General features: G+C 59.4%; 404 protein-coding genes, 26 pseudogenes and 2 riboswitches (1 of these 432 only partly in view). Of the genes and pseudogenes, 226 read left to right on the top strand and 204 right to left on the bottom strand.

The features are described from left to right. A protein-coding gene (locus RGR602_RS25465) for an ABC transporter ATP-binding protein (RefSeq protein ID WP_040114816.1) crosses the window boundary here: on the top strand, positions 1–1,027 show its 3' portion. 53 nt of this gene lie to the left of the window's left edge; the window shows 1,027 of its 1,080 coding nt (coding positions 54–1,080); its start codon lies beyond the left edge, outside the window; the stop codon is at positions 1,025–1,027. Positions 1,028–1,109: 82 nt separating this feature from the next. On the opposite strand, the gene RGR602_RS25460 is transcribed toward RGR602_RS25465, so the two are convergent. The 4 genes from RGR602_RS25460 to RGR602_RS25445 are packed head-to-tail and all read right to left on the bottom strand — an operon-like array spanning position 1,110 to position 4,917. Beyond that, positions 1,110–2,084 carry a 2-hydroxyacid dehydrogenase gene (locus tag RGR602_RS25460; protein ID WP_040114815.1) on the bottom strand — a complete coding sequence of 325 codons (975 nt, stop codon included), beginning with the start codon at positions 2,082–2,084 and terminating at the stop codon, positions 1,110–1,112. A 20-nt stretch (positions 2,085–2,104) separates the two neighbouring features. Then, complete coding sequence (locus RGR602_RS25455; RefSeq protein ID WP_133941906.1) at positions 2,105–2,797, bottom strand: FadR/GntR family transcriptional regulator; 693 nt, start codon at positions 2,795–2,797, stop codon at positions 2,105–2,107. Positions 2,798–2,802: 5 nt separating this feature from the next. Beyond that, a complete protein-coding gene (locus RGR602_RS25450) occupies positions 2,803–3,969 on the bottom strand; it encodes a mandelate racemase/muconate lactonizing enzyme family protein (RefSeq protein WP_040114813.1) in 1,167 nt (388 codons plus the stop codon). A gap of 60 nt (positions 3,970–4,029) precedes the next feature. Then, complete coding sequence (locus RGR602_RS25445) at positions 4,030–4,917, bottom strand: sugar phosphate isomerase/epimerase family protein (protein WP_040114812.1); 888 nt, start codon at positions 4,915–4,917, stop codon at positions 4,030–4,032. Between the two features lie 329 nt (positions 4,918–5,246). Between RGR602_RS25445 and RGR602_RS25440 the strand changes: the two genes are divergently transcribed. Continuing rightward, complete coding sequence (locus tag RGR602_RS25440; protein ID WP_040114811.1) at positions 5,247–6,098, top strand: sugar phosphate isomerase/epimerase family protein; 852 nt, start codon at positions 5,247–5,249, stop codon at positions 6,096–6,098. A 168-nt stretch (positions 6,099–6,266) separates the two neighbouring features. On the opposite strand, the gene RGR602_RS25435 is transcribed toward RGR602_RS25440, so the two are convergent. The 3 genes from RGR602_RS25435 to RGR602_RS25425 all read right to left on the bottom strand — a co-directional run bounded on the left by RGR602_RS25435 (position 6,267) and on the right by RGR602_RS25425 (position 8,939). Further along, positions 6,267–7,181 carry a sugar ABC transporter substrate-binding protein gene (locus RGR602_RS25435; RefSeq protein WP_040114810.1) on the bottom strand — a complete coding sequence of 305 codons (915 nt, stop codon included), beginning with the start codon at positions 7,179–7,181 and terminating at the stop codon, positions 6,267–6,269. Positions 7,182–7,254: 73 nt separating this feature from the next. Further along, positions 7,255–8,007 carry an ATP-binding cassette domain-containing protein gene (locus RGR602_RS25430; RefSeq protein ID WP_040114809.1) on the bottom strand — a complete coding sequence of 251 codons (753 nt, stop codon included), beginning with the start codon at positions 8,005–8,007 and terminating at the stop codon, positions 7,255–7,257. Continuing rightward, complete coding sequence (locus RGR602_RS25425; RefSeq protein ID WP_040116476.1) at positions 8,004–8,939, bottom strand: ABC transporter permease subunit; 936 nt, start codon at positions 8,937–8,939, stop codon at positions 8,004–8,006. Before RGR602_RS25425 ends, RGR602_RS25430 begins: the two co-directional genes overlap by 4 nt. 350 nt (positions 8,940–9,289) lie before the next feature. On the opposite strand from RGR602_RS25425, the gene RGR602_RS25420 reads away from it, so the two are divergent. The 5 genes from RGR602_RS25420 to RGR602_RS25400 all read left to right on the top strand — a co-directional run bounded on the left by RGR602_RS25420 (position 9,290) and on the right by RGR602_RS25400 (position 15,845). Continuing rightward, positions 9,290–10,321 carry a LacI family DNA-binding transcriptional regulator gene (locus tag RGR602_RS25420; protein ID WP_052451758.1) on the top strand — a complete coding sequence of 344 codons (1,032 nt, stop codon included), beginning with the start codon at positions 9,290–9,292 and terminating at the stop codon, positions 10,319–10,321. 744 nt (positions 10,322–11,065) lie between these two features. Continuing rightward, positions 11,066–12,040 carry an NAD-dependent epimerase/dehydratase family protein gene (locus RGR602_RS25415; protein WP_040114807.1) on the top strand — a complete coding sequence of 325 codons (975 nt, stop codon included), beginning with the start codon at positions 11,066–11,068 and terminating at the stop codon, positions 12,038–12,040. 174 nt (positions 12,041–12,214) lie between these two features. Then, on the top strand, positions 12,215–13,162 hold the full coding sequence (locus RGR602_RS25410; protein ID WP_040114806.1) for a sugar-binding protein: 948 nt from the start codon (positions 12,215–12,217) through the stop codon (positions 13,160–13,162). Positions 13,163–13,290: 128 nt separating this feature from the next. Beyond that, complete coding sequence (locus tag RGR602_RS25405) at positions 13,291–14,805, top strand: sugar ABC transporter ATP-binding protein (RefSeq protein WP_052451757.1); 1,515 nt, start codon at positions 13,291–13,293, stop codon at positions 14,803–14,805. Positions 14,806–14,816: 11 nt separating this feature from the next. Further along, entirely contained in the window at positions 14,817–15,845 is a 1,029-nt protein-coding gene (locus RGR602_RS25400) for an ABC transporter permease (protein ID WP_040114805.1), read from the top strand. Between the two features lie 593 nt (positions 15,846–16,438). Here the strand turns inward: RGR602_RS25400 and RGR602_RS25390 are convergent. Beyond that, entirely contained in the window at positions 16,439–17,602 is a 1,164-nt protein-coding gene (locus tag RGR602_RS25390; protein WP_040114803.1) for an adenosylhomocysteinase, read from the bottom strand. 116 nt (positions 17,603–17,718) lie between these two features. Then, complete coding sequence (locus RGR602_RS25385; RefSeq protein WP_267285121.1) at positions 17,719–18,510, bottom strand: LysR family transcriptional regulator; 792 nt, start codon at positions 18,508–18,510, stop codon at positions 17,719–17,721. A 226-nt stretch (positions 18,511–18,736) separates the two neighbouring features. On the opposite strand from RGR602_RS25385, the pseudogene RGR602_RS25380 reads away from it, so the two are divergent. Then, a pseudogene (locus RGR602_RS25380) lies at positions 18,737–19,093 on the top strand (DsrE family protein). Between the two features lie 69 nt (positions 19,094–19,162). Here the strand turns inward: RGR602_RS25380 and RGR602_RS25375 are convergent. Further along, positions 19,163–20,041 (bottom strand): LysR family transcriptional regulator, encoded by an 879-nt coding sequence (locus tag RGR602_RS25375; protein WP_040114802.1) that lies wholly within the window; start codon positions 20,039–20,041, stop codon positions 19,163–19,165. Between the two features lie 110 nt (positions 20,042–20,151). Between RGR602_RS25375 and RGR602_RS25370 the strand changes: the two genes are divergently transcribed. Further along, complete coding sequence (locus RGR602_RS25370) at positions 20,152–20,784, top strand: DsbA family protein (protein ID WP_040114801.1); 633 nt, start codon at positions 20,152–20,154, stop codon at positions 20,782–20,784. Between the two features lie 88 nt (positions 20,785–20,872). Next, positions 20,873–21,775, top strand: coding sequence for an MBL fold metallo-hydrolase (locus RGR602_RS25365; RefSeq protein ID WP_040114800.1), 903 nt, complete (start codon positions 20,873–20,875; stop codon positions 21,773–21,775). 157 nt (positions 21,776–21,932) lie between these two features. On the opposite strand, the gene RGR602_RS25360 is transcribed toward RGR602_RS25365, so the two are convergent. After that, positions 21,933–22,487, bottom strand: coding sequence for a DUF3299 domain-containing protein (locus RGR602_RS25360; RefSeq protein WP_170250625.1), 555 nt, complete (start codon positions 22,485–22,487; stop codon positions 21,933–21,935). Between the two features lie 423 nt (positions 22,488–22,910). Here RGR602_RS25360 and RGR602_RS25355 point away from each other — a divergent pair, with 423 nt between their 5' ends. Beyond that, positions 22,911–23,216, top strand: coding sequence for a hypothetical protein (locus RGR602_RS25355; protein ID WP_040114799.1), 306 nt, complete (start codon positions 22,911–22,913; stop codon positions 23,214–23,216). 226 nt (positions 23,217–23,442) lie between these two features. Here RGR602_RS25355 and RGR602_RS25350 read toward each other — a convergent pair whose 3' ends face one another. Further along, positions 23,443–24,234, bottom strand: a complete 792-nt coding sequence (locus tag RGR602_RS25350; RefSeq protein ID WP_040114798.1) for an IclR family transcriptional regulator — start codon at positions 24,232–24,234, stop codon at positions 23,443–23,445. A gap of 216 nt (positions 24,235–24,450) precedes the next feature. On the opposite strand from RGR602_RS25350, the gene RGR602_RS25345 reads away from it, so the two are divergent. The 8 genes from RGR602_RS25345 to RGR602_RS25310 are packed head-to-tail and all read left to right on the top strand — an operon-like array spanning position 24,451 to position 32,624. Further along, positions 24,451–25,518: an ABC transporter substrate-binding protein gene (locus RGR602_RS25345; protein ID WP_040116473.1), complete on the top strand. Its 1,068-nt coding sequence runs from the start codon at positions 24,451–24,453 to the stop codon at positions 25,516–25,518. Positions 25,519–25,539: 21 nt separating this feature from the next. After that, the gene (locus RGR602_RS25340; RefSeq protein ID WP_040114797.1) at positions 25,540–27,054 is read left to right on the top strand and encodes a sugar ABC transporter ATP-binding protein; all 1,515 of its coding nucleotides are present in this window, start codon (positions 25,540–25,542) and stop codon (positions 27,052–27,054) included. Next, entirely contained in the window at positions 27,051–28,013 is a 963-nt protein-coding gene (locus RGR602_RS25335; protein ID WP_040114796.1) for an ABC transporter permease, read from the top strand. Before RGR602_RS25340 ends, RGR602_RS25335 begins: the two co-directional genes overlap by 4 nt. Next, on the top strand, positions 28,010–28,951 hold the full coding sequence (locus RGR602_RS25330; protein WP_040116472.1) for an ABC transporter permease: 942 nt from the start codon (positions 28,010–28,012) through the stop codon (positions 28,949–28,951). The genes RGR602_RS25335 and RGR602_RS25330 overlap by 4 nt, the downstream gene beginning before the upstream one ends. Continuing rightward, positions 28,948–29,904, top strand: coding sequence for an amidohydrolase family protein (locus RGR602_RS25325; RefSeq protein ID WP_040114795.1), 957 nt, complete (start codon positions 28,948–28,950; stop codon positions 29,902–29,904). The genes RGR602_RS25330 and RGR602_RS25325 overlap by 4 nt, the downstream gene beginning before the upstream one ends. After that, on the top strand, positions 29,897–31,207 hold the full coding sequence (locus tag RGR602_RS25320) for an alanine racemase (RefSeq protein WP_040114794.1): 1,311 nt from the start codon (positions 29,897–29,899) through the stop codon (positions 31,205–31,207). Before RGR602_RS25325 ends, RGR602_RS25320 begins: the two co-directional genes overlap by 8 nt. A gap of 33 nt (positions 31,208–31,240) precedes the next feature. Further along, a complete protein-coding gene (locus RGR602_RS25315) occupies positions 31,241–31,579 on the top strand; it encodes a Rid family hydrolase (RefSeq protein WP_082046687.1) in 339 nt (112 codons plus the stop codon). Between the two features lie 31 nt (positions 31,580–31,610). Then, on the top strand, positions 31,611–32,624 hold the full coding sequence (locus RGR602_RS25310) for a succinylglutamate desuccinylase/aspartoacylase family protein (protein WP_040114793.1): 1,014 nt from the start codon (positions 31,611–31,613) through the stop codon (positions 32,622–32,624). 23 nt (positions 32,625–32,647) lie between these two features. Here RGR602_RS25310 and RGR602_RS25305 read toward each other — a convergent pair whose 3' ends face one another. Next, positions 32,648–33,832 carry a hypothetical protein gene (locus tag RGR602_RS25305; protein ID WP_040114792.1) on the bottom strand — a complete coding sequence of 395 codons (1,185 nt, stop codon included), beginning with the start codon at positions 33,830–33,832 and terminating at the stop codon, positions 32,648–32,650. An 871-nt stretch (positions 33,833–34,703) separates the two neighbouring features. Further along, positions 34,704–35,471, bottom strand: a complete 768-nt coding sequence (locus RGR602_RS25295; RefSeq protein WP_040114790.1) for an IclR family transcriptional regulator — start codon at positions 35,469–35,471, stop codon at positions 34,704–34,706. Positions 35,472–35,660: 189 nt separating this feature from the next. On the opposite strand from RGR602_RS25295, the gene RGR602_RS25290 reads away from it, so the two are divergent. From RGR602_RS25290 to RGR602_RS25260, 7 genes are read left to right on the top strand one after another with little or no spacing between them, the layout of a single operon-like run. Then, entirely contained in the window at positions 35,661–37,235 is a 1,575-nt protein-coding gene (locus RGR602_RS25290; RefSeq protein WP_040114789.1) for an ABC transporter substrate-binding protein, read from the top strand. Positions 37,236–37,293: 58 nt separating this feature from the next. Then, positions 37,294–38,148, top strand: a complete 855-nt coding sequence (locus RGR602_RS25285; protein WP_040114788.1) for a hydrolase — start codon at positions 37,294–37,296, stop codon at positions 38,146–38,148. Then, positions 38,145–39,755, top strand: coding sequence for a gamma-glutamyltransferase (gene ggt, locus RGR602_RS25280; protein ID WP_040114787.1), 1,611 nt, complete (start codon positions 38,145–38,147; stop codon positions 39,753–39,755). Before RGR602_RS25285 ends, ggt begins: the two co-directional genes overlap by 4 nt. Before the next feature lie 11 nt (positions 39,756–39,766). After that, positions 39,767–40,741 carry an ABC transporter permease gene (locus RGR602_RS25275; protein WP_040114786.1) on the top strand — a complete coding sequence of 325 codons (975 nt, stop codon included), beginning with the start codon at positions 39,767–39,769 and terminating at the stop codon, positions 40,739–40,741. A 4-nt stretch (positions 40,742–40,745) separates the two neighbouring features. Next, positions 40,746–41,660, top strand: coding sequence for an ABC transporter permease (locus RGR602_RS25270; protein ID WP_040114785.1), 915 nt, complete (start codon positions 40,746–40,748; stop codon positions 41,658–41,660). Continuing rightward, entirely contained in the window at positions 41,657–42,646 is a 990-nt protein-coding gene (locus tag RGR602_RS25265; protein ID WP_040114784.1) for an ABC transporter ATP-binding protein, read from the top strand. Before RGR602_RS25270 ends, RGR602_RS25265 begins: the two co-directional genes overlap by 4 nt. Continuing rightward, positions 42,633–43,637 carry an ABC transporter ATP-binding protein gene (locus RGR602_RS25260; RefSeq protein ID WP_040116471.1) on the top strand — a complete coding sequence of 335 codons (1,005 nt, stop codon included), beginning with the start codon at positions 42,633–42,635 and terminating at the stop codon, positions 43,635–43,637. The genes RGR602_RS25265 and RGR602_RS25260 overlap by 14 nt, the downstream gene beginning before the upstream one ends. Positions 43,638–44,068: 431 nt before the next feature. Here RGR602_RS25260 and RGR602_RS25255 read toward each other — a convergent pair whose 3' ends face one another. From RGR602_RS25255 to RGR602_RS25220, 8 genes are all read right to left on the bottom strand, one after another. Beyond that, positions 44,069–45,517 (bottom strand): M20 family metallopeptidase, encoded by a 1,449-nt coding sequence (locus RGR602_RS25255; RefSeq protein WP_040114783.1) that lies wholly within the window; start codon positions 45,515–45,517, stop codon positions 44,069–44,071. A gap of 131 nt (positions 45,518–45,648) precedes the next feature. Continuing rightward, on the bottom strand, positions 45,649–47,193 hold the full coding sequence (locus RGR602_RS25250; protein WP_040114782.1) for an ABC transporter substrate-binding protein: 1,545 nt from the start codon (positions 47,191–47,193) through the stop codon (positions 45,649–45,651). A gap of 25 nt (positions 47,194–47,218) precedes the next feature. Further along, positions 47,219–48,082 carry a serine hydrolase gene (locus RGR602_RS25245; protein ID WP_040114781.1) on the bottom strand — a complete coding sequence of 288 codons (864 nt, stop codon included), beginning with the start codon at positions 48,080–48,082 and terminating at the stop codon, positions 47,219–47,221. 1 nt (position 48,083) lies between these two features. Continuing rightward, positions 48,084–49,712 carry an ABC transporter ATP-binding protein gene (locus RGR602_RS25240; RefSeq protein WP_040114780.1) on the bottom strand — a complete coding sequence of 543 codons (1,629 nt, stop codon included), beginning with the start codon at positions 49,710–49,712 and terminating at the stop codon, positions 48,084–48,086. Then, complete coding sequence (locus RGR602_RS25235; protein WP_040114779.1) at positions 49,709–50,527, bottom strand: ABC transporter permease; 819 nt, start codon at positions 50,525–50,527, stop codon at positions 49,709–49,711. Before RGR602_RS25235 ends, RGR602_RS25240 begins: the two co-directional genes overlap by 4 nt. Further along, on the bottom strand, positions 50,524–51,468 hold the full coding sequence (locus RGR602_RS25230) for an ABC transporter permease (RefSeq protein WP_040114778.1): 945 nt from the start codon (positions 51,466–51,468) through the stop codon (positions 50,524–50,526). The genes RGR602_RS25235 and RGR602_RS25230 overlap by 4 nt, the downstream gene beginning before the upstream one ends. Positions 51,469–51,646: 178 nt before the next feature. Beyond that, positions 51,647–52,552, bottom strand: coding sequence for a LysR family transcriptional regulator (locus tag RGR602_RS25225; protein WP_040114777.1), 906 nt, complete (start codon positions 52,550–52,552; stop codon positions 51,647–51,649). 37 nt (positions 52,553–52,589) lie between these two features. Then, positions 52,590–53,564, bottom strand: a complete 975-nt coding sequence (locus RGR602_RS25220) for a LysR family transcriptional regulator (RefSeq protein ID WP_170250974.1) — start codon at positions 53,562–53,564, stop codon at positions 52,590–52,592. A 39-nt stretch (positions 53,565–53,603) separates the two neighbouring features. On the opposite strand from RGR602_RS25220, the gene RGR602_RS25215 reads away from it, so the two are divergent. The 3 genes from RGR602_RS25215 to dinB all read left to right on the top strand — a co-directional run bounded on the left by RGR602_RS25215 (position 53,604) and on the right by dinB (position 56,590). Further along, on the top strand, positions 53,604–54,977 hold the full coding sequence (locus RGR602_RS25215) for an MmgE/PrpD family protein (protein ID WP_040114775.1): 1,374 nt from the start codon (positions 53,604–53,606) through the stop codon (positions 54,975–54,977). Positions 54,978–55,174: 197 nt separating this feature from the next. Then, positions 55,175–55,453 (top strand): hypothetical protein, encoded by a 279-nt coding sequence (locus RGR602_RS25210; protein ID WP_052451756.1) that lies wholly within the window; start codon positions 55,175–55,177, stop codon positions 55,451–55,453. Positions 55,454–55,456: 3 nt separating this feature from the next. Beyond that, positions 55,457–56,590 (top strand): DNA polymerase IV, encoded by a 1,134-nt coding sequence (dinB, locus tag RGR602_RS25205; protein WP_052451755.1) that lies wholly within the window; start codon positions 55,457–55,459, stop codon positions 56,588–56,590. Here dinB and RGR602_RS38830 read toward each other — a convergent pair. Continuing rightward, positions 56,544–56,681, bottom strand: a pseudogene (locus RGR602_RS38830) (SOS response-associated peptidase family protein); the annotation flags it as partial. The gene dinB and the pseudogene RGR602_RS38830 overlap by 47 nt on opposite strands. A 61-nt stretch (positions 56,682–56,742) precedes the next feature. On the opposite strand from RGR602_RS38830, the pseudogene RGR602_RS25200 reads away from it, so the two are divergent. Next, positions 56,743–57,333 (top strand): annotated as a pseudogene (locus tag RGR602_RS25200) (hydrolase). 363 nt (positions 57,334–57,696) lie between these two features. Here RGR602_RS25200 and RGR602_RS25195 read toward each other — a convergent pair. Beyond that, positions 57,697–58,503: an oxidoreductase gene (locus tag RGR602_RS25195; RefSeq protein ID WP_040114774.1), complete on the bottom strand. Its 807-nt coding sequence runs from the start codon at positions 58,501–58,503 to the stop codon at positions 57,697–57,699. 108 nt (positions 58,504–58,611) lie between these two features. Between RGR602_RS25195 and RGR602_RS25190 the strand changes: the two genes are divergently transcribed. The 3 genes and pseudogenes from RGR602_RS25190 to RGR602_RS39915 form a co-directional block, all read left to right on the top strand. Next, positions 58,612–59,199 (top strand): TetR/AcrR family transcriptional regulator, encoded by a 588-nt coding sequence (locus RGR602_RS25190; RefSeq protein ID WP_040114773.1) that lies wholly within the window; start codon positions 58,612–58,614, stop codon positions 59,197–59,199. A 464-nt stretch (positions 59,200–59,663) separates the two neighbouring features. Next, a complete protein-coding gene (locus tag RGR602_RS25185; protein ID WP_082046686.1) occupies positions 59,664–61,046 on the top strand; it encodes an adenylate/guanylate cyclase domain-containing protein in 1,383 nt (460 codons plus the stop codon). Positions 61,047–61,118: 72 nt separating this feature from the next. Then, positions 61,119–61,247, top strand: a pseudogene (locus RGR602_RS39915) (DUF4158 domain-containing protein); the annotation flags it as partial. A gap of 72 nt (positions 61,248–61,319) precedes the next feature. On the opposite strand, the gene RGR602_RS25180 reads toward RGR602_RS39915, so the two are convergent. From RGR602_RS25180 to RGR602_RS25155, 6 genes are all read right to left on the bottom strand, one after another. Next, positions 61,320–62,966, bottom strand: coding sequence for an ABC transporter permease (locus RGR602_RS25180; protein ID WP_407692067.1), 1,647 nt, complete (start codon positions 62,964–62,966; stop codon positions 61,320–61,322). A 72-nt stretch (positions 62,967–63,038) separates the two neighbouring features. Continuing rightward, positions 63,039–63,992 carry a Fe(3+) ABC transporter substrate-binding protein gene (locus tag RGR602_RS25175; protein WP_407692066.1) on the bottom strand — a complete coding sequence of 318 codons (954 nt, stop codon included), beginning with the start codon at positions 63,990–63,992 and terminating at the stop codon, positions 63,039–63,041. 188 nt (positions 63,993–64,180) lie between these two features. Continuing rightward, positions 64,181–65,245: an ABC transporter ATP-binding protein gene (locus RGR602_RS25170; protein WP_040116465.1), complete on the bottom strand. Its 1,065-nt coding sequence runs from the start codon at positions 65,243–65,245 to the stop codon at positions 64,181–64,183. 916 nt (positions 65,246–66,161) lie between these two features. Then, on the bottom strand, positions 66,162–66,587 hold the full coding sequence (locus RGR602_RS25165) for a type II toxin-antitoxin system VapC family toxin (protein ID WP_040114772.1): 426 nt from the start codon (positions 66,585–66,587) through the stop codon (positions 66,162–66,164). Next, on the bottom strand, positions 66,584–66,838 hold the full coding sequence (locus tag RGR602_RS25160) for a FitA-like ribbon-helix-helix domain-containing protein (protein ID WP_040116464.1): 255 nt from the start codon (positions 66,836–66,838) through the stop codon (positions 66,584–66,586). Before RGR602_RS25160 ends, RGR602_RS25165 begins: the two co-directional genes overlap by 4 nt. Before the next feature lie 371 nt (positions 66,839–67,209). Then, on the bottom strand, positions 67,210–67,902 hold the full coding sequence (locus RGR602_RS25155; protein ID WP_040114771.1) for an ArsR/SmtB family transcription factor: 693 nt from the start codon (positions 67,900–67,902) through the stop codon (positions 67,210–67,212). 90 nt (positions 67,903–67,992) lie between these two features. On the opposite strand from RGR602_RS25155, the gene RGR602_RS25150 reads away from it, so the two are divergent. Further along, positions 67,993–68,901, top strand: a complete 909-nt coding sequence (locus RGR602_RS25150) for a DMT family transporter (RefSeq protein WP_040114770.1) — start codon at positions 67,993–67,995, stop codon at positions 68,899–68,901. 31 nt (positions 68,902–68,932) lie between these two features. Here the strand turns inward: RGR602_RS25150 and RGR602_RS35055 are convergent, their stop codons facing one another. Then, on the bottom strand, positions 68,933–69,583 hold the full coding sequence (locus RGR602_RS35055; RefSeq protein WP_052451753.1) for a 4'-phosphopantetheinyl transferase family protein: 651 nt from the start codon (positions 69,581–69,583) through the stop codon (positions 68,933–68,935). A 110-nt stretch (positions 69,584–69,693) separates the two neighbouring features. Here RGR602_RS35055 and RGR602_RS25140 point away from each other — a divergent pair, with 110 nt between their 5' ends. The 13 genes and pseudogenes from RGR602_RS25140 to RGR602_RS25075 form a co-directional block, all read left to right on the top strand. Next, positions 69,694–75,015: a type I polyketide synthase gene (locus RGR602_RS25140; protein ID WP_040114769.1), complete on the top strand. Its 5,322-nt coding sequence runs from the start codon at positions 69,694–69,696 to the stop codon at positions 75,013–75,015. 23 nt (positions 75,016–75,038) lie between these two features. Further along, the gene (locus tag RGR602_RS25135; RefSeq protein ID WP_040114768.1) at positions 75,039–76,097 is read left to right on the top strand and encodes a glycine betaine ABC transporter substrate-binding protein; all 1,059 of its coding nucleotides are present in this window, start codon (positions 75,039–75,041) and stop codon (positions 76,095–76,097) included. 32 nt (positions 76,098–76,129) lie between these two features. Next, positions 76,130–79,165, top strand: a complete 3,036-nt coding sequence (locus RGR602_RS25130) for an AMP-binding protein (protein ID WP_040114767.1) — start codon at positions 76,130–76,132, stop codon at positions 79,163–79,165. 189 nt (positions 79,166–79,354) lie between these two features. After that, positions 79,355–79,821, top strand: a pseudogene (locus RGR602_RS37645) (transposase); the annotation flags it as partial. A 332-nt stretch (positions 79,822–80,153) separates the two neighbouring features. Continuing rightward, the gene (locus RGR602_RS25115) at positions 80,154–81,587 is read left to right on the top strand and encodes a glycoside hydrolase family 15 protein (RefSeq protein ID WP_040114766.1); all 1,434 of its coding nucleotides are present in this window, start codon (positions 80,154–80,156) and stop codon (positions 81,585–81,587) included. 97 nt (positions 81,588–81,684) lie between these two features. Beyond that, complete coding sequence (locus RGR602_RS25110; protein WP_040114765.1) at positions 81,685–83,553, top strand: FAD-dependent oxidoreductase; 1,869 nt, start codon at positions 81,685–81,687, stop codon at positions 83,551–83,553. Between the two features lie 104 nt (positions 83,554–83,657). Then, positions 83,658–84,782 carry a ferritin-like domain-containing protein gene (locus RGR602_RS25105; RefSeq protein ID WP_040114764.1) on the top strand — a complete coding sequence of 375 codons (1,125 nt, stop codon included), beginning with the start codon at positions 83,658–83,660 and terminating at the stop codon, positions 84,780–84,782. Beyond that, positions 84,779–85,261, top strand: a complete 483-nt coding sequence (locus RGR602_RS25100) for a hypothetical protein (protein WP_040114763.1) — start codon at positions 84,779–84,781, stop codon at positions 85,259–85,261. The genes RGR602_RS25105 and RGR602_RS25100 overlap by 4 nt, the downstream gene beginning before the upstream one ends. 40 nt (positions 85,262–85,301) lie before the next feature. Next, on the top strand, positions 85,302–86,240 hold the full coding sequence (gene iolE, locus RGR602_RS25095) for a myo-inosose-2 dehydratase (protein WP_040114762.1): 939 nt from the start codon (positions 85,302–85,304) through the stop codon (positions 86,238–86,240). A 263-nt stretch (positions 86,241–86,503) separates the two neighbouring features. Next, a complete protein-coding gene (locus tag RGR602_RS25090) occupies positions 86,504–87,532 on the top strand; it encodes a sugar phosphate isomerase/epimerase family protein (protein ID WP_203226232.1) in 1,029 nt (342 codons plus the stop codon). 187 nt (positions 87,533–87,719) lie between these two features. After that, on the top strand, positions 87,720–88,544 hold the full coding sequence (locus tag RGR602_RS25085; protein ID WP_040114761.1) for an MBL fold metallo-hydrolase: 825 nt from the start codon (positions 87,720–87,722) through the stop codon (positions 88,542–88,544). 38 nt (positions 88,545–88,582) lie between these two features. Further along, positions 88,583–90,238 carry an alpha-keto acid decarboxylase family protein gene (locus tag RGR602_RS25080; RefSeq protein WP_040114760.1) on the top strand — a complete coding sequence of 552 codons (1,656 nt, stop codon included), beginning with the start codon at positions 88,583–88,585 and terminating at the stop codon, positions 90,236–90,238. Positions 90,239–90,579: 341 nt separating this feature from the next. Then, a pseudogene (locus tag RGR602_RS25075) lies at positions 90,580–91,383 on the top strand (aldehyde dehydrogenase family protein); the annotation flags it as partial. A gap of 44 nt (positions 91,384–91,427) precedes the next feature. Here the strand turns inward: RGR602_RS25075 and RGR602_RS25070 are convergent. The 7 genes from RGR602_RS25070 to RGR602_RS25040 all read right to left on the bottom strand — a co-directional run bounded on the left by RGR602_RS25070 (position 91,428) and on the right by RGR602_RS25040 (position 97,983). Next, positions 91,428–92,402 (bottom strand): alpha/beta fold hydrolase, encoded by a 975-nt coding sequence (locus RGR602_RS25070; protein WP_040114759.1) that lies wholly within the window; start codon positions 92,400–92,402, stop codon positions 91,428–91,430. 256 nt (positions 92,403–92,658) lie between these two features. After that, the gene (locus tag RGR602_RS25065; RefSeq protein ID WP_040114758.1) at positions 92,659–93,549 is read right to left on the bottom strand and encodes a LysR family transcriptional regulator; all 891 of its coding nucleotides are present in this window, start codon (positions 93,547–93,549) and stop codon (positions 92,659–92,661) included. 144 nt (positions 93,550–93,693) lie between these two features. Beyond that, positions 93,694–94,011 carry a hypothetical protein gene (locus RGR602_RS25060; RefSeq protein ID WP_223844122.1) on the bottom strand — a complete coding sequence of 106 codons (318 nt, stop codon included), beginning with the start codon at positions 94,009–94,011 and terminating at the stop codon, positions 93,694–93,696. A 29-nt stretch (positions 94,012–94,040) separates the two neighbouring features. Further along, complete coding sequence (locus tag RGR602_RS25055; protein ID WP_040114757.1) at positions 94,041–94,505, bottom strand: nuclear transport factor 2 family protein; 465 nt, start codon at positions 94,503–94,505, stop codon at positions 94,041–94,043. A 64-nt stretch (positions 94,506–94,569) separates the two neighbouring features. After that, entirely contained in the window at positions 94,570–95,118 is a 549-nt protein-coding gene (locus RGR602_RS25050) for a carboxymuconolactone decarboxylase family protein (RefSeq protein WP_040114756.1), read from the bottom strand. Positions 95,119–95,244: 126 nt separating this feature from the next. Further along, a complete protein-coding gene (locus tag RGR602_RS25045) occupies positions 95,245–97,311 on the bottom strand; it encodes a 2Fe-2S iron-sulfur cluster-binding protein (RefSeq protein WP_040114755.1) in 2,067 nt (688 codons plus the stop codon). A 60-nt stretch (positions 97,312–97,371) separates the two neighbouring features. Further along, positions 97,372–97,983, bottom strand: coding sequence for a glutathione S-transferase family protein (locus tag RGR602_RS25040; protein WP_040114754.1), 612 nt, complete (start codon positions 97,981–97,983; stop codon positions 97,372–97,374). A gap of 131 nt (positions 97,984–98,114) precedes the next feature. Here RGR602_RS25040 and RGR602_RS39910 point away from each other — a divergent pair. Beyond that, positions 98,115–98,240, top strand: a pseudogene (locus RGR602_RS39910) (thiamine pyrophosphate-dependent enzyme); the annotation flags it as partial. Positions 98,241–98,399: 159 nt separating this feature from the next. Here the strand turns inward: RGR602_RS39910 and RGR602_RS25035 are convergent. Together RGR602_RS25035 and RGR602_RS36415 are read right to left on the bottom strand one after the other, a co-directional pair. Further along, complete coding sequence (locus tag RGR602_RS25035) at positions 98,400–98,633, bottom strand: hypothetical protein (RefSeq protein WP_040114753.1); 234 nt, start codon at positions 98,631–98,633, stop codon at positions 98,400–98,402. Between the two features lie 148 nt (positions 98,634–98,781). After that, positions 98,782–98,967 (bottom strand): annotated as a pseudogene (locus RGR602_RS36415) (ISL3 family transposase); the annotation flags it as partial. Between the two features lie 236 nt (positions 98,968–99,203). Between RGR602_RS36415 and RGR602_RS25030 the strand changes: the two are divergent. The 9 genes and pseudogenes from RGR602_RS25030 to RGR602_RS25000 all read left to right on the top strand — a co-directional run bounded on the left by RGR602_RS25030 (position 99,204) and on the right by RGR602_RS25000 (position 104,626). Further along, positions 99,204–100,112, top strand: a complete 909-nt coding sequence (locus RGR602_RS25030) for a LysR family transcriptional regulator (protein WP_040114752.1) — start codon at positions 99,204–99,206, stop codon at positions 100,110–100,112. A 334-nt stretch (positions 100,113–100,446) separates the two neighbouring features. Next, positions 100,447–100,821: an NADPH-dependent F420 reductase gene (locus tag RGR602_RS38825; RefSeq protein WP_052451752.1), complete on the top strand. Its 375-nt coding sequence runs from the start codon at positions 100,447–100,449 to the stop codon at positions 100,819–100,821. Positions 100,822–100,877: 56 nt separating this feature from the next. After that, positions 100,878–101,015 carry a hypothetical protein gene (locus RGR602_RS38820; RefSeq protein WP_223844120.1) on the top strand — a complete coding sequence of 46 codons (138 nt, stop codon included), beginning with the start codon at positions 100,878–100,880 and terminating at the stop codon, positions 101,013–101,015. Positions 101,016–101,108: 93 nt separating this feature from the next. Further along, complete coding sequence (locus tag RGR602_RS25020; protein ID WP_040116460.1) at positions 101,109–101,465, top strand: nuclear transport factor 2 family protein; 357 nt, start codon at positions 101,109–101,111, stop codon at positions 101,463–101,465. Positions 101,466–101,582: 117 nt separating this feature from the next. After that, the gene (locus tag RGR602_RS25015) at positions 101,583–101,954 is read left to right on the top strand and encodes a DUF427 domain-containing protein (protein ID WP_040114751.1); all 372 of its coding nucleotides are present in this window, start codon (positions 101,583–101,585) and stop codon (positions 101,952–101,954) included. Between the two features lie 144 nt (positions 101,955–102,098). Beyond that, a complete protein-coding gene (locus RGR602_RS39525) occupies positions 102,099–102,347 on the top strand; it encodes a LysR family transcriptional regulator (protein WP_246703778.1) in 249 nt (82 codons plus the stop codon). 33 nt (positions 102,348–102,380) lie between these two features. Continuing rightward, a pseudogene (locus tag RGR602_RS25010) lies at positions 102,381–103,010 on the top strand (substrate binding domain-containing protein); the annotation flags it as partial. Between the two features lie 334 nt (positions 103,011–103,344). After that, positions 103,345–104,043 carry an NADPH-dependent F420 reductase gene (locus RGR602_RS25005; protein ID WP_040114750.1) on the top strand — a complete coding sequence of 233 codons (699 nt, stop codon included), beginning with the start codon at positions 103,345–103,347 and terminating at the stop codon, positions 104,041–104,043. Positions 104,044–104,104: 61 nt separating this feature from the next. Further along, positions 104,105–104,626 carry an SDR family oxidoreductase gene (locus RGR602_RS25000; protein WP_040114749.1) on the top strand — a complete coding sequence of 174 codons (522 nt, stop codon included), beginning with the start codon at positions 104,105–104,107 and terminating at the stop codon, positions 104,624–104,626. A 323-nt stretch (positions 104,627–104,949) separates the two neighbouring features. Here the strand turns inward: RGR602_RS25000 and RGR602_RS24995 are convergent, their stop codons facing one another. Beyond that, positions 104,950–105,861, bottom strand: coding sequence for a LysR family transcriptional regulator (locus tag RGR602_RS24995; protein WP_052451751.1), 912 nt, complete (start codon positions 105,859–105,861; stop codon positions 104,950–104,952). Between the two features lie 507 nt (positions 105,862–106,368). Between RGR602_RS24995 and RGR602_RS24985 the strand changes: the two genes are divergently transcribed. From RGR602_RS24985 to RGR602_RS39520, 3 genes are read left to right on the top strand one after another with little or no spacing between them, the layout of a single operon-like run. Then, positions 106,369–107,841 carry an aldehyde dehydrogenase family protein gene (locus tag RGR602_RS24985; RefSeq protein WP_407692065.1) on the top strand — a complete coding sequence of 491 codons (1,473 nt, stop codon included), beginning with the start codon at positions 106,369–106,371 and terminating at the stop codon, positions 107,839–107,841. Positions 107,842–107,881: 40 nt separating this feature from the next. Then, the gene (locus RGR602_RS24980; RefSeq protein WP_040114746.1) at positions 107,882–108,391 is read left to right on the top strand and encodes a nuclear transport factor 2 family protein; all 510 of its coding nucleotides are present in this window, start codon (positions 107,882–107,884) and stop codon (positions 108,389–108,391) included. A gap of 41 nt (positions 108,392–108,432) precedes the next feature. Next, entirely contained in the window at positions 108,433–108,771 is a 339-nt protein-coding gene (locus tag RGR602_RS39520; protein WP_219738461.1) for an MFS transporter, read from the top strand. Between the two features lie 126 nt (positions 108,772–108,897). Here RGR602_RS39520 and RGR602_RS24975 read toward each other — a convergent pair whose 3' ends face one another. Both RGR602_RS24975 and RGR602_RS24970 read right to left on the bottom strand, forming a co-directional pair. Further along, on the bottom strand, positions 108,898–109,683 hold the full coding sequence (locus RGR602_RS24975) for a carbon-nitrogen hydrolase family protein (protein ID WP_223844119.1): 786 nt from the start codon (positions 109,681–109,683) through the stop codon (positions 108,898–108,900). 161 nt (positions 109,684–109,844) lie between these two features. Then, the gene (locus RGR602_RS24970) at positions 109,845–110,411 is read right to left on the bottom strand and encodes a TetR/AcrR family transcriptional regulator (protein ID WP_040114744.1); all 567 of its coding nucleotides are present in this window, start codon (positions 110,409–110,411) and stop codon (positions 109,845–109,847) included. Positions 110,412–110,543: 132 nt separating this feature from the next. Here RGR602_RS24970 and RGR602_RS24965 point away from each other — a divergent pair, with 132 nt between their 5' ends. The 8 genes and pseudogenes from RGR602_RS24965 (at position 110,544) to RGR602_RS24945 (ending at position 116,057) form a co-directional block, all read left to right on the top strand. After that, entirely contained in the window at positions 110,544–111,401 is an 858-nt protein-coding gene (locus RGR602_RS24965) for an alpha/beta fold hydrolase (protein ID WP_040114743.1), read from the top strand. Between the two features lie 264 nt (positions 111,402–111,665). After that, on the top strand, positions 111,666–112,406 hold the full coding sequence (locus RGR602_RS24960; protein WP_040114742.1) for an SDR family NAD(P)-dependent oxidoreductase: 741 nt from the start codon (positions 111,666–111,668) through the stop codon (positions 112,404–112,406). A gap of 126 nt (positions 112,407–112,532) precedes the next feature. After that, on the top strand, positions 112,533–112,934 hold the full coding sequence (locus RGR602_RS24955; protein WP_040114741.1) for a RidA family protein: 402 nt from the start codon (positions 112,533–112,535) through the stop codon (positions 112,932–112,934). Between the two features lie 125 nt (positions 112,935–113,059). Further along, complete coding sequence (locus RGR602_RS24950) at positions 113,060–113,404, top strand: hypothetical protein (RefSeq protein ID WP_040114740.1); 345 nt, start codon at positions 113,060–113,062, stop codon at positions 113,402–113,404. A 53-nt stretch (positions 113,405–113,457) separates the two neighbouring features. Beyond that, entirely contained in the window at positions 113,458–113,607 is a 150-nt protein-coding gene (locus RGR602_RS37635) for a hypothetical protein (protein ID WP_017957033.1), read from the top strand. A gap of 208 nt (positions 113,608–113,815) precedes the next feature. Beyond that, positions 113,816–113,950 (top strand): annotated as a pseudogene (locus tag RGR602_RS37630) (quinone oxidoreductase family protein); the annotation flags it as partial. Between the two features lie 32 nt (positions 113,951–113,982). After that, positions 113,983–114,179: pseudogene (locus RGR602_RS36405) on the top strand (GMC oxidoreductase); the annotation flags it as partial. A gap of 504 nt (positions 114,180–114,683) precedes the next feature. Continuing rightward, complete coding sequence (locus tag RGR602_RS24945) at positions 114,684–116,057, top strand: S41 family peptidase (RefSeq protein WP_040114739.1); 1,374 nt, start codon at positions 114,684–114,686, stop codon at positions 116,055–116,057. A 165-nt stretch (positions 116,058–116,222) separates the two neighbouring features. On the opposite strand, the gene RGR602_RS39515 is transcribed toward RGR602_RS24945, so the two are convergent. After that, positions 116,223–116,384: a hypothetical protein gene (locus RGR602_RS39515; protein ID WP_170251294.1), complete on the bottom strand. Its 162-nt coding sequence runs from the start codon at positions 116,382–116,384 to the stop codon at positions 116,223–116,225. A 274-nt stretch (positions 116,385–116,658) separates the two neighbouring features. On the opposite strand from RGR602_RS39515, the gene RGR602_RS37620 reads away from it, so the two are divergent. Both RGR602_RS37620 and RGR602_RS24940 read left to right on the top strand, forming a co-directional pair. Next, complete coding sequence (locus tag RGR602_RS37620) at positions 116,659–116,937, top strand: hypothetical protein (protein ID WP_133941202.1); 279 nt, start codon at positions 116,659–116,661, stop codon at positions 116,935–116,937. Next, positions 116,927–117,706 carry a ZIP family metal transporter gene (locus tag RGR602_RS24940; RefSeq protein ID WP_040114738.1) on the top strand — a complete coding sequence of 260 codons (780 nt, stop codon included), beginning with the start codon at positions 116,927–116,929 and terminating at the stop codon, positions 117,704–117,706. Before RGR602_RS37620 ends, RGR602_RS24940 begins: the two co-directional genes overlap by 11 nt. A 76-nt stretch (positions 117,707–117,782) precedes the next feature. On the opposite strand, the gene RGR602_RS24935 is transcribed toward RGR602_RS24940, so the two are convergent. From RGR602_RS24935 to RGR602_RS24920, 4 genes are all read right to left on the bottom strand, one after another. Further along, positions 117,783–120,326: an NAD-dependent epimerase/dehydratase family protein gene (locus RGR602_RS24935; protein WP_040114737.1), complete on the bottom strand. Its 2,544-nt coding sequence runs from the start codon at positions 120,324–120,326 to the stop codon at positions 117,783–117,785. Positions 120,327–120,654: 328 nt separating this feature from the next. After that, positions 120,655–121,287 (bottom strand): TetR/AcrR family transcriptional regulator, encoded by a 633-nt coding sequence (locus RGR602_RS24930; protein WP_223844118.1) that lies wholly within the window; start codon positions 121,285–121,287, stop codon positions 120,655–120,657. 8 nt (positions 121,288–121,295) lie between these two features. Continuing rightward, positions 121,296–124,406, bottom strand: coding sequence for an efflux RND transporter permease subunit (locus tag RGR602_RS24925; RefSeq protein ID WP_040114735.1), 3,111 nt, complete (start codon positions 124,404–124,406; stop codon positions 121,296–121,298). Further along, positions 124,406–125,521, bottom strand: a complete 1,116-nt coding sequence (locus RGR602_RS24920) for an efflux RND transporter periplasmic adaptor subunit (protein ID WP_040114734.1) — start codon at positions 125,519–125,521, stop codon at positions 124,406–124,408. The genes RGR602_RS24925 and RGR602_RS24920 overlap by 1 nt, the downstream gene beginning before the upstream one ends. 99 nt (positions 125,522–125,620) lie before the next feature. Between RGR602_RS24920 and RGR602_RS24915 the strand changes: the two genes are divergently transcribed. After that, positions 125,621–126,208: a TetR/AcrR family transcriptional regulator gene (locus tag RGR602_RS24915; RefSeq protein ID WP_040114733.1), complete on the top strand. Its 588-nt coding sequence runs from the start codon at positions 125,621–125,623 to the stop codon at positions 126,206–126,208. Between the two features lie 120 nt (positions 126,209–126,328). On the opposite strand, the gene RGR602_RS24910 is transcribed toward RGR602_RS24915, so the two are convergent. Continuing rightward, a complete protein-coding gene (locus RGR602_RS24910) occupies positions 126,329–127,321 on the bottom strand; it encodes a LacI family DNA-binding transcriptional regulator (protein ID WP_040114732.1) in 993 nt (330 codons plus the stop codon). A 213-nt stretch (positions 127,322–127,534) separates the two neighbouring features. Between RGR602_RS24910 and RGR602_RS24905 the strand changes: the two genes are divergently transcribed. The 8 genes and pseudogenes from RGR602_RS24905 to RGR602_RS39905 form a co-directional block, all read left to right on the top strand. Then, positions 127,535–128,482, top strand: coding sequence for a sugar ABC transporter substrate-binding protein (locus RGR602_RS24905; RefSeq protein WP_040114731.1), 948 nt, complete (start codon positions 127,535–127,537; stop codon positions 128,480–128,482). A gap of 111 nt (positions 128,483–128,593) precedes the next feature. Then, positions 128,594–129,715: an ABC transporter permease gene (locus tag RGR602_RS24900; RefSeq protein ID WP_040114730.1), complete on the top strand. Its 1,122-nt coding sequence runs from the start codon at positions 128,594–128,596 to the stop codon at positions 129,713–129,715. Between the two features lie 2 nt (positions 129,716–129,717). Beyond that, the gene (locus RGR602_RS24895) at positions 129,718–130,518 is read left to right on the top strand and encodes an ATP-binding cassette domain-containing protein (RefSeq protein WP_040114729.1); all 801 of its coding nucleotides are present in this window, start codon (positions 129,718–129,720) and stop codon (positions 130,516–130,518) included. Between the two features lie 22 nt (positions 130,519–130,540). Next, complete coding sequence (locus tag RGR602_RS24890; RefSeq protein WP_040116458.1) at positions 130,541–131,341, top strand: TIM barrel protein; 801 nt, start codon at positions 130,541–130,543, stop codon at positions 131,339–131,341. Positions 131,342–131,403: 62 nt separating this feature from the next. Next, the gene (gene iolG, locus RGR602_RS24885; protein WP_040114728.1) at positions 131,404–132,402 is read left to right on the top strand and encodes an inositol 2-dehydrogenase; all 999 of its coding nucleotides are present in this window, start codon (positions 131,404–131,406) and stop codon (positions 132,400–132,402) included. Positions 132,403–132,418: 16 nt separating this feature from the next. After that, on the top strand, positions 132,419–132,715 hold the full coding sequence (locus RGR602_RS36400; protein ID WP_203226230.1) for a MurR/RpiR family transcriptional regulator: 297 nt from the start codon (positions 132,419–132,421) through the stop codon (positions 132,713–132,715). A gap of 743 nt (positions 132,716–133,458) precedes the next feature. Next, positions 133,459–134,274 (top strand): oxidoreductase, encoded by an 816-nt coding sequence (locus RGR602_RS24880; protein WP_040114727.1) that lies wholly within the window; start codon positions 133,459–133,461, stop codon positions 134,272–134,274. A gap of 192 nt (positions 134,275–134,466) precedes the next feature. After that, positions 134,467–134,903, top strand: a pseudogene (locus RGR602_RS39905) (transposase); the annotation flags it as partial. A gap of 28 nt (positions 134,904–134,931) precedes the next feature. Here RGR602_RS39905 and RGR602_RS24870 read toward each other — a convergent pair. Together RGR602_RS24870 and RGR602_RS24865 are read right to left on the bottom strand one after the other, a co-directional pair. Further along, complete coding sequence (locus RGR602_RS24870; protein WP_040114725.1) at positions 134,932–135,810, bottom strand: NmrA family NAD(P)-binding protein; 879 nt, start codon at positions 135,808–135,810, stop codon at positions 134,932–134,934. Positions 135,811–135,904: 94 nt separating this feature from the next. Then, a complete protein-coding gene (locus RGR602_RS24865; RefSeq protein WP_052451749.1) occupies positions 135,905–136,762 on the bottom strand; it encodes a BKACE family enzyme in 858 nt (285 codons plus the stop codon). Positions 136,763–136,860: 98 nt separating this feature from the next. On the opposite strand from RGR602_RS24865, the gene RGR602_RS24860 reads away from it, so the two are divergent. Further along, a complete protein-coding gene (locus RGR602_RS24860) occupies positions 136,861–138,183 on the top strand; it encodes an aspartate aminotransferase family protein (protein ID WP_040114724.1) in 1,323 nt (440 codons plus the stop codon). 8 nt (positions 138,184–138,191) lie between these two features. Here the strand turns inward: RGR602_RS24860 and RGR602_RS24855 are convergent, their stop codons facing one another. Continuing rightward, on the bottom strand, positions 138,192–139,055 hold the full coding sequence (locus tag RGR602_RS24855) for a MurR/RpiR family transcriptional regulator (protein ID WP_040114723.1): 864 nt from the start codon (positions 139,053–139,055) through the stop codon (positions 138,192–138,194). Positions 139,056–139,181: 126 nt separating this feature from the next. On the opposite strand from RGR602_RS24855, the gene RGR602_RS24850 reads away from it, so the two are divergent. Beyond that, the gene (locus RGR602_RS24850) at positions 139,182–140,168 is read left to right on the top strand and encodes a TAXI family TRAP transporter solute-binding subunit (protein WP_040114722.1); all 987 of its coding nucleotides are present in this window, start codon (positions 139,182–139,184) and stop codon (positions 140,166–140,168) included. 69 nt (positions 140,169–140,237) lie between these two features. Next, entirely contained in the window at positions 140,238–142,841 is a 2,604-nt protein-coding gene (locus tag RGR602_RS24845) for a TRAP transporter permease (RefSeq protein ID WP_082046680.1), read from the top strand. 89 nt (positions 142,842–142,930) lie between these two features. On the opposite strand, the gene RGR602_RS24840 is transcribed toward RGR602_RS24845, so the two are convergent. The 4 genes from RGR602_RS24840 to RGR602_RS24825 form a co-directional block, all read right to left on the bottom strand. Beyond that, positions 142,931–144,130: a mandelate racemase/muconate lactonizing enzyme family protein gene (locus tag RGR602_RS24840; protein ID WP_040114721.1), complete on the bottom strand. Its 1,200-nt coding sequence runs from the start codon at positions 144,128–144,130 to the stop codon at positions 142,931–142,933. Positions 144,131–144,147: 17 nt separating this feature from the next. Continuing rightward, a complete protein-coding gene (locus RGR602_RS24835) occupies positions 144,148–145,509 on the bottom strand; it encodes a mandelate racemase/muconate lactonizing enzyme family protein (RefSeq protein ID WP_040114720.1) in 1,362 nt (453 codons plus the stop codon). A 64-nt stretch (positions 145,510–145,573) separates the two neighbouring features. Further along, positions 145,574–146,740 (bottom strand): mandelate racemase/muconate lactonizing enzyme family protein, encoded by a 1,167-nt coding sequence (locus RGR602_RS24830; RefSeq protein ID WP_040114719.1) that lies wholly within the window; start codon positions 146,738–146,740, stop codon positions 145,574–145,576. Between the two features lie 54 nt (positions 146,741–146,794). Beyond that, the gene (locus tag RGR602_RS24825) at positions 146,795–147,505 is read right to left on the bottom strand and encodes a GntR family transcriptional regulator (protein WP_040116455.1); all 711 of its coding nucleotides are present in this window, start codon (positions 147,503–147,505) and stop codon (positions 146,795–146,797) included. Positions 147,506–147,711: 206 nt separating this feature from the next. Between RGR602_RS24825 and RGR602_RS24820 the strand changes: the two genes are divergently transcribed. From RGR602_RS24820 to RGR602_RS37615, 16 genes and pseudogenes are all read left to right on the top strand, one after another. Continuing rightward, on the top strand, positions 147,712–149,190 hold the full coding sequence (locus RGR602_RS24820) for an ABC transporter substrate-binding protein (protein ID WP_040114718.1): 1,479 nt from the start codon (positions 147,712–147,714) through the stop codon (positions 149,188–149,190). A gap of 73 nt (positions 149,191–149,263) precedes the next feature. Then, positions 149,264–150,223: a carbohydrate ABC transporter permease gene (locus tag RGR602_RS24815; RefSeq protein ID WP_040114717.1), complete on the top strand. Its 960-nt coding sequence runs from the start codon at positions 149,264–149,266 to the stop codon at positions 150,221–150,223. Next, positions 150,220–151,110 carry a carbohydrate ABC transporter permease gene (locus tag RGR602_RS24810; RefSeq protein WP_040114716.1) on the top strand — a complete coding sequence of 297 codons (891 nt, stop codon included), beginning with the start codon at positions 150,220–150,222 and terminating at the stop codon, positions 151,108–151,110. The genes RGR602_RS24815 and RGR602_RS24810 overlap by 4 nt, the downstream gene beginning before the upstream one ends. Positions 151,111–151,120: 10 nt before the next feature. Further along, positions 151,121–152,218 carry an ABC transporter ATP-binding protein gene (locus RGR602_RS24805; RefSeq protein ID WP_040114715.1) on the top strand — a complete coding sequence of 366 codons (1,098 nt, stop codon included), beginning with the start codon at positions 151,121–151,123 and terminating at the stop codon, positions 152,216–152,218. 33 nt (positions 152,219–152,251) lie between these two features. Beyond that, complete coding sequence (locus RGR602_RS24800) at positions 152,252–153,415, top strand: mandelate racemase/muconate lactonizing enzyme family protein (protein ID WP_040114714.1); 1,164 nt, start codon at positions 152,252–152,254, stop codon at positions 153,413–153,415. A gap of 21 nt (positions 153,416–153,436) precedes the next feature. Next, positions 153,437–154,183 carry a ribonuclease activity regulator RraA gene (locus RGR602_RS24795; protein WP_040114713.1) on the top strand — a complete coding sequence of 249 codons (747 nt, stop codon included), beginning with the start codon at positions 153,437–153,439 and terminating at the stop codon, positions 154,181–154,183. A 101-nt stretch (positions 154,184–154,284) separates the two neighbouring features. Further along, positions 154,285–154,449: pseudogene (locus RGR602_RS39900) on the top strand (hypothetical protein); the annotation flags it as partial. A gap of 358 nt (positions 154,450–154,807) precedes the next feature. Then, positions 154,808–156,577, top strand: a complete 1,770-nt coding sequence (locus RGR602_RS24790; RefSeq protein ID WP_040114712.1) for an adenylate/guanylate cyclase domain-containing protein — start codon at positions 154,808–154,810, stop codon at positions 156,575–156,577. Between the two features lie 568 nt (positions 156,578–157,145). Next, positions 157,146–157,256, top strand: a riboswitch (guanidine-I (ykkC/yxkD leader). A 77-nt stretch (positions 157,257–157,333) separates the two neighbouring features. Continuing rightward, a complete protein-coding gene (locus RGR602_RS24780; RefSeq protein ID WP_040114710.1) occupies positions 157,334–158,407 on the top strand; it encodes a putative urea ABC transporter substrate-binding protein in 1,074 nt (357 codons plus the stop codon). Between the two features lie 69 nt (positions 158,408–158,476). Next, positions 158,477–159,295, top strand: a complete 819-nt coding sequence (locus RGR602_RS24775) for an ABC transporter permease (protein WP_040114709.1) — start codon at positions 158,477–158,479, stop codon at positions 159,293–159,295. Further along, a complete protein-coding gene (locus RGR602_RS24770; protein ID WP_040114708.1) occupies positions 159,292–160,113 on the top strand; it encodes an ABC transporter ATP-binding protein in 822 nt (273 codons plus the stop codon). Before RGR602_RS24775 ends, RGR602_RS24770 begins: the two co-directional genes overlap by 4 nt. Continuing rightward, positions 160,113–160,934: an urea amidolyase associated protein UAAP1 gene (locus tag RGR602_RS24765; RefSeq protein WP_040114707.1), complete on the top strand. Its 822-nt coding sequence runs from the start codon at positions 160,113–160,115 to the stop codon at positions 160,932–160,934. Before RGR602_RS24770 ends, RGR602_RS24765 begins: the two co-directional genes overlap by 1 nt. A gap of 11 nt (positions 160,935–160,945) precedes the next feature. After that, positions 160,946–161,608, top strand: a complete 663-nt coding sequence (locus RGR602_RS24760; RefSeq protein ID WP_040114706.1) for an urea amidolyase associated protein UAAP2 — start codon at positions 160,946–160,948, stop codon at positions 161,606–161,608. A 2-nt stretch (positions 161,609–161,610) separates the two neighbouring features. Then, on the top strand, positions 161,611–165,147 hold the full coding sequence (uca, locus tag RGR602_RS24755; protein ID WP_040114705.1) for an urea carboxylase: 3,537 nt from the start codon (positions 161,611–161,613) through the stop codon (positions 165,145–165,147). A gap of 1 nt (position 165,148) precedes the next feature. Continuing rightward, positions 165,149–166,963, top strand: coding sequence for an allophanate hydrolase (atzF, locus tag RGR602_RS24750; protein WP_040114704.1), 1,815 nt, complete (start codon positions 165,149–165,151; stop codon positions 166,961–166,963). Positions 166,964–166,980: 17 nt separating this feature from the next. Beyond that, entirely contained in the window at positions 166,981–167,121 is a 141-nt protein-coding gene (locus tag RGR602_RS37615) for a hypothetical protein (RefSeq protein WP_203226229.1), read from the top strand. Positions 167,122–167,254: 133 nt separating this feature from the next. Here the strand turns inward: RGR602_RS37615 and RGR602_RS38805 are convergent, their stop codons facing one another. After that, entirely contained in the window at positions 167,255–167,509 is a 255-nt protein-coding gene (locus RGR602_RS38805) for an excisionase family DNA-binding protein (RefSeq protein ID WP_223844141.1), read from the bottom strand. On the opposite strand from RGR602_RS38805, the gene RGR602_RS38800 reads away from it, so the two are divergent. Next, positions 167,500–167,763 (top strand): hypothetical protein, encoded by a 264-nt coding sequence (locus RGR602_RS38800; protein WP_223844171.1) that lies wholly within the window; start codon positions 167,500–167,502, stop codon positions 167,761–167,763. The genes RGR602_RS38805 and RGR602_RS38800 overlap by 10 nt on opposite strands. On the opposite strand, the gene RGR602_RS24740 is transcribed toward RGR602_RS38800, so the two are convergent. Beyond that, positions 167,729–168,181 (bottom strand): VOC family protein, encoded by a 453-nt coding sequence (locus tag RGR602_RS24740; protein WP_040114703.1) that lies wholly within the window; start codon positions 168,179–168,181, stop codon positions 167,729–167,731. The genes RGR602_RS38800 and RGR602_RS24740 overlap by 35 nt on opposite strands. A 401-nt stretch (positions 168,182–168,582) precedes the next feature. On the opposite strand from RGR602_RS24740, the gene gcvA reads away from it, so the two are divergent. After that, positions 168,583–169,470 (top strand): transcriptional regulator GcvA, encoded by an 888-nt coding sequence (gene gcvA / locus RGR602_RS24735; RefSeq protein WP_040114702.1) that lies wholly within the window; start codon positions 168,583–168,585, stop codon positions 169,468–169,470. A 358-nt stretch (positions 169,471–169,828) separates the two neighbouring features. On the opposite strand, the gene RGR602_RS24730 is transcribed toward gcvA, so the two are convergent. Together RGR602_RS24730 and RGR602_RS24725 are read right to left on the bottom strand one after the other, a co-directional pair. Beyond that, on the bottom strand, positions 169,829–170,242 hold the full coding sequence (locus RGR602_RS24730) for a PIN domain-containing protein (RefSeq protein WP_040114701.1): 414 nt from the start codon (positions 170,240–170,242) through the stop codon (positions 169,829–169,831). Beyond that, the gene (locus RGR602_RS24725) at positions 170,239–170,487 is read right to left on the bottom strand and encodes a type II toxin-antitoxin system VapB family antitoxin (protein WP_040114700.1); all 249 of its coding nucleotides are present in this window, start codon (positions 170,485–170,487) and stop codon (positions 170,239–170,241) included. Before RGR602_RS24725 ends, RGR602_RS24730 begins: the two co-directional genes overlap by 4 nt. Before the next feature lie 347 nt (positions 170,488–170,834). Between RGR602_RS24725 and RGR602_RS24720 the strand changes: the two genes are divergently transcribed. Both RGR602_RS24720 and RGR602_RS24715 read left to right on the top strand, forming a co-directional pair. Continuing rightward, positions 170,835–171,824, top strand: coding sequence for an AraC family transcriptional regulator (locus tag RGR602_RS24720; protein ID WP_082046679.1), 990 nt, complete (start codon positions 170,835–170,837; stop codon positions 171,822–171,824). Between the two features lie 57 nt (positions 171,825–171,881). Beyond that, on the top strand, positions 171,882–173,090 hold the full coding sequence (locus tag RGR602_RS24715) for an MFS transporter (RefSeq protein ID WP_040114698.1): 1,209 nt from the start codon (positions 171,882–171,884) through the stop codon (positions 173,088–173,090). Positions 173,091–173,296: 206 nt separating this feature from the next. Here the strand turns inward: RGR602_RS24715 and RGR602_RS24710 are convergent, their stop codons facing one another. Then, entirely contained in the window at positions 173,297–174,265 is a 969-nt protein-coding gene (locus tag RGR602_RS24710) for a DMT family transporter (RefSeq protein WP_040116454.1), read from the bottom strand. Between the two features lie 270 nt (positions 174,266–174,535). Here RGR602_RS24710 and RGR602_RS24705 point away from each other — a divergent pair. Further along, positions 174,536–174,727 (top strand): annotated as a pseudogene (locus tag RGR602_RS24705) (helix-turn-helix domain-containing protein); the annotation flags it as partial. A 1,111-nt stretch (positions 174,728–175,838) separates the two neighbouring features. Here the strand turns inward: RGR602_RS24705 and RGR602_RS24690 are convergent. Further along, on the bottom strand, positions 175,839–176,531 hold the full coding sequence (locus RGR602_RS24690) for a GntR family transcriptional regulator (RefSeq protein ID WP_040114694.1): 693 nt from the start codon (positions 176,529–176,531) through the stop codon (positions 175,839–175,841). A 341-nt stretch (positions 176,532–176,872) separates the two neighbouring features. Here RGR602_RS24690 and RGR602_RS24685 point away from each other — a divergent pair, with 341 nt between their 5' ends. The 10 genes from RGR602_RS24685 (at position 176,873) to RGR602_RS24640 (ending at position 185,637) form a co-directional block, all read left to right on the top strand. After that, entirely contained in the window at positions 176,873–178,000 is a 1,128-nt protein-coding gene (locus tag RGR602_RS24685; RefSeq protein ID WP_040114693.1) for a BMP family ABC transporter substrate-binding protein, read from the top strand. Between the two features lie 20 nt (positions 178,001–178,020). Further along, positions 178,021–179,151 (top strand): ABC transporter permease, encoded by a 1,131-nt coding sequence (locus RGR602_RS24680; RefSeq protein WP_040114692.1) that lies wholly within the window; start codon positions 178,021–178,023, stop codon positions 179,149–179,151. Continuing rightward, positions 179,151–180,077: an ABC transporter permease gene (locus RGR602_RS24675; protein WP_040114691.1), complete on the top strand. Its 927-nt coding sequence runs from the start codon at positions 179,151–179,153 to the stop codon at positions 180,075–180,077. The genes RGR602_RS24680 and RGR602_RS24675 overlap by 1 nt, the downstream gene beginning before the upstream one ends. Before the next feature lie 12 nt (positions 180,078–180,089). Next, positions 180,090–181,106, top strand: coding sequence for a formamidase (locus tag RGR602_RS24670; protein ID WP_040114690.1), 1,017 nt, complete (start codon positions 180,090–180,092; stop codon positions 181,104–181,106). An 11-nt stretch (positions 181,107–181,117) separates the two neighbouring features. After that, a complete protein-coding gene (gene biuH / locus RGR602_RS24665) occupies positions 181,118–181,819 on the top strand; it encodes a biuret amidohydrolase (protein ID WP_040114689.1) in 702 nt (233 codons plus the stop codon). After that, positions 181,816–183,366 (top strand): ABC transporter ATP-binding protein, encoded by a 1,551-nt coding sequence (locus RGR602_RS24660; RefSeq protein ID WP_040114688.1) that lies wholly within the window; start codon positions 181,816–181,818, stop codon positions 183,364–183,366. The genes biuH and RGR602_RS24660 overlap by 4 nt, the downstream gene beginning before the upstream one ends. Further along, positions 183,366–184,034 carry a cysteine hydrolase family protein gene (locus RGR602_RS24655; protein ID WP_040114687.1) on the top strand — a complete coding sequence of 223 codons (669 nt, stop codon included), beginning with the start codon at positions 183,366–183,368 and terminating at the stop codon, positions 184,032–184,034. The genes RGR602_RS24660 and RGR602_RS24655 overlap by 1 nt, the downstream gene beginning before the upstream one ends. Next, positions 184,027–184,380 carry a cupin domain-containing protein gene (locus tag RGR602_RS24650; RefSeq protein ID WP_040114686.1) on the top strand — a complete coding sequence of 118 codons (354 nt, stop codon included), beginning with the start codon at positions 184,027–184,029 and terminating at the stop codon, positions 184,378–184,380. The genes RGR602_RS24655 and RGR602_RS24650 overlap by 8 nt, the downstream gene beginning before the upstream one ends. Further along, positions 184,377–184,958 carry an amidase family protein gene (locus RGR602_RS24645; RefSeq protein WP_040114685.1) on the top strand — a complete coding sequence of 194 codons (582 nt, stop codon included), beginning with the start codon at positions 184,377–184,379 and terminating at the stop codon, positions 184,956–184,958. Before RGR602_RS24650 ends, RGR602_RS24645 begins: the two co-directional genes overlap by 4 nt. 109 nt (positions 184,959–185,067) lie before the next feature. Next, on the top strand, positions 185,068–185,637 hold the full coding sequence (locus tag RGR602_RS24640) for a nucleoside 2-deoxyribosyltransferase (protein ID WP_040114684.1): 570 nt from the start codon (positions 185,068–185,070) through the stop codon (positions 185,635–185,637). On the opposite strand, the pseudogene RGR602_RS38790 reads toward RGR602_RS24640, so the two are convergent. From RGR602_RS38790 to RGR602_RS24605, 8 genes and pseudogenes are all read right to left on the bottom strand, one after another. Beyond that, a pseudogene (locus RGR602_RS38790) lies at positions 185,638–185,790 on the bottom strand (IS481 family transposase); the annotation flags it as partial. It lies immediately after the preceding gene. Positions 185,791–185,922: 132 nt separating this feature from the next. Further along, entirely contained in the window at positions 185,923–186,702 is a 780-nt protein-coding gene (locus RGR602_RS24635) for an SDR family oxidoreductase (protein WP_040114683.1), read from the bottom strand. A gap of 11 nt (positions 186,703–186,713) precedes the next feature. Further along, positions 186,714–187,862, bottom strand: coding sequence for a galactonate dehydratase (dgoD, locus tag RGR602_RS24630; RefSeq protein WP_040114682.1), 1,149 nt, complete (start codon positions 187,860–187,862; stop codon positions 186,714–186,716). Continuing rightward, positions 187,859–189,499, bottom strand: a complete 1,641-nt coding sequence (locus RGR602_RS24625) for a GMC family oxidoreductase (protein ID WP_040114681.1) — start codon at positions 189,497–189,499, stop codon at positions 187,859–187,861. The genes dgoD and RGR602_RS24625 overlap by 4 nt, the downstream gene beginning before the upstream one ends. Positions 189,500–189,518: 19 nt before the next feature. After that, entirely contained in the window at positions 189,519–190,409 is an 891-nt protein-coding gene (locus RGR602_RS24620) for an aldose 1-epimerase (RefSeq protein ID WP_040114680.1), read from the bottom strand. A 4-nt stretch (positions 190,410–190,413) separates the two neighbouring features. Further along, the gene (locus RGR602_RS24615; RefSeq protein ID WP_040114679.1) at positions 190,414–191,418 is read right to left on the bottom strand and encodes an ABC transporter permease; all 1,005 of its coding nucleotides are present in this window, start codon (positions 191,416–191,418) and stop codon (positions 190,414–190,416) included. A gap of 12 nt (positions 191,419–191,430) precedes the next feature. Beyond that, positions 191,431–192,957, bottom strand: a complete 1,527-nt coding sequence (locus tag RGR602_RS24610) for a sugar ABC transporter ATP-binding protein (RefSeq protein ID WP_040114678.1) — start codon at positions 192,955–192,957, stop codon at positions 191,431–191,433. Positions 192,958–193,029: 72 nt separating this feature from the next. Beyond that, positions 193,030–194,010 carry a substrate-binding domain-containing protein gene (locus RGR602_RS24605; protein WP_040114677.1) on the bottom strand — a complete coding sequence of 327 codons (981 nt, stop codon included), beginning with the start codon at positions 194,008–194,010 and terminating at the stop codon, positions 193,030–193,032. Between the two features lie 240 nt (positions 194,011–194,250). On the opposite strand from RGR602_RS24605, the gene RGR602_RS24600 reads away from it, so the two are divergent. The 10 genes from RGR602_RS24600 to RGR602_RS24555 all read left to right on the top strand — a co-directional run bounded on the left by RGR602_RS24600 (position 194,251) and on the right by RGR602_RS24555 (position 205,851). Next, positions 194,251–195,021 carry a FadR/GntR family transcriptional regulator gene (locus tag RGR602_RS24600; RefSeq protein WP_040114676.1) on the top strand — a complete coding sequence of 257 codons (771 nt, stop codon included), beginning with the start codon at positions 194,251–194,253 and terminating at the stop codon, positions 195,019–195,021. Between the two features lie 996 nt (positions 195,022–196,017). Further along, entirely contained in the window at positions 196,018–196,854 is an 837-nt protein-coding gene (locus tag RGR602_RS24595) for a transporter substrate-binding domain-containing protein (RefSeq protein WP_040114675.1), read from the top strand. Positions 196,855–196,875: 21 nt separating this feature from the next. After that, complete coding sequence (locus RGR602_RS24590; RefSeq protein WP_040114674.1) at positions 196,876–197,622, top strand: amino acid ABC transporter permease; 747 nt, start codon at positions 196,876–196,878, stop codon at positions 197,620–197,622. Positions 197,623–197,672: 50 nt separating this feature from the next. Further along, positions 197,673–198,401 (top strand): amino acid ABC transporter permease, encoded by a 729-nt coding sequence (locus RGR602_RS24585; RefSeq protein ID WP_407692064.1) that lies wholly within the window; start codon positions 197,673–197,675, stop codon positions 198,399–198,401. Between the two features lie 12 nt (positions 198,402–198,413). Beyond that, positions 198,414–199,199 (top strand): amino acid ABC transporter ATP-binding protein, encoded by a 786-nt coding sequence (locus RGR602_RS24580; RefSeq protein ID WP_040114672.1) that lies wholly within the window; start codon positions 198,414–198,416, stop codon positions 199,197–199,199. A gap of 9 nt (positions 199,200–199,208) precedes the next feature. Continuing rightward, on the top strand, positions 199,209–200,555 hold the full coding sequence (locus RGR602_RS24575) for an MmgE/PrpD family protein (protein ID WP_040114671.1): 1,347 nt from the start codon (positions 199,209–199,211) through the stop codon (positions 200,553–200,555). Positions 200,556–200,580: 25 nt separating this feature from the next. Next, positions 200,581–201,885, top strand: coding sequence for an LLM class flavin-dependent oxidoreductase (locus RGR602_RS24570; RefSeq protein WP_040114670.1), 1,305 nt, complete (start codon positions 200,581–200,583; stop codon positions 201,883–201,885). Positions 201,886–202,374: 489 nt separating this feature from the next. After that, positions 202,375–203,445, top strand: coding sequence for an IS110 family RNA-guided transposase (locus RGR602_RS24565; RefSeq protein ID WP_040116453.1), 1,071 nt, complete (start codon positions 202,375–202,377; stop codon positions 203,443–203,445). Positions 203,446–203,707: 262 nt separating this feature from the next. Then, positions 203,708–204,736 carry an NADP-dependent oxidoreductase gene (locus tag RGR602_RS24560; protein ID WP_040116452.1) on the top strand — a complete coding sequence of 343 codons (1,029 nt, stop codon included), beginning with the start codon at positions 203,708–203,710 and terminating at the stop codon, positions 204,734–204,736. 161 nt (positions 204,737–204,897) lie between these two features. After that, entirely contained in the window at positions 204,898–205,851 is a 954-nt protein-coding gene (locus RGR602_RS24555; RefSeq protein ID WP_082046677.1) for a sulfonate ABC transporter substrate-binding protein, read from the top strand. A gap of 40 nt (positions 205,852–205,891) precedes the next feature. On the opposite strand, the gene RGR602_RS24550 is transcribed toward RGR602_RS24555, so the two are convergent. From RGR602_RS24550 to RGR602_RS24505, 10 genes are all read right to left on the bottom strand, one after another. Next, positions 205,892–206,785 (bottom strand): amidohydrolase family protein, encoded by an 894-nt coding sequence (locus tag RGR602_RS24550; protein WP_040114668.1) that lies wholly within the window; start codon positions 206,783–206,785, stop codon positions 205,892–205,894. A gap of 67 nt (positions 206,786–206,852) precedes the next feature. Next, entirely contained in the window at positions 206,853–207,833 is a 981-nt protein-coding gene (locus RGR602_RS24545) for a substrate-binding domain-containing protein (protein ID WP_040114667.1), read from the bottom strand. Between the two features lie 44 nt (positions 207,834–207,877). After that, positions 207,878–208,888: an ABC transporter permease gene (locus RGR602_RS24540; RefSeq protein ID WP_040114666.1), complete on the bottom strand. Its 1,011-nt coding sequence runs from the start codon at positions 208,886–208,888 to the stop codon at positions 207,878–207,880. Then, a complete protein-coding gene (locus RGR602_RS24535; protein WP_040114665.1) occupies positions 208,885–210,390 on the bottom strand; it encodes a sugar ABC transporter ATP-binding protein in 1,506 nt (501 codons plus the stop codon). The genes RGR602_RS24540 and RGR602_RS24535 overlap by 4 nt, the downstream gene beginning before the upstream one ends. 13 nt (positions 210,391–210,403) lie before the next feature. Then, positions 210,404–211,663: a TRAP transporter large permease subunit gene (locus RGR602_RS24530; RefSeq protein ID WP_040114664.1), complete on the bottom strand. Its 1,260-nt coding sequence runs from the start codon at positions 211,661–211,663 to the stop codon at positions 210,404–210,406. Beyond that, a complete protein-coding gene (locus RGR602_RS24525; RefSeq protein WP_040114663.1) occupies positions 211,660–212,190 on the bottom strand; it encodes a TRAP transporter small permease in 531 nt (176 codons plus the stop codon). The genes RGR602_RS24530 and RGR602_RS24525 overlap by 4 nt, the downstream gene beginning before the upstream one ends. Before the next feature lie 25 nt (positions 212,191–212,215). Beyond that, positions 212,216–213,220, bottom strand: a complete 1,005-nt coding sequence (locus RGR602_RS24520) for a TRAP transporter substrate-binding protein (RefSeq protein ID WP_040114662.1) — start codon at positions 213,218–213,220, stop codon at positions 212,216–212,218. 65 nt (positions 213,221–213,285) lie between these two features. Further along, positions 213,286–214,323 (bottom strand): transketolase family protein, encoded by a 1,038-nt coding sequence (locus RGR602_RS24515; protein WP_040114661.1) that lies wholly within the window; start codon positions 214,321–214,323, stop codon positions 213,286–213,288. Further along, positions 214,320–215,159: a transketolase gene (locus RGR602_RS24510; RefSeq protein ID WP_040114660.1), complete on the bottom strand. Its 840-nt coding sequence runs from the start codon at positions 215,157–215,159 to the stop codon at positions 214,320–214,322. Before RGR602_RS24510 ends, RGR602_RS24515 begins: the two co-directional genes overlap by 4 nt. Positions 215,160–215,199: 40 nt before the next feature. Then, positions 215,200–215,961, bottom strand: coding sequence for an SDR family NAD(P)-dependent oxidoreductase (locus RGR602_RS24505; protein WP_040114659.1), 762 nt, complete (start codon positions 215,959–215,961; stop codon positions 215,200–215,202). 141 nt (positions 215,962–216,102) lie between these two features. On the opposite strand from RGR602_RS24505, the gene RGR602_RS24500 reads away from it, so the two are divergent. Beyond that, positions 216,103–216,969, top strand: coding sequence for a LysR substrate-binding domain-containing protein (locus tag RGR602_RS24500; protein WP_040114658.1), 867 nt, complete (start codon positions 216,103–216,105; stop codon positions 216,967–216,969). 409 nt (positions 216,970–217,378) lie between these two features. Further along, complete coding sequence (locus RGR602_RS37610; RefSeq protein WP_166677450.1) at positions 217,379–217,951, top strand: hypothetical protein; 573 nt, start codon at positions 217,379–217,381, stop codon at positions 217,949–217,951. A gap of 30 nt (positions 217,952–217,981) precedes the next feature. Here the strand turns inward: RGR602_RS37610 and RGR602_RS40050 are convergent, their stop codons facing one another. The 3 genes from RGR602_RS40050 to RGR602_RS24480 form a co-directional block, all read right to left on the bottom strand. Further along, the gene (locus RGR602_RS40050) at positions 217,982–218,404 is read right to left on the bottom strand and encodes a hypothetical protein (RefSeq protein ID WP_040114657.1); all 423 of its coding nucleotides are present in this window, start codon (positions 218,402–218,404) and stop codon (positions 217,982–217,984) included. 423 nt (positions 218,405–218,827) lie between these two features. Then, entirely contained in the window at positions 218,828–219,556 is a 729-nt protein-coding gene (locus RGR602_RS24485) for a phosphatase PAP2 family protein (RefSeq protein ID WP_040114656.1), read from the bottom strand. A gap of 231 nt (positions 219,557–219,787) precedes the next feature. Next, complete coding sequence (locus tag RGR602_RS24480) at positions 219,788–220,105, bottom strand: COG4705 family protein (protein WP_323808294.1); 318 nt, start codon at positions 220,103–220,105, stop codon at positions 219,788–219,790. Between the two features lie 476 nt (positions 220,106–220,581). Between RGR602_RS24480 and RGR602_RS39510 the strand changes: the two genes are divergently transcribed. Both RGR602_RS39510 and RGR602_RS39505 read left to right on the top strand, forming a co-directional pair. Beyond that, on the top strand, positions 220,582–220,833 hold the full coding sequence (locus tag RGR602_RS39510) for an SOS response-associated peptidase family protein (protein WP_318299939.1): 252 nt from the start codon (positions 220,582–220,584) through the stop codon (positions 220,831–220,833). Between the two features lie 11 nt (positions 220,834–220,844). Beyond that, entirely contained in the window at positions 220,845–221,093 is a 249-nt protein-coding gene (locus RGR602_RS39505) for an SOS response-associated peptidase family protein (protein ID WP_318299938.1), read from the top strand. 37 nt (positions 221,094–221,130) lie between these two features. Here RGR602_RS39505 and RGR602_RS24465 read toward each other — a convergent pair whose 3' ends face one another. Then, the gene (locus RGR602_RS24465; protein ID WP_040114654.1) at positions 221,131–221,418 is read right to left on the bottom strand and encodes a hypothetical protein; all 288 of its coding nucleotides are present in this window, start codon (positions 221,416–221,418) and stop codon (positions 221,131–221,133) included. A 294-nt stretch (positions 221,419–221,712) separates the two neighbouring features. On the opposite strand from RGR602_RS24465, the pseudogene RGR602_RS24455 reads away from it, so the two are divergent. Further along, positions 221,713–222,864 (top strand): annotated as a pseudogene (locus RGR602_RS24455) (adenylate/guanylate cyclase domain-containing protein); the annotation flags it as partial. Between the two features lie 310 nt (positions 222,865–223,174). On the opposite strand, the gene RGR602_RS24450 reads toward RGR602_RS24455, so the two are convergent. Next, positions 223,175–224,194, bottom strand: coding sequence for an S-adenosylmethionine:tRNA ribosyltransferase-isomerase (locus tag RGR602_RS24450; protein ID WP_040114652.1), 1,020 nt, complete (start codon positions 224,192–224,194; stop codon positions 223,175–223,177). After that, positions 224,191–224,913: an SDR family NAD(P)-dependent oxidoreductase gene (locus RGR602_RS24445; RefSeq protein WP_040114651.1), complete on the bottom strand. Its 723-nt coding sequence runs from the start codon at positions 224,911–224,913 to the stop codon at positions 224,191–224,193. Before RGR602_RS24445 ends, RGR602_RS24450 begins: the two co-directional genes overlap by 4 nt. Before the next feature lie 86 nt (positions 224,914–224,999). Here RGR602_RS24445 and soxR point away from each other — a divergent pair, with 86 nt between their 5' ends. After that, on the top strand, positions 225,000–225,434 hold the full coding sequence (gene soxR / locus RGR602_RS24440) for a redox-sensitive transcriptional activator SoxR (RefSeq protein ID WP_040114650.1): 435 nt from the start codon (positions 225,000–225,002) through the stop codon (positions 225,432–225,434). 278 nt (positions 225,435–225,712) lie between these two features. On the opposite strand, the gene RGR602_RS39895 is transcribed toward soxR, so the two are convergent. Further along, on the bottom strand, positions 225,713–226,330 hold the full coding sequence (locus RGR602_RS39895) for a GGDEF domain-containing protein (protein WP_082046675.1): 618 nt from the start codon (positions 226,328–226,330) through the stop codon (positions 225,713–225,715). Then, positions 226,246–226,914, bottom strand: a complete 669-nt coding sequence (locus RGR602_RS37600; protein WP_133939976.1) for a hypothetical protein — start codon at positions 226,912–226,914, stop codon at positions 226,246–226,248. The genes RGR602_RS39895 and RGR602_RS37600 overlap by 85 nt, the downstream gene beginning before the upstream one ends. Before the next feature lie 527 nt (positions 226,915–227,441). Between RGR602_RS37600 and RGR602_RS24425 the strand changes: the two genes are divergently transcribed. The 18 genes and pseudogenes from RGR602_RS24425 (at position 227,442) to msuE (RGR602_RS24340) (ending at position 248,545) form a co-directional block, all read left to right on the top strand. Continuing rightward, entirely contained in the window at positions 227,442–228,476 is a 1,035-nt protein-coding gene (locus RGR602_RS24425; RefSeq protein ID WP_052451745.1) for an ABC transporter substrate-binding protein, read from the top strand. Between the two features lie 79 nt (positions 228,477–228,555). After that, on the top strand, positions 228,556–229,386 hold the full coding sequence (locus RGR602_RS24420; protein WP_133939975.1) for an ABC transporter ATP-binding protein: 831 nt from the start codon (positions 228,556–228,558) through the stop codon (positions 229,384–229,386). Further along, positions 229,379–230,281 carry an ABC transporter permease gene (locus RGR602_RS24415; RefSeq protein ID WP_208867276.1) on the top strand — a complete coding sequence of 301 codons (903 nt, stop codon included), beginning with the start codon at positions 229,379–229,381 and terminating at the stop codon, positions 230,279–230,281. Before RGR602_RS24420 ends, RGR602_RS24415 begins: the two co-directional genes overlap by 8 nt. 21 nt (positions 230,282–230,302) lie before the next feature. After that, positions 230,303–231,313: a C-terminal binding protein gene (locus tag RGR602_RS24410; protein ID WP_040114648.1), complete on the top strand. Its 1,011-nt coding sequence runs from the start codon at positions 230,303–230,305 to the stop codon at positions 231,311–231,313. Further along, the gene (locus RGR602_RS24405; RefSeq protein WP_040114647.1) at positions 231,310–232,377 is read left to right on the top strand and encodes an LLM class flavin-dependent oxidoreductase; all 1,068 of its coding nucleotides are present in this window, start codon (positions 231,310–231,312) and stop codon (positions 232,375–232,377) included. Before RGR602_RS24410 ends, RGR602_RS24405 begins: the two co-directional genes overlap by 4 nt. Positions 232,378–233,018: 641 nt before the next feature. Then, entirely contained in the window at positions 233,019–233,585 is a 567-nt protein-coding gene (locus tag RGR602_RS24400) for a TetR/AcrR family transcriptional regulator (RefSeq protein WP_040114646.1), read from the top strand. An 11-nt stretch (positions 233,586–233,596) separates the two neighbouring features. Next, positions 233,597–234,199: a 2-hydroxychromene-2-carboxylate isomerase gene (locus tag RGR602_RS24395; protein ID WP_040114645.1), complete on the top strand. Its 603-nt coding sequence runs from the start codon at positions 233,597–233,599 to the stop codon at positions 234,197–234,199. A gap of 108 nt (positions 234,200–234,307) precedes the next feature. Then, complete coding sequence (locus RGR602_RS24390; protein ID WP_040114644.1) at positions 234,308–235,684, top strand: FAD-binding oxidoreductase; 1,377 nt, start codon at positions 234,308–234,310, stop codon at positions 235,682–235,684. A gap of 42 nt (positions 235,685–235,726) precedes the next feature. Next, entirely contained in the window at positions 235,727–238,036 is a 2,310-nt protein-coding gene (locus tag RGR602_RS24385) for a molybdopterin guanine dinucleotide-containing S/N-oxide reductase (RefSeq protein WP_040114643.1), read from the top strand. 176 nt (positions 238,037–238,212) lie between these two features. Then, the gene (locus RGR602_RS24380) at positions 238,213–239,865 is read left to right on the top strand and encodes an ABC transporter substrate-binding protein (protein ID WP_040114642.1); all 1,653 of its coding nucleotides are present in this window, start codon (positions 238,213–238,215) and stop codon (positions 239,863–239,865) included. Positions 239,866–239,898: 33 nt separating this feature from the next. Continuing rightward, on the top strand, positions 239,899–240,909 hold the full coding sequence (locus RGR602_RS24375; protein ID WP_040116446.1) for an ABC transporter permease: 1,011 nt from the start codon (positions 239,899–239,901) through the stop codon (positions 240,907–240,909). Continuing rightward, on the top strand, positions 240,906–241,754 hold the full coding sequence (locus tag RGR602_RS24370) for an ABC transporter permease (RefSeq protein WP_040114641.1): 849 nt from the start codon (positions 240,906–240,908) through the stop codon (positions 241,752–241,754). Before RGR602_RS24375 ends, RGR602_RS24370 begins: the two co-directional genes overlap by 4 nt. Beyond that, a pseudogene (locus RGR602_RS24365) lies at positions 241,733–243,438 on the top strand (ABC transporter ATP-binding protein). Before RGR602_RS24370 ends, RGR602_RS24365 begins: the two are co-directional and overlap by 22 nt. Further along, positions 243,435–244,526, top strand: coding sequence for an LLM class flavin-dependent oxidoreductase (locus tag RGR602_RS24360; protein WP_040114640.1), 1,092 nt, complete (start codon positions 243,435–243,437; stop codon positions 244,524–244,526). Before RGR602_RS24365 ends, RGR602_RS24360 begins: the two are co-directional and overlap by 4 nt. A gap of 141 nt (positions 244,527–244,667) precedes the next feature. Beyond that, positions 244,668–245,771, top strand: a complete 1,104-nt coding sequence (locus RGR602_RS24355; RefSeq protein ID WP_040114639.1) for an LLM class flavin-dependent oxidoreductase — start codon at positions 244,668–244,670, stop codon at positions 245,769–245,771. Continuing rightward, positions 245,771–246,967 carry an acyl-CoA dehydrogenase family protein gene (locus RGR602_RS24350; RefSeq protein WP_040114638.1) on the top strand — a complete coding sequence of 399 codons (1,197 nt, stop codon included), beginning with the start codon at positions 245,771–245,773 and terminating at the stop codon, positions 246,965–246,967. The genes RGR602_RS24355 and RGR602_RS24350 overlap by 1 nt, the downstream gene beginning before the upstream one ends. A gap of 2 nt (positions 246,968–246,969) precedes the next feature. Further along, positions 246,970–247,953, top strand: coding sequence for a ketopantoate reductase family protein (locus RGR602_RS24345; protein ID WP_040114637.1), 984 nt, complete (start codon positions 246,970–246,972; stop codon positions 247,951–247,953). Positions 247,954–247,984: 31 nt separating this feature from the next. Next, positions 247,985–248,545 carry an FMN reductase gene (msuE, locus tag RGR602_RS24340; RefSeq protein ID WP_040114636.1) on the top strand — a complete coding sequence of 187 codons (561 nt, stop codon included), beginning with the start codon at positions 247,985–247,987 and terminating at the stop codon, positions 248,543–248,545. 393 nt (positions 248,546–248,938) lie between these two features. Here the strand turns inward: msuE (RGR602_RS24340) and RGR602_RS24335 are convergent, their stop codons facing one another. From RGR602_RS24335 to RGR602_RS24280, 11 genes are all read right to left on the bottom strand, one after another. Continuing rightward, complete coding sequence (locus RGR602_RS24335; protein ID WP_040114635.1) at positions 248,939–250,162, bottom strand: ATP-binding protein; 1,224 nt, start codon at positions 250,160–250,162, stop codon at positions 248,939–248,941. A 363-nt stretch (positions 250,163–250,525) separates the two neighbouring features. Continuing rightward, entirely contained in the window at positions 250,526–251,815 is a 1,290-nt protein-coding gene (locus RGR602_RS24330; protein ID WP_407692060.1) for a cystathionine beta-lyase, read from the bottom strand. Between the two features lie 6 nt (positions 251,816–251,821). Then, complete coding sequence (locus RGR602_RS24325; protein ID WP_040116443.1) at positions 251,822–252,418, bottom strand: 2-hydroxychromene-2-carboxylate isomerase; 597 nt, start codon at positions 252,416–252,418, stop codon at positions 251,822–251,824. A 38-nt stretch (positions 252,419–252,456) separates the two neighbouring features. Next, positions 252,457–253,497 (bottom strand): LLM class flavin-dependent oxidoreductase, encoded by a 1,041-nt coding sequence (locus RGR602_RS24320; RefSeq protein WP_040114634.1) that lies wholly within the window; start codon positions 253,495–253,497, stop codon positions 252,457–252,459. A 10-nt stretch (positions 253,498–253,507) separates the two neighbouring features. Beyond that, positions 253,508–254,449, bottom strand: coding sequence for an ABC transporter substrate-binding protein (locus RGR602_RS24315; RefSeq protein WP_040116442.1), 942 nt, complete (start codon positions 254,447–254,449; stop codon positions 253,508–253,510). A 76-nt stretch (positions 254,450–254,525) separates the two neighbouring features. Further along, on the bottom strand, positions 254,526–255,470 hold the full coding sequence (locus tag RGR602_RS24310; RefSeq protein ID WP_040114633.1) for an ABC transporter substrate-binding protein: 945 nt from the start codon (positions 255,468–255,470) through the stop codon (positions 254,526–254,528). 95 nt (positions 255,471–255,565) lie between these two features. Further along, positions 255,566–257,344, bottom strand: a complete 1,779-nt coding sequence (locus RGR602_RS39500) for an amino acid ABC transporter permease/ATP-binding protein (RefSeq protein ID WP_082046674.1) — start codon at positions 257,342–257,344, stop codon at positions 255,566–255,568. 37 nt (positions 257,345–257,381) lie between these two features. Then, complete coding sequence (locus tag RGR602_RS24295; protein ID WP_040114632.1) at positions 257,382–257,945, bottom strand: GNAT family N-acetyltransferase; 564 nt, start codon at positions 257,943–257,945, stop codon at positions 257,382–257,384. Continuing rightward, positions 257,942–259,141, bottom strand: coding sequence for a M20 aminoacylase family protein (locus RGR602_RS24290; RefSeq protein WP_040114631.1), 1,200 nt, complete (start codon positions 259,139–259,141; stop codon positions 257,942–257,944). Before RGR602_RS24290 ends, RGR602_RS24295 begins: the two co-directional genes overlap by 4 nt. A 17-nt stretch (positions 259,142–259,158) precedes the next feature. Continuing rightward, positions 259,159–260,508: an LLM class flavin-dependent oxidoreductase gene (locus tag RGR602_RS24285; protein ID WP_040114630.1), complete on the bottom strand. Its 1,350-nt coding sequence runs from the start codon at positions 260,506–260,508 to the stop codon at positions 259,159–259,161. A 23-nt stretch (positions 260,509–260,531) separates the two neighbouring features. Further along, positions 260,532–261,524 (bottom strand): MsnO8 family LLM class oxidoreductase, encoded by a 993-nt coding sequence (locus tag RGR602_RS24280; RefSeq protein WP_040114629.1) that lies wholly within the window; start codon positions 261,522–261,524, stop codon positions 260,532–260,534. A gap of 213 nt (positions 261,525–261,737) precedes the next feature. On the opposite strand from RGR602_RS24280, the gene RGR602_RS24275 reads away from it, so the two are divergent. From RGR602_RS24275 to RGR602_RS24265, 3 genes and pseudogenes are all read left to right on the top strand, one after another. After that, on the top strand, positions 261,738–262,124 hold the full coding sequence (locus RGR602_RS24275) for a tautomerase family protein (RefSeq protein ID WP_040114628.1): 387 nt from the start codon (positions 261,738–261,740) through the stop codon (positions 262,122–262,124). Positions 262,125–262,511: 387 nt separating this feature from the next. After that, positions 262,512–262,793 (top strand): type II toxin-antitoxin system Phd/YefM family antitoxin, encoded by a 282-nt coding sequence (locus RGR602_RS24270; RefSeq protein WP_040114627.1) that lies wholly within the window; start codon positions 262,512–262,514, stop codon positions 262,791–262,793. Beyond that, positions 262,793–263,113, top strand: a pseudogene (locus RGR602_RS24265) (type II toxin-antitoxin system RelE/ParE family toxin); the annotation flags it as partial. The gene RGR602_RS24270 and the pseudogene RGR602_RS24265, both read left to right, overlap by 1 nt. Positions 263,114–263,253: 140 nt before the next feature. Here RGR602_RS24265 and RGR602_RS24260 read toward each other — a convergent pair. The 20 genes and pseudogenes from RGR602_RS24260 to RGR602_RS24180 form a co-directional block, all read right to left on the bottom strand. After that, positions 263,254–265,032: a dipeptide ABC transporter ATP-binding protein gene (locus RGR602_RS24260; RefSeq protein WP_082046673.1), complete on the bottom strand. Its 1,779-nt coding sequence runs from the start codon at positions 265,030–265,032 to the stop codon at positions 263,254–263,256. Between the two features lies 1 nt (position 265,033). Beyond that, positions 265,034–265,891: an ABC transporter permease gene (locus RGR602_RS24255; protein WP_040114626.1), complete on the bottom strand. Its 858-nt coding sequence runs from the start codon at positions 265,889–265,891 to the stop codon at positions 265,034–265,036. After that, on the bottom strand, positions 265,884–266,840 hold the full coding sequence (locus RGR602_RS24250) for an ABC transporter permease (protein WP_040114625.1): 957 nt from the start codon (positions 266,838–266,840) through the stop codon (positions 265,884–265,886). Before RGR602_RS24250 ends, RGR602_RS24255 begins: the two co-directional genes overlap by 8 nt. Then, a complete protein-coding gene (locus tag RGR602_RS24245; RefSeq protein ID WP_040114624.1) occupies positions 266,818–268,407 on the bottom strand; it encodes an ABC transporter substrate-binding protein in 1,590 nt (529 codons plus the stop codon). Before RGR602_RS24245 ends, RGR602_RS24250 begins: the two co-directional genes overlap by 23 nt. Before the next feature lie 301 nt (positions 268,408–268,708). Further along, a complete protein-coding gene (locus RGR602_RS36370; RefSeq protein WP_082046761.1) occupies positions 268,709–269,410 on the bottom strand; it encodes a gamma-glutamylcyclotransferase in 702 nt (233 codons plus the stop codon). Positions 269,411–269,454: 44 nt separating this feature from the next. After that, positions 269,455–269,763: a hypothetical protein gene (locus RGR602_RS24235; RefSeq protein ID WP_040114622.1), complete on the bottom strand. Its 309-nt coding sequence runs from the start codon at positions 269,761–269,763 to the stop codon at positions 269,455–269,457. Between the two features lie 56 nt (positions 269,764–269,819). Then, positions 269,820–269,963, bottom strand: a complete 144-nt coding sequence (locus RGR602_RS37595) for a hypothetical protein (protein ID WP_166677449.1) — start codon at positions 269,961–269,963, stop codon at positions 269,820–269,822. Positions 269,964–269,973: 10 nt separating this feature from the next. Continuing rightward, positions 269,974–270,162: a hypothetical protein gene (locus tag RGR602_RS24230; RefSeq protein WP_040114621.1), complete on the bottom strand. Its 189-nt coding sequence runs from the start codon at positions 270,160–270,162 to the stop codon at positions 269,974–269,976. A gap of 42 nt (positions 270,163–270,204) precedes the next feature. After that, positions 270,205–270,378, bottom strand: coding sequence for a hypothetical protein (locus tag RGR602_RS37590; protein ID WP_166677448.1), 174 nt, complete (start codon positions 270,376–270,378; stop codon positions 270,205–270,207). A 53-nt stretch (positions 270,379–270,431) separates the two neighbouring features. After that, complete coding sequence (gene msuE / locus RGR602_RS24225) at positions 270,432–270,992, bottom strand: FMN reductase (protein WP_040114620.1); 561 nt, start codon at positions 270,990–270,992, stop codon at positions 270,432–270,434. A gap of 193 nt (positions 270,993–271,185) precedes the next feature. Then, a pseudogene (locus RGR602_RS38775) lies at positions 271,186–271,379 on the bottom strand (FAD/NAD(P)-binding protein); the annotation flags it as partial. 71 nt (positions 271,380–271,450) lie between these two features. After that, the gene (locus RGR602_RS24220) at positions 271,451–272,104 is read right to left on the bottom strand and encodes a methionine ABC transporter permease (RefSeq protein ID WP_040114619.1); all 654 of its coding nucleotides are present in this window, start codon (positions 272,102–272,104) and stop codon (positions 271,451–271,453) included. Beyond that, entirely contained in the window at positions 272,085–273,167 is a 1,083-nt protein-coding gene (locus tag RGR602_RS24215) for a methionine ABC transporter ATP-binding protein (protein ID WP_040116437.1), read from the bottom strand. Before RGR602_RS24215 ends, RGR602_RS24220 begins: the two co-directional genes overlap by 20 nt. Before the next feature lie 86 nt (positions 273,168–273,253). Further along, positions 273,254–274,090: a MetQ/NlpA family lipoprotein gene (locus RGR602_RS24210; protein ID WP_040114618.1), complete on the bottom strand. Its 837-nt coding sequence runs from the start codon at positions 274,088–274,090 to the stop codon at positions 273,254–273,256. Positions 274,091–274,472: 382 nt separating this feature from the next. Next, positions 274,473–275,849, bottom strand: coding sequence for an LLM class flavin-dependent oxidoreductase (locus RGR602_RS24205; RefSeq protein ID WP_040114617.1), 1,377 nt, complete (start codon positions 275,847–275,849; stop codon positions 274,473–274,475). A gap of 11 nt (positions 275,850–275,860) precedes the next feature. Next, positions 275,861–277,093, bottom strand: coding sequence for an SfnB family sulfur acquisition oxidoreductase (locus RGR602_RS24200; protein WP_040116436.1), 1,233 nt, complete (start codon positions 277,091–277,093; stop codon positions 275,861–275,863). Positions 277,094–277,097: 4 nt separating this feature from the next. Beyond that, positions 277,098–278,339: an SfnB family sulfur acquisition oxidoreductase gene (locus tag RGR602_RS24195; RefSeq protein WP_040116435.1), complete on the bottom strand. Its 1,242-nt coding sequence runs from the start codon at positions 278,337–278,339 to the stop codon at positions 277,098–277,100. Between the two features lie 14 nt (positions 278,340–278,353). Then, positions 278,354–279,007, bottom strand: coding sequence for a methionine ABC transporter permease (locus RGR602_RS24190; RefSeq protein ID WP_040114616.1), 654 nt, complete (start codon positions 279,005–279,007; stop codon positions 278,354–278,356). Continuing rightward, positions 278,988–280,145 carry a methionine ABC transporter ATP-binding protein gene (locus tag RGR602_RS24185; protein ID WP_082046672.1) on the bottom strand — a complete coding sequence of 386 codons (1,158 nt, stop codon included), beginning with the start codon at positions 280,143–280,145 and terminating at the stop codon, positions 278,988–278,990. The genes RGR602_RS24190 and RGR602_RS24185 overlap by 20 nt, the downstream gene beginning before the upstream one ends. Beyond that, positions 280,133–280,939: a MetQ/NlpA family ABC transporter substrate-binding protein gene (locus tag RGR602_RS24180; protein ID WP_040114615.1), complete on the bottom strand. Its 807-nt coding sequence runs from the start codon at positions 280,937–280,939 to the stop codon at positions 280,133–280,135. Before RGR602_RS24180 ends, RGR602_RS24185 begins: the two co-directional genes overlap by 13 nt. 266 nt (positions 280,940–281,205) lie before the next feature. Here RGR602_RS24180 and RGR602_RS24175 point away from each other — a divergent pair, with 266 nt between their 5' ends. Beyond that, complete coding sequence (locus tag RGR602_RS24175; RefSeq protein WP_040114614.1) at positions 281,206–281,667, top strand: RrF2 family transcriptional regulator; 462 nt, start codon at positions 281,206–281,208, stop codon at positions 281,665–281,667. A 356-nt stretch (positions 281,668–282,023) separates the two neighbouring features. Here RGR602_RS24175 and ssuD read toward each other — a convergent pair. From ssuD to RGR602_RS24155, 4 genes and pseudogenes are all read right to left on the bottom strand, one after another. Next, a pseudogene (ssuD, locus tag RGR602_RS24170) lies at positions 282,024–283,169 on the bottom strand (FMNH2-dependent alkanesulfonate monooxygenase); the annotation flags it as partial. Further along, positions 283,166–283,975 carry an ABC transporter ATP-binding protein gene (locus RGR602_RS24165; RefSeq protein WP_040114613.1) on the bottom strand — a complete coding sequence of 270 codons (810 nt, stop codon included), beginning with the start codon at positions 283,973–283,975 and terminating at the stop codon, positions 283,166–283,168. The gene RGR602_RS24165 and the pseudogene ssuD, both read right to left, overlap by 4 nt. Then, positions 283,975–284,820 carry an ABC transporter permease gene (locus tag RGR602_RS24160; protein ID WP_040114612.1) on the bottom strand — a complete coding sequence of 282 codons (846 nt, stop codon included), beginning with the start codon at positions 284,818–284,820 and terminating at the stop codon, positions 283,975–283,977. Before RGR602_RS24160 ends, RGR602_RS24165 begins: the two co-directional genes overlap by 1 nt. Before the next feature lie 11 nt (positions 284,821–284,831). Further along, positions 284,832–285,806 (bottom strand): aliphatic sulfonate ABC transporter substrate-binding protein, encoded by a 975-nt coding sequence (locus tag RGR602_RS24155; protein ID WP_133939180.1) that lies wholly within the window; start codon positions 285,804–285,806, stop codon positions 284,832–284,834. A gap of 586 nt (positions 285,807–286,392) precedes the next feature. Here RGR602_RS24155 and RGR602_RS24150 point away from each other — a divergent pair. Continuing rightward, the gene (locus RGR602_RS24150; RefSeq protein ID WP_052451913.1) at positions 286,393–287,619 is read left to right on the top strand and encodes an acyl-CoA dehydrogenase family protein; all 1,227 of its coding nucleotides are present in this window, start codon (positions 286,393–286,395) and stop codon (positions 287,617–287,619) included. Positions 287,620–287,692: 73 nt separating this feature from the next. Here RGR602_RS24150 and RGR602_RS24145 read toward each other — a convergent pair whose 3' ends face one another. The 7 genes from RGR602_RS24145 to RGR602_RS24115 form a co-directional block, all read right to left on the bottom strand. Next, a complete protein-coding gene (locus RGR602_RS24145) occupies positions 287,693–289,093 on the bottom strand; it encodes an LLM class flavin-dependent oxidoreductase (protein ID WP_040114610.1) in 1,401 nt (466 codons plus the stop codon). A gap of 16 nt (positions 289,094–289,109) precedes the next feature. Further along, positions 289,110–290,324, bottom strand: a complete 1,215-nt coding sequence (locus RGR602_RS24140; RefSeq protein WP_040114609.1) for an SfnB family sulfur acquisition oxidoreductase — start codon at positions 290,322–290,324, stop codon at positions 289,110–289,112. A gap of 28 nt (positions 290,325–290,352) precedes the next feature. After that, entirely contained in the window at positions 290,353–291,354 is a 1,002-nt protein-coding gene (locus RGR602_RS24135; RefSeq protein ID WP_040114608.1) for an ABC transporter permease, read from the bottom strand. Beyond that, positions 291,351–292,391, bottom strand: a complete 1,041-nt coding sequence (locus tag RGR602_RS24130; protein ID WP_040114607.1) for an ABC transporter permease — start codon at positions 292,389–292,391, stop codon at positions 291,351–291,353. Before RGR602_RS24130 ends, RGR602_RS24135 begins: the two co-directional genes overlap by 4 nt. Next, entirely contained in the window at positions 292,381–293,907 is a 1,527-nt protein-coding gene (locus tag RGR602_RS24125) for a sugar ABC transporter ATP-binding protein (protein WP_040114606.1), read from the bottom strand. The genes RGR602_RS24130 and RGR602_RS24125 overlap by 11 nt, the downstream gene beginning before the upstream one ends. Positions 293,908–293,981: 74 nt before the next feature. After that, positions 293,982–294,992 carry a sugar ABC transporter substrate-binding protein gene (locus RGR602_RS24120; RefSeq protein ID WP_040114605.1) on the bottom strand — a complete coding sequence of 337 codons (1,011 nt, stop codon included), beginning with the start codon at positions 294,990–294,992 and terminating at the stop codon, positions 293,982–293,984. Between the two features lie 246 nt (positions 294,993–295,238). Continuing rightward, positions 295,239–296,285 carry a substrate-binding domain-containing protein gene (locus tag RGR602_RS24115; RefSeq protein ID WP_040116431.1) on the bottom strand — a complete coding sequence of 349 codons (1,047 nt, stop codon included), beginning with the start codon at positions 296,283–296,285 and terminating at the stop codon, positions 295,239–295,241. Between the two features lie 265 nt (positions 296,286–296,550). Between RGR602_RS24115 and RGR602_RS24110 the strand changes: the two genes are divergently transcribed. Both RGR602_RS24110 and RGR602_RS24105 read left to right on the top strand, forming a co-directional pair. Next, positions 296,551–298,032 carry a sugar ABC transporter ATP-binding protein gene (locus RGR602_RS24110; protein WP_040114604.1) on the top strand — a complete coding sequence of 494 codons (1,482 nt, stop codon included), beginning with the start codon at positions 296,551–296,553 and terminating at the stop codon, positions 298,030–298,032. Further along, positions 298,029–299,060: an ABC transporter permease gene (locus RGR602_RS24105; RefSeq protein ID WP_040114603.1), complete on the top strand. Its 1,032-nt coding sequence runs from the start codon at positions 298,029–298,031 to the stop codon at positions 299,058–299,060. The genes RGR602_RS24110 and RGR602_RS24105 overlap by 4 nt, the downstream gene beginning before the upstream one ends. 358 nt (positions 299,061–299,418) lie before the next feature. Here the strand turns inward: RGR602_RS24105 and RGR602_RS36360 are convergent. Then, positions 299,419–299,613: pseudogene (locus RGR602_RS36360) on the bottom strand (winged helix-turn-helix domain-containing protein); the annotation flags it as partial. Between RGR602_RS36360 and RGR602_RS24095 the strand changes: the two are divergent. From RGR602_RS24095 to RGR602_RS24085, 3 genes and pseudogenes are all read left to right on the top strand, one after another. After that, positions 299,566–299,919 carry a VOC family protein gene (locus RGR602_RS24095; RefSeq protein ID WP_052451743.1) on the top strand — a complete coding sequence of 118 codons (354 nt, stop codon included), beginning with the start codon at positions 299,566–299,568 and terminating at the stop codon, positions 299,917–299,919. The pseudogene RGR602_RS36360 and the gene RGR602_RS24095 sit on opposite strands and share 48 nt — an antisense overlap. 382 nt (positions 299,920–300,301) lie before the next feature. Then, on the top strand, positions 300,302–301,285 hold the full coding sequence (locus RGR602_RS24090) for an aldo/keto reductase (protein WP_040114601.1): 984 nt from the start codon (positions 300,302–300,304) through the stop codon (positions 301,283–301,285). A 331-nt stretch (positions 301,286–301,616) separates the two neighbouring features. Beyond that, positions 301,617–302,403: pseudogene (locus RGR602_RS24085) on the top strand (carboxymuconolactone decarboxylase family protein). 68 nt (positions 302,404–302,471) lie between these two features. On the opposite strand, the gene RGR602_RS24080 reads toward RGR602_RS24085, so the two are convergent. After that, positions 302,472–303,365, bottom strand: a complete 894-nt coding sequence (locus RGR602_RS24080) for a LysR family transcriptional regulator (RefSeq protein ID WP_040114600.1) — start codon at positions 303,363–303,365, stop codon at positions 302,472–302,474. A gap of 288 nt (positions 303,366–303,653) precedes the next feature. Here RGR602_RS24080 and RGR602_RS24075 point away from each other — a divergent pair, with 288 nt between their 5' ends. From RGR602_RS24075 to RGR602_RS24055, 5 genes are all read left to right on the top strand, one after another. Further along, complete coding sequence (locus RGR602_RS24075; protein WP_040114599.1) at positions 303,654–304,118, top strand: (R)-mandelonitrile lyase; 465 nt, start codon at positions 303,654–303,656, stop codon at positions 304,116–304,118. 26 nt (positions 304,119–304,144) lie between these two features. Then, the gene (locus RGR602_RS24070; protein WP_040114598.1) at positions 304,145–305,218 is read left to right on the top strand and encodes a PQQ-dependent sugar dehydrogenase; all 1,074 of its coding nucleotides are present in this window, start codon (positions 304,145–304,147) and stop codon (positions 305,216–305,218) included. Between the two features lie 37 nt (positions 305,219–305,255). Further along, complete coding sequence (locus RGR602_RS24065) at positions 305,256–306,017, top strand: glucose 1-dehydrogenase (protein ID WP_040114597.1); 762 nt, start codon at positions 305,256–305,258, stop codon at positions 306,015–306,017. Between the two features lie 32 nt (positions 306,018–306,049). Next, positions 306,050–307,279 carry a multidrug effflux MFS transporter gene (locus RGR602_RS24060; protein WP_040114596.1) on the top strand — a complete coding sequence of 410 codons (1,230 nt, stop codon included), beginning with the start codon at positions 306,050–306,052 and terminating at the stop codon, positions 307,277–307,279. 345 nt (positions 307,280–307,624) lie between these two features. Next, positions 307,625–308,239: a hypothetical protein gene (locus RGR602_RS24055; RefSeq protein WP_040114595.1), complete on the top strand. Its 615-nt coding sequence runs from the start codon at positions 307,625–307,627 to the stop codon at positions 308,237–308,239. Here RGR602_RS24055 and RGR602_RS24050 read toward each other — a convergent pair. From RGR602_RS24050 to RGR602_RS24040, 3 genes are all read right to left on the bottom strand, one after another. Next, positions 308,232–309,095: a reverse transcriptase domain-containing protein gene (locus tag RGR602_RS24050; RefSeq protein ID WP_223844116.1), complete on the bottom strand. Its 864-nt coding sequence runs from the start codon at positions 309,093–309,095 to the stop codon at positions 308,232–308,234. The genes RGR602_RS24055 and RGR602_RS24050 overlap by 8 nt on opposite strands. 402 nt (positions 309,096–309,497) lie before the next feature. Then, a complete protein-coding gene (locus RGR602_RS24045) occupies positions 309,498–311,153 on the bottom strand; it encodes a hypothetical protein (RefSeq protein ID WP_040114593.1) in 1,656 nt (551 codons plus the stop codon). Further along, on the bottom strand, positions 311,154–313,499 hold the full coding sequence (locus RGR602_RS24040; protein WP_170250720.1) for a phospholipase D-like domain-containing protein: 2,346 nt from the start codon (positions 313,497–313,499) through the stop codon (positions 311,154–311,156). Between the two features lie 437 nt (positions 313,500–313,936). On the opposite strand from RGR602_RS24040, the gene RGR602_RS24035 reads away from it, so the two are divergent. The 5 genes from RGR602_RS24035 (at position 313,937) to RGR602_RS35045 (ending at position 329,068) form a co-directional block, all read left to right on the top strand. Then, the gene (locus RGR602_RS24035; RefSeq protein ID WP_052451742.1) at positions 313,937–319,141 is read left to right on the top strand and encodes a DEAD/DEAH box helicase; all 5,205 of its coding nucleotides are present in this window, start codon (positions 313,937–313,939) and stop codon (positions 319,139–319,141) included. Beyond that, a complete protein-coding gene (locus RGR602_RS24030) occupies positions 319,138–321,909 on the top strand; it encodes a DEAD/DEAH box helicase (protein WP_040114591.1) in 2,772 nt (923 codons plus the stop codon). Before RGR602_RS24035 ends, RGR602_RS24030 begins: the two co-directional genes overlap by 4 nt. A gap of 1 nt (position 321,910) precedes the next feature. Beyond that, entirely contained in the window at positions 321,911–326,395 is a 4,485-nt protein-coding gene (locus tag RGR602_RS24025) for an Eco57I restriction-modification methylase domain-containing protein (protein ID WP_040114590.1), read from the top strand. 313 nt (positions 326,396–326,708) lie between these two features. Continuing rightward, positions 326,709–328,325: a hypothetical protein gene (locus tag RGR602_RS24020; protein WP_203226228.1), complete on the top strand. Its 1,617-nt coding sequence runs from the start codon at positions 326,709–326,711 to the stop codon at positions 328,323–328,325. Then, a complete protein-coding gene (locus RGR602_RS35045) occupies positions 328,325–329,068 on the top strand; it encodes an HNH endonuclease (protein WP_052451741.1) in 744 nt (247 codons plus the stop codon). The genes RGR602_RS24020 and RGR602_RS35045 overlap by 1 nt, the downstream gene beginning before the upstream one ends. A 19-nt stretch (positions 329,069–329,087) precedes the next feature. Here the strand turns inward: RGR602_RS35045 and RGR602_RS24010 are convergent, their stop codons facing one another. The 6 genes from RGR602_RS24010 to RGR602_RS23985 form a co-directional block, all read right to left on the bottom strand. Next, positions 329,088–330,227, bottom strand: a complete 1,140-nt coding sequence (locus RGR602_RS24010; protein WP_052451740.1) for an RHE_PE00001 family protein — start codon at positions 330,225–330,227, stop codon at positions 329,088–329,090. Between the two features lie 522 nt (positions 330,228–330,749). Next, positions 330,750–331,652, bottom strand: a complete 903-nt coding sequence (locus RGR602_RS24005; RefSeq protein WP_040114588.1) for a nucleotidyltransferase and HEPN domain-containing protein — start codon at positions 331,650–331,652, stop codon at positions 330,750–330,752. Positions 331,653–331,955: 303 nt separating this feature from the next. After that, a complete protein-coding gene (locus RGR602_RS24000; RefSeq protein WP_040114587.1) occupies positions 331,956–332,417 on the bottom strand; it encodes a helix-turn-helix domain-containing protein in 462 nt (153 codons plus the stop codon). 241 nt (positions 332,418–332,658) lie between these two features. Continuing rightward, a complete protein-coding gene (locus RGR602_RS23995) occupies positions 332,659–333,207 on the bottom strand; it encodes a hypothetical protein (RefSeq protein WP_040114586.1) in 549 nt (182 codons plus the stop codon). A 14-nt stretch (positions 333,208–333,221) separates the two neighbouring features. Further along, complete coding sequence (locus RGR602_RS39495; protein WP_323808293.1) at positions 333,222–334,421, bottom strand: thermonuclease family protein; 1,200 nt, start codon at positions 334,419–334,421, stop codon at positions 333,222–333,224. After that, positions 334,418–335,071 (bottom strand): hypothetical protein, encoded by a 654-nt coding sequence (locus RGR602_RS23985; RefSeq protein WP_223844115.1) that lies wholly within the window; start codon positions 335,069–335,071, stop codon positions 334,418–334,420. Before RGR602_RS23985 ends, RGR602_RS39495 begins: the two co-directional genes overlap by 4 nt. 120 nt (positions 335,072–335,191) lie before the next feature. Here RGR602_RS23985 and RGR602_RS36350 point away from each other — a divergent pair, with 120 nt between their 5' ends. From RGR602_RS36350 to RGR602_RS23920, 13 genes are read left to right on the top strand one after another with little or no spacing between them, the layout of a single operon-like run. Next, complete coding sequence (locus tag RGR602_RS36350; protein WP_082046669.1) at positions 335,192–336,058, top strand: lytic transglycosylase domain-containing protein; 867 nt, start codon at positions 335,192–335,194, stop codon at positions 336,056–336,058. A 20-nt stretch (positions 336,059–336,078) separates the two neighbouring features. Then, complete coding sequence (locus RGR602_RS23975) at positions 336,079–336,414, top strand: TrbC/VirB2 family protein (RefSeq protein WP_052451738.1); 336 nt, start codon at positions 336,079–336,081, stop codon at positions 336,412–336,414. A gap of 2 nt (positions 336,415–336,416) precedes the next feature. Beyond that, positions 336,417–336,716, top strand: a complete 300-nt coding sequence (locus tag RGR602_RS23970) for a type IV secretion system protein VirB3 (RefSeq protein WP_040116422.1) — start codon at positions 336,417–336,419, stop codon at positions 336,714–336,716. Between the two features lie 2 nt (positions 336,717–336,718). Continuing rightward, the gene (locus RGR602_RS23965) at positions 336,719–339,133 is read left to right on the top strand and encodes a VirB4 family type IV secretion/conjugal transfer ATPase (RefSeq protein WP_040114585.1); all 2,415 of its coding nucleotides are present in this window, start codon (positions 336,719–336,721) and stop codon (positions 339,131–339,133) included. Beyond that, positions 339,130–340,209: a lytic transglycosylase domain-containing protein gene (locus tag RGR602_RS23960; RefSeq protein WP_040114584.1), complete on the top strand. Its 1,080-nt coding sequence runs from the start codon at positions 339,130–339,132 to the stop codon at positions 340,207–340,209. Before RGR602_RS23965 ends, RGR602_RS23960 begins: the two co-directional genes overlap by 4 nt. A 15-nt stretch (positions 340,210–340,224) precedes the next feature. Next, complete coding sequence (locus tag RGR602_RS23955; RefSeq protein ID WP_040114583.1) at positions 340,225–340,926, top strand: type IV secretion system protein; 702 nt, start codon at positions 340,225–340,227, stop codon at positions 340,924–340,926. Positions 340,927–340,928: 2 nt separating this feature from the next. Further along, a complete protein-coding gene (locus RGR602_RS23950; RefSeq protein ID WP_040114582.1) occupies positions 340,929–341,141 on the top strand; it encodes a hypothetical protein in 213 nt (70 codons plus the stop codon). A gap of 1 nt (position 341,142) precedes the next feature. Beyond that, entirely contained in the window at positions 341,143–342,168 is a 1,026-nt protein-coding gene (locus RGR602_RS23945; RefSeq protein ID WP_040114581.1) for a type IV secretion system protein, read from the top strand. A gap of 28 nt (positions 342,169–342,196) precedes the next feature. Continuing rightward, entirely contained in the window at positions 342,197–342,889 is a 693-nt protein-coding gene (locus RGR602_RS23940) for a virB8 family protein (protein WP_040114580.1), read from the top strand. Between the two features lie 23 nt (positions 342,890–342,912). Continuing rightward, positions 342,913–343,698 carry a TrbG/VirB9 family P-type conjugative transfer protein gene (locus RGR602_RS23935; protein ID WP_040114579.1) on the top strand — a complete coding sequence of 262 codons (786 nt, stop codon included), beginning with the start codon at positions 342,913–342,915 and terminating at the stop codon, positions 343,696–343,698. Next, positions 343,695–344,945 (top strand): type IV secretion system protein VirB10, encoded by a 1,251-nt coding sequence (gene virB10, locus RGR602_RS23930; RefSeq protein WP_040114578.1) that lies wholly within the window; start codon positions 343,695–343,697, stop codon positions 344,943–344,945. The genes RGR602_RS23935 and virB10 overlap by 4 nt, the downstream gene beginning before the upstream one ends. Next, positions 344,905–345,933: a P-type DNA transfer ATPase VirB11 gene (gene virB11, locus RGR602_RS23925; protein WP_040114577.1), complete on the top strand. Its 1,029-nt coding sequence runs from the start codon at positions 344,905–344,907 to the stop codon at positions 345,931–345,933. Before virB10 ends, virB11 begins: the two co-directional genes overlap by 41 nt. Further along, on the top strand, positions 345,930–347,963 hold the full coding sequence (locus RGR602_RS23920) for a type IV secretory system conjugative DNA transfer family protein (protein ID WP_040114576.1): 2,034 nt from the start codon (positions 345,930–345,932) through the stop codon (positions 347,961–347,963). Before virB11 ends, RGR602_RS23920 begins: the two co-directional genes overlap by 4 nt. Positions 347,964–348,052: 89 nt before the next feature. Here RGR602_RS23920 and RGR602_RS23915 read toward each other — a convergent pair whose 3' ends face one another. Further along, a complete protein-coding gene (locus tag RGR602_RS23915; RefSeq protein ID WP_052451737.1) occupies positions 348,053–348,628 on the bottom strand; it encodes a hypothetical protein in 576 nt (191 codons plus the stop codon). Positions 348,629–348,657: 29 nt separating this feature from the next. Between RGR602_RS23915 and RGR602_RS23910 the strand changes: the two genes are divergently transcribed. The 3 genes from RGR602_RS23910 (at position 348,658) to RGR602_RS23900 (ending at position 350,866) form a co-directional block, all read left to right on the top strand. Next, entirely contained in the window at positions 348,658–349,137 is a 480-nt protein-coding gene (locus tag RGR602_RS23910) for an Lrp/AsnC family transcriptional regulator (RefSeq protein ID WP_040116420.1), read from the top strand. A 323-nt stretch (positions 349,138–349,460) separates the two neighbouring features. Beyond that, positions 349,461–350,240 (top strand): hypothetical protein, encoded by a 780-nt coding sequence (locus tag RGR602_RS35040; protein WP_052451736.1) that lies wholly within the window; start codon positions 349,461–349,463, stop codon positions 350,238–350,240. A gap of 50 nt (positions 350,241–350,290) precedes the next feature. Beyond that, positions 350,291–350,866, top strand: a complete 576-nt coding sequence (locus RGR602_RS23900; RefSeq protein WP_203226227.1) for an RES family NAD+ phosphorylase — start codon at positions 350,291–350,293, stop codon at positions 350,864–350,866. 408 nt (positions 350,867–351,274) lie between these two features. On the opposite strand, the gene RGR602_RS23895 is transcribed toward RGR602_RS23900, so the two are convergent. The 3 genes from RGR602_RS23895 to RGR602_RS23885 are packed head-to-tail and all read right to left on the bottom strand — an operon-like array spanning position 351,275 to position 354,278. Continuing rightward, a complete protein-coding gene (locus RGR602_RS23895; RefSeq protein ID WP_040114575.1) occupies positions 351,275–351,463 on the bottom strand; it encodes a hypothetical protein in 189 nt (62 codons plus the stop codon). Between the two features lie 11 nt (positions 351,464–351,474). After that, positions 351,475–353,868 carry a hypothetical protein gene (locus RGR602_RS23890; RefSeq protein ID WP_040114574.1) on the bottom strand — a complete coding sequence of 798 codons (2,394 nt, stop codon included), beginning with the start codon at positions 353,866–353,868 and terminating at the stop codon, positions 351,475–351,477. Then, on the bottom strand, positions 353,868–354,278 hold the full coding sequence (locus tag RGR602_RS23885; RefSeq protein ID WP_040116417.1) for a plasmid mobilization protein: 411 nt from the start codon (positions 354,276–354,278) through the stop codon (positions 353,868–353,870). Before RGR602_RS23885 ends, RGR602_RS23890 begins: the two co-directional genes overlap by 1 nt. A 455-nt stretch (positions 354,279–354,733) precedes the next feature. Here RGR602_RS23885 and RGR602_RS23880 point away from each other — a divergent pair, with 455 nt between their 5' ends. The 3 genes from RGR602_RS23880 to RGR602_RS23870 are packed head-to-tail and all read left to right on the top strand — an operon-like array spanning position 354,734 to position 357,083. Continuing rightward, positions 354,734–355,441 carry a ParA family protein gene (locus RGR602_RS23880; protein WP_040114573.1) on the top strand — a complete coding sequence of 236 codons (708 nt, stop codon included), beginning with the start codon at positions 354,734–354,736 and terminating at the stop codon, positions 355,439–355,441. Further along, positions 355,438–355,830: a hypothetical protein gene (locus RGR602_RS38770; protein WP_223844114.1), complete on the top strand. Its 393-nt coding sequence runs from the start codon at positions 355,438–355,440 to the stop codon at positions 355,828–355,830. Before RGR602_RS23880 ends, RGR602_RS38770 begins: the two co-directional genes overlap by 4 nt. A 47-nt stretch (positions 355,831–355,877) precedes the next feature. Then, positions 355,878–357,083 (top strand): DUF1173 domain-containing protein, encoded by a 1,206-nt coding sequence (locus RGR602_RS23870; protein WP_040116415.1) that lies wholly within the window; start codon positions 355,878–355,880, stop codon positions 357,081–357,083. A 236-nt stretch (positions 357,084–357,319) separates the two neighbouring features. On the opposite strand, the gene RGR602_RS37585 is transcribed toward RGR602_RS23870, so the two are convergent. From RGR602_RS37585 to RGR602_RS23850, 4 genes are all read right to left on the bottom strand, one after another. Beyond that, positions 357,320–357,487 (bottom strand): hypothetical protein, encoded by a 168-nt coding sequence (locus RGR602_RS37585; RefSeq protein WP_170250566.1) that lies wholly within the window; start codon positions 357,485–357,487, stop codon positions 357,320–357,322. 319 nt (positions 357,488–357,806) lie between these two features. Further along, positions 357,807–358,121, bottom strand: a complete 315-nt coding sequence (locus RGR602_RS23865) for a DUF736 domain-containing protein (protein WP_040116414.1) — start codon at positions 358,119–358,121, stop codon at positions 357,807–357,809. Between the two features lie 838 nt (positions 358,122–358,959). Further along, complete coding sequence (locus tag RGR602_RS23860) at positions 358,960–359,883, bottom strand: ArdC family protein (RefSeq protein ID WP_040114572.1); 924 nt, start codon at positions 359,881–359,883, stop codon at positions 358,960–358,962. A gap of 871 nt (positions 359,884–360,754) precedes the next feature. Next, positions 360,755–361,021 carry a DUF2277 domain-containing protein gene (locus tag RGR602_RS23850; protein ID WP_040116413.1) on the bottom strand — a complete coding sequence of 89 codons (267 nt, stop codon included), beginning with the start codon at positions 361,019–361,021 and terminating at the stop codon, positions 360,755–360,757. Between the two features lie 194 nt (positions 361,022–361,215). Here RGR602_RS23850 and RGR602_RS23845 point away from each other — a divergent pair, with 194 nt between their 5' ends. After that, positions 361,216–361,686, top strand: a complete 471-nt coding sequence (locus RGR602_RS23845; RefSeq protein ID WP_040114570.1) for a ProQ/FINO family protein — start codon at positions 361,216–361,218, stop codon at positions 361,684–361,686. A 266-nt stretch (positions 361,687–361,952) separates the two neighbouring features. Here RGR602_RS23845 and RGR602_RS23840 read toward each other — a convergent pair whose 3' ends face one another. Next, complete coding sequence (locus RGR602_RS23840) at positions 361,953–362,159, bottom strand: cold-shock protein (RefSeq protein ID WP_022713126.1); 207 nt, start codon at positions 362,157–362,159, stop codon at positions 361,953–361,955. A 573-nt stretch (positions 362,160–362,732) separates the two neighbouring features. On the opposite strand from RGR602_RS23840, the gene RGR602_RS23835 reads away from it, so the two are divergent. Then, on the top strand, positions 362,733–363,374 hold the full coding sequence (locus RGR602_RS23835; protein WP_040114569.1) for a DUF47 domain-containing protein: 642 nt from the start codon (positions 362,733–362,735) through the stop codon (positions 363,372–363,374). Then, positions 363,374–364,378 carry an inorganic phosphate transporter gene (locus RGR602_RS23830; protein ID WP_040114568.1) on the top strand — a complete coding sequence of 335 codons (1,005 nt, stop codon included), beginning with the start codon at positions 363,374–363,376 and terminating at the stop codon, positions 364,376–364,378. Before RGR602_RS23835 ends, RGR602_RS23830 begins: the two co-directional genes overlap by 1 nt. Before the next feature lie 136 nt (positions 364,379–364,514). Here the strand turns inward: RGR602_RS23830 and RGR602_RS23825 are convergent, their stop codons facing one another. Together RGR602_RS23825 and RGR602_RS23820 are read right to left on the bottom strand one after the other, a co-directional pair. Continuing rightward, positions 364,515–365,192, bottom strand: a complete 678-nt coding sequence (locus RGR602_RS23825; RefSeq protein ID WP_040114567.1) for a response regulator transcription factor — start codon at positions 365,190–365,192, stop codon at positions 364,515–364,517. Next, entirely contained in the window at positions 365,167–366,777 is a 1,611-nt protein-coding gene (locus RGR602_RS23820; protein ID WP_040114566.1) for a sensor histidine kinase, read from the bottom strand. Before RGR602_RS23820 ends, RGR602_RS23825 begins: the two co-directional genes overlap by 26 nt. 322 nt (positions 366,778–367,099) lie before the next feature. Here RGR602_RS23820 and RGR602_RS23815 point away from each other — a divergent pair, with 322 nt between their 5' ends. Further along, the gene (locus tag RGR602_RS23815; protein ID WP_040116412.1) at positions 367,100–368,440 is read left to right on the top strand and encodes an SLC13 family permease; all 1,341 of its coding nucleotides are present in this window, start codon (positions 367,100–367,102) and stop codon (positions 368,438–368,440) included. A gap of 18 nt (positions 368,441–368,458) precedes the next feature. After that, positions 368,459–369,634 carry a glycerate kinase family protein gene (locus tag RGR602_RS23810; RefSeq protein ID WP_040114565.1) on the top strand — a complete coding sequence of 392 codons (1,176 nt, stop codon included), beginning with the start codon at positions 368,459–368,461 and terminating at the stop codon, positions 369,632–369,634. A 236-nt stretch (positions 369,635–369,870) separates the two neighbouring features. On the opposite strand, the gene RGR602_RS23805 is transcribed toward RGR602_RS23810, so the two are convergent. From RGR602_RS23805 to RGR602_RS23780, 7 genes are all read right to left on the bottom strand, one after another. Beyond that, positions 369,871–370,152: a hypothetical protein gene (locus RGR602_RS23805; protein WP_040114564.1), complete on the bottom strand. Its 282-nt coding sequence runs from the start codon at positions 370,150–370,152 to the stop codon at positions 369,871–369,873. A gap of 143 nt (positions 370,153–370,295) precedes the next feature. Continuing rightward, on the bottom strand, positions 370,296–370,586 hold the full coding sequence (locus RGR602_RS36345) for a hypothetical protein (protein WP_223844113.1): 291 nt from the start codon (positions 370,584–370,586) through the stop codon (positions 370,296–370,298). Positions 370,587–370,801: 215 nt separating this feature from the next. Then, positions 370,802–371,521, bottom strand: coding sequence for a winged helix-turn-helix transcriptional regulator (locus RGR602_RS23800; protein ID WP_052451734.1), 720 nt, complete (start codon positions 371,519–371,521; stop codon positions 370,802–370,804). A gap of 13 nt (positions 371,522–371,534) precedes the next feature. Beyond that, positions 371,535–372,311, bottom strand: a complete 777-nt coding sequence (locus RGR602_RS23795; protein WP_040114563.1) for an SDR family NAD(P)-dependent oxidoreductase — start codon at positions 372,309–372,311, stop codon at positions 371,535–371,537. After that, entirely contained in the window at positions 372,308–374,023 is a 1,716-nt protein-coding gene (locus RGR602_RS23790) for an acetolactate synthase catalytic subunit (protein WP_040114562.1), read from the bottom strand. Before RGR602_RS23790 ends, RGR602_RS23795 begins: the two co-directional genes overlap by 4 nt. Continuing rightward, the gene (locus RGR602_RS23785) at positions 374,020–375,381 is read right to left on the bottom strand and encodes an aspartate aminotransferase family protein (protein ID WP_052451733.1); all 1,362 of its coding nucleotides are present in this window, start codon (positions 375,379–375,381) and stop codon (positions 374,020–374,022) included. Before RGR602_RS23785 ends, RGR602_RS23790 begins: the two co-directional genes overlap by 4 nt. A gap of 89 nt (positions 375,382–375,470) precedes the next feature. After that, a complete protein-coding gene (locus tag RGR602_RS23780; RefSeq protein ID WP_040114561.1) occupies positions 375,471–376,181 on the bottom strand; it encodes a GntR family transcriptional regulator in 711 nt (236 codons plus the stop codon). Between the two features lie 208 nt (positions 376,182–376,389). Here RGR602_RS23780 and RGR602_RS23775 point away from each other — a divergent pair, with 208 nt between their 5' ends. The 4 genes from RGR602_RS23775 to RGR602_RS23760 all read left to right on the top strand — a co-directional run bounded on the left by RGR602_RS23775 (position 376,390) and on the right by RGR602_RS23760 (position 380,308). After that, complete coding sequence (locus RGR602_RS23775; protein WP_040114560.1) at positions 376,390–377,487, top strand: ABC transporter ATP-binding protein; 1,098 nt, start codon at positions 376,390–376,392, stop codon at positions 377,485–377,487. A gap of 2 nt (positions 377,488–377,489) precedes the next feature. Then, complete coding sequence (locus tag RGR602_RS23770; RefSeq protein WP_246703826.1) at positions 377,490–378,401, top strand: ABC transporter permease; 912 nt, start codon at positions 377,490–377,492, stop codon at positions 378,399–378,401. 100 nt (positions 378,402–378,501) lie between these two features. Continuing rightward, positions 378,502–379,221, top strand: a complete 720-nt coding sequence (locus RGR602_RS23765; protein WP_052451911.1) for an ABC transporter permease — start codon at positions 378,502–378,504, stop codon at positions 379,219–379,221. Positions 379,222–379,264: 43 nt separating this feature from the next. Continuing rightward, positions 379,265–380,308, top strand: a complete 1,044-nt coding sequence (locus tag RGR602_RS23760) for an extracellular solute-binding protein (protein WP_223844111.1) — start codon at positions 379,265–379,267, stop codon at positions 380,306–380,308. 34 nt (positions 380,309–380,342) lie between these two features. Here the strand turns inward: RGR602_RS23760 and RGR602_RS23755 are convergent, their stop codons facing one another. After that, entirely contained in the window at positions 380,343–381,584 is a 1,242-nt protein-coding gene (locus RGR602_RS23755; protein WP_040114558.1) for an 8-amino-7-oxononanoate synthase family protein, read from the bottom strand. 121 nt (positions 381,585–381,705) lie between these two features. Next, entirely contained in the window at positions 381,706–382,395 is a 690-nt protein-coding gene (locus RGR602_RS23750; protein ID WP_040114557.1) for a winged helix-turn-helix transcriptional regulator, read from the bottom strand. A gap of 302 nt (positions 382,396–382,697) precedes the next feature. Here RGR602_RS23750 and RGR602_RS23745 point away from each other — a divergent pair, with 302 nt between their 5' ends. After that, positions 382,698–382,913, top strand: a complete 216-nt coding sequence (locus tag RGR602_RS23745) for a hypothetical protein (protein ID WP_040114556.1) — start codon at positions 382,698–382,700, stop codon at positions 382,911–382,913. A 272-nt stretch (positions 382,914–383,185) separates the two neighbouring features. Here RGR602_RS23745 and RGR602_RS23740 read toward each other — a convergent pair whose 3' ends face one another. From RGR602_RS23740 to RGR602_RS23715, 6 genes are all read right to left on the bottom strand, one after another. Then, on the bottom strand, positions 383,186–384,115 hold the full coding sequence (locus RGR602_RS23740; RefSeq protein ID WP_040114555.1) for a ribokinase: 930 nt from the start codon (positions 384,113–384,115) through the stop codon (positions 383,186–383,188). Beyond that, positions 384,112–384,573 (bottom strand): RbsD/FucU family protein, encoded by a 462-nt coding sequence (locus tag RGR602_RS23735; protein WP_040114554.1) that lies wholly within the window; start codon positions 384,571–384,573, stop codon positions 384,112–384,114. The genes RGR602_RS23740 and RGR602_RS23735 overlap by 4 nt, the downstream gene beginning before the upstream one ends. Positions 384,574–384,617: 44 nt before the next feature. Further along, positions 384,618–385,646: a LacI family DNA-binding transcriptional regulator gene (locus RGR602_RS23730; protein ID WP_040114553.1), complete on the bottom strand. Its 1,029-nt coding sequence runs from the start codon at positions 385,644–385,646 to the stop codon at positions 384,618–384,620. 17 nt (positions 385,647–385,663) lie between these two features. Then, positions 385,664–386,575 carry a carbohydrate ABC transporter permease gene (locus RGR602_RS23725; RefSeq protein ID WP_040114552.1) on the bottom strand — a complete coding sequence of 304 codons (912 nt, stop codon included), beginning with the start codon at positions 386,573–386,575 and terminating at the stop codon, positions 385,664–385,666. Then, a complete protein-coding gene (locus RGR602_RS23720) occupies positions 386,575–387,693 on the bottom strand; it encodes a carbohydrate ABC transporter permease (protein WP_040114551.1) in 1,119 nt (372 codons plus the stop codon). The genes RGR602_RS23725 and RGR602_RS23720 overlap by 1 nt, the downstream gene beginning before the upstream one ends. Positions 387,694–387,765: 72 nt before the next feature. Beyond that, a complete protein-coding gene (locus RGR602_RS23715) occupies positions 387,766–389,406 on the bottom strand; it encodes an extracellular solute-binding protein (protein ID WP_040114550.1) in 1,641 nt (546 codons plus the stop codon). A 352-nt stretch (positions 389,407–389,758) separates the two neighbouring features. Here RGR602_RS23715 and RGR602_RS23710 point away from each other — a divergent pair, with 352 nt between their 5' ends. Continuing rightward, positions 389,759–390,826, top strand: coding sequence for an ABC transporter ATP-binding protein (locus tag RGR602_RS23710; RefSeq protein WP_040114549.1), 1,068 nt, complete (start codon positions 389,759–389,761; stop codon positions 390,824–390,826). Positions 390,827–390,883: 57 nt separating this feature from the next. Here the strand turns inward: RGR602_RS23710 and RGR602_RS23705 are convergent, their stop codons facing one another. The 4 genes from RGR602_RS23705 to RGR602_RS23690 all read right to left on the bottom strand — a co-directional run bounded on the left by RGR602_RS23705 (position 390,884) and on the right by RGR602_RS23690 (position 394,418). Continuing rightward, the gene (locus RGR602_RS23705; protein WP_040114548.1) at positions 390,884–391,117 is read right to left on the bottom strand and encodes a hypothetical protein; all 234 of its coding nucleotides are present in this window, start codon (positions 391,115–391,117) and stop codon (positions 390,884–390,886) included. Positions 391,118–391,220: 103 nt separating this feature from the next. Continuing rightward, entirely contained in the window at positions 391,221–392,540 is a 1,320-nt protein-coding gene (locus RGR602_RS23700; protein WP_040114547.1) for a sensor histidine kinase, read from the bottom strand. Beyond that, positions 392,537–393,277: a response regulator gene (locus RGR602_RS23695; RefSeq protein WP_040114546.1), complete on the bottom strand. Its 741-nt coding sequence runs from the start codon at positions 393,275–393,277 to the stop codon at positions 392,537–392,539. Before RGR602_RS23695 ends, RGR602_RS23700 begins: the two co-directional genes overlap by 4 nt. 97 nt (positions 393,278–393,374) lie before the next feature. Next, positions 393,375–394,418 carry an alpha/beta fold hydrolase gene (locus tag RGR602_RS23690; protein ID WP_040114545.1) on the bottom strand — a complete coding sequence of 348 codons (1,044 nt, stop codon included), beginning with the start codon at positions 394,416–394,418 and terminating at the stop codon, positions 393,375–393,377. Positions 394,419–394,738: 320 nt separating this feature from the next. On the opposite strand from RGR602_RS23690, the gene RGR602_RS23685 reads away from it, so the two are divergent. From RGR602_RS23685 to RGR602_RS23670, 4 genes are all read left to right on the top strand, one after another. After that, a complete protein-coding gene (locus RGR602_RS23685; RefSeq protein WP_040114544.1) occupies positions 394,739–396,514 on the top strand; it encodes a cytochrome c biogenesis protein DipZ in 1,776 nt (591 codons plus the stop codon). A gap of 50 nt (positions 396,515–396,564) precedes the next feature. After that, positions 396,565–397,332, top strand: a complete 768-nt coding sequence (locus tag RGR602_RS23680) for an alpha/beta hydrolase (protein WP_040114543.1) — start codon at positions 396,565–396,567, stop codon at positions 397,330–397,332. A 53-nt stretch (positions 397,333–397,385) separates the two neighbouring features. Next, a complete protein-coding gene (locus tag RGR602_RS23675; RefSeq protein WP_040114542.1) occupies positions 397,386–397,784 on the top strand; it encodes a cupin domain-containing protein in 399 nt (132 codons plus the stop codon). A 432-nt stretch (positions 397,785–398,216) separates the two neighbouring features. Then, positions 398,217–399,554 (top strand): epoxide hydrolase family protein, encoded by a 1,338-nt coding sequence (locus RGR602_RS23670; protein ID WP_052451732.1) that lies wholly within the window; start codon positions 398,217–398,219, stop codon positions 399,552–399,554. A gap of 308 nt (positions 399,555–399,862) precedes the next feature. Here the strand turns inward: RGR602_RS23670 and tnpB are convergent. Together tnpB and RGR602_RS23665 are read right to left on the bottom strand one after the other, a co-directional pair. Further along, positions 399,863–400,035 (bottom strand): annotated as a pseudogene (gene tnpB, locus RGR602_RS36340) (IS66 family insertion sequence element accessory protein TnpB); the annotation flags it as partial. Positions 400,036–400,607: 572 nt separating this feature from the next. Next, positions 400,608–401,507: a LysR family transcriptional regulator gene (locus RGR602_RS23665; protein ID WP_040114541.1), complete on the bottom strand. Its 900-nt coding sequence runs from the start codon at positions 401,505–401,507 to the stop codon at positions 400,608–400,610. A 119-nt stretch (positions 401,508–401,626) separates the two neighbouring features. Here RGR602_RS23665 and RGR602_RS23660 point away from each other — a divergent pair, with 119 nt between their 5' ends. The 7 genes from RGR602_RS23660 to RGR602_RS23630 all read left to right on the top strand — a co-directional run bounded on the left by RGR602_RS23660 (position 401,627) and on the right by RGR602_RS23630 (position 408,876). Continuing rightward, positions 401,627–402,559: a VOC family protein gene (locus tag RGR602_RS23660; protein WP_040114540.1), complete on the top strand. Its 933-nt coding sequence runs from the start codon at positions 401,627–401,629 to the stop codon at positions 402,557–402,559. 106 nt (positions 402,560–402,665) lie between these two features. Further along, on the top strand, positions 402,666–403,355 hold the full coding sequence (locus tag RGR602_RS23655) for a hydrolase (protein ID WP_040114539.1): 690 nt from the start codon (positions 402,666–402,668) through the stop codon (positions 403,353–403,355). Positions 403,356–403,426: 71 nt separating this feature from the next. Then, positions 403,427–403,717, top strand: a complete 291-nt coding sequence (locus RGR602_RS23650; protein ID WP_040114538.1) for a XapX domain-containing protein — start codon at positions 403,427–403,429, stop codon at positions 403,715–403,717. Then, positions 403,717–405,699 (top strand): amidohydrolase, encoded by a 1,983-nt coding sequence (locus RGR602_RS23645; RefSeq protein ID WP_040114537.1) that lies wholly within the window; start codon positions 403,717–403,719, stop codon positions 405,697–405,699. The genes RGR602_RS23650 and RGR602_RS23645 overlap by 1 nt, the downstream gene beginning before the upstream one ends. A 10-nt stretch (positions 405,700–405,709) precedes the next feature. Further along, entirely contained in the window at positions 405,710–406,141 is a 432-nt protein-coding gene (locus RGR602_RS23640; RefSeq protein ID WP_040114536.1) for a DoxX family protein, read from the top strand. Then, positions 406,138–407,733 carry an MFS transporter gene (locus tag RGR602_RS23635; RefSeq protein ID WP_040114535.1) on the top strand — a complete coding sequence of 532 codons (1,596 nt, stop codon included), beginning with the start codon at positions 406,138–406,140 and terminating at the stop codon, positions 407,731–407,733. Before RGR602_RS23640 ends, RGR602_RS23635 begins: the two co-directional genes overlap by 4 nt. Before the next feature lie 306 nt (positions 407,734–408,039). Further along, complete coding sequence (locus tag RGR602_RS23630; protein WP_407692063.1) at positions 408,040–408,876, top strand: alpha/beta fold hydrolase; 837 nt, start codon at positions 408,040–408,042, stop codon at positions 408,874–408,876. A gap of 168 nt (positions 408,877–409,044) precedes the next feature. On the opposite strand, the gene RGR602_RS23625 is transcribed toward RGR602_RS23630, so the two are convergent. Beyond that, positions 409,045–409,773, bottom strand: a complete 729-nt coding sequence (locus RGR602_RS23625; RefSeq protein WP_223844110.1) for a helix-turn-helix transcriptional regulator — start codon at positions 409,771–409,773, stop codon at positions 409,045–409,047. Between the two features lie 468 nt (positions 409,774–410,241). On the opposite strand from RGR602_RS23625, the gene RGR602_RS23620 reads away from it, so the two are divergent. Then, positions 410,242–411,075, top strand: a complete 834-nt coding sequence (locus RGR602_RS23620; protein ID WP_040114533.1) for a helix-turn-helix domain-containing protein — start codon at positions 410,242–410,244, stop codon at positions 411,073–411,075. Positions 411,076–411,265: 190 nt separating this feature from the next. Here the strand turns inward: RGR602_RS23620 and RGR602_RS23615 are convergent, their stop codons facing one another. Both RGR602_RS23615 and RGR602_RS23610 read right to left on the bottom strand, forming a co-directional pair. Then, positions 411,266–411,718, bottom strand: a complete 453-nt coding sequence (locus tag RGR602_RS23615) for a type II toxin-antitoxin system VapC family toxin (protein ID WP_040114532.1) — start codon at positions 411,716–411,718, stop codon at positions 411,266–411,268. After that, positions 411,715–412,017, bottom strand: a complete 303-nt coding sequence (locus RGR602_RS23610; protein ID WP_040114531.1) for a hypothetical protein — start codon at positions 412,015–412,017, stop codon at positions 411,715–411,717. Before RGR602_RS23610 ends, RGR602_RS23615 begins: the two co-directional genes overlap by 4 nt. Before the next feature lie 118 nt (positions 412,018–412,135). Between RGR602_RS23610 and RGR602_RS38765 the strand changes: the two are divergent. Then, a pseudogene (locus RGR602_RS38765) lies at positions 412,136–412,306 on the top strand (GFA family protein); the annotation flags it as partial. Between the two features lie 530 nt (positions 412,307–412,836). Here the strand turns inward: RGR602_RS38765 and RGR602_RS23605 are convergent. After that, positions 412,837–413,601: a hypothetical protein gene (locus tag RGR602_RS23605; RefSeq protein ID WP_040114530.1), complete on the bottom strand. Its 765-nt coding sequence runs from the start codon at positions 413,599–413,601 to the stop codon at positions 412,837–412,839. A gap of 295 nt (positions 413,602–413,896) precedes the next feature. Here RGR602_RS23605 and RGR602_RS23600 point away from each other — a divergent pair. Continuing rightward, positions 413,897–414,261 (top strand): annotated as a pseudogene (locus tag RGR602_RS23600) (short-chain dehydrogenase/reductase); the annotation flags it as partial. Between the two features lie 421 nt (positions 414,262–414,682). On the opposite strand, the gene RGR602_RS23595 reads toward RGR602_RS23600, so the two are convergent. The 4 genes from RGR602_RS23595 to RGR602_RS23580 are packed head-to-tail and all read right to left on the bottom strand — an operon-like array spanning position 414,683 to position 419,992. Continuing rightward, complete coding sequence (locus RGR602_RS23595; RefSeq protein WP_040114529.1) at positions 414,683–416,206, bottom strand: adenylate/guanylate cyclase domain-containing protein; 1,524 nt, start codon at positions 416,204–416,206, stop codon at positions 414,683–414,685. 35 nt (positions 416,207–416,241) lie between these two features. Beyond that, positions 416,242–416,607, bottom strand: coding sequence for a response regulator (locus RGR602_RS23590; protein WP_040114528.1), 366 nt, complete (start codon positions 416,605–416,607; stop codon positions 416,242–416,244). 14 nt (positions 416,608–416,621) lie between these two features. Continuing rightward, positions 416,622–419,294 (bottom strand): hybrid sensor histidine kinase/response regulator, encoded by a 2,673-nt coding sequence (locus tag RGR602_RS23585; protein ID WP_170250743.1) that lies wholly within the window; start codon positions 419,292–419,294, stop codon positions 416,622–416,624. 38 nt (positions 419,295–419,332) lie between these two features. Next, a complete protein-coding gene (locus RGR602_RS23580; protein ID WP_223844109.1) occupies positions 419,333–419,992 on the bottom strand; it encodes a Tll0287-like domain-containing protein in 660 nt (219 codons plus the stop codon). Positions 419,993–420,532: 540 nt separating this feature from the next. Between RGR602_RS23580 and RGR602_RS23575 the strand changes: the two genes are divergently transcribed. Then, entirely contained in the window at positions 420,533–420,736 is a 204-nt protein-coding gene (locus RGR602_RS23575) for a cold-shock protein (protein WP_040114525.1), read from the top strand. A 173-nt stretch (positions 420,737–420,909) separates the two neighbouring features. Here RGR602_RS23575 and RGR602_RS23570 read toward each other — a convergent pair whose 3' ends face one another. The 12 genes from RGR602_RS23570 to RGR602_RS23520 all read right to left on the bottom strand — a co-directional run bounded on the left by RGR602_RS23570 (position 420,910) and on the right by RGR602_RS23520 (position 435,425). Then, entirely contained in the window at positions 420,910–421,953 is a 1,044-nt protein-coding gene (locus tag RGR602_RS23570) for an ABC transporter ATP-binding protein (protein ID WP_040114524.1), read from the bottom strand. A 21-nt stretch (positions 421,954–421,974) separates the two neighbouring features. Beyond that, positions 421,975–423,696 carry a GH32 C-terminal domain-containing protein gene (locus RGR602_RS23565; RefSeq protein WP_040114523.1) on the bottom strand — a complete coding sequence of 574 codons (1,722 nt, stop codon included), beginning with the start codon at positions 423,694–423,696 and terminating at the stop codon, positions 421,975–421,977. A gap of 3 nt (positions 423,697–423,699) precedes the next feature. Continuing rightward, a complete protein-coding gene (locus RGR602_RS23560) occupies positions 423,700–424,593 on the bottom strand; it encodes a carbohydrate ABC transporter permease (RefSeq protein WP_040114522.1) in 894 nt (297 codons plus the stop codon). Further along, on the bottom strand, positions 424,586–425,512 hold the full coding sequence (locus tag RGR602_RS23555; protein ID WP_040114521.1) for a carbohydrate ABC transporter permease: 927 nt from the start codon (positions 425,510–425,512) through the stop codon (positions 424,586–424,588). Before RGR602_RS23555 ends, RGR602_RS23560 begins: the two co-directional genes overlap by 8 nt. Positions 425,513–425,930: 418 nt before the next feature. Next, on the bottom strand, positions 425,931–426,953 hold the full coding sequence (locus RGR602_RS23550; RefSeq protein ID WP_040114520.1) for an IS110 family RNA-guided transposase: 1,023 nt from the start codon (positions 426,951–426,953) through the stop codon (positions 425,931–425,933). 189 nt (positions 426,954–427,142) lie between these two features. Continuing rightward, the gene (locus tag RGR602_RS23545) at positions 427,143–428,210 is read right to left on the bottom strand and encodes an IS110 family RNA-guided transposase (RefSeq protein ID WP_040116405.1); all 1,068 of its coding nucleotides are present in this window, start codon (positions 428,208–428,210) and stop codon (positions 427,143–427,145) included. Positions 428,211–428,435: 225 nt separating this feature from the next. Beyond that, complete coding sequence (locus tag RGR602_RS23540) at positions 428,436–429,728, bottom strand: ABC transporter substrate-binding protein (RefSeq protein WP_082046668.1); 1,293 nt, start codon at positions 429,726–429,728, stop codon at positions 428,436–428,438. A 40-nt stretch (positions 429,729–429,768) separates the two neighbouring features. Then, positions 429,769–430,773, bottom strand: coding sequence for a LacI family DNA-binding transcriptional regulator (locus tag RGR602_RS23535; RefSeq protein ID WP_040114519.1), 1,005 nt, complete (start codon positions 430,771–430,773; stop codon positions 429,769–429,771). Between the two features lie 293 nt (positions 430,774–431,066). Continuing rightward, a complete protein-coding gene (locus tag RGR602_RS23530) occupies positions 431,067–432,128 on the bottom strand; it encodes an AI-2E family transporter (protein ID WP_040116403.1) in 1,062 nt (353 codons plus the stop codon). 731 nt (positions 432,129–432,859) lie between these two features. Then, positions 432,860–433,759 carry an alpha/beta fold hydrolase gene (locus RGR602_RS23525; protein WP_040114518.1) on the bottom strand — a complete coding sequence of 300 codons (900 nt, stop codon included), beginning with the start codon at positions 433,757–433,759 and terminating at the stop codon, positions 432,860–432,862. A gap of 69 nt (positions 433,760–433,828) precedes the next feature. Continuing rightward, on the bottom strand, positions 433,829–434,170 hold the full coding sequence (locus RGR602_RS37580) for a hypothetical protein (RefSeq protein ID WP_170250423.1): 342 nt from the start codon (positions 434,168–434,170) through the stop codon (positions 433,829–433,831). A 73-nt stretch (positions 434,171–434,243) separates the two neighbouring features. Then, positions 434,244–435,425: an ATP-binding protein gene (locus RGR602_RS23520; RefSeq protein ID WP_040114517.1), complete on the bottom strand. Its 1,182-nt coding sequence runs from the start codon at positions 435,423–435,425 to the stop codon at positions 434,244–434,246. A 124-nt stretch (positions 435,426–435,549) separates the two neighbouring features. On the opposite strand from RGR602_RS23520, the gene RGR602_RS39490 reads away from it, so the two are divergent. After that, positions 435,550–435,834, top strand: a complete 285-nt coding sequence (locus tag RGR602_RS39490) for a TOBE domain-containing protein (RefSeq protein WP_040114516.1) — start codon at positions 435,550–435,552, stop codon at positions 435,832–435,834. A 242-nt stretch (positions 435,835–436,076) separates the two neighbouring features. Here the strand turns inward: RGR602_RS39490 and RGR602_RS23510 are convergent, their stop codons facing one another. The 3 genes from RGR602_RS23510 to RGR602_RS23500 form a co-directional block, all read right to left on the bottom strand. Then, positions 436,077–437,951 carry a HAMP domain-containing methyl-accepting chemotaxis protein gene (locus RGR602_RS23510; RefSeq protein ID WP_040114515.1) on the bottom strand — a complete coding sequence of 625 codons (1,875 nt, stop codon included), beginning with the start codon at positions 437,949–437,951 and terminating at the stop codon, positions 436,077–436,079. Positions 437,952–438,187: 236 nt separating this feature from the next. Beyond that, entirely contained in the window at positions 438,188–438,910 is a 723-nt protein-coding gene (locus RGR602_RS23505) for a ribonuclease activity regulator RraA (RefSeq protein WP_040114514.1), read from the bottom strand. A gap of 59 nt (positions 438,911–438,969) precedes the next feature. Next, positions 438,970–439,767 (bottom strand): IclR family transcriptional regulator, encoded by a 798-nt coding sequence (locus tag RGR602_RS23500; protein WP_040114513.1) that lies wholly within the window; start codon positions 439,765–439,767, stop codon positions 438,970–438,972. Between the two features lie 217 nt (positions 439,768–439,984). Here RGR602_RS23500 and RGR602_RS23495 point away from each other — a divergent pair, with 217 nt between their 5' ends. Genes RGR602_RS23495 through RGR602_RS23475 form a run of 5 tightly spaced genes read left to right on the top strand, consistent with a single transcriptional unit; the run spans position 439,985 to position 445,362 of the window. Continuing rightward, the gene (locus tag RGR602_RS23495; protein ID WP_040114512.1) at positions 439,985–441,508 is read left to right on the top strand and encodes an ABC transporter substrate-binding protein; all 1,524 of its coding nucleotides are present in this window, start codon (positions 439,985–439,987) and stop codon (positions 441,506–441,508) included. A 41-nt stretch (positions 441,509–441,549) separates the two neighbouring features. Further along, positions 441,550–442,470, top strand: a complete 921-nt coding sequence (locus RGR602_RS23490; RefSeq protein ID WP_040114511.1) for an ABC transporter permease — start codon at positions 441,550–441,552, stop codon at positions 442,468–442,470. Beyond that, positions 442,467–443,387, top strand: a complete 921-nt coding sequence (locus RGR602_RS23485; RefSeq protein WP_040114510.1) for an ABC transporter permease — start codon at positions 442,467–442,469, stop codon at positions 443,385–443,387. Before RGR602_RS23490 ends, RGR602_RS23485 begins: the two co-directional genes overlap by 4 nt. Then, positions 443,387–444,358, top strand: coding sequence for an ABC transporter ATP-binding protein (locus tag RGR602_RS23480; RefSeq protein WP_052451730.1), 972 nt, complete (start codon positions 443,387–443,389; stop codon positions 444,356–444,358). Before RGR602_RS23485 ends, RGR602_RS23480 begins: the two co-directional genes overlap by 1 nt. Next, positions 444,355–445,362 carry an ABC transporter ATP-binding protein gene (locus tag RGR602_RS23475; protein WP_040114508.1) on the top strand — a complete coding sequence of 336 codons (1,008 nt, stop codon included), beginning with the start codon at positions 444,355–444,357 and terminating at the stop codon, positions 445,360–445,362. The genes RGR602_RS23480 and RGR602_RS23475 overlap by 4 nt, the downstream gene beginning before the upstream one ends. A gap of 136 nt (positions 445,363–445,498) precedes the next feature. On the opposite strand, the gene RGR602_RS23470 is transcribed toward RGR602_RS23475, so the two are convergent. Beyond that, positions 445,499–445,930: an Lrp/AsnC family transcriptional regulator gene (locus tag RGR602_RS23470; protein ID WP_040114507.1), complete on the bottom strand. Its 432-nt coding sequence runs from the start codon at positions 445,928–445,930 to the stop codon at positions 445,499–445,501. Positions 445,931–446,066: 136 nt separating this feature from the next. Here RGR602_RS23470 and RGR602_RS23465 point away from each other — a divergent pair, with 136 nt between their 5' ends. Further along, positions 446,067–447,170 carry a saccharopine dehydrogenase family protein gene (locus RGR602_RS23465; protein ID WP_040114506.1) on the top strand — a complete coding sequence of 368 codons (1,104 nt, stop codon included), beginning with the start codon at positions 446,067–446,069 and terminating at the stop codon, positions 447,168–447,170. A 107-nt stretch (positions 447,171–447,277) separates the two neighbouring features. Here the strand turns inward: RGR602_RS23465 and RGR602_RS23460 are convergent, their stop codons facing one another. Together RGR602_RS23460 and katG are read right to left on the bottom strand one after the other, a co-directional pair. Then, positions 447,278–447,739: an NUDIX domain-containing protein gene (locus tag RGR602_RS23460; RefSeq protein WP_040114505.1), complete on the bottom strand. Its 462-nt coding sequence runs from the start codon at positions 447,737–447,739 to the stop codon at positions 447,278–447,280. A 365-nt stretch (positions 447,740–448,104) separates the two neighbouring features. Next, positions 448,105–450,306, bottom strand: coding sequence for a catalase/peroxidase HPI (katG, locus tag RGR602_RS23455; protein ID WP_040114504.1), 2,202 nt, complete (start codon positions 450,304–450,306; stop codon positions 448,105–448,107). 230 nt (positions 450,307–450,536) lie between these two features. On the opposite strand from katG, the gene RGR602_RS23450 reads away from it, so the two are divergent. Further along, positions 450,537–451,475 (top strand): hydrogen peroxide-inducible genes activator, encoded by a 939-nt coding sequence (locus RGR602_RS23450; protein ID WP_040114503.1) that lies wholly within the window; start codon positions 450,537–450,539, stop codon positions 451,473–451,475. Positions 451,476–451,492: 17 nt separating this feature from the next. On the opposite strand, the gene RGR602_RS23445 is transcribed toward RGR602_RS23450, so the two are convergent. The 3 genes from RGR602_RS23445 to RGR602_RS23435 form a co-directional block, all read right to left on the bottom strand. Beyond that, positions 451,493–451,723 (bottom strand): hypothetical protein, encoded by a 231-nt coding sequence (locus RGR602_RS23445; protein WP_040114502.1) that lies wholly within the window; start codon positions 451,721–451,723, stop codon positions 451,493–451,495. A gap of 138 nt (positions 451,724–451,861) precedes the next feature. Further along, the gene (locus RGR602_RS23440) at positions 451,862–452,443 is read right to left on the bottom strand and encodes a cysteine hydrolase family protein (protein WP_170250691.1); all 582 of its coding nucleotides are present in this window, start codon (positions 452,441–452,443) and stop codon (positions 451,862–451,864) included. 17 nt (positions 452,444–452,460) lie between these two features. Next, complete coding sequence (locus tag RGR602_RS23435) at positions 452,461–452,691, bottom strand: DUF6894 family protein (RefSeq protein WP_040114501.1); 231 nt, start codon at positions 452,689–452,691, stop codon at positions 452,461–452,463. Between the two features lie 229 nt (positions 452,692–452,920). Here RGR602_RS23435 and RGR602_RS23430 point away from each other — a divergent pair, with 229 nt between their 5' ends. After that, entirely contained in the window at positions 452,921–453,418 is a 498-nt protein-coding gene (locus RGR602_RS23430; protein WP_040114500.1) for a YciE/YciF ferroxidase family protein, read from the top strand. 232 nt (positions 453,419–453,650) lie between these two features. Here RGR602_RS23430 and RGR602_RS23425 read toward each other — a convergent pair whose 3' ends face one another. Then, on the bottom strand, positions 453,651–454,139 hold the full coding sequence (locus tag RGR602_RS23425) for a metallophosphoesterase family protein (protein WP_028739344.1): 489 nt from the start codon (positions 454,137–454,139) through the stop codon (positions 453,651–453,653). A 47-nt stretch (positions 454,140–454,186) separates the two neighbouring features. Continuing rightward, positions 454,187–454,298 (bottom strand): annotated as a pseudogene (locus RGR602_RS37575) (IS630 family transposase); the annotation flags it as partial. Positions 454,299–454,512: 214 nt separating this feature from the next. On the opposite strand from RGR602_RS37575, the gene RGR602_RS23420 reads away from it, so the two are divergent. The 5 genes from RGR602_RS23420 (at position 454,513) to RGR602_RS23400 (ending at position 460,607) form a co-directional block, all read left to right on the top strand. After that, positions 454,513–455,682: an ATP-binding protein gene (locus RGR602_RS23420; RefSeq protein ID WP_040116401.1), complete on the top strand. Its 1,170-nt coding sequence runs from the start codon at positions 454,513–454,515 to the stop codon at positions 455,680–455,682. Positions 455,683–456,027: 345 nt separating this feature from the next. Further along, the gene (locus tag RGR602_RS23415; protein WP_170250690.1) at positions 456,028–457,242 is read left to right on the top strand and encodes a metallochaperone AztD; all 1,215 of its coding nucleotides are present in this window, start codon (positions 456,028–456,030) and stop codon (positions 457,240–457,242) included. Between the two features lie 39 nt (positions 457,243–457,281). Further along, positions 457,282–457,515: riboswitch (cobalamin riboswitch) on the top strand. Between the two features lie 253 nt (positions 457,516–457,768). Further along, entirely contained in the window at positions 457,769–458,809 is a 1,041-nt protein-coding gene (locus RGR602_RS38760; RefSeq protein ID WP_052451728.1) for an ABC transporter substrate-binding protein, read from the top strand. 59 nt (positions 458,810–458,868) lie between these two features. Continuing rightward, positions 458,869–459,846: a FecCD family ABC transporter permease gene (locus RGR602_RS23405; RefSeq protein ID WP_082046760.1), complete on the top strand. Its 978-nt coding sequence runs from the start codon at positions 458,869–458,871 to the stop codon at positions 459,844–459,846. Continuing rightward, positions 459,843–460,607 (top strand): ABC transporter ATP-binding protein, encoded by a 765-nt coding sequence (locus RGR602_RS23400; RefSeq protein ID WP_040114497.1) that lies wholly within the window; start codon positions 459,843–459,845, stop codon positions 460,605–460,607. The genes RGR602_RS23405 and RGR602_RS23400 overlap by 4 nt, the downstream gene beginning before the upstream one ends. Positions 460,608–461,373 lie beyond the last annotated feature (766 nt).

Below are 461,373 nucleotides of genomic sequence, written 5' to 3'. Positions count from 1 at the left end.
GCTGAAAAACCTGAATATCGAGATCGCCGACGGCGAGTTCTTCGTGCTGCTCGGCCAGACCGGCGCCGGCAAGACGACGACGCTGCGCCTGATCGCCGCTCTGGAAAAGCCGACGGCAGGGCAGATCCTCATCGACGGGCAGGACGTCGCCGACTGGGGTGCGGCCGAGCGCGACGTGGCCCTGGTGCTCCAGCAGTATTCGCTCTATCCGCGCTATACGGTGCGGGAGAACCTGGAATTTCCACTGAAATCTCGCATCCGCCGGGTCGAACCTGCGGAGATCAAGGAACGCGTCGCCCGGGTTGCAAAAACCCTGCGCATCGAGCACCTACTCGACCGCAAGACGGACCGGCTGTCGGGCGGCGAGATGCAGCGCGTCTCGATCGGCCGAGCCATCGTGCGCAAGCCGCGCGTCTTCCTGATGGACGAACCGCTTTCGGCGCTCGACGCCAAACTGCGCGAGGCGCTGCGCACCGAGCTGAAAAACCTGCAGATGAACCTGGGCGCGACCTTCCTGTTCGTCACACACGACCAGATCGAGGCCATGTCGATGGGCGACAAGATCGGCGTGTTGAACAACGGCCATCTCGTGCAGACGGGCACGCCACAGGAAATCTACAACAACCCGGTCAACACCTTCGTCGCCCGCGCGGTCGGCTCGCCGCCGATGAACCTGATCGGCGGCATGCTTGAAGGCGGCGAGGCCGTGGCCACCGAGGGCTACCGGCTGCCGCTCGGCAACGGGTACGGGATTGCGACGGACGGTCGCCCGCTCACCTTCGGCATCCGCCCCGAGGACCTCTTCATCGACAGCGGTGCGCCGGGGCAAGCACGGGTGCACGACGTGGAGAACCATGGCGTCGAAAAGATCGTGACGCTGCGAACCGGCAACGGGGAGCTGTTGCAGGCAACCGTGCCGGCCCGCACCGAGCTGGAGATCGACGAGTCCGTGCGCTTCTCTTGGAATCCTGAAAAGGTCGTGCTTTTCGACGGCAACAGCGGTATGAGCCTGCGGTACACGAGCTGACCTGGTCGATCCGAAAGACGCCTGCGTCCCGCGTGGCACCGCGGGGGTCGCTAGCGTTTCGGATTGTCGAGGGGGCTTAGAGCTATGCCGGAAAGCGCCGGCGATAGTGTTCGACCACCTCGGGATTGCGCAGATTGACTGGCAGTTCGCCGTTCATGATGCGCATGGCTTCGCTGGCAGCGCCCATTCCCATACGCATCATACTCTCTTCCGTTAGACCAGCGAGATGCGGGGTGACGACGACATTGTCGAAGCCGAAATAGGGATGGTCGAGCGGGAGTGGCTGCGTTGCGAAGACGTCGAGCGCGGCTCCGCCGATGCGGCCATCGTGCAGCGCCTGGATCAGCGCCGCGTCATCGATCACCGGGCCGCGCGAGACGTTGACCAGAATGGCATCGGGCTTCATGCGGCCGATGCGCTCGGCATTGAGCAGGCCGGTCGTCTCGGGCGTCAGGGGGCAGCAGAGCACGACGACGTCGGCCGTCGCGACGAGGTCGTCGACCGGCAGGTAGCGCGCACCATGTGGCACGCTTTCAGGCGACCGGCTCGTGGCGACCACCTCCAGGCCAAAACCGAACTTCGCGATCCGGAAGATCGCCTTGCCGACATTGCCCATGCCGACGATGCCTATGGTGCGGCCGCCGAGGTCCACAGCCCCGTCCGACTGGCTGCGCCCCGCCGCCCAGCCCTTCTGCCGCAGATCCCGGTCCATCAGGCGGAAGCGCCGAAGCAGGGCCATCGTCACGAGGAAGACGTGCTCGGCGACCGTCGGCGCATTGACGGCCGGCACATTGGCGACGAGCACGCCCGCAAGGGTCGCCGCATCCATCGGCACCATATCGAGCCCGGCGCCGTGGCGGATCGCAGCGCGAAGCGCCGGCGCATCCCGAAAGAAGGCTGGCGGGATCGGCGCGCGCACGACGATGATCCCCGCGCCCTGCCCTTCTCGAAGCAACGTTTCGGGATCGGCGGCGGACGCGACGCGCAGATCGCTCGCAGCCTTGAGCATGGCCTCGGCCGCTGGATGCAGGGGATGCGTGGAAAAGATGAAGCTCATCGGCCTCCCAGCCAGTTACTCTATCCGGCGAGCGTCTCTGGTCCGCCGATGAGACCCTTCCAGTAGCTTTCCGCACCCTGAAGATGCGCGTTCATCAGCGCCTGGGCAAGATTGCCGTCGCGAGCAACAAGCGCCTCGTAGATGCGGATATGTTCCTCATGCGAGCGCCGGCTGCGGGCGATGTCGCCGAAATAGATCGGCAGGCGCTGCTCGCCCATCACATAGTAGACACTGCACACGCGATAGAAGACGCTATTCTTGGTCGCGCGGACGATCTCCAGATGGAAATCCCGGTCCTCGCGCGCCAGCCCCTCGCCAGCGGCAAGCTTAGCCTCGGACGCGGCGAGGATATCGCGCAGGCGCTGGTAATTCTCTTCCGTCGCCCGCAGGCAGGCGAGTTCCGCTGCCTTGATCTCATGGATCTTGCGAAGCTCCACGGTCTCGTAGATCAGGATCGGATCGAGCGGCACGCCGGCGCGGGCAAAGAGTGCCATGGCCTCGACGCTCGCCTCCGTGGTCGTCAGGTAGATGCCGGACTTGGCACGGCGCTCGACGATGCGCATAGCCTCCAGGATCGCCAGCGCCTCGCGAATCTGGCCGCGGCTGACGCCGAAATGCTCCGCAAGCTCCCGCTCTGAGGGCGTGCGGCCGATTTCGCTCGAATTTGCGAAAAGATATCCTGCGAGATCGGACAGTAGGGAGTTTTCTTTCATCGTCACTATCTTTGCGCGTGAGCTTCCAGGACCCGCTGATTGATCGTGAAGCCCAGGCCGGGTTTATCAGGAATCTCTATCATGCCGTCCTTCACCGACACAGTGTCCTCGACGAGATCATGGATCATCGGATTCGCGCCGAGCGAATACTCGATGACGAAGCTTGCCGGGGAAGCCGCGCACAGGTGCAGGCCCGAGAAAAAACAAGGCGCACCGGCCCACAGATGCGGTGCGAAACGCAGGTTGAAGGCGCTGGCGAGTGAACTGATGCGCATCGCCTCCGTGATGCCGCCGCAGAAGGCCGGATCGGGCTGAAATATATCGGCGGCCCGCAGCACCGCAAGATCGCGGAAGGCAAAACGGGTCGCCTCGCTCTCGCCCGCGGCGATCGGCACATTGCCCGCCGCGCGCACCTCCGCCATCCCCGGCTTGTCGTCGGCTATCACCGGTTCCTCGAACCAGGCGAGATCGCAATCCGCCACCATCTGGGTGAATCGCTTCGCCTCGGCGACCGTATAGGTGCCGTGCGCATCGACCATCAGGTCAATGTCGCGGCCGATCGCCTTGCGAGCCGCCCTCACCCGCGACGCCGAGACATGCGGCGCACGGTCCATAGCGCCGATGCGCATTTTGACCGACTTGAAGCCGCCGGCCGCGATATAGGAGAGGAGCTGTTCGCCGATCCGGTCTGCGCTCTCCCAACCACCCGAAGCATAGGCAGGCAACCTGTCCGCCTTGCGGCCACCCAGCAGCTTCCAGACGGGGACTCCGAGAGACTTGCCGAGAACGTCCCACAGCGCGATGTCGATCGCGCTGATCGCCGCGACGGATAGACCGCGCCGCGCGATCTCCGGCATGGCGTGGCCCGAAATCGCCGCCATCTCGTGGCGTACGCCGTTGTAGAGCATCTCCCATATGGCGGAGATGTCGGCAGGGTCACGGCCGATGAGCTTCGGCCCCACCTCGTGGTTCAGCATATGCACAAGCGTGCCATAGGTGCCTGCGCTGCCGGCGGCATTCTTGCCCTCTCCCCAGCCGACAATGCCGTCATTCGTCTCTATACGCACGATTGCGGCGTCAAAGGACGTCAGACGGCCGAAGTCGCTAAGGTGTTGGCGGCTTGCCTCGATGGGAATCTTCACCCACCAGGCCTCTACGGATTTGATACGCATGTGTCGGATCCCCCGCCCTCACGACCTCGCTGGCCGCGAGATCATATGCCTTCCCGTTCCTCACTTGATCAGCGGCAGGATCGTCTCGGCCGTGATCCGCATCTGATCGTCGTAGAACTTCTCGGTAAGAAGGCTCGAGCCGTGGTCCTGGATGAACTTCAATTGCTCCGGCGGGATATCGACGGGGCTGCGCTCCACCATGTCCGGGTACTTGGCTGCCGGCGTGCGATCGACGGGAGCGACGAACTCGTTCGTCACCGCGCCCTCATAACCGATTTCCTTCAGCGTGCCGATGATCTTCGGCCAGTCGAGCTGGCCGAGGCCGGCCGCGAAGCGATTGTTGTCGGCGACGTGGAAATCGAAGAGGCGCTTCCCGGCCAGCCGGATCGCGTCGTACATGTCCTCCTCCTCGATGTTGAGATGGAAGGCATCGAGGCAGACGCCGCATTCCGGGCTCACCGCATCGGCCAGCGCCAGCGCCTGAGCGGCGCGGTTGAAGAGATAGGTCTCGAAGCGGTTGAGCGGCTCGATCGCCAGCCGCACTCCCTTCTTCTGCGCGTGGGTGAAGCACTCGCGGGTGGCGTCGACCACCCACGTCCACTCCTCCTCTTCGGTCGCGTCCGGTACTACCTTGCCGACAGTCGCCGGCACAAGCGTGACGATCTCGCCCTCGAGTTCGCCGACCATGGTGATGACGCTCTTGACGTAATCCACCGACTTGGCGCGCTGGCCCTCGTCCTTGGCGGCAAGGTTGCGCTCGCCCAGCGTCAGCGTGACGGCGCCCCAGCAGCGGATGCCGTGTTCCTTGAGCAGCGCGCGCGTTTCCTTCACATCGTACTGTGTCGGCTCACCCGATATTTCGATGCTCTCATAGCCGTATTTCTTGATGCGCTTCAGCGTGACAGCGAGCGGTTCCGCCCGCATCCAGTTGTGTGTTGAAAGATGCATGAGGTCCTCCCGGGCTGTTGCGGCGCGCTTAACCGCCGAGGGCGGCAATGCTCACCTTCTCGTCCGCCAGCTCCGCATTCGGTAATCTGGTTCGGCCAATTATCGCTGATTGCAAGATCTAGCGCAATTTCCCACCCTCTGCAAGACGGAACGAGAAACGAGGATCTATCTTATTATACCGACATTTAATGTTGAAGTCTGGATTTTTCGCTGATCGCGCGGACGCGCGATGCCCAGAATTGGCTTGACCGGATATCCAATTTTGGTATGACCAGATTGCGAGAGTGACAGCAACAAGCGCAGGGCCGAAAGGCCCGGAGGGAGGAGACATGAAGATCGGCATGTGCATGTTCCTGTGGACGACGAGTGTCGGCCGGAAGCACGAGGGACTGTTGCGCGACATCAAGGACACCGGGTTTGATGGCGTCGAGATTCCGATCTTTTCGGGGACGCCCGACGACTACCGTCGGCTGGGGGCCCTACTCGACCGGATCGGCCTCGAACGGACCGCCGTTTCCGCCATGGGAGACCCCTCAATGAACCTGATCGCGTCCGACGCCGCCACCCGCCGACGCGGCATCGACCATATGAAATGGGCAATCGACTGCGGCGATGCGCTTGGCGCCAAAGTGCTGAGCGGGCCGCTGCATTCGACGCTCGGCCATTTTTCCGGCAGCGGGCCGAGCGCGGCGGAACTCAAGCGCTCGGTCTCCTCGCAACGCGCGATCGGCGATCATGCGGCAAAGCGCGGGGTCACGATCGGGCTCGAGGCGCTGAACCGCTTTGAGTGTTACCTATTCAACACGATGGACGCCCTTGCGGCCCATGTCGACGCGGTCGGGCATCCAAATATCCGCGCTATGTACGACACGTTCCACAGCAATATCGAGGAGGCCGATGCCATCGGTGCCTTCACGCGAAACAGGGACCGCATCGTCCATGTCCACATTTCGGAAAACGACCGCGGCGTACCGGGGCGCGGCCACATTCCCTGGGCGGAGACGTTCAAGGCGCTACGCGCGAGCGGCTACGACGGCTGGCTGACAATCGAAGCCTTCGGCCGGGCGCTCAAGGACCTTGCCGCCGCGACGAAGGTCTGGCGCGATTTTTCCGAGACACCGGAAGCGGTCTATCGCGAAGGCCACCGCCATATCCGCGATGGATGGCACGCGGCGGCATGAACGCGGTGCCACCAGTCGATCAGTCCGAGTTTCCATCTGGGCGCGGCTCCACGGCAGCGTCATTCCACGTTTACGGGTTGACCTTCGGAGCCGAACCCGCCTTCAAGCTATGACGGAATCCACCAGGAGGGCCAACGCCGTTGCGGCGACCCTCCCGATTGGCGCTCTTTACTTGAAGTCCGACATGTTTTCGAGAGTAACGAGAGCCGCGCCCGAGTCGATGAGCGAAGGGACATCTTCCCCGGATATGGCGCGGACCAGCGCGTCTACACCCAGTTCGGCCATCTTCGCGGGGAACTGGGCAACGGTGGCGTCTTCGACCCCGGCAGTCAACGCTTCTTCTTCGCCGCAACAAAAATCAAAGCCGACTAGGACGACTTTGTCAGGGGCGATGCCGGCATTCTTGATGGCACGCGCAGCGCCGGCGGCCGGAGGGCCGCAGGCTGCATAGATCGCTTTGAGGTCAGGATTGGCCGTCAGCAAATCTTCAGCCACCGAAATGCCGAGTTCCTCGGTGCAGTTGGTGCCGCTGCGGCCAACGACTTCTACGGTGAGACCGCCCAGGCCCTCCAGCATACCCTTGACACGGTCATCGAGCGCCGGAACGCCCGGAACTCCCTCCAGGATGCCGAGCGTGTCGCCGGCGGAAAGCACCGACTTCAGATACTGCCCGGCGATCTTGCCGGCATTGTAGTTATCGGTGGTCGCCAGCGCCGCGGCTTTGTCCCAGCCAGGGATGGAGTTGTCCATCAGGACCACTTTCACGCCGCTGGCGATGGCCTTGTCGAGGGCAGACGCTACAGTCGGGTCCACGGGGGTGATGGCAATGCCTTGGACACCCTGGGTGGACATGGATTCGATGAGGGCGATCTGCCCTTCGACGTCGGTGGCCGAAGCGCCCTGGCCATAGATGATTTCAACACCTGGATTGGCCGCAGCATAGGCCTTGGCGGCATTTTCCATCGTGGCAAAGAACGGCACTGGAAACTTGGTGATGAAGCCCAGTTTCACGTCTGCCGCGATTGCCGGGAAGGCGTTGAAGCCCCAAAGCGCCAGCCAGCCCAATAGTTGCATAAATTTCATGATAGTCCTCCCGTTTGATGAATGCCTGTTAGAGGCCGCTCCCGCTGCCGGAGGCCCGGCAGATGAACCCTCCTCATTCGGCCCCGACGATCATCGCCACCAGATCCTGCTGGTTTGACCGATTGGGCTTTTCGATTTCGCCGACCTTGTGCCCCTGCCGCAGCACCACTGCGCGGTCGGCCAATTCAACGACATGTTCCATATTGTGGGTGATCAGGATCACCGCATTCCCCTCGTCCCTGAGCTGGGCGATGAGGTTGAGAACTTTTCGGCTTTCGCGCAGTCCAAGTGCAGCCGTCGGCTCATCAAGGATGACAACCTTTCGCGCAAACACAGCCGCGCGGGCGACGGCGATGGCCTGCCGCTGCCCGCCCGACATCAGCGCCACCTGAGCGTCGAATCCGGGCAGCTTGACTTTAAGCCGGTCGATGACGGCTGCAGCTTCACTGTCCATCTGCCGGGTAGCAAGGAATCGCGCGCAACGTGGAAGCCATCGCGGAAACGACAGCTCCCGTCCACAGTAAAAATTTTCAGCCGGCGTCAGATTGTCGAAAAGCGCCAGATCCTGATAGACCGTTTCTATCCCGGCACTGCGCGCGGCGGCAGGATTATGGATCAAGACTTTGTCGCCATCAATCAGGATGTCGCCTTCGTCGAGCTCATGCACCCCACTGACGCATTTGATCAGGGTGGACTTGCCTGCGCCGTTGTCTCCCAGCAAGGCAAGCACTTCCCCACGATAGGCCATGAGGCCGATACCCTTTAGAGCATGGACCGCACCGAAACGCTTATGCGCGCTACGCACTTCCAGAACGGGTTTCGTCATCCCTGCGTTCCCGCCTGTTTGACCCGCATGCGGGCTTCGAGATGATTGCGCAGCACGTCCGACTCGACGGCCATTACGATGATCACTCCGATGGCAATGAGCTGGAAATAAAGGTTGACGTTGAGCAGGTTCAGGGCGTTGCGGATGACGCCGATCATCACCGCTCCCACCAGCGCATGTCCAAGATGCCCGCGGCCGCCGAGAAAACTGGCGCCGCCGATGATCACGGCCGCGATGGTGTCAAGTTCGAGCAGGTTGCCGTAGAGTGGCGAACCCGCCTCGGTGCGTCCGGAGAGAAGGATGGCACCAACACCGCAACACAGACCCGATATCAGGTAGGTGGAGACTATGACCTGATTGACCGGAATGCCCATGCGCCGAGCGGCGTCCGGCTGGCCGCCGACCGCGTAGATCCACCGGCCCCAAACCATATAGCGGGCGATTACAAACATAAGCGCTGCCACAGCTAGGACCACGAAGAACGAGTTCGGAACCGCAAAGCTGGTCCCTCCGCCGATGACGGTGATCGTCGCAGGCATTCCGCGCATGGTTGTGTGACCTATCGACAGCTCAAGCGCTAAACCGCGGGCGATGGAGAGCGTAGCCAGCGTGATGATGAACGGATGGGGCAGGCGGCCGTAGACATAGACCAGCCCGTTCACCGCGCCCACTGCGGCCCCCGCCAGCAGCATAGTAGCCATGACCACGAACGCAGTGTCGGTGACCCGGTACATCAGCGCTCCAAGAACCGTCGCCAGCGCCAGGTTGGCGCCCACCGACAAATCTATACCGCGGGTCAAAATGACGAGGTGCTGGCCAAGCGCAACAACGGCGATCACCGCGATTTGCGCCAGAATGTTGGAGATATTGCGGGGCGTGAAGAAGTTGGGGACGCTGAAGGTGAGGATAACAACAAGCGCGATAAGGATGATAACCGGCCCGGCGCTTAAGAACGTGAGTGCGACAGACAGTCCGGCCGCATGCCCTTTTTCAGCACCTTTTCGCATATCCGGGCTTCCCCCACGGAATCTGGCGTCCACCTGGCCCTCCTTCACATGACTTCTGCGGCCACGTTTGCTAATATCAGCAACGTATATTATCAAAGTCAATTGATTTATTACGTATAATATAACCAAGGGGACGGACGCAGGGGCCGGGCCGCCGTCCTTTCAGAACTAAGCCGTTGAATTTTTCACGACTGCATGGCAGATGTTTATTTCTACGAGGAAATTATCGACTTATGTCCAAATCTAAGAGGCAAGTGAGCTTGGGGCGGCCCACCATGATGGATGTAGCTGCAGCGGCGGGCGTCTCCCAGGCCACCGTCTCACTGGTTCTCAGCGGAACGAAAGGTGCGCGACTTGCCGAAAGCACGCGCGGTCGCGTGCTGGAAGCTGCCCAGGCGCTTGGATATCGTTTTGTGCGCCGCGGCACCAAGACAGCCCCAGGTGGGCAGTCCACCATAGTTTTCGTCGCCGATGAAACATCAACGGATCCCTGGATGTCGCTGGCCTTCGAGGGCGCTCGGGATAAGGCCCTTGAATACGGCATCAATGTGCTGATGGCAGTCAGCCATGGCGATGCCGATGTTGAGGCCAACATTATCGCAGGCCTGGGCAAATTGCCGATTCTTGGCCTGATCTACGGTACGATCCTGACCAGGCTCGTGCAGATTCCTGCAGCCCTCGCCGACCGCCGTATCGTCCTGGTAAACTGCTATGACGAACATCGCGAGCATCACTCCGTTTTGCCTGGTGATCTTCTGGGGGGCCGCACGGCGACCGAACACCTCCTGCTGTCAGGTCGTCGGCGCATCGGCTTCATCAATGGTCAACAGGGAGTAGACGCCGCGCGTGACCGCCTCAAGGGCTATAAACAGGCGTTGGCCAGCAACGACATCGTCTTCGATCCGGCTTTGGTGCGTCCGGGCAATTGGGAGCCATCTGCAGGTTACGAAATGACGCTGGAACTGATGGCGCTGGAAAATCCACCTGATGCCATCTTCTGCGCGAACGACATGATGGCAGTCGGATGTTTCGACGCGCTCAAGCAATTGGGCGCCAAAATACCGGACGATGTCGCCGTTATTGGCTTTGACGATCGCGATATAGCGCAGTACACGCACCCTCCCCTATCGACCCTCGTTCTGCCGCTCTATGAAATGGGGCGAACGGCTACAGAACTGCTTATCGATGCGGCTGGCGGCCTGCACACCACTCCCAGCCGCATAAAGGTTGAGTGTGAGCTAATTGCACGCGAATCCACCGCCAGCCGGCGCGTCGACAATGTCGAAGCCACCGTGGCGGCGCAGTGATCGTTTGAATACAGAACTCGATTGCAGCCCGCTGAGCATCCAGCGGCTTGTGAAACTCAGTCCTTGGCACCTGGAATGAAGATCTCACGCGAGGTCGGTGCGAATTTCCGCGATGACTTTGCGAGGGTGGCCTTCGGCACCTTTGTCCCCACAGATCGACGACTTTTCCCGGCGCGATCGAAACAATGCGTCGGTCAGGGCGTGGATTGCCTCAAGCGCTTGCTCACTTCCTCAAAGTCTCAGCGCGCTCATAGTCGACCGTTTCGGCTCGTCATCGGATTTGAATCGACGTGGAGCGCGCTTCCCGCCGTGCGGCGACCGGCGCCTCGTTGCATTTGCCTCTGGCCCTAAGAGGGACGCATCTTGGTTAAATTCCTGCTTGACGGTTTCATCAAATAAGTGCTGTTATTAGCATTAATATGATCAGGGCCGAAAACTATACTGATCAATAATATTGGTTCGAGTTGCCTTCGGTTCGTACATTACTGTGTATGCCGCGACGGGAGGATCAGGGCGGTAGACAGTTCTGGCGAGTGCCTCGACAGAATGTCCTGGTCGAGCCGGATGATCGAAATGGAACTGCCTTAAGGTACGCAAATCGGATAGCTGCCGCGGCCATTGGCGAGGGGCTAGACACTCCGTCCCTGGAATGGCGTTTCGGTGCCATAACGGCCTCGACCGCCTAGGAGGGCTGAGGGAGCTGTGCCTCTATTCGAGAGTGGGCATTGGACGGAGGGAAGCGAGTTGAAACTCCTGGTGACCGGAATAATGGGAAAGGTGGGAGCGAATCTCCTGCCCGAATTTCTGGCCAACGAAAAATTTTCCGGATGGTCCCTGCGCGCGCTCTGCAACAACCGCGTCATTGACCATCCAGCGGTCGAGATCGTGCGGGGGTCACTGTCGGACCAGCACGCAGTCCGTGCCGCCCTGGATGGCGTGACCCATGTGTTGCATATGGCCGCGGTCAAGGAATCGCCCGATCTGGCGATCGACGTGGGCGTCAAGGGCATCTTCAACCTGCTCGAGGCTTTCCGTACTTCGAAGACGGCAAAGCAGTTCCTCCTGATCGGCGGCGATTGCTCGGTGGGCCACATTTTCCATCCGTACGATGCCCCTATTACCGAAAATTCCCCGCGCCGCGCCTATCCCGGCTGTTACGCACTCACCAAGGTTATCGAGGAAATCATGCTCGAGCAGTACCGCATTCAATACGGCATCAATGCCTGTAGCCTTCGAGCGCCCTGGATCATGGAGAAGGATGATTTCCGGCATGCGTTGAGCTTCCGAGATCAGTTCGGCGGACCGGCGTGGGGTGAATTCCTGACGATAGAGGAAATCGCCCGGCATGCCGGTACTGGCGCCGTCCCATTGCTTCGCGATGCGAAGGGGGCTGCGCTCAAACGCAATTTCATCCATGTCAGCGATCTTGTCAGCGCCATTCTCCTGGCCTTGGACAATCCGGTCGCCAATGGCGGACTGTTCAATGTCGCTATGGATGTCCCCGTGGATTATGCCACCGTCGCGGCCCAACTGAGCGCCTCGCACGGTCTGCCGGTTGTAGAGATTTCGACGCCCTATCATAGCAACTGGCTCGACAATACCAAGGCACGCATGGTGCTCGGTTGGCGTTCGGCCGTCGACCTCAAGCTCCTTATCCAGCGCGCCTGGGCCTATGCCCGAGCGCCCGATGACCCGCGTCTTGTCTGGTATCCGGGATAGGACACACGCGGCAAGCAATATCCGACGCTGGCTCCGGGGATGATCCGAATGCGACCGTCCGGGCCCACGAAAGCAAAGGATATGTGCCGCCCTCAGGCAATGGATTGCCTCGGGGCATTCAGTAACGCCGAGGAGTATGGCCGTGACCATGCTCTTAGAATGGGAGGATAAACAATGAAGCTGAACCTTGCCGCCTCGATCGCCGTGGTTGTTTCCTGTCTGGCCGGCCCCGCTGTCGCTCAGGAGAAGCCCCAGTTGGCTTTCGTCGTGAATGCCGCTTCGGATTTCTGGAAGCTCTCCGAAGCCGGAGTCAAGAAAGCCCAGGAGGAATTGCCGGGCTACGAACTGCAGTTCCGCTATCCGGCGCAGGGAACGGCTGCCCTGCAGAACGCCCTGATGGATGACCTTGTCGCTGCCGGCACGGATGCGATCATGATCTCTTCGGCCGACCCGAAGAACTCCATCGATGCATTCAACCGCGTTGCAGCCCAGGTACCGTTGTTCACCACCGACAGTGACGCGCCCGCTAGCAAGCGCATTGCGTATCTGGGATCCTCCAACACCTTGGCAGGCGTGCAGGCTGGCGAAATCGCCGTCGCGGCGATGCCCAAGGGCGGAAAATGCATGGGGTTCGTCGGCTTCCTTGGAGCCGACAACGCTATCGAACGGATCGCAGGGTTCCGCAAGGCTGTGGAAGGATCGGGGATCGAGCTCGTCGACGTGCGCGGAGATGACGTGGATTTCGCCCGTGCCCGGTCCAATGTGGATGACGTGCTTGCCGCCAATCCGGAAATCACCTGTATGGTCGGGTTCTATTCCTACAACCCGCCCAAGATCTACGAGGCCCTCCAGGCTGCGGGCAAGCTCGGCGCGATCAAGGTCATCGCATTCGATGAGGACCCGATCACCCTGGGTGCGGTGCGCGAAGGCAGCTTCGCCGGAACGGTCGTGCAGGACCCCTACCAGTGGGGTTACCAGGGCATGCTCCTAATGGCAAAATACCTCGAAGGCGACAAGTCGGGTGTTCCGGCGGATGGCCTCATCATTGTTCCGACCAAGGTCATCACCAAATCCAATGTCGATGCCTTCGAGAAGGAACTCAAAGAGCGCATTGGCGGGTAAACTCCTCCCGGTCAACGCGGTCGCATCGGGCTCGGGCCATTTGCCGGGCCCGGTGTGCGCTTGTTACTTTGTATATCCGCACAACGCCGAACCATCGCTGTTGCTGCACAATCAGATGGCCACGACATATGACGACTAAAGAGGATCAGAAACGCCCCCTGCTGGTGCTTGAGAACATTTCAAAGGCCTATACCGGCGTGGTGGCTCTCTCCAATGTGTCCATGTCGGTCATCGCCGGCGAAGTGCTCGCCCTGATCGGAGAAAATGGCGCCGGCAAGTCCACCCTGATGAAGGTCCTAGGCGGTGTCATCCAGCCCAGTTCGGGCCACATCCTTGTCGATGGCGTACGATACGAGCGGTATTCGGTCACCGAGTCCCAGGCCGCCGGGATCGCGTTCGTGCATCAGGAACTCAACGTCTTCGACAATCTCGATGTGGCGGCCAACATGTTTTTGGGCCGCGAAAGACGGGCGGGCTTGCTCGGGTTGCTGGATGTGAAGAGCATGCGTGCCGCGGCCGAACCGCTTCTGCGACGGGTCGGGGCCACGTTCAAGCCTGACACACCAGTCGCTGACTTGTCGTTGGCCGAACGGCAATTGCTCGAAATCGCCAAGGCGCTCTCCATCAAGGCGCGCATAATCATCATGGATGAACCGACGTCGTCGCTGACCCTGTCGGAAACAAAAACACTGATGAGCGTCATTGCCGACCTTAAGGCCGAGGGCATCGCCGTCATCTACATATCGCATCGTCTGAGCGAGATTGAGGAATGCGCCGACCGTGTCTTCGCTTTGCGCGACGGCAAGGCAGCCGGAGAACTCGGCAGGTCTGAAATAAACCATGACGCCATGATCCGGATGATGATCGGACGTGACCTCAATTCCTTGTATGCGCCGCCGGCTCGCCCTGCCGGCGAGCCTATCCTGTCCCTGAGGGCCGTCAGAATCCGCGCAAAGCCAGGGGCCTTGGTCGAATTCGATGTCTACGACGGGGAAATTCTGGGCGTGGCCGGACTGGTGGGTGCGGGACGAACGGAATTGGCCGAGGCCATTTTCGGTATCGACGCCATTCTCGAGGGCGAGGTGATGCTGGCGGGCAAGCCTTTCAGGGCAGCCAGGCCGCGCGACGCCATAGAAGCCGGCGTCTATCTCGTGCCGGAGGACCGCAAACGAACCGGCCTCGTCTTGGAAAGCGCGATCTGCGAGAATATTTGCCTCGCCGATCTGGGCTCAGTGTCGTCCAACGGCTTCGTTTCGCAGAGCCTGGTTAAGGCGCGCGCCGAAGACCAGCGTGTAAAACTCGGCATGAGGACCACCGACGTCATGCGCAACACAGCCGAACTTTCCGGCGGGAATCAGCAAAAGGTTGTGCTGGGCAAATGGCTTTCGATGCGGCCGGCAATGATCATTTTTGACGAGCCTACCCGCGGCATCGATGTCGCTTCCAAGGTTGAGATCTACAAGCTGATGCGCGCTTTGGCGGATGCAGGCGTCGGGATCATGATGATCTCCAGCGACATGGAAGAAGTGATCGGCGTGTCGGACCGTATCGTCGTGTTGCGGGAAGGAGAAATCGCCGGATCGCTGTCGCGATCGGAGTTCTCCGAACACAATGTGCTCAAGCTCGCTGTCGGCGCAAATTAGGAAAGAGACCGATGCACAAAAAAGACTTCGGGTTGGCAGTCCTGATCATAGTTGTGGGAGCAGTCGTCTATTTACGAAATCCGCTGTTCCTCTCGCCGATCAATCTGGGCAATACTGCCAACCTCATCGGCCTGTTCGGCCTCTTCGCGATCGGGCAGGGCTTTGTCATCATGACGGGTGGCATCGATCTATCGGTCGGGTCGATGATTGCACTGCTCGGAGTCATATTTGTCGACATGGTGGGCAAGTTCGGCGTGCCATGGCCGGTGGCAATCCTTGTCGTCATAGTCATCGGGACGCTTTTGGGACTGGCTCATGGACTGTTGATCACCAAACTCAGGATGCAACCTTTCGTGGTGACGCTGTGTGGCTTGCTGATCTATCGCGGCGCCGCGCGCGGCTATACGGGCGAAGCCACCGCCGGCTTCCCATTCGGCGCGAATTATCCGGCGCTCGAATGGTTGACGATTGGCCGGTCTTTTGGAGTTCCGCACTCCTTCTTTGCCATGATCATCATCGGGATCGTCTGCTGGTTCCTGCTTCATCGCTCTGTCTTTGGCAGGCATTTGCAGGCGGTGGGCAAGAATGAAGATGCAGCACGCTACTCGGGCATCCGCACCGGTTTCGTCATCACCGCTGCTTATGTTATCTGCGCTGTGCTGACCGCCGTTGCCGCGGTTTACTTCGCTATGTTCACCAGATCGGTTCAGCCCTCGTCGCATGGCAATTTCTACGAACTCTACGCGATCGCTGCGGCCGTCCTTGGCGGCTTCTCGTTGCGTGGTGGAGAAGGCTCGATCATCGGCGTCGTGTTGGGCGCGGTACTGCTTCAGGAGTTGCAGAACCTGGTCAATCTTCTCGGCATACCTTCCTCACTCAACTTCGCGGTGATGGGAGCGGTGATTTTGGTCGGGGTCCTGGCAGATCAGCAATTCAACCGCTACCGGGCAAAGAGAAGGGCTGCGATCGCGCTCGGCGTGCTGAACAGAAAAAGCTCGGCGCCTCGTCAGGCATCGGTCACGATCGACGAGATCAGATAGCGGTTTCTCACAGGATATTCCCATGCGCCCGACGGTGGCTTCATCATTGACGGTGGGCGCTGAGGATAAACGATGACAACGCTTCCCGTTACCTCGTTCTTCGTCGCAATGTTTGCTTTGGCACTTGTTACGCTGTCCGTCGCCGTCACGGTTCGCCGGGTCAAGCTGGGAGATCGGGTTGGCGGCAGTCACGACCCTGTCTTGCACCGCCGGATCCGGCGCAAGGCAATTTCACGGAATATATCCGTCGTTCCTGATCGGCCGAGCACTTGTGGAGGCTGATGCCGCTGCATCCTGGATCGTCTTGAGGATAGGCGGAACCTTCGCGTTCGGACGCATACTTCATGCAGTTGGCATGTTCGGCGCGTCAACGCCCTTACGTGGCCTCGGTATTCTCATGACGCATCCGGGACTGCTGGCAATATCCGAGCTGGTAGCCGTCCATTTTCCGTTAGACTGGAAGGCGCAGGATAGTCAGATATCCTGCGCCTCATAATGTGTGGATGTAACCAACGAGGAGCCTCGCGGCGATAGCAAGTTGGACACCTTGCCCGCAACTGGGGTCCGAATATTGTAACATTTCGCATTTTCTCTTAGCGATTGAGATCGAGGTAGCCGGAGGCGACTTGCGCATCGATGTCAGCTGGTACCGGAACCACACAAGAGGTGTGATCCAGCTTACCGCCCGCCACCCGTTCGAGACAGCGCGCCTGCAGGGCAAAGCCCAGATCCATCGATTCGATCGAATTCCCGAGCGGCCGGGGCCCCGCGAGATTGGCCATATGCCCGCCGCCGAGAATATGGATCTTCCTGCCGTCGCCCAGAAGCAATGTTTCGATACCATCGTTGGCATAGGTATCGACCGCTTTCAGCGGTGCCACCGATTTGATGCCCTCGACATCGATTTCGGATGGGAAATGTCCGCCATTGAACAGAATGACGCCATCCTTGAACAGCGGCAAGTCCGCAGCGGTGACGATATCGGCAAAGCCGGTGACGGTGATGATCACATCGGCTGACGCGATGGCATCGCTTCTCAGCGGCGTCGAAAAGCCATCGAGATGCGCTTCAAGAGCAGTGACGGGATCGACATCCACCACGCTGACATTGCTATGGGCATTGCGGAAACAGGTGGCAGTACCCTTGCCGCAGGCACCATAGCCGAAAACGGTCACGCGCTTGCCATTGGTCGAGCGGTTGGTGAAGCGCATATAGCTCTCAAACAGCGACTGGCCGACCGCGTGTCGGTTTTCGGCAAACTGCTTGATCGGACTGTCGTTGATGACGAGGATCGGCAGCGCGATCACCTCAGGCATGGGCGCGAGACGCCGGCGCCCTGATGTCGTCTCCTCTGTGCCGCCCAGCAAGTTCTTGTAGGGACGCTCGGCGACGCGGACGAAAAGAGCGCCGCCATTGTCGAGCAGCAAATCCGGCTGGCGGTCGAGCAGAGTGTCGATGAAGTCTCGGTGCGCCCTCGCGTCTGTGGTCTGCTCGCCGATGACAACGATTCCCTGCCGTTTGAGGTACTCCACCGTCGCAGGCTGGGTGCTGTTGAGATTGCCTGTTGCCACGAGGTTGGCGCCGCCGGCTCGCAATGTCATGAGAAGAGCGACAGTCTTGGGTTCCAGATGAATGGCAGTGCCGATTGTCAGACCTTGGAAAGGCTTTGTGCGGGAGAATTCTTCTGAGATAGCCTGTAGCAGCCAGCAACTGTCCGCCACCCATTCGATCCGCGAAACCTGGTGTTGTTGTATCATGGCTTTTCTCTCCGCTGGTCGCAGGCGCGCTGCCGGCGTTTCTGCGGATGTTCCCTATCGTGCGAAGCGGATAGTCAACAGGGACATAATACTGCGGTACTGGGCAGATTTCCTGTTCAGGCCGGATCGGCCGCCTTGCCTTCCCGGCGCAGCCAATCCGCCAGGAGACTGAGCGCCCGGCTCTTGCGATCTGCGGCGCGACAGCACAGCCTGAATCCGATCGGTCGGATCGCAAAACCAAAATGTGCTGTCAGCACACCGGCGGCGAGTTCCATCTCGATGGAAGCCCGCGGTGCTATCGTCACACCCAGACCAGCCTTCGCCGCACCAATTGCCAGCGTCAGGTCCTCGATTTCAACCCGTTTCAGGAAACGCGACGGGCGTGTTCCGCTTTCTCGAAACCAATCGTCCCAGAGATAGGGAACATCACGAGCCACCAGCGCCGTGGCATTTGCGAGCCACTCATCAAGATCGGTGCCGGATGGAGCAGGTCCGGTGGGGCTGGAAACCGGGCCGAACGCATCGACCATGAAGGCGGTCGCGGCGATGTCAGGCAAAGGGCGATATTCGCCGCCGGCAATTATGGCGTCGAGGTCGGGCGCGTCGGCGAGCGTGCGGGTAATGGCAACTGGCACTACATCGATTTCCAGGTCGCGGAGATCAGAATGGATGCGCGGCAGTCGTGGCATCAGCCAGGAAAGGGCCATCGGCATGGGTACGCCAAGACGAAGGCGCATCTTGCGGTCCCGTCGTTGGATCTCCTCTGCCGCGCGGGAAACGATCGCGAACGCAATTCCAACGGCATCGGCAAAACGTAATCCGGCGGCATTGAGGGTCACCCTGCCACCCTTGCGGATAAAGAGAGCCGCGCCGAAATACTCCTCAAGGCTTTGAAGCTGCTGCCTCACCGCTCCCGGCACCACCCCAAGATCCTGGGCCGCGGCACGCAGGCTGCCGCAGGGAGCGCATCGTAGGCACGAAGTGCATTGAGCGGCGGCAACGGATGTTTCAGGTTCAAGCGAGGGCTCTCCGCATTGCGGCGGCGTGGTTTGCCGTATTCATTGCCCAGAAAAGCTGCAAAGGAAAAGTAAAAATTGAATTGCAACGCCTCTGACGTGCGCCTTGCGTCAACCAATCGGAGGCTGCTGCCAATCACGAGGAAGTTGCGCCGGCCGCGGCAAACTATCGTCCATCGCCTTCCCGATCGCCAATTGGCGGCATCACTGCGGGGCTCAAGGTCTCGGTATCTCTCACTAGCCCCGCGATCAATCTGGTGCGGAAGGGGCGGTCAACGTATGACCCATCTGCCCCCGCTTGATCCACTCGCACAATCGATCGAGGATTTCCAGAATCGCGGCGGCACGATCTGGGCCTGCCTGCGTGAAGGCGCGCGGCTACGAAAAGGAAGACTTCCTCGACGGTGTCGTCATTGCCGGCGCAAGCGCCATGCATGCCGAGATCACGGAGGGTGCCGCCACCCTCTCGTTTTAACTGGGATAAACATGGAGGCGGCCGGCGTTTGTGCTGCGGGACACGAAGTCTCGTTCATGTTGCACGCCGCTATTCAGCCAGCATTGCAACGAAGGCCGAGACTTTGGGCGGGCGAAACCGAGCTGCCGGATAAACGACATGGATGCCGCCCGCTGGCAGAGACCAGTCTGGCAACAGTCTCACCAACCTGCCACTCTCTATATGATCGGCAGCAAGGAAGTCGGGCAGCACGGCGACGCCGCCCCCCGCGACAGTGGCTACGAGAACCGCAGGCGTCGAGTTGCTCATGATAGTCTGCCGCATCCGCACGGTCCGCCGATCGAAATCGTGCCGGCTGAAACGCCACACCAGAGGCTCCTTTAGCGCCAGGTTGCCTATGAAGGGTAGGTTCGCTACATCTTCAGGCTCGTCAAGTTTAAGCGAGCCTGCGAGGCTTGATGCCGCGACGAGAAACTGCCTGAACGTACCGATCCGTTTTGCCTGATGGCTGGAATCGTCGAGCCATCCGACGCGAATGGACAGATCAATGTGGTTGGCGACCAGATCTACCCTCGCATCTGCCAACAGCAGCTCGACTTTGCAGGTGCGATATCGTTGCGTGAAGGCCGCAGCGATCGGCGCGATTTTGCTGGCACCATAGTCATTGGGCGCGGCAATCCGGAGCACGCCCTCCGGCGCGGCATTGGAGCGCGTCACCTCGTCGATGGCATCCTCCGTTTCGCGCAAAATCGCGTTGCATCTGGCGTAGAAGAGCTGGCCGGCTTCTGTTGGCTCGACGCGCCGCGTCGTCCGAAGGAACAAACTCGTCTTCAACTCCGCCTCCAGCCGCGCAACCTGCTGGCTGACGACGGTCTTGGTAATGCCAAGCCGCTCGGCGGCTTTCGTGAACGAACCGGTATCGACGACAGCAGTGAAGTAGGCCAGTCGATTGAGATTAACGTGCTCCATGGCTGCCACCCTATTGTAAGCTTATGACATACATTCTGTAGGGCTTAACCTGACTTCACTTCCAATGAAAGCCCGCTACTTTGCGGCTGTCAACGTGAGGATGGCCTGAGATGCACATTACCTACCTCTTCGATCCGCTATGCGGCTGGTGCTATGGCGCAGGTCCCGCACTCGAAAAACTGGTGAAGCTCGAAGGGATCACGATTGAGCTTGCGCCCACCGGTCTCTTTGCCGGCGAAGGTGCGCGACCGATAAATGAACGGTTTTCGGCCTATGCCTGGCAGAACGATCAGCGCATCGGCCAACTCACCGGGCAGGTCTTCAGTCAAGTCTACCGCGACCGGGTTCTTGGAAGCGTGGGCAGCATGTTCGACTCGGCGCCTGCGACGCTTGGCGTTGTCGCAGTGGAGCTCACGCAGCCCGGCAAGGAGCGCGAGGCGTTGAAGGCGCTCCAGAATGTGCGCTACGTCGACGGCTGCAACAATTCCGAAATGGCCGTCGTCGCCGATGCTCTCGACGCGGCCGGGTTCACCGACGCCGCCGTTTGCGTCCTGACTCTGGACGACACTCTGCTCGGCATCTATCGCAAGAGGATTGAGAAGGCCCGCGGCCTTATGACGGAGTTCCGGCTTGATGGCGTTCCGGCGCTTCTTGTCGGGGACGGAGACCAGCGCCGCAAGCTAAGCAGTGGCGCTCTATTCGGCGGTTTCGATCTGCTCGCCGCCGAGCTTCGGGCTGCCTGAGCGTACGCTTTCGCCAGATCATTTCACCGCATGCGCGTCGTGCAAGCGCTTGGATTGCAGCAGCAGTCGACAACCACTGGAGAAAACAATGTATTCAAGGAGAAACGTAATGAAAACCACGGTTGCAGCCGGCCTTGTCGCCGCTTTTTCCCCTGCCGGTCTCGGCAATGCCGCTGGACCGAAACTGACCTGGAAGCACTTTCCTGCCGGCCAGAATGGATTTTTCCGCGCGCCGGTCCTGCTTTCCGGCCCTAGTGAAGCACTGCTGATCGACGGCGGCTTTACCTATCCCGATGGCCGCGCGCTGGCCGATGCCATCAAGGCGACCGGCAAGAAGCTGACCACCATTTATGTCAGCCAGTCCGACCCCGACTACTATTTCAGCCTGAAGCCGGTGCTCGAAGCTTTCCCCGGAACCAAGGTGCTGGCCGCCTCTGACACGATCGCCGCCATCAAGGGCAATGTCGAGAAGAAGCTCGCCGTTTGGGGCGCGCAGCTCAAGGAGAACGGGCCGCAGACGCTTTCTGACATTGTCATGCCGGAAGCCTTCGACGGCGCGAGGCTGACGGTCGATGGCGAGACGGTCGAGATCGTCGCGGCCGAAGCAGGGTTGGCCAACCGCCGCTACCTCTTCGTGCCGTCGCTGAACGCCGTCCTTGGTGGCGTAATGATCTTCTCCGGCGTCCATGTATGGACCGCCGACACGCAGACGAAGGAGCAGCGTGCCGCCTGGGTGGCAACCCTGGACAAGATCAGCGCCCGTAAGCCCTCCGTGGTCGTTCCTGGTCACATGACGCAAGAGGCAGCGATCGGTCTGCCGGCCGTCGAACACACCAAGAGCTATCTGCTCGCATTTGAAGAAGAACTCGCCAAGGCCGCGGATGCTGCCGCACTGAAGTCCGCCATGGAAGCTCGCTTCCCAGGTCTTGGCATGGGCGTGGCGCTGGACATTGGCTCCAAGGTCGCCAAGGGCGAGATGAAATGGGGCTGAGATGAGAACCTTCGGAGGACCTGTGAAGGTCCTCCGGAGAAAACGGGCGCAACCAGCTTGCCGCGCTGTCATCGCATGGGTAGCGAAGCGTCGTTTCATCTATTCTCAATCGCCGGGGCGAGAACGGAAATCGCTTGCGCCGAAAGCAATTCGTTCGCTATCGCGAGAGCACAGCGAAAGGAGAAATCGACCTGAGATCGGGATCCGCGATGCCGGTCGCTTTTTCCACATGAGCGTGGCTCATGCTGTAGCCGTAGTCGAGGACGCGTACGCCGTCCATGATGAAGAGCTGGGTCTTGTCGAGGCCAGGGCGCAGATTTCCCGTCACAGTGACGACCTCGTACACCCTTGAGAGATGGAACGGCTCGTCTGCTACGACGTGGACCAGTTGATTCGGTGGCGGAGCAGCGCTGTGGCTGCAAGCACCCGCCCACGGAACAAGCATGAACTCGTAGACGAGATTGCGGTCCTGGTCGACCGGCAGAATGAATCCGGTCAGCTCAACCGCGTGTGCTTCATCACGCCACGCGAGCGTTTCGCCTTGCGATTGCGTGGATGCCATGCCTGGCAAGGGCATGTCAGATCTCGATTGATCTGCCGGCCGCAGCGCACTCCAAAGAACAGGCTGAGCACCTGCAAAGGCGCCGGAGGCCTGACAAGCCGTGCCGATCATGATCGTCGTCAATTTCAGGAGGAAAAGCGCGCGCCTCATCCGCATCTCCATGAACAGGGCGTTTTTAAACCCGGCCTGCGCCCGATGGATCTTAGCCTCATCTTTCGCCTAAGGTCAAAGTCCAGGTTAAAGATGCAGCTTGACGTCTTTTCGATCAGCCCCATCACCTCATGGTGACCCTTCACAGGTGGGAACTGGACGCGGCGGCGGTGCGGGGTGATCCTGGCCGTATTATCTGCCGCAGTGAAAGAAGCTAGTCAGCCCCTGGCTGCGGCGAAGCTGACGAATAGGTTGCCGTAAAATGGCAGGTGTTCGCCCATGAACTGGCCGAGGCCCTGACCGGTCGGCTTGCGCCAGTCGGCCTGCATTTTGGCCCACGGCGACCCTTGTGCAAAGTTTGAGTTGACCGCTTTCGACAGCGAGGCGACATTCGCAACCTGTAGCAAGGCAGGAGGAAAAACGATGGACGAGCCAGACCGCTGGCGCCATATGGCAAGCGCACCGAAAGACGGTAGTCGAATCCTCGTCACGATCCGCCCGTCCGAACAGGGGCCGGCAGAAGTTGACCTCGCGTATTGGTCGAGAGGCGATCAGTTTGGCGGAGAAGGCTGGCGCGCGTCTGATTCCTCGCCTGGGCAGATCATCGAATATGCCGAGCCGGAATTGAAGTGTTGGATGCCGATGCCCTCGGCCAACCTCAGTCGCACCACGATGCCCTTGCCCTGGGAAGGCGACGATGACCAGAACTTCGACGGGTCAGGGATTTAAAAGCTCGCGCCGAAATCAGGGTTCGTCGGCGCTTCCAAGCTGCGGCATCGAAACAGAGACATGCTATCGCTTTGCGGCAATGGCCCACGGCGACCGAGCAAGCTGCGCTATGCTTTCCTAGTCGAGAACAGTGTGCTCTCGATGGCGCCGACGGGTCGGTTGGTCTGTCATACCAGCAAATGAAGTTTCCTTCGTGAAAAACCAACTGCCTTCGCGCCATCGAGTTCTACGGCCAGCTTCGTTTTGGTCGCATTGGGGCTTGATCTAGGCTCGCGGCGGCCTTCTTCAGGCAGTCGAGATAATGGTCCCGGTTCGCAAGGCCGTCGTCGCGCGGCGTGACGAGGCACAGCGTTGCGGCTGCATGACCTTCTTCGCCCCGCACCGGTACGGCAAAACAGTGGGTGAAGCTGTCGACGATGCTGTTGAACGTGAAGAGACCTTCACGCTCGGCCTGGCGCACCTCGGCGATGAAGATTTGCGGGTCGAGCCACTCGCCCGTCGGCAGGCGGAAATCCTGCGGCGGGATGAAGCTCAGGATTTCCTGATCCGACAGGTGCGCGACCAGCAGGCGCCCCGACGCCGTCCACGGGATCGGCACCGACTGCCCGACATCCGTGGAAATGCGGAATGGGCGCGCGCCTTCACGCATGCGAACGACCGTGTATCTATTTCCATCCAGCATGCAGAACTGCGCCGTCTCCCGCGTCTCGTCGGCAAGCTGTTCCAACGCCGCCTCGCATTCGCGGGTGAAATCGAAATGGTTCTCATAGGCTGCGCCGAGGAAATACAGCTTGCGGCCGAGATAGACACGCCCTTCGCCGCCCGTGAATTCCAGAATGCCATTCTGCAGCAGCAGGTTGACGAGCTCATAAACCGATGAGCGCGGCGCGCCGATCTGCGCGGCGATTTCGTTCGGCTTCAGGGCCTGCCGTTTCCGGCGCAGGAACTCGAGGATCTCGAAGGCGCGGTCGAGCCCTCGGGCGCGCTTGCCGGCTGCTTCGTCCTGAACTGCATCCATTGCTGTCGATCCTTTTTTGCCCGGCCGAGCTTTTCAAGCCGTCTGCCGCATCTGTCAATCGATCCCGTCCTTCATCGCGAATGAAATTTTCCTGTCCCTCTTGCGAGGTAAAAAAATCGGCATAAGATCACCTCGTCCGGTATATAGATCATATGTACGGTATATTGGACACAGATGGCACGCCGTCAACGCTGCCGCACAAAAAAGGGGATCGACATGAAGAATCTTGAAAATGGCTTTTCCGCATCGCGACACCGCCGCCTTTGTGCGGGTGCCGCCGCCGCTGCCCTCCTCGTCTTTTCGGCCGGCACGGCCTCAGCCGCCGCCAATTGCATCAAGGGTGACAGGAAGGCGCCCTATACGATCGGCTGGGCGAACATCTATTCGGTGCCGACCTGGATGAAGCAGACCGAAGGCACCATCACGGCTGAAGTGGAGGAGCTGAAGAAGGCCGGCCTCGTGAAGGACCTGATGATTACGGACGCGCAGGGCAACGCCCAGACGCAGATCCAGCATATCCAGTCGATGATCGATGCCAATGTCGACGCCATCGTCGTGATCGCGGGTTCTTCCAACGCGCTCGACCGCGTCATTTCCGATGCCTGCGACAAGGGCATCGCGGTCGTGAATTTCGACAGCCTCGTCAACACCGACAAGGTGACTGCGAAAATCAACACCGATTCCAACGAATGGGGCGCGACCGCTGCCAGTTGGATGGTCAGCCAGCTCGGCGGCAAGGGCAAGATCATCGTCATGAACGGCCCGGCCGGTATTTCGGTGAGCGACGACCGCCGCAAGGGTGCCCAGCCGGTCCTCGATGCCAATCCCGGTCTGAAGGTGATCACCGAGACGAACACGGAATATAACGTCGCGCCGGCACAGGAAGCGATGACCAGCCTGCTCTTCGCCAATCCCGAAATCGACGGCGTGCTGTCGCTCGGCGGCGCGCTATCGGCCGGCTCCGTCCTCGCCTTCGAGCGCCAGGGCCGCGACCAGGTGCCGACTACAGGCGAAAACGCCCGGCAGTTCCTGGAGCTATGGAAGGAGAAGGGACTGAAGAGCTGGGCGACCATGCAGCCCAACTGGCTCGGCGCGCTTTCCGTTTACACCGCTGTACAGGCGCTTGAAGGCAAGGACGTTCCGGCCTTCGTCAAGGTGCCGCTGCCTGTCATCGACGACAGCACGATCGGCAGCTACCTCGCACGGGCCGACAAGTTCCCCGCTGACGGCTATATCTACTCGGACTACGACAAGGCGCTCTTCGACAAGCTGCTTGCCAAGTAATCCGCGTTGAGGGAAGCCGTCATGACCGAAGAAAGACCCCTGCTGGAAGCCCGGCAAGCGTTCAGGGGATTTTTCGGCAATCCCGTTTTGAAGGGTGTCGACATCGCCCTTCTGCCGGGCAGGGTTCATGCCCTGCTCGGTGAAAACGGCGCCGGCAAGTCCACGCTGATCAATCTCCTGTCCGGTGCGCTCCAGCCGGACGGTGGCTCCATCCTCGTCGACGGCAAGTCCGTCGGGCGCTTCAGTCCAGCGGCTGCGCGCGCGGCGGGTATCGCCGTGGTTCAGCAGGAGCTCAGCCTCACAGCCAGTCTCTCGATTGCCGAAAACGTCGGGCTCGGCGCGTTTCCGCGCCGGTTCGGTCTCATCGATTACAGAGCGCTCCATCGCCGCGTCCGGGATGTCTGCGAAATGGTGGGTCTCACCGAACCGCTCGACATGCCGGTCGCCGATCTCGCGCTTGGCCGCCGTCAGATGGTGGAAATCGCCAAGGCGCTGTTCCGGAAGCCACGCGTGCTTATTCTGGACGAGCCGACTTCGTCGCTCTCCGCTCACGAAGCCGGCATCCTTGCCCGTCTGATCGGGACGCTGAGGGACCGCGGCACGGCACTACTCTATATTTCCCACCGCCTCAATGAGGTGCAGGCGCTCTGCTCGCATGTCACGGTGCTGAAGGACGGCTTGGTCACCGCGGACCAGTCGCTGTCGGGCATCGACGGCGAAGGCCTGGTGCGCCTCATGGTCGGTCGCGAAACCGGCGACCTGTTCCCGCCGCGCCTGGCCGCAACACCCGGCGCGATGCGCATCAGCGTTGAAGGCTTTTCGGCCGGCATGGTGCGTGACATCGGCTTCTCCGCCCGCGCCGGCGAGATCGTCGGCATCGGCGGGCTCGTGGGACAAGGGCAGGAAGACCTGCTGCTTGGCCTCTACGGCGCGATTCCGGCCGCGGCTTCCAGAGCGGAGATATCAGGCAAGTTTCGCCTGCCCGCCCATGTGGGCGAGGCAAATGCCGCGGGCATCGTCTATGTCCCGGCCGACCGCAAGCACGAGGGGCTGGTCCTGCCCCATTCCATCGCATCCAATCTCATCCTGCCCTCGCTTGGACGGCTCGCCGGCAAGGGGCTGCGCGACCGGCAGGCGGAAAGCGGCCTTGTCGCCGATCTCGCGCGCCGGCTGACGATCAAGGGCGACATGGCCCGCGCGGTGCAGGCGCTTTCGGGCGGCAATCAGCAGAAGGTGGCGCTCGCCAAATGGCTGCCGCTCGATCCTTCGGTTCTGCTCCTCAACGATCCAACGCGCGGCGTCGACATCGAGACCAAGCGTGAAATCTATCTCATGCTCCGTGCCTTCGCCGCCGAGGGGCGGCTCGTCATTCTGGCCAGTTCCGATACGCCGGAGCTCGTGCATCTCTGCGACCGCGTCGTGGTTCTGCGCGAGGGGCGCGTCGCGGTGGTGCTGTCGCAAGCTGATATCAGCGAAGGAGCGATCGTCGGCGCGGCCATGGGCATCACCACCACGACGCAGGGAGAGGCAGCATGAGCACGAGGTCATCATCCCGGCTCTACGGCTCGATCCAACTTCGCCGCAACCGCGGCCTTGTCGGCCTCTATCTGGTTGTCGCCGCCTTTGTCATTCTCTATGCGCTGCTCTTTCCCGGCATCCTTTCCATCGGCGGCTTCTCGAAGTTCACGCAGAACTGGTTTCCGCTCGCGCTCGTCACCATGGCGCAGGCGCTTCTCATGCTCAATGGTGGCATCACCCTGGCGATCGGCCCCCTCGTCAGCCTTGGAGCCGTGATTGCCGCGACGACGATGGAAGGAGCGCTCGGTGTGCCGGGCGGCATTTTTGCGGTCGCACTCGCCGGTCTTTCGATCGGCGCCGTCACCGGCGCCATCGTAACGCATCTGAGGCTGCCTGCCATCATCGTCACGCTCGCCGGCTCCTTCATCATTGGCGGGGTGGCACTCATCCTGCTGCCGCGGCCGGGCGGGTTCATTCCCGATTGGCTGTCGACGACTCTGGCCGGCCACACACCTGTCGCCTTCCTGCTGCTCGTCGTCATCGTGGCGCTCTGGAAGGCCTTTCTCGCAACCCCGCTCGGCCTCGGCATCTACGCGGCTGGCGACAATCCGGTCGGCGCATTCCGCTCCGGCGTCCCGGTCGAACGGGTGAAAGTCGTCGCCTTCGCACTGTCCGGCCTCCTCGCAGCACTGACGGGGCTCTTCGTCGCTGCCCAGACCGGCTCGGGTGATCCTCTTATCGGTACGCCTTTCACGCTGAACTCGATCGCCGCCGCCGTGCTCGGCGGCGTAGGCTTCCTTGGCGGCAAGGGCACGATGCGCGGCGCGATCTGCGGCAGCCTGCTGCTCTCGGTCATGATCAACGTCATGTTCTTCCTTGGCTTCCCGCCGGTTGCGCAATATGTCGCGCAGGGCCTGATCATCGTCGGGGCAGTCGCTGTGCCGGAACTTCTCGCGCAATGGAGGGCAAGACGATGAACACGATCAGGTCCGCGTTGCGCAATCCGCCGCTCCTGACCTTCCTACTAGTCGCACTCGTCTGGATCGTCGCAAGCTTCACGCTGCGTGGTTTCGGCGCCCACGGCCACCTGCGCTACCTGCTCGAACTCGCCGCTGTGATCGGCATTGCGGCTGCCGGGCAGACGCTCGTCATCCTTATGGGCGGCATCGATCTTTCCGTCGGCGCGGTCATCACCGTCACGGCGATCCTGCTGCCGCTTATTTCGCCGGCCTGGGACCCGACCGGCCTTGTCGGCATCGCGGCGGCCCTCGCCATCGCCACCGGCATCGGCCTCATGAACGGCGCGGGTGCTGCCTATCTTCGCGTGCCGCCGATCATCATGACGCTTGCCATGGCAACCTTCCTGCAAGGCTTGCTCGTCATCGTCGCCGGCGGCAGCGCGGTCACCGTCGGCAACCCGGCGGTCATTCTGCTCGGGCAGGCGCGGCCGCTCGGGATTCCGGCCGGCATCATTCTGTGGCTCGTCGTCTCGATCGTCGTCCTCCTACTCGTCCACCGCATGCCGATCGGCGCGCGTTTCCTGGCGCTTGGGGCAAATCCGCTGGCTGCCCGGCTTTCCGGCGTCAGCGTCACCCGCAACACGCTGATCGTCCATACTCTGTCGGGCTTTTTCGCAGGGCTTGCGGGCATTCTCGTGCTGGGCATGAACCGGCAAGGCTATGTCGGCATCGGCGACCCCTATCTGCTGACGTCGATCGCCGCCGTCGTGCTCGGCGGCACCTCCATCCTTGGCGGCCGCGGCACCTATGCGGGGACCATTCCGGGGGCAATCCTGCTCGTCACGACGACGGCGCTGATCACTGTGGTCAATGCCTCCCCAGGCTGGCGGTCGATTATGTTCGGCACGCTGATCCTTGCCCTCCTGCTCGTTTCCGGCCGCGAGGCGCGCAGATGACGAGGCGCTACGACGGGCCGGTGATCGACCCGCACCATCATCTCTGGGACCTTGGGCTGCAACGTCATCCCTGGCTCTGGAAGGCGCGGGCTTCCGGCAAAGAGATGGTTTTCGGAAGCTTCGCGCCGATCCTGCGCGACTACGGCATCGATGATTATCGCGCCGACGCCACGCGCCAGAACGTCGTTGCGACAGTCCATGTTGAGGCCGGCTGGTCCGATGCGTATCCGCTGGAAGAGAGCCGCTGGCTGGATGGCCTCGACCGCAGCTCCGGCGTCGCGCATCGCTATATCGCGCGCGTTCCTCTCGAGCGGCCGGATGCCATACGCTTGCTCGAGGCGGAAGCGGCAAACCCGAATGTCGTCGGCATCCGTGATATCGTCAGCTGGCATCCGGAAGCGGCGAAGAGTTTTGCTCCGCGACCGAACCTTATGGGCGATCCCGCCTGGCAGGCGGGGCTTGCCGAGGTCACGCGGCTCGGGCTGGTCTTCGATCTGATGCTTTATCCCTGGCAGATGAGCGAGGCGCTCAAGCTTGTACGGGCTTTTCCGGAAACGCTTTTCGTGCTCAACCACGGCGGAAGCCCCACTGATCGGACGGAGGACGGCATGGCGCTCTGGCGCCGGGGTCTGCGGGCGCTCGGTGGCGAGCCGAACGTGCGCCTGAAGATTTCCGACCTCGTCGCCTACGACAACGAGTGGACGCTCGAAAGCCTGCGGCCGGTGATCGAGCATTGCCTCGATTGTTTCGGTCCGACACGCTCCATGTTCGCGAGCGACTTTCCGGTCGCGGGCCTGCACGCCTCTTTCGACGAGGTCTATCAGGTTTTCCGCACGGTTGCCTCGCAGCTCTCTCACGAGGAGCAGCGCGCCCTTTTCTTTGCCACTGCCAATGACATTTATCGCCTCGGCATCCCTGATCCGGCTGAGGCTCCGAGGGGCTGCCATGTCTGACCTTCATATCGCGACGGAAAACGCGCTAATCGACGAGCGGGTGCGCGGCTTTCCGCCAGGCACTCCGCCGCTTCCGCTAGCTGCGATCGGCAAGCAGGGATGGAAACCCTATGACGGCAGGATGGCCCTGCCGCTGATCTCGCTCGACCGGCAGGCCTTCTCCTGTAATGTCGAACTGATGATGGCCTATGTGAAGAGCCACGGCGCCGAAATCGCTCCGCACGCCAAGACACCGATGTCGACGGCGCTGGCTAACGCGCTTTTAGCGGCAGGCGCCTGGGGCACAACGGTCGCCGACATCCGCCAGGCCGCCGTCCTGCTCAAGGCGGGACAGCGCCGCCTGATCCTTGCCAATGAGATCGGCGGCGCCGCCGGAGCCCGCCGGCTTGCGGCGCTGCTTGCCGATTATGCCGATGCGGAACTGCATGTCTTCGTGGATTCGACAGCGCTCGTCGATGCTCTTCGCTCAGCCTGGCAGCAGCGTGCCGATCTGCCGCCCCTGGGCCTGATGGTGGAGTTCGGCGCCGGCCGCGCCGGTATTCGCAGCGCCGCCGTCGCCGAGGCAATCCTAAACGCGATCCTTGCGGTGGAGACGCCGACCTTCCGGTTGACCGGCATCGCCGCCTATGAGGGTGCGGCCGCGACCGCCGATGCGGAAGAGACGGTGCTTCGTATCGACGCGCTGATGGCGGTGACGGCGGATTTCCTGCCGAAGGTGCGCGCCCGCATAGGCGACAAGCGGCCGCTTCTCGTCACGGCTGGCGGCTCGGTCTTTTTCGACGTGGTGGTTGCGCGGCTTACAGCAGCCGTTGCGGCCGATCCCGCCTGCCGGCTCCTGCTGCGTTGCGGCGCGATCTTCTTCCACGATCACGGCATCTACGAGCGTGGCCTTGCCGGCCTCGATGCGCGCGGCGGTTTCCGCATCGGCGGCGAGACGGTTTCGGCGGCCGCAGGTTTCCGTCCGGCGCTGCGGGTCTGGGCCGAGGTCTTGTCGCGGCCGGAAGCGCAGCTTGCGATCTGCGGCATGGGCATGCGCGACGTGGCGATGGACCAAGGCCTGCCGCGGCCGCTGGCGCTCTATCGAAATGGAGCGTATTTCGCCGATCTCAGGGGCGCCGAAGCTTTCCGCCTCAACGATCAGCATGCCTTCGTCGCCCTTGCCGACGATAGCGACGTCGCGGTGGGCGACGTCATCGAGTACGGCATCTCGCATCCCTGCACCTGTCTTGACCGGCATGCCATCCTCTACGGCCTCGACCCGGACCATTCGGTGACGGCGGCCTATCTGACCAGCTTCGGCTGACCTCTCCCTAAAAGAGCAAAGGAAAGCCTGCCCATGATCCAGGGTTATCAGAAAGGTTCGCGTATGAGCCAAGCCGTCTGCTACGGCGGTTTCGTCTATATTGTCGACGCGGAAGATCGCAAGGCGGGCATCGAGGACTTGACCAGCGATGTGCTTGGCAAGATCGATGCACTCTTAAAGGAAGCCGGTATCGACCACTCGCGCCTCATCGCCGTCAACCGTCTTCCTGCCGGCGATCGTCGATTTCGACGCAATGAACAGCGTCATGATGGCTGGATCGACGTCGAAAACCCGCCGGCCCGCGCCTGCCTCGAGGCACGCCTCGCCGATCGTGATCTGCGCGTCGAAATGACCGCGGTCGCCGCCCTCTGACAGCATCGCAACCGTCTGCACTGGAGACATCATGCACAGTGGCCTCGTCAATCCGATCGACTTTTTGCGCGAAGGCCGGCAGGCCGGCCACCTCGCCATTCCCTATTCGATCGACCGTTCGCCCTATTATCAGATCCGCATTCCTGTCCTTCGCCTGAAGAATGGCGAGGGGCCGTCTTTGCTGCTGATGGCCGGCAATCACGGCGACGAGTATGAGGGCGAACTGCAGCTCGGCCGTTTGATGCGCCTGTTGGTGGTTGCGGAAATCCGTGGCGCCGTCACCGTGCTACCGATGGCGAACCTGCCGGCGGTGATGGCGGGCAAGCGCTGCTCGCCCTTTGACGGCGGCAACCTCAATCGGGCGTTTCCCGGCGATCCCACCGGGTCACCGACGGCGCGCCTCGCTCATTTCCTCGAACACGAGCTCTTTCCCCGCCATGACGTCATGCTCGACCTGCATTCGGGCGGCACATCCATGGCGCACCTGCCCTGTACGCTGATCGAGCGGCAGGCGGATGCCGCCCGCTTCGAGCGGTCCGTCTCGCTGATGCGGGCGATCGGCGCATCGCATGCCTTCATCGCCGACAACGGGCCGACCGCACCGACATCGATGGGGGCTGCCGGGCGGGCGGGGACTATCGGCCTTTCGGGAGAGTTCGGCGGCGGCGGCACCGTGACGCCTGAAACAATGGCCTTCACGGCGTCGGCGGTCGACCGGCTGCTCGTGACGCTCGGCATCATCGAGCGTCCGGTCCTGTCGCGCGTGCCGCTCCCCGAGCGTGGGCCGTTGCAGTTGCTTTCACTGTCCCGGCACAGCCAGGGCATCTATGCGAACCGCAGAGGCTGGTTCGAGCCGGCCGTCGCACTTGGCGCCACCGTTTCAGCCGGCGAACTTGCCGGATGGTATCATGACCTGGAACGCCTGGAGCAGCCGGAGGAAGAGCTGCGCTTCATCGAGAGCGGCATTGTCATTTCGCACAGGCTGCATTGCGACGGCCAGGCCGGCGACTGCCTGATTCAGGTCGCTGAACCCATCGAATCCTGAGGAGAGCGTGAGCGCTAATCCGCTTAAGTGATGACGTCGACCGCAGCCTTGACCCAGTCGAGACGCCTTGCCGGTATAAGGCCGTAGTTGTAGAAGTTCACGCCGTCAGCGCCGGCATCGACGGCGGCCTTGGCGCGTGCGGCCAGGACCGCAGGCTCGCCGACCTCGGGATAGAAGACGCGCAGGCCAACCCCGAGGAACTTTCCCGCTCCGATCGCCGCCCGCCCGGTCCGAATGACATTGCCGACGACACCCGGCGCCATGTCGTAGCAGCAGAGGATCACCCCGTCGCAAAGCTTGCCGACTGCTGCGAGATCGACTCCGCCGAGCCAGCCGTCCTTCAGGTCGATGAGCACGATGCGTGTCGCCGGATCGGCGGCCGCCTTGATCTCGCCGATCAGGCTGGTCACCGGTGCGGTGCGCCAGGCAAGATAGCCGTGCAGATCAGGATGGTCGCGAAAGGCATCGATTCCGGCTGCCGGGAAGTCGGGAAACTGCCTTTCCGGAACAGCCCGTTCGCAGAGTTCCGCGATGAAGCGCACGACCGATCTGCGCGCGCCTTCGACCGGCACGCCGGCCTTTTCGGCGCGCGCCGTGCAATGGTCGCAGAAGCAGAGAGACAGAAGGAAGTCGTCTTCGCCGTTCAAGCCGACACCGTCTTTCTCGTGATGATATTCGTGCGCGAATCCCATGAAGTTCGGGCTTTCGAGTTCCACCATATCGGGCTGGTAGTTCGTCGTGATGTCGCGCACGAGGGTGACAACATAGGCGCGTGCCGCCGGGCTTGAGGGGCAAAGGTTGTAATAGTTGGGATTGCCAAAGGCGTTCCGCGTCACATGATCGGGATGCAGCATGCCGAGACGGGTATTGTGGAGGCAGACTGTCCAGCAGGAGACCTTGAGACCGGTCGTGTCGCGTACCCTGACGAGCGCTTCCAGCATGTCGCCGCGCTCGTCCACGTTCCTGGCCATCAGCGGCCGGATCACCTTGTCCTGCCATAGGTTTTCATCCGGCCGGAAGTAGACTGTCCCGTCCTCGGGGAAATATGCCTTTTGCTGCGGGCTTCGCGGCTGAAGGAACCGGCCAGCATGATAGGAAGTCGCCAGGCTGACCGTTGTGAGGCCCGCTCGGCCGCGAAGATCGGCGGCAAGTGCCGCGAGCCCCTGGTCCTGGATGTCCCAGGGATAAGTCCACATGGAAAGATGCATGGCGTGCTCCCTTCAATCCGTCCATCTTATAGAACACGTGTCCATAATAGCGTCTAGGCCCCCTCGTTCCGGAAAGCTCCTTCTATTCGATGCGGGATCGGGCAAGAGGTTGCGGCCGATTGAGCCTCGGACTTTCCGCCAACTTAAGCTTTTATGCGTCAGGTTTGCCGCTCACCGCGTTCACCGCGGCGGCCATACCCTTCTCCGCCTTCGCTTGAGTGAGACTGCCGAGATTGACGTATTGAATGAAGCTCCGTCCGGTTGGACGTCGAAAGGGACGTGTGCCGATGATGTCGCGCCCTCGGTCGCTTCCGTTTGGCCGAACCAAGCGAGATCAGTCCAGCCATCGCAAAGGTGACAGGCAAACACCAGGCGTTCGAACTCTGTGCCGCTGAAATCCTCGACGTGAATCGGCCGGACCGTTCGAGCTATCGTCATCTGCCTACCTCCAGGCTCCCAGAGGTAGGTCGAAGTTTGATGATCTGTACGTCACCGCATTGGCGAACCGCTGTAGCTCTTGTTCAGTTCCTTCGACGCGCAACGTCTTGCCTTTCCGGAATGGACCCAGAGCCTCAAGGATTGCAGCCGATAGTTTCGCCTGGGCAGCGCTTGTATCTCTGTTGGGGATTGCCGGCGAAGCTAGGTCATCTATCAGTATGGCATGCTCGAAGAGCGGTTGCATCAGATGCCTCGTGATTCAGTGATGAATTCACTATTATGTCACGCCATGTCGATATCAAATGGCGTACGCAGATTGCGAAAAATCGCTAACATTATCATGCTACGCTATCTGTACTCCTACGTCTTGAGGGGAGTTGAACCGGCGACGACCTCTTTTACAAGGTCCCACATGGCGCGACAGCAAAAAACGCTACCACCCCAGCCGGGCTGATATCTTGCTTGCAGCATCTCTTAGCAAAACAATGTAGCGATCAACATCGCTCTTCTGCGTCCGGAATGCGGGAGCACCTACATTCACCGCCGCGATCACCGACCCGTCGAACGCCAGAACCGGCACGGAGACGGAAACCAGTTGCTCGCTTACTTCGCCGTAGCTTACACAAAATCCCTGGCGGCGGATCTTTTCCAATTCGGCAATCAGCTTGTTGCGATCCGTGATCGTGCGCCTGGTCAGACGCGGCAAGGCTTCCGGAATCATTTGCAACTGCACCTGGGGATGGAGAAACGCCAGAAGGACCTTGTAGGAGCCGGCAGTCAGTGGCCGTCGGCGACCGATCATCGCCTGAACGCGCAGATCTCGCATCGGCTCGAACTTGGCGATGCAAAGGGATTCCCCATTGTCGATGATACGCAGTTGGGTCGTTTCGTTCGCCTTCTGGCCGACTTCTTCCAAAATTGGATTGGCGATGCGAACCAGATCGACCTGCGTCGATGCAGCAGTCCCGAGCACGATTGCTGTCGTGCCCAAACGATAGGTGCCCGTTTCGCTCTTCCTGACTAGACCCCGCCGTTCCATTGTGCGTAACATCCGCAATATTCTTGGCTTCGTCTCCCCTGTATTTTGCGCGATCTCGGTCAGCCTGACATCTGGATTTTTGGCGACGTTCAACAGAACGTCAATGCAGACATCAACGGCTTGTACTATATTACTTTTTGCCGAAGATCCATCGTCCCTCACGCCTACATTCCTTCCAAATTTCAGGCAACATTGAGGCTCTAAATCCTCATTACACCTATCGTAACACGCTCGTTTTCCATTTGACAGTTCCCTTTCACGCCCTTTACCAATTTGAGTCAACAGTGGACGGGAACCCACTCATTCCGACCCATACGGGGTCGGCATCAAACAGCAACTGGGATTGGAACGATGACCGCAAAGACATTGAAGCGTGCAGCGATTACGCTGCTCGCCATGATTGCTACTCCTGCCATGGTCGCTGCGCAGGAGACGCCGTTGACGATCGGCATGTCGACCACGCCGACGACGCTCGATCCCCATGAGGATAGCTCCGCACCCAACAATGCAACGTCCCGGCACATCTGGGATAGCCTGATCAACCTCACCGGCACGTCGGAAAACAAGCCGGAACTCGCAACCGAGTGGAAGACTGTCGATCCGACGCATTGGGAGTTCAAGCTGCGCGAAGGTGTCAAATTCCATGACGGCAGCGAGTTCAACGCTGACGACGTCATCGCGTCGCTTCTGCGTGCCCGCGACAAGTCGAGCCAGGGCTTTGCCTCCTATACCCGCAACATTGCGAACGTGACGGCCAAGGATCCCTATACCGTCGTCGTCGAAACAAAGGTTCCAGATCCGATCCTCCTCAATTCCGTCAGTCGAATTCGCATCATCAGCGCCGACTGCAAGGATGCGCCGGTTCAGGACTTCGACAATGGAAAATGTGCGATTGGAACGGGCGCTTATTCGTTCGTTTCCTATTCCCCGGGCAGCAATCTCATGCTGAAGCGCAACGACAACTACTTCGCCGACCCTTCGCATTGGTCAAATGTCACACTGCGCTTCCTGCCCGATGACGGCGCGCGTCTGGCATCGCTTCTCTCCAACGAGATTGACATTATCGAAACCCTTCCTGCGGATGGGATGGCTCGCGTGGAAGCGACCAAAGACCTGCAGATCATCAACGGCCAGTCCTCCCGCTTCGTTTACCTTGGCCTGGATGTCGGCCGTGATGTTTCGCCTTTCGTGAAAGCTGCGGATGGTTCCGATCTCGACAAAAACCCGCTCAAGGATGAACGAGTGCGCCGCGCGATGCTGATGTCGATCAACCGACCTGCGATCGTCGACCGCGTCATGCAGAAGAACGGAACGGTCGCCGCCCAGTTCGTGGCTGAGGGTTATGCGGGCAATTCCAAGAAGGTCGAGAAAGTGAGCTACGATGCTGCCGCAGCCAAGGCGCTTCTGGCCGAAGCCGGCTACCCTGACGGCTTCAGCCTGACCCTTCATGGCCCGTCCGGCCGTTATGTCAAGGACGCCGAAGTACTGCAGGCCGTCGGTCAGATGTTCACGCGCATCGGCATCAATTCGAAAGTCGAGGTCCTGCCGTGGGCGATGTATTCGGAAGCTTATTCGAAAGGCACCTACAGCACCTATCTCGGCTCCTGGGGTGTGAACACCGGTGAAACCACCAATCCCACTGTCGCGCTTGTTGCGACGCGCGATGAGAAGAAGGGAACCGGCCGGTATAATGGCGGCGGCGTGTCTGATCCCAGGATCGACGAGGTGCTGGCCAAGGCGAGCTCTACGCTCGACGAAGCCGAACGCGCTCCCCTGCTCGAGGAACTGTCGGCTCTGACTTTTAACAAATTCTGGCTCCTCCCGATGCATTTCGAAAACGTCGTGCTGGGAGCGAAGAAGACCGTCTCCTACACGCCGCGCGGCGACAAATATACGCTCGCTTATGAAGTGAAGGCGGCGAACTAAGTCCAGCAGCATGGGGCTGCAACACAGCAGCCCCTCTTTTATCTCCCAGGAGCCATTTATGCAGGAACTTGGAACGGGCGAGGCCGTCGCCCGTGCGAAGGCCATCTATGACTATGGCCAGACAGCCATCTTCGCATCTCAAGTCGATCCCCGCCTTCATATGGTGCTGTATGTTCCGCCGACAGCCGCGGACGGCCGCAAGCTCGACCTGCTTGTCGCCGTTCATGGTACCGGCCGCACCTCCGCGATCGATTTTCGGGACGGTTTTGCCGAATTCGGGCTCTACAACGATTGCGCCATCCTATGCCCGATCTTCCCGGTAGGCGTGCTGGGTGACGGTGCGCGCTCCGGCTACAAGTTCCTCGAAGAAGGCGATATCCGTTATGACCGCGTCGTCATCGCCATGGTCGAGGAGATGGCCGAAAAGTACCGACAGGACTGGTCCAAGTTCGCTATGTTCGGCTTTTCCGGCGGCGGTCACTTCACCCATCGTTTTGCCATCCTGCATCCGGACAAACTCTGGGCGGCGTCGATTGGCGCTCCAGGTTCGGTAACCCTTCTCGATCCGACACGTGACTGGTGGGTAGGCATCCGAGACCTGGAGGTCCGCTTCGGCAAGTCGTTCCAGCCAGAGGAACTGGCCAAGGTTGCCGTGCAGATGATCGTGGGGGACGCCGATCTGGAGACCTGGGAAATCACCCACAAGCCAGGCGGCAAATATTACATGGCCGGCGCAAACGATGCCGGCACAACTCGCCCCGAGCGCCTTGCCACCCTTGCCCAATCGTTCCGCGATGCGGGCGTCGACGTGACCTTCGATCGCATTCCGGGTGTCTCCCATGACCGGATCAAGGTTCTTGGCTACGTCAAAACCTTCCTGGCAAAGGTACTGAAGGACCGGCGCGCGAAATGAAGAATGCAACCATTGTAGCCCCACAGCCGGAAGCGGTCGAAGCCGGAGCGGAAGTTCTTGAGCGTGGCGGCAATGCCATCGACGCGGCGCTCGCCTGCGCCTTCGTCCAGGGCGTGGTCGATCCGCAGATGGCCGGAATCGGGGGCTTCGGCTCCATGCACGTCTACATGCCAAGAAAGGGCGTGCACGAGGTCCTCGAATTCTATGCCCGCGCGCCCCTGAAGGCGACGCCGGACATGTGGTTGGACAAGATCAAGCATCAGAGCCGCGACGGCTTCGGCTACGTACTCGACGGCAATATTTCGGATATCGGCTATCTCGCGGTCTGCACGCCGGGCTCGCTCAAGGGTTACGAGACAGCTCTTAAGGACTACGGCACATTCGACTGGGGCGACCTGATCAAGCCAGCCGTCCGCCTTGCCCGCGAAGGTTTCATGATCCGAAATCACATGCATTGGTACTGGGCCAAGGACCAGTCGGCTGACGGTTTTGCCAACACGATCGACAAGCTGCGTTTTTCCGATACCGGCCGAAGGGTCTATTTCCACGAGGACGGATCGTTGAAGAACGTCGGTGAACTTCTCTTCAACAAGGACATGGCGGACACGCTTGAGCGGATCGCAAGAAGCGGTGGATCCGACATTTTCTATCACGGCGAACTGGCCGAGGAGATCGCGGCTGATTTCAAGTCCAACGGCGGACTGATCGACCAGGAAGATCTGGCGAGGTATGAGTTGTCGCGGATGGTGCCTGTCTGGGGCGAGTATCGCGGCAACCGAATTGCGACCTCCCCTCCTCCCGGCTCGGGCTTCCCGATGCTGGAACTGCTACACATCATGGAAGAGTTCGACGTCGGCTCCATGCAGCACAGCAGCGCCGAGCATGTCCGCATCCTCTTTGAGGCCATGAAGAGAATGACGATCGACAAGGACGCGCACATGGGGGACCCGACCTATGTCGATGTTCCCTATGAAAAGCTGCTGTCGAGGGAGCATGCACAGGCGCATGCTCTTGCGATCAAGGCTGGCGAGATCGCGAGCGTTGACCGCCTCGAGCGCTCGCAGCGCGACACTACGCACATCTCTGTCATCGACAAGGACGGCAACGCCGCCGCGATGACCCACACGCTCGGCAGTCCCTCCGGCGCCATCACCGCCGGCCTGGGCTTCATGTACAATGGCACGATGAGTCGCTTCAATCCGGTCCCCGGCAAGCCGGGCTCCATCGCCCCCGGCAAGCGCCGCCCCAGTTCTGCAGCACCGACAATCGTCTTCAAGGACGGCAAACCGAGCATCGTTATCGGTGCGCCCGGCGGCAGCTACATCGCACCTGCGGTTGCGCAGTGCCTGATGAACATGATTGATTTCGACATGTCCGTACTCGAAGCCGTTTCGGCACCAAGGATTGTTGGCGTGTCGAACACGATCGACATCTGCAACCGCATTCGACACTCTGTCGAAAGCGACCTGCAAGCGCAGGGCTACAAGGTGGCACGGTCACCGCAGACATATGCATTCGCCGCGGTCCATGCGATCAAGATCGAAGGAGGTGTCTCCAAGGGCGCCGCCGATCCGCAGCGAGACGGGATGGCGATCTCCGTCGCCTAAGGAGAGATTTAATGGTCACTTCCATTACCAGGCGGTTGATACAGGCACTGTTCGTCATCGTGGCAATGACGATCATCGTCTTTGCCGGCGTCAACGTGATTGGCAATCCGGTCGACATCCTGATCAATCCGGATGCCAATCAGGTGGAGCGCGCCCGCGTCATCTCCCATTACGGTCTCGATCAACCGCTCTGGAAGCAGTATCTGTTGTTCCTCCGGGGATTGCTGCACGGGGATTTCGGCAACAGTTTCGTCTACGGCCGTCCAGCCCTCGGGCTCATCGTGGAACGTCTGCCGGCAACGCTCGAGCTGGCCATCACGGCACTTGGAATTGCGATCGTCGTCGGCCTGCCACTCGGGCTTTATGCCGGGCTTTACCCACAGCGGATCTCGTCCAAGCTGATCATGTCAGGCTCGATCCTGGGCTTCTCGCTGCCGACATTCTGGGTCGGGCTCATGTTGATCATGGTGTTCTCGGTCGAGCTCGGCTGGCTGCCGACGAACGGCCGCGGCCCGACCGCGGAACTGTTCGGTGCACAATGGTCTTTCCTGACCGAGGAAGGCCTCAGACATCTTCTCCTGCCCGCCTTCAATCTGGCTCTGTTCAAGACGTCCCTCATTCTTCGACTGACCCGCGCCGGCGTGCAGGAAGTCCTGCCCCAGGACTACGTCAAGTTCGCGCGTGCCAAGGGGTTGCGAGAGCGGCGGGTTATCACCGTGCATGTCCTGAAGAACCTGATGATCCCGGTGGTGACCATCATCGGCCTGGAGTTCGGATCGCTGATTGCCTTTTCGGTCGTGACCGAAAGCATCTTCGCATGGCCGGGCATGGGCAAGCTCATCATCGACTCGATCAATCTTCTCGATCGTCCGGTCATCGTCGCCTACCTGATGATGATGGTGCTGCTTTTCGTCGTCCTGAACTTCATCATCGACGTCTGTTACACCATACTGGATCCGCGGGTCCGGTTGGACACAAAGGCTTAGACCCATGGCTGAACCAAACGTGCAAGATAAAAGCGTTCCGGACGCCGGACCTGGCCGGCTGACCAAGGGAATCTCGGAGTTCCTTCGATCTTCCGCGGCCGCGATCGGCTTCGTCACGCTGGTGATCATCTGTTGCCTGGCGCTATTGGCGCCCTGGATTTCCCCCCAGAATCCGTATGATTTGATGCAGCTCGACATCATGGATGGACGACTGCCGCCGGGGTCGGAATCGATGACGGGGCTTGTCTACCACCTCGGAACGGACAGCCAGGGCCGCGATATCCTGTCCGGCATCCTTTATGGCCTGCGGACATCGCTTCTCGTAGGAGTCTTATCGGCCTTCGCTGCTGCGATTATCGGCACGACGACGGGCCTATTTGCTGCCTATATGGGCCGGCGCACCGAAACCGTGATCATGCGGCTGGTCGATCTGCAGCTTTCCTTCCCCACCATTTTGATGGCCCTCATGATGCTGGCCGTTCTTGGCAAGGGTGTCACCAACGTCGTCATCGCGCTCATCATCGCTGAATGGGCGACCTATGCCCGCACCGTGCGCGGCACGGCTCTGGTCGAGCGCGAGAAGGAATATATCGAGGCAGCCCGCATGCTCCGTCTGCCCGGATGGCGCATCCTCTTCAAGCACCTGCTTCCAAACTGTCTTGCGCCGGTGATCGTCATCGCCACCATGCAGGTGGCGAGAGCGATTGGGCTGGAGGCGACGCTTTCCTTCCTTGGTCTCGGCGCTTCGGTCACCGAACCGTCTCTCGGCATGCTGATCGCGACGGGCTACCAGTATCTTCTGACCGGCCTCTACTGGATCAGCTTCTTCCCTGGCATCGCCCTCCTCGCAACGATCGTGGCAATCAACCTCGTCGGCGACCGGCTTCGCGATGTCCTCAATCCGAGGAATGTATCATGACCGCCTTGCTGAAGGTAAGCAATCTCGTGACCGAATTCGGCACCGGCAAAGGTCAGCCAGGCTTGAGGGTCGTCAATGACGTGTCGTTAACCGTCGCGCGCGGCAAGGTCCTCGGCCTTGTCGGGGAATCCGGATCAGGCAAGTCGGTGACCGGCTTTTCGATAATGCGGCTCCTCGAAAAACCCGGTAGGATCGCAGGGGGACAGATCGTCTTCGACGGCACCGACATTGTAAACTGTTCCGACGAGGAGATGCGGCAGCTGCGCGGTAAGCGCATCGCGATGGTCTTTCAGGATCCGACGATGACCCTCAATCCGGTCCTTACCATCGGAACGCAGATGGTCGAGGCCGTGCAGGCACATGAAAAGATGTCCAGGCATGCCGCCCGGCAGCGGTCGCGGGATGCCTTGGGTCTCGTCGGCATCCCAAGCCCCGAGGAGAGATTGTCCGCCTACCCGCATCAGTTTTCCGGGGGGATGCGCCAGAGGGTGGCGATCGCGATCGCACTTCTCCACAAGCCGGATCTCATCATCGCCGACGAACCGACAACGGCATTGGACGTGACAATCCAGAGCCAGATCATTTCGGAATTCCAGAAGCTGACCGAAGAGGCCAACACGGCCGTCATCTGGATTACCCACGACTTAGCGATCGTTTCGAGGCTCGCAGATGATGTCGCGGTCATGTATGCTGGCCGCCTGGTCGAGACAGGCCCGGTGGCCAAGGTGCTGACCGATCCGTACCATCCTTATACCGCAGGTCTGATCGCATCCGTTCCTTCACAGAACAAGCGCGGCGAAGCGCTGCGTCAGATCAGGGGCATGACGCCGGCGATCAACCGCCTGCCGCAAGGTTGCAGCTTCCGTACGCGCTGCGACCGGGCGACGAACGCCTGTCGTGTGATGCCTGGCCTTATGCCGGCTGACGACCGCTCCTTCCGCTGCATCCATCCCGTAATGAGAGGACTGCATGATGCTTGCGACTGACGCGCCCCTGATCGAAGCAAGAAACATTTCACAGCGCTTCGGCCCGAAGCCCGATCTGGCTGCCAAGATTACGCTGAAACTCAAACTGGCAAAGCCTGCGTCAATCGTGCACGCCCTTGATGACGTCAGTCTGAGCATCCGCAGCGGCGAGGTCGTTGGCCTCGTCGGTGAAAGCGGTTGCGGAAAGTCAACGCTTGGCCGCGTGATTGCGGGGATAGCCTCTCCGACCAACGGCAATGTTTTGTGGAAGGGTGTGGATCGAGATGCCATGTCGGCGCGCCAGCGGCACGAACTCGGCCTGGCCACCCAGATGATTTTTCAAAATCCGATGGCTGCGCTCAACCCGCGCATGACCGTCGAAGAACTCATCTGGGAAGCGCCGCGGACCCACGGGCTCGCCCGTTCGACGGAACGCGACAGCTATGTCGATAAGTATCTGACGCTGGCCGGCTTCGACCCGGCGATGAAGAAACGATACCCGCACCAGTTTTCAGGCGGCCAGCGGCAACGCGTCAACATCGCGCGGGCGCTTGCCGTCCAGCCCAAATTCATCGTCTGCGACGAAAGCGTGGCCGCTCTCGACGTCTCCATTCAGGCACAGGTCATCAACCTGTTTATGGAATTGCGAGACAAGCTCGACCTCACCTATCTCTTCGTCAGCCACGATCTCGGTGTCGTCGAGCATATTTCCGACCGTGTCGCGATCATGTATCTTGGCCGGATTGTGGAAGAAGCACCGGTCGAGGAAATCTTCAGGCGGGCCAACCACCCCTACACGCAAGCGCTTCTGGCCGAAGTGCCGCGCATCGAGCCCGGCAAGCGCCGCTTCAAGCCCATGGAAGGCGAACTCCCCAGCCCACTCGATCCTCCGAGAGGCTGTCACTTCCATCCCCGATGCCCGTTCGCAATCGACCGTTGTCGCGTGGAAGTGCCGATCAAGAAGGAAGTTGCGCCGGGGCACCTATCAGCGTGCCACCTAAATGATGAGTAGCCTCGAACAAAAGCACTCTCGACGGTAGCTACCCGCTCAATGACGTTCGCCTCCAGCGGAATCGAACCCCCTATCGTTCAAATCGAAAGCGACGTCTCCGTGGGACGCACAAGCATTCGGGATGCTCATGCTGCGCGCCACAAGAGTCGCTTACGATATCGGCATCGCACTTGGGTTTGCACTGGACATTCGTCCGGCGCGCCGCTCACGATTTCGCTGACCCGAATTTGATGAACCTAATTTCGGCGAGCATCATTTTCCTAGATTGGTGCCACGGACGTGCACAGAATCTGCAATTCTGAGGGGCATGAGGCACCATACAGCTTGCCGACGTTCAAGGCGAAGGTGCCGCATTCGACGTTGCCCTCCCGAGGCGCATTGCGCCGTGCAAGTTTGAGGGCTGATTAAGCTGAGAAGTCGCTCAAAACGGGTTATCGGCTATGGACCGATGCAGGCATCACATCGTCGGGGATCGGACATATATAGCCTTTGCCGCTGGTCTTTTCCCGCCACTCGGCCGTCGCGGCTGCCAGCAGGTCGGATGACGACATCAACGCGAGACCCGTTGTCGCAAGCGTCTTGGCCGCATGCGCCATGGCTTTGTGCGCGGCCGGGCTTTTCCCCTGCGCAACGACCTGCCAGGTATGGGGATTGGTGCCGATCGCCCAGGCTGGTGCCCAGCATTGCGCGGTCGGCGTCACCCAGCTGACGTCGCCGACATCGGTCGATCCGGCCCGGAAATGCGATTGTCCGTCGAAGTCGCGCAGACCGGTGTGCAAGGGCGTCGAGCCATCCACCTTGGCATTGGAGAACACATCGCCCTTGATCTGATAGAGGCGGATGCTGCTCCTGATCGCTTCTTGTGTGAACGTATCCTGGATTTTCCTGGCGAAGGCGATGTCGGCCTCGTCGAAGGCTATCGGCCCGAGCGCGACCATGTTCTCGTGCATTGCCGTTTCAAGCGTGATGTTGGGAAGAAGGTTCGTCGAGGCGGTGTCGAACAGGATCTCGACCGCGGTTTCGGTCATCATCGCGGCACCTCGTGCAACTTTCTCGACCCGCCCGGCAAGCTCAAGCGCCTGCGTCATGTCAGGCGCCCTGATCAGATAGAGAACCTCGGCTTTGGCCTGCACGACATTGGCGGCCCTGCCGCCGGTGTCAGTGATCGCATAGTGAACGCGACAATCCGGCGGCATGTGTTCACGCAGGAAATTAACGCCGACATTCATGAGCTCGACGGCATCGAGCGCCGATCGCCCGAGATGGGCGCTGTTGGCAGCATGTGCCGCGACACCCCTGAAGCGATAGTAATATTCGAGAACGGCAAGATTGTTCGTCGAGCGAACACCGTTGAAGGGAGCCGGATGCCAGGTCAGGGCGGCGTCGACATCATCGAATGCGCCGGCGCGAACCATGAAGGTCTTACCGGAGCCGCCCTCCTCTCCAGGGCAGCCATAATAGCGCACCGTTCCGGGCAGGTTGTTCTCCTTGAGGTAGCGGGCAAGTGCAATCGTCGCCATCAGCGACCCGACGCCAAGCAGATTGTGCCCGCAGCCGTGACCGGTTGCTCCCGCCGCCATCGGACGAGGCTCGGCCACGTTTGCGGTCTGGCTCATGCCGGCTAAGGCATCGAATTCGCCGAGGAAAGCAATCACCGGCTTGCCGCTGCCGAATTCGCCGATGAAGGCCGTTTCCATGGCTGCGATGCCGCGTCGCACAACAAAGCCGTTTTCCTCGAGTGTCCTTGCCAGCAGTTGCGACGAACACCGCTCCTCGAACTTCAGCTCCGCGAAATCCCAGATACTGTCGCTGAGAGCGATATAATCCGGCTTCATCTTTTCGACCGTCGCGGCAATGGAGCTGATCGCGTCAAGATTCATGGCATTTCCTCGCTGTCTGTCCTGCCGCCACAGGCGACATGTTGCACCCGACCCGGCAGGACTGCCTGTCGGATCTTCTGTTGACCGTCGAAGCGGTGTGGCGGCGCCCCACCGGGCGCGGCAATTCAGGCTCAATTGTCGAGCGAAACTTCCCAAAGGCGGGCATTCGATTGCCAGACGGGCTGGCCCTTCAGCTTCTTGGTCGCGCCCCAGACATCGACCATGTCATAGAGGAAGATGCCCGGCATTTCCTTGAGCATCAGCGTGTGAAACTCGTCGAAGATCGCCTGACGCTTCGTCTGGTCGGACTCCGCATAGGCGGCCTTCATCAGTTCGATGGCCTTCGGGTGATCCCACATCAAAGAAGCGTTCTTATCCTTGTTACCGACATAGAAGCCGTACATCAGCGCCGGATCGAGCCGCGGCGCGACCGATTGCGAGATGACCTGATAGTTGCCGGACCGGCGACGATCGACCTGTGTCGCGTAGTCCAGCACCTCGATCTGCACATTAAGACCTGCCTGCTGCATCATGGCCTGCGCCATGACCGCGGCCGGGAAGCTTGGCACGTTGCTGCGCTTGTTGGCGATGATGGTAATCGGCTCGCCCTTGTAGCCGGCCGCCGCGAGCTCCTTCTTCGCGGCCTCAAGGTCGTAGGGAAGACGCTTCTTCTGGACATCGTCGAAATAGAGCGAGTCTTCCGAAACCATGGCACCGTTGGCTGCGCCAGTGCCATTGGAGGCTGCCTCGACGAGCTGGTCTAGATCGAGTGCCATCGCCATGGCGCGGCGCACGCCGGGATTGCTCAGAACCTTGTCGCGCGTCTGGATGTAGAAGAGGTTTTTGCCGTTGTTGCGGGTCACGATCAGCTGCATCGTGTCGCTTGTCTTGAATTCGGGAATGAGATCCGGCGAAATCTCCGCGGTATCGAGCACGCCGGACTGAAGGCCGGCCTTTACGGTCGAGGCATCGGGAATGACCATGAACTTGATGCCATCGACGAGAGGACGCTTGGAGCCGACCATGCCGTCGGGCTTTCCGTCGTTTTGGGGCGAGACATAATCGTTGAACTTGGCGAGATGGATATATTCGCCCTTCTTCCATTCGTCCCATTTGAAGGGACCGGTACCGATCGGCTTGATGAAGCTTCCGTCCGGGCTGACCGATTCCGGGGAGATCATCCCGGTGTAACCGCATTCGGGGCGCGACATCAGGCCAAGGAAAACCGCGGATGGCTTTTCCAGCGTGATGGTGACGGTCGAAGCATCGACTGCCTTGACCCCCGTAACGTGCACGTTGCCGCTACCGTCGAAATCAGGAAGGCAGGTCCATTTCGTTTCGGGCTTGAGATAACGGTTCCAGTTCCAAACGACGTCATCGGCGGTCAATTTCTTGCCGTCGTGGAATTTGACGTCGTCACGCAGTTTGAAGCTATAGGTCAGCCCATCCGCCGAGACTTCGAAGCTCTTTGCCACCAGCGGCTTGACCTCGCCGTTGTTGGCATAGCCGACGAGCCCTTCGACGATATGCAGGATGACGCCATCGGTATTGCCGTCGCGATTGACGCCCGGATTATTGCTGCGCAGGTCGGAGCTTTGAGCCACGACGATGTCGCGGGCTTCGACCAGGCCGGTCATCGCCATTAACATGGTCCCTGCAAGAAGAAGCTTATGCATTGTTCTACCCTCTTTTTATGGATCGTTAGGATTGGAATTCATCCCAGCAGGCGCGTGAAAGCCTGCCGATGGTTTCAAGCGCGACCGTATAGCCAGGGGTGCCGTCCGGCATTTCCTGCGGCACGTCGTCGGTATAGGCGGCAATGATGTAGAAGGGGGAACCGTCGCGATAGACGATACCGGCATTCATGCGGCCCCGCTTTCCCGTACCGCCCTTATGTGCGACGACAACCCCGAACGGCAGCCTGGAGGGGATGGCATAGCGCAGGATCTGGTTCTTCAGGGTTTGAAGCGCATAGGCGCACAACGCCTGCGAAGAGCCGAGTCGGTCCGCGGCCTCCCGCGAATTTTGCGCATCCAGGATGGTCTGCAGCAGATAGACCTGGTCCCGCGCCGTCGTCGTGGTGACGGCCTTCAATGAATGATCGGGCGACAGCGCCAAGGGAGGGATGAGGAAGCGATGGTTGGTCTCCGTCATGCCGATCGACTTGCAATAGCCGTCGACCTCTTCGAGCGTCAGCCTTTCGAAGACCATCTTGGTGCAGACATTGTCGCTCAGCACCATCATGCCGGTGATGGCATCGCGCAGCGATATGACGATACCGGGTGTCAGGTAGCGGAACATCCCGCTCGCCACTTCCTCTGCAAAACGCTTTTCGTAAATGATCCGTTCGTCCAGATCCAGGCGGCCTTCATGGGCGGCCTTCAAGGCTGCCATCATGATCGAGGTCTTTCGGGTGCTGGCGGAGGGAGTTTCCTCGTCCGCGCGCCTGACGATCGTTTCACCGCTTGCAAGCGCATGCACCATGAAGCGCGTTACGAAAGGCTGGGCATCGCAGATCGCGTTCAATCGTTCCACGAGCTTTCCAGATGCAATCACGGTCGTCATGTCAGTTCTCCAGGCGCCATTTGAGGGTCACACCGCCCTGCGCATTGTGGTCCAGGGCGGGGATGGCCGAGAGAAGCCTTTGCGTATAGGCCTCCTTCGGGCTGTCGAAAACCGTATCGCGGTCGCCCTCCTCGATGATCCGGCCGTCCTGCATGACGACGACGCGATCGGCCACCTGCTCGACCACGCCGAGATCATGGCTGATGAAGAGGCAGGAAAAGCCGTAGCGTTTTTGCAGATCGGACAGGAGTTCGAGCACCTGCGCCCTGACCGTCACGTCGAGGGCCGATACCGGTTCGTCTGCGATCAGGAATTTCGGCCGGCGCGCAATGGCGCGGGCGATCGCCACGCGCTGACGCTGGCCGCCCGAAAGCTCGTGCGGGTAGCGCTCGCCATAGTCGGCCCCAAGGCCGACTTCCTCCAGCGTCTCCAGGGCGCGCTTGCGCTTTGCCGTCGCGTTAAGATCGGGAACGAGCCGCAGCGCTTCTTCCACAAGCGCGACGATGGTCATGCGCGGGTTCAGCGAGGAATAAGGATCCTGAAACACCATCTGGCAATTCAGACGATAGTCCATCCAGTCGTCGTCGCGGCTGCGTCCCTTGAAGCGGATATCGCCTTCGCTCTCCCGGACCAGTCCGGCAATGGTGCGGCCGAGCGTGGTCTTGCCGGAACCTGAACCGCCGACCAGTGCAACGACTTCGCCCTCGTGGATATCGATGCTGACGCCATTGAGCGCCCGTTTTGGCGTTGCCTTCTTCATCAGCGACCGCCGGCCCCCATAGTCGACGACGATATCACGCGCCGAGACCATTGGCGCCTTGGTCTTGTCGATCATCCGCGTCTGTCCGCGAAACGGCAGGGAGGAAAGCAGTTTCTTCGTATAGGCACGCTGCGGTGCGTCGAGCAGATCGGCGGTGCGTCCTTCTTCGACGATTACGCCCTTTTCCATGACGACGATGCGGTTCGTGTAGCGGGCGACCATCGGCAGGTCGTGACTGATCAGCAGCACGGCCGTGCCTTCGGCCTGTGTCAGTTCCACCATCAATTCCATGACATCGCGCTGGATCACGGCATCGAGCGCAGTCGTCGGCTCGTCGGCGATCAACAGCGCCGGTTTCAGCAGCATGACCGATGCCAGCATGATGCGCTGGCGCATACCGCCCGAGAATTCATGCGGATAGGAAGTGAGCGCCCCGGCGGGGTCGCGGATCCCGACCCGATCCAGCATGCCGAGGATACGGCTGCGCCGTTCTGCCTGCGAAAGTTTCGTATGAAGCTGCAACCCTTCTTCGAGTTGGCGGCCGACGGTCATCGAGGGATTGAGCGAGGTCATCGGCTCCTGGAAGACGACACCGATTTCTGCACCACGCAATTGGCGCAATTGCGCGCCGTTCATGGAAAGCACGTCGCGTCCCTTGTAGGCAACGGAGCCGCCGATCACTTTGATGGGCGCCGGCAGCAGCGAGATCAGGGCGCGTGTTGCCAGCGTCTTGCCCGATCCGCTTTCCCCGACGATGCCGAAGATCTCGCCTGGGGCGACGTCGAAGCTGACGTCCTTGACAACCTGCACACCGGTTCCGGCGACCTGAAGCGACAGGTTGCGGACACTCAAAAGCGTTTCATTGGTCATTTCAGCCCCCTCATCCGCGGATCAAGCTTGTCCCGAAGAGCATCCCCCAGAAGATTGATGCCGAGGAGCGTCAGGGCGATCGCCAGCCCCGGGAAGAGACCCAGCCAGACCGCCTGTTCGATGAAAGGCCGACCGGCCGCCAGCATGTTGCCCCAGGTCGGCGCCGGTGGCGGAACACCGAGACCGAGAAAGCTGAGCGCGCTTTCAGAAAGGATCGCCCAGCCGAACATCGACGTCGCAAGCACGGTGATCGGGGCGATGCAATTGGGAAGGATATGGCGGAACATGGTGTACATCTCGCCATTGCCCATCACCTTGGAGGCCTCGATGAATTCCCGCTCTCGCAGCGACAGGACGGCACCGCGGACAACGCGGGCCATGGAGGGAGAATAGGCAATGCCCAGCGCAAAGATGATGCCATATTGGTTGGCGCCGAAGACGGCGAGCAATCCAAGCGCCAGAAGAATGCCGGGAAAGGCGAGAAGCGCATTGTTGACCGCCATGATGACTGCATCGATCCAACCGCGGGCATAACCGCTGACGAGACCGATCAGCGCGCCGCAGACCGTCGCGAATGTGACCGTCAAGGTGCCGATCCAGACGCTCGCCCGGGCGCCGACGATCAGGCGGCTGAGCACGTCGCGGCCGAATTCGTCGGTTCCGAGCCAGTGGGCGCCGCTTGGCGCTGCCAGCCGTGCCGTGAAGCCGAGCTTCATCGGATCATACGGTGTCCAGAACAGGCCGATGCCGGCCGAGAGGAGCAAAGCGGAAATCAGAACGCTGCCGATCAAGCCGTTGAATGTGATCTTTTTCATTCGGCGACAACCCGGGGATCGAACAAGGGATAGAGCAGGTCGACGACCAAATTGACCAGCACATAGGAAAGCGAGACGAACAGCAGGCAACCCTGGATAACGGGGTAATCGCGAGCAAAAATGCTGTCGACCATCAGTCGCCCGAGCCCCGGAATGGTGAAGACTGTCTCGATGACGGCAATGCCGCCGAGCAGATTGCCGAGGATCAGACCGATGACCGTCCAGGTCGGGCCGAAGGCATTCTTGAAGGCATGCCGCCAAAGGACGGCGCTTTCGGAAAGGCCCTTGGCCCGGGCATGGGTGATATAGTCGAGACGCATCACTTCCAGCGTCGAGGCGCGTGCCATGCGGATCAACACACCCATCTCATGAATGACCAGGGTCATGATCGGCAGCACCAGGTAGAGCAGGCCACCGGTAACATTGTTGCCGATCGAGACATAGCCCAGGACCGGTAACCAGCCGAGTTTCAAACCGAAGAAGAGCAGAAGCAGCAGTCCGAGCCAGAATGTCGGGATCGACAACAGGATCGTGGCCGTGCCGACCAGCGCCAGGTCTGTCAGACTGTTCTGCCGCCAGGCGGCGATGACACCGGCCGGCACGGCGATAAAGCTCGCCAGGAGGACGGCGACGACGACGATTTCGGCGCTGACCAGAAAGCGCGATGCGACGAGCGGCAGAACCGCCTCGTCATTGACGATCGAGCGGCCGAAATCACCCTGCACGACATTGGCGGTCCAGATCAGGAACTGTTCCGGCAGCGATTTGTCGAGGCCAAGTTCCGAGCGCATCGCCGCGATCTGATCCGGCTCAGCCATATCACCCAGCATCAATGCTGCCGGATCGCCGGGTATGAAGCGGATCAGCGTGAAGACGGTCACCGAAACGAGGACAATCGTTGGTAATGCCATCAACAGGCGGTTCAGAACGAATTTCAGCATTTTTGTTCCCCGCGATGGGCGACGGACAATGCCCGGCGCCATCGGTTTCGTTGCCGCAGACTATGATCGAATGAAAAAATATCCGCAATATTATGCGATTCCGTCATAAGTCTATGCGGAATAGCGCAGCAACCAGAGAGGGCGCGATGAAACTAAAAAGCGGGCCAGTAAGCTGGTTTTAAATGCTTTTCTGGGAAACATGGATCTGCCGTTTCAAGGCATCGCTGAGTGCATGGGCGGCAATCGAGAGGGGCGTACCGATCGCCCTCGCCAATCCAAATTCCTGTGTCGTGCGCGGCACGAAAGGGCGATGAACCACTGGCAGGTGACGATAGAGATTCGCATAAAAGCTGCTGATGATCGTCACGCCGAGGCCATGTGCGACATAAGAACAGGCGGAACTGTTGGTATGCGTCTCGATCTTGACGATCTGCTTGACGCCTGCCCGCCGGAAGGTCTGGTCGAGCGCCATGCGGTTCGGCCGTTGGCGGCCTATCAGAATGAGCGGCACGTCGCGCAGGTTCTTCACCGTGATTTCCTCCAGTCTTGCAAGAGGATGATCTTTCGGAACGACGCAGACGCTTTCGCCGGTGGCGACGCGCTCGACCTCGATGCCCGGTCCGCTGTCGCCCTCCATGCGCAGAAAGCCGAAATCGATCACCCTCTGCTCGACGAGCTTGTTGATCGCGGTCGTCGTCTCAAAGAAGGTTTCGATCCGCACGCCTGGGAAATCGCGGATGTAATGGGCCAGCATTGCCGGCGCGAAATGCTCCCACATGCTGCTTGGCAGACCGATGCGGACGACCTCCGGGCCGGCGGCGCCGCTTCTTAAGTCCTCCGCGTGACCCGACATCCGATCGACCGCCAGCAAGATGTTCTCGGCATCGCGGGCAAGAAGCAGGGCCTCGGGGGTTGGGATGAGACGGCCTTTGTCGCGCACGAAAAGCGACACCGAAAGATCCGCCTCGAGCTGCTGGAGGAGGCGGCTGACGCCGGACTGGCTCAGTCCCATCGTCTTTGCCGTGGCAATCGTAGACCCCGTCGCCAAAAGTGTGCGCAGGACTTCCAGTTGCTTGATATTCATACGTTTGCGATCCCCCGTAACGGCTCAAGCACCGTCATCATGCCCAGTCCGAAATGCATTGAAGGAAAAGGCTGGCGGCCTTTGGCATCGGAAATTTCTCTCCGCTGATCAGCGCGTAAGCAACCGGCAGTTCCGGTTCGAGTGGAATGAACCGGAGCGGCAGCGTCGCAAATTCGCGCGCGATGATCTCGCCGACCAGCGCAATGCCGAGCCCCTGCGCGGCAAGCGCGCAGGCACTCGCCACCGAATGCGCTTCGAGCAAGGGGCGTTGGCGGATGCCGGCCTTGTAGAACAACGCCTCAAGCTCATGGCGAACCGGTCGCTCCCTGTTCAGCATGATCAGATCCTGCCCCTTCAGGTCGCCGACCGACAATTGGCGGATGCCGGCCTTGGGATGATCGTTGTGCAGGGCGCAAATGATCCGCGACGACAGGATCTTTTCCTGTTTCAATCCGGGGCTCATCAGCGGCAGACGCGCGAAACCGAGATCGGCCTCACCGTCGGCCACCATCCGTTCTATTGCGAGATAGCTACCGGATGCGACTTCGACGCGCATCGGACCATTCGCTGCGAGAAAGTTCTTCACGAGCTTCGGAATGCGCGTCGAGGAAAGGCTGGCGGGAAAGGCGAGCCGCAGCATGATCTCGCGCGATCGACCGCTCTCGAGCTCCATCGCCGCCGTTTTCAAGGCGCGCAGCCGGTCGGAAATGGCACGGATTTCCGGGCCGAGCTGCAGCCCCTCGCGGGTCGGTTGAAGGCGGTTCTTTTCCCGTTCGAAAAGCCGGACGCCGAGATAGTCTTCCAGTTGCTGCAACAACCGACTGGCGTTCGATTGCGAGATCCCAAGCTCGACTGAAGCGGCGATCGTCGAGCCCGTCGCGGCGATGGCGTCATAGGCCTCGATATGCTTCAGGCTGATCGCCGCACTCGTGTCCCGCGCCATTCTATCTCCATTACCGATAGCCCTACCCGCAAACCGCATAAGATTGCGGACCTGCGGAAAGTTGAACATTTTCCGCTGAGAACCAAACTCACGGAAAGACTTTCGTCAATGGCCACCATTCTCCGGAAGATCGCGGAACAGGTCCTGTCGCGAACGACGTTCTCAAACCTCGCCATGGATCGGGCAAGAGATGCTGCGGTGGACACCATCGGCTGCATGATTGCAGGCAGAGGCGATGAAAGCATCGCCGCGCTCACCCGCGCCTTCCATGGGGAAATCGCCGGAAGCGGCGAAGCGCGGCTCGTCACCGGCGGCTCCGCCTCGCCCTCGCTTGCCGCTCTCATCAACGCAACGGCGGCTCACGCGCTCGATTTCGATGACAATTTCCATCCGGCGAGAGCGCATGCCTCCGCGGTGCTGGTGCCGGCGCTGCTGGCGGTTTTGGCGAGCGGCAAGGTCACGAGCGGAAGACGGTTTCTCGAGGCCTACCTGGCCGGGCTGGAAGCGCAAGCGGCAGTCGGCTTCGGCGTCAATCCCTCTCACTACAACAGGGGTTGGCACGCAACGGCGACGGTCGGCGGCATCGGGGCCGCAGCTGGCGTGGCACGGCTTCTAGGCGCCGATGAAAATGGCTTGGCCGCGGCGATGAGCCTCGCGACGAGCTTCGCCTGCGGCCCGAAGGGGCAATTCGGCACGACCGCCAAACCGCTTCACGCCGGCATTGCCGCGCGTAATGCCGTGGATGCGGCGCGCATGGCGCTTGCCGGCATGAGCGGGCGGCCGGATATCCTCGAGCGGCCGCAAGGCTTCCTCGATCTTTTCGGGGGCGATGATGCCAAGGGCTGGGAGGGACTGACATTCGAAGAGGAACATATCATTGAAAGCCGGGGCGTGGTGACCAAGCGCCATCCCTGCTGCGCCTCGACCCATCGCGCGATTGACGCGCTTCTGGATCTGAAGCAGGAACGTGGGCTTTTGGCGGGCGACATTGCCCGGATCGTGGCGAAAGTCGGCATATCCGCTGCCCGCAACCTCGCATATCCCGACCCCACCGACGAGATGCAGGCCCGCTTCTCGATGCAATATTGCCTGGCGACAGCTTTCCTCAGAGGCTCCCTTAGCCTTTCAGACTTTACACGGCAGGAGATCGGGCGGCCGGAAATCCGGCAATTCATGCCCCGCATCGAAATGCAGTCCTATTCGGCCGAAGAGGAAAAAGGCGTGGAGCGCCTCCCGCACATCGTCACTGTCACAACGCGCGACGGCCGCATTTACAGGAAGTCCCGCTTGCACGCCAAGGGATCGCTTGAAGCGCCGATGAGTGATTACGAACGCAAAGTAAAGTTCATGGATTGCTTACACTGGGCAAATCGGCGCAATTCCGAAGCCTCTTTCCAACGGCTTTGTGCCCTGGCCGATTTTGAAACCCTGTCTTGCGACAACGCATTCTGGAGCTTGATCTCAGATGGCTTGAAAGGGTAAGCGCCATTATGCAGCGCGCCATAGGCCAAGCCACCTCCTCGCTCACGATCTCCTTTACCCGTTTTCGGCTTGAGAAGTCGAAATATGTTCTGTATCTGTTCTAACGGCGAGATGAGTCAATGCCCAGCTAGCGCGCGGAAGTTGAGCAAGAGTGCCGATTGGAGAATTCCGTGAACGGATTCAAGTCCATGCCAGGAATGGTTTTTGAACATGCACCGACGGCAGCTGAGAACGATCTGGGTCCGACACTGAAAGATCATCGGGAGCCGATCATTGAATTCATCTGTCGCCCATGTCATCGCGATTGCGCGCTTGAGCGCAATCTGTTGGTGAAAGCGTTTGGCGCCAGCATGACCTTCGCTGTGATCCGCCGCCGCATGGCGATGGGCTGCGAGCGGATGCAAACGCCGGAGGGTGACAAATGTGGCGCGCACTTCCCATCTCTTGGCGACACCGATGGTCCTGATGGAAACTAGGCCATGACAAACGACAAAGGCAGTGAGCGCCCGCGCAAAATCGTGCATGTGGACATGGATGCCTTCTACGCATCGGTCGAACAGCGCGACAATCGCGAGCTGCGGGGCCTGCCGGTTGCCGTCGGCCATCCTGCCGCCCGCGGCGTGGTGGCGGCCGCCAGCTACGAGGCGCGAAAGTTCGGCGTTCATTCGGCGATGCCTTCCGTGACCGCAAAGCGCAAATGCCCCGATCTCATCTTCGTCAGGCCGCGCTTTGACGTCTATAAGGCGGTTTCGCTGCAGATCCGCGCGATCTTTGCCGAATACACGCCGATGATCGAGCCGCTGTCACTCGATGAGGCCTATCTCGACGTCACCGAAAACCTGAAGAGCATGGAAATCGCCACCGAGATCGCCGCGGAAATACGGGCGAAGATCAAAGCGACGTCAGGGCTCACCGCGTCAGCGGGCATTTCCTACAACAAGTTCCTGGCCAAGATGGCATCCGGCCAGAACAAGCCGGACGGCCAGTTCGTCATCACCCCCAAGAACGGGCCGGCCTTCGTCGAGCAACTCCCCATCAAGAAGTTCCATGGCGTCGGACCGGCGACGGCCGAGAAGATGCACCGGCTTGGAATCGAGACGGGCGCCGACCTCAAGGAGAGGACGCTCGAATTCCTCGTCGAACATTTCGGGAAGTCTGGGCCATATTTCTATGGAATTGCCCGCGGCATCGACAATCGCCAGGTCAAGCCGGACCGGGTGCGGAAATCCGTCGGCGCGGAAGACACGTTCTCCGAGGATATTCACTCCTTTGAGCCGGCACGCGAAGGCCTTCAGCCGCTGATCGAGAAAGTCTGGAGCTATTGCGAGGCCAATGAAATCGGCGCCAAGACCGTGACGCTCAAGGTCAAGTATGCCGACTTCAGCCAGATCACCCGCAGCAAGACGGTTACGGCACCTTTGCAAACGATCGGCGACCTCGAGGAAATGGTCGACCTGCTTCTCGCGCCGATCTTTCCGCCGCGCAGGGGAATCCGCCTGCTCGGCGTCACGCTGTCATCATTGGAACTGCAGACCTCTGGAGTGGCGCCGCAGCTGCGACTGGCGCTTAGACCGCCAGCATCGGCTGGGCTGGAGCGCCCGAGTGACGTTTGACCCGGAAGGTCCCTGCCGGCGGCGGCCGCAGGATTTGCTCTTCGGGCACAAGTCCGTCGAACCAGACCATGCGTTGATCTCGTGTCAGCACCGCCTCCGCAGAGCGCTGCGCCGCAACAAAGCTTCTTCGTCCCGAAGATTCGGTACTCGTTTTGATCGACCACCAGCCCTACCAGCTTGCGAACCTGAACAGCCACGAACCGCAGATGGTGGTCAACAATTCGACCGCCCTGGCGAAGGCTGCCAAGCTCTTCGGCGTCCCCACCATCCTGACCAAGTGGTCGCGGCGCGGGGCGGTCTCCTCTTCCCGCAGATTACCGAGGTCTTTCCCGGCCAGGAGGTGATCGACCGGACGTTCATCAACACCTGGGAGGACCAGAAGGTGGTGGATGCGGTGAAGGCGACGGGCCAAGCAGCTGATCATTGCCGGCCTGTGGACCGAGATCTGCGTCGCGATGCCGATAATCCAGGCCTCGGCGAAGCCTGGGATGTCACGGTCATCACCGACGCGTCGGGCGGCACGTCAGTCGAGGCCCACGAGGTGCCGATCCAGCGCATGATCGCGGCCGGCGCGAACATGATGCCTGGTTGGCGCTGGCATCCGAGTGGCAGCGCGACTGGCCCGTATCGAAAAAGCGGGCAAGATGACGGAAGTGCTCGGGCAGCACGCGGCTGGCGGAGGCATCGCGTGTCTGTGGGAGCAGCAGCTGCTTAACATTCCGGTGCCAAAGACCACGGGCTGATCTGGACGGGGATGACGGGACCCTTGAGGTAAAACTCACCGTTTTATCGATCCTCGTCATCTCTCTCGATACGAAGGCCGCCCATGCACGGATGCCAGTGGCCGGCATGATCAACGACCACCTGCCGCGCTGCTTTCGTCAATATGCGGTCGGATGCCAAGCGCCCTTAGGCCGACCTTGCACATTGCTTAGCGTCGGATTTCAGCGGGCACGTCCTCAATCTGGCTTCGGGCGAGCTTCTGTCGTCGGATGGCCTACCTCGTCGAGGATGATTGGGGTCTTGAACCGAATCGAACGGTCAACCGGAGCGCTGATCTTGCAGGAGCACTTTTAAGCTCCTTAAGTTCATGTATTTTTGCTTGGCTACGCGATGCGAAACTGCTTGCGCAGGGTCTTGTCAAACATGCCGGCGGTTGCGAACCGACGCAGCAAGCTCACCATGCGCGCCGCATTGCCCGCGGTGTAGCGTCGGCGCGGAACCTGATCGTTGACGGCTTTGATGATTACCTTGACGATGACATCCGGCAAGTCGGCCTTGGGCATGACATCCCGTAGCAATGCGGCGACTGTCGCGCGCGCCTGATCGTATTCGGCTTTCTGCTGGTCGGGCTCCATGCCGTTTTGATCGAAGACTGTCCGCACGTATGCCGGCTCGATGACGGAAACGCGGATATTGAAGGCTCGGACCTCGTGATCGAGCGACTCCGAATAGCCCTCGATCGCGTGTTTGGCGGCGGAGTAATGGGCCGAGTACGGCGCCGGGATGACGCCGAGGATGGAGCCTATGTTGAGAATGCGGCCGCCGCCTTGGCGTTTCATCACCGGTAGAACGGCGTTCGTCATTCGCATAACTCCGAAAACATTGACGTTGAAAAGGGCCTGCGACTGCGCGATTGAGGACTCCTCTGCGCCGCCGAACATTCCGATGCCGGCATTGTTGACGAGAAGGTCGATCTTCCCCGCCCGTGATATCACGTCCGCGACCAGCGCCGAGACGGACGCCTCGTCGGTCACGTCGCACGCCAGCATCGTAACTCCCTTGGGACCATCGCTTACGATTTTCCGGCTCGTCCCGAAAACACGGAACCCCGCGCGGGCGAGACCTTCAGAGGTGGCGTAGCCGATGCCGGAGGATGCCCCGGTCACGATTGCAGTTCTTACGGCGTCCATTTTTCTTCCCTTAGGTGAACGTCCCGGATTTTGGCTCCAGAGACAGTTGCATTACGCTCATTTAATAGTATTATGATCATAATGCAATAGAGATTTGAGAGACGCGTTATGCGATATGAAAAGGGCCGAAAAGACACATCACGCCGCAGGATCATGGACGTTGCTGTCGAGCGGTTCCGCACAGACGGAATTGCTGGCTCGGGCCTCGCGACGATTATGAAGGATGCCGGCCTGACGAATGGCGCCTTCTATCCCCACTTTCCCTCGAAGGCCGATCTCGTTCGGGAAACTATTTCGGACGCCCTGAGCAGGCAGGCTGTGTGGCTGCGCGACGTGCTGGACCAAGGGGGGCTCGATCGCCTGATCGACATCTACCTCTCGCACGAACACAGGGACAATGCGGGACAGGGTTGCGCATCCGCAGCGCTGCTGCCGGAGCTTGCGCGGCAGTCTGAGGAGACGCGCGCCATGTACGCCGAACAGTCCCGCACTCTTGTGCTTCTGCTCGCCAACGCGCTTCCGGCAGATGTGGAAGCAAAGGAAGATGTGGCATGCGCGATTTTTGCGACCCTGATCGGGACGCTCCAGCTGGCACGGGCGGTCGATAAAGAAATGTCGGATCGCATTTTGCTCGCTGGAAAGGACGCGATTGGCGTCCTCGCTGGTCGTCCGCGTGCAGGGGCTTCCTCGGCCTGATTGAACACTGGGGAGCTTGGTGCGCTTTTGGATGACGCTGAACGCGGGATCATTACCCTCGACAACACCAGAACCTGCGCAGACTGCACGGCGAAAGCAAAACCTTGCCCGGCAAGGAACAGATCAGGTTCATGCCACGGCCGTCAACCTCCTCGACTCAAAGGTCAGGGTGATGAGTTGCGGCTCCTTGCGGTCTGCCCAGCCGGCGCCACCGGTGAGGTTGCGGCAGCAGCGAAGCTAGGTCGAAACGATGAAAGTGTGGAATTGCGGACATGCTGGTCGCTGCCCGCAGCCTTTAGGAAGCAGCAACAGCAAACCCTGAACAAAGCATTGCGGGGTTGTGAATGCTAGCTCGTTGCTGACGGAACGGTCGGGAACAATTCCATCTCGTGAACCGAGTTCAGAGTCGATTGCCTGCGCCGTATCGTGCTAAACTGACGTGGCGCGAGCCGTGTTCATGGACCATGATCAAAGTAACCGCTCTACCTGACCAGATGAACTTCGAGGTTGCCACCGGCGAGACCTTGCTCGAGGCTGCTTTGAGGTCGGGTGTGCCGTTTGCCCATGCCTGCGGCGGCCGGGCGAAATGCTCGACCTGCCGCGTCTGGGTTCTGGACGGTGTTAAGGGTTGCCCGAACCGGAACCGAGACGAGAGCTTGATGGCGGAACGGCTGAGGCTGGCGGATGAGGTCCGGCTGGCCTGTCAGCTCAAGCCGGAGGGCGAGCTTCGCGTCCGACGCCTGGTGCTGGATGAGACCGACTTAATAATAACCAGCCAGCTTCTCAGTTCTGCCGAGACGCGTTCCGGCGAGTCGAAACAGGTTGCGGTTTTCTTCAGCGATGTCGCCGATTTCACGAAACTGTCCGAGCAGCTTTCGCCCTATGATGTGATGTATCTACTCAATCGCTACTTCGCCCAGGTTGGCGACATCATAGAGCGGAATGGCGGGTTCATCGACAATCTCATCGGCGATGGGCTGATGGCAATCTTCGGAATGGACGATCAGCGGGACGCTCCGCTTCGAGCCGTCAACGCGGCGATTCAGACCGTTGCCACAGTCGATCGCCTGAAGCCGTTCTTTGCCTCCATGTACGGCATCGAATTCGATATTCGTATCGGTCTCCATTATGGCGAGGCCGTCATTGGCACATTGGGCTTCGGCGGGAACCAACGCCTCACGGCAGTCGGGAACGTCGTGAACCTAGCCAGCCGGATCGAAGCCGCAAACAAGGATGCGGGGACACGACTGCTGATTTCCGAGGCGCTTTACGGCCAGGTCGCCGACAAGGTGGAGGTCGGCGATTTTGTCAGGGTACGCCTGAGGGGTTCCTGCGAACGTACGAGCCTGTTCGAAGTCATCAGGCTCAAGCCCGAATGCGACGCTGAACTGAACGCCAGGCAACCCCGCGAAACCATCCGTCATGCCGGCAGGAGGTGGGTCCGCGCATTCCCCGTGGACGAGCTTCAGCCCCACGAACGAAGGATTCTCGATTTCGAGGACTACGATATCGTCGTCGTTCGCGGAACCGACAGCTACTGCGCCTTCAACAACGCCTGCCCGCATCTTCATCTGCCGTTCTACGAACGTCGAAAACCTGCCGAGGTGAAGACGCTCAATCTCCCACATACGGAGAGCACGATCACCAGTGATCACGGCCTCGTCTGCCGTTGGCATCAAAGCTGTTTCGATCTTTTTTCGGGCGAAATCAGGAACTGGGCGCAGTTGCAGCAGGATGGTACTGCGCCGGGCTATGAACACACAGGCGACATCTCGAAAAATCCCACCAGGCTGACGGTATACCCCTGTCGAATACAAGACGGATGCCTGTGGATCGGGCTCGACTGACAAGGAACGGTTTCGGTTTCTTCGGCGGATTCGCTCGATACGCCGGCCGACACGGCGCAGGTCCTTAACCGCTCCGCAGCTCTTCCGGAAGAGCTGGTATCCTTCATGGCTGAGCAGCTCGATATCCCGGTCGAAGCGGTCGCCGATTATGCGAGCCGGGAACAGACAATGACGGACCATTCCCGTGAACTCGCGGCTGCACTCGGGTTCCGCGGTGGTTGCCGTCAAACGGGAGTCGCAAAACCGTTCCCGCTCGGCTTCACGGCTTCCCTTTCAGGATTTCCACCGCCCGATCCGGGCGAGTACGATGACCGGCAAGGTGCCAACGAGAACGATGGCAAGTGCTGCGATCGACGCTTCCTCATAGGTTCCGCGGGCCGCCTCGCCGTAAAGATGCGTCGCCAAGGTCTCGAAATTGAGCGGCCTCAAGAGGAGCGTGGCCGGCAGTTCCTTCATACAGTCGACGAACACGAGCAAGCCCGCGGCGACGAGCGAAGGTTTCGAAAGCGGCAGATGAATATGCCGGAATGTCCCGGTCACATTCTGGCCGAGGCTACGCGCGGCGTGATCGAATGAGCGTGGAATGCGGCTGAAGCCCGCTTCGACCGAACCGACCGAAATCGCCAGGAAGCGCGTGACATAGGCATAGCCGAGCGCGGCGCCGGACCCGATCAAGAGCAGGCCGGTTGGCATGCCCAGCCATGCGAGCGCAGTCTGGTCAATCATCCGGTCGAGCGCGGCAACCGGCACCAATATCCCGATGGCCAATACCGTTCCGGGCATCGCATAGCCGACTGTGGAAATCCGCTGCAACGCCGCCGTGAGGCGGCCGGGAAGCGAGCGCGCCGCATAGGCGATGACTAGGCCGAAGAGGAGGATGGCGAGCGTTGCCATCGCCGACAGGGTCACGGTGTTGAACGTTTCCGACAAAAGCCGAGGTGATAGCCCGGCGAATCGGAAGCGTTTCCACGCCTCGACGGCAAGGTAGCTTGCAGGTGCGATGAACCCGATCAACACGGGTATGAGGCCGAGCGCAAATGCAGCCAGACCTGAAACGCTCCCAAGACGATGCGGCGTGAAGCTCCGCGCCCTTTGTGCACTCGACCAATAGCGCTGGCGGCGGCGTGCCCAACGCTCGATCGTGACGAGCGCGACCACCAATAACAGCATCGCGACTGCGATCTGCGCCGCGCCCGGCAGGTCGGACCGCGTTACCCATGTCGTATAGACCGAGACGGTTAGCGTCTTCACGCCGAGGAATTCCGAGGCGCCGATATCGTTCAGTGCCTCCATCAGCGCCAGGCTGACGCCGACGGCGATCGCCGGCCGCGCCAGCGGCAATGCGACCCGCCAGAAGACACGGCCACGCCCGGTTCCGAGCGTGCGCGAGACCTCGACCAGATTGGCGGCCTGGGTAAAGAACATCGCCCGCGTGGTGAGATAGACATACGGATAAAGCACGAAGCTGAGCAACACGATGCAGCCGGCCATCGAGCGGATCTCGGGAAGGCGGAAGTCGCGGGGGCTCGCATAGCCGAGGGCCGCTCTGATCGCGCCCTGGACCCAGCCGATCGGGTGGAGAAGATCAAGATAGGCGTAGGCGATGATGTAGGTCGGCATCGCGAGCGGGAGGAGCAGCGCCCATTCGAGCAGCCTGCGGCCGGGGAAATCATAGGCGGTGACGAGCCAGGCCGTCGAGGTGCCAAGCAGCGTGACAAGGACGCCGACGCCGACAAGCAGCATTCCAGTCTGTAGGAAGGCTTGCGGCAGTACATAGGCGAGAAGGTGCGGCCAGAGCCCGTTCGATCCCTGAAGGGCCTGCCACAGGAGGGCGAGGACGGGAGTGGCCACTGGCGCCGCGATCAATACGGACGCAAGCAACCACACCCGCCCGGAGCGGCGCCGGACAGCCTTCAGCATTGGGGAAGGGCGCAGATCGACATGCGACATCGGCGGTCATCGGGCGCGGCGGCGCCGCGCCCGATTCGTCCATCAGTTGTCGAAGCCGACCTTCTCGGCCAGCTCGCTTGCCTGCTTGCGAAGCTTGACGATTTCCGTCAACCGCACGGGATCGACCTTGAGTCCGCCAAACGAAGCAATGATCGGATCGATGGCCGCGCCGGCCTTGATCGGATACTCGTAGTTCGCCTCCGCATAGAGCTTCTGGGCCTCGTCGGAAACCAGGTATTCCAGGAGCTTCACGGCCTCATCCTTGTTCGGGGCGTGTTTTGCGACGGCCGCGCCGCTGATGTTGACCTGCGTGCCGCCGTCCTCGAACGTCGGCAGGATGACCTTGATCGTATTGCCCCAGGCAACCTGCTCCTCGCCGCCCTTGCCGGAGCGCATCAGGCCGACGTAATAGGAGTTGGCAATGCCGATGTCGCAAATGCCGCCAAGGATGTCCTTGGCCACATCGCGGTCACCACCGCCCGCCTTGCGGGCGAGGTTTTCCTTGACACCGGCGAGCCATGTTTCCGCCGCCTCGGCGCCGTGATGCGCGATGTAATCGGCGAAAAGAGCCGTATTGTAAGGATGCTGGCCGGACCGGATGCAGACCTTTCCCTTCCATTTCGGATCAGCCAGGTCCTCGTAGTTGAAGCTCGCGAGATCGAGGTCCTTCGCGGCGTAGAGGACGCGGGCGCGCATCGACAGGGCAAACCAGTTGTTGGCCGGGTCGCGCAGGTTTTCCGGCACGGCGGCCTTCAGCGCATCCGATTCGACCGGCTGCGTCAGGCCCTTGTCTGCCAAGTCGGCAAGATTGCCGACATCGACCGTCATGAGGACATCCGCAGGAGAACTTTCCCCTTCCGAGGCAACGCGCTCGGCAAGACCGTCTTTCAGGAAGACGGTGTTGACCTTGATGCCGCTCGAGGTGGTGAAGGCGTCAAGAAGCGGCTGGATCAGTCCGGGCTCGCGCGTCGTGTAGATGTTCAGTTCGGCTGCCATGGCACCGGCGCCACTGGCGAGAGCGAAGACGCCGCCCAGCAGGGCATGCCGCAATAGGGAAAGGTTCTTCATGATGCGGTCCTCCATCAAATTGTTTTGGTCTGCCGACGATTGCGACAGCCGACAAAATTGCTGGAACATATATGACGGAAACGGTCAAGTTATTTTTCGGTGGCAGTCTTTCGGGCTCATTCCGCGGCAAAGACCAGGACGCCTTCTGGATCGACGCTCAATGAAATCCCCTCGCCCGACCGTACATCGACGCGGCCTGTTGTGCGCAAGCGTAGGAGGTCAGGCACGCCTTCGACCCTGATCGACAGCTGCTCGATTTCGCCAAGGAACGAGCAACCCACGACAAGGCCGGCGACCCCTTCGCCTCGACGCGAGAGGATGAGGGCCTGCGGACGAATGCAGGCAAATGCCCTGGCGCCCTCCGGCAGATCGAGCCGGGCCGAAAAGGCGCCCAACGCCGTTTCGATCCGGCCATGGCGGTATGTCCCTGTTACCCTGTTGCAGGGGCAGAGGAATTCGGCGGCGTAGAGCGACTTGGGATGATCGTAGATATCGTAGCCCGTCCCGATCTGCTCGATGCGGCCTTCCTTCATCAACACGACCCGATCTCCCACCGAAAGCGCCTCCTCCGGGTCGTGCGTGACGAGGATCGCCGCCGTCCCCAAGGCCCTCAATGTCGCAATGGTTTCCTCGCGCACCCGCTCCCGGAGGCCACGGTCAAGGTTTGAGAAAGGTTCGTCCATGAGGAGGATTGCCGGTTTCGGGGCAAGGGCGCGTGCCAGGGCCACACGCTGCTGCTCGCCGCCCGACAACGTGTGTGGATAGCGGTTGGAAAGTGCCGATATGCCGATTCGACTTATCACCTCGATCGCGCGATCACGGGCCTCGTGCCGTTGCAGCTTGTTCAGGCCGAACGTCACATTCTCCTCGACCGTCAAATGCGGGAACAGGGCGTAGTCCTGGAACATGAAGCCGATATTGCGATGCTCGGGTTCTACGAAGCCGTTCGCTCCCGCGATCTCCGCGCCGTTCAACAGAATTTCGCCGCTGTCTGCCTTGTCTACCCCGGCGATGATGCGCAGCAGCGAGGACTTGCCGCAACCGGACTGGCCGACGAGGCAGACGATTTCACCAGGCGTGAGCGTAAACGAAACGTCATCCAGTGCCTGCGTTTCCCCAAAACGCCGGCCGACATGCGCCAGCACAAGCGTTCCATTGATCCCCTCGAGTGATCCGTGCATTGCCGATCCTTCAGTCATAGCGAGTATCGAGGACATACTGTTCCAGGTGGCTCCACCGTGAAACAGAAAACTTTACCAGCCGGGTTTTTGCACAGATGTTCGCACAGCGCCTTATCGGCACCGTGCGTTTTTGCGGGGCCCGACGCCCCGCGATCTTTAAGTGAAGAACACCATCAAATCCAACGTAGATCCCTTCTTGGGAGAGTGAGATTTATCGAACGCTCAGCGAAACATCTGGTGATCAGACACCTAGCTTTTAGATCAGTCCCGGAACCAGTCCAACGCCGATCAGCAACATCGCCACTGCCACGATGATCTGCACCACGCGCAGCGTGACCTTTGCAGGACGCGCTTGCCAAGAAACGAACCGACGAACGCACAAAAAGTGCCTACGGCAACTGGCGCAAGCAAGTGGCTGGAATAACGGCAGGGCAAGTATCCCAGGCTTACCGATTGGGTCAGGAAAACTGCGAGTGGCCCCCATCATGTCGACCATGGAACCTACAAATTCCGCGAGATCTCGCGGCTCTAGGTGCGTCTGACCGGAAACGGCCAACCGAGCGGCCTCTACGCCAAATAGGCTTGGCTTGAGGACTTAAGCCGTCGGCACGGGAATCGCCTGCTCTGGCATTTTAAAGATCGGAAACATGAATGGGTGAAGATAACAGCGCCTAAAATCAAACGTCGCAGCCAATGATGCGTGCGCCATCGATACGGCGGAGACGGGCTTACTGCGCAGCGAAGGTAGAAGCGGCTGATCACGCTCTCGCGATGCGACAGCCTTAGACGCTTGCGAGCCGTTGAATGACGAAGGCGTATTTTCAAGGAGCCCAAGCCGCGCGCGATACACCAATGTGGAAACTACGCTGATCGTAGCTCTTGATAGGAATCGAACTCACGACAACTTACATCAAGGTCATTGTTGTAGTGACCAAGGATTGATCACTTTCACCCCAGCGGCTTCGAAAGGGCTCGTGTCTCGAGTTGCGACGGCGAGGCCGTTCGCTGCTGCTGTCGCTGCAATATAACCATCCGCCCTGCCTATCGCTTTCCCCGATACTCGAGCGCGCGCCATCAGCTCCGAATAGAACTGCGAGGTGGCAAGGCCGAAAGGCAGGATGCGCTCGGCAAAGTGCGGAAGCACTTCGCCCTCCAGGCGATCGCGAAGGATAGATTGCCGTTTGCCTGAGGGCATGACAGCGATCCCGAAACGAAGTTCAGCAATTGTTATCGCGGAAAGGAACAGCGTCTCGATGACTTGGGCGTCCATCCACGCGATCACTGTCCCTTCAGGAACCGGCTTCCACGGCTCCGATATCACATTGGTATCCAGCAAGATCATTCGAAAGTCATCGGCTCGGCAGGCGCTTTATCGCGATTTTGCTGCAGGGCTTCAATGTCGTGGTTGGAAAGCTCAGCGTCACGACCTATGGCCGCGAGTAAGGAACCGAGTTTCACGCGTTCAGATGGACGAACGGCGGCCTCGATAATGTCACGGATTTCGGCCTCGGTGCTTCGGCCATGGTGAGCTGCTCGCACCCGTAGGGCGCGATGCGTTTCATCAGAAAGATTGCGAATTGTGACTGCCGGCATTGATATCACCCTTCTAGAAAGGATACCTTTGATATCGAAATACATCTAATGATATCGCTTTTCAAGCGGGCTAGTTGTGCAACTCTATCAAATTCGATCACGTTGACGCTGAAATTCCACTGATGGAGCAGTGCATCCCGTTCAGTTCGCCGCCTTCAACAAACAGGACAATCACATCTAAACTTAGATATTTCAATTACTTAGTCTGCCGTTGAGACGTATGCATATTATGAAACTGCGCCAAAAGAGAGCTGCCTTCGCAAGAGGCGCGCCAGTGTATGGCATCACCGGTTTGCATATGCCGCCCGCTTTTTTTGGACAGTTTGGCCTCTCGGTTTCATCGTTCTGCCAGTGACACCAACCGCTTTTGCCTACTCTCGGCCGGTCAGCCACGCCAGAGCTTGCTTCCCCGCCGCGGTTACGGTGACGCTGCGGTCGGCGTCCCGCTGGATCCATGTCTTCGCCAGGAGGTGCCGGCAGAGCGCCGCTCCAAGGTGACCGCCTAAATGAAACTGATGATGTTCGCTCCAGTCGGGGCAGGCGAAAGCTAATCGCCTATGCGAATGGGTTTCTTCTTGTGTACTGTAGTCCAGGTCCAATCGATCGAAAGCATCCCGCGCGTTAGGCCCGATGCGGACATCATCCCAAGGGAAGGCAGGTGCCGTCAACGCACCGTAGCCAATCAAACCTTGCATAATCTGGACGCCGATGCGGCCGGCCAGGTGATCGTAGCATGTCCTCGCCTGCCGAAGAGCATCCGGCGTATGCATTGTCGTCATCGTTCGGCTGCCGGTGGCGGCCCAGGAGAGCGAGGCAATCACCTCGGCGATTGTCGGCGAGGCGACGCGATAAATGACCATCCGGCCATTCTTCTCCGCCTCCACTAGGCCATGCGCACGCAGTCGCCGAAGGTGGTTGGAGACATTTGATTGGGACGTTCCGGTGGCCTCGATAAGCTGTGCGACCGAACACGGTCCCCAGGTGAGACACTGAAGCATCTGCAGTCTCAGCGGGTCGGCGAGCATCTTGGCGATGGCTGTCGCTACTTCTAATTCATTCGTCATTGACTTCTTCTACGTTTTGGCGTCATCTATCACCGATAAGTGATATGTCAAGTTTCTGGTCGTGATTACGTGCACTTGGCGAGGGGCCGAATGTTCAAAAATCCGAAGGCGGCAGCCGCCAATCTCGCTGTTGCCAATGCGATATTTGGCACGATCGGCCTCTTCGCGGTTGAAGCGGGCCTGCCGCCGTTTGCCACCGTGTTTTGGCGCTGCGTTTTCGCGACCGTGTTCCTTCTGGTGTGGTGTATCGGATTTGGCCATCTGGCACCGGCTAATCTCTCACCAAGGTTGCTGATATATGCTGCTATCGGAGGCATCGGCAATATCGGAAGTTCCGTGGCCCTGTTCGGTGCATACAAATTCTACAGTATTGCGACTGCAACTATTATCTATCACGTGCAGCCTTTCTTTGTCGTCTTGATTGGCGCCTTGGCCTTGAGAGAAACCATAAAGGCGTCAGAGATCCTTTGGATCCTTCTTGCATTCGTCGGCTTGATATTGTCGACCGGCCTGATCGGCACGACGGGCGGCGATGACTCATGGATTCCCGGCGTTGGTCTTTCACTCGTGGCCGCGTTTTTATATGCCGTTGGCACGATCATTGGCAAAGAACTGGGCGCGCAGAGGCCCGAGGTTACAACACTGGTGCAGACGATCGTCGGTGCTCTTTTACTGTCGCCTTTCGCGGATCTGGCCGCCCCGGTGCCCGTGCAGTCGTGGAAGTGGCTCATCTCTTTGGGGATCCTGCACACCGGCATCGCCTATGTGCTGCTTTTCTCAGCCTATCCGCGCCTTAGAACACCTGTTATCGGCGTTTTCGCGTTCATTTTTCCGTTGGTTGCAATCCTCGTCGATCTGCTGGTTTACGACAAGCCCATCCATTTGCTTCAGGCGGCCGGATTGCTTCTGATCATGCTTGGTACGTTGGGTGTTCAGCTGGGCTGGGCGGGAAATTTTCGCCGCGTGCGCGCGGTCCAAGGTTCGTCCAATCCCAATTGAATGGTCGCAGCGTATCGCTCGTTTTTGTTGATCAAACCTGCCACGAGACGGCCGCAGAGTAACCTTGAGGAGCTACTATGGATTCCAGTCGCCACCGCCCGGCAATGATGTTCCTATCCATGACCGATATCCAATTCAAGGGCGTGCTAAACCCGGTTCCGATGGCCTTCAACAACGCCTCTTTTCGAGTCCACAAGCTAAAGAACGAAGGCATTCGGTTCTCGACACCGCTTTCGATAAGCCACTGATGTTCGTCGCTACAGAAGTAGTCATAGACCATGCCTTCCGCATCTTCGATTACACGGTGTTTTTCGATGTCAATGCCGACGTCAGTGGGACTGATCGCGATGGCGATGAAATTGCCGGAGTGGGAAACGTTGAACCTTAGGTTCGAAACGGGATCGGAGAGAAGCGGCTTGCCGTATCGGCCCTTGGCAAAGCCTAGCGACGCAGGCGCTATGCCGAGCTCCCGAGATAGCTCGGATCTCAGAATAAACTTTGACAAGATCGAGCGCGTGCGTTCGGCCCTGTCGAAAATCGCGCCCGCCTCTTCCAGTTCGTCGGCGGGCAGATGTTCCAGGATGGCCTGCGGCAACGGCTCCCTGCCAAGGATATGCGGCGATGCGTCGTACAGTTTGTAGCGGCAGCTCTCATCCAAAACTTTTGCATCAAACAGGAGCATTCGAAACCCGAGCGATCATTCTACGACATGACTTTCGTACTGATCGGTGAGGTACACGCCCCCGCAGTTGAGTGTACGAAACGTCTATTTCATTGAGAGAAAGCAACGTCATGCAATATACCTACCACGGGAACGAAATCGCGATCATCGGAATGGCATGCCGGTTTCCCGACGCCGACACCGTAGACACATATTGGAAGAATTTGAAGCAGGGTCGCGAGAGCATTGTTCCAATCTCCCGCGAGCAGCTTCGCCGCCTCGGTGTGGCGGACAAGGTCATCGATGGCGGCGACTATGTTGGAGTTTCAGCCAATCTACCGAACTTTGACACCTTTGATGCCGGGTTCTTCAAGTTGACGCAGAAAGAGGCAGAGACGATCGATCCTCAACATCGTCTGTTTCTGGAGTGCGCTTGGGAAGCGCTCGAGGCTGCGGGATGCGCACAAAGGCGAAGCGAGCTTCTGATCGGCGTTTACGGCGGTGTGGGACCAAGCACCTATTCGACGGATTTTCTGCAGAATCCATATCAGGTCCCCGGCACGAACCGTTTTCTCGACAGCGCCTCAGGCTTCCTTGTCCTGCTTGGAAACGACAAGGATTATGTCAGCACAAGAACGTCCTACAAACTCGACCTGCGCGGACCAAGCCTGAACGTGCAGAGCGCGTGCTCGACCGGTCTGCTCTCGGTGCATCTGGCATGCCAGGGGCTGCAACTGGGAGAATGCGACGTTGCCCTTGCTGGCGCATCATCGATCCTCATTCCTCACGGCGTAGGCTACATCCATCAGGCAGGCGGTATCGTTTCTCGTGACGGCCATTGCCGGGCTTTTGACGCCGCTGCTGATGGAACGGTTTTTAGCAGCGGAACAGGAGTTGTTGCTCTCAAACGTCTGGACGACGCGTTGTCCGACGGAGATTTCATTCACGCTGTCATCAAAGGTTCTGCCACAAACAACGACGGGGCCGCTAAAGCGAGCTTTGGTGCGCCGAGCGTGCGGGGACAGGCTGACGTCATCAGACAAGCGCTTGCCAACGCCGGCGTTGAAGCAAACTCAATTGAGTTCATCGAAACCCACGGAACCGGAACGCCGCTGGGAGATCCGATCGAAGTGCGTGCCTTGTCTGAGGTATTTGCACTGTCGTCGAACGAGCAGGCCCGCTGTGCTCTCGGCTCGGTTAAGACGAACATCGGCCATTTGTCGGCGGCCGCGGGTATTGCGGGTCTCATCAAGGCGGTCCTGGCGTTGCAGCATCGGACCATTCCGCCAACATTGCACTTCCAAAGTTTAAATCCGGCAATTTCCTTTGACGGAACACCTTTCTACATAAACACCGCGCCGGAAGATTGGGCCGGGCAGGCGCCTCACAGGGCAGGCGTGACATCGCTCGGTGTTGGCGGCACGAATGTGCATGTCGTCCTGGAGGAAGCTCCTCGGCAGCGATCGGCCGACGAAGAGCGGAAGGGACAAAGGCCAGGCGTCCTCGCGTTGTCGGCGGATTCCGAAAAGGCATTGAGCAACCTGCTGCTGAAATACCGCGACTATCTCCTTTGCCCGGTGGCACCGGAGCCATCAGACGTCTGCTACAGTGCAAACACAGGGCTTGCACATTTCCCCTACCGCTTCGCGGCAGTGTCGACGAGCGCGGCCGACCTTGCCGAGCAGCTTGACGTCGCGTCGAAGCGCACGTCTTCAGTCGCTACTAGCCAAGACGGCAAGCTGGCATTTCTGTTTACCGGCCAAGGATCCCAATACCCGGGAATGGGCAAGATTCTCTACCAAACTGAACCGGTCTTTCGCCACTGGATCGATATCGCAAATCCACTAGTCACGGACGAATGCGGCGTCCAACTCCTCGACCTATTGTTCTCTCCCCTGGTGAGCAAAGAGCTGCTTGATCAAACGCGCTACACACAGCCCGCCTTGCTGGCGTTTGAATATGCGCTCGCAAAGCTCTGGCTGGCGCGTGGGGTCAAACCCGATGTCCTCATTGGACATAGCCTGGGCGAATTCACTGCCGCCTGCGTGTCCGGAATTCTCCCATTCGATCAAGCTCTGCGACTTGTCGGGGCGCGTGGTCGGCTCATGCAGGACGCTCGTCCGGCCGGTGCGATGCTGGCTGTTGCCATGGGCCTCGACGAGGCGCGTCGATTGATCAGAGAATTCGGGTCAAGCCTTTCGATCGCCGCGAAGAACGCGCCGCTCAGCGTGGTTGTATCGGGCGAAAAACAGGAAATACTGGCCCTTCGTGAAGAGCTGGAAAGATGCGGCGTCAGTCATTCGATCGTCAACGCTTCGGTAGCTTCCCATTCTTCGCTGATGGAATCCATAGTCGGGGATTTCGCCCATCATGCGAAGTCTGTCGATTTTTCATCACCGACGCTTCCAATCATCGCAAATGTAACGGGAAGCATTTCTTCGCAGGAGATGACCAGTCCCGACTATTGGTGCAAACAGCTGCTAAAACCTGTCCTTTTCGAACAAAGCGTCGAAACCGCGTTGCGACTGGGTGTAACGACATTCCTGGAAATTGGCCCCAAATCCGTCCTTTCAAATCTCGGTAAAATGTGCGCCAGCGATCGACCGGCAATCCAAAACACTGCCTGGATTACAGCATTGAGTGAGAACGTGGATGATTGCGAGCAGGATGCGCTTGCTTTGGCTCAACTCTTTGAAAGTGGCGCGGGGATTGATTGGGCGGCCATTTACGAGGACAGGAAGGGACGGCGTATTCCTCTTCCAAGCTATCCATTCCAAAGACAGCGATATTGGCCGGGCGTTGACGATAAGGTCGATGAGAGATGGTTTCATCGAACGCTTTGGCGTCCTGAAGAACAGGCGGATCGTTCAGCAGACAGCCCGCTGCCCCAGATCCTCCTCGTATGTGGTGGCGCGGACACTGCAGCAACCGAACTGGTCAACCTGCTTGAGCGAAAAATTACCGCCGAAGCGGCAAAGACAGTGCGTTGGGGCCGCCACAGGCCAATCGTGATGTATCTCAACGAAATCAATATCGCTGACATTCAGGCGCTGCTCCGCCACACGACGACCGGAAAAGACGCCCCGGAATGCCGACTGATTTACGTGGCCTTCGCGTCGTCACAGGAAGACGGTGAAACAGCGCCGCAGGCGGGACCAGATGCCACTCAAGGGATCTTTGATGCGCTACGCTTTGTGCGCGACGCGTCCGCCTTCGATGGCTCTATAGACCTCAAGGTCCAGATCTTGACGCGCAACGCGGTCAGCATCGATCACCAGGATCTTCCTGTCGTGCCCGCCCAGGCCGCCATTTGGTCTGTCGCGACGGTGTTCGGGCAGGAGCACCGCGACATATGGCACAGTGTGATCGACTTCGACCAATCCTCGACGGATCTTGTAGTCGCACGGCTTTTACGCGGTGATTTGGCCGACCAGACGGCACTTCGACGCCGAAGCAGCTTTGTTGCCCGACTTGAGGATGTGGAACTAGCAGAGTCGCGGTCGCTCGCTTTCAGGGATGATGCCACCTATCTCGTCACGGGCGGACTTGGCGGCGTCGGAAGATCGCTGGTGCGATGGCTTGCAGATTGCGGCGCTAAAAACATTCTGCTCATCGGCAGGTCGCTCGAAGACGAAACCAAGCGGAGCGAACTGAAAGCCCTTCGAGAACGCATTCCAAACCTTCGCTTCGAAAGGGCCGACGTAGCGTCCCGCGCGGATATGGCGCGGATTTTTTCCGATATTGAGGTATCGGGCTTCCCGTTAAGGGGCGTCTTTCACGCGGCTGGCGTCAATGAAAATGGCATGATTGCGGATGTTGCCCATGACGCCCTCGACAGAGCCTTGAGGCCAAAACTTCATGGGACGCTCGTGCTCGATGAACTCACGCGCTCGTGCGAGATGGATTTCTTCATCTGCTTTTCCTCTCTGTCATCCATGCTGGGGTTCAAGGGGCAGGCTGCTTATGTGGCCGCAAATGCCGCCATGGAAGCAATCGTGACGAAGCGCGTTTGCGAGGGGTTCCCGGCGCTTGCGATCTGTTGGGGGCCCTGGGCAGGTGACGGAATGTCGGCCTCTCTCGGTGCCCGACAGAAAGCGCGTCTTGCCGCCATGGGCATTCGGGAATTTTCCCCCGATGAAGGGGTAGAGAAGCTTTCGCGCCTTTTCGGCCTCTCGGGAGTCTACGGCGCCTTTCCAATCGTCTGGCAAAGCTATCTCGACCAGTTCAATCAACGAATTCCGCCGCTATTTTCGTCAGTAACAAGCCACAAACAGACAAGCGCTGTCGGCACTGGACGAACAGCCAAACGCCCGTTTAAAGACGAAGCGGCCGCGCTTCCCATCGAGGAGCGGACGGATTTTGTCGTTTCGAGTATTTCCGCGATCGTCGCAAAGACCCTTGGTACATCCCCGAAATCGGTTACGATAGACAAACCGATCAATCGGCTGGGTTTCGATTCTCTCACCACCTTGGAATTGCGTGACGCCCTGAAGGCACTCGGCGTGGTCCTACCCCTTGGCCCGCTCTTTTCCGGTGCCTCGATCGCCGACATCTCCAAGATAATCCTCGATCAACTGGAAACCCAAACGGGTGTGCGCCTTGCTCCGCCGTCTTCAGTTCTTCCTGCTCGACGTGAACCGTTGATCATTCCAAGGCGGAGTGAAAATTCGAGCATGCAGCTTGTTTGCTTCGCGTATGCCGGCGGAGGACCGGCCGTCTTCAATGGCTGGGCCGACCAACTTCCAGATGACATCGAAGTGGCTATCGTTCAATTGCCCGGAAGAGGCTCACGGCTGGCTGAGCGGCCGCATACGAGGATGCATGATCTCGTTGATGAGCTGACGCCTGTCTTGGTTGACTACCTCGATAGGCCATTTGCCTTCTTCGGTCATTGCGTAGGCGGTATCCAGGCTTTCGAACTCGCCCATCGCTTGGAGCGCGAGTATCGATTGCATCCGCTTCATCTGTTCGTCGCCGGGTCGAGAGCTCCGCAGATCTATAATGAACGACAGGCGGCTATTGACGCTGTCCAATTCGGTGCGACGGCAGCTCGTTCCGGAGCTGCAGCCGAAGAGGATTTCATTGACATGCTTAAGGATGTCAACTTCGCAAACAACAAGGCTCTCTTCAAGGATGCCGAATTGTTGTCTCTCATGCTCCCCGTCATCAAAGCCGACTACGAGCTTAACAACAGCTACATCTATCAGCCAAAACACCCCCTTGCCACGCCCATCACGGCAATTGGCGGTCGGGCCGATCCTTACACGACCGGCGAACATATCCTGGCGTGGAGCGAGCAATCCATGTTGCCGTTAGACACCCATTTCTGCCCGGGCGACCACTATTTCATGGAAACCCATAGCTCCTTTCTGATCGAGACAGCTGCCCAAATTCTTCTGGGATATGCCTCTCAGGCAAGGCCACGTCACATCAGGATTGTTTCGTCCAACTGACTGTTTTTCAAATGGAGATTCCGATGTCGTTGAAACTGATGAATGCCACGATCAACGTTGCCGCACTTTCATTTGTGATGATGTTCTCGTTAAGCCCAGAACGCGTTTTGGGGCAGACACAATCAGCGCCGATCACGTTCTACGACGGGGGATGGGAGAACATCCAAATCAGCAACGCGATTGCCATTTACATGATCAAGCACGGCTTCGGGCGCCAAGCCGTGGACGTCGATTCCAATGTTCCGAAAATGCAAAACGCGATGAGAAGCGGAACGATGGACGTCAATCTGGAAATGTACAACAACCTCATGGCGGAATGGGTGAGCGCACAGGTTACAGACGGCAAGATTGTCGAGCTCGGCGAAACTTACGAGAGTGCCTCGCAGGGCTTTTATGTTCCCACCTATGTCATCAAAGGAGATGCCGCCCGAGGCATCAAGCCCCTCGCCCCCGATCTTAGCAGCGTTCAGGATCTTCGCAAATATCTTCAAGCATTTCGCGAACGCGATCCGGACAGGCAATCCAAATTCATCAATTGCATACCCGGCTGGGCTTGCAGGGAGATTAACCTGATCAAGCTTGCGACATACGGGCTGGATAATGATCTCAAATCCATCGAACCAAAAACAGAAAATGAGCTGAACGAAACCATTCTGAAGGAATACGAGGCGGGGCGTCCGTTCATAACCTATTATTGGGCTCCCAGTGCGCTGCCGACCATGATCGACCTGACGCTTCTGAAGGAACCTGCTTACGACCCCGCTTGCTGGGCTGCAATCGAAAAGCTGCTCACGCCGTTTCAGCCTGGCGTTCCGGCTGAACGAGCTTGCGCCTATGAGACTATTCCAATCCTGAAATATGCGACGAAGAAAATGGTCGGTGAAAACCCGGACGTCGTAGCCTTCCTGCGGGCCATGTTCATCGGTTCCAAGACGATGGGCGAGCTTGCGGCTTACATGCATAAGCAAAGGGCCACGCCTGACGAGACCGCACTTTATTTTCTGAGAAATCATCAGACGACCTGGACGAAATGGGTCTCCGATCCCGTCCGATCGCGGGTTGCCGCATCGCTCTCCCACTAATTCATCGCAACGCTCTCGCTGGAGAATGTAAGATGGCCGACTTAAACTTGCTGCGCAAAATTCAAGAATTCAGCTGGCGAACTCCTGATCACCCAGCGATAGAGTTTCACGGCGAAGTTACCACCTATGAAGACCTCGCCGCTCGCGTGGCTGCAATATCCAAGCATTTTCTCGCAGCCGGCATTTATGTCGGTTCGCGCGTCGGCATCCATCTTCGACGCTCTCCCGACATGGTTGCTGCGATTCTCGCAGCTCTAAATGTCGGGGCCGCGTTTGTCCCATTGCCCTTGGATTCGCCAAAAGCAAGAAACAGACTGGTTGCCGAATTGGCTGATCTCAATCTGTTGATCGTCGATGACGAACTTCATGGCAGCGATTTTCCCGCCCGCAACCGCATGCGGCTGAACGAAATTGGCTTTGCTGGCAATCCCATTCTGCCAGTCGCTGCTTTCGATGAGCAGGAGTTGGCTTACATCATATTCACGTCCGGATCGACCGGCCAGCCCAAGGGCGTGATGGTTAGACGGTGCAATCTCGACTACTTCCTGGATGCGATCGACCAGGTCGTGGATTTTCGCAGATGGAACAGGATCCTGGCGGCGACGACGTTTGGGTTCGATATTTCTGTGCTTGAGCTGCTTCTTCCGCTGGCCAATGGCGGTACCTTGATTCTTGCCGATGATCATCAATCGAGAAGCAGCGATGCCCTGATCAAGCTCGTGGAAGGGCGAGAGCGATGCCTGATCCAGGCAACACCAGCTATGTGGCGCATGATCGTTTCCTCGGGTTGGATTCCAAACTGCAATGTCGGCGCCATCTGCGGAGGAGAAGTTCTCCCGACCCAATTGGCCCGAGAATTATTCGATCGTTCAAAGGCCGCATGGAACCTCTATGGCCCGACCGAGACGACCATTTGGTCGTTCTACCATTGCATCTCGGAAGCAGATTTTGCAGATCCCGGAAAAGCGGTGCCAATTGGCTATCCTTTGCCAGGGACGAGCTACGCGATTGAGAAGGCCGATGGCGAACTCGGGGATGGTGAGCTGCGCATCGATGGCCCCGGTGTAAGTGGAGGTTATTTCCGACGCCCGGACCTGAATGAAGGGAAATTCACAAGTGCGTTGGAGAACGGGCCGTTTGACCGCTTCATGACGGGCGATCTGGTCGTCGAGCGCAATGATGGCTGTTTGATGTATGTCGGACGCAAAGATCGCCAGGTGAAGCTAAACGGGTTTCGTATCGAGCCTGGAGAAATCGAAAGAGCGCTCGATCGTCTGCCGTTCGTAGAACAATCGGCAGTCAAGCTCACTGAAACGAGGTCGAGTGAAAAGTGCCTGACCGCGTTCATTGTTGCTCCGCAGCTTGACGAGAGGGTCGAGAGCTGGGGCGCGGTCTGGGATGCGGCCTATGACCTCCATGGGCAAACAAGTATTGCCGAGGGAACGGGATATACATCGACCTTCACCGGAAAACCGATCGGCGAAACCCAAATCAAGGCGTGGGCGCAGGCAACCGCAGATCGCGTCTTAGGGTTTTCTCCCGGCAGTGTCCTCGATATCGGCTGCGGCGTGGGCTTACTTGGCGAGCGCCTCTTAAGGGAAGGCCTGGTCGAATATCAGGGCTGTGATCTGTCGAGTGCGGCTGTCGCAGCAGCCCAAAAGCGGCTGGCGCAGCAATTTGGACAATCCCCCCGCTGGCAATTGTCCTGCGTGCCGGCCAACGAAATTCGCAGCGCTGTGTCAGGGCCTTTTGACCTCGTCCTGCTGAATTCCGTAGTCCAGTACTTTCCAGACGAAGACTATCTGGCCGCCGTTTTGCAGCAGGCGATTGCGCTTTGCCGACATGGTGGAAAGATCGTCGTTGGCGACATTCCTGCCGCATCCATGAAGCCGGTTATGGCACGCATTGCCGCGGAGGCTGCCACAAATGACGGCAGTGGTGATGCAGATGTCGAACAGTGGATCAAGACCATCGGCCGTGGCGAGCTCTGGCTCGATCCGGCCGACTTCGCACGGATCACACAGAGCCAACGAAGAGTGGCTGCCACCGACTTGGATCTGCGACTTGGTGAAAGCGATGATGAAATGACGCGCTTTCGTTACGATGCAGTATTGCATCTAGATTCGGACGAACGGACCCCCTGCCACGTCGCGGCGGTTTACGACTTCGAGAAAGATGTGCCGAAGGCGGGCGATCTGTCGGAATGGCTGAAAACGGTTCCGGACGCATTCATCTTGCGACAGATCCCCAACCCACGAGTTCTTGGCAAAACGGTACAGAGACAGCATGACCCTATTGCCTCTGTCGAGCGCGATGAAGCTCAAGTTTTGCCCTTAACTCCGACGTCAGACCTTACCCTTGAGGATTTTCGCAGATGGGGAACAGCAAAACGGCGGGCAGTTCGCATCATGTGGAGTGAACCGATCACAAAGGGCAGTGTCGATCTCTGCGTAACACCGCTTGATAGTTTCTCGTCTCTCTTCGAGCGGAGACATCTATCTCGGATCCTCGGTCATCAGATGCCTCAATCGGTGAGTTGGTCGATCAATCGGCAACGTGATTACAAAGTAAGAAAGCTATTGGCCGAAATTCTGCCGCACTACATGATCCCCTCACAGTTCGTCTATCTTTCAAAAATGCCTCTCACCTACAACGGAAAGCTAGACTACAAGGCGCTTCAAACAGTTGATCTCCCCCAGTTCTCACAGGAAAGGGAAAACGAGCTGCCAGATGGAAGCAACCGTGATCGCATCGCCGCCATGTGGTCAGCTCTTTTGAGCATAGATCAGCCGCCGCTGGACCTCTCCTTCTTCCTCGCTGGCGGTTCATCCATGTTGACTGTCGAACTCGCAAGACGATTGTCTAACGCGTATGGCGTGGATGTGAGCGTCGTTGACCTTTTTGTTCATACGACGATCATCGGTCAGGCGGAGCACGTGGAGAGGTTATTGAACAATCGCTCAGCGGAAAGAACGGAGAGAGCGAACAACAAGATCATCGATGCTGCGAGCCGTCGGCACAACGCCGCGCTGGCGAGAAGGTCAGCGAGAGTTTCGCTGCGGGAGTGAAGCGTGCCGAAGCACGAAGACCGTTCCGGTGAACGCGCTCTTGCGCAACCCGCTCTTCACCAGTGACCGTGCCCGGTTGAAATATTCCATTTTGAAGTAAGCTCTGGCCTATTGAGAGGGCCAGGAAATGAAGCGCACCGTTTCACAGACGAACAGATCATCGGCCTATTGAAGGAGCACGAGGCAGGCATGCCGGTCTTTGAGCTTTGCCGCAAGCACGGCGCCAGCGACGCCAACGTCTAAAGGTGGAAAGCCGAGTTCGGCGGCATGGACGTGTCCGAAGCCATACGGCTGAAGACGCTGGAGGACGAGAATACCAGGCTGAAACGGCTACTGGCGGATGCCATGCTCGACAATGCGACAATGCAACGCTTTCGCGCACCTGATGAGCCAACATAGGATGAACGAACGGCGGGCGTGTAAAGCCATCGGCTTTTGCCGGATGACGATCCGTTATGAAATGAGACGCGACGACGATCATGGCCTTCGCGAGCGAATGAAGGTTTTGGCGCAACGTCGCCGCTTTGGAGATCGACGCATTCATGTGCTGCTCAGGCGCGAGGGACACCTTGTGAACCACGAGCGGCTCTTCCGGCTCCATCGGGAGGAGAAGCTGACGGTGCGCGCGACGCGGGCGTAAGCGAGCGACCGGCACCGAGCGGTGCTATTCTCGGATCTGACAGCTTAACTGGCGGTTGATGATAATTTTTAATTTTAAGATATATCTACAATTTTTCATTGCATAATAACACAGATCAAGCTAAGAATGTAACACATCATCGCTAAATGATCTATGAAACCCGCTTTGGTCGAGGGTTTCTTGAGGAAGTCGTCGTGCAGAGGGGCTGGCTGTAAACTACCTCGGCTAACCATCTGACGTGAAACCATAAATACGCTGTACGGAAATTATTGGAAGCGCATCGCCGCCCGTTCGTCCGCGATTTTTCTTCTATCTGGTCCCGGCAAGTCTCGATTTTGGAGTGAGTCAATGACAGTTGCATTATGGAGTCAGCCAGTTGCGGACCCGGCCTATGGCCCGACTATCGGCGCTTATGCGCCTGCAGTCAAACCGGCGCCCGCCTTCGCGCAGACCGATCTGGTTGCATTGTCGCGCTATTTTTCTCTTCTGATGATGCGCAACATCACAAGCGATGGCTATGTCATCGAGGATCCGGCATCGTCCAGCGTCTTTTCGGTCCCGGGCTGCGTCATCGCCGCACCCTCCTATCCAGCGAACACGCCGGGTGTCGACCAGGACTATGTTTTCAACTGGGTCCGCGATGGAGCTATTACGGCCATCGAGATCGCGCTCGCCGGCTTGCGGCTCGTTCCGGGTGGGGGTGTGCCGAGCCTGATCGACTACGTGAACTTCGCCGCGCTCTGTCAGGCGAATGCGAAGAATTCCGCGACTGTCACACTTGGCCATGCCTGCTTCACCATCACTGGTGAGGTTCGTCCGTGGTCGGAGCAGAATGACGGGCCGGCCATTCAGTCGATTGCGATCCTGACCTTGTTCGATCAGCTGGATGGTGCCACGCAGACAATCGCCAAACAATTGGTCGAGACTAACCTCGCCTATCTTCTCGAAGTTTATCAGAACAAGACCACAAATCTCTGGGAGGAATATGAGGGCTATTCCTTTTTCGCAAGAGCCGTACAGTTGCGCTTTTTCCGGGAAATTGCCAGAAACACGATTGGCATTGCGGTGCCTGCCGGGGTGGCCGATGCCATCTCTTGGCTGGAAATCCAGCTGGCTACCCACTGGAATGGGCAGCTCTATGTGAGCGTTCTGGATGCCGCAGCGCAAGCCGGTTACGACGCCAACATCGATATCGTCTCTTCGGTCTGCTATGGCGGGATCGAGCCGACCGATACCAAGCTTCTGGCAACGGCGGCCATCCTGCGGCGCCAGTGGGCCGATCCTTCGTCTTCGAACTATTACCCGATCAATGGCGCCGACGCGGCCAAAGGACTCGGTCCACTCTTCGGGCGCTATCCAGGCGACCATTACGATGGCGATGTGGCGGCTCCGGTGGTCGGCGGGCATCCCTGGGCTCTGTGCACGGCTAACTTCGCCGAGTTTCAATATCGGCTTGCCAATGCCATCGAGGCCAGCAGCGCCATCCCTCTCGATCAGTTTTCTGAACCCTTCTTCGCGGAACTGGGTCTTGGCGCATCCAGCAGCGCCGCCGACGCGTCGGTTGCCTTGCGGGCTTCGTCTGACCTCATGCTGCGCGCCATCGTCTATCACAGCGATCACTATGAACTGAGCGAACAGTTCGATGGAACCACTGGCTATGAGAAAAGCGTCCGGAACCTGACCTGGAGCTACGCCTCTTTTCTCTCTGCAGTCAGAGCCCGCTCCGCCGGCGCCCTGGCCGCCAAGGCCAAACCCCGAAAGTCGCGCGTCCCAAGATCATGACGATTTCAGGCCCGCCCGGCCTGAAATCTCGATTGAGCCTAAAGCGGCATGATCGGCAAAGCCTGATGCAGCTTTCCGGGAATGATGGAGGACCAAAGTGCTTTTTCCCCTCGAATCGGCGCTGACAGCCGACCCCAAGACCGTCGCAGCGTCTGGCGACTACGATATCGTAATCATCGGCGCCGGCATTTCCGGAGCAATCATTGCCAAGCAGGCTGCGGAAGCGGGCAAGCGTGTCCTGATCCTTGAAGCCGGAACCGGTGCCAATCGCACTCTGGCAGGCTATGACGATCTGCTGACGAACTTCTATTCGGCAGCCTCCAAGGATAACCAGTCGCCCTTTCCGCTGAATGCGAACGCGGCCATGCCCCGCAGCCCGCTTCGCAAGCTGCAGGCGGGGCAAACCGATAGCTCGACCTATATCGTTCAATCCGGCCCTTATGTCAGCGATACGACATATACCCGTATTTTCGGCGGAACGACCATGCACTGGGAGGCGAAAACGCCCCGCCTGCTTCGCTCGGATTTCAAGACGCGCACCATTTTCGGTCAAGGGCTGGACTGGCCACTGAGCTTTGAAGAAATCGAGGATGATTACCGCCTGGCCGAGCGGGAAATCGGCGTATCGGCGAATGTCGACGACCAGCAATATCTGGGGCAGACCTTCCCGGGCGACTATGTCTTTCCCATGCGCGGCTTGCCGCTGTCCTATCTGGACCAGCAGGTCAACAAGGGCATCGAAGGCACCAGTGTCGAACTACACGGCAAAACCTATCCCCTGAAGGTCAGGCCTTATCCGCAGGGGCGCAACAGCATACCGAACCCAGCCTATGATGGTGGAAAGGGTTACCGTCCAATCGGCGCAGTCGATACGCATCAGGTCGAAGAGGGCGGTCGCTGCCAGGGCAATACCAACTGCGTACCGCTCTGTCCTGTGCAAGCGCGCTACCACGCCGGCAAAACGCTTGCCAAGGCGTTCGCGGTAAACGGGAAAAGTAGCGAGCGGCTTGTCGAACTGCTGTCGCAGGCGGTCGCATCGAAGGTCAACATCGATCCGGATAGCGGTAAAGTCCGCACTATCGAGGTGAAGGTTTACAAGGACCCGGCCTCAGCGGCCCACGAGACCATCACCGTGAAGGGCAAGGTTTTCGTGCTTGGGGCAGGCGCCATCGAAACGGCTCGTCTCATGCTGGCCTCCGGCCTGCCCAGCACCAGCGGCCTTGTCGGACGCAATCTGATGGACCATGCCTATCTCTTGAACTGGGCGCTGATGCCGCAAATCTGCGGCACGATGCGCGGAACCAGCTCGACAGGCGGTATCGTAGATCTGCGCGACGGCCCTTTCCGGGAAAGGCAGGCCGCCTTCGCCATCGATATCCATAACGACGGCTGGGGCTGGGCCACGGGGGCGCCGACCTCCGACCTTCTCGAACTGGTGGATGATCGCAACCTTCACGGGGCGGATCTTCGACGCGGCGTGATCGACAGGGTTTCGCGGCAGTTGCTGCTGGCTTTCATGATCGAGGTCATGCCGGTCGAAAGCAACCGCATCACGGTGGATCCGCGATATACTGATCCCCTGGGCAATATGCGGCCTATCCTGTCCTTCACGGTTCCAGAATATACCATGAAGGGTGCCGCCTATGGCCGTCATTTTGCGCGCACCGTCTTTGCGCGTCTGGGCGCGCAGGATCATACTTATTACGACCCCAGCGATTTCGGCTATGTGGACTTTGAGAAGCAAGGCTACGCGATCCGCGGCGGCAATCATCTGGCCGGTACCCATATCATGGGAACGACGAAGACCAATTCCGTCGTGGATAAGAACCAGCGCAGCTGGGACCATGAAAACCTCTACCTCGTGGGCGGCGGCAGCATGCCGACGATCGGCACGGCCAATGTTACCTTGACGCTGGCCGCGATGTGCTTCCGAAGCAGCCGCGACATTCTGAAGTATCTGCATTGAACAAAGGCCGACATCCGTTGCGCGCGGAACGAACCGATGGGCATGGCGCAAGCCACAGGCAGCCGGCCGTGCACCCAACTTACCTTCTTCCATGGAGCTTGAGCATGTATTCTTACAGCATTAGGACGCTCGATGAGCTGAAAGAATTTCTCTATCAGGCGATGCGCCTCGAACATGCGACGATTCCGCCGTATCTGACGGCGCTTTACTCGATCAAACCCGGCGTCAACCAGGATGCAACCCAGGTTCTGCGCGTGATCGTCGTGGAAGAAATGCTGCATCTGACCATCGCGGCCAATATTCTCAATGCCATCGGCGGCACGCCGGATCTTACCAGGCCGGACTTCGCAGTCGACTATCCCGCCTCCCTACCGGACGGTGAGACCGACTTCAAGGTCGGCATCCAGGCTTTCGGTCGTGAGGCGCTGGCGACTTTCCTGAAAATCGAGCGGCCGGCCCAGCGTCCCATACATCTCGTTGGTAAAGGCCTGATACACCGCAAGACCTCCCCGCATACCACCGCGCTTGGCAACGATCCAAGGCACGAGGACCTCCATTTTTACAGTATCGGCGAGTTCTACTCGACCATCGCAGAAGGCATCAAATACCTGGAAGCCGAAGCGCATCGGGTGGGCACAACCATTTTCACCGGCGACAGGTCGCGGCAGATCACCTCGGAATATTATTATTCCGGCGGCGGCGAGCTGTTTGCCGTGACCGATCTGAAAAGCGCCCTGGAAGCCACCGAGCTCATCATCGAACAGGGCGAAGGCGACGGTGGCGGTATCTACGACGATAACGAGCACGAACTGGCCCATTACTATCGTTTCGACGAGCTGGTCAAAGGCCGCTACTACCAGAAGGGCGACCAGCCCGGCCACCCTACTGGTCCGCAGTTGCAGGTCGATTGGGAAGGCGCCTATCCCATCAAAGCGAACCTGAAAGTGGTGGACATAGACATAAAGAAAGACCCGGAACTGCGTGAGGCGGCGACCGCCTTTAACACGCGCTATGGCGAATTTCTGCAGCTTTTGACGCGTGCCTATAACGGCCAGCCGACCCTGCTGCTGGAAGCGGTTCCGATCATGTTCGAATTCCGCAACATGATCCTCGAACTCATCCGCAATCCTCTGACGAACCATCCCGGTAAGAACGGCTGCCCCACCTATGAGATCCCCGGCAGCACCAAACAGGCGGCCGTCACCCGGCAGGCGGAGGTGAGAGCATGAGCAGCCGTTTCGAGGCGTTTCTCAACGTTTCCGTCGAATTGACGGCCTTCTCCCGCTTCGATCTTCTGGGAACGGGCCTGGCGGAACGCTATCTCGCCACGCTCGACAAGATGGTCGGCGGCGAGACCACCGATGCGCTGCTGGCCGCCTTCGCCGCCCTGCCGCCGCCGGAAGACGTGGCCCGTATCCAGGCGGTGCGCACGACCATTCTTGGCAATGAATTGCTGGGAGACGTGACCCGCGCGCTGATCAAGCTCTGGTATTCCGGGACTTGGTTCGAGCTGCCCTCCGCCTGGACGGAGCGCTTTGGCCGCAGGACCGCGGGCGCCACCTTCGTCGTTTCTCCCGACGCCTATATCGAGGGTTTGCTCTGGAAGGCGATCGGAGCCCACCCCGCAGGCGCCAAGGGGCCTGGTTTCGGCTCCTGGGCCTTTCCGCCGAAAATTCCGGACCTTCCGGATCTCGATTCCAAAACCTGATGCCACTTCGATTTGACCTCAAAAGGACTGGATCATTGCCATGGTGACATATCTGCATCGACTGACGCCCGCCAAGGTCTGGCTGGGTGTCATCCCCACGCTCTGGTGGAATGACGATTTCATCAACATCGATATCGGTATCCCCTACGAGCAGGCTCTGAGTGAAATGGCGCTCGCCGGCTATGTCGGATGTGGCGTCGGCCACAAATATCCGACGGACCCGAAAGTATTGCGACCTGCCCTCGAACTCAGGGGATTGCGGATTTCCGAGCCTTGGGTAAGCACCTACTTCACCATCAAGGCGATGAAGCGTCATACCCTGGACAATGTCGATGCTCAGCTCGATTTCCTCGAAGCCATGGAAGGTGACAGCAACGATCCGCGCAGGGCCGATCTGGTCGTCTCAGAGTTTGGCCGGGCCGTCAATCCGCTTCCGGTAGCCCTGTTTCCGAATTGTCCTGATTTCTCCGAGGACGAGTGGAAATACCTTATCGAAGGGTTGCATGAGGCGGGAGAGAAAGCCAGGGCACGCAACCGCCAGCTCTGCTATCACCCGCATCTGGGAACCGGGGTGATGAAGACGGAAGCGATCCACCGGCTCATGGACGAGACGGATCCCAGGCTGGTCAACATGCTTCTCGACACCGCACACCAGGCGGCTGCCGGTGTCGATCCGCTGGCGCTGGCCAGAAAATACGCCCACCGCATCAAGCATGTTCACCTGAAAGATATTCGCGCCGAGGTGGTTGGGGCGATTAAGGCCCGTGAATTGTCCTTCCAGCAAGGTATCGAGATGGGAATCTTTACCGTTCCGGGTGATGGCTCCATCGTGACCTTTCCGGAAATCCTCGATGCGTTGGCCGCGGCGGATTTCGCCGGTTGGATCTGCGTCGAAGCAGAGCAGGACCCGGCCAAGGCCAATCCGCTGCAATATGCGAGAATGGGCCGCGAATATCTACGCAAGCTGCTCGGATGGTAGCCCCGGCGAGAGGTTTGACCTCTTTTGGTTTGGATTCTGGATCTGATTCAGATCCGTCTGAGTACGACATAAAGTCTGATCACGTGCTTCGTGTGGGTTCCACACAAATCACAGTTGACGTAATTCCCTGCTCGCCGTCTCGTTCCGTAAGATCGTTCGGAACGTTTTCGAAGAACAGATCGCAATCCTGGAAGGTGCGAATTCCTCAATAAACTAGAGATTGATCGATAACCACGCGTTATTGGATAACGATAGCCGGAGCGATGAAGATGTCAGAGGCATTCAAGCGAGATATATATTTCAGCTTCTTTATGTTTACAGCGGATTTGAGGCCGAACGACGCGGACTACACCCAGGTTCTCGTCAGACATCTGAAGGCTCTTACCGACATCGGCTACACTGGCTTCGATGTGCATATCGCCCCAGGACCTGCCCACGCCGGTCATCACGCTGAGGTCGAAAGCTATGTCCGCCTCAAGAAGGCGTTCGATAAGGCAGGCTTCCAGGATGTGAAGTTCACAACCAATGTGGGGACCACGCGAACCTACGATCCGACCTCGCCCTACGAGGAACAGCGCAAGCAGGCTCTGTCCTATCTCAAATCCCGTGTCGACATCACGTCGGTGCTGGGTGGGGAGAATACGATCATGTCAGGGCCGTTCCTCTACCCCTATGGTATCTTTCCGCTGACGGATGACGGTGAGGAGATCTGGAGCGACGCGCTTCAGGATTGGATAAAGCCACGATTCGCGGCGGCGGGCTCCATCTTCCAAGAGTTGGCGGAATATAGTGCCGATAAGAGAGTGAAGCTCGCCATTGAGCCCGTCAAGAATTGGGAAACGCCTGGGCCGACCATGGTCTCGGAAGCGCTGGATTTTCTCGAAAGCGCCGACATTCCGGTCTGTGGCGTCACGGTCGATACAGCGCAGGTCGTGATGGAAAGCCAGGGGCCGGCAATCTTCAGGAAAAATGTCGCCCGTGCCGCACAGCAGAGCCGGCTGAATTACGTTCATATCTCAGCACCGGACCGGGGCGCTGTCAAAGACAGCTGGATTCCCTGGGAGATTATGTTGGGCGAAATCGAGCCGGTTTATTCGGGCCCCTATCTCGTCGAAGTCTTTAACGCGATTCCACCCTTCGAGAGCTCGATGAGAATGACGCGCAGACGCTTCTGGCGGCCCGATGAGGACGCGCCGGAGGCGGGCGTCGACAGCGCCTACGACGTTGCGCGCGCCGCCCTGAAGACATTGGAGGAAAAGATCGATTCCCACGGTCGTCGATCTTATCCGTGATGGCGCTCAGCCGCGCATGTTGGAAACTACTCCAGGATGCTGGGGAGCCTTCATCTCCGAGAAGGCGCCTCAAAGGGCACCTCCATCCAGCACCTCCGGGGACGGCATGGTGGCCAATCCTGTCTGACCGCCCTGCCCGAGTAAACGTCAAACCTCAACAAACGACCTTTCAATCAGGGAGATACCTATGGTGGCGCAATTGCCGGATCCCATTAAAATCGTCAGGCGAGCAGGCGATGTCCGTATTCATACTTTCATTTCAGCTTTCACGGATGACAACATCGCCAATGCAACGCACATAATCGAAAGCAGGAACAAGCTTGTTCTTGTCGATGGGCAATTTCTCGTTCCCTATGCGCGGCAATTCAGGGAGTATGCCAACAGTATCGGCAAGGAGATCGACCGGATTTACCTGTCGCACAGGCATCCCGACCATTGGTTCGGCCTGGGAGCCGCATTCAGCGACATTCCGATTTATGCATTGCCGAAAACGATAGAGTTCCTGCAGCAGCATGGGAAGGATTCCCTGAATGACCATTGGAAAATGGGCAACCTCGCTCCGAAGAGCCTGGTAATTCCCGAAAAAACTGTCCACGCCGGCGAGGAAATCATCGACGGAGTCAAATACGTATTTGATGAAGTCGTTGATACGGAGATCGATTTTCTTCTCACCATAGGTCTTCCGGGCGTGGGTGTTTTCATTGCGCAAGACCTGATCTACAGCGGAACGCACCTTTACCTTACGAAATACATGGAGCATTGGATTGGGATTTTGCAGGGTATGCTGCTGTCCGACTATGAGCTGTTCCTTCCCGGTCACGGCTTTCCAGCTGACAAAAACGAGCTTGCCAAAAATATAGAATATTTGTCCGTTGCCATGGAGGCCGCCGGCGACGGACTCACCAATGATACTTTCAAACGCTTCATGCTGGAAAGATTTCCCGAACGAAAATGCCCCGCAATATTCGACATATACATACCTCGCTTATTCGATGACGCGAGCGAGTTTTAATATACGTCAATTGTCGTCAACAGGGGAGCCGTTGGAACATGGACGAGACATACACGGTTGGGCAATATCTGGTCGACAGACTTCGCGAACTGGGCCTGGGACACCTGTTTTCCATAGCGGGCGATTATTCGATCGAATGGGTGAACAGTTATGTCGAGAAAAGCGATATTCAGGTCATTGAAGAGGTGAATGAACTGAATGCCGGTTATGCGGCTGACGGCTATGCGAGACTGAAAGGAATTGGTGCGCTGTGCGTAACCTATTCCGCAGGCGCGCTTTGCGCAACAAATGCGATCGCCGGATCTTACGTCGAGAAAGTGCCGGTTGTTCTGATCAACGGTGCGCCAAGCATCAAGAAAACGCTCACATTCGAACAGACCGGCTACAGTTCGCATCATTTTATCAGCGGGCGGGAAACGGATCTTCAGGTGTTCGAATACATAACGGCCGCTGCCGTCCGCATCGATAGCCCTCATCTTGCGCCAATGCTCATAGATTATGCGCTGACGCAGTGCATCACGGAAAGACGTCCGGTCTATATCGAGTTGCTGGAGGATATGGTGGACCTGGAATGCGCGCGCCCGTCGAATGCATTAAAAGCGGCGCCGGTCATATCCGACGAGGACAGTCTCAATCAGTCGATCGCGCAAATCAGCGAAAGATTGCAAAACGCTACCAAACCCCTGATCTGGATCGGTGTCGAGGTCGACCGGTTTGGCCTTCACCATCAGGCGGAGCGGCTCATTCGAGACCTCAAAATTCCCTACGTGACCGAGCTCTTGAGCAAGGCCATCCTGTCGGAAGACGATGCACAATTTGCCGGGGTGTTTGATGGCAAATCGTCATCACCCTACGTCCAGTCTTTGGTCAAAGACTCCGACTTCGTATTGGCGCTGGGCGTCTGGTTGACTGATATCAATGATTTGGGCTGGCCTATCGATCTCGATAAAACCGCATTCGCCTCCTGGGATACAGTGAAATATGGCACGAGCTTCAACGCACAGGTTTCGCTGGCGGATCTCGTCAACGGCTTGATTGATAAAAGGTTGACGTGCAAAGCCCAACGTCTTCCAACGAAAACAGCCCGGCTAGCGCCGGTCGTGAATCCGGCAGGCGAAATTACATATCAGGGCTTCTACGATTTCATTCAGCACCAGATCGACGGAAATACTATCGTTGGTGCCGACGCGAGTTTGAATTATTTCGGGAGCCTGCTTCTTGAAGTGGGTGCTCGCCGCGGTTTCATCGTACAGTCATCCTATTCGGCGATCGGTTATATCGGCCCGGCCGCGACCGGGGTTTCGCTGGCCAAGCAAGACAAACAGAGGCTGATCGTCTTTGCGGGAGATGGCGGGTTTCAGATGACCGCTCAATGCCTCTCGACACAAGCCCATTTCAATCTCAACCCGATCATCTTCGTGATGGACAACGGCATCTATGGCGTGGAGCAATGGCTTGCCGATGCATCGGTTTTCCATGGTGACAAGCCGTTCTACAATTCATGCATCCTGCACCGATGGAATTACAGCAAGTTGGCAGAGGTCTTTGGCTGCCAAGGCTGGAAAGTGGACACCTATGGCGAACTGGAGGAAGCCATAAATGGCGCCAAAGAGAACCTGAACAGTCCGTCCATCATCCAGGTTGTCGTGCCTCAGCGGTCGATCCCCGATAACGCGAACTGGAAAGCAAACTAGAGTGGCCGATGTCGCAATTATTCTGGGTCTTCAATCCTTGCTGGACCACCAGGCAAACCCGTGAAGGGACAATCAATGGTGATTGAGCACGATTCAGCCGACGCGATGGTCTTGAGGGGGATCGAACCGTCAACCCATTCCGCGTCGACAGGGGCACCACTGGCCGTCAGATGCCGCCAATTGCCCGCTCGCGGATCAGGTCTATCAACCCCCGCAGCTTAGCCGGCATGTGCCGGCGTTGAGAGAAGTAGAGGCTGAGCCTCGATAGTGGGGGCTCCACTCTTTCACAACGGGGATGAGCCTGCCCTAAGCAATATGTCGTGCGACGCCGTGTTCTCCCATTGACCGCTTACGGCAACGTCGTTGGATTAGCACTGACCACGCACCGCGATGTGTCGAAGATCACCTTCACCGGGTCCACTGTCACCGGCCGTGCCATCGTCCAGACGGCAGCGGAAACGATGAAGCGCGTGACGATGGAGCTTGGCGGCAAGAGCCCCAGCATCATCCTCGACGATGCCGATCTTGACGTCGCCATCCCGCAGGTGCTGTCAGCAGGCTTCCGCAACAGCGGCAAGCCTGCATAGCCGGAACCCGCATTCTTGCTCCCGACAGCAGACTTGGCGACATCGAGGAACGTCTCCAGCAAGCGGTCAAGGACTGCAAGGCGACAGATACTTCCGACAGACAGATCCAGGTCGGGCCGATGGTGAGCCAGAAGCAATGGGATCGCGTGCAGGACTATATTCGACTGGAAAGAAGGAAGGAGCCACCTTGCTCGCCGGTGGCGAAGGACGGCCGGAGGGTTTGTCAGGCGGGAGGTTCGTGCAGCCGACCATCTTTACCGGCGTTCGCAACGACATGCGCATCGCCCGGCCTGTCCTCTCGCTCATCTCGTATCACGATGAGGAGGATGCCATCGCGATTGCAAATGACACCGATTATGGCCTGCAGGCCCAGGTGTTCTCCTTGGACATAAACCGGGCGAAACGAGTTGCAGACCGGATTGAAGCGGGCCGCGTCATTATCAATGGCGCGCCTCATGAACCTCTGGCTCCCTTCGGTGGCTTCAAGCAGGCTTCGGAAGCGAATTCGGCGCGTTCGGGCTCGAAGCCTTTCTCGAACCCCGCGCTGTGCTGGGCTAGAGAAAGAAAGCCGCGCAGCTACAGGAAGCTGCGCCGCCTTTTATTCAGTTACCCTCGGCAATTTTCCGGTCCAGGAAGTCGTGAATGAGCGGGGCCATGACATCCAGCTTGTCTTCCAGCGCGAAATGTCCGGTATCCAGCAGGTGCAATTCAGCGTCGGGAAGGTCACGAAGATAAGGACGCGCTCCCTCTGAGGGAAAGATCTTGTCGTTCTTACCCCACACGATCAACGTCGGCGGCTTGCGTTCGCGAAAGAATGCCTGGAATTGCGGGTAGAGGGGAACGTTGGTCCGGTAATCATAGAAGAGATCAAGCTGGATGTCCTTGTTGCCGGGACGATCGAGCAGCGCCTGATCGTGAACCCAGTTGTCCGGGCTGATGCGGCTTAGATCGCTCATGCCATCGGTATACTGGAATTTCGTGGTCTCCAGGGTGACAAGACCGGAAAGTGCGTCACGACTTTCCTTTGAGCCATCGGCCCAGTATTTCTTGATCGGATCCCAGAATTCGCGAAGGCCTTCTTCATAGGCGTTCCCGTTCTGGACGATGAGGGCAGCCACGCGATCCGGATGCTTCAAGGCAAGGCGATAGCCAACGGGTGCGCCGTAATCCATCACGTACATGGAATATTTCTTGGCACCGAGCCGATCGAGCAACCCATCGACGAGATCGGCATAATGGCCGAAGGAAAAGACGAATTTGGTGTGATCGGGGGCGTCACTCTGGCCGAAGCCCGGGTAGTCTGGAGCGATGACCCTATAGCGATCGGCGAGAAGCGGGATGAGATTACGGAACATATGGGACGATGTCGGAAAACCATGGAGTAGAACGACCACCGGACCGTCTTTCGGACCCGCTTCACGATAGAAGATGTTCACACCGGCGATAGCGGCCGTCCGGTAATGAACGGTGACGGGAGCCTGCTGCGTGGCTGCTTGGTCGGGCGTGGACGACGCGGCAAAGGACAGTGGGGCGAAGCTGACAGTTGCGAGCATCAGGGTCAGGATCAGGCGTTTCATGGTGGTCTCCTTGGGGTTTGAGGCCAGCTACGACTGGCTTGAAGACCAACATATCCATGAGCAAAAAAATGATAATCCGCTCAATTCGGAAGTGATAATTACATCGTATGAAACAATGAACGCACTCACCTGAAAATTAAGGCCGGATCCTTTCCCTTTTGATCGGTGCGAATTTGGCAAGATGTTGATCGAGTTATGCCCGATAGGAGCCAAGCATCATCGGAAAGCGATGAATTTGGCCCGAGCCGGCCTCAATCTAGTTTAAGAGCCGGTTTTCCCGCAGGTGGGCCGCTGCCATGTCCACGAAGGCGCGAACCTTGGCTGGCGCGTGCCGCCCCTGCGGATGTAGGATATGGATCGGCATCGGTGGTTCTTCATAGTCGCTGAGGACGATCTGCAATTCCCCCGCAATGAGTGCCGGGCCGATCTGGTAATGCAGAACCCGGGTCAAACCCCACCCTGCTCGGGCCGCCGTTATCACGGCTTCATTCGTATTGCACTGAAGTATCGGGTCGATCATTACACGCTGGTCATTCGCAAAACGCCATTCCGGCGATGCCCAGGCGCTTGTTGACGCCGCAATGCGATGGTTTTTGAGGTCGGCCGGGGTGGTTGGAACGCCGTGGCTTTCGAAATAACTCGGGGATCCGCAAATGACGTGCCGCACAGTACCCACTTTGATAGCAGAGAAACCGGAATCACGCAGGTGGCCGATGCGAACGGCCACGTCGACCCCTTCTTCGACAATGTTGACGGGGCGATCAATAAACAGGGTCCTTGCATGCATGGTCGGGAAGGTATTCAGGAATTCAGTTACAATGGGCAGCACATACATCTGTCCGAACAAGGCCGAGGCCGTGATCGCCAGCGTACCGGTCGGGGTCGCGTAGGAACCACCCGCGGCAGCCTCCGCTTCGGCGATATCGGCCAATATGCGGCGGCAATCCTCGAAATACCGTGTGCCTGCCTCGGTCATCTTGACGGATCGCGTCGTGCGAACGAACAGGCGGGCACCAATGAGATCTTCAAGTGCTGCAACAGCCCGCGTCACCGCGGGTGCACTCATATGCATGTGGCGCGCCGTATCCGCAAAACTTTCCATCTCCGCAACCTTTGCGAAAATCCGCATTGCCTGCCATCGATCCATACGCCCCCCAAAGATTGCTCGTGCTGCTTCGACGTGACCGTTGCTCAAAATTGTATGAATCCCGAAACGGATTGAGCAAGACCGTTTCGAGATTGATACCAATGACATAACTGGAGATGTCATAAAAGAAGCGTTGGTGGTGGCTTATGCGGATCTCAACTGAGATCGGTTGATATAAGACGCCGCGATCCTTTCAATGTCCGCACAGGCTTGTGCGTCCAGACCGGCTTTCATCCCGCGCTCGCGGTTTTCGGCGTTCGATGAAAGTGCCAAAGCCATCGCTCTGGACAGCTGGAAATCGAAGCTCGAGCCGTTGCGGGCTAAATCGATTTCCGCGCCGGTCATGCCGAGCGCCTTCGCGTCCTTTTCCTGCTGCCGGACAAAAATGGGATCACGGCGTCCGGCGGTAAGCGCGAGTTCGATCGACAGCCTCGCCTTAGCATCGATTTTGAAACCTGTCATGGCCGTGACCTCCTTGATCCGGGCCTCGGTCAGAAGCCGAAGTCGCTCAACCCTGGATGATCGTCAGGCCGGCGTCCGAGTGGCCAGCGGAACCTGCGCTCAGCCTCCGTGATGGGATGCTCGTTGATGCTGGCATGGCGCGCGCGCATCAGCCCGTCCTCGGCGAATTCCCAGTTCTCGTTGCCATAGGCTCGAAACCACTGGCCGCTGTCGTCGTGGTATTCATAAGCATAGCGAACGGCAATGCGGTTACCCTGGAAGGCCCAAAGCTCCTTGATCAGGCGATAATCGAGCTCGCGGTTCCATTTGCGCGTCAGGAAGGCCTCAGCCTCGGCACGGTTGGTTGCGAATTCGGCGCGGTTGCGCCAGCGCGTATCGACCGTATAAGCAAGCGCCACCTTGGCGGCATCGCGGCTGTTCCAGCCATCTTCGGCAAGACGTACCTTTTCGATAGCACTCTGTTCATTGAAAGGGGGAAGTGGCGGACGAGACATAGTTTTACTCCTTGTAGATTGGGAAAGGGTTGGGCGGGCAGGCAGGCGACCACCCGTTAATTGATCATGCTGCAAGGCGATCGATACGCGGGAAATCGATCTCGGTGCCCAGGGCCTCGTTGATGTAGTTGGTGAATGTGTTCAGCGCGACATGAGCGATGATTTCGACGATTTCAGCATCGCTGTAACCCGCGGCGCGGACCTTTTCGATTTCGACTGACGCCACCGAGCCGCGATCGTCGACAAGGGCGCGGGCGAACTCGACAGCGGCGGCGGCCTTCGGATCATTCGAGGTGCCGCGGCGGTTCGCTTCGATTTCGGTCTCGTCCAGCTTGGCAAACTTTGTGCCAGTATAGGTATGTGCGGAAAGGCAGTAGTCACAACCATTGGCTTCGGCCATGGTCAGCGCGATCCGATCGCGGGTGGCCGGAGGCAGCTTACCCTTACCGAGAGCACCCTGCAGGGCCGTCAGGCCGCTCAAAGCCGCTGGGCTGTTCGACACCAGGCGGAAGATGTTCGGCACAGAACCAATCTGCTTCTGGATGGCTTCGAGCACAGGCCGCGAGGCTTCGGGCGCATCGTTGATTGTGGCAGGCGTCGGAATTCGTGACATGTCTATCTCCTTGATTTGGTTGCAAAGGCTTCCGTTTCGTCCCGAATAAGATGCTCCGATTTTGTCGGATGATGAACCTCGAAAAGGCGGAAGATACCCTTGCGTCAGACGCATCAATGACGCGTGTCAGAGTTCGAGCTGGATCCGGTTTTCCTCATCGCTCTCCTGTTCAGCAGGAACGGCGCAGCACAGCAGCACTTCGCCTTCGGCAATCGTCGCCGTTGGCTCCTTGACGTAGGTCACCGCACCCTTGGTGAGCTTGGTGCGACATGTTCCGCAATTTCCTTCCCGGCAACTGAATTCGGGGCTCAGGCCACGCGCTTCCGCCAGTTCCAGCAATGTGCCGGAATCGGGCGTCCAGCGCGCCTCTTTCAGCGATCCCACGAAGGCGACCGGCACAGGTTTAGAGGATGGCGGCAGGCGAGGGGTCACGATCGACCAGGCGTCGAACACTCGCTTCAGCGACGAAGGGCCAAACGCCTCTGAATGGATGCGCCCGTCGGCGACATTATAACCACGCAGCCCGTCGTATAGTGACTGGGTAAACTGCGGCGGCCCGCAAACGTAGAAATCATAATCGTTGAACGGCAAGTGGCGGGAGAGCAGCGCCAGGTTGATATGCCCGATCACATCGTAGTCAACGCCTTCTTCAGCGCCACTGGCATCGCTCAAGACTCGGATGAGCCTGACAGCGCCTTGCGCGGCGTTCACAAGCTCGGCGATTTCCCGGTCGAACGGACGCTCCTGTCTGGAACGTGCCGCATGAAAAACAATGATCGGCCGAATGCGCTGCTTGCGCAGTCCCTCGTAGACGACGTGGCGCAACATGGCGAGCATTGGGGTAATCCCCACCCCACCGGCAAGCAGCACCGCCGGGCGGATCGCGCGGGCATCGATGGTGAAGGCGCCGGCCGGCGCCCGCGCTTCGATCGTGTCGCCGACGCGGATATGATCGTGGAGGTGTTGGGACACTGCACCGTCTCGCTTGACACTGATGCGGTAGAGACCGTCCGAAGGCGCAACGGACAGGGTATAGGTCCGGATGACAGGCTTATCGGCGCCAGGGACGCTGATGCGAATCGGCAAATGCTGCCCGGCAATATGCGGCAGCAAACCTGCCCCATCGGCCGGCTGAAGGTGAAACGAACGGATCGAGGCACTTTCCTCGACGATCTTCGTCACTGTCAGAGCGCGCCACTGACTGGCAAGCTCCGCGGCACGCAGCCGGTCGGCTGCCTGCGCCCAATCTCCGGTCATCAAGGAATTGGCAGACCATCCGTCTTGCCGGAAGGCAAAGCGCAGCGCGAGCGCGTTGCGACGGCGAACAATGCGGCGCGCCTTAAAGGTCCACAGCCGTTCGGCTCCCTGAAAAGCCGCGATCTCGGGTGAGTTCAGGATAACCTCGGCGTCACCGGTCATCTGCAGCATGTCGCCACTGGCGTAATCGACGAACACAAGCCCCGCCTTGCCGTTCAACAGGATGTTTCCGAGGGTTGAAAAAAACATGTTTCCATCGAAGTCCGGGACCGTCAGTGTCCCGTCGCCCGCAACGCGAACAAAACCAGCCTTGCCGCCGCGATGAGACACATCGACCTGGCGTCGATCCTCGCGATCAGCGAAAGAGGCGACGAAAAACGCATCTGCCGCCGCGATCATGGCACGCGCTGCGTTGTCGAGGACGGACAGGTCTTCGACAGAGCCGGCAAACGCTTCGCCCGGCTCGCGCGCAAATTCAAAATCGCGCAACTGGATATATCGCGGACAGTTTCCGAAGCTCTGGTCGACGTCCACGCGCAAACCGTCGGCTGAATTCGAGATGATCCCGTTCATGCGGTTGCGCCGCCTTGTGTGCATCTCCATGCCGAGAAGGCCGATGGGCTGGCCCTCGGCCAAACCTGCGCTCGCGGGGTCGCTGGCATCGCTTCTGGCCGCGATATTCAGGATGGTTGACGATGGGGAGGACATGAAGCCTGAGTGGCCCTCAAGGAAAGTCGCCCAGGCGTCGCCTCGCCTGTCGACACTGCCCAGCACGATGAATGGTAGCTGAGCGTAAAAGTCGCGATGTTGATCGGGCATGAAGTCGCGAATGACACGCTGACCGACGGCCGCCATGCGTTCGGCGACGCCGACCTTCTCTTGAATATAGGTCTCACCTGCGTGCCAGACCGGCAGCGCCTTCAAGGTCTCGTTCATGTCCTGTCTCCCCGAAAAAATAAAGATCGGGCGCACGCAGCCGCACGCCCGTATCCCGGCTCAAGCAGCAAGGCCGACTGGCGTTTGAACAAACGGAACGAAGCCTGGTAGCGCTTCGACACGGCGGAGAAAGGCATCGACAGCCGGATAGGTGGTGAGATCGACGTTCCCCTCTGGCGCCCGGGCCACGTAGCTGTAGATCGCAACGTCCGCGATCGTCGGCCCATTGCCGACAAGCCAGGTGCGGTCGGTGAGGTGGCTTTCGAGCTTGCCGAGCAGCGCATGAGCGCGCCCAATCACCTCTTCAGGGTTGTACTTGGCACCGAAGACGGTGATCAGCCGTGCCGCTGCAGGACCATAGGCCACCTCCCCGGCGGCAACCGATAGCCAGCGCTGAACGGCGGCGGCGCCCTGGGCGTCTTCGGGAAGCCAATCGGTGCGCGCAGCCTTCTTGGCGACGTAAACGAGGATGGCATTGCTGTCGGAGATGGCCACGCCATCGTCTTCCAGTACCGGCACCTGGCCGAACGGATTCAGCTTCAGAAATTCCGGCTTCTTGTGCGCGCCAGATTTCAGATCGACCTCGACCAGTTCGTGGGGCAGACCAAGTAGCGAGACGAACAAACGGGCCCGATGCGAGTGCCCTGACAGAGGATGGTGATAAAGTTTCATGAGCTGCTCCTGAGACATTCTCGGATGGGTTCATTCCCGATCCGCGTCTCGAAGGTGCAATAATCGTTCGCCCGTGAGAACGGCCGAGTTTCGCAGTTCATAATTACGGCTGACGCAATAATCCCGAGAACGTGCATACCTATGGCGAACTGGAGGAAGCCATGGATGGCGCCAAAGAAAACCTGAACAGCCTGTCCATCATCCAGGTTGTCGTGCCTCAGCGGTCGATCCCCGATAATGCGCGGAAAGCAAACTAGAGTGGCCGATGTCGCAATTATCCTGGGCCTTTAGCCCTTGCTGGACCACTATCCCCGGCAGCTGTCTGGAGGACAACGGGAGCGAGTAGACATGGGTCGGGCCGCAGACGCATGCCTGCAATCCTCCATCGATCCGCATAGCGCACCTTTTCCGCCCGGTTATGCTGCGGCAGCGCGCTCGACGAACCGAAATACCCTTACCACGCTTGCACGGCTCAATCCAAGCTCTTCGGCGATGCAGTCTACCGACTTACCAGCGGCCTCCAGCCGCAATACCTCTTCCGCCTTGCGTGTCCACCTGTCCACCGATGTCAGCTTTTCCGGGACGACGTCGCTGAACGGGGCACGATCTGTGATGGAGGTTCTGGCGCATTCGACACGGGCGGAAGTCATCACATGCTCCATTGTATCAGTGAGGGATCACAATTAATGAGATGAAGCGTGTCGAAAGTAAATTCCAATTTATGAGGTACCGGAGGCACGCCGTTATTAGTAGACCTCTTGGTTTTCAGTGTGGTTTGGCAGTAAAACGGGGTGTTCCTCAAATTTTGTGGTCGTGCTGCTGAGGGGGCAGCATTCCCGCTCTAACGACCTCTGGACCTGCTCTGCCATACATTGCACGCTTGATCGTCTTCAGGCGGATTGATGTGGCCTTCCACCTAGCCGTCGCTCCACGGAAGTTCGATTGCGTTGTGACGGCGTCAATGTCACGACGCAAAACTCGGGCGACCGCGCGATCGACCGCAGCTGATGACGTTCAATGGCCGCCTTGAGCCGGCTCGAACCGTTGGCCTCTACCCCATATTTCATAAATGACTGGAAAATTGGGAGCTTGCTGGCCTGCCATTTGTACCCCTCGCATTGTTAACGCCATGCGAGCTCTGACCTCTGCTCGCGTCCACAAGCCGGAATGTCGGTTGTTTGAGGATTGATAATTCCGCGTTACAGTTTCAGACTGTTGTCATGGCAGCAACAATAGATTTCTTGGAAATGCGGACCTTCCTCGCGGTGGTGAGGGAGGGATCCTTCACCGCTGCGGCGGAACGCCTCGAAACCGACAAGGCGCGGGTGAGCCGAATTGTGAGCCGAATGGAAGCAAAGCTCGGCGCGCGGCTCTTGAACAGGTCGACCCGGCACCTCAGCGTGACAGAAGTCGGTCGTGACTATTTCGAACGGGTCTCATCCATCTTGGCTGCTGCCGAAGCGGCGGAATTCGCCGTTGCACAACGGACACAGGAGCCGAAGGGCCGGCTGAAAGTGACAGCTGGCGCTGAGTTCGGGACGATGCAGGTTGATGGCTGGATTGCCGAATTCTTGCGCAAGTGGCCCAAGGTGACTGTCGAAGTGTCATACACGAACCGTCTCGTCGACATTATTCATGAAGGTGTCGATGTAGCAGTTCGCATCGGACCATTGCAGGATTCAGAGCTATCGGCACGTAAGCTGGGCGAGTTGACCTACGGCTTGTATGCCTCGCCGGAATACCTCGGAAGCGTCACCGGTGTCCGGACGGTCGAGGATCTGAAGCGGCACCACCTCATTATGCACGCACCGCGCGGTCGTCCAACGTGGACCTTGGTAAATGGTGAGAAGACGGAGAAAGTGTGGCAGGCACCCCGCTGCTCCGTCAACAACACCATAGCCGCGAGGAACCTTGCGCTGTCAGGCCTAGGGATCGCCCAGCTGCCGGGGTTCATGGCTGAACCTTATGTCGTCGATGGCGCGCTTGTCAGAGTCTTGCCGGCGTGGGCGTGCATCCCAGTGCCAGTCCACGCGGTCTTTGCTTCCACGCGCTATATGGACCCAAAGGTGCGTGGCTTTGTCGACCTCTGCCGTGATGCTTTCAAAGCCAACATTGAATGCTTCAGTTGAGGTAACTTACTTGCGCTCCCACGGGATGCGGAAATTCCAGCCTATCGATCTCGCGCTGGTCAGCCCCCGCTGTCTCGGTGACCGCCGTCTAATTTCCTGAGGCGTAGTCGTTTGCGTATCGGCGCGAGCACCCATACCAGCGCCATCTCGAAAATTATTGTCGTCATCAGGGACAACAGTGCGTTGCCCATGCCGCCACTGGTAACTCAATGGGCAGATTCATATTTCTCCCTCGTGCCATTTGCTGTGGCTCTCGCAGTCCAGGGACGCGAGCGACAGCGCGGGGCGCATGAACCCTCCCGGCGGCTACCGCCCAATTAGAAAGACATCGTCAATGACACAAACTATCGGAATTATCGGCTCCGGCCTCGTCGGCAAGGCAGTCGCGCGCCTCGCGACCGCAGCTGGCTACAAGGTGGTGATCAGCAACTCCCGCGGCGCGGACACCATCAAGGACCTGATCGAGAAGCTTGGTCCGCTGGCGAGCGCCGGCACCACCGAGGAGGCCATCGCGGCGGGTTACATCGTCACGCTCTCGATCCCGATCGCCGCCTCCGAGCAGCTGCCCGCCGACAAGTTCGCGGGCAAGGTGTACTCGACCAGACGAACAAGATCGGCTTCGATGCCATCGACGCGGGCTCGCTCGCAGACAGCTGGCGCATTGAACCGAGCACGCCGATCTACTTCTGGGCCTACGCTCCGACGGTAGACCTGCAGGCGACGGGTTCGGAAGCCGAGCGCGCCTACACGCAGCCCGGTACGCCCGTGTCGCGCGAAGATGCTCAGCGCCTGATCGACGAGGCAAAGCGCCCGTCGCCGATCGGCGGCACGTTCGAGGGCATGCCGCAGGTCCACGTCGACCTCTTCATGGCCCAGGCCAGCGCCGCGACCGTCGCAAATTGACCCCCTGCCGGACGCCCCTCCAAGGGCGTCCGGCATTCGGTTGTGGGAGCCCTGCGGGGCTCGCCGGGCCTCACATATTCAGGAGCCGCAGCGATGCCGAGCGAAGGCCACCTCACCCCTTTCCTCGAGGCGATGCATGAGGGCGAGATTGCGCGCGCGAGCGAGCATCTGTCCGAGACCGTCGAACTCAATAGCCCAATCCTGCCCACGCCGTTCAAGGGGCGCGCCAGTGTGTCGGCTGTCCTCGGCGCACTGCTCTCCACAATCGACGCGTTCGAGCCCAAGATGATGACGCGCGAGGACGCCGACGTCATCGCTGTCCTCACGATCCGGTTCGAGAACCATGTGATCGACGCGTTCGACCACGTCCGCTTGGGCGAGGACGGCCGCATCGAGACAATGACTATCGCATGGCGCCCGCTGCCCGCCGTCGTCGCGGTCCAACAGTAGGCACACGCAAAAATCCGCGGGCCCCGGCCGGGCGAACGCCGGTGCGCGTATCTCTGGACAAGCAGGCCGCGCGCGGCGCGAGACTTGCGCACACTAGCGAACAAAAAGGAACATGACATGCAAGGTGGAAGAAAGCCGGGTCCCGACCATCCGATTACAATCGCTCCGGCCGGGGAGAGGGTCGTCGTCAAGCTGGATGATGCAATCCTCGCCGACAGTCGCGACGCCCTCATCCTTAAGGAGGCGAGCCTCCATCCGGTCTATTACATCCCGCGCGCCGACGTCGCGATGGGCGAACTCAGCATGAGCTACACCAGCACCCACTGCCCGTACAAGGGCGACGCCAGCTATTTTAGCGCGCGAAATGGCGCCGCTAAGGATGTCGCCTGGTCGTACGAGAACCCTTTCGACCACATGCCGATCATCCAGGGATACCTCGCGTTTTACCCGGACCGCGTCGACGCCATCGAGACAACGGCTCGCGACTGATTGCTGGACCATTGATTCGGCAAATCGACCGAATTCTGCTGTTGTTCCAATGACAACAGTCCAGTCGTATGGAGCCGACTAGTGTCGAATATATAAGGGTCGCGCAGATTGATCGCTCAAGCGGCGCGTGACAGAATGTTGCCCATGACATCCACAGTCGGCTTTTCAGAAATGCAGGTTTTCGTCGCGGTGGTGATGGAGGAGTCCTTCACCGCTGCGGCCGATCGCCTCGAGACTGACAAGGCTCGGGTGAGCCGCATCGTGCAGCGGATCGAGGAAAAACTCGGCGCAAGGCTGCTGAACAGGTCGACCCGCCGGCTCAGCGTCACGGAAGTCGGTAGGGACTATTTCGAGCGTGCCTCGTCGATCCTTGCCGCCGCAGAGGCGGCCTAAGCAGCCGTTGCCCAGCAGAGCCAGGAGCCGCAGGGCCGTCTAAAGGTTACAGCGACACCAGAATTCGGCACCACGCGGGTCGACAACTGGATCGCAGCCTATTTGTCTAAGTGGCCGAAGGTCACCGTGGAAGCGGTATACTCCATTCGGTTCGTTGACATCATTCATGAGGGAATCGATGTCGCGATCCGCATCGGAACTTTGCAAGATTCAGATCTGTCGGCCCGCAAGCTTGGAGAGATAACGTACGGTCTCGATGCTGCGCCTGGATATTTGAAGGAAGGTGCAGAGCTCCGCACCGTCGACGATTTGAAGCGCCACGACCTCATTACGAAGACGTCCAGCGGCCGTGCGAGCTGGACCCTTGTCAACGGCCAAGCAACAGAAAAAGTCTCGCAGACGCCACGGTGCGCACTCGATAACATCGTTGCCGCCAAAAACCTGACCGTATCCGGGTTGGGAGTGGCGCAACTTCCGCGGTTCATGGCTGAGCCGCATGTGGCGGAGGGTACCCTGGTAAGGGTTTTGCCGGGCTGGGCAAGCATACCGATGCCAGTCCATGCCGTTTTTGCCTCCACGCGCTACATGGATCCGAAGGTGCGTGGCTTCGTTGATCTTTGTCGCGCCGCTTTCGGGGATGGTAGCGACGCCAGTCTAGCCTGAAGCGAGCCGACCATAACACTCGTCGCCGCCGGCGAACCTCAAGTAGGACCGCCGGTGGGTCTCGCCGAAGCGTGTAGCTCGTGCAAGGCGGGAGCCGCGACCTGCTTCCCGCCGGTACGGCCGGACCGGATAGTTGGCTTTGCACCTCGCTTAGAGATCTGAGTTGCGCGCCAGCGCCGCGACCGAACCGCGGCCATCTCCGTTCATCATTGTTGCTCACACGAACAACAGACTGAGGTTCTTCCGGCATCTAATCTATTCCCGAGCGATATCCTAACTTTCAACAGAACCGCTCCTCGGTGGGCATAAATGTTGAAGTAGACAGGATATCTAAATGAAAATCGGAATTTTAAACGCCGGCAATCTCGGCAGTCGTCTGGCAAGAGCCTGGGTGGCCGCAGGCCATGAACTCGTGATCGCGAAGGACGGTGAGGACCGGAAAATCGCACCATTACTTGCAGAGCTGGGCGACAAGGCTCGCCTCGGCACGATCCGAGAGGCAGCCGAGTTCGGCGACGCCGTTCTATTCTCCGTTTATTGGCCGCGGGTCGAAGCAATCGTTGCCGAGGTCGGCGGCGCGCTCGACGGCAAGGTCGTTATCGAGACCATGAACCCGCTCGGTGTCACTGCCGACTTCGTGCACTTCCACGATCTGGAATTCATGCGCGACAGCTCAACCGCGGAAGACCTGCAACGGCGGTTGCCGAAGGCGCGAATCGTCAAGGCGTTCAACCTGATGGCGGCTCCCGCGCTCGAAGCGGCGGCTTGGTCAGCATCGCCATTGCAGCCGAACATCTTCTACGTAACCGACGACGACGCCGCCGGAGAGGTGACGCGGGGTCTGATCGGTGACGCTGGATTTAAGCCTGTCAATGCCGGCCCGCTTAACGGTGCCCGGCAACTCGAACAAGTTGGCGTGCTCCTGCATCACATCGCGGGCCACGAGTATGGTGGCGACGCTGACCTCATCCGCCTGGCTCTCACGGTCGTCGAGGCAAGTCCCGGCCCGATCGTGCGCGAGCGGGTCGCCTGAGCGACCACGCGGGCTCCCCACAAATCACTGAATTGCATTTCGCCTAACGAAGGAGAATCTCATGTCGCGGGCCCTCAAAGGGAAAACCGCTCTCGTGACCGGAGGATCACGCGGTATCGGTCGGGCGATCGCTGAACGGCTCGCGGCCGAAGGCGCGACCGTCGCGATCACCTACAATGCAAGCAGCGCTGCCGCGGAGGAAGCGGTGGCAGCCATCGAGAAGGCGGGCGGCACCGCCTTTACGCTGCACGCGGATCTCGCCGACGCGGGGTCTATCCCAAGCTTGTACGATGAGCTCGATCGCGAGCTTACGGAACGGAATGCCAGCAAGACGCTCGACATTCTCGTCAACAATGCCGGCAATTCAGGTTGGGGCGGCCTCGCCGATGCGACGCCCGAGGCCTGGAACACCATGTTCGCTGTTCACGCACGAGCGCCCTTCTTCCTCGTTCAGTCGGCTTTGAGCCGGCTGCCTGATGGTGAAACATCCGACATCGCAGCAGTGGTCGCGTTTCTTGCCTCCGATGAAGGCCGTTGGGTGACCGCGCAGGTGATCGAGGCGAGCGGCGGCTACAAGCTCTGATTCTATCGGGTGAGATGTGTTCCTGCAGAAATAAGGGGATGTCTAATGACAAAGCCAGGTGCTGATCTCACCCTCAAAATCTGTGAAGGGTTCGCCAAGAAGGAGCTTGATCGATGGCTGGAAACATCCGCCATGACGTGAATTCAGATAGAATGGCCGGCCACCAATGCGCGCATGTTTTCAGATGCAGGTCTTGAACGGATACGACCTTCGGCTCCTGCGCTTCTGCTGTTAAGTGGCTTGAATTAAAGAGCATTTCCCATGAGACCGATCCTAAACAGCAAACTGTCCCATAGCAGTGGACAGAAATCTTGGGTGCCGACTCAATAAAGCTTTTGGGAAACGCGCTCGGCCATGAAATCAATGAAGGCGCGAACTTTGGGCGCTCGTGCCGACATAGGGGGCCAGACGAGCGAAACGCTGCCACGTTCGTCCGTGTAATCTGCGAGGACAGCTTGAAGCCGTCCCGCCGCAATGTCTTCGCTTACGAGATAGCTCGGCGCCTGAATAATCCCCAAGCCACCCAGTGCGGCGGATGCAAGTGCCTCGCCGTCATTTAAAACGACAGAGGGCTTGATTGGCGTTGGTTGGAGTGAATTTTTGAAGGCCCAAACTTCCGGCCGACCGGTGGTCGGAAAACGATAAAAAACGCAGCAGTGATTATGAAGATCTGACGGAGTTTGCGGGGTGCCGCGGTGTGCAAGATATTTCGGCGAGGCGCACGTTATGAATGTGTGTGGTCCGATCCTCCGTGCGCGTAACGTCGAATCGTCCAGCTCACCTAGCCGCAGCACCACGTCATACCCACCATTGATAATATCAACCTTGACGTCATCGAGGCTGATCTCGGTCATCACATCTGGAAAGCGGATGCGAAAATCGAGGAGCGCCGGCATGATGATCTTGCGACCTAAGACTGTGGGCACACTCACCTTAATGCGGCCTCGGGGTGCCTTTTGAACCAAGTGAAGCTCTTGCTCAGCGTCTTGCAGTTCTTTCAATATGCGGGCGACGTATCGATATAGAATGTCGCCTTCCCCGGTCACGGCTAGCGATCTGGTCGTACGGTTCAGCAATCGCAGGCCTAGACGCGCCTCAAGTCGCTCCACCGCCTTTCCCACGGCCGATGCAGATAGACCAAGCTTCCTTCCCGCAGCCGCAAAACTTCCGGTTTCGACGGCGACTGAAAACGCGACGAGGCCGCTAAGGGATTCTATTGAGACGATTGAAGACATTATGTCCGGTATGATGCGACGAATACCCCCATTCCGTCAACAGCCGCGATTCTCCAATATCAACACAGCAACTGTTCGCGCAGACCGCTACTAGAACGTCGAGCTAAGCATTGGGAGGAAGTAATCATGTCTCACACTCATGCACGTGCCCCATCGTTGATCATTCAACGCGCCGGGTAAAGGATCAAGCAAGCAATGACAGGATTGCGGCAGGTAATATTCGAACGCCAAAAAAACGACTGCGATGGTGTGGCTCGCCGTCTACCCAAGCGTCCTTCTGATTATTTGGATTGTAGGCGACTGCATGCAGGATTGGCCAATGCCGCTGCGCGTACTGGGCGCAACGCTCATGGTTGTGCCAATTGTCACCAACGTTAGCCAACCCGCAGTCAGGACAATTGTCGGCAAAATCGAACAGGTAATGGTGCAGTGGCAATCACGTAACCGGCTCTAGCCTCGTCCTTTCCGGACGAATACTCGAAAGTGGAAGGATCCACAGATATGACGATGCCCCTCGACAACATACCGAGCCGCAAAGCCTTCAATTGGATCAGCGGATCTCAATGCCAAGAAGGTCAGTTGAAACAGTCAATAGACCCAGCGACTTATAACGTAATCGGCCACTACCCCGACTACGGCCTTGAGGCAGCGAAATTTGCGGTGGCAGCAGCCTCTAAAGCCTTTCGCGAAACAATGTGGGCGCATGATCATGAATTACGGGCTGGTGTGCTCGACCAACTAGCGTGCGCCTTCGAACGCAATCGCGACAGACTACTCGAAATTCTGTCGTTGGAGAACGGCAAGGTAAAGGCTGAAGCTGCATTCGAGCTGGACATGGTTGCGAGCAAACTCCGCTACTCGGCAGCCACTGCCCTGGTCGAAGGTGGACGGGCATTGACACCAAAGCCCGGGAGCATCTCCGTGATCCTTCGGCAACCGATGGGAGTCGCGGCGGTCATTGCACCTTGGAACTCTCCGGTTATTCTGACGATCCGATCACTCGCCCCAGCGCTCGCTGCTGGTTGCACCACCGTCATCAAACTCCCGGCACAAGTCGCACAGACGGCAAGCGTCATGGCCGAGATTATGGCGGAAGCAGAGGATCTTCCGAACGGCGTGATCAATCTGTTTTTCGAAAGCGGTCCTGAGGGCTCCGCTTATCTCGTGGACTCGCCGGAGGTTCCAGTCGTCAGTTTCACCGGATCTACCCGTACCGGCCGAGCCATTAGCAGCGCCGGCGCGAGGTACCTCAAACGTTTCGGAATGGAGCTCGGCGGCAAGACGCCGATGATCGTCTTTGACGATGCAGACCTTGATGCCGCCTTGCCGGTACTGGAAAAGGCGCTGACTGTCTTCAGCGGTCAGTTCTGCATGACGGGGTCCCGCTTGCTCGTGCAGGATGGAAAATATGAGGCCGTGCGCAACGGCTTGGCGGAGAGATTGCGCAACGTCAAGGTTGGCCCCGCCGCCGACCCCTCCAGCGATATGGGCCCGCTGATCGACCGCGCTAACGTTGCGCGGGTCGATGGTGTGGTCGAGGCCGCTATCGCAGCCGGCGCGAAGGTCGTCGAGCGGGGCGGACCCATCAATGTGGGTCCCCTTGCAAACGGCGCTTTCTTCCGCCCGGCCCTTCTGGAAGTCTCCGACAACAGTCTTGCTATCGTACAGGAGGAGACTTTTGGTCCAGTGCTGACGATTCAGCGGTTCTCTGACGAGGCGGAAGCGATCCGTCTTGCCAACGACAATGAGTACGGACTGTCGGCCAGCATCTGGACACGCGATGTAGATCGATCCTTGCGCGTCGCGCAGGCGCTCGAAGCGGGCTCGGTGTGGATCAATGACTGGGCGAAGGTCTACGACGGTACCGAGGAGGGCGGATTCAAGCAGTCTGGCGTTGGCCGCTTGAACGGTCTGGCCGCGCTGGACGATTTCATCGAACACAAGCACATCGCGCTCAAGCCGGGCTTGGCGCAACGCTGACACCTCAATTCCCAAAGTCACTTAGAAGGAGGAATATACGATGTCTATCAATGCGCACGCTAAGAAGTTGTCTAAAGCCGAGCCTGCATCCCCCACGTCACCGTTGGGGGTATTGCAGTCGATCCTGTCGAACCCGACTGACCTGGATTTCGTAAAACAATTCACGACGGACGATTTCATTTATGTTTCGCTGAACTATGAGCACGCGGAGCTGAAGCGGATCATGCCTTGGGCCGGTACCAACGAAGGTACCGAAGGGCTGGTTCAGACTTTTATCGATGTCGGCCGTTACTGGACGACAGACAACTTCGAAATTCAGGACAGCTTCGAAAATAAGAACGGAGCAGCGATCTTCGGCACGTTCACCTACACATCAAACGTTTTGGGCAAAACGGTGACGTCGCCCTTTTCGGTTCTGGCGCGCGGTGAGAACGGCAAGCTGTCTTATGTGCAGTTTATGGAAGATACTTTCGCAACGGTCCGCAGTTTCAGAAACGGTGGCGAGTATTCCATCAAAGCGAACCCAGACAGGTCCGAAATCACTGTCTGAATGTAGGTCTGCCTCGCAGCAACGATCACTAACTTGATGTAATAGGTTTCGGGCAGCAAGTAATCGCTAGGCGAACTGAACGAAACTTCGGTCAGTTTCGGCAAAACAACGCCGAAAAAACAATCCTGATCCTGCATGCACTTGCTCACCTCTCGCAGGAGCGATGGCGCCTATGGCTGGGGCGTGACCGAGGATTCTGCCGATCCGCAAAAGAGGTCGAATGGTTCATGGTCGAGTCCTGGGCGAAGCACCTGCGCCAGCACAAACGGGTTTCGCAGGCCGATGCCGACCTCCAGGCCAAGGTACTTGCCTACCACTCGGGTCCCGACAGGCCTGTTGTTCGCCGTTTCCTGGCGATCAACCGGCCGGGCGAAGCCTGATACGAAGCCGTCTTTGGCAGGAACAGGCAGGATCAAGGTCCTCCCAAGAGCGGGAGGACCGGCAATACGGCAGTGCAACGTAGTAGCAGTCCTGCAGAGAACTACAGTGACTGGGTTTTTTGACAATTAAATATCGATATCAGGGACCCCGATGCCGCCAGGGTCATGCAGTTCGTCCACGTAACAGGGATATTCCTGCCGCTGTCGGGCAGAAACCTGCGCATCAATGTCGACTAGCATGATGGAAAAACTGGTTTCTGTCCGCCCAGCCAGATCGCCCCCGGGGGTGATGGCGAAGCCGCCTCCGCCGAAGCGTGGACCATCCGTAGAATGCCCGACCCTGTTCGAACTGACGACGTAACTCCCAGAGACGATTGAGGCCATCTTGCCGGCAGTTATCCAGCTTTCGTGGGCAGAACCGGTCGCCCGAGGAACGGCAATCAAATCGGCTCCGCATCGGCCGTATTGTCTGGCATGTTCGTTGAACATGAGTTCGGTACACAAAAGGACGCCTACACCTAGCCCGCAAATATTCTGGATGTTGAAGCGCCCATCGCCTCGACTGAACCAGGACACCTCGGACCAACCAGGCTCCTGCGGAAGGTAGGTCTTCGTATGCAGGGGGCGAACCTCGCCGTTCTCGATGACAATCGCCTCATTGGCAAGGCGGTCGGCGAGCAGCATTGGACGGCTTGTTATAACGGCCGGAATGTTCAGCGCAGCGAGAGCAGCGGTTCCAGCTTCGTGGATCTCAACACTTTGCTGTGCGTCCTCGACTACGAAATCAATCTTTCGAGCCAGCCACTGACCGAAAGGCATCTCATTCATCAACAGTATATCGGGCCTGCACTTGCCAATAGCTTGGGCAAATTGCTCCCACGCCGGTCCATGCGGCTGCAAGCCATCGGTCATTTCGACGTAAGCACAAACAGGCATTATTATCCTCCATCTCAAGGGATTGAGCTTAGTATTTGGCGTAGGGTCAAAGTTCCAGGGCTGCCAATGAGCTTCCCGATGGACGGACGGGTATTCTCAATGCGGTAGCGGATACGGTAACCGGCACGGCTTAGGCGTTATCGGCTAGACAGTGACTTCGCAGCGGCTGCATTTTTAGCTTCTTCGATGGAAAGGCGAACCGCTCGTTTCATGGCATCCTTCTCGCCGAATATCGCAACAAAAGCCGTGGCACCTTCCAAACGGGCTAACGTGTCAGTCGCAATGTCGCGAGCTACATCGACAGGCATGGCGCGGGACAGGATGCTCGACAGATGATCGCGATGCGCTTGAAAAAATGCTCGAACGGCATGCTTCGCAATCGGGGTCTCGTCACTTGTGCCGTAGGCTAGATGCAGACCTACGCATCTGCCGCGATCAGTGAGAGTGGTCGCGACAAATTCGATGACCTCGACGAATTCATCATCCCATTGCCCGGAGGCTGAGTCTCTTTGACCGAATGTCTCTTGCAAAGTGAGATCAAGTACCGCCGGAACGAGAGCTTCCTTATTGGGGAAGCGGACGTACAGCGATGATTTCTTCAGGCCCACGGCATCCGCGAGGTCATTCATCGACGCGCCTGCATACCCTCTTGATCGAAACAACTCCCTCGCAGTCGATACGATCGTTTCTCTCATGACTTTCATACGTTTTCTCCGAGCCAGGGTTCTCCGCACTTGATACAGGAAATCTAAAGGGTTGACAACCGACCGTTCGGTCGTATTTTACCTTCATTCGCGACTGTTGGTTTGTCGAATCCTTTGAGAAGGAGTTCTAAAATGGCCGTAAGCTACAAAACGCAAAAGGTACAAGACGTCGAGGTTTTCTACAGAGAGGCCGGTTCAAAGGAAGCACCAGTCCTTCTTCTGCTCCACGGTTTTCCGTCATCAAGCCACATGTTCCGTGATCTGATCCCGCTGTTGGCAGATCGATACCGCGTCATCGCACCAGACCTTCCCGGGTTCGGTCGAACGAGTTCACCTGCACGTGGAGAATTCCCTTACACATTCGATAAACTCGCCGCTGTCATGACGGGCTTCACAGAGGCACTCGGCCTCAGCCGCTATGCACTTTACGTTTTCGACTATGGTGCACCGATCGGGTTCAGGATGGCGACGGCCAATCCGGACCGAATCTCCGCCATCATCAGCCAGAATGGCAACGCCTACATCGAAGGGTTCAGTGATGCATGGACGGCGTGGGAGGCATATTGGCGTGACCCCTCCGCTCAAAACAGAGAGGCATGTCGGGCATCTCTGTCTCCTGATGTGATCGAGAACTGGCAATACCGCACCGGGACATCAAAGGAGCGTCTTTCACCCGATGGTTATCAACTTGATATCGCGTTCATGTCGCGGCCGGGTGCTGAAGACATTCAACTGGATCTAATCCTCGACTACAGAACAAACATTGACCGGTATCCGGAGTTTCAGGCGTATTTTCGCGATCACCAACCACCGTTCCTGGCGGTCTGGGGCAGACATGATCCAGCATTCGTACCTGCGGGTGCCGAGGCCTATAAGCGCGACCTGCCCCCCGCGGAGGTCCATCTGCTCGATACCGGCCATTTTGCCTTGGAAACACATGCAGATGAGATCGCTCAGTTCATTCGGAGCTTCCTGATCAGACATGTCTAAGCTCGATACGACTGTCGTCGTCGGGCTTGGCTCAAGTGGCCACTGAAAAGCGGACAATCGCGAAGATTCACGGGGAAGACAGGTACGGGTTTTACGACCTATTCCAAGTGTTCCTGTTCAAGCAACGGAGTTTTGCACGTCTGGCACCTACAGGATGCCAGCAATCCCCGCGAAATAGTATTCGCTTGTTCGGTTGGATCCGACGGTGTCCTTCGAAAATAGCTTGAAACACATCAACTTATCCTGGTGGAAAGGAACAGATAAATGATCAATCTTAAAGGCAAACGCGCACTGGTAACTGGCGGGTCGCGAGGCATTGGTGCTGCGATCGCATTGGCGCTGGCAGAAAACGGCGCGGATGTCGCGTTCACCTACCAACGCTCCGCCGAAAAGGCCTCGAAGGTAACCGAAGCGATCGAAAAGATGGGGCGTCGCGTGGCTGCAATCCAAGCGGACAGCGCCGACCCCGAGGCAATTGCTAGCTCAGTAAGCGAGGCCGTCTCCGCTTTGGGCGGGCTGGACATCCTCGTGAACAGCGCCGCGATTGGCCACAACGGCATGATCGTCGACCTGGACGTCTCAGCGTATCAGACCTTGATGGATGTCAATGTACGAGCTCCGGTCCTGTTCGCGAAAGCCGTCATCCCGCATCTCGGCAAAGGCGGCCGCATCGTCACAATCGGCTCGGCTCTGGGCGAGCGGGTACCGTTTCCCGGCATAACACCCTATGCAATGTCCAAAGCAGCTCTCACATCCTTCACACGCGGTCTTTCGCGTGAACTTGGTCCAAGTGGTATCACCGTCAACCTCGTGCAACCCGGAGCAACCGATACTGAAAGCAACCCGGCGGACGGCCCGGCTGCAGACTTGCAGAAAAGCTTGACCTCCTTGGGACGCTACGGCGAACCGCGGGAGATTGCCAACGCTGTGGTATTTCTTGCAAGCCCGGCCGCGAGTGTCATCACGGGCGCTATTCTCACCGCAGACGGCGGTGCAATCGCCTGACTTGCTCGTGCAAGATTCTGATGGAGCGATGGTGCCACCTTTTCGATCGCCCGGACTAACCGGCAACACACCATTTCGGTGGGCGCCATCTCCATGCTTATACCTTCCTCACAATAGGAGACCTCAATGGCAAAGCCTGAACTTTTCGTCACGCCCGGGTACGGGCAGAAATTCCATGAGCTTTTGCACTTTTCACAAGCGCTCAAGATTGGTGATCGCATCGAGATCTCCGGCCAGGGCGGATGGAACGATGAACTCGAAATTCCGGAGTCAATCGTGACCGAGATCGAGAGAGCATTTGAGAATGTCCGGCGAACCTTGGCCACGGCTGGCGCGGACTGGAAGGATGTCGTCCATGTCAACTCTTATCACGTCGGAGGCTTTCCACCGATCGTGAACGATACGATTGCCGGTCTTTTCCGTGAGTACATGCCCGATCGAGCTCCGATCTGGACGCAGACCGGTGTGGAAGCCCTTGGGCTCCCCGCCATGCGAATTGAGATCCGTGTCACTGCCATCCTGGAATGACTCTGGCGCCTACCACGGCTGCATTACGATGCAAAGGCTAGTCGCGTTTAGCAACGACCGACCCATGGCCAAAGCCTGTGACCGCCTTAATGCGATCAGAATCTCAGCCTCCCAAGGAGAATGTAATGAACACCGACAGTTGCCCCATTCCCACACCGCAGGAGCGCTCCTTCCTAGCCATCCAGCAAGCGGCCGAACAGACCATGCTTGAGAAGGTGTCGCGCGCCATCTCCGATGCGACAGCCGAAGTCACGAGGAACGTGCAAGACGCTGGTTTGGAATTTGAACCGACCAGTGAAGGCTACTTCATGTTTGCGGTTCAGCAAGCAACATTCGTGCGCCTTTGCGGAGGCAATCCGGATACGCTGCGGGGAGGAAACCCGGAGGTTGGCGAACATGTCATTCGGAACTGTCGCAACATCATTGACACCTATTGGAAGAGCCACACAGCACAGACCACGGCGCCCTGAAAAAGCACTTCCCTGTCCCAGGCAATCGGTCACAGCAATAAACGAGGTCCATCATGAAATGGGAATACCTGACAGTCGACAAGACACTCGATAACCAGCAGATGAACGAACTTGGTGACGCCGGGTGGGAATTAGTTGCGGTCGTTTCACCAGCGCATTTCGTCTTTCATTATTTCTTCAAGCGGGAAGCTCAGCCGCTATAGCAACTATCGAAGGACTGAAGCGTTTACAGGCGTCTTGCCTTTTAGCAATGCAAATGGCGCCCGGCAGGGGCGGGACGACCGCGATCTGGCCCCGCAATCGCTGGGCAATCCCTTATCAGTGGAATTCAGCAGATTGGGCTGAGCGCTGCAAATTGGGTTCATCGGAGAATGACAGTTAGCCCGTGCAGTTACGGAAAAGGAAGAACAGATGAAGGCTGCAGTCTATGGCAACCCTGGTGTTCCGGCCGTTCTTGAATATGTCGATATGCCGGATCCTGCCTGCGGGCCGGGCGATGTGCTCATTGCCGTCGAGGCTATTTCCATTGAGGGAGGCGACCTCATTGGTGAATTGCACTGAGAGCTGACCCAGGCTCCACCCGCTTCATGTTTCGGACATGGTTCCGCAAAACCATGTGCATGGGCGCTGCCAAGTTTGGGACGCGCCTAACCTCATCGTCACCGACGCCAGCGCCTTCCCCGGCAGTGGAGTTGCCGGCACCACCCTCACCGTCATGGCCCTGACCCTTTGCGCCTGCCGTCATCTCGTTGATGGAGAAGAGTATTCCTCTTAAAAAGGCTCTAACGCAGATGAGCAACTGCCCGATTACACCAGGTCTTGAGTGGAATCGAACCGCCGACGGCCTTATTTGGGCCAGAAATCCAGCTGGATTTCTTAGTGAAAATTCTAGGTAGGCGCCATGGGACCTTCCTTTCCACGCATATTGTCTGTGGAGGATCTGTCGGCGGGTTCAGAAGGGAACGCACGGCGGCCACTGTGGAAAACATCGTGAAGCCCGCTCACATCGCGAATGTCGATTTCGATGTTCTGTGCACCCCTCTCGCTTCAACGCGGAAGCATAACGGGCATCACGAGTGACCACAGTTATGGCCATTTCGCAATGCCGCCTACGGGCTTGCCCAGCAAGATACGCCTCGCATCAGGCGCACGCCGATGCGGATCGCACTGAATGGCTTTCCGATTTTTTCGCGCACAATTGTCGCAAGCCCGCGAACCCGATCGTCATGATTAATGTGGCGGCGAAGACCGCCTGAATTCGAACTAGAGGAAAGCACGTATGTCCCCAGGATGGCTCGCACTCCCTCGAACTGCCGCGGTGGCCCTCACGCTAGCTGTTACCGGTTTTGCGCAGGCGGCTGATGTAAAATTGACGCCGCCCCAGATGCGAGAGGATCTTACCTTTTTAAAAGAGAAATGGGCTCCGCTGGATAAAAGCTTCAGCGACAGCCAGAGGGTGGCGTTCGGCCGGCATCTTGATGAGACCGCCTCTGCGGTGGAAGATCTGGAGCCGGAAGAGTTCGCGCTCGAAGTGATGAAGGCCGTGGCCATCGCGCGCAACGGACACACCAACGCCAATGTCGGGACTTTGCTTGGCGCCGACCTTCCCGTACGCGTGTGGTCGTTTTCCGATGGGCTTTATATCGTCAAGACTCACCCGGATTTCGAATGGTTGCTTGGCGCACGAATCGACGGAATCGGCTCCCTAACAACGCAGGAAGCGCTCGACCGGGTGCGCGCCTACCTTCCCGGCACGGACCAGCGGATTCGTTTTCTCTCCCCCGGCTATCTGGTTGCGCCCGCCGTCCTTGAGCAGATCGGCGCCGTCGACGGCACGGACCACGTTCCATTGACCTTGCAGTTTGACGATGGACGGACGGAGATCGTCGAGCTTGCGCCTACGAAAGGCGAAGATCCCGGCGATGAGCGCAAGGCAAGCCTGAACAGGGGCTATTCCGTGCTTATTCCCGACGATCCGGACTTGCCGGGACGCTGGCGCCATCTGCTCGACGGCCGCAAGGAGCTGCCGCCGATCTATGGCAAGCGCAATGATGTGGCGCGCTTCCTCGATGATTCCAAGAAGGTGCTCTACATCCGTAACGACATGGCAAGAAGCATCGACGAAACGCCCCTGCCGGACAAGTTCGCCGGCGTTGTCCTCGACAAAATCCTGCCGATGCAGCCCAAGCACATCATCGTCGACCTCCGCCTGAACAATGGCGGCGACTTCTTCAACACGATCCTGTTTTCCCGGGCGATACCTCGACTTGTGCCGCGCGACGGACGTGTGTTCGTGCTTGTCGGGAGGGCAACCTTCTCTGCCGGCATTACGACCGCGGCCATGCTTAAGGGAGAGGGAGGCGACAAGGTCACTCTAGTCGGCGAACCGATGGGGGATGGCGGCCAGTTCTGGTCCGAGGGCAAGTATGTCAAGTTGCCGAACTCCCAGATCGCCGTTCGCTACAGCCACCAATTTCATGACTACGAGACCGGCTGCTTTGACGTCGGCGACTGCTATTGGGCGACTGTCGCCTTCGGCCCGCGGGGTATCTCGATTGCGCCGGAAACCACAGTTGAGCTGAGTTTCAGGGCTTATGCGCAGGGGCGAGACCCTGTCCAGGAGAAAGTGCTGGACTTGGCCGGCAGGCACTAAAGCGATCCCTATCGATGCGATCAGAACGCTTGGGCGCCCAAGGAGGGGCAGCCCTTTACGCTCCTCATCCTCACTTTCGAGGATGAGGGTGGAAGGACGCGCTACCCCGCACCGGTACGCCACTGGATAGCGGCAGCGCGTGACCGGCATGAAGCGGGTGGGCTTTCACGAAGGCAGGGGCAAACCGCCGATCAGTTCGAAAAGGTTGCGGCCGTTCGTGAAGTCTGGCCCGAGGACCGTCCGCTGACCGCTCGCTGCGGCGTCATCGAGTTTGACGGCCGTGACGAAGACCCTGCAGGACGCGATCGATCTTGTAGGAAAATTCAAGGCGGCTGGCCTCCATTTCCTCGATACAAGCCTCGCTGGAGTTGCGAAACGTCCAACTTGGGGGGCTCGAGCGTGTGCCGCAGTTCGCATCCGCACGATGCCAACCGACTTCATCGCCTTGAAAGGATTAGAATCCGCGACACATATCCGATGACACAGGATCTGCGCCTAAGGTTTGGGTTAAATCTTAGCTTTTGGGGCCGGCCTATGCAGGAACGCAATACAGCGGCCCGTCAGCTCACGGCATGTCAACGTGGGATTTGGAAGAAAGCTCGTGAGTGCGACCGCCGCTCAATTGGGCGCTGAATTCTCGCAAGATTGGAACTCTACCGGCCTGACCGTTTTGGCTTTTGGCGCTTCGCGATCGCCTTACGACATTGGATGGGCGACCATATTGATAAACTATTTCTGGCAGCCGGCAATTGCGGGCGGTACTGTCACTCTTGGCGCCGTCGCCGCCATCAGGCAAACACCGCTCCCGCCTGTTGCCGAGGAAGTTCACCGGAAAAGAATGCTGGCTGAGCCATGTCTGGGCGGCGGTGATGGACAATGATCTGCTAATCATGTTGGGAGTAGCCTCCGCCGCGGCTCTTGCGTCGCCGCTTGGCGGCCTGGTGACGATCTGCATCCGACCGTCGAGCCTGCTGCTTTCGATTGCTGTCGGCTTTGCAGCCGGCGTCCTACTTGGCACTTTCGCATTCGAGATGATGCCAAAATCCCTTGAATGGGCATCTGTCCCACTCGTGGCCGGCGGTTTTCTCATCGGCCTCACTCTCGTCTACATTCTCGACCTTTACGTCAATCGCTGGCGAACGGCAGGACCGGAGGCGGATCAGAAGCGCGAGGTCGATCGTTTGCACCGGCGCAAGAGACCCCGCGGCAGCAACGTTGCCGTGCTCGCCAGCGGCACGAGCGCCGAGGAACTTATCGAAGGGATGATCATCGGCATCGGCGTCGCCTTCGAACCTGGCGTCGCGCTGATTGTGGGGTTGGCGATATGCATCGACAATCTGAGCGAGGGCATGAGCATTGGTGAGTTGGTCCTCGACGAGGAGGAGAACGATGCAAATTGGCAAATTCTCGGCTGGACCTCGTTGATCGGCCTTTCCGTGTTCGTCTCAACCTTCACGGGGTGGTTTCTACTGAGGGGACTCCCAGAGGCAGTTCTAGGTTTTCTTTTTGCGATGGGGGCGGGCGGCATGTTCTACCTTACGATCACCGACCTCGTGCCCGAGGCGGAATCGCATCAGTTCCAGCAGTCATCGGCGGTTGCCAGCGCCTTCGGTTTCCTGCTCATCATGGCGCTTGCGGAGATGACCTGAAACAGGATGACGCGCGGCGCGGCAGGCTCGCCATGCGGCAATGCCTCACCCGAGAAAACAGCCGAACTTGCGCAGTTCAGACAATTGCCCGGTCCCAGCCGCCATAGTGCTCTTCGCTGCGCGTCCCGCGTGGCAGGCTGAGCACCACCAGGGCCAGCCCTATCGCCACGTCCGCCAAAGTGCCCACCATTCCGCCGCCGCCAAGTAGAAACGGCGATGCCGCGACCCATGCGCCGAGCGCCCCATTAAGGAAACGCACCGGCCGAACGACCTCCGCCATCGCAATGATGGCAACCAGTATGACGGTGCAGCCAGCGACATGGTCGCTGTAATAGAGAGGCGGATTGCTACCGAAGACGAGCGGTGTCGTCATCAATAGCGCGCCGAGCAGGACGCTCGTGACCAGCGTCCAGGGAAAGTTCACACCGCCGGTGATGAATTCCTTCAATAGCTGCGCAGCCGGACGGTCTAGATCGGGTCCGGGCGTCTGGTTTTCCGAAAGCGCGGGACCGCCCATCCAGAATGTCCGCCAGAGGGGCTCGCCCGCCCTCTTGGCTCTCCACAAATACTGGACCGTCGCCAGCACCTCGTCGATCGAATAGGGGATGAGCACGACCGTGACGGCCGCCTGGATGATGCAAAGCGTGCACAGCGCGCCGATCAGGGGCGGCTGAATGATGATAAAGGAGACGCTCACCGCGCCAAGCGGCACAATCAGCAGGCCGAACAGCAGCACCATCCAGGGCATCGTGCGCCAGCGGCGGCGGTCGCCGATCGCGCCGGCGAGAATATCGAGCGCGTAGGCGAAGGCCCCGAGCCCGGCATCGGCGATCGGAAAGCCTTTCGACACCCAGGAGGTAACGACGGCCTCGCTGCCATTGCGAACGGACGCCTCGCCCGGGCCGAAGAACGGATCCCAGAGGCCGTCGATATGGCCCAACTGGTAAGCGGCGAGATAGCGCGAGACGAACAGGCCGACGAAAGCGAGCGCCACGATCGGGAGGCGTTGAGTGAACGCGGACGGCGAATAGCTCCAACCGAGAGGGCGGTCGTCGTCCGCCGCGAGCGCCCGCGCGCGAATTCCTGGCGTCGGCGGGATCATCACGGCAAAGGCGACGATCAAAATGCCTGCGAGTGTGTCGGTTGCGTAGGCGGCCGCACTTGTCGTCCAGAAGACGAGCGGGGCGAACATCACCCAGACGCCGAGAAGCGCTGTGATCCATTGTACCGAGGACCAGCGGCGGTACATCCCCAGTAGAGCGAATGTCACCACAAGCAGACCGGACAGGACCTCGCTTGCGCCCAGACGCGCATCGCGGATGGCCGGCTCCGCGATCTCGTGCCCCAGCGCTGGCGGGAACGGGGCGACGACCGGATCAAAGAGACCGAGCGTCATTGGCGAGGCGACGAGCCATAGTCCGAGCGCCACGTTCGCCAGTGGCGCCCAGAGCGTCCAAAGCCGGTGTCGCTCCACGGCGGCTTCGACTTCCTCATCACTGCGCTCGAGCGGCGCTCGCAGGCGCTTCTTTGCCTCTTCGATCTCCGGCTTGGAGGCCGCCACAACGGAGGATTCGAGCTTGTTCTTCGCATACCAGTCGGTTGGATCTTCTTTCAGCCGCCGGATCATTTCCGGCAGCGTGGCAGCCAGGCTGTGCCGGGGTTCCCAGCCGATGAGCGCGCGGGCCCGGGATATGTCTATCTCGTAGTGGTCGTCGGAGGTCTCGATCATCCATGGCCGGATGTCGGTGTCCTGGTCGAGCACCTCCGTCTGCATCCATACGCCAGCCTTGGCGAGGCTTTTCGGCAGCACGAGCGTGTTCCAGTCCTGGCGATGAAGCAGCCGGCCGATACGCTTCTGCAGCTCCTCGTAGGACAGGGTTTCTTCCTCGCCGATCAGCACCACGCTTTCATCGGAAAGCGTGGTGCGGCGCTCGACGGTGCGCACAATTGCGTCGACAAGGTCATCCTTGTGCAGGTAGGGCTGCCCTGCTCCCGGATCGCCACTGAACAGATAGGCGGTCGGAAGCCGCTCGAAGATACGGGCGATCTGTTGGGCGATGAAAGCGGCGCGGCAATCCTCGTCATAGACGCCGGCAAGCCGCAGGATCACCGTCTTGATCTTGCCGCGTTCCTTCGCAACCAGCGCTTCGGTCTCTGCCTTCGACTTTGGATAGGCCCAGGACGGCTCGAGCGGAGAGTCCTCGTTGATCCGCACGCCTTTGCGCGGGCTCGGAGCGTGCACCAGCAGCGTGCTTGAATAGACGAACTGCTCGGTCTCAAGATTTTGCAGCGCGGCGAGCAGCCGGCGCGTTCCCTGAACATTGACGGTATGATATTTGGGGTTGCTCTTGCCGGTTGTGTCGTAGTAGGCGGCGAGATGGATTACCGAGGCCAAGCGACCGCCACTACGCTCGCGGGCCGCCTCCACTGCCGCGGTGACACTGTCGTCGGACGTGAGGTCAACCTCGATTGTCTCGAAGCTGTCCGACGGCCCTTTCGGGGCGGCGACGTCGAATCCAATGACGCGATATCGATTACTCAGACCGTGCGCGATCGCCTGTCCCAGGAAGCCGGCCGAGCCCGTGATGAGAATGGCCGGGCGATTTGTCTCTTTCGGCATGTCGAAACCTTTTGCAGGGGCCCTTTCGCAAACGCGGCTTGCTACGGTAAGGTTCCGAAGTTGCGCTCCCCCGCAAGCCTTCATGCTTTGTACGCGGCAGCCGAGAAGGAAAGCGAGAAGCAGAGGGCAGGTGAATGGGAGCGCCTTGGGCGACAAACCGATCAAATGGTTGAATTCCGCGAAGCGTGACGGCCATTTGCAGGTGCGCCATGGAAGACTCCATAGATTTCCTGAAAATCCAGCTCCTGCGTAAATTGTTGCGCACAGCGTTAGGCGTCGCATCTTTCCCGGCGCTCATCGGTGAGGGCAGAGTTATATGACCGACGACCTACGAGGCGCGATACCCATCCAGAGCGGAAAGAATGAAGCTGATCTGCTGATCAGGGCCTTGTTTGGCCGCCTCGGCGTCTCGAAGCCGCGCCTCGACAAGGACTGGGTGATAGAACGATAAGAAGGCGTTCATCGCACTTCGAGCAGCTTCAACTGCATCATTGACTGAAAGGTCGCCTGCTTCAGTTCCTTCTTCGATGATCTTCTGGACCATGGTCACGAGACGACTGCCATGGATGCTCATAATCGCCCAGTTTTCTATCGTCGCTGCGACAACCAGGTCATGGACGTACTTCTCCTCGATAAGCTGCCTTCTTCTCTCCTCAAACAGCAGATTGAAAAGTCTCCTGAGCTTGTCATGGGCCGGCGCATCTCGCCGAGCGACTGCGGCGGCTAGCTGGATAGTCTGCCCAACGAAGCGGTCACAGATACACTGGTTGATAGCCGCCCTTGAGGGGAAAAAGCGGTATATATTGGCACTGCTCATCCCCAGGCACGAAGCTATGTCGGCCACGGATGTCTTCTCGTAACCGATGCGGCGAAAGTGCTCTTCCGCCACATTGAGTATGCGCTCGCGCCACGTGTCGACTTCGGTGCCAGAGCGGCCCTGTGGGATCATGATACGTGGCACGGACGCCCCTATTCTGCCGCCAGTGCTATCGGCTGTACCCGATGTTCGACCGTTTTCTCTTTCCCCTCTGCTTTGGGTGGTTTGATCCGAAACCACACAGCGTAGAGCGCCGGGAGGAAGAGCAAGATCATGACTGTGCCAGCCGCCGTGCCACCAATTAGGGTATAGGCCATCGACCCCCAGAATACCGAAGACGTCAACGGTATAAATGCCAGAATTGCAGCAAGTGCAGTCAAGATGACAGGGCGCGTGCGCTGCACCGTCGCCTCGATGACGGCGTGATAGTCGTCGAGTCCGACCGCCTGGTTCTCCTTGATCTGCTCTGTCAGGATCAGCGTATTTCGCATGAGGATACCTGCCAGTCCGATCAACCCGAGAATGGCGTTGAATCCGAACGGTTGATTGAACAGCAGCAAGGTTGGGACCACCCCGGCCAGGCCAAGGGGTGCGGTCAGCATCACCATTGTCATTGTCGATAGGCTACGAACCTGCAGGATGATGACGATCAACATAGCTGCAATCATCAGCGGGAAGACCTGGACCAGCGCGACGTTGGCTTTGAGGGATTCCTCGATGTTGCCGCCCATCTCGATGCGGTATCCGACGGGAAGCGATGCGATCAGCGGCTGAAGGGCCTTCATGACCTGTTGCGAAACCTCTGGGGGCTGCGTCGCCTCATTGATGTCCGACCTGATAGTGATGACCGGCGTCCGATCGCGACGCTTCAGGATCGGTTCCTCGAACTGAATCTCGGAATGCCCGATCTGATCCAGCGGAACTTGACGGCCATTCCGGCTCATCAGCGAAAAGTCGGCAAGCCGTGATGGATCGAGACGATTCTCGCCTGCGCTGCGTGCTACGACGGGCACATTGCGGATATTGTCGCGCACCTGCGTGACAGGGATGCCGCTCAAGAGCAACTGCATCTGTTGAGCTGCCTCCGAAGGTGAAAGGCCAATCAGGTTCAGCCTTTCCTGGTCCGGGACAAATCGCAGGACAGGGGTGCGGTTGCCCCAGTCGCGGTTGGCCTGCCGGACATCGGGCACAGTTTTCATGATTGCCAGAGCCTGCTCGGAGATCTTGTAGAGTTCATCCTGGTCAGGCCCCATGATCCGAAACTCGACTGGGAACGGCGTGTACGGTCCAAATACTAGCTGGGTCACGCGAACCGAGGCCCCGGGAACAAGACCCTCCGATATGGCGGCACGAAGGCGGTGCTTCAGTTCTTCGCGTGCGTGGGCATCGGGCGTGAGAACGACGACCTTTGCAAAGGCAGGGTCAGGCAATTCCGGAGCCATGGCAAAGAAGAACCGGGGTGCGCCCTGCCCTACATAGCTGGTGACGATTTTTGTCTCTGGCTGAGCCTGTAGCCAGTCTTCGACTTTCTTCACCGCTGATGTTGTGGCCTCGATGCTCGTGCCTTCGGGCATGCGCACTTCAACCAGCACCTCGGGACGGTCCGATGTCGGGAAGAACTGCTGCTTAACACCGCCCATCCCGACAACCGAGACGGCCATGGTGATGCCAACCACGGCGCAGACCATAAATTTATGGCGGACGGCGAACTCGATGACGGAACGCAGGCGACGGTAGTTCGGCGTATCGTAGATGGCGTGATGACCGCCCTCGACTGGTCTGAAGTTCGGCAGCATCTTTACGCCGAGGTAGGGCGTAAAGGTGACAGCGATAATCCAGGATACGATCAGCGCAAAACCGACGACCCAGAAGATGTTGCCAGCGTACTCACCAGCCGTTGATTTCGCGAATCCCACGGGCATCAGCCCGATGATCGTGACGAGTGTGCCCGACAGCATCGGCGCCGCCGTATGGCTCCAGGCATAGGCTGCCGCCTTGATGCGGTCCATGCCCTCTTCCATCTTCACGACCATTATCTCGATCGCGATGATCGCGTCGTCCACGAGAAGGCCCAGTGCGAGAATCAACGCGCCAAGCGTGATACGATCGAAAAACCGTCCGGTCTCCAGCATGATGAGGAAGACGACGGCGAGCGTCAGCGGCACAGCAAGCGCCACGACAATGCCGACGCGCCAACCGAGTGCGATCAAACTGACGAACAGCACGACACCGAGCGCCATCGCGAACTTGAGCATAAACTCGCCGACCGCCTCTTGGATGTTGACGGCCTGATCGCTGACCTTGGTGAGCGTCATCCCCAGCGGCAATGCCTGCGAAATCGCAGCAGAGCGAGCTTCAAGCGCCTTGCCGAGATCAAGTCCGTTCCAGCCCGCCTGCATCACCGCTGCGAGCATGATTGTCGGCTCGCCCTCATGGCGGATGACGTAGGTTGCGGGATCCTCGTAGCCCCGCCGTACGTCTGCGATGTCGGAGAGCCTCAGCGTCCGGCCAGCTGCCACGATCGGCGTATCGGCGATCGATTGGACGCTGTTGTAAGCCCCGTCGAACCGGATGAAGACCTGGGGACCTCTTGTGTCAATCGATCCCGCGGGCGTGACTGTGTTCTGTCTCTGCAAAGCTGTGGCGATGTCCTGAGCCGATATGCCAAGCGTTGCCAGCTTCGCGTATGAAAACTCGACGAAGATCTGTTCGGGGCGTTCTCCGACGATGTTGATTTTCTTGATGCCCGGAACATGCAAGAGATCCTGGCGGATGGTCTCTGCCTGCCGCACGAGGTCGCGCATCGGCATGCCCTTTGCCTTCAAGACATAGAGGCCGAAGCTCACATCGGAATATTCGTCGTTGACGAACGGACCAATAACGCCAGGGGGTAAATTTCGGGCTTCGTCACCGAGCTTCTTGCGCGCCTGGTAGAACTCCTCTTCGACGGCAGAGGCTGGCGTGTTATCCTTGAGCGTGACCGTCAGAAAGGCGTAGCCCGGTCGCGTTGTCGTCTCGACGCGGTCGTACCAGGTCAGCTCTTGAATGCGTTTTTCGAGTGGCTCAGCCACAAGATCCTGCATTTCGCGCGCTGTGGCACCTGGCCAGACTGACGTGACCGTCAGTGTCTTGATGGTGAAGGAAGGATCCTCAGCACGCCCCAGCTTGACGAAGGCGTAGGCTCCGGCGGCCGCCAGCAGAACAATGAAGAACAAGGTGACGGCACGTTCGCGAACGGCGATGGCAGAAAGATTGAAGTTCATTACTTTGTCACCTCCGGCTGCGAGGCAACCCTGACGGCCGCGCCATTTTCAAGCAGATGCGCACCAAGAGCGACAACCTGTTGGCCAACCCCCACTCCGGTGACAAACGCCGTCTCTTCACCGATCCGCTTCACTTCGATCGGAGTAAACTTCACGGATGAAGATGTGCTGTCGACCACCCACACACCTGTCCGGCTGCCGTCATCCAGGATAGCGCCGACCGGTACGGCAACCTCCGACTGGCGGTCCGCATCCATAATCCTGATTGTCACGGTGGAGCCGAGCGGGGCGGAAGCTGCATCGCCTTCGAGAACATAACGCGCTTCGTAAGTCCGCGTCTGCGGATCGGCAGCGTCGGAAATCTGGCGCAGCCTGGCCTTCCCGCTGAACCCCTCGAATCCATAGACACTGGCCCGCGCTTCGGAGCCTATCTTCGGCCGCAGGGTCTCCGGAAGCCAGACAACGGCCTCGCGCGGCCCCGCCTGCGCCAGTTGAACGACCGTCTGGCCCGCTGACACGACCTGTCCCGGATCTCCAAGCGTCTGGACTATGGTTCCATCAGCGTCTGCGAGCAAGACCGTGTATGCGGCTTCATTTTCTGCAACCTCGGCATCTGCTTCAGCCGCGGCAAGCTGTGCCGTTGCCGTATCGAGAGTCGCCTTCGCCTGTTCATAACGCTGTGGAGTGGCGGCCAAACCATTTTTCACCAGCACCGCATAGCGTTTCTCGTCTGCTTGCGCCTGGACCAGAATGGCGCGTGCTGCAGTGACGGTATTGCGCTTCGATGTCAACGCAAGCAGGAGATCGGTCCCGTCAATTCGCATCAGAGCCTGACCTTGCCTGACCTGCTGTCCCACATCCACCATCCGTTCAACGATCTTGCCCGGAACTCGAAAACCGAGATTACTCTGAACCCGGGAAGCGACCGCGCCGGTAAACGAGCGTTCCGCTGTTCCAGTCCTCGCCGCCTCAGCCACTCTTACCAGCGGTGAAGCCGTCCTTGGGTCAGCAGCCTCGGCCTCCAGCTTCTTGGGTTCCAGAACCAGTAGAAAGGCACCGGCTGCCCCAGCCGCTGCCACGAGACCTACCAAAGCCAGGGCATGTTTGCGTTCCATCTTGAGTTTCTCTTCTTGACCAGCGACACGAATAATTTAGATTGCGATCTAACTCTATTTAGCTTATAGATGTCAAATGAAATCTAATCAGAGGTCGACATGAGAGTGAGCCGGGCACAGGCCGAGGAGAACCGCGAAACGGTAATCAACGTCGCAAGCCGTCTTTTCCGAGAGCATGGCTTCGATGGGATCGGGCTTAAGGATCTGATGAAAGGTGCGGGCCTGACCCAGGGAGGCTTCTACAAACAATTCGCGTCGAAGGACGACCTTGCTGCGCTGGCCTCGAGGCGCGCAATGGAAAGTGCTACCCGAAGATGGTCAGCGGCGGCGGCGAACAATCCGGATCCGCTTGAGGCTGTCATGGCGTTCTATCTCTCCCCGGACCACAGAGGCGAAAAAGCAGAAGGTTGCCCTCTGGTGGCGTTGGGATCCGACGCTGCTCGCCAGAGCGAAGAGGTACGGCGTCCGTTTGAAGACGGGATCCGGGCTCACTTCGAGGTTCTGGATGAACTGATGGGCGGCGGCAAAGGTTCTAATCCCAGCAGTAGGGCGATGGCGATGCTGTCTCTCATGGTAGGGGCCGTTACGCTGTCGCGGATCATGGAAGACGAGAATTTGTCGCAAGGCATCCTCGACGCGGCGGCTGGCGAAGTCAGGCGCATTGCGCACGCTGACGATGTCGCCTGAAGGCTGACCTGGCGTCCAGCCGACTGATGACCGACATGCCCATTCAGAAGGATGCCCCTGCCTTAAAAAAAATCTTGCAGATAGCCCCACTCGGCGCGACCGCGCCTATTGCTTGATCAATCAAGCTGAATCTCGCGCAACGAGCTTGCCCTGGAGGTTAATTGTCTCTCTCGGTGCTCGTTCTAAAATCATGTCTATCGCCGCTTTGACCATTTGATCGGTCGGCTGCTCATAGGTTGTCAGGCTGTATGCTGGTGACGCCGCTGGAGCGGCGTTATCGAAGCCCACAATGGCGAGATCGTTGGGGACACGTAACCCGAACTCGCTGCGGGCAACATCCATCGCTCCGAACGCGAGGGCGTCGTTTTCGCACATGAGAACATCGACCCGGTCTTCCCGCGTAACTTTTGACAGATAGTCGCGGGCGGCCTGCGCGCCGGCTTCTGCGCTGTAGCGCTCGGCCGACAGCTCTACGAGATCGACGCCGAGAGTGGTTCGCCAGAACTCCTTAAAGTTCCTCCGCCTGCCAAGTGCTGTAGACAATGTACGCGCCCCGGCCATAAATCCCGGCCTCCGATACCCCCTTTCCAATAGGTACCTGCCGATCTCCGCAATCGCCACGACCGCGTCGCAGGAGATGGCGGGAACACCTTCGATCTGGCTATCTCGAGCGAGAACAAACATCGGAGGCCCACCGCGCCCCAGCATATGATCCGTCAACATCTCGTCGCGAAACGCTGTGCCAAAGAGCACGATCGCATCAACCTGCCGTTGGTCGGCATTCAATATGGCATGCACGTGACTGTAGTGCTGATTGATATTGATCAACATAGTCACGAGTCCCTCCGCCTGCAGGCTGGCGGTCAGCTTTTCAAGAAACGGAAGCTTGTGCGGGTTTTCAAAGTCGTCAATGAGAACCGCGACCTGATGTGTAGAATTGGTGGCAAGGCTCCTCGCCAACAGGTTCGGCCGATAATTGAGTCGCGCTGCCGCCTCCAGCACCTTGGCTTTGCTAGCTTCCGTGATCGATGCACCGGGGGTAAAGGCGCGGATGACCGTCCACTTCGAAACGCCGGCCTCCAATGCCACGTTCTGCGCCGTCGCTCGCTTCATGGTCGACCTTCTCCTTTTCGAAACATATATTCCATTTCTGCTGAATGGCGAAATGAATGGTTGATTTCTTTTAGCAAGAATCTTATAGCTATGCACGTTTGCTACCGGTAGCAAAATATAAGCACCCGGTAGCAATTTGGGCGACGCCCGCCTGAGGCGTTTTCAGTGGTTCTCGCGCTTCGAGGTGCGGGACACCCTTTGGGAGGAGTTTTTATGAAATCGATTATCAAGAAGCTAGTGCTCGGCGTTTCGATCGTCGCAGCCGTTGCGGGTGCTGGAAGCCTGGCGTCCGCAAAAGACATCAAGATCATCGCTGTCACACACGGGCAAGCAAACGACCCCTTCTGGTCGGTGGTCAAGAATGGCGTCACAACCAGTGCGAAGGATGCAGGCGTTCAGGTTGATTATCGCGCGCCCGAAACGTTCGATATGGTGGCGATGAGCCAGTTGATCGACGCTGCGGTCAACCAGAGGCCCGATGGTCTGATCGTGTCGATCCCGGATGCTTCGGCTCTCGGGCCGTCGATCGAAAAAGCCGTCGCTGCTGGTATTCCGGTGATTTCCATCAACTCCGGGTCCGACGTATCCAAGAAGCTTGGCGCTTTGCTGCATGTGGGCCAGGACGAGTACAGTGCAGGTAAGGCCGCCGGCGAGAAGCTCAACCAGATGGGCGGCAAGACCGGCATCTGCATAAACCAGGAAGTTGGAAACGTTTCGCTCGACCTGCGCTGCAAGGGCTTCTCGGATGGCTTCGGTGGCACTGTCACCGTGCTGCCAGTTTCCAACGATCCAGCGGAAGTCCAGGCCAAAGTCAAAGCCGCTCTGAGCGCGAACAATGCGGTCGATACCATCATGGCGTTGGGTGCAAGCACTGCCGGCGAGCCTGCTCTCGCAGCCGTTAAGGACATTGGCAAGACCGGCAAGATCAATGTGGCGACCTTCGATCTTTCTGCCGATTTCCTGAAAGCAGTCGATGCAGGCGAAGCCGCGTTTGCCATCGATCAGCAGCAGTTCCTACAGGGTTACTTGCCGACGGTCTTTCTGGCCAACAACGCGAAATACGGCCTTATCCCGGGCGGCAACGTACCCTCGGGTCCGAACCTGATCACCAAGGACAAGGCCGCTCAGGTCGTCGAGCTATCCGCACAGGGTATCCGTTGATCCATCTCCAGTCGCGTAGCGCGGTCGGCAGCCCCGCCAACAAGAGGGCTGCCGACCACCCCTTCGCATTGTCCTGCATGGCTGTGGCGTATGACACCCACGGGAGGAACCATGACCGAAATTAGCAGAATTCCAGCCACATCGATTAAAACCGACGAACGCCTGAAGAAGGTCAGTGTTCTGACAAGTCTGATGCGACGCCCCGAACTTGGGGCCGTTGCGGGCCTCTTGATGGTGGTGACCTTTTTCTTTTTCGCCGCCGACGCATCGATGTTCTCCTTGTCGGGCCTGATGACCATCCTGGCGCCGGCATCCCAGCTGGGCATCCTCGCCATTGCAGCGTCCATGCTGATGATCGGTGGCGAGTTTGATCTCTCCATTGGCTCGATGGTCGCCTTTGCAGGTCTCATCTTCGGCGGTCTTCTGGTCAATTTTGGCCAGCCACTCTGGATCGCGATCCTGTTCACCCTGCTCTTTGCCGCCGTTCTTGGCGCGGTAAACGGTCAAATCGTCATCCGCACACGGCTTCCCTCGTTCATCGTAACCCTGGCTTTCCTGTTCATCCTTCGCGGACTGACGCTTGTCGGCCTCAAATGGGCAACCGGCGGATCGACGCAGCTCCGCGGTATCAGCGATGCCGTTGGCGATACCTCAATTGCGAGCCTGTTCTCAGGCCTGGCCTTCCAAGGCTTCTTTGCCTGGCTTGCCGAAAACGACCTGATCGAGAAATTCGACAATGGCGTGCCGAAGGTCGCAGGCGTGCCGGTCTCCGTGGTCTGGTTCGTCGGTCTTTCCGGGGTAGCGACGTGGGTCTTGCTGCGCACCCGGGTCGGAAACTGGATTTTCGCTGTCGGCGGCGATGCCAATGCTGCGAGAAACTCCGGCGTACCGGTCGATCGCGTCAAGACTGGGCTGTTTGCCTTGACCGCATGCGCCGCTGCCCTCGTCGCCATCATCACGGTGCTCGATGCCGGATCGACGGACGCACGACGCGGTTTCCAGAAGGAGTTCGAAGCCATCATCGCAGCCGTCATCGGCGGAAGCCTGTTAACGGGCGGCTATGGGTCCGCGATCGGGGCTTTCTTCGGAGCCATCATCTTTGGTCTCGTCTCCATCGGCCTTACCTACACGACGTTCGACTCCGACTGGTTTCAGGTCTTTCTCGGCACCATGCTGCTGCTCGCCGTCCTCTTCAACAACTTCATCCGTCGCAAGGTGACAGGGGAGCGCTGAGCATGGCTGACATGAAATCCTATTCCACGCCCCCGATCATCGAAGCCAAGGACATCGTGAAGCACTATGGCTCCGTCATTGCGCTTTCGGGCATCTCGATGAAGGTGCTTCAAGGCGAAGTCTTGTGCCTGTTGGGCGACAATGGCGCCGGCAAGTCGACGCTGATCAAAACACTGTCCGGCGTGGTCAAGCCTTCCGGTGGTGACCTGCTCGTCGATGGCAAGCCTGTCACGTTCTCCAGCCCGCGCGACGCGCTCGATGCCGGCATCGCCACGGTTTATCAGGATCTGGCCATGATCCCTCTGATGTCCGTGACGCGTAACTTCTTCATGGGTCGCGAGCCGCGTAAGGGGATCGCGCCCTTCCGCTACATCGACTTCAAGCATTGCGATGCCGTGACGCGGGAGGAGATGCACAAGATCGGGATCGATGTCCGCGACCCGAACCAGGCAGTCGGAACCCTGTCGGGCGGCGAACGGCAATGCGTGGCGATCGCCCGTGCAGTCTATTTCGGGGCAAAGGTTCTCATCCTCGACGAGCCGACATCTGCGCTGGGCGTGGCGCAGACGTCCATGGTTCTCAAATACATCAACCATGTGCAGCAGAAGGGTCTGGGGGTTATTTTCATCACGCACAATGTGCGCCACGCTTTTGCCGTCGGCAATCGCTTCACCATCCTCAATCGCGGCAAGACGCTGGGCACCTACGCCAAGAGCGAGATTTCCATCGACGAACTTCAAAACATGATGGCCGGCGGCAAGGAGTTGCAGGCGCTCTCCAACGAGCTCGGTGGCACCATCTAATTCATGAAACAGGATTGCAATGATGACTGAAGAACACGCATCTTCGGGGGCCTTCACGCTGGCAGTCTGCGCGGAAATGGTTTTCCGCTCCCTGCCGGTCACGGAGCGGTTGAAGCGCATTACCGAGCTTGGGTTTGAAGCCGAGATCTGGGACTGGACCAAGCATGACATTCGAGCTCTTGCCCGGTCCGGCGCGACGTTCTCGTCGATGACGGGGTACATCACCGGCACGCTCGCAGACGATGAGGGTGCCGATGAGCTCATCAGGACGGCGCGCCTGTCTATCCCTGTTGCAAAGGAACTCGGTTGCCCCCGGCTCAATCTGCACGGGACGGGTCTCGACGAACAGGGGCTGCCGGTGGTCAAGTCGGATGGCGTCACCGGCGCGATGTGGCTGAAGGCACGCGACACCCTCAATCGTATCGCCGATCTCGGTGAGGAGGAAGGCGTCACCTTCGTGCTCGAGAACCTCAACGAAGCGGTCGACCATCCGAAGACCCCCTTCGCCAAGGCGGCCGACACGATCACTCTGGTCTCGGCCATCGACCGGCCGTCGTTGAAGCTCAATCTCGACCTTTATCACGCACAGATTGGTGAAGGGAACCTCATTGAGCTTTGCCGTCACGCACATCCGTTCATCGGTGAAATCCAGGTTGCGGACGTGCCCGGCCGCACGGAACCTGGTACCGGGGAGATCAACTACCCGGCGATTGCCCGCGCGCTGAACGCCATGGGCTACACCGGCGTCATCGGGCTTGAGGCCTGGCCGGCTGCGGACGACGAACTGGCCCTGAGCCGCTTCCGCCAGGCCTTTACCCTTTAACAATCTCATCTCTGCGCGGCCGTTCGTCAGGCACGTGCGACCACATGTTAAAAGGAATGCGAATGCTGAAAATTGGTCTTCTCGGTGCAGGGCGGATTGGAAACGTCCACGCCAAAGCGATCACGTCTCATCCCCGAAGCGCGCTGGTCGCGGTCTCGGATATCAACACGGACGCCGCCGCAAAGCTCGCGACCCAATATCGAGCCGAGGCCCGTTCCAGCCTGGACATCGTCAACGATCCTGCCATCGACGCCGTGCTCATAGCAACATCGACGGACACGCATTCGGACCTGATAGAGGCGGCGACGAAGGCCGGCAAGGCGGTGCTGTGCGAGAAGCCGGTCGATCTCAGCCTCGAACGGGCACGCGCATGCCAAATCGCGGCGGGGGCCACGGGCAAACCGGTCATGATCGGCTTCAACCGCCGCTTCGATCCGAACTTCGCGGCGCTCAAGGCTGCTGCCGACCGGGGCGATATTGGCAAGATGGAACTGCTGTCGATCACCTCCTTCGACCGCGCACCACCACCGGTGTCCTACATAAGGGTCTCTGGCGGTCTGTTCCGGGACATGATGATCCACGATTTCGACATGGCGTGCTGGATCTTCGGTGGCGCGCCCAGGACTGTTACGACGATTGGAAGTTCGCTCGTCGATCCGGACATCGGCGCAGCGGGCGATGTCGATACCGCTGCGGTCACGCTCAAGTTCGCCGATGGCCGCATCGCCGTCATCAAGAACAGCCGGCGAGCCTGCTACGGCTACGATCAGCGTATTGAGTTGTTGGGCTCGGAGGGTCTGCTCTCGGCCGGAAACATCCTGGAGAATACCGTGACCAAGGCCACAAAGGGTGGAGTGACAGGCGCCAAGCCTGAATTCTTCTTCCTCGAACGCTACATGCGCGCATACTCCATCGAATGGAACGCATTCGTCGAAGCCATTACGTCGGGATCGGCGCTGCCAGTTTCGCTTGATGACGGCGTCAAAGCGCTCGCTGTTGCGGAGGCAGCGACACGCTCTCTGGCAACCGGACAAATCGTCCGACTTGCTGACATACTCTGAGGACTGGTGGCGAGCCATGCCAGCGCTCGAAACGGCCATGGCTCCGGATCCCACTTTCCGGAGAATTAAAGACCGGATCGCCAAACGAGACCTGCTCTTCCCTGCTCGGGTCGAGGAAGTTGCAAGATTGTGCCTGGATCGTCCGGAAGTGCTTGCCTTTAGCTCTACCAATCACATTGCAAAACGTGCCGGCGTCTCAAGCTCGACGGTGTTGAGGTTTGTCAATATGATCGGCTTCTCGAACATCAAAGAAGCACGTGAGACTTTTCAGAATGAAGTTCGGTTTCGATCACGTTTTTCGAAACGGAATTGACCGGCGAGAAGGAAGACGCGGTCGAATAAACGACAAAGAGATTGCCAACGATTTCGGGTCTATTGCGCTCGAATAATGCTGAAAAACCGGGCTTGCTCGAATCCATAACACGCACATGCAGCTTGCAATCTGTCCGGGCGACCGCCTCCTCGTAGCCACCTGTCGCTTGGACGACAAGACCGCTGCCCGCCGCTTGTGAACCGTGAAAAGTCCTCATGGGCAAGTATTCTACCCAACCCAGGATGAACGACCACGACGGTGAAATGGAAAGTGGGGGGACATGACCGAGACGCTCAAACCGGCGGCGCACGGCAGCCGGGACCGTCACCTCCTAGCCGGAGCTTGAAAACGCGTAACGCGAGTCCTGATAGCCTGGCATGAGCCGCCCTCAGCGAGACCCGTGACGATCCACAGCGAGTTCCCATTCCTTGGCGCGCAGATGGCGGTGACCTCCAGCAGATCGCGTCGATCGGGACGCGGCAGACCATCATTCGAAGTGCCCTCTCGCAGACTGCCGCGTTCGATCGAGCGCTCCGCTTCCTCCGGAAAAGCCGCGGTTGCAAGCAACAGCGCTGCCGCAGGCACGCGCTCGCGGATCAATCTCGTTTTTAGATTGCGTTCGAGCTCTATACCGTGCATAGATTTATAACGAAATCTAAAAGGGAGGGGACAGTGCACGTAAGCCGCAGACACCCGCCCGAGATTCTCAAAACGCGGTTCGGCACACAGAAAGAAGTGATTTCATGAACAAGACCAATCTTGGCGTCGCCCTGGTGACTGGGGCATCCACCGGCATCGGGTATGTAACGGCCGCGGCCCTCCACAACGCGGGCTTTCGCGTGTACGGGACCAGCCGCCGTCTCGCAGCCCACAGGAGCGACGGCGTTTCCATGCTGACTTGCGACGTGACTGACGACGCCTCCGTGGTCAAACTGGTTGATGATGTACTGGAAGAGGCCGGGCGCATCGATCTTCTTGTCAATAATGCTGGCATGGGCCTGCTTGGTGGCGCGGAGGAGTCCTCAATGAACCAGGCTAAGTCGCTATTCGACGTGAACGTCTTCGGCGTTTTCCGCGTGACCAACGCGGTGTTGCCGGCAATGCGGCGCCAAGGGAAAGGCAGAATCGTTAATTTGAGCTCAGTACAGGGGTTCATCCCCGCTCCCTATTTCGCGCTCTACTCCTCGACCAAACATGCCATCGAGGGTTATTCCGAATCGCTAGATCATGAATTGCGCGCCTTCGGCATTCGCGTTTCGTTGGTGGAGCCGGCCTATACCCGGACGTCATTCGAAGACAATCTCGCCAGGCCGGATCAGTTGCTCGATATCTATGACTCTGCGCGCGCTGGCATGAATGTAGTCGTGCAGAAAGCAATGGAAAAAGGCGACGCGCCCGAGGTGGTGGCCAAGGCCATTTTGGCCGCTGCGACCGATCCCGCTCCGAAGAGGCGCTATGCGGCCGGAAAAATGGCACGCCAAGTCAGTTTTTTGCGCCGTTTCGTTCCCGCATTCGCATTCGACAAGAGCCTGCGAAAGCAGCTCGGGCTGCCGGTCTGACGCCGACGACATGCTGTTACACTCGACGAGGCAGGCGTTTTGAGCGAATTTTCGGGTAGGGTTGGCGAAAAGGCATCTCGTGAAAATGGAAACATCGACGCAGGATTTAGAGATGAAATTCTGAGCGGCTCTCGTCAGACGGCCAAATCCCTTGACTCAAATGAATTTCGCAAACTTTCAGTGCTTGAAGCAGTTCTCGCGATGCCACCCGAGGAACTGGGGATGCGGCCGCTTGGACATTCCGTTCGGCACGATCGCTTGCTCGCACTGCACGACGCGGGGGCTTGCCTCCTTCGGATCAATGGCGCACCTCGCCGAGCGATGGGCCTTCCTTCACCATCTCTCCCCGGTCCGCAATAAACGCTGGGTGGCCTACGCCAAACCGCCCTTCGCCGGACCGAAGCTGTGCTCGCCTATCTGCCGCGCTACAGGCACCCGGTCGCGATCTCGAACCGTCGCCTCATTCGCTTCGACGCGAGCGGCGTCACCTTCCGCTACCGCCGCTGCCAGCTCCGTGTCCTGCCGCGCGGCTTCCACCGCATCCGGCATTACGGCCTGCTGGCCAGCGCTTCCCCAAGGTCAGCCTCGCGCTGACGCGCGAACCGCTGAATGTCGTTGCGCCGTCCGATTGGCGCGGCTGGCAGCCTCGGTACGACGTCACACCGGCAGAACAAGCGGCCGCAGTGCATCGATCAATGAGGTAGTGCCATAGCGAACCTCGCTGGCGTTCGGCTCAATCTCGACCAGACCACCCTCGTTCTTGGCGTCGTTGGCCTTGATCAGCAGGTTGGCAAGACTTGCCGGTATGGTGCGTTCGAGGGTCTCCTGCCATTGCGACCGCGGCACCGCCCGAGCGCGCGCCACCCGGCCCGACAGTTGACTCACGGCCGCCGCAACGTCGTTCGCGCTATACCTGTGCGGTCCCTCGGCATGGATGACCTCCAGGTCCTTGCCGCTCTCGGGTCGCAGCAGCAGGTCGGCGGCAATCAGGCCGAGGTCGTGGGCGGAGATCGTCGGCTGCGCCATGTCGACCGGGTCCTGCAAGGTCGGCAAAATGCCGGAGGCGACGGCCATCGGGATGACGCGCCCCCAATTGTGCATATGTTCGGCCGACCGCAGCACAAGCAGCTGGGTTTGGAGTTGGGCGAGCCGCGCCTCAAGGCTGCGGAACATGCTGGGCATGCCAATGTCATCGGCGACATGGGCTCCGTAATCGGAGATTGCCAGCACCTGCTTCGGGCGTGCCTGGGCCAGCGCCTCGAACAGGCTTTCGATCGAGCGTCGGAGCTCGTCAGCCGGGTCCTTTGCCCGTGGCAATACCGGGATGATGATTTGCACGGCGTCAGCATCGCCGATCGCCTTGGCGAGGGAGGCGGCATCTTGCAAATCGGCCGTAGCAATCTCGCAGCCGATGTCGCTCAGTCGCGCTGCTTTTGTCCTGTCGCGCAGGATTGCCCGGACTGGAACACCCGCCCAGCGCAGGGCCGATGACGTTGAATAGCCGACATTGCCGGCGGCTCCGACGATCGCAAACATACTCCATTCCCCCTGTTGTGATGTCCGGGAACTACAGAAACAAACAGCCGGCATCCGCACCCCGTGGTAAAGGTTGCGGCGCGCGGGGTGAGGGTTAACGCTCGATCGACCAATCGGCGCGCAACTGGCCGGCGCTCGCGGTTTCAAGGCCGCAAGCCTCGAGTGCGGCCGCAGCCGCTACGACCAGAGCAGCATTGTCGGTAGCTGTCACGCCGCTAGGCAGAACAAGATTGTTCTCGAAGCCGACGCGAGCATGACCGCCCAGCAGCGCACCTGCGGCAACGCATGCGGTCTCTTCCCGACCGAAGGCGCAGACCATCCAGTGCGCAAAGCGCGGACGGCCGTGAGCAAGGAAGGCAAGCAGGTCGGCCGGCCGCGAAATCTCGCCCGGCGTGTAGCGTCCGAGCACATAGAGTACCGGGACATCGTCGAAGGGCACGAGCCCACGCTGCTGCATGACAGCCAGAGCGGACGCCTCCTCGGGCGTGTAGAGGATGATCTGAGGGGCGATCCGCTCGCGTTTCAGCCACGACAGGAAGTCCGCGAATGCGGTCTCAAGGGAGGCATCTGGGACCAGTTCGCGCAGCGCCAGCGACACCGCCTCGGGACGGGTGGCGCGCACCACCCCCATCTGCTCAGCCGGTCGGTATCTGCTGACGGCCTCGCTGGTGATCTGGACGACGAGCCGCTCGCCTACCGCGTCGCGTATCGCTTTCGTCACCTCAAGGTAGGCGTCGGCGTCGAGCAAATGACCGCCGTCTCGATCACGGACATGGGCGTGGATCATTGCGGCGCCCGCCTCGAGGCAGGCGGCTGCGGTGCTGGCCAGTTCCTTCGGGCCGATCGGCAGGGCGGGGTGGTCACTCTTGCCGCGCCGCCCGCCGTTCGGCGCAACGGCGATTGCCGTCGGCGCGATGAATCCCGGGCCGGCCGGGCTCGAATCAGTGGTCATGGATACATACAGTCCAATTGTTTCAGTATTGCGCAATATGTAACATATGTTGCATGATAAGTTCGTTCCAAATCGCGCCATCGTCAATCGAGGAAAGCATGACACGCATCCTGCACCGCCAGATCCACGCGACTCTGCCCGTTGCGAGTGGTGGCAAGGGCATCGAACTCTTCGACAGCGATGGCCGCGCTTATATCGACGCGTCGGGAGGCGCGGCGGTTTCCTGCCTCGGCCACGGCCATCGCGACCTGATAGCCGCGCTCCACGCACAGGCCGACAAGCTCGCCTATGCCCACACCAGCTTTTTCACCAACGAGCCGGCTGAGACACTGGCCGAAATGCTCATCGCCGGCGCGCCACAAGGCATGAGCCACGCCTATTTCGTGTCCGGCGGCTCTGAAGCGGTGGAAGCGGCGCTCAAGATGGCGCGCCAGTTTTTCGTCGAGACGGGCCGGCCCGAGCGGCGCAACGTCATCGCCCGCCGCCAGAGTTATCACGGCAACACGCTCGGCGCGCTGGCTGCCGGTGGCAACGAATGGCGCCGGGCGCAATTCCGCCCATTGCTGATCGAGACGCATCACATCGACCCATGCTATGCCTACCGCTATCGGGAAGCCGGCGAGAGTGAGGAGGCCTACGGCCTGCGTGCCGCCAAGGCGCTCGAGGACAAGATTCTCGAACTGGGTTCGGATACCGTCATGGCCTTCGTCGCGGAACCCGTCGTCGGCGCCACGGCGGGTGCGGTGCCAGCCGTTCCCGGCTATTTCAGGCGCATCCGTGAGGTCTGCGACAGATACGGCGTGCTCCTGATCCTCGACGAGGTGATGTGCGGCATGGGTCGCACGGGAACGCTGCACGCCTGCGAGCAGGACGGCGTCGTGCCCGACCTGATGACAATCGCCAAGGGCCTCGGCGGAGGCTACCAGCCCATCGGGGCAGTGCTACTGTCAGGCCGCATCTTCGACGCTTTCGCGGAAGGCTCGGGTTTCTTCCAGCACGGCCATACCTACATGTGTCACCCCATGGCCTGCGCCGCAGCACTTGCCGTCCAAGAGGTCATCGATCGTGATCGCCTGCTCGACAACGTCAAGGCGATGGGTGCCCATCTCGCCCGGCGCCTCAGTGAGCGCTTTTCCCACCACGCCCATGTCGGCGACATCCGCGGCCGTGGCCTTTTCATGGGGCTTGAGCTGGTCGAGGACCGTTCGTCGAAAGAGCCGTTCGACCCGAGCCGCAAATTGCATGCGCGCATCAAGCGTGAGGCGATGGCGCGCGGCCTGCTGGTCTATCCGGCGGGAGGTACGATCGACGGCGCGCGAGGCGATCATGTGCTGCTTGCGCCGCCCTTCATTATCGACCGGGCGGCAATCGACACGATCGTCGAACGGCTTGGCGACGCCGTCGATGCGGCCGTCGCCTGAGCACAGGATCAATCCGGCATATATGCGCCCAACGCGGTCAACTCCGCTTCGGTCTGCCTGACCTTGGCCGCGCCCTTCGCCCCGCTGCGCGTCAGCATGGTTGCGGCAAGCGCCTCGACGGTCGCGACCGCCGCCGCCACCGACGGAAAGAACGATGGGCTGTCGACCGAAAAACGCAGGATCACATCGGCGTCCCGCGTCAGGGGCGCCGCCATGCTGTCGACGATTGCCAGTACAGGCACGCCGCGGCGTCGCGCCACGTCGGTCACAAGACCGAGTTCCCGCGAATAGGGCTGAAAGCCTATCGCCACCACCGCCTCGCCCCTGTCGAGCGAGGCCAGTTCGGCTTCGAGAGCTCCGCCATCGCTGCCGAGCAGTGTGACATCGTTCCTGAACATGCGGCAGAGATAGACCAGGCAATGTGCCGGCGCGCGGCAGCTCCGGAACCCGACGACGCGAACACCCTTGGCTTTTTCAAGCAGGACGCATGCAGCCGATATGTCGTGCGGTGAATTCGTCGCGGTGACTGCCGTGATATTGGCCGCCGCCGCGTTGACGGATTCGGCGAAGATCGTCTCCCGAGCCGATCTCAGCACCAGCGCGTCGGCTTTCGCCGCATAGGGCGAACTACCCGATCGCAGCCTGTTCTCAAATGGCTCGCGCAGTTGCGCCCAATCGCCGAAGCCGAGACGGCGGGCGAGTCTTACGAAAGTGGTCGGCGTCACCTCAGCGCGGCTTGCCAGCACGCGCATGGAAACGAGCGCAACTTCGTCGGGATGATCGAGCAGGAAACGGGCTGCCTTGCGGAGCTCCATGCTGAGCCACGGAAGCTCTTCCAGAATTTTGTCCTGTGCGGTCGCGAAGCTCGTCATCTCTCTATGTAACAAATATGCCCTTGCCTGATAAAGTGAACCAGTTGTAACGTAAGCCGAATGCGGTCGGACATGCAAACCTTATAGGCAGTATCGGCGCGCCGGGAACAACAAAGGGAGCACGAGATGAAAAATACCACCATGATCGGCCGTGCCACACAGGCGGCAATACTTGCGGGCGCGCTTCTGCTCGCCGGCGGTGCGTCAGCGCAGGAGCAACAATTCGTGACCATCGGCACCGGCGGCGTCACCGGTGTCTACTATGCCGCCGGTGGCGCCATCTGCCGCCTGCTCAACAAGGATCGCAAGACACACGGCATCCGTTGCTCGGTCGAATCGACCGGCGGATCGGCATTCAACGTGAACACGATCAAGGAAGGCGAGCTCGACTTCGGCATGGCGCAATCCGACGTCCAGTACAACGCCTTCAAGGGCGAGGAATCATTCAAGGAAGGCGGCGCCCATGCCGACCTGCGCGCGGTGTTCTCGATCCATCCGGAGCCGTTCACCGTACTGGCGCATCCGAACGCCGGCGTGACGAAATTCGAGGATTTCAAAGGCAAGCGTTTCAACGTCGGCAATCCCGGTTCTGGTACGCGTTCCTCGATGGAGCGCTTGCTCGGGGCCATGGGCTGGACGTTGGCCGACTTCTCGCTGGCATCGGAGCTGAAGGCTGACGAGCACGGCCCGGCGCTCTGCGACGGCAAGATCGACGGCTTCTTCTACGGTGTCGGCCATCCCTCCGCGAATATCCAGGACCCGACCACCACCTGCGCCGCCAAGCTGGTGCCGCTGACCGGCGAAGCGGTCGACAAGCTGGTCGCGGAAAATCCCTACTACGCCAAGGCGGTCATCCCGGGCGGTCTCTACGCGAACAATGCCGAGGACACTGAGACCTTCGGCGTGCTTGCCACGCTGGTCGCTTCAGTCAAGGTTCCCGAAGAGAGCGTCTATCAGTTGACCAGGGCGGTGTTCGAGAATTTCGACGAGTTCAAGTCGCTGCATCCGGCCTTCGCCAATCTCGATCCCCAAAAGATGGTCGGGGAGGGAAATTCCGCGCCGCTGCATCCGGGCGCCGAAAAATACTTCAAGGAGAAGGGCTGGCTGAAGTAGGCTTCGCGACCTGACGACAGAGCGGCGAGTTGGGGAACTCGCCGGCGGCATACGCAACAGGAGGGCGTCATGAGCGAAGCGACGAAGCAGCCGGCTGACGTTAATCTTGAAGTTCTAGAACAGCTCGTTGCGGAGGCCGATACGGGTGGCCGGCATCCAGGCGGGACCGTCCGTCGAATCCTGCTCTGGGTTGCGGTTTCCTGGTCGCTATTCCAGCTCTGGTACGCTTCGCCTTTGCCATTCGTGTTCGGCTTCGGCATCCTCAATGACACCGAAGCGCGCGCCATCCATCTCGGCTTCGCGCTGTTTCTGACCTTCCTCGCCTATCCGGCTCTGAAATCCTCGCCCCGCGATCGCGTGCCGCTGCTCGACTGGGTTCTGGCGGTCGCCGGCGCCTTTGCCGGTTCCTATCTGTTTCTCTTTTATGTCGAGCTTTCCGGCCGGCCCGGCCAGCCGACCACGCTCGATCTCGTCACCGGAACCGTCGGCATCCTGTTGCTCCTCGAGGCGACACGCCGCGCTCTCGGCCTGCCGATGGTGGTCGTGGCCTGCGTCTTCATCTTCTACACCTTTGCCGGCCAGTCTATGCCGGATGTGATCCAGCATCGTGGCGCATCGCTCACCAAGTTTCTCAATCATCAATGGCTAACCACCGAAGGCGTCTTTGGCATCGCGCTTGGCGTGTCGACGAGCTTCGTCTTTCTCTTCGTCCTGTTCGGCACGCTTCTGGAAAAGGCCGGCGCCGGCAACTGGATGATGCAGATATCCATCGCGCTGCTCGGCCATTTGCGCGGTGGCCCGGCGAAGGTCGCCGTGGTTTCATCGGCTCTCAACGGTGTCGTGTCCGGCTCGTCCGTCTCCAATGTGGTTTCAGGTGGCATCTTCACGATCCCGTTGATGAAACGCACCGGACTTTCCGGGGTCAAGGCGGGCGCCATCGAGGCTTCGGCCTCGATCAACGGCCAGATCATGCCGCCCGTCATGGGCGCGGCCGCCTTCCTGATGGTCGAATATGTCGGGATTCCTTATTCGGAGATCGTCAAGCACGCGCTGTTGCCTGCGCTCTTCTCCTATCTCGCGCTGCTCTACATGGTCCATCTGGAAGCGATAAAGATGGACCTGAAGACCATTCCGCAGCGTCCGACACCGGCTAGGGAACGGATGCTGCGGATGGGACTGGGACTGTCCGGCAGCATTCTCGCCGTGTGTATCGTCTATTATGGCATCGTTGCCATCAAGGCCATCTTCGGTGTGACCGCGCCGCTGGTGCTCGCAATCGCTGGCGTAGCTCTCTACATCGCCTCCGTCTGGTATTCCTCCCGCTATTCGGATCTCGCGCTCGACGATCCGAACGCGCCAATCCTGGAATTGCCGCGCGCCTGGGACGTGACGCGCACCGGGCTGGATTTTCTTATCCCGATCGCTGTGCTTCTGTGGTGCCTGATGGTCGAGCAGATGTCGCCCGGCCTCTCGGCATTCTGGGCGACCGTGTCGATCCTCGCCATCGTCGCCACGCGCAAGCCGCTGATGGCAATATTCCGCAACGAAGACCTCGCCGCCTCGGTGCGTGCTGCCTGGGACGACCTGATCGATGGGCTGGTGCTCGGCGCTCGCAACATGATCGGCATCGGTATCGCCACGGCCACCGCCGGCATCGTCGTCGGCACGATCACGCTGACCGGTCTCGGTCTGATGATGACGGAACTGGTTGAGTTCATCTCCGGCGGCAACGTCATCCTGATGCTGATCCTCATCGCCGCGATCAGCCTTGTGCTCGGCATGGGCATCCCGACCACCGCAAACTACATCTTGGTCGCGACGCTGATGGCGCCAGTCGTGGTGGATCTCGGCGCGCAGGCCGGATTGCCCATCCCGCTGATCGCGGTCCACCTCTTCGTCTTCTACTTCGGCATCATGGCCGACATCACCCCGCCCGTAGGGCTGGCCGCCTTCGCGGCGGCGGCGATTTCCAAGGAGGATCCGATCGCCACCGGCTTCCAGGGCGCGCTCTATTCGTTGCGCACGGCGATCCTGCCGTTCGTCTTCATCTTCAATCCAGCAATCCTGCTGATCGGGGTCGAAACCTGGCCCCAGACGATCTTGGTGGCGACCGTCTCGTTGATTGCCATCCTGCTGTTCGCTGCCGCGACGATGAACTGGTTCGTGACGAAAAGCCGCCTTTGGGAAAGCGCGGCCCTGCTACTAATCTGCTTTACGCTGTTTCGGCCGGACTGGTGGCTCAATCAGGTCTCGCCGCCTTACGAGGAATTGCCGGCGAGCGAGTTCCTGACGGCGGTCGCGCAGACGCCGGCCGATGGGCGCATTAATTTCGTCGTTGAGGGTGTAGACCTGATGGGCGACGACGTCCGCAAGACCGTAAACGTCCCGCTCGGCGAGCCAGGCGAACCGTTGGAGCGGCTGCGCGGCATCGGTCTCACCATCACGCAAGCGGGCGACACGCTGATGATCAGCAATGTCGATTTCGGTTCCTATGCCAAACGCATCGGCCTGGATGTCGGATATGACGTCATCGCCGTGCTCAGAAAGGCCGACCAGCCCTCGAGCCTTATTCCGATCGGCCTGGCGCTTGCTGCGACCGCTGGCATTGCCGGCCTGCAGTTTGCGCGGGTGCGCAGACAGGCTGACAGGAAGCAAGCCATGCCGGGGCGCTGAACGCGGCTCAGTCGGTAAGCCCTCGGGAGTCAAGGGCGAGCCCTATTACCTGGCGCCCGACAAGATGGACACCGCAGGTGGAGGGAGGTTCAGGCGAAAAAGCCCGCATCTTCTTCGCTGAGATATCTCCTGGCCCCTTCAGCGTCGATATCGAGGCCCAGCCCCGGCGCTTCCAGTAGGTCCACCATGCTGTCCTTCACGATCTGCGGCGGCAAGCCGATTACCAGGTCCTCCCACCAGGGGTCGGAGGCGGTCGGATATTCGAAGGCGATGTAATTTGCCGGCAACGTGGCGCACACATTGATCAACGCACCGAGGCCCAGCAGGCCGTTAGCGGTGCCGTGCGGTGCCATCAGGATCGAGTGCATGTAGGCGTGCTCGGCGACCCATTTGAGTTCGGCAATGCCGCCAACATCGGCTGGATCTGGCCCGATGACGCGTACCGCCTGCGTCTCGATCAGTTCCTTGAAATTGTGCCGCAGGTAGATCTGCTCACCAGTGTGGATTGGCGTCGAGGTGGAGGTAGTCAGTTCCCGATAGGCCTGCGGATTGACCCACGGCACGTAGTCGCCAGTCAGCATGTCCTCGAGCCACATCAAATTGTACTTCTCGACAGCGCGAGCGAACTTAATCGCGTCGGGCAGCATCCAGCCCGGGCCGCAGTCGAGTGCCAGGCTGACTCTGTCGCCCAGCACTTCCTTCATCGCGATCACGCAGTCGAGCATGTGATTGAAACCGCGCTCGCTGATCACGCCCTGATCCATGGCACCGTGATACCCGGCCTTCTTCTGCGTCACGCCGTAGTGGAAGCCCTCGATAGTGTCCTTCATGTTGGAGTGGAACGAGATTCCTTGCTTGACCATGAAGAAGTTCTGCGGCTGCTCCATCATCCATTTGACGTCAGCGGCGTAATCTTCCGGCCGGTCGCCCGTGCGTTTCTGGCGAATCGAACCATTGTAGACCCGCACCTTGTCCCGCACCTTGCCGCCGAGCAGTTTATAGGCGGGCACGCCTGCGGCCTTGCCAGCAATATCCCACAGTGCATGCTCAATAGCGCTCACCGCCGCGCCGTACGGCTTGAAAGAGCCGCGTTGGCGGATCTTCAACATTACTCTCTCGACGTCGGTCGGGTCCTCGCCGACCAACGCCTCGCGGAAATGCAGCACCCAGGGCTTGAGGTAGGACTTGGTGAATTCGACTTCGCCCAAGCCATAAAGGCCCGCGTCCGTAACGATGCGGACGATCGGGTGTTTGCCGATAACGGCGCAGCGGAGATCGGTGATCTTCATCTTCGTTCCTTTTCGCCTCAGCTCCAGGTACGATCCCAGGAATACTCATCGTCCCAGTGATCCGTAGGCGACCAAATACCGGTGACACCCGGCTGCAGATGCTGTGAGATCACCTCGTCGACGACGTCGTCAATTCCCAGGCCCGGCTTGTCCGGAACAGTGATGAAGCCGTTCTTCACCAACGGCTTGGGAAGGCCCGTGACGATATCGTCCCACCAGTCGACATCGGCTGAATGGTATTCGAGCGCCATGAAATTTTCGGTCGCGGTCGCGACATGTGCAGCGGCCATTGCGGCGATTGGACTTTCTGCCATGTGGATGGCCATGGCGACACCACGGTCCTGCGCCATGTCGCCGATCTTCTTGGTCTCGAGGATGCCCCCACTGGTGAGCAGGTCCGGGTGGATAACGGAGACGCCACCGCTCTTAAGCAGAGGCTCGAAGCCTTCCTTGAGGTATATGTCCTCGCCAGTGCAGATTGGCACCGTGGTGGCGTCCTGCAGTTGTCGGTATTGTTCGGTATACTGCCATGGGATCACATCCTCGAGCCAGGCTGGCACGTATTTTTCAATTCGCCTGGCAAGGCGAATGCCGTTCTGCATCGAGATATGGCCGATATGGTCGATCGCCAGCGGCACATCCATGCCGATGACCTCACGAACCTCGGCGATGTATTGCTCAAGCAGGTCGAGACCCTTGTCGGAAAAGTGGAGGCCGGTAAACGGGTGCTGGACGTTATGCAAATCGTACGCAGCATTGCGGACACGCCGATCTTCAATGGTCTTCAGCGGCCCGCGACTGGGAGGATCGCGGTACCCTTCCAGTGATCCGGCAGGAAACACGACCGCACCGGGCACATCCGCGATCTGCATCAGTCCCAAATCCATCTTGAGGAAGGTGAAGCCGAGCTCCATGCGCTGCTTGAGGCGCTTGCCGGTCTCGGTGCCGCTCGGCACGGTGGCGTCGGTATCGCAGTAGACGCGCACTTTGTCCCGAAAACGGCCGCCGAGCATCTGGTAAATGGGGACGCCATAGGCCTTGCCGGCAAGATCCCACAACGCGATTTCAACCGCCGATACGCCGCCGCCTTGCCGGCCGTGCCCGCCGAACTGCTTGATCCGGCGAAACAGTCGATCGATGTTGCAAGGGTTCTCGCCAAGCAACCGGCTCTTCAGCATCAGCGCGTAGGTGGCGCTGGCACCGTCGCGCACTTCGCCAAGCCCGGCGATGCCCTGGTTGGTGTAAATCTTAAGCAGCACTGAGGTGAACGGCGCGCCGACGATTTCGGCTACCCGCATGTCGGTGATGCGAAGGTCGGTCGGCTTGGAATGCGTGTTCACCCGATTGAGCGCCTCGTCGGCTCCATATGCCTCTGGCATGATTTATCCTTGTTTTGGTCGGCGTGGCTCGCCGCCGCGCACGCTGGGGCGGCTGAGGGCGTTGCTAATCCAGCTCTATCTCGTGGCTTTGAAGGTAGTCGCGGTTCATTTCAACGCCGAGACCGGGCTTCGGCGTAAGCTTGAGGCTGCCGTTCGAAACATCGAGTGGGCTGTCGATGAGGTGATCGTATTTGCCCAGGTTCCACTCCGACGTTTCGAGTTTGTAGAAATTAGGAACGGTCATCATCACCTGCGCTCCCGCTACCACGTTGATCGGCCCTGCCGCGTCATGCGGCGAGACGGGGATGTAGTAGGCTTCGCATAGGGCAGAAATCTTCTTGAGTTCAGTAATGCCGCCGGTCCAGGTGACGTCCGGCATGATGTAGTCAGCGAGCCTGTTTTCGAGCACCGGCACGAAATCCCACTTCGTGTGGCCGCGCTCGCCCCACGAGATAGCGGCGCTGACCTTCTCACGGACCTGTTTGAGAGCGTTGAGGCTCTCCGGTGGACAGGGCTCCTCGAACCAGTCGATCTGACCGGCTTCCTCGAGGCTCCGACAAAGGCGAATGGCGGTTGGAACGTCGAACCGGCCATGCGCATCGATGAGGATGTCGACATCGGAGCCCGCCGTTTCGCGGATCAGAGCCGTGAGTTCGGCGGCTTCGCGCTCATCCTTGCGGGTCATGCTGCCATCGAGGTAGCCATCGCGCTGTTCGCGAGGCTGTCCATCGGCGGTGCGGCCTTGTTGGGGAAAAGGATCGAACTTGAGCGCAGTGTGGCCGGACTCGACGATGTCTCGAATTTCGCGGACCACAGCCTCATTGCTGGTAAATTTAGCCTGGTTGGGATGGGTGTAGAGCGCAATTTCATCGCGTACCGGTCCACCCAACAGCTCGTAAATCGGCTTACCCAAGACCTTGCCTCGGATGTCCCAGAGGGCTATGTCAATGGCACTCACGCATTCGACTGCGGCACCGCGACTGCCCATGTACGTGAAACTGCGGAATATCTTGTGCCATAGATACTCAATACGCGCCGGGTCCTCGCCTGTCACAGCGGCACCGATCTGTCTCAGGATCGTGCAGAGGGCGCGATTGGCGAGCCTTGTCGTGGTGGTGATCTCTCCCCAGCCGCTCACCCCCTCGTCGGTCGTCACTTCGACGAACAGATACTCTCCCCAATAAGAAGCATCGGACTTGATGAGCCACGGCCGAACGCAGGTGATTTTCATCTCGACTGCCTTTATCTGAAGTGGTCGGGATAACGATATTCCAGGCCATGTATTCTATCCTGCCCGAGCGGCGTTACGCGCACGCATATGTTCGAGGATGTGCCGGCCGGAGCCCTCGACATGGCGTGCAATGAGCTCGCCTGCCTCGTTCGCATTTCCCGCTTTTACATGCGCGATGAGCTCGCGATGCTCGCTAAGGATTGCGGCACGCCGGGCGAGCGTGAAGTTGAAACGCCGGCTCACGGCACGAAGCACTTCGCGATGCTTCCACCAAAGCTCGGCGGCATGGCGATTGTAGTGCCTTTGGTACATTACGGTGTGAAAGGCGGTGTCCAGCTCGCTGTGCCTGAACGTGTCGGCGAAGTTGTTCTCTTCGATCAAGCCTTGGATGCGTTCGAGTTCAGCAATGTCCTCGACGGTGGCCATATTCACGAACCATCGCGTCAGTGCCGGCTCGATCAAGACTCCTATCTCGTAGATGTCCCGAACAAAATCCTGATCTATGGGCCGGACGCGCGCTCCGCGGTTGGGAACGAAGGTGACAAAGCCCTCCCCGCGCAACAGCTGCAGAGCCTCGCGCACAGGGTTGGTCGAGGTGCCGTGGCGCCGGGCGAGATCGGTGACAACAAGGCGTTCGTTGGCAGCGAGCCGCCCTTCGATGATGTCTTCCCTAATCAGTTGATAAAGCGAGGCGCCCTCGCTGGAGGCCCCGATAGCGTCGATCCCTTCGGGTGGCTGTGCTTTAAAATCGCTTGTTTCGGCCAAGGCTGTCCCCAATCAATACATATATTACTCGGATATCACACGAGATTTCCGTAAACAATGTACGATTTTGCTAGTTGACAGGCAATCTACGATCTGAAAACGTATGATAAGGTCAAAGGGATACATTGGGTGGAAAATCCCGCGACCGGGGAGCAAAGACCGCTCGCTTCGACGCAGAGCGGCATGGGAGAACCTGGAGGATACCTATGACGAGGATTTCACTCGGCGGTGCCATCCTGCGCGGCACTGTCTCGACTGCTTTGATGGTATCGTTGACGTCTGCGTCTGCGCTGGGCGCGCCGGTCGACTTGAGCAAGTGGTCGCCGCAATATGTGCGCTCCATTGCCGGCACACAGGATTTTGACACGGCGGCCGATTGCGCCAAGGTCACCCCGCTCGACTACAAGGGGCGACTGACTTTCTGGTATCAGGGCGTGTTCGAGGGTGACCCCGACCTCCTGCGCCAGTATTACAAGGATTTCTTCGCGACCTTCCGCAAAACCTATCCAAACATCCAGCTTGAGGAACAAGCCCTCACCTATAACGACCTTCTGGACAAGTTCCGGACCGCGCTCCTTGGCAATGCAGCGCCCATGGCGGTCCGCCTGCAAATCCTGGGCGGCACCGAGTTCGCCTCAAAGGGCTATTTGCAGCCGCTCAAACCCGAGGATGTAGGATATGCGACCGAGGATTTCTGGCCCGGCGCAATGAAGGCTGTAACCTGGGAGGACGTGACCTACGGCATTCCAACCAACAACGAGACGATGGCGTTCATCTGGAATGCCGACATCTTCAAGCGTGCAGGCCTTGATCCGGACAAGGCCCCAGCAACTTGGGATGACGTCGTCAAGTATTCCAAGCAGATCCACGACAAGCTCGGCATTGCCGGTTACGGCCTCGTGGCTCGCAAAAATGCCGGCAATACGCCTTACCGCTTCATGCCGCAGCTGTGGGCCTATGGCGGCGGCGTCTTCGACGAGGCCACCGCCGACCCGACCTATAAGGAGGTCAAGCTCGATAGCCCGCAGAGCAAGGCGGCTTTGCAAGCCTCCTACGATATGTATGTTCGTGACAAGTCGGTACCGGTTTCGGCGCTTACGAACCAGCAGGCAGACAACCAGCCCCTTTTTCTGGCTGGCCAGCTCGGCATGATGATCTCGCATCCATCTGATTACGACGTTATGCTCGACCTGCAGAAAAAGGCGACGGACACGGACAAGGAAAAGGCGCAGACCGTTATCGACAACATGCGGTACGGCTTGATCCCGACTGGTCCCGACGGCAAGCGTGCCGTGGTATTTGGCGGCTCAAACATTCACATCCTCAAGCCCGAATATGTGGAGGGCGGCAAGGTAGATGAGCCGGCGGCGAAAGCTATCATCTGCATGTGGACGAGCCCCGAATGGTCACTGAAGATGGCTTATGCCGGCTCGAACCCGGGAAACCTCAACGGATTCAAGACAAAATGGATGAAGGAACGCCTGGACAACATCAAGTTCCTTGATGTCACGACCTCGATGCTGCCTTACGGCATTCCGTTCCCGGCACTGCCACAGTCCCCCGAGATCATGAACATCATCATCCCGGACATGCTCCAGAATGCTCTGACTGGGGCCATGACCGTCGAGCAGGCAGCGGACGACGCGGCCAAGAAGGTCAAAGAGCTGATGGACGGTGGGCTCTAGTCCAAGTCCGACGATCTGACCGGCTGCGCATCGATCGCAGCCGGTTTTGTTCCCAAGGATGAGGCTCTGCACAGTGACGATCTTGACTGGGAAGGCCGAGGTTACCCGACGACTGCAACCCGACGGGTCCGGCGTGCTGCGAAAGATCTGGGAGCATCGCGCTGACTACGCATACGTGCTTCCTGCGATCGCCGTGATGCTCATCGTCATAGCCTACCCTATTTATTACACGATCGAGCTGTCGCTCTTCAACACACCGCCTGGCCTGCAGCTTCGGGACAAGATTTTCGTCGGCCTCGACAACTACACCGCCATCCTCAAAAGTCCGGTGTTCTGGACGGTTACGTCGAACACTCTTATCTGGACAGCGGGATCGACTTTCATCTCGTTTGTCCTGGGGTTCGCTTGCGCCCTCGCACTTCATCGTGACTTTGCCGGCCGCGCCATCCTGCGCGCCGTCCTGATCATTCCCTGGGTTATCAGCGCGGTTGCCGCGTCCTATATCTGGAAATGGATCTACCATTCGGACTTTGGGATCATTGGCGCGGTGCTGGTTGGCCTGGGATTGAGCGATCGGCCGCCGAATTTCATCGACAGCGTCAGCACAGTGCTGCCCTCGCTGATCGTCGTGAATATCTGGCGAGAGTTTCCGTTCGCCATGATCATGATGATGGCTGGCCTGCAGACGGTTCCCGACCAGTTGCTGCGCGCCGCAAAAGTCGACGGAGCCAACGCATGGCAGCGGTTCTGGCACGTCACCTTTCCACACCTGAGAAACGTCTCGACGGTGACGATCCTTCTGCTGGCAGTGGCCAACTTCAATTCTTTCATCATCCCCTGGATCATGACCGGCGGCGGGCCGTCGAATGCATCGCATATCTGGATCACCCACATTTACGAACTCGCCTTCGGCCGCCAGCGCTGGGGGGTGGCATCGGCCTATTCGGTGCTGCTGTTCCTGATCCTGATGTCGCTCGGTTACTTCTACGTCCGCGCGCTGAGCGGCAACGAACAGAAGGATGGGAGCGAATGAGCACGATTGCCGAGACTACTCCTCCAGGCCAGGCGCGTCGCCGCATCCGCATCGATGGGTGGCGGTGGGGCGGACGCATCTTTCTTGTGTTCATGTTGCTTTACACCGCATTACCAATGATCTGGATGCTGATCACCTCGATCAAGTCCGGCTTCGCGGCCTTGCAATTCCCGCCGCAATGGTGGCCGGACCAACCCACCCTTGCCAGCTACCAGAAACTGCTCGATCCGCAAAACAGCGTCGGCCAGGACTTCCTTCGTTTCTTCTGGAACAGCCTTTTCGTCTCCACTGCCACGACTATCCTTTCGGTCATCGTGGCGGTTCCTGCGGCCTACGCGTTTTCCCGCTTCACCTTCCCGGGCCGGAACTTTCTGTTCTTCGCCGTCTTGCTTCGCAATATGTTCCCGGCGGTGATCTTTCTCGTGCCGCTCTTCATCCTGATGCGCGCGATCGGGCTGGTGAACACGCATGGGTCGCTCATCCTCACTTACCTCACATTCGGCCTGCCGCTGGCAATCTGGCTCCTCAAGGGCTTCTACGACAACATCCCGGTGCAACTCGAGCAGGCCGCGCGCATCGACGGGGCAACGCGGTTCCAGGCCTTTGTCCTGATCGTGATGCCGCTCTCGGCGCCGGGAATCATCGCCACGGCGATCTATTCCTTCATCGGCGCGTGGAACGAGTACATCTACGCCTACACCTTCCTCTCCAAGAACGAGCAGCTGACACTGCCGGTCGGCATCCAGCGCTTCTTCTCGGAAAATACGACGGACTTTCCGGGCCTGATGGCGGCCAGCTTTATGATGAGCGTGCCCGTCGTGGTTCTGTTCCTCGTCCTGCAACGATACTTCGTACGCGCCCTAACAGAAGGCGCAGTCAAGAACTAGGGAGTTGCCGGTGGCCCACGTGGTCCTCAAAAATCTTGTCAAGACCTATGGCAGTTTCAAAGCTGTCAACGATGTTTCGCTGACGGTCAATGACGGCGAATTTGTTGCGCTCGTCGGCCCTTCAGGCTGCGGTAAGACAACCACGCTCAATCTTGTAGCGGGGCTGATCCCCATCACATCTGGCGACATCGTCATCGGGGATCGGGTGGTCAACGACCTCGACCCCAAGGACCGGGACATCGCAATGGTGTTCCAGAACTACGCGCTCTATCCGCAAAAATCGGTCTATAAAAATCTGGCTTTCCCGCTGCAGATGCGCAAACTGCCAAGGGACGAGATCGACAAGAAGGTCAGGGAAGCAGCGCGAGTGCTCGACATGACGCAGCTGCTCGAGCGCAAGCCGCGCGAACTTTCGGGCGGGCAACAGCAGCGCGTGGCCCTGGGCCGTGCCCTCGTTCGCGATCCGGCGGTATTCCTGATGGATGAACCACTCTCCAACCTCGACGCAAAGCTGCGCGTGCAGATGCGGTCGGAGATCAAGCGTTTCCATCAGGACCTCAAGGCGACGATCATCTACGTGACGCACGACCAGCTCGAAGCGGTAACCATGGCCGACAGAATGGCGGTGATGAACGGCGGCTACCTGCAGCAATACGACTCGCCGGCGCAGGTCTTTGCCCATCCGGTGAACATGTTCGTCGCCAGCTTCGTCGGCAGCCCGGCGATGAGCCTTGTTCCGCTGGAGACATCAACGGAAAGCGGCAACACTGTGTTGACCAGCGCGGAGGGCTGGCGCCTCGATCTTTCGCCAAACAACGCGCAGAAGGTCGCGAGGGCAACCACCAAGAAAGTCGTGCTCGGCGCACGTCACTCGACGATCAAGCTGCACAAGAGTGCGGTGCCAGGGAGCATTCCTGCCAAGGCCTACACTGTGGAGCCGACCGGAGACGTCACCTTCGTTCAGGCGTTTCTGTCTGGCGCCATCATCAACGTCAGCGTGCCGCCGACCATTGCCGTCGCGCCCGACGAACAGATTTGGCTCGAGTTCGACCAGGAGCGGATGCATCTGTTCGACGGCGAAACAGAAATGGCCCTTAAGGCCAACTGAGACAGAGCCGATGCGTCTGAAACGAGGGTGTGGATGACTAAGAAGCTTAAGATCAGCGCTATCAAGCCCTATCCGGTATGGGTAGGAACGCGCAACCAGATGCTGGTCAAGGTCGAGACCGACAACGGCATCTTCGGATGGGGCGAGAGCGGCTTGAGCGGTCGCGAGAAGGCTGTGGTCGGCGCGATCGAGCACTATCGCGAGTTTCTCATCGGCCGCGACCCGATGCAGATTGGTCGGATCTGGCAAGAAGTTTATCGCAGCCAATACTTCGAAGGCGGGCGCGTTCTGCAGGCGGCGATTTCCGCCATCGATATTGCCCTTCATGACATCAAGGGCAAGGCGCTGGGGGTGCCGGCCTACGAACTGCTCGGCGGCAAGCAGCGCGACCGCATTCCGACCTTCGCCTCGACCGGTGACGAGGCCGAGGGCGATGTTGCCATCGAACGAGCCCGCGAATTACGCGCACAAGGCTGGCAGGCGATCCGCTTCTTCCCCATCGGGCAAAACAGCAAGGACATCTTTGAGCCGCGCCAGTCGATCGGCGCTACCGCAACTATGCTAAACAAGGCGCGCGAGGCGCTGGGCGACGACGTCGTCCTCGGCATCGACTATCACCATCGACTGTCGGTGGCAGAGGCGGCGAGCTTCTGTAGCAAGCTCGGCCGTGGCGTGCTTGATTTCCTCGAGGAGCCGATACGAGACGAGACGCCGGAGGCCTACGAATCCCTGCGCACGATGACCGACATCCCGTTCGCCATCGGCGAGGAATTTGCCAGCAAGTGGCAGTTCCTTCCCTACATCGAGCGTGGCATCCATCAGTTCAACCGGCTCGATGTTTGCAATGTTGGCGGGCTCACCGAAGCGATGAAGGTCGCTGGTTGGAGCGAGGCGCACTACGTGGACCTGATGCCCCATAATCCCCTCGGCCCAGTCTGCACGGCCGCGACCATCCATCTCGCCGCCGCGGTACCGAATTTCGCTTGGCTCGAGACCAGGGCGCCCGAAGCAAACCTGGGCTTCGATAATTCCGAATTCTTCCCCGTGCAACCACGGCTTGACGGCCCCGACTATCCGGTCAGCGATCTGCCAGGGCTCGGCGTCGAGGTCAACGAAGAGGCGGTCGAGGCGGAGAGCTTTCGTTTCTGGGAAGCGCCTCACCTGAAGCGCCGCGACGGTTCTGTCACAAACTGGTAGTTTCATCCACCGGAGCCTAGAATGATGCATACGCCCGACATTACGCGACCGCCCAAAGAGCTGATCGACGCACTGAAGGAAATCGGCGCCGCGACGGTTTCCGGCACGCTTGGCCACATGGGCTTCCGCAATCCGCACATGGTCGGTCCCGTGCCGCAGAATCGCGGGAAGTCGATCGTCGGGTCGGCCCTGACGCTCCAATTCATGCCGCAGCGGCCGGACCTCTTCACCGAGGGAGAATATGCAGATCCGGAGACGCAGTTGCACCGCCATGTTCTTTATCACGTGCAGGAGGGCGATGTGGTCGTGGTCGACGCGCGCGGCGACATGAGCTCGGGCGTCTTCGGCGACATGATGTCGACGTATTTCAAAGGCAGAGGCGGTGCCGGCATCGTGATCGATGGGTGCATGCGCGATCGGCCCAATGTCGAGAAGCTGGATCTCCCTCTATGGCTGCGTGGCTGGACGCCCAACTATCATGTGCAGACCAGCATCTATCCCAACGCCGTCAACGTTCCGATTGCCTGCGGCGGTGTCACGGTAGTCCCCGGAGACATCATCGTCGCCGACGATGACGGGGTGGTGGTGCTTCCAGTCGCAATGGCCTCGCAGGTAATCGAAGAATCGCAAAAGCATCACGATTGGGAGGAGTTCTCTCGGCTGAAGCTCATGGAAGGCGGGTCGTTGCAGCGCTACTATCCGCTGCATGACGATGCCCGCGGAGAGTACGAAGAGTGGCGCAAAACAAACCGTCCGGGAACAACTTAGCCAATGGATTACCCTAGGCGGGCGGCGAACTTTCTGGGATATCGCCGGCGTCTACACAAAAAGCGCTAAGCCGAATTTCGCCGTCGGCGCCGCGGGGCGGCGCCCGCGACATGCTCGGAGGCAACGGCATCTACGGCGAATTCGGCATCGCCCGTCATCTCGTCAACCTGGAAGTGTCGGCTACATGCCAGTTACCTTCGGATCTGGAACGATCTGGGCCACCTTTGCTATTGCAAAGTAGTGCAGCAACCCTGCGCGGCTTATAGTGGATGATACTTGGCGAGCTTGTTAGAAAGCGCCTCCAGCTCCCGGTGCTTCTGGCTAATCTGCTTGCCGACAGTCATCTCCGTGCTCGACTACTCTAAGGGTTTCGGCCACACAGATCTCGTCACCTGCTCAGTGTTCCCCAAACATGAGTGTGGGGCCGGCGTCCCCTGTCACCCTCGAAGGCTGTAGATCCGGCCCGTCAAGCGCGCCTCGCGATCGGTGTTCAGCATCGTGAGCTTTCAGGCATGAGGCTGAACAGATGGCGAGCCTGGATCTCACCCACCGGCACGCTGGAACACCGAACTTTCCTCCTTCCCTGTGTCTTCGTGTTATTATGGCGACTAGGGAGATGGCTCGATGAGCGAGAACCGGAAGCTAGCCGCGATCCTGGCTGCCGACGTGGTCGGGTACAGCCGGCTGACTGGCGCAGACGAAGAACGTACCTTGGCGAGGTTGCGGGCACTGCGCAGCGACCTGATCGATCCGACCATCGCCGTGCACAACGGACGCGTGATCAAACGCACAGGGGACGGGGCGCTGGTCGAGTTCCGCAGTGTGGTAGACGCCGTGCGCTGCGCCATGGAAGTGCAGAATGGCATGCTCGAGCGCAACGCCGGCGTGCCGCAGGAGCGCCGCATCGAGTTCCGGATCGGAATTCACCTCGGCGACGTAGTCGAGGAAAGCGACGGTGATCTAATGGGTGACGGCGTCAACATCGCGTCGCGTTTGGAGGGCGTCGCGGCGCCTGGCGCCATCTGCCTATCCGAGGATGCCTATCGTCAGGTCAAGGCGCGGCTTGACCTCTCAGTCAGCGATCTCGGCAACACGAAGCTCAAGAACATCGCCGAGCCGATCCGGGTGTATTCGCTGCGTGTCGGCACCGCCGAGGCAAAGGCAACCGCGAATTCCGAATCCGCGACAAGTCGGCTGGCGACGGTACCGCCGCCGAAGCTGTCGATCGCCGTGCTACCCTTCGCCAACATGAGCGGTGATGTCGAGCAGGAGTATTTCGCCGATGGAATCTCGGAAGACATCATCACGGCTCTCTCAAAGCTCCCACAGCTCTTCGTCATCGCCCGCAATTCGTCGTTTACCTTCAAGGGCAAGAACGTCCACGTGCAGGAGGTCGGCAGAAACCTCGGTGTACGCTACGTGCTGGAAGGCAGCGTCCGTAGATCCGGCAATAGGGTACGGATCACCGCCCAGCTTATCGACGCAGCCTCGGGTGGCCATCTGTGGGCGGAGCGCTTCGATCGCGACCTGACCGACATATTCGCAGTTCAGGACGATGTCACTCAGCAGATCGTGGATGCGCTGGCCATCAATCTGACGGAAGGCGACCGGCAGCGGATGGCGCCAGAACACACTGGCAACGTGGAGGCTTATGACTATTTCCTACGTGGCCGAGAGCTGTGGCACCGGTTGACGAAGGAGACGAACATCGCCGCCCGGGATCTTTTGCAACGTGCAATCGAGCTGGACCCGAATTTCGCCTCAGCCCACGCGTTTCTGGCCCTTACCCACGTACTCGACTACTTGAACGGATGGAGCCCGTCACCGCCGAGTTCGCGCGAGCAAGCGGAAGAGCTTGCGAGGCGGGCGGTAGCGCTGGATGATCGCGATCCTAGGGCGCACTGGGCGCTGAGTATCGTCGAATTGTATTCGCGACGGCACGACATGGCCATCAGCGAGGCCCAGCATGCGATAATCCTCAATCCGAACTTCGCTGAAGGGCACGTCAGCCTCGGCGAGGCGCTGTACTACTCGGGCAGGCCCGACGAGGCGCTCAAGCATTTCGATGAGGCGAAGGTCTTGAACCCTTACTTTCCCGATGTGCTCCTGCACTTCCAGGCATTGGCGTCGTTTCAACTAGGAAGGTACGAACAGGCAGTTGGCTTGCTGAAAGAGCGGCTGACCCGCAATCCCGTTACCGATGTTTCTCGCGCGCTTCTGGCTTCCAGTTATGGCCATCTGTGCCGTTTCGACGAGGCCCGCGCAGCTTGGCAGGAGGTGCTCCGGGTCAATCCCGACTATTCCCTGGAATACCGTCGCAAAGTGCTGCCCTACAAGAACCCAGCGGATTTCGAGTTGGTGGTCGACGGGCTTCGCAAGGCCGGCTTGGCGTAACTGCGCACCAGGGGAATACCCGGTTTCAACCTTCTGCAGCCACTGCGCAGCCGCGTGGCGCAAGAGGAATGGCTCAAACGTGCAATGCGCGCCACGCTGACTCCGAAGGAGCAGGCTGAGCGTCTCGCCGCAGCCTGAACTCATCGGCCGACTCACCGTTTATGACGATGACGTTGGCCAATCTTACAAGCGGAGCATCATGTAAACGCGACAGGTTACTTTCGCCACAGATCAGCCGATTCGAGAACGCTGAATCCTATAAGTTGACGGCGACGGGCACGTTCATCGCGAGAAACGATTTCAGGCCCCAGTGTTGCAATCTGACTCCGCAAGCGACGGAGGCCCTCTGCATGGAACTCAAGATCTCGTGGAACGATTACCGGAGCGCCGCCTAATCAGATGTCGGTATTGTTTAAGAGTGACGCCCTTCTCTGATGACTTTTGAGGCAGGGCGCGCCCAAGGAATGGGCAAGCGCATGCAGCTTACGCGGCCAAGGCTTTTGTTTTCGGAAACATTTAAGCAAAATCATATCTTAACAATTGGCACGCAGCTTGCGTGTGGAGTCATAGAGTTGGTGGCTAGGGTTCCGGCGCTTTCAAAAAGCGCGCTGGTCCGAGAGCTACCACCGGTTGGGGAGACATCCCGCCGGGTGCACGGCGGGAGAAAAGCCCGGGAGACCTCGTTAGCCAAGGGATTGGCGGTGCGATGGTCTATGCCAATCCCTTTTTTGAAGAAAAGCAAAAAGGGGAATTTCTATGCAGACTTTTTCGAAAATGCTCTCCATCACCGCGCTGGCGGCTTCGCTGGCTTTCAGCACAGCGTCAACCGCATTCGCGACGCCGAAAACCGACTTCAAGGTCGCCTGGTCGATCTATGTCGGCTGGATGCCGTGGGGTTACGCAGCTGACAAGGGCATCGTGAAGAAATGGGCTGATAAGTATGGCATCACGATCGAAGTCACCCAGTTCAACGATTACGTCGAGTCGATGAACCAATACACCGCCGGCGCTTTCGACGCTGTAACACTCACCAACATGGACGGTCTCTCTATTCCGGCAGCCGGCGGTGTTGATACGACGGCCGTCATCGTCGGCGACTTCTCCAACGGCAACGACGCTGTCATCCTCAAGGACAAAGCAAGTCTTTCTGATCTAAAGGGCCAGAACGTCAATCTTGTCGAGTTTTCGGTCTCGCACTATCTGCTCGCCAGGGCGCTTGAAAGCCTCAAGCTCACAGAACAGGATGTGAAGGTTGTCAACACCTCCGATGCCGACATGGTCGGCGCCTACAAGACGGCGGATGTCTCGGCAGTCGTAACCTGGAACCCACTCGTTGCGACCATTCTCGAAGATCCCTCGGCCAAGAAGGTTTTCGACAGCTCGCAAATCCCCGGCGAGATCGTCGACCTGATGGTCGCCAATACTGACGTGCTGAAGGACAATCCGGATTTCGGCAAGGCGCTCGCCGGCATCTGGTACGAGACAGCGGCGCTTATGACCGCGGAAACCGACGATGGCAGGGCGGCGCGCGAAGCGATGGGCTCCGCGTCAGGAACCGATCGGAAGGGCTTTGAAGCCCAGGTTGCCGCCACCAAGTTGTTCGACAGGCCAGCCGACGCGGTGGCGTTTACGGTGTCGCCGAGTCTGCCGAAGACGATGGATCGCGTACGCAACTTCCTTTTCGAAAAAGGGTTGCTCGGCAGCGGCGCCGCGTCGGCAGATGTCATTGGCATTGAAATGCCGGACGGCAAGGTTCTCGGCGACAACGGCAACGTCAAGCTGCGCTTCATGGAAACCTATATGAAGGCCGCGGCCGACGGTTCGCTCTGAGCATCGCACCGGTCGGCGGTGCGGGGTCTCCGCACCGCCTTCTTCCCCTTTATCAGCGGAGCCATATCCATGCGCTGGATTAACACCAGGCCGAGCCGGGGTGCGCAGCTTGCCCTCATGCTTCTTCCCTTCGTGCTGCTGATCGTCGCCTACGCGGCGGGATCGGCGGCGCGCCTCGCCGAAAACGCCAATGACAAGCTGTTACCCAATCTTGTGGGGTTTGCCGAGGCCATCAACCGGCTGGCATTTCTGCCGGATGTGCGCACAGGCGACTATCTGCTGTGGTCCGACACGGCCGCGAGCCTGATCCGGCTTTTCGCAGGTCTCGGCATTTCGACCGTGACGGCGCTGCTGATCGGCATGGCGATTGGCATGCTGCCCTATTTGCGTGCGCTGCTCGCCCCGCTCGTTGCGGTGATATCGATGGTGCCACCACTGGCGCTGTTGCCCATTCTCTTCATCGTCATGGGTCTTGGCGAAGCCTCAAAAATCGCACTGATCGTCATCGGTGTCGCACCGATCATGGTCCGCGATCTGGCCTTGAAGGCGCTGGAGCTTCCACGCGAGCAGATCGTCAAGGCCGAGACGCTGGGCGGGTCGTCATGGCAGATCGCGCTTCGCGTCGTGCTGCCACAGATACTTCCGCGACTAATCACCTGCGTGCGGCTGCAGCTCGGTCCTGCCTGGCTCTTCCTCATTGCCGCGGAAGCGATTTCCTCGGATTCCGGGCTCGGCTACCGCATCTTCCTCGTCCGGCGTTACCTTTCCATGGACGTGATCTTTCCTTATGTCGTCTGGATCACTCTGCTTGCCGTCATGACTAACTTCGTCCTCGACCGTATCCGCATCGCCGCCTTCCCTTGGTCCGAATTGGAGAAGCAGGGATGAGCGAGCTGATCATCAAGAATGTCTGGAAGGAATACGGCGATCAGATCGTGCTGGAAAAGGTATCGCTGACCGTCGCGTCCCGCGCATTCGTCGCACTCGTCGGGCCCTCGGGCTGCGGCAAGTCGACCTTCCTGCGCATGCTGCTTGGCCAGGAACAGCCGACCAGGGGCACGATCCTGCTCGATGGCGAACTGCTGTCTGCCGAACCGGGTCCGGATCGCGGCGTCGTCTTCCAACGCTATTCGGTCTTTCCGCATCTTACGGTGCTCGCCAATGTCCTGCTCGGCAAGGAATTGATGGCCTCGAAATTCAAGGCAAAGCTTTTCGGCGCGGCGCGGCGGGCGGCTATCGGGGAAGCACGGCAGCTTATCGCGGAAGTCGGCCTTTCCGGGGCGGAAACCAAATATCCGGCGCAGCTTTCCGGCGGCATGCAGCAACGGCTCGCCCTGGCACAGGCGCTGATCATGAAGCCCAAGGTCCTGCTTCTCGACGAGCCCTTCGGCGCGCTCGATCCCGGCATGCGCGCCGAGATCCACACACTCATGAAACGGCTTTGGGACGAAACGCAGATGACTGTCGTCATGGTTACCCATGACATGCGAGAGGCCTTCACGCTCGCTACCCGTGTCGTCGCCTTCGAGCGCCCGCGCGACCGACCGGAGGAGAAGCAGCGCTACGGCGCCACTATCACACGGGACATTTCCATATGGCCGCCGCGGCTTGCCGGCCAGAATTCGATCTACGGCCCCGACCGGGACGACCCGGTCGTTTCCCTGGGGCAATACCGGGACGGCCCGGCACCATCAGGAGAAAAGTGATGATGCATATCCGACGTTCGCCCGAAGAAATCGCCGCCAATCGCGCGCGCTACGAGGACCATCAGAAGAAGGGCCTGGAATTCGCGCCCAAGGCATTGCCGGCCCCCAGTCCGCTGCCGGCGCTGCCGATCTCGGCCGATGCGATCATCCATCAGGAGACCATTCCGGGCAGTTGGTACTGGTCCACGAAATTGCTGCGCGGGGAAGCGATCCGCATCGATCAGGCCGAGAGCAATTCGACCGTGGCACTGGTCGCCTGGAACGCCCATGACACCAGTGAGCGGATCAACCTGGTCGACACGGTCAAGATGCAGTGGACGACGGCGCTCGGCAAGGGCCGGGTGATATTCTCCGATATGGGGCGGGTGATGTTCTCGCTGATCGAGGACAGTTCCGGCGCCAATGACTGCCTGATGGGCGGTTCGACGGCCGCCTCGAATGCGGCCAAATATCCCGGTGTGAAAACCCGCAATACCCGCGACAACCTCATTCTTGTTGCCTGCAAGCTCGGGCTCGACCGGCGAGACATTGCCGGCGTGCTCAATCTTTTTGCCCCCGTCAGCGTCGATTATGCTGGCGGCTTCGCATGGCGCGGCAAGCGCTCCAACAGCGGCGACTATGCCGAATTACGCGCCGAGATGGACATGCTGGTCGGTTTTTCCAATTGCCCGCATCCGCTCGATCCGGACCCGATCTACCAGCCGAAGCCGGTGATCGTCACCCGCTTCCGTGCTGCGGCGCCAGCGGCCGATGATCTCTGCCGCACGGCAACTGCCGAAGCCATCCGCGGCTTTCAAAACAATACGATGATGCTGGCGTAAGGGAGAGAACCATGACCGATTTCGCCCCAACCTGCCCTCCCCGCAGCCTCGAAAATGCTGTCGAGGATCACTTCATCCCTGCCGAAGCCTCGTGGTCGGGCGTCGTCCGCAAAGGCCAGACGATCCGCATTGAGGACAGTTATGGCCAGCAAGCGATCGATACGCTGTTCTACCGCGCCGATGATTTTGCCGAGCGCTACTCCAACCAGGATACGATGCGCGCTCAGACCGGCGCCTATGTCGGCATCGGCACGAAACTCATCTCCAACGAAGGCAATGTCATGCTGACCATGACGGCCGACAGCTGCGGCCGGCATGACACATCGGCCGGCGCCTGCTCCTGCGAGAGCAATACGGTGCGCTTCGGCCACGGCGCGAAATACCTCCATGCCTGCCGCGACAATTTCGTGCTCGAAATTTCGAAACACGGGATGAGCAAGCGCGACATCGTGCCGAACATAAACTTCTTCATGAACGTGCCTATCAGCCCCGACGGAAAGATGACCATCGTCGACGGCATCTCTGCACCAGGCGACTATGTCGAACTGGTGGCCGAGATGGATGTGCTCTGCGTCATCTCCAACTGCCCCCAGATCAACAATCCCTGCAACGGCTTCGATCCGACGCCAATCCGCGTGCTCATCTGGGATGCTGTTACGCACATCGGGGCCTGAGCATGTTCAAAAAGGTCCTTATCGCCAATCGCGGCGAGATCGCCGTCCGAATCATCCGGACATTGAAGACAATGGGCATCGCCTCCGTGGCCGTCTATTCCGACGCCGACCGGTTCGCCATGGCAACGCGTCTGGCTGATGAAGCCATGCACCTTGGCCCCTCGCCAGCCGCCGAAAGCTATCTGAACATCGATGCCGTCATCGCCGTCTGCAAGGCGACGGGTGCAGAGGCGGTGCATCCGGGGTATGGTTTTCTATCGGAAAACATCGGGTTTGCCGAACGGCTCGCCTCTGAAGGCATTGCCTTCATCGGTCCGCGCCCGGAGCATCTCTCTGCCTTCGGGCTTAAACACACCGCACGCGAGCTGGCGAAATCGAGTGGTGTTCCGCTTCTGCCGGGCAGCGGCCTTCTAGAAAGCGCCGAAAGCGCTCTTACCGCAGCCGAAACGCTCGGCTATCCCCTTATGCTGAAATCGACGGCCGGCGGAGGCGGCATCGGCATGCAGTTATGCGCGGATGCCGCAGCGCTCAAGTCGGCCTTCGAGAGCGTACAGCGCACTGCGCGCGCCAGCTTCGGCGACGCCCGCGTCTATATCGAACGCTTCGTCGCCGATGCCCGCCACGTCGAGGTGCAGATTTTCGGCGACGGAAAAGGCAAGGTCGTGGCGCTCGGCGAGCGGGATTGTTCTTTGCAGCGTCGCAGCCAAAAGGTCGTTGAGGAAACGCCAGCACCGGGCCTTTCGCCTGCGACACGGGCGCGGCTGCACAAGGCGGCGATCGATCTGGGTAGATCGGTGTCTTATGCCTCGGCCGGCACGGTCGAATTCATCTACGATCCGGCGCGAGAGGAGTTCTACTTCCTTGAGGTCAACACGCGGCTGCAGGTGGAGCATCCGGTCACCGAAGCCGTCTTCGGCATCGATCTCGTCGAGTGGATGATCCGGCAGGCCGCAGGCGAGGATGTGCTTTCGGGCGCCGAGCTCCTGATGCCCAGGGGCGCTGCGATCGAAGTCCGTGTCTATGCCGAGATGCCGCACGCCGACTTCCGGCCGAGTGCCGGCCTGCTGACGGAGGTCTTGTTTCCCGAAGGCGCCCGCACCGACCACTGGATCGAAACAGGCACGGAAGTGACGCCATTCTACGACCCGATGCTGGCAAAGCTGATCGTAAAAGCGGAAGACCGCGCGGCGGCGATCACAAAACTTCAGGCAGCCCTTGCCGCGACGTCGATCACAGGGATCGAGACCAATCTCGACTATCTTCGGGAAATCGCCACTTCCGAGCTTCTCGCGAGCGGCAAGGTGGCAACTACGGCACTACGCGATTTTGCCTTCGTGCCGGATGTCATCGAAGTCCTGTCGCCGGGGGCGCAGTCCAGTCTCCAGGAACTGCCCGGTCGCCTCGGCCTCTGGCATGTCGGCGTGCCGCCGAGCGGGCCGATGGACGACCGCTCCTTCCGCCATGCCAATCGTCTTGTCGGTAACGATGACACGACCGCTTCGCTGGAGCTGACCGTGTCCGGTCCAACGCTGCGGTTCTACACCGATACGGTGATTGCGCTCGCGGGATCGCACATGCCGATGACCTGCGAAGGTAAACAGCTGCCGCATGACACGGCTGTGACAATTCATGCGGGGCAGGTGCTCTCCATCGGGACCATCGAGGGCCACGGCCAGCGCGCCTATCTCGCGGTCGCAGGGGGCCTTGCAGCCCCCCTTGTGCTCGGCTCACGTGCTACCTTCGGTCTTGGCCAGTTCGGCGGCAACGCCACCGGCGCGCTCAAAACCGGACATGTACTGCACCTTGCGCGACAAGTGCCTGCCACGCCGGCGGAGCCTGCAAGCGAACCTGCCGAACTCACGCGCGAATGGAGCGTCGGCGTCCTGTACGGGCCCCATGGTGCACCGGATTTCTTTCAACCGGGCGACATCGACACCTTGTTCTCTACCGCCTACGAGGTGCATTTCAACAGTGCCCGCACCGGCGTACGCCTGATTGGCCCAGCGCCAAAATGGGCGCGCAGCGACGGTGGCGAGGCGGGTCTTCACCCATCCAACCTGCATGACAATGCCTATGCGATCGGTGCGATCGACTTTACCGGCGATATGCCGATCATCCTCGGCCCTGATGGTCCGAGCCTCGGCGGTTTCGTGTGCCCGGCGGTGATTGCCCGTGACGAGCAGTGGAAAATGGGGCAATTCAAACCGGGTGACACGATCCGCTTCCGGCCCGTCAAACCTGCGGAAGACCCGATTGCCGGACCGGCGATCCACAATCCCGTCGATGCGGGCTCGGCGATCATCGGGCGTCACGACGATGGACCCGTCTCCGTCGTCTACCGCCGGCAGGGCGAGGACAATCTGCTGGTCGAATACGGTCCTATGACACTCGACATCGCGCTTCGGTTGCGCGTACATGTCCTGATGCAGGCAGTTTTGTCAGCCAGCTTGCCTGGTATGATCGACCTCACGCCCGGCATACGCTCGCTGCAAATTCACTATGATGGCACGACATTGACACGGCGCCGCCTACTTGGCCTGTTGGCCGAGATCGAGGCCACGCTGCCGTCGCCTCATGATGTCAAAGTGCCGAGCCGCATCGTACATCTGCCGCTGTCGTGGAATGATCCCGACGCGGAGCTCGCGATGCGCAAATATCAGGAACTGGTGCGGCCCAACGCGCCCTGGTGCCCATCGAATATCGAATTCATCCGCCGCATCAATGGGCTGGCCGACGAGCGGGCGGTGCGCGACATCATCTTCAATGCCAGCTATCTCGTGCTCGGACTTGGCGACGTCTATCTCGGCGCGCCGGTGGCGACCCCGATCGATCCCCGCCATCGGCTGGTGACGACGAAATACAATCCGGCCCGCACCTGGACACCCGAAAATGCCGTCGGTATCGGTGGCGCCTATATGTGCATCTACGGCATGGAGGGTCCGGGCGGCTATCAGCTCTTCGGCCGCACCATTCAGGTCTGGAACACCTGGCGGCACACGCCCGAATTCGCCAAGGGCAAGCCGTGGCTGCTCGATTTCTTCGACCAGATCCGCTTCTTCCCTGTCAGCCACGGGGAACTGACGGAGGCCCGCGCCGCCTTCCCGCATGGCGGCTATCCGGTGAAGATCGAGGAAACGGAATTCTCCTATCCTGCCTATGAGAAAGAACTGCAGGCGAATGCCGTGTCGATCAACCGCTTTAAGGCGACGCAACAGGCGGCTTTCGACGCCGAGCGGCAAAGTTGGAAGGACACCGGTCTCGACAGCTTCGTCAGCGACGAAAGTCTCGGAGAAAGCCTTGATGGCGATATTCCAGCGGGCTGCTTCGGCGTCGCTAGCAGCGTTCCGGGCAATATCTGGAAACTCATGGTGGAGCCGGGAGCGACCGTTGCTGCCGGCGAGACGGTTGCCATCATCGAATCCATGAAAATGGAAATCAAGGTCACTGCCCACGCCGCCGGACGTGTCCACGATCTGCGTGCCGGGCCTGGTCGAAATATCAAAGCCGGCGATATCATCGTCGTTCTGGAGAACTGCTGAAATGCTGCCGATTATTCTCGATCTTTCAAGCCTTCGCGCCGCCTATCAATCCGGCCTCACACCGCTCGATCTCGTTGAGGACATAATCGCGCGGCGCGCCGCCTGCAAAGACCCGGCGATTTTTATCACCGCCACGCCGGATGAGGACCTGCGCTCTGCCGCTCGTGACCTGCTGGTACGTGCACCCGAGCCAAACAGTCTGCCGCTCTGGGGCGTGCCCTTCGCGGTGAAGGATAACATCGACGCTGCGGGCCTGCCGACGACGGCTGCCTGCCCTGCCTATGCCTATCATCCAGACGAGGATGCAACGGTCGTTGCTCGCCTGAAGGCAGCAGGCGCCATTGTCATCGGCAAGACCAACCTCGACCAGTTTGCCACCGGGCTCAACGGGACGCGGTCCCCTTTTGGCGCGCCGCGCTCGGTCTTCGATCCGGCCTATGTATCGGGCGGCTCAAGTTCCGGTTCGGCCGTTGCCGTCGCTTCAGGTCTCGCCGGTTTCGCGCTCGGCACCGATACGGCAGGCTCCGGCCGCGTGCCGGCCGCTTTCAACAATCTCGTCGGCATCAAGCCGACGCCTGGTCTGGTGCCGAATGTCGGCGTCGTGCCGGCCTGCCGCAGCGTCGATGTCGTCACCGTCTTCGCCGCCACCGTGGGCGATGGCGTGGCGATCCGCAAAGTGATGGAAGGCTATGACGCTGCCGATCCCTTTTCGCGCGAAGCCGCCCCCGCAAACCTGCCCGCGTCCGGCCTCAGGATCGGCGTGCTCGACGGTGCCGAACGGGAATTCTTCGGCAACCAGGATGTCGAGGCGCTTTATGACGCGGCCATTGAACGCGCCAAGTCGTTGGGTGCCATCATTGTCCCCTTCGACTATGCACCGTTCCGGCAGGCGGCCGAGCTGCTCTACAATGGGCCTTGGATCGCCGAGCGATTGGCGGCTGTCAAGGACTTCATGACGAGCAACGCGGATGATTTCGACCCGACTGTACGCACGATCATCGAAGGCGCCAAGGCCTATGACGCTGTCGCCGCTTTCGAGGGCAAATACAAGCTCGAAGCGCTGCGGCAGAAGACGAAGGTTGAGTGGACGAAGGTGGACATCCTGCTGCTACCGACCTCCCCCACCACCTATACGGTCGAGGAGATGCTGGCTGATCCGATCGTGAAGAACGGTCATTTCGGACGCTACACGAACTTCGTCAATCTCTACGACTATGCAGCAATTGCTATTCCGGCAGGTTTTGGTCGCAATGGTCTGCCCGGCGGCGTGACGCTGATCGGCCCGACGTTTACCGATGATGCGCTCGCCTCGTTTGCTGACGCCATGCACCGGGCGCTTGGCTCTGGCATGGGCAAGGACAAGACAGCATCGCTGCCTGAAGAAAGCCGAGTTGCACCGCCCGACGACGGCTTTGTTCCGATCGTTGTCGTCGGTGCACATCTGACAGGCATGCCGCTCAATCACGAACTGACCGGACCGGGCGGATATCGCCTGAAAACCTGCCGGACCGCCGGTGATTACCGCCTCTTCGTGCTGCCGAACAGCCTACCCCCGAAACCCGGCCTCGTGCGCGAACCAGGCTTCGCCGGCAATGGCCTCGAGGTCGAAGTCTGGGCGCTATCGCCCGCCGCGTTCGGCAATTTCGTCCAGAAGATTCCAGGGCCGCTCGGCATCGGAAAAATAACCCTCGAAGACGGCAGCAGCATCTCCGGTTTCCTCTGTGAGGCTCATGCCGTCATCGGCGCCGAAGAAGTAACCAAACTTGGTGGCTGGCGGGCCTACATCCGCACAAAAAGCTCAATCTCAACCGCGTAGCAAGGGAAGCAACAAACATGACAAGATTGCTCGGAGATATGCTTCGCCTATTCCGCGAGGGACTGCTTGCCCGCACGGTCGCCATCGGCATGCAGCATCGCAATTCGGCACTCATCGACAGAGGTACGCGGACCTGCCTAAAAGATCAGGAACAATGATTTTACCGCAAAGCAAAACTTTTGCATGGCCAGGTTCGGACCCGCGACCCTACGTTGGCTATGGGGTAAGGTCTCCTGGCATCTCAAAAGAAAGCCCTCTGGCGGGACTCTTTACAGGACCGATAGAACATATTCAGGTTCCCGGGGGAAGGACGCTTGGTCCCGAGCTCATAGCCACCTGTATCCTCGCCGAGCGATGCCAGCCGATCCAATGCTGACCTGACCTCCACTTAGCACCTCGGGGTGCCTTGAATGCCGCAATTTCCGCTACCCTCAAGCGGCGGTGGCTTCCAACCTTCTCAGCGGGGAGTTCGCCAGCGTCGACCGAGCGGACGAGATATTGCCTGGAACCGTTGAGAATATCCGCCGCAGCCTGCGTTGACAGCACCTCCTCGTCGGGTAGCACCGTCACCGAATGGCCTCAGCGAGAAGCTACGCAGCCTGATACATGACCTCGCCCAACACTTGGGGCAGTTCCAGGCGCTCGCCATCCGCATCAATGACCTGAACGATCCTTGCCGCTTCTTCGAGTTGGCCAGCAATAGCGATGCGACGCGCGCAGCAGCCGACCTCTCGGGTGCCGGAATGGCAATGGACGTGCTGGCGGTCACCCTCGGTAGGCGCGTTCCAGATCCGCAATGATAATCTTCTTCATCCTGTACATCGCCTGAATCACCCGACCGGCCCTTTCCTTATCAGTGTCGGCAATCATCCGGAGCAGAATGGCCGGAGTGACTTGCCAAAAGACGCCGAATTTGTCGGTTAGCCACCCGCATGGCTGTTCCTTTCCGCCATCTGCGGTCAATGCCTTCCAGTAGTAATCGGTCTCTTCCTGGTCGCCCGTTTCCACCAGAAACGAGAACGCCTCGTTGTAGGAGACATGTGAGTTGGCGTTGAGCGCCGCGATGGGAAGACCGGCCAGTTCGGCCCGCACGACCGACAGTTCCGGGTCGGGAAGGTCGATACGCTCGACAATCTTGGAATTCTTGAACACAGCGGCGTAAAATTCCATGGCCTCCTCAGCACGGCCATTGAACCACATATGGGGATAGATCTTCATGGTTTTCTCCTTCGATTGATAAACGGTGCCGCTACGATTGCTTGGTGATCACGGAGCCATCCCAGTCGCGCTCGAAGCCAATGTCGTGCAGCCGATGGTCCGAAAAGTGCTCGATCCGCCGCATGGCCAGGCGACGGCGATACCCCGAGGGCTATGCCTTGGCCGCGCGGCTTGCTGCCCTAAAGCGGGCCAAGATGAAATCGATTACGGGCAAATCATGCATGCGAATATGCCCGCACATATCGATGTTTGCATGAGTTATGTTCACGGCAGAGTCTCCTGTTAGTTCGCTTCCGGCAATGCGGTAAGCAACGTTTCGATGCACAAACATTGAGTGACTTTCGGCTAGACGACAAACGACTTTCAGGGCAGGATTTGTGAGTATTACTCACAGGTACCCCATGACCCGCAAGCTCCCGCCTCTGACCACCCTGCCCGCATTTGACGCCGCAGCTCGGCACCTGAGCTTTACGAAGGCCGCGGGTGAGCTGAATGTGACACACGGTGCAATCAGTCGGGCTGTGCGTAACCTCGAAGAGGTACTGGGCCTTCGCCTGTTCGAGCGCGGGACGCGTTCCGTTCGATTAACGCCCGAGGGTGCCGCCTATTCCGCCGAGATTGCTGCCGCGCTGGATCGAGTCGGTATAGCGACCATGGCGGCCACAGCCAGCAGATCCACAGGTGTTCTCAACGTCAGCACGTCCGACGGTTTCGCTGGGCGATGGCTGGTGCCCCGGCTCCATAAATTTCATCGTGCCAACACGGGCATCGATGTGCGCCTCTCAACGTCCGGTACATTATCCGATTTCATCCGGGACGGAATCGACTTGGCGATCCGTTACGGCGACGGCAATTACGAGAAGGTGGTCTCCGAACTTCTCATGGACGAAGATGTCTCCCCGGTTTGCAGCCCGGAACTCTTAAACGGAAGTCATCCCCTTCGCGGGCCTGAAGACTTGAAATACCACCGACTGATCCACGATAACTTCCGCATCGGCTGGCAGACGTGGCTCCAAGCTGCCGGTCTCTACGGGATCGATCACACAGCAGGTGTGAAATTCGAGTCTGCGGCCTACGCGGTAGAGGCAGCCGTTCAGGGCGAAGGCGTGCTTCTGGGAAGAAGCGCTCTGGTCGCCGCCGACATCGCGGCTGACCGGCTTATCCGCCCATTCGATGTCGCGCTCAAATCGCGATGGAGCTATTACGTCGTCTACCCGGAAGGCGCATTACGGCATCGGAAAGTGAGGGCGTTTCGGGACTGGCTGTTCAGCGAAGTGAGAGCTGGTTGAACCGAGTGCCGGTTTGAAGGTTAGTTCCCTCACGTCTGTTAGCAGCGGATCGATCTCGTACAGCCCGGGTGACCTTCTCCCCAAGTTTTATCCAATTTTGAGTTCGCTCCAGCGGTTTTGACGATGTCCTCTGGTGGGCCGAGCTCTCCGGCGACCGCCTCGTTGATCTCGATGCGCTCCAGAAGTGTGCTTCTGGGGGCGGTTGCGGTCAATCACCTGCAGGCGCTTGCGATTGGTAGGGTTTGAGTGGACGGTGATGCCAGTGCGCATCCTGAAGATCCGCACGCGGGCAAATTCGTTGGGATCCCACAGAGGACTCTTTTGGCGTCATCAAACCCACTCAACGCGTTGCAAGGTTTCAGAAGTCCCACGGTGATATAAGAGAGAGCCCGGTTATCTCGTAGCCAGTGAGATTGCGGGTTGCCAAGCGGCCACCGTTTACCTGGGCAATCGCTGCAATCATACCATCGGGTGCCGACATTCCTCTTCCGTGACGAACAGCATTGCCCATAATTTCACCGTAAGCCAGCGCCGCACCCTCTGTCAGACCGAATATGCGATCAGCAAACCGACGTCGCCAGTCTTGCAGCCCCTGCTCCAGCCGGCCGGCGCGCTGATCCGGCCTGATCTCTTGGATTGCGAAGGCGATTTCGGCGATCGTCACTGTGGGCAGCGCGAGTTCGGCATCGTATCGAACTAGCCAAGCAATCACACCCTCGTTTGGCGCCTTCTTCAAGGTCTCAGAAACAACATTGGTGTCAAGGAAGATCAAAGCTCGGGGCCTCGATGCGGATAGCGATTTTCGCGAACTATTGCTTCCAGATCTACATCTGTTCCGAATTGCGCCACGAGACGGGAATAGAATGTCGAAGCTGGCTCGCGTCCTGCCTCCCGAATCTCATAAGATTCGAGTGCTCGCTCGACCACGTCGGCAATCGAACGATTTTCGCGACGGGCAAGCCGATGGGCCAGATCTCGCGCCTTCGAGCTCCTGACTGAGAGTTGTGGTTCAGCCATATCATTCTCCTTTGCGACTAATATAACGCTATCTTATTCTGCCACCAAGATGGCAGCTGATGGCAGACTATCTTCTTTTGAAACGACGACTTATGCCCAACCCCAAGGCGAGCCGGTATTACCGTCTGCGGATCAGTAGCGCTCGTACTGGTTGCCTTGCTGGGAATCGAACCGACGCGCCCCATGCCTTTCGGACTCGACTTCAATCCATCGGCTGACAGCATGAGAGAGGCCGGTGCTGGCAACGATCACGCTCGAATTCACAGAAAAATACCGCTGCCGGAAGACAATCGCCTCGCGACACGATCGTGCTTGCATGCCAGACGCTCGAGACCTAAATTGGCTAAATGCTTGACCATTCGTCTCGACCGTTGTCGCCGTCAAATATCCCAATGGATGCGCTAAGCGAAGTGCTACAAGACTTTCGCTTGAGTGGCGTCAACTATGGGCGCTGCGAACTCAGACATCCATGGAGCATCGCCTTTCCGCAACAACAGCTACTTCGTTTTCACTTCGTGAGCCAGGGTCCGTGCTGGATCCATACCGAAGCTCAAGGGTGGCAGGAGTTGAACGATGGAGATCTGGTGCTGCTGCCGCAAGGTATCGCGCATCGATTAGCCAGCGCCCCAGATGTTGAGGGCGACTCCCTCAAAAGCTGTCAGATCACAAGATTGGGCAGCAACGTCTGCGAAGTGGTGCGGGAAGGAACGGGCGCGACCAGCACCCTCTTCTGCGGCTCCATGGCTTTGAGCGCGTATGCGCTTAATCCTTTGATCGCCTTGATGCCGCCAATCATCAAAGGCTGCGATGTAGCCGGCAATGACCCGATCGTTGGTCCCCTGCTGACGGCGATGACGGCGGAGGCTTCACAGCCCCAGATGGGCAGCGCAACCGTCCTTTCGCGTATGGCAGACTTGCTCGCAGCTCGGCTTATCCGCTGTTGGGTAAATTGCAGCGGCGCCTCGACCACCGGCTGGCTCGCCGCCATCCGCGACCCCCACATCGGTCGTGTGTTGGCAGCCATGCACCGGGACCCCGGCCACAACTGGACCCTCGAAAGCCTCGCGGCCGTGGCAGGCCAGTCGCGCTCGATCTTTGCCGAGCGCTTCAGCGCTATCTTAGGAGAAGGCGCGGCACGTTATCTTGGCCGTCTGCGGATGCAGCTTGCCCGCGAGTTGCTTGGCCAAAGCGGCATGTCAGTTGCCGAAGTTGCTTCCCGTTTAGGTTATGAGTCGGAGGCATCCTTCGCTCGCGCCTTCAAGCGCATCACCAGCGTGTCACCGGGCATTGTGCGTCGCACAAGTTCCAGACGAATGGACATGAATTTCGGATTTTAAGACACATATCATCCTAAGAAGTTCGTCTATGAAATCTCCGAACGTGGGAGATATTCAATGACGGACACGACATCAGAACTCGACGACGCGGCGATAGACTTTGATACCGCCGAGCCAGCCGCCTGGAGCGCCATGACTTGGTTTGCCGTTCTTTCGATGGCGGCAACCAGCTTTGCGCTGGTATCGGCTGAGTTCTTGCCGGCGGGCCTATTGACGCCAATGGCGCGCGATCTCGGGATTACCGAGGGAACAGCCGGACAGGTCGTCACCGCTACGGCTTCCGTCGGCGCCGTGACGGCCCTATTGAGCAATGTTCTCATCGGCAGACTGAACCGCAAGGCGGTGCTGGTCGGTCTTAGTGCGTTGGCGATCGGCTCCAATATTCTTGCAGCGCTGGCGACCGATTTTTGGCTATTGTTGTTGGGACGGGCTGGACTGGGCATCGCGCTCAGTGGCTTCTGGGCGCTTTCAGTCGCGGTCGTGGCGAGGTTGGTTGGCGCCAATGCGACAGGTCGGGGCATGGCTATCGTCACCCTCGGCGTCTCGCTCGCCACCATAGCTGCGCCATCGATGGGCGCTTTGATCAGCGATTGGCTGGGATGGCGCATCGCCATGGCGATGACCGCCGGACTTGCCGCACTTGCCATGCTGTTGCAGGCGCTCAGCTTGCCAACGCTGCCCGCAAGCACAAGCAACAGCCTCGCCGACGTGTTCCGGCTGACAGGCCGGCGTGGCGTTCAACTGGGAATGCTTGCCATCCTTTTGCTGATGACGGGGCATTTTGCTGGCTCGGTTTATGTGCGACCCTTCCTCGAACAAGTGACGCTCCTTGAAACCGAATCGATTGCCTTAGCGCTGCTTGGGTTTGGCATCGCCTCTGTGATCGGCAACGTCGCCGGTGGCCGAATGGCCGACGCAAGTATCCGCCTGGCGCTTGGTGTCACCGCCGCGCTGATGGCGGTTGCGGCGCTCGCCTTGGTGCTTTGGGGTGCTCATATCGGCGTTGCGTTCGCCTTCGTTTCACTTTGGGGCTTCGCGTTCGGCATGGCGCCGGTGGTGCTGCCGACCAATCTGTCCCGCGGAGCACCCGACGCTCTGGAGGCAGCGGGGAGCCTGATGGTCGTCTCTTTTCAGGTCGCCATCAGTATCGGTGCGGTTTTCGGCGGCTATGTCGTCGATCACTACGGCGCTGTCGGCCCCTTGACCCTTACCACCGTCCTTGCCGCATCGACGGGCGCCTTGGCGCTGCTGCAGCCTCGCAGCTGATCTTCGCCTCCGGGTTGAGCAAGCGACCTCTCGTTGACTGCCAAGCGTCCCCGAGAGCTGGACACTCGTATAATACGTCGCCTTGAATGATTTCGAACTGTCGACCCTGCATTTGTCGCTCCTGACGGCAGCTTTGCGGCAAATGCGGGCGCTGCGTTGGTGATTTCATCTCCGATGCCAGTGCAATTGATCCTGCGCGGAGCAGGTCACTCGTGCGCAAGCAATGTTTTTCCGATGTTGAATTGGCGGTCGTAGAAATCCCGCACTGACAGAACAACGCCGGCGATCAGGACAACCACCCCAGCCGCTTCGATCGGGGTTGGCCAGCGGGCATGTACGACAAGTCCTCCGATAACACCGAAGGCCGTTTCCGAGACGATCAATTGCGCGGCGAAGGCAACCGGCAGGCTCCGTGATGCAATGTTCCAGGCCCAGACGCCGCCTACGGTTGCCAGCAGCGCGAGGGACACACCCCAAACATATAGGCTGCCGGCGGCACTCCAGCCGAATCCCAATGTTGGAAGCTGGAAGAGGTCCATCGCGGCACCGACAGGATAAAACGCCAGCATCAAGACGCCGCCGCCGACCAGTATCAGCGCCGACCACACACCGGAGGGCATGTCCGGCTGGGCGGTGAGTGCAGCTTGATTGGCAAGGGCGAACCAGACCCAAAGTCCCACGGCAGCGAGCGATAGCGGCACGCCAATCCACAACGATTGGACAGAGTTCAATCCTTCGGCCGTGAATGCCGGGCCATTGACGAGAACGAGTCCGACCACCACCAGCGCCAAAGGCATTATAAGGAATCGCCATGGCATTGATCCCTGACGCTGATTACCGATGACCATCAATACGATCGGAACCAGACCCAGAAAGGCGGGAGCGATGACTGGGCCGGCAAAGATGGCCGCTCCCGTCACCGTCAGGAAGTAGCCGACATATCCGACAAAGGCGAGCCAGATGGCTTGCAGGCAGTTTCGAAGCGTGAGGTGGCGCATGATGCCCTTCTCGGAAAACAGGATGTAAAGCCCGACGAGCGCTGACACAAGGTGACGGACTAGGGCAAAATCAAAGGTGGAATAGTCACCAATGATGAAGGGCACAACGAAGTTGAGCGAAAAGGCAAAGGCCGCAAAGAGAGCGGCTGACACGCCAACATAAAAGACCCTGTTCATATTGGTCATCCCTTGAGGTTGCGTCACTGGAAATTTGGCTGCGGTGACGCTGACAACTTTGGTTAGCAATCGAGCGAAACCCTTGATCGAATGAGGAAAGTTTACTGGCCGCGAGCCTTTGCCGGTACCCAGCGAAAATGAGAACCACCCTCTCGATACGCACCCATCAGACCATGATCGGGATACGATTCACGCAGACGGCTGTGCGGCATATTCAGCAGAACCGATTTCTCATATCCTCAACATCGAGGCTTCTAGTCGTGGGACGTTATGGATCGGCTTGATGCAATGCGGGTTGTGCTTGCGGTGGTTGACGCCGAGAGCTTGTCGGCGGGCAGCCGGAAGCTGAATGCGCCGCTGCCGAGCGTCAGCCGCAAGGTCGCCGATCTGGAGCGATATCTCGGCGCAAACCTCATCATCCGAACAAGCCGCAACCTACAACTTACCGACGTCGGCCGCGACGAGACCCCGAAACCGGACAAATCGAAAGCGTGGAGAGCCGGGGTACTGCCTTCCATGCAAACATAGTTCCGGGAAGTCATGCAGGAAGAGGACGGTCCCCTTCGGGTCGAGACTATGCACGACCGACCTTCGGGAAACCATCACTGTGCCTCAGGTCCGCGGAGGTGCCGTAGACTGCCTCAGCTCGACCGACCATTTTTCGCTCAGTGAGGAAGCATCTTTCCCATCGAGAATGCTCGCTGACATCTCCGCGATCTTCAACCCTGCAAGTCGAACCGATGGTCGCGTCGTGGTCAGGATCGGCACCATGTCGGTTGCACTCATGTAGGGGAAGACGTCGTCGTCGGCAATCACGGAGATATCTCATCCCACTTCCCAACCATTCGATCGTATTGCCTGATAGACACAAACGGTAGTCATCATCGAACCCACTATGAAAGCGGTCGGACGTGGCGTCATGGACAATAGGCGGGTGGCTGCGCGAAAGCCTGTCTCGGTCGTCCCGTTCGTGCTGCACGGCAGTACCGACGTTGATCTCCCCTGTGCCTGGCTGGATATCGACAATGAGGGCGCTTACCGGCACGCGACGTCTTACCTTCTTGATCTGGGTCAGAAGGAGATTGCGACGAACAGCTTTATGCGCGGATCTGAACACTCAGGATCCATCAAGATAACCGCATCAACGCTTTCACTCGATATCCACCGACGATAGATCGCCATTTCGTCCTCGTCGAGCAGCGGGCTCATCAGGAGGTCGATTTTCGCTGATGCCAGCGCCTCGGCCAGTCCGGACACGTACTCCACGGTTTGTGCGCTATATCGATCGCTGAGGTGGCCGGTTAAAACAATTCCGACGGCCCCGACCCGTCCGATTGCCAGTCGGCGCCGCTGGTGCTGAGTGCGTATCCAAATTTGCGCACTGCCAGGCTGTGGAGAACTAAATTCACCTTGTGAGGGGGCCCGGGATAACAAGAAGCCCGACTACGAACTCAGCAAAAGCCACAAGGCCAGCTAAATGATCCACCGATTTCTTGCCGTTGTTATGGCGACCTCGGGCGTTTTTGGCCGTCTTGGCTTTTCGTCGTTGTGGCGGGTATGACGGCGCCTGGTTTTACGCGTCGCGCTCTCTCCGCTCCCCGGCTGCTGCAAATACCGCGCTGGCATCGCTAACAATTTCCACATGGGAATACGCCGCCTGCCCCGCGGCCGCGGCATCCGCTCGCATGATCGCCGTTACAATCCGCCCGTGCTCCTCATAGGATTTAGCCAGACGCCCGGGCAGACGGAACTGCGCCCGCCGAAAGGGCGCGAGCCGCGCTCGCGTCTGGGTCACCATCTCGAAGACATGATCGTTATGCGCGCCGCGATAAAGCCGGGTGTGGAATTCGGTGTTGTGAGCCGAATATTCCTCTGCCGCGCCGGTATGCACCAGCCTCATCGATCCTCGATGCATCAACTCAAGCGCGCGCCGCTCATCGACCGTCATACGGTCGGCCGAAAGCCTGGCGCAGATCGCTTCGAGTTCCGCCATCGCCTCGAACATCGAATGTAGATAAGCCTCGGTGACATTGGTAACGATGGCACTGCGATTTGGCTCGCGCACGATCAATCCCATGGCACCCAGCTCACGCAAAGCCTCTCGGACCGGCGTGCGCGAAACGTCGAAACGAACTGCGAGCGAGACCTCGTCCAACTTCGCGCCCGGAAGGATTGCGCCTGTGACGATCATGTCGGAAATCGCTCGCACCATCTGTTCGACGGTGGTTCCGGTGCGGATGACTTCTCTGGGTCTGGCCTGCTTCATGGTGCGAATCTACCTACTTTTACCCTCTGCATACAGATGCCGTTCGGGACTCGATAAGTCAAATTGTACTGCGCAAGCTATTGTTAACGTCTATTTTTTCGATGGCCTGAGGCGCCACATCCAACTCGACGCGATATCAACGGGCGCACTCTAAATGAACAAGAAAACTTACTGACTATTTTTTATGCGTATATGCGATCAATCTGTATGCACTTTACGCAGCGAGAGTTTTAAGACAGCTAATAATCTATAAAAACCAGTAAATTACCTTCTGGCACGCGTGTTGCATGCACTTTGCTGTACTCGTTCGCAACTGGCCCAGCGCCGCAAGGAGCATCTCGATGACCAAACTCCTTTCCATGAACCGCCGCAATTTCCTCCAGGCCTCCGCTGCCGGTGTGCTCGCCGGTTCCATGCCGGGCGTGATGAGCTCCCCCGCCGCAGCCCAAATTGCACTTACCGTCGGCTTCATCTATGTCGGCCCCAAGGACGACTACGGCTACAACCAGGCCCATGCGGAGGGTGCGGCCGTCATCAAGGCTATGCCGGGCGTGACGCTGGTCGAAGAAGAGAATGTTCCGGAGACTGTCGACGTCCAGAAGACGATGGAGTCCATGATAAATCTGGACGGCGCGACCCTGCTCTTTCCGACCTCCTTCGGCTACTTCGATCCCCACATGCTGGCCATGGCGGCTAAATATCCCGACATCCAATTCCGCCACTGCGGAGGGCTTTGGCAGGAAGGCAAGAACCCCGCCAATACCGGCTCCTATTTCGGCTATATCTTCCAGGGCCAGTATCTAAACGGCATCGCCGCCGGCCATGCGACAAAAAGCAAGAAGATCGGCTTCATCGCCGCAAAGCCGATCCCGCAGGTTCTGCAGAATATCAACGCGTTCCTGCTAGGGGCGCGCACAGTCGATCCGACCATCACCTGCCAGGTGATCTTCACCGGCGAATGGTCGCTCGCCGTCAAGGAAGCCGAAGCCACCAACGCGCTGGCCGACCAAGGCGCCGACGTCATCACCTGCCACGTCGACAGCCCGAAGGTCGTCGTAGAGACCGGCGCCGGCCGAGGCGCCTTCATCTGCGGTTATCACGCCAATCAGAGCTCGCTCGCTCCCGAAAAATACCTCACCGGCGCCGAGTGGGCTTGGGGCAACGTCTACAGCGACTTCATCAAGAGGGCGCAGGCCGGCGAAAAGCTCGGCAACTTCGTGCGCGGCGGCCTGAAGGACGGCTTCGTGAAGATGAGCGCGCTCGGCGCCGGCGTGTCCGAGGCAGGCCGCAAAGCCTTCGAGGCCACGCAGGCGGACATGATGAAGGGTGGCTTCTCGGTCTTCAAGGGACCGTTGAAGGACAATAAGGGCGACACCGTGGTCGCTGCCGACAAGAGCTACGCCGAAGACGCGATTGAGCTCGAAAGCATGAATTATCTGGTCGAGGGCGTCGTCGGGTCCACAGCGTAAACCGCAAAGGGAGAAGCGCCATGACCATCGAAGCCAATGATCCCGCAATGGCCATCGCTACCGAAAAATCGGCTTCGCTGCGCCCCGTCCTCGAATGGATCGCGCGCCGTGTCGAGCCGATCGTCATTGGCCTCGCGGCCATTCTGTTCGGCCTTTCGCTCTTCTCCCTCTTCATCCTGGCGGTCGGCAAGTCGCCGGCCACCCTCTTCCAACTGATGTACACCGGCGGCTTCGGCAGCTGGTTTTCGGTGCAAAACAGCCTCAGCCGCGCCGCACCCCTTCTCCTGACGGCGCTCTGCGTCGCCCTGCCCGCCCGCCTCGGCCTCGTCATCATCGGCGGGGAAGGAGCGGTCGTGCTGGGCGGCGTTGCTGCCGCGGCCATGGCTCTGCCGCTCGCCGGCACCGCGCCGGTTTTCCTCAGCCTTGTTCTGATGGCGATCGCTGCCATGGCGATCGGCGGTATCTGGATCGGCCTTGCCGGTTTCCTGCGCCACTCCCGTGGCGTCAACGAGACCATCTCGTCGCTCTTGCTCTCCTATATCGCTATCGCCTTGATGAACCAATTTGTCGAAGGGCCGCTGCGCGATCCCGCAAGCCTCAACAAGCCGTCGACCAAGCCGCTGCCGGCGGAATACATGCTCGGCAATATTCCTGGCATGGATGTGCACTGGGGTCTGGTCGTCGGCATTCTCGCCTGCATCATTTCCTGGGTGCTGATCGAAGCGACGAGTTACGGATTTGCGGCCCGCATCGCCGGCGGCAACGTGCGCGCCGCGCAGATCCAGGGTTTGGCCGTCGGCAAGCTGATCGTCGGATTTACCGCGCTTGCCGGCAGTTTCGCCGGTCTGGCGGGCATGATCGAAGTGGCGGCGGTACAGGGGAGTGCCAACGCCTCGCTGGCGGCCGGCTACGGCTATACCGGCATCCTCGTCGCCTTCCTCGCCCGCCACAACCCGCTGGCGATCATCCCCGTCGCCATCCTGCTCGGCGGCATTGATGCTTCGGGTGGCCTCATCCAGCGGCGCATGGGTCTGCCGGATGCGACGGTGCTGGTGCTGCAGGGGACGCTCTTCATCGTCATTCTCGTCTGCGAGACCTTCTACGGACGGTTCAAGGTCTTCAATCCCGATCTTTGGAAGAGGAGCCTGTGATGGAGGAAACAGCGATCGGCATCTGGGGCGTTCCACTGGCGGTCTTCGCCGGCGCCATCCGTGTCTCGACCCCGTTCATCTTCGTGAGCCTCGGCGAGACGATTACCGAACGCTCCGGACGTATCAACCTGGGGCTCGAAGGGACCCTCGTCTTCGGCGCCATGACAGCCTATGCTGTGGCGGTAATCACCGGTTCGCCGACGCTCGGTGTGCTCGCCGCCATGATGGCAGGCGCGATCTTCGGGCTGATCCACGGCTGGATCTGCAAGTTCCCCAAGGTCAACGACATCGCCGTCGGCATCGCCATGATGCAGTTCGGGCTCGGGCTCGCCTTCTTCCTCGGCAAGTCCTTCATACAGCCGGTGGCGCCGAAACTGCCCTCGATTCCGCTCGGCGGCTGGGCAACCTCTCCGCAGATCCAGGCTGTACTCAACATCAATGTGCTGTTCTTCCTCGGCGCAGCGCTGGCGCTCTTCCTCTTCTGGGGGTTCAAGAACACCCGCATCGGCCTGATCCTGCGCGTCGTCGGCGACAGCACGGACGCGGCCCGGGCCATGGGCATCCACCCCGACCAGGTTCGCTTGCTGGCGACGGCAGCGGGCGGCGCGCTGGCTGCGATCGGCGGCGCCTACCTCTCGCTCTACTATCCCGGCTCGTGGAACGAAGGCATCTCGTCGGGCCAGGGCCTGATGGCGGTCGCACTGGTCATTTTTGCGCGCTGGAACCCGATCGGCTGCTTCCTGGCCGCGCTACTTTTCGGCGGCGCCGGGGCACTTGGACCGGCGCTGCAATCGGTCGGCGTCACAAAAGGCTACTACCTCTTCTACGCCGCGCCTTACGTGCTCACCCTCATCATCCTGATTGCCACGTCCTCGCCCACCCGCTCGCTCGCCGGTGCGCCGGGTGCGCTGTCGCTCACGAAATAACGGAGCTTTCCGATGAACGGACTTGGCGGTCTCAACAAATCCGAACACGGCGTCGGCATCGGCCTCGTGCAACTTCAGTTGCCGGTGACGGTCACCAAGGCCGATCTTGCGCGCCAGACGCAAGTGATCGTCGATCTGGTCGCCAAGGCGCGGCGCAACCAGCCTGGCATGGATCTGGTCGTCTTTCCCGAATACGCCCTGCACGGCCTGTCTATGGACATCAATCCGGAGATCATGTGCACGCTCGACGGGCCGGAGGTCGCGGCTTTCAAGCAGGCCTGCAGGGACAACGCAATCTGGGGGTGCTTCTCCATCATGGAGCTCAATCCGGGCGGCATGCCATACAATTCCGGCATCGTCATCGACGACCAGGGCGAGCTGAAGCTCTATTACCGCAAGATGCATCCCTGGGTACCGGTTGAGCCTTGGGAGCCCGGTAATTTGGGTATTCCCGTCATCGATGGCCCGAACGGTGCCAAGCTCGCGCTCGTCATCTGCCATGACGGCATGTTCCCGGAGATGGCGCGCGAATGCGCCTACAAGGGCGCCGAAATCATGATCCGCACGGCCGGCTATACGGCGCCGATCCGCGAAGCCTGGCGTTTCACCAACCAGGCCAACGCCTTCTGCAACCTGATGGTCACCGCGAATGTGTGCATGTGCGGCTCGGACGGCACGTTCGATTCCATGGGCGAAGGCATGATCTGCAATTTCGACGGCACGATCATCGCCCACGGAACCTCCAGCCGGCCCAACGAGATCATTACCGCCGAGGTGCGTCCTGACCTGGTGCGCGAGGCCCGGCTCGGCTGGGGCGTGGAGAACAATATCTATCAGGTCGGCCATCGCGGCTATGTCGCTGTCGCCGGCGGCGCGCAGGATGCGCCCTACACCTACATGCACGACCTCGTCGCAGGCAAATACCACCTGCCATGGGAAGACGACATTAAGGTCAAGGACGGCACGTCCTGCAGATTTGACAAGCCGATGCGCCGGTACGACGAACCCCTCAAACCTGCCGCGGAATAGGAGAGAGATCGATGGACGCGATGGCCGAATCCAAAGGGCATTTTATCGACGCCGATCCGTATCCGTGGCCCTATAACGGTGCTCTGCGGCCGGACAATACCGCCCTCATCATCATCGACATGCAGACGGACTTCTGCGGCAAGGGTGGCTATGTCGACCACATGGGCTACGACCTGTCGCTGGTGCAGGCGCCGATCGAACCCATCAAACAAGTGCTTGCCGCCATGCGGGCCAAGGGCTACCACATCATCCACACCCGCGAGGGCCATCGTCCCGACCTCGCCGATCTGCCGGCCAACAAACGTTGGCGCTCACAGCGGATCGGTGCCGGCATCGGGGATCCCGGCCCCTGCGGCCGCATTCTGACGCGTGGCGAACCCGGCTGGGACATCATCCCCGAACTCTACCCGATCGAAGGCGAGACGATCATCGACAAGCCCGGCAAGGGCTCGTTCTGCGCCACCGACCTCGAACTCATCCTCAACCAGAAGCGTATCGAGAACATTATCCTCACGGGAATCACCACCGATGTCTGCGTCTCGACGACGATGCGCGAGGCGAACGATCGCGGCTACGAATGCCTGCTTCTGGACGACTGCTGCGGTGCGACCGACTGCGGAAACCACCTCGCCGCGATCAAGATGGTGAAGATGCAGGGCGGCGTGTTCGGCTCCGTCTCCAGTTCTGAAACGTTTGTGAGCCAGCTGCCATGAGCACCGTTCGCGACACGCCCCTTCCCAAGGCCGGCAAGGCCGTCGGCATCGATACGCTCGGCATGACCATGCGCTTCGGCTCGTTCACCGCGCTCAACAACGTCTCGATCGCCGTTCCGGCCGGCTCTTTTCACGCGCTTCTCGGCGAAAACGGCGCCGGCAAATCGACGCTCGTCAAATGCATCATGGGCTTTTATCACGCGACATCCGGCTCGCTGTCGGTCGACGGCCACGAGGTGGCAATCGCCTCACCCAAGGATGCCGCGACCTATGGGCTCGGCATGGTCTACCAGCATTTCACACTCGTTCCGTCTCTGACCGGCGCAGAAAACCTGGTCATCAGCCGCACCGAAGTACCCGCGGTGATCAATTGGGCCAGGGAACGCAAGGATCTGGCGGCCTTCATGGAGCGCATTCCGTTCAAGATCCCGCTCGACAGGCCGGTCAGCGAGCTTGCCGCCGGCGAAAAACAGAAGCTCGAAATCGTCAAGCAGCTCTATCTCGGCCGCTCCTTCCTCGTGCTCGACGAGCCGACCTCCGTGCTAACACCCGCCGAAGCCGATGAGATGCTCGGCATTGTGCGCGGCATGACCGAACGCGGCGAGCTCACCGTGCTGATGATTTCGCACAAATTCCACGAGGTGACGAAATTCGCCGACGCCTGTTCGATCTTGCGGCGCGGCAAGCTGGTCGGCACAGGCAAGGTGAATGAACTGTCGACCGCCGAGATGGCGGCGATGATGATTGGCGACGTCAAGCTCGCCGAGCTCGACAGCCGTCTGCCGGTGGCGGAAGCGGCAAGGCCGGTGCTGAGAGTAAGCCAGGTGAAAGCCCCGGATCGCTCCGGCCTGAAGACGATCGAGATCGATGAGCTTACGGTCCGCTCCGGCGAGATCGTCGGCATTGCTGGCATTTCCGGCAATGGCCAGAAGGAGCTGACGGAAATTCTCGCTGGCCAGCGCCCGACCGATGCCGGCCGGATCATGGTCAACGGCGAGGCTTACGGTGCCACCCGCGAGGAGACCCGCAAGAAGAAGGTGCGTTTCATCCCCGAAGAGCCGTTGCAGAACGCCTGCGCGCCCAAAATGACCGTCAGCGAGAACCTAGCCTTCCGCACCTTCGACTTGAAGCCGGACGGCAAGGACGCGATCTGGCTGAACAGGGGCAGCATGAAGGAGCGTGCGTCGGCGCTGATCTCCGACTTCAAGGTCAAGACCGCCTCTTCCGCCTCACCGATCGCAGCGCTTTCGGGCGGCAACGTGCAGCGTGCCGTGCTTGCCCGCGAACTGACCGGCGATGTCGATTTGCTGATCGTCTCCAATCCCTGTTTCGGCCTTGATTTCTCTGCCGTCGCCGAAATCCGTGCGCGCATCATGAAGGCTCGCAATGCCGGAGCCGCGGTCCTTCTTCTTTCGGAGGATCTCGACGAGCTCCTCGAGATGTCCGACCGCATCGTGGTGATCTCGGAGGGAAAGCTCGTCTACGAGACGCCGGCGCGTTCCGCCGATATCGGCGTCATCGGGGCGCATATGGCAGGTCATCATTGATGATCGCAATCAAGGCAGAACCCTTTCCCTTTACCGTGAAACCTGGCGCGCTGGCGCTGATCGTCATCGACATGCAGCGCGATTTCGCCGAGCCTGGCGGTTTCGGCGCGTGCCTCGGCAATGATGTCAGCCGCGTCGCCAAGATCGTGCCGGACGTGAAACGTCTGATCGAAGGTTTTCGCGCTGCCGGCTTGCCGGTCATCCATACGATGGAATGCCACCGGCCGGACCTCTCCGACCTGCCGCCGGCCAAACGCGACCGCGGCAATCCTTCGCTCAGGATCGGCGACGAAGGCCCGATGGGCCGCATCCTGATTTCGGGCGAACCCGGCACGGCAATTCTTCCGGAAGTGGCACCCATCGACGGGGAAGTGGTGATCGAAAAGCCCGGCAAGGGCGCCTTCTACGCTACCGAGCTCGCCGACGTGCTAAAGAAGGGCGCCATCCAGCAGCTCGTGTTTGCAGGCGTCACGACGGAAGTCTGCGTGCAAACGACCATGCGCGAGGCAAACGACCGTGGCTATGAATGTCTGCTCGCCGAGGAGGCTACGGAAAGCTATTTTCCCGAATTCAAGGCCGCGGCAATGGCGATGATCCGCGCCCAGGGCGCGGTCGTCGGCTGGACTGCCCATGTCGACGACATTCTGGAAAGCATCGCACATGCCTGAAACGACCCGCGAACTGCTCACATCTGGTGGGTGGAAGGATTTGGAATTCGTCCGCTTCCGCGATGAAGTCACCATTCACTGGATTAGACCTTTCCAAGGCGACCAGCCGGGCGTGGCTCTCCTGAAATACGAGGCAGGCGCCTCCGTACCGCGCCACCGGCATGAGGGGCTCGAAACCATCCTGGTGCTCGACGGGGTACAATCCGACGAGACCGGCGATTACGGCCTCGGCAGCTATATCGTCAACGCGCCGGGCACCGAACACTCCGTCTGGAGCGAGAGCGGCTGCGTCGTGCTGATCCAATGGGATCGGCCCGTAAGAATACTGGAAGAGGAAAGGGTATGAACCCAACGACACCGGCCTTCGATATCACCTCGCTGCACGCGTTCGACGGGATGGCGGCAGTGTCGCCGACGTTGTCGAAGCTGGTCTTTGCCCGCATCATCGAAGTTAGCGATCCCGGCATCTTCATTCACCTGGTCGAAAAGGACACGGTTTTGGCCGAGGCGGCGAAACTCGGAGCGTTCGATCCGGCAAAACCGCTTTTCGGCATTCCTTTCGCCGTGAAGGATAACATCGACGTTGCCGGCATACCGACCACCGCCGCCTGCCCGGACTATGCCTACGCGCCGGAAAAGGACGCGACCGTCGTCCGCCTGCTGAAAGAGGCCGCTCTGGTGATCGACAAGACCAATCTCGACCAGTTCGCCACCGGCCTGATCGGCGTCCGCTCGCCCTACCCGATCCCGCGGAACGCTATTGATCCGAAGCTGGTGCCTGGCGGTTCATCTTCAGGTTCAGCAGTGGCGACCGCCCAAGGCATCGTCAGCTTTGCGCTCGGCACGGATACGGCCGGCTCGGGCCGTATCCGTGCCGGGCTCAACAATATCGTCGGCCTAAAACCAAGCGTTGGCGCGCACTAATACGCGCCGCGCGGGTGGGTGGTTTTCGCCCACTGGATTGTGTTCCTTCTTCCCTGTACAGCGAGGAAGGTATTTCTGTTGCCGAGCCCTCCCTTTCAGGTGCAATTTTATGACAAGAAAAGTTTATCTGGCCGGTCCGGAGGTTTTTCTCCCAAACGCCCGTGAAATCCTCGACCGGAAGGCAGCACTTGCCCGTGAGGCGGGACTTCTCCCGCTCTCGCCCGGCGATCTGGAAATCCCGCACACGAACTCGAGGCGCGAGCGGGCCGCGGCGATAAACGCGGTGGATGAGAAGATGATGATCCAAGCGGACGCGATCATCGCCAATCTGACGCCCTTTCGTGGCATTGCCGCCGATACCGGGACGGCCTTCGAACTCGGCTTTATGTGCGCAAGCGGTAAGCCTGTATTCGCTTATACGAATGTAGCCCGCGATCACAGCGGACGAGTGAGCGATCTTTATGGCGGGGCCGTCGCGTATGATGCTGAAGGTCGATTGCGTGACCCGAACGGGATTGCGATCGAGGATTTCGGCCTGGCCGACAATCTCATGCTGCACGCCGGAATTGAGCGGCGCGGTGGCGTCCTCATCATCGGAGACGCGGCACGGGATGCGCTCTATACGGACCTTGCTGCGTTCAAGACATGTCTTGCCGTCGCCGTTGAGAAGTTGCGCTAAGATGCTCAGTCCCGGCACTTGATGGATTGGGTTTAGGGTGAACCTTTCGGAGCTATTGTCCGTGATGCCGATGAATTCGTAGGGCGTCAGGCCCTTGAGGGTCTTGAGCCTGCGCGCGAGGTTGCAGGGGGCAACGAAGTCGGCAAGGTGGCGGCCGACGGTGACGACAGCTGCGAAGCTTCCAAAGTTCGTGCTGAAAATCACAACAAGAACCTGGGTTGATTGTTGATGCGGGTAGGTCACGTACCATCACTTCTGAAGCGACTACATAGGCGATGACAGGGATCACGCCGGGTGCTGCAGCACACTCAACCCGCCATCGATTGTCAAGCAGGTCGCATTCATAAACGGGCACTGGTCAGAGATCATGAACACCGCAGCCATCGCGATTTCCTCCGTCGTTGCGATCCGCCCACTCGGATGCATCTTCATTGTCTCGGCTTCAGCAGCTGCCGGATTCGGAAAGCTGTTCCAGAAATCGACGACCTTCTGTGTCGCCACATAGCCCGGCGCCAACGCATTCACCCGCACGTTCTTGGCCGCAAATTCCAATCCCAGTGACTTGGTCAAACCGAGAAGCGCGTGCTTGGCAAGAGGATACGGAAATGTATGCGGTATGATCGTAAAGGAGTGCGTCGAGGCGATGTTCAGGACGACGCCTCCGCCCTGTGCGATCAGGCCGGGCAACACCGCCTTGCAGCAGTTCCACGCACCCTTCAGATTGATATCGAAGCAGCGGTTCCATTCCTCGTCCGTCGTCTCCAATGGCTCGGAGAACACGTTGACGCCAGCATTGTTGATGAGGGCATTGATCTGACCGATCTCGGTCCTGGCTTCTTCGACGATCCTCGCAATGGCTTTGGCGTCGGTGATATCGGCCGCCCTGTAGCTAAGACGATATCCTTGGCCCTTTAGTTTTTCAGCCTCAACTCGCAAAAGCCCCTGGTCACGGTCGATCAGGTAGGCGCTCGCATCCTCGGCTAGGACTGCTTTTGCAATCGCCAGACCGATGCCCTGGGCCGCGCCCGTGATTAATATGCGTTTGCCTGTAAGTCGCTTAGCCATTCCCATTACCCCTACCACTCAGCGACGCTGCCATCTTCATGACGCCAAACGGGATTGCGCCAACGATGGCCCTCCTTCGCCCGTTCTATGACGTAGGCTTCGTTCACTTCGATACCAAGTCCCGAACCTTGCGGAATGCCCACGAAACCGTCGGCATAGTGGAAGACCTCCTTATTGGCGATGTAGTCCAGGATATCATTGCCCTTGTTATAATGGATCCCCAGGCTCTGTTCCTGGATGAAGGCGTTGTAGCTTACGGCGTCGATCTGAAGGCATGCGGCAAGCGCGATCGGCCCGAGCGGGCAATGCGGGGCCAGCGCCACGTCATAGGCTTCAGCCATGGTGGCGATCTTGCGACACTCCGTAATGCCTCCTGCATGGCTCAAATCCGGCTGCAGGATATCGACGTAACCCTCCGACAGGATGCGCTTGAAATCCCAGCGCGAATACAGCCGCTCTCCGAGCGCAATCGGCGTCGAGGAGTGGTTGGCGATTTCCTTCAGCGCCTCGTAGTTCTCCGAGAGCACCGGCTCCTCGATGAACAACAGCTTATACGGATCGAGTTCCCTTGCCAGAACCTTCGCCATCGGTCGATGAACGCGCCCGTGGAAGTCCGCTCCGATGCCGATATGCGGCCCGACCGCCTCTCGAACTGCTGCGATGTTCGCGATAATCGCATCGATCTTTTCGTGGGTATCGACGATCTGCAGTTCCTCGGCACCGTTCATCTTGATGGCTTTGAAGCCACGGGCAACGACCTCCTTGGCGTTCGCAGCGACGTCGGACGGCCGATCTCCGCCGATCCATGAATAAACCTTGATCTTGTCGCGCACCTGGCCGCCGAGCAGCGAGTGGATGGGCTGGCCCAGCGCCTTGCCCTTGATGTCCCATAGCGCCTGATCGATGCCCGATATCGCGCTCATGTGAATTGCGCCGCCGCGGTAGAAGCCACCACGGTACATGACCTGCCAATGATCCTCGATCAGAAAGGGGTCCTTGCCGATCAGATAGTCGGACAGCTCGTGGACGGCAGCTTCCACGGTCAACGCCCGGCCTTCAACAACTGGTTCACCCCAGCCGACGATCCCCTCGTCGGTCTCGATCTTCAGAAACAGCCAGCGAGGTGGGACGACATAGGTGGTAAGTTTGGTGATCTTCATGAAATATGCCCAATATATCCGAGAATAAGGTCGGCAGCTTTGCTTGCCGCGGCCATGACCGCGGCATTCGTGTTCCCGCTCACGATCGTCGGCATCAAGGATGCGTCCACAACACGCAATCCTCGCGTTCCACGGACCCGGAGGCTTGTATCCAGAACCGCCTCGCGATCGCTGTCGTGACCCATCTTGCAGGTCCCGACTGGATGGTAACCAGTTTTGACCGTCCGCTTGCAATGCGCCGCGATGGCCTCGTCACTGGTGACGTCCGCTCCAGGAAAGATCTCTTTGTTGATCAGATCCCGCATCGGTGACGCGTCCAGTACGGTGCGGGCAAATCGGAAACCCGCCATCGTCAACCGCAGGTCGTCGGGGTGACCGAAGATCTGGGTGTCGACGATTGGGTTTTCGAATGGATCTTTCGAGCCCAACCTCACGGACCCCCTCGCCTTCGGACGCAGCAGAAGGGAGTTGATGGTAACGCCATCGCCAGGTTCTGCTCCCATGACATCCCGGTCAAGATAGACGGTCGGCACGCAGAACATCTGAATGGTCGGATAATCGTTGTTGCCGTCAGGGTCGAAGAAGGCGCACGTTTCGACACCCGTCGTCGATACCGGGCCTGATTTGAACAACAGGTACTGAAGGCCGGCTTTAATCATCGGCCAGCCCTTGTCCGCTCCATAATATCCGAACGAGCCCTTGGTCGTGGCGACGACGGGACATTCGTAATGGTCTTGCAGGTTCTTACCGACACCTGGCAGCACCACCTTCTTCTGGATGTCATGTTTCGTCAGCTCGTCGTCCGGACCGATACCTGAGAGCATCAACAGCTTCGGTGTCTGGTAGGCTCCGGCTGCAAGAATGATTTCGCCCGCGCTTGCCGACATCCGGCTACCGTTCCGGACATAATCGACACCTGCTGCTCGCTCGCCATCCATCCTGATCGCTGTAACGGTCGCCTCCGTCTCGATGGACAGCAACGGATCGTTCATGACTGGCGCAAGGAAGGCATCGACGGCACTCGACCGCCGTTTCGTCTTCCAATCTATTGTGTGCTGCATAAACCCGACGCCAAACTGGCGTGCGCCGTTGAAGTCGGGGTTGTAGGGTATTCCCATTCCCTGAAGCGTCTTGACGTAGGTTCTCGTCATCGGGCTTGTATGGCCAAGGTGCGAGATTTTTAGGGGGCCGCCGACACCGTGGAATTCACCGGCGAGATGATCGTTATCCTCTTGCGCTTTGAAGTATGGAAGCAGATCGGCGTAGGACCAGGCGCCATCATTAGACCCTTTCGGTGAGATCAGTTTATTCCACAGATCAAAATCCGCCGCCTGACCGCGCATGTAGACCATGGCGTTGACGGTGCTGCCCCCGCCCAGGACCTTGCCTTGAGGAACAATCGGACCACGGCCGTTCAGCTGCGGCTGCGGCTTGGTCTGATGCATTGTCAGATAGGTGTCCTTTGCCAGAAACTTCATGTATCCGGCCGGAAAGCTCATGATCGGGTTGGCTTTCGCAGGCCCGCGCTCCAAAAGCAGCACCCGCGCCTTGCCATCGCGCACTAACTTTTCTGCGACCACACAGGCGGAGCTTCCACCACCGACGATGATGTAGTCGTAACGGTCATTCGCAGACATCAGGAACTCCGGACTCGTTTCAAATGCTGGATGGGCGCAAGTAGATGCTGCCCGACATGCTTTGCCCCGGGGCCAGAGTCTTCAGATCACCAAGGTCAGGCATATTCTGCCCGTTCGCCAGGTGGCTCATGGGCTCGAAGCAAAAGTAATCGCGCTTGAAACTTATGTCGAACATGGCGTCGGACACGAATACGAACGCATGTTTAAAGACGGCGTCGGCCGTTAGATGGAGCGTTGTGGCCCGCTCGGGCCAGGTGATTAACGCTTCCCCGCTCCAGTCTTCAAAACCGTTATTGACCCAACGATGCGGCAAGGGAGCAGGAGAACTAAAATCCAAGTCTTGCGGGATTGCCGTCCTCTCCCCCGGTAGCCAGCTTTCTACTTCCGTCCAGAATGCGCGAGCGGGTGCCAGCAAGGTTGTACCCGGTGTCAGTGGAAAGTAGGGATGCCATCCAAGTCCGAACGGCATCGCGCGTTCCCCACGGTTCTCGACCATAAGGGTCAATGTCAACCCGGTCTCATCGAGAGCGAACCGCTGGCTTGCTTGATATACATATGGGGTATGGCCACCACTGTGCGTGAACCCCATCTCGATCGACGCCCGCGTCTGCTTTGCGATCGACCAATCGGCTTGCCAGCCCTCGCCGTGCAGATAGTGCTTATCCCATTCGGTATTCGCGCTGAACTGATAGGCGCGTCCGTCGAACGAAAACTGGTTATCCTTGACCCTGTTGCCAAATGGAACCAGCGGGTAGCACGCCGAGCCGAGAGCATCGACGTTGTAGGACGAGCTGGGACGCAGCAGCGTCACTTTCCCATTACCGACGTCCCGCCAGAAGCCTAGCACGAGCCCGCCTTTGGTCGAGACGCGAGCTGACAACCGACCGGCCTCGAGATCCACGACCGTCATGGCATCAACCCTTGTTGCGGGACACGCTGCGTTTGATTGCCTGGATATTGGCAAGCACCGCAATCACGATAATCAAGCCGCGCACAACCTGTTGGAAGAACGGGTTGATGCCGAGTAGGACTAGCCCATTGCCGATGAGCGTAATGACCAACACGCCGAGAAGAGTGCCGAGCATCGATCCCCGACCGCCGGACAGCGAGGTGCCGCCAACGACGACCGCGGCAATGACATCGAACTCCAGACCGGTGGCGGCCGTCGCGTTACCAGACCCCAAGCGCGACACCAGAAGGATACCTGACACCGCAGCCATGGCACCAGCAATGGCGAACAGAGCGACACGGATCTTTGAGACGCTGATGCCGCTCAGGAATGCCGCCTGGGCGTTTCCACCGATTGCAAAAACCGAACGTCCGAAAGCGGTTTTCCGGCTGATGAACGTGAACACCGCAAAGAGTATCAACATGATGATGGCAGCGGGAGGAATGCCAAGGAATGAGCGATCCAGAGCATCAAGGGTATCATTACGCCCAATCGAGACAGGCAATGCGTCCGTGACGAACAGAGCCGTGCCGCGAAGTGCGCTCCACAGGCCAAGTGTGCCGACGAAGGACGGGACATCGAAGTAGGCTCGTAGGGCTCCGGCGATCGAGCCCAGCAAAGCGCCGACGACAATCGCAAGCGCGAACGCGATTGGGGTCGGGACGCCCCACTGCAGCAGAAATGCCAGGATCACCGAAATGAAGGCAACCATCGGGCCAACGCTGACATCGATCTCACCCGCGATGATGATCAGTGTCGCCGCCCACGCCGCAATGCCGATTGTGGCGGCGTCGCGAAGAATGTTGATCTGGTTGTTGAACGACAAAAACCCGTTCGCCGCCGACGTGAAGACGACATAGAGGACAACAATTGCCACGAACAAACTTAGTTCATTCATGTGTTGCGAGAAGGTGAACCGGGATTTCGGTCGTGGCGTCGATGCTGTCTTGGCAGCTTGGTCGAGTGACATCTGGTGTCTCCCTCAATGTCCAGCGATGCAGGCGGCCATCAAGGCGTCCTGATCGATGTTTGGTGATTTGAATTCTTCTTGAAGGGTGCCATCCCTCAGGACGAGCACGCGGTCGCAAACGAGCGGAAGCTCCTCAATCTCGCTGGAGACGAAGATCACACTGCGTCCCTCTACGGCAAGCTGGCGAATGATCGCGTAGATCTGGGCCTTGGCTTCGACGTCAACACCTCGTGTCGGCTCATCGAGAAGCAGAACGCGGCTGTTGGCGTAAACCCAACGGCCAATGACGACTTTCTGCTGGTTGCCACCCGACAGCGTACCAATCGGGGTACTGGTTTGCGCAGTCTTGATGTGCAGGCGCTGGATGACCTTTCGTGTCGCTTCGGCCATCAGCTTGGCGGACAGAATCCCACGCTTGCTGACGCCTGCGAAATTGGTCGACAGGGTGTTTTCATCGACACCAAGAAGAGGAACGATTCCCTCCTCCTTGCGGCTTTCCGGCGTATAGCCGAAACCTTTAGAGATCATCTGCTTGTATCGACCCGGCTTGATGGCAACGCCGTCCACAAGCACGTCGCCGCTATCTTGGGACCGAACGCCCATGATCGCTTGCAGCAGCTCGGTGCGTCCTGAGCCAAGCAGACCCGCAATCCCGAGCACTTCACCGGCCCTGAGCAGGAAGGAAACTGAGCCGAGTTTGGGCGCGAGTGCTATGTTACGAACTTCCAGGACAGTTTTCTCTTGGCTGCGAGTGTCCAAGGCCGCTGCCTTCGATGCCTCGGCGCCAAGCATCAGGCGGACGATTTCGCGCGTGTCGGCGCCCTTGACATCGACAGTATCTATGATGCGTCCATCGCGCATGATCGTTGCCGAATGCGCGATCTGGCGGATCTCGTTCATGCGATGGCTGACATAGATCACCGCAATCCCTTCAGAGGCAATCCGGGTGACGGCGGCCATGACTTTTTTGGCTTCGGCGGCCGCAAGCGAGCTTGTCGGCTCGTCCAGGATAACGAGTTTCGGTTTTCCGAGCAGAACGCGCGCGATTTCCAGGAGCTGGCGCTCTGCCGGGCTCAGACTGATGACGAGCGTGTTTGGAGGCCGGTCGAGCCCCAGGCGCCCCATTGCTTCCGATGCTTGCGCTTCCATCTCGGCGGACTGAATGACGCCGCTCTTGCGTGGCCACCGCCCGAGAAAGAGGTTCTCGGCAAGCGTCATACCTGGAACAAGACTGAGTTCCTGATAGACGGCACGTACGCCCCTGGCGAAGGCATCCTGTGCACGGCGGGAACCCGAGTGTCGCAGTTCTTCGCCGTCGATCTTGACGGTCCCGCTATCGGGTATTTCAGCGCCGGTCAGAAGTCTGATGAGTGTGGATTTGCCCGCGCCGTTCTTACCCAGCAGTGCCCTGACTTCCCCGGCCGCAAGTGCAAACGTCGCATTGTCGAGCGCAAGGACCCCTGGATATTGACGCGTGCACCCTTCGATCGAAGCGATCGATTGCGAGGCAAGGTCGGCCGTCCGCAATATATGTGTCATTCGATTTCCACCTTCGAAAAAGATGCCGCCGGTCTCCCGGCGGCCTCGGCTTTCGTCACTTGGGAGGTAATGTCAGGGAATGCCGTCAGCGTGGGCCTTCAACCAGGCCTTGCCATCTTCGGAAGACTTGTAGAGGTCGATATCGTAGGCAACCTTGATACCCGCCGGCGGCTGCCCGTCGATAGACTTGATGGCTTGGGCGAGCGCCAACTTCCCCAGGCCCTGACCGGAGATATCGACCACCGCCTTGATAACCGAGAAATCGGCCAGCTCCTGGGCGATTTCGGTCGTCATGTCGCCGCCGAAGACGACGACCTTTCCGGTCTTGCCCTGGCTCTTTACCGCGCGGGCAGCGCCAAGCGTTGCGCCACCGGCTTCGCCGAAGAACGCGTTGATGTCAGGGTTTGAGGTCAGCATCGTCGCGGCGACCGAGACTGCCTTATCGAGGGTCGCGCCCTCCTGGTTTGCTACGATCTGAGCGCCAGGCACCTTTGCCTTGAGAGCTTCTTCGAAGCCCTTGCGGCGTGTGACACACACTTCCACGAACTCGCAATTCAAGACGCCAATTTTCGGGGCATCGATCTTTTCCGCCACGAAATAATCTGCCGCTGCATCACCCAGCTTGTGACCGAAATCATAAGGGTCGCCGACTGCATAGGCCGAGATATATTCCTTCATGTCGGCATCGTTGAGACAAGTGTTGTAGCAGACGACAGGGATGCCAGCGTCATGGGCGCGGCGAATTGCTCGCGAGGATCCGTCAGCCGAAACCGGCGAGACGATGATTGCCTGAACACCGGACGAAATCAGGGTATCGATGAAAGACGATTCTTTGCTTGCGTCGCCCTGAGCGTTCGTTTCAACAATATCCAGCTTGCGCCCAGCATCGCTTGCGCCGGTCTGGATGCCCTTGCGGACGCCCGCGTAGAAACCCTGAGCATCCATGTAAATGGCGCCGACCTTTAGGTCCTTATCCTGAGCAAAAACTGTTGTGGCGTGTGACCCAGCAATTGTGGTGAGCGCCAGGATCGCGGCGCGTACGATGAGCTTCATTGCTCCCTCCCGTTATCTCCAACGACCGCGTCCCAGACGGAGCCAGCCGACGGGCCAAACTTAAATACGGTCTGATTATTGTCAAGATAAATACGATTTATTTTTTAAAAGATGTGGCGACAGGGTGATTTCATGTGCTACAAACCGATTGCGGCCACCAGAACAAAGGCTTAAAAAAGACCTTTCCCGGCGCCGCAATTTTCAGGTAAGCCGCAATCGAGCGGTACGGGAGGCAACTGGGTGGCAATCGCACGCAATGAGTGGAAGCTCACCGATGGGGGCGTAGAAATCGCATCGGGGGGCAAGCGTTCTGTCCGTGAAGCTCTCCTGTCCAAGTTGGTCGAGAGAATTGTTTCCGGCGACCTGCCAGAGGGCTCAACGCTTCCAAATGAGGCGGACCTCACGGATCAGTTCGGCGTTAGCAGGACCACGCTGCGTGAAGCGATGCAATATTTGTCGGCGATCGGGATGATCCGATCTCGAACGCGAGCCGGAACCACCGTCCTCCCACGCGAAAATTGGAATTATTTGGATCCACTCGTTCTGGACGTGATGCTCTCGTTAGGCGGTGATCAGTCCTTCTACACTTCACTAATTGACGCACGTCACTTGCTCGAACCGGCGGCAGCCGAGCATGCAGCAGTGAACGCAACTGCTAAGCAGTTGGCCCGCATTGCTCAGGCTTTTGAGGACATGGTGGACGCCAATGCCCGCGACAACGAAGAGTGGAGCCGGGCAGATCTCGAATTTCACACAGCGATTATTAACGCCAGCGGCAATTGGGTTTATAGGCAGTTTGCGAGCGCGATCCGAGCCGCGCTGCTTGCGAGCTTTCGCCTTACAAACCGCGCCAGCCAGTCTCATGAACAAGCCATTCAGAAGCACCAGGACGTTCTGGAAGCCATCCGTATTCGCGATCCAGCAGCGGCAAGGAAAGCAATGGAAACCCTGATCGGTGTCGCGAGGGCGGAAATTTCGGATGCGCTGAAAAGGAATAGCAGCATCCGCTGAACCGCTTGCCCTTTTGCAGTCCTGAGACATCTCGAATGCGGGGCGCTACAGCTATTTGTCAGCAATCCCGGTTCCGGAAAGCGCGCCAGGCCGAGATCATAGCGAGCAACAAGAACAGCCCTGCGAAACCAGCCCACAGTAAACCGCCTTGCGTTAGATTGCCACCGTCTGGAGTTAGGCAACTGGATAATGATTCGGATATGCAATCTCGAAACTTCCAGTACCTTTCATAGAATAACCATCCAAACAAAATCGACATAGACGTTAAAACTGAGACCGAAGCGTACTTCATACTGTTCCTGCTATCGCCTTGCTTCGCGGTGCGTTCATTTACCCTAGCGAAGATACTGATCGTCTTGGTCGTACTATAACGAAAGAAGACGCGAAACCGACCATTTCCGGCGCGACGTCGCCTTCGACAGGAGCATGCAGGTCGACTTTGATATCGTCAACGCGGCGATATCGTTGCGACGCCCTATGAACTTGCCCAGGCGCTCGGCGTCAGTCATATCGAGCTTGTCCGGTTCGACGACCCTCGACAGTAGCCGCCATCATCCCCACTCCGAACTGCCGCTCGCGGTGGTTACACGGACCGCCTTGGCCGCGAGAAGAACGCGGTGCTCTGCCATGGGGATCAGGCGACGAACCACTTGGAGGTGAAGCGGGTCAACAGCCGCCGACAGGACCACAAACCTCGTTTTCGGCGTGAGCGATAATCTGTTCGCATGGATCGCACACCATTGACTGCATAAAGACAATCCCATCGATCCCGCCCGTAGACGGATAAGCGCGGTGCGGAACTTGCAATCATCTGAGATAGGATCTCGCAGGCATCCCGATCTGTTGTAAGATCAACACCAACCTGCTGCAGCATATTTTCTATGGATTTAGCATATTACAGGATAACAGTTTCGTTCTCACCTGGCAGAGAGGATGCGTTTGCTCGTGGCAACCGAGAGGCTCCACTAGGTTCTTGGTCGAACAAAGGAGCCGGGAATGTCGTCCACCAAATTCATCAAATTATTCTTCGGACTTGCTCTTTCAATCTCCGCACTAACGTCGACCCAGGCGTCCGCAGATGCGACGCTCGACCGGATCAAAGGACGCGGCACGCTGACTGTCGGCGTGATCCTGTCCGGCGCGCCGTTCGGCTATATTGACCCGAAGACGCAGGCGCAGAAAGGTTTCAACCTCGACATCGCCCAGGCGCTTGCCCATGACCTCGGCGTCAAACTCGAGACGGTGACGGTGACGCCGCCGAACCGCGTGCAGTTCCTGCAGCAAGGCAAGGTCGACATCCTGATCGCCAACATGCAGTACACCGAGGACCGCGCCAAGATTCTCGACTACGTGCCGACGCCTTATGACCGCAGTGGTGGCGCGGCTGTGGTGCGCAAGGACAGCGGCCTGCAGGACTGGGCCGACCTGAAGGGCAAGCCGGTCTGCGTGTCGCAGGGCTCCAACTATACGCAGCCTCTGATGGAAGAATATGGCGCAGTTGTTAAGGCGCTTCCGAGCCAGCCGGAATCGCTGCTCGCTCTTCAGGGCGGCAATTGCGTTGCGGCCGTGCATGTCGGCGCGACAGTCGGCCTCCTGCTACAGGATCGATCGGAAGAATGGAAGGACTATGCCATTCCCTTCCCCACCGAGTTGATCCCATCGGATTCGGTGATCTGGTTGCGCAAGGGCGAGAAGGATACGCAGGCTGCCCTGGATGCTGGCGTCAAGAAGCTGCACACGTCTGGAAAGCTGCTGGAATTCGCCAAGGCAAACCGGCTTTTAAACACCGAGTACCTGCAGCAGGAAAACAAGACGCTTTCCGCCAGCAAGTAAGCGGCGGCATCGGCAGAGCACATGCAGGAAATCAATCTCACCGACCTGTTCATTAGTCTGACGGGCAGGCTCGGCCTGAATTACGAATTCCTCGCGACGGGATACGAGGTGCAGATCTGGCGCGATGGCTTCACCACCACGCTCTATCTGGTCGTCCTGCTTATCCCGGTCAGCCTGTTTTTCGGCCTGCTGTTTGCTGCTTGCCTGACATCCGGGAAACTCTGGCTTTCGGCGCCGGCGAGGGCCTTCGTGGAGGCTACCCGCAACACGCCGACGCTGGTGCAGCTGATGTTCAGCTTCCTGGTGCTCAATACGGTCGTCTCCAATCTGTTGGGCGGGGCGCAGAATAATCCGCTGACTCCTTTTTTCTGGGTCGTCGCGGTGGTCGGCCTGCATATCGCTGCCCTGCACGCGGAGGCAATCCGAGCCGGCATCGAGGCGGTGCCGGCCTCAACCGTAGAAGCGGCGCGTGGCATGGGCTTCAGCCAACTGCAGATCCTACGATATGTCGAAGTGCCGCTGGCGTTGCGGGCTTCTTTGCCGGCGATCGTCAACAACCTGATCAATCTCGTGAAACTGACGACCGTGGGGAATGCGATTGCCGTGAGCGAGATCACCTATGCCTCGATCATGGTGTGGACGCAGCGCGACAACGTCGTCGAACTGATGATCGTCATCCTCGCCTTCTTCAGCCTGATCAATCTGGTCGTAGCACGGCTCGGCCTGTGGGTGGAGCGCAAACTCGCTGTTCCGGGGTATGGCTTGTGACGACCGCAATACTTCTTGAATTGTCCAGGGGCAGCCATCCTCTGCGCAACATCGGCTTCATAGCGCTGCCGCTCGTGATCCTCGTCTGGTCGCTCATCGACCTGACGCTCGGCCGCGAGCTGGTGGAGTGGCTTCCCTATCTCGCCTCGGGCTTCGCGATGAACATCCTCATCGCAGTATGCGCGATGGCGCTTGGTACGCTGGTCGGCACTGTATTAGGCATTCTCGAACTGGTGCCTTTTCGGCTGGTGCGCTATCCGGTCGTCGCCTACGTCCAGGTGTTCCGCAACGCGCCGCATCTCGTGCTGATCTTCGCGGCGACCTACATTTTCCCGTTCGAGATCGTCATCTTCGGCAACTACTTACCCTTCCCCGACTGGGTGAAGGCGGTAATCGGCCTTGCCGTTCCGGCCAGCGCCTATGTCGCCGAGATCACCCGCGGCGCTATCCTCTCCATCCCGACCACCCAGTGGGAAGCGGCCAAGGGCCTTGGCTTCTCGCGCAAGCAAGCGCTGCGCTGGATCATTCTGCCGCAATGCCTGCGCCGTTCGCTGCCGCCCTGGATGAACGTGGCCGCCTCGATCACCATGGGCACGGCGCTCGCCTCGCTGGTTGGCGTGCACGAACTCCTGCATGCGGCGACCGATGCCAGCACCGCAGTGCGCCGGCTCGATTTCACAGTCATCGCCTATATCGTCGTGATGGCCGCCTTCTTCACGCTTTGCTACCCGATCGCTCGCCTAACTCGACGCCTGGAACGTCGCTTCAACGCGGACTGAGGAATTGAGACGATGAACACATCCGCCGACACCGCGATCGTCCGACTGGAGGACGTGCATTTGTCCTTCGGCCAGACAGAGGTGCTGAAGGGCATCGACCTGACCGTCCGCAAGGGCGATGCGGTCTCCATCATCGGTCCGTCCGGCTCTGGCAAATCGACCATCCTGCGCTGCATCAACGCACTCGTGCAGCCGCAGAGCGGCCGCATCACTGTCAACCGCACCCGCGTCGACCAGCTGACCAGTGAGAGCGAGCGCATCGCGCTGCGCAAGCGCGTCGGCATCGTCTTCCAGCAATACAATCTGTTTCCGCACTTGACCGTCCTCGACAATATCGTGCTGGCGCCGACCCGCATTCTTGGCACCGACAGGCGCGAGGCGGAAAAGCTCGCCCGCGAACTGCTGGACAAGGTGCGGCTTGACGAAAAGGCCGGTGCCTATCCAGGCCAGCTCTCCGGCGGCCAGCAGCAGCGCGTGGCGATTGCTCGGGCTCTGGCAATGAAACCGGAACTCGTCCTGTTCGACGAGGTGACATCGGCGCTCGACCCGGAGACTGTCGGCGAAGTATTGTGGGTGATCCGCGATCTCATTCGCGACGGCATGACCAGCATTCTCGTGACGCATGAAATGCGCTTTGCCGAGGAGATCAGCGACACCGTCGTCTTTACCGAGAACGGTCGCATCATCGACCAGGGCCCGCCCGAGCAAATCTTCCACAGCGCAGACAATCCCCGTGTGCGCCAGTTCGTCAGTGGGCTTTCCGGGCGCGGCGCGGTGCGCGGCGGCGAAGGCATCTAGGATTTCTCCATGACCACGACATCCGCACCGCTGACCCATGCATTCGCCGAGGCGATCGTCGCCTCGGACCCGACGACCGATGCCGCCGCAATGGAAGCGGCACGCACGGCGATCGTCGATTTCCTCGCTTGCACGATCGCTGGCGCTGCCGATCGCACCACTGCTGTCCTGGCCGACGCCGTCGGCGCCAATCTGCCGGGCGAAGCAATCCTGGTCGGAGCCAAGCGCCGCACCGATCCGCTGGTTGCCGCCATCGTCAACGGGTATGCCGGCCATGTTCTAGACTATGACGACGTGCATGCCAGCGTGCGCGGCCATCCGACCACGGTGATCATCCCCGCGCTGCTGGCGCTCGCTGCCGAGCGGATATTGACCGCCGATGAACTGGTCGCCTCATATGTAGTCGGGCTCGAGGCCATGGCTCGGCTCGGCCTGTCTGTCGGCTCCAAACACTATGAAAACGGCTTTCATGCCACGGCGACGCTCGGCACGGTTGGCGCCGCAGCGGCGATCGCGCATTTGACGCGGGCCTCGGCGCAGGAAGCCGCCATCGCGCTCGGCCTCGCTGCGACGCAGTCCTCCGGGCTGCGGCTGCAGTTCGGTTTTGATGCGAAACCCTATCATGCCGGCATGGCGGCGCGGTCGGGCCTGCTGTCGGCACGCTTGGCGGCGGCGGCTTTCGGCGGCGCGCCGAATTTCCTCGACAATCCGGTCGGTTTCCACTCGGCCTATGCCTTCGGTGCCGAGCGCCCCGCCGCCGTGACCGAGAACTGGGGGACCCCTTGGCAGATCGTGGCGCCGGGATTGACCCTGAAAGCCTATCCCTGCTGCACCGCGAGCCATCCCGTCGCCTCGCTCGGCATCGATCTGCATCGCGAAGGGCTTGCGGCGAACGCGATCGAAAGCATCACCTTCACCTATCCACCTGGCGCCGATGCTGCGCTGGTGGTAAGCAAGCCGACAAACGGCATCGAGGCTCGCTTCAGCCCGGAATACGTGTTCTCCGCGGCGCTGATCGACGGTGCCCTGCGGCTCGACCATTTCAGCGATCGGCCGGTGCAGCCGCACCTGATGGCGCTGGCCGGTCGCGCCCGCCGTTGCCATGACGAGACCGCGCCGCGCATGTCCAGCGATCCGACGACGCGGTTCGTGATCCTCGATATTGCGCTCCGCGACGGTAGCACGCTCACCCGCCGTTTCGACGGCCTGCCGGGCGTGGCCGATCCGACGACAAAGTTCCGCGACGCGACCGCCGGCAGCCCGGCCTTCGCCGAGATTCCCTCGCTGGTCCGCACGATGAGCAGCACCGCCGATCTGAACCGGCTGCTGGCACTGCTCAACCAGGACCCCGTCTGAAAACCAACCGACGAAAGACTTTGCCATGAGCGTCGAGAGAAGAATCCACTTGGGCCTGTTCCTGCAGGGCGCCGGTCATCACGTATCCGGCTGGCGGCATCCGCATGCCGAGGCAGGCAGCGAGAATTTCGACCTCCTGCGGCGCGTCTCGCAGATCGCCGAAAAGGCGAAGTTCGACATGGTCTTTCTTGCCGACGGCCTGACCAGCGGCGTCGACGCACATCCCTCGACAATCGCTCGCTTCGAGCCGCTGACGCTGCTATCGGCGCTGGCGCTGGTGACCGACAAGATCGGACTGGCGGCGACATCATCGACGACCTATGGCGAGCCCTATCATACCGCCCGCGCTTTCTCTTCGATCGACCACCTGAGCCAGGGCCGCGCCGGCTGGAACATCGTCACGACATCCTATGCCCGCACCGCCAACAATTTTTCGAAGGCGCATCCAGAGCATGACGAGCGCTATGCGGTGGCGGAAGAGTTCGTCGACGTGGTGCGCGGGCTGTGGGACAGTTGGGACGACGATGCCTTCGTCAAGGACAAGGAGAGCGGCGTCTATGCCGATCCGAGCAAAGTCCACGTGCTTGAACACAAGGGCAAGTATTTCTCGGTCAAGGGACCGCTCAACATCCCGCGTTCGCCGCAGGGCCATCCAATCCTGATCCAGGCGGGTTCCTCCGGGCCTGGCCAGGACCTCGCCGCGCGAACAGCTGACGTCGTCTTCACCGCGCAGCAGAACCTCGAAGAAGCACAGGCCTTCTACAAGAGCCTCAAGAAACGCGTCGCGCGTTTCGGGCGGCAGGCGGACGACGTCGCTGTCATGCCGGGCTTCCTACCAGTGATCGGCCGTACGGCGAAGGAAGCTAAGGACAAGTTGGCCGAACTCGACCAATGGACGGATCTCAAGAACGCCATGCCGCTGCTCGAAGAACGTATTGGCCACAGTCTCGCCGATTGCGATGCCGATGGCCCGTTGCCGGACCTGCCGATCTCCGACCAGCTGCGCAGCCGCGCCGAACTCTTGACGACGCTTGCCCGGCGCGAGAACCTGACCATCCGCCAGCTGGCCTTGCGCGTTGCCGCCGGTCGTGGCCACCACATCGTGCTCGGCACGCCGGTGGAGATTGCCGACCGCATGCAGCAGTGGTTTGAAGGCCGCGCCGCCGACGGCTTCAACGTCATGCCGCCCTTCTTCCCGGAGGGGCTGGAGGACTTTACACAGCTGGTGGTGCCGATCCTGCAGGAACGTGGTCTGTTCCGCACCGAATACAGTGGCTCGACGCTACGTGACCACCTCGGACTTGTCAGGCCTGCTTTGCTTTCAGTCTAGCTGCGAACCACCGCTCTTGAAAGGAATTGAACCGCATACTCCACGGTTGGGCAGTTAAAGCATTCCCTAAGCCAATGAGAAATCAATGATTTCAGATCACTGAAGAGGCTCCGCCGAGCATTTTCCCAGGCAACAAAGGATCCTACCGGGGAAATCGTCCCGGATAGCCGGCTTCGACTGAAAGCACGATCTGTATGAAATGGTTTAGAAGGCCGCTATCCCAGCACCAACATGATCCATTTCGGCCATTCAAAATGCGCCCATGGTGTGGCGACAAGGGGCGGTAGGGCCTAGACGGCGTGCAGTTTGCTTGGAGCAAATTCCTGATACACCACGGAAAAATCCGAAGAGGAGGTGGCATGAAAGAGTCCGCGCCCGCTGAGAGAACGGATCACTGAGATGCAGTCGATGATCGGGGGACAGTCACACTTCCAGCCTTTCGGCTTATCCTATTGGGGTTTCGAAGATCTCAATAAGGGAGTTGGAAGCATGACTGCCTCTTATGATTACCATATCGGCGTCGACTACCACAAATCCTACAGCCACCTGGTGGTCCAAGACAGCAGCGGCAAGACGCTACGCTCCGGCCGGGTGAAGAACGATCGCCCGTCGCTCGGCGGATTTCTCGAACGCTACCGCGAGAACTCGCATGCGGTCGTCGAGGCGACCCGCAACTGGATGGTGATCTATGATTGGCTCGACGACATTTGTGATGATGTCGTCCTCGCCCATCCGTTGAAGGTCAAGGCGATCGCCGACGCCAAGATCAAGACCGACAAGATCGATGCGACGGTGCTGGCGCATCTGCTGCGGGCCGACCTGGTGCCGGAGGCCTGGGCGCCGAACGACAAGGCCCGCGAACTGCGTGTCGCCCTGCGCGAGCGGATGTTTTACGTGCGGCTGCGGACGATGACCAAGAACCGCATCGTCACGGCGTTCGATCGCTATCCGGAGCAGACGGCACAGTTGAAGAAGCTCGGCGACCTGTTCGGCAAGGCCGGCCGCGTCCAGCTGGCGCAGGTCAGGGTCTCAGAGATCGACCGCATCCAGATCGACCGTGGCCTCGACTTCATCGACGACATCACCGTGCGGATCAAGCAGTCGGAAGCGACGATCCGGGCGATGACCAAGGCCAATGCCAATGTGAAGCTGTTGAAGACGATCCCCGGCATCGGCGAGTTCTTCGCCCGGCTGATCGACGCCGAGATCGACGACATAACGCGGTTTCGCAACCCGAAGAAGCTTGCCGCCTATGCCGGGCTGGTGCCCTCGACCTGTTCGAGTGGCGGCAAGACCTTCCACGGCAAGATCATCAAGCAGGGCAACAAGTGGCTGCGCTGGGCTTTCGTCGAGGCGGTGACACCCGCCATTGCCAGCGAGGCGCAGCTTCGCGCCCAATACGAGCATCTGAAGTTCAGAGGAGTAAACAAGGCGCGCGTTGCCATCGCGCGCAAGCTTTTGACGATCGCCTTCCAGATCCTGCGTGACCAGCGCGCTTACGAGCAGCGGCGCGAAAGCCCTATGGAAGGCGCGTCGACGACATCCCGGTTGTCCCGATGATTGTTTAGCGAGCCCGGCAGGTCTGGGCTGCGCTCCTTGAGGAGAATGGGAAACCGGGAGCCGAACGCCACTTTGTGACCGAAGCCACAGGCAAGGTCACGCATTGGAGAATGGTTCAGGAACCGAACGGCAGATGCCTGTCGCACGGAAGGAAGAGATTTACTCGATCGGCGAAAACGCCGGTCAAAACACAACGGAACCCAAGGAAAAGCCGCCAAATGGTGGTGTTTTGCCCCTTGCGTTCTTTCATTGGAGAACACCCATGGCCAGTCAACTCGTTACCACCCGCATCGTCCTTGCTTCGCGCCCATCCGGAAAGCCGGTGGCTGCGAATTTCCGACTCGAGCGGGAGACGGTTCGGGACCTCGCCAAGGGCGAGGTTCTTCTCCAGACGCTTTATCTTTCCCTTGATCCCTACATGCGGGGTCGCATGGACGATGCCAAGTCCTATGCCAAGCCGGTCGAAATCGGCGGTGTGATGGAAGGGGGCACGGTTGCGCGCGTCGCACAAAGCCGCAACACGGCGTTTAAGGCGGGGGAAATCGTCCTCTCGCATTCCGGCTGGCAGAGCTATGCGATTTCAGATGGTTCAGGCTTGCGGACGCTCGATCCGGGAACCGCACCGATCACGACAGCGCTCGGCATTCTTGGAATGCCCGGCTTCACCGCCTATGCCGGCCTTCGTAATATTGGCAAACCCAAAGCCGGGGAAACACTTGTGGTCGCAGCAGCGAGCGGCGCGGTTGGCTCGGCAGTTGGGCAGATGGCAAAGATTTTCGGTGCGCGTGTTGTCGGGATCGCAGGCGGGTCCAGGAAATGTGAGTACTTACGCCAAGAGCTCGGCTTCGACGCCGCGATAGACCATCATTCGAGCGATTTTCCGGCACAACTCGCAGCCGCTTGTCCGAACGGAATCGATATTTATTTCGAGAATGTCGGTGGCCACGTCTGGAGCGCGGTTTTTCCATTGCTCAACGACTTCGCGCGCATACCCGTCTGCGGGCTCATCGCGCATTACAACGAAGAATCCTCTGTCTTGAGCGGAAGTGATCAGCTTCCTGTGGTGATGCGCGCCATCCTGCGGAAAAGTCTCTCCATCCGAGGCTTTATACAGCGCGAATTTGCCGAGCAGCGTCCCGACTTCTATCAGCAAGCCGGAGCATGGATCTCCGAAGGACGGCTCAAGTACAAGGAAGATATCGTTGATGGACTCGAAAACGCTCCGGAGGCTTACCTTGGCCTCCTGGAAGGGAAGAATTTCGGAAAGCTGATCGTACGCGTCGCGCCCTGAACATAGCCTTGGCGTTATCTATCTCCCGGAGCAGTTCTTTTTGCTCACAGTCGGAACAGAACAAAAAAGCGAATCCCGGAGAAGCGGATGCCGGAGCACGTATATTCTATGAAAAATATAGAGACACTTTAATTTGGTCTCGTCTTATTCCGGAGGGTATGATGAAGATCACAAGGCGAGCTTTCACTGCGGTGGTGGCAGGTGCCATCGCGACACCTTTCACGCATGTTCGACTGGCTGGCGCCGCTGACAAGGTCGTGCGTATCGGCTACCAGAAGTATGGAACGCTGGTACTTCTCAAGGGCAAGGGGACGCTGGAGAAGAAACTTGAATCCATCGGCTACACCGTTGAATGGACCGAGTTTCAGGGCGGTCCCCAGCTCCTCGAGGCCCTGAACACTGGTTCGGTCGATTTCGGATCGACCGGCGAAACGCCGCCGATCTTCGCCCAGGCCGCAAACGCTCCGCTTGTTTATATCGCACACGAGCCGCCCGCCCCGCGCGGCGAAGCCATACTGGTCCCGAAGGACAGTCCCATTAAGTCCGTCGCGGAGCTGAAGGGCAAGAAGATCGCATTCAACAAGGGCTCGAACGTGCATTACCTGCTCGTCAAGGCGCTCGAAGAAGCCGGTTTGACCTACGAGGACGTGGAGCCATCCTTCCTCGCCCCGGCCGACGGCCGCGCAGCCTTCGAAAAGGGCGCGGTAGATGCATGGGTCATCTGGGATCCCTTCCAGGCAGCTGCGGAAGTGGCGGTCGAAGCGCGAGAGCTTAGAAACGGCGAGGGCATCGTTCCCAATCACCAGTTCTACCTCGGCACGACTGCGCTGGTTGACGGCCACACCAAGGCGATCGATGTCTTGATCGACGCCATTTCCGAGATCGACCAATGGACCAAGTCAGACACCGCGGCTGCGGCCGCGGAGCTATCGCCGTCGGTCGGCATCCCCCAGCCTGTCCTCGTCAAGGCGCTCGAGCGTCAATCCTACGGAGTCAAGCGCCTGGATAACTCCGTCGTCGCGCAGCAGCAGAACATCGCCGACACCTTTTTTAAACTGAAGCTCATTCCCAAAGAGGTGACGATTGCGGACGTTGTCCGCAAGGTCAAGGCGTGATGCTCACCCTTGAGGCGTGAGTATGGGATCACGGATTTCGTCAGAGCCGGTAAAACCGCGCGGCATTGTCATGGAACAAGGCCCTGCGCTCGCTTTCGGCGAAGGTCTTCGAAATCTCCTTGAATGAATCGAATATCGCGTCGTAGCTCGAAAATAGCTTGTCGACCGGAAAGTTCGAAGCGAACATGCAGCGTTCCACTCCGAAAGCAGCGATCGCCTCTTCGACATAGGGTCGGATGTCGTCGGTGGTCCAGGTCCAATTGCCCATGCCAAGGCCGGAGATCTTGCAGGCGACGTTTGCAGCTTGGGACAAGGTCTTCATGCCTTTCCGCCACCCTTCGAAGTGTTCGGGACCATCCACCTGCATGCCCGTGTGATTGAGGATGATCTGCACATCCGGAAAGTCGCGCGCCAGATCGAGAAACTCCTCCATCTGCCAGTAATAGAGCTGCAGATCGAAACTCAGGCCCCGACGCGCCAGTTCCACGAAGCCGCGGCGCCATTCCGGCGTACGGCTGACCTCCGCCTCGGTCAGGTAGGTCTTGGCCGGGTCGGTGTGGAAGTTCATCGACTGCCTTATGCCGCGGAAGTTGGCATACTGCATATGCTCGTCGAGCAGGTCGCCGACGTCCTTTTTGCGAAGATCCGAATAACCGACGATGCCATGCGGGAAACCATGTTTGTCGGCCACCGCCTGCAGCCAGCGCGTTTCGCCGGCCGGATCCTTGGGATCGTAGCCGACATCGAGATGCACCGCCTTAACCAGGTTCTGGTTGCCCGCATCGGCAAGAAAGTCCTCGATCAGATAGGTCTTGTTGATCGCGGCGTAGTCGCCGAACGCGGAGGGCTTCACGCCGTCGGAGAGCCACGGGTAATAGTTGTTGTCCAGATCCCACAGATGGAAATGGGGATCTATGATGGGAAACTGATCCATGCTTCTGGCTCCGCCCCTATGGGTAAAAGGATCGGGGGCGGCGTCGAGGAGCCGCACCCGCTTCATATCACTTGGCCGGCGGGAAGACGCGAGCGATGACGGCTTTGGCTTCCGGTGAATCGACCTTGTCGGCCGTGACCAGCGGCATGACCAGGGCCAGATCCTTCTTGACCGGGGCGTTGCTCAGCGCGTTGAAGACCTGTTGCGTCCCGTCGATGCCCTGCCCGACGGCCTCCTGGAAGAAGATGCCCTGGATCGCGTTCGATTTCAAAAGCGCGATCGTCGTCGGGCTGCCGTCTGCAACCGCAACTCCGACCTTTCCAGTGAGGCCGCGGGTCTGGAGGACCTTGGCGGCACCGGTTCCCGCTTCGTCATACATGCCGTAGATCCCCTTGATGTCGGGATGAGCGGTCAGCATGTCGTTTGCCTGCGTGACGGCTTCGTTGACGGTTAGGCCACGAGTCTCAAGCATCTGCGCCAGCGTGCATCCATCCGCCTTGAATGCCTCCTCGGCGCCTTTGAGGTACTTCTGGGCGTTTTCGCGGTCCTGCGGCAGCGACAGCATGCCAACCTTGTTGCCGCCGCGGTCCTTGGCGAGTTTGCAGACGAAGCTTCCCTGCGCCTTGCCGGTCTCGTAGTTGTTTGCGGTCACCGACGACGTATAGTCGGTCTGGCCCGGCTGCGGACCAATCCCGGCAAAAGCGATCGGAATATTCTGCGACTTCAGATAGGCAAGCAGCGGGGGTGTGCTGGTCGAGCTGACCGGACCGATGACGATCGCGTCGACGCCCTTGGTGATGGCGGTGCGCGCATTGTCCATCTGTTTGGCCGGCGAGTTTTCCGACGTATACTCGACATAGTCCATGCCGAGCTCCTGGGCCTTCTGCTTCACCCCGTAGCCGACCCATTGCCAGTAGGAGATGTCGAGCGACGGCGCCAGATAGGCCACGGTCTTCTTTTCCTGTGCCTTGGTCGGAGCGTTCGCGAAAATCACCGCGAGCGCCAGGCCTGCCGCAACCGCAAGGCTTTTCCTCTTCTTCGTTTTCATTTCAGTTCCTCCTCCGATACGCCGGATGATTCCGACCTTTCAATTCAGCGCTGGCTGCGCCGTGAGTTGCCGAAGCGGTCGATGAGCACCGCCACTAGTATGGCGAGCCCGGTGACGGAGCCTTGCCAGAAACTGTTGATGCCGATGAGGTTGACCCCGTTCTGGATGACGGTGATCATCAGTGCGCCCAGCACCGCTCCGACGGCCGTGCCCGTCCCGCCCAGCAGGCTGGCTCCGCCGATGACGACCGCGGCGATCGCCTGAAGCATCAGGCTGGAGCCGGCCGTCGACTCGGCATTGAGGATATAGGAGATCGTCAACAGGCCGGAAAAAGAGGCCAGAAGCGACGAGGCGACATAGGCCATGAACTTCGTTCGCTGGACAGGAATGCCGAGCAGATGGGCGGCGGTCGAGCTGCTGCCGACTGCATAGAACCACCGCCCCGCGACCATCCTCTTCAAGAAGAATTCGATGGCGATCAAAAGCACGAGGCAGAAGAGAATGTAGTTGGGAATGCCCGGAACGAGACTTCCGCTGTTGAGCAGCCAGAAATCCGGATCGCCGATCGGCATCGAACGGCCGTTGGTCACGATGAAGGCCAGTGACCCTGCCACGGCAAAGGTGATCAGCGTGACCACGAAGGGAGCAAGCCCGACGACCGTCACCAGAAAGCCGTTGATCGATCCGAATACCAGCCCGACCGACAGACCGGCGAATGCGGCACCGGCGCCGCCCAGCCCCTGTGCCATCGCCTGTGCGGTCACCATGCCGGTCAGCGAGAAGACCGAGCCCACCGACAGATCGATACCGCCCGTGATGACGACGAGCAGCACACCCAGAGACATGATGATGAGCGGTGCGCCCGCCTGGGTGATGTTGGCGAAATTGCCCCAGCTCAGCGCCTGCGGCACCTGTGAGCCGACGGCGAGTGCCACGAGCGCGATTGCGAGTGCGATGGCGATCTCCGTTCGGTAGACCGACAGCAGGCTTTCCCGCTGTCGTGTCGTCGGCTCCCGCCCCGCCTTGGCCGAACTTGTTTCTGGTGCATATCTCATGCCGCCATTCCCGTCATGTTCGCGAGAGCGTCCTCGCTCAAATCTTGCTTTTCGATCACGCCGGCGCAGCGGCCTTCCGTATCGAACGCCACCACCCGGTCGCAGACCTCCAGGAGCTCGGCGTTTTCCGTCGACCACCAGACGATGATCGTCCCGCTTGCCGCCATCTGACGGATCAGCTGGTAAATCTCCTTCTTGGTTCCGATGTCGACGCCGCGTGTCGGCTCCTCCAGCACGAGAAGGCGGGAGGAAAGCCCGAGCCAGCGGGCGAGCAGGAGCTTCTGCTGCGTCCCTCCGCTCAGCGTGTCGGGCAGGTCCCAGATAGAGGCTGCCTTGATCTTCAGCGCCTCGACCAGATCCAGGCACTTCGCCCTCTCACGCCCGCTTGTGAAGACGCTGTGGCGCAGGATGCGGCGCGAGGCCATCACGTTGTCGATGATTGGAAGATTGCCCAGAATGCCCTTGTGCGCGCGGTCGCCGGTGACGAAACCCAATCCGGAACGGGCGGCCTGCCGGGGGGACGTAAAGGCCTGCGGCCAGCCGGCCCGCGCAACCGTCCAGCGCCTTGCTTTCGCCGCTCCGACCAAAGCCGAAATCAACGATTGCGGGCCGACCGGAGCACCCGCGACGCCGAGGATCATTCCCGCAGCCAACGTTATTTCGACATCTGCGTCCCGGATGACGAGCGTGTCGTCGGCGAAAGCCGCCGCGCTTCGGGGCACCGGATGCGCCGCCCCGACGCCCTCGGCGTGTCTTGCGGTGATCTGACCCATCTTCTCGATGATCGCCGTATCGGACAGGCTTCTCGTGGGGGCCCGGTCGACGACGGTCCTTCCGTCCCGGATGATCGTGCAGACATCGGCGATCTGCCTGATCTCCTTCATCCGGTGCGACACGAATACGATGGCAAGGCCGTTTTCCCGGGTCAGCCGTCTCAGCACCGAGAACAGTCGCTCCGTCTCGAGCGCCGTAAGGTTGGCGGTCGGTTCGTCGAGAAGGATAAGTTCGGCCCCGGAGGAAAGCGCCCTTGCGATCTCGACCATCTGCCCTTGATGGAGGCTGAGATCGCCGACCAGTTCGTGGAGCGAGGTGCCCGCGAACTCCCGATCGATGATAGCCAGGGCATCATGGGCCTGCCGCCACGACCGCTTGCGGTCAAACAGGCGCAGGCCGTTCGGAAAGCGCGGCAAGACGATGTTCTCGGCGACCGTTAGATGCGGCAGAAGCGCCAATTCCTGGTGGACGACGGCCACTTTCGACCTGCCCTCGGTGTCACTCAGCGGATTGTCCGCCGCATCCCTGAACTCGATGTCGCCGCCATCCTTTCCGGCGAGCCCGGTGATGATGCGGATCATCGTCGATTTTCCGGCACCGTTGCCGCCGAGCAGTGCATGAATCTCGCCGCGCGCCAGCGAGAAATCCACGCCTTTGAGAACGGATGTGGCGCCGTAGGACTTGGTCAACCCCTTGACCGTTGCGACGAACTTTCGGCCATCTTCCATCGCGTCCCCCTTCCTAGTAGATCGTCAGCGCCGGGATGAAGCTCACGGCGAGCAGCAGCAGCATCGCCATGCCGAAGAACGGCCAGAGTTCACGTGTGGTCGCTCCGAGCGGCGCTCCGGCGATCGACGACGAGATGAACAGCGTCGTGCCGATCGGCGGCGTGTAAAGCCCGATGCCGAGATTGATGACCATCATCAGGCCGAGCTGCACCCGGTCGAGACCAATGGCATCGGCCAGCGGCACGAAGATCGGTCCGAGCAGCAGGATGGCGGGCGGCATGTCGAGCGGCATACCGACGATGAGCATCAGGACGTTCATCATCAAGATGATGACGATCGGGCTGGAGATATTGGCGGCAACCCATTCCGCCATCTGCTGTGGCGCCTGGTCGAAGGTGAGACCCCAGCCGACGGCGGCGCTGCCCATGATGACGAGCATGACGACGCCAGTGGCTACTCCCGCTTCCACCAGGTTATCGCAGAAGCGTTTCCAGGTGAGATCGCGGTAGAACAGCAGGCTGAGCAGCAGCGAATAGACGACCGACAGCACGGCGACTTCGGTCGGCGTCGCGAACCCGAAGCGAAGGAGGAGAATGATCAGGATCGGCAGGAGGATTGCGGGAAGGCTCTGGATCGCAAGCCTTGCCAGATCGCGCTTGCGAATCTTGACCGCCTCGGCGGCATATCTCCTGCGGACCGAGATGAACCAGCAGACGAAGATGAAACTCACCGCCATGATGATGCCCGGCAGGATACCCGAGATGAACAGGTCTGCGACGCTGACACCGCTGATCAGGGAGTAGAGGATCATCGGGATTGAGGGAGGGACCAACACGTCGATGACCGCGGAAGTCGCGTTGTTTGCCGCACAGAGCGCTGGCGGAAATCCCTGCCGCTTCTGCCACGGGATCAGCACCGAGCCTAGCGCACTGGCATTGGCGACCGCGGATCCGGAAACGCCGCCGAAGACGACGGAAGAGACCACGGTCGTCGAGAGCGGCCCTCCGCGCCAGCGCTGCATCGCGCGGGAGGCGAGTTCCAAGAGCTGCTTGCCGAGTTCGCCTCCGAGCATCAGCGTCCCCGCCAGCATGAAGAACGGCAGGGCGAGCATCGGAAACGACTGGGTCTGATCGTAGACCTGCTGGGCGACCACGGACAACGGCACGTATCCGTTGAAGAGAATGCCGAGGCCGGCGGCGATGATCAGCCCGTAACCGACCGGCACCGCCAGGACCATCAGCACGCAGAAGGAGATGATCATGATCAGCGTCACAGGGGCATCTCCTCGGCCTTAATCTCGATCCGGGATTCCCAGCCGAACCGGAGCACGCGGACGGTCGCAGCGGCCGTGACGATCGACACCAGGAAGGCGCCGACGGCGAGCGCATAGTAGCCAACGCTGTTCGGCAGCCGCAGGACGGGGCTCTGTTCCATGCCGGCGATCTCGGCCACCACGATCGACTGATAGGCGAGGGTGACGAAGGCGATGATACTGATGACGTTCGCCAGGACGAGGGCCGAAAGCCTCATGCCGCCGCCAAGCTTGTCATAGAGCCATTCGACCGCCATGTGCCCGCCGGCATGGGCTGCAAGGACGATGCCTGCCAGGATGAACCAGGGAAACATCAGCATCGGCAGCTCCTGGGCGAAGGAGAAACCACCGCTCTGCGATGTGTAGCGGGCAACGACATTGGCCGTCGTCACCACCGTCAGCGCGATGCCGCTGGCGATGACGACGAAACGGGACAGCATTACGATTGCGCGCGACAGCATGTCGACGCACTGCAGCAAGCTTTGCATGGAAGACTCCGTTCAGTGGGCGGCATCACGCCTTTGCTTCCGATTCGATCTTGCTGACGAAATCGCCGAACGGCTTCTTCTTCCAGTTTTCGGCAACGGAAGCGGTCGCCTTCACGAAGGCCGCCCGGTCGACTTCCACCACTTCGACGGCCGTGTTCTTCTTGAAGTTCGCGAGAACCTGACCGTCCTTTTCCGCGGAGAGTTTGCGCTGCAGGTCGCCCGCCTCCTTCGCGGCGGCCTTGACCGCCTCAAGATCGGCTCCGAGCCGGGCCCGGGCGATCTTCGACATGAGGAATGGGGTCGACTCCCACTTATGGGCTGTGAGGCTGATGTACTTGTTGACCTCGAAGAGTTTCGAGCTTTCGATATTGGCGAGCGGATTTTCCTGGCCGTCCACGACGCCTTGCTGCAGGGCGATATAGAGTTCGCCGAAGGCGATCTGTTCCGTGCCTGCACCAAGCGCCTGGAAGATGTCGATCGTCATCGGATCGGCGGGGGTGCGGATCTTGAGTCCCTTCAGGTCACCGGGCGCCGCAATGTTACGCTTGGAATTGGTGAGATGGCGAATGCCGTTGTCCCACCAGTCGAGCGGAACGACGCCGACGGCGTCGAACCGCTTGTTCAGCTCGGCGCCGACCGGCCCGCCCAACACCTTCATCGCTTTTGCCGTATCGGGAAACAGGAAGGGAAGCCCGAGGGCCGCCAGTTCCGGAACCAGGGCCGATGTTGCGCCCTGGCTGTTGGCGGTAAAATCGAGCGCCCCCGTGCGAAGGCTGGTCAGCATCGCGGAGTCGCTGCCGAGCGTCTCGGCGCCGGCGACATTGATCTTCACCCGGCCGGAGGTCTTTACCGCCACGAGTTCCGCGAATTTGGCAGCGGCAATCGTCCGCGGATTGCCGGGGGCCGCGCCATGACCGAGAGTAAGGGTTGTCGCGGCCCTGGCCGGCCGCACGCCGGCCACCAATGCGGGCGCAGCCAAGGCACCCGCCGCAACAGAAAGAAATCCACGCCGATTGATATGCAAGCTCATATTCTCCTCCGTATTGTGCTCACGCCAGTTGTTTTGCCCGTCTCTCCCTGACGGGAACGTAGGGCTTATTCATTCAGCCAAGATTTGACGGCCGCCTCCACCCTCGACGTCGAGAGCCCATATCGCTCGTGCAAGGTCGGCAGGGCTCCGGCCTCGAGGAATTCGTCGGGAAGCGCAATTTGACGGAAAGCAGTCGGCCGGACGTCGGAGCGCATGAGGGTCGCTGCAACCGCCTCGCCCAGCCCACCGATCAGCGTGTGATTTTCCGCAACCACGACCAGCCGGTTCTGCTTGCTGCATTCGGCTAGGATGGTCTCCTCGTCGAGCGGCTTGATGGTCGCCACATGCAGCACGCCGGCGTCCACGCCGTCCTTCTCAAGGTGTTTGGCAGCTTCCAGGGCGCGCATCGTCATGAGGCCGGATGATATGATCAGGGTATCCCTGCCATCACGGATGAGCTTGGCCTTGCCGAGTTCGAATCTGTAGCCGTACTCGTCCAGGACGAGCGGAACGTTGCCCCGCAGGAGACGCATATAGACCGGCCCCCTGTGTGCCGACAAAACCGGCACCGCTTGTTCAATCTCGCTTGCGTCACAAGGATCGACGATCGTCAGGTTCGGCATCCCGCGGAACATGGCTATGTCCTCGGTCGCCTGATGGCTCGGGCCGTATCCCGTCGTCAGCCCGGGAAGCGCGCAGACGATCTTCACGTCCAGCCTCTCTTCCGCAATCGCCAGGCAGACGAAGTCATAGGCCCGCCGCGAAGCGAACACGGCATAAGTCGTTACCCACGGCTGGAAACCCTCCCGCGCCATGCCGGCGGCCGACATCATCAGAAGCTGCTCGGCCATGCCCATCTGGTAGAAACGGTCCGGATGCGCCGCCCTGAAAACATGCAGATCGGTGTATTTCGCGAGATCTGCGGAAAGACCGACGATCCTATCGTCCCGCGAAGCGAGGTCCGCGAGCGCATGGCCGAACGGTGCGGGCTTCGTCGGCTGGTCCGCTCCCGCGATCGACGCAATCATAGCCGATGTCGTGAGGCGCGGGCGGTCGCCACCATGGGTCAGATGTTCCGGCCGGACATATTTCGAGCGCCTCATGTCACCACTCCCGCATCGACGATCCTGATCGCTTCGGCCCATTCATGCGGCTCGACCCGCAGGAAATGGTTGCGCTCACGCGCCTCCAGGAAAGGCACGCCCTTGGCCATCTTGGTGTCGCATATGATGATGCGCGGCTGTTCGCCCTTGTGGTGGCGCGCCGCATCGAAGGCGGCGACCAGCGCGTCGATGTCGTTTCCGTCGACGCGTTGGACAAACCAGCCGAAAGCTTCGAATTTCGCGCCCAGCGGCTCGAAGTTCAAGACGGCCATGGAGGGGCCGTCCGCCTGCATCTGGTTGACGTCGACGATACCGATCAGATTGTCCAGCTTGGAGGAGCCGGCCGACATTGCGGCCTCCCAGGTCGATCCCTCGTCCAGTTCTCCGTCGGAGAAAAGGTTGTAGACGAACGAGGTGGATTTCTTGCGCTTCAGCGCGAGCGACATTCCAACCGCGATGCCGAGCCCGTGACCGAGCGATCCGCCGGTTATCTCCATGCCCGGCGTGTATGCTGCCATGCCGGACATCGGCAGCCGGCTGTCGTCGGCCCCATAGGTCTCAAGTTCATCCTCGGGAATGATCTTGGCCTCGATCAAGGCGGCGTAGAGCGCGATTGCATAATGCCCGATCGACAGAAGGAAGCGGTCGCGCCCTTCCCATTCCGGGTCCTCCGATCGGTAATGGGTCGCATGGAAATAAGAAACCGCAAGGACGTCGGCAATTCCGAGCGCCTGGGCGATATAGCCCTGGCCCTGCACCTCGCCCATCCGCAGCGCGTGGCGGCGTATGCGCCGGGCGCGCTCGGAAAGACTGACATTGTGACCGATCTGAGCCATTGACGAGAGATCTCCCCTAGTTTTGCCGGGCTGAAACCGGTCAGTGGATCAGCATGCCGCCATTGACGTCGATGACGGCGCCGGTGACATAGGCGGAGAGATCGGATGCAAGGAACAGATAGATATTCGCCACATCACGCGCCTCGCCGAGACGGCTGAGGGGAATCCCCCTGATGATCTCTGCGCGCGCATCGTCGCCGAGCTTGCCCGCGGTGATGTCGGTCTGGATCAGGCCCGGCGTCACGGAATTGACCCGGATGCCGGCCGGACCGAACTCGCGCGCCATGGCCTTGGCGAGCCCGAGCACACCCGCCTTCGCCGCCGAGTAATGCGGTCCGCCGAAAATCCCGCCGCCGCGCTGCGCCGACACGGACGACATGCAGGCGATCGACCCGCCGCCGTTTTCGCGCATGTTCGGAATGAAGGCCTGGCTGAGAAAGAGAACGCCGGTCATGTTGACATCGACGATGCGATGCCAGTCGGACTCGGTGATTTCGAGCGTCCTCACGGGCTGGGTGATGCCAGCATTGTTAATCAGAACACCTACGGAGCCGAACGCGGCGACGACGGCGTCTGCGGCAGCCTGGCAGGAAGCCCGGTCGGACACGTCGCAGCCAAGCCCGATGTGGCGAACCTGGCCGGAGGTCGGCAACTCGGCGGCAGCCTCGTCGGCAGCCTGCGCATCGATATCCAGGATCGCCACCCTGGCACCGTGCTGAGCGAATAGTTCGGCCGTGGAGCGGCCAATTCCGCGCTTGCTCGCCGCGCCCGATATGACCGCGGTTTTTCCCTGCAGTAGCATTAAATCTCCTCCCGATGCTCTCCCGGCATCTGGCAATTTCGGTAAAGGGACGAGACATCCCTGGGCGAATTTGTGACCGAAGACCGCCAAGGCGACAAACGCGAAGTTTACACCGGTAGATGAATCTGTTTCACTAATCCGATGCTGCACCTCACCTCGCTCTCTGCGATGCGGATATTCGAATCGGCTGCCCGTCTCGGCTCTTTCCGGGCCGCAGCGGAAGAGCTCAACCTCTCCCCAAGTGCGATAAGTCACGCGATCTCCAAGCTGGAGCGTGATCTGGGGACAGCCCTGTTCGAGCGAAACACGCGGAACGTTACCTTGACGCTCGCGGGTCAAACGCTTCTCAACCACGCATCCAACGCGTTCGAGGAACTGCGACGGGGTGTTGAGATGATTTCATCGAACAAAGCCCACTTGCTGCGCGTTCACTGCGCCCCCAGCTACGCGGCAAAGGTTCTCTCGCCGCGTCTGCCTGCGTTCCTGAAGGAAAATCCTGAGGTGGAGGTGCGGGTCGCGTCCAGCACCACTTATGCACGCTTCACGGACGGTCTTTTCGACGTGGATATAATCTATGGCGAGCCGCAGAACCGTGAGGATCTGATCGTCATCCCGTTGGCGGAAGAAATCGTTTCGCCGCTCTGCTCTCCGGCCATCGCCTCTTCCATGACGTCTCCCCGGGATATTCTGAAGTATCCGCTTATCCGCAGCGACTTGAAGCGAATTCAATGGATCGACTGGTTTGAAATAAACGATCTCGGGAGTCCTCCCGTGCCGACAATGAGTTTCGATCGAAGCTTCATGGCACTGGACGCGGCTGCGAACGGGCTGGGCATTGCGCTTGAATCGAATGTTCTGGCGCAGCCCGATCTGGAGTCCGGGAGGCTCGTACGGGCTTTGACCGGCGTGAGCCGGGACAATCGCTACATCGGTCATTACCTCGCCTATCCGAAGACGGGAAGCCAGCGGAGACTGGCCAAACTGTTCGCCGATTGGCTGGCAAGATAATACGTTCTCAAGGCAGTCGAGGAACGGAGCTGTCATGCGGTTTCTTAAGTAGACGTTCATCTTAGGCGAGAGCAATAGTAGCACCCTCGGCCCGGCTTGTTTTAGCCGGAGACCCTTGCATCGTATTCCGAAAGCTGAACATCGGCGAATGCCGGTGAAGCAGAATCCCATTCAAAACGCCTGGTCACTCGACCAAGGTCAGGAGCACTGGTGACGAAACGCTCGTCGTATCGCAGATAAAGGGTTTTGAAAAAACCGGCTAGCAATAGCGGGCTCTCTTTATCCGGAAAAGCTTCGAACAGCCCGTTTTTGAAGGACCATCCATCTCTACGAGCCCGAACCCTATTGCCTCGTAGCGACTGACATCATCCCGAATGCCTCGGCGCCCGACCAATTCTCGCAACGCGTTGTGAAAGCGGACGATGCCTGCGACCGGCTCTCCGCCTATCGCAATCGCGATATCGTTGGCAGCCAGTACCTTGCCGGCTGGTTGAGGATCGTTCGACGCAGCAACAATTTCCGCAGCTTCTTCCAAAGCCTCTTCGCTTTGCCGGTTGCCACGGAGCAGAACCAGATAACCAAGGACAAGGGCTGGATAGGTGATGTGAAGGTTCGTGCATTCGCCGATGGTTTCTTCCATCCGGTTGGTCAGATTACGGAACGCCCCGGTGACTCCTTTGCAGGAGATTGCCATCACAGGACCGATGCCGTCACGCGTCACGACCACGTCTACGTTCTTTGTTTTCAGGCCGCCGAGAACGGTGCGTTCTCCGCCGCCGGCGAGAGAGGGATCATAATGCAAGATTGGGGCACGACCGGACCGTCGCACGACCCGAAACGGCGGGCGAGGCGTAATGTCATCAGGATCGAAGCCGCCTTCGATGACAAGGCGGCAAGACACATACCAGTGAAGAGGCTTGATGTGACTTGCACTTTGGGTTTTGCCGAGAAATTCCCCAAAGCTTTCAACGCCTCGGCTTGAGTCGTCCATTGGCATAGGTTGCCGTCCGTCTCAGCCGGCATAATGCCTCCATTTTTGCATTGTCACGATCGCCTCCTCCAGCAACTCATTGGAGCCCTTTTCGAGAAGGGATTGTGCTGGGAAGACGATATTGCCCGCCTCTCGAGGCTCAAGCTTCAGCATTCCGCCGCCAAGCGCATGCCCCTCGATTTCGCAGCTCAAGCGGACAAACGGTGTGGACCACAGGGGCAAAAGCTTGGACGCGAGACGCTTATCGCGCAGCCGCGCCGCGTGCACGCTGTTCGTACAAGTCACTCCAGCGGCATTCTGAACGAGGTTTGCCGAACGGCCGGACATATACTGCAGGACGTAATCCGGCTCCAGCACGTCAGGGGCAACGCCGAGCCCAACCCGGAAATCGATGCCTCTGACCGGCTTCAGCTCGAAGCCCGGTTCGGCAGGCCTCCGGTCCACTCCGGCGCAAAGCCGATGCCAAGGCCTGCCGAAGCCAGCGACACCAGCGAACCGATGATGGCCGGACGGAAACCGAAGACCTAAACGCAATCGCTAACGCCAGCCCCTGACCATCAGCGGGGCTGCCACGAAAAGAATTCCGTCGCCTTGAAAGGAGTCGAACGAGCGGCACCAGTCACCCGAATGGTCAAATGACTAAATACAATAGACTTCTCTAAACGGCCCCGTCGACTGTTGCTTATGGAGCGAACCGAGCTAGGCGGCGCCGAACTTCCCCTGCGGGCAACCGACAACCGGGCTGATTTGAGAGACGAGTTAAGCCCGCATGCAAATGCTCTAATTCCACGTCGTCACCAGGCCTTTCGCGAGGCTCTGCAGCGCCCGCCACTTCGTCGACACGGAAACGCCGATGAGTTTCGCCGGTCATCTGGCGGAAGTCAGAAAGCGCTGTTCGAGTGCGATCAGGCCGGAGAAGACGACGATCGGCATCAAAAAGCCGAGGACGGCATCGGAGATATAGTGGGCGCCGACCACCACGCGCAGGACTGCGGTCGCGACTGAAGCAATGGCAACGGGCGGACCGAACCAGAGCCGTGCCTTCGGCGGCAGAAGGATGATCAGGCAAAGCAACCAGCCGGCTCCCGACGCTTCACCAGACACGAAGGAGCAGTTGCTCGTACACTGACCGAAAAACGATCCGGCCGCCATAAAGTCCATGTGACCGCCGAAAAAGTTGGTCTGAATCGGGCGGGGACGCCCCGAATGGCTCTTCAGCAGCAGGTTGACGATCAATCCCGTGCTGAGGCCCAAAGTGGCGAGCGAGAGCCACAGGCGCCGCACCGGCATTTTCGCTGCAATCGATTTGGACAGGCTTCCCGCGATGACGCCGATCACGATCGCGACGGCCGCGATGTACGGTAAACCATACAGAGCCCAGCGCAGCAATTTGATGGATTCATAGCGGCCGAAGGCAAAGCTGCCGCATCCCACACCTCCCCCGCAGAGCGCTCCGCTGAAGAAGAACGACGAGATGGCAATATCCATCGCCGGGAACGCATGAAAAATCGAAAGCAGCAACAGCCAGGTCGAGGCCATGAGGAAGGAGGTCCCGCTGGCGCTGGCGCGGCCGAACGGTACGGCTTGATAGGTCATGTTTATAGTTCCTGTTTTTCAACCGGCTTCGACGACATGGAACAACGCCATGCATCTTTGTCTGCCTCTTGCCTGACAATTGCCTGAACGGGATTTAATATCGGAACTGATGAGAAGATTTCCGAAGAGCCGGCTGTGAATACCGGCAATCGCCCGCCGGTATTCACAGATGCATTTATTGGCGCGGTCTATGAGCTCCTTCGCCCCTCTCGGCCGGAGCCTATGACATCCTCAATATATGACGATCAGGATGATGGCGGCGAGAACGATCACGCTGGTGTAGATCGTGCCGAAACTCAGACTGCCATATTCGGAAGGCTGCGAGATCAGGTCGCCGAACGACGCCCCGAGCGGCCGGGTGAAGATATAGGCGAGCCAGAACGCCAGGATGGGGCCGATCCTCAGGAAGTAGTAGGCTGCGGCTATGAGCGCGATACCGCCCAGGGAGAGGATTGCCGTCGTCAGGTAGTCGAAGCTGACCGTTTCGGCGATCAGATCTCCCGCTGCCATTCCAAGAGCGAAGGTGAAGGGAGGAAATCGTGCGGTCAACCATCAACGCGTTCTGAAGGGGACCCGACCGACGGTCTCGCAGTTGGTCCGGGACGCGTCAGTCGAGGAATGACCCATTTGCCCTCGAGCGTCGACTCGCGATACTCGATCTCTGCAATCAGCAGGGCCACTCAAAAGACGTACTAAAGGGACCAAGAGTTAACCAAAAGGGATAGCTTTTTTGTCCGTGCCCACTGACCTAACGTTACAAAGAGCGGCGATTCCCCAAAGCGACGGGCAAAGCGGCAGACATGGCACACATTCAACCTACTAGCGTTGGTGGCTTCACTCTTCGGCCGACCTGGCTATCGATCATGTCGATATTATTCGTTGTGGCGTTCATCATTCTTTCATTTTTCTGGCATCTCGGGAACGAACCGGGTGAGGATAACGCGATCCTGTCGATCGCTCCTCAGATGTCGATCACCGCACCATGACGGGCGAAACGTGGCTAATTGGGGCCGAGGGAAGGAAATGTGTGCAATCTCTACCGGATGCTGAGCAACCAGGCGGCAATCCGCGCGATCACACGCGCGATCATCGACAGCACCGGCAATCTGCAGCCGATCGAAGAGATACGGCCCGAAAGAATGGCGCCGATCGTCCGCAACACACCTGCCGGCCGTGAGCTGGCAAACGTGCGATGGGGCCTTCCGAGCTCGTCACAGGCGCTGTTTAGACAGCTACCGAGCGAGCGGACGCTCTACGAAAGAAAGGCAAGGACGTAGCTGGATTTTGGGTGCAGCAATGGCAGAGCGTCCGCAAGATCAAGGAAGGCTTGGTCAGGGCTGATCTCTATGGCTTCCTGACGACCGAGCCGAATGGCATCGTGGCGCCGGAACACGAGAAGGCCATGCCGGTCAGTCTCTTGAACGTTGACGATATCGAAACCTGGCTGACGGCTCCATGGGAAGAGGCACGTGCGCTGCAGCGGCCGCTGTCGAGTGACAAACTCGTACGCTTGCCTATCGAACTGGCAGTCGCGTGATGTACGGCAATGTCCGGCCGGAGGTTCAGCCCACCTCTCAAGTGAGCCCGCGTGGCGCGAAGAAGCAGCGGATCGTCATATGCGGGGCGGACGTGCAGATGTGATACTGGCTGTCTTCGCTCTCCAAAACCCGGTTCTTGGGGATGAAGTATCTTGTCTTGGGCCCGGTGCGGATGTTGAAGTTGCCGCCCGGCAGCGGCTCGACATAGCGCGGGCTGATGGTCCGGCAGTCCTTGTTGTCGCAGCATTCGTAGCCGGTGACCGGATCATGGTGGCCGGAATACCAGTTATGAACGACAGCGAGAGCGATGAGGACGTGCTTCATGTCTGCTTGGCCCTCTCTGCCGAGGGCCCATCGCTCTGCTTCGAAAAGACCCCACGGTATGACAATAGGGGACGTTTACGAATGCTCAAGCGTTGCCAATTTCTGTTATTGCTGAAACTCTGCCACTCAAACGCCTGGATGAAACCACCGCTATGGAAATTGTCGATGAACTGAGGAGGCGGGAATCGGCTTCCAAAGAACATGCCGAAGGAAGCCACCCTTATTTCTCGCGCGTGAAACATGCGGCAAACTCATGTATAGTGTTTGCCGCACAATTCATGTTGGAGCCAAGTCATGGAGCGCAGGTTATCTGCAATCCTGGCCGCCGACGTAGTCGGATACTCCGCACTTATGGAGCGGGACGAAGCGGGCACCTTTGACCGTCTTCGAGCGCGACGCACTGAGCTTTTTGAACCCGAGATTAAGAGCCATCATGGGCGGGTCTTCAAGCTCATGGGTGACGGCCTCCTTGCGGAGTTCGGCAGCGTGGTCGACGCTGTCGAATGCGCCGTGTCTCTCCAGCGCGGAATGGCAGAGCGCAACGCTTCTGTAGCTGAGGAGGAAAGGTTCAACGTCCGTATCGGCATCAACATTGGCGAAGTGATCGTGGATGGCGACGACCCGCTATGGCGATGGCGTGAACGTTGCGGCAAGGCTGGAGCAACTCGCGCTTCCGGGCGGAATCTGTATTTCAGGCAAGGTGGCAAAGGAGGTCGAGAAAAAGCTCGCTTTTCGTTTTGACTCCGCTGGGCGGCAGGAGGTCAAGAATATCGAAGAGCCTATCGACGTCTACCACGTGCGCATCGACGCTCCGTTCCGCCGACGCATTCTGCGAAAGCGTGGGATGAGCCGACTGTGGTGGGCACTTGGCGTCCCGGCAGGCATCGCGGCCGTACTGGCCATCTGGATGTCGCTGTACTATCCGCGGGCAGTGTCCTCTCCTCCAGTCTCCAGCACGATCCCGTCTGTCGCCGTTCTTCCCTTCAAGGATCTGAGTGCCGACAAGAGCCTAGGTTATTTGGGAGAAGGAGTGGCGAACGACGTCATCGCCATCCTCTCGCGTTTTTCTGACATTGCAGTGGTCTCGCGAACCTCGTCGTTTGCATATGAGGGCAAGGAAGGCGACATCCGCCAGATCGGCAAGGAGTTGGGAGTTGGCTATGTCGTCGAGGGTCGTGTGCGCAAGGAAGGCGATAGGGTGCGCATTGTTGCGCAACTCATCAACGCCAGGACCGGGGACCATGTCTGGGCAGACCGGTTCGACGAGCCGGTACCGACCCGTGGGCGCTCCAGGATGAGTTGACCGGCAAGATCGTGGGGGCGATGACCGGTGAATTCGGAGCCATTCGCAAGGCGGATTACAGTCAGGCTTGGGGGAAAGACAGCACCAACCTCGCGGAATACGACTACTACCTGCGCGCCGAAAGCCAGTTGAACCTTTACACGATTCAGGCAACCTTTACCGATGAGGCGATCAAAAGCAGCATTCGTCTCTACCAGATCAAGGGCGATGTGTTTTCAACGACAGGATCGACGGCTCAACGGCGCTGCATCTCGGATTGCGAGCCTTCGAGGGCCAGTCGCATTTTCGGGCCGGTTCACCCGATGTCAGCCAGCTGACGCCAGGGTGCGCTGACGAGCCCCGCTAAATTACGCCATTCGAAACTGCGTTCACGTAGCAGCGGTCGAGGTCATCCCGTTGAAGTTCGGTGACGGTTTGGACGAACTCCGCCGATCGGATCTATGAAAGCAGCGGCTAGCAATTCAGCAGTACAGAATCGCCGAATTCATGGGCGCGGTAGCCGCACGCGGTAAGGGCTGCGGAGACCTTGGCGAGCAAGCCATCGTCTGCAAACGCGCGCAGGAGCTCGAAGTGGCTTTCGCCGGGCTGGTGGACACCCGTGATAATCGCATCGACGACGCGAAGCGGCGTTCCCCTCGCGATGCGTCCTGTCGCAATGCCGTTTCCGACGCGCACGCTGCCATCGGGATCGGCGGCTGCCTCTAGCGCGCGCACGACGCTTGTGCCGATCGCAATGATGCGGCTGCCACGGAGCTTCACCTGCGCGACATGCGCCGCGGTGCGCTCAGGGATGCGGTACGGCTCGTCTAAGGGAAGCCGCGAGTCGAGAGCAGGATCGCCGGTGGAAGAAACGCCAGCGGCATGCGTGAGTGTTGCGAATCCGACATCGCGCTGACGCCAGGTTTGCAGCGTGCGCCAGTCGAGCGCGAAGCCTGCCGACGGCGCCTCGAACGCGAACGGAAGGGCGGCAATCTTCGTCCAAACATCCCACAGCGCCAACGGCTCGGGAACATGCGCGTATTGGATCGGCCGACCGTGCTGCGCTAGACCTGCAAGCACTGCTGCCCGGCTACCTTGGAAGCACAGCTCGAAGAGTAGAGGATGGTAGAGAACGCGCTCGACGACGGCTTCAAGCGGGCCGAGCCGGAGGTGGTCGCCTGTTGACAGCGAAGGCGGAGGCAGCCGGTCTTCCGTGCGCGTGCGGTGATCACCCGAGCCGAAGGCAAGCGCCACGAAGCGGCGAGGATCGTGAAGTAATCGCCAGCCGGCGAGGCGGATCTCAATCAACTTCCCGCTTGGGACATGTGTACCATGCAAGCTGGCAGGCAAGGTCGCGGCGTCATTGGCGACAACTAGATCCCCGGCATCGAATAGCGTGGCGAGCCTGGTACGCGGCAGGTCGCGCATTATTCCGTCCGCCTCGACGACGAACAGCCTGGCAGAGCGCTGATCGGAACGGTCGTCGGCAGTCATGCCTGTTCTCCGGCGAGCAGGTTAGCCCGAACCGGCAAAGCGCCGATCATCTTTTCGATGATCTCGGCAGCAGCCAGCTCGGGAGCCTTCAAGGTCGACGGATCGGCGTCCGGAAGCGCCAGCGCGTGCAGCGGGGTGTCCATATCGCCAGGGTCGAGTGCAAGGAACCTTATCCCATCGACTTTCGCCTCCTCGTCCCAAATCGCCGTCAGATGGGCAAGAGCGGCCTTGCTCGCACCATACGCGCCCCAACCGGGATACGCGTTGACAGCAGCGTCACTGGAGATGTTGGTTACCAGCGCGCCGCGGCCCTCGCGTGCGGACGCGGCAAGCGCACCGAACAGGGCCTTCGTCAGCCGGAACGCGCCGAGGAGGTTGACCGCAAGCGCCGCTTCCAGCTGCTCGCACTCGGTATCAGCAAGTAGCGCCAGAGGGACAGGACCAAGGCTCGACGCATTGTTGATCAGGATGTCGACCCCGCTAAGGCTGGCCGTCACCTGCATCGCGATCGGGTAGATGTGCTCCTTCTTGCCTAGATCGGCGACAATGCCATGCGCGCCCGTCTCAGCTGCAATGCGTTCGACATTCGAAGCGGTGCGGGCGACAAAGGCGACGCAGGCGCCCTTTTCGATGAGCTTCCGCACAAGCGCCAGTCCGAGGCCCGACGTGCCGCCCGTGACGACCACACGAAGTCCCTGAAGATCGATATTCATCTGCATCGTCGGTGCTCCTTCAATCCGTAGGAGTACTTGCTACAAGTTCAAGTTAACTTGAAGTCAAGTGAGAATCGTGCTCTCCTTCACGCATGGATCCGATGCTGACCATCACCGACGTCTCGCGGCGAAGTGGCGTCGCCTCGTCGGCCCTACGTTTCTACGAGGAGCGCGGGCTGATCGCGTCCGAGCGGGCCGGGTCGGGGCATAGGCGCTATCACCGGTCCGTGTTGCGTCGGATCGCCTTCATCGCCTTTGCGCAGCGCATTGGGCTTACGCTTGAGGAGATCGGCGCCGAGCTCGCGAAGCTGCCAGCTGATCACGTCCCGTCGCGTCGGGATTGGTCACGGTTGTCGGGCGAATGGGCAAAGCGTGTCGATGCGCGGATAGCTGAGTTGCAGCGCCTGCGGTCCGGGCTTACCGAGTGCATCGGTTGCGGCTGCCTGTCGATCGACCGCTGTAGCCTGGCGAACCCTGCTGATGTGGCAGGACGCAAGGGGCCGGGGCCGAGGTATTGGATGGGGTGAACCCGGCTGCGGCGGGAGGGTGACGATCTCAGCGTCCTCTACCGCTCTTATTGCGCGTCGCCCGGACTTAGCATGGTGGCAGGCTTGCTCGGCTCCCTCCGGCTGACTCAACAACCCGCGGTCGAACCGAGTACTATACGAGCCTCATCGTGGTGAAAGGCCTGCCAAGCACCATGTCCCCTGGATCGGATTCGGCTGCTGGGCTGCTGACCTGCATGTGCGATTGAGGCGGGTCGCCGTGGATCGCGCAGTGCTGTCGGCAAGGGACCGTATCGATTTTACGCGACGGACCGCGATATAGCGTCCCCTCCCGGAACTGCGTTCTCCTCCGATAAGGCCTCCAAAAACCGGGTGTCAAACGTCACAACTTGATTTCGGCCCGCGGCCTTCGCGCTGTAGAGGGCTCGGTCCGCTCTGTCTGTAGCATCATCTAGGGTCCTCTCCCTCTCGCCTACCGCAGAAAGGCCACAACTAACCGTGATCTTTCGGCCGTTCACCTCCTGCCGTTCTCTCTCGGCGAAAGCTACTCGAATAAGTTGCGCGACAGAGGCTGCATCCTGAAGTGAAACGTTTGTTAGAAACGCAATGAACTCTTCGCCACCAAAGCGCGCCGCGTAGCCGCTCGGCCCAATTGCGCGCTGAATATCGGCCGCAAGATCTTGGATGACATTGTCCCCGATAGCGTGGCCGAATGTGTCATTGACCTGCTTAAAATGATCAATGTCGCAAAGGATCACCGCGCCTCGCGGACCGCTTGATTTGAAGTCTCTCTCAAGGGCAAGCTTGAAGCCGCGACGATTGAAAAGGCCAGTCAGTTCGTCCCGTTCAGCGGCGTCACGATGCTGCTCGACTGCAGCGGATGCAATCGCGCCCAAAGCAGTGAACGGGAAGAGCATGCAAACGTAATCGTCGAGACGTGAACTGCGAGATTATAGGCCGAGTTTGCGAAATCACCGAAGTCGTCACTCGACGTCGTGAAGAAAGTGAAGAAGGTCGTCCGAACAACGGAGTCAAGGACGACGATGACGGTCGTCACGACCAGCGCAACATCAATGGGGCGGCTGGCCTTTCGCCAAACGAAGCATACGGCCATTCCAAGAAGGAAGGCAAATCCAGCATCGGTGAGGAACAGTTGAGAAACCAGGCTTCCTTTGACGAATACAAGATAGCAAAGCACGATTGTATAGAGCGAAACGAACAACGTACGCTGGACGTGTAGTGCAGGCGCTTTGAAGTGCGCCAGCAGTGCGCTGCCGTAGCAGTACGCGGCCCCGATGAACACTAGACCGGAGGCGAACGCGTCAAAAGAGGGTTCGATCGAGAAGGTCGAAAGGACAAATCCTACTGCCGTTTGAGCGAAACCTGCGCTCCACTGCAACGTGGGACCAATATTTAGGTACCACAGCAGGAGAAAGGCAAGCGCGACGATACTGAACAGTGATGGAGGTATGTAGACGATGATATTACTAGCACCCAGCACGTCAAAATCCCGGTCGTAAAAATTTGTGATCTTGTAGCTGCTAATTGTACATACATGCGTTTAACGTTTATTGAATCGCCTCACGAGCAAAGGTATCAATGGCGAAATGATCGCCATCCGGATTGATCTTGCCCCCAGTTAAAACTGTGCACCGAATTGAGTTCAACGTCATGGCAGATCCCAACCCCGCGCGTTGGTGTTCCCAACTTTCACGGCATCATTGACTTTGTCGTCAATGGTTATTTCCGATGGTGGAAACAATGGAAGACAGGTCCTCGAATTCGAGAAAGCACGTCCTGATAGCGTGCGCCAAGTAGATTTTTCGATATTTCGACAGAGCGGAGCATTCTGCTCTCATTTCACGGGCCAAAATGGAACGCCACCATGTTGATAGATTTAATAGTGAAACTTAGCCTGTCTCATCATGCTGGTCCCGTCACTAGCGAAGAACAGCTTTCCAAGAAAGCCTCGCGAAGAAGCACGCGCTTCATCGCGTTCACTTATCATTTGGCCGAATAGGGGTATTTATGAAGGCACTTGGCCTTAGGACATTGAGTGTCAAATTTGGTCGCCGCAACGCACTTGGCGCGGCATTCGGCATTGTCGCCACGCTGCTCGCAGGACAGGCCGCAGCCGAGGGCAAAATCAGGATCGCACAGCAGTTCGGCATTTCCTACCTGATCCTGGACGTCGTACGGGACCAAAAACTCGTCGAAAAACATGGCAAGGAAGCTGGCGTAGATATCGAGGTCGAGTGGGCGAGTATTTCCGGCGCGACCGCGATGAACGAAGCGCTTCTGGCCAACAATCTTGACATCGTCTCGGCAGGCGTGCCGCCGGCGCTGACGATGTGGGATCGAACCAAGGGTGACGTCAAGCTTGTGGCAGCTCTCGGCTCGTTGCCGAACTACCTGCTGACGACAAATCCTAGTGTTCACACGCTAAAGGATTTCAGCGACAAGGACCGGATCGCTGTGCCTGCCGCCGGTGTCGGCTTCCAGTCGCGGACGCTGCAGATCGAGGCTGCCAAGCTCTTCGGGGCTGACAATTTCCAGAAGCTCGACCAGATTTCCATTAGCCTTCCCCACCCCGACGCGACCGCGTCGCTGATTTCTGGTGGCACCGAGGTGAATTCGCACTTTTCCTCCGCGCCTTTCTATTATCAGGCGCTGCAGGGCAACAAGGCCGTGCACAAGGTCATCAGTTCCTATGACATTCTGGGCGGGCCCGCGACGTTCAACGTGGTTTACACCAGCACGGCGTTCCACGATGAAAATCCGAAAACCTATGCCGCCTTCTACGCCGCGCTGCGCGAAGCTGCAGATTGGATCAGCGCAAACAAGCAGAAGGCTGCAGAAACCTTTATCCGTCAGCAGGGTTCCAAGCTCTCGCCTCAACTGGTTCTCGACATCATCAACGATCCCGAGAATGACTTCACGATCGTACCGCAGAACACTTTCGTTTACGCAGCGGAACTTCACAAGCTGGGTGTGCTGAAGAACGAGGCCGGCTCCTGGAAGGACTATTTCTTCCCCGAGGCATATGACGAAAACGGCAGCTGATATCGCATCACAACCTTCACGGCTCAGGACTGACCGCGATGCAAGCCGGTTCTGGGCCGTCAACCTGATGGAATTGAGAATGGACGGCATGTCTGCACCCGTTCGGGAGAACGGTGTTCCGCCTTCCCCGCCCCTTCTTTCGGTCGAGGGCGTCAGCCTCGAATACCAGGCGCCCGGTCGGGTGGTACGCGCAACGCAAAATGTCAGCTTCGATGTTTGGGAAGCCGATCGCTTCGTCCTGCTCGGCGCTTCGGGATGCGGCAAGTCCACCCTGCTGAAAGCCGTCGGCGGCTTCATTGCACCTCGCCAGGGACGGATCCTGCTAGACGGACGGCCGGTGCACGGTCCCGGTCCAGATCGCGTCGTTGTTTTCCAGGAATTCGACCAGTTGCCGCCATGGAAGACGGTGCGGGACAACGTGGCGTTCCCGGTGCGGGCTTCAGGCCGCCTCAACCGCAAGGAAGCCGCCGAACGCGCCGAGCACTATATCGAGAAAGTCGGCCTGAGTCCTTTCGCCAATGCCTACCCGAACACGCTGTCCGGCGGCATGAAGCAACGCGTGGCCATCGCACGGGCGCTCGCGATGGAGCCCCGCGTCCTGCTGATGGACGAACCATTCGCTGCATTGGACGCGCTAACCCGGCGCAAGATGCAGGAAGAGCTCCTGGCGCTCTGGGAAGAAGTTCGCTTCACCCTGCTGTTTGTCACGCACTCTATCGAGGAAGCTCTGGTGGTCGGCAATCGTATCGCGCTCCTGTCGCCGCATCCCGGGCGGATGCGGGCCGAGATCAACAGCCATGAATGGGGTATGAAAAGTGGCGGAAGCCCGCAATTCCAAGCGGCTGCCAACCGCATCCACCGGCTCCTCTTTGAGGAGGCCGGAGCAGCCGATGGAGCCAGCCATGAGTGACATCTTGAGCCCCGGCCTAGAAACGATGACGCGCCCCATACCACCGGTCCGGCCAGAATATGAGCGACCGCTCGAGCCGCTTGCCGAGACGAAAAGCGAAGAGGTGTTGCCGATATACCAGCGCCTCTGGCAGTACGCTTGGCTGAGGAAGAGCCTTATCCTGATCTGCCTTGCTCTCCTGTGGGAAATTGCGGCCAGGCTCCAGGGAAATGAGCTCCTCCTGCCGTCGTTCACCGCCTCGATGAAAGCCTTGGTGGAGGATATTTCCAACGGCATCATTCCAAGCCGAGCCGTGACCTCGCTGGAAGTCCTGATCAAAGGCTACGCGGCAGGGGTCGTTCTGGCCTTCGTGCTGACGTCGCTTGCCGTTTCAACTCAGGTCGGACGCGACATCCTGTCGACGCTCACCTCCATGCTCAATCCCTTGCCGCCGATCGCATTGCTGCCGCTGGCGCTCCTCTGGTTCGGTCTGGGACAGGCAAGTCTCGTCTTCGTGCTGATCCATTCGGTGCTCTGGCCGCTGGCGCTCAACATGTATACCGGCTTCACCGGTGTGCCGGAAACGCTGCGGATGGCGGGCCGCAACTACGGACTGCGCGGCTTGCGGTATGTGTTGCTGATCCTTGTGCCGGCTGCGCTGCCATCGATCATTGCTGGGCTCAAGATCGGCTGGGCCTTCGCCTGGCGCACCCTGATTGCCGCCGAGCTCGTCTTCGGCGCCTCCTCGGGCAAGGGTGGGCTTGGCTGGTACATCTTTCAGAACCGGAACGAACTCTACACCGACCGGGTGTTCGCGGGGTTGATCATGGTCATCCTCTTCGGCCTGATGGTCGAAAACGTCTTGTTCCGCCAGCTCGAGCAGCGAACCGTGACGAAATGGGGGATGACGCGCTAGCGCGAAAGCATCGGGACTAGAATGACAGATCGTAAGAAATACGTGGTCGGGATAACCGACCACATGATCGGCGCGCCCGATCTTGAAGCGGAGGTGCTCGGCAATGATGTCGAGATAGACTTCTTCGCCAGCACGGACGAAGCATCATTCGCCCCCGATCGCCTGGCCAGGCTCGACGCCTTGATGGTCTGGGGGGCACCGCTTGGGCAAAAAAGCATTTCGCACCTGACCCGCTGCAGGGGCGTGGTTCGTTATGGTGTCGGCTACGAGAAAATCGATCTCGCCGCGCTCCGCAGCGCCGGCATCCCCTTTGCCAACAACCCCGATTATGGCACTGAAGAAGTCGCCGATCACGCGCTCGCGATGATCCTGTCCTTGCATCGACGGCTTTGGGAACACGACGCTCGTGCCCGTGGCTACACGTCGGGATGGCAGATCCACAGCCTCAAACCACTTTGCCGATCCAACCGGGCGACCGTAGGCATTGTCGGCGTCGGGCGGATCGGAACCGCGGTGATCAACCGGCTCAGACCTTTCGGCTTCCGCATCCTTGGCTATGATCCCGGTCAGCCGCCAGGACATGAAAAAGCGATCGGCTATGAACGCACGGAGCGACTGGAGGAGCTTCTCGTTCAGTCTGACATCGTTACGCTCCATTGCCCGGCGAACGCCGAGACGCGCGGCCTCCTGAACTCTGATGGTCTTGCCCGACTGAAGCCCGGCGCGATCGTCGTCAACACCGCACGCGGCGAGTTGATCGAAGATCTCGACGGGCTTGAGGCCGCGCTGCGGAGCGGACACCTGGCCGCCGCAGCAATCGATACGCTGGTCAAGGAGCCGCCCGGTGACCATCCGTTGCTGACGGCGTGGCGTAACCGTGAGGACTGGCTTGCCGGACGGCTGGTGATCACGCCGCACAATGCCTTTTATTCCGATCATGCTGCCGTCGAGATGCGCCTGAACGCGGCGAAGACAGTCAGGATATTGCTCGACGAAGGAAGACTTCGAAATCAGGTAACGGACAGATCATGAGCAGCCGCTCCGAATTTCTCTGGTACATTCCCAACGACGTCAAAGCCGGCCACCGAGGCGATGTGGCTGATCCGGATCACAACAGCCTGGACACCCTGACGAGCCAGGCAGAAGCTCTGGAACAGCATGCCTGGAAAGGCGCTCTCATCGGCACGGGCTGGGGACGGCCCGATACTTTCACCATCGCCACTGCGCTCGTCGCCCGGACAACGACTTTCGAGCCACTGATTGCGGTTCGGCCGGGCTATTGGAGGCCAGCAAATTTTGCCTCCTCAGCGGCAACCCTCGATCACCTGAGCGGCGGCCGCGTTCGGGTCAATGTCGTATCCGGGCCGGACGCGCTTGCAGCCTATGGAGACCAGGAAGGCGATCAGGCGCATCGTTATGCGCGGACCAAGGAATTCATGCGGCTGGTCCGCAGGCTGTGGACAGAAGAAAACGTCACCTTCACTGGTAAGCACTTTCAGGTGGCCGGGTCCACTGTAGCTCCGAAGCTCGCACCGATTGGTGATCGCCGCCATCCCAAACTCTATTTCGGAGGTGCCTCCGAGGCTGCCGAACGGGTTGCGGCGACCGAGGCCGACGTGCAGCTCTTCTGGGGCGAACCGCTTGATGGCGTGCGACAGCGGATCGATCGGCTGAAGACGCTCAGCAAGGCACTTGATCGCGATCTGCCGCCACTGGAATTCGGCCTGAGGATCACCACTCTTGTTCGCGACACGACGGAGCAAGCCTGGGCGGATGCGGAAGCGAAGGTTGCCAAAATGGCCAAGGGAGCGGCGGGAAGCTGGCAGGATCATCGCCACGGCATTGCCGTTGGTCAGCAACGCCTCCTGGATCTTGCACGGCAAGGCGACGTGCTAGACGACAATCTCTATACGGCGCCAGGCAAATTTGGTGGAGGTGGAGCGGGAACGACTTGGCTGGTTGGCTCAGCAGAAGACGTTGCGCGATCGTTGCGCAGATATGAAGAGCTTGGGATCACCCAGTTTGTGCTCTCAGATACGCCATACCTTTCGGAAATTAAACGGCAGGGTCACCAGTTGCTTCCGCTTCTGACCTAGCTGGCCTTTGATAGGACTTGAAAAGCGATGTCCCGTCTTGCCCATTTTAACAGGTGCGTCGCTTCGAGCCTGCATCCGTGCTCTTGAACGGGTCAGAATCAGCGACCCTGCTGTTGCAAATTCCCTTCGCAAGAAATTCGTTGGGCGGCCCAAGAACTTGGGCTGGGCTATAATGACTAATTCGGGGCCGGGAGCGGAAAATCCGCTACATGACGCATGTGTCGGATCTGCCGTTCAGCAACCGGTCCATTGGTTAGTTCAGGCTTCTTTCACCGCCGCGCGAAGCTCGTCATTCGCTCGCCGCATCTGGCGGAAGAGTGGTTTTCCCCATTAGTCGCCGAAGCCGGCGAATACTGACTATAAGTCACGGCTCCATCCCCTAGATCATCGTCTAGGCCTCCGGCCGATCGATTTTGGAGATAGCGAGGCCTACTGCGGCAGCTCGACCTGGGATCCCCGCATGCGCGTGAAGGGTCGCAGGTTAAAAGACGCTTCCACAGGCGTCAGAGCAAAAACATCTCCAACGACGCATCCAAACGGAATGACCTGTCTTTCTCTTGTCGGTTGGCGCGCATAGAAACCTCTCGTGCTGCACTCGCATGTCAGGGCGCACGTTTTGAGAAGGCTCCGCAAGCAGTTCGATGAAAGCTTCCATTTCAGATCACATCCTCGCGTCTGCCGGCGCACTCTTCTACCGCGAAGGCATCCGCGCTGTCGGCATCGACCGCATCATCGAAGAAACCAAGGTTGCCAAGGCAACGCTCTATAGGCATTTCCCATCCAAGGATCATCTCGTGGCGGCCTATCTTCAGGACCGTCACGAGCGGGTCATCCGCTCTTTGCAAGAGGTTCTGAACGAAGTCGCGAGCCCGCGGGATCAGCTCAATCTCATCTTCGAGCGGCTGCATGAGAAGGCGGACAGCCCCGAGTTTCGCGGATGCGCGTTTGCTCTCGCAGTGGCCGAGCACGGCGATTCCGAACGCGTTGTTACCGTCGCGCGTGCCCACAAGGCCGCGGTCAGCCAGATGTTTCGCGCGCTGATGGAAAGAGCGGGTGTAGAGGCAGCCCAGCCGGCCGCTCATCTTTCCCTTCTCTACGAGGGCGCCCTGGCTACAGTTGCCGTCGGGCGCGATCCCCAGGCTGTGCTGACCGCCAGGGACTGCGCGCTTTTCGTATTCGACGCGGCACATCCTTCAACGAAGTCCTGAACAGGCGGAACATGGCAAAGGTTATTGATTACTTCTTCGGCGTCGGCTCCCCGTGGGCATTCATCGGCCTTGATGCTTTTTCGGAACTCGCGTCCAGGCATGGCGCCGTGATCCGGCCACACGTCATTTGTCTGATCGAGGACAATGGTGGCATCTATTCGCGCAACCGGCCTGAAGCCCGGCGCGCCTACTGGACCAAGGACCTGAAGCGCTGGGCATTCCTGCGCGGCAAGACGCTGAACTTCGAAAATCGCGCTGCACTGTCCGATCCCACGCCCGCGGGTTTCATGGTCATCGCCGCCATCGAGGACGGCTTGGACTGGCTCGGGCTCACCCGTGCGCTGCAGACGGCATTCTGGACGGACGCGGCGGATATCGGGCAGAGCGAGGTGCGTCAGGCGATCGCCAGTTCTGTAGGGATCGACGGGGCAAAGCTCGAAGAACGCGCCAAGGCCGAGGCCACCCAATCGATCTGGAGATCCAATATCGAAAGCGCCAAGAAATCAGGCGTCTTCGGCCTTCCGACGTTTCGTTACGAAGACGAACTTTACTGGGGGCAGGATAGCCTGCCCTTCCTTGAGCGCCACCTGAACGGCGAGAAGATCGCCGTCTGACAGCTCGCCTGTTGAGACTTGGTACTGGTCAATCTGCATCCATGCCTGATCGTGACGGCATGGGCACGATTTCGGCTGGCACGGTCAGCACCGAAAAAGGAAGTGAAGATGGGCATCCTATCCGCTGAGTTATCGCGCCAATTGCTGGCGAGGTTCGGTGATCGCTTCTCGATCTCGCAGTCGCTGCGCGAGCAGCATGGCCGCGGCGAATCCCATCACACGCCGGCAATCCCGGATGCCGTGGTATTTGCGCAAAGCACCGACGACGTAGCCGAAACCGTCCGGCTCTGCGCTGCGGCAGGCGTGCCTGTCATCGCTTTCGGCGCCGGAACCTCGCTCGAGGGGCACCTGACCGCGGTGCGCGGTGGCGTTTCGATCGATCTTTCACAGATGTCACAGATCATCCGCGTCAGCGCCGAAGATCTCGACTGCACCGTCCAGGCCGGCGTCACGCGCGAGCAGCTCAACGCGCATCTGCGCGACCAGGGCCTGTTCTTCCCGATCGACCCTGGCGCCAACGCGTCGATTGGCGGCATGGCGGCGACACGGGCATCGGGGACCAGCGCCGTGCGCTACGGCACCATGCGCGAAAATGTGCTGTCGCTGACCGTCGTGTTGCCAACGGGTCAAGTCATTCGCACCGGTGGCCGGGCGCGCAAATCGTCTGCCGGCTATGATCTCACGCGCCTTTTCGTCGGCTCGGAAGGCACGCTCGGTATCATCACCGAAGTCACCTTGCGGCTCCAGGGCGTTCCGGAAACTATTTCGGCAGCCCTCTGCTCCTTCGAGAGCGTGGAGCAGGCGGTGAAGGCCGCGATCGCGATCGTGCAGCTTGCCATCCCGGTCGCGCGGATGGAGCTGATGGACCGCGGCCTGATTGCCGCCGCCAACGCCTATTCCGGCCTCTCGCTGAAGATCGAAGATACCCTCGCCTTCGAATTCCACGGGTCTCCTGCCTCGGTTCAGGAGCAGATCGAACTGGTTGCGGAAATCGTCAAGGATCACGGCGGCAAGGGTTTCGAATGGGCCAATGCGCCGGAGGAGCGAAATCGCCTCTGGAAGGCCCGACATAACGCCTTCTACGCAGTCGTCTCGCAGCGACCGAATGCCAAGGGCTGGTCATCCGACGTCTGCGTTCCGGTATCGGAACTCAGCGGCTGCATTTTCAGGACCCGCGCCCTGTTGCAGGGCTGCAGTTTTCCCGCTGCCATTCTCGGCCATGTCGGCGACGGCAACTATCATGTGGTCTTCGCCGTGGATCCCGAGAACAAGGCGGAACTCGCCGAGGTCGCGGCCATCAACAAGGCGATGGTCGAACACGCAATCTCCGTAGGCGGAACCTCGACGGGGGAACATGGCGTCGGCACAGGCAAGATCGGCTATCTACGCCAGGAACACGGAGACGCCGTCGAGCTGATGGCCCTTCTGAAGCAAGCCATCGATCCCCAGGGCATCATGAACCCCGGCAAGATCCTGCCGGTGTGAGTGTTGCCGATCTTTCCAACGTTGTTCACGGGAGACGGTGCGATGGACGGCTTCAAACCCCACAGCTCTCATTGGGGCGCATTCTATGGACGGCATCAGGGCGAAGCTCTCGAAATCCGTCCGCATCCCGCCGACCCCCACCCATCTCCCCTGCTCGGCAATCTACCCGCAATCGCCAATAGTCCCGCCCGCATCCGGCGCCCGGCCGTCAGGCACGGCTGGCTTGAAGGCAAGCCCGACAATGCCGGAAAACGCGGGAGTGACGGTTATGTCGAGGTCAGCTGGCCGGAAGCGCTCGATCTTGTCGCCAACGAGCTTCGCCGTGTTCACGCCGAAGCCGGACCGCGGGCCATTTTCGGCGGCTCGTACGGCTGGTCCAGCGCAGGGCGGTTTCACCATGCCCAAAGCCAGATCCACCGTTTTCTCAACGTACTCGGCGGATATGTCAGATCGGTCAATACCTACAGTTCAGGCGCGGCAATGGTCATCATTCCGCATGTGCTCGGCCCTTACGATAGCTTCGACCGAAAGAGCGTCACCTGGGACGCGATCGAGCGCAGCAGCGAGCTGGTCGTTGCCTTCGGCGGCATGGCGGTCAAGAATACCGATGTCCATGGCGGCGGCATCAGCCGGCACGTCGTGCGCCCGGCGCTAAGCGGTGCCCGTGCACGCGGCGCGCGCTTCGTACTCATAAGCCCGCTCAAGGACGACATTGCGAGTGATCTCGATGCCGAATGGCTGCCGGTCATTCCCGGAACCGACGTCGCGCTCATGCTCGCGATCGCCTTCGTCCTCGTCAGTGAGCGGCGCCATAACCGGGAATTTCTCGACCGCTATACGACAGGCTATTCACGCTTCGAGGCTTATCTGCTGGGACGCGAGGATAGTGTCGAGAAGAGCCCGCAATGGGCAGCCGGCATCTGCGGTATCGCTGCCGATACGATCGTGGATCTGGCGCGGCGCATGGCCGACGCCCGAACGCTGATCACCGTCAGCCATTCCCTGCAGCGCGCCGACTACGGCGAACAGCCAGTTTGGATGGGGATCGTGCTGGCGGCCATGCTCGGCCAGATCGGGCTCGATGGCGGCGGCTTCTCTTATTCGCTCGGCGCGCTCGGCAATATCGGCAAAAGCCAACTGGCCGTTCCCCTCCCGACGCTCAAGCAATTCCACAATCCGGTGCCGGACTTCATTCCCGTCGCACGGATCGCCGACATGCTGCTGAACCCGGGCGAACCGTTCCACTACAATGGCCAGGGTCTGCGATATCCTGACATCCGCCTCGTCTACTGGGCGGGCGGCAACCCGTTCCATCACCATCAGGATCTCAACAGGCTTCGCCAGGCGTTCAAGAAGCCGGAGACGATCATCGTGCACGAGACGGCCTGGACGTCCTCGGCACGCCACGCCGATATCGTCCTGCCCGCGACCACGACGCTTGAGCGTGACGATATCGGTGCGGCCGACCGCGATCCGATGATGATCGCAATGAAGAGGCTGATCGAACCAGTCGGCGAGGCACGCGATGACTATGAGATATTCGCAGATATCGCAGAACGCCTCGGCAAGCGCGGAGAATTCACCGAGAACCGGTCGAGCCGCGAGTGGCTCGCTTTCCTCTTCGAGACAACACGCGCCGCACTCACCGCCGCTGGTCGCCCGGCGCCGGATTTCGACACGTTCTGGGAGATGGGCGAACTGCAGCTCCCGGTAAAGCCTGACGATGGCGGCCCTGCGCGCGCATTCCGGACCGATCCGGACGCCAATCCGCTGCCCACGCCATCTGGCAAGATCGAAATCTTCTCTGAAACGATCGAGAGCTTTGGTTACGACGATTGCCGCGGCCATCCGCGCTGGTTTGAACCGGACCCGACGGCCAAGGCGGCGGAGGGTCGCTATCCCCTCTATCTCGTCTGCAATCAGCCCCACTCGCGCCTGCACAGTCAGCTGGACTACGGCGACTTCAGCCGCTCGACCAAGATCAACGGCCGCGAACCGGTGCGCATCAACCCGGCAGATGCAGCCGAGCGCAGCATTTCGGATCGCGATATCGTCAGGCTGTTCAACGCCCGCGGCAGTTGTTTGGCGGCTGCGGTGATCAGCGGGAATGTGAAACCTGGAGTGATGCAGCTTGCCACCGGCGCTTGGTTCGAGCCTGACGATGTTAATGCCGAAATGGCCATGTGCATTCATGGCAACCCGAATATCCTCACCCGTGATGTTGGCACGTCTCAGCTTGCCCAGGCCTCAACCGGACAGCTGACAAAGGTCGATGTCCAGCGCTATGCCGGAGAATTGCCGCCGGTGCGCATTCTCGACGGGATGGCGTTCATCGAGGAACAGAACGCCTGAGCGATCGCGCTCATCGCGCTAGCAATTGCCGGAAATCCTGATCCTCGTGCTTCAGATTGCCATGATAAAATAATCTACAAATTTAGTCGAAAAAGAACAACCAGTCTTTCTCGAAATCGATCCACTGCCCTAGGCTCCTGTTTGCAATCAGCCCGGCAACCAAACAGGACCGCTTCATGAACGACCGCTCTTTCCGCCCTCTTCTTTCCCGGCGTCGTCTGCTGACCGCCACCTCTGCACTGGCATTTGCCGCTCTGGTCGCGACAGCTGGTGTAACCCCGGCCCTGGCTGAGGACGGAGCGCATGATGGCGGAGACGTCGTCTTCCTGATCGACTCCCTGGGCGACACCTGGATTCCCAACAACAGCGCGATCTCCAGCTTTCAGGGCCATATCTGGGGTCATGTGACCGACAAGCTTCTCTATGTCGACGCCGATGGCAAGGTCAGCCCGTGGATCGCCGAACGCTGGGAGCAGAACGACAATGCCACCGAATTCACCCTGCATCTAAGGACCGGCGTGACCTTCTCCGATGGCACCCCGCTCGATGCGGCAGCCGTCGTTGCCAATCTCGACATCTGGTATGCCGGTCGCAAGAGCGAGGGTATCAATCCGATCGGCCTCTTCCCCAAGACGTACGATCACGCCGAAGCCGTCGATGCGACGACCGTGAAGGTCTTCTTCAAGAAGCCGACCCTCGGCTTCATCCCGACGCTCGGCTATCACGGCTCGATCCTCATCTCCCCGAAGACCATCGCCTCGCCGGCGAGCGCCCAGGCGGACCTGAGCAAGACCTCCGGCAGCGGCCCTTATGTCGTCGAGTCCTGGAAGGAGGGCGACTACGTCACGCTCGCCAAGCGCAAGGACTACAACTGGGGGCCGGTAGCGGTCGGCCAGACCGGTCCTGCCCATCTCGATACGATCACCTACAAGCTCGTCTCCGAACCGTCGCTGCGCGTTGCCGCAGTCCAGTCTGGTCAGGCCGACGTCGCCTACAACGCGTCGCCTCAGGAGCTTGAATCCCTCAAGTCGGAAGGCCTGACGGTGGCGACGCCTCGCTATCTCGGCTTCGTCAATGGCTGGGCGATCAACACCAAGCTTGCCCCTTATGACGACGTGAAGGTTCGCCAGGCACTTCAGACCGGCATCAATCGCCAGGAAATCATCGACACCGTCTATACGCCCGATTGGAAGCTTGCGACGTCGTTCATCCAGAGCAATGTTCCGGGCGCGACCGACCAGAGGGCGCTGCTGGCCTACAATCCTGAAAAGGCGGAGAAGCTTCTCGACGAGGCAGGCTGGAAGAAGGGCTCGGATGGCATCCGCGTCAAGGATGGCAAGCCGCTGTTGCTGACGCTGAACTCAAACCCCTACCTCGCAACGTCGAAGTCGATTGACGAACTGATTTCGCAGCAGCTCGGCAAGATCGGCTGGAAGGTCCAAATCCGCGCCTATGACGTCGTCACGTTCGGCCAGAAGGTCAAGTATGGCGGCGCCGGAGTGCCTGCCTATGAGGTGACGCGCTCCTTCATCGATGCCGGCACCGTCGCCGGCATCCTGACCAACGCCAACAATGGCGAGAACTGGTTTGCGCTCGACGAGAGCGACAAGACCCTCAACGATCTGCGCGACAAGATCGCCGGCGCCGGCTCCATCGAAGCTCGCAAGCCGCTTCTCGACGAGCTGCAGAAATATGTCCTCGACCAGGGCTATTTCATTCCGCGAACGCAGATCGTCCAGCGCATCTACGTGCAGTCGCCGAAGCTCAAGGGCGAAGTCTACAACGGCGTCGCCTATGCCAGCTACTACACGGCAACGAAGAGCGAATAGCTCGGCAATTCAACAGACACAGAGGTGATGGGCATGAGCAAAGCCTATTTCAACTATGCCGGAAAGCGGCTGCTGCAGGCGATCGTCGTGATCCTGCTGTCTTATGTCTTCACCTTTGTCGTCGTCAGCATCCTGCCCGGCGATCCGATTACCAATGTCCTGAACAACCCACAAAACGGCTTCACGCCGGATGAGATCAAGGAGATCATCGCTGCGCAGGGACTGGACAAGCCTATACCCGTGCAGCTGTGGAACGCCTTTTCCGGCTTCGTGACCGGCGATCTCGGCCTGTCGATGCGGACCAACAGGCCGGTGGCGACGCTGATCGGCGAGGTTCTGCCGTCGACGCTCGTGCTTGCCTCGGCGGGCCTTGCGGTAGCACTTTTCCTGGCAACGATCATCGCTTACGGCACACAATTTTTGCCGCCGCGGTTCGGCCAAGGTCTGTTGCGCGGCTTCCCCTCGCTGTTCCTGTCGGTTCCGAACTTCGTGATCGGCCTGGTGCTGATCCACCTCTTCGGCTTCCAGCTGGGCGTCTTTCGCGTCATCGAGCCCGACAGCCTCTGGGCAACGCTTTTCGCAGCGATCGCCCTCGGCATTCCGATCTCGGCGCAGATTGCCGAAGTCCTGATTGCCAATCTCGACCATGAGTCCGGCCAGGACTACGCCGCCGTCGCACGCGGCCGGGGACTTGGCCAGATGCGGCTCTTCGTCATGCACCTGCTGAAGCCGTCATCGCTGCCCGTCATCACCGTCGTCGCTCTGACGATCGGCGAGCTGCTCGGGGGCTCGCTGATCACCGAGACGGTGTTTGGCCGCAACGGGCTTGGCAGCCTGGTGCAGCGGTCGGTCAGCACTCAGGACCTGCCGGTTCTACAGGCGGTCGTTTCGCTCGCCGCGGTGGTCTTCGTCGTCGTCAATCTGATCGCCGATCTCACCTACCCGCTGCTCGATCCTCGCGTAAAACTCCTCGGCTCGCAGCAGCGTCGGCCGACGACCGCTGATGACAGTTCTCTCCCCATCTCCAAGGCGGTGACCCCATGACGCTCGCCTCCCTCTCTTCCACTCCGCGTGTGACGCCGATCGGCCGCCTGACGGGCCTGCGTGTGCCGCTGGTCGTGATCCTGTCGTTCCTGGTCGTCGCCCTGGCGATCGCCTGGTCCTTGGCGCCTGGCCTCTTCACGAGCTACGATTCGTTGAACGGCACCCCCGCCCAGAAATTGCTCGGCCCAAGTGCGGCGCACTGGTTCGGCACCGATCATCTCGGCCGCGACCTCTACGCACGCGTCGTCTATGGCACGGCCTCATCTGTGGCGAGCGCGCTGATCGCGGTCGTGATCGGCGTTGTCGCCGGCGGAATTATCGGGCTGCTGGCCGGCTTCTTCGGCGGCTGGGTGGACACGGTTTTTGCCCGCCTCGTCGATGTCTTGCTGGCAATTCCCAAATTCCTGCTTGCCGTCATCGTCGTCACCGCAATCGGTTTCGACACGACGAATGCGGCAATCGCGACGGGCGTCTCGGCCGTCGCTCTTTTCGCCCGGGTGATGCGCTCCGAAGTCATCAAGACGAGGCAGGCAACATTCGTCGAATCGTCCTTCCTTCTCGGCGGGTCGCGCTGGCACATTTTATGGCGCCACATGCTTCCGAACGCATCGCGATCGGTGCTGCCGCTTGCCGTCCTGCAGTTCGGCGATTCCATCCTGGTGATCGCCAGCCTTGCCTTCCTTGGCTACGGCGACCCGCCGCCTGCTTCCGATTGGGGCCTGCTGATCTCGATCGGCAAGGATTACCTCAAATGGCCTTGGCTGGTTTACACGCCGGCCCTCGTCACGATCGCAACCGTTCTCTCTGTAAACAGGATCAGCCGATGGCTCCGCAAGACAGACTGACCACGTTTTTGAATCTCCCATTGTCCCCGTTGCTGCGGGCCGAAGGATTGTCGGTAGCCTACGGCACCCACGAGGTTGTGACCAATGTCGGCTTCGAGCTTGGACGCGGCAAAAGTCTCGCGCTGATCGGCGAATCCGGATCAGGCAAATCCACCATTGCCCGCGCCGTCCTGCGGCTGCTACCCGCAACGGGACACGCCACCGGCCGCGTCGAATTCGATGGCCAAGAACTTCTGGGGCTTCCGGAGCGCCGCTTCCGCCCGGTCAGGGGACGCAGGATCGGCTTCGTACCGCAGGATCCCGGCAATTCCCTGAATCCGGTCCGCACCATCGGCGCCCAGGCAATGGAAGCCGCCGCACTGCTGGACGAACCGGACAAGGCGCTTCGCAAGGCGCTCATTTTGGAGACATTCGCGCAGGTCGGGCTCGACAATCCGCAGCGTGTCTATGGCTCCTACCCCCACCAGCTTTCCGGCGGCATGCTCCAGCGCGTTCTGATCGGTCTCGCCGTTCTGCCGCGGCCGTCGCTGCTGGTCGCAGACGAGCCGACCTCCGCACTCGATGTGACGATCCAGAAGCGAATTCTCGACCTGCTGTCGAAGCTGCAGGAGGAGCTGCAGATCAGCCTTCTCCTGATCACCCATGACCTGGCGATCGCAGCCGAGCGCGCGGATTCCATTGTCGTCCTCAAGGACGGCGCGATCCAGGAAGCCGGAAACACCACTACCGTATTCTCTGCCCCTTCCTCGTCCTACGCCAGAAAACTGCATGGCGACGTGCCGGCGCTCAATCCTGACCGTTACAGGCCATTGCGAGAGCCCGGTTTTCGGCAGCTTGTCGCGAGGCGCGACAAGGCACCGAAGATCGAGGTCAGCGGCGTAACGAAGAGCTTCACCGTCGACGGCAAGGTTCTGACCGCCGTCAACGACGTCTCGTTCGAGGTTCAGGCGGGCACGACGCATGCGCTGGTCGGGGAATCCGGATCCGGAAAGACGACGGCAATCCGGCTTCTGCTCGGACTGGAGCAACCCGATACCGGAAAGATCGTCGTTGGCGGCGAACAGGTGAACGGTCGATCCCCCGAGCAGCTTCGCTCTGTCTGGCGCCACCTGCAGCTTGTCTATCAGAACCCGTTTACATCCCTCGATCCGACCTGGACCGTCGAGAAAATCGTGCGCGAGCCGCTGGACCGCTTCAAGATGGGAACACATCAGGAGCGGGCACTCGCGGTGCGCAAGGCGTTCGCAGAGGTCGGCCTGGGCGAGCATCTCTTGTCCCGCAAGCCCGCCGCCCTGTCGGGCGGCCAGCGCCAGCGCGTTGCCATCGCCCGGTCGCTTGTCCTGAGACCCGATGTGATCGTGCTTGACGAGCCTACCTCGGCGCTCGACGTCAGCGTTCAGGCCGACATCGTCGAAGTGCTGCTGTCGCTGCAGGTCAAGCTCGGCCTCACTTATGTTTTCGTTTCGCATGATCTGGCGCTGGTGCGCCAGCTTGCCCACACGGTCTCGGTCATGCAGCGCGGCCGCATCGTCGAGCACGGCACTGTCGGAGAGATCTTCGACAGGCCCCGCCAGCCCTACACCCGCTCGCTGCTGGAATCGATCCCGTCAGGGACCGCGCGTTTTTTGCGCGAACCCAGCCTCTGCAGCAGCGGCAGATCTTCAATGAGGAAAAGATCGCATGACCGTCATCGCCCCCGCCCCGGCACCGTCGGCGTCATTCCGTCCGAAGAAGCGCCTCGGGTTCAACACGCGCGTCTCGTTCAACGATGAAACCGGCCCCGCCCATGGCTTGCGGGAGGGCATCGAGCTTTTCAAGGCGGCCGAACGCCTGGGCTACCAGTCAGGCTGGGCCTATCAGCGGCATTTCGACCACTATCTATCCTCGCCGCTGCCCTTCTTTGCCGCGGCAGGTCAGCATACCAGCCATATCGTGCTGGGCTCAGCCGTCATTCCGATGCGCTATCAGGATCCTATTCTGCTGGCGGAAGCCGCAGGCACGACCGACCTCTTGATCGGCGGCCGATTGGAATTGGCGATCTCGACCGGCACCAACGCAGCCTTCGATGCCGTGTTCGTCACGGTCGAAACCGATGCCCGGACGGAAGCCAAGCGCCGTCAGGCGCGTTTTCTCTCCGCGATCTCCGGCGAAATTCTTCACACCGTGGCAGAGCCCGGCCAGGGTGCCGCAGAAGGCAGCCAGTTGAGGGTGACACCGCACAGCCCGACCCTTCGCTCGCGCATCCGTCAAGGCTCCGCCAGCCTCGGCTCGGCGATCCAGGCCGCCGAACTCGGCATCGGCCTGATCGCCGGGACGGTACAGCACGATCAAGCCGAGGGTGAGAGCTTCGGAAGCTATCAGGCCCGTTGCATCGAGGCCTTCCGGGCTAACTGGCGAAAGCAGCGGACGAGCGAGCCGCCACCGGTCGCCGTCGCGGCTTCGGTCCTGGTCGGCACGACGCCGGAGCTTCGCGAGAAATACGCAGCCTATGATCTCGAGCGCCGTACCCAAGGGATCGCCGCATCGCGGCCGAAGGGCGCTCTCGAACCGAGCTCGCGGACCAACCAGCCGCCAGGGAGTCAGATATCGCCCGTCTTCCACGGCACACCGGATCAGGTAATCGAAGCAGTGCTAAGTGATCCCGGGCTCGCCGCGGCCGACGAAATCGTTCTCTTCTTGCCGCCGGCCTTCAGCCTCGTCGAGAATATCCAGCTGCTGACCGACCTTGCTGGGACCGTCGCGCCGAGCCTCGGCTGGTGGCCTGACTGGTAGGACCTACACCGGATCTTAACGGCCGGCGACCGTGGATGAGAGATATTTTCTATAGTTTCAGTAGAAATAGAAAGACCTGTCTTCCTTAGTGTTTGTCTGCCGCCTAATTTTCGACCACCATCGACAATCAGAGGAGCTCCCATGTCCGCGGAATTCATCAGCGTCAGCTTTCCCAACGCCTCGAACGACCTCAATCCCATCCTGGACGCTCCGGTCGATCCCCACTATCTCGAGCGCTACTCGCGTGCCCTCGATGACTATGGCTTCAACTACACGCTGATCCCGTATTCCTCCTCGTCCTTCGACCCTTTCACGATCGGCGCCACGGTTCTGGCGCACACGAAAAACATCAAGATCATCGTCGCGCTGCGGCCCAACACAGTTTACCCCACGGTCGCGGCCAAATCGCTGGCAACCCTTGATCAACTGAGCGGCGGACGCGTCGTCGTCCACTTTATTGCCGGCGGCAGCGATGACGAGCAGGCCCGCGAAGGCGACTTTCTCAACAAAGAGGAGCGGTACGAGCGGCAGGAAGAATATATCCGGATCCTGCGTCAGGCCTGGACGTCGGAAGAGCCCTTCGATTTCGATGGCAAATATTACCAGTTCAAGCAGTTCCGCAGCGCCGTGCGCCCAACGAACGGGCTGATCCCGATTTCTGTCGGCGGCTCTTCTGATGCCGCCTATCGCATCGGGGGATCACTCGGCGACATTTTCGGGCTCTGGGGCGAGCCGCTGGCGGAAACCAAGCAGCAGATCGAACGTATCTACGCCGAGGCGGCAAAGGCGGGCAGGACGGACCGGCCGCGGATCTGGGTGACCTTCCGTCCGATCGTTGCCGAAACCGACGAACTGGCCTGGGAGAAGGCCCACCGGGTGCTCGACCGTCTCAAGGACAACCGGGAAAAGGGCCTTCATCGCGCGCCGCCCTCCGCCCCTCGCCCCGCCAATGTCGGATCACAGCGGCTCCTTGATATCGCCGCGCGTGGCGACGTGCACGATCGCGCCCTCTGGTATCCGACGGTCACGGCGACCAACGCCTCCGGCGCCACGACCGCACTGGTCGGATCACCGCGCACCATTGCCGATTCCATCCTCGACTATATCGATCTCGGCGCCGACCTGATCTCCATCCGCGGCTATGACAATTTCAACGATGCCGTCGATTACGGACGCTATATCCTGCCCCTCGTGCGCGAGGGCATACGCGAGCGGGAAGAGGCAAAGAAGAAGGCCGCCGCCTGATGATTGCGCGCGGGACGGCTTTCGATCCAAGCCTGCTGAGCGCGACGACGCGCGCTCTTGCGGACGCAGCTCCCGAGGCGGACCGGACCGGGGATTTTCCCTGGGCGGGCATCCGAGCGGTTCATCAAAGCGGCCTGCTCGAAAGCACCGTCGCGGCGAGATACGGCGGCGCCGGCGCAACGCTCCACGAGGCCGCAACGATCCTTGCGGCTCTCGGCCGCGGTGACCCATCGGTCGCGTTGATCAGCGCCATGACGATCTTCAATCACCTCGGCCAGGCAACGAAAAGCCATTGGCCCGAGGACCTCTACAAGCGCCTGCTTACTGAGGCCAAGCAGCATCCGCTGCTGCTCAACGCCGCGCGTGTCGAACCGGAACTCGGCTCGCCGGCCCGTGGCGGCCTGCCGGCAACGGCTGCCCGTCGTACCGCATCCGGCTGGTCGATCACCGGCCGCAAGCGCTTCGTCACCGGGGCGCACGGTCTGACCCATTTCCTGGTCTGGGCACACACCGATGAAACACCTGCCCGCGTCGGAACATTCGTCGTTCCGAACAAGCTTCCGGGCATTCGCGTCATCGAGAACTGGAACAGCCTTGGCATGCGTGCCTCCGGCTCCCACGATGTCGAATACACCGACGTGGAAATCCCGCGGGAGAATGTCATCGATCTGGTCGATCCATCCGTTGCGCAGCAGGACAACCGCGCCCACGCGGCAATCACGCTGGCGCTGACCGCGCTCTATCTCGGGGTGGCCGAAGCGGCACAGGAGGCGTTCATCCGCTTTGCTCACGAACGCGTTCCGACCAACCTCGGCCATCCGATCGCCCGCACCGAACGCTTCGTGACGCTTTCCGGCGAAATCGACCTTCTCGTCTCCGGCGCCCGGCAGATCATTTTCGATGCCCTGAAAGACAAGCAAGCCGAGGCAGAAAAGCACATTCGGGCCCGGCTGCTTGCCGGCCGGCAGCTGCGGGACGCGGTGCAGATCGCCGTGCGTGGCATCGGCAATCCCGGCCTCGGGAACGAGCTGGGGCTGGAGCGCCATTTCCGGGACATTCAGTCGGTGCTCGTCCATGCCCCGCAGGAAGACACATCCGTTTCCATTCTCGGGCGGGCCGCCTTCGAACGTTGGAAGAACGAAGCGGACGCGCCCTTGGCGCCTCCGGTCAATCTCGCTGTATTGAAGACGGCCTGATCATGACACGCTACATCATCATCGGCGCCGGCGCGGTCGGCGCGAGCCTCGCTGCCGAATTCGAAACACATGGCATTCGCTATGTGCTCGTTGGGCGCGGCGCCCAGATTGCCCATATCGCGGCTTATGGTCTCTCGTATCGCCGGCCGGGCGGACACCGTGTGCTCCGGCTCAACACCGCCGACACGGCCGCTCCACCGGCGCTTCACCCGGGTGATGTTCTGGTCCTCGCGGTCAAGGCACAGGATGTTGAGTCAGCCACGGAATTCTGGGCCTGGCGGCAGGTCGAGGGTGGAGGATTTGCATCGGAACTGCCCCTCGTGACATTGCAAAACGGGCTGGCTGCGGAAGACATCGCGCTACGGCGCTTCGATCGTGTCTATGCAGCCAGTATCCGCATTCCGGCCCACTACACCGTCACCGGCGAAGTCGTCGTCGGAGGCGAGCCGAATGTCGGCATCGTCGCCCTTGGGCGCTACCCCGAAGGGCTCGACGACACGGCTTTGTCGATCGTCACGGATCTTTCAAAGGCGGGCTATCTCGCCGAAGCGCGGCCCGACATCCGGCGATGGAAGGCGGCCAAGCTGGAGCATAACGTCACCAATGCGGTCGAGCTTTTCGCAGGCCCTTCCGAAATCCGCTCAAAGGCCGCAGCAAGCCTGGCGCAGGAGGCACGGACCGTTCTCATTGCTGCCGGTTATGATCCGGCGGCCCCCTCGGAATGGAAAATCGACATCTCATCCTGGCGGGTCGCACCAGAGAGCGGCATCAAGCCCGGCCAGCAATCGACCTGGCAAAGCTTCACCCGCGGCACTTCGAGCGAAGTCGATTATCTGAATGGTGAAATCGTCCGGCTCGGCCGCATCCACGGCGTCGCGGCACCTCTCAACACCGCATTCCAACAAGCGGCAGCGAGGCTTGCGCTAGAGGGCCACGCACCGGGCACCAGGGGTATTGCCGAGGTCTTGGACGGCGTTGCCCTTTAAGAAGCTTTAAGACTGCATCGAGAGGAAAAACATGAGAACACCAAACATCGTCGGGATTGCAGGGAGCTTCAAACGGCCTTCGAAAACTCGGTCGCTGGTCAGCCATGTCGCCGAAGTTGTAAGCGGCCGGTATGGCTTTGATTTCGACGTCTACGACATGATTGATGTCGGGCCATCGCTTGGCGCTGCCCTTTGGCGCAAGCAGCTCGATGAAAAGGCACAACATGTGCTGCAAGAAATTGTCGCCGCCGACGTCCTTATCATCGGCGCGCCGACCTACAGGGGCTCGTATCCGGGCCTCTTCAAGCACCTGATAGACCTTATTGATCCGCATGAACTGAAATCTAAGCCAATCCTCATCACCGCAACAGGCGGCGGCGATCGTCACGCGTTGATGGTCGAGCACCAACTTCGCCCCCTTTTCGGCTTCTTCATGGCTCACACCCTCCCAACAGCCGTCTATGCATCGGATCGTGATTTCCGTGACTATGCTGTCGCTTCTGAGCACCTCAGCAAGCGCATTGAGGAAGCGGTAAACGAGGTGGGTGTCTTCTTCCCCAGACGAGTGCCAACATTCGACGCTGCCGAGTAGTTACTAGCCAACCCTTCGATTGACCCGTTCTCGTGCGAGCCGCTCGCTCGCGCAGTCGGCGGCACGGTCATTCCGCGACTATGAGGGGTTCGCAGAATCGACGCGACATAGAGTCATCCAACGGGATCGGGGTATTTCCCTAGGGGAAACGCCTACCCTCAAGGAAGCGCTTGAGCCGGATGGGCTTGTTGCTCGTCGCGGACCGAGTTTGCTTAGTCCCATCACGGCTTCGTTCAATTGGGCGAAGGTGCAAAACGACGAAATGCTGACGGCAACGGGAAGTTTTGCGCGATGGTCACCTTGAAGGGAATCCAACCTGGGGGCCCTTTTCATCGACACCGTCGAATTTTCAGGAATGCTCGGGTCTGGAGACTGAAGCGCAATTCCCAGGCGCTAATGCCACAACGCCGAAATTGGCACGGCGGATAGGCGTTCGCCGAATGGAATCACCTTGTTATGATCGTACAAGACAATGCCCGAAACAAATTGTTCTCCACATGCCTCGGCCAAAATTCGCAATCCGGAAAAATCGGAACTCGAGACGGATGCTGCCGCTTTTATCTCGATACCGACAACTCTCCCGCTTCTGTCTTCGATGACGATATCGACTTCGTTCTGCTGCTTGTCACGAAAATGCGAAAACTCGAAGCGGGTATGCCCGCCGCTGGCGAGTTTTAGGATCTCCCCAAACACAAAAGTCTCCAGCAACGCTCCGAACTGACCCCTGTCGTCGCGCAGGCGGTCGAGAGAGAGGTCCCGAAGAGACGCGAGCAGACCGGAATCGAGGAAATGTATTTTCGGTGTTTTGGTCAGGCGTTTCAGTTTGTTGGAAAACCAGGGCTGCACGGTTCGAGCGAGGAACAGGCTCTCGAAGATGCCGACATATTTTTGCGTTGTGATGTGGTTCATACCGATGGCCGCGCCAATTCCGGAATAATTCACGAGCTGTCCCGAATGCTGTGCCAGAATCCGTAGCAGGCGCGGCATTTGAGCAATCTGCTCGATTTGCGCGACATCGCGAACGTCGCGTTGAACGATCGCCTGGATATAATCCGCATACCAGTCCTGTCTGCGGCTCAGGGTTTTGCGGCCCAATGCCTCGGGATATCCACCGGCCAGAACCGCCGCCATCAGGTCGTCTCCGACAATTGGTTCTCCGGCTTTGGCTTCGTTTTGAAAGGCGTCGCGCAGGAAGCTGCTGCCGGCTGTCCTGATCTCGCTTTGCGCAAGCGGTAGCAATCGTACGACCTCCATGCGCCCTGCCAGCGAGTCTGCCACGCGTGGCAACGTCATTAGATTGGCTGAACCGGTCAGGAGGAAACGCCCTGGGCGCTGGTCGGTATCCACGCTTTCCTTGATGGCCAACAACAGCTCGGGAGCGCGCTGAATTTCATCGATGATGGCGCGATCCATGCCTCTTACAAAGCCAACTGGATCCTGTCGCGCTGCGTCCAGGGTCGTCGCATTGTCCAGCGTGTAATACTCCATCCCCTTGTTGGCCATCTTCTTGGCCAACGTTGTTTTTCCAGATTGTCGGGGACCGACGATCAGTACGACTCGCGTGTCTGACATGGCGTCGGCAACGCGTTGCTCAACGAGTCTTGGATACAGCGCCAAAGCTTCAATCCTTAAATGACCGTTTGAAACTACGGTGATGACCGATCGAAAGTCAAGGCGTGACCACTTGAAATCCACATGGCGGCTGATTGAAACGGGAAACCAAAAGTAGGTAGCATGCCAGATTGCGGCATGAGGTAAACGAGAGGCCACGCAGGCGCTGCCGAAGTTTTCACGGCGGTCACCGGAACTGACCTGGCTGATCCTCAACGGAGGGGTACCTGATCAGGAGGGAAGCGAAAGCAGACCTATGTGCGTCCGAGTCGACAGCGGCGATAGTCGTGCTCTTGATGGGAACCGAACCGCTGACCACTCCCCCTCAATAAACGCAAAATCCGCAATAACACAGCAAGTGCGCGCCGATCATCGAGACGCCCGTGCCACAGAAAATCCTTTCTCAAGGTCCGCCTTAAGATCGACGACATCTTCGAGACCGATATGGAGGCGCAGAACGGGTCCCTCCTCTGGTGGCGGCAATATACGCCGATCATTGAGATCGACGTGAAGTGCCAAACTCGGGAAGCCACCCCAGGAATAGCCTATTCCGAAAAGCAAAAGGGCGTTCAGGAAAGCCTGTGCTTTTGCTTGGAATTCATCCGTGCGCGCGACAGCCAGCACAAATGAGAAGACTCCGCTTGCGCCTTTGAAATCGCGTTTCCAGATCTCATGACCAGGGAAACTCGGCAGGGCGGGATGCAGGACACGCGCCACGTCGTCGCGGGCTTCCAGCCATTGCGCTATCTCAAGCGCGTTGGACTGATGACGCTCCAATCGGACACCCATGGTGCGGAGCCCGCGCAATACTTGATAGGCATCATCAGGGGCACCGCATATGCCAAGCGCGCCATTCGCATACTTGAGGCGTTTCCAGTGTTCGGCGTTGGCTGAAACGGTCCCCAAAAGAATATCGGAATGGCCGGCCGGATATTTGGTGGCCGCCTGGATCGAAACGTCCACGCCGAAGTCGAGCGGCCGGAAGTACAGTGGCGTCGCCCACGTATTGTCCATCGTCACCACCGCCGCGTGGCGGTGTGCGACCGCTGTGATGGCCGGCACGTCCTGCATCTCGAAAGAGTTCGAGCCCGGCGCTTCCAGATGAACAAGCCTCGTATTCGGCTTGAACAGCGAGTCGATCGAAGCGCCGATGGACGGATCGTAGTATTCGACCTGCACACCAAAGCGGGTAAGCATTGTGTCGCAAAAATGACGGACATTCCCATAGACGGAATCGACAACCAGCGCATGGTCGCCTGGAGAGAGATAAGCGAGAAATGCCAGCGTGACAGCGGCAAGGCCGGAAGGCACGATGATGGTTCCCGCCGTCCCCTCGAGCTCGTTCACCGCTTCGCATAAGGCGTCCGTCGTTGGCGTCCCGCGTGTGGCGTAGGTGTACTTCTGCTCATGTCTTTCCATCGCCTTCGCATTCGGGAAAAGCACCGTTGATGCTCGAGTAACGGGGGGATTGATGAAGCCGTGATAATCGAAAGGGTTGTATCCAGCCCTGACCAGCTGGGTATTGGGACCAAGGGCCTTTGGTCTATCGTTGTTATCGCTCATGAGTTCCTGCATCCGGTTGCCGTGGAACAGCTCACTTTGTTCCGAGGAGCCATTCCGTTGTCCGATATTGGCATCTGGCCGCAAGGCCGGTTTCACATCGGGCTATGGCCTGTCACCTCTCAAGTGACGCTCAAGGAAAGGCAGATTGTCCTGCCCCCAGTAAATCTCGCTTTCGTAAAGGTAGGTCGGGAAGCCAAACACTCCGCTCTTCACGGCATGTTGTCGATCGGTAGCCCATTTGCTCTGTACATCTTGGTCCGCTTGCCGCTTCGACAGGGCCGTTCCGTCAAAACCGGCTGAGTCCGCAACGGCTTCGCGCATGTAAGGCTTGCCTATATCCTTTGCTTCGCTCCAGAAGGCGCGCTGCAAAGCGCGCGTAAGACCGATCCAGTCTTTCCCGTCGAGATAGGCGGCAATGACGATGAGAGAGGCAGGAGCAGGGTCGCTCAGTCCCGGACGGTTTTCCAGCCACAGGTCTTTGCCGCGCACGCGCGCCCAGCGTTTCAGGTCTCGCGTCCAGTAGGCACGGCGGATTTCCGGGCGATTGCGGGAAAAGATACCGCCATTTTCTTCGACGACGGTTGTCAGATATGGCCTGATCTCGACGTCGCTTTTCGTCGCAAGTTCGACGAAAGCGTCGAAGCCAATGTAGGACCAGGGCGAACCGATGGAAAAGAAGTATTCGACGACTTTGGTCAACGTTTGCAATTCCTGTCATAGAAAGTCACGGTGCGTCTTCACGCCGTTCGCTTTTCTTCGCTCGCGTCACGGGACCAGCGAAGCTCGGGTGCGACGAGCGTGATGAAGTCGTGGATGATCTGGCGATATTCCTCGTCTTCGAATTCGTACGGAAGTTCGAGCCTGAGTTCGCTGACATGCGGCAGGATCGGATCGGCAAACAGACGCTCGAGGATTTCGTCCGCCGTTCCGACGAGATCACGGGCAAAGAGCGTGCGCCGCTCACCCTGCGGTGTCAGCGTGCGTTCATCGCGTCCCGCAGCATAATCCCGGTAGCGCCGGCGCGTGTCCGGATCGGCACTGTCGAGCGGAACGATCACACGGCCAAGCGCCACGCGACCTCGTCCACCACCTGCAAGCTTGTAGGTCTCAAGCTGACGCAGTTGCGCGACAACGAAGTCATCGGTCTGTTCGCCTGTCGTCACGTTGCCGATCAGCAGATTGAAGCCGTTTTCACCGGCCCACCTGGCCGACCGCAACGATCCGCCGCCATACCAGATGCGATCGACAAGACCCTTGGCATAAGGCTGCAGGCGCGGCCGCTGCGGACCGAAAGGCGTCTTGATAAACGTGTTGTCGTCACCGAGATAGCGGCCGCGCAGATTGTCGGCAAATCGGAGCACGCGCTCATGCGAGAAGTCATATTTCTCCCAATCGCCGTCAAAGGCGAGCGGTCCGATGAGATCGGCATGCAGTGGCCGGCCGGCGCTGAGGCCCACATTCAGCCGCCCGCTTGAAAGCACATCGACCGTCGCAAGATCTTCAGCCAGCCGATAAGGGCTTTCATAGCCGATCGGAATGACGGCGGTTCCGAGCTGGATCCGGGCCGTCCGCTGCGTTGCAGCCGCCAGAAAAGCGGTTGCCGAGGATATGCCGGGCTCCAAATGCCGCTGGCGGACCCAGGCGCTGTCGAAACCGAGCTCCTCGCCATAGGCGAGAAGCTGCAGCGTCTTTTCAAGTCCGGAAAGCGGATCGCTGTCGGGATAGTTGCCGGGCGTCAGGAAGCCGACGTGCTTTATCGAAACGGATTGGCCGCTCATCGTCCGATCCTCAAAATTTCGGCAATCCGGGCGGATTGGTTTCCGACTTCGGTACGGCTTCCTCTGCAAGCTGCCACCGATCAAGGATCTTCGCGTAAGTGCCGCCCGCAATCAGATTGTTCGTGGCGATCGTCAGAGCATAAGCCAGGCCGCTCCCCTTTCGCGTCGTGATGGCGACGTCGGACCGGTCCGGCCAGCCGGCGCTCAGGGTGCCTACGCCCTTAATGTTCTTGTCGCGGGCGGAGATGTAGACGAGTTGGGCATGCGGCTGGACGATCACGTCCGCGCGGCCCGACGCCAGAGCCAGGAGGCTCGCCGCTTCGTCGTCGTAATATTGCAGTTCGAGCGGCTTCAGCCCGGCAGCGACATTCTCCTTGCTCCATTCCACAAGGATGCGCTCCTGATTGGTCCCTGCCCCGACGATGACCCTGAGACCCGCCGCATCCTTCGGCTCCTTGATCGAGGTGATCTTGCTGTCCGATTTGACGTAGATGCCGTGCAGGCCCTGGCGGTAGGTCGAGAAATCAAACTTCTCCTTGCGCTGCTCTGTGACCCCGACATTGGAGATGACGGCGTCATATTTTCCCGAGACAAGACCGAGCGGCCAGTCGATCCAGGCGGCCGGCACCAGCTCCAGCTTGAGTCCCAGACTGTCGGCAATTGCATAGGCGATATCCGGATCGGCACCGACAACGGTCGTGGCATCGGTCGCATAGGTGGCAAGTGGCGGTCCGCTCGGGGAGACGGCGACCGAGAACACACCCGGCTTTACGAACTTGAAATCCTTGGGGATGACGGCAGTCGCGCGCTCGTCCCGCCCGGCGTGAATGCGGCCCGGCTGCTCCGGGCTCAGATCGAAGACGGCGTCGCCAGCACGCGCCGTACTGAAGGATGTCAGCGCCGTCATCATCAAAACGAATGAACATGCCCGGATGACCGGTCTGCCTATCATGAAACTCTCCATATTCGATCTTCCCGAGAGGCCGGCTCCGCAAGGCAGAACCGGCCATTGATCGCATCACACGCGCTTACGAGCCGATCTTCGGCAGGCCGGGCGGATTGGTCTTGGCTTCATCGATCGCCTCCGGGCCGAGATTCCAGGTGTCAAGAATCTTGCGGTAGGCGCCGCTGGCGATCAGATCATTGATGACGCCGGTCAGCGGGGCCGCCAGACCGCTGCCCTTGCGCGTCGTGACTGCAATCTCAGCCGTAATCGGCCAGCCGCCGCTGACGGTACCGACGAGCTTGGTCTTGCCGTTCAGTCCCGACGCATAGGCCTGCGTCGCGTTCACACTGAAGACGGCATCGGCCCTGCCCGATTGGACAGCCAGGTCCTTGACCGCGTCGTCGTCGTAATACTGCACTTCGATCGGCTTCAGGCCGGCCGCAACGTTCTGGCGGTCCCATTCCAGCAGGATCTTTTCCTGGTTGGTACCGGCATCGGTAATGATCTTCAGGCCGGCAATATCCTTCGGTTCCTTGACCGAGGTGATCGGGCTGTCAGTCTTGACGTAGACGCCGAGTTCGTCCTTGCGATAGGTCGAAAAATCGAACTTCTCCTTGCGTTCTTCCGTCACGGTCACATTCGAGATCACCGCGTCGAACTTTCCGGACGTCAGGCCAAGCGGCCAATCGGCCCATGCGACGGAGACGAGTTCAAGCTTCCGGCCGAGGCTGTCGGCGATGACCTGTGCGAGATCGACGTCGTAACCGATGACGGTTTTGGAATCGGAGGCATAATCATGGAGCGGCAGATTTCCGCTCGTGCTGAGGCCGACAGTGAAGACGCCATCCTGGACGAACTTGAAATCCTTCGCTTCGGCGATGCGCTTTTCGTTCTTCTCCACCCGCAACCGGTTCGGCTGTTCCGGACTGAGGTCGAACTTGCCTCCTGCCTGTGCTGCGCCGATGCCGAGTGCGGCGATTGTGACGGCGCCTGTCATCAGGAGTTTTGCTGTTTTCAAAAGTGCCATGTTTCCCGTCTCCATTTTCATCTATTGGTTGTGTTTTCTGTCATTATTCATCCGGTCGCCCGTCGCGGCCGGCATTTCACCAGCACCGTTCGGCGCTAGAGGACCTTGGCAAGGAATTCACGCGTGCGGGGATGCTCTGCTTCGTTGAAGATGCGCGCCGGCGGGCCGGCCTCCAGAATCTTGCCGCTTTCCATGAAGACGACCGTATCGGCGACTTCGCGGGCAAAACCGATCTCGTGGGTGACGATGAGGAGCGTCGTGCCCGTGCGGGCAAGTTCCTTGATGACGTCGAGCACTTCGCCGACGAGTTCTGGGTCAAGTGCCGAGGTCGGCTCATCGAAAAGCAGGACCTTGGGTTTCAGCGCCAACGCCCGGGCAATTGCGACGCGCTGTTGCTGGCCGCCGGAAAGCTGGCGCGGGTAAGCGTTGACCTTGTCGCTGAGGCCGATGCGGGCAAGCAGTTCCAGCGCCAGCTGCGCGGCTTCCTCGCGGCCGATGCGGCGAACCTGGATTGGTGCCTCGATCAGATTTTCGAGCACCGTGAGATGCGGAAAGAGATTGAAGCTCTGGAAGACCATGCCGATATCGGCACGGCGCTTGAGGATATCCTTTTCCTTGAGTTCATAGAGCGCGTCGCCCTTTTGAGCGTAACCGACAAGCTCGCCGTCGACGGAGATGAAGCCGTTGTCGACACGCTCCAGATGGTTGATGGCGCGCAGGAGCGTCGACTTGCCGGAGCCGGAGGGGCCAAGAATGGCCGTGACGCTGCCCGCCGGAAGGCTGAGTTCGATATCGTCGAGCACCTTCAGCGCGCCAAAACTCTTCGAAATGCCATGGATCCGCACAGTGCCGCCCGCTGCCCGCAGGGCCGCCGCATCATGGAAGCCGATTTTGCCGACTCGATCGGTCGCAGGATTGAGGACAGGCAGCGGGCGGCGGAAACGGTCGAAGAAGGCCTGGAAGGGCAGCGGCGGCGGATTGCGGACGGCGCCCTTGGAAAAATAGCGCTCGATATAATGCTGAGCGAGCGACAGCACGGTCATGATGATCAGGTACCAGACGGTCGCGACCATCAGGAGCGGAATGACTTCGAGATTGCGGCGATAGATCACCTGGACCGTGTAGAAGAGCTCCGGCAGCGCCAGCACATAGACCATGGAGGTGCTTTTCGCCAATCCGATCAGTTCGTTGAAGCCGGTGGGCAGGATCGAGCGCATAGCCTGCGGCAGCACGATGCGGAAGGCCTGGCGGCGGCGCGGCAGGCCGAGTGCGGCGGCGGCCTCCATCTGACCGTGATCCACCGAGAGGATGCCGCCACGGACAATCTCCGCGAAGAAGGCCGACTGGTTGAGCGTGAGGCCAAGGAAGGCTGCGGCGAATGGCGTCAGCAACTGCACTGTCGGGTAGTTGACGAAGACCGTATCGGTATAGGGGATGCCAATCCTGATCGTCTCGTAGAGGTAGCCGAGATTGTTCAAAATCAATAGCAGCACAATCACGGGAATAGAGCGCAAGAGCCAGATGTAGCCCCACGACAGACTGGAAAGCAGCGGTGATTTCGAGACACGCGCCAACGCCAGAGCTGTTCCGAGAATGGAACCGGATATGGCAGCGAGCGCCGTCAAAAGTAGCGTCCTGCCGAGGCCGACGAGCACGGGCTCGGCGAAGAACCATTCGGCAAAGACGCCCCAACCCCAGCGCGGATTGGTGAAGGTGGAATAGAGCACGGCGGCAATGATGAGAGCGGCGAAGATCGTGCCTGCCAAGCGACCCGGATGGCGCGCCGGCACGATCCGGTAACGGGAATAGTCCTGCTTCGATTCTGTCCTCCTGCTGCTGGCGTCGATGTCCGCGAATTCCGTCGTCAGTGCCATGATGCTTCCCCTTTATGATTACCGGTCCTTGCCGTTTTCAGAGATTGCCGCCGGCCGCGCGCAGGAGCGGCTCGACTGCTTCGTGTTCGAGGCGCGGTTGAGCAAGGTGGCTGATGTCCTTTTCGAAGGGCAGGCTCTTGTAGACTTCAGGATCGACAGACGTGTCGAAGAGCGCGGTGTAGCCATAGTTCAAATAAAGGCCGACAGCTTCCGGCTGGCGGAAACCCGTCGTCAGATAAATACGTGAATAGCCCTGGCGGGCCGCCTGTTCTTCGAGCTCGACGAGCACCTTCCGGGCAAGCCCCTGGCGCCTTAAATCGCGACGCGTCCATATCCGTTTGAATTCGGCAGTCTGCTCGTCGTAATGCTTGAAGGCGCCGCCGCCGATCGTTTCGCCATCGCGGATCAGCAGCAGGAAATTGCCATGTGGCGGCGCAAAGGCTTCGGGGGGATAGCGATTGAGCTCGGCCGCAGCACCTTCGGCATTGAAATAGCTGCCGTAGCGGCTGTCGTATTCGTGGATGAGCTCGTCGATCAGCGGCTTGGCGCGGAGATCAAGAGGGCTGGTATAGAGAAACACATCGCTCATATCGTTCGTCACCCGTTGTCATCAGTGAGGAAGGTTTCGGCGAGCCGCACCCAGTAGCGGGCGGCGGGCGCAATGATCGCGTCGTTGAAATTGTAATGAGCGCTATGCAGCGGAGCGCTGTCGCCATTGCCGACGAAGAGATAGCTGCCGGGATTTGCCTGCAGCATGAAGGCGAAATCCTCGCTTGCCGTTCTCGGTCGGAAGTCCTTCTCGACCGCCGCAGGACCGAGTGCATCGTAAGCGACGCTACGGGCGAAGGCCGTTTCCTCCGCGTGATTGACCAGCGCCGGAAAGCCGAGGCGGTAATTCACATCCGCCTCGGCGTCGAAGCTTTCCGCCTGGGCGCGGGCAAGTGCAGGAATGCGCGCCTGCAGCTGCTGGCGCACGCTCTCGCTGAAGGCGCGCATGGTCAGTTTCAGCTCCACGCTCTCCGGTATGACGTTCGAGGCAGAGCCTGCGTGAATGGAGCCGACGGTCGCGACCGCCATCTCCTGCGGATCGACGTTGCGCGAGACGACGCTCTGCAGAGCAGTGATGAAGGACGCCGAGGCGAGCACCGGATCGACGGCCCGATGCGGTTCGGCGCCATGGCCGCCCTTGCCGATGATCCTGATGATGGCCTGATCGACGGAAGCCATGGCGGGGCCGGTGACGAAGCCGAATTGCCCTGTTGGGACGCCCGGCCAATTGTGCAGCCCGAAGACGGCATCGACGGGGAACCGTTCGAACAGTCCCTCCGAGATCATCTTGCGGGCGCCGGCGCCGATTTCCTCGGCAGGCTGGAAGATCAGCCGCAAGGTGCCGCTGAAGTTGCCGCTTTCGGCAAGATAACGGGCAGCAGCAAGCAGGATCGACGTGTGCCCGTCATGGCCGCAGGCATGCATGACCCCGGGATTGCTGCTGGCAAAGGAAAGCTCCGTCGCCTCTTCGATCGGCAGGGCATCCATGTCGGCACGGAGACCGATCCGCTTTTTGCCCTCACCACGCCTGAGGGTGGCGACGATGCCGGTGCCGGCAATGCCCGTCGCCACCTCATAGCCCCAGGAGGAAAGGTGGGATGCCACAAGCTTGCTTGTTCTGAGCTCCTGAAACGCAAGCTCCGGATATTGGTGCAGGTCGTGGCGAAGCGCGATGATCTCGTCGAGGTAAGCGGCGATGCCCTTCTCGACCGGATCGTTGCTGCGCGAATTTTGAGCGATGACGTTCATGACGGTTCGTCGGCGCCTCAGGCACCGACAGCCTTTCCGCGCTCGAGTTGATCGGCGCCGGCCGCATAGCGGCTTTCGCGGAAGGGCAGACCCAGATGGTCGCGCAGCGTCTCGCCCCTCAGGACCGGGTCGAAATAGCCGCGCTCGGTGAGGATCGGCAGAACGTATTTGGCGAAGTCGTCGAAGCCCTCCGCGATGACAGGGAAGCCGAGAATGAAGCCGTCGGCCGCGCCATGGTCCACCCAGCGGATGATCTCGTCGGCGATATGCTCCGCCGTGCCGATAAACGCTGTGCGCGGAGTTGCCGAATCGAGCGCGACCTGGCGGAGCGTCAGGCCCTTCTCCCGCGCCGTCTTCTTGATGCGATCGGTGGTGGCGCGGAAATTGTTCCTGCCAATATCGCCGAGTTCGGGGAAGGGCTCGTCGAGCGGGTAGACGCTGAAATCATGGTGATCGAAGAAGCGTCCGAGATAGAGCAATGCCTCGTCGATGGTGACGAGGCTGCGTATTGCCTGATACTTGGCTTCCGCTTCTTCCTGCGTCGCACCGACGATCGGTCCGATACCAGGATAAATACCAACTTCCGCGGCACTGCGGCCATGTGCAATCACGCTGTCCTTGAGCTGTCGGTAGAAGGCCTGCGCCTCCTCGAACGGCCCGCCATTGGTGAAGACCGCATCGGCATGTTTGCCAGCAAGCCTGATACCGGAATCCGAAGCGCCCGCCTGGAAGACGACCGGCTGGCCCTGTTTCGAGCGGCCGATGTTAAGCGGCCCCTCGATGCGGAAGAAGCGGCCCTTGTGATTGAGGCGATGCAGTTTGCTCTTGTCGGCATAGACACCCGTCTCTCGGTTGCGGACGAAGGCGTCGTCGTCCCAGGAATCCCACAGCCCCTTGATCGCATCGATATATTCTTCGGCGATCTCGTAGCGCAGCTCGTGCTCGGGATGTTCGCGGCTGTAGTTGCGCCCGGAGCCCTCGAGCGGCGAGGTCACCGCGTTCCACCCTGCCCGGCCGCCGCTGATCAGATCGATCGAGGCGAACTGGCGAGCGATGGTGAAAGGATCGCTGTAGGAGGTGGAGACGGTGCCGACGAGCCCGATCTTCGAGGTCGAGGCCGCAAGTGCCGACAGAATGGCGATCGGCTCGAAGCGGTTGAGAAAATGCGGGATCGACTGCTCGTTGATGTAAAGCCCATCGGCGACGAAGGCAAAGGCAATGCCAGCCTCCTCGGCCTTGCGCGCCGTCCTGACGAAGAAATCAAAATTGGTGCTGGCGTCTGCTGGTCCGCTTGGATGCTTCCAGGCGTTCATATGACCGCCGGGGCCTTGCAACATGATGCCGAAAGTGACGTGTTTCTGAGCCATGGAAGCAATCCTCTTTGGAAGTGTCAGGCGACGAGCGAGAGCCGTTCCTTGGCGAGCAGCTCGATCGAATTCAGGCGTTCGGCAGCCGTCAGCGCCGGCGTGTCGAGGATGAACTCCTTGACGCCGTAGCGGCGATGCAGTTCGTCGAGTTCCTTGCGGATGTGGGAGGCCGTTCCGTGCAGCACGCTCGGCACCTTCTCCTCGACGCGGTAGTCGGTCACGCCGGATTGACGGGCAAATTCTGCCGCCTGCTCCTCGTTGCCGACGTTCACGCTCTGGCCGTTGGGCAGGAAGACCTTTACGATCCGAAGATCGCCGACGCGCTCGCGCGCCTCTTCTTCGCTTTCAGCGGCGAACGCGGCGAGAGCCAGGATCGGGCGTTTGCCGCCCGTCGCTCGTTCATAGGCATCGAATGTCTTGCGCAGGTTTTCCGGATCGCCGTTCAGATGGCCGGCGAAGACCAGTTCCCAACCTTTTCGGGCAGCAAGTTCGGCGCTTTCGACGCTGGCACCCAGCAAAAACCGCTCGGGCGCCACGGGCGGGAAAGGCGTTGCCTGCGCAACATCGTGGTTCGGGTCCGCGGCGAGATAGGTATTGAGGTCGGAAAGCTGGTCGGCAAAATCCGGCTTCCTCGCCGGATCGACTGCTACTTGCAGCGCGCGCGTCGAAAGCGGAAAGCCGCCCGGCGCCTTGCCGACGCCGAGATCGACGCGGCCCGGGGCGAGCGAAGCCAGGAGGTTAAAGGTCTCGGCCACCTTGTAGGCGCTGTAATGCTGGAGCATGACGCCGCCGGAGCCGACCCGAATGGCCGACGTCCGGGCAAGAAGGTAGGCGATCAAGGCCTCAGGAGCGGAACTCGCGAGATTGGTCGTATTGTGGTGTTCCGCCACCCAAAACCGGTGATAGCCCAGCTGCTCGGCCCTCACCGCCAGCCGCACGGTCGACTGCAAGGCGCCACGCGAATCCTGCCCGGGCTCGATCGGGCTCTTGTCGAGAAGGCTCAGGAGATAGGTCATATTGCTCAAAACCCGCTTATTTCATTAGTCTATCAAATCAGTAGATTTTATGTTTTATAAGAAACGCGGTTCTCTTTAAGACCAAGGAAGGAGAATAATGTCGCTCGCCGTCACGACAGTCGGGGCGGTCTGCTGGCAGTTCTCTCCAGCCGGCAAAACCAATGGTGCAAGGCCCAGAGCGGTTGGGTATTCACGCGCTGAACGGAGAGAAATATGCCTGCAACAAGAATTGAGACCCGGCGCGGCTGGATCGGAGAGCGTCGCCTGGAACTCATCGAAGCGGTCCAGCGCGGATTGCAGACGGGGCTTCGGATCCCGGATCATGACCGGTGCATCAGGCTTATCGAATATGATGCCGACGCATTGATCACACCGCCCGGCAAGGGACCGTTCTACCTCGTGATCGAGATCATCTTGTTCGCCGGACGTTCGCTGGAGGCTAAGCGCCGTCTCTATTCCGCCCTCACCGAGGAACTCGCAGCGTTCGACGTTCCGGCGCAGGATATCAAAATTGTTCTCGTCGAAAGTGACCCTGCAAACTGGGGAATTGCAGGCCTGCCGGCGAGCGAAATTGATCTTGGCTACAAGATCAAAGTTTAAGCCGCTGCATTGACGTTGCCTGACATAGGAGCGTCAACGGCTTGACGCTCGGAGTAACTTGCAAGGTCAGCGACCCGGCGTCTTCGGGATCAGAAGCCTCGCTTCGTCGATACCGCTTGCGTCAACCGCTCTGCGCAACTCTCGACGATCGACGGTAGCGTGGTCGAGTGCTTCCATATGCGTCGCAACGACGGTCACAGCCGACGCATGCTCGAGCTAGACAAACTTCATTATAGGAAATGACATTCTCTTTCGAACGCGTTGAATGAAAAAAGAGGCCGCACCCACGATGGAAAATCGGATGCCCGGAACGTGTCCCACCGCCGTCGAGGCTTCTTTCAATCGACCACATGATGGTCTATATTCTGGTCGAAAGGGAGTAACCGCATGAAGCTGTCAGAACGGGTCAAGCCGATCAGCTATCTCAAGGCGCACGCGCCCGAGATCATCCGGACATTGAAGGATAATCCGCAGCCGGTCGTCATTACGCTTCACGGGGAGGCGAAAGCCATTCTTCAGGACGTCGGTCAATACGAAGAAACTCAGGAGACACTGGCGCTTCTGAAGGTGCTGGCGCTCACCAACCGGCAAGTCGAGGAGGGTAAACTGCGCCCTGCTGCGAAATCCTTCGCGCTCATCCGCAAACGTCTGGCGGACAGCCAATCCTGATGCCATATCGTGTTCTTTTCGCCGAGGACGCGGAACGCGACGTCGAGGATCTCTATCGCTTCATCGCCGGTCGCGACGGCGCCGAGATGGCAGAGCGCATCCTGACGGAAATCGAGCGCGCGTGCGCCGAGCTCGAAGAATTCCCCGCTCGCGGAAATATTCCGAAGGAGTTGGCGGGTATCGGAATCTCCGAATATCGGGAACTGCACCATAAGCCGTGGCGGGTGATTTATCGCATCATGGGTACTGATGTCGTCGTCTACTGCGTGGTGGACGGACGGCGCGACATGCAGAGCTTTCTGGAGCGAAGGCTCATCCGCTTACGTTTGGCATATCGTTCTTCGTCGATTCCGACATATGACTTGCCTGCGATCACTCCACCCCTGATAGCCCGTGGACCTTTTGCCGGAGCTTAGCCCCTGCAATCCCATTCAGATACCACGGTAGCACACGCAAAACATCATCTTGTCGGCAGTTGCGGCAAGGCGGCTAGGAGTTCCTGCGTATAGCTTGCCTTCGGCGTTTCAAATATCTCCTCGACCGTCCCCGTCTCGACGATCCGGCCATCCTTCATGACGGCAATCCGGTGACAGAGATGCTGCACGACGCGAAGATCATGCGAGACGAAGATCATCGCCAGCCCCAGGCGGCGCTGAAGATCTGAAAGAAGATCCAGCACCTGTGCCTGCGTCGTGACGTCGAGTGCCGAAACCGGCTCATCGCAGACGAGTACCTCCGGCTCCGACGCCAAAGCCTGCGCGATTGCAACCCTCTGGCGCTGACCGCCGGAAAGCTCGGAGCCGCGCCGCGACGACAGGCTTTGTTCCAGCCCGACCATCTGCAGAAGCGAGGCGATGCGCCGACGCCGGGCGGCTCGATCGAGCGTCGTTGAGACGCGGAGTGGTTGCTCGATGATACCGGCCACATCAAAACGCGGATCGAACGATCCGAAAGGGTCTTGTGTGATCGTCTGGATGATGCTGCGCCGAACGCGGCGGCTCTTTTCGCGCGCTGCGCTCCATTCTTCGCCTTTGAGCAGAACTTCGCCGCGATGAGGTTTTGCAAGCGCCAGGACGAGCTTGCCGAGAGTCGTCTTGCCCGACCCGGACTCTCCGACGATCCCAAGGGTTTCGCCGGGATAGAGCTTGAGCGAAACATCCCTGACCGCATCGTGCCGGCTGCCGTCCGGACGGGTAAAGGCAAGCGAAACGCTGCGCGCCTCGATGATCGGCTTTGCCCGCGGATCAAGGCTGGCTTGGTGAACATTCACCAGTTTCTCTCCCGGCGGCGAAGCCAGCCGTCGGCCGCGAGTCGCCGCCGACGGGACAGCGCCAAGCAGCCGTTTCGTATACTCATGGCGCGGTGCAAACAGGACGTCACGCGCCGTTCCTGTCTCGACTATCTGCCCCTTTTGCATAACCGCAATCCTGGCGGCGACCTGTGCGACAACGGCAAGATCATGCGTAATCAGCAGAACGGCATGTCCGGCGCGGGCAAGTCCGCTGAAAACCGACAGGACTTGCTGCTGCAGGGAAACATCAAGCGCCGTCGTCGGCTCGTCGGCGATCAGCAGCCGAGGCTCACCGGCGAGGGCTGACGCGATCAGGGCTCGCTGCCGAAGCCCTCCAGAAAGCTCGTGCGGATATTGTGCGATGACATGTTTCGGATCTGCGATGCCGACTTCGACCAGCAATTCCTTGACACGTTCAGGGATCTCGGCGCGGTGAAGAATGCCGTGGGCGAAAATCGGCTCCGCGACCTCGCGGCCAATCTTTCGCAGGGGATCGAGCGAACTCAGTGCATCCTGCAGCACGAAGCCGATCTCCCTGCCCCGCAGTCGTCTCCAGGCTTCGGGCGAAAGCGAATGCAGGTCGACCGGCACACCATTTCTGCCGGCCAGTGCGAGCCTTTTTGCCTCCACGCGCGCCCGGTTGCCGGCAAGACCGACAAGGGCACGCGCCGTGACCGATTTCCCAGAACCGGATTCACCGACGATCGCAAACACCTCGCCCTGCGAGATCTCGAACGAAACACCCCTCACCGCATCAACCGCCAGGCCAACCCCTTCGAAGGAAACGCACAGTTCTTCCACCCGAAGAAGCGGGTCGGATACTCCCTGCTTGACATCGACGGAGGAGGCCCGGCCGGATGGTCTTTCGGTCGTGACCGCTTCGGTTTTGAAAGGAAGGCCCGGTGCAGCGGTGACCTGTGGGAACCAGTGGGACGATATCGGACGCATCTCAGCGCTCCCGTTGGAGCAGGATCGCCTGCAGACGGCGGCCAAGCAGGGTCATGGAAATGACCGACACCGCAACGACCGTTGCCGGCAACAGACTGGCCCAGGGCGCGACATCAAGAACATTGCGCCCATCGGCAAGAAGCGCGCCCCATTCTGGAGAGGGAGGCACGACGCCAAGGCCGAGAAAGCTCAGCGCGGAAGCCGCAAGCACGGAGGTGCCTATTCCGACGGTTGCAAGAACAGCCAGGGGTCGGATGGTGTTTGGCACGATATGTTCGGCGACGATCGCAAGATAGGGTTCGCCAATCACCACGGCCTGTTCCACGTAGCCGGATCGGCTGACGCGCAGCACCTCGGCGCGAACCAGACGCGCGTAACCCGCAATGCCGGCCAGCCCGACGGCGAGCGACGTATTGAACGGTCCGCGTCCGAGAACCGCGATGACGAGGAGAGCGAGAAGAATCTCCGGAAAGGCAAGCAGGATATCGAGCAGCCGGACCAGCACACGATCAAGCGGTCGCGGCGCCAGCGCTGTGATTGTCCCAAGCACGACGCCGCCGGCGCATGCAATCAGTGTCGCCCCTAGCCCAATGAAGAGCGATTGCGCCGTTCCGTGCACGACGCGGGAATAGACATCGCGGCCGAGCTGGTCTGTACCAAACCAGTGAGCAACGCTGGGTGGCTGAAAGGGAGCCAGGAAGTCTACGGCATCGGGCGCGATGGATGCGAGCAGGCTGGGTGCCGCCGCAGCCACCAACAGCAGCGGCACGAATGTCGCTGGCAATAGCGTTGCCGGCGAAAACCATGGGTTCCGGTCCTGCTGTATCCGCAGCAGCGGGATATCTATGCCGTTACTCATGACTTGCCCTCCGAAGGCGTGGGTCGATGACAAGGTAGAGAGCATCAACGATGATATTGACGATGACGAAGATCAGTGCCGAGAACATCACCAGACCGAGAACCATGGGCATGTCCCGGCTTTTGATCGCCTGCAGGGTGATCTGTCCGATGCCGGGCCGGCCAAAGACGGTCTCGGTCAAGATCGAGCCGCCGAGAACGCTTGCGAGAAGCGTGCCGGTGAGCGTCGAAGCAGCAAGGGCCGCGTGACGCAAGCCGTGCCGGATGCGCAGTATCGTCTCGCCAACGCCGCGCATTCGTACCGTCATTGCAAAGGGTTGGGTCAGCGAATCCTCCAGCCCGTCGCGAAGAACCTGGCTGAGCAACGCACCAAGCGGCAGGCTGAGTGTCACGGCCGGCAGCACGAGCGAGCGAAAACCGTCGCTGCCCGTGACCGGAAACCACTGCAGCTTGAAGCTGAACAGCGTGAGCAAAACGATGCCGATCCAGTAGATTGGTGTGCTGAGAGCAATGAGTTCGAAGCCGATCAACGCCGCTCGCAATTTCGCGCGCTGTCCAGCGGTCGCAATGGCGCTGATGAGAGCGGCCACGACGGCAATAAGCATCGCTGTCGCAGCCAGTTGCACTGTGTAGCCTCCGGCTTCAACAATCACGCGGGTGACAGGTTGCCGATATTGATAGCTGGTGCCGAAATCTCCGGTGAGGGCGCGCCGCACGTAGGTTGCATATTGCACGGCAATCGGCTGATCCAACCCGAACTGCCGAGCGATCGCCTCGCGTTGCGGGCCGTCGACGATATTGTCCCCGCCACTGATGACCCCGACTGGATCGCCCGGTATCAGCTTGACCACGACGAAGGCGATTGTCGCCGCGCCCCACAGGACGACCGCAATCATCAGCAGCCGGTTCAGCGCCCTCAGGGCCAATCTAGCGCTCAAGCCAGGCATCATAGAAATTCGGCTTGGCATTGGTGGCCCAGCTGATCCCTTGCAGTTTCCTCGAAGCGCCCAGCTGATAGGCTGCCACGAAGAGCGGCACGGCGTATGCCTTTTTGATGATCTCCTTTTGGGCCTCGCCGTAGAGCTTCTTGCGCTCTTCGTCGCTCGCGCCGACCGCCTTCAAAAGCCGCTCGTCCAGTGCGTTTACACGGGCGGAATTTGCTCCCTTCGGCGGAATGTAGTCGGAAAGGAAGACCGTACGGAGAATATCGGGCTCGGCACGGACGTACCAGAAGGAATCGATGTCGTAGTCATTGCTGCCGAGCGCCCCGGTATGTCCGCCATCGTCTGTTGGAACTAGTTCGAGGTCGAATCCCACCTGCTTGACCTGAAACTGCACCGCCTGAGCGAGGAGAACTTCTTCTGCGCTCTTATCGGAGGAATCGTAAACATAGCGGACGGTGAGACGCTTGCCGTCCTTCGTGCGAAAGCCCTCGCCATCTCGCTCTGACCAGCCGGCCTCGTCGAGCAGTTTGTTTGCCTTGGACGGATCATATCCCCAAGACGCAGCGATTGATGGATCGTAGTAGAGCGTCGAAGGACCAAAAATGTTGTCGGCGGGCTTCAGGCTGCCGAGGTAGGCGGCCTGCACCGCCGATTTCACATCCACCGCGCTCTGGAAGGCCTGCCGCACCTTCTCATCGGCAAACGGACCGCGCGAGGTATTGAGGAAATAGGACGTATTGACGCCCGGATTCTCGCGCGTGACCACCTGCAGGGAAGGATTTTCTTGCACGGAGCGGTAGTTTGCGGGCGGCACGTTATCGATCGCGTCGACCTGGCCGCTCGTCAGCGCACCGAGGCGAACGGATGCTTCCGGCAGGATCTTGAAAACGATAGCGTCAAGATAGGCGGCGCCTTTATGGGCCGCATAGCCAGGACCCCAGTTGTAGTCCTGCCGCTTTATGACATGACTGCCGCTCCCTTTCACGAAACTCTCAAGCGTGAACGGACCAGACCCAACGACCGTGTTTTTGGTGTTTGCCGTCTTCTTGAGATAAGTCGGCGACTGGATGCCGAGGTAGGGCAGGCTCAGGCCTTGAAGCAGCGGCGAGAACGGTTTCTGGTACGCGATGACCACTGTGTCCGCGTCGAGTGCCTCGATCGACTTGACCGGCCCGAGCAAGGATTTTGCATAGGCCGACGTCGTCTTCGGGTCGATAATGCGGTCGAAATTGTATTTCACGGCTTCGGCATCAAGCGGCGTGCCATCGCTGAAGGTTACATTCTTGCGCAGATGAAAGGTGTAGCGTGTGTGATCGTCACTGATCTCCCAGCGATCGGCAAGCCATGGCGTGAAGCTGTTATCCTCGGCTTGGCCAACGAGTGAATCAACGAGATTGCGGGCAATCACCGCAGTCACCGAACTGCCCGTTATTGATGGATCGATGATTGCCGTATCTGTGCCGAGCGCAACATTGAGCGTGCCTCCATGAACGGGTTTGGTGTCCTGTGCCTGTGCCGCTGCCGGTGCAAGAGCCATGGCAAGCAGAAACCCAAGCGACTTCACCGCCGCCATCAGTGATGGCCGGAGGCTCGCAGTTCGGCGAGCGAGCAAATGAGGCGCCGCGCGTTTCGTTTTCGTTGGGAAGAGATGTCGGTCTGGCATGAAGTGTGCCTTCTTGCTGGAGGAGAGATTGTCTTTGCGACGGCGATCGTTTCGAGCTCGCAGATCGTTCGAAACCTACGGTCGCACTCAATGAGTAATCTACAAATTTAGTAGATTAATATAAGGAGAAAATTACCCTTTTGCCTTCGACGGCCGGAATATCTTGTTGCGGTAGCCAGCGGCGATAGCCTTTTGGCCCAGGCTGATGCGATCAGGATGATAGCCGGTGTATGGACCGAATCTCGCAAGCAACAAGTTCTTGCAGTTGCCACAAATTGCGATCGCGGATTCCATACTGCTCCAAGTGCAGAACGGTCAGGTATAAATATTCCGCGCATGAGCCTATATGGCCGCAGGCACGCGCCAGCACGCGCGCGACGGTTGCCAAGGGCAACTTCAAAGAGACGTGCTCACCCTTTGGACCGGCCCAGAAAACCAGTGCGCGTACATATCCTTGATCCGTCTCGACCGTGATCCAGCGGATCGCCTTGACGCCTTCGCGAGAACCAATCTCGCGCCGTAACAATCTTCGGATTTGGCCAAGGCGATCATTGTCCGGTAGGCGATAGGCCATGCCAGCGCAACTCCCGCCGCGGTCAAGCGCCATCATCAGCCCCGGCTGTTCCGGCGTGCCTCTCCAGCGATTGAGCCGCAGACAAAATGAGCGATGCCATCCTTGAGCAATCGCCCGGCGACTTTCAACAGCATCAAAGTCGGGTTTCCAGATCAGGGAGCCGTACGCAAAAATCCACAGAGGCTGTTGTTTGCTCTCGTGGAAGATCCGCTCGGCGACGGCCTCGAATTCAGCGTCACTCAGCAGTGGTCGATGCGGATCTGGGCCAAGATCCTGTTCGTCTCGAAAACAAAGCGCTACAAGCTCCGCGGTTAAGGACATCCGCCGGTCGCCCGTCATAACCTGTCTCTCTGTGGTGGCGTTCAACAAATCCGCTCGCAAGTTCAATGGACCGTAAATCTCGCCATCTCTTGCCGATGTCGTTCCAGCGTGCGCAAAAGCAACGCTAGTTCTTCAACGATCGCTGAGAACGTCGTATCATCGGCGTCGGCAATGCTGCTCGTCATGCCTTCGATCATTGCAATGAGCCGCATGACTGGAATCGGAGGCTGGCGGTCGTCATCGGAAACGAAGACCGTCGTCATTTCCGTCAATGCATGAACAAATCGGTCGATAAGTTGGCGGCGGCTTTCTCTGTGAGAGATCGCCGGGTCGTCTGATAGGTGCAGCAGCTCTTTGACGAGATCGGACATGTGCTGGGCACCTTGCGTTCAAATCGGCGACGCTGCGCGTTCGCGCAGCACAGACATCAGAGGACACCAATCACCAGCGCCAAAATGAATGTGAACGACGAAACGATGGAGCCGATTGCCATGCAGTGCAGGGCTTTGGATTGGATGTTCTTGGCGTCCAACTTCTGGATTGGCCGACGAAGATCAAAAGCGAGTGCCATTGCCGTTTCCTCAGTACCAGGATCCAGACGCTGCGCTCCAGTAAAAGAGCTCATATTCGCGCAGTTCGCGGTCGCCTTCGCCGCGTCCATGGTTTTGGGACGACTCGCCGGTATTTTGGCCGCGTGGCGTTTCATTCGATTTGCGACGAAAAAGGCCGTCGAAGAGCGCTTTGAGATGGCTGACGAAAATCTGCATCATACGATCCTCCGTTTTGCGCAATTGCGATTGCGTTGATCCGTCTCAGGAAATGAGCGAATGCCGGCGCGCATTCGTGAGCAATTCATGGGCTGACGCATACGGGCCGAAGAGCATGAGAAGGCGGTTTTCCTCCCTTTTCTCCAGACGATATCGCCGCGCGAAATCGAAAACACTCCACAGCTCATCGGATGGGACTGCCGCATTGGTCTTATCCATCTGTGCCTCCTTATCGTCTTGAGCGGGGTTCGCGAGCGGATACGCCCCCTCAGCTATTCGGCTGCGGCTAGAATTGGATTTTCTGCGGGGAAGAAGGCTGCGAGCTCACCGACCACCTCCTCGATCCGATTTGAAAGCGGCGCGGAGGAAACACGATAGTCTGTGAAATCACGATCGGATGCGTAAACAGCCGTCGGCAAGGTATGAGACATGAAGAAGCCGAACAGCGGCCGCAACTGATGTTCAACCATCAACGCATGACGGTCGCCTCCCCCTGTCGCCGTTATGACGATCGGTTTAGCGCGCAACTCATGCGGCTCGATCAGGTCAATCAGGTGCTTGAACAGGCCAGGATAGGAACCCTTGTAGGTTGGCGCGCCAACGATGAGAGCGTCCGAGGTAACGATGGCATCGATAATCTCTTTCGCCTGATCATCGAGTTCCTTGCGCCAGATCGCACGTCCAAGCGAAGGACCAACATCATGAAGATCATGAATCCTACTTGTGAAACCGTAACGCTCAGTGGCGCGCTCTGCAACATTCTGAACAAGAGCATATGTCTTCGACGGACGATTGAAGCTGCCGGCGATGCCGACCAATTTGGGAGCAGCCATTTGGGTTCCTTTGCCTTCAGGGCGCGGAGACCGCGCCAGTCTTTCAATAAATAAAGTCTATAAATTTACTGGATTAAAGGAACAGCAGACCCTGATGATGGCCACGAGGGAAAAATCTTTCCGCCGAATGCCACCGTCATCAGTTGCTGACCCCTCGACCGACGGGTCGACACCTGACCACCCCGCACGATCGCTAAAAGGCTCATGCGTCCCGCGGGAACATTCAATCTGTGTAAAGTAAAGTTCGGTGCGATAGGCAGTGCCTCTGCCAAAGCCTGGATCGCCTCCAACAAGCGCGACAGAGGACGATTCCGGAAGGAGTTCAACGAGGTTGCACACAGTTGCGATCGCAGAAAACCCCGAACCGACGACGACATCGTATATCATTGCCCATCTCGCGACACAGGCACGGTCAAACGCCGTGCAAGTCTCCCGGTTCCACGTCATGCAGGAGAGGTTCAGCGGTGGTCCAGTCTCGCGACGAGCCGGTCGCCGAGCCACTGGATGCCGCAGACCAGCACGATGAGCACGATGACGACCGCAATCATCACATTGGTCTCAAAGCGCTGATAGCCATAGCGGATTGCGAGATCGCCAAGGCCGCCGGCACCGATTGCGCCTGCCATCGCAGAAGCGCCGATCAGTGTCACAAGCGTGACCGTGAAACCGACAACGATCCCAGGCAAAGCTTCCGGAACCAGCACTTCACGAATGATCGTCCAGCGATTGCCGCCCATGGCTCGCACGGCGTCGATGAGCCCGCGATCGACCTCGCGAAGCGACACTTCGGCAATGCGCGCGTAATACGGCGTTGCGGCAATCGCGAGCGGCACGATCGCCGCCCATGTCCCGAGCGAGGTGCCGACGATCAGCCGCGTCAGCGGGATCAGCGCCACCAGCAGAATAATGAAGGGTACTGAGCGGAAGCCATTGATTAGGGCGCCAAGCGCGCTGTTGATCGCGTTGTTTTCCGCGATTCCGCCGCGGGCCGTCAGAACCAGCGCTAGCCCCAGTGGCAGACCGGCGATGAGCGAAATCAGCCCTGACGCGCTGGTCATGATGATGGTTTCCCAGAGTGAACGGAAAAGCAGTTCAAGCATGATCGCTGTCATAACCCAGCACCTCCACCCGCGCCGAGCGGGCCGTCAGAAATTGTTGCACCTTGCCGGCGAGCTTAATGTTGCGCGTCGGAACGGCAATGAAGAACCTTGCCACCGGCTGGCTTTGAATGTGGTCGATGCCGCCATGAACAAGGCGGAACCCGTGCGGCAGTTCAGCTGCAAGATCGGTAAAAAGCGCACCTTGCGCCTCTGACCCGGCGAGATCGACGCTGATGATCACTTCCCTGCCCTTGGTCCGCGACAGACGCGCCGCAATATGGTCCGGCAACTGCGGTCGGATTCCGCTGAGCAGGCTTTTGGTGATAGCCGTCTGCGGATTAGCGAAGACCGACCAGACTTGGCCTTCTTCGACAATTTTCCCCGAATCGATGACCGCGACGCGATCGGCAATGGTGCGGATCACTTCCATTTCGTGAGTGATGAGAACGACGGTCAGCCCGAGCTTGCGGTTGATGTCCTTGAGAAGCGAAAGGATTGAGCGCGTCGTCTCCGGATCGAGCGCCGAGGTCGCCTCGTCCGAAAGCAGCAACGCGGGACGTGCCGCAAGCGCGCGGGCAATTCCGACACGCTGCTTCTGGCCGCCAGAAAGGGAAGCCGGATAGGCCTTTGCTTTATCCGACAACCCGACAAGGTCGAGCAGCTCGCGTGCCCGGTTCAGACGCTCCGTCTTCGCCGCACCCTCGATCTTGAGCGGCAGGGCGATATTCTCTTCGACCGTCTTTGCCGAAAGCAGATTGAAATGCTGGAAGATCATACCGATGCGCCGGCGCAGGGGCTGTAAATCTCTTTCGCCGAGACTGGTAATATTGCGGCCCTCGATATGGATCTCGCCACCGTCGGCGCGTTCCAGACCGTTGAGGCACCGAATCAGGGTCGACTTTCCGGCGCCGCTGCGGCCGATGATGCCGAAAATCTCGCCCTTCGCGATGGAAAGTGAAATGCCATCGAGGGCTGGCGTCGTGCCGAAGCGGCGTTTGACATCGAGGAGCCTCACGACATCCTCGGCGGCCTCGGGCTTCGTCTCGATTGCCGAGGCGGAAACGAATGAGTTCATGGTATTTCCTTTGAAAACGCTCAAGGCGGCCCGGAAATAGAACATCCGAACCGCCCCACTTGCGCCGCCCCTGGCGCGGATTGAGATCAATAGGCGCTGAGACCAGTGCCCTTGTAGACCTTATCGAACTCGGCCTTTACCGTGTCGTTCTGGTAGGAGGAGACTAGCGTCTTCACCCATTCCTCGCTTTCGCTGCCTTGTTTTACAGCGATGAAGTTGCGATAGGGATTGTCGGCGATCGGCTCCTGCGCGATGCGATCGGCGGGCGACAGGCCGCTCTTCAGCGCCCAGTCGGTATTGACAACGGCAGCATCCAGATCATCGATCGAGCGGCCGACGATGCCGGCATCCAGTTCCTTGATCGTAAGTTTCTTCGGATTATCGGTGACGTCGGCAATGGTTGCGAGAATGCCGGTGCCATCCTTGAGTTTGATCAAACCTTCCTTCTCTAGCACCCGTAGCGCCCGGCCCTCATTTGACGGATCGTTCGGCAAACCGATCGCAGCACCGTCCGGGATTTCGGCGACCGACTTGTACTTCTTGGTGTAAAGACCGATCGGCCAGACACCGGTAAAGCCGACAGGGACAATATGATAGCCATGCGTCTTGATCTGGTTGTCGAGATAGGGCTGGTGCTGGAAGGCATTGGCGTCGATTTCGCCGTTCTCGAGCGCTTCGTTCGGCTGGGTGTAGTCGTTGAAGGTGATGGTCTCGATCTTGAGGCCCTTCTTGGCGGCTTCGGTGGTGACGACCCGCCAAACGTCCTCATCCTCACCGCTCATGATGCCGACTTTGATGGACTTGTCTTCGGCATACGAGGAGGAAGGCGCGGAAAAGGTCGCCAGCGCCGCAGCAGAAATGGCCAACGCTGCTAGGCTTGCACGGCGCGTCAGGGTGAACGTGGAGAAATTCTTCTTGTTCATATGTTGTGATGTCCCGTCTGAATGATGAGGGCAGAGCCTCGAAACGGGAAGAGCATGTCAGATCGGCCGCAGCCGCACGAAGCACGCCCGCCTGTTTTTGGCCGCGCAGCCGAAAAAGACTTGCCGGGCTATGCGGGCGCTCCAAATAATTTTCTACTATTCTTATAGACTATATGCTTTGATATTCAAATGAATGGCAATCTTCGAGATCCTGAACCGCCGAAGCGGCCAGAAAAGCGCTGGCCCTTGGCATTTTGGTTGGCGTGGGCAACTCTCACCCTGCTAATCGTGCTGGTGATCGCGATCTGGGGCAGCCTGTAGGGAAGTGATCCGACTGGGACGGTTGGTAATGGATCCCTCATTAAGCGCGTTTTTTGAGCGCTCACACATCCTGGTGTTTTTGATGCCTAGGAGATCGATACGCATTCGCTGGATGGCTCGACGGAAGCGTGTCTCCCGCACCGAAGAGTTTGCGCCTAAGCGCGCCGTTTGAATACGCGGTCTTGTAGCGGCCGCGCTCCTGCAGTGCCGGAACGGCATGGTCGATGAAATCTTCATAGCTCTCTGGAACGACTGTGCGGGTGAGATTGAAGCCATCGATCTCTCCTTCCTCGATCCACGAGATCAACTCCTCAGCGACAAGCGAACCGTCGCCGACGATGACGGGATAGCGGCCTCCGATTTTCAGTTCATCAAGCAATTGCCGCTTCGTCCAACGCTTCTGACCGGCCAGTTGCGCAGCCGACTGGATGGCGTTTGAGGTTCCGTAGTTGATTGGTTCGTCAAGGTCGTAGCGAGAGAAGTCGATACCGGTGCTAGCCGCAAAGTGAGCGAGGCCCGCTTCCGGATTGGCGTAGCTGAGATATTCCCGATATTTCTCTTGGGCGGCTGCGTTAGTGGGGCCAGTTATTACGGTTACGCCTACGAACACCTTGACGTCTTGGGGCGAGCGGCCGGCATTCACGGCCTCCTGCCTGATGGCCCTGGCCGTGGCTTTTGCCGCATCTTTGTCAGTTGCCGTAATGAACACGCATTCGGCATGGGTGGCAGCAAACTTCTTGCCCCGTCCCGAAGTTCCTGCCTGATAAAGGACCGGCGTTCGTTGTCGGGATGGTTCTGCCAGATGGTACCCACTGGACTGGTAGAATTTGCCTGCGTGGCTTATCGACCGGACTTTGTTGGGATCCGCATAAATGCGGCGTTCCTTGTCACGAACGACGGCGTCCTCATCCCAACTTCCTTCCCAGAGCTTGTAGAGCACTTCCATGTATTCGTCGGCACGATCGTACCGGCTATCGTGTTCAGCCTGAGCATCGTGTCCCAGCGCCCGAGCAGCGCTGTCGAGGTAACCTGTCACGATGTTCCAGCCGATCCTGCCATCGGTCAGGTGGTCCAAGGTCGACATCCGGCGCGCGAAGACGTAGGGCGCATCGGAACTCAGGTTGACGGTAATGCCGAATCCGAGATGCTTCGTAACGGCGGCCATGGCCGATACCAGGAGAAGCGGGTCGTTCACCGGCAACTGAATGGACTCCCGGAGCGTAAGATCGGCCGACCCATTGTAGACATCGTACACGCCAATGATGTCGGCGAGAAAAATGCCATCGAATAGTCCACGCTCCAGTGTTTTCGCGAGCGATGTCCAGTAGTCGATACTCTTATAGCGGTGGGATTGGTCCCGCGGGTGAGCCCAAAGACCGTGATTGATATGGCCTACGGAGTTCATATTGAAGGCATTGATCAGGATCTGTTTTGACATGGGCGCTCCGCTCACAGCGCGCCGTGGCGCGGCGGCAGCTTATCATTCAAATAGTAATTTCCGACCGCCTGGTATTTCCACCGGACCGGATCATGGAGGGTATGCGTCCTGACGTTTCGCCAATAGCGATCGAGATTGTCCTCGCTAGCTGTCGAGGAGGTTCCCGAAAGTTCAAAGAGCTTGGTCGCCGCCAGCAGGCCAGCCTTCGTCGTCAGGATTCTCGCCTCCGCGACGGCGATTGAAGCCGCCGCAACCGCGCTCTCTGTCATTTCGGTCTGTGCGGTCTCAACCTCCGCCGCAGCGCGATCAAGAAGGACTTCGGCCGCCCGAAGCTTCACCTTCACCTGCCCAACAGCGCTCATTGTCAGGGGGTCGTCTGAAGCACGCTCGACATTAGCGTCAATCCATGGCCGGGAGCGCTCGCGGATGAAGCGGACCATCTCCTGATAAGCGCCGCGACCGATGCCCAGATCGATTGCTGCGTGCATCAGCTGCGCGAAAGGTCCTATCGTAGTGGGTGTTTCGAACGAAGCTTGAAACGGGATGATCCACCGTTCCTCTATCTTCACACGCTCAAATCTCACTGAGCCGCTCCCGGTTACGCGTTGACCGAACCCGTCCCAGTCGTCGATCACCGTCACGCCTCGAGCGTCGCGCGGAACGATGACAAGATAGCCGACTTGTTTCCCCTCCTCCTCCGCTATCGCAAGTGTCGGAATCCAGTGAGCGAAGATTGCTCCTGTGCAATAGAATTTCTGGCCATCGACGAACCACTCGCCGGCCTCTCGAAAGAGCTTCGTGCGCCGCTTGAAATCCTTCTGGCCGATTTCGGCGAGCGCGTTTCCAAAACGTTCACCTGCCAGAACGCGATCGTAGAAGAACCGTTTCTGCTCCCAACTCCCACCGACACGAAGCACTTCGAGAGCATAATAATGGTTCTGCGGAATCTGAGATAGCGAGCCGTCAGCAGCTCCTATGGTTGCAATGACCTCGGCTGCCGTCTTCGGCGACAATCCCGGCCCTCCAAACTCCTTTGGCACCGTGATCCCCCACAATCCGCTCTGGGAAAACGCCTCAACTTCCACCCAGGGCAATGCCCGCTCGCGATCCCGCTCGGAGGCCTTCTTTGCGAAGATTTCGGCCAAATGGGTGGCTGCTTCAACCGCTTGCTCATGCATGCCGATAAGCGGCGGGCGCGAACTCGGCGGAGCCGCGACAGATACTGGTTCAAATCCAACGCTCATCTGTTCAGTTCCATTGATGTCGTAGTGGGAAAGTTCCATTCAATTCGTAGTTTCCGATCAGATGGTATTTCCAGCGAACCGGATCATGCAGGGTGTGCACGCGGGCGTTCCGCCAGTGACGATCAAGATTATGGGCCCCGCGCGTGGCAGACGATCCCGCGAGATCGAACAGCATCTCGGTCGCTGCGAGCGCGATCTCGGTGGTAAGGATTTTCGCCTCGGCGACGGCAACGGAAGCTTCGGCGCTTGATCTGTCTGTTACCGGACTTTTCGCCACATCATCGATGACCGCAGCAGCCCGATGCAAAACGCCTTGGGCGGCGTGGAATAGCGCGTGAAGGTTTCCGACCTCATGAATGATCGTCGGGTCGTGGCTCGCAGACTCCCCGCCGAAATCGACCCAAGGCCGCGCCCGTTCGCGAACGAACGAAAGCGTATCGGTGATCGCTGCCGCAGCGATGCCTGAATCGATTGCAGCTTGGATCAATTGGGAAATAGGGCCTGCCAATCCGGCCCGTTTAACGAACGACCAGAGTGGAAAGACGAGTTCGGGATCGACTGGCACATTATTGAACTCCACTGTGCCGCTTGCTGTAGTGCGTTGGCCGAAGGACGACCAGTCGTCGATGATACGGACCCCTGGCGCTTCCCGCCGGACCCATACCTGGATGGCACGGTCTTCCTCGTCGATCGCGCGGGTCGGAATCCAGTGTGCGAAAATGGCGCCCGTTGAATAGAACCTTCGCCCTGACAATCGAAAGCCGTTCGCGGTGCGCGTGAGGCGGGTCGTGCTCACGTTCACCTTCTTAGTGCCTTTTTCGGGACCTGCGTTTCCAATCCGCAGTCCGTTTAGAATATCAGCGTATATTCGCGATTTTTGTTCGGGCGAGCCGATGTCGCGAAGCAGTGCCAGCACACCGAACTGGTTCTGAGGCAACTGTCCCAAAGAAGGATCTGCCGCGCAAAGGACTTCGAATATCCTTGCGAGTGTTACCAGCGAAACGTCTGCACCGCCGAATTCCCGAGGAACGGTGATCGCGCCGAGCCCGCTTGCGGTATATTCCTCAATCTGATCCCACGGTAACTGACGTTTGCGGTCCCTATCGGAAGCTCCCTCCCGGAATCGCTCCGCCAGGCCCGCCGCAACGTCCAGTGCTTCGGCGTCGCTTGTGATCAGGTGCGGCTTTTTTGGTGGTTGCGGCAGACGCTCCGAGTGCTCGGCGTCAACGATCATCCGATCGGTCATGAAAACATCCTTGTTCACCGAGCTCTCAGGCGTCTGACAGCCATGTCGCCGGCCAACTGCACAGCGCATACCATTGCGACAAGCACGGCAATAACTCCAGCCATGACGGTCGTGTCGAATCGTTGGTATCCATAACGAATGGCCATATCGCCGAGGCCTCCCGCTCCAACCGCGCCGGCCATAGCAGATGCGCCGATCATGCTCACAATTGTTATGGTGAAGCCGCCAACTATGCCGGGCAGGGCTTCCGGCAGCAGCACGTGCCAGACGATGTGCCAGCGCCGGCAGCCCATCGCTTGCGCGGCCTCAATCAATCCGCCGTCAACCTCGCGAAGACTGACCTCGGCAATACGCGCAAAGAAAGGGGTGGCACTGATCGACAGCGGAACCACCGCGGCCCAAACGCCAATCGTAGTGCCGGTAAGGAGACGGGTCAGAGGAAGCAGTGCCACCAGCAGGACGATGAAGGGTGTCGCCCTAAACGCGTTGATCACTGCCGCAAGCAATCTTTGCAGGCTCGGTGCGTGGACTAGCCCGCCTGGAGCGGCAAGAACAAGGAAGACGGCGAGTGGTATCCCCGCGACCAGGGCGACCAACGCCGACACACCGACCATGGCTACAGTATCCAGGAACGCCTGCCAGAGGCGGTCATACATCATTGCCGACATGGCCGAGCACCCTTACTCTGTTCGCGAGATGGTTCATTGTCTCTATGAGAGCCGAGTCCGTTGAATTCACGATCACCAAGAGCCTACCGTGCACATGTCCCTGAATACGGTCGACAGAGCTCTGCAGCAGCCGGACCGGAGCACCGGCGGCGGCAGCGATAGCCGCAATATCCGGCTCCAAGCCGCCCTCGCCCGTGTAAGCGAGTTCAATGAGCGTGCCTTTGCTCGCCCGGTCGCCCGCAGGCCGCAGGCGAACTGCGATATCTTCGGGAATGTCGCGATCCAGCGGCTTCAATAAAGCACGGGTCGCATCGTGCGAAGGGTTCGCGAAGACCTGCCACACCGGACCGGCCTCAGCCACCTGCCCTCGATCAAGGACAAGCACATGGTCGCAAATTTCCCGGATAACACTCATCTCGTGGGTTATGAGGACGATGGTCAGATTAAGCCGCCGGTTGATGTCCTTGAGCAGCCGCAGGATCGATAGCGTCGTCTCGGGGTCCAACGCCGACGTTGCTTCATCACACAGGAGGATCTCCGGATGGTGGACGAGAGCGCGCGCAATTCCGACGCGTTGCTTTTGTCCACCGGAAAGGCGCGAGGGATAGGTATCCTCCTTCCCTTCAAGACCAACTAGAGAAAGCGCTTCAGCTACTCGCTTATCGATCTCCACTCGCGGAAATCCGGCTACGATCATTGGCAGCGCCACATTCCGCCAAACGGTCTTGGCGGATAGAAGATTGAAATGCTGAAAGATCATCCCGATCCTACGCCGTAGGATCACAAGACCTTCTTCGTCAAGCACTCCGACATCTGTCCCATCCACAATCACTTTCCCGGACGTGGTCCTTTCGAGCCGGTTGACCGTTCTCAAAAGAGTGGACTTGCCGGCGCCGCTACGACCGATAATTCCAAAGATTGACCCACCGGGCACATCGATTGTGATGTTCTTGAGCGCGTGGACGGCGGCGCCTGCCGAGGCATAAGTCTTTTCGACGCCCTCAAAAGCGATAGTTCCACGCCTAGCCGTCGCCATTGACCGGTCAAGCGACGACGCCCCTCCACCGGCGGAGAAGTCCGGCAGAGAGGTGTCGCGTTCTTCGGCGTGACGCCGAGCAGCGTTGTTCAGTGAACCCATGGAAGTGTGTACAGTTTTTGGTCTGAGGCAAAGGCCTTGCTGATGGCGTCTTTCACCGCCTGGGAGTTCTGGTAAAGAGTCACCAGCTCCTTGATCGCGGGATCATCGACACGGGCGGATTTTACGGCGAAAACAATAGCGAACTGCTTGTCGTCAACTCCCGAGTATAGCAATCCTGAACTCGGATCGAACGCCTTGGAGGCGACGATGAAGTGCGGATAACCTTGCGCGATATCCACGTCGCCGACTACACGAGCGAGCTGCGGTCCTTCGACCTCCGTAAAGGTCAGATGCTTTGGATTGTCGGTGATGTCGTCCAGCGTGCCCTTGAATCCGACACCGTCCCTGAGCTTAACCAAGCCCGCCTTTTGAAGAAGCAGAAGTCCACGGCCCTGATTGACGGGGTCGTTTGCAATTGCGACGTTGCCATCCTGCGGAATGTCTTCGAATTTCTTGTACTTCAAAGAGTACAAACCAATGTTGGCAAGAACTCCGATGCCCGCGCTTTTGAAATCGTAGCCTCTCTCGGAGATCGCATTGTCGAGAAAAGGCTGATGCTGGAAGTAGTTGACGTCGATATCGCCTGACTGCAGGGCAATATTGGGCGTCGTCCAATCGCTGAATTCAACAACCGCGATATCCAGGCCCTTTGCTTTGGCCTCCGGGATCAGGGCCTCGATAGAATCCGCATAAACGCCAGGGACGACTCCAACTTTCAACGAAGCAGCCAGAGCCGGCATCGAAAATGACAAAGCTGCGACTGCCGCAAGCAGTCCTCTCATGGATTTTTTCATGGTTGCCCCTCATTGATGAAGGTACAAAGTTAAACATCTCTATTTTTATAGACAAAGGTGAGATTTGCGTTGAACGCCGCTCGCCGGGAAAATTATTCCAGTCTTCCTTGAGTGGTGAGCGCGGAATGCGCCTCTCCGAAAGATGCAACCAGTGTTGTTAGGCGCACAAACTTGCCAGATAGTCGACTGGCGGGGACTTAGAAGATTGTGCTTTTTGTGCGTATGGATTATTGCCCCTTATCCCATGAAAGACGGTGTGATCTCTCTTGCTGACAAAAAAAGGAAAGTATGGCTTGAAAGCCGTTGCCTATCTGGCTCGGTTGGAGCCCGGCGAGACTGCGTTCATCAACGACATAGCTGCTCGCAATAACATCCCAAAGAAGTTCCTCGACACGATCCTGCTTGAGCTTCGCAATGTCGGTATTCTTCGATCGAAGAAGGGGCCGGGTGGGGGATATTCGCTGTCGCGCCCCGCGGCAGAGATCGAAATAGGAAAGATCATTAGGACGCTTGATGGTCCCTTGGCTCCGATCCGCTGTGCGAGTCGCACGGCATACGAAACATGTGACGATTGTAAACATCCTGAAACCTGCGAAGTTCGTCTCGCGATGACACAAGTTCGGGACGCCATTGCTTCCATTCTGGATAACATGACACTCGAGCAGTTTGTGGTAGCCGGAGAAATTCTCGTCCCAGATCCTAGCAGCGACGAGAGAGCCACGGCGTAGATCTGTTTTTTTCCAACCTTCTTAAGGCCAGCTTGTCTCCCAACGGACGCCAACGCACATTTCAATGGCGTATCCGCATAGATGGCGCGGCTTACCCATCTCACGAAACGGCCGTGTGCCGCCCACATGAGTTGCCGTTCTCAAGAAATTTCTCCAGGCTTGCGTGAAGTCCACCATCAAGGTTTGGATCAAACATCCAAGCGTTGCGTCGTTTACAAGTCGGTCCGGACTTTCGCCTTCCAGCCAAGTTCCCGATGCGGCCCGTTGCCCCCGCTTACCAAGCGGACCGGCTGCGGATATGATTGGGAATAGCAACGGGTTCGAGTTGCAGGATCAGGACTGCGACGCCCTGACCTTGGGCCGTGATCGCCGGCAATGGTCTCGCCGAACGGACCTGTGTTGACGGCGCTGCTGGCAGCCTTGACCGGATGCGCGAGCGGCAAGTTCGGCAGTACGAGTTCGCCGAAACGATAGGCCTCCTCCAGATGCGGATAACCGGACATGATGAACGTATCGATGCCGATTTCCCGATATTCCTCGATCCGTGCACTGACCTGATCGGGATCGCCAACGAGTGCGGTACCGGCACCGCCGCGCACAAGGCCGACTCCAGCCCAAAGATTGGGGCTGACTTCCAGCTTGTCTCGCTGGCCGCCATGCAGCCGGCTCATGCGGCTCTGGCCGACCGAATCCATCCGTTCGAATACCTTCTGGGCCGCCGCGATCGTTTCGTCGTCGAGATACTGGATAAGCTCGTCTGCGGCCTTCCAGGCTTCCGCCGCAGTTTCTCGCACGATGACATGCAGGCGGATACCGAAAGTCACCTCACGACCTTCCCTCCTCGCTAGCGCCCGCACTTCGGCTACCTTTTTCGCCACATCCTCCGGCGGCTCGCCCCAGGTCAGGTATTTATCGATTGTGCGCGCTGCGACCTCCTGGCCGATTCCGGACGAGCCGCCGAAATAGAGCGGGGGGTGCGGAGACTGGAAGGTGGGGAAGAGAACCTTGCCATCTTCGATATCGAAGTGCTTGCCCTTGTAGGTTACCGTCTCGCCGCTCAGGAGCGCCTTGTAGATATTGAGGAATTCCTCGGTCACCTCGTAGCGCTCGGCATGCGGAAAGTGGATACCGTCGCCCTTGTTTTCAATCGGGTCGCCGCCGGTAACGACGTTAATCAGGAGACGGCCGTTGGAGATGCGGTCGAGCGTGGCCGTCATGCGGGCCGCAAGCGTCGGCGCCAGCAAACCGGGGCGAACTGCGATGAGATATTTCAGCTTCTCGGTCAGCGGCGCCAACGCCGAGGCCACGACCCAGCTGTCCTCGCAGCTCTTGCCGGTCGGGATGAGCACGCCGTAGTAGCCAAGAGAATCGGCAGCCTGCGCGACCTGCTTCAGGTAGTTGAGATCGACGTTGCGCCCGCCGATTGACGTGCCAAGATAGCGGCTGTCTCCATGCGTCGGCAGGAACCAGAGGACGTTGATCTTTTCGGGGGCGGTGCTCATGACAGTGTCTCCAGCGAGATAGGGTACGCCTCGGCTGCTGAACCGGCCTCGGCGGATTTAAGCGATCGATCCAGAGCGGCTCTAACACGCGTCTTATCACGGTCGGAGTGAGGTCGTTCTGGTATCAGGCCAGAGGCATCAGCACCGGCAGTGGAGCGCCTGCGAATGATGATCTCGTCGAGAATTCGGCCCGGCCATGGCTGCATGACGATAACGCGATGCGCCAGAGCCACGGCCTCCTCGAGGTCATGGGTGACGAGGATCATAGTGGCACCGGTTTCCGACCAGATATCCAGCAGGTGACGATGCAAGGTCGCTCGTGTCAGCGCGTCCAGCGCCGAAAAGGGCTCGTCGAGGAGTAACACCTCGGGGCGCATGACCAGTGCGCGGGCAATCGCCACACGTTGCGCCTGCCCGCCTGAGAGCTCCTTGGGAAGGCGATGACCATAGTCTTTGAGGTGAACCCGCTGAAGCGCAGCACGAACGCGCGTTTCACGCTCGTCGCGATCGGCATGCGCCAGACCAAAACCGACATTGTCGTGCACCGTCAGCCACGGCAGGAGCCGCGGCTCCTGGAAGACGAGGTTGATCAACGGATGTGGACGATTGACGATTTCGCCGTTGATCGACGTTGTACCGCTCGTTGGCTGGTCGAGGCCGCCGATCAGGCGCAGCAGCGTGCTCTTGCCACAGCCGGAGCCGCCGATCACAGCGACAATTTCTCCCGGCGCCACATCCAGCGTGAAACCGCCAAGTGCCTTTACCCCATTGGCATAAGTCTTGGTCAGCGCTTTGAGAGACAGCATCACAGCGCTCCATTCCGAAAGGTGTCCTGCCAGGCAACCAGAGGGGCGGTGAGATGGACAAGAAGAGCGTCCGACAGCTTGCCGATCATGGCAAAGACGATGATGGCGGCAAGGATTTGGTCGGGCTTGCCAAGCTGCTGACCGTCGACGAGCAGGTACCCCAATCCCTCGGAAGCCCCCATGAACTCGGCAGCAACCACAAACATCCAGCCGAGCCCGAGGCCGGCTCTCAACGATACGATAAAGGCCGGTAAGACAGCGGGAAAAAGGATGCGTCGGATGAGATCGAATCCGCTGAGCCGGAAGATGTGCCCCACCTCGACGATCTTTCTATCAACGGACAGAAGGGCTGTGGAAACGCCGAGATAGACGGGGAAGAAGACACCGGTCGCAATCAGAGCCACCTTCGATGTCTCGAAAATCCCGAACCAGAGAATGAACAATGGCACCCAGGCGATCGATGGAATGGCCCGCAAGGCTTGAAGCGTGGGATCCACAAGCGCATGGGCAACCCGAAAGAAGCCGGTGACGCTACCCGCAAGCGCACCGGCAACGGCTCCGGCGATGAAACCAACAAGAACGCGAAGACTAGTCGAGCCTACATGCTGCCAAAGCTCGCCGCTTAAGGAAAGCTGGGAAAGCGCGGCCATGATCCGGGAAGGCGGCGGTACCAGCCGTCCGGTCGTAAGGCCGGAAGCAACGGCGGCTTCCCAAAGCACAAAGCCGCAAAGCGGCAGCGCAATCCCCAGCGCAACGCGCCACACTTGCCTGGGCCATGCGGCAAACAGGGAACGCGACTGTTTTACAGGCGACGCTTCTGTCAAAGTGTCCAGCATACTCGCCATGCGATCGTCCGCTACTGTATGAGAGCTTGGCTGAAGCTCGGATCGATCAATTCATCGACCGATTTTTCGATGTCGGCATCGGCCGGCAGGACGCCAGCCTGCTGCAGCGCCAAGCCAGCCTTGAGGATCGTCTCGCGCTGGGCATCGCCGATACGGGAGGAGGATAGGTCCGTCCTCTCAAGCTGCCGCTCGATCACGGCATCTGGCAACTTTGCCGCCTCGACGAGCACAGCCTTGACTGCTGACGGGTCGGCGAGTGCCTTCTTGCGCGCCTCCTCGTAAACGGCAAGCACGCGCTTGACGATCTCAGGATGGTCGGTCGCGAAACTCTCAGGCGTATTGAGGACGCCCCAGCTGTTGTTCTCGGGCTTGCGGTAAAAAAGCTTGGCGCCCTCCTCCACTTCCGCTGCCGCCATCAGCGGATCGAGGCCGGCCCAGGCGTCGACGTCGCCGCGGCTGAGCGCAAGACGGCCATCGCCATGCTGGAGCAGCACGAAGTTGACATCGTCCGCCTTGAGTCCCGCATCAGTAAGCGCACGAACAAGGAATATATGAGGGTCAGTACCACGCGTGACGGCCACCGTCTTGCCCTTCAAATCGGCGACAGTTGAAATTGTGGAATCTTTGCCTGTCAACAGAGCGGTCCATTCGGGACGCGAATAGACATAGATGGACTTGATCGGATTGCCATTGACACGCGCGATCAGCGCCGCGGCGCCAGCCGTCGAGCCGAAATCGATGGAGCCAGCATTCAGATACTCCAGCGCCTTATTGGAGCCGGCCGACTGCACCCAGCGGATCGCGATACCATCCTTCTCGAAAGCCTTTTCTAGCAGGCCCTCCTTCTTCAGCAGAAGGCTAACAGGATTATAAGTCGCCCAATCGATGCGGATTTCCGCAGGATCGGCAGCCACCGCCGCTGATGATCCTAGCCCGAGCGTTATTGCAAGTGTGATTGCCGCCAACTTTGTTAAAATCGACTTCATCTTCCCCATCCTCTTCTAGCAGTCCGAGGGCAGAAGAGTAGGCAGTCGTACGAAGACAGATAAGGAACGGATTTCTATAATCATCTAAATCAGTAGAAATTGTCGATTTATTCGCGGAAGCGAGCACCGACCTCGACCCCGTGGGCTCCGGAGTCTGCAGCGGCGCGCGGACATGTTGGCGGAAGGCCAGGAGCCGAGATGGATATCGTGATCGCTTCCAGTCCGCGGTCGATCGCCGATTACGCAAAATCGTTCTAACACCAAAACAATCTTCGGTATCGTCTTCTTTGTCTATTAAATTAATGGATTATAGCCTCACTGCATCACAGCGAACCGAGTACTGAGCTTCGATCCGCCGAACCCGCAGCTCCGGGCAGGTGCAAGCGCAGACTGTCGAAAGGAAGATAGATGAGCCTTGAGGAATACACTTTTTCAGAGCGGATAGCTCTCCTCTGCGGCCATGGATGCGGCGCCCACATACATGACGGCAGAGCAAGTACAGCGCGCATCGGGTCGACTTCAAGAGCCGAGTAGCCGCACTGACCGGCTTGCAAATTCAGGCACCTGCAGCAGGAGTGATATGTCCATGACCAACTCGAACATCAGTAGCTTGCACGCCATCAAAACCGCCGATGCCCAGAGAGATCGGGATAGGCTTTTTGCCAGCGCCGCACATATCTCAGCCGACCTGGCCAAGCGAGGGGCGGATCTCGACCGTGAAGGCCAGCCGCCTTTTGAGGAAGTTTCAACCCTCAAGTCGACCGGTCTTCTCAACGCACTGCATCCGCCGCAGATCGGCGGCGGCGGACTTGAATGGGTGGACGGTCTGAGGCTTGTGCGCATTCTCGCTCGCGGCGAAAGCTCGATCGGCCAGCTCCTCGGCTATCACTACGTCAATAGCCAGTACATCTACTGGGCTGCAGACGATCCCGACCAAGCATGGCAACTGGGGACTGAGACCGTGGCGAAGAACCTCTACTGGGGTGCGGCCGTCAACCCGCGTGATCCCGGCCTGACCTTGACGCGCCGTGACGGCCACTACGTGCTGAACGGCCGCAAGACCTTCTCGACCGGCGCTCGGATCTCGGACCGAATCAATGTCAATGCCGCTTTTGACCATCAGGTCGCGAATTTCGTGATCCCGACTGACCGTCCCGGCTATATTACCAACGACGACTGGGACAATATCGGCCAGCGCCTGTCCGACAGCGGCAGTGTCGAATTCCACGATTTCCCGGTTTACGATAGCGATTTCATATTGCCACTTGCCGCGCCGGATGCGGCTGCGAAAGTGCAGGCAACCTTCAATACGCCACTGATCCAGCTCGTCTTTGCGAACTTTTATCTTGGGACGGCCGAGGGCGCACTTGCCGAAGCGCTGGATTATGTCCGCACGGCCACCCGCCCATGGATCACGTCGGGCGTCGAGCGAGCAGCCGAGGACCCCTACATCCTCGAGCGCGTCGGTGAATTTCGCGCAGCCCTCAAGGCTGCGGCAGCGCTTGCCGACTCCGCCGCCCTCGTGGTCCAGACGGCCCTCGCCCGCGGATCGTCGGTCACTGAGCGTGAACGCGGCGAGGCTGCGATCGAGGCCTATGAATCAAAGGTCAATGCGACACACGTCTCCTTGGAAATAACCGCGCGTATCTTCGAATTGATGGGCGCCCGGGCAACAGCCTCGCGATACCGTTTCGACCGCTACTGGCGCAACGTTCGTACCCATACGCTGCATGACCCGGTATTCTACAAGGCCCGCGAAGTGGGTGACTTCGCTCTCAACGCCCGTATCCCGCCAGTTAGTCTCTATAGCTGATCGGCACGATGACCAAACGGAAGAGGGCGCATCGTTCGGATGCGCCCTCTTCCCATTGCGCTCTTCGAGATGATCAGTTTTGGCCTGCCGCCAGCCTCTCGACCGTACGGCCGAGATCCCGGTAGGATGCACCCGGATGCGGGGCAACAAGGCGCGGACCGTGACCGAACAGCTTTTCGCGAAGCGTGCCCTTGCGGTATTCGGTCTTGTAGACGCCGCGTTTCTGCAACTCAGGAACAAGCAGGTCGACGGCATCCTCAAAGGTTTCCGGCGTGACTGCATAAGCGAGATTAAAGCCGTCGATGTCGGTGTCTTCCACCCATTCCTGCAAAAGATCGGCGACGGTCTGCGGCGAGCCCACGAAGACTGGTCCGAAGCCACCGATGCCGACCCAATCTGCCATTTCCCGCACGGTCCATTCCTTCGACGGATCGATCGTCGTGAAGGTTTCGACAGCCGACTGCACGGCGTTGGTATAGCAGTGGCGCAGCACTTCATCCGGCGAAAACTGACCAAAGTCGATGCCGGTCCAGCCCGAGATCAGCGTCAGCGCGCCCTCGTAGGAAACGTATTTGCGATAGTCGTCAAACTTGCGCTTGGCCTCGGCATCCGTCTCGCCAAGAATAACCGTCTGCAGGTTGAAGGCGAGAATCTCGCGCGGATTGCGTCCGGCTTTTTCTGCCGCCTCACGAACATTGGCGACATAGCGCTTCAACACGGGCTTGGAAGGCGCCGCCACGAAGATACATTCGGCATGCGCGCCGGCGAAGTCCTTGCCTCGGCTTGAAGCGCCTGCCTGGTAAAGCACCGGAGTCCGCTGCGGCGACGGCTCGGACAGATGAATGCCAGGGACATTGAAATGCTCGCCCTTGTGAGCGATCGGATGGACTTTTCCGGGATGGGTGAAGACGCCGGTATCCCGGTCGCGCACCACGGCTGTGTCTTCCCAGCTTCCTTCCCACAGTTTGTAGCAGACTTCCAGATATTCCTCCGCGACATCGTAACGATTGTCATGACGAAGCTGTCCCGCCTGGCCAACATTCAGCGCACCGCTGTTGAGATAGGAGGTGACGATGTTCCAGCCGATGCGGCCCTTCGTCAGATGGTCAAGTGTGGAGATGCGACGAGCGAAGGTATAGGGATGCTCAAAAGAGAGCGAAGCCGTCAGCCCGAAGCCGAGATGTTCCGTCAGATAGGCCATGGTCGGGATAAGCTGCAGCGGATCGTTGACCGGCACCTGGGCGGAATGCTTCAGCGCCGCATTCACATTGCCGTTGAGCACGTCGTAGACACCCAGCACGTCGGCGATGAACAGGCCGTCGAACTTGCCGCGCTCCAGCGTCTTTGCAAGGTTCACCCAATAGTCCAGGTCCTTGTAGCTTGCGGACTGGTCGCGCGGATGAAGCCAGAGGCCGGGCGATTGATGGCCGACGCAGTTCATATCGAAGGCGTTCAGCCGGATTTGGCGGGTCATGCTTTTCTCCGTAAGCTCAAAGCGCGCCGCTGCGAGGCGGCGTAACGTCGTTGAGATAAAAATTTCCTGCCACGTGATATTTCCAGCGCACCGGATCGTGCAGCGTGTGCGTGCGGGCATTGCGCCAGTGGCGGTCGAGGTTCAAACCCTCCCGGACCGACGCTGTCCCGGCGAGTTCGAAGAGCGTGCTGGTGGCCTCAAGCGCGATTTCAGTCGTCAGCACCTTTGCGGTCGCCACCGCCAGCGTTGCGGCAACAACATTGCCGTCCGTCTGATCGATCTGCGCATGGTCAACCTTGCGTCCCGCATATTCGAGCGTCGCCGTGGCCGCTTCGAGACGGATTGCGATCTGGCCTACCTTGGCAATAGTCAGCGGATCGTCCGAAGCGCGTTCCACGCCGCTGTCCGTCCAGGGACGTGAACGCGTGCGTACAAAATTGACAGTATCGCGAAAGGCCGCGCGAGCGATCCCGAGATCGACGCCGGCATGAATGATCTGACCGACGGAGCCGATAGTGCCTGGCCGTTCGAAGCCCTTGTGGTGACTGACAACGGCGCTTGCTGGAACAGCCACGTCGTTGAGAATCGTCGTGCCGCTGCCGGTTGTCTTTTGCCCGATACCGTCCCAGTCGTCGACGATCTCGATGCCCTCTGTCCCACGGGGTGCCAAGGACATGGTCAGTTGTTCGTCCTCGTTGAGGGCAAAAATGGCTATCCAGTCGGCGAAAAGCACGCCCGTCGAATAGAACTTGCGGCCATTGATACGGAAGCCGGGGCCATCGGTCGTGATGCGGGTCTTATAATGACCAACGGTCCTGGTCCCGGTTTCCGACAGCGCGTTGCCGAATTTGTCTCCGGCAAGCGCCCGCCCGAAATAGAAGCGTTTCTGGTCTTCGGTGCCGTCGTGGCGAAGGGCCTCCAGGATATAGAAATGGTTCTGCGGAATCTGACCGATAGAACCGTCTGCTTCCGCAAGGATTGCCGTTACCTCGGCCAAGACGGCATTGGACACGTCAATGCCGCCATATTCGACGGGAACCGTTATCGCGAGCAGACCAGACTTTGCCAGCCGCTCAAGCTCCCGGTAAGGCAGGATCCGCTCCCGGTCCCGTTCGCTTGCCCCTTCGGAAAATTCTGCCGCCAGTTCGCGCGCAACGGCCAGTGCTTCCTCCTCGCTTGCAATTCTCGCAGCGGACAGGGGCGTGGCATTCAAAAGGGAAACTTGAGACATGAATAAGAACCTCCATGCTAGCCGGGCTTCACACCCCAACGGCAGCTTTACGATTGGCGAAACTGACGGCGAGGACGGCGAAGATCAGGAGTCCGGTGCCAACCTGCTGCCAGTAAAAATTAAGGCCGGTCAGAAGCAATCCGTTGGCGACGATGCTCAGGAGGAGCACGCCGAGCACGGTTCCCGCGACATTTGGCCGTCCATGGCGGCTCAAGGTCGTGCCGATGAAGGTCGCGCCGATAGCGTTGAGCAGGAAAGCGTTGCCCGAGGACGGAATGTAGACCGTCACGGTCGAGGTGAGGACGAGACCGGCGATGGCGGCGATAGCCGAAACGAGGACGTAGGTGACGGCGATGTACGAGCGAAGCGGGATACCGGAATAGCGCACCACACCCGCTGCGATTCCGGCCGAAAGCACGACGCGGCCAAAACGGCTCCGTGTCAGGATCACGAAAGCAACGAGAATGACGGCCGCGGCAATGAGGAGCGGTACCGGCATGCCGCCGACGATCCCACGGCCGAGGAACCGGAAGCTCTCCGGCACGCCCGCCGGCGGCAGATAAACGGGGTTTCCGCCATTGGTCAGCAACTGCTGCACACTGCGTCCGATGAAAAGAGTGCCGAGCGTGGCAAGAAATGGTGAAATCCCGATACCGGAAATCAATGCCGCATTGAGGATTCCTACGAGGGCGCCGGCGCCGATGCCGGCAGCGAGTGCCAGGGCCACCGGCTGGCCGGCAAGGACCAGCGAGACGAAGGCAAAGCTTGCAAAATCGATCGCCGTCCCGACCGACAGATCGATGCCGCCCGCAGATACCGCGAATGTCATCGCGATGGCGACAATAGCAAGCAGGGTGAAATTGTTGACGAGAATGCTCAGCAGGTTCGCCGTCGTCAGAAAACCAGGGGCGGCAATGGAGAAGACGGCAAAAACGGCAAGGAGAGCCACAACGAGCGCGTAGCGCGCCACCTTGCGAAGCACGGCGCTCGAAGTGTTGAATCCGCCTACGTCTGAGAGGACCGTGCTCATGTGCGGGTCTCCTGTTTCCGCAAAAGCGTTGTTGCAGAAACGACGATCAGGATCAGAACGCCTTGGATGCCGCTGACGAGAGTGCTCGACAGATTGAGTAACTGGAAGCCGTTAACGAGGAAGCCGACGAAAAGCGCGGAAAGCAGCGTGCCTGTGATCGTCGGCACCAGGCGCCGCGAAAACACGGTGCCGAGCAATGCGATAACGATCACCGGCAAAAGAAACTCTCCCGCCCCTGTCGAGCTACCGCTGAGATAAGAGACGGAGAGTATGCCGGCGATGCCGCCGCACAGACCACTGAAGACAAACGAGCCGACGATAAAAGGCCGGATGGAAAGGCCGGAAGCCCGCGCTGCCTCAGGAAACTCGCCAACGGCGTATAGCCGTAGGCCGAGTGGCGTTGCCTGCACCACGAGCGCGACAACCGCCGCAAAGCCGATCAGCACGTAGGCAAGCGCAGGCACGTCGAACGGACCAATGCCGGAGAGGACCGTCAAAAGGTCGCCGGTTGCGGGGATGACCGTGTTCTGGGTCAGGACGAGCTCCAGCCCGGCGACGATATTCATCACTCCGAGTGTCGCGAGCAGCGGAATGATCCCGGCAAGGGTGATTGCCAAGGCATTGACCGTGCCGATGGCAATCCCGGATGCAAGCGCGCCGGCCACCGCTACTGCATCCCCGTGTCCCGCCTGCGAAAGCGCGGCGTAAACTGCGGCGCTGAACCCCATATTGGCCGCCAGCGAAAGATCGATACCGCCAGTGACGACATTGCCGCCGCCTGCGATGATGACGACGGTAAGCCCCACTGCAAGCACTCCGGCGATTGCCGATTGCGCCAGCACGTTGCCGACATTGCCGAGCGAAAGAAAGTAAGGCGCAGAGACGGAGAAAAAAATCAGCACGGCCGCGAAAACCGCAAGCGAGCCGCCCCGAAGTATCAATGTCGTCAGACGGCGGCTAAACCGTCCAGCCGGCGCACGGGACGGCTGTGTGACGGTCGTGTTGTCCGCGGGACTGAGTGCGGCGTCAACCAGCATGACGAAGCTCCTCCGATGAACCGGTTACCTTCGCAAGCACCTCATCGACTGCCGTATCTTTCGAGACAAATTCGCGGACGATGCGGCCGCGGAAAAGAACAAGGATGCGATCGGTGATTCCCAGAAGTTCCGGCAAGTCGGATGAGAGGACGAGAACGCCGGCGCCGCGCTCCACGAGCTCTGCAACCAATGAATAGATCTCTGCTTTTGCAGCGATATCGACCCCGACCGTCGGCTCGTCGAGCAGATAGATCTCGGAATGACGGCTCAGCCATTTGGCGATCGCTACCTTCTGCTGGTTGCCGCCGGACAGCGTTCGCACCAGAGCCTCGCGGCTCTCGGCCTTGATCTGGAGCCGCTTCATCAGCCTATCGGCTTCGGCGTTTTCGGCGCGAGTATCGAGAAGACCGGCGCGCGTAAAGCGGCCGAGACTGGCGAGCGTCGTGTTCTCTGCGACACTAAGGTCCAGCGCTACGCCGTGGCGGCGCCGGTCCTCCGGTACGAGAGCGATCCGACGGCGCGCGGCTTGCGCCGGGCTCGCCGCCAACACGGTTTTGCCTTCCACCTCGACAAAGCCCTCTGCCACGGCTTCCAGACCGAACAGCGCCCGCATCAGTTCCTTCGCGCCAGAGCCAAGCAGCCCCGTAAGGCCCAGAATCTCGCCTCGGCGCATGGTCAGATCAATCCCGCTGAAGTGTCCCGGCAAAGACAAGCCTTCGACGCGCAACAGCGTCTCGCCCAAAACGCTCTGGCGCTTGGGGTAGAGCTCGCCGACCTCACGGTTGACCATCAGCCCGGCGATTTCGGCGGCCGTGGCTTCAGAAACGCGAACGGTCGCGACGTCTCGGCCATTGCGCAGCACCGTCACCGTGTCGCACAGCCCTTCGATCTCACCGAGATAATGAGAGATGTAGATGACGGTGATGCCGTCCTCACGCAACCTGCGGATCAGCTTGAAGAGGATATCGGCCTCACGCCGGACAAGCGCCGCCGTCGGCTCGTCGAACACAAGCACCTTCGGCGCATTCAAGAGCGCGCGGGTGATCTGGATGATCTGCTTTTCCGCGGTCGAAAGCTCGGCGATCAAAGTGGAATTGGGCAGGCGCAAGCCGAAATATCTGTCCAGAACTTCGGCGGCACGGCGTTGCATGAGGCGGCGATCGAGAAAAGGCGTGCCGGCAATGCGCAGCTCGCGGCCGAGAAAGAGCGCCTCTCCGACAGTAAAGGTCGGCACCAGCAACCGGTCCTGATGGATGAAGTGGATTCCAAGCTCTTCGGCAAGATGCGGCGTCAAGCGCTCGTAAGACCGGCCATCGAATTCGATCACGCCCGCGTCCGCTTTGTGCAGGCCGGCGAGCAGTTTGATTAAGGTTGACTTTCCGGCCCCGTTCTGCCCGACCAGCCCGTGCACCGTACCGCGCGCCACGGCAAACGACACGCCCGAAAGCGCTCTTGCGCCGCCGAAACTCTTTTCGATCCCCGTCAGCCGGATGATCGCGTCCGTCGCAGCCGTCATGAAATCCTCCTTGGCTGGGTGAATTGAGACAGACCGCGGCACAAACGCCGCGGTCCGGGCATGGCTTGGGAGGATCAGCCGATGCCAAGTTTCTTGGAGACCTCGCCGACATTGCCCTTGTTCGCAAGGAGAGCCGGAACATAGGTCTCACGCGGCAGCGTTTCGCCTGCCAGCAGGCGCGCGACATTGCGGATGGCGGTACGACCAAGCTCGGCTGGCTGCTGGGCAACGTCCGCAGCAGCCGGCGAGTTCGGATCGGCAACGAGCTGCAACACCTCCGGACTGCCGTCGACGCCGTACGTCTTGATCTCGGTGCGGCCGGCGGCGACGAGCGCCTGCGTGGCGCCGAGCTGCGGAATATCCCAGGCCGACCAGATCGCCTTGATCGATCCCTTCTCCGGATACTTGTTGAGGATCGCGGTCACCTGTGCGAAGGCGTCCTGTACCGTGTTCGGAATGACGTCCCTCAGTTCCGGCTGAATGATCTGGACCTTCGGGAAATATTTCACGACGTTGACGAGTTGGTCGTAACGGATCGCACAGGGCGTCACGCCGTAGAAGCCGTTGAAGACGACGATATTACCCTCGCCCCCAATATCCGAGACCAGCTGCAAAGCGAGATCTTTTCCGATCCCCCAATTGTCCGAGGTCGAGTTGTTCAGCGAATTGGTCGATCCGACATCGATGGTCAATACCGGGATGCCGGCTTCCCGTGCCCTCTTCAGCCAGGGATCGATGACCGTCAGGGTCCCAAGAAGCTGGACGATCGCATCCGGCTTCTGAGCAATCAGCGTCTGGAGTTGGGAAACGAGCTTGCCGTCATTGCGGCCAGCATCGACGGCGATTGGTTCTCCACCAAGACGCTTCACCTCTTCGATCTGGGCATTATAGGCCTGGAGGTCAAAAAAATGATCGGTTCCAGCGGTGCTGATGCCGATGCGCTTACCTTTCAGCGATCCCTCTTCAGCAGCGAAGGCGACCGTGCCGCTGAGCAGCGTTGTGCCCGCAGCTGCCGCCCCGGCGACCGCCGACCATTTCAAAATATCCCGGCGGGCGAACCTGCCCAGAATTGATTTTTCGCTCATGCCCATCTCCAGTGATCAAGAATATATTGTCTATAGTTTCAGTAGTCTTTATCTGTCGCGAGGAAGGAGATTTCGTTTGCGATCGCCAAGGAGAAAATCGTCACTCAAAAACCGGGGCTTGAGGAAATGCCGGAAGCCAACGCATTGATCCCGAACACAGCGATGGGCAAACGCCTAACCGGCGTTTGCCCGGGTTTAAGCCTATCATTCCGGTCTCACCGGGCGCGCGCGACAGACGGCCATCTGTCAAAACGCAGCGGCGGGTATCCAGTCGGCCGTCGCAGCCGCACTCGTGGAGAAGGCGGGGATCTTCTTGGCGAGATCCTCAATCGTCTGAACGTTCGCTGAGCGGAGTTGGTCCTGGGTCAGGAGCACCGGCTCGACCACGATATTTTGCGGAACGGTCTCCCCTGCGATCTGCAAGGCAGCAGCCCGAATCGAGACCGCGCCGACAACGGCAGGGTTGGTTGCAGCAGTTGCGATCCAAGGACTGCCCGGTTCGGTGATCTCCTGAATGTCTGCCGTCGATATATCGGCCGAATAGATTTTCACCTTCTCGGCGAGGCCCAGATCGGTCAGCGCCAGTTTGACACCACGCGCGAATTCGTCGTAGGGCGCAAAGACGACGGAGATATCGGGATTGGCGCGCAGCGCTGCCTTCGCCTGGTCTGCGGTTGTCACGGCCGTCGTGTCGCTGACGTTGCCAAAGCGAACCGTCTCGGCGATATCCGGATTGGCAGCCTTGACCTTGTCCCAGATCTCATTGCGCCGGTCGAGCGGTGCGAAGCCTGCAACATAGACGTAACCGGCCTTGAAGCTGTTGCCGTTGTCCTTGATCGCCTGGTCGAGCGCGAGTTGTGCAAGGCGATGATCGGACTGCTCGACCTGCGGAATCTTGGGATTGTTCAGATTAACGTCGAAGGCAACGACCTTGATATTCTTTGCGAGCGCCTGATCGACCACGTCGCTCAACGACTCGGGAAGACCGTGGTCGATCACGATACCCTCGACACCGAGGTTGATCGCTTGAAGGATTTGTTCCCGCTGCTCGCCGGCATCCTGGCGGCCGGCAAAGATGCGCAGGTCGATGCCGAGAGATTTTGCCTGCGCTTCCGCGCCCGCCTGACAGGCCTGAAAAAAATCACCGGCCGAGATGTAGCTGATGAGCGCAACCTTGACCCCGCCTTTATCGAACGGTGCAGGCGCACCTTTCAATCCGTCAGCAAGTGCCGGCAACGCAATGGCCAGTGGTGCGGCAAAAGAAGCGAGTGCGAAACGAACGATCGGATTCATGTAAAGCGTCCCCATTGAAAGCGGTTATCGGCAATACCAATCATCCATATAGTCTACAATTTTTATAAATAATAATTCGCGCCAAAATGGACGTGAGCGAACTAATTTTGCCGGGCGGCCCAATAACCAGGAACGAGCCCTCACTTATGAGCAATGCGTTGCCGGGAAATATTTTCTACAAAATTTATCAACTATCGCATGCCGCACCTTGTCTCGGCCGCTTACTAGGATACGAAAAAGGCGAAGGTTCGGAACCCGTAACGTGATGCCCCTGCTCGACATCCAGTCTCTTTCCCTTTCGTTCGGCTCAACCCTTGCCCTGGCCGATGCGTCCCTTTCGCTGCAGGCGGGAGAGATCGTCGCGCTGATGGGCGCGAACGGCGCGGGTAAATCGACACTCGTCAAGGTACTCTCCGGTGTCCACCGCGCCGACAGCGGCATCATTTTTTGGAAAGGCGCCCTCTTTCAGCCCAATAGCCCCGCCGAGGCAGCCCGCAGCGGCGTAGTGACCGTGCACCAATCAACGGATGTTGTTGGTATTCCCGATCTGACGGTGGCCGACGCGCTTCTGCTCGATCGTTACGTCGACGGGCGGGAGCCTTTTTTCCTGTCTGCCGCTTCGGTTCGCCGTGCAGCCGCGCGCATTCTCGATGAAGTCGGCATCACGCTACCGCTCGAGCGCCGCTTTGGCGATCTCGGCACCGCAGATCGCCAACTCGTCGCCATTGCGCGCGCTCTTTCCAACAAGGCCGAACTGCTTATTCTCGATGAGCCGACGGCAAGTCTGTCATCGAACGAGAGCCAACGCCTTTACACATTCTTGCGCGTGCTGAAGTCGCGCGGCATTGCGATCCTTTATATCTCCCATCGAACCACCGATCTCATGTCTCTCGCCGATCACGTGGTGGTGCTGCGCGGCGGCCGGGATGTCGGCACTTTTACGCGTCCCATCGATTTTGGGGCCGCCATCGAAACGATGATTGGCCGGCCACTGAAATCGGCACGTCCTGACCGAAGGGCACTATCCGGCCGCCCCGTCCTTGAACTGAAACAGGCGGTACTTCTACCCGGCAGCCGGCCGTTTGATTTTACTGTTCACGAAGGTGAAGTGGTGGCGATCACCGGCGTCCTCGGCGCTGGCAAGAGCCGCCTCCTGTCGGCGATCTTCGGAAGAGGCGCGCTTGCAGCAGGCAGCATGCGTCTCGACGGGCGCGCCTACCACCCCGCCGGCCCGGCGGAAGCCATCGCGGCGGGGGTTGTCATGGCCGCCGAAGACCGCCACCGGTCATCGCTCATTCCCGCTGGGTGGCCGGGCGAAAGCCTGGCTGCAACGATCAGCCTTCCGCATCTCAAGCGATGGTATCCATCGGGTTTTCTTTACTCCGGCCGGGAGACGCGCGAGGCCGTGGCGGCCATCCGGCGACTCGGCATCAAGGCGCAAGGTCCGCGGGCTTCCATATGGTCGCTCTCGGGCGGCAACCAGCAGAAGGCCGTCCTTGCCCGATGGGAAGCCGAACCCAGCCGGCTCCTGCTCCTTGACGAGCCGTTTCAAGGCGTGGATGTCGGCGCCCGGCAAGACATTATCCACATCCTTCGCGACCATCGCGACCGCGCCACCCTGATCGCGACCTCCGATCCGGAGGAGGCATATGAGGTTGCAGATCGCATGGTTCATATTTCCAATCACAGCCTCTTTGAAGGGGCCGACGATGCAATGTATGCGCCAGAAGGACAGTTGACCGCATGACCGCAAGCCACAACGAACTTCAGGCGCATCGACCGGCGCAGCCTCTTGAAATCCTGCGCGAGGCCGTAAGACGCGGCTCGGTCTTCCTGCTTCTCGGCGGGGTCATCGTGGTCTTTTCGGTCGCACAGCCAGCCTTCATGACGCTCGCCAATCTGATGAGCATCCTGCAATCCGTGTCCGTCGTCGCCATCATCGGCGCGGGCGTCACGGTGACACTGGCGATCGGCGGCTTTGACCTGTCGGTCGGCGCGGTTGCAGCATCGAGCGTCATGGCGGCAAGCTATTTGATGATCGTCCTTGGCCTCGGCGCGCTAGAAACAACTGCCCTTGTGCTCGCCTTTGGCGCGCTCGTTGGTTTTGCGAACGCGTTTCTCATCGTCAAGTTGAAGGTACCAGACCTTCTGGCAACGCTCGCGACGATGTTTCTACTGGCTGGGCTTCAGCTTATTCCCACGGCAGGGCGCTCGATATCGGTTGGGCTTATCCTTCCGGATGGATCGAAGGCATCCGGCAAGATCGATCCGCTGTTTCTGATGATTGGACGGTCAAGTTTCCTGGAAACGGTGCCGTTGCCGGTGCTCCTCATGCTCATCGTCGCGGCACTCCTGTTCATCCTAACCGAACGCACCCGTTTCGGCCGGTTGCTGTTCGCCACGGGCGGCAACGAAATGGCAACGCGTCTCGCCGGAGCCGACACGTCACGCATCAAGACGATCGCCTATGTCGTATCGGGCGCCCTCGCCGCCTTGGGCGGGATTATCGTGGCTGCGCGTGTCGGGCGCGGTGACGTTTCCTCGGGCGGATCGTTGCTGATGGATTCGGTGGCGGCCGCTTTGATTGGCTTCGCCGTGCTCGGCCTGCGCCGTCCGAACGTCGTCGGCACCATCGTCGGCGCGGTGTTCGTCGGTGTGTTGCTCAACGGAATGACCATGCTCAATGCACCTTACTACACGCAGGATTTCATCAAAGGTGCGGTTCTGGTCGGCGCGCTCGCCCTGACTTACGGCGTGGCTCGGAATAGGGCTTGAACCGCGCCGCCGCGCTCGAAGAATGTCCTGACATTCACTGGGCCGCCGTCCGAGTGGTAGGTGGCCGTCGCCAAGTCGGGGACGAATTTCAGTGTGTCAACATCAGAGCCGCCGTGCGGCCAATATTGGAAGACATCCACCTGTCCGCTTATATCGACAAATCCCATAGTTCCCTCCCCCGCTCGCAACGGGAGAGTGTAGGAGACTGGGATATTTTGCAAGTTGCGTCCCCTTTGCGATTTCCATGAAATCGTTGCCCGTTGCACGAACACGCGAATGTTCTCACGCTCAGACCAACAAGGAGCGCCTTGAAGAGATTCGAACTTGCGACCGGTGATTTAGTCACGTCGCAGGCAGGGGGATCAGTGCCTTCGCTTAAGATTGCGGGATATCTAGGGTAGCTGAAAACACGGCCACGCTTGCGACCTGTCACCTCGTCGACAATCCCCAAACGCTCCAAGTCAGCGAGCGCTGCATTGACAGTCGGCGCAGAAAGGCCCGTCATATGAACGATCTGATTTGCCGTATGAAAGGGGTTTTGCTGAAAGAGTTCGACGAGCGTTCACGCCATACACGCCTTCAGCATGTTGCCTTTGCGTACCGCACGCTCGATGAGCTCCTCGGCACTTATGCCCGGCTGAAGCCTCTCGGCATCGTCCCGGTGCTTGCCGTCGACGAGGGGGCGCAGACCGCATTCTACTACGAGGATCCTGACCGAAACTTTATCGAGCTCAACGTCAGCAACTTCGGCGAATTCGAGGAAAACTGGACATCCATCGAGCAAATGCAGACCTCTCCGGATTTCGCGAACCGACCGTTCGGCGTGGATATTGATCCCGATAAGGTTACCGCCGCGTGAGGCAGATGCTTCGCCGTGGGAAATCCACAAGCGAGCCTGGACCAACGAGTTTGCCCCGGCCAACCCGTACAATCCTCTCAACCTGCTTTGATGGCAGAACAATCATTGTAAGCCCTGCTCGCGCCTCAGCCATAGCAGTCTTCCACACGGCATAAAGCACATCGTGCCTTCAAATCGATGGCAGATCGCGTTCTTGCTCTGCGTGATCCGGACCACACATGCGTGAGGGCCTCGGTGGCATTCATGCGCCACATTCATAAGTCCTAGCAGGAAAGCCGCATACACTCACGGCTACGCTGACATACCTAAAGCTTGAGACCGAAGCCTTGGAGTATGATCCGACGTCGTGGGATCACGCCCCGCTCCTGAAGGAGAGCACGACATGCAGAAACGTATGCTTGGACAGGGACTCGAGGTCTCGGCGCTTTCGCTCGGTGCCATGGGCTATGGCAAGGCCCGCGAACTTGGCGACCGCGACGACATGATCCGGCTTCTCCGGAGGGCCGTCGAACGCGGGATGGACTTCTTCGACACTGCGGAGGTCTACGGTCCGTTCACCAACGAGGATATGGTCGGTGAGGCATTGGAACCGCTCCGCGATCAGGTGAAGATCGCCACCAAGTTCGGCTGGGACATTGATGCCGATACCGGCGTCCACCATGGCGGCGTCAACAGCAAGCCCGATCACATCCGGCGCGCCGTCGAAGGGAGCCTGAAGCGTCTCCGCACTGATCATATCGACCTGCTCTATCAGCATCGCGTCGATCCCGAGGTGCCGATGGAGGATGTCGCGGGCGTGGTTAAGGATCTCATCGCGGAAGGCAAGGTCCGCTGGTTCGGCCTGTCCGAGGCCGGAGCGAGTTCGATCCGTCGCGCCCATGCCGTTCAGCCGGTGGCGGCGCTGCAGAGCGAATATTCCTTATGGACGCGCGAACCGGAGGCTGAAGTCATTCCGACGCTGGAGGAACTTGGCATCGGCCTGGTTCCGTTCAGCCCGCTTGGCAAAGGATTCCTGACTGGCAAGATCGACGTCGACACTGCCTTCGATAAATCCGACATGCGCAACAGCGTTCCCCGCTTCGCTCCGGAAGCGCGTGAGGCAAACCGGAAGCTGGTCGAACTGCTGGCGCACATCGCGGACCGCCACCGCGCGACGCCCGCCCAGGTCGCGCTGGCGTGGCTGTTGGCACGAAAGCCATGGATCGTGCCGTTGTTCGGCACGCGCAAGCTCGAGAGGTTCGACGAGAACGTCGGCTCGCTCGGCGTCCAGTTATCTGCGGAAGACCTCTACGAGATCGAAGCTTCGGACATTCGGATCCACGGCGCCCGGTATCCGGAAGAACACATGAAGCGCGTGGGGATCTGAAAGGGAGCGTAGGCGATCACCTAGGTCGGTAGCGGAGTTGAAGACGCGGTGCCGTCGATACGGACGTTCATGCTCCGGCCATTCTTCTCGAACTCCTATGCATAAAGGTCGTCCCGGAGATCGAGGGCAAGCCCGACCTGATCTTCAAAAGGCCCCGTTCAGATCCGGGTTGGCCATGGATGACCACTCACGTGCAGTGAGGGCTTTTATGCGTGGCGCACATAAGTCCTATCAGAAGATAGCATCTAATCCTGCAATGAGGCCGCTCCACCTTTACGGTCGACGACGCTTTCTCGTCTCTCCGTTCATTGCTGTCGAAAAGGATCCGGATATGAACAAGCTAGCCGCCACGGCGCTCTCCATGACCCTCGCCGCCTCGGTGCCCGCTCTGGGCGAGGACGACAAGCAACGGTTCGCGTCTGCCCCCGTCAGCATGGAAGACGTGCAGGCCGTTTCACCGGCGCTTGCGAAATACACCCCAGGGCATTCTGCTCGGTGACCTGTGGAAGCGTCCGGGCCTCTCCCCGCGCGATCGTAGCGTGATCACTGTTGCAGTGTTGATCGCCCGCAACCAGCCTGTCGAGATGCCGTATCACTTCAATCTCGCGCTCGACAACGGCGTAACGCCTGCGGAGCTCTCCGAAATCATCACCCATCTCGCCTTCTATTCCGGATGGGCCAACGCGACGGGCGCTGTCGCGGTAGCCAAGCAGGTGTTCTCCGCCCGCGGGATTGGGGCGGACCAGCTTCCGGAAGCATCTGCTACTCCGCTTCCGCTGGACGAGGCCGCGGACGCCGAGCGCGCCAAGGGCGTCGAGCAGACCGTCGGGGCCGTGTCGCAAGGCGTAGTGGAATATACGAACGGCGTATTGTTCAAGGACCTCTGGCTCCGTCCCGGCCTTGCGCCACGCGACCGCAGCCTGATCACCGTCACCTCTCTGATTTCTTCAGGTCAGGTGGGGCAGATCACCTACCACTTCAACCGCGCTATGAATGCCGGGTTGACGAAGGACCAGGCCTCCGAAATGCTCGCGCATCTCACCTTCTATGCGGGATGGCCGAACGTGTTCTCGGCAGTCCCCGTCGTCAAGGACGTATTCGAAAAGCGGCCGAGCTGATCGCGCCGCGAAGACTTCGTGCCCGGTTCCATCCCACGAGGGACCGGGCATGACCTTTCCGAACGGCTCTATCCGCGCTCGCGCAACGCATCAACGACGATGTTGAAGGCGGCCGACGACTGGCGCCGGCTCGGATAGTACAGGTGGTAGCCTGGATAATGCGGGCACCAGTCGGCCAGAACCTGCACCAGACGCCCGGCCTCGATCTCCGGCATCGCCAGTCCATCTGGTATGAAACCCAGTCCAAACCCATCGACTGCCATCGCCCGAATCTGAGTGATGCCATTGCAGGTCATCTGGCCGTCGACGCGGACCCGCATGTCCTCGCCATCCTTCTCGAATTCCCAGGCATAGAGCCCTCCACGGGTCGGCAGGCGCAGATTGATACATTGATGTCGGGTCAGTTCCTGTGGCGTGATGGGTGCAGGGTTCCGCTCGAGATAGTCGGGAGAGCCAATGACAATCATCCGCTGCTCCGGACTGATGCGAACCGCGATCATTCCCTGGGAGACGATCTCGCCGAGGCGAACCCCGGCATCGAACCGCTCGGCAACGATGTCGGTCAGACCGTAGTCGATGACGAACTCCACCTTGATGTCCGGATAGTCGTGAAGGATTTTGCGGAGCTTCGGCCACAGGACATGGTCTATCGCGTAGTCCTCGGCAGTGATGCGGATAGTGCCTGCCGGCCTTTCCCGCTTGTCGGTCAAGGCGACCAATTCCCCCTCGATCTCTTCGAAGCGCGGCCCAATCGTCTTCAGCAGGTGTTCGCCTTCCGGCGTCGGGGCGACGCTGCGCGTCGTGCGCGTCAGCAGCCGGACACCGAGGCGCTCCTCCAGACCGCGGACGATGTGGCTCAGTCCCGACTGGGACATGCCGAGCTTCGCTGCGGCCTTTGTGAAGCTCCTTTCACGCGCAACAGCGAGGAAGGCGAGCAGATCATTGACGTTCTCACGCAGCATTCATGGGTTCCTCGCATTAATCCGATACCATCCTAGCAGAAATTCGCTCATTCGCGATTCGATATTCATGCGCCACACCCATATGTCTTTGCGGAATTGGGCATCTAATCGTTCTGAATGACGCGCACTACCTTCGTCGCAGCAAGAAACGAAGAAGGACGATGGATGTCCGCTATCGCTTCGTCATCGACATGTCCGCGGGCCGCACAGCCTGACGCTCCTCCTCCATTTCGCCCCCGGCCTTCGCCGGGGCGGCTTCTTCACTGACCTGACAAGAAAGGACGAACAATGAAACAGCTCACTGCAACCGCCGCCACTCTCGCCCTCTTCGCGTCGACGTCAGCCTTTGCCGAATCCTCGCAGTTCTCGCAGGGCGGCTCACGCCCCTCGATAAAGGGGCCGGAGGCGAACTTCACGGGCTCGGTCACAGTTGATCCGCTCTATTCCAATAACGAACACACGAGCAATACCGGCGGCCACGTCACATTCGAGCCGGGCGCCCGATCCGCATGGCACACCCATCCCGCGGGACAGGTCCTGATCGTCACGTCAGGTACCGGATGGGTTCAGGAAGAAGGTGGCGAAAAGCGCGTCATGCGACCAGGCGACGTCATCTGGTGCCCGCCGGACGTGAAGCATTGGCACGGCGCCACGGCAACGACCGGCGTCGGCCACATCGCCATTACCAACATGAAGGATGGCAAAAACGTCGCCTGGATGGAGAAGGTCTCGGACGACCAGTACCTGGACTGACGCTTGAGCGACCTGAGGATGGTTCTATGAAATACGCAACAGCAGCAGTCGGGGCGATCGCCCTGGCAACCGTTCTGATCTCGTCTACGACATGGGCGCAGGACGTTCGCTCGTCTTCTCCGATCTCCTCGACGGCCAGCGCGGATTGGTCGATGGAGGTCGTCGCCGAAGGACTCGACTATCCTTGGGAAATCCAACAGACAGGCGGTCGAATCCTCATCACGGAAGCGGCCGGCGATGTCGTCTCGATCGAAGGCGGCCGCGTGGTGCGTCATCTGGTCGAGACGTCTGATCCCATTGCCCGCGAGGGCGGCGGCGGTCTTCTCGGCATGACACTGTCGAAGGACTTCGAAAGCAACGAGACCGCGTACTTCTACCATACATACCACGCCGACGGCGCTCTCTCGAACAAGCTCATCGAGGCGCGCTTCGACGGAACCTCGTGGACGGAGACGCGCACTCTTCTCCAGGGTATTCCCGGACACCATCTCTACAATGGAGGTCGCGTTGCGATCGGTCCGGACGGCTATTTGTACGTGACGACCGGATGGACGGAGAACCGCCAGAGACCTCAGGATATCTCGAGCCTCGCCGGCAAGATCTTGCGCATGACCGTCGACGGCAAGGTGCCGGACGACAACCCATTTCCCGGTTCCTACGTCTATTCTCTCGGACACAGAAACCCGCAAGGGATCGCCTGGGGCCCCGATGGCCGGTTGTTCGTCGCAGAACACGGGCAGTCCGCACACGACGAAATCAATCTGATCGTCGCCGGCCGCAATTACGGTTGGCCCGTCGTTTCCGGCGACGAGGAACGGCAGGGAATGGAAAGGCCTCTCCTTCATTCCGGCAACAACACCTGGGCGCCCTCGGGCATCGCGTTTGCTGGAAACGAACTCCTCGTCTCCGCTCTCGTCGGCAAAGGCCTCTACGTCTTCGACGCTGCCGAGAACAGCCTGAAACCGATCTTCACTTCGGGCGATCGACTCCGTGACGTGCTGCCGATCGGTCAGAACATCTATGTCGTGACCACGAACCGCTCGCCGCGGGCGGAAGGTCCCTCCGAAGACCGGCTCCTGAAACTGACGCGGACAAAATAGCCTGGCCCGCCACACTCGACACAACAGGAAGACCAAGATGAAATTCGACTTCGAAAACAAAGTGGCGCTCGTCACAGGCGCTGCATCGGGCATGGGGCTGGCGACCGCGAAGGCATTCGCAGCCGCCGGTGCCGCCGTCGCACTCGTCGACGTCAACGAAGACGCGGTCAAGGGTGCGGCGCACGGGCTGATCGCGGACGGCCACAGGGTTATCGGCATTCGATGCGATGTCGCCAACATGGAGGAGGTCGAGACGATGGTCACCGAGACGATCGCTACCTTCGGCGGTCTCGATGCCGCGTTCAACAACGCGGGTGTAAAAAGCCCCGTCGCGGAAACCGCCCTCGCCGACCCTGGCGATTACGATTTCGTCATGGGCGTCAACCTTCGCGGCATCTGGAATTGCATGAAGTCCGAGCTTCTGCACATGCGTGAACAGGGAAGCGGCACGATCGTCAACAATTCGTCGCTCGGCGGCCTCGTCGGTATAGCCGAGCGCGGCATCTACCATGCCTCCAAGCATGGGGTCGTCGGCCTGACAAGAAGCGCCGGTCTCGAATACGCACCGAAGGGCATCCGCATCAACGCCATCTGCCCCGGCATCATCGCTACCCCGATGGTCACGACCATGCTGGAGACGCAGCCGGAGGCGATGGAAATCATGATGAAGGACGTTCCGATCGGCCGTCTCGGCCGTGCCGAAGAAATCGCAGATGCCGTCCTGTGGTTGTCCAGCCCGGCCTCGACCTTCGTGATCGGACACGCATTGCCCGTGGACGGCGGCTACACGGTTCGCTGAACGCAGCCGGAAAAAACGGACGAATTGCTCAGATGAGACACGATGTCGACGCGATCACCGCAGAGCCCAGACCATCCTCGACGGTATCAGAGATGTGGCTCATGACCGTACTGGGGATGCTGCTGGCCTTCGCGTCGATCTCGACCGACCTCTACCTGCCTGCGATGCCGGGCATGAGCGCGGCGCTGGGGACCACACAGGGAAGCCTGCAGTACACGGTGTCGGCCTATCTGATCGGTTTCAGCTTCGGCCAGTTGATCTGGGGTCCGGTCGGCGACCGGTTCGGACGGCGCGTCCCCGTGGCCGTCGGTCTCGTCCTGTTCATGGCCGGCTGCACGGGCTGCGCCTTGTCCGCCGATGTCGTCCAACTGATCGCCTTCCGGGTTCTCCAGGCGGTCGGCGCCTGCGCTGGGGTCGTGCTTGCCCGAGCCATGGTGCGCGACCTCTATGGCCGCGACCGCGCGGCAGCGGTGCTATCTACGTTGATGACCGTCATGGCCGTCGCGCCGCTTCTAGGCCCAAGCGTCGGTGGGCTGATCCTCGTGGTCGCGCCTTGGCAGGCGATCTTCTGGGCCCTCGTCGGCATCGGCCTCCTCACGCTAGTCGCGCTCTTCACCATTCCTGAGACGCTTCCTGCGGAGCGACGCAGCAACGAATCTCTCGGCGTGGCATTCGCCTCCTATGGCGGCCTCATACTGGATAATCGGCTTATGGTGTATGGCGGAGCCCTTGGCTTCTACTATGCCGGTGTCTTCGCCGGCATCTCAAGCTCGTCCTTCGCCTACATCGACTATCATCACCTCTCCCCGCAGCTCTTTGGAGCGGTCTTCGCCGTCGGCACGGTCGGCCTGATGGCGACGAACTTCGCCAACGCGCGACTGGTCGCGCGATACGGTAGCGATAGGATGCTGAAGCTAGGCGCGGCAGGCGCCGCTGTCAGCGGTCTGGTTCTTGCTTTCGTCACCGCGACGGATTTCGGGGGCGTCTATGGAATGGCCGCAAGCCTGTGGCTGTTCACCGCAATGAACGGCCTCGTCACAGCCAATGCGATCTCCGGAGCGCTGGCCGACTTCCCGACGCGAGCCGGCGCCGTGTCCGCGCTGATGGGCGCCATCCAGTACGGGAGCGGCGTGGTCGGATCAGCAGTCGCCGGGACTTTTGCCAATGGGACACCCTGGCCGATGGGGGTAGTGATTGCGATCAGCGGACTTGGCAGTCTGGCGTGTGCTTCGCTGATACGAAGGCAAAGCTTGGATTATTGAAATCCGGCCTTTTTATTCGCACGCCTTGAACGGATTCGAACCAATGACCGCTCATACCGAATTCGTGGAAAGACAACAACTTCACGGCATCTGTTGTGCGTTAGTCACTGATTTTCTTGGATGAAATCCTAACCTGCCACACGCAACCCTTAGCCGGCAACTGGACGCCGAACACCATAAGGCGCAGCGAATGGCACCACGCGGCGGTTGGCTTAAATTGCGTTAGCTACCTGAGAAGCGCGCCCCAAGTCCCCAAAAGTAGCAAATTTAATCGTGCAACATTCGGCGCCTGCCTTCCACCAAACGCCGAATTCGTGCACTCAGTTTGCAAAGAGGGGTCACACTATGAGCGCTGAAAAGCCTGAAAAGTCCGAATCGGAAACGCCAAGCAGCCGGATCTACGATATATTCAGGGTCCTTGTTTCCTCTGTGCTCATCAGCCTGCTCCTCGCAGGCATCAGCACATCGGCGCTGAAGCTCTGGGATCGCTTGTACCCTGAAGACGTGGTGAAGGTCTGGCAGGTGTCGGAAGACGACTACCAGCGCATCTCCACGGCCCTAAACCACTCGAACACCAACCTGATGCGCCTCAAGGAGTTAGTTGCCAATAATCCGGAAGCGGTGAAGTTAGCTACGACCATGCAGGAAGAGCTCCAAGCTGCAAATACGTTGATCGCGAATTCACCCTTCGTCGAGCGACGCGATACCATGAGCGTCACGTGGGATCTGATCTCCTCGGCCTACGCCAAGGGTGAGACCCGCGACAATGACGGAAAAGCGGATATGACGATCACATACATTCTCTTGGCCCTGGTTGGCTTTGTGACCATCTTCCTCTGCGGGGTTTATGCATTCTGCAAAGACAAATCGCAGCGTTCCTTCATAGAGAAAACCCTCACGACCATCGTAGGCTTCGCGCTGGGGATGATAACCGGCTCGAATACCGGGCGGCTCAAATAGTCTGTGGCGCGGTAGCGGCTGGGACGACCGACGCGGGCTTCGGCAGCGAACGGAAATATACGCGGCGCCGCTTCTTTTTGTGGCCGGTGCGCCAAGTCATCGATCCCACAATGTCGCAGTAAGTTTTAAACCCCTCCTCGCTCGCAGCTGAGCGGTCCTGCGCGAAGAACTCGTCAATGCGATCCTGCAAAACCTCGGTTTTGCCGTTGGTCAGGCTGCAATTGAAGATGTCGATCTGCGCGGCCGGGGGACGCGTCTTCTCGTCGTTGAGGGTGAAGCCTGCCTCGGCGACGGCAGCAAGAAGACCATCGAACGCCGACTGCAGCTCCGCCTCATCGTTACCCGAGAGACAGATATCGTCCATATAGATCGAGACGGTGATGGATACGGGAAGCCCACGAAGGTAGACGCCTATCGGGGACATCGCGAGAACGAGAGTCGCCAGGATAGGCGATTGAACGAATCCATACGGAAGCACATACCCTGCTCCGTAGGGGTTCTTTACGGTTGACCACTTCGCATAATATTCCGGCCGCTGGACATGGATATCTTTCAGCGCGCGCTTAACGCGATTGCGCTGGACGCTATAAAAGAATTTCGAGATGTCGATGCGGCAGAAAAACTGGTTGTTGCGGTGTCGATGCAGCGCGACAACGTGCGACCCGTCTTTGAAATGGTAGACAAAGCTGTCGAATTTGTAGGCCTTGTTCACTTTGCTCTTGAGCTCAGCGCCAAGCCGTTCCCCGAAAGGGTTAGGCGCATAGATCGGCTTGCCGTTCTTTTTGTAAGAATAAAGGAAGTTTTCGAACGCTAAGGGCATAGTTGACAACCTTGCTGTAGATATCGAGTGCAACATTGATGATCTCCAAGGCGGAGTACAATATCGTCAAGACAGCTACAGCAAGGTCGAGATGCTTATGAATTTTCTTCATCGGCAAATCCTCCATTGCGAGACTTCAGCAAACTGCAACCCATGTTTAACCATGGAGTCGTCAACTGAGAGAACAATAGTGTATTCCCGAAGCTCGTACATGAGGACAACCCGAAGGTCGAACTTTCCGTAGAGCCGTGAGCTACAGCCTATTGCTGAAATCGACTTGGATATACGTTTGTCTTCTTGGAGTTGCAAGGGCGCAACCTCTGAACGAATACGATTTTTGCTGGCCCTAGCGAGTTCGATCACCACCAAAGGCCGGACGTCGATCTCTCAAAATCAAGGTGGGTGCCACTTGCTAAGCATCCGGCGTGCGGTCTGCGATTAATTACCGCCCGCCATGAATCGCGGTTCGGCGTCCGTGTCATCACGCGCAATCATGCTGCATTGGGCAGCGAGCGACAGGGCGGACAACAGGCGGTCGGGCGTCGGCCCGAATGGACCGCTCAACCTCTTGTGGACGCTCAGCCACCCGCTGTCGCCGAGCGCAAGCCGAAGGCGCTGCGTGCCGTCGCCGTTTCGCGCCACCGACCATCGGACATGCTGCCCGATCACCCAGGTCTCGATCAGCTCTCGCCAGAGGGTTTCGACCGTCGCTTCCGTCAGCGACAGGAGCCGCCGGTGCTGGAGCGATATTGGGAAGCGATCCGATCGCCCTCCCAGCTCACCAAGCCGGCCATCGTCGGCGCCTTCTTGCTTGAGGGCCGCATACATGGCCTGCACGTAGCCAAGGGCCGACAGGACAAGGCCCGGAATGGTCTCGTAGCTGCCAGGGCCGCCGCGCTGCGCGAGACTAAGTCTGTTGCTCAGCGCGACGAAATTCGTCTCACCCGTGGCAGCGGCACTCGGCCAGCCGCGATCCTCGCATCGTTGCGCAAGAGTGGTGAGCAGGTCGCCAACCGTCGGACCGGCCAAGTCCTTATCGAAATCCTCGGCTTGGCGCAGCGCCATTGCAACGAGGGCATCCGTCGATGCCGACCCGCCGTTTGTCCTGATCATTACCTCGATCCAGACGAGCATGCTTTCAAGCGCCAGGCGTTGCAGTTGTCGCACCTGTAGGGAGGACATCAGCAGCCACGTCGCTAGCAGTCCGGTATCATTCGATCCGGCGCGGACCAGCGCGCGTCCTCCTGGCAGCACGCCGGATGCCAGGACGGTACGCAGCTCCGGCACCGTCAAGCCGTCCGGTGTCGCATTGATGGCTTCAAGGACTAGCGCCAGCGTGTCATTGCGCCGCGTGAAATCCGTCCTGCCCGTTTCCCGCCCCGGTTCGAACAGCCTGCGAAAGACGTCCCGTTCCTCGTTCGACGGCTCCGACGGTGGAAGAGCGTCGTTCAGGGACTCCACCTCCTCGGGGCGGAAGGTGACCACACCGGGTTCGACCATGTGGCGAATGGCAGACCTGGACACGATCGCATCAATCGCCCTGACGGCAGGCATGACCTGTTCGGTCGGCCGAAAGACGCCGATGACGGACGTCTGCTCAAGGTACCCGAGCGCCTTGATCGAGGGGCCGTACTGGATCGCGTCCATGATCGACGTGGAAGCCTGGCGCTTCTTCTTGACGGTTTCCCAATTCGCGCCCTTGAAGGTAAAGGGGGCCCCACCATCCATTGGCATGCAACTCCTCAACACCGCCATCCCAGGCAGGTCGCGTCCGCCGGCCAGCATGTGCGACCAGGCGTAGATGACCTCGAGGCGCATGACGAAGTCCTTCGCCGCCGCGGAATCGATATCCTTCTTGCCGCCGTTCGACAGGAGGTCATTGGTCTTCCACCAGGCCCAGGCCATGAAGGCGTATGGACGGATGAAAACCGTTGTGTTGTTGATCCCCGGGATGGCCCGATCCATCAGGTCGAGATTGATCTGGCGCAGGCCGAGCGGATCCACGCCTCCGTCCTTCAGGGCAAGCTTGGTGATCAGCCGCGCGCCCGGCGCTGTCGCAAAATCGAGATCCATGTCCTGGAGCAACTGGTTCACTCAGGTTTCCTCCGGCTGGATGTCGACGATGATCGCGGTACACTTCAGCCCTTGGCAGCTGGCGATTCCGCCCTTGCGCAGGCGGCCCGCTTCGACGGCGGCAAGCTTCATGTTACAGGATGGGCAATGCCTCCAGTCCCTGCGAACGAAGACGGTTTCCCGCCGTCGGATGCCTCGACAGATCCTGCCGAAGGCCGCGATCTCCTCGGGCTTTGCGACACCCGAAAGATCGGGCATCGACCCCTCCCCGTCGAGCGCGGCGATCAGGGCTCGAGTGCGCTGCCATGATGTCGGCGCGGCAAGTATCCCGGTAACGGCAAGCTTCCAGTCCATGGCGCGGACCTCTGCCGCGAGCTGGCTTTCGCGATGGCCCGTTGGTGGCTTTTCGAGAAGATCGCAGTGGTCCTTGGTCAATCCGCCACGAAACCAGATCTCCAGCGCCTTGTGGATCTCAGCGCTCTTTTTCGGCTCGCGAAGGCCAGGAGCCACCGTCGCGACGGCATAGCACCGGTCGAGCGTGTCCAGGCCAGTACGTGCTGGTCCGGCGCGCCTTGCGAGGTTTCGCCAGACCGGCAAGTAGGTCTTCAGGAACTGCTCGGGTTCCTCGACATTGTCGGCGCCATAGAGAATGAAGTCGAGCACCGACAGGATGTTCTCCCGTTTCGTTGGTCCGTCCGGAGACTCGTCGATCTTGCGCATGAAGGAGCCGATCGCGCCGGCCAGGAGGTCTGCATTCGACCAGACACTTTCCCCGCTTCCGTCATCGCCGCCATCTCCGGCATCGTTCTCATGCCCGTGCCCCTGCCCCCGCCGCGGCGCCTCGGTGATCCTCTGGCGGAACCGCGCGATGAGTTTCTGGAACGCCGACTGGCCCGCGCCCGAGGCAGCGCGATCATTTTCCGGCTTCAAGGCGTCGCCAAGCCCGAGCTCGCCGGCCGGCACCAGGTGCGAGGCCTCCTCCTTGTCGGCGCTGGCAGAATTGCTCCCGGACGCGATCGGTAAGTCGCCAGCCAGGAAGGCCTCGGGATGCTTGGTGAAGAAGCCCGCGATGATATCGTTGTCGCGCGGGTTTTCGGCCCCACCGGCCGCGCGCGCCATGGCTTCGGCAATCGCGCCGCGCTCGCGGACGGCCGCGATGATGTCCGTCATCACCAGCCAGCCGCGGACGGTCTCTTCGCCGCGCGCCAGCACCAGCTGCAGTGACGAGACGACCGCATCGACCCTCCTGCGCTCGATCATGAATCGTCCATCAGCCGCGAGCTCGACTGCACCGATCGCCTCGAACCGACCGGGAGCATAGAGCGAGGCATTCCAGGATCCTTCCGGAGCGGGGACGTCGAGGATGCGGCCGTTGACCGCGCCGCCATCCAGCCGTGCAATCAGGCATGGCGACGCCGTATGGTGCGGCTCCTGGCCACCCTCGCCAACGAGGCCCTTGGGATAACCCGCTCGGCTCCAGCCGAGCCATGGCGCACCGTCTGATACGCGTGCAACGACCACCTCGACGCTGCCAAGGCCCAGACCATTGACCGTCGCATTTGCGCTCCCGGTAATCGTGAGACGCCCCTTGGCGCATTCAATATCGAAGGCCTTGGCGTGCAGCAGCTTCTCGCCCGAGAACAGCGGGCTGGTGACGGGTTGGGCCGCTAGGCCGAGGGTCTTGGCCAAATCGAAGTCGAACCAGAAGGGCACTTTCGGCGGAACGAACACATTAACCGTCTTGCAGCCGAGGTCACGCGCGAGGTCGACAACCGCTTTCGGGCCGCCGAAATAAGGTGACAAAACGGTCAGCGACCTCGCGCCCCCGAGCTCCCTTGCCATCTCGACGACCTGCGGTGCGAGCGCCCGATTGACGGAATGCAGGACACGGGTTGGCCCGCCGCTCTTGCGATCGCCGGCCGCAAGACAGAGATCGGCGAATTTCTGGAGCGGCGGCAGCGCGGAAGGGTCGGAGCGAAGGCGGCCTTGGCCGAGGGTCTCCCCAAGCGAGAGGAGAAAGTCAGCCAGATCGGTGAAGGCTTCCGGGTCGGTTTCGGGGTTGAGGTATTCGGCGACCTCAGCGTTGAATCCCCAGCCGCCCATGGTGAGATTTCCCGATCCGACCAGCGCCCGCAGCTCGCCTTCGTGCGATGCAAGCAGCGTGATCTTCGGATGAAACACGCCACTTCCGACGACGGCGATCGGAATGACGTCATAGCCAACCCCGGCGTTCGATGCGCCTGTTTCAGATAGCGAAGCGCGGTAGCCCTCGATATCGGCCAGGATCGTGACGTCGCGCCGATTGTCACCGAGCGCCTGAAGAGGCACGGCTTCCAGAAACGACAGGCTCAGCGAATAGGTTGTCATCAGCAAGGAGCGCCAACGGTCGCTCCGCAATATGTCGAGGGGAGAAATTTCGAGAAGCATCGCTTTCGCTGTGATCAAAATCATCGGAGTGAATGAGTTGCCATCAACTTCGATGATTATTAGAAATAAACGCTGGGAAAAATTATCGTTAATGCACTTATTAGCTGTTTTCTTGTTTATTAAAAGAGCTGATCTGAGTAGTAAATTAGGAACGAATTTAGCAACACAGGCGCGGGCTGACTTCAACCATGACATGAGTCGCGCTTGGCTTGTCTGATGTTGGTTAATTTAACAACGGGCATTAATCAATGGTACGCGCTTCGTGGCAAGGAATCGGCTGAAACGGCCAATGCAATGGATGCGCGTTCGAAGGGGAACAACGAAGAAATGTTTTTAGTCATGTTCACCGAGAGCTTTCGCGTCCTTTAGGAGGGGCAATGGACGTATTTGATCTCGCTCGGTCCTTAGTCGACCAGTATGAAGGCTTCAGCCGGTCGTTTGCCAACATCAAGTCAAAGGACATTTTCGATCAGATCGACGCGGAATACGCGTCCCGGCGGTTCTGGCCGGAGCCGGTGTTGCAAATTAATCCAGAGTACAAGCCAGGAGCAACCGTTGCGCAATTGGTAGATGAAGGCGTCCTGCATCCGGGCTGCGGCGATATCTTCTCGGGCTGGACCTTGCGCTACCATCAGCAAATGGCCGCAGAATTCGGCGCAGAAGGCAAGGACTTTATCGTCACCACGGGGACCGGCTCCGGCAAGTCGCTATGCTACTTCATCCCCATCATCAGTGCCGCGCTGAAAGAGCGCCACGGCGGCCGACGCAGGACGCGCGCGATCATAGTCTATCCGATGAACGCTTTGGCCAACTCGCAGCAGGAGGAGTTGGCGAAGTACTTCAATGGCAAGGCCGAAGAACTGAAGGTGACCTTCAAGCGGTACACCGGACAGGAAAGCCAAGAGGAGCGCCGCGCGATTGCGGACGATCCACCGGACATACTACTCACAAATTTCGTCATGCTCGAACTGCTGATGACCCGACAGGACGATGTCGATAGAAAGGTGCTTGAGAACTGCGCCGGCCTCTCTACTCTGGTGCTCGACGAGCTCCATACCTACCGCGGACGGCAGGGCGCCGACGTCGCCATGCTGGTACGGCGAATAAGGCGGAAGCTCGCGCCCAGAGGCCTTCAGTGCATCGGCACCTCGGCTACTATGTCTAGCGATGACCGGCCTGAGGTCACGGTTGCTAATGTCGCCTCCAAACTGTTCGACTGTGACATCCCCCCGAGCCGCGTGGTCACCGAGCGGCTCGAACGTCGCACCGATCCCCAGCTCCACGCGGACAAAATACGGGACCGGCTCGCACAGGCAATCTCGGCGCCCATGGACGAGAGTGCAAGCAATGCCCAGCTGGCGTCTCATCCCATTGCCATTTGGATCGAGACTGTGCTCGGCGTCCGCGCCGGGAAGAAGGACGGCATGCTTGATGGCACGTGGCTCAGGGCGACACCCCGATCGTTAACGGATGCTGCAACTAAGTTGTCAGAAGACAGCGACGTGGATCTCGTAACGTGTCAGAGCTTTTTGGAGCGTTTCCTACTCGTCCTCGGTCGGAGCGAGAAAGTGCGGACCGGCAGCGGCAGCGAGAAGGCTTTCCTAGGAGTTCGGCTACACCAGTTCATCTCTGGCGCGGGTCAAGTCTACATGACGATCCAGCCCGAGGGCGAACGTCGCGTGGTCTTCAACGGCCAGCGCTTCCTGCCGGACGAGGCCGGCGACAAGCGGTTGTACCAACTCCGCTTTTGCCCGCATTGCGGACAAGAGCATCTGCCGGTGATCCGCCGCACGATCGAAAGCAAGGAGATCCTGGTCGAGCGAGATATCGACGAAATGGCCGACAGCGCTGCCGACGACGGCTCAGAGGCCGGCTTCTTCATGCCATCGGGGAGTGATCTCGATTTCAGTGACGCCGTTGAGGACTATCCAGAGGCGTGGCAAGAAACCACGAAATCGGGGCAGGTCAGGCTCAAGAGCGAATACGCGCGGAGGCGGCACCACTTTGTTCGCGTCGCCCCCACTGGCGACCTGGTCGAAACCGGCGGTACCGAAGGTTGGTTTCAACCCGGGCGATATCGCTTCTGTCCGGCCTGCGGCGAGGCCACCAGCTCGCGGGGAACGGACCGCGCTCGCCTCGCTGGCCTGACCGCCGAAGGCCGCGGCTCCGCTAGCACGATCATTGTGTCGTCAATCCTAAACTGGATGAACCGGCCCAATTCCGACCAGGACCGTCACAACCGGAAGATTTTGGGCTTCATCGACAACCGCCAGGACGCTGCCCTTCAGTCCGGGCACTTTAACGACTTCGTTTTCGTCTCGCTCATGCGCGCTGCGACGCTGCTCGCATTGCAACAAGCCGGCGAAGCCGGTCTTGAGGACGACCAGATCGGTCGCGAACTGCAGCGCTGCCTTGGCTTTGATTCGAAGCATCTGGGACTGCGCATCGAGTGGTTGTCGAACCCCGAACTCCAAGGTGCAGCACTTTCAGATGCCGAAAGGGCACTGCGCGAGGTGCTAATCCATCGTTTCTGGGTGGACCAGCTCAAGATCTGGCGCATCACCAACCCTAATCTTGCTCGACTCGGCATGATGAAGGTCGAGTACAAGGGGCTAGCGGACATTGCCGCGGCCGACCACCGCTTCGAGCGTCGGCATCCCGTTCTCGCCAACGCACCGGCTGCGGTTCGCGAAACGGGAATGCGCGTGCTGCTCGATCACATGCGGATCAATCTAGCCATCAAGTCCGTTTCGCTCGATGCCGCTAACGTGCAGGCATTGCGCGACCGCTCTCAAGGGTTACTGCGAGCCCCGTGGAATCTGTCTGAGGAGAATTCCCGGCAGTCGTCGGCGTTGTTCCTCAATCCACCCGCCAAAAACATTGTAGCTCGTGACGAAGCCTTGCGCATTCGATCCGGCCCGACGTCCGCGCTTGGTCGGCAGCTTCGCGCGGGAAAGATTTGGGGACATCGACTGACTGTCGAGGAATACAATCATGTCCTGGAGGATTTACTGGAAGTTCTGACCAACGAAATCCTCGAGCGTCGGGACTCCTACGCCGGCGAGATCAATCCCAATTGGGTGATCTATCCGAGCGCGTTCGTTTTCAAGCTTGGTGAGGCGGCTGCCACCACGCGCGACGGCGGTAACGCTTTCTTCGCCGAACTTTATGCGACCTTAGCGGAGATGTTGAGCCGAAAGGACCCAGCGTTGTTCGGCCTCGAGGCGCGCGAGCACACCGCCCAGGTCGACCAGGTGACCAGAGAGGTCCGCGAGGCTCGGTTTCGCTTTAGGGCTGCGGATCGGGCAAGGATGCGCGAACTTCCCAAGTTCGCGGCCAAGCTGCAGGAGCTCGCTGACACCCCGACGTTCCTTCCGGTGATGTTCTGCTCGCCTACAATGGAGCTTGGCGTCGACATCGCCGATCTCGATGCGGTCTTCCTCCGGAACGTGCCGCCGACTCCGGCCAACTACGCACAACGCGGTGGCCGAGCGGGACGAAACGGACAAGCGGCGTTGATCGTCACCTATTGTGCCGCGCAATCGCCACACGATCAGTACTACTTCAACAACAAGAACGACATTGTCGCGGGCCGCGTGCGGGCTCCCACAATCGAGCTAAAGAACCAGGACCTTGTCGAGAGCCACCTGCAGGCAATCTGGATCGCTGAGACGGAAGCAATCCTGAGCGCGAAGATCGCCCAGGTCGTAGATTTGGAGAACGATCGCAATTCGCTGAAGCGCGATATTGCAGCCGCGACAGCAAACGATGCGGCCAAGGATAGAGCAGCTGCTGTTGCCAAGGACATTCTACATCGCGAGTTCGACGATGAAAGCGAAGACCTCCCGTGGCTTGGCGACATCGACGCTTATGCCGAGCGGATCATGAAGCAGGCGCCAGTGCGCTTTAACGAAGCTTTCGATCGCTGGCGGTCATTGCTCACATCTGCCGAGCAGCAGTTAAGGGACGCCCAGCAGGCTTTCTCCCGCTACGCGTCCTCCGAGCAGGAGCGTCGCGTAGCGCGACGCCTAACCGCGCAAGCCCAAGACCAGATCCAGCTCCTCCTGGCTGGCGAGGACAACCAGAGCTCCGACTACTTCACCTACCGGTACCTGGCCACTGAAGGGTTTTTGCCGGGCTACAACTTCCCTCGTCTGCCACTCACCGCATTTGTGAGCTCGTACCGGGGGTCGAAGTCGCGTGCCCCGATTCAACGATCGCGGTTCGTCGGCATCTCCGAATTCGGGCCCCGAAGCCTGATCTATCACGAGGGCCGCGCGCACCGAGTGAACCGGGTCATTATCCGCGCCGGCGTGCAGGAGACTAATGGCGAGCTCACAACGCAGGCCTTTGTTATCTGCGGCGAGTGTGGCTGCTCGCATGCAGTGCCAAAGCCGGACTTTTGCCGTAACTGCGGAACGACGTTGGCTGACGCCGACGAGATCCGGGACGGCTTCCGTATTGAGAGCGTCGAAACGATGCCGGCCGACCGAATCACCGCTAACGACGAGGATCGCCAACGGCAGGGCTTCGAGATCCGCACCGTTTTCGAGTGGCCCGTCCGCGACGCCGGTCGATTGGACGTGAGGACGTCTCAGTTGGTCGAAGGCGGTGAGGCGTTCGCGGATCTGTCTTTCGGACCCGCGACTCTCATCCGTCGCTTCAATGTGGGCCTTCGCCGCCGTGCCAAGAACGATAGCCTGGGCTATCCCATCAACCCGGCAAGCGGCTACTGGTTGGCGGCGGCCGAGGACGAGGACGCGGATGCCATCAGGGATCCGAGCAAGGTTCGACCGCAGAACATCGTACCATTCGTTGAGGATAGAAAGAATGCACTCCTGATCCGCTTCCGCGGAGACAGGTTGCCAGTCGAAACGACAGCGACCCTCCAGCATGCCCTTCTTCGCGGCATCGAGATGACTTTTCAACTCGAGGAGGGAGAGGTACTTGGCGAACCACTGCCGTCGCGCGATGACCGCCATGCCATACTGGTCTATGAGGCGACAGAGGGCGGGGCCGGCGTTCTCGCGAGACTTGTCAAGGAAACCGAAACCCTTCGCCGCGTTGTCGACACCGCGATCTCCATCTGCCATTTCGATCTTGAGTACTTCCAGGTTAATGGACGGCATGTCGACGCTCTGGAGGACAAGGGAGATCCGCGCTGCGTGGCAGGCTGCTATAAGTGCTTGCTCTCGTACTACAATCAGACAGACCACGAAGTCATCGATCGTCGTTCCCTACAGTTCCGCCTACTGCTCTCCAGGTTGGCTAACGCAGAACTGGTGGTAACAGGCCCCGCCCGGGTGACTGATGGTGAGCACTCTAAGAGCGATTTCGCCGAGGCACTGAAATCCCATGGCCTCCCGCCGGCCGACAATCGTCCGATCGTGATCGAAGGTCATTTGGTTGAGTGGATCTGGCGCGATCACCGCTTCGCAGTGATCGCCGAGGATCTCCAAGGTCTGGTCGGACGCGGCCTGGAGGACAAGGGCATCACATTCATCGTCGCTGCCGCCGGGACTGAGACATCGGAATCGGTCCTCGCAGCGATAGCTGAAGCGATCAAGGAGTGCGCGTCATGACGACCACGATCTTCGGCCCGGGCGAGCTCGTCCGCGCGCGCGGCCGCGAGTGGGTCGTCCTGCCTGGCAGCGGCGAGGAAATCCTGAACCTGCGGCCAATCGCCGGCGGCGAGAGGGACGTCCAGGTCGTTTCGAGGTCGCTCGAGATCGATGGCGTCGAAAGCGCCACGTTCCAGCTGCCGGACCCTGACCGAGTTGGCCCCCAGGACGAGGCGCTGCTGCTTCGCGATGCGTTTCAGATGTCGCTGCGCCGCGGAGCTGGTCCATTCCGCAGCGCTGGCCGCATCGGATTCAACCCGCGTTCGTATCAGCTTGTGCCCTTGATGATGGGGTTGAAGCTGGATGTCGTGCGTCTGCTCATCGCCGACGACGTCGGTATCGGCAAGACCATCGAAGCCGGTCTGATCGCGCGCGAGCTCTACGATCGTGGCGAGATCGAGAGCTTCTCCGTCTTATGCCCGCCTCACTTGGTCAAGCAGTGGGCCGATCAAATGCGGGACAAGTTCCACTTCCCCGCGGTGGCGGTTACGCCGTCGTCCGCAGCGCGCCTGGAGCGAGAGCTGCCGATGAACGACAGCATCTTCCGAGCGTATCCCTTCACGGTTGTAAGCCTCGACTACGTCAAATCAGATGCCCGCCGCGACCATTATGCTGAATTTTGTCCCGAGCTTTCGATAGTGGATGAGGCCCACACCTGCGTGTCGTCGGAGGATAGCCACCAACGCTACCGCCTCGTCGATCGGATTGCGGCCAAGACCGACCGGCATATGCTGCTGCTGACGGCCACCCCGCATAGCGGTGACGACATGGCGTATGGCAAGCTCCTCGCTCTACTCGACCCAGACTTCCGGGGCCTGGTCAGCGATGCTGGTAGATGGAGCCCGGAACTGAGGGATAAGCTGGCCGAACGCTATGTCCAGCGGCGCCGAGTCGACATCGAGGCCTGGAACGAGGCCGGCGCGTTCCCCAAGCACGAGGTCTCAGTCCCAGACGCGACATACAGGCTTACCGGCGACTACGAAACCTTCTTGGAGCTCGCACTCGACTACTGCACCACCGTGGTGGAGAAGGCCGGGACCGACGAGCGTAAGCAGCGGCTCGCGTTCTGGGGCACGTTGGCGCTGATGCGCTGCATCGGATCGAGCCCCGCCGCGGCCTTGCATGCTCTGAGGACCCGAAGCGCGAACCTCGGCGATGATCCAGACGTCTCAGCCGTCCTCGATCAGGTGGACGCGGACGCCGAGGTCAACGACCTCACGCCCTCCCTGGTCGATGATCCAGACCTGGCCGCTTTGATTTCCCTGGCAGAGGGGTTGGTCGCGCGGCCGGGCAAGGATCCCAAGGTCGCGTGTCTGATCCAGCGACTGAAACCCCTCATCGCGGAGGGATTTAAGCCCATCATTTTCTGCCGATATATAGCTACCGCTAAGTGGGTCGGCGCCGCACTGGCCAAGGAATTCAAGTCGCACCGCGTTGAGGTTGTGACAGGCGAATTGCCGAGCGACGACCGCAAGGCGATCGTAGACGACATGGCCGCGGACCAATTGCGCATCCTCGTGGCAACCGATTGCTTGTCTGAAGGCATCGATCTGCAGGAACTCTTCGATGCGGTCGTGCACTACGACCTGTCGTGGAACCCCACGCGCCACCAGCAGCGGAACGGTCGCGTCGACCGCTTCGGTCAACTCAGTGCCGTGGTCCGATCGCTCCTGGTATATGGGGAGAACAATCCGGTCGATGGTGCTGTACTTGAGGTGATCTTGCGCAAAGCCGAGAAGATACAGAAGGCCACCGGCGTGCCGGTGCCGTTGCCGGATGACGATCGCAAGGTCACCGAGGCTGTGATGAAGGCCTTATTGCTCCGCCGAAGGGCGGTCAGGGAAGGCCGTGGGAGTCAGCTATCGCTTAATTTCGACGACGTCGCAGCGGTTAAAGATATGGAACAGAAGTGGCTGGACGCAGCCGCGCGCGAGAAGGCAAACCTAACCATCTTTGCCCAGCGCAGCCTCAAGCCCGAGGACGTTCGTCCGGAATGGGAGCGCACCAAGGGCATCCTGGGCGACCAGGACCTTGTCGAAACGTTCGTGCGCCGGGGCCTGGCAAAGCTGAACGTTCCCGTCGTTCGTTTCGACGGCGGGCTTCGCTTGGACTCGGGGAAGCTGCCCTCTGAAGTCGTGGATAGGATGGAGACGGCGATAACAGGTCCGATCCAGCTCCTAACCCGAGGCGGGACAAGGGACCATCTTCATCGCTCACATCCGCTAGTCTCGGCGCTCGCAGACCTCCTGATAGAGCGTTCGCTCGACACCTTTGGGCGGGACTATCCATCCACCCTCCCTCGGGCTGGTGCTTGGACGACGTCCGCAGTTTCCCGGCTCACTACTGTGCTGCTCCTGCGAATTCGGCATCAGATCGCGTCACAGTCCGAACGTGGACTGCTGCTGGCCGAGGAGACCGATGCCCTGGCATTTGAGGGGGCCAGCGACTTCCCCAACCTGCTCGGGCAGGAAGCCAGCGCCCTGCTAGGCGCACTGGCTACGCAAGAGACTTCGCTAGTCGCAAAACAGCGCGAGGTTCGAACGGCGCTGGCCCGATTGGATCGGTGGCAAGGAGCGATAGGAGAGCGGGCATTGCGCCGCTCCGAGATTCTTGTCGAGGACCATCGCCGAATCCGCCAGGCAGTCAGGGGTAAGGGCCGTATCGACGTCACGCCGGTACTACCAGCCGACATCATCGGTCTGTTCGTGTTGATGCCGGAGCTCGACTGAAATGGCAAAGCGCACCGAGTCCCGCGTTTCGTTCGCCGCGATTCGTATCGAAGGCAGCCTGCTGCTGCCGGACGTCTTAGCGAAGGTTGCTGCCGGCACCGCTCCCGAGCAGGTAGACAGCAGCTACGGCATCCTGCCTGGCCTGAAGCTGCGAGACGAGATTCCGCGCTTCTGGAACGTTGGACGCGCTCTTTGGAAGCGTTTCGAGGACGGCCGCGCAGGCGCCAATCCTACCGTTGTCACGGCTGCCTTCGCCCGCGATCTTCTCACCAAAGTCCTGGGCCTCGATTTGGACGACGCCACGCCGAGCAAGCCGGGACTGCAGAACTTCACTACCAAGAACGGCAGCGTACCGCTGGTCGTATCGGCAGACGCTCCTGTCGACCAGATACGCTCCATCGCCACGTCATCCGGCAAGCCGATCCGGAAGACCGCCTCGGCCTGGCTGCAGGTCGAATTGAACGCGAATTCGAGGGCGCTGTGGGGCATCGCGACCGATGGGATGCGGCTGCGGCTTCTCCGGGATAACGACAGCCTGACCCGACCAGCTCTGATCGAGGTGGACCTGGACAAGATCTTCCGTGAGAGCCTACACGACGAGTTCACCGTCTTCTGGCTGCTATGCCACCACACCCGGTTTGGCTCTGGCGACGGCAATCCAGACGATTGCCCCTTGGAGCGCTGGCGTGGTCTTGGTCAGAGCGAGGGCGTGACAGCACGCGGTCGCCTACGTGATGGAGTTGAGAAGGCCCTGTTCCACCTTGGCACCGGCTTCCTTGAGCACCCTTCAAATTCAGCGCTTCGCAATAGACTTCTGGCGGCTACCAATGTCGGAGAGCTCCAAGCGAGGGAGAGATCGGAAGGCACGTCAACTGACAGTCCGTCAAGACTGACCGTCCAGGACTTTCACAAGCAACTGCTGCGGTTAGTCTACCGGCTCATATTCCTGATGACGGCCGAGGATCGAAACGTCCTCCTCGATCCTGCTGCCGGCAAAGACGCCTCTACCTTGTTCCAGCGAGGTTACTCCACCGACAGGTTGCGTGAACGTGCCCGCGTTCGCGCCGCGTGGGACCGGCACGCGGACGCATACCAGGGTATCCGTATTTTGATCCGCGCAGCCGGATTCGGCGAACCCCGACTTGGCATTCCTGCTCTAGGCGGCATTTTCGCTGGGGACCAATGCCCCGACATCGAGAACCTGCCAATTCTTAATAAGCGGTTTCTGCAGGCACTCTACCACCTAAGCTGGATGGAGCATGCGAAGTCGCTAGTGCGCATCAACTGGCGAGACATGGAAACCGAGGAACTCGGCTCGGTCTATGAGAGTCTTTTGGAACTCACTCCTGCCATTACGGAGAACGCTTCACGCTTCTACTTCGTGAAGGGCGAAGGTGACGTGCTTACCAACCGCCAAGACGCCGCGCAGGACAACTCTCGAAAACTTACCGGAAGCTATTACACCCCAGATCCCTTGGTCCAACTGCTATTGGACCAAGCGCTAGACCCTCTTATCGAGCGCAAGATTGCCGAAAACCCAAATGACCCGGAGAGCCTGCTCACACTGGACGTTATCGATCCAGCTTGTGGATCAGGTCACTTCCTGCTCGGCGCAGCCAGACGGATCGCCAATTCACTGGCGGAGCTGCGCACCTCTGGTTCTGCAACTGAGATCGATTACCGGCACGCGATGCGAGATGTGATCGCCCGATGCATCTATGGCGTAGATCGAAACGCCTTTGCGGTCGAGCTATGTCGGCTTGCACTCTGGTTGGAGTCGGTCGAGCCCGGGCGTCCTCTGGGTTTCCTGAGCAACCGGATCTTGCACGGCGACAGTTTAGTGGGCGTGCGCAATCCAGAGATGCTCCGAAGGGGTGTGCCGGAGGCAGCGTTCGAAGCATTGACGGACGCTGACGACAAGGCCGTTTCCTCCGAGATCAAGCGTTGGAATCGCGAACTGCGAACAGGGAAAGCGGCCACAGGCATGCTCGCCGAGTACGCTATCCCTGAAGAGATTGTGACGGCGGCTGAAAAGCTACTTGCGATGCCCGCCGAAACACTCGCGGACATTGTCGCACAAGAAACAGCGTTCGATGATCTGGTCACGCAGGACAGCTGGAAACGCTTTAAGCTGGGTGGGGACGCCTATGTTTCCGCGTTCTACGTTCCCAAAGTCGGACCGGTGTCGGTGCGGGACACCAATGGAATTCCGACTACCGACACAGTCTGGTCTGCTCTGCGGGAAGAGGCACCCGCACCGACTTTCACCAATATTGCCAGGCAGCGAGCCTCGTTCGACTGGTACCTAGCGTTCCCTCAGGTATTTGAAAAAGGCGGGTTCGACCTAGTTCTGGGCAATCCGCCGTGGGAGACCATGAGTCCGGACGCCAAGGAATTCTTCTCGAAGTACGACGGTGGCGTTCGCTTCCTCGCAAAAGATGAACAGGCCGCTCGCATAAACGAATTGCTCTCACTTCCGGGCGTACAGGAGGAATGGGACGCCTACTGCCGCGATCTCTATGTCTCCGCGAACTTCTTCAAAAAAAGCGGACGATACAGACTGTTTGCAGAGGGCAATTTGGGTAAGGGTGACTTCAACGTCTACCGAATGTTCGTCGAACTAGCCCTCCAGATTGTTAAACCTGGAGGACGAGCGGCGCAATTCGTGCCAGAAAACTTGTACAATGGCGCCAATGCTGCTGCCATTAGAGCACATCTCTTCGACAATTGCGAACTACAGACGCTTGTGGGCTTCGAGAATACAGGGGCTATTTGGTTCGAGACCGACACGCGTCTGAAATTTTGCCTTTATGTGGCGGTGCCGGGGGGCCGGACTGAATCTTTTGCTGCGACGTTCGGGGTGAATTCACATGAAAAGCTCACTTCGCTAAAGGATGGGTTGCCTATCCAGATCCCTGTAGCCTTGGTACGTGAATTCAGCCCAGAGGCGCAGGCGGTTGCCGAAGTGGTACACCGTTCCGATATCGAGATCGCCCGAAAGCTCTATGCGAAATACCCACGTTTTGGCGAAGAACTAGATGGCGTTTCCACGCGCCAGTATTCGCGTGAGCTGGACATGGGCAACGACCGCGATGAGTTCGATGGAGACAAGGATGGTCTTCCTGTCTTTGAGGGGCGTATGGTCGAGGCGTTTGACTATCGAGCCAAGGCATATGTGAGTGGGAGAGGACGCGCAGCTGTCTGGAGGCAGGTGCCGTTCGGCACTAAGGGTAAGGAAATTCTCCCTCAATGGCGCATAGCTCAGGGCGCCATCCCCAAAAAGATCGGAGATAGGTGGACTCGATATCGGTTGGGTTTCTGCGACGTCGCCAGCCCTACGAACCAACGTGCCTTCGTGGCCGCACTAATCCCGCCGATGGTCGTATGTGGGGACAAGGTGCCGACGCTCGAGCTTTCCGATCGGCGACCGGAATCGCACATGTTGCTCCTTGGGGTGATAAACTCCATCTGCATGGATTTCCTCGTCCGTAAGAAAATTTCGTTGAAGATGGCGTTCAATATCGTAGATAGCCTTCCACTTCCCCGCTCCTTCGGAAGTGGCCGCGTCGAGATGGCGATCGCGCAACGAGCTCTTCTTCTGGCTGCAACCGGTTCGGAAATGGCTAATTTCTGGCTTAGCAGTGCAGATTTGGTTGGTCTCGACGTCAAACAATTCTCACCAGAGACAAACCCCGCCAAGCGCCGGAAGCTCGCTACCGACCTCGATGTCCTCGTTGCTCGGGACCTTTTCGGCCTCTCCAAATTGGATATGACCTATCTTTTGGATCCTCCGGAGGTTCTCGGCGCGGATTGCGGATTTGAAACATTTGGGGCACTCAAGCGCGCTGAGGTGCAGGAGTTTGGACGTTTCGAGACAAGGGATGCCATCCTATCGCGCTGGGATGAACTAGCGGCGGGCGAGACTGCAACGCCAAATGCAACCGATTTGGCTGGTCAACCACACGTGATATTTCTAGACCTGACAGGCGATACCCACTCCGACCTTTCGGTCGAGGCAGGCGGTTGGGCCACGCCACAGGGCAACCGCCAAGTACAAACGCTTGCTCAACTCGGTGCGCTCGTCAGGGTTTTACCGGGCCAGGTCAACAGTGCGGTTGCCATTCGAGCAGCTCTATTCTCGCTCGAGCCCCGTCTACTCACGCCTCACTTATCCGCCGAGCGACGGGATGAATGGCTCCGCCTAGTGGGATCGGAAGCCGAGCCTAGGGCCGGCGTTATAACGTTAGGCCTAGGATCGGCAACTGGTTGGGCAGAAGCCAAGTCGACACTACTTGCAACAGGAAGCCTTATCGAGGACACGAAAGCACGAACTTGGGTTCCAGGGGTCGATCTTGAAAACTACCCCATTGATAGTTGGCCCGGTCGTGCCCGCTTTGCGCTGGACGAAGCACTACGCCTTGCTTCTATGAACACCGAGATGTCTGACGACGAAACGGAGGCTCTGAAACGCATTGCAGCAGTTTGAGCTATTCGGAGGGCCGGCGTTTAAGCTCCACCCACGGGAGGGGGCTAGCGAACCCAGACTTTGGGTGCGGCGGATCGTTCTCAAGGCAGATAACGAAACAATCATTCGCGACATTCCGTTGAAGCCTGGGCTGAACGTCATCTGGTCGCCCGACAGTGCTGGAGCGGCCGAACGCATTGGCCATGGTGGGGGTAAGACCACCCTTTGCCGCCTAATCCGGTACTGTTTGGGCGAGAAGACCTACGGCCCACACGATCAGATGGATTCAGTTGGGAGCAAATTCTTGAACGCCCGAATTCTGGCGGAGGTCAGGTTGGACAGCTCAACCTGGCTGATCAGCCGCCCGCTGGGTGCAAATCGGGGTGACTTTGCAATACTTGGTGAGGATGTCGTTGAGTGTTCATGGCCATTGGAGCCATCGGGAATGCAGCGCTTCAGAGATGCTTTGACCACGGCCTTTTTAGGACAGTCGTCATCGTTGCTGCCCAACAGCATTCCCGTTGATGAGCGTTGGTTGGCCGTGCTGGCTTGGCTCACTCGCGATCAGGAATGCAGGTTCTCTCACCTGTTGGAATGGCGCAGCCCAGACAGCGGTTCCCAGTCGCCGGTGAGCGGCCGCAATAAGAGTCAGGAGGACCGGCTGGCGACCCTACGTGTCGCCTTGGGTATGCTCGGACCAGAAGAAATCAGTGCCACTAAGCGGAGGAACGAAATCGCTTCCCAGCTCACCGTGAACCGCTCGGAACTCGCCAACGTGAACTGGCATATTGCGAGGCTTAAGAAGGGAGTGCTGTCGCGGCTGGGCGAGAAAGGGCAGGAAGATATCTCACGGTTACAGTTACATGAGCTCGAACGTCGCACAAGTGAGCACTTGGCGAAAGTTCGATCTGCGGATGATGGGCGGCTAGCGGTGCGCCTCAGAGAGGCCAGCGCTGAATTCGAGCGCGCCGCCACGGAGCGGGGGAGGCTTGAAGAAACTGCAAGAAGCCTCGAAGCTCAGGTCGCACTGCATGAACTCGAGGCGAAAGTCGCCCGCAGCGAAATCCCTGAACTTTCCGCGCAAAACGTGAAGGCCGCCACTCCTATATGCCCGATCTGCAAAGTCGCAATCGACAAGGTACGAGCTGAAGGCTGCGGCATTGCGCTGACGCCGTGCGACTTGGACGCCTTGGCTGCAAGCCTTGCGGATGCCAAGAACCGTGCAGAAAGTGCGACTGCGACGGCTACCGCGCTCCGCCGGCAACAGGACGGGCTGAAGTATCAGATCACAACTGCGATGCAGGCCACCGACACCTCGCGCAATTTGCAAGAACGTTTGGAACTCGAGGCCAGCCACCGATCGGAGTTGGTGCGCCGTGCAGAGCGTGCCGTTGACATGGTTCAGGATCTCAAGCACGAGCTGGAAGAGGCCGACCGGTTGGACAAAAAGGTTAGGGATCTCGAGAAGGATCAGGACGACTTGACGACCTCGCTAGCCGAGTATCGCCAGCAAAGTGCCAGCGTCGTGCAGATGGTGTCGGAGCGCTTCAGCGCCATCTTCTCGCGCCTGGTAAAAACCAATGGACGGTCTTCGGTACGGCTCGATGGCAACGGCCTCCAAGTGAAGGCTTCTGCGGACGGAACCGCCATTACCTCGTTCGCTGTCGTGCTTTTCGATCTTGCGGCACTTACCCTGGCAATGGAAGGCCGGACCCTTCATCCTGACTTCCTGTTGCATGACAGTCCGCGGGAGGCCGATCTTGGCAGATCGCTGTACTCAGAAATCTTCCGCTTTGCGCAGTCGCTGGAGGATGTGGGACCTTCGCCGCTTTTTCAGTATATAATCACCACGACGACCGAACCGCCAGAAGAGTTTCGGAATGTGCCCTGGTTGCGACTGCAGTTGCAAGGGTCTCCTGAAGAAGACCGCTTGTTTCGGGTGAACCTCTAATGCTGTCGCGGTCGGATAGATTGCTCGTAGAGCACGTGGCTGCGCAGCAAGGCTTCGAGTTGGTCGTGCCTGCTGAGGCAGGCATTCTGACCGTCGGCAGTTCGCTGGTGCCGGGCACCATATCGATCCGTCGAGACGATTTGGATTACCTCTTGATAGGCGTAGATCTTCCGCTAGTGGCAGCGGCCCTATTGCAAGAGTTTTCCACCGGCAATGACCAATTCGTACGAGCGGCGGAGGAGGGCGAGCTCTATAGAATAATTGGACGCGCTTTCCAACTCTGCGGGTCATTGCCCGACAGTCCACTGAGGACATTTGAGCTGGAAACGAGCGGCTTACCCAAGACGACCGAAGCCGAACGCTTGGTGGTTCAGCGAATCGGTCAAGATATCTTTCGAAAAGCTTTGGAGAGTTATTGGGATCGTGGTTGCGCGATCACCGGTGTCAAAGACACGGCGTTGCTCCGCGCCAGTCACATCATACCGTGGTCGGAAAGCACCGATTTCCAAAGACTCGACGTCTACAATGGCCTCCTGCTTGCGGCGCACTTGGACGCTGCCTTCGACAAGTACCTGATGACCATTCTCCCTAGCGGCGCCGTGATGTTCTCGTCGCGGCTCAGTGGCCCGGCTCTAGCGATCCTCAATCCGGGCAGTGGAGCGCTGCATGTCCAGATAGCTCGAGGACATGCGCCCTATCTCGAGCGACATCAGACGCGTTTTGCTGAACTGGAAAGCGCATGAATTTTCTCTTAAAACAAAGTCACATCACCCCCCACGCCCGAAACCTCCCCCTCCCGGTCATCTCCCTCAGCCCCAGCTCCAAAACAATCCGCCGCGCCGCCTGCGGCGTAACCTCGAGCGTCTTTGCGACCATCTTGGCCGACACCAAAGGTTTCGCCATGACAAGTTCGACTAGGTCCGGCAGTTTTGAAGACGTCCGCCGCCCCTCGAGCTTTCGCTCCATCAGCGTTCGGGCCAGCGCCAGCCGGTCATGCTCCTTCAGCCCGATCTCCGCGGCCGCGATCAGGCCGTGAGCGATGGCGAGCAACCGGGTCTCGCGGTCACGATGCCGGCGCCGATCGACCGGAATGGTTTTCAGGCCGAGATTGACGGCGGCGAGATGCGCACCGGAGGTGACGCCGGCCTGGCGCAGGATCGAGGCGGCGAACAATCGGCCGAGCCAGGGCGCGTGCTGCAGGACAGCGAGCTCGTTCCAGGCATCGAGGGCGACGATGGCCTGCGGCACCGCCGGCAGGTCTTGCGCTTGCCGAAGCACGCCGCGCCATTCTTCGAGCCGCGCATCCTCGTCCCAGTCGAGATCGTAAATCATCGGATCTTTCTCTTGGTCGCCACTCCGGCCGGGCCGTGTCGCGTTCTCGATCGCCGCTTCCGATCGGGCGAGAACCGCATCGATGGCGGCATAATCGATCCCGGGGAGATGTTCGATGTCGTCGGCGTCTTGCCCCTCCCCTTCCGGATCGACGGCGACCGCGGGCCGAATGACGCCGCTTGGCTGCCCCGCCTCAGCGCCGACCGGATTGATGTCCGACGTCTGTCGCAAATTTCGGATACCATCGGCCGACAATGCCCAGCCGGGGAGTTGGGCTGCGATGCGTCGGCGGGTGCGCAGCACGTCGCGGGCGATTGTCAGTTCGTGGCTGGGTGTGCGAATATCTTTCGTGGCGTCGTGGAGGACGAGGTCTTCGAGATGGACGAGTTCGCCGTCGATCCATAGCGAGGCGCAGGCATCGGTGAATTGGGTGCGCTCGATCCAGCCCGCGCCGACCGGCGAACGGGCAATCCGCTCGTCGAGACGGGCGAGCGCGATGCCGGCGTCGAAAGCCGGCCGCATCAAGGCTGTTATGCTAATTTTCGCGAGATCGTAAGCCATTGAAATCATGGTAAATGATTTCTTATAGGAACTCTATATCAATATTACGGTTCCTCACACCGTATGATAGCTGGGCGAGGCTATAACCATCGATAAGTATAGGTTATCGATGGTAGTTGATCTGGAGTCGCAAAACCCAGCATTTCAGCCCGCCTGGATCGCCGAAATCCGCGGAAATGCGCCTCTTTTCCCCGTGTTTCCCGCCCGCACTCACCGGCTCTCTGCCCTACTGAGCGAAATGCCAGCTACGGGACGGCTGCTTCAAACGATCTGGCGTCGATTTTTCCGCGTCTAAGCCCGGGACAAGATGAGAGAGCGTCGTGGACGATTCTCAAAGGGCCTGATTTGCGCCACTTTGCCCACAGGAGCTCGCTGGCGGGATTTCTCTGTGTTCGATGGCCTGCCACTCGTCCAGCGATGATTTCTGCGCTGTGCGGCTCGCTATTCGTATCATAGAACACGCTTGCAAAGGAACGTTTCCTGATCAATTCTTGTTTTCATAAACGGCCTCGAACGCACAAAAAGCCGAAATCAGTTTGCGCCTGATAACTGTGTAATGTGATCGGCGCACGCGGCATCAACCGCATCGATTAGTTCCTCTGAACGACCGACCAGCCAGGATAGGGCCTCTTCACTTATCGTGTAGTGCGGTGAATAGCGTGCCTTCACGTAGGCCTCATTGAGGGTGTTGAACCAAGCCACGAAACGATGCCGATCTCGTGGCCACACCTCCGCGAGATCCTGCCGTCGTTCTTCTGCGAGATTTCGAAGGAGAGCAAGACTGTGAGAGGAGGGGCTGTAATTTGAAAAGACCAAGAGAAGCCCGGAGTATGCCTGCTCCAGCGCTTGATGAAGGAGAAAGGCCGCCTGCCTAAAATTGCCTTCGGCAAGGCAAAACTTGGACGTCTTCAGGAAAACGCGCGCGTCGCATAGCCGATGTTCGTAGTACAACTTTGCGGCTTCATAAACCAATTCACGGCTTAGGACTTTCGCTGCGGGAAGTTCTTTATCATCAGCTTCGAAAAGAGCGATGCCTTCCCGCCTTATGTCGGAGAAGAAGTAGCGGCCCTGATGAAGCGCGTCGCCAACCTCACGACGGGAATGGATGATCGGATTGACCAAGGTCTTGATACCTCGATCGCGCATCAACCGATCTTTGGCCGCATACCAATATTCGGCATCGGTCAATTTCTTCGTATTGACGATAATGAGGATGTCGTAATCGGACCGATAACCCTTCATCGTATGCGGTTCATCGACCCAGGTTCCGCGCGCATAGGAGCCGAAGAGGATAATTTTCAAGATGCGGCCCTTCTTCTTGAATTCCGCCTCCCCTCCCTTCAACGCGTTCTCGAATTCCTCGTGAATGATCTCGACAACACGCGCCAGTTCGCGCTGCTTCTTTTCCGGCAGATGATCGAGACTCGACTTCATCAAGGGTAAAACTCCCGTTGAATCATTTTCTTAGCGCATCCACTGACCTGCGCACCACCACAATTTCTGAAGGGAAACGGCATGAACCTCGCCGGTTCGCGTTTTTCCCGTCGCTTGAGTGTACGCGCGCGATATCGCCCCTCTTCTCCGACGTACTAGCCGCCCCAGATCCACATCTCCTCGATACCGGTCTCAAGGCCTTGCCCATTCTTCTTCACACCAGCATTGGAGCGCGCCCCAGGGCGGGAATTTCGGTCCGTCGTCAGCGTACGCGCCGAAGCGGAGTTAGCTCCGATTCCAACTTCAGGAACGCTGAGTCGACAAGAAAGCCTCGACGACCCCGAGAAGCAGCCTGGCTTTGTCCAAAGGAAGTTCCTCAATGTGCTTCATTAACCGGTGGCGCAGTTCCGCTTCCTCTTTGGACGCCCCCCACAAATGTGGCGCGGCAGCAAAGAGCAGATCGAACGGTGAGAAATCCAACAGCTCGCTCAAGTGCACCAGACGAGTCACGTGCATCTTCGATTCGCCACGCTCGTATCGCCCGTAAACCTGTGTGGTGAGACCAAGGAGCGGCGCGAGTTCAGGCCGTGTCAGCCCCTGTCTCTCGCGCGCCGCACGCAATGCTTCGCCGATCTGGTTGTCCATTTCACCCAGTTCAGGAGGACCATCGAAACTTGGTCGCCGATAGATTGGGTTCCCGATTTCGGGATCACGCGTCTCAACAAGACCCGCGCTTTCGATGTATTTCTCAGTTTTCGTGGTCATATATGTGCTCTAAGCGCCTCAAGCCAAGGTTCTTATCACTTGAAGGCAGATTCACCGCAACCCCCACTCAGGGAAATCAATGCGATTGCCGCTTTCGCGTAGATAGCGGCATACACGAAACCGTGCGTGGGTGATGGAGCTCATCGACGGGGTCTCATGCACCTGGTAAATGTCACCGTTTTGAAAACGCGGGCCGCCACCAGCGGGTTACGGTGTCGTCGAATTCGACCTACGCCGGCGCTCACTTCCGCAGATCAAAGAAACGTCGGGTTTCCTTGCCTGAATTGTCGTCCTTGATGTCGAAATAGTAGGGCTTGTCACGCAGGGGCCGCGCCGAGAACTCGATGTAACGACATGAATTGTTGCCGGAGTAGACGCGGGTGATGTTTCCATCGATGACCACGCGATTATTGTCCGAGCCATACCGTGGCCGAAAGTTGCGACCGCTGCACCGATCGACGACGCGGCTGCAGCGAGACAGCTCTCTGCCGCGACCACGATCAAAATCTCGCTGTCCGGCGCTTGGTATCCATCCGGCCGGGCAGTCAGCATATTTTTGATAGCCGGTTTTTCCCGCACCTCCCTCGGGGCACGTGGGCCATGAAAAGCCGGGCCGCTTCATGGCCGAAATCAACCGCTCCATAGGTGGATGGCAACTTTGCACACCCTGCCAGGATGGATTTTCGGCGGCGGCGCACAGCAAAATCTCGCAACCCCATTCACTCGCTTCGACCGGCGCCAATGGCAGCGAGAAGCCGAACATGAAAGCAAATGCCAGAACCAGTCGCATCCTCGTGTCCTTCCCTATCGGTCGGTTCGTCGCGGTCTATTGCGCCAGTCGGCGAACGGCGGCGTGATTTCCTGCTCCCGGTCTGAGAGGAGATTCCAATCGGCCAACGGGCGGCGCTGCGTTGTGCGATCGATTGCCTTGCGTTGCCATTCGTCCATGCCAAGGGCGTAGGTACCCCAGAGACCGTAACGCGCGGACCGGGCGTGGCGCTGAGCGGCGAGGTACTGAGAGTTGGCGAACCCCTTCAAACCGGTCCTGGCCCACCCGGCACGCAGCATCTCCAGTCCCAGGTCGCACCCCCGGGCCGAACATCTCCCGGACAGATTGTCAAGGCCGGCGTGACTGATCGGCTGGCAGACGACGATCGCCGTGCCGACAACGCGCTTGAGCCAGGCCTTGGCAAGCGGACCGCATGGAACAGGTGCTGGAGAGGACGTCGCTTGCTCCATCGATGGATCGAATGCCCATTGCGGCAAGGCGCAAGCATCGATGCCTGCCAAGCGAACTCTCCGGCCAAACTCGGGAAACCACAACGTGTCGCCGCTGATGACCGATACCCTTCCCTTGATCGCGGGCCGAAGGGTGACAATAGTGGGCCGCATGCCGTAGCGGTCGTCGCGCGGAAGATCCGCGCCTGCCGCTTGAAAGCTGCCGAGCCCCGAAATCATCATCAAACTGGCTGCTAAATTCCTCATTGCCCGCCACCCTCCTGGATACCCCTCGCTGCACGACGTCCGAGAAGGATCGACGGGTGCTGGACATTGGAAAACTGCCAAAGTCCTGACCTGCGGAGCGGGATTGACCGGCAGGCCATCGGCGTCGAGGGCCGCAAAGGCATGGCCTTCGGATATCATCATCGTCCCGAGATCCAGATGCTGACCGGCAACCACCGCAAAACAAACGACGTAGGTGACGGCGGAATTTTCCGCGATTGGGGCGCAGGCTGGATGCGTGTCCTTGATGAAGGCGGCGACCACAGAAAGTGATGCGTCACCGCAATCGTGACTTTTGCCGGCGTTGTTGGTGAAGGTCGTGCCGCGAAGGCAGGACTGTACGCCATAGAGCCGGTAACGATGGCCATTCATCGACCAGGTATTACCGGTCTCCAGCACGGCGCGCGCCCCGAGATCGAAATATCCCGCCGGCGCGGCGAACGCTGTCGAGGCTTCCAGCGCCAGGATCAGGCCAACCGTGATACCGCCAGTTCCGCTCATTGGCCCTGCACCCGTGGATCTGCCCACATGCCAAAGCCACCGCGGCCAATCTTCTCGGCCTCAACAAGATCCGGCCGCATCGGCGAGCCATCCGCTTTTTTGGAAAGCCGTAACGCTCCAAGCGAGACAAGCTGCTCTTCGATATTATCGACCGTATCGAGCGTACCGGGATAATTGTAATAGCCGAAACAGGTCACGTCCTGCATGGCCGCGTTCTCTTCCGAAAGAAAAGCGCGGCAATAGAGAACCTTTGCCGCCTTCAGCTTTATCGAGAGCTGTTCCCTTGCGAAGTCATCGCATCGCCCGCTGAAGCCTTCGGTCCGATTGACCATCTCGCCCCGGCAGGGCTCAAGTCCGAACAGATGCAGCGAGGTCTTGTCGTCCACCCTGAAATCCGTCGACGATGTCGCCTGGAACCCGTTGGCAGACGCGTAACCCTTTCGCGCCGCCACGGACTTCTGTCCATCGTAGTACTCGACGACGAGGACCGTCTTTCCGGGTGCGGCGAGCGAGCGGATGTAATCACCGTTGACTGAACCCGCCGCCTCAGCCGATCCGGCCGTCAGCGCCACGAGCAGCGACACCCAACTCGCGCTCGAAGATAGAACATATCCGTATTTAATACGTGTTTGCGTAAGCTTGAGTTGCATTTTTCCTCTTTTCGAGTCGCTTTCTTTGATGTACGAGATATCATATACGGTAAACTTTCGCAATCATCATTCATCACCCAGAGGTTCCAGCCAGCTGGGAATTGAAGCGAGTTTCGGTAGATGCAGCGTCTGCTCAAAAACCTAGCGATAATGACTTATGCGGTAGTTGCAGCGAGTCATCCTGCCGCGGCGGAGGCGGCGGAGAACTATCACATATTTGATATAAATAGTCTTTCTCTCGAAAGCGACCGCAGTGCCCATAAGGCGTCGAACGGTCCGAATCCGGGGAAAAAAGTCGACACTTCGATTTTTTACCTGGATGCCAACGGCGTCGTCCTGCCAACGTCGGCAGCAGCCGTCGAGAACAATATCGGATATCTAAAAGCGAGTCCCGATGACGATGAAAGAGGTTCTGTCGACACGCTCATACGAAACTCACGCGAGAACAATAATGGATATGCACCGCCAACAGCGCCATGCCAAGTTTCACCCGTAACTGCGGACAGAATCCTTGATATTATCGAGCGGTCGGCGCGTGCACATGGCGTTGATCCTGGCTTCGCCACCGCCGTTGCCTGGGCGGAAAGCCGCTTCGACCGTGTCCGCAATAGCTCGAAGGGCGCCCGCGGCCCCATGCAGTTGATGCCGGGAACTGCAAGAGAACTCGGCTTGAGCGACGTCTGCGATCCTGTCGCCAATATCGATGGCGGCATCCGTCACCTGCGAGCACTTCTGGACAAATTTCAGAACCCGCTACTCGCGGCCGCCGCCTACAACGCCGGCGCCCAGGCCGTCCGAGATCATGACGGTATTCCGCCTTATGCGGAAACCGTCAGCTACCTGGCCGAGATCCTGAATTTCCAGCTCGGGTTACGTGCTCCGCAAGGTCGCACGGTTCCAGACAAATCCGCACGGCGATCCGTGGACAGCGGTGTCATCGGCGGCACGTCCGTCGGCCGCTTCGTCGGCGGTGTCATGAAGTTCTGACATGAAAGAGGGAGCAGAAAATGAAGCAAGCCATTCGTTTACCCCATATTAGACGCCGCCGAATTCTTGTCATTGGTCTGGTGGCTGCGGCGCAGCTGATTTTGGCCGATTACGCATACGCGCAGGAACTCGGCCAGGCTTTCGCGCCCCTTCAAGCGATCTTCCAGGCGATCGTCGATTTCATCACCGGCCCGTTCGGGCGCCTCTGCGCAATCATCGCCGTGATGTCGATGGGATTTCTGGCCTGGGTAGGCCGACTGAGCTGGTTCCTGGCCGGAGGTATTGCCCTCGGCATCGGCCTTGTTTTCGGAGGTCCTGGAATCGTCGATTCCCTGATTGCGATCGTGGGGTCATGAGCATGATCAGCCAGAACCCGGAAAAACCCGTCCTCACACCATTGGTCATCGGCCTAACGCGTTCACCGACGCTGTGGGGTGTGCCCTACCTCGCCGGCGTGATCATTCTCGGCCTGACGATCATTGCCTGGCTGGCGTCGAATACGATCTGGGCATTTCTAACTGCGCCCGTCACCTATATGACGCTGTTCACCCTTTGCGCCTGGGACAGCCGGATCCTCGATGTCCTGCAGGTTGCAACACGGCTGACACCCCGAACGCCCAACAAGACGTTCTGGGGCGCCAACTCCTACGGGCCGTGACGATGCTGAAGGTGATCCGCGAAGAGCTCGGCTTTGGATCTGTCGGTCATCGCGAACGGCCGATGGCAGGTCATATACCCTATCTCAGGCATGTCGCTGATTCCATCCTTCGGCTTGAGAGCGGCGCCGTGATGGCGGTCCTAAAACTGGATGGGCTCTTCTTCCAGACGGAAGACCAGGCCGAGCTCAACATGCGCTCGGTGGTCCAAAATACCATGATCCGTGCGCTCGGATCGAGCCGGTTCTCCTTGTGGTCGACAGTCATCCGTCGGCAGGTCGATACTGTCATGCACGGAGATTTCGAAGATCCCTTCTGCGAGGTGGTCGACCGGCGCTATATGGCGGCGCTTGGCCACAAGCGGATGTTCACCAATGAGATCTATCTGACGGTCCTGCGATCAGGATTGCGCGGCGCACTGGCCGCCGGTGACCGCGTTCGGCGCTTCCTGAACAAGGCCGCCGGTCGCGCCGCACACGACGAACAGCTGCGAGAGGCAACGACCGAGCTCGAGGAGCTGACCGACAGCCTGGTCCGCGACCTCAGCAAATATGGCGCCCGCACCCTCGGAATAGCCTACCGGGGGCACGAACCTTATTCCGAGCCATGCGAATTCCTGAATATGGTTCTTACCTGCGGGCTAAAGCGCGGCATGCGGCTGCCGCGCATGGAGCTTGCAAACTATGTCGGTACCTCGCGGCTGCATTTTTCCCGGCGGACGCTTCAGGCACAAGGAGCTGTCCCTGAAGACAACCGCTTCGGCGCCATGCTTTCGATCAAGGAGTATCCGCCATTTACAGGGCCGGGCATGCTGGACGGGCTCCTGCAGGTCAATCACGAATTCATCCTCACCCAATCCTTCACGATTGCCGACAAGCCGATCGCGCAGGAACGCATTTCGCGCCTTAAACGCCAGATCGGCGCATCGGATGAAGCCGGCAGCGATGTCGAGAACGATATCGACTTTGCGCTGAACAGCCTTCTCAACCAGGAAGCCATTTTCGGATTCCATCATCTCTCGCTGCTCTGCCTGTCGCGGGATCTCGGGGGCGTGAACAAGGCGGTCTCCGATCTTGGCGCCTGCCTTACCGACATGAACATCAACTGGCTGCGGGAAGATTTGAACCTGGAGGCGTCCTTTTGGGCGCAGTTGCCGGGGAACCATGCCTACATCGCCCGCAAGGCCATGCTGTCGAGCGCCAACTTCTCCGGCCTGTCGTCAATGCACAATTTCGCGTCGGGTCAGAGAGACGCTCTGCATTGGGGTAATCCGATCACCATCCTCGAAACCACCAGCCAGACGCCCTATTGGTTCAACTTCCACCAACGCGACATTGGGCATTTTCTGGTAACTGGCCCGACCGGTTCCGGCAAAACGGTGGCGCTGACCTTCCTGCTTGCCCAGGCATTTCGCGTGCGGCCAAGTCCGAAAGCGGTTTTCTTCGATAAGGATCGTGGAGCCGAAATCTTCATTCGCGCGATGAACGGCGCCTATGAGGTTCTGTCGCCGGGTACGCCGACCGGCTTCAATCCGCTGCAGCTCGAAAACACGGGTGAGAACCGCGAGTTCCTGCTGCGGCTGCTGAAGGCCATGCTGCGCCTGGGCGACGGAACCGCCTTTGACAGGCAGGAGGAAGATATCCTGGAACGCGCCGTCGTCAGGTTGATGCAGGAGCCGACCTTCCAACGCAACCTTTCCAATCTCGCAGGCCTGCTGACCGGTCGAACACGCGCCGGTCCAAACGATCTTCATTCGCGCCTCCGGCCCTGGATCGAAGGCGAGAAGGCCTGGCTCTTCAACGCCTCCCATGACGTGCTTTCTTTCTCCGGGCGCGCGGCCTTCGGCTTCGACATGACCAGCATCCTCGACAATGACGAGGTGCGCAGCCCGGCGCTCATGTACATCTATCATCGTCTGAATGAGCTGTTCGACGGCACGCCGGTCATGATCTTCATGGATGAGGGCTGGCGGCTCTTGAGGGATCCGATATTCAGCGACTTCATCGTCGACAAGATGAAGACGATCCGCAAGCTGAACGGCATCGTCGGCTTCGGGACCCAATCGGCGGCCGACATCGCTCGCTCACCTGCGGCTCACACACTGATCGAGCAGTCGGCGACCAATATCCATTTCCCCAATCCGCGCGCCGACGAGGAAAGCTACATCCACCGGTTCGGCCTGACAGCGAAGGAGTTTAACTTCATCCGCACGACGCCGCCGGAGAAGCGGGCATTCCTGATCAAGCATGGCAATGACAGTGTCATCGCCAAGCTAGATCTCGGCGTGATGCCCGACTTGATCAAGGTCCTGTCGGGCCGAAAAGAGACCATCGAGGAATGCGCGCATCTGCGCGAAATCTATGGCGATGATCCGGCCGCATGGCTTGGAAAATTTTGCGGCTGGGAGAGCAATATATGAGGGTCGCCGTTCTCTCAGCAATGCTCGCGCCGATGATTTCGGCTTCTATCGCATGGGCGGACGTGCCGGTCGTCGACGACACCAATCTCGGCGAACGGAAGGATCGGGATGAGGCGACGACGAGCATCGAAGACACCGATCACGGGCGTTATACGATCCATACCTCTGTCACCTGCTCGATGTACCGTCCCGGACGGCGCAACGATCCGGTCGGCGCGGCCGAAGCCAATCCGGAAATCTCCGGTCTGGTGCGCCGTGTCGCGCGCGAGGAAGGCGTCGACGAAAACCAGTTCCTCGCTCTCGTCTACCAGGAGAGCCGCTTCAACCCCTGCGCCAAATCCGTCGCCGGGGCCACCGGCCTTGCCCAGTTGATGCCTGGCACGGCGGCGCAATTGGGTGTCGACGAAAACAACATCGAACAGAATCTCCGCGGTGGCGCGCGCTATTACAAGCAACAATTGGATCGCTACGGCGGCAACGTATCGTTGGCGCTTGCGGCCTATAATTCAGGCCCCGGCAACGTGAACAGATATGGCGGGATTCCACCGTTCAAGGAGACACAGGGCTACGTGGCCTCGATCACTCGAGATTGGCTGCCCGCCTTCGGCGGATCGGACAAATCGGGCATACCCCTCAACTTTGGCGGCGGTGAGACAGCCTATACCGGCATGCGATCGTCAACGCTGAATGCGATGGGTACGACAGCGTCGACAAGCGACAGTCTCGGCAACGTGGCAAGCTGGTATCAGCAACTCGGGCAGCTGCAGACCGGCACTATCCAGGATAGCTGGGACCACAATTCCACCGCGCGCAATGCTAATCTCGAGATGATGAACAACATCATCAAGCTCGCCACCGCGATGGCCGGTCTCGTCAATTCGCGAAACGCCGTCTCATCTGCTCACCTCTCCGGCTCGTCGCGCACCGCCACCCCCGACAGGGATGATGAAAAGCCGAGCGACGCCACGCACCCATGCGACGCGCGCCAGAATCTTGTTTGGAGCGATGAGGAACAGGCCTGCGTCGAAAGACGGGAAAATGAGAACCAGGTCCAGCTGATGCTGGAGCCTCAATGATGGGAGAATCGAGAGATGAGAACGATCCTTTGGGGCGGCCTCGCGCTGCTTGCATTTCCTGCGTCTGCATTGGCCGACGTGCCGGTCATCGACCGCACCAACTACGAGGTCGCCAAGAAAACGGCGGCGACGACCGGCCAGATCCTCGATACCAACAAGAACATTCTGACCACGGTCGAAGAGACGTTGCAGGCTGTCACCGGGGATCGTGGCAGCATGGCCGGGCCGCTGAAGAGCCTCGCCATCGGCAATGGCTTCAGCGTCGCGACAATCCCTTCCTTCGACAGCATCCTGAAAGACGGCGTGCCGAACTTTGGCAGCATGAGCGCCGATATTACAAAGGCGGCAACCGCGTTCATCAACGGTCTGCGACTGGTGAAGTCACTATCCGGAAAGGAGAACAGCAGTTTCTCCGGCGACAAGTCGTATGAGCAACTGGTGAACACCTTGCTCGGCGTTTCCGCTCTTATTAACGGGTCTCAACAGGCGATCGAGAGCCGTCGCAGCGCCTTCGAGCAGGCGGGCGCCCAAATCGGCACTGCTCAGGACATCAAAGGCTCGATCGACCAGAACACACAGCTTCAGGTGCAATCTGGCCTGACGCTCAACGAGCTGATCGGCGTGATGAACGGTGCCGTCACCTCATTGCAGGCCGAAAACCAGCGCCGCCTCACCGATATCTCCAACACCAAGAAGACGCTTACATACGGGAACTGACGATGCAACGAATCCTCGGTTTGCTCCTGGTTGCGGCGCTGGCCCTTGCGGCGACAGCCTGCGGGACCGTCAAAGAGAAAACAGCGCCCTGCAAGCGGCCGACAAACCTGATGTCCTTCGCCGAGGACCACAGACGCGAATGCGGACCGATGCGAGCCGTCAACGATCCGGCAGCGGCATTCGCCGCGATCGGCGTTCAGGAGGCACAGGAGTAAGATGCAGGATTTCCTCGGCGATCTTCTCGAGCGCATCGAGAACTCCGGCGCGACTTTTTCGGAGCAGGCCTATACGATCGTCGGCAACGAGATATTGCCGCTTTTGCGGTTGATGCTGGTCGTCTACGTCGCCTGGTACGGTCTGCAGCTCGTGATGGGCACGGCGCGCCTAGGGGTTGGCGAGATCGTGCTACGCATCATTCGCATGGTGATGATCCTGCTTCTCGTCAGCTCCTGGGGCAATTTCAATAATTTTGTCTATCATTGGATCAACGACACACCGGAAGATGTCGGCCGGGCGATATTGGCTGCCTCCGGAACCGGCATTACCGAGCCCACCAATGGCATGTCGATGATCTGGCAAACGGCCAATCAGGCGGCCTCAGTCTTCGCCGAGCAGTCGGGCTATTTTTCGATCCTCCCCAGCATGATTGGCCTCCTGATCATGGTCGGCGCCGGTGTGTTCATCGCTGTGGCCCTTGCCATCCTGATCCTTGCCAAGGTGATGCTGTGGGTGCTGATCGGCACCGCACCGATTTTTGTTTCGTGTTTTCTGTTCGATCGAAGCCGCCGCTATGGCATGGGCTGGTTCAATCAGGTCCTGACCTATGCACTGATCCCACTCTTCATCTACGTCGTCGCCGCCTTTCTGATCGCCGCGATGAATCCGGAACTGTCCAAGATCGATGCGGCGAGCGGCTCGAGGACCCTGGCGCTGGCGGATACCGCCGGCTTCCTGCTGCTCTGCATCGCCGGCGGTTTCGTCATGCTCTACATCCAGTCGATCGGCCAAGGGATTGCCGGCGGCATTGCGTCAGGCGTCGGAGGTGCTGCAACCGGCATCTCGCATCGATTTGGAATCCGATACCCGCTGGCCATGGCACGCGGCAGCGAAGCGGCGGGGCGCGGCGCCTATCGGGCCGGTTTCAGTTTAAGGAACCGAATCCGGGGCGGCGGGGAAGACGACGGGTCCGCGGTCAAATCAGCCATGCAAAGCAGAATATCCCAACAGGGCAACCCGACTTGAGCAGTGATTTTCGAGAAGATGAGAGAATATGGCTGACGTCAAAGACCTTGATTTACGAACCTATTATCAGAGCGGAGAGATTTGGGAGCAGGAGATCGTCCGACGAGCGAAACGATCGCGGGCGCTTGCCTGGTTCGTGACGATGATCTTCGGCACGATCACGTTGCTCAGCCTGATCGCCCTTGTCATGCTGGTACCGCTCAAAAGCTTCGAGCCCTATATCGTTGAAGTCGACAAGAACACCGGCTATGTCGAGGTAAAGACGGGACTCACGCGGCCCGTCGCCCTCACCGAACAGCAGGCAATCACCCAGGCGAACATCGTCCGCTACATTCGTGCCCGCGAAGGCTACGATCCTTATGCGATTGAGCAGAATTTCGGGATCGCCGCTCTGCTCTCTACGGGCAATGCAGCCCGCGAGCTACAGGACTTCCACAGCAAGACCAATCCGAAGAACCCGGCAAAAGCCTATGGCCGCAACACACGCGTCATGACCGAGATCGCGTCCGTGACCTTCCCCAACAACAGCACCGGCATTGTGCGCTTCTCCACAACGGAGATTTCGGATACAGATTCGATCGTCCGCCACTGGATCGCCGTGGTGCGCTACCGTTATACCGACACGCCCGCCACCAACGAGTGGCGCTTCGAAAACCCATTGGGGTTCCAGGTCTACGACTACCGGCGCGACCAGGAGACGGTGGTGGGGAGCGGTCAGTGACCCGACATTTCCCCATTTTCCTCATGATCAGCCTTGCCACTATTGCAGGCGCATGGGCTGCCGAAACGCCTTCTCCCGGCCGGCTCGATCCACGCGTCACGAGTATCGTCTACCAGCCGAACAACGTCGTGCGCGTCTTCGCGACCTACGGCATCTCGACCATGATTATCTTCGATGAGGGCGAAAAGTTCGAGACGATCGCCGTTGGAGACAGCGACAGTTGGGACGTGGTGCCGACCGACAAGGGCAACATCCTCTTCGTAAAGCCGAAGGCGAAGAACGCCGCCACCAACATGAACGTGGTGACCACCAAACGCATCTATTATCTCGAGCTCAGCGACTTCGCGCCGGAGGACAACAAAAAGATCTTCGGCATCCGCTTCATCTATCCCGACAAGGATCTGAATGCCTCGTTGCGTAAGGAAGCCGAGGCCCGGACCGCCTATCCGAACATTTCCGGCATCGACAAGGCCAACGTCAACATCGACTATTCCTTCTCGGGCGACGGCAGCCTGAAGCCGCTGGTGGTCTTCGACGACGGCAGGAAGACCTTCTTCAAATTTGAAGCCAGGGCCCCGGCGATTTTCGCGGTCAATGCCGACTTCACCGAGACGCTGCGCAACTTTCGGCGCGAGGGCGACTACATCGTCGTCGATGGCACCGCCACACAGTACACCCTGCGCGACGGCAATCAGTGGACCTGCATTTTCAATCTCCGCAAGCCCGACTTCGGCGCACCGGACCCTGCCATCATGGGGCCGGTCTTCGACAACAAGGCGACGACGCGCAGAAGGAGCGGCAACGAATGAAACGATCGCCAGAACTCGAAGCGATGCTGGAAGCCGACCAGAGCGAGGTGCGCGACCAGCGGGTGAAGCGCAAGCAAGTGCTCGGCGGGGCGGTGATACTGCTCGTTGGCGCTGCCCTTGCCTATGTCCTCGTCTTTGCACCCAAGAAGGCGGGTCAGGATGTCTTTCAGGGCGACGAGGAGTTCTCGACCACGACGTTTCGTCCGCCAACCTTCCTCCGCCAAGAGCCGGAACCTGAGCAGAAATCGGACGACCAGGTCATTCAGCTTCCCGAGCCTCCGCAGGAGAAAAAGGAAGACCCATCCGACACGACCGAATTCGACGTCCCGCCGCCACCGATCGCCATCGAAAAGACCGAGCAGCAGGGCGAACAGCCCGCGGAGGAATTCCCGCAGCGCTATCTCTCGAAACAGATCATCGTCGACTCGGCCAATGCCGATAGTGGTGATTTCGCATTGAACGGCGCAATCACCGAAGGAGCGCCGACCGTCGCGGGTGAGGATCGAAGCAGCAAGTTCCTCGCTACAGCCTCGGCGATCGGCGACCGATCGGCAAAAGCCCGCCAGATCGGCCGGATCGACGCCATGATACCGGAAGGTACGCTTATTCCCGGTCTTCTGGAGACGGCCATCAACAGCGACCTGCCCGGGCAGATCCGTGCGATCACCTCCCAGGACGTCTATTCCTTCGACGGCCGCCGCGTACTCATTCCGACAGGCACGCGTCTGATCGGTGAATACCAGTCGGAAGTCACCCGCGGGCAGAAACGCATCTTCGTCATCTGGACACGGCTACTTCGCGATGACGGCATCTCCGTACGCCTGAACAGCATCGGCACCGACAGTCTCGGCCGCTCAGGGCTGACCGGCACCGTCGATAACAAATGGCGCGAGCGCTTCGGCTCGGCCATCCTGCTTTCGATCGTGGGGGCCGCCTCGTCCTACCTCACAGGTCATGGGAACGGTTCCTACTCGAGCAGCAATGGAAATGACGAATCAGATTCCGATCAAGCTGCCGAGCTCGCCAGAGAGACGATCGCCCAGACCTTCTCCGACATGGCCAACCAGGCACTCGGAGAAAACCTTCGCATTCCGCCGACGATCAGCGTCCACCAGGGCGAGCGCATCTTCGTTTACGTTCGTCAGGACCTCGACTTCTCCGCCATGTACCCGGATCCGGTCGAGGAAGCATTGAAGGAGATCAAGCATGAGCGAGGCCTCGGCACGGGTCACGGCGCCCGGCAATGATCCGCATTACTTTCTGAAGCGAGCGCTCTTGCCTTTGGCGGAGTTTCTCGACGACCCGCAAGTCGTTGAGATTTCCGTCAACCGCCCCGGCGAGGTCTTCGTCGAACGCCTTGGCGCCGACCATATGGCGTTTTATGCCGTGCCTGCGTTAACGGCCGCCGAGATCGAACATATCGGCGAGCGCGTGGCCGCCGTCAGCAATCAGTTCATCAGCCGCATCAATCCTCTGCTCAGCGCCGCGCTGCCCTCCGGCGAGCGTATACAAGTGGTCCTCCCGCCTGCGGCGCCCGATGGCGGCGCCATCTCCATCCGCAAGCAGGTGATCAGCGATCTCACGCTGGCGCAGTATCGGGATAGTGGCGCGCTGGACAAGGTATCAGTGACCGTCGGCGGCTTGAGCGCAACTGAGGAGAAACTTTTAGCCCTGTTGGACACGGATCGGATCCATGACTTCATCGTGACGGCGGTGCGCGAGCGTGTCTCGATCCTGATCAGCGGCGGGACGTCCACCGGCAAAACCACTTTCCTCAATGCCTGCCTCAAGAGCATCGACGAGCACGAACGCATCCTGACACTAGAGGACACGCGCGAGCTCTTCCCGCCCCACCGCAACAGCACGCATCTCTTGGCCTCGCGCGGCGATCAGGGAACCGCGCAGGTGACGATCCAGTCGTTGCTGGAGGCATCGCTTCGCATGCGGCCGGACCGGCTGTTCGTCGGTGAGGTCCGCGGCGTCGAGGCCTTCGCGTTCCTGCGCGCCGTCAACACCGGTCATCCGGGCAGCATGTCGACCGTCCATGCCGACACGCCGATGGGCGCCTATGAACAGCTTGCGATGATGATGATGCAAGCCGGCGTATCGTCCGGTTATTCGAAGCAGGATCTGATGTCGTACATCCGCATGGTCATTCCGATCGTCATCCAGCTGCGCCGCGACGGCGGGCGGCGCGGCGTCTCCGAGATTTTCTTCTCCCGGCGGTCCTCGTGAGCAGATCCTACCAGGCAGTCTATCTGTTCTTCTGCCTTCTGATCGCCGTCGCGGTCTGGATGTTGAGCTATAGCGTGATCCTCCAACTTGTCTGGAAGGATGGCCGCATCCTCAATCTTGTTACGACCACCAATCCACTCGCGCCGTTCCAGCAATTGCTGGCCTATTCGAACAGTCGGCCTCTGCAGCTGGTCGCCGCCGGCGCCCTCGTGCCCTCCATCGTTATTGCGTCAATCGCAGCGATCGTTGGTCTGCGGCGCCCGTCGAGCCCGCTCGGCGACGCAGCCTTCCAAGACATGGCGTCGCTGCGGCGCGGTGGGTGGTTTCGCAAGGATGGCCACGTGTTCGGACGGGTCGGACGCAACATTCTCCGCCGCAAGGACGACCGGCATCATCTGATCATCGGCCCGACGCGCTCCGGTAAGGGCGTTGGCTATGTCATTCCCAATGCGCTCATGTTTCCCGGCTCGATGATCGTCACTGATCTCAAAGGCGAGATTTTCGAACACACCGCTGGCTATAGAAAAGCGAAGGGGCACCAAGTCTTCCTCTTCTCGCCGGGTGCAACCAAAACGCATCGCTGGAATCCACTCGACTTCGTACGCAGTGATCGCGGCAGCCGAACTACCGACATCCAAAACATGGCGAGCATCCTGATCCCGGAAACCATAGGCTCCGAAAACGCCGTCTGGCAGGGTGTTGCACAGCAGGTGATCGCCGGCATCATCAGCTACGTGCTGGAAAGCGCGCACTACAGGAACCGCCGTAACCTCGGTGAGGTCAACAGCATCTTCAATTCCGGCGTCGATCTACAAGTGCTGATGAAGCTCATCAAGGAGAAGGAGCCTTATCTCACGCGCTTCACGACCGAGAGCTTCAACGCCTACATCGCGTTGAATGAGAGAGCAGCCCGTTCGGCGCTCCTCGACATCCAGAAGGCCTTGGCGCCGTTCCGCAACGAACGCGTCGTCGCCGCGACCAGCGTAACGGACATGGACCTTGCCTCGCTGCAGCGCCGGCCGGTCAGCATCTACCTGGCGCCAAACATCACCGACATGACGATCCTGCGACCGTTGCTCACGCTCTTCGTGCAGCAGGTCATGGACCTGCTTACCCGCGAGCATAATCCGACCGGAGTACCCGTTTACTTCCTGCTCGATGAATTCCGGCAGCTGAAGAAGATGGATGAGATCATGAACAAGCTACCTTATGTGGCCGGCTACAACATCAAGATGGCCTTCATCATCCAGGACCTGAAAACCCTCGACGAGATCTATGGGGAAACTGCTCGCCACTCGCTGCTCGGCAATTGCGGCCTTCAGCTCATCCTCGGTGCCAACGATCAGGCAACCGCAGAATACGCCTCTCGTGCGCTCGGAAAGCGCACCATCCGCTATCAGTCGGAATCGCGCACCCTCGAACCTATGGGCCTGTCGCGGCGAACCAAGGTTGAACAGATCCGCGAGCGAGACTTGATGATGCCGCAGGAGGTTCGCCAGATGCCGGAGGACCGGATGATTCTGCTCGTGGAGGGCCAGCACCCGATCTTCGGAGGGAAGCTTCGCTATCATACGACACAGCCATTCAAGACTGCCGCCGACTATGCCCGGCAGCAACGACAGGAACTCCCTGACCTGGAGTTCCAAGCAACGATGCCGGTTCCCGCGCTGTCGCCGGAATACGATCTCCTTGGAAGTTCAGGCAATGAGAGTCAGCCCACAGAGAAAGATCCATCACAGGCCCTTGAGGCTCCTACCTATCCGAAGTGGGTGGCGCGAAGCGTAGAGAAAATGCCGGCAAAAGCGGGCCGACCCAAATCCAACGCGCCGGCCGATGCAGCGCCGGGATCCGCTGTCGATGATCTCTTCACCAGGACCGAAGAGCGCATCCTGCCGACGGCGGCGAAATTGAAATCGGCCATTGCAGCATCGTTGGCCCGGTCACCGGATATGCCTCCAAGACAACGTAAGACCATCCAAGAAATCCTTGCACAAACCGTTCCTGATCCTGCGGAGATCGGGCTGGAGTGAACGAGCGCTCTAAGGACAGGACACCACGCGGAGACGATTTAGCAATCCTTTCACTCAGCAATTTCGCCTGTCTGTATCCTGCAGCAAACTTATACTTTTGCGACTGAGGTTTTCGACAAATCAGAGAGAGAGCGCGGCTTGCAGAACGCTGCGATGGCCGAGCAGACGCCAGCGAACTGCAAAACCGCTCCGCCGGCCTCGGCAAGATACGGCAATCGGCCCTCGAACATGAAGCCATAGGCGAGACCGAACACCGTTTCCGCAACAATGAGCTGGGCGGAAAGAGCAAGGGGCAGGCGACGGGAAGCGACAACCCAACACCAGGTGGCGAACCACGAGCTGGCTAGTCCCATCACCAACGCCCATCCAATGAAGTGGAAGGTTTCAGACGCGGATGCCGTATCCGTCAGCTCGAAAGAGGCCAGCGGCAACAGGAGAAGGCTTCCGATCGCCGCGCCGACACCTTGCAGTCCTGTCCATTGCAACCCATCCGGCGCGTCGCCGGACCGCATAACCGCTGCATTCACAAGACCATAGGCGATCCAGATCGCCAACGCCGCAGAGCTGGCGAGAATGCCGAGCATGATCGAGGCCGTATCTGAAACGTCAGCCGCGCTGATTGTCACGACATTTACGATGGCGACGCCGATTGCGATCAACACCAAGCATGGGACAATCGGGTAGTTTTCTCGTCATGTCGAAGCCAAAAGCGCCTCATAACCTTCAATCCAGAAACTCAACGTTGGACGAGACGGACGCGCGCATTCTTGCCGCGCTCGATTCTGATGCACGATTGTCGATGAGCGAGCTTGCCCGCCTTATCGGCATGTCCGCCCCCAGTATGTCGGAGCGGGTTCGCAGACTGGAAAATGCCGGCGTCATCCGAGGTTTCACACTCGATGTCGATACGCGCGCCATCGGCTACCAGATACGGGCGATGGTGAGGATAAGGCCGTTACTCGGCAAACTGCATTTGGTGGAAAAGCTCATTCAGGAACGGCCGGAGTTTGTCGAATGCGACAAGATCACCGGCGACGATCCTTTTCTTGCCCGGCTGGTCGTCCGTTCGATCGAACGGATGGACGACGTCCTTGAAGCCCTCTCCGAGCACGCCGTTACCAGCACAGCCGTCATCAAGGGCACTTCCGTTAAACGGCGGCTGCCGCCCCTGTAGCAAGAATACGGAATAGCGCAATTGACGGTCGTTCGATTGCAGTTCGGTGCTTTTCAACATCCAATTCCGAGAAGTTCGGTATTGCTCCGAGGGCGCATCATCCTGGCTACAAGGTAGGTCGACATAGGATATAGGCTGGGCCAATTGCCTTTTTGAGAATCTCGGCGTTCACCATCCACCAAATTGCAGAAGTGCAATGCTCCGTCATGCCATTCTATGCCAAATCTCCTCGCGAGCATTTCCGAAGTATGATGCCTTGAAAAGGCAGACATGGTAATATAGGTTATGTCGACAATGATAACCGAAATACCTGGAGCATTCCGATGATCGTCTCTAAGGATCTTCGCATCTACAATGGTAAAGAGTTCGCGGATGCGCTGCAGACTGAGATGGACTCTTCTCCTAGGAGCGAAGCGAAGGCCAGAAAGATTGCCGTCAAGCGCAACCTCCGAACAGGCCCGGCATCCGCTTTCGCATCAAAGCTGCGCAATGCGATGGCCAAGGTTGTGCGATCCAAACCAGGGGCCGGCGTCGACGACACGATGGTCGTGGTGGTTGAGACCCCTAACCAAGCGGTTCGGGACACAATCCGTGACATCGTCGAGCACGTCCCCGGTATTATTGAGGCCCGGCAAAGCAAGTTGACGGACGATGCAATCGACGCCCTGGTATCCGTATATATGCGCACCGCTCCAAACGTTGAGGTCGAGAGACTGCTCTACGACAGCAACGCCAAGGCAAGGGCACGCTTCCTCCAGGAATGGCCGGGCTTCACCAGCAAGGACCTGGCTGATGCTGCAGGACACGGATCGAAGAACAAGAGCATGACTGCTTCGCGCTGGAAGGCGAAGGGTAAGGTATTCCCTATCAAACACGGTGGTGCCGAGTACTTTCCCGCCTTCCAGTTCGAGGACGGACAGCCTCTCGAGACGGTCGGCAAGGTTCTCGCGTTGCTCGGCGAAAGGAAATCCGGCTGGCAGTTAGCCTTCTGGTTCACCTCGCCGAATGGCTGGCTTGATGGCAAGCGACCAGTCGACGTCATCAAGGACACCAAGGCTGTGGCGCAGGCTGCGGCGCACGAGGCGGAAGACATCATCGGATGATCTCCCAGCCACCTTCACCGTTTCCCGCCTCGAACTCACACGGGATCAAGGTGGGAACGAGGTTTCATCGCGTCCATGACCAGCGGTTCGATAGCTGCGCGTTCAATCCGGGAAAGGGACGGCCGAGTCGTTTCGCCCCGCTCTTTCTGAGCGGCAAGCCGATCCCGACGCAATACCTTGCCACCAATTTCGAATGCGCCGCCCACGAGACCATCTTCCACGATGTCCCGATCGACGAGCCGAACAAAACCGTTGGTGCCGACAATATCAAACCGCTTTCACACTCAGTTGTCGAGATCAAACGAGACATCGTGCTGGTGCCATTATTCGCGCCAGACCTTGCCAGGTGGCGCATTACACGGGCGGATCTGATCGACACGACGGCCGCTTCCTATGCCACGACTGCTGCGTGGGCTCTCGCAATCCACCAGAACAGGCCGGATGCGCACGGCTTGATCTGGACATCGAAACGCTGCGACCCACAACAAGCTTTGCTGTTGTTCGGAGATCGAGTCTTCGAATCCGACCTTAGCGCAATCAGCAAGACCTCGATTTATGGGAACATCGACGAAATGCGTCAGATATTAGGTTTCGCTGGTCGCGCCGATATTGCCATCGTGCTGTAAGCTCCACCGCGGCGGTTCCCCGGATGGATCAGCCTGTTGGGTCAGGCCCTGAGTGTGTACAATTCGTGAGATCGCAACCGGGTGATCCCTATGCGCCACAACCCTCTTCAGAAATGGGGTGACCGGTTGGTATAGCGAACGCTGGCGTTCCGGTTCGACCACTCCACCTCCCGCTTCGTCGCAAACGGCGGCACGACGTCGAAGAACACACCGAAGACGATCATCGTCAGGCCGAGCGCAGCACGGCCAGATTTAGGAAGGCGCCAAACTGGGAGCCCGTTCCGCCCACCTCAGTCATGTTCACAAGAAAGGCATAACCACCAGCTGCCGTAAAGATTGCCCAAAGAGTCATGGGCGAGCGGAACACACATCGACGGGTTCTTTCTTTGAAAATCGGCAGAGCACCAATCAGAACGGTAACTGTGCAAGCAGCCAATCGCATGTGGACACGGTCCAGTTCCAGGCAGTCGTCAGGCCATAGTCGATCACCGCGATCGTCATAACGACACCGAACAGTGTGCCGCCAAATTTTGCGAAGCCCTCGTTCGCCTTATGATCCGTCTCGGAATTGATGAAGATGCGCCGATCATCTTGCATGGGAAGACCTCCTATCGCTCGCGCTCGTCGCGATCCTGTTCTCTTTTCTCGTCAGCCTCGCGCTGGATTTGCTCAAGCCGCTGTATGTGCTGCTGCGCCGGATCCGTACGGGTGGTGTCACCGGCCCGGGTCGTTAAATGTTCCTGTCGCGCGCGATCAGGATCGGCCAGGTCACGCTCCTGCTCAGGGTCGGCCGGTCGGCGAGCGGGGCCGTCGCCATGTCCGATGTCTTCGTTCATTTCGGCCCGGGTATCTACACTTCTCATTTCCGTGGCCTTGGGCTTGTTGCGACCGTCGCGCGAATGTTCCGCCCGCTCGATCGCAAGCCGCAACTCTTCGTCAACCTGGGCGATCTCCCGGATCAGCGTATTGCCGGCGGCACCGAGCTCGGCAGCCTTTGCGATCTCCCGCTGCAGACCGGCTTCCAGTGTTGCCTTCTGGGAATCGAGCTTCCCGAATTCAGCTTTCTCGATCTCGTCCCGGTAGCGCTCGACCTCCACCATGACCTGATTGGCCGTCTCGACCGCGCGCAATCCATGACGGCCGACGGCATCGTCCCAGCGGGTGCGGGGGTCGTCGTCCTGTTCCCGGGCCGCGCGCTCGCCATCTCGCTCAGGCGGAACAGACCGTTCCCTCAGTTCCATCAACTCACGCCGGACATTGACATGCTCGCGAGCCGCTGTAGCGATTTCGTGGAAGCTCTTCCTTTGCTCGTCGGGCGTGACGCGCTCGGCTTGGAGCAGCGCTGTTTCGACTCGCTTCTCGTAGACTTCGAATTCCTGACGTGTCATGTGGCGCATGGTCTCGCCCTCCGAAACGACTTTCATCAACTTTACCAAACTTGTTCTGAATTGCGAGTAGAAATTTCCGTTTCCGGATCCCTCCGTCTCAACCGACTTGATCCGAGAAGCTGCTGATTCCAGTCGCTTTATCTGATTGGACGCAAACTGTCGCACATCGGAATCCTGGGCTTTTCTCGCGAGCGTCAACCATTCCTGGCGGGCGGAATTAGAATAAATCCTGCTCTCTTCCGTCCGTGCGACACTCTGCCGATCCGCTCGTTTCGCATCATAGCGCAGTTGCGCTGCGGGGCTCGTCCCCTCGTGCTGCGTGCGGCCAGCCCGGCTGGTGGGACGGACCTGGTTCCTGGTGTAGACGGCAGCACTCGCCCGCTCGCGTCGGTCCGTCATTTCCATGCGGATGCCGCGGGCACGCGCTTTCTCCGCCAGCGTTACCCTCCAGCGGCGGAAAGCAGGAATGGTCGTCTCGATTCTGTCGCCGGCATCCGAGCGCATCGCAACGATGGCGTGGACATGCACATGCGGCCGCTTGCCTCCCGCATCCTCCGCCTTTGGATCCTGGAAAGGATCGTGGAGGGAAAAAACATAGCGATGACCGGCGAACTCCTGGGCCAGGAAGTCACGAGCGGCCGCATGAAACGCCTGAACATCGGTCCCGGCTCGCGCCGACATGATCACATGCATGACATCGCGGGGCTTGCGACTGTGAAGCTGATCGCGCCATTCGAGCTGCACCAGATCACCCGCCTGCTTTGCATCGGCGATTGCATTGCCCTTGTCATCCTGGACGGCACCATGATGCCGGTCGACCAGGTCGCGCAGTCGGCTCAATCCGTAGGCGCCTCCATTCCCGTAGCCGGAAAAACGAAAGGCCATTTTCTCTTCTTGCTCTGCTCCCTCCCCGCCCAGACGACCCTGTACGATCTCCGATGCCTTCTTATCGCCAGTGAGCCGCTCGCCTTCACTGTCGCGCAGGATGGTCACACCTTCGATCCGATAACCATTCCCGTCATCGTGCGGCGTGACTGCATAGGCAAAGCTCCGGTCGCCAAACCCGCGTTTGAGCAACACCCGCGCCCGCTCGTGAACATCCACAGCCGGATCGGCGGGCTCCTTCACCTCAAGCGAGAAGGCGCCGATGTCCCGGCTCTCAGCGCGGTTCTTCATCAGATGGTCCCATTCGGCGCGGACAGTCGCCAGCTCATCGCGTCCTTTAAGTTGCTCGCCCCGCTCGTTTTCGACGACGATACCGCCATTGCGCGAGACGTAGTTGACCATCGCCCCGAGCCGCCCACCGCCGCCGAAAGACGCCATCTTGACGACAGCCGGCTGACTGCCCGAAGCGAGCCCTGCAAAACGGGATCGCATGGATGGCTCGGACGCGTGGCCCTGCCTCTTGGCCCGAGCAAAGATGCCGGACCTCTTTCCAAAGCCTAGGCGTCCGGCACCGCTGCCGGGCAGCGGCGATGCCGTCGGCACGACGCCTCCCCGGCGACGGAGTTCATCCTCGTCCGTAAATCTCCGGTGAAGAAGTGACTGCTCGCGCAAGAGCACCGTCTTCCGCCGTTCCCAGTCGGTCTCGAACGCGCCTGGAAAGAACTCCATCACGTCGCTCCCCGGCGCCGCCGCACGCCCCGTGCCGCGTAGCTTCTCAGCTCCAGAACCACCGCTGCGACGAGTCGCTGAACCTCCCTCAGTTCGAGCGCAAGGTCGGCATCGGAGAGACGACCACTGGCGTTTGCACTGCGGGCAAGCTGATTGAGGTTCACCCCAACCGACCGCATGTCCGAAATCAGCATCTCGAAGACCGCACGATCGTCGTCGGTCAGGAATGGGCGTACACCTGCCCCTTCCAGCGTCAGCGAGCGCATGAAGGCGGAAACCGTCAGGCCAGAAACCTCGGCAGCGGCGTCGATGGCGGCAAGTTCGCAGGCGCTAAAGCGGGCGTGCACGACCCGATCCTTCCGCCCGTCGGGCGATCCCAGCGCCACCGCGCCTCGACTGTCCACCGCCATCTCTGCCTCCCTAACGAAGCGCCGCAGGCGCCCATCGACGGCTCGTCCGTCGATCATCAGCAATTTGTATCACAAAATTGCGTATCCTGCCAAATGCAAGTTTACCGTTTTTATTCCAATGCTCAAGCCCTGCTTGCAGAACTTTTGCACGTCTGAAAATCGACATTTTCGTTTAATGTCGCTCTCCGGCACCAAAGCATCGATCGGCACTCTCATATAGTGCTTCGTCACCATATTATTGATTAAATTTGTTAAATGGCGTGTCTACATCGCTGATCGATGCGAAAACATCGTGTGAAACGCCAATATGAATATGAAGGAAAACCTCACCGCTACAGCGACTATCGCGTTGCAAAAGATGGCTTGACGGAAGCGGAAATAGAATAATATTTATTCTCATCAGAACCGACGCGCGAGAGAGCGGACGTTCATTTTCCAGGGAAGGAGAAGCGGGTATGGGCAGGATCTATGCCGCTGTGAGCAGCAAGGGCGGAGCCGGCAAGACGACACTGGTCACCTTGATCGCGGGCGAATACGCGCTGCGTGGCGGGCGGGTGCTTTTGATTGACGCCGACGGCAGGCTCAACCTGACCGGCTGGTGGAAACTTTGCCACAGCAAGGAGAACGTGCCGGAAAATATCGATGTCGTCATTGCGGCCTCGCATCGATCAATTGAGGCGGAGATCTTGCGTTCAAGTGTGAGTTTCGACGTGATCATCATCGATGCGCCAGGCGTCGACAGCACGGTGCAGGAAACGATCATCGGTTCCTCCGAACTCGTTCTGTCTCCCATTCAACCCGGCATCAAGGAGATCGAGGCGGCCGGACAGGCTGCGGCGAGCGTCAACGAAATCAACGATCGTGGCGGCTTGGACATCATGCACCTGAATGTCAGAACACGGATTACCGTGCCCGGACGCAACCTTGAAGCCTATCGCTATGTCCGACCCTTCGTCGCAGGCCTGCAGGAGGCTGGTTACCAGACAGCCCTTCTCGATACCGAGCTGTTCGAGCGCAACGTTTATCGGGAAATTCAAAACGGGCTCGGGACGCTGCAGATGCAGGAACTGACCGATCCTGTGAGAAAGGCCCGGCTGGAAGTGCAGACCCTTGTGGACGAAATCGAGAGCAAGCGCGGCGGCCAAAAGGGAGCTGCAAGGTGAGCAAGGGCGGGCTGTATCTCAGCGACTTCACGATTGCGGCGAAGTCTACGGCAAAGCCGGTTCCCTCTGCCGGACCGGTGGGTGCAGAGCGACCCGAGGAGGAGAGCACCCAGACCGAGGCCGATGCATCGCCGGCAATGCTGACGAAGCGCACCCCGGCCGAGCAGGAGAAACGTGCGAGAGACCGGGCCGCGATACGAGAGGATGCGCGTTCCAGTCTCAAGAACCTCAAGCGAGCCAAGCAGCGGGAGATCAAGTTCTATGTCAACGTCGCGCTGGATCAGGCGACGAAAGCACGCCTGAAACGGGCGGCCGATGAGAACGATCTCAAGATGGCTGCTGTCATGAAGGCCGCGATCGACTTCTATCTCAAGGAAAACGGCTATTGAAGGCAGCAGCTCCGCTTCCGGACAGCGCGGTGAATGGAGTTCGAACCATGCGACAGTTCCTGATCGGCGGCGAAATACAAACAGAAGATGCCGAGAGTTTCCAGGAGTGCGTGACCCGGTCCTATCGAGACAAACTTCGGCCGCTATGCCTTTGCAGAGAACCGGGCGTCGCAATGTATATCGCTAACATCGGCAATCAGCTTGTGATCAAGAGAATGCCTCTTTCTGGCAGCGACCATGACCCGGCCTGCCCCTCCTATGAGCCGCCCTATGAACTGACCGGGCTGGGCGCTCTGATCGGTAGCGCAATCAAGCCGGATGCCGCAGCTGGAACCGCCGCCCTCAAGCTCGCTTTCTCGCTTTCCAAACGCGGATCGTCGAGGGGTACAGGCGTGGGCGGCACGCAAGCCGACAGTGTGACGAACGACAGCAGGAGATTGTCGCTGCGTGCGCTGCTTCACCTTCTCTGGCATGAAAGCGGCCTGACGGAGTGGACGGTGCATTGGGCTGGCAAGCGGCATTGGTGGCAGGTCTATCATCATCTTTGCGAGGCCGCCCGCACCCTGTCGGTGCGAGGAGAAATCCTGGCGGAGCGCTTGTTTGTGCCGGAGCCGTTTCGAGCCGACGGCAAGATTGCGATCGAGCAACGACGCGCGCAGGCGATGAGCAGGCTGTTTCGCTCGGATGCAGGAGGCAAAAAGATGATGCTGCTGGCTGGGGAGATAAAAGAGTTCACCTCGGCCAGAAGCGGCCAACAACTCGTCATCAAGCAGATGCCGGGTTTCCGCTTGCATCTGGAGGAGATAGCGTGGCGGCGTCTGCAGCGGCGCTTCGAGGTCGAACTGGCATTATGGAGGCACAACGAGAATTCCCATCTGGTTGCGATCGCAACGATCGAGGGTCTCGCTGCGGGCTTCGTATCGATCAATGAGATCGCGCTGATGACCGTGACCGAGCATTGGCTGCCGATCGAGGATGCCCATGAGGAACGGCTCCTCGAAAAACTCGTGCGGTTCCGCGGCAAAACGGTAAAGGGATTGCGCTTCAATCTCGCCCGCAGCCAGCCGTTCGCAAATGCGATCCTCCCGGAACTGCGCCCTCAGCCGATGGCGCTCTATATCGTTCCGCCGAACGCCGATGACGGGTTCGAGGCGACCCTGGCGGAGATGATCGAGGCGCGGCCCGACTTGGCGGCGTGGGTTTGGCGTGTCTCTGACGGCGAAATGCCATCACTGCCCGGGGAACCAAGTTAAATCACCAAACCCGCCTTACGCATCACTGTCGTGAATCAATCGGCGCCGACCAACTCCCCTGCCCTGGTTGTCGACATGAAGCCGAAGGAGCGGGCCTCGAAGGCGCTTCATCGGGCTTAACCCTATCAGTCTCGATGGCTATGTCGATCTCGACAAAAAAGCGACCTCGATCGCCAGCCTGAAGCTTCGAACCGATGCGCCGGTCGATCCGGCGGTCCGCATGGCGAAAGCCTCCTTCAGAACGGAGGCTCAGCGCTGATGCGGCCTTCCTGCTCGGCTACCATGACCTCGCGTTCGGCGAGCGCCAGTTCAAGTTCGGCGTAGATCTGGCGGCGTTCGGCTGCATCGGCGTTCCGCAGTTCGGCCTTGAGTTCTTCGATGGTGCGGTCGAGTTCGTTCGTCATTGTCGTCTCCTTGATGTTTGTGAAAGACGACGGCCCCGGTCATCGCGGAATGCAGGGGTCAAGGAGCGCGGAACGCGACCGGCGGAGCCGGCGAGTGGGGGAGCCGAATTTTTGACGCGGCCACGCAGGGGCAGCGGATGAAATTTGGGGGAACCGCTCGTCCTTGAGGCCTTCATTCCGCCATGGCACGCTTGGACGGACTGAGCAGATTTTAGTTCCCCTGTGGCACCCGAAAAGCCGGAAGCGGGCTCAATGCCTGCTTTCGGCTTCACCATGCGGGGAAGGCCCCGCCTTTCGGCAGGGCCTCCGATGCCTTGGTTCAGGCTGCTTCACGGTTCGGGCGAGACCAGACGAGGACATAGTCGCCGTCGGCTTCGGCCGGCCACAGTGCCGCGCTGATCGGAGCGTTGAAGCTCGGGTCGTCGAGCTTGAGCGAGATATAGGGCTCGCCGCTGCCCGAGACCGCCTTCCATCCGGCTCCGACTTCGGCGCCGTTGGATACGGCTCGGAAGTCCGGGGCGTCGCGCGAGACTCGCTCGATCGAGTGCAGGCGGACCTTCATGGCAACCGTCAGAGTGCGGACGTTGCCCTGGATGACGTTGCCGTTGGTGATGAATTCGCCGATGACTGCCATGATCTCGTTCCTTTCCGTTGCTCGAGCCGCGCCCATCGCGGCCTCGATGGCGGTGGAAGGACCGGGGGCGATCGCCAACGCACCCGCCGGGGCCCCGTTGCGCCTGCGCAGCGGGGTGGACGGGCTGGAACGTAGTGGAAGGCGGGCAGGCCCGGCTTTTTTGTTTCGCGATGCAAAGCCGGAGGCGGCGGAAAAAAGCCGGAGACGCCCGTTGCGGTCAGTTGATCGAGACGCAGTCGTCCGTCGGTCACACCAGCCTCATCGAGGTCTGCGTCGGCGCACGCATGTAGAAGAGGAGGGGACCGAGGCGAGACGCATCGTCGTTCACACGCCAGCAAAGGCAACGTCGTTCAGGGCAGCGTTTTCGGCACACCAAGGAGCGTGTCCACTTATTCGGTCGGGGCCTTTGCCGATGCTGCCGATTGTCATCGGTCCTCCAGCGGCCAAGTCGCGGCCGGTATGAAAGAGATTCGCGGCGGAAGTTCGAGATTCTCTCGTCACATCCGGCAATCTCGACCGCTTCCGATCCTGCCTTTGCGGCCCGGCCGCATTGCGGAAACCACCTCATCTGATCACGGCGACGGGCAAAGCCGATACGGCTCCGGCCCCACCGCAAGGCGAGGATGTCCCCGCCTCATCATCGGGTGAGGTCGATCCGTCCGCCATGGACAGCGTGGACTGGGCGTAGCGCCTGGCGGATGTGCATGCCACAGGTTGCATGCACTTGCGTTTTGCCGAAGTCGGGCCTCTGCAGATCTTCGGCATCGACGATCATCAACGCGCCGCGCGCAAATTGCGCACGGCAGAAATCGGCGGCCGGACGGAGTGGGAACGCGGCTTACACCGCCGCCCCTTCGTCTATCTGATCTGGTTGCAAGTGGTGCAGGTAGCTGACAGCGCGCTGCGCATGACCGGCCGCGACAAAAATTGCACGCTTGTCGCTGGCGAGAACCTTGAGCCAGGCGTCAAGATAGCTCGCATGATCGGGCCGCGGCTCGAGTTCGGGAACGATGCCGAGATCAGCGCAAAGGAAGCAACTGCCGAGCTCGGCGATCAGTTCCTCGCGGGCGCGTTCGCTTTGATCCCTGGCATAGCGGCTGAGATCGCGATCCAGTCGGTGTGGCGCCGCCGTCCAGTGGGTCATTTCGTGACTGAGGATCGCAACATAGGACGCAGCGTCGCGGAAGGCTTCCAAGGCTGGCATCTGGATGTAATCACGGGCTGGGGCATAGTATGCCGTCGATCCGCCGTGCCGGATCAGTGCGCCGGTGTTTGCAAAGAAGCGATCGGCATGTCCGATACGGACAATTGGATCCTGAACCGGTGTGACCTGATGGAAGCGCGCATCCAGTCCGGCAATCTGATCGACGTTGAAGACCGTGTACGGCTTGAGAAACGGGATATTGCGCTCAACGTCTTCGCCCATGTCGTTGGTTTCGGTAAGGATGAAGGAACTGGCGAAGACGATCAACGTGCCGGTCTCGCCCTTGCGAACCGCAGCTCCCAGTTCGCGGGCCTGGCGAAACGTCATCCAGGTTGGCGAGGTGAAGCCGCGGGCGATCGCCTCTGACCACAGAAGCAGGACGTTGATGCCAGAATAGGGTTGGCCGTTGTGGCGCAAAGGCCGGGTGATCCGGTCGTTCGCATGTGCTGATCTCCAGGGCTTAATCCAGGGCCGCACCCCCTGTTCGAGTTCGGCGATGATCTTGTCGGTGATGCGGCTGTAGATGTCGGATCGTTGGTGAGTTTGTTGCCTGCTCATGTCGAAAGCTCCGTTTCGAGGCCGCGACCATCGCGACCTGCTACGGCGGTCCGAATGTCGGGCTGCAAGCGCAGGCCAGCACCCGATAGGGCCGGAACGGACGTGGAGGACGGCAAAGCCGTTGCGGGGCGGCGCGGGCCCGACAGGACCTAAACCCGGGGCAGGACGCGATGGTCGCAGCACGCAGGGATTGTTCGACGGCTGGGGCAACATCGTGCCGAATCCGATGACTTGAAGAACGATCTCGCAAGATCGTGCTGGTAAGAACGGCCGCGGTGACCTCGTCAGCGGCCCGGTCGTGCCCGTGACCGTGCGATGTCGATGATGTCGTCGTGTGATGCGGTGGATCTTTCCAGGCAACCCACGCCGGATCTTGAAGTCGGTTTGCCGCACCTACTTCAGCTCAAAGGCGCGGTTGGGCAGATCAAGCTGTCCATTCTGGTGCAAAACCGTCGCAAGGCTGGCGCGCCGGCCGCGATCATCGATGGATTTTCATCGCACGACCGCGCAGCATTCGGGTTCAGTACGAGGGCGCGATTTGTCTTAGGAAGGCCGCAGACGTTTGACATGCAGTTGCCCTTCGGCGATGCGACGACGCCGATGATAGGGCGCGGGGCATCGTCCAGGTTAGCGATTCTTTATACCTTGGCGATCGGTGCGATGACGTGCCCCGTTAAATTAGGCCGTTGGAACTGGAATTTTTCACCGACTGCGCCGGCAAGCTTTCCGCGGGAGACACCGAGGGTGCCCCCTTATTTTTTACGCGGAAGTCGACGTGCCAGATGGGCCAGACCGCTCTTGTGAGCGCCTGCCTCTCCCGCCTGGAAGGCTGAACTCAGCTCGCGGCGGCAGGCCCGACCGTCCGGCGCAATCACGCGAACCGGGTCAGACTTCTCGCCCGCGCTTTTGCGGCTTCTTCCTCGCGGTTGCGCGGCTGTTGCGACGTTTCGAGCGCATCGAGCAGTTCGCGGGCACATGCCGCGATCGAACCGACCGCGCGCTCGAACGCCGCCTCATTGCGTTTCGCCGGTTTGGTCGTACCGCTCAGCTTTCGCACGAACTGCAGCGCAGCGTCATGGATTTCCTCGTCCGTCGCCGGCGGATCGAAATTGAACAGCGTTCTTATGTTTCTGCACATGGCTTGCTCCCAAATCTTCATTTCCTCCCCACCTTAAGGGCGGGCGGCCGCTTAAACCGCGCCAGGGGGCTATTTGCGAAATGCCCGTGTACGTTTAGATAAAGCGCCGCCAGCGGAAATCTAGAAGATTAGACCTGCTGTCAACGTCTCTTCACAATCGATCCGTAGTGAAAAGAAGCGCAAGGTAGGAGCTCATGGACAAACCCTGGACCGTCAGCCACGGACCGATCGTAGCAACAGAGTTCGATGTTCAAAAGGCAGAGGCGATCCGCGTACTGCTGATCCGTCCGATCGGCATTCTCCCCAATAAGCCAGGCGATCCGATCCGTCCCTTCGCCCTCGGCCTCTTCAACGATATCCGTGCGCTGGCAAAGCCTGATGTCAAAGCGACGGCATTGCGCCGAGCCGTTGGCTCCTTTGTCCACTCAAAACGGTACTATTTCGCGAGCGCCCAACCTGGCTCGATGCGCCATGATATCGATGGCAAGCCGGTGGAACCACTTTCGACCGAAGACCGCCTTGTTGCGCAGCAACGCTTTCTCAGCCTGAAACGAGGCAACGACGAGAACAGCGCCTCCAGTATCGAGCCGGCCGCTTCCCCAGCTCCCCCAAGCAAGACTGAACAGATCCGCGCCGCCCTTCTCAGACGGGATCGCCAGACCTGACGAGCGCCATCTATCTCGCCTTGGTGGGCAGATCTCTCATGATCTGTGCGTGGAAGAACGTATCGATCAAGAGCTGGCGCGCACAAAGCGAGCCGACAAGAATTCCCTTCCGGCCCCGCGTCAGGCGCTTAACACGGTCGAAAATCACGCCTGCGTTTGAGTTTGCCGCCCAAACGCGCGGTAACAGAGCTGCTTCGATGTCCGAACCTTCTGCAAGCGGAAAAGGCCGGGCGAACCCGGCCTTCGTACTGTCGGATCAATCGGCGTCAGGCCTGCAGGTTGTCCGCCGACATCTTGCCGGACTTGCGATCCTTGACCAGCTCATAGGTAATCTTCTGGCCGTCGTTGAGGCCACGCAGGCCGGCCCGCTCGACCGCGGAAATGTGAACGAAGACATCGCCGCTGCCGTCATCGGGCTGGATGAAGCCAAACCCTTTTGTTGCATTGAACCACTTCACGGTACCCGTCGCCATAGCGTCTTCCTTTGATCATTTAATCCTGCCGCACCCTGGTGCGCCAAATCGGAACTTGCGGCGACATAAATAGACGCTTCTGAATGCAAGGCAAAGGCAAAAATCCGCTTTGCGGCATCACACTGCCCATTCAGATCGTTAAAGTCCTGCGGTTCACCGGGCTGTCTGCCGCCGCGCTGCTTTCCTGACGATAATGCTCAGGCTTTTCCCGACTGGGATCCGCGGCGACGCTGCTTTGCAAAGTTTTCGCCATACCAATCGAGCGAGCCATTCGCATGAGCAAGCATTCAGAAGCATCATGATGTCCTCGCGGTGGGCAAACTGTCGAAATGTCGATGTAAATATCGGCCAGAAGGGCGGCGAACGAGATCGCTGAGGGATGGACGGTCCCTGCGCCGCATTGTCGTCGATTTTTGAGATCGATCGTCGATGTACTTGCGCAGGCTTGCGCCAACACAATGAACCCAGAATGTGTAACCTGTTTGCGACTATCCCCAAAACAAGGATACCGGGTGCTTTTCACACCGGCATCGCTCCATTATGACAGATTTGTGACAGTTAAATGGGATGTCGATGATCAGCTGGTTTCGTAGACTCATGCCGCGTGAAGATCGTTTCTTCGATCTCTTCGCGCAACATTCGCGCACCGTAGTCGGAGCTGCCGAAGCCTTGAACCAGTTGTTAGCTGGCAGCGAGATCGAGCGCCATTGCGAGACGATCGTTCGTCTTGAGAATGAAGCTGACGAAATCACGCGCGAGGTGATGCTTGCCATCAGGAGAAGCTTCATCACTCCTTTCGATCGTGGCGACATCAAGGATCTCATCCAATCGATGGATGACGCGATCGACATGATGCAAAAGACGGTCAAGACCATCCGTCTGTTTCAGCAGACTTCGTTCGATCCGGGCATGCAGGAGATGGGTGCGACCATCGTCCAGGCGGCACATCTGATAGCGGAAGCTATTCCGCTACTCGACCGGATAGGATCCAATGCGCCTCGGCTTACAGCCATCGCCGAAGAGGTCACTCGGGTCGAAGGTCGTTCGGACGATCTGCATGACCGGGGCCTCAAGGATCTCTTCAGCCGCTACGGCACCTCGGATCCAATGGCCTATATTATCGGCAGCGAGATTTATGGTGAGCTGGAGAGGGTCGTCGATCGCTTCGAGGACGTCGCCAACGAGATCAGCGGTATCGTGATCGAGAACGTCTGATGGAGGTTACACTTGCCTTCCCCCTGCTTGTGGGCCTCATCGGGATTGCCCTGTTCTTTGATTTTCTGAACGGCCTGCACGACGCCGCCAACTCGATCGCAACCATCGTTTCGACCCGCGTGCTGCGACCGCACTATGCTGTCTTTTGGGCAGCTTTCTTCAATTTCATAGCATTCCTGTTCTTCGGGCTGCATGTCGCAGAGACCCTTGGAACCGGCATCATCAATCCGAGTATTGTCACGCCGCAGGTGATATTTGCGGCGCTGATGGGCGCGATCATCTGGAACATTGTCACGTGGATGTTCGGCATTCCCTCAAGCTCCTCTCACGCCCTGGTCGGCGGGCTGGTTGGCGCGGGACTTGCCAAGACAGGCTTAAGCTCGATTGTCTGGAGCGGTCTGCTCAAGACGGCGGGCGCCATCGTCATGTCGCCTATGATTGGCTTTTTCCTCGCGCTTGTTCTGGTGCTCGTCGTCTCGTGGATTTTTGTACGTCAGACGCCCTTTGCCGTCGATCGTACGTTTCGCGTCATGCAATTTGTCTCGGCCTCGCTCTACTCGCTTGGCCACGGAGGCAATGATGCGCAAAAGACGATGGGCATCATTGCAGTCCTGCTTTATTCGCAGGGTTATCTCGGCCAAAGTTTTCATGTGCCGTTTTGGGTGGTGCTCTCCTGCCAGGCGGCAATGGCGCTCGGAACGCTTTTCGGCGGCTGGCGCATCGTCCATACGATGGGCTCCAAGATTACTCGCCTCAACCCGATGCAGGGATTTTGCGCCGAAACGGGCGGCGCGCTGACGCTTTTCGGCGCCACATGGCTCGGTATTCCCGTCTCGACCACGCATACGATCACCGGCGCAATCATCGGTGTCGGTGCCGCAAGACGGCTTTCGGCGGTGCGCTGGGGGCTGGCCGGAAACATCGTCATTGCCTGGGTTGTCACGCTTCCAGCCGCGGCCCTCATCTCGGCTCTCTTCTACTGGAGTTCCCGTTTGTTTGAATAGCGACAGTGTCAGGCAACGCCGAGGGATGCCAAGCTTTCATGCTCACAATGGGCCGCAATCCCATCGAACCGGAAATGCAGCGACACCGCGATCGGGTGTCGCCGCAGTCGCGCTTCGTTTTCTGCATCATACAATGCTAGGACGCGCTTCCGACAAGGGAATAGCCTACGCCTCGCACCGTTCGGATAGCCAACTGATCGCTCACGCCGAGTTTACGCCTCAGATAACGGATATAGACTTCCACGATCTTCGTTCCGGGGTCGAAATCGTAGTTCCAGACGTTGTTCAACAGTCGCTGGCGGCTGACCACCTTGTTGGCATTGAGCATAAGGTAGCGGAGCAATTCGAACTCCCGCACGGTGAAGTCGATCTCGCGATCCGACTTCGTGACGCGGCGCGTTGCCGGATCGAGGGTTAGTGAACCGACCTGGAGAAGGTCAGTACATTCGAGCGTTGGGCGGCGTCTGCGCAGTGCCTCGATCCGTGCAATCAGTTCGTCGAACGCAAATGGCTTGACGAGATAATCGTCAGCGCCGCTTTGAAACCCGTCCACGCGGTCGCGGATACTCTCCTTGGCAGTCAGCATAAGGACGAGTACGGAGCGTCGTTCCTGCCGGATGATTCGACATACTTCAAGGCCATCCACATAGGGGATCATGCGATCGAGTATGACCAGATCGACGCTCTCATGACGGATACGCTCGAGGCCATCTCGCCCATCCTCGGCAAGTTGCACGTGATAGCCTTCCGCCTCAAGGCCGCGCCTCAGAAAGCCTGAAATCCGCCGGTCATCCTCGACAATCAATATCCGCATGTGTTTCCCCTTCTGCGACAGGCAGCCGGATGGTGAGAACTGCGCCGCGCGGCGGCGCAGGCGCGAGGGTGATGGTGCCGCCATGCCGCTCGACGATGGTTTTGGCAATCGGCAGCCCGATGCCGAGACCCGTGGCCGCGCGGCTGGCGTTGTTTGTTCCGCGATAATATCGGTCGAAGACGTAAGGCAGTTCCGCCGGATCAATCCCGCAGCCATGATCACGGACGGTCAGCGCCAGGACGTCACCGCTGCGACAAATATCGATGTCGATGCTACCGCCGCGGTCGGCATATTTGATTGCGTTGTCGATCCCGATCATCAAGGCCTGCTTCAAGCGTCGGGGATCTGCCCGGATCAACTGCTTCGGCGCTCGCGAGATGAGTTGAACGTCCACCTGCTTTTGTTGCGCAAGGATTTCACATTCATGAACTGCCGCAACGACCACGTCTTCGGCCCCGACCGTTTCGAACTCATAGGTGACGTCGTCGATCTCCGTGCGCGTGAAGTCGATCAGATCCTCAAGCAACCGCGCCATGTCCGCTGCGTAGAGCTGAATGCGATTCAACGCATCGCGGAAGGCAGCAAGCCCCGGCCGCCCACGAAGAGCCACCTCGGCTTCACCGCGCAAGATTGTAAGCGGCGTCCGTAGTTCGTGGCTCGCATCCGCCAGGAACTGGCTGCGCTTGCTATCAAGCGCCAGAAGCTGGTCATTTGCCTGCCGCAGCTCAAGGGTTCGTTGATCGACTTCGCGCTCGAGTCTTGCCTGGGCGGATTTAAGGCTGGCTCTTTGGCGCTCGATCGCCTCGGCCATCTTGTTGAAACTTTGCGAAAGTACCAGGAATTCGTCACGGCGGCTCGTCTGGATGCGATGATCGAGTTGACCATTGGCAATCGCCTCAGCACCGGCCGCCAAGAGGCGGACCGGCCGGGCGATCGAATGCTGCAGCGTCAGGCCCAAACCCAGCCCCGCTGCAATGACAAGGACCGAAAACGTTCCGGCAGCGATGAGGACCGTATGTTGGGTGCTTCTCACCCGGGCCAGCTCTTCGGCAACTTCTCCACGCTCCTCGCGCCGGGCATCCTCGAGCATTGTCTCAAAGTCGTTGGAAAGCCGATACTCGATGCTTCGCCTGAAGATATCGACGGCACGATCCTGCTGGCCGGCCGTCTGCGCCTTAAAAACCCGCTCGGCCGCCCGATCTATCGCTCGATAGAACTCCTGAAGCCGTGCGGCGAACTCTGCTTCCGGCAATTCCTGCTGAACGTCGCCAAGGCTTCCAAGCGTGGCGAATTCCTTGCGCGTCACTTCGGCAAGCACACGGAATCCATCTTCCATCCGCTGCCGTGCGAGTTGGAAGTCCGGCATCTGTTCGGCGCCAAGCAGAAGGACTTCGGCCAGCTGCTCGGCATAATTATTGCCGAGCCCGTCAAGTTCGCTGATCGCCTCGAAGCGAGAGTGAACGCCGTCAATGCGATTTACGAAATCGTCCGTCAGCTTGAGGGTGATCAGCATCAGGCAGACAACCACCGCGACAAAGACGATCGTGACTAACTGGAAGAGAAAAATGCGCCGCCGGACGGTCATACTGCCTCGTGTCTGGTTGGGAGCTCGTTGCCAAGGATTGCCGATCAGAGGGTCCAGGACAAGGGTTTGCGCTGCAAACAGCACGCCTCTCACCAAATTCTAACCTTCCGCACCCCGTCCTCTAACCTGCGATCATTAAGATTGCACAGGAGATGGAGGGCCGTTGCGCGCACTTGGCGCCCCAATCGTTAAACGGAGCCGCTTAATGGAGAAGGCAGACATTTGGCCGCAGCCCCTATCCGGGCGGACTTTGCCCGGCGCGCAATCGGCTACGCCGTCGACGCGGTGGCATCCAGCGGTCGGTGTATTCGTTGCAGTGTCGATGACCATTGCAATCGAGCTTCTTGCCTCCGGGATGGCGCTGGAGGCCCGGCGTTCCCTGCAGATTCTTGTGCTCGCATTGGTCGGGTGGACTTTGACATCACTCGACGACACCTTTGTTGCTGTCACTTCAGCCGTTGCAATGACGTTGTTCGTTACCGGAAAACCGGAAGCTCTGTTCGGTACTCTTGGCGACCAGCTGATCTGGCTTCTTCTTGCATCGTTTCTGCTGGCCGCAGCCTTCAAGGCGAGCGGCATTACCGACCAGCTCATTGCTCTGGCCGCCGGTCGCTTGCGCTCGGTTCAGTCCCTTGCCTATGTCCTGACGGCGATACTTCTCGCGACCGCTTTCGTCATTCCCTCCACATCGGGCCGGGCGGCCATGATGGTGCCGGCCTACGCGGCAATTGCCGGGAACTGTACCAGTGCTCGGGTGCGAAGGGCGTTCGCGCTGTTGTTTCCGACGATCGTGCTTTTATCAGCCTTCGCCTCGCCGATTGGTGCCGGCGCACATCTCGTCGCCATCGATATGGTGCAACGGCTGTCCGGTCAGGAGATCGGATATCTTGATTGGGTTGTTTTGGGCCTGCCTTTTGCCGCTTCAAGCGTATTTCTTTCGACCAGTATTATCCTGCGGCTCTTTTTGACGGCGCAAGAACGGCGAGGCATGCTCGTCCTTCCTCCAAACAGCCTTAAGCGCGAGCCGCTTCCGCGTCAGCCGATCTTCTGGATCGCCGCGGCCGTGGTGACCGGCTGGCTGACGGAACCGATGCATGGGATCGACCCGACGATCCTTGCGCTTATCGGCGCGCTTGCTGTCTTCTTTCCCGGCGTCGGATCAATATCATTTCGCGATGCCCTCCGCGACGTTGACCTGTCGCTTTTGGTCTTCCTTGCCGCGATGATCTGCCTTGCAGATGGTTTCGTGACTTCCGGGCTGAACGAGTCACTGGTCACGATGGTGTTCCGTCCTCTGCGAGCAGGGGAATTGCCCTCCATCATGTTCATCGCGCTCGTTGCCATGATCGGATTGCTGTCTCATCTGATCATTCATAGCCGCACTGCGCGGGTATCGATCTTGCTGCCGCCGACCCTGATCCTTGCTCAGGCGTCAGGCGCAGATGCCGTCATGGTGATGCTGACGCTGGTCTCGGCGACAGGCCTTTGTCAGACGCTGATGGTCAGCGCAAAACCGGTCGCGCTCTTTGGGCGGTTGGAGGAGAACGCCTATAGCGCGGGTGACCTCGTTCGGCTCAGTGCGGTGCTTATGCCCGTTCATTTTCTTCTGATCATGGCCTTCGTGCTGATCGTCTGGCCCGCCATCGAATTGATGTTGGTGTAGGTAGCGTTAGGAGTTTCTATGTCGAAAAAGCACAGGCGTTTACGTGTTCTGGTGGCACCTTCAGGCTTCAAGGAAGGGCTCGGCGTTCGTGAAGTCGCAGACGCGATCGCACGGGGCGTGCGCAACGCTCTCCCACGGGCCAAGATCACGCGCATGCCAATGATCGATGGCGGCGAAGGCTTTGTCCAAACCATGGTGGATCTCCTGGGGGGCAAACTGCATCCACTCACCGTGACAGGTCCGGTAGGTCAACCCGTCGATGCCCATATCGGCCTTCTTTCAGGACGGAGGAAACGCACGGCGGTGATCGAGATGGCTGCCGCTGCCGGGTTGCGTCTCGTGCCAAAGGATATGCGCGATCCCACTCGAACAACCAGTTACGGTGTCGGTGAAATGATCCGCGCGGCACTCGACCTCGGAGCCGAACGCATCATCCTGGGCTGCGGCGATTCCGGCATTAACGATGCGGGCGCCGGCATGGCGCAGGCGCTTGGCGTCCACCTCCTGGATCGATACGGCCAACCGATTGCCGGCAATGGGGCGGCACTGCGTTCGCTTGACCGTATCGATGCTACTGATCGCGATGCTCGCCTTGAGAAGGTGAGCATCGACGTCGCCGTCAATCCTTACAACATGCTGCTCGGAAAGAACGGCGTTGCACGGATATTCGGACCGCAGAAGGGTGCGACGCCGGATCAGGTGGCCATTCTGGAACAAGGTCTTCAGACATTTGTCCGGGTTGTTCGCCGCGATCTCAATGTCGACGTCGAGCCCTTGAAGGGAGGTGGGGCATCGGGGGGACTTGGGGCAGGCCTCCACGCGTTCGCCCACGCCAAGCTGCATCCCCGTTTCGATCTCATTCTTCGACACATAAAACTCGATCGAAGGCTGTCCAAGACTGACCTGGTGATGACCGCCGAAGGCGGGATTGATGGACAAACGCGGCACGGCAAGGTTCCGGCGGAGATCGCACGTCGGGCCAAACGCCACAAGCTGCCGGTTCTCGCCTTGGCCGGGACCGTCGGTGCGGGCGTTGAGACGACACGGGAGATCGGAATTGATGCGGTGTTCAGCATCCTCAACCGGCCCTGTACGCTGGAAGACGCGATCCGCGAAACTGAAGCTCTGCTTACGGAAGCGGCTGAACAGGCCGTGCGTCTAATGCTTGCGACGCGTTCGGTATTGCGATCTTAAGAGCCGACATTCCATTGTGCGGAAATGGCGAAAACGGCGAGGCGGCCCGGCCCAAGGTCAGGATGACGCGAGGCAAGAAAGATAAGGTTGCGGAGAATGCGGGCCGCGACCGCGGTTGGCAGTGAATGGGGCCACGCCTTGTAAAGCTGGTCGAGACTGCCGCCGGCGGTGCGGGACGCGGCCTTTGACCGGGACGCCGGGGTGTCACGACAAGCAGTATGCCGGGGTGGTCGCCATCATTCCGTTACGACCGCAATGCGCTCCATGCGTTCTACGAGCCGCCAATCCGCACGTTCGTCCGGGACGTTCATGATTTCGAGAAGCAGCGACGTGTCGATTGGCTTCAACCAAACTTTGTAGATCCCCGTCGGGACCTTGATTTTCATTCGATCCCTCACCCGCAGTTCGCGGAGATGCGCCAGGGCAGCTTTGCGTGCGTCCTCTTCGGTGGCTTCGTATCCGAGGAGCTCCTCGCTTCCGGCAACCACCTCGAACGCGTAAACTTGATCGATTTTCATAATGTGCTCGCCTCCCGTGATGATTTGAGTGATGAAGATGGCAGGACTACAAGAGTTGGCGGATTAAAAGAGATGCAGTTTCGTTAGGTCCTAATCCGCAGGAAGAACGCTAGTTGCGGCGGTCGTCTTTGTAGATTTCGAGTTCATGCAAATTGCCTTCGACGACGTGAATGAGGCAGATGAACAGCTGGTCCACTATTTCTGTCGGGTCCATCAAAATAATATGCTTCGGTTGGAAAGCGGGCCTCGACCAATGCAGCGGGACCAACGATGCGAGATTGTAAACTATCCTGGCGGTCAATCGGACTGACACGGGCCGAAAGTAATTGCATCCGCAGCTCATGGCGTCCGGGAAAATCCCGGGACAGAAGCTTTTCGGTGATCAATACTTTCCTTTTGGAGAGTGCACGCCAGCTTTCGGTATTGGTCGACATGCCACTGGTTCCCATTCTTCGACTACCGCACCAAACACGATAATTGCCATAAAGAAGTCGGAGGCATATCCCTAAATTCTCGGGGAAATTGCCACAAAGTTGCACATGGCGGTGAGAGATTGGAACGACCGAAGTCCGGCGTCGACGGCGACTACATCCTGTGAGCTTGCAGGGGACGATCAACGTGAGCCGTTGATTGCCTGAGGACACCAACATTATCGCCTCGCCGCGACGCATAACTCCTCACCCTTTCGCGTTGAAACGAGCGCATATCCTTCGCCATAGACTGTCTTGATCCGGACGTCATGACAGGCGGACAGAGCCTTTCGAAGGCGAGCGATATGGACATCCACGGTGCGGGCGCCAACGTCGTGCGGCTCTCGCCAGACGGCAGTCAGCAAATCGTCCCTGGAGCAGGTCCTGTTGCGGTGGCGAACGAGTGTCTCAAGGATCCGACCTTCGATGGAGGTTAACGCCAGACGCCTTCCACTGATGGTGACGTGCTGTAGTTCGGACGAAACCGATATATGGGTGGGCGAAGCTGACGGCGGGACTTCGCCAAAGGCAGACGGATCACCGGACGCACGACGCGCGTGCCGGAGAAAGGCAAGCAGGCGTTCGGGGTCAAGCGGTCGCATGATGCCGTCATCAAGCCCGGCCTTGATCATCTGCAGATGCATGGTTCGCATGTCGCCGGCGATCAACGCGCCGACGGCAAGTCCAGCCTGTTTTGACAGGCTGCAAAGGGCGACGATATCGCCGTGCCAGGCAACACCATCGAAGATGACGGCAAGCAGTCCGCCTTTCTGCAGACAAGATTCGACATCGGCGTCACCGTCGGCGAGCTGGCTCGGAAACCCCTCTACGGAAAGGATGTGGTTTAGGAGAAGATAAAGCTCCGGATCCTCTGTGCAGATTAGCACCCGATTTTCCATCTCAGTCCTCCTCTCAGCTTGGCGTAAACTCGCCGCCATTGACGTCGAGTATCGCGCCATTGACGAAGCCTGCCTCGTCGGATGCGAGAAACACGATGGCGGCCGAGACCTCGTCGGCTGTCCCCAAGCGGCCGGCCGGAATTCGCCTAATGGCCTCACGATTGACATCGCTTGAAGCCGGACCCGTCATTCCGGTCAGAATTCGGCCGGGTGCAACAACATTGGCGGTGATACCGAAGCGTCCGTATTGGGTTACAAGCGAACGTGACAATCCGGCAAGGGCTGCCTTCGAGACCGCATAGGCAGGCCCGGCAATCAATGGTCGCGTCCGGCCAGCGAGCGATCCTACGAAGATGATGCGCCCGAAGCGGTTGTTCTGCATATCGGGCAAAGCGTACTGGCAGCACAGCATGGCACCTGTCAGATTGATGGAAAGCACGTCATCCCATTCCCCGCGCGGAATGGTACCGACCAGTGACGGGCCATTGTTGCCTTTCGGTGAGACCCCGGCGCAGCAGACCAGGACCGACGGCGCACCAAAGCGAGCGCGGATGTCATTGAAGAAGCTCTGAATGGCTTCGGGCTTCCGAAGGTCGACCTGCGAGGCGACCGCGCGACCCGCTTCGATGCTCGCGGCAAGACTGGCGCCGGCTTGCTCGACGCTTTCGGCGCTGTGCCCGAAAACGCCGACGCGATAGCCATCCCTCAGGAACCGACGGGCAGTTGCAAGGCCGATGCCAGTGGTGCCGCCGCTGATGACGGCGACCCGCCCTGTCCCGCCGGTGCTCATGCCGCCTCGTCCATTGCGGCAAAAAGTGACAGAGGCGGATGGGCCTCGGGATCGGTCAAGACCTCGATCATCAGAGATTTGTTGCCGGTTAGCCCCGTGCGGATATGTTCGGCAAGCCCGTCGGCGACGCTGACACGGACAGCCGGGCATCCGCACGCTGCAGCGATTTGGCTGTGATCGACATCGACAAAATGGCAGGCGCTGGTGAAGCGTCCGAATTTTACGGTCTCTGCGTCGCGCTGAAACCCGAGGATACCGTTGTTGAGAACGATGATCAGCACGGGGATGTTGCTTCGGACCATTGTCTCGAGCTCCGCCCAGCTGTGGGCAAAACCGCCGTCGCCGACGAGGACGACAACGGGCTTGTCCGGATCGGCAAGTTTTGCGCCCAGCGCAAGCGGCAACCCCCAACCGAGACCCGCAAGACCGCGCGGCGTCAAAAACCGCATCCCGGCTGAAAGCGATCGGAGCTGTCCTGCAACCCACATTGAGGAGTAGCTCGCGTCTGCGACGACCGTCGTATCTGCTGTCAATTGCGATTGCAGCTCGCGCATGATCCGTTCCGGCCGGATCGGAGTTGCACCTGAATGACTGACGCCTTGCCGTTCGGCGTCAAACATGGCCCAGCAGCTGGCGATGCGTTCAACCAGGTCCGCACGCGCGGCGTGACGTTTCGACAGATCGCGCGTCGCAAGGGCTGCCCGTAACGCGTCAATGGTCTCGGCCGCATCACCTGCCAGCCTGACGGCTTCATAGGTGCGTCCGATTTCCGAAGGGTCGACGTCGATATGGATGACGGCCGAGGCTGGGTTAATCTGACGCCAACTGTCGGTGCCGTTCTGATTGGTTCTCGTCCCGATGAGGAGAACAATATCCGCCTCCTGGACAAGGGCAAGCGTATGGCGGCCGAGCGATTTCGGACCGACCAACGCGCCCAGGACACCAGCCGATAGTGGATGATGTTCGTCCACGGCACCCTTGCCCATATTAGTCGTCAGAACGGGAAGGCATGCTTCCTCCTGGAGCTTTGCAAGAGACTGAGCGGCGCAGCTTGCATGCACGCCGCCGCCGGCGATGACAACGGGCGCCCGTGCCGCGGCGATTAATGCCGCAGCCCGCGCGATATCTGCGTCTGCCGGACGGTTGCGGTCAAGCGGCCATCGTCCCAAGCTCACCGACCGGCACAGCACCGGCGCCTCGATCTCGGCGCGCAGGAGGTCGGCGGGAAGCAGCAGGGCGACAGGTCCCGGCCGTCCCGATACCGCGGCGGTGAACGCGGCGTCGACATAGTCGTCGATGCGTTCGGGAACGGTCACCTTTCTCACCCATTTTGTGCAGGACTGGAAGAGCGCCAGATGGTCGAGTTCCTGGAAGGCGTTTCGATCGGCCTGATCCCGTTCGACGTCCTGAACGAGGGCGACGATCGGCACGGAGGCCTTCAGGGCTTCGGCGAGCGGCGGAACGAGAAGTGTCGCCGCCGGACCGTTCTGGGCGGCGACGACCCCGACCTTTCCCGATCGCCGCGCATAGCCATCGGCCATCGTGCCGCCCATGTTTTCCTGCCGGTAGGCAACCTGCCGTATGCCGATCGCTTCGGCTGCGAGAATGACGGCGGATGGAAGGCTTTGCGCAAAGATCATTGAAACGTCGTGCCGCTTCAAGCTGAGCGCAATACGCTCTGCGACTGTCAACATGTCAGGGGAATGCGTCATCGGGAGGCCTCGAATTCTTGAGCGGCAGGGGTCGAGAGGAAGTCGGAGAAGGTCGTGACGACCGCATCGGCGTCGTAGGCCGTCATTGCGGTCGACAGGCAGGCGGCGGCGCCGTTCGGCAGCAGGATGCCGCGATGAAGGAAATAATCGGAAAGCGCGGTGTTGATGTCGTTTTCGGCCTGTGTCGGATAGCCGCTTCGATAGTCGCTGGGTGCCTGCTTCTTCGGATGGATGCGAAACAGCGAGGCGGCACCGCTGACGCTGAAGGGCGCGCCGGTGCGATCGATTGCGTTCTGCAATCCGGACCGGACGTTGTCCCCAAGGCGCTCCAGGCCATGGAAGGCCTCCTCGGTCATCGCCTCCATCGCGACACGGCCGGCCACCATCGACACGGGGTTTGCCGAAAATGTTCCGCCCTGCGGCAGGAGCGGCTTTCCCTTGTCGTTGGCGAAAACGCTCATGACGTTTGCCCGTCCACCGACAGCGCCTACTGGAAAGCCGCCGCCGATGATCTTGCCGCAGGCAATCAGATCCGGTTCGAGGCCATAGCGGGCCGAGGCGCCGCGATAGGATTGCCGCAGATTGAGCACTTCATCGGCGACGAGGAGAACGCCGTGCTTGTGCGCGGCAGCCTGCAACGCCTGCAGGAAATCCGCCTTCGGCTCGATCAGCCCCGCGCGGCTCGGCATCGGATCGATCAGGACGCAGGCCGTTCTGGCACCTACGTCCGCCATTCTGCGTTCGATGCCCTCGACATCATTGAAGCGAATGACGGCAACGTCGTCGGCGACCGACGGGGGCGTCCCGCGATAGGCGGGAATCGCATTGGGTCTCGACCCGTCCCCCCAACGTGTCGGTGAACTCGCCTGACCGGCCTCGGCCCAGTCATAGGCGCCATGATAGGCGCCCTCGACGCGGACGATGCCGGTCCGGCCCGTAAAGGCACGCGCCGCCTTGATCGCAAACATCACGGCTTCGGTCCCGCTGTTGACGAAGCGAACGTGTTCGATCGCCGGAATGCGCTCGGCGAGGAGTTCGGCAAGGTCGATTTCGTGTTCCGTCGGATTGGAAAAGCAGGTTCCGCGGTGAAGGAGGTCGGCAACGGCGTCGGCGACCGGCAGGAAACCGTGGCCGTGGATCAGCGTCGTGAAATTGTTGTTGAGATCCAGGAACCGGTTGCCGTCGACGTCGAGCACATAAGCCCCTTCGCCGCGGGCAATGTAGACCGGTACCGGTTGACGCTCGACGGTCACCCGCGTCACGCCCGAGGGAAAGATTTTCCGCCCTCTGTTGAAAAAATGATGGGACCGGGCGCGCGACAGCGGCCGGTCCCCGGAAATGTCACGTGTATGAAGCATCTTCTTCCTCCGGGACGCACCGTGCGTCCGAACATTGCAATTATGTTACAACAAAAATCACAATGGCGAAGAAGTTGCAACAAAAAAGATCAACCGAAGGGCGCTGCGCGATGACCAGTGCGCGACTGGGCCGCCTTCTTGAGGCGCCTGTAGCCGTCGCGAATGTCATTTTCCATCGCCGCTCGCACGAAAGACGCCTCACCCTCGGCCAGCGCCTCGATGGCGACCATGTGGTTGTGGACGCCGTAGCGCTGCTCGGCAAATTCCGGATAGAGGTCGTGGAAGGATGATCCGACACGCAGCCATAAAGCTTCGATCGTCGAAAGAAGATGCGGCATGCCACAAAGACGGTAGATGGTAAAATGAAACTCTTTATTGACGTGTAGCGCATCCCGGTATCGCTTCTCGTCGAGGGACAGACTGATTTTCTCCTGTAATTTCAAAAGAGTTTCGACGGTTTCGTCGGTTGCGTTGGCAGCACCTTTTTCGGCCGCAAGCCCTTCGAGGGCAAGCCGCATCTGCGTCACCTCATAAAGCCCCGCAAGATCGAGGTAGGGAACGATGACTGTCTTCGGACCCGACATCACCAAGGCGCCCTCGAAGACGAGTCGATTGATCGCCTCGCGCGCCGGAGTAGAACCGACGCCCAAGGTCTCGGCGACAGTGCGGATCGGCAGCTTCTTGCCGGGGCTGTAAGCGCCGCGGGTGAGCTGGTCCTTGAGTGATTCATAGACATAATCGCTAAGGCGCCCCTGGTGGCCTTCCGCACCAGACGCACCCGCAGTTGTACTGTCGTCCATATTTTCTCCCCCTGGCATTGACATGCCGCGTTTTTGTTGCAACAAAACACATGTAACAGGAATATTACGGTTTAATGTAACAGCATAACGAGATTGTGAATATTAGCAACGCTGGGCGGAGATTGCGGCGTGGGAACCCGCCGCCGGAGCGGCAAAGCTATGTCTTCAAACCGTAAGGACGGCTCAAATTCTGTAGGAGGGAGTAAACTTGATCGGTGCCCCCATATTCATCGACGGCGCATGCAAGCAGTATGGCGCCCATACCGCGGTCCGAAGCGTGACGCTTGAGGTCGAAGCTGGCGAATTCGTTTCGATCCTCGGGCCATCGGGCTCGGGAAAGACGACGCTTCTGACCATGATTGCCGGCTTTGAGACGCCAAGCGCCGGGCGCATCGTCATCGGCGGGCGGGACGTCACGCAGCTCCCGCCTAATCGGCGCGACATCGGCATGGTGTTCCAGCGCTATGCGCTGTTTCCGCACATGACGGTTGCCGAAAACATCGCCTTTCCCCTGAAGATGCGCCGCCTGCCGCGAAACGAACGGGAACGCAAGGTGGCCGAGACGCTCGAACTCGTGCAGCTCGATGACCTCGCTCGCCGCTATCCCCATCAACTGTCGGGCGGCCAGCAGCAGCGCGTCGCAGTTGCCCGTGCCATTGTCTTCGAGCCTCCGGTGCTCCTCATGGACGAGCCGCTCGGCGCGCTCGACAAGAAGCTGCGGGAGACCATGCAGTTGGAGATCAAGCAGCTTCAGCAACGCCTTGGTGCAACGGTGATCTATGTCACGCACGATCAGGAGGAAGCGCTCACCATGTCGGATCGGGTCGCCGTCATGGCGGCCGGCGAGATCGCCCAAGTGGGAAGCCCTGCATCGCTTTACCGGCAGCCGCAAACCGCATTCGTTGCCGATTTCATCGGGCGAATGAGCTTTGCCGAGGGAATCTATCTTGGCCTTCATGAGGGTTTTCATGCGGTGAGGCTTGGGGAGACCGTCGTGCTGCAGGCAAGCAGCGTCAACGGCACCATCCGTCCAGGCGCGCGGCTTAAACTTGCCATGCGCCCGGAAAAGCTATGCCTGACGGCACGCGGCAAGGGCGGAAGGAACGTCATTCCCGGAACGCTTGAAGCGAGTGTGTTCACCGGAGCCTGCGAGCTTCATCTGGTGCGCGCCGAAACCGATGGCCGTCCGCTTATCCAGATCCAGACATCCGTCGATACCAAACCGGCCGGTCTCGATGCCGGCGCGCGTGTCGACATCGTGGCACACGAAGACAGCCTGCATGTGTTCGAAAGGCAAGGGTCGTGAGTATGGACATGTCGGCCGCACCAACTCCTGGACGCCTCATCGGACCGGCGCTGCGCCTTGGAGCAGCGACACCGGCTGGGCGCTACGGAGCAACATTGACACTCGTTCTCCTGATGCCGTTGATCGTCCTGTTTTCGATCGGCTTCCTCTATCCGATTGCGCGACTCGTGATCATGAGCTTCGGCGACGCTGCAGCGGATCTCGAGCAATACCGGCGCATCTTTACGACATCGCTTTATCTCGGAGTCTTGTCGCGCACGATCTCGACTGCCGCCATCGTCACGCTGCTCAGCCTCATGTTCGGCTATCCAGTCGCTCTGGCGATGTCCAAAGCGCGGGGTCGCCTGGCGCTCGTCATTGCCGCGGCTGTTCTCGTTCCATTGTGGACCTCGGTGCTCGTGCGCTCATATGCCTGGATCGTGCTCTTGCAGCGCAGCGGCCTCGTCAACGCCTTTCTGGTCGAGAGCGGTTTCATCGCCGCGCCGCTGAAATTGCTTTATACCGACGGCGCGGTCATCCTGGCCATGACGCATGTGCTGATGCCGTTCATGATCCTGCCCATCGCCAATGCGTTGCGCTCGATCTCCCCTGACTATGCGCTCGCGGCCCGCAGCCTCGGCGCCGGTTCGCTTGCGACCTTCCTGCGCGTCGTCCTGCCGCTCTCGCTGCCGGGCGTCTTCGCCGGCTGCGTCATGTGTTTCATCCTGGCGATCGGCTTTTACATCACGCCAGCACTCGTCGGCGGACCGGAAGCCATGACGATGGCGACCCTTATCGCCCAGCAGACGATGGTCGTTCTCGACTGGCCGTTTGCAGCAGCTCTTTCGACCGTCCTGCTCCTGGTAACGCTGCTCGTCGTCCTCGCCTTCCGCCGCGCACTTTCGATCAGCAAAGGAATAAACAGTGTCGCCTGACCAACCCGTTGCAGCAAGAACCTTTAGCCATCCGCTCCGCACGACCATCGTTCGGCTCGCGGGCGGTGCCGGAATCGGCGTCGTGCTGTTCTTCCTGCTGATGCCCACGCTTCTCATCGTTCCAATGTCGCTCAACGCAACGGCCTATATCGAGTTGCCGCCCCGCGGGTTGACGCTGCGTTGGTACCTCGATTATCTGGCCGATCCGGACTGGCGGGCAGCAACCGTCTTCAGTCTGAAAATTGCGTTTTCGACCGCTGTCGCAGCGACTGCGACAGGCACGCTGGCGTCGCTTGCCATCGTGCGCGGGAGCCTGCCCGGCCGGAACGCTCTGAAGGCGCTGGCGATGGCTCCGATGATCGTTCCCCATGTCGTCTTCGGCGTCGCGCTTTATCTCGTCTTCTCGCCGATCGGGCTTACCGGCAACTTCACCGGCTTTCTCATTGCCCATTGCGTCCTGTCGATCCCCTATGTGGTGATTACCGTCAGCGCAGCACTCGAACGTTTCGATCCGGCTCTCGAGCGTGCAGCGCTCAGCTGCGGCGCTTCGCGAACACAGGCGTTTTTCAGCGTGGTCCTGCCGAACATCGCCCCTGCCGTGGCAGTGGCCGCCGTCTTTGCCTTCCTCGCCTCGTTCGATGAGGCCACGGTCGCCTTCTTCATCTCGGATACGGGAGGCAAGACGATCAGCCGGAAGATGTTCGAAGATATCGATTTCAACCTGACACCCGTCATTGCCGCGGTCTCGACCCTCATGGTCGCAATCTCGCTTTTGTTGATGGGCTCGGTCGAACTCCTGAAGGGCCGCCGGGAGGAATAGGCGGTCGAATTTTCATCACGCGAGGAAAGACATGAAGAGGTCAATGACATTTATCGCAGCCTGCACGACTGCCCTGCAGTTCGCAGTGGTTTCGCCGGCGGTTGCTGAGGAGCGCGTTGTCGTGGCAACGACGGGTGGCTCCTATGACGCTGCGTTGAGGAAGTTCTGGTTCGATCCATTCACCGCGAGCACCGGGATCAAAGTCGTTTCGGTGGCTGCTACCAATGCCGAGATGCGCGCCAAGGCAACGGCCATGGTCAAAACCGGCAATGTCACCTGGGATCTTTATCCCGATGGAGAAATCCAGGCGGATTCCGACAATCACAAGGCGACATCGGAAGACCTCGCCGTGTTCTGCGAGGCGTTCAAGGACCGGCCGGACCTCGTCGAGGACGCCTGCATCGGTGCCGGTGCCAGGCTGTTTTCGACGGCAACTCTGATGGCCTACAAATCGGACGCGTTCCCTGATGGAGCGCCGACGACATGGGCGGACATGTGGGACACGAAGCGCTTTCCGGGCGGGCGGGCTTTCCCGAATTTCGACGATCCCTGGCGGGTTATGGCGGCTGCCCTGCTTGCCGACGGCGTAGCGCGGGAGAGGCTCTTCCCGCTCGATATTGATCGGGCGCTCGCCAAGCTTGAAACCATTCGCGGCGATATCTCCGTCTGGTGGAAGACGGGCGACCAAAGTGTGCAGGGCTTCCGTAACGGCGACTACAGCATCGGCCAGATCTGGCTGACGCGAGCCAATGCGCTGAAGGTGGAGGGTCGCGCCATCGGCTGGTCCAATCAAGCGTCCTTCCTGGTCGGCGATCGTCTGACCGTTATCAAGGGAGCGCCGAATAAGGAAAATGCCCTGAAGCTGATCGCCTTCTGGCTAAATAGTCCGGACGCGCAGGCGCGCGTCTGCGAGGAGCTCCTATGCACGCCGCCAAGCAGCAAGGCGATCACGGCGATGTCGCCGGCGGCCCGTGCAGGGCTTCCAAGCGAGGAAGACATCCGGGATCATATCGTCGTCCCGGACGCCGCATGGATCAACACCAATTCCGCTTTGCTGCTGGAGCGCTGGAACGCCTGGATACGATGAAAGATGTGTCGGGTCGAAAGACCCGGCTCCTTCCCTACAGCTCCAGTGCCTTGTCAATTGCCACGGCAAGAGCCCTGATCTCGTCGACGGTATGATCGGCGGTCGGGCAGACGCGCAGGCCGGCCCGCCCCGAAGAAACGGTCGGAAAGAAGATGGCCGACACATAGCTGCCTGCGACCAGAACACGTCGTGCGGCGTTGATCGCTGCCAGTTCATCGCCAATGAAAACGGTACGGATCGGGAGTGTCGATCCGGATTGGGCGGTTGGCACCAGTTCGTCGAAGAGTGCGATGTTTGCCGCAAGCCTCTGCTGCCGTTGCCTGAGCTCATCCGTGCGATGGAGCCTCTGAGACGCCATGGCAGCTCCGATTGCGGCAACGTTGATCGAAGCGGAAAAGGCATGGGCGATGGCGAAGCGCCGAAAGACCTCCTCCTGGGGCGCCGTGCCGAGCATCAGGATGCCGCCAGAAGCACCGAAGCCCTTCCCGAGAGAGGCTGCAATGATTGTCCGCTCGCCAAGGCCACCTGGCATCTGCGAACGGGCAAAACCCGCGCCCTTCTCTCCGAAGATCGAAACGCCATGCGCGTCGTCGATATAAAGGAATAGTCCATAGCGCCGCTGGAGTTCCAGAAGCTCGGCGATAGGCGCATTGCCACCCATCGAATAGACGCCGTCGCAGATATAGGCGACGCATGGATGGGCCTCGCAGATCTCTTCGAGCGCGGCAAGGTCGTTATGAGCGATCGTGCGGACGTCTGTCTCTTCGGCGACGACCGGTTTGTTAAAGGCGAGCGTTGCATGGGCCAGACGATCGAATACCATGACGGGCTTCACACCGTCTGTCAGCGCGCCCGAGGCAATCAGCGGCAATGCACTCATGTTGGCGGCAAGCACCGTCGTGTATGTAATGACACGCGCATCGAAGAGATCCGATAGGGCTTCTTCGAGGGTACCGAGAGCGGCAAAATTCAGGCGCGTTCGCGCGCAGGACCAGTGAAGGGTCCCGTAGTCCAGGAGTGCTGCCATCGCACCGGCCGCGATCACCGGATGGTTGTCGAGCCCGAGATAGGAACACCGCACGAAATCGGTGACGATTCTCGTCTTGCCTCTTGCCGATCGTATCTCGGCGTTTCGCCCTGCGAGCGGCCTCGCATAGAGCGCCATAAGGCCCTTCGAATGTGCCGCGGCAAAATGCGGCGCCGAGGTATGGATGAGACTTGCGGTGTTGCGATGCCGCGTAGGCATCGGCGCATTGTGCTGTTGTTCGTTCTGCATGGAACCCTCCCCGCCCGCTTCTGATCCATTAAGCGTAAGGAGGAGCCCCACCTTCATACAACGAAGCCAGCCTGAATTTTTCCTTAAGATTCCGTGACGGTCCCAAAGGCTTGCCTGACGTTCATTCCTTCATATCGACAGCATATCCCTCGCCGCGAACCGTGCGGATGACCTCTCGCCCGAGCGCGTCGTGCAAGGAGCGGCGCAATCGCGCCACATGCACGTCGACGGTTCGCGGGTCTACGAAATTCGCCTTTGGCCAGACTGCCTCGATCAGTTCGGGCCGGCCAAACACCCGCCCGGGTGTGCTCATCAAAGTGCTGAGTATTCGAAATTCGATCGGGCTTAGGCCTACCGGCTTGTCGTTTGCCAGCGCCCGCCTTGCAGCGGTATCGAGCCGAAGATCGTCGGGACCGGAAATGGCGGGGCGACCGGCAACGTCATGGGGGCCTGCTTTAAGGCGGCCATGAAGGTAAGACAGCAGCCATTCTGGCTTCATCGGGCGAATGAAACTCTCATCGATCTCGGCCTTGAGAATGTCGATATAGGGAACTCCTTCGGCAACGAGCGCGACGACCAGCACGTCTGTGGAACGGCCTGATGCCTTCAGCCGATCGGAAAGATCTGAAAGGATTGAGGACGCCGGCTGGCAGTCGATCAGCAGCACTTCGATCTTTTTCTCGGCGATCAAGGCCAGTGCTGCCTCGGATCCATCGGCCAGAACCGTGGAATAGCCTGCGGCCAAGAGAACGTGGGACAGCATCAGGTAGTAGTCCGCATCCGTCGATAGGATTGCGATACGGGGTGTCATTTGGTACCTCGCGGGCGTCCTGCGATGAAGGACCATTTTTGATGTTACATCATACAAGGCAGATAGCGGCAAAACCACCTCCAGTAGGCGTATAGACGAGAACTTCGCTTATTAAACACGTTTTACGTGATTCATGAAGGCTTGACCTTCTACTTTTGTTGCAACATAATGTGACCAGCATTGATTGAACGCTAGCACTCGTGGCTGATTGCCAAGGACGGCACGTGATCGTGGCCCGTAGGGATTGACGTCCGGCAATCGTCTTTCGATCAACCCGCGCCGGACGGTGACGGGACGAGTGGATGCGTGACAAAGGTCTGAAGCAACAACATTGTTTTGAAGCGGCGCTGCGCGCTGGCACTACAACCGAAACCGCGGCGGCCGCCGCCTCCTCGCTCTACGGCGCCTGCGCAAAAACGGCTGTCGCCTGGTGCGCCATTCACGCGCGCAGTGATGGGCGGAGAGGCGACTTCGCCTTTTGGGTCCGGGTGTTTCGCCATCTTGACGACGACGGCTAGTCTAAGGCCAAGTTCTCCTGGAGGAACGCAAGCGTCTTGTTCGATGGGCAAAGCGACCGAAACTTGCGGTGACAAACGCGCGCTCCAAAAGCTGTTCGAGCGGCTTTCTTGGGGCGAGGTGAGCGCCGACCTGTTCGGGCCAAACGTGGCGTGAGCCGACGGCACTCTTCCCGGCTAAGAGTTTCCGTGTCGCGCTCGCCTGGGAGAGTTGCCTAACGAGCCGCACACGCGTCCAACGTCCGGTTGATCTAGATTTCGGTTGCGCTCTTCAATCATGATGAGCGCAACAAGGCGTTGATGTCGGCGCGCGAGGGCATGGCGGGGGCCGTGCCCGGCCGTGTTACGGCGATTGCCGCAGTCGCGCAACCGAAGCGGACAGCCTCGACCGGCGCACATCCTTCGGAAATCGCCGTCGCGAAGGCACCAAGGAAGGCATCCCCGGCTCCGGTTGTGTCGATGACATTGCCTGCTGAGAACGCCGGTACGAATTCGCTCTGCCCGGTGCTGTGATAAAACGCGCCGCGTGCGCCGAGCGTGATGATCACCGCTCGCGCCCCCCGATCAAGCAAGGTGGAGGCCGCCGCACGTGCCTGTTCATCAGTTTCGATCGGGTGGCCCACCATTTCCGCTGCTTCAACTTCATTCGGGACGATGAAATCGCACAAGCCGTAGATGCTGTCCGGGATGGCGCGGGCAGGTGCGGGGTTGAAGATCGTCGTCGCGCCTGCCGTTTTCGCCATCGACAGGCCATGTATGGCCGCTTCGAGGGGTTGTTCGAGTTGGGTCATGAAGATGGCAGCGTTTTCGATCTCCGTCCGGTTCGCGTCGACATCGTCGATGCCGATAAGGCCTGCCGCACCCGGTGCGACGATGATGGCATTGTCGCCACTTACTTCGTCGACGAAGATGAAGGCCGCGCCTGTGGATACGCCTTCCATCTTCATCACATTGGCTTTCACGCCCGCCGCCGCATAGGCCGCAAGCGCCATCTCGCCGAACGGGTCGTTGCCGACCCGGGAGATAAAGGTCACTTTACCGCCGGCTTTTGCCGCGGCAATTGCCTGGTTGGAGCCCTTGCCTCCCGGCCCGAGCGTAAAGCCCGACCCCATCAGCGTCTCGGCAATATGGGGCAGGCGCTTGGCCTTGTAGGCAGTGTCGGCGGCAAAAATGCCCAGAATGACGATCCCGCTTTTTTCGCTCATCTGACGGCCTCCGCCGCCGCAATGACACCCTTGGTCAGAAGGAAACATCCGTAGAAGCGCAGTTCCCCGGTTGCGATCACACAATAGGCCTTGCTGGCGATGTCATAGAACGCCATGCGTTCGACGGGATACATCGGCGATGGCTTGCCTTCGGCGCGGTCGACAATGGCCTGGACTTCCTGTTGAATCGGCGGAATTTCATCGGGCTTGCCGATCACTTCCATGCGGCCCGCCGAAGGCTGGATCGGTGTGTCCAGCGGGAAGACGGAAAGGACCGCGTCTATCGCCTGCGGCGCGGGGATGTTTTCCATAGTCAAAAGCTTACCCAGACGCGTCTGGCGGGCTATCGAATCCGACGGAAAGTTCATGTCGGAAATGACGAGATAGTCGCCGTGTCCCATGTTGCAAAGTGCTTGAAGAATGTCGCCGTTGAGTTCGGCCCTGATTCCCTTGAGCATTGATCCTTCCATCCCTTTCTAATGGCCGCAGTGCCGGCCTTGCTTCAATTTCTATGCCCAGCGATATCCGCCTTAGGTTGCGCGGGCGGGCCGCTTGAACCACGCACGATCAGCGACCCGTCAACCATCTCGTCTTCCCTGCCCGGTGGTTCCTCAAGGAGAAGGCCGACGGCGCGCCGTGCCAGCGTGTCGGCCGGCTGGCGTATGGTCGTCAGCCGCGGCACGACGAGATTGGCGAGCGAAATGTCGTCGAAACCCGTCACTGACAGCTTGCGCGGCACGTCGATCTTGAGGTCGCGGGCAGCGCGCAGCGCGCCGATGGCCTGCTGGTCGCTGGCAGCTGCAACCGCCGTTGGCCGGTCCTGCGGCGGACGCGAAAGCAGGTCTCGGGCAATTCTTTCACCGGACTCGTAGTCGAATCTGCCGTAGGCAATTTCGAGTTCAACGCGTTCGCCGGTCCTGCCGAACCGGTCGATTTGGCTGACGAAGCCCTCCTGGCGCATGCGCCCGGCCTCGGTGTCGAGCGGCCCGGCGATATAGGCGATGTGGCGGTGCCCCAGCCCATAGAGATGGTCCGCAATCAGCGCGGCCGCTTGCGCATGGTTGGTCGACACCAGGGGAAAGGTGCCGAAGCGCCGGTCCAGCGATATGATCGGAACCGCTGCCTCGAGGTGGAGCCCCGAACCATCGCTCGAAGCCACCACGATGATGCCGCGCACCGACCGGTCAAGAAACGCAGAGACGTGGCTCTGCTCTGCGGCGCGATCATTATGCGAGCTCGCCAGCATGAGGCTATGCCCGCATTCGAGCGCCGCACGCTCGACGCTTGCGGCAAGCTGCGCGAAGAAAGGATTGGTGATGTCGGGAACGACGAGGCCGATGACGTCGGTTCTGCTGGTGCGCAGCGCTCTCGCGGTCACGTTCGGACGGTAACCGAGCGCAGAAATCGCACCGTTGACCTTTTCGCGCAGCATAGGTTTGACGGCGGTTTCGCCTGACAGCACGCGCGAAACGGTGCCCACGGATACGCCTGCATATTCGGCGACATCCTTGACTGTGGGCATCTTTGACATTTTCGAACGCCCCGCCGCTACTTGACTGCTCCTGCGGTCATCCCGGCGATGATGTGCTTTTCCAGCACGACGCCAACGATGACCAGCGGAAGGATACCGGCGGTGGAAAGGGCGGCCATCGACCACCAGTTGATGCCCTGGCTGCCCGTCTGGCTGGCAATCATCACCGGCAGGGTGTTGGTATTGGTGGAGGTCAGCAGCGCGGCGAAGAAATATTCGTTCCAGCACAGGATCAGCGCCAGGAGGAAGGCGGCAACCATGCCCGGCAGAACGAGCGGCACGATGATGCGGGCAAATGCGCCCCAGACCGACAGCCCATCGACGAGCGCGGCCTCCTCGAGCTCTACTGGCACCGTAGCGAACTGGTCGCGCATGATCCAGACGACGATCGGCAGGACCATCAGCGTGTAGACGGCGATCATGCCCACATAAGTGTCCAGCAGCGCCAACTCCTTGTAGAGAACCAGGAACGGCAGGGCGAGGACGACGGGCGGCATAATGAGCTGCGACAAGAAGAAGAAGGAAATGTCGGAGTTGCGCATATGCCCGAACTTATAGGAAAAGCGGCTGAGGCCATAGGCCGCGAGCGATCCGAGCACGACTGCAAGGGCGGACGCCGTGACCGAGATGATGACGCTGTTCCAGAGCCTGCGCATGAACTCGTCGCGCACCGTCGATATCTGGAAGATCGTATCCGGGGAAAGCCCGAGCGAGCGCCAGCCCAGCCAGCTGGGCGAAAAGTTGAACCAGGGGATCAGATTGCCCCGCATGACATCGGCGGCCGTCTTGAACGAAGTCGAGACCGTCCAGAACAGCGGGAAGACGCATACAAATGCCCATATGACGAGCAGGCCGTAGACGGCCAAACGCATGGCCCACCAGCGAATTCGCTGCCCGCGCGCATATTTTTCGAAATCGATCCGGACCATCAGAGCCTTCCTGTCATGCGCTTCACGATGCGGTCGGAAAACTTCATCAGCACCGTCATACCGAAGACGATGATCACCAGATAGACGAGTGCGAGAAGGGTGCCATATCCGACATTCGAACGGTCGCGGTATTCGCGATAGATGAAACTGGTGACGGAATCGGTCGCCCCGCCAGGACCTCCTGATGTCACCGTGATGATGATGTCGGCGAGCTTGAGCTTGAAGATGATGCGGATCATCACCGCCGTTACCGAAACAGGCAGCATGAGCGGGAAAATGACCTTCCAAAAGCGTTGCCACTTGGTGGCACCATCGACTTCGGCCGCCTCCAGCACCTCCCGCGACAAGGCCTGCAATCCGGCGAGCAGCATGATCATCATGAAGGGAATGAAGGTCCAGGCGTCCATGATCATGATCGAAAGCCGCGCTGTCAGCGGGTCGCCGAAGAAGGATGGATTTTCAAAGCCGAGCCAGCGGGCAAGCCGCGCGACCGGGCCGAAACGGGTCTCCATCATCGACTTGCCGACCATCCAACTCACCGCGACCGGCGACAGCATCAAGGGCACCAGGAAGGTCACGCGCCAGAACTTGCGTGCGATGATTTCCTGGTTGAGAAGCAAGGCCAGGCCGAACGCGATTGCATATTCGACCGCAATCGCCAGACAATAAAGAATCATATTGAGTAAGGCATTGGTATAGAACGGATCCGCGATCATCCGGCGCACATTGTCGAGCCCGTTGAAGCGGCGCCCGGTTGAAGAGGCGAGGTTCCAATCAGAAAAGCCGATCCAGAGCGCAAAGATCAGCGGGAATACCACCATCGACACAACGAAAAGCGCTGCCGGCAGAACAAAAAGCACCTTCTTGCCTGCCTCGCCGTAAATGACGACGCGCGTGACGCAGAGGGCCGCGGCCCAGAGAAAATAGGCGTAGAGAACCGGGCGCCAGTTCGCGAATCCCCAATCGATCCAGCCCAGCTCATGAGCACCCTGTAATACAAACGATACTACGAACCATATAGCGCTCAGCCACAGAGCCGCGCGGCCCCAGAAACGACGGCTCGCGGAAATGTAGCCGGCTTCGACCGTGTGGAGCAGGTCGCCTTCGACTGTCGACATGATATTCCTCGTCCGGACAGAATGGGCGCTGGCGAAATCGCTTCCGATCCGCCAGCGCGTTTAGTCAACCGGTCAGAGCCCGAGGCTCGCCCGATAGAGTTTCAGCTGGCTATCGCGGCCGATCTGGTCGGTGATCTTCTCCCAGGCGCCTGCAATCGCATCCGCGGTTTCCTGTGCCGACTTGTACTGTCCGGCAAAACCCTTCGCCAGTTCGTCCTCGGCGACAGAGTAATATTGGAAGATGCCGGGGATGCGCGGTTCGATGGCCGCGTTCGGGTGGTTGTAGCTGTCGGCGTTCGAACCCAGATAGTCCTCGATATAGGCGCGGTCGTAACCTGCCTTTTCCCATTCGTCATAGTTGAAGTTGGACTGACGGTAGGGCTGGAAGCCGGAGGGATAGGCCGACGTCCACAGGGACAGATCCTTGCCGCCGAGATGGGCAGCAGCAGACCAAGCGGCCTTGCGCTTCTTCTCGTCGCTTGAGACCTGCTTGGTGACGTAGATGCCCCAGCCGAGATAGGCCATGTTCGGCGCTTCGTTGTACTTGTCTTCCCATTGCCCGGTCTTGCGGTTGAAGACGCGGTTGGAGCCGCGATTGATGCCGAAGCCGACCACGTCGCCCACAACTGAGGTGTCCGAGGTGCGCGCGCCGGAGCCGACATCGCCCCACCACATGAGCATTGCGCCGGTGCCTGCCAGGAACTGCGAGAAGGCTGTGGTGCCAGGATCGGCATTGATCTGGTCGGCCGGATAGGCCTTGGCCGCGATCAGATCCAAGACGTCCTGGATCGCCTGAACCCAGGCGGGGTTATTGACAAGTGGCTTCATGTTTTCAGGATCGAACAGCCAAGCCGGGTCGCCCGGATATTTGGCATAGGCCGTCGCGCGGTTCTCGATGAAATAGAAGCCGAAACCGCCCCAACCCTTGAGCGGGTCGAGATAACCGTAGGCTGGCTGGCCGGTCAGCGGATCGGTCTTGCCGATCAGCGCCTTGGAAGCTTCGTTAACTTCCTGCCAGGTCTTCGGCGGCTCGGCCATGCCACTGATCGATCCTTCGCCGAAGTAATCCTTGCGATAGGCGAAGGTGTGGCAGTCGCCGTCGATCGTCACGCGATAGGTCTTGCCGTCCCAGGTGCCGACAGGCGGCTTCAGGTAACTCACCAAGTCGTCGGCCTCGATCTGCTTTCCAACCCAGTCGGGCATCTCGTCCAGAAGCCCGCGCCCGGCGGTGTCGCCTTCGAAGGGTGCGCCCATTTCAAGGATGTCGAAGTCGACCGTTCCGGTTGCAATCGACTGTTGAAGGCGGGCGTTGTAGTCGGCCTGGGCAAGGTCGATCCAGTTGATCTTGGCTCCCGTATAGGCTTCCCACGGCTTCAGGAAACCGCGGAAAAGGAAGTTGTGGAGATTCTGATTGTTGAGCCCCATGAAGGTCAGCTCGACACCGGCGAACTCGCCCTGCTTGACATTCGCCTTGGTCGGACCGAGGCAGAGCTCGCCCACCTTCTGCCAGTCTGCGTCCGTTGGCGAACCTTTGCCGACACCCGGAATTTGCAGGATCTGGGCGCGCAAATCATCGGCGGCAAAAGCCGTGCCGGCAATCCCGCCCATCGCGCCCGACAGGCCGAGCAGAGCCGCGGCACTTGCCGTTCCGCGCAAAACGTCGCGGCGACTTGCCTGACGGCGCATTAATGCATCGTATATTTCGACCTTCATGTCTTCCTCCTCGACGTTTCGTTGTGCTGCCGCCAGCCAGTGTTGCCGGACTGGCTCCCAGTCCCAACTTAAGACTGGCCTCGTGCAGAACTATCTGGTAAACAAGAAAATGAAACGTTTCATATCTTGCTTGAAACCGCTCCTCCCGGTCTCGCCATCGAGCATTAGACGGCAAGCGGAAAAAGTCAATGAAAAATGAAACGTTTCATGGAGGAGATTGTCGGGTGCTTTTGAGCAGAGGCAGGAGGGGCCGATTTCACCCCGGCCGGATGCTCGAAATTCCACGGCAAGATATGCATAAGCCCCGGACTCTCCGCAAAAGGGAGATCGCCGGAAAGCAAGTGGGAGCGAGATGGCTGAGGTCAATATTTCAGGGGCGAAGAAAGCCTACGGCGCCGTAAATGTCCTGCACAATGTAGATATAGAAATCCGCGACGGCGAGTTTGTAGTGCTCGTCGGCCCGTCCGGTTGCGGGAAGTCGACTTTGTTGCGGATGGTGGCAGGGCTCGAGAGCATCACGGGCGGCGCCATCTCAATCGGCGGAAAGGTCGTCAACAATCTGCCGCCCAAGGACCGCGATATTGCGATGGTCTTCCAGAGCTATGCGCTCTATCCGCACAAAACCGTTGCCGAAAACATGGTCTTTGCGCTGCGCCTACAGAAGCAACCAGCGGACGTCATCAAACAGCGCCTGCAGGCGGCGGCCGAAACGCTCGATCTCGTGCCCTACTTGGACCGTTATCCGCGCCAGCTTTCGGGTGGCCAGCGGCAGCGTGTGGCGATGGGTCGAGCCATCGTCAGGTCGCCGCAAGTATTCCTGTTCGACGAGCCTTTGTCGAACCTGGATGCCAAGCTGCGCGTGCAGATGCGCAAGGAGATCAAGGAACTGCACCAGCGGCTGAAAACCACGACCATCTATGTCACTCATGACCAGGTCGAAGCGATGACCATGGCCGACAAGATCGTGGTGATGCAGGGCGGCAAGGTCGAACAGATCGGCACGCCTCTGGAACTTTACGACCGTCCCAACAACACGTTCGTGGCAACCTTCATCGGCTCGCCGTCGATGAATCTCCTCAAAGGCCGGTACAAGGCCGATGGTGCAATCTTCGTCACGGAGAACGGCGACGAGATCCCGCTCGGTTTCACCCCGGAAGCGTCCGACGGGCAGTCTGTCCTCCTGGGCGTGCGGCCTGAACATCTGTCGCTGGCCCAAAGCGGCCTCACGGCGACGGTCAACGTCACCGAACCCACCGGCCATGAAACGATGGTGTTCCTGCGTTACGGGCCGGGCGAGCTTGTCGCGGTCTTTTCGGAACGCCACGATTTTGAGCCAGGGCAGGTCGTGACGATAGCCCCTCGTACCGGAAAGCTCCATCTATTCGATGCGGGATCGGGCAAGACGTTGCGGCCGAATTGAGCCTCGGACTTTCCGCCAACTTAAGCGTTAACGTCATCGTCTTGGCTGAAGGCGGGATCAGCCGGGCCACATGACGAAGCGCAGCGGATCGCCCCCCGTCTTCGGCGCGAAGGTGGCGGTGACCTCCAGCAAGGTCGCCGTCGACCGAGACGTAGTAGACCACCATGTCGAGGGATCCTGCGTGCAGGCTGCCGCCTCCGATCGGGCGTCCGATGGTTGCTTCCTCGGCAAAAGCCGGGTTGCAAGAAACAGCGCGGCCAGGAGCGATGCGCTCAGGGTTCTGCGGATCATCTCACCCTTTTTGACTGGGCCGCCCCTCCCCGGCGACATCGACGGCGACGATTACGTCGGCGGCTGCGCGAAAGCCGCGGTTGCCGCGAGCCTGACGATCGGGTCAGGGCAGCGATATCTCTGCGGCGAGGCCTCCGCCGAGGCGGTTGTAGATCCTTACTGTGCCGCCAACCGAGACGGCAAGCTGCTGAGCGATGGCCAGTCCAAGCCCTGTACCCCCGGTGTCGCGGTTGCGCGAAGTCTCAAGCCGGTAGAACGGTTGCATGGCGGCCTCCAGCTTGTCGTCCGGAATACCTGGCCCACGATCGGTGACCGTAATGATGGTATTTCCATCGCCCTTCCGTTCGACGCTGATCTCGGCAGCACCCGCAAATTTGAGGGCGTTGTCGATGAAGTTGGTCAGGATACGTCTCAACGAATAGGGCTTCGTCACGGCCGTGCCCTGAACGATGCCTGCAACGGTGACCGCCTTTCCAGTATCCTGGTAATCGTAGGCGATGCTGTCGATAAAGGAAGACAGATCAATGCGAGATGTCTTTTCGCCGTTGCCGTGAGAACTGCGCGCAAAGGCAATTCCGTCCTGAACCAACCGCTCGATCTCCCGCAGGTCGCTGACCAGCTTGTCCTTTTCCGGGGTATCGTCCGCCAAATCGGCGCGCAGGCGCATGCGCGTGATCGGCGTCTGCAGGTCATGCGAGATCGCCGCGAGAATCTGCACGCGTTCTTCCAGGTAATGGGCGATACGGTCGCGCATGGCGTTGAAGGCGCGCGCCGCGTTGGCGACTTCGCTCGGCCCGCTCTCGCTCAATGGGGACCCCTTCTTGTTGGGATCGAGTGCATCGGCGGCGGCCGCGAGATCGCTAAGCGGGCGAACCGCCTGGCGCACCGCAAACCAGGTGCAGAGGATCAGCAGCACCATCTGGGCGGCAAAGACATATGGCAGCCATTCGGCCAACGGCATGACGCCGCGCGGCGTCACGTCAATGGTGAGCGGTGCACCGTCTGAAAGAGTCAGATGTCCCTGCAGCCGCTTGCCGTCACCTGGAATGGCTTCGACGCGGAGCGGAAACCTGTTGCCTGCCGCCTCCTCTATCCGTTTTGCAATCTCCGCTCCGCGTCCCGACATGTCCGGCACACCGGGAAGACCCGGCCCAAGAACAAGGCGATAGTTGCCACGGCTCAGGCGGTCCAGCCATTCGGCCCGCTCGTTGGCGGGCAGTCGGTCGATCACGGCTATCGACGTCGCTAGATCGCTTTCCAGCGTGCCAAGCATGACGGCCTTGGCCGACATGTAGCGCTCGGCAAAAAGGATGCTGAACGAGAGGCTATAGGCGATCGCCAGTCCGGCAAATAGGATCAGGAAGAGGCGCGAGCGTAGCGTGCTTGGCCACCAGCCGAAACGGGACTTGCCGCCCTCACTCATGTCCTAGGCACCGAAATCTCGACCGGTACGGAGAACACGTAGCCTTCAGCCCGCACCGTCTTGATGTAGGTCGGCTCGCGTGCGTCGTCACCGAGCCGCTGGCGCAGACGGCTGACCAGAAGGTCGATCGATCGGTCGAAGAGCTCGGCATCGCGGCCCTGCGTCAGGTTCAAGATCTGATCTCGGTTGAGCACGCGTTGGGGATGATCGATGAAGACCCGCAACAATCGGTATTCGGCACCACTTAGCGCGATCTCCGTGCCGTCTCTGTCAAGAAGGTGCCGGCCAACGGTGTCGAGCCGCCACTCGCCAAAAGTCAGCAGCTGTCCTGCCTCGCTGATCTGAAGGTTGGGCGGCAACATTCGCGTGCGCCGCAGCACCGCCTTGATGCGGGCAAGAAGCTCACGCGCCGCGAAAGGCTTCGGGAGATAGTCGTCGGCTCCCATTTCGAGCCCGATGATCCGGTCCATCTCGTCGTCGCGCGCCGTCAACATGACAACCGGCGTCGCCTTGTGCTTGCCGGCGCGAAGTTCCCGGCAAAGGACCAGCCCGTCGTCACCCGGCATCATCACATCCAGCACGATCAGATCGACCGTGCTGGTTTCGAGGAAACTGCGCATCTGCCGGCCGTCGGCGGCAACCGTGGTCCGTAGGCCGTTCTTTTTCAGGTAACTCGATACCAGTTCGCGAATTTCACGATCATCATCGACAATCAGGATGTGGTCGACATGCTCCATCTTTTGTCTTTCAAACAGTATCCATTGGCCGCTTTGCAGCCGCTATTTGCACGTGTCGGCTGCCGCGAGTAAAGGGGTTTCTCGCGACAGCTTCCAGTCAGAATTTCGCGACATCAAGGATGGCTTGGGCGAACGCCTGCGGCGCTTCCTGTGGCAGATTATGCCCGATACCGCCCGTTACATTTCGATGCTCGTATTTTCCGGAGAACCTCTTCGCATAGGAGGATGGTTCCGGATGCGGCGCGGCGTTGGCATCGCCTTCCATGGTGATCGTCGGGATCGTGATCATCGGCCCCATCGCCAGCAGCTTCTCGTAGGCATCGTATTTCGCCTCGCCTTCGACGAGACCGAGCCGCCAGCGATAGTTATGGACGGTAATTTCCACATGGTCCGGATTGTCGAACGCGCCTGCCGAACGGTTGAAGGTCTCGTCGTCGAAGGCCCAGGTGGGCGAGGCCGTCTGCCAGACCAGCTTTGCAAACTCGTGCGTGTTGGCGGCATAGCCGAGCCGGCCGCGTTCGGTTGCGAAGTAGAATTGGTACCACCAGGACAGCTCCGCCTTCGGCGGCAACGGCTTCTTGTTGACTTCCTGGCTGCCGATGAGATAGCCACTGACGGAAACCATTGCCTTGCAGCGTTCCGGCCAGAGAGCCGCCATGATGTTGACGGTGCGCGCACCCCAGTCATATCCGCCGAGGATCGCCTTTTCGACGCCGAGTGCATCCATCAAGGCGATCATGTCAGCCGCCAGCGCCGCCTGCTGGCCATTACGCGGCGTCTCGTCCGCAAGGAAGCGCGTCGTGCCATAACCGCGCAGATAGGGAATGATAACGCGGTAGCCTGCATCGGCCAGGATCGGTGCGACATCGACATAGCTGTAGATGTCGTATGGCCAGCCGTGAACGAGCAGGACGACTGGACCATCTACCGGACCGGCTTCTGCGTATCCGATATCGAGCACACCTGCCTTGATCTGCTTCAGCGCTCCGAACGAAGTATGGCCTCCCCCCTTGACCGCTCCTAAGGATACCGCGGGCGACTGGGCGTTTGCGATCGCGGTCATGCCGAATTCGGCGGCGGCCACGGCCATGGCGGCGACACCGAAGAAGCGGCGGCGCTGGTGGTTGAATTCAGGGGACATCGTTCTCTCCATCTCGATTGATCGTGACCTGAAGAGAGCCGGCCGCATGTATCCCCAATGTGTCCCGCCGAGCCCGCAATTGAATGCAGATGTAGCATCCGGCCGCCTTGATACGTTCTGATACAATCCGCTCCGCCCCTTCAACGAGCCGCCGGTGATTTGTGTCATTCTGTCGTGCACCCGGCGGTTCGTACACTGCGGTACATTTCTTATGGAAGCCGGACACATCCAGGATACGTCGCGCCCACCAGATTGGCCCCGTTGCTGGCCGTGCCCCATCGCCGTCCAGAACCCGACCAACCGGTTTCAAGGAAACGACGATGACACTTCTCATCATTGCCTATCTCGGAGGAGCGCTGACCATACTCAGTCCGTGCATCCTTCCCATTCTCCCCTTCGTCTTTGCCCGCGCGGGACAGCCCTTTATCCGAAGCACGCTGCCCATGCTGATCGGCATGAGTGGTACTTTCGCACTTGTCGCGACGCTTGCGTCGGTCGGCGGAAGTTGGGCGATCCATGCCAATGAATACGGGCGTTTCGCCGCAATCCTGTTGTTCGCGGTCTTCGGGGCCAGCCTTCTTTCGCCACGCGTTGCAAGCGTCATCACCCAGCCAGTCGTCGACTTCGGCAACAGGCTTCTGAATGCGTCGGGCAAACCCGGCTCCGTACCGACTGCCGCAAGCTCCTTGATCCTCGGCGTTGCGACCGGTCTGCTCTGGGCACCCTGCGCCGGGCCGATCCTCGGCCTCCTGCTGACGGGTGCGGCACTGCAAGGCGCCAATCTCCAGACGACTTTCCTCCTCGTCGCCTATGCCGCTGGTGCCGCGACATCGCTTGCCATTGCCCTTCTTGTCGGGGGCAAGATCTTTGCCGGCATGAAGCGGTCGCTCGGCGTAAGCGAGCGTCTTCGCCAGATGCTGGGTGCCGCGGTCCTGGCCGGCGTTGCCGTCATTGCGCTCGGTCTCGATACGGGCCTCCTGGCACGGCTTTCCTATACCAGCACAGCCGCCTTCGAACAGACCGTGCTTGACCAACTGCACAAGAGGCCCGCGGCGAACTCGTCCGTAGAAGCTGCCGATCGTGGCGCGACGGCTGCCATCGCTGACAGGAACCGACCATTTCGCAGCAGCCTGCCTATCGAAGGTGGTTCGCCGTCTTTAAATGGCGCCGTCGAATGGCTGAACTCGCCGCCGCTGACGACTGAACAGCTGCGCGGCAAGGTCGTCCTCGTCGATTTCTGGACCTACTCGTGCATCAACTGCATTCGCACCGTGCCTTACGTCCGTGCCTGGTCGGAAAAATATAAGGATCAGGGCCTGGTCGTGATCGGCGTGCACGCCCCCGAATTCGCTTTCGAGAAAAAGATCGACAACGTCAAAAAGGCGGTCGAGTATTTTAAGATCGGCTATCCGGTTGCGATCGACAATGACTACAAGATCTGGCGCGCCTTCGAGAACAGCTACTGGCCAGCGCATTATCTGATCGATGCAAAGGGCAATATCCGCTACCACCACTTCGGCGAAGGCAACTACCGCCAGACCGAGCAGGCGATCCAGGACCTTCTGCGCGAAGCCGGCAGCGAGATGCCCTCGACTGCGCCAGTGACCCCGGACGCCAAAGGAGCCGAGGCCAGCCCGGACCTCAAGAACGTCCGTTCGGGCGAAACCTATCTCGGATACAAACGCGCCACCAGCTTCGCCTCTCCGGAGAACCTCCGTGCCGACGCCGCCAACGCGTATTCTATCGACAAACCGGGCCTGAATGAATGGGGCCTCTCCGGAACCTGGACGGTTGGCGCTGAGCAGGCCGTCCTGAACCAGCCGGATGGTAGCATCGTCTACCGATTCAGCGCCCGCGACCTGCATCTGGTTCTCGGACCCAGTGCTGCCGGCAAGCCGGTCCGCTTCCAGGTGACGATCGACGGCAAGGCTCCCGGACCAAACCATGGCGCAGATACCGACGCCGACGGCCAGGGCACGGTGATGTCCACCAGGCTCTACCAACTCGTCCGCCAGTCCGGCGACGTGAACGAACGGACGTTCGAAATCCGTTTCCTCGATCCAGGCGTCGAAGCCTACGCCTTCACCTTCGGCTGAAACTTCATCTCCCTTACCAAAACAACCCACAACAGACAGGAGTCAAACCCATGAACCGCCACTACATCTCGACCCTAGCACTCGCCTTCGCCACGAGCGTGATTGCCTTCGCGGCACAGGCCGCCGACGTGAAAAACATCGTTATCGTCCATGGTGCGCTCGCCGATGGTTCGGGCTGGCGCAAGGCATCTGATATCCTCGTCGAGCGAGGCTTCAATGTCACGATTGTTCAGGAGCCGATCACGTCGCTTGCCGACGATATCGCCGCAACCAATCGGGTGCTCGACCTGCAGGACGGCCCAACGCTTCTCGTCGGTCATAGCTATGGCGGCATGGTGATCACCGAAGCTGGCCACAGTCCCATTGTCGCTGGTCTCGTGTATGTCGCAGCCTTCCAGCCGGACCGTGGCGAAAGCCTCCTCAGCCTCGCAAGTTCCAAGCCGGCCGGCGGCATGAATATTCGCGAAACGAAGGATGGCAAATATGTCTATCTCGACCCCGCCGCGTTCGCGAATGACTTCGCCGCGGACCTGCCGAAAGACGACGCAGCGTTTCTGGCGAGATCTCAGGTCTACGCCTCGAAGGAAGCGTTTTCCGCCAAGGTCGGGGATCCCGCTTGGAAGATAAAGCAGAGCTGGTCAATTGTTGCTTCCGAAGACCGCTCAATCAATCCTGAACTGGAACGCGAAATGGCTAAGCGCGCGGGCAGCGTGGTTACCGAGATCAAGGCAAGCCACGCCGTGTTCGCGTCGCAAGCCGAGAAGGTTGCCGACGTCATCGAAACAGCGGCGCGGCAAGTTGGTGCAAAGAGCAGGTAGGCGCATCCCCGCACCCACGATCTCCTTCACAAGTATCCTGAAAGGACACAGGCATGAAACCGATCAACGCATTTGTCGCAACCCTCCTGTTTCTCAGCAGCGGAATGACGCCGTTGCAGGCGTTCGCTGATGAACCCCTGCTACGCACGGATCTCATCAAGAGCGATATCGACGTGCCCGCCCACGAAGTTGTGCAGGTCCGTGTCGACTTTCTCCCGGGTGTTCTGGCCGCCAGGCATTCTCACCCCGGTGAAGAGATAGCCTACGTGATCGAAGGGGCGCTTGAGTATAAATTAGACGGACGCGAGCCGGTCACCCTTTCCGCAGGTCAATCACTCTTCATTCCGACCGGCGTTGCTCATTCGGCGCAAAATGTAGGCACTGGCAAAGCCTCGGAGCTTGCCACCTATATCGTCAAGAAAGGCCAGACTCTGGTCGTACCGTCAAAATAACGACTTATCCGCAACATGCGCAGGGAGCAGTGGCGCTGCCTGCGCATGTCGGCACTGTCCAAGACACGACAGCTATCGCCGCTCGGCATTGCCAGAACACACTTCGCCAAAAATGACGTCTGGGTCGGCAGGATAAGATTTGCCTCAGCGAGGCCGTACCGCTCTTAACCCCTTCGCGAGCACATTCGATCAAGCAAACAAGTCGATCCCTAGCCCTACAGTCGCCTGATCCGGATGCCTGCAGAGCCGCAGTGTTCACCATACTGTCAAGTCCCTGATACAAAATGGCTTTTGCGACCGATGTGTAGAGCGGGCTCACGATCACGACGCTACGCTCTGATACACTTCCGGCAAATTTTCAAAACATGCTGGATACGTCCGCCCTCTAGCCTGCTCTCCGTCACCAACAGGCAAAACAACGGAGAGTATCTTATGACTAGAACTGAAATCGCCTCTATTCGAGTCCATTTCGCTGGCCGCCTGATTGCAGTTGCGGTTGGCTCCCTCATGCTCGTTCCTGCGGGATACGTCCTCCCGGCAATCGCCGCCGATGCCATTTCGGCCACGTCGGCAAAGAGTACCAGCTCGGATGAGAGTATCCGTCCGTTCCATATTAACGTCCCACAATCTCAACTCGATGATTTACGCAAGCGCATTTCCGAGACACGCTGGCCCGACAGGGAAACCGTCGATGATTCCTCGCAAGGTATTCAACTGGCGCAAGTTCAGGAACTGGTTCGCTATTGGGGCACTGATTACAACTGGCGTAAAGCCGAGGCGCAGCTCAATTCATTGCCGGAATTCATCACAACGATCGATGGGGTCGAGATCCAGTTCATCCATGTTCGCTCCCGTCACCCCAACGCCCTCCCCGTGGTTCTCACTCACGGCTGGCCCGGTTCAACATTCGAGTTCATTAAGTCCATCGGCCCTCTTACCGATCCCACAGGTTACGGCGGCCGCGCCGAGGATGCATTTGATGTTGTCATCCCTTCCATCCCCGGCTACGGCTTTTCTGGGAAGCCGACGGATTTGGGCTGGGGTCCTGATCGCACTGCACGGGCTTGGGACACCCTCATGAAGAGGCTCGGATATGAGCATTACGTTTCCCAGGGTGGGGATCATGGCTCGGTAGTATCCGATGCGCTGGCTCGCCAGGCACCAAAGGGTTTGCGTGCGATACATCTCAATATGCCCGCAACGGTTCCAGGCGAACTGATTAGAGCGATCAATAGCGGCGACCCCGCCCCGTCTGACCTGAAGACATCAGAACGCGAAGCCTTCCAGTCGCTTAGCACATTTTTTGGACGCAATGCCGCGTACGGTGCGATGATGGTGACCCGCCCGCAGACCATTGGCTACTCGCTGTCAGACTCGCCCGCGGGTCTTGCCGCATGGATGTACGAAAAATTTGCCCAGTGGAGCGACAGTGATGGCGTCCCTGAGCGTGTCCTGTCCAAGGACGAGATGCTCGATGACATCACTTTGTACTGGCTGACGAACACCGGAGCGTCATCCTCTCGTTTCTATTGGGAAAACAACAACAACAACTTCAGCGCCGAGGCGCAAAGGACCAAAGAAATCAAAATACCGGTTGCCATTTCCGTATTTCCTAAGGAAATCTACAAGGCACCTGAGAGCTGGAGCAAGCAAGCGTATCCGACTTTGTACTACTATAATCAGGTAGCGAAAGGTGGACATTTTGCTGCGTGGGAACAGCCCCGGCTCTTTGCGGAAGAGTTGCGCGCAGCGTTCAAGTCTGTCCGATAATATCAGCTAACACGTAGTAATCGCGGCCCCCCTCATTTCGGGCCGCGAACATGTATGCGGCTCATTCGGATTCTTGAGCTGCCGCGCCGCGCCTCGAGCAATGTGCTGTTTGTCACATTCGCTGGCTTGATGAAATCTTCCGGTCTAGGAGCGGCAATCGAACTTCGATGGGGACATACCGGTGATCAACGACAGAAGTGGTCGTCTTGCCTGATTTGGGCTTACGACAGCGATCGGGCCCAGGCCGGCTATTTTTATCACCTATATTTGTAATGCGATGCGCCTCTCTCCTGCTTCAAGCACGCGATGACCAACTTGCCCGCCTCGAGCCACTTCGTTGCCAGGATCATGCCTGATCCCAGTAATTTCAGCGAAGTCGATCGAGATACTTGGCGCGGAACACGAACACGTCGCCACAATACCAAGCGCCACCAGAGCATTCATGCCGCGCCGAAAGTCGATAGGCTGCAGTCGCTACCATGATCTTCACGCCATTCGGCGAAAGTGCAACATCGGCGTCCCCGCAACGCCGCCACCCTCGCCTGCGCCAACTCGGGCGCGACCAGGCTTTCGCCGATCGTCAAGAAGTCAGCCCGGCCTCGCGCCGCCAATCCGCGGTTGACGCCCCAGCGTCGGGCGATGACCGAGCTGTTCACGTCGCGGACAAGTCTCCGCCTCGCTTAATACCAGCGCCCTCGGCCGTACCAGCCGCCGCCAAGCAGAACAACGATCAGAACTATGATGAGAAGTGTGGTGATATCCATTTACGTCTCCTAGGAGTGCCCGGTACGGTGTATTTACTCGTAGATACACTCCGACATCACTCAACGTTTAGCGCTGGGTCATGTTCCATTTGATCGAGGTGATTACCGCTGGCGTGAGATCATTCTCTAGACACAAACAAAATTCACGAACGCAGCCCGTGATGATCGCTCCACGACCCCACAATGATGCGGAACGTAAGTGGGGGAGGAGGCCGCAAGATTGGTGATCTAGAATTGTTTTAAACGGCTTTTGTAATAGCAGCGCAGTCCAACATTATCACGGCGAAGGTCATTCCATTGCCGTCATAAACGCTGGTACTTGTTGTTCGAAGAATTTCGAAAACGATGCGATGCGCGGGGGCAGCGCTTGATAGGGCGGATAGTAGAGCGTCAGCCACAAATCCGGCGGCGACCAGTTCTGCAGGACGTGGACTAGCCGTCCGGTGCGCAGTTGTTCGGCTACGTGGAACTTCGGCAGCATGGCGACACCCGCCCCGTCGGCAGCCATGCTTGCGAGGACTTCGCCGCTGTTGGCGCTAAACGCGCGGCCTGCTGAGATGTTGGTACTGCCACTGCCGTCCGACAACGCCCAGTTCTCCCGCTTGCTCTCGCCGCTGTATGCAAGGCAGTCGTCAGGGGTCAATTCGCTGGGATGCTTCATGTTTACGAATCGGCTCCCTGGAGCGGCGACGAGGATACGGCGCACGAAACTGATCTTCCGCCAGATTGTGAACTTGTCGGACGGTGCAGCCGAGATGCGGATAGCGAGGTCGTAGTCATCGTCGATGATGTTCACGAGACCGTCCGCGAGGGAGATTTCAAAGCTGATCTTGGGAAATCGCTCCTGGAAGCTTGAAAGGATGGGAGGAAGCACCTGCTGGCCGAACCAGGTCGGCGCGCTGATCCGCAGCCGACCGTGATCGGCCTTGTGCGTGTTCATCACGTCCTTGCGGGCATTCTCCAGCGCAGCCATCGCCGGCTGGATTTGCGCAGCGTAGATCGCCCCCTCGGTCGTCAGCGACACCTGACGCGTGGTTCGGACAAAGAGCTGCACCCCAAGGTCTTCCTCCAAGGCGGCGATCGCTCTGGTGACCGCTGCGGGCGTCATGTCGAGTTCGCGCGCGACTTGCGCAAAGTTGCGCTTCTCGGCAGCCAGAAGAAAGGTCCTCAGAGCCTTATAGTCGTTCATCTATTATTTCATCCTGCGCAATTCACTCGCAAGTTTTATTGCAATTCCGACCGCTGATCAACTGGCGTAGGTTTTTAATCACACCACACGAACAGCGCAGCTGCGGAAAGACAAGCATCATGATCAGGGACATCAAGGGACTGCATCACATCACGTCCATGGCATCGGAAGCCCGCCGGAACAACGCCTTCTTCACTGAGACCCTCGGCATGCGCAGGGTCAAGAAGACCGTGAACTTTGATGACCCGACTGTCTATCACCTCTACTACGGCAATGAAAATGGCACTCCTGGCACGGTCGTGACCTACTTTCCATTCCCTGACGCGATGCGCGGCCGGGCCGGCGTTGGCGAAGTCAGCGAGACACAGTTCGCCGTCCCGGAAGGCTCGCTCTCCTTCTGGCAGGATCGCCTGAGCGCGAAAGATACGAATCTCCTCGAAGCAGATAAAATCTTCGGCGCCAACCGCCTGCGCTTTATCGGTCCGGATGGTGAAGGCCTTGCCCTGATCGAAACGGCCGGCGACGTCCGTACAGCGTGGAGTGGTGCCGGAATTGATGACAGCTTCGCCATCCGGGGCTTCTCCGGGGCACGGTTTCGTCTCCACGACACGGCTGCCACCACCGAGCTTCTCGAGTTCATGGGCTACCAGCGCACTGAGACCGAAGGTGCCGTCACCCGGTTCGTTATCCCCGGCGGCAATGGTGCCGACACGATCGACCTTGAGGCCCTTCCACAAACGCCTTTCGCAAGGCAGGGCGCGGGTTCGGTTCACCACATCGCCTTCGCTGTCGAGAATCGCGCAAAACAGCTTGAAGTCCGCAAGGCCCTGATGGACACCGGTTACCAGGTCACCCCGGTCATCGACCGCGACTACTTCTGGGCGATCTACTTCCGCACCCCCGGCGGCGTGCTGTTCGAAATTGCCACCAACGAACCCGGTTTCAACCGCGACGAAGACACAGCGCACCTTGGGGAGGCTCTGAAGTTACCGGGCCGCTACGAGCCCTACCGTGCCCAAATCGAGGCCGAGCTTGCGCCACTTGCGGCCTAATGTTCCAGCCAGGTCGCTTTCCGACAATCCAGCGTCCCAACGTTCAAGACGCGCAGCGACCCCTGCCCCATTGCTATCTTCAATCCAACTAGAAGGAAAACACGAGATGTCTAACAAGCTTCAGGTCCTGACCCCGCAGAACAGCCAGATCATCTTCATCGACCAGCAGCCCCAGATGGCCTTCGGCGTCCAGTCGATCGATCGCCAGACTTTGAAGAACAACGTCGTGGGCCTTGCCAAAGCAGCCAGGATCTTCAACATCCCGACCACGATCACCACCGTCGAGACCGACTCTTTCTCGGGCAACACCTTTCCCGAACTGCTCGCCGTGGTCCCCGACAACGACATTCTCGAGCGCACCTCGATGAACTCCTGGGACGATCAGAACGTCCGCGATGCACTTGCCAAGAACGCCGCCAACGGCCGCAAGAAGATCGTCGTCGCTGGTCTCTGGACCGAGGTCTGCAACACGACGTTCGCCCTCTCCTGCATGAACGATACCGACTATGAAATCTACATGGTCGCGGATGCCTCCGGCGGCACGTCTGTCGACGCGCACAAATACGCCATGGACCGCATGGTGCAGGCGGGTGTCGTTCCAGTCACCTGGCAGCAGGTCCTGCTGGAATGGCAGCGCGACTGGGCCCGCAAGGAAACCTACGAGGCGGTTACCTCTCTGGTGAAGGAGCATTCCGGTGCTTACGGCATGGGCATCGATTATGCCGTCACCCACGTTCACGGCGGCTCTGAGCGGGTCATCCACGGCAGGCGCATCGGCCCCAACCCGGCCAAGTAAACCCGGCATCGCTCCGGCAGGACGCCACCTGCCGGAGCGAATTGCTTCCTACAAAGCGAAGGGTCTCCTCCATGAAAATCTATCTCCTGTCACTCGGTGCCGGCGTGCTGGTGGGCGTGATCTACAGCCTGCTCAACGTCCGTTCGCCCGCCCCGCCTGTCGTCGCTCTCATCGGTTTGCTTGGGATCCTCGTCGGTGAGCAGCTCGTTCCGCTGGCAAAAAGCATCTGGACTCGCGAGCCTGCTGCCCTTTCCTGGCTGCATCAGGTAAAGCCGCACATGTTCGGCCACCTCCCGCAAGGCGGTCCGAACGTGGTGGAGGTGACCTCCCAGCGCAAAGATCCGACATTGGGGAAAAGCTGATGACGACGCGCCGCACCTTCCTGGGCGCAGCATCGAGCCTCGCCTTTTCAAATCTGTTTTCTACGGCCCATGCCGCCGATCCCGTCAAGACCGGAGTCGCTCCAATGTATGCAGATATCGTCCTTCATCATGGATTGATCACTACGCTCGACCGCACCAACCCGAATGCCACGGCGATCGCCATTAAGGATGGCTTGTTCATGGAAGTGGGCAGCGACAGCGAGATCATGGCGCTTGCCGGGCCGAGTACAAAGGTGATCGATCTAAAGGGCAAACGCGTGCTGCCCGGCCTGATTGATAACCACACCCACGTCGTGCGTGGCGGTCTCAACTACAATATGGAACTGCGTTGGGATGGCATCCGCAGCCTTGCCGACGCCATGGACATGCTGAAGCGGCAGGTGGCGATCACGCCAGCCCCGCAATGGGTGCGAGTCGTCGGCGGTTTCACCGAACATCAGTTTGTCGAAAAGCGCCTGCCGACGATCGAAGAGATCAACGCGATCGCGCCGGATACTCCGGTTTTCCTACTCCATCTCTATGACCGGGCGCTCCTGAACGGCGCAGCACTTCGTGCCGTCGGTTACACCCGCGATACGCCGAATCCGCCGGGCGGGGAAATTACCCGCGATACCAATGGCAATCCGACTGGCATGCTGCTGGCAAAGCCGAATGCCGGCGTTCTTTATTCGACGCTCGCCAAGGGGCCGAAACTGCCGTTCGACTACCAGGTCAATTCCACCCGCCATTTCATGCGCGAGCTGAACCGGCTCGGCGTCACCGGCGTCATTGATGCCGGGGGCGGTTACCAGAACTACCCGGACGACTATGCCGTCATTCAGAAACTCTCCGATGAAGATCAGCTTACCGTTCGCCTTGCCTACAATCTATTTACGCAGAAGCCGAAGGAAGAGAAGCAGGATTTCCTGAACTGGACGCGGTCTGTCAAATACAAGCAGGGCAACGACTACTTCCGCCACAATGGCGCTGGCGAGATGCTGGTCTTCTCGGCCGCGGATTTCGAAGACTTCCGCCAGCCGCGCCCGGACATGCCGCCGGAAATGGAAGGCGAACTTGAAGACGTGGTGCGGGTGCTGGCCGAAAACCGTTGGCCTTGGCGCCTTCATGCCACCTATGACGAAACCATCAGCCGCTCGCTCGACGTGTTCGAGAAGGTCAACAGGGACATCCCGCTCGAAGGCCTGAACTGGTTCTTCGACCATGCAGAGACGATATCGGACCGCTCCATCGATAGGATCGCAGCGCTTGGTGGTGGCATCGCGACGCAGCATCGCATGGCCTATCAGGGCGAATACTTTGTCGAACGCTATGGTCACGGCGTTGCAGAAGCCACGCCGCCGATCAAGCGCATGCTCGAGAAGGGCATCAACGTCTCCGCCGGCACAGATGCGACCCGCGTTGCCTCCTACAACCCGTGGGTTTCGCTCTCCTGGATGGTGACCGGCAAGACCGTGGGCGGCATGCAGCTCTATCCCCGCGCCAACTGCCTTGACCGCGAAACGGCGCTTAGGATGTGGACCGAAAACGTCACTTGGTTCTCCAACGAAGAAGGCAAGAAGGGCCGCATTGAGAAGGGCCAGTTCGCCGATCTCGTCGTGCCGGACAAGGACTTTTTCTCTTGCTCCGAAGACGAGATTTCATTCCTGACGTCAGACCTCACCATGGTCGGCGGCAAGATCGTCTACGGTGCCGGCGACTTCAAGGCGCTCGATGAGAACGACGTGCCGCCTGCAATGCCCGATTGGTCGCCTGTCAGGGCTTTCGGCGGTTATGCCGCCTGGGGAGACCCGGAAGGCGCCGGCAAGCGCTCGCTTCGCCGCACGGCGATATCGACATGCGGCTGTGCCAGCGACTGCGGCGTGCATGGCCACGACCATGCCGGGGCATGGACTTCGAAACTGCCAATCGCTGACCTAAAGGCCTTTTTCGGTGCTCTCGGTTGCTCCTGCTGGGCCGTATGAGGAAAAAATCATGCCATCGGACATCCCCCTCCGCAACTGCGTCGTTTCACTGCTCGCGTCGCCCGTGGCGCGTTTCATCGCGCTGCTCGGCTTATGCGCAGCCTATATCCAGGGGCCGCTGACCAAGATCTTCGACTTTAACGGCGCCATTGGCGAGATGGAGCATTTCGGACTTCATCCAGCGGTGTTCTTCGCGGTCGCGGTCATCGCGTTCGAGCTTGCGGCTTCGGCCATGGTGCTTTCCGGCTTCCTGCGTTGGCTCGGAGCGCTGGCTCTCGCGGGATTCACGTTGCTTGCGACCCTCGTTGCACTTCGATTCTGGGAAATGCCTTCCGGGATGGACCGCATGATGGCAACGAATGCCTTCTTCGAACATCTTGGTCTCGCTGGCGCGTTCGTGATCGTTGCAACAATCGATATCGGCAAGGGAACGAGCAGATGAGCGTCAGAAAATCCTCCGGTGGCTTCGCACCGCTCCGTCAACCCGTCTTCGCGGTGCTATGGGCGGCCACGGTTCTGGGCAACACCGGCAGTTTCATGCGCGATGTCGCCAGCTCCTGGCTGATGACGGATCTTTCCGCTGCCCCTGCGGCGGTCGCCATGGTGCAGGCGGCCGGCACGCTGCCGATCTTCCTGCTGGCAATCCCGGCAGGCGTTCTCTCGGACATCCTCGACCGGCGCAAGTTCCTCATCGCCGTTCAGCTTCTTTTGGCAAGTGTCAGCATAACGCTGATGACATTGTCCCACGTAGGCATGCTTTCGGTCAGCGCGCTGATTGGCTTGACGTTCTTAGGCGGTATCGGTGCCGCGCTCATGGGACCGACATGGCAGGCGGTCGTGCCCGAACTCGTGCCTCGCGAAGATGTGAAGAATGCCGTCGCTCTGAATTCGCTGGGCATCAATATTGCGCGCTCAATCGGTCCTGCGGCTGGTGGCTTGCTGCTTGCCGCTTTTGGTGCCGCCGTTACCTACGGCGTCGACGTTGCGACGTACGTCCTCGTCATCGCGGCGTTGATCTGGTGGCCGCGCGCCAAGGATGCCAACGACGCGTTGTCGGAAGGGTTTTTCGGCGCCTTCCGGGCAGGACTGCGTTACACCCGCGCCAGCCAGACGCTTCATGTCGTGCTGCTTCGAGCGGCGATCTTCTTTGCGTTCGCCAGTGCTGTCTGGGCACTGCTTCCGTTGGTTGCGCGCCAACTCCTGGGCGGTGACGCCAGCTTCTACGGCATCCTTCTCGGCGCTGTCGGTGCAGGTGCAATCGGCGGTGCGCTCGTCATGCCGCGGCTGCGGCAGCGTCTGGATGCCGACAGCCTGTTACTCGGGTCTGCGCTCGTGACGGCGTTGGTCATGGCGGCGCTTTCGCTGGCTCCGCCGCAAGGGCTGGCGGTCTTTATCCTTCTGTTCCTCGGCGCAGCATGGATCACCGCCCTCACCACTCTCAACGGCGCCGCGCAAGCGATCCTGCCGAACTGGGTGCGGGGGCGCGGCCTTGCCGTCTATCTGACTGTCTTCAACGGTGCGATGACGGCCGGCAGCCTCGGCTGGGGTGCTGTCGGCGAAGTTGCCGGCGTCTCGGGCACATTGGTGATCGGTGCGGGCGGACTGCTCGTGGCTGGACTGATCATGCACCGTATCAAACTGCCCTCTGGCGATGCCGATCTGATTCCATCAAACCACTGGCCCGAACCACTCGTCGCAGAACCGGTTGCGCATGATCGAGGCCCGGTCCTGATCCTGATCGAATACAATGTCGAAAAACATCATCGCACCGCCTTCCTGCATGCGCTGGACAGAATGTCTCACGAGCGGCGGCGTGACGGGGCCTATGGATGGGGTGTGACGGAAGACTCTGCCGATCCGCAAAAGATCGTCGAATGGTTCATGGTGGAATCCTGGGCTGAACATCTCCGACAGCACAAGCGGGTATCGAACGCCGATGCCGATCTTCAAGGTCAGATGCTTGCCTATCATTCAGGGAGGGACAAGCCTGTCGTCCGGCATTTCCTGGCAATCAACCGGCCTGGCGCGGCTTAAGATGGCCAGCAGAGAGCGGCCGGTCCGCACCCTCCATTGTTGCGAAAATCGCAATCAAATCGAAACTACTGGTGCAATTGTCGGCATTGGCTCTGGACGGCAATATCTCGCTAACAGACGAACACGGCCTAAGGGCACAAGCAGGGATCGCAGGACACGAAGATGACTGAGAACTACCCTTCCATCACGCGCCGCGGCGCATTGCTTTCCGGAGCTGCCGCCGCTGCGGCCATGGCGCTCCCCTCATCGTTCGGCTTTGCCGCCAACATTGCTTCCAACACCACCTCAATTAAAGGAGACAACACAATGGGCTACATCACCACCAAGGACGGCGTCGAAATCTTCTATAAGGATTGGGGTCCCACGGATGCCCAGCCGATCGTCTTCCACCATGGCTGGCCGCTCTCATCAGACGATTGGGACGCCCAGATGCTGTTCTTCCTATCCAAGGGCTATCGCGTCGTCGCCCATGATCGACGCGGTCACGGACGCTCCGCGCAGGTCGCAGACGGTCACGATATGGACCACTATGCCGCCGACGCCTTCGCTCTCGTTGAAGCCCTTGACCTGAAGAACGCCGTTCACATCGGGCACTCGACAGGTGGCGGCGAGGTCGCCCGTTATGTCGCAAAATACGGTCAGCCTTCCAGCCGCGTCGCCAAGGCCGTTCTGGTCTCCGCCGTTCCTCCGCTGATGCTGAAGACCAAGACAAATCCGGGCGGCCTTCCGATGGAAGTCTTCGACGGCATTCGCAGGGGCGTTGCTGAAAACCGCGCGCAGCTCTTCGTCGACTTTCCCACCGGTCCATTCTACGGATTCAACCGTCCCGACGCTAAGGTTTATCCTGGCGTCATCCAGAATTGGTGGCGGCAGGGCATGATGGGCAGCGCCAAGGCTCATTACGATGGGATCAAGGCCTTCTCGGAGACCGACCAGACGGAAGACCTAAAGGCGATCATCGTTCCGACCCTCGTCATGCACGGCGACGACGACCAGGTCGTGCCGATCGACAACACCGGCAGGCTGTCCGTGAAGCTGGTGCAGAATGGTACTCTCAAAGTCTACAAGGGTTATCCGCACGGCATGCTGACAACCCATGCCGATGTCCTGAACGCCGATCTCTTGAAGTTCGTCGAGGCCTGATTAGCAAGTCCGGGTGCGGCTGTTAGCGCTGCATCCGGATTCGCGGTAAACAATTCCATCCAAACTGGTCCTCATCAGAACATTCCTAGGCTTCTTCCTCAAAGCCGAGATCGACGGGAATGGACGTGGGAAAGGTCGTAGAGCAGCGCCGCTCGATCGTGAAATCTGTTAGTGCCGGTTGCGTGAACGCCACTCTCCAGGAGTGACACCCACCGCCTTCGTGAAGGTCTCGACGAATGTGTTCTCATCCGCAAAACCGCACGTTTCTGCCACTTGGGCGATGGTCTCACCGGTCCGGCTCAGTTGTGATTGGGCCTTCTTCATCCGACACGCCGAAATCCATTCGAGAACAGACTGCCCAGTCGTATCAAAGAAGCCGGAGCGGAGCTCATCCGATGAAAAACCGGTCGCGTCGGCAATTTTATCGACCGGTATGTTTTCCGATAAGTTCGCAGCTATGTACGTCTTGATACGCTTTTCCTGCATAGGAGACAGCTGACCGCTGGCCAACAGGCGCTGGGCGGGCGACCGTCCGTAACGATGCGCGAGATGGGCGTTTAACGCCAGTCCGATATGCGGAAGCAGCGTATCCCTGACCTCTTCCGGCATATCGAACATCGGCATCAGTGCTCCACCAATATTGCGGATTACCTGATCGTCGACCCCGCGACAGGTCGCAAGGTCGTCGACGCGAGGTTCTCCTGCATCCTTCGCCAGCTCGTCAAAATGCGAGCTCGGGATATGAAACGCAAGGACCTCAAAACGACCTCGAATGGAGATTGCGGCTCCATCCTTCAGGCTGATTAGACAAATCGAGCCCCTGGGATACCTCTTGAAAGGTGCCGGAGGTCGGTCTGGCCAGATGTCGGAATGGTCGACATCGACGAGATAGAGCATGACCAGGAAGGCGTCATCGGGCGGAAGGAAGACAGGATGCTCGCCGTCATCATAGGAGTGGTCAAGATGCACGACAGAGAGCTTCGCCTCGCGAATAGGCCTGATCGCCAGCGCCCTCGCTGCCTCGACACCAAAACATGCCGCAATTCTCTCACTGGCCGCCAACGCTTCACTCACATGTGTCTCGATCATCCGGGCTGGGGACTGTATAGCCGTCCGCTGAGATGCCACGCCTTGAAGGTTCCTATACACCTTTCAAACATCTATCTTGAACAAAAGCATCCTCGTCGAAGAGATTCGGCGATCCACCAGAAGTCGGCGCGGAAGGCCTGAGCCACCAAAATGGGTCAGAACCCAGCTCCAGCGTCTTTAAAATGAAGGCTGTGCGTCTTGGTTCGAATTTCCGACCGTCACATCAAATCACCCGCTGGGCCGACGACGGATGGTTTTGGATGTCCTCTGAAGCAGTTGTCGATCAACCAGGCTTTGGCAGGATCGGATATCGCGGTCTTCCGCAAGGCGACGAGCGTCATGCGGCTCGATCAAGTCAAGACGTCGGCAAGCGATCGAGGTTTCGTTGTCGGCGTATCTTCGCTCGGTGGCCATACGCGGCGCATCTATCATCAACATCATGCGACCAACCACGATTTTACGGAAAATTCGATCTATATCCGCAATCTCTCCGAAGGCTACAAGGCAGATCTTAGCGGTCCTTTCGATTTCCTTCTGCTTGAAATTTCGCCTGCGTCTCTCATCAGGATTGCCGAAGGCGCTGAACTTCCTGGCGTGACGTCGCTGGCGGCCGAAACCGCTTCAAAAGATATCGTGCTTGCCAATCTTTGTCGCGCGCTGACCCCGGCACTCGAAAAACCCGAGGAGGCAAGCGCGCTGTTCGTCGACCAAATGGCGACTGCCATCGGGACCTATCTGGTCCAACGCTATGGCGGTCGGTCCATCGCGGCCTCCAACAGATCACGAAGCCTGTCGCGTTCGCATGAGCAACTGGCAAAAAGTCTGCTTCTCGAAAACCTCGACGGCAACATCTCGATTTCGGAGGTCGCGAAGGTCTGCAATCTGTCTCGCGGCTATTTCATTCGCGCTTTTCGGGAAACGACTGGGATGACACCATATCAATGGCTTCTCAGCGAGCGGGTGAATCGCGCCCGCGAGTTGCTTCGGGCCTCGAACGCGCCACTTGCCGAGGTGGCCATCGCCTGCGGCTTCGCGGATCAGAGCCATTTCACGCGGGTTTTTTCGAGTATCGCCGGCCTGACGCCTGGCAATTGGCGCCGAAACTCCTGAGTTAATATTCTGGGCTCTGTGAATGCGATGCAGTTGCAGGGCATCTGGCAGCCTTGCCGCCTCGGTCGCTTCCCGTTTGGCCGAACCAAGCGAGATCCGTCCAGCCATCGCAACGGTGAGGCAAGAGGCGTTTCAAACTCTGTGCCGCTGAAATCCTCGAAGTGAACCGGCCGGACCGTTCGAGCTATCGTCATCTGCCTACCTCCTGGTGGCTCCCAGAGGTACGGAGAGGGTTGATGATCTGCACGTCCTCGAAGTCTTTTTCATTGTCGGTCACGACGACGCACTCGTTCGCTTCGGCTACGGCGGCAATGATTGTGTCTAGCGCGCTTCGCGATCGGCCTTTAGCTTTGCCGTTGGCCATCAACCGCGCCCAGACGAGGCCAGCTTTCTCGTCGAACGATAAGACACGGCCAGCGAACAGCGCTTGCGGACCCTCGGGGCCTGCGAACCAAGCTTCAAGGCTGCTGCGCTTCTTGCCCTTTGGTTTCTCTAAGATACCTCGGCGGATTTCGGCGACGGTAAGCGAAGAAATGAAGAGATCTTCGTCCTTTTGCGCGCCCATCCACGTCAGCAGCGAGCCCGACGGCTCCGGCTTTATGACGTTGCTGATGATATTTGTATCAAGGAGGTAGCGCGTCACAGATCGACCTTACGCCCCTCTTCTCGCGGCCGGCTAAGGTCGAGATCCGCGCCAACCAGAGGTGAGCGACGCAACGCCGCGAGAATGCCGCCCACTTTCGAAGGTTCACCCGCCACTGCCTGCTGTATGGTCCGGCGGAGCTGTCCGGCTTCCGGACCTTCCTCCGTCAGTTTCCGGGCAAGGGATCGGAGTAGATCGCGGTCGGCGTCGAGCGCCTGGATCTCGAACCGTGCGATGCCACGCTCGGCCAGGCGGGACCGATAATTCTCGAGAGCTCTCTTCTGCGCACTGTTGCTCATCGCCTGCCTCCATGCTATATCCAGATATATAGCCGCGTTTTCTTTGGATGGCAAGGTTGGCGGGGTTCGGCCCCGGAAATGAAGATGGCCTGTCGGTCCCAAGTCGGGCAAAAGTGCCCTGAAGTGGTGCGATGCCCAATGCGCCCGCGACGCTCTTAGACTGATGCTCAGCGAACCGCCACAATCGACTGCGCTGTCTCACTGTTTGGCTTGTCAGCGAAGAACTGGTGCGCCGTTCAGCGCTGATGCGTTCTACTTAATTGACTGTGTGGACATATCTGAGGCTTCCTTGGTCATGGCTCGACAATCCCGCCTTGCCGGTCCGTTGCAGTACCCTCTTGTCATCAGAGACGGTCAAAAGCCGCAAAAAGCCTCCGACGTCTGGCGGAGACCTATGTCGAGCTGGGAACTGCACTGTCGCAGTAAGCCTTCGATACGGCTTCGAGCGTCGAGGCCAATTTATCTTGGCAAAATCAGCGGCCGCTGAGGCGACCAGCAATGCCATGTTGACAGTTTGAACACTGACATTGGTCTCTCCTGGCGTCGAGATCTGAAGCGGAGTTAACGACGCTCCACGAGGTAATTTTCGCGCGGCATCAGATTCGCCCCCCGAGTTCACCGAGTGGCGCAAAGTATGGGAGATGACCTGACACTGACGGAGTGACGCCCGCAGCAGCTCCAGAATTATGAGTGGGTCTCAGCCGCATTAGCGAAGTCTCTGCAGAAGATGACTATGGTTCGGAGCGCGACTGCCTCTCTGGTCGTTAAGGCTTCCAGAGGGGATTACCTGCCGCACGTTCTATCGCGCCGCCATCGCGCTCAGGGGCGCGATCGACCCGATCTCGATCGTCGCGTGGTTTCCACGACCTGCTGAGCGACGTAGAACAACAGCAAGACGGCGGCATTGAACTCCAGTAGTTCTTCCACCGCAGAGAATGTGCGGGAGGTCGTGGCTACATCGACCACCTGCGCCACGCCGATCAATCCGACGTGGAGGAAAATCAGCACGTGGTTGGAAAGCCGCGGCCATCTTGCGTCAATGCGCGTGTTCCATACGACTCTCAGCGCAAAGAGTAATGAGCCGAGAGAAACAGCAAGAATGAGTCCAATCAGTGCCCAGCCAAGACTTGGACTGAGATCGCCGAGAAGCCGGTAGGCCAGGATCAGCAAATCGTGGACGCCATCGAGTTCGCCTCCACCGTAGAGAGCTGGCGGTTGAAATCCAAGGATGCGAGCGCCAAAGCTTGTCTCATCCATCAACTCGACGAGGCCAAACAGGCCGCCCAGCAAAAAAGCCGCGCGCGGCCCAGATACGATAGCAGCTGAACCTGCCAAAAGCACAACGCTTGCCAGGCATACGGCGCCGCCGGTTTCGATGATGCCGTCTTCCCCGAGAAGAACGGCTCGGGAACCTGGCAGGAAGACGGCCGTCAAGACACTGCCCACCGTGCAGAGGGCGATCACTGTTATGGCCCATATGAGCCAGCGAAGTTGACTGATCTGCCGTAGCAGATCGGCAAAGCTAAAGCGCGTGAATTTGGCTAAGTCATCAATGTCTTCTGTGCGAACTTTGAGATTTTCCATCGCTCTGCCGTGTCATCTGTTTGTCATAAAACATAGTGATCCCACGAATGGCTGACCAATGACGTTGGCTTTCAGAACGTTTCAGCCGCATATATTCGGCGCGCAGCGCGCGGCTGGAGGCTTTCGTGGGGTTAGTAAACGCAAGCATGTTATGGCCGTCGCTCCTGCTGGAACGGCTGGATAACGGATTGGCGCCGGAGCTATTCCGCCGATTGTGACACTTTTTTGACCGGCTCTACACTTGCGTTGGCGTAATCACGAATGTCGTTTTCTTGTTTAGCGACGGCTGATGTAAATGGAATCGCTGCAGGCGGAGGTGGCACCACTCGGTATTGAGACTGTGATCGTCAATCCGGGCTTCTTCCGAACGGAGCTGCTGCTGACGAACCCACCCGATATGCCCCGCCGTCTGTGAACGACTACGACGAAAGGCGCGCAAAACACCTCGACTTCTGGAAATCCGCCAGCGGCCAGCAAAGCGGTGATTCCGCAAAACTCGCCCAAGCCTTGATCACCCTGGTCAATCAGCCGGAGCTGCCCCGCCGGTTCATCGCCGGAGCCGATGCCATCGGCATGGTGGAACAGAAAATCGCGCTGCTCCAGCAACAGATCGCGGCCTATCGGGAGCTTTCAAGTTCGCTTGCGTTCGACGTGAAGGCTTGGATCTTCTTCTGCAGAGGGCGCCAGCAACGCCCCTGCAGCGACACATGTCCTTCAAACCCCTGAAGGAGAATACGCTGTGCGTCGCGTTGCGTTCATCTGTGGTCTGATTCCAGATACGACCGACTCTTCACGTTCCCAAATTGCTCGCCTTGATCGGCTTAGCTAGAACCGCCGACCTGCACATTTAACCAGGCAATTCACAATCTATCTCTCTTCGCGCAAATCTTTTCTTGATCGCAACGGTTGTCATAAATCGTATAGGGAAGCCTGATCCGCACTTCGTCCACAGCGTGATGGGGCTATCGTCTCATCAGCACGCATTTCGGCATCTACGCGGCTTGAAACAGCAACCACGAACCGTTCTGCACCAGCGGTCGTTCTTTGCAACAGGGACGATGGAGCACGGCGACAGGATGTGTTATTCCAAAAGGTAGGTTGTGCATCTCCCGATGCCGCGAATATTGATGATTTCCCGGCGAGCGGGCATACGCCATTCGCCAATTGCATCGAACGTGGCTTGCGATATCTGAATTTGACCCGGTGCGCCGCAAGACTCCATGCGACTTGCGACATTCACCGTGTGTCCCCAGACATCATAGACAAAGCGTTTCCGACCGATTAGGCCAGCGATGACCGGCCCGCTATGAATGCCAATCCGCAAGGTGAGCGCTGAGCCATCATCGACTCGTCCAGACATTTCGGCCAGCAGTGCCTTGGCGAACGCAACGCCGGCGACGGCGTGATCCACGCGAGGGTCCAGTAGTCCCGACGCGGCCATATAGGCATCACCGATCGTCTTGATCTTTTCGATGCCATATTGATCAGCAAGTTCGTCGAAACGACTAAACAGGTCTCCCAGTCTCCGGACCAGTGCTGCAGCCGGCGTTCGCGCTGCAAATTCCGTGAAGTTGACGATATCGGCGAAAATAATCGTCACCATATCGATGCGATCGGCGATCACTTCCTCTCCGTCCGCAAGCCGCTTCACCACCTGCTTCGGAAGAATCGCATGAAGTAGGGCGTTTGCCCGCTCCTTCTCGAATTCTATCTGCGCCAGATATTGCTTTTCGAGCGTTCGCCAACGACGACGCTCGAGGCAGGCGGCAATGCGGGCTTTAAACAGGACGGGATTGATCGGTTTGCGGAGATAGTCCTCGGCACCCGCCTCAATGCAACGGGCAACGGCGTCGTCATCCTTCAGGCCGGAAATCATTACGACCGGGATCTCGCGAAAGTGTCGGTCCGATTTAAGCTGGCCGAGAAGCTCTATACCGTTCATGTCCGGCATCAGGATATCGGCCAATACGAGGTCGAATTCCTGCTGATCGAAGATACGAATCGCCTCTTGGCCGGAGCTTGCCGCTACGACGGTGTGTCCATCGCGGCGGAGCCGTCTGGACAGGAGATCGCGATTTGACGCCGTGTCGTCGACGATGAGGATACGTCCTGCGCGTTCCGTGACGGCCGAAGAACGGGTCGCCATTGTCCTAGCCAGATCGGCGGCGATCGTTCCATCGAATTTAGGCTGAAATTCCTGATCCGCATCAGGAGGCGACCCATCAAGTGTTTCGTCAATCTGCGCAAGCAAATTGCGGCTTTCACGAATGACCTTCGACACATCCTCCAGCAGGCGCGCCGGCAAGGTATCGGCGAAGTCCTCGATCAACATCTCGGAATAGCCGAGGATGGCATTCAATGGCGTTCTGAGATCATGCCGTAAAAGTCTATCGAGCGAGGGGGCTTTCCCACTCTCCGGTGTTTCGATGTCGAGAAGCCGCTTGATCAATGTATTCAGCTCCCGGGCGGCGCTCAATATCCTTTCAAGATCCGGCAAAGCATCACTGGGTCCCGCTTCACGCACCTCTTCCGTAATCAGTTCCTGATAACCCAGAATGGCCTGGGCTGGATCGACGATATTTTGGGCGATTCTGGCGATAAACATCCGGTGCCCGATGTCCCGAGATTGAGCCACGATCGTTACCCTCCGGTCAAACGGGCGATCTTGTCGAGCAGACCCAGTAGTTCGATCGGTTTGGTGTCGTAGTCGTCACAACCGGCCTCGATTGCCCTTTCACGATCGCCGGCCATGGCATGGGCGGTCAGTGCGATCACCGGTATGGCAGCAGTGTTGGGATTTCTTTTGATCCGCTTTGTTGCTTCCCAGCCGTCGATGACAGGAAGGCTCATATCCATCAGAACCAAGTCCGGCTTCGTGGTCACGGCCGCCTCGACGCCGGCTAGCCCGTCCGTTGCGCTGACAACTTCGTAACCACGTTTCTCCAAGCGGCGGGTGAGCATATCGCGGTTCATCTCATTGTCCTCGACGAGAAGAATCTTGACCATCCGAACATCTCTCCTCACGCCTCTTCCTTTTGCGGAAGGTGCCGCTTTAAGGCTGCAATCAGATCGGTGCGACCTTTGGTTCCTTTTCTGACTACTTCATTCGCGCGAACGCCCAACCACTCCAGCTCTTCTCGCGTCAAATCTTTCGAAGTGACGATAACGACTGGGATATCTGCCAAGTCGCGCCTGTCTTTGATCGCCTGAAGTAGCGTGAAACCGTCCATGTTCGGCATCATCAGGTCGAGTACCATAATCGTCGGCCGTCCGGCCTCGAGTTGTTCAAGACCATGGCGACCGTCGGCCGCCTCCCGAACCCGCCAACCCTCGCGGACGAGCACCCTGCGGAAAAGATCGCGGGTTGCGGGGTCGTCATCAACGATAAGCACATCATGGCGTGCTTCGCCGGCGACTGCGTTTAGGGTATCGACGAGTTGCTGAGGGTCGATCGGCTTGATCAGATGGTCTACGGCACCGAAGGCCAGGCCCATCTCGCGATCGGCGACAACCGTCGCGAGGATGACGGGAATATCGCAGATCGCCTTGTCCGACTTGATTTCACGCAGAACGGACCAACCGTCTTGACCCGGCATGATCACGTCAAGGACGATTGCGTCCGGGTGCAATCTACGGATTTTTGACAAGCCCTCCTCTCCACCCGTCGCCTCGATCACGGTAAAGCCTGCGCTGCGAACGGCGTCGGAGACGAAATTGCGAGCCCGCGCCTCATCATCAATCACGAGAACTGTTGGATGCGCGCTCCCATCGTCCAAGGTATCGATTTGCGGCGCATTTTCCTGGACGATATCTGTTCTGGTGATCGCAGGAATTGTGAAGCGGAAGGTCGAGCCCTTTCCAAATTCGCTCTCGACGGAAATGGCACCACCCATCATCTTGACGAAATGCTGCGTGATGGTCAGACCGAGGCCAGTCCCGCCGTAATTCCGCGTCGTCGACGAATCGACCTGTACGAATGCTTGGAACAGCTTTTGCTGCTGCTCCTTCGTCATGCCTATTCCACTATCACTGACGGCAAATTCGAGCCATTCACCAACTCCGTCCTCGTAACGCCGCACCGCAAGCTTGATCTCGCCGTTCTCGGTAAATTTGGCGGCATTTGAGAGAAGATTAAACAGGTTTTGCCGTAACTTGGTCTTATCGGTCTCGAACTGATCCTGCTCGACGGAGGCACTCACTGTCAGGCGGTTACCCTTCTTGGCGATCAACGGCGCTACGGTATTTTGAACGTCGGCAAGAAGCTGTCTTAGACTGAGGCGCTCGATGTAAAGCTCCATCTTGCCCGCCTCGATCTTGGAGAGATCGAGAACGTCGTTGATGAGCGCCAGGAGATGGCGTCCCGAGCCCTCGATCTTATTGAGATCCGCAATGAATCCGGTCTGTCCGAGATCGCTGGCATCCTCGATGAGCATTTCGCTATAACCGATTATCGCATTCAAAGGAGTGCGCAGCTCGTGGCTCATGGAGGCGAGGAAGCGGCTCTTTTCTTCGCTGGCGACCTCTGCGCCACGCCTTGCCTCCTCCAGCTCCGCCTGTCGGTTCTTCAAATCCGAAATATCCGTGTAGACCGCCACGGTGCCGCCCTCCGGCGTCTTTCGCTTGGCAATGCGCAGCCATGTTCCATTGGCGAATTGCCGCTCGATCATGCCCTGCGGCTGGCGGTGACGCTGCATGGCCTCAGCGACCCAACTCTCAATGCTGCCGCTTCCGATATCGGTCGTGCCGCGTTCTGCCTGCGCACGAACGATATCTTCAAAGGCCCTTCCAGGCGTCATCAGATCCGCAGTCTCCGGAAAAAGTTGAAGATAGCGTTGGTTGACCAAAACCAGCCGGTCGTCCGCGTCAAAAAACGCGAACCCATCGGGAATGGTCTCGATCGCTGTCATCACCGTATTGCGCTGGCGCTCGGCAACCGCTTCAAGCTCTCGACGCTCGGCCTGGCTGTCACGCAGCAATCGCAACGTCTTTGAAAGTTTTCCGAATTCATCGCTGCCTTCTGGCGGCAGTTCGACATCCTCCTGCCCCCTCGTCAACTGCGTCATCGCCCTGTCGATCCGGCCGAGCGGCACCAGGATGGAGCGCAACACCAGCCAGGTCATCAGAATGCAGGCCAATGTCGTCACGCCGGCTGCGATCAGAGCTCGTAGATAGGTGTTGCGCGCCGTTGCATCGGCAGCGTCGCGCGCCAGATCGGCTTCGTTCTCGAGACGCTGTTCGAGTGACATGAGCACCGAATCGATTTGATCGCTATAGCTTCTGGCGGCCGCCAGCCGGGAGTTGCCTATAACCCGGTTGTCATTGGTGTAGGCGTCAACGGCCTCCATCGCCTTTTCAAAGTATGCGTTCGAACCTTGTAGGATCGTATTCGCTTCATCAGGCGCGAAGACCTTGATGCGGGCCAGATCTTGTTCCAGCGCTTTGCGAGCTTCTTGCGCGCGCCGTTCCGAGAGGGTCAACAGGCTGACCGATAGATCCGTCAGCCAATAACGGACCTCGCCAAAATGACGATGCGCCTTGGCAGCATCGTCAAACATATGAAAGCGCGCATTCGCCTCCTCAACACGCCCCTGATTTTCACGCAAATCATGCGCCATGAAGGCGACGCTAAGGAGCAGCGCGCCCAAAAGCGCGGCCGAAAGGCAAATAAGGCGAAGCGGAATCTTTCGATCCATCAAGCGGCCGATCCGCATTGGAATGGTAACGGAGGCTCTCATTTGAACAGCGTGATGCTGATCGCACCGGCCAAATCGCCTTCAGCTTTACCCTCCTTCGGGTAGCCCGTTACATCGACCTCGCCTTTGGGTCCCCCGTGACACGTCAGGCAGGATGCCGAGTAATATTCAGGGATCAGCATGCGAAAAGACTGGCGGCTGTTCACCTCCACCTGCTCGGTAAACGATTTGCCTTTTGGCCAATCGGGAGACAGAAAATTGCTCTCTATGACGCTCTGCTCCCAATCATCCGGCCGCGCCTTGCGATTGCGGATCAGCTCTTCCGGCGCCGTCACCTTCATCTTCGCCTTGTCGCCGACCTTTTCCTCGAAACGTTCATTGACCAACCGGCCGAAGGTCGAGGGAATGAACCCCTTGAAGCCTACTCCCTTCGTATCGATCAAGCTTTGATGTTCGTCGACAACTTCCTTTATTGCGGCGACCTGCGCATCGAACAATTGCTTATCGAGAGGGTTGAAATTCTGATCCGATACGGAATCGCCCTTGCGCTGGGCAAAGATCTGCAACGCTTCGTTGACGACGCGTTGGCCCGTGAGATCCTTTTTTCCTAGGGATTCGTCGTTGATAAGCTTCTGATGTGCCGAGATGACAGTCCGGCCGGCGCGCAACAATGTAGCGAGCCGTTCACCTGTAGTCATGTCGTCTTCGTCGGCAACAACAAAGCCCGCCAAAACACAGATCGCGGCCCATGCCAAAAAGACACCATATATCAGGCCACGCCGCATGTTGAGCCTCGTCGTATAGTAGCCGGGCTGCGATAATATCAGTTTGTGCTAAAATTCAAAAGTCATTAGTAACAGTCAGTGACGCCTAAGGCCCCTTTCACGTCGCGACGACGATGCATATTGCGCCAAGTCGTCAGCTTCCTTCCACGGAAAATCAAAATATACGGCGCTATCGTTTGCCCTGCGACTCTCTCCGCGACGGGCCAAAATGGGGGGTGAAAACGGGGCCTGAACTATTTCAACACGCTATCCCGGAAAAACGTCTGTCGTTCCTTCTCCGAGACGACGAGCCTCGCCGGTCATGGGTGCGAGACGATTTCGGAAATGCAGCTGCGCCTGATCTTAAGAATTGGGGTATGGCAGCTCTGACGTTCATCCGTTGATTGGCAATTAGTTGCGCTATAGGGTTTGTTTTGCGCGTAAATATGCCGCAAAGACTGAAGAGGAACTGAGATGGCGACCGGCACTGTTAAATTTTTCAACGATGATAAGGGATTTGGCTTCATCACGCCCGAGAGTGGAGGAGCTGACGTATTCGTTCACGTGTCTGCTTTGCAGCGAGGCGGCTCGCTCAGAGAAGGTGACAAGGTCAGCTTCGAAATAGGCCAGGACCGGAAGACCGGGAAGTCTAAGGCCGAGAACGTCAGCGTGCTCTGACCGCGTGCCGCGTGACAGCCTGACCAAGAAATTCGGCGAGGCTGGTCGCGTCTGAGATCTGCGGGCTCACTGCAAATAATTGCTTCCGCCATGGGGAGCTGCCCAGACTAGACTAGGTGCTGTTGACAAAGTGGCTTCCGAAATCGCGGACGCCGCTTCTCACGTCACTGTCCTCAATTCAAGCGTTGTCCATCACCACCAAACAAATGGACTTTGGTCAAATCGGCAGCAATCGATATCGTCTCTCCCGGATGAAGCTCTACACGATCCCTGAGTAGCAAGGTCACATCCACATCCCCGAGCTTGACGAGAACATGCGTTTCGGAGCCCGTCGGTTCCACGACGACGACGATCGCCGACGTTCCGCCGTCCTGGATAGAAAGATGCTCCGGTCGAACCCCATAGGCTTTGGCTGCGGCGCCATCCTGACCGGGCGGCAATGGCAATGCTGCTCCGTGCATCACGAACTTGCCCGCCGAAACCTTTCCCTCGAAAAGATTCATGGAAGGCGAACCGATGAAGGTTGCCACGAAAGTGTTTGCCGGGCGATCGAACAATTCGAGCGGCTTGCCGATCTGCTCGACGCGACCATTCCGCATCACCACGATCTTGTCGGCCATGGTCATGGCTTCGATTTGATCATGGGTGACGTAGACAGTCGTGGTCTTGAGGCGATGGTGCAGTTCCTTGATCTCCGCACGCATCGTTACGCGGAGTTTAGCATCGAGGTTCGAGAGCGGTTCATCGAAGAGAAACACCTGCGGATGACGAACGATGGCGCGGCCCATGGCAACGCGTTGACGCTGACCGCCCGAGAGCTGCCTCGGCAGCCGGTCGAGCAACGGTTCAAGCGCTAGGATGCCGGCGGCTTCCCCGACACGTTTGCGGATCGTCGCCCTGTCCTGCCCCTTCAGCTTGAGCGCAAATCCCATATTTTCTGCAACCGTCATATGCGGGTAGAGCGCATAGCTCTGGAAGACCATGGCGATGTCACGCTCCTTCGGCGCCACGTCGTTGACGACGCGGCCGCCGATGCGGATTTCGCCGGCGCTGATATCCTCGAGCCCGGCCAACATACGCAGCAAGGTCGACTTGCCGCAGCCGGAGGGACCGACGAGGGTGACGAATTCACCGTCTTCGATATCCACGGAAACGCCATGGATCACCGGCACGACGCCATATTGTTTGCGGACCTGTTCGATCGATACGGATGCCACGATATCCTCCTTTCCACTCTTTCAGAGCTTGAGCTGCCAGACGCGCGCGGTCGCAACGTTACCTTTGGGGGCGACCAGGCGCGCCGAGCGAACGGCGTTCAATCCCGGCAGGCGCTTCGTCCCAGTCCAGCGGCCGTCGTCGGCGAAAACCTCGATGGAGCCGATGTCCAGAAAGACGCGCAGCGTCGAAGGGCGCGCGCCAGCGGCGATGTAGTGCGGCGGCGATTTGCCGTCGCTGGCGTCGTAGATGATGCTCAATCCTTCCTGATCGATCCTCAAACCGAGCTCGACATCGGGATGATCTAATTCGAGATCGAACGCGGCGCCGGGTGCTGCGAGAGCGATGACGATCTCGACGGCTCCATTGGCGAGCACGAGCGTTTCGCCGGAACGCAGCCTGATGTCATCGACAAGCTTTTGTCGGAGGCTCTCGACGGCCGCGACCGGCGGCGTCAAGAGCGTGCTGTCCTTGAGGAGAACGCGGCGTGGCAACGTCATTGCCGACGGGAAATCAGCCTTCTTCGAGACATCCGTCCAATTGGCGAGCCAGGCGATGCCAATCGGGCCCGATCGGTCCACGAATGCCTGGAAGGCATAGGCGTCGGTTCCGAAATCGAGTTCCTGTTCGAATTCCTTGACGAAGTTCCGGCCGTCGAAACGGCCGACGGTGGCTATCGTAATATTACGCCGCCCGGTTGCCGGATCACGGCTTGTCAGGAGACCGAAGGTCAGCGCCCAACGGGTTTTCGGACCGTTTGCCGGGCCATCGAGCGGCACGATGCAGGGGCATTCGGCCGCCGTCATGCCAAAACGGTCCTCGCGGTGGAGAATACGAACGAACGTCCAGCCGCCCGCCGCCTCTGGATCGTCGGTCTCGTAAAGCAGGATGACGCCGCCAGCGTGGTCGCGGCTTCCAAGCAACATTTTCCAGCGGCCATCCGGGCCTTTGACGACATAGGGATCGCGGAAATCCGATGACAGGTCGAAGCCGACAGGACGCTCGGGCAGGATGACTTCCGGTGGCCTTACAGTGACCATGTCGTGGCTGACGGCTGTCAGCTGGATCTGCTCCTCGGGCGCGCGATCCCTGATCTGCTCGGTGAAGAAGACGCGAATGCCAGGCGCGTCCGCACTGAGCGGAATTGCCGTACCGGAAAAAGCGCCGCCACGTCCGTCGGCGCGCGCCGAAAGCTCCGCCGAGGGAAACAGGAAGACCGGCATATGCGTCCAGTGAAGAAAGTCATCGGAGACGGCGTGGCCCCAATGCATGGTGTTCCACCGCAGGCTGTGCGGGTAGTTCTGATAGAAGAGATGCACCTTGTCGTCGAAGCGGCCGAAGCCATTGGGGTCGTTCATCCAGCCGAAAGGCGGCCGGAAATGATAGCTGTCGGGGACATCAGGTGGGGCATTGACGTCACCGCTGTAGAGCACTGCCATGCCCTTTTCCAGGACGTCGGCCGGTGAGTAGGCGTAAATGACCGAGACGGCAGTGGTGGCGACGTCATAGCTGAATAATGTTTCGCCAGCTGGTTCGACTGCCAGCGTAACGAACTCGAACTCCTCGGAGTTTTGCGCCGTGAGGCGGCCGATGTCGCGGTCCCCTTGAACTATCCTTAACTCGGCGGGCATTCCCGCATGGACGGCCTTCAGCCACGCATGCAGCGTGGCACCAGCAGGAAGGAAGGCGCTCAGCGTCTCGATGCCGTCATCGGGAAGCGAAACGGGGTTTGCATGACGTGTCATTGATCACCCTTTCACGGCGGAGCCAACGAAGGAGCTGACGAACCAGCGCTGGAAAACGAGGTAGAGGACGAGGATCGGGATCATCATCAGGACAGAGGCGGCCATGGCGCGATCCCAGTAGATGCTGTCCTGGCCGAAGAAGGTCGCAATGGCGACGGCGATCGGTCGGGCATAGTCGGTCTGCGTCACCAAGATTGGCCAGAGATACTGATTCCAGGTCTCGATCCCCATGAGGATGGAGACGGTAGCAAGCGCCGGCAGGCTCAAGGGCAGGAAGATCGAGCGGTAGATCCGGAACACCGAGGCACCATCGATCTCGGCCGCTTCGAAGAGCTCCTTCGGCAATTGTGCGAAGAACTGATAGAAGAGATAGATATAGAGGGGGCTTGCGATCCACGGCACGATCTGGACGGCGAAAGTGTCGGTCATGCCTGCGCGCGAGACCATGACGACGAGCGGCATGATTATGCTTTCCTGCGGGATGACATAGAGAGCGATCACCAGGGACAGGATCAGTGCCCGCCCGCGCAGCGAACCCCAGGCCAGCACGAAACCGGCCATCGAATTGACGATCAGGCCGGCGCTGACGGTCGAGGCCAGAATGATCAGCGAATTGACGAGATAACGGCCGAAGGCGAGTTCGCCCGAGAGGTTTCCGACCTCCGCGAAATTCGAAAGAGTTGGATTCGATACCCAGAAGGCGCGGAAGCTGCCCATGTCGGCTAGAATCTGGAAGCGGTCGTCCTTGAGGCTCGCGATGACCAACATGAAGAGCGGCGAGATGATGACCAGCGCGATAACGAAGATGCAGGCGGTCTGCACAATGCGCAGCGAACCGATCGCCGAGCGCTCGCGCGTTGCCTCGGCCTTCACTGCGGAAATAGCGAGATCAGACATCGTAACGCCTCAGAAGCTGGCGCTGCACGAGCGCTATGACGAGAACGATCAGGAAGAGGATGACTGAAACGGCGGACGCATATCCGAGCTTCTGTTCCTCGAAGCCGGCACGTACCATGTAGTGCACCACGGTTTCCGTGCTGCTCCTCGGTCCACCCTGGGTCAGGATTGCGACCTGGGTATAGAGCTTGAAGGCCTGGATGGTCGTGATGACCAGCACAAAAATGTGCGTCGGCCTGAGGCCCGGCATGGTCACGTGCCAGAAGCGCTGGAACGCGTTGGCGCCGTCGATTTTCGCTGCGTCATAGAGTTCATCGGGAATGCCCTGAAGGCCCGCGAGGTAGACGATCATCTGGAAGCCATAGGCTTGCCATGCTGAAAGCAGGACGATCGAGAACATCGCCCATTGCGGATCGCCGAGCCAATCGATCGGCTGGATATATCCGCCCGAGAGGAAGCCGAGGATCTGGTTGAACGGCCCCGTGGGATACTGGAACAATGTGCCCCAGACGACACACACGACGACGACCGATGTGATCGCGGGCAGGAAAAAGAGACCGCGGAAGAAGTTCCGGAACGGCAACTTCTGGTGCAGCAGAAGAGCGGTGGCAAATGCCAGGCCGCATTGAACCGGCAGAATCCAGAAAGTGAACCGCGAGACGTTCCAGAGTGCGGTCCAGAAGAGATCGTCCTTCAGGATGCGCAGGAAATTGTTGAAGCCGACGAAGCGGACGGGGGTCGGACGCGGCACCAAGGGTTGATTGGTCATTGCCGTCCAGAACGACAGAAGGAACGGCACGATCAGGAAGATCGTCAGCAGCGCGAGTGCGGGCGCCAGCATGCCGATTTCCTGGAGCACGCGCCCCTTGTCCCCCCGCCGGACAGCACGCGCCGTGAGCGTCGGTCGCTGCAAGGTCATGATCTCCTCCAATGAAAGAACACAAGGGGCAAAACGCCTTTAACTGGCGGCTTTTCCTTGGGTTCGGTTATGGTTTGATCAGCGTTTTTGCCGATCGGCTAAATCTCTTCCTTTCGCTGGACAGGTTGTTGCCGTCCTGCGGTTCTCGAACCAATCTCCATCTGTGGACGCCCCGTTGAATGCAAGAAGAGTTTCGGGCGGCATTACGCGTAGTCGGGTGCTGACATCTGTCCGGCCTTTCGCGCGACCGTTCATCTGTCGCTGGCCCGTATGGGAGTTCGCGGATCGGGCTCCAAATCAATGCGGCGTGCTCGAAGCACTCCGGAGATTCCTGGCTTTCCCGACCCCGTCTCATCGACTGTTGCGCCATACCTTCCGTTCGACCTTCCCTACATCTCGACGACCTCTGGCCGGGCGGTTATGCCGCCACAGCTGGAGCCTTATAGACGCCACCCTTTGCCATGAGTGCCCATACGATGCGGGCCATCTTGTTGGCGAGAGCGACAGTCACAAGCATGGGTGGCTTGCGGGCAAGCATGCGCCCGAGCCACGAACCTTCTGGGGTGCCGCGCCGGCGAGCCTGCAGCACCACCGCGCTCGCACCAATGATGAGCAGGCGGCGCAGTGTTCGCTCTCCCATCTTCGATGTTTCGCCGAGCTTTTGCTTGCCGCCGGTGGAGCGCTGCAACGGTGTTAATCCTAACCAGGCTGCGAAGTCGCGGCCTCGCTTGAAGCCCGCCGCTCCTGGGGCCAGGGCGATCAAAGCCGTTGCGGTGATTGGACCGACGCCGGGAATTGTTGCCAACCGCCGTGCGTCTTCGTCTTCTCGGGCACGCCGAGCGATTTCGACATCCAGTTTCTGGATCCTTTGGTCGAGCGACTTCAGAGTATCAACCAAAATGGCGAGAGCCATGCGTGTGGCCTCCGGCAACTTGCTCGTGGAATCCTCTACGTGCAAAACAAGTCTGGTGACGTGAGATGGGCCTTGGGCAACAATCAGTCCGTATTCCGCCAGGTGGCCCCGCAAGGCATTGATTGTCTGAGTGCGCTGGCGCACCAGCAAGTCGCGTGCCCGAAACACCGCCGCGCTTGCCTGCTGCTCCTCGCTCTTAACCGAGACAAAGCGCATCGTCGGGCGCTGGGCTGCCTCGCAGATCGCCTCGGCATCGGCGGCATCGTTCTTCTGGCGCTTCACAAAAGGCTTTACATAGGCAGGGGCAATCAGGCGGACCGTGTGGCCGAATTTGCTGATCTCCCGTGCCCAATAATGCGCGCTAGAGCAGGCTTCCATCGCGACGATGCACGCCGGCTGTCCGGCAAAAAACGCGAGCAGCTTATCACGCCGCAGCTGCTTGCGGAAAATGACGGCGCCAGCGGTATCCGATCCATGCACCTGAAAGACATTCTTGGCCAAATCCAACCCCATCATGCTAACGTTCATTTCGGACGTCTCCTCTGTTGTGGCGGTTAACACCCACCATGTTGGCACATTCGATGCCGTCGAGGGGCGTCCACCCCATCAATGCGTGACCTGATGCGTTAGCTTCGGTCACAGAGTGACGTTCGGCTGCCGGTTTCCCATTCTCCTCAAGGAGCGCAACCCGGACCTGCCGGACTCGCTAGTAGACCATCAGGACAACCGGGATATCGTCGACGCGCCTTCCGTGTTGCTTTCGCCGCGCCGCTCGTAAGCGCGCTGGTCACGCAGGATCTGGAAGGCGATCGTCAAAAGCTTGCGCGCGATCGCAACGCGCGCCTTGTTCACTCCTCTGATCTTCAGATGCTCGTATTGGGCGCGAAGCTGTGCATCGCTGGCAATGGCCGGAGCCACCGCCTCGACGAAAGCCCAGCGCAGCCACTTGTTGCCCTGCTTGATGATCTTGCCGTGAAAGGTCTTGCCGCCGGAGGAATAGGTCGACGGCACCAGCCCGGCATAGGCGGCAAGCTTCTTCGGATTGCGGAATCGACCGACATCATCGATCTCCGCATCGATCAGCCGGGCGAAGAACTCGCCGATGCCGGGGATCGTCTTCAACAGCTTCACATTGCCATTAACCTTGGTCATTGCCCGGATCGTTGCTTCCGACTGCTTGATCCGCACATCGATGTCGCCGATGAAGTCGAGACCGCGGTCAATCTGGATGCGGTCGATCTCCGAGACCTTGACCTGCGCCAGCTGGATGCGGCCGGCCTTGCCGAACAGGTCGCCGAGCTTCTTCAACTGCGCCGTCTGCTCCGGATAGCGATCAAACACCGTGACGATGCGGTTCTTCGTCATCGTCCGCAGCCGCACGTAAAACATCCGCTCACGCAGGGCGATGCGCAGCTCGCGGGCTCGCTCTCCAGGTGCCCAGGCCTCCGGCACCAGGTCGGCTCTGAGCAGGTGCGCCAGCACCGTCGCATCGATCTTGTCAGTCTTGATCTTGGCATCGGCGATCGCCTTGACCTTCCACGGATGGGCGAGGACGACATCATCACAAATGTCGTCGAGCCAGTCGTAGATCACCATCCAGTTGCGCGTCGCCTCGACAACCGCATGCGAGTTGTCGCGATAGCGTTCGAGAAAGCCGCCAAGCGACTGGCGGTCGTTCTTCACCCGGCCGGATCTGAGCGTCTTGCCGCTGCTGTCCTGCACCACCAGGTGGCTGTAGGATTTGTGATAGTCGACGCCGATATGGTAATCATAAGAGGCAGTCATGCCTCCAACTCCCTTGTTGAGATGTATGAAACCCCAATAAGGTAAGCCGAAAGGCTGGAAGCGTGACTGTCCCTCGATCATCACCTGCATCTCAGTGATCCGTTCTATCGGTGGAGGCGGCCTCTTTCATGTCACCTCCTCATCGATTGCAGACCGGTCGATCGCCATGCAACGACCGCATCGGGTGGGCGCGGGGGATTGACGCCGCGCGGCCACCTCATCGCGTCATTGCTGTTCGTCGAACGGTGGGTAGCCGTCATTGTCTTCGACGTCCTCGTCGATCTTCTCGGCCGCGGTAGTCAGCGCCGCCTTGACGTCTCCGCCATTGAAGATCTCGTCGACTGCCTGCATGAAAGCCGAGGTGATCGTCGGATAGGCCGGATGCGGCGGCCTGGCGATCGCCGTCTTCGAGGCCTGCTCGAAGGCGACGGCCATCGGACCACCGGCGGCGTAGAGCGGTGATTCCGTTGCGAAGCTCTTCAATCCGGGATAGGCAGAATTGGCCTGCGCATGCTCGCGAAACTGCTTGTCCTTGAGCATGAAGCTTACGAACTTGCCGGCGATGTCAGGATGCTCGGAGGCCGTCGTGATTGCCCAGATCCAGGTGCCGTTCGGGCTTGCGCCCTTCGGTCCGAACTTCGGCAGCGGCATGACGACGATGTCGTCTTTCATCGAGGCTGCGGCTTCCGCATAGACCCAGTGGCCGCCAAGAGCGAGAGCGGCCGGATGACCCTCGGCGTAGAATTGGTTGGTGCCGGACGACTGCGGCACGACCCAACCGTTCTTCACCCATTTCTGCATCATCGCCAGCGCGTCGACGCAAGGTTTGCTGTCGAGCGTTCCGACGGATGTCCAGGCCTTCCGATCGATCAGGTCGCAGCCCGCCGATTGCAGGATTGGGCTATAGGCATAGGTGATCCATTCGGTCTTTACTCCATAGCCGCGAAACGTGTCGATCGGCCATTTGACGCCTTCGAGCTTCGACAGCTTTTCGAGATAGCCCTCAAACTCCTCCCGCGTCCATGCGTCGTCCACCGACTTGGGAATCCGGGCGCCGATCGCTTCGAGATATTTCTTGTTGCCGTAAAGGACGACCGAGGAGTCGGTAAGCCCGATCGCATAGAGGTCCTTGTCAACAGGATAGGTGCCCTGAGCGATGTTGGAGTCCGTCATGTCGCCGAGGACATCCGGGTCGATCAAAGGCTTGATCCGCTGCAGGTAGCCGGACCAGACGTAGTTTGCAAGAAACGGCGCGTCGAGCTCCATGATGTCAGGGACCTGCTTGGACATGACGGCGGCGCTGAATTTCTCGTTATAGGCGTCGTGCGGTGCGTAGATCAGCTCGATATCGACGTCGGGATTAGCCTCCTCGAAGCGTTTGGCCACCGCGCCATAGGCCGAGACCGTGTCAGGCTCGCCCTGATGCATGACCTGGATGACAGTCTTGGCCTCGACCGGGCTCGTGCCGACTCCGAGCGCCACGGACGTAATGAACATGGAAAGTAAACGATTACCCATCTTATTCACTCCTCCTAACGGGTTTCACTTCCAATCGCAATTATACGGATGATCGCTCCACCAATTGGAACGGCAGCTTTCGCACTTCACCGGGTGCCACATCGCCTCCAAGCAAAATGTCGGCGGCCATGCGACCCATGGCGCGATGCGGCAGCGCCATAGTCGTCAAAGGCGGATCGAGGCGCGAGGCGATGTCGATCTGATTGTCGAAACTTGCGACGGCGACATCGTCCGGGATTTGCACGTCAACCCGGCGCAGTGCCGCATAAACCTCCATTGCGACGCGGTCGTTGCCGCACAGGATCGCATCGGGGCTGTGCGGACCGCTCATCAGTTCGGCAACATGCGAAGGAACGAGGCTCGGCGCCCTGTCGCTGTAGATCGCACGGCGCACGGCCGGCAAGACCCTTGCGCCGGCGCCGTCGAGCCCGGCTTCGGTCAGCGCCTGGCGAAAACCCGCCTCGCGCAGTTCTCCGGCAAGCAGGCCGGGCAGATTGATGAAGACAATGTTGCGCCGGCCGGCGTCGATCAGGTAGCTGGTAATCTCGTGTGCGGCGCCCGTTTCGTCCGGCACCAGCGAGGTTACCCGGTCGTTTGCCTCGCGGCAATTGATCATCACCCCGACGGTCCCGACAAACTCCTCAGGCAGCGCGACAACCTTGTGGTACATGGCCGCAAAGGCGATCGCCCGAGGGCGAAAACGGCGCACCTCCTCAATCACCGAGGCCACGTCGCGCCGTCCGCTCAACGTCATCGCGAACACTGCCAGCTCCGAGGTCCTCGCAGCACCATCGAGCCCGCGAATAATTTCGGTTGCAAACGGCGAGGTGATCAATTCATCGGCGACGACCCCTATAAGCGGCATCCAGCCCTGGCGCATGCTGCGCGCGGCAAGATTGGTGACATAGCCGAGTTCCTCTGCAATCTCCTTGATCCGTTGCCGGGTCTGCTCCGACATGCGTGGTGAGCCGCCATGCAAGGCGCCTGACACTGTCTTGACCGAGACGCCGGCACGTTCGGCTATGTCGTTGAGGGAAGCGGTCATACGGTCGCCGTGGGTTATCGATTACCCAGATCAGTATCAATCGCCTTGCCACGAGTCAAGTGACCACGGGCTGAAACCATTGAAGGTCGCAACGGGTCCGAGAGGCGACGTTCGCAGCATCATTGAAAAGCAGCGATCGTGAAACGTGATTTTGCCCCAGCTGGGGTGGGCGCGGGCGCTACTCGATCCAATGCGTTGGAAAGTGCGCCGCTATTAGATCCCAGGAGCGGCCCGGCCGCGACCGTTTGATGATGGCAACTCCGAACCGTCGCTGGCGTCGAGCGATAATCCTTTCACCCGAAATGAGACGGGTTCGAGTCGCGTTCGCTGATGAAGATGGACCATGCCGAAATAAACAGCGCCGCGAACAGCGGTCCGATGACAAAGCCGTTTATGCCGATTAGCGATATCCCGCCGATCGTCGAGACTAGCACGACGTAGTCCGGCATCCTGGTTTCCTTCCCGACGAGCAGCGGCCGCAGGAGATTATCGACGAGGCTGATCACGAAACCGCCAACGACGACGAGAACCGCCACTTTCACCCAGGCCCCGATCAGCGCCAGATAGACCGCGGCAGGCAGCCACACAAGTGCCGCGCCGATGACTGGCAGCAGCGACAGCAAAATCATCAGCACGCCCCAAAGCAGTGCCGGCTCAATACCGAGCGCCCAGAAAGTAAGCCCCCCAATCGTCCCCTGCACGAGCGCAATGATGATATTGCCCCTCATGGTCGCCCGCACGACCGAGGCGAATTTGGCGGTAAACTGCCGTGTATGATCGTCGCTGAGCGGAATCGCCCGCCTGACCATCACGGTAATCGCGCGGCCGTCCCGAAACAGAAAGAAGAGCAGGTAGAGCATGACGCCAAAGGCGATGAAGAACTGGAGCGCGTTCTGCCCGAGGCTGAAGGCGCGGCCGGCAAAGAAGCGTCCGCCTTCCATCATCGCCGAGGAAAGGCCCGTATCTGGATCGGTAAACTGCTGCTTCAGTTTCAACGTATCCAGCCACTCTTGAACGTAGACCGGCAGTGTCGCCTTCGCCTGCGTGAGGGCGTGCCAAATATCGATCTCGCCGCGGTCGAGGCGTTCGTAGAGGCTGCTTGCTTCCTGCACCAGGGCGCTGAGAACGAGCATGCCCGGTACGATGACGAGGCAGACGCACATGAGCACCGAGAGCGCAGCCGCGAGGCTCCGTCTCCGGCCCACCAGTCCTTCTATGCGCGAATGTGCCGGATGGAAGATAACAGCGTGTATGACCGCCCAGAATATTGCCGAATAGAAGGGGAGGATGACTACAACGAAGCCGATCGTCACCAACACCAGCAGAACGTAGAAACCGATGCGGTGGACAGTCATATTCATCCCTTGGCACCGAGCCGCAAACGCGTTTTTTCCGGCAGCCGGTCTCCCCGAACCGTACCCGGACGAGGACGGCGGCTTCGTCACCGGAGTGAAAACACCGGAAAACCGCATATCTTCTCCATACGCGGTTCCATTCCCTCTGGATCATTATGTTAGCGCATGCACATGGCTGCGCGCCACCGCAATTTCTGAGCGCTAATGGCGTTGATCGGCGTCCTGCGGTTTTGCGGTGTCTCAGAACGCGCTGGCTATTCCCCTTGCGACGCTTCCGACGCATCGGCAAGCCAGCCAGGATCAGATCTTCGGTTCGAAGCGCTGTCAGCGAACTGAAATTGAGGGCGAAGCGGGCTAAGGCCGCAGCTGCATGCTGGGCGCCCGGCGACAACTTTGTGATAGTCCGTTGCGAGCAGTCGAAGGTCGCACGGGCCGGTATTGGATCGCCGCAGCTCGCCGCTCGCAGGGGGATCGGTTGATCAATCGGGAACGTCGGGGGCGGTTTTAAGCAGAGCGTTGCGCATACCCTCGCAATCTCCTGGCATCCACGCCCAATGAAAGTCGAGGAATCCTCATATATGGCTGCCGCGCCCGGTGGGGTGGCGGCACTTAGTAGGACTTCGGTCCGGTGCACGTGTGGCTGGCAGTGGGCTCACGGTTGCGTCGATGACCGGCACCTTGCCACGAGCCCCTGCCCTTCCTGCGCGACCTCACTCGCGCTCAAAAGATGATTACGTTCGCCTAGCAACAAGAAATGCCGGTTCGTTGGATGAGTGAACTCGGCCGAGAAAGTCGCGAAAGAGCGAGACCACCTCGTCCAGGTTGGTCTCCAGAAGCCAATGACCACCATCCAGCAGGTGGAGCTCCGCATCGGGGAGATCCCGAAGATAGGCACGCGCCGAGCGCTCCGGCATGTATCTGTCCTGCGGCCCCCAGACGATCATCGTCGGCGGACGGTGCTTGGCGAGGTAGTTCCGATGTTGCGGGAACCAGGCGCGGTTCTCCTTCAAACCGGCGATCAGTTCGACTGCGACCTCCTTGCGCCTTGGTGTCATCAATGACCAGTGCAGCTTCCACAAATCGGGAGGTATCCGTTCGGCGAGCTCAGACCTGACATCGTTCAAGAATTCCTCCTTGAATATTTCCTCTTTGACCGCCTCCGCCAGGGCCTTCTTCATTTCGGACCTTGGCAGCCGCCAGGTCTTCTCAATCTCGGCATATTTTGGCCCCAGCGCATCTTCGTAGGGGATGTCGCCATTCTGGATGACGAGCGCCACCACGCGTTCCGGGGCCTTGATAGCCAGCCGAGCGCCGATCGGCGAGCCGAAGTCATGCAGAAAGAGCGCGAAACGTTCCACGCCGAGCATTCTTACGAAATCGTCCAGAAACTCGGCGTAGCCGTCGAAGCTGTAGTCGAAGTCGTCCGGGGTCGCGCTGTAACCGGCGCCGGGAAAGTCGGGCGCAAGCAATCGCCAGCGATCTGCCAGCCGGGGCATGAGATTGCGGAATTCGTACGATGAGCACGGATAACCGTGCGGAAGTAAAACCACGGGCGCGCCCTCGCGCCCTGCCTCACGGTAGAAAATGTCGATGCCTTTGATGGTCACGTATCGATGGGTAATCAGCGGCATGGGGCGCCTCCTGGCTGATTCGACTCTGCAGATTGTCTCCTAATCCCTCAAGCATCCATTCGTTCCCAGCTACCTGACAACGGCGAGCGCCGGCGCATCTAAGGTCTTCTTGACGTCTGCCGGCATGAAGAGTTGCCACTCTCCAACCTCGATGGAGCGCTGCGTGTCGAGATGCGCCTTGAGATCGCCAAGCCCCACGCGGCAGCTAAATGCTCGTGATGCGGCTGATGCATGATACTGAGGGTCGCTGGCAAGGTAGTCACTCTCCCAGTTTGGTGTCGCCACGAGTACTGGGGGGTGCCGGATACAATCGAAGAGACCGCCCCAATGCTGGGGGATAAACCAGCCCAGCTTGCCTCGGCAATCGACCGAAGAGATCAGCCTCTCAGAGATTTTTGCCTTCGATTTCAAGTGTTAAGCTTCGCGGACTTGCTCCGCTTTGCATTTCTACGATCGCCATTGGCCCAGGCCGTGGCGCTAGAGTTTACTGCACATTGGCCTCTATCCAATTGCGCATCAGGTAGTCTCCAAACAATGGCACCGTGAAATCAATGTCTCCATATGACGGGCTGTAGATCATGCCTTTTTTGATGATGCTCGCCCGCATTGGCCCAAGCTTGTTAGGCGGCTCTTTCATCATTTCGGCAACCTCACCTGACTTGTACGGCCCGCTGCCCAACTTAGCCATAGCGCAAACGTACTCACGTTCGCGTGGCGTCAGGCGGTCAAAACGTACTCTAAAAAATCCATCGTCTAGTCTTCGTAATGCTTTGTGCGAAGACTGATCGACATCTGCGGCATCTATCGGCGAATGGTCGGCTGTATTCCATGCTTGATAGCCCCACTCTTGAAGGAAATATGGGTAACCTCGCGTCTTCTCGACAATAGCATGTAATGCGTCAACTTCGATCTGCTCACCCTCTTCCTCGATCGGATTTCTAATGGCAAGCTCCGCCGACTTTTGGTCAAGAGCACCGACCGAAGGATAAGTGAATAACCGCTCTGCATAAGACTTTGCATTACCAGAAAGCGCCGCCACTTGAGGCAAGCCAGCGCCGAAGAACAGGACCGGTAGCCCTTTTTGATTCATACGATGAATCGCGACAATTAGTGCAGCATAATCCTTCTCTCCAAGGTACTGGATTTCATCGATCAGCAGCGTCCAACCGCGCTCTGCAGCTTTTGCCGCTACTCCTACTCGAACGAAAAGTTCCGCGAGATCGTATTCGATGTCTCCGCTATCGGCAGTCCCGGTTTCCGGGTCAACCGATAGTGCGAAGTCGCCCGTTTCAACTTTAAATATTGAGGCAAAGCTGCGAAGTGCGCGCATTGCACTGAAGGCAGTAGCTTTTGCTTGCTCGATAACGCTTAGCTTGCGAATGATCTGATGGATGCGCGGATAGAGAAGAGTTGGAAGAGGAACTCCTTCGGGTGCTTCCACCATGGATGTCAGGTGCCCATGTTCTTCGGCAATTTGCTCAATCTGGTTCAGCAAGACTGTCTTGCCGACGCCACGAAGACCAAGCAATATCTGGGATTGGGTAGGCTTGCCGCGAAGAGCTCGCTGGAGGGCAATTCGCGCATCTTCCAGAATTTTATCACGGCCCGCGAGTTCAGGCGGTTGCGATCCAGCACCAGGTGCGAACGGGTTGCGAATTTCATCCATCGCTATATCCACTTTAGGGGGTTATAAGGTAAATGTCTTATAACTACTTATAAGTCAATATAACTTTGTACGAGCAGGCTGGACGATGTGCATTTGTCAGCGCCCGTAGGGCGCTCGATCGATTGTGACGGCAGTTGCCGGCGACCGCAGCGTTGCCACGTCCGTGACCTTCGAGATTCGTCCGGAAGATCTGGTCGACTGTTCACATAACGACGCATGGTTTTGCGGTGCAATCGCAGTCGCCGCGTGGCTCGGCAACACAGCTTACGCATACGTTGAAATCGACGACGCTCGAATGCTTGCGGTAGAACTGCCGCGAGACACCGGCATCCGGGTTGGAATTCACCTGCGCGGCAATCCCGCGGCAATCCATCTTTTCAGCACATCCCCCGGCCGGCGCGTAAACTGACCATCAGCCGTCCGAAGTAACGCGTCACCAATCGATGAATTGCAAAGCATCGACGACCTGTTCGGCATGAGGTAGCGACCCATGTCTTAGGGCAAACTGTCGTAGATGCCTCTGGGGGCGGTTGCACTTTGCCCGCGTTTCGGGGGTGCGCACCGAAGATCCGCAAACCTTATTGTTGAGATCTGCAGTGGCCCGGCGATCGTCACGACGGGACTTCGAGGTATTTTATCTGATGTAGCGGTTCATCTGCGGATCACGCGGCGCGGAACGACTTCCGTTGGTCTGTTGCTTTCGAAGGGTTGCACGTTCCGTTGCATCTGCAACACGTTCTTGTCGCTGTCCAATTGAAACTGATTGACCAGATCCCGCAGGCGACCCGCCTCGGAGGACAACGAAGCGGCGGCAGCCGTTGACTGCTCGACCATCGCCGCATTTTGCTGGGTGGCCTGGTCCATCTGATTGACGGCCGTATTGATTTCAGCAAGTCCGGTCGACTGCTCGCGCGCCGAGGTGGCAATCGCATCCATGGCCCGATTGATCTGTGCAACGTACTCACCGATCGACTTGAGCGACCTTCCGGTTTCGAGGACGAGTTTCACGCCATTTTCGACTTCAGTTGACGACTTTTGAATGAGCCCCTTGATTTCCTTGGCCGCTTGCGCGGCACGTTGGGCAAGCTCGCGGACCTCCTGTGCGACCACTGCGAAACCTTTGCCCGCCTCACCAGCACGGGCAGCCTCGACACCGGCATTGAGCGCCAAAAGATTCGTCTGAAAGGCAATTTCATCAATTACGCCAATGATGTTCGAGATCTGCTGCGAACTGTCCTCGATGCGTCGCATAGCTTGCTCCGCTTCTGATACGACCGTCGCAGACCGCTGGGCGCTGATATTGGCTTCTAGAGACACATTGCGTGCCTCGTCCGTGCGTTTCGTCGACATCGCCACATTCGACGTGATCTCGTCCAAGGCGGCGGCCGTTTCCTCGAGAGAGGCTGCCTGTTGTTCGGTGCGCTTGGACAGGTCCTGGGCGCCGGATGCGATTTCGCCGGTGCCACTGTCTATGCTGTGTACCGTTTGGAGCACTGCGCCGATCGTCGCGCCCAATTGCCGGAGCGAAGCATTGAAGTCTTCGCGCAACGCCTCGTATTCCGCTCCAAACTGCTCCGAAAGCTGAAACGATATATCGCCTGCCGCAAGCCGCCGGAGACCTTCGCCCAATGTCGTGGTCGCGAAGCGCAGCTGTTCGGCCTCGCGTTCGGCGCGCTGCTGGGCTGAGGCGCGGGCCGTCTCGCTCTCGGTGCGGGATGCAGCAGCTTCTTTCTCGAGCCTGACGACATTGAGGGCATTCTGACGGAAGACTTCAACGCCACCGGCCATTTCGCCCACTTCATCGCCACGACCCGCATAGGGAATATCGCTATCGAGGTCCCCATCCGACAACCGCTTCATGGCGGATGCGATGCGTCGGATCGGATTGGCAATACCCGAAATCGCAAACACAATGCCAGCCACGGCAACGAGCACGGCCAACCCTGCGATCGCTGCCGTCAGCATGAAAGCGGACTTCGCGGAAGCACCGCTCGCGGCCACAAAGCCTTCGGCCTGGCTGAGAATAAAAGCAACCAGATCCGCCACTGCGTTGTTTACCAGCTCGGCTTGCGGCTCCATATTTTCCTTGAAGAAGCGAACCGCGTCGGATGTCTTGCCGCTATTTTGCAGCGCGATCATTTGCTCCGCCGACCCGCGATATTTGTTCAGTTCCGGCTTGATCCGATTGATCAGTTCGCGCCCACGCTCAGTGCGGACGCTGTTTTCATATTCGGAAACGACGTTCTCGGCAGCCCTGGCAGCAGCGTCGATCTTCTGCTTTCCGGTGTTCTGCTCCTCTGGCGTGTCGTCGAGAAGGTAATGGGTATAAGCAAGTTTCAGATCGAGGAAGCTGCCCTTGATCTCGCGAGCCATCACGAGCCGCTGCATCCAGAAGGTCCCAATCTGTTCAGTATTGGCACTGAGTGTCGAAATCGTGCTTAGCGACACATAGGACAGACCAACCATGAATATACTGATGATCGACAGCTTTAGAATCAGGGCTTGCTTGATGCTCGGACGTTTCATGCGGATCTCCCATTGAAGTCACCTACGACGCCGGCTCGCCGGTTGACCTAAAATGTCGCACTAGATTGATAATTTCGTATTAACTAAACAACATGAGCCGTTCGACCCAGGAAATGTCACGAGTTCCCCAAACACTCGCGATTACGCAGACCTGGCGGGACCTGGCCGGGGGAGCTGTGGTTCAAGTCGCTGCGAAGCCGATGGATAGCCTTGGGTAGAGCTTCGAAGCAAAGGTGTCATACCGTCACTTGACGCGTTTGGCGCCAGGCCTCAAAGCGTTCCAGGGTTTCCTGGTTTGGCGGGTAGACGCCCAAGGTAGATTTGCCTGACTCGATTTCCAGCTTGAGGAACTCTTCCTGCTCCTCCATCGCGACAGCTTCTTCGGCAATTTCATTTACATATTGCCGCGGAATAACGATGACGGCTTCGCTGTCGCCAAAGATGATGTCATCCGGGTAAATCGCCACCCCGCCGCAGGCGATTGGCTGATTCATGTCCGATGCGTGGTGGGCAACCAGGTTTGCAGGCGCTGCCGGTCCCATGCAGTACGTCGGAAGTCCAAGCTGAGTGATATCGGCCGTATCGCGGACGCCGCCGTCGAGCACGAGGCCGGCGGCGCCGCGATAGACGAGGCGACGGGCAAGCATGGCGCCGATGCCGGCGACCTCAGCCAAGGAGCGGCAATCGAAGACGAGAACATGGCCTACGGGTATCGTATCGATCGCCTTGCGCTGCTGATTGGACGGATCGGAGCTGTAAGTCGAGCCGTCAATATCTTCCCGGGCGGGAATGTAGCGGACGGTGACTGCTGGGCCAATCATCGGTTTGTCGGTGCTCGCGAGCGGACGCACGCCGCGAACCGCGGTGTTCCTGAGGCCGCGCTTTAGCAACAGGGTGCTGAGACTCGCGGAATTCGTCAGCAAAAGTTTCGCGTAAACTGATGGATCCAGATCCGTCATGTCATCCTCCGTTGTCCGCAGCGAGGTCTAACACAACGAAGAAATAGTTCAATATGGAATTATGTACTTCTTATTTGGAAGGCTGGAGAATTGCCGTTGATCGCCTTCGTCAACATGGCGGCACCCTCCAAAACCTCTCGCTTGATCGCCCGCGCTCTGTCTGGCGTAGCTTCACCAATGAACGGAACGCTGACCGTCGCCACGAGCCGACCTGCGGAATCGAAGACGGGCGCGGCAAAGGCTCGGAGGCCAAGGTTGGATTCCTGATTGTCCTCGGCCCATCCGTTGCGACGAATTTCGACGAGCGCCTCTTTCAACGCGTCTGGATCGGTGATCGTGTACGGTGTCTTCGCCTCCAGTCCGGTGCCGCAATAAGCCTCGATCTCGCCGTAGTCCGAATAGGCCAGAGCGAGCTTGCCGGCCGCGCCGACGTGCTTGCGCGAGCGACCGCCGATTTTGATGAAAAGCGCATAGTCGCCAGGACTGGAGGCCGCAAATATCGTCATCATTTCATTGCCCTCGGGGGCGGCGAGCCTGAACGATTCCAATATCCGGTCAGCCGCAGCCGTCAAGATCGGCCTTGCCGCCTCGATCACCGTCGCCCTGTCGGCACCGGGTGAGATTCGCCGCGCAAGTTCGACGAACTTGGGCCCCAGCTCGTAGGAAGCTCCGCCATTCACCCGCGCCACAAGTCCATGCGCGGTCAGCGAATTGAGGATGCGATAGACAGTGGAACGAGGCACTCCAAGCTGATCAACCAGTGCGCCAAGGGAAATCCCAGTCTTCGCATCGGCGATCGCCTCAAGCAGGTGTGCGGTCTTTTCAACAACTGGCGATCCATGCTTTGGTTCATTCATGAACTTCTAATTCCACATATGAATTAATAATCTTGACTTCATTGGAGCAGGCGAGCATGCTCGGTGCCACAAGTGTCACATTTGACACTACGCGCTTACAGAATGAAGTAAAGCCATTTGAATGCCAGCTTAAAGGGTCATAACCGGATGGTTGTCACGCCGACGGTACCGTGACGGAGGGGATGGTGCTCGTTTTCGATTTGGAGGAGGGATTTCAATGAAGAAGGTGATGAGAATTAATAATGCGTTGAGTGTCGGCCTGGCGCTTTTGCTGGCTTCAGGCACCGCGATTCCCGTCTGCGCGGCCTCGGACGCGCTGACGGTGGTGGTGACCGACGAGCCGAAGTCGCTCGATCCATGTGACACCGACCTTTCGGGCAATTCCCGCATTCTGCACAACAACATCACGGAAGCGCTCGTCAATCTGAACCCTGTCGATGGGTCAGTCGTCCCGAGTCTTGCCACTAGCTGGCGTCAGTTGGACAACCTGACCTGGGAGTTCACGCTGCGCGAAGGCGTAACCTTCCACGACGGCAAGCCATTCGATGCCAACGCAGTCGTTGCGGCTCTCAAGCGAGCACAGGATCCGGCTCTGGCTTGCGAAAGCGGACTTGCCACACTGAAAGGCGTCAAGTTCGACGCACAAGCTCTGACCTCGACGACCCTCCTCGTCAAAACGGATATCGTCGAGCCGATCCTGCCGAACAAGATGTCCGCCGTGGACATCGGTTCGCCGGCGACGCCGAACGACGGCAAGACGCGGTCCCCTGCCGGAACGGGACCTTACAGGCTCGCCGCATGGACGCCCGGTCAATCGATCAGCCTTGCGGCATTTGACGGCTATTGGGGAGAGAAGCCGGCGATCAAAAACGCGACAATCATCTGGCGCGCCGAGTCCGCCGTTCGCGCGGCCATGGTCGACACCGCCGAAGCACAGATCGCCTATGAAATAGCGCCCCAGGACGGTATCACGGAACAGGACCATGCTTTCCCTAACGCCGAAACGTCGTTGTTAAGGATCGACGCACAAGTTCCGCCCCTCAACGACATGCGCGTGCGCGAAGCACTTAATCTTGCGATCGACCGGGATGGCCTTGTCGGCACCATATTCCACGAAGGTGCTCAGAAGGCGATGCAGGTCGTGTCGCCGTCCGTCTTCGGCTTCAATCCCGACCTTCCCGTCTGGAAGTACAATCCCGAAAAGGCGAGGTCCCTGCTTGCCGCGGCCAAGGCCGATGGCGTGCCGGTCGACAAGGAGATCGTCATCTACGGCCGCATCGGGATCTATCCTAATTCATCCGAAAGCCTGGAAGCCATTCAGGCGATGCTCGCGGATGCCGGTTTCAACGCGCGGCTCGAAATGCTGGAAACAAGTCCGTGGCTGAAGAGGCTGCTGAAGCCTTGGGACAAGGAGCGTCAGCCATCGATCCTGCAGACACAGATCGACAACACCGAAGGCGACGCCGTGTTCACGCTGCCGAACCGTTTTACCACCGACGGCAACCAGTCTACCATAGCGGACCCCAAGCTCGACAAGCTGATCACCGACGCGTCGAGGGCAACCGGCGACGAACGCAGAACACTGTTCCAGGAGGCGTTCAAGTACATTGCCGTCGATGCGGTCAATATCGCACCGCTCTTCCACATGGTCTCGATCGCCCGCGTCGCCAAGAACGTGAACTATACGCCTGATGTGCAGGCTGGCAACGAGATCAAGCTGAAATCGATCAGCTACCGCTGATCGCGCAGGCCGGTTGCCTGAATGTCGCTTGAGGAGAGTGGATGTTCTTCACCTATTTCCTGAAACGTGCCGCCTTTGCGACACTCGCGCTTGCAGCACTGATGACATCTGCCTTCTTCCTCGTGCGGTTGACGGGCGATCCCGTCAATCTTTACCTGCCCGTCGATGCCTCGGATGCGGCGCGCGAGGCCATGCGCTTCCGTCTTGGCGTCGATTGCTCCCTCCTGGCGCAATTCTTCGATTGGGCTGGGGACATGCTTAGCCTCGATTTCGGGATGTCGCTTTGGCACAACCGCCCCGCCATGGACGTTGTACTGGAGGCCCTGCCGAACACGCTGGCGCTCGGCGCCATCGCTTTAACCTTGGCCTTCATCGCGGCCGTCATCACCGGGTCGATTGCCGCCGTGAACGCGGGTGGCTGGCTCGACCGGGGCATCAACTTGCTGTCGCAGGCAGCGGCCAGCGTGCCGGATTTCTGGCTCGGCCTGATGGGCGTCCTGCTGTTTGCTGTCACCTTCCGCCTTCTGCCGACATCAGGTTTCGGCGGTCCAATCTATTGGATCCTGCCGGCTGCCTGTCTTTTTGCAAGGCCGTTCGGGACGTTGGTGCAAATCGTCCGCGGCTCGATGATCGAAGCCCTGAATGCAACATTTGTCCGGACTGCGCGGGCTAAGGGCGCGCGCGGCGGCCGGGTCACCTTCGTACATGCCCTGCGCAATGCCCTCCTGCCCGCAGTCACCGTCACCGGTGACCTCGCCGCCCAATTCGCCGGCGGCGGTGGCGTCGTCGAGGTGGTTTTCGGATTTCCTGGCATAGGCAAGCTGCTGATCGACGGCATCTTGAAGCGCGACTTCGCGATCGTCCAGGCATCGATCTTTGCGGTCGCCGTCGTTATCTTCTTCATCAATATCCTGGTCGATATGCTCTATGCTTCGATCGATCCGCGCGTGAGGGTCGAATGACCAACACGACCGCCGACTTCCTCCCGTCGACCCGCGAGCGCCGAAGCCGCCGCGTCCTGTGGCTGATGCGCGCGCTCGCGGGTGACCCGATGGCGGTCGCGGCGATGATCTGGCTGCTGATCGCGGTTCTTGCCATTCTTACAGATGCCTTGTCGCTTCTGGGCGACAGCCGCATTTCACTTAAGGCGCGCAACCTGCCGCCCTTCGACTTCGGCCAGTCCTGGACATTGTGGCTGGGCGCCGATGCGCTCGGGCGCCCGCTCCTCGTCCGTCTCATCCAAGCGGCTTCGACGACGATCGGCATCGCCCTCGTGACCGTCTTGACAAGCTTGATCGGGGGAACGCTGCTCGGCGTGATTGCCGGTTACTTCGGCGGCATCGGCGGCAACGTCATCATGCGGGTCTGCGACATCATCCTGGGTTTCCCGACGCTGCTGGTGGCGCTTTTCGGCCTCTATTTGTTCGGCCCGAGCGTCAGCAACCTGGTGATCGTGCTCGCCGTCACTCGCATGCCTGCCTATATCCGCGTCGCAAGAGCCGAGACCCTGGAAGTCCGGGAGAGGCTTTTCGTTGATGCTGCGCGCGTTTTCGGCGGCGGGCCTGTCTGGATATTGCGCAACCACATCCTCCCGAGCGTCGCTCCCACGATGTTGACGCTCGCCTCGGTCAATCTCGCCATGGTCATGCTTTTCGAATCCGGGCTGAGCTATCTCGGCCTCGGCATCCAGCCGCCTGCGGTCAGTTGGGGCCTGATGGTAGCGCAGGGCCAGGGGTATCTGTCTTCCGCCTGGTGGCTCGGCTTTTTCCCTGGCCTGGCTGTGATGCTCACGACCATGTCCTTCAATCTCCTCGCCAACTGGTTCCGGATCGTCAACGACCCGACGCAACAGTGGCGCCTTGTGAGCCGGAGGCGTTGATGGCTCTTCTCGAGGTCGACGACCTGCAGGTCAGCTTCGATACCGCAGCCGGGCGCATCCTTGCACTCAACGGTGTCTCCTTCTCGCTCGAGCGTGGGGAGGTCCTGGCGCTTGTCGGCGAAAGCGGCTCCGGCAAGTCGGTGACGGCATCGGCGATCATGGATCTCGTTCCCAATCCTCCGGGCGCAATCAATGACGGATCGATCCGCTTCGATGGTGCCGAGCTCCTGCAGCTTTCGCGGAACGACCGACGCGATCTTTGCGGCGCTCGGATTGGCCTGATCTTTCAGGATGCGCTTGCGGCGCTCAATCCGGTCTACCCCGTGGGATGGCAGATCGCCGAAATGTTCCGCATCCACGGGCGCAATCCGGAAGGCGGTGTCGAAAAGGCTGTGATCGACCTCCTAACGGCCATAGGCATTCCTGACCCCCAACGTCGTGCCCGGCAATATCCGCATGAGTTTTCAGGTGGTATGCGCCAGCGCATCATGATCGCCATGGCCGTGGCACTAGAACCGGACGTCATCATCGCAGACGAGCCGACGACGGCGCTCGACGTCACCATCCAGGCGCAGGTGGTCGATCTTCTTGCTAATATTCGCAAGCGCAGCGATGCTGGCATGATCTTCATCACCCACGATCTGGGCGTGGTGGCCGAACTCGCGGATCGCGTCGCCGTCATGTATGCTGGACGTATCGTTGAAACCGCGGGCGTCTTCGAACTGTTCGCGGACGCCCGGCATCCTTACACCGTCGGATTGCTTGCCTCGCAGCCGCGCATGGACACAGATGAGCGCGAACTGGTACCGATTCCCGGCTCCGCTCCGAATCCTGTCTCCCTCCCTTCCGGCTGCGCATTCAGAACCCGTTGTCCGCGCGCCGAAGAGCTCTGTGCCGAGGTCGTGCCTGAACTTGAAACCGTAGGACCGGGCCGTAAAGCCGCCTGCCACTTCCCGGTATCGCCAGCATGATAGAACCCCTTCTGAAAGTCCAAAACCTCTCCCGGCACTTCGGCAGTACCTCCGCATCTGTGCGTGCCGTCGACGATGTCAGCTTCGAGATTGCCAGCGGGGAGACGCTGGGCCTTGTCGGCGAAAGCGGTTGCGGCAAGACCTCGCTGGTGCGGACGCTCTTGAAACTCGGGCCTGCGACCAGCGGCAGCGCCTTGCTCGACGGCGTGGACATTACGACGGCCAGCGGCCGGCAGCTGCATCAATTGCGCCGCAAGATGCAGGTCGTTTTCCAGGACCCCTACCAGTCGCTCAATCCCCGTATGCGTGTCGATCGGCTGATTTCCGAACCCTGGGTGCTGCATCCGGGTATCCTACCCAAGAGCAGCTGGCGTGAAGAGACCGTCAAATTACTCGAATCCGTGGGGCTACGCGCCGAACATGCGAACCGGTATCCTTCGGAATTTTCAGGCGGTCAGCGGCAGCGCCTTGGAATAGCGCGCGCTCTCGCGCTCAATCCTGCTCTCCTTGTCTGCGACGAGCCTGTCTCGGCCCTCGACGTGTCGATCCAGGCGCAAGTGGTCAACCTGCTGGTAAGGCTGAGGCGCGAGCGCAATCTGGCGATGCTTTTCGTCGCGCATGATCTCGCCGTTGTGCGGCATATCGCAGACCGTGTGATGGTGATGTATCTCGGCAAGATCATCGAAACGGGGCCGAAGCAATTAATCTTCAGCGCGGCGGCTCATCCTTATACGCAGGCCCTGATGTCGGCCGTCCCGACACCGGATCCAAGGCTTCGCGGGCACCGCAAGCGCATCGTCCTGCAGGGAGATCTGCCGAGCCCGGCAAATCCGCCAAGCGGATGTCGTTTCCGAACGCGTTGCTGGAAGGCGACGTCGATTTGCGAAGAACAGGAGCCCGCCTTGACCGCGCGAACCGCCGCCCCTGGTCTCCTGACCGCCTGTCATCACGCCGATGCAGAAATTGCCACTACGGCGGCGCCGATCCACTCCCATCCGGCCTAGGCGCCTAACAACCAATGGCGAGCCGACCTCCTCGTGGAGATCGGCCCGGGAAAGATCTTTTGAGCACTGCGGCGAAGACGTCCCTACTTTCGATATCTTCCGGGCACTGGCGAATAAAGGTGACGCTCCGGCATTTTCATCGTGCGATGCGAGTCGAGAGAATAATGGAGGAGAGGGTACGCTCAACGCCGTCAATTGTTCCGATCTGGTCGATCAACTGATCGAGTTCGGCGATCGATGGCGCTGTAATGATTGCGATCAGGTCAAACGAACCACTTACTGAATGAAGCGCCGTCAACTCCTGGATCTGATCAAGTGACGAGGTGACCTGCGAAAGCGCTTTAGGAGCGATGGTAATCAGGACATGCGCCCGCACCAGACCGGCCGTGTAGCGCTCCGACAACCTCACTCCATAGCCCGCGATTACACCTTCCCGCTCCAATCGCTCAAGCCGTGCTTGGACCGTCGTCCGAGACAGCGACAGCCGCTTGGCAAGCGTCGCCACCGGCAGGCGGGCATTCTCCGCAAGCAACGCCAGCAGGTCGCGATCTTTCCCCGTGATTTGCATCGTCTCACCCTACGTTTTGCTCAGCCGATCCGTCGTTTTGCTCAATAGTATACAACCAAATGCTCGTTTCATAGCTATGATTCGCCCTTGCATTGACATCATCTACGTTCAAGGCAAACGACTAGGGGGAACGTCTATGAAGGAAATCGTGATCATTGGGGCAGGCAAGATAGGTGGCGCGGTCGCCGCAATGCTTGCAGCGACAGGCGATTACCGCGTGACCGTGGCTGACCGTGACGAGACGCAGTTTTCGAATATCGATCGTCGCCTCGGGATCTGCACGGTCGTCCTCGACGTTTCGGACCGCGCAAGTCTTGTCACCGTTCTTACGGGAAAATTCGCCGTTCTTTCCGCTGCACCTTTTGATCTTACGGAACTGGTGGCTGAGGCTGCCCTCGAAGCCGGCGTGCATTATCTCGACCTGACGGAGGACGTGGCAACGACTAAAAAGGTGGAGGCGTTGGCCAAGGGCGCACGGACGGCATTCATCCCACAATGCGGATTGGCGCCCGGCTTCATCTCCATCGTCGCCAACGATCTGGCAAGGCGCTTCGACAGTCTGGACAGTGTTCGCATGCGGGTGGGTGCCCTTCCGCAGTATCCTTCCAACGCGCTGAACTACAATCTGACTTGGAGCACGGATGGGCTGATCAATGAATATATCGAGCCTTGCGAGGCAATCGTCGAAGGAAAGCTGGTGACCGTGCCGGCCCTGGAGGAGCGGGAGGAGTTTTCGCTCGACGGTGTAACCTATGAAGCCTTCAACACCTCCGGAGGCTTGGGAACCCTCGCCAAGACGCTGGAAGGCAAGGTGCGCACGATGAATTACCGCACGATTCGATATCCCGGGCATCAGGCGATCATCAAGGCGTTGCTCAACGACCTCAATCTAAAGAACCGGCGCGACGTGCTGAAGGATCTGTTTGAGAACGCCCTACCGGCCACTATGCAAGACGTCGTGGTCATTTTCGTCACTGTCTGCGGCTGGCGCGAAGGCCGCTACATGCAGGAGACTTATGCCAACAAGGTCTATGCTGGGACTGTTGGAGGCAAGAAGATGAGTGCCATCCAGATCACCACCGCAGCTGGCATTGCCACCGTTCTCGACCTCTTGTCGAATGGAAAGTTGCCCGGCAAGGGCTTCGTCCGCCAAGAGGAAGTCGATCTTACAACTCTGCTGAACAACCGTTTCGGGCAGGTCTACAATCCGGACGCAATAAAAGTGAAGGAAGCTGTCTGAAATGCTGGCGAAGTGCGGGTGAAGGGTCCGGTTTTGCGGTTCGCCAAATGATCACACGCAATGATCGCCTCGTTGCTGTTGGCTCGAGCCGTTAGAAAGGCGCCCCGCTAGGGTTGCCGGCCTGCTGCAAAAGCGAAAAGCACCGGTTGCTGACCTTTCAATATCTTGTGTTCGGCTTCGTCAAGACGGAACCATCCGGCTCGATCAACCTCTGGAAACGCCCTCATTTTCCCTGATCTCGGGGGCCATTCGATCTGGAACGTGTTGCTGACAATTGCTTCGGCGTCGATATCGGCCTCTATTGACCATACCAGCACGACTTTACCTCCAGGTTGCCGGTATTCGCCGAGCCAGGTGAAGTTGCCTTCGAGTTTGGACCCCACCTCCTCGAGCACCTCCCGTTTCGCCGCTTCCAGCGCATCCTCACCTTGCTCCATAAGGCCCTTCGGGATCGACCAGGCGCCTTCGTCCTTCTGCGCCCAGAACGGGCCACCGGGATGGACCAGAAACACTTCGAGATATCCGGCGGTCTGCCGGTATATCAAAAGGCCTGCGCTACGTTTCGGCATGACAAGAGCCTCCTTGGGAGGCAGGAACGAATAGCTCTTAATCTACAAGATCCGACCGGAGTTTAAACTCGGCCGTGCAGTTTGACGAATATCTAGTTTCACTCCGCCATCGTCCTAAGCTCTGTCACCGGGCAACCATTGCAGCTGCCTGCAGAGGAGAAAGGAAATGTCGCTCGAAACACTGCATACCGACAACAGGAGATGCAGGCGTTCATGCGGCAATAACGCCCGACTGCGACAGCAAAGGCGTGCACGAGGTACCGATTTGTTTTGCACGCCGGCGTGCAGATTTGCCCGGAGGCAATTTGCCCCTGCTTAGCGCTCGGGCGCGGCTGGACTTCAGCTACGCCCGAGCGCATTTCATCTTAAGCGACGAGATCGAAGCGATCGGCGTTCATGACCTTCGTCCAGGCTGCCACGAAATCGTGCACGAACTTCTCATGCGTGTCGCTCTGACCGTAAACCTCGGCAAGCGCCCTAAGCTGAGAATTCGAGCCGAAGACAAGGTCGATACGGGTGCCTGTCCACTTCAGCTCATCCGTATTGCGCTCGCGCCCCTCGAACACATACTTTGATCCTGGAGCCGCCTTCCAAACCGTGCCCATGTCGAGCAGGTTGATGAAGAAGTCGTTGGTGAGGGCTTCAGGGCGCTTGGTGAAGACGCCGTTCTGGGACTGTCCCGCATTGGCGTTCAACACGCGCAAGCCGCCGACGAGAACCGTCATTTCCGGCGCGGTCAGCGTCAGCAGTTGCGCCTTGTCGATCAGCAACTCCTCGGGCGAAATGGAATATTCGCCCTTCTGATAGTTGCGGAACCCATCGGCGATCGGTTCGAGAACGGCAAAGGAGGCCACATCGGTCTGCTCCTGCGTCGCGTCGGTGCGACCGGGTGTAAACGGAACCTCAATGTGGTAACCGCCATTCGCCGCCGCCTTCTCGACTGCCGCTGCGCCACCGAGCACGATGAGATCTGCAAGCGACACCTTCTTGCCGCCAGGCTGGGCATCGTTGAACGCCTTCTGGATGCCTTCAAGTGTCTCGAGCACGGTTGCCAGCTGGGCCGGCTGATTGACCTCCCAGTCCTTTTGAGGCGCAAGACGGATCCGCGCGCCATTCGCGCCGCCGCGCTTGTCGGAGCCGCGGAAGGTCGACGCCGAAGCCCAGGCGGTCGAGACCAGCTGGGAGATGGGCAGTCCCGATGCGAGGATCTTGTCCTTGAGATCGGCGATATCCTGCGTATCGATCAGGAGGTGATCAACGGCGGGAAGCGGATCCTGCCAGATCAGTTCTTCTGCGGGAACCTCCGGGCCGAGGTAGCGTGCCCGCGGACCCATGTCGCGGTGGGTCAGCTTGAACCACGCACGGGCAAATGCATCGGCGAACTGATCCGGATTTTCGAAGAAGCGCCTCGAAATCTTTTCGTAGGCAGGATCGAAGCGCAAGGCAAGGTCCGTGGTCAGCATGGACGGCGCGTGACGCTTGGACTTGTCGTGCGCGTCCGGTACGGTAGCAGCACCCGCACCGTGCTTCGGCGTCCACTGATGCGCACCGGCCGGGCTCTTCGTCAGTTCCCATTCGTAACCGAACAGATTCCAGAAGAAGTTGTTGCTCCACTTCGTCGGTGTCGTGGTCCAGATGACTTCCAGGCCGCTGCCGATGGTGTCACCGCCCTTGCCCGTTCCGAAGCTGCTTGCCCAGCCGAGGCCCTGCTCCTCGATGCCAGCCCCCTCGGGCTCTACACCGACATGTGAGGCGTCGCCTGCGCCATGCGTCTTGCCGAAGGTATGTCCTCCTGCAATGAGCGCAACGGTCTCCTCATCATTCATGGCCATGCGCGCGAAGGTCTCACGAATGTCCCTGGCGGCGGCAAGCGGATCGGGATTGCCGTTCGGGCCTTCCGGATTGACGTAGATGAGGCCCATTTGCACGGCGGCGAGAGGGTTTTCGAGGTCTCGTTCGCCAGAGTAGCGCTTGTCGGCAAGCCAGGTGTCCTCGGCACCCCAGTAGACGTCCTCTTCGGGCTCCCAGACATCCGCGCGACCGCCGGCAAAGCCGAACGTTTTGAAGCCCATCGACTCCAGCGCAACGTTGCCGGTGAGGATCATGAGGTCGGCCCAGGAAATCTTGTTGCCGTATTTCTGCTTGATCGGCCATAGCAGCCGGCGCGCCTTGTCGAGGTTGACATTGTCCGGCCAGCTGTTGAGCGGTGCAAATCGCTGCTGACCAGCTCCGGCACCGCCGCGCCCGTCGCCGGTACGGTAGGTGCCGGCGCTGTGCCATGCCATGCGTATGAAAAGGGGGCCGTAGTGACCGAAGTCCGCCGGCCACCAGTCCTGCGAATCAGTCATCAGCGCGAAGAGATCCTTTTTCAGGGCTTCCAGATCGAGCTTCTTGAACTCCTCGGCATAGTTGAATCCTTTGCCCATAGGGTCGGACAGCGAGGAATTCTGATGAAGGATTTTGAGATTCAACTGGTTCGGCCACCAGTCCCGGTTCGACCGCCCGCCATGAGCCGTATGTGTATGAACAACCGGACACTTGCCCGCGGTCTCGACTTTTGAATCCATGTTTTTATCCCTTGCGATTACTTGTACTGGGTGACCCAGCGGAAGACGGCCATGCAGGAAAAGAGCTTACGACGTTAGGCGTTGCGGATATGGGCACGACGCGCTGTAGACCGCCGTCGATCACCAACCGGGTGGGACAGCGGCCGCCTCTCCTCTCTGCTTTAGCACTATATCCAAGCTGCTTCATTAATTTAAGTTGGATTTTCTGATCACAGCGATAAGGTGAAGTTATGACAAATTTGACGCTCAAGCAGCTTCGCTATTTTGAGGCGCTGGCCCGACAGGGCCATTTCGGACGTGCGGCAGATGTTTGTGCGATATCCCAGCCCGCCTTGTCCATGCAGATCAAGGAACTGGAAGAAACGCTGGGGACAGAGCTCTTCGAAAGAGGCGCGCGTCAAGTCCGGCTGACCAGCTTCGGGGAAGCCTTTGCGCTTCGCGTGCGCGACATCCTGCGTTCTGTCGATGAACTGGCAGACCTAGCACGCGCTTCGCAGGACCGGTTGGTGGGGCGGCTGCGGATAGGCGTGATCCCGACGGTCGCGCCATACCTGTTGCCTGCGATCATCGGCAACCTCACCCGCATAAATGACGGGCTTGAGATCCACGTGCGCGAGACGCTGACCTCCAGGCTGGTTCACGAGCTGGCGGAAGGCAGGCTCGACACCGCAATTGTCGCGTTGCCGGTATCCGAACCTTCGTTGACCGAGGTTCCATTGTTTTCGGAGAATTTCGTGCTGGTTCGACCAAGCGAGGATGAAGGTAAGCCTGTACCCAACCGCGAGGCCCTGCGTGAAATGAGGCTGCTTCTACTGGAAGAGGGGCACTGTTTTCGCGATCAGGCTTTGTCATTCTGCAACATTCGTTCGGCGCTGCCGCGAGAGCTGCTGGACGGCAGCTCTTTGTCGACGCTGGTTCAAATGGTCAGCGCCGGCATTGGCGTTACTTTGATCCCCGAAATGGCCGTGGGAGTAGAGACGCGCTCGGCGTCAGTCTCTGTCGCTCACTTTCAGAGCGTTCAACCCTCACGAACGATCGGCATGATCTGGCGCAAGACGAGTCCTTTAGCCCAGCAGTTCTTGAAGGTTTCTGAAATCGTCCGTCAGTCAGCCGATGCGATGCGCAAGCAATACAAATCCAGCATCGTGGACGTGGGTGCCGAGCAATAACTGGCTCGCGGCGACCATTATTTAGGTAGGCCATGCGCCTGACCTTCATCCTTAACTTCCCGCGGCGTGGGCGTGGGAATAACGCCATGATCCGGGTCCGTTACATCCTGCCCCGTCGAACCATCCGAAGCTACTCGACGCTCATCTTCACGGCTAGCCCGTCTGGTGTCTCGCAGGGTTGTTGCCTCGTTGATGAGGGAGGACAGTTCATCATCGGACAAGTTGGACAGGTCGAAGGTCTTGGTCATAAATCTCTCCTGGCGGGCTCTGTTTCTACGATGGTAAACGCACAACTTCGCGAAACGAGCCAATGGCGGGCAGAAATTTGACGGCGCCAGAACGACCGACAAGGCGAAAAAGCCAAGTCTCCCCCTCCCTACCGTCGACTAGATGCACTGCAGAAATCGATCGGTTTCTGTCAGCTCAAGCTGCACTGAAAATCGCTCGCCCAGGAGTTCCAATGACGCCTCATGCGATTCATCTGCACCGCTACAGACAGCGTCCGTCAATAAAATGACCCGGTAACCGAGATCGATTGCGCCCAGGACCGCGGCCAATACGCAGACATCCGTCTCGCCGCCACTGATGACAAGGGTCGACACGCCCTGTTCGGCAAGCGTCGCATGGAGCCGGCCACAGATCCAAGGTGAGTAAGTGGCCTTGTCGAAGACCCGAGCAGGCGGCACAAGGCGGGCAAGCGAAGGGACAAGTTCTATGAGACCCGACGGCAGCTGCTTGCGCGTCATCATCCACCATTTCTCGTAATAGTGTTGCCAGGTGCCTGGCATGTCGGATGCGTTTTCCGGTGGAATAAATCGAGTAAAGACCGTCCGCTCGGCATGACGGCCCGCGACCTCCTCAACCAGTGGCAAGACGCGCTTCATCCATTCGACGTGCCATGGCGTCGCCTCGAAGAACAGGCACTGCATGTCCACGCACAAGTGACGCCATTCGCCAAGACTATGCAAATGCTCGCTCAGCGGCGTCACTCCTTGCTAATTTCCTCTAGAATTAATCGCAGCTCAGTGATTGGCAGGCGGTTTTCGTCGAATAGCTCGACAGACAACATGTGGACGGGGGTTTCGGGTAGCCCGCCGGCGGCAGTCTCGGTAAGAGCGTGGCGGGCTTCGGCCTTTGCAGCCCGCACCCCGTCAAACTCGCGGCTCGTCTCTACCAGTTCCCCTTTCGCGCCGACGACCCGGTAAAAGTATTTCATCTGAACTCTCCTTGGGTTGTCAGTGAAACACTTTGCGTGAGCGGTGGTTCCGCGTGAAACGTGATGCCCTTGGTCAATCATTCCGAAGACGGCGGGGCTGTCGGGACGTCTCGCAGAGGTTTTGCGTTGCGCATATGTCGGTGAGCAATGGGCTTGTAATCAGCTATCGGAACATCCCGCGCTGCGTCGCGTTCCGGTTGGTCACTTACCACTACCATAGGAGAGCAGAATGGCTGCAAAGACGCTAAACGACCTGTTCGTCGACACGCTGAAGGACATTTACTTCGCCGAGAAGCAAATCCTCAAAGCCTTGCCGAAAATGGCGCGCGCGGCGCAATCGGAGGAAGGCAAAGCAGGTTTCCTGAAACACCGTGACGAGACCGAAAGTCAGGTCGAGCGGCTCGTGCAGGTGTTCGAGATCATCGGCAAGCCCGCTCGTGGCAAGACCTGCGAGGCGATTCAGGGCATCATCGCCGAAAGCGAAGAGATCATTGAAGAGTTCAAAGGCTCCGCCGCACTCGACGCGGGACTGATCTCTGCCGCCCAAGCCGTCGAACATTACGAAATCGCCCGCTACGGCACGCTGATCGCCTGGGCAAAGCAGCTGGGTCTGAAGGAGGCGATCCCTCTCCTTCAGGCAAGCCTCGCCGAAGAGGAAGCCACCGACAAGAAGCTCACCCAGCTTGCGCAAACTTCGGCAAATGTGAAAGCAACGAAGGCTGCATGAGTCGTTAACCCGGATGGCTTGGAGGGCCGCCATTCGCGCGGCCTTCCAGCATGCCCCGCGTCGGCGCTGGAGGCGCTCTTTCATTCGACGAGGCCCGCGCGGGGCATTTATTCGCTACGACCATTTGTTCTGTCCAAACGCAATCGGTGTCACGCGGCGCAACAGGAATGGGGAACGCAGCGCCTTTCGGCATTGTCAATCGCATCGAAGCCACGATCATGATCGCAAGTTGTCACGGCAAAGACAGCAGCTGCGCAAGTGTGACCGGTCTGAGAGCCCGCGCATCAACGCCAACATCATATTGCCGGGGCATCGGCTTCAGCCGACCATGCGAATGCCCATGAAGGTTGATCGAGTTCTTGCCCATCTTGTGCCAAGTCCGGAACGGAAAATGACATAGCACGAGAAGATGCTCGTCTGTAACGAGCTCGGCATAATGCTGAACGCTGGTCCAGTTCTCAGCCTTCGTTGTCGTCTCGGGATCACAGTTGCCAATAATCAAGTGCTTGCGGCCGTTCAGAATCGAAAGAAGCTGATCGCAGTCGCCCCCTTTCGCCGACATGAAGTCGCCGAGATGCCAGATGTCGTCGTCTTTTCCGACGATGGCATTCCAGTTCCTGATCAGCGCAACGTCGTGCTCTGCCATATCGGGGAATGGCCTGCGATCGATCCGCAGCACACGCGGGTCGGCGAAATGGGTGTCACTCGTAAAGTAGATCATGAATGGAACAATGGAGCGGTGGCGGCCAGAGTCAAAGTGCCCAGCAAAAAGCCGCGCAGACGTTTGCTTTCGGGCCCCAACCATAAAGTGGGGCATGTTCGTCTTGATCCAAGTCGCGTCAATAACGACCAGTCGTGCCGGATCGAGGCCCGACTGCCATCCAGCGACTGGCAGTATCGGCACGTAAGGCAAGGCGCCAGTTTCCCGGAAAAAAACAGCAGAATCCAGTCGCCGAGGTTGGAGTTCATGACCTTTCAGTGGGTTCATAAGACACGTTCAAAACGATCAGTTATCCATTTCTTCCGGACTGGCACGGCACCTCCCCCTGGTTAACCTTGCAATTGTGGATCGTATCTCCATAATTGCGCGAATGATGATAGCAAGATGGAAAACAGCAGAGCTCGTCGAGCTCCTCAATAACAATCCAGCGGTCGCCTTGCTCGGGCCCCGACAGGTAGGCAAAACGACCCTCGCATTGGAGATCGGCGAGCAACGGCCGTCTATCTATCTCGATCTCGAATCCGACTCGGATCGTGCCAAACTCGCCGAGCCGGAACTTTATCTTGCCGGACACGAGGACAAACTTGTTGTCCTCGACGAGGTCCATCGCCTCCCGGATCTGTTCCAGAACCTTCGCGGCCTGATCGACCGAGGGCGACGGAAGGGACTGCGCAGTGGCCGTTTCCTGTTGCTTGGCTCGGCCTCCATGGATCTCCTGAAACAGTCTGGCGAGAGCCTAGCCGGTCGGATCGCCTATCTGGAACTCGCACCGATCGACGGCCTCGAGGTCGAAGCCGGCGAACTCAACAAGCTTTGGGTTAGAGGAGGGTTTCCCGACAGCCTTCTGGCGGCGAACGACACCGTCAGCCAACGCTGGCGCATCGATTTCATCCGGACCTATCTCGAGCGCGACATCCCTCTTCTGGGGCCGAGGATCCCAGCCGAAACGCTACGCCGCTTCTGGACGATGCTCGCCCATCACCAATCAGGCCTACTCAATGCGGCGGAGTTCGCCCGCGCACTCGGTGTCGACGGCAAGACAGTCGCTTCCTATCTCGACCTCATGGTCGATCTGCTTCTGGTGCGTCGGCTCGAGCCCTGGCACAGCAATGCCGGCAAGCGCCTGGTGAAATCGCCGCGCGTCTATGTTCGCGATTCCGGCCTGCTCCACAGTCTGCTTGGTTTGACCACGCTTGATGATGTCCTGGGCCACCCCGTGGCCGGAGCGAGTTGGGAAGGCTTCGTGATCGAGACCCTTCATGCAGTTATGCCAGAGGGTGCCCAAGCCAATTTCTATCGCACCTCGGCCGGCGCCGAGATCGATCTCGTTGTCACGTTGCCCCGTGACCGCCGCTGGGCGATCGAGATCAAGAGAAGTCTCACGCCAAAGGTAGAGCGGGGCTTCCACCACGCCTGCCTCGATCTGGAGCCGGATCGCCGCATCGTGGTGTACCCAGGCAGCGAAGCGTATCCTCTTGGCAATGATATCGAGGTGCTCCCTTTGCGCCAGCTTGGCGAACAACTCGCAGGCGGTCGGGAATAATATTCGCGCGGATACTGTCGCTATTTCAGTTCGTCGACACGTCTGGCGAACTTGTCAATCGTATCAACACGTTGTTTTTGCTTGCTCGTTCAGCGGGGCAGGTATGAAACAGTCAAAAGGCGTCGGGTGCCGCGCTTCGGCGGTCATACGAGCCTCTCATCGGCACCCGGATGCGGAAGCCCAGCCTGCTGCCCGGCACGACGTTCAGCAAGGCGCGGGAGCTCGGCGAATGTGATTCGAAGCGGCATTCAAGCGCTGCATCGCCTTCGGTCCCGACGGCCTGGACATGTTTCTGAAACTTCGCTAGAGATGGTAATGTTATTACATATCAAGAAGGGATTTCCGATGTTACCTAGATTGACGATCGCCGGGGCCTTTGCAGCAAGCCTCTCGGTGAACCCGGCCTCCGCTGAAGAGGAAAAGCAGACATGGCGCCTGTTCATCGCCGACCACACGGCACCCATCGCTCGTTCATTCGATGTCAAGACCGGTGAGCAGATCGGTGAGTTTGAGCTGAAGGGTTATGCGGCGCTGGCCGCCAGTCATTCCGGCCAAACAGTTTTTGCCGTCCAATCAGAAGCCAATACCGTCCAGGTGATCAAAACCGGCGTGACGCTTTCCGACCATGGCGAGCATCGCGATCTGGAAACATCCGCACCTTTGCTGCTGCAAGCCACTCTCGACGGGCAGCGGCCGGTCCACGCCGTCGTGCACGGCGACGACGTGGTGTTGTTTTACGATCGGGAAGGCAAAGCCAAGCTCGTTTCCGAAGAAGATCTTCTGGAAGGCGCAGCATCCGAAAAGCTCATAGATGCGACGGCACCGCACCATGGTGTCGCCGTGCCCATGGGGCAGAATATGCTGGTCTCGGTTCCCGATACCAAAACGGAAACCAAACCGGATGAGCTGCCGCCACGTCTGGGCCTACGTGTTCTAAACACAAACGGAAGACAGGTCGGCGATGTCACACCCTGCACGGCGCTGCACGGAGAAGCCTTCTCGGCAAAGCTCGGTGCCTTCGGTTGCGAGGAAGGCGTCCTGATTGCGCGTCCTGGCAAGGAGCAGACCGTGCAACTTAAAATGCTGGAATATGGCGACAGGCTGCCGAAGGGAAAAGTGACGACCTTGCTCGGCAGTAAGGTGATGCAATTTTTCCTGGGCAACTACGGCGAGGACAAGATTGCCCTGATCGACCCAGACGGCACCGAACCGTATCGCTTGGTCGATCTGCCGACCCGCCGGATCGATTTCGCGCTCGATCCTACGCGGGTCAAGAATGCCTATGTACTGACCGAAGACGGGCAATTGCATCTTGTCGACGTTCTAAGCGGTCAAATCACGACGTCGGCAAGGGTCACCGAGCCTTACAGCAAGGATGGTCACTGGCGCGATCCGCGCCCCCGGCTCGCAGTTGCAGGCGATCAGATCGCCATAACCGATCCTCGCCATAGCGTTGTGCGGATGATCGATATTGAGACCATGAAAGAGGTTCGGACCATCCCGGTTCAGGGACTGCCTTTCGGCATCGTCGCCGTCGGGGGATCAGGCGCTGTCCATTGATCGCCCTTGTATCTACGGCTTGACGTGACTGTTGCGCTCGGCATAACTGGGCGCGACGGTTCCCCGACGTAGACTCCGAGAGGATTAATAGGGAACACGGTGCGGAAGACCCAAAAGGGACCAAGACCGTGGCTGCCCCCGCAACTGTAAGCGGATTGCCGATCATCCTCGTGGCGCCACGCGCCATGCCACTGTGAGCTCGTTCTCATGGGAAGGCAGATGGTCCGGTGCATATCCGCGAGCCAGGAGACCTGCCGTCAAAGAGAGATCAATTGAACGGGCGGGGTTGCCCGGAACAGGAGACGAGATGATTTCTTTTGACGCCCCTAATCGGCGCAGACCCCTTCCGCGTGAGGCGGAACGGATCGCCCTTTTCAATAAACCATAGCCGCTGCAGGTAAAAAGCCAGTCGTGCCGGGCGGCGCGCCCGCCCGTATGGCCGGTGACCACCCTAAGCGTTTTCCATCAAAATCGGAGCGATCAGGCCGCCGCGCCGACGCATCCTCAACTCCCTGTGAGTGTTTCCATGTCATCCGATCCAAAACGTCGGCCGTTCATTCTGCGCCTTGCCTTCGCGGTATTGGCAACCTTTGCGATTTCTGCACCTGCTTTTGCCGCATCGACCACCTACCCCCTGACAATTGCCAATTGCGGCCGATCCATCACCTTCGATAGGGCGCCGGGCAAGGTGGTTTCGATCGGCCAGGCGATGACGGAAATCCTGCTGTCGCTCGGCCTTGCGGATCGCATCACGGGCACGGCGGTCTGGTTCAGCCCAGTGCTCAAACAATTCGATGCGGAAAACAGCAAGATCAAGCGGCTCGCCGACAATGATCCGAGCTTCGAGGCGGTGGTCGGAACCGGCCCCGACCTGGTTGCTGCCGAGTTCGAGTGGCATGTCGGCCCGAGTGGCTCGGTTGGAACCTACGATCAGTTTTCGAAGCTTGGCATCAACACCTATGTCGCTCCGGCCGATTGCGCCGCCAAGGACAATACGACGGGTGGTGATGGTGTGCGCAAGGAAATGCTGAAGACCGAGGTCATCTATCAGGAGATCGCCGAACTTGCCGCGATCTTTAACGTTCAGGACCGCGGCGAGGCATTGGTCGCAAGGCTGAAGGAGCGTGAGGATAAGGCGATCGCATCCGTTGCCGAGACAAGGGTAAAGGATATCCCGGTCGTATTCTGGTTCTCCAGCAAGGAAGTCGACGGGGAAGCCTTCATGGCCGGCCGCAACGGCGCGCCCGCCTATATCATGCGAGCCCTTGGGGCAAAGAACGTGATTGCCACGAACGAGGAATGGCCGTTGGTCGGCTGGGAAACGGTCGCCGGCCTCAATCCTGCAATCATCGTCATCGCCGGGATGGATCGTCGCCGCTACGCTGCCGACGATCCGGCCATCAAGCTTACCTTTTTGAACAGCGATCCTGTGGCAAGCAGGATCAGCGCTGTGGAAAAGAAGCAGGTGGTCGTCATGGACTCGCAGGCAATGAGCCCATCGATCCGCCTTGTCGACGGCATCGAGACGCTTGCAGTAGCCATACGGCAGTTTGGGCTGGCGAAGTGAGCAAAGACGCCGGGCAACGCAACGGATGGGGCGGCTTTGCCGGCTTGTCCCTACTTTCAATGGCTGGACTGACCTTGGCAATAGGCCTCGCCGTATCGATCGGCGAAATCGTCATACCGCTGCGGACGATTGCGGAAGCTATTGCCAACCGAATGTTCGGCACCTCCTTCGCAATCAAGCCGATCCATGAGGGTATCATCTGGGACTATCGACTGAGCCGCGCCCTGGTCTCTGCAAGTTCCGGCGCGGCTCTTGCGATGACGGGCGCCATGCTGCAGGCCCTGCTTCGCAATCCGCTTGCCGAACCTTATGTGCTTGGCATTTCGGCGGGCGCCTCGACCGGCGCGGTCGCCATCATGATCCTCGGCATCGGGTCCGGTGTGCTGACGCTTTCTACCGGCGCTTTTTTCGGCGCGGTGGCAGCCTTCGGTCTCGTCTCGCTTTTGGCCGCAGGCGCAGGCGGCGGCGCCGACCGGATCCTCCTGGCAGGCGTTGCCGGTTCGCAGCTCTTCAATGCGTTGACCTCCTATATCGTCACGACCTCGGCCAATGCCGAGCAGGCAAGGGGTATCATGTTTTGGTTGCTCGGGAGCCTCAGCGGCGTGCGCTGGACGGATGTTTTGCTCGTTACCCCCATTGCCGGCGGCGGCTTTGTGATCTGCATGCTTCACGCACGTGTGCTGGATGCCTTTGCCTTCGGTACGGACTCTGCCGCAGCGCTCGGCGTACCGGTACGGCGCGTGCGTCTTACCCTTCTTGGTCTGACGGCCGTGATGACCGCTGCCGTCGTCAGCATCGTCGGTTCGATCGGCTTCGTTGGTCTTGTCATTCCGCATGCGGCGCGCTTTCTGGTGGGTCCGGCTCACGAGCGGTTACTGCCGGCAACTGCGTTGATCGGGGCGATCTTCATGGTACTTGCCGATATCGTCTCGCGCACGATCATCCCGCAGCAGGTGCTTCCAATTGGCGTGGTCACGGCACTTTTCGGCGCGCCTGTCTTTGCCCTCATCCTCTACAAGGCAAGGAGGCCGGTATGAGCATATCGATGCGCAATGTTGCCTGGTGCGCCGGCAGCACAATGATCATCGATGGCGTCAGCCTTGATGTTGCGCCGGGCAAGACGCTTGGTCTGCTCGGACCCAATGGCTCTGGCAAGTCGAGCCTGCTGCGTCTCATCTGCCGGCTGCGACAGGTCAAGAGCGGCGTCATCAGACTGGGCGAGAGCAATATCAGCACAATGGCGCGTCGCGAGATTGCCCAGCGTATCGCACTGGTCGAACAGCAGGCGACAACCGATGCGGACATTTCGGTAAAGGATGTTGTCCGCCTCGGGCGAACACCGCATCGAGGCGCGCTCTCGCCCTGGGACAGGACGGACGAGGACGCCGTCAATGCGGCTCTCGAACAGGTCGGCATGGCGGCCAAGGCCTTACAGCTTTGGCGCACGCTGTCAGGTGGGGAGCGTCAGCGCACGCACATCGCCCGCGCCCTTGCGCAAACGCCCACCGAACTGCTGCTTGATGAACCGACCAATCATCTCGACATCCAGCATCAGTTGGAGCTGCTTGACCTCGTCACGACGCTTCCGATCACCAGCGTCATCGCATTGCATGATCTCAATCTGGCGGCAATGTTCTGCGATAGCCTGGCCATCCTGCATGGCGGCCGCGTGGTTGCTGCCGGGCCGCCCGAAGCGGTTCTGACCGAAGAGCTCGTTCTAGATGTATTCGGAGTTCGGGCTCACATCGAAAAGTCGGCGGTTCACGGCAGGCATTACATCCAATATCTCACCCGTTAAGGGCGGCACCATCGACGGGAAGGATCGGCTGATGGCGGCGGGGAAGGCATCATTGCTCTTGTCTTCGGCATCGTCCTCAGGAGCGATGGCCGCTTCCAAGGCTGGCGCCGACCTGTGCCCGCCAGTTTTGCCGCAAGGATGGTTCGGTGGCGGATCTTGCCGATCTCCGGCGCCGGGCGTCATGCTTTCCTTGACCATCGGGCACCGTTTAGGTACCATACAGCTATGATTTCCGGGAGATCCTATTAAGTTTATCTGATCTCTAACAGTTTGTTATCACAGTCTATTCAACATCTAACGGAAACAATCACGGCATTTCGTTCGGTCACAGCGGCCCCTGTTTCAGGCGTCGTGATGTCGTGATTTCCGCGGCTCGAATGAGTGACGCGGCTCCTGCGGTTGCTCCGCCTCTGCCGGCCTTCCGAATCTCGATTCAATCGCAACTCCATCAGTTGCCTCAGGCTGTTTAGAGGGCCCCGCCGGCTCGGTTGATTGCTCCTGCCGCGTCCAGGAGAGGTGCACACTCTTCCTATTGCAGACCCGAGCAAGCCGCATGGTTGGATGTAAAATTGATTGCAGCCTCTGGCCGATGAACGCGTCCGCGGTCATGATGTCCTGCGAGGCCTTTCCGGTCGGTCCGCAATCCGGCACCTTTGGGCGCGCGGGCGAGTTAAGAGGCGGAGTGTCGTGGTTGCGGTGTCGGCGGACGAAGGCTGCGTGACTGTCGTTTTCTGAGGCGGTGAAAGGCGAGTTTACTGCAGTCAAC

The sequence above is a fragment of the Rhizobium gallicum bv. gallicum R602sp genome (genome assembly GCF_000816845.1).
Taxonomy (GTDB): Bacteria; Pseudomonadota; Alphaproteobacteria; order Rhizobiales; family Rhizobiaceae; genus Rhizobium; species Rhizobium gallicum.
Note: the sequence above shows the minus strand (reverse complement) of the source record. Positions and strands in the feature narration are given on the sequence as shown.

Bases quoted from the DNA above. Each gene is read 5' to 3' on its own strand.
- RGR602_RS25460 (WP_040114815.1), bottom strand. From the start codon at position 2,084: ATGAGCTTCATCTTTTCCACGCATCCCCTGCATCCAGCGGCCGAGGCC.
- RGR602_RS25455 (WP_133941906.1), bottom strand. From the start codon at position 2,797: ATGAAAGAAAACTCCCTACTGTCCGATCTCGCAGGATATCTTTTCGCA.
- RGR602_RS25450 (WP_040114813.1), bottom strand. From the start codon at position 3,969: ATGCGTATCAAATCCGTAGAGGCCTGGTGGGTGAAGATTCCCATCGAG.
- RGR602_RS25445 (WP_040114812.1), bottom strand. From the start codon at position 4,917: ATGCATCTTTCAACACACAACTGGATGCGGGCGGAACCGCTCGCTGTC.
- RGR602_RS25440 (WP_040114811.1), top strand. From the start codon at position 5,247: ATGAAGATCGGCATGTGCATGTTCCTGTGGACGACGAGTGTCGGCCGG.
- RGR602_RS25435 (WP_040114810.1), bottom strand. From the start codon at position 7,181: ATGAAATTTATGCAACTATTGGGCTGGCTGGCGCTTTGGGGCTTCAAC.
- RGR602_RS25430 (WP_040114809.1), bottom strand. From the start codon at position 8,007: ATGACGAAACCCGTTCTGGAAGTGCGTAGCGCGCATAAGCGTTTCGGT.
- RGR602_RS25420 (WP_052451758.1), top strand. From the start codon at position 9,290: ATGATGGATGTAGCTGCAGCGGCGGGCGTCTCCCAGGCCACCGTCTCA.
- RGR602_RS25410 (WP_040114806.1), top strand. From the start codon at position 12,215: ATGAAGCTGAACCTTGCCGCCTCGATCGCCGTGGTTGTTTCCTGTCTG.
- RGR602_RS25405 (WP_052451757.1), top strand. From the start codon at position 13,291: ATGACGACTAAAGAGGATCAGAAACGCCCCCTGCTGGTGCTTGAGAAC.
- RGR602_RS25400 (WP_040114805.1), top strand. From the start codon at position 14,817: ATGCACAAAAAAGACTTCGGGTTGGCAGTCCTGATCATAGTTGTGGGA.
- RGR602_RS25390 (WP_040114803.1), bottom strand. From the start codon at position 17,602: ATGATACAACAACACCAGGTTTCGCGGATCGAATGGGTGGCGGACAGT.
- RGR602_RS25375 (WP_040114802.1), bottom strand. From the start codon at position 20,041: ATGGAGCACGTTAATCTCAATCGACTGGCCTACTTCACTGCTGTCGTC.
- RGR602_RS25370 (WP_040114801.1), top strand. From the start codon at position 20,152: ATGCACATTACCTACCTCTTCGATCCGCTATGCGGCTGGTGCTATGGC.
- RGR602_RS25365 (WP_040114800.1), top strand. From the start codon at position 20,873: ATGTATTCAAGGAGAAACGTAATGAAAACCACGGTTGCAGCCGGCCTT.
- RGR602_RS25360 (WP_170250625.1), bottom strand. From the start codon at position 22,487: ATGAGGCGCGCGCTTTTCCTCCTGAAATTGACGACGATCATGATCGGC.
- RGR602_RS25355 (WP_040114799.1), top strand. From the start codon at position 22,911: ATGGACGAGCCAGACCGCTGGCGCCATATGGCAAGCGCACCGAAAGAC.
- RGR602_RS25350 (WP_040114798.1), bottom strand. From the start codon at position 24,234: ATGGATGCAGTTCAGGACGAAGCAGCCGGCAAGCGCGCCCGAGGGCTC.
- RGR602_RS25345 (WP_040116473.1), top strand. From the start codon at position 24,451: ATGAAGAATCTTGAAAATGGCTTTTCCGCATCGCGACACCGCCGCCTT.
- RGR602_RS25340 (WP_040114797.1), top strand. From the start codon at position 25,540: ATGACCGAAGAAAGACCCCTGCTGGAAGCCCGGCAAGCGTTCAGGGGA.
- RGR602_RS25335 (WP_040114796.1), top strand. From the start codon at position 27,051: ATGAGCACGAGGTCATCATCCCGGCTCTACGGCTCGATCCAACTTCGC.
- RGR602_RS25330 (WP_040116472.1), top strand. From the start codon at position 28,010: ATGAACACGATCAGGTCCGCGTTGCGCAATCCGCCGCTCCTGACCTTC.
- RGR602_RS25325 (WP_040114795.1), top strand. From the start codon at position 28,948: ATGACGAGGCGCTACGACGGGCCGGTGATCGACCCGCACCATCATCTC.
- RGR602_RS25320 (WP_040114794.1), top strand. From the start codon at position 29,897: ATGTCTGACCTTCATATCGCGACGGAAAACGCGCTAATCGACGAGCGG.
- RGR602_RS25315 (WP_082046687.1), top strand. From the start codon at position 31,241: ATGATCCAGGGTTATCAGAAAGGTTCGCGTATGAGCCAAGCCGTCTGC.
- RGR602_RS25310 (WP_040114793.1), top strand. From the start codon at position 31,611: ATGCACAGTGGCCTCGTCAATCCGATCGACTTTTTGCGCGAAGGCCGG.
- RGR602_RS25305 (WP_040114792.1), bottom strand. From the start codon at position 33,832: ATGCATCTTTCCATGTGGACTTATCCCTGGGACATCCAGGACCAGGGG.
- RGR602_RS25290 (WP_040114789.1), top strand. From the start codon at position 35,661: ATGACCGCAAAGACATTGAAGCGTGCAGCGATTACGCTGCTCGCCATG.
- RGR602_RS25285 (WP_040114788.1), top strand. From the start codon at position 37,294: ATGCAGGAACTTGGAACGGGCGAGGCCGTCGCCCGTGCGAAGGCCATC.
- ggt (WP_040114787.1), top strand. From the start codon at position 38,145: ATGAAGAATGCAACCATTGTAGCCCCACAGCCGGAAGCGGTCGAAGCC.
- RGR602_RS25275 (WP_040114786.1), top strand. From the start codon at position 39,767: ATGGTCACTTCCATTACCAGGCGGTTGATACAGGCACTGTTCGTCATC.
- RGR602_RS25270 (WP_040114785.1), top strand. From the start codon at position 40,746: ATGGCTGAACCAAACGTGCAAGATAAAAGCGTTCCGGACGCCGGACCT.
- RGR602_RS25265 (WP_040114784.1), top strand. From the start codon at position 41,657: ATGACCGCCTTGCTGAAGGTAAGCAATCTCGTGACCGAATTCGGCACC.
- RGR602_RS25260 (WP_040116471.1), top strand. From the start codon at position 42,633: ATGCTTGCGACTGACGCGCCCCTGATCGAAGCAAGAAACATTTCACAG.
- RGR602_RS25255 (WP_040114783.1), bottom strand. From the start codon at position 45,517: ATGAATCTTGACGCGATCAGCTCCATTGCCGCGACGGTCGAAAAGATG.
- RGR602_RS25250 (WP_040114782.1), bottom strand. From the start codon at position 47,193: ATGCATAAGCTTCTTCTTGCAGGGACCATGTTAATGGCGATGACCGGC.
- RGR602_RS25245 (WP_040114781.1), bottom strand. From the start codon at position 48,082: ATGACGACCGTGATTGCATCTGGAAAGCTCGTGGAACGATTGAACGCG.
- RGR602_RS25240 (WP_040114780.1), bottom strand. From the start codon at position 49,712: ATGACCAATGAAACGCTTTTGAGTGTCCGCAACCTGTCGCTTCAGGTC.
- RGR602_RS25235 (WP_040114779.1), bottom strand. From the start codon at position 50,527: ATGAAAAAGATCACATTCAACGGCTTGATCGGCAGCGTTCTGATTTCC.
- RGR602_RS25230 (WP_040114778.1), bottom strand. From the start codon at position 51,468: ATGCTGAAATTCGTTCTGAACCGCCTGTTGATGGCATTACCAACGATT.
- RGR602_RS25225 (WP_040114777.1), bottom strand. From the start codon at position 52,552: ATGAATATCAAGCAACTGGAAGTCCTGCGCACACTTTTGGCGACGGGG.
- RGR602_RS25220 (WP_170250974.1), bottom strand. From the start codon at position 53,564: ATGTTCAACTTTCCGCAGGTCCGCAATCTTATGCGGTTTGCGGGTAGG.
- RGR602_RS25215 (WP_040114775.1), top strand. From the start codon at position 53,604: ATGGCCACCATTCTCCGGAAGATCGCGGAACAGGTCCTGTCGCGAACG.
- RGR602_RS25210 (WP_052451756.1), top strand. From the start codon at position 55,175: ATGGTTTTTGAACATGCACCGACGGCAGCTGAGAACGATCTGGGTCCG.
- dinB (WP_052451755.1), top strand. From the start codon at position 55,457: ATGACAAACGACAAAGGCAGTGAGCGCCCGCGCAAAATCGTGCATGTG.
- RGR602_RS25195 (WP_040114774.1), bottom strand. From the start codon at position 58,503: ATGGACGCCGTAAGAACTGCAATCGTGACCGGGGCATCCTCCGGCATC.
- RGR602_RS25190 (WP_040114773.1), top strand. From the start codon at position 58,612: ATGCGATATGAAAAGGGCCGAAAAGACACATCACGCCGCAGGATCATG.
- RGR602_RS25185 (WP_082046686.1), top strand. From the start codon at position 59,664: ATGATCAAAGTAACCGCTCTACCTGACCAGATGAACTTCGAGGTTGCC.
- RGR602_RS25180 (WP_407692067.1), bottom strand. From the start codon at position 62,966: ATGCTGAAGGCTGTCCGGCGCCGCTCCGGGCGGGTGTGGTTGCTTGCG.
- RGR602_RS25175 (WP_407692066.1), bottom strand. From the start codon at position 63,992: ATGGCAGCCGAACTGAACATCTACACGACGCGCGAGCCCGGACTGATC.
- RGR602_RS25170 (WP_040116465.1), bottom strand. From the start codon at position 65,245: ATGCACGGATCACTCGAGGGGATCAATGGAACGCTTGTGCTGGCGCAT.
- RGR602_RS25165 (WP_040114772.1), bottom strand. From the start codon at position 66,587: ATGATCTTGCTGGATACCAATGTGATATCGGAGCCGTGGAAGCCGGTT.
- RGR602_RS25160 (WP_040116464.1), bottom strand. From the start codon at position 66,838: ATGCCGGCAGTCACAATTCGCAATCTTTCTGATGAAACGCATCGCGCC.
- RGR602_RS25155 (WP_040114771.1), bottom strand. From the start codon at position 67,902: ATGACGAATGAATTAGAAGTAGCGACAGCCATCGCCAAGATGCTCGCC.
- RGR602_RS25150 (WP_040114770.1), top strand. From the start codon at position 67,993: ATGTTCAAAAATCCGAAGGCGGCAGCCGCCAATCTCGCTGTTGCCAAT.
- RGR602_RS35055 (WP_052451753.1), bottom strand. From the start codon at position 69,583: ATGCTCCTGTTTGATGCAAAAGTTTTGGATGAGAGCTGCCGCTACAAA.
- RGR602_RS25140 (WP_040114769.1), top strand. From the start codon at position 69,694: ATGCAATATACCTACCACGGGAACGAAATCGCGATCATCGGAATGGCA.
- RGR602_RS25135 (WP_040114768.1), top strand. From the start codon at position 75,039: ATGTCGTTGAAACTGATGAATGCCACGATCAACGTTGCCGCACTTTCA.
- RGR602_RS25130 (WP_040114767.1), top strand. From the start codon at position 76,130: ATGGCCGACTTAAACTTGCTGCGCAAAATTCAAGAATTCAGCTGGCGA.
- RGR602_RS25115 (WP_040114766.1), top strand. From the start codon at position 80,154: ATGACAGTTGCATTATGGAGTCAGCCAGTTGCGGACCCGGCCTATGGC.
- RGR602_RS25105 (WP_040114764.1), top strand. From the start codon at position 83,658: ATGTATTCTTACAGCATTAGGACGCTCGATGAGCTGAAAGAATTTCTC.
- RGR602_RS25100 (WP_040114763.1), top strand. From the start codon at position 84,779: ATGAGCAGCCGTTTCGAGGCGTTTCTCAACGTTTCCGTCGAATTGACG.
- iolE (WP_040114762.1), top strand. From the start codon at position 85,302: ATGGTGACATATCTGCATCGACTGACGCCCGCCAAGGTCTGGCTGGGT.
- RGR602_RS25090 (WP_203226232.1), top strand. From the start codon at position 86,504: ATGAAGATGTCAGAGGCATTCAAGCGAGATATATATTTCAGCTTCTTT.
- RGR602_RS25085 (WP_040114761.1), top strand. From the start codon at position 87,720: ATGGTGGCGCAATTGCCGGATCCCATTAAAATCGTCAGGCGAGCAGGC.
- RGR602_RS25080 (WP_040114760.1), top strand. From the start codon at position 88,583: ATGGACGAGACATACACGGTTGGGCAATATCTGGTCGACAGACTTCGC.
- RGR602_RS25070 (WP_040114759.1), bottom strand. From the start codon at position 92,402: ATGAAACGCCTGATCCTGACCCTGATGCTCGCAACTGTCAGCTTCGCC.
- RGR602_RS25065 (WP_040114758.1), bottom strand. From the start codon at position 93,549: ATGGATCGATGGCAGGCAATGCGGATTTTCGCAAAGGTTGCGGAGATG.
- RGR602_RS25060 (WP_223844122.1), bottom strand. From the start codon at position 94,011: ATGACAGGTTTCAAAATCGATGCTAAGGCGAGGCTGTCGATCGAACTC.
- RGR602_RS25055 (WP_040114757.1), bottom strand. From the start codon at position 94,505: ATGTCTCGTCCGCCACTTCCCCCTTTCAATGAACAGAGTGCTATCGAA.
- RGR602_RS25050 (WP_040114756.1), bottom strand. From the start codon at position 95,118: ATGTCACGAATTCCGACGCCTGCCACAATCAACGATGCGCCCGAAGCC.
- RGR602_RS25045 (WP_040114755.1), bottom strand. From the start codon at position 97,311: ATGAACGAGACCTTGAAGGCGCTGCCGGTCTGGCACGCAGGTGAGACC.
- RGR602_RS25040 (WP_040114754.1), bottom strand. From the start codon at position 97,983: ATGAAACTTTATCACCATCCTCTGTCAGGGCACTCGCATCGGGCCCGT.
- RGR602_RS25035 (WP_040114753.1), bottom strand. From the start codon at position 98,633: ATGACTTCCGCCCGTGTCGAATGCGCCAGAACCTCCATCACAGATCGT.
- RGR602_RS25030 (WP_040114752.1), top strand. From the start codon at position 99,204: ATGGCAGCAACAATAGATTTCTTGGAAATGCGGACCTTCCTCGCGGTG.
- RGR602_RS38825 (WP_052451752.1), top strand. From the start codon at position 100,447: ATGACACAAACTATCGGAATTATCGGCTCCGGCCTCGTCGGCAAGGCA.
- RGR602_RS25020 (WP_040116460.1), top strand. From the start codon at position 101,109: ATGCCGAGCGAAGGCCACCTCACCCCTTTCCTCGAGGCGATGCATGAG.
- RGR602_RS25015 (WP_040114751.1), top strand. From the start codon at position 101,583: ATGCAAGGTGGAAGAAAGCCGGGTCCCGACCATCCGATTACAATCGCT.
- RGR602_RS39525 (WP_246703778.1), top strand. From the start codon at position 102,099: ATGACATCCACAGTCGGCTTTTCAGAAATGCAGGTTTTCGTCGCGGTG.
- RGR602_RS25005 (WP_040114750.1), top strand. From the start codon at position 103,345: ATGAAAATCGGAATTTTAAACGCCGGCAATCTCGGCAGTCGTCTGGCA.
- RGR602_RS25000 (WP_040114749.1), top strand. From the start codon at position 104,105: ATGTCGCGGGCCCTCAAAGGGAAAACCGCTCTCGTGACCGGAGGATCA.
- RGR602_RS24995 (WP_052451751.1), bottom strand. From the start codon at position 105,861: ATGTCTTCAATCGTCTCAATAGAATCCCTTAGCGGCCTCGTCGCGTTT.
- RGR602_RS24985 (WP_407692065.1), top strand. From the start codon at position 106,369: ATGCCCCTCGACAACATACCGAGCCGCAAAGCCTTCAATTGGATCAGC.
- RGR602_RS24980 (WP_040114746.1), top strand. From the start codon at position 107,882: ATGTCTATCAATGCGCACGCTAAGAAGTTGTCTAAAGCCGAGCCTGCA.
- RGR602_RS24975 (WP_223844119.1), bottom strand. From the start codon at position 109,683: ATGACCGATGGCTTGCAGCCGCATGGACCGGCGTGGGAGCAATTTGCC.
- RGR602_RS24970 (WP_040114744.1), bottom strand. From the start codon at position 110,411: ATGAAAGTCATGAGAGAAACGATCGTATCGACTGCGAGGGAGTTGTTT.
- RGR602_RS24965 (WP_040114743.1), top strand. From the start codon at position 110,544: ATGGCCGTAAGCTACAAAACGCAAAAGGTACAAGACGTCGAGGTTTTC.
- RGR602_RS24960 (WP_040114742.1), top strand. From the start codon at position 111,666: ATGATCAATCTTAAAGGCAAACGCGCACTGGTAACTGGCGGGTCGCGA.
- RGR602_RS24955 (WP_040114741.1), top strand. From the start codon at position 112,533: ATGGCAAAGCCTGAACTTTTCGTCACGCCCGGGTACGGGCAGAAATTC.
- RGR602_RS24950 (WP_040114740.1), top strand. From the start codon at position 113,060: ATGAACACCGACAGTTGCCCCATTCCCACACCGCAGGAGCGCTCCTTC.
- RGR602_RS37635 (WP_017957033.1), top strand. From the start codon at position 113,458: ATGAAATGGGAATACCTGACAGTCGACAAGACACTCGATAACCAGCAG.
- RGR602_RS24945 (WP_040114739.1), top strand. From the start codon at position 114,684: ATGTCCCCAGGATGGCTCGCACTCCCTCGAACTGCCGCGGTGGCCCTC.
- RGR602_RS24940 (WP_040114738.1), top strand. From the start codon at position 116,927: ATGGACAATGATCTGCTAATCATGTTGGGAGTAGCCTCCGCCGCGGCT.
- RGR602_RS24935 (WP_040114737.1), bottom strand. From the start codon at position 120,326: ATGCCGAAAGAGACAAATCGCCCGGCCATTCTCATCACGGGCTCGGCC.
- RGR602_RS24925 (WP_040114735.1), bottom strand. From the start codon at position 124,406: ATGAACTTCAATCTTTCTGCCATCGCCGTTCGCGAACGTGCCGTCACC.
- RGR602_RS24920 (WP_040114734.1), bottom strand. From the start codon at position 125,521: ATGGAACGCAAACATGCCCTGGCTTTGGTAGGTCTCGTGGCAGCGGCT.
- RGR602_RS24915 (WP_040114733.1), top strand. From the start codon at position 125,621: ATGAGAGTGAGCCGGGCACAGGCCGAGGAGAACCGCGAAACGGTAATC.
- RGR602_RS24910 (WP_040114732.1), bottom strand. From the start codon at position 127,321: ATGAAGCGAGCGACGGCGCAGAACGTGGCATTGGAGGCCGGCGTTTCG.
- RGR602_RS24905 (WP_040114731.1), top strand. From the start codon at position 127,535: ATGAAATCGATTATCAAGAAGCTAGTGCTCGGCGTTTCGATCGTCGCA.
- RGR602_RS24900 (WP_040114730.1), top strand. From the start codon at position 128,594: ATGACCGAAATTAGCAGAATTCCAGCCACATCGATTAAAACCGACGAA.
- RGR602_RS24895 (WP_040114729.1), top strand. From the start codon at position 129,718: ATGGCTGACATGAAATCCTATTCCACGCCCCCGATCATCGAAGCCAAG.
- RGR602_RS24890 (WP_040116458.1), top strand. From the start codon at position 130,541: ATGACTGAAGAACACGCATCTTCGGGGGCCTTCACGCTGGCAGTCTGC.
- iolG (WP_040114728.1), top strand. From the start codon at position 131,404: ATGCTGAAAATTGGTCTTCTCGGTGCAGGGCGGATTGGAAACGTCCAC.
- RGR602_RS36400 (WP_203226230.1), top strand. From the start codon at position 132,419: ATGCCAGCGCTCGAAACGGCCATGGCTCCGGATCCCACTTTCCGGAGA.
- RGR602_RS24880 (WP_040114727.1), top strand. From the start codon at position 133,459: ATGAACAAGACCAATCTTGGCGTCGCCCTGGTGACTGGGGCATCCACC.
- RGR602_RS24870 (WP_040114725.1), bottom strand. From the start codon at position 135,810: ATGTTTGCGATCGTCGGAGCCGCCGGCAATGTCGGCTATTCAACGTCA.
- RGR602_RS24865 (WP_052451749.1), bottom strand. From the start codon at position 136,762: ATGACCACTGATTCGAGCCCGGCCGGCCCGGGATTCATCGCGCCGACG.
- RGR602_RS24860 (WP_040114724.1), top strand. From the start codon at position 136,861: ATGACACGCATCCTGCACCGCCAGATCCACGCGACTCTGCCCGTTGCG.
- RGR602_RS24855 (WP_040114723.1), bottom strand. From the start codon at position 139,055: ATGACGAGCTTCGCGACCGCACAGGACAAAATTCTGGAAGAGCTTCCG.
- RGR602_RS24850 (WP_040114722.1), top strand. From the start codon at position 139,182: ATGAAAAATACCACCATGATCGGCCGTGCCACACAGGCGGCAATACTT.
- RGR602_RS24845 (WP_082046680.1), top strand. From the start codon at position 140,238: ATGAGCGAAGCGACGAAGCAGCCGGCTGACGTTAATCTTGAAGTTCTA.
- RGR602_RS24840 (WP_040114721.1), bottom strand. From the start codon at position 144,130: ATGAAGATCACCGATCTCCGCTGCGCCGTTATCGGCAAACACCCGATC.
- RGR602_RS24835 (WP_040114720.1), bottom strand. From the start codon at position 145,509: ATGCCAGAGGCATATGGAGCCGACGAGGCGCTCAATCGGGTGAACACG.
- RGR602_RS24830 (WP_040114719.1), bottom strand. From the start codon at position 146,740: ATGAAAATCACCTGCGTTCGGCCGTGGCTCATCAAGTCCGATGCTTCT.
- RGR602_RS24820 (WP_040114718.1), top strand. From the start codon at position 147,712: ATGACGAGGATTTCACTCGGCGGTGCCATCCTGCGCGGCACTGTCTCG.
- RGR602_RS24810 (WP_040114716.1), top strand. From the start codon at position 150,220: ATGAGCACGATTGCCGAGACTACTCCTCCAGGCCAGGCGCGTCGCCGC.
- RGR602_RS24800 (WP_040114714.1), top strand. From the start codon at position 152,252: ATGACTAAGAAGCTTAAGATCAGCGCTATCAAGCCCTATCCGGTATGG.
- RGR602_RS24795 (WP_040114713.1), top strand. From the start codon at position 153,437: ATGATGCATACGCCCGACATTACGCGACCGCCCAAAGAGCTGATCGAC.
- RGR602_RS24790 (WP_040114712.1), top strand. From the start codon at position 154,808: ATGAGCGAGAACCGGAAGCTAGCCGCGATCCTGGCTGCCGACGTGGTC.
- RGR602_RS24780 (WP_040114710.1), top strand. From the start codon at position 157,334: ATGCAGACTTTTTCGAAAATGCTCTCCATCACCGCGCTGGCGGCTTCG.
- RGR602_RS24775 (WP_040114709.1), top strand. From the start codon at position 158,477: ATGCGCTGGATTAACACCAGGCCGAGCCGGGGTGCGCAGCTTGCCCTC.
- RGR602_RS24770 (WP_040114708.1), top strand. From the start codon at position 159,292: ATGAGCGAGCTGATCATCAAGAATGTCTGGAAGGAATACGGCGATCAG.
- RGR602_RS24765 (WP_040114707.1), top strand. From the start codon at position 160,113: ATGATGCATATCCGACGTTCGCCCGAAGAAATCGCCGCCAATCGCGCG.
- RGR602_RS24760 (WP_040114706.1), top strand. From the start codon at position 160,946: ATGACCGATTTCGCCCCAACCTGCCCTCCCCGCAGCCTCGAAAATGCT.
- uca (WP_040114705.1), top strand. From the start codon at position 161,611: ATGTTCAAAAAGGTCCTTATCGCCAATCGCGGCGAGATCGCCGTCCGA.
- atzF (WP_040114704.1), top strand. From the start codon at position 165,149: ATGCTGCCGATTATTCTCGATCTTTCAAGCCTTCGCGCCGCCTATCAA.
- RGR602_RS37615 (WP_203226229.1), top strand. From the start codon at position 166,981: ATGACAAGATTGCTCGGAGATATGCTTCGCCTATTCCGCGAGGGACTG.
- RGR602_RS24740 (WP_040114703.1), bottom strand. From the start codon at position 168,181: ATGAAGATCTATCCCCATATGTGGTTCAATGGCCGTGCTGAGGAGGCC.
- gcvA (WP_040114702.1), top strand. From the start codon at position 168,583: ATGACCCGCAAGCTCCCGCCTCTGACCACCCTGCCCGCATTTGACGCC.
- RGR602_RS24725 (WP_040114700.1), bottom strand. From the start codon at position 170,487: ATGGCTGAACCACAACTCTCAGTCAGGAGCTCGAAGGCGCGAGATCTG.
- RGR602_RS24720 (WP_082046679.1), top strand. From the start codon at position 170,835: ATGCTTGACCATTCGTCTCGACCGTTGTCGCCGTCAAATATCCCAATG.
- RGR602_RS24715 (WP_040114698.1), top strand. From the start codon at position 171,882: ATGACGGACACGACATCAGAACTCGACGACGCGGCGATAGACTTTGAT.
- RGR602_RS24710 (WP_040116454.1), bottom strand. From the start codon at position 174,265: ATGAACAGGGTCTTTTATGTTGGCGTGTCAGCCGCTCTCTTTGCGGCC.
- RGR602_RS24690 (WP_040114694.1), bottom strand. From the start codon at position 176,531: ATGAAGCAGGCCAGACCCAGAGAAGTCATCCGCACCGGAACCACCGTC.
- RGR602_RS24685 (WP_040114693.1), top strand. From the start codon at position 176,873: ATGACCAAACTCCTTTCCATGAACCGCCGCAATTTCCTCCAGGCCTCC.
- RGR602_RS24680 (WP_040114692.1), top strand. From the start codon at position 178,021: ATGACCATCGAAGCCAATGATCCCGCAATGGCCATCGCTACCGAAAAA.
- RGR602_RS24675 (WP_040114691.1), top strand. From the start codon at position 179,151: ATGGAGGAAACAGCGATCGGCATCTGGGGCGTTCCACTGGCGGTCTTC.
- RGR602_RS24670 (WP_040114690.1), top strand. From the start codon at position 180,090: ATGAACGGACTTGGCGGTCTCAACAAATCCGAACACGGCGTCGGCATC.
- biuH (WP_040114689.1), top strand. From the start codon at position 181,118: ATGGACGCGATGGCCGAATCCAAAGGGCATTTTATCGACGCCGATCCG.
- RGR602_RS24660 (WP_040114688.1), top strand. From the start codon at position 181,816: ATGAGCACCGTTCGCGACACGCCCCTTCCCAAGGCCGGCAAGGCCGTC.
- RGR602_RS24655 (WP_040114687.1), top strand. From the start codon at position 183,366: ATGATCGCAATCAAGGCAGAACCCTTTCCCTTTACCGTGAAACCTGGC.
- RGR602_RS24650 (WP_040114686.1), top strand. From the start codon at position 184,027: ATGCCTGAAACGACCCGCGAACTGCTCACATCTGGTGGGTGGAAGGAT.
- RGR602_RS24645 (WP_040114685.1), top strand. From the start codon at position 184,377: ATGAACCCAACGACACCGGCCTTCGATATCACCTCGCTGCACGCGTTC.
- RGR602_RS24640 (WP_040114684.1), top strand. From the start codon at position 185,068: ATGACAAGAAAAGTTTATCTGGCCGGTCCGGAGGTTTTTCTCCCAAAC.
- RGR602_RS24635 (WP_040114683.1), bottom strand. From the start codon at position 186,702: ATGGCTAAGCGACTTACAGGCAAACGCATATTAATCACGGGCGCGGCC.
- dgoD (WP_040114682.1), bottom strand. From the start codon at position 187,862: ATGAAGATCACCAAACTTACCACCTATGTCGTCCCACCTCGCTGGCTG.
- RGR602_RS24625 (WP_040114681.1), bottom strand. From the start codon at position 189,499: ATGTCTGCGAATGACCGTTACGACTACATCATCGTCGGTGGTGGAAGC.
- RGR602_RS24620 (WP_040114680.1), bottom strand. From the start codon at position 190,409: ATGACGGTCGTGGATCTCGAGGCCGGTCGGTTGTCAGCTCGCGTCTCG.
- RGR602_RS24615 (WP_040114679.1), bottom strand. From the start codon at position 191,418: ATGTCACTCGACCAAGCTGCCAAGACAGCATCGACGCCACGACCGAAA.
- RGR602_RS24610 (WP_040114678.1), bottom strand. From the start codon at position 192,957: ATGACACATATATTGCGGACGGCCGACCTTGCCTCGCAATCGATCGCT.
- RGR602_RS24605 (WP_040114677.1), bottom strand. From the start codon at position 194,010: ATGAAGCTCATCGTACGCGCCGCGATCCTGGCGCTCACCACAATTGCT.
- RGR602_RS24595 (WP_040114675.1), top strand. From the start codon at position 196,018: ATGTCGTCCACCAAATTCATCAAATTATTCTTCGGACTTGCTCTTTCA.
- RGR602_RS24590 (WP_040114674.1), top strand. From the start codon at position 196,876: ATGCAGGAAATCAATCTCACCGACCTGTTCATTAGTCTGACGGGCAGG.
- RGR602_RS24580 (WP_040114672.1), top strand. From the start codon at position 198,414: ATGAACACATCCGCCGACACCGCGATCGTCCGACTGGAGGACGTGCAT.
- RGR602_RS24575 (WP_040114671.1), top strand. From the start codon at position 199,209: ATGACCACGACATCCGCACCGCTGACCCATGCATTCGCCGAGGCGATC.
- RGR602_RS24570 (WP_040114670.1), top strand. From the start codon at position 200,581: ATGAGCGTCGAGAGAAGAATCCACTTGGGCCTGTTCCTGCAGGGCGCC.
- RGR602_RS24565 (WP_040116453.1), top strand. From the start codon at position 202,375: ATGACTGCCTCTTATGATTACCATATCGGCGTCGACTACCACAAATCC.
- RGR602_RS24560 (WP_040116452.1), top strand. From the start codon at position 203,708: ATGGCCAGTCAACTCGTTACCACCCGCATCGTCCTTGCTTCGCGCCCA.
- RGR602_RS24555 (WP_082046677.1), top strand. From the start codon at position 204,898: ATGAAGATCACAAGGCGAGCTTTCACTGCGGTGGTGGCAGGTGCCATC.
- RGR602_RS24550 (WP_040114668.1), bottom strand. From the start codon at position 206,785: ATGGATCAGTTTCCCATCATAGATCCCCATTTCCATCTGTGGGATCTG.
- RGR602_RS24545 (WP_040114667.1), bottom strand. From the start codon at position 207,833: ATGAAAACGAAGAAGAGGAAAAGCCTTGCGGTTGCGGCAGGCCTGGCG.
- RGR602_RS24540 (WP_040114666.1), bottom strand. From the start codon at position 208,888: ATGAGATATGCACCAGAAACAAGTTCGGCCAAGGCGGGGCGGGAGCCG.
- RGR602_RS24535 (WP_040114665.1), bottom strand. From the start codon at position 210,390: ATGGAAGATGGCCGAAAGTTCGTCGCAACGGTCAAGGGGTTGACCAAG.
- RGR602_RS24525 (WP_040114663.1), bottom strand. From the start codon at position 212,190: ATGCAAAGCTTGCTGCAGTGCGTCGACATGCTGTCGCGCGCAATCGTA.
- RGR602_RS24520 (WP_040114662.1), bottom strand. From the start codon at position 213,220: ATGAGCTTGCATATCAATCGGCGTGGATTTCTTTCTGTTGCGGCGGGT.
- RGR602_RS24515 (WP_040114661.1), bottom strand. From the start codon at position 214,323: ATGAGGCGCTCGAAATATGTCCGGCCGGAACATCTGACCCATGGTGGC.
- RGR602_RS24510 (WP_040114660.1), bottom strand. From the start codon at position 215,159: ATGGCTCAGATCGGTCACAATGTCAGTCTTTCCGAGCGCGCCCGGCGC.
- RGR602_RS24505 (WP_040114659.1), bottom strand. From the start codon at position 215,961: ATGCTACTGCAGGGAAAAACCGCGGTCATATCGGGCGCGGCGAGCAAG.
- RGR602_RS24500 (WP_040114658.1), top strand. From the start codon at position 216,103: ATGCTGCACCTCACCTCGCTCTCTGCGATGCGGATATTCGAATCGGCT.
- RGR602_RS24485 (WP_040114656.1), bottom strand. From the start codon at position 219,556: ATGACCTATCAAGCCGTACCGTTCGGCCGCGCCAGCGCCAGCGGGACC.
- RGR602_RS24465 (WP_040114654.1), bottom strand. From the start codon at position 221,418: ATGAAGCACGTCCTCATCGCTCTCGCTGTCGTTCATAACTGGTATTCC.
- RGR602_RS24450 (WP_040114652.1), bottom strand. From the start codon at position 224,194: ATGACTGCCGACGACCGTTCCGATCAGCGCTCTGCCAGGCTGTTCGTC.
- RGR602_RS24445 (WP_040114651.1), bottom strand. From the start codon at position 224,913: ATGCAGATGAATATCGATCTTCAGGGACTTCGTGTGGTCGTCACGGGC.
- soxR (WP_040114650.1), top strand. From the start codon at position 225,000: ATGGATCCGATGCTGACCATCACCGACGTCTCGCGGCGAAGTGGCGTC.
- RGR602_RS39895 (WP_082046675.1), bottom strand. From the start codon at position 226,330: ATGCTCTTCCCGTTCACTGCTTTGGGCGCGATTGCATCCGCTGCAGTC.
- RGR602_RS24425 (WP_052451745.1), top strand. From the start codon at position 227,442: ATGAAGGCACTTGGCCTTAGGACATTGAGTGTCAAATTTGGTCGCCGC.
- RGR602_RS24420 (WP_133939975.1), top strand. From the start codon at position 228,556: ATGGACGGCATGTCTGCACCCGTTCGGGAGAACGGTGTTCCGCCTTCC.
- RGR602_RS24415 (WP_208867276.1), top strand. From the start codon at position 229,379: ATGAGTGACATCTTGAGCCCCGGCCTAGAAACGATGACGCGCCCCATA.
- RGR602_RS24410 (WP_040114648.1), top strand. From the start codon at position 230,303: ATGACAGATCGTAAGAAATACGTGGTCGGGATAACCGACCACATGATC.
- RGR602_RS24405 (WP_040114647.1), top strand. From the start codon at position 231,310: ATGAGCAGCCGCTCCGAATTTCTCTGGTACATTCCCAACGACGTCAAA.
- RGR602_RS24400 (WP_040114646.1), top strand. From the start codon at position 233,019: ATGAAAGCTTCCATTTCAGATCACATCCTCGCGTCTGCCGGCGCACTC.
- RGR602_RS24395 (WP_040114645.1), top strand. From the start codon at position 233,597: ATGGCAAAGGTTATTGATTACTTCTTCGGCGTCGGCTCCCCGTGGGCA.
- RGR602_RS24390 (WP_040114644.1), top strand. From the start codon at position 234,308: ATGGGCATCCTATCCGCTGAGTTATCGCGCCAATTGCTGGCGAGGTTC.
- RGR602_RS24385 (WP_040114643.1), top strand. From the start codon at position 235,727: ATGGACGGCTTCAAACCCCACAGCTCTCATTGGGGCGCATTCTATGGA.
- RGR602_RS24380 (WP_040114642.1), top strand. From the start codon at position 238,213: ATGAACGACCGCTCTTTCCGCCCTCTTCTTTCCCGGCGTCGTCTGCTG.
- RGR602_RS24375 (WP_040116446.1), top strand. From the start codon at position 239,899: ATGAGCAAAGCCTATTTCAACTATGCCGGAAAGCGGCTGCTGCAGGCG.
- RGR602_RS24370 (WP_040114641.1), top strand. From the start codon at position 240,906: ATGACGCTCGCCTCCCTCTCTTCCACTCCGCGTGTGACGCCGATCGGC.
- RGR602_RS24360 (WP_040114640.1), top strand. From the start codon at position 243,435: ATGACCGTCATCGCCCCCGCCCCGGCACCGTCGGCGTCATTCCGTCCG.
- RGR602_RS24355 (WP_040114639.1), top strand. From the start codon at position 244,668: ATGTCCGCGGAATTCATCAGCGTCAGCTTTCCCAACGCCTCGAACGAC.
- RGR602_RS24350 (WP_040114638.1), top strand. From the start codon at position 245,771: ATGATTGCGCGCGGGACGGCTTTCGATCCAAGCCTGCTGAGCGCGACG.
- RGR602_RS24345 (WP_040114637.1), top strand. From the start codon at position 246,970: ATGACACGCTACATCATCATCGGCGCCGGCGCGGTCGGCGCGAGCCTC.
- msuE (WP_040114636.1), top strand. From the start codon at position 247,985: ATGAGAACACCAAACATCGTCGGGATTGCAGGGAGCTTCAAACGGCCT.
- RGR602_RS24320 (WP_040114634.1), bottom strand. From the start codon at position 253,497: ATGAGCGGCCAATCCGTTTCGATAAAGCACGTCGGCTTCCTGACGCCC.
- RGR602_RS24315 (WP_040116442.1), bottom strand. From the start codon at position 254,449: ATGATAGGCAGACCGGTCATCCGGGCATGTTCATTCGTTTTGATGATG.
- RGR602_RS24310 (WP_040114633.1), bottom strand. From the start codon at position 255,470: ATGGCACTTTTGAAAACAGCAAAACTCCTGATGACAGGCGCCGTCACA.
- RGR602_RS39500 (WP_082046674.1), bottom strand. From the start codon at position 257,344: ATGGCACTGACGACGGAATTCGCGGACATCGACGCCAGCAGCAGGAGG.
- RGR602_RS24290 (WP_040114631.1), bottom strand. From the start codon at position 259,141: ATGAACGTCATCGCTCAAAATTCGCGCAGCAACGATCCGGTCGAGAAG.
- RGR602_RS24285 (WP_040114630.1), bottom strand. From the start codon at position 260,508: ATGGCTCAGAAACACGTCACTTTCGGCATCATGTTGCAAGGCCCCGGC.
- RGR602_RS24280 (WP_040114629.1), bottom strand. From the start codon at position 261,524: ATGACCTATCTCCTGAGCCTTCTCGACAAGAGCCCGATCGAGCCCGGG.
- RGR602_RS24275 (WP_040114628.1), top strand. From the start codon at position 261,738: ATGCCTGCAACAAGAATTGAGACCCGGCGCGGCTGGATCGGAGAGCGT.
- RGR602_RS24270 (WP_040114627.1), top strand. From the start codon at position 262,512: ATGAAGCTGTCAGAACGGGTCAAGCCGATCAGCTATCTCAAGGCGCAC.
- RGR602_RS24260 (WP_082046673.1), bottom strand. From the start codon at position 265,032: ATGCGTCCGATATCGTCCCACTGGTTCCCACAGGTCACCGCTGCACCG.
- RGR602_RS24255 (WP_040114626.1), bottom strand. From the start codon at position 265,891: ATGAGTAACGGCATAGATATCCCGCTGCTGCGGATACAGCAGGACCGG.
- RGR602_RS24250 (WP_040114625.1), bottom strand. From the start codon at position 266,840: ATGATGCCTGGCTTGAGCGCTAGATTGGCCCTGAGGGCGCTGAACCGG.
- RGR602_RS24245 (WP_040114624.1), bottom strand. From the start codon at position 268,407: ATGGCGGCGGTGAAGTCGCTTGGGTTTCTGCTTGCCATGGCTCTTGCA.
- RGR602_RS36370 (WP_082046761.1), bottom strand. From the start codon at position 269,410: ATGACGGGCGACCGGCGGATGTCCTTAACCGCGGAGCTTGTAGCGCTT.
- RGR602_RS24235 (WP_040114622.1), bottom strand. From the start codon at position 269,763: ATGTCCGATCTCGTCAAAGAGCTGCTGCACCTATCAGACGACCCGGCG.
- RGR602_RS37595 (WP_166677449.1), bottom strand. From the start codon at position 269,963: ATGGCACTCGCTTTTGATCTTCGTCGGCCAATCCAGAAGTTGGACGCC.
- RGR602_RS24230 (WP_040114621.1), bottom strand. From the start codon at position 270,162: ATGATGCAGATTTTCGTCAGCCATCTCAAAGCGCTCTTCGACGGCCTT.
- RGR602_RS37590 (WP_166677448.1), bottom strand. From the start codon at position 270,378: ATGGATAAGACCAATGCGGCAGTCCCATCCGATGAGCTGTGGAGTGTT.
- msuE (WP_040114620.1), bottom strand. From the start codon at position 270,992: ATGGCTGCTCCCAAATTGGTCGGCATCGCCGGCAGCTTCAATCGTCCG.
- RGR602_RS24220 (WP_040114619.1), bottom strand. From the start codon at position 272,104: ATGACAGCGATCATGCTTGAACTGCTTTTCCGTTCACTCTGGGAAACC.
- RGR602_RS24215 (WP_040116437.1), bottom strand. From the start codon at position 273,167: ATGAACTCATTCGTTTCCGCCTCGGCAATCGAGACGAAGCCCGAGGCC.
- RGR602_RS24210 (WP_040114618.1), bottom strand. From the start codon at position 274,090: ATGAACAAGAAGAATTTCTCCACGTTCACCCTGACGCGCCGTGCAAGC.
- RGR602_RS24205 (WP_040114617.1), bottom strand. From the start codon at position 275,849: ATGTCAAAACAGATCCTGATCAATGCCTTCAATATGAACTCCGTAGGC.
- RGR602_RS24200 (WP_040116436.1), bottom strand. From the start codon at position 277,093: ATGAGCGTTGGATTTGAACCAGTATCTGTCGCGGCTCCGCCGAGTTCG.
- RGR602_RS24195 (WP_040116435.1), bottom strand. From the start codon at position 278,339: ATGACCGATCGGATGATCGTTGACGCCGAGCACTCGGAGCGTCTGCCG.
- RGR602_RS24190 (WP_040114616.1), bottom strand. From the start codon at position 279,007: ATGTCGGCAATGATGTATGACCGCCTCTGGCAGGCGTTCCTGGATACT.
- RGR602_RS24185 (WP_082046672.1), bottom strand. From the start codon at position 280,145: ATGGGTTCACTGAACAACGCTGCTCGGCGTCACGCCGAAGAACGCGAC.
- RGR602_RS24180 (WP_040114615.1), bottom strand. From the start codon at position 280,939: ATGAAAAAATCCATGAGAGGACTGCTTGCGGCAGTCGCAGCTTTGTCA.
- RGR602_RS24165 (WP_040114613.1), bottom strand. From the start codon at position 283,975: ATGCTGTCTCTCAAAGCGCTGACCAAGACTTATGCCAATGGGGTAAAG.
- RGR602_RS24160 (WP_040114612.1), bottom strand. From the start codon at position 284,820: ATGGCGAGTATGCTGGACACTTTGACAGAAGCGTCGCCTGTAAAACAG.
- RGR602_RS24155 (WP_133939180.1), bottom strand. From the start codon at position 285,806: ATGAAGTCGATTTTAACAAAGTTGGCGGCAATCACACTTGCAATAACG.
- RGR602_RS24150 (WP_052451913.1), top strand. From the start codon at position 286,393: ATGACCAACTCGAACATCAGTAGCTTGCACGCCATCAAAACCGCCGAT.
- RGR602_RS24145 (WP_040114610.1), bottom strand. From the start codon at position 289,093: ATGACCCGCCAAATCCGGCTGAACGCCTTCGATATGAACTGCGTCGGC.
- RGR602_RS24140 (WP_040114609.1), bottom strand. From the start codon at position 290,324: ATGTCTCAAGTTTCCCTTTTGAATGCCACGCCCCTGTCCGCTGCGAGA.
- RGR602_RS24135 (WP_040114608.1), bottom strand. From the start codon at position 291,354: ATGAGCACGGTCCTCTCAGACGTAGGCGGATTCAACACTTCGAGCGCC.
- RGR602_RS24130 (WP_040114607.1), bottom strand. From the start codon at position 292,391: ATGCTGGTTGACGCCGCACTCAGTCCCGCGGACAACACGACCGTCACA.
- RGR602_RS24125 (WP_040114606.1), bottom strand. From the start codon at position 293,907: ATGACGGCTGCGACGGACGCGATCATCCGGCTGACGGGGATCGAAAAG.
- RGR602_RS24120 (WP_040114605.1), bottom strand. From the start codon at position 294,992: ATGAGCGAAAAATCAATTCTGGGCAGGTTCGCCCGCCGGGATATTTTG.
- RGR602_RS24115 (WP_040116431.1), bottom strand. From the start codon at position 296,285: ATGAATCCGATCGTTCGTTTCGCACTCGCTTCTTTTGCCGCACCACTG.
- RGR602_RS24110 (WP_040114604.1), top strand. From the start codon at position 296,551: ATGCCCCTGCTCGACATCCAGTCTCTTTCCCTTTCGTTCGGCTCAACC.
- RGR602_RS24105 (WP_040114603.1), top strand. From the start codon at position 298,029: ATGACCGCAAGCCACAACGAACTTCAGGCGCATCGACCGGCGCAGCCT.
- RGR602_RS24095 (WP_052451743.1), top strand. From the start codon at position 299,566: ATGAACGATCTGATTTGCCGTATGAAAGGGGTTTTGCTGAAAGAGTTC.
- RGR602_RS24090 (WP_040114601.1), top strand. From the start codon at position 300,302: ATGCAGAAACGTATGCTTGGACAGGGACTCGAGGTCTCGGCGCTTTCG.
- RGR602_RS24080 (WP_040114600.1), bottom strand. From the start codon at position 303,365: ATGCTGCGTGAGAACGTCAATGATCTGCTCGCCTTCCTCGCTGTTGCG.
- RGR602_RS24075 (WP_040114599.1), top strand. From the start codon at position 303,654: ATGAAACAGCTCACTGCAACCGCCGCCACTCTCGCCCTCTTCGCGTCG.
- RGR602_RS24070 (WP_040114598.1), top strand. From the start codon at position 304,145: ATGAAATACGCAACAGCAGCAGTCGGGGCGATCGCCCTGGCAACCGTT.
- RGR602_RS24065 (WP_040114597.1), top strand. From the start codon at position 305,256: ATGAAATTCGACTTCGAAAACAAAGTGGCGCTCGTCACAGGCGCTGCA.
- RGR602_RS24060 (WP_040114596.1), top strand. From the start codon at position 306,050: ATGAGACACGATGTCGACGCGATCACCGCAGAGCCCAGACCATCCTCG.
- RGR602_RS24055 (WP_040114595.1), top strand. From the start codon at position 307,625: ATGAGCGCTGAAAAGCCTGAAAAGTCCGAATCGGAAACGCCAAGCAGC.
- RGR602_RS24050 (WP_223844116.1), bottom strand. From the start codon at position 309,095: ATGTTGCACTCGATATCTACAGCAAGGTTGTCAACTATGCCCTTAGCG.
- RGR602_RS24040 (WP_170250720.1), bottom strand. From the start codon at position 313,499: ATGACAACCTATTCGCTGAGCCTGTCGTTTCTGGAAGCCGTGCCTCTT.
- RGR602_RS24035 (WP_052451742.1), top strand. From the start codon at position 313,937: ATGGACGTATTTGATCTCGCTCGGTCCTTAGTCGACCAGTATGAAGGC.
- RGR602_RS24030 (WP_040114591.1), top strand. From the start codon at position 319,138: ATGACGACCACGATCTTCGGCCCGGGCGAGCTCGTCCGCGCGCGCGGC.
- RGR602_RS24025 (WP_040114590.1), top strand. From the start codon at position 321,911: ATGGCAAAGCGCACCGAGTCCCGCGTTTCGTTCGCCGCGATTCGTATC.
- RGR602_RS35045 (WP_052451741.1), top strand. From the start codon at position 328,325: ATGCTGTCGCGGTCGGATAGATTGCTCGTAGAGCACGTGGCTGCGCAG.
- RGR602_RS24010 (WP_052451740.1), bottom strand. From the start codon at position 330,227: ATGATTTCAATGGCTTACGATCTCGCGAAAATTAGCATAACAGCCTTG.
- RGR602_RS24005 (WP_040114588.1), bottom strand. From the start codon at position 331,652: ATGAAGTCGAGTCTCGATCATCTGCCGGAAAAGAAGCAGCGCGAACTG.
- RGR602_RS24000 (WP_040114587.1), bottom strand. From the start codon at position 332,417: ATGACCACGAAAACTGAGAAATACATCGAAAGCGCGGGTCTTGTTGAG.
- RGR602_RS23995 (WP_040114586.1), bottom strand. From the start codon at position 333,207: ATGCGACTGGTTCTGGCATTTGCTTTCATGTTCGGCTTCTCGCTGCCA.
- RGR602_RS39495 (WP_323808293.1), bottom strand. From the start codon at position 334,421: ATGAGCGGAACTGGCGGTATCACGGTTGGCCTGATCCTGGCGCTGGAA.
- RGR602_RS23985 (WP_223844115.1), bottom strand. From the start codon at position 335,071: ATGCAACTCAAGCTTACGCAAACACGTATTAAATACGGATATGTTCTA.
- RGR602_RS36350 (WP_082046669.1), top strand. From the start codon at position 335,192: ATGCAGCGTCTGCTCAAAAACCTAGCGATAATGACTTATGCGGTAGTT.
- RGR602_RS23975 (WP_052451738.1), top strand. From the start codon at position 336,079: ATGAAGCAAGCCATTCGTTTACCCCATATTAGACGCCGCCGAATTCTT.
- RGR602_RS23970 (WP_040116422.1), top strand. From the start codon at position 336,417: ATGATCAGCCAGAACCCGGAAAAACCCGTCCTCACACCATTGGTCATC.
- RGR602_RS23965 (WP_040114585.1), top strand. From the start codon at position 336,719: ATGCTGAAGGTGATCCGCGAAGAGCTCGGCTTTGGATCTGTCGGTCAT.
- RGR602_RS23960 (WP_040114584.1), top strand. From the start codon at position 339,130: ATGAGGGTCGCCGTTCTCTCAGCAATGCTCGCGCCGATGATTTCGGCT.
- RGR602_RS23955 (WP_040114583.1), top strand. From the start codon at position 340,225: ATGAGAACGATCCTTTGGGGCGGCCTCGCGCTGCTTGCATTTCCTGCG.
- RGR602_RS23950 (WP_040114582.1), top strand. From the start codon at position 340,929: ATGCAACGAATCCTCGGTTTGCTCCTGGTTGCGGCGCTGGCCCTTGCG.
- RGR602_RS23945 (WP_040114581.1), top strand. From the start codon at position 341,143: ATGCAGGATTTCCTCGGCGATCTTCTCGAGCGCATCGAGAACTCCGGC.
- RGR602_RS23940 (WP_040114580.1), top strand. From the start codon at position 342,197: ATGGCTGACGTCAAAGACCTTGATTTACGAACCTATTATCAGAGCGGA.
- RGR602_RS23935 (WP_040114579.1), top strand. From the start codon at position 342,913: ATGATCAGCCTTGCCACTATTGCAGGCGCATGGGCTGCCGAAACGCCT.
- virB10 (WP_040114578.1), top strand. From the start codon at position 343,695: ATGAAACGATCGCCAGAACTCGAAGCGATGCTGGAAGCCGACCAGAGC.
- virB11 (WP_040114577.1), top strand. From the start codon at position 344,905: ATGAGCGAGGCCTCGGCACGGGTCACGGCGCCCGGCAATGATCCGCAT.
- RGR602_RS23910 (WP_040116420.1), top strand. From the start codon at position 348,658: ATGTCGAAGCCAAAAGCGCCTCATAACCTTCAATCCAGAAACTCAACG.
- RGR602_RS35040 (WP_052451736.1), top strand. From the start codon at position 349,461: ATGATCGTCTCTAAGGATCTTCGCATCTACAATGGTAAAGAGTTCGCG.
- RGR602_RS23895 (WP_040114575.1), bottom strand. From the start codon at position 351,463: ATGCAAGATGATCGGCGCATCTTCATCAATTCCGAGACGGATCATAAG.
- RGR602_RS23890 (WP_040114574.1), bottom strand. From the start codon at position 353,868: ATGGAGTTCTTTCCAGGCGCGTTCGAGACCGACTGGGAACGGCGGAAG.
- RGR602_RS23885 (WP_040116417.1), bottom strand. From the start codon at position 354,278: ATGGCGGTGGACAGTCGAGGCGCGGTGGCGCTGGGATCGCCCGACGGG.
- RGR602_RS23880 (WP_040114573.1), top strand. From the start codon at position 354,734: ATGGGCAGGATCTATGCCGCTGTGAGCAGCAAGGGCGGAGCCGGCAAG.
- RGR602_RS23870 (WP_040116415.1), top strand. From the start codon at position 355,878: ATGCGACAGTTCCTGATCGGCGGCGAAATACAAACAGAAGATGCCGAG.
- RGR602_RS37585 (WP_170250566.1), bottom strand. From the start codon at position 357,487: ATGACGAACGAACTCGACCGCACCATCGAAGAACTCAAGGCCGAACTG.
- RGR602_RS23865 (WP_040116414.1), bottom strand. From the start codon at position 358,121: ATGGCAGTCATCGGCGAATTCATCACCAACGGCAACGTCATCCAGGGC.
- RGR602_RS23860 (WP_040114572.1), bottom strand. From the start codon at position 359,883: ATGAGCAGGCAACAAACTCACCAACGATCCGACATCTACAGCCGCATC.
- RGR602_RS23850 (WP_040116413.1), bottom strand. From the start codon at position 361,021: ATGTGCAGAAACATAAGAACGCTGTTCAATTTCGATCCGCCGGCGACG.
- RGR602_RS23845 (WP_040114570.1), top strand. From the start codon at position 361,216: ATGGACAAACCCTGGACCGTCAGCCACGGACCGATCGTAGCAACAGAG.
- RGR602_RS23840 (WP_022713126.1), bottom strand. From the start codon at position 362,159: ATGGCGACGGGTACCGTGAAGTGGTTCAATGCAACAAAAGGGTTTGGC.
- RGR602_RS23835 (WP_040114569.1), top strand. From the start codon at position 362,733: ATGATCAGCTGGTTTCGTAGACTCATGCCGCGTGAAGATCGTTTCTTC.
- RGR602_RS23830 (WP_040114568.1), top strand. From the start codon at position 363,374: ATGGAGGTTACACTTGCCTTCCCCCTGCTTGTGGGCCTCATCGGGATT.
- RGR602_RS23825 (WP_040114567.1), bottom strand. From the start codon at position 365,192: ATGCGGATATTGATTGTCGAGGATGACCGGCGGATTTCAGGCTTTCTG.
- RGR602_RS23820 (WP_040114566.1), bottom strand. From the start codon at position 366,777: ATGACCGTCCGGCGGCGCATTTTTCTCTTCCAGTTAGTCACGATCGTC.
- RGR602_RS23815 (WP_040116412.1), top strand. From the start codon at position 367,100: ATGACCATTGCAATCGAGCTTCTTGCCTCCGGGATGGCGCTGGAGGCC.
- RGR602_RS23810 (WP_040114565.1), top strand. From the start codon at position 368,459: ATGTCGAAAAAGCACAGGCGTTTACGTGTTCTGGTGGCACCTTCAGGC.
- RGR602_RS23805 (WP_040114564.1), bottom strand. From the start codon at position 370,152: ATGAAAATCGATCAAGTTTACGCGTTCGAGGTGGTTGCCGGAAGCGAG.
- RGR602_RS36345 (WP_223844113.1), bottom strand. From the start codon at position 370,586: ATGTCGACCAATACCGAAAGCTGGCGTGCACTCTCCAAAAGGAAAGTA.
- RGR602_RS23800 (WP_052451734.1), bottom strand. From the start codon at position 371,521: ATGGAAAATCGGGTGCTAATCTGCACAGAGGATCCGGAGCTTTATCTT.
- RGR602_RS23795 (WP_040114563.1), bottom strand. From the start codon at position 372,311: ATGAGCACCGGCGGGACAGGGCGGGTCGCCGTCATCAGCGGCGGCACC.
- RGR602_RS23790 (WP_040114562.1), bottom strand. From the start codon at position 374,023: ATGACGCATTCCCCTGACATGTTGACAGTCGCAGAGCGTATTGCGCTC.
- RGR602_RS23785 (WP_052451733.1), bottom strand. From the start codon at position 375,381: ATGCTTCATACACGTGACATTTCCGGGGACCGGCCGCTGTCGCGCGCC.
- RGR602_RS23780 (WP_040114561.1), bottom strand. From the start codon at position 376,181: ATGGACGACAGTACAACTGCGGGTGCGTCTGGTGCGGAAGGCCACCAG.
- RGR602_RS23770 (WP_246703826.1), top strand. From the start codon at position 377,490: ATGGACATGTCGGCCGCACCAACTCCTGGACGCCTCATCGGACCGGCG.
- RGR602_RS23765 (WP_052451911.1), top strand. From the start codon at position 378,502: ATGCCCACGCTTCTCATCGTTCCAATGTCGCTCAACGCAACGGCCTAT.
- RGR602_RS23760 (WP_223844111.1), top strand. From the start codon at position 379,265: ATGACATTTATCGCAGCCTGCACGACTGCCCTGCAGTTCGCAGTGGTT.
- RGR602_RS23755 (WP_040114558.1), bottom strand. From the start codon at position 381,584: ATGCAGAACGAACAACAGCACAATGCGCCGATGCCTACGCGGCATCGC.
- RGR602_RS23750 (WP_040114557.1), bottom strand. From the start codon at position 382,395: ATGACACCCCGTATCGCAATCCTATCGACGGATGCGGACTACTACCTG.
- RGR602_RS23745 (WP_040114556.1), top strand. From the start codon at position 382,698: ATGCGTGACAAAGGTCTGAAGCAACAACATTGTTTTGAAGCGGCGCTG.
- RGR602_RS23740 (WP_040114555.1), bottom strand. From the start codon at position 384,115: ATGAGCGAAAAAAGCGGGATCGTCATTCTGGGCATTTTTGCCGCCGAC.
- RGR602_RS23735 (WP_040114554.1), bottom strand. From the start codon at position 384,573: ATGCTCAAGGGAATCAGGGCCGAACTCAACGGCGACATTCTTCAAGCA.
- RGR602_RS23730 (WP_040114553.1), bottom strand. From the start codon at position 385,646: ATGTCAAAGATGCCCACAGTCAAGGATGTCGCCGAATATGCAGGCGTA.
- RGR602_RS23725 (WP_040114552.1), bottom strand. From the start codon at position 386,575: ATGGTCCGGATCGATTTCGAAAAATATGCGCGCGGGCAGCGAATTCGC.
- RGR602_RS23720 (WP_040114551.1), bottom strand. From the start codon at position 387,693: ATGTCGACAGTCGAAGGCGACCTGCTCCACACGGTCGAAGCCGGCTAC.
- RGR602_RS23715 (WP_040114550.1), bottom strand. From the start codon at position 389,406: ATGAAGGTCGAAATATACGATGCATTAATGCGCCGTCAGGCAAGTCGC.
- RGR602_RS23710 (WP_040114549.1), top strand. From the start codon at position 389,759: ATGGCTGAGGTCAATATTTCAGGGGCGAAGAAAGCCTACGGCGCCGTA.
- RGR602_RS23705 (WP_040114548.1), bottom strand. From the start codon at position 391,117: ATGATCCGCAGAACCCTGAGCGCATCGCTCCTGGCCGCGCTGTTTCTT.
- RGR602_RS23700 (WP_040114547.1), bottom strand. From the start codon at position 392,540: ATGAGTGAGGGCGGCAAGTCCCGTTTCGGCTGGTGGCCAAGCACGCTA.
- RGR602_RS23695 (WP_040114546.1), bottom strand. From the start codon at position 393,277: ATGGAGCATGTCGACCACATCCTGATTGTCGATGATGATCGTGAAATT.
- RGR602_RS23690 (WP_040114545.1), bottom strand. From the start codon at position 394,418: ATGTCCCCTGAATTCAACCACCAGCGCCGCCGCTTCTTCGGTGTCGCC.
- RGR602_RS23685 (WP_040114544.1), top strand. From the start codon at position 394,739: ATGACACTTCTCATCATTGCCTATCTCGGAGGAGCGCTGACCATACTC.
- RGR602_RS23680 (WP_040114543.1), top strand. From the start codon at position 396,565: ATGAACCGCCACTACATCTCGACCCTAGCACTCGCCTTCGCCACGAGC.
- RGR602_RS23675 (WP_040114542.1), top strand. From the start codon at position 397,386: ATGAAACCGATCAACGCATTTGTCGCAACCCTCCTGTTTCTCAGCAGC.
- RGR602_RS23670 (WP_052451732.1), top strand. From the start codon at position 398,217: ATGACTAGAACTGAAATCGCCTCTATTCGAGTCCATTTCGCTGGCCGC.
- RGR602_RS23665 (WP_040114541.1), bottom strand. From the start codon at position 401,507: ATGAACGACTATAAGGCTCTGAGGACCTTTCTTCTGGCTGCCGAGAAG.
- RGR602_RS23660 (WP_040114540.1), top strand. From the start codon at position 401,627: ATGATCAGGGACATCAAGGGACTGCATCACATCACGTCCATGGCATCG.
- RGR602_RS23655 (WP_040114539.1), top strand. From the start codon at position 402,666: ATGTCTAACAAGCTTCAGGTCCTGACCCCGCAGAACAGCCAGATCATC.
- RGR602_RS23650 (WP_040114538.1), top strand. From the start codon at position 403,427: ATGAAAATCTATCTCCTGTCACTCGGTGCCGGCGTGCTGGTGGGCGTG.
- RGR602_RS23645 (WP_040114537.1), top strand. From the start codon at position 403,717: ATGACGACGCGCCGCACCTTCCTGGGCGCAGCATCGAGCCTCGCCTTT.
- RGR602_RS23640 (WP_040114536.1), top strand. From the start codon at position 405,710: ATGCCATCGGACATCCCCCTCCGCAACTGCGTCGTTTCACTGCTCGCG.
- RGR602_RS23635 (WP_040114535.1), top strand. From the start codon at position 406,138: ATGAGCGTCAGAAAATCCTCCGGTGGCTTCGCACCGCTCCGTCAACCC.
- RGR602_RS23630 (WP_407692063.1), top strand. From the start codon at position 408,040: ATGGGCTACATCACCACCAAGGACGGCGTCGAAATCTTCTATAAGGAT.
- RGR602_RS23625 (WP_223844110.1), bottom strand. From the start codon at position 409,773: ATGCTCTATCTCGTCGATGTCGACCATTCCGACATCTGGCCAGACCGA.
- RGR602_RS23610 (WP_040114531.1), bottom strand. From the start codon at position 412,017: ATGAGCAACAGTGCGCAGAAGAGAGCTCTCGAGAATTATCGGTCCCGC.
- RGR602_RS23605 (WP_040114530.1), bottom strand. From the start codon at position 413,601: ATGGAAAATCTCAAAGTTCGCACAGAAGACATTGATGACTTAGCCAAA.
- RGR602_RS23595 (WP_040114529.1), bottom strand. From the start codon at position 416,206: ATGTTTATCGCCAGAATCGCCCAAAATATCGTCGATCCAGCCCAGGCC.
- RGR602_RS23590 (WP_040114528.1), bottom strand. From the start codon at position 416,607: ATGGTCAAGATTCTTCTCGTCGAGGACAATGAGATGAACCGCGATATG.
- RGR602_RS23585 (WP_170250743.1), bottom strand. From the start codon at position 419,294: ATGGATCGAAAGATTCCGCTTCGCCTTATTTGCCTTTCGGCCGCGCTT.
- RGR602_RS23580 (WP_223844109.1), bottom strand. From the start codon at position 419,992: ATGACTACAGGTGAACGGCTCGCTACATTGTTGCGCGCCGGCCGGACT.
- RGR602_RS23575 (WP_040114525.1), top strand. From the start codon at position 420,533: ATGGCGACCGGCACTGTTAAATTTTTCAACGATGATAAGGGATTTGGC.
- RGR602_RS23565 (WP_040114523.1), bottom strand. From the start codon at position 423,696: ATGACACGTCATGCAAACCCCGTTTCGCTTCCCGATGACGGCATCGAG.
- RGR602_RS23560 (WP_040114522.1), bottom strand. From the start codon at position 424,593: ATGTCTGATCTCGCTATTTCCGCAGTGAAGGCCGAGGCAACGCGCGAG.
- RGR602_RS23555 (WP_040114521.1), bottom strand. From the start codon at position 425,512: ATGACCTTGCAGCGACCGACGCTCACGGCGCGTGCTGTCCGGCGGGGG.
- RGR602_RS23550 (WP_040114520.1), bottom strand. From the start codon at position 426,953: ATGAACGTTAGCATGATGGGGTTGGATTTGGCCAAGAATGTCTTTCAG.
- RGR602_RS23545 (WP_040116405.1), bottom strand. From the start codon at position 428,210: ATGACTGCCTCTTATGATTACCATATCGGCGTCGACTATCACAAATCC.
- RGR602_RS23540 (WP_082046668.1), bottom strand. From the start codon at position 429,728: ATGGGTAATCGTTTACTTTCCATGTTCATTACGTCCGTGGCGCTCGGA.
- RGR602_RS23535 (WP_040114519.1), bottom strand. From the start codon at position 430,773: ATGACCGCTTCCCTCAACGACATAGCCGAACGTGCCGGCGTCTCGGTC.
- RGR602_RS23530 (WP_040116403.1), bottom strand. From the start codon at position 432,128: ATGACTGTCCACCGCATCGGTTTCTACGTTCTGCTGGTGTTGGTGACG.
- RGR602_RS23525 (WP_040114518.1), bottom strand. From the start codon at position 433,759: ATGCCGCTGATTACCCATCGATACGTGACCATCAAAGGCATCGACATT.
- RGR602_RS23520 (WP_040114517.1), bottom strand. From the start codon at position 435,425: ATGGATGAAATTCGCAACCCGTTCGCACCTGGTGCTGGATCGCAACCG.
- RGR602_RS23510 (WP_040114515.1), bottom strand. From the start codon at position 437,951: ATGAAACGTCCGAGCATCAAGCAAGCCCTGATTCTAAAGCTGTCGATC.
- RGR602_RS23505 (WP_040114514.1), bottom strand. From the start codon at position 438,910: ATGACGGATCTGGATCCATCAGTTTACGCGAAACTTTTGCTGACGAAT.
- RGR602_RS23500 (WP_040114513.1), bottom strand. From the start codon at position 439,767: ATGAATGAACCAAAGCATGGATCGCCAGTTGTTGAAAAGACCGCACAC.
- RGR602_RS23495 (WP_040114512.1), top strand. From the start codon at position 439,985: ATGAAGAAGGTGATGAGAATTAATAATGCGTTGAGTGTCGGCCTGGCG.
- RGR602_RS23490 (WP_040114511.1), top strand. From the start codon at position 441,550: ATGTTCTTCACCTATTTCCTGAAACGTGCCGCCTTTGCGACACTCGCG.
- RGR602_RS23485 (WP_040114510.1), top strand. From the start codon at position 442,467: ATGACCAACACGACCGCCGACTTCCTCCCGTCGACCCGCGAGCGCCGA.
- RGR602_RS23480 (WP_052451730.1), top strand. From the start codon at position 443,387: ATGGCTCTTCTCGAGGTCGACGACCTGCAGGTCAGCTTCGATACCGCA.
- RGR602_RS23475 (WP_040114508.1), top strand. From the start codon at position 444,355: ATGATAGAACCCCTTCTGAAAGTCCAAAACCTCTCCCGGCACTTCGGC.
- RGR602_RS23470 (WP_040114507.1), bottom strand. From the start codon at position 445,930: ATGCAAATCACGGGGAAAGATCGCGACCTGCTGGCGTTGCTTGCGGAG.
- RGR602_RS23465 (WP_040114506.1), top strand. From the start codon at position 446,067: ATGAAGGAAATCGTGATCATTGGGGCAGGCAAGATAGGTGGCGCGGTC.
- RGR602_RS23460 (WP_040114505.1), bottom strand. From the start codon at position 447,739: ATGCCGAAACGTAGCGCAGGCCTTTTGATATACCGGCAGACCGCCGGA.
- katG (WP_040114504.1), bottom strand. From the start codon at position 450,306: ATGGATTCAAAAGTCGAGACCGCGGGCAAGTGTCCGGTTGTTCATACA.
- RGR602_RS23450 (WP_040114503.1), top strand. From the start codon at position 450,537: ATGACAAATTTGACGCTCAAGCAGCTTCGCTATTTTGAGGCGCTGGCC.
- RGR602_RS23445 (WP_040114502.1), bottom strand. From the start codon at position 451,723: ATGACCAAGACCTTCGACCTGTCCAACTTGTCCGATGATGAACTGTCC.
- RGR602_RS23435 (WP_040114501.1), bottom strand. From the start codon at position 452,691: ATGAAATACTTTTACCGGGTCGTCGGCGCGAAAGGGGAACTGGTAGAG.
- RGR602_RS23430 (WP_040114500.1), top strand. From the start codon at position 452,921: ATGGCTGCAAAGACGCTAAACGACCTGTTCGTCGACACGCTGAAGGAC.
- RGR602_RS23425 (WP_028739344.1), bottom strand. From the start codon at position 454,139: ATGATCTACTTTACGAGTGACACCCATTTCGCCGACCCGCGTGTGCTG.
- RGR602_RS23420 (WP_040116401.1), top strand. From the start codon at position 454,513: ATGATAGCAAGATGGAAAACAGCAGAGCTCGTCGAGCTCCTCAATAAC.
- RGR602_RS23415 (WP_170250690.1), top strand. From the start codon at position 456,028: ATGTTACCTAGATTGACGATCGCCGGGGCCTTTGCAGCAAGCCTCTCG.
- RGR602_RS38760 (WP_052451728.1), top strand. From the start codon at position 457,769: ATGTCATCCGATCCAAAACGTCGGCCGTTCATTCTGCGCCTTGCCTTC.
- RGR602_RS23405 (WP_082046760.1), top strand. From the start codon at position 458,869: ATGGCTGGACTGACCTTGGCAATAGGCCTCGCCGTATCGATCGGCGAA.
- RGR602_RS23400 (WP_040114497.1), top strand. From the start codon at position 459,843: ATGAGCATATCGATGCGCAATGTTGCCTGGTGCGCCGGCAGCACAATG.